Below are 461373 nucleotides of genomic sequence, written 5' to 3' on the forward strand. Positions count from 1 at the left end.
GTACTTAAACAAATCGGATTCACGAAAAATAAACTGCGTACCTGTTTTCAGCTTAAATATCCTCTGGATAGCTTTAAAGATGCCAGTCCCATCAAAACAATTGTAAGCAGGGTAATTTACGAAGCCTTTTATAATTATCAGGTGAACAAATCAACAACTCTTGAAATTATTCCCCAATCTTAAATTTCTAAAAACAATACTTTTCCCTAACTGTCTTTAAATATATCACCTATTAAAAATTTAAAGATTATGGGACAATTAAGTAACCGCACCATTGCTGTACTTTCAGAGAGCGGATTTGAAGAAGTAGAATTAACCGAACCAGTTAAAAGGTTAAAAGAAGAGGGCGCAACCGTTCACATCATCTCCTCAAAAAGCGGAAAAATAAAAGCCTGGGATCAGGACCATTGGTCGATAGAAGTTGACGTTGACAAAACCATTTCAGAAGCAAACGCTGATGACTACAACGGGCTACTTTTACCAGGTGGTGTAATTAATCCGGATCAGTTAAGGGTTAATGAAGATGCACTGGTTTTTGTAAAAGCTTTCTTCTCCAATGGGAAACCAGTTGCTGCCATTTGCCACGGTCCACAAACGTTGATCAACGCAGATGTAGTGCAAGGCAGAAAATTAACGTCGGTAAAAAATATTTCGAAGGATTTAATTAATGCCGGAGCGATCTGGTCTGATGAAGAAGTGGTAGTAGACCAGGGTTTGGTTACCAGCCGTACCCCTGAAGATTTACCCGCATTTAACGATAAAATTGTAGAGGAATTTGCCGAAGGAGTTCATGAAGGCCAACATGCCTAAAATTTTGGACGCTCTTTCTAGATTCACTCAAAAACGGTTGGCAATTTGTCAGCCGTTTTTCTTTTAAACTGCTTTTTAGGCCGTCAGCTGTTAACATCTGAGGAGCCTTACTATCTAGTCGTTCCTTAAAAAGTCATTGAACAAAGATTGTATCATATTTTGGTTGTTTCATGAATGTTTTTACGAGCTGAACAAAGCTTAAAAAAAGCGCCCAAAGATGATCTTTCCAGATATTCATCATCCTTTTGAAGTTCATCGCGGCGGCAGCTAACATTACATTGATGTTATCGCCTTTTATTCCTTTGTAAAAATTGCGGCTTAAGCGATGGTCTGTTTTCAGATGCCCGATCTTAGGTTCGATGGCCGCTCTTTTGGTAAAGCCTGCCTTTAGTTTGGTCTTTCGGTAGTTCGTTAGTTTACTGCTGAAAGTTTTTGGGGTATGGATAGTAGTTCCGAGCACCTCTTTTCTCCCTCGGTAACCCCGGTCTACAAAGACCTCTTTAAGCGTATGACCGGTTAACCTTTGCTGTTGTTCCAGAGCTGCATCCAGTGTATGTCCGTCGTAGTCATTCCCCTGGATATTGATTGCACCGATGATCACACCGCTGTTCTGGGTGACTGTGATGGATACTTTACTGCCAAACTCGTATTTTTTATGCTCTTTGCCTTTGCTGATGCATACTACATCCGGCTCATGCAGGCTATACACCTTGTTTTTGTCCTGCCGTTTTTGGAGGAGTACACGCTCAAACAGCTCCAGGTCGGTTTTGTAGTTTTCTGCCGGTAATTCCCTTTGTAGTTCCCGTACCAGTCTGCCCGCTATTGTTTTTACTTTTTTGTCTGCTTTCCGCGCTTTGGCTCCGTTCTTAGGATGGTTGCGGAAACGCTGTTCAACACTCAGCTTCTTTAAAGTGCGGGTATAACGCTGACGAAGCACGAGTCCTGCTTTGTCAGCTATCCCGATACATTTTTTGATGATCTTCCGGTGCAGTTTGCTATCGGTAGGATAAGTAATGTTCTTCTCCTGTACAGTAGTGTCTATGCTGGCCTTATCTTCCTTGCCACCTTTTCCATTGATACGGATACTTTCCCTGAAGATCAGTTCCACACCTTCGGCACCGATACGGTTACGAAAGTGAACAAGCTCTGATGCCTCACAAGGGGCTTTTGCCGCAAATACCCGCTCTCCGCTGAAATATTGGTAATAAGCATTCTCTGCCCACTGTTCTACAACACTTTCGTCGCTCAGGTTGCGGATGTGCTTGAGCATCAACAGCGCTACCATCAGGCGGATCGGCTTGGCCGGGCGGCCAAAATTCTCCTTGTAATGCTTCTTAAAACTGTCCTCGAACAATTGCCAGTTAACATACTCCGCTAAAATGTACAAGGGATGTTTGTTCGACAATTGTTCCTTTAAACCCGGCTGTAAAAAACTTAGTTGTGTTGTGTTTTTTGGTTGTTTAAGCATAAATATCTGCAAGCTTTTGATATAAATATAACCAAAACCCGCAATTTATAATACTGAAATTTATCAACAAATTATTGACAATCAAATATTTAAATTGTTTTTAAGGGGCGACTATCTAAAAATTGAATTACCTTACAGAACCGTGTGCGATGTCGGATGGCAACATCCAACATTACTTATAACTTTACCTGCCTGATGATATTTTTGATATTCAGTTCAATAATATCAGTCATGGTTTTACACCGCAGGTAATTGGTATCCTTAAAATAATCGCTCATTCCCTGTTTGAGTAAAGCAATATTTTCGGGTGTAGTGAGCTCTTCTTTATTTGATACATCCCGAAGATCGGTTAAACGGTGTCGTTCGCTTCGTACACGATGTACAATTGATGAGCGCTCCTCCTGCTGGTACTGCAATACCGTTTTCTCTGTCAGTTGCTCCATACTCATTTTTACGTAAGGCAGGTTTTCTTTAAAAAACTGCGGTAAGTAAACTTTTAAATTGCCTTCGTAAAACTGTTGATCAAAATCTATCGCCCGGATACGGAACTGGATATCATCAAAATCAGGTGTAATCTGAACCACAAAATTATAGGCGCGCATATCGCCCAAAAGCATAATTAAACAGCGTTCATTAAATTTTACAAATTCTTTAGCTATACGTGTAGGATTAAACTCTGGTGTATATAACTGTCCTTTTGTAAAAACATCACCTGGAATACCGGCAATATGTTCTTCTACCAAAGTATTGCCATCTACAAGGTAATTTACCTGATTCGGTGAAAGTATTTCTTCCATTTCCAGTCCGTAAATCCTGGAGGCGTCAGCCTTTTTTACGTAGAAGTAATCATATACATCATTCAAACGGTTTACAATACGGATACGGAAAGGGTGGGTATTGCCAAAGGTGCAATATTCTATTCTATCAATGTACTTATGCTCAACAATGCGCAGGTTTCCCGAAGCTTTAAGATTTGCATAAATTTCCTTTAAGCCATCATGCAATTTTTCAATTAAATCCTGAGCATATATAGGTCCCTCCCATAACGAGTCCTTACCAAACTTATCCATTAGCGGAAAAGCCTCATTAAATTGCATCAGGTCATTATAACCGATGGGCAATTTCGCTTCACGCTGGTAGGTACGCAAATATTTCTGCAAAGCAGGGCTAACCGGAAAAATCGGTTTCTTTTTTGAAATTTTTACGTCGTTATTTTCCATTTAATGACAAGGTACTATTTTAAAAATTTAACCGCAAAGGACGCGGAGCAAAACCTCATAGCGTGCTTGGCGCCTATTTCATTGCGTGCTTTGCGGTTAATCTTTCGGATAACTAAACGGCAATCCAGCCAGATATCTGCTGATTTTCCGGTAAGGGTAATTTCCTGCGCCGTGATCAGCAAACTGCACAATGATGGTATTCGTTTTCGGATCAATATATAACCTTTGGCCAAGCATCCCTTCAGCTGCATAATCGCCCTTATCCCCTTCTTGCGGAATCCACCAGAGATAATGGTGTGCCGATTTCTGCCATCCTTTAGCCGATGCAGGCTTTTCTGTTCCAATATAGGTGGATTGATTTACCCAGCTTTCCGGAACCACCTGTTTTCCATTGTACTTACCCTTGTTTAAATATAAGCGGCCGATTTTTGCAAAATCAATGGCCGTAACCTGAAAACGGCTTGCCGTATTGGTGAGGCCATTAACCTGATCTAAACCCCAGGTTGCATGATATGCGGTACCTATCTTTTGCCACACATGAGTTTCAAAATATTTTGCTACCGATTTTCCGGTGGCCTTTTTTAAAACCCAGCCTAACAAAATCGGGTCGATACTTTTATACACCCAAACCGTACCTGGTTGGTTAACCAGTTTAACCCTCATCAGTTGCACTTTCATATCGTCGGTATAATAATACTTGGCCTCATCAGAAAAAAATGCTTTTACTATACCGCCCAAAGCATCCTGAAACTCAAGGCCCGATTTCATATCCAAAAGATTTTTTAAAGTGATCTGTTCAAAAGCGGGGTTGGATTTTAATTCGGGAATATACTGTGTTACTTTATCATCCAGGCTTTTAATGCTGCGCTCGGCCAATGCCTGACCAATTGCAATAGAAATCATACTTTTAGCACCTGAGAATATACTGGTTAACGTACTATCGCTGTAACCTTTAGCATATCTCTCGTACAAGATACTATCGTTCCTGATCACAATAAAAGCATTGACCTGTCCATTTTTTAAATAGTCTTTTAATGGAATAGAGCGGCTATCGCCATCTCTAACATGAAGCGTATCCAGATCGTTCCGCTGTTTTGCCGATCTTATAAAATGAAAAACCGAATCGCTTCTATGCGAAACTTCCTGCGGAAAAACTTTATAGGTTTCAGCATTTGGCGTTCTGTATTTTAATACCTTCAACAAATAAGGTTTCCAAAGGAATAAGGCCAGCAACGATAAAAAAAAAGTATAAATCAGGATCAACAATATTTTTTTGAAGGTCTTCATAGATAGGCGTTGTAAGGCAAATATAAAGGATTTAGGAAATTATACCCGCTTTGGCAAATCTTCCTGAAAAAGAACTTAATATTGAGGTTTATACTTCCACCGCCTATGGCTCCATAGCCAGTATTCGGGCTGTGCATTGATTATTTTTTCCAGAAAACGGGTATGCAGTTCAGTAATTTCGAACGGAGCGGTTTCGGCAGGATTTAAACAAAGCGGCACGCAATCAACCTCATAAAAACCACGTTTCAGCACATTCACTTTAAAATAAAATATGGGCTGATTGGTACGCATGGCAATTTTTTCAATTCCCAACTGTATGGAACTGGGCTGATGCATAAAATCGGTCCAATAATGAGATTCATCTTTGGCAGGTGCCTGGTCATTACCAAAACTAAACATGCTCGGTTTGCCTTTGCTGGCTTGCAATGCCCGCATGGTCTGCCGCATGGCAATTAATTTATTACCAAATTTACTTCGTACTTTTTTAAACCAATGATCAAATACCGGATTGCTGAGAGGTTTATAAATAGGGTAATGATCTGCACGAAAATTGAGTCCGATACCTAATGTACCCCACTCCCAATTGCCATAATGTGCCGAACAGATTAATACACTCTGGCCGCGGTCTAAATATTCCTGGACCTGTTTTTTATTTTTAAATACAAAGCGTTTTTCGATCTCCTGTTTAGAGATACTTTGCATTTTAACAATTTCAAACACCAGTGAGGCCAGATAACGGTAAAATCGTTTTTCGATAATTAAAATCTCTTGTAATGTTCTATCCGGAAGTGCATTCAGCAAATTTTCCCTCACCACTTTCCTGCGGTAGCGAAATACAAAATACAGCAACAGATATGCTCCATCAGCGAAAATGTACAATACAGATAATGGAAGCAAGGCTAATGTGCTTAAAAGAAATATTCCCAAACGGGAAATCCACGTCTTAATCATCAGGGCAGTTGAAACGCTAATTTATAAAGCACCTGGAAAAATTTTGCCACGAAAATGTTAGATTTCATTTTTACAACAATGGATATAGCTAAGCCATTGCATCCACGATATCATAATCTTTTATATGAGTTGATGAAACCTTTGGTTCAGGCTTATATTTCCATCTCCGATGACTCCACAACCAATAAGCGGGTGCTTCTTTAATGATATCTTCCAGAAATAGCGTATGCATATCGGTAATTTCAAACTCGCCTGTTTCAGATGGATTTATACAGATAGGCACACAATCAGCTTCATAATAACCTCTCTTCAAATAATTGATTTTTAGATAAAAAACGGGGCGGTTGGTTTTCCTGGCGATTTTTTCTACCCCCAACTGTATAGAAGATTGTTGATTTAAAAAGGTTGTCCAATAATTTGATTCATCTTTTGAAGGTGCCTGATCGCTACCAAAAGTGAATATAGTTGACTTATGCTTATTGGCTTGGATCGCCCTTAAGGTTTGTCGCATGGATACCATGTTATTGCCAAATTTGCTTCTCATCTTCAGGAACCAGTTATCAAAAGCTTCATTGCTTAAAGGTTTATAAATCGGAAAATGTTCACCAGAAAAGTTCAGGCCAATAGCCATGCATACCCATTCATAATTGCCATAATGCGATGAGCAGAAAAGTACACTTTCATTATTTTTCAGATAGGCTTCTACCAGATCGGCATTCTTAAATTTTACCCTTTTGTTCAACTCCTTTTTAGAAATGCTTTTCATTTTGATCACTTCTATAAAAAGTGAAGCTAAAAATTTATAAAACCGTTTCTCTATTGCATAAATTTCAGTACCGTTTTTTTCCGGAAAAGCATTCATCAGGTTTTCTTTAACCACTTTTCTGCGGTAACCAAAAATATAAAACAGCAATACATAAAAAGCGTCTGCCAATCCATATAATAAAAATAGCGGCAATAGAGAGAGTACATTTAATAAAAATATACCCGCCTTGGATAATCCTTTATGAATCACGATATAATTAGTTTGTTTGAACCGCAAAATTAAAATTGCCGGTAAATCCGATTGCCACCAGATTGTTAACTTTACATTCCCATAAGTTTTATGAAAAAAGCCTGACAGAAAATGGCAATTGTGATTAAATCGAAAACCAGATCATCCTTCAGCTTACTACTAAATTATTAAGCCGTTTGGCATAAAAAAAGAGGCTGTCTCAAAAAGGCAGCCTCTTTTGTTTGGATAAAAAGTACACTTTTTGTCGGTTAATCTTGCTTTATTGAATTGAATTTCAGATATTTATATATAAATAATTGAGATTTATGGCTGTCCAAAAACCTGTTTTCAAGCCTTATTACCAGGGCCAGATCATGGCTATTCCGCCCACGCTTGATGAGCTCGTGGCGAAAGGCCATCCTGTCCGGATTGTAGACGACGTCATCAACCGGATCAATATCCAGGGGCTTTTAAATGCTTACAAGATTAAGGGTGCTTCAAGCTATCATCCACAAATGCTGTTGAAGGTTCTGGTATATGGCTATCTAAGCAATGTATACAGCAGCAGAAAGCTGGAGGTGGCCTGCAGGGAGAACATCAACTTTATGTGGCTGAGCGGGATGAGCTATCCCGACCACAATACCATCAACCGTTTCCGTGGCGCCCGCCTTAAGGAAAGCCTTCGCAGCGTATTCGAGGAGGTGGTAAAACTGTTGGCTGCCGAAGGCCTGTTGAGCATTGAAGAAGTTTATACCGACGGCACCAAGATAGAGGCCAATGCCAATAAATACACTTTTGTATGGAAAAAGGCCATCCAGACCAATAAGGAAAAGATGAAGAAAGCCCTGGGTGAAATCTGGCAATATGCCCAGAGCGTTGCCAAGATGGAAGACGGCTTGCCCGAACCACCGGATTTTACCGATATTGATACCCAAAAGGTACAGCAGACGGTGGATACGCTCAATGCGGTATTGTCAGAAAAACCCGGTCTGGACAAAAAGGTCAAAGCGAAGCTGAAATATGTAACCAGGGAATATCCGGAAAAGATGGCAGAATATGAACGTAAAGAAGAAATACTGGGGAACCGGAACAGCTTTAGCAAAACCGATGAGGATGCGACCTTCATGCGCATGAAGGAAGACCACATGCGCAACGGACAGCTCAAACCAGGTTACAACGTACAGATATCAACCTCCAACCAGTTCATCGTAAACTATACCATTCACCCCAATCCCACTGATACCACCACTTTAAAGGAACATCTTGAACAGCATGAGGCCAGTTTTGGCAGAACCCTGAAAACCCTTACCGCAGATGCAGGCTACGGAAGCGAGGAGAATTATGAGCTGTTGGAAGCGAACGGGATTGAAGCCTATGTAAAATATGGCATGTTCGATAAAGAGCAGAGTGAAGCCCACAACAAAAAAAAACCATTTGCCCGGGACAGGTTATTCTACAATCAGGAGCAGGACTGTTATATATGTCCGATGGGCCAAAAAATGCATTATATCGGAGACAGCACGAGAAAAACAAGTACCGGTTTTGAGCAGACCAGCAAAAGGTACCAGGCAAAGAACTGCGTTGCCTGCCCACTCAACGGTGCCTGCCACAAATCCCAGGGAGATAGGATCATAGAGGTCAACGAGAACCTAAAGCGGCATAAAGCAAAAGCATACCGGCTACTCAACAGTGACAAGGGAATCGGGAAACGAAAGCAGAGGTGTCATGATGTAGAACCAGTCTTCGGGAATATTAAGCAGAACCACGGGTTCCGCCGCTTCATGCTCCGGGGCAAGGAAAAAGTGGCAATAGAATGGGGATTACTGGCAATCGCACAGAATATCAGAAAAAAAGCAGCATAAAAGGCTCGCTTTTGATGTTTTTTAACAAATTGATAGCTCAATAAACATTTCTAGCCAGCAATGAACAAATAACACACAGAATTATTTAAACACAAAAAAAAGCTGTCTCGTGTATTTTGAGACAGCCTCTTTTGATCTATATTTTATTCCCGCTTGGGAATGTAGGATTAAGCGAATTGCTTTCCTTTAACTTTACGTTCTTGCTCAGTTAAGAAGATTTTACGTAAACGCATGCTTACCGGGGTAACTTCGATGTACTCGTCAGCCTGGATGTATTCCATAGCCTCTTCCAGCGAAAATTTAATTGCCGGTGCGATACGGGTGTTATCATCCGTACCAGATGCACGCATGTTGGTTAAAGCTTTACCTTTCACGATATTGATTACTAAATCATTATCACGGATATGCTCTCCCAAAATTTGTCCTTCGTAAATATCAACTCCCGGATCAACAAAGAAACGACCTCTATCCTGTAATTTATCGATAGAATAAGCAGTAGTGGTACCTTTATCCATCGAAATTAATACACCATTCAAACGGCCAGGAATCGTCCCTTTCCAAGGTTCGTAAGATTTGAAACGGTGTGCCATAATTGCCTCACCAGCTGTTGCAGTTAAAACGTTGTTACGTAAACCGATGATACCGCGAGATGGAATTTCGAATTCCAAGTGTTGTAGATCGCCTTTTGGTTCCATAATCAATAACTCACCTTTACGTTGAGTTACCAATTCAATTACTTTACCAGAAACTTCAGCAGGTACATCTACAATCAGGGTTTCGATTGGCTCATGTTTTTTACCATCGATTTCTTTAACAATAACCTGTGGCTGCCCTACCTGCAATTCATAACCTTCACGACGCATCGTTTCAATTAATACCGATAAGTGAAGGATACCACGGCCATATACCAACCACGAATCTGCACCTTGAGTTTCAACAACTTTTAATGCCAGGTTCTTCTCCATTTCTTTGATCAAACGGTCTTTAATCCTTTGAGAAGTTACCAGTTTACCTTCTTTACCGAAGAATGGTGAGTTATTAATGGTAAATAACATGTTCATTGTCGGCTCATCGATACTGATTACCGGTAATTGTTCTGGTGCTTCAAAATCAGCAATAGTATCACCAATTTCAAAACCGTCAATACCTACAACCGCACAGATATCGCCAGAGCTTACTTCTGTCGCCCTTACCTTACCTAAACCTTCGAATGTATAAAGTTCTTTTACTCTTGATTTAACGATTTTGCCATCGCGTTTGATTAAAGTAACCGGTTGGTTTTCTTTAATGGTACCGCGGTGAACACGGCCAATTGCAATACGACCTACGAAAGACGAATAATCCAACGAGGTGATCTGCATTTGTAATGTACCTTCGTTTATTGGTGCAGCAGGAATATTTTCTACCACAGCATCCAACAAGGCAAAAATATCAGTTGTTGGTTTCTGCCAGTCAGTACTCATCCACCCTTGTTTAGATGAACCGTAAATAACCGGGAAATCCAATTGCTCTTCAGTAGCTTCAAGGTTAAAAAACAATTCGAAAATCTGCTCGTAAACCTCTTCAGGGCGGCAGTTTTCTTTATCTACTTTGTTTACCACCACAATCGGCTTTAAACCTAATGCCAAAGCTTTTTGTGTTACGAAACGGGTTTGAGGCATTGCACCTTCAAAAGCATCGCAAAGTAAAAGTACACCATCGGCCATTTTCAAAACACGCTCTACTTCACCGCCAAAATCCGCGTGACCAGGTGTATCGATAATGTTAATTTTTACATCTTTATATTTAACAGAAACGTTTTTAGACACGATTGTGATACCACGCTCACGCTCTAAATCGTTGTTATCCAATATCAACTCTCCTGTTTGTTCGTTGTCACGAAAAATAGAACAAGAGTGTAAAATCTTATCAACCAACGTGGTTTTACCGTGGTCAACGTGTGCTATAATAGCTATGTTTCTAATCTTTTGCATAAAATGCGCCTCAAATTTGGCGCAAAGATAGTGTTTAGAAATGGATTTTTCACTATAACGCCTACTATTTAATGCATTGATAACGCTGCAATAGTCTCATTTTTAATTAGAAAAGCAATTTCGGCAGCTTTTCGGTTTAATCGATCCTGTTGTACAATTAGCCTTCATCAAAAATTCCGGGCAACCGTTTCCATCAGGTTTAAAAACCAAAGCTTGTTTAAAAAAATCGTTCAAATTCAAATGAATAAAACAAATGACTAATTTGAAGGTATTATGTAAATGGAAAAATCAATACAGGAATTATTTGATCAATATGAAGAAAAGTCGCTTGAAGTAGAAGCAGCAAAAAGGGCTATGGATGCGGCTGAAGTACCGGATTTATCAAAGGAAGAATACATTACCGGTCCACAGGCCGACGAACACCTTATTGCCTGTATAGAAAGGGAACGCAAAGAAAAGGAATTGGAAACCCTTAGCCAGGAGTGGTCTGAAATTCAGGATGAATTGGCAGAAAAACTTTGCAAAATCAACACCAAAGTTCTGGTAAAAGATAGACAGGATGAATGTACCGTGTTGATTCATTGCGAAGGCGGCGGCATTATAATTGAAGACAAAGAAATTAATTAATAACCTAAACTATTAATAATCCGTAACAATTAGACCTGTTAATTTGAACAATTAATGGGTTAAAATAACAGCCATCATTTCGATTTATAAGTTTAGCTTTAACCAATCCGGATAAGTTATTACACCCAGTTCTGGTCTGGCTTCTCCATCCAAAATGGCAATAAACTCCAGTACATGTCCATCAGGATCATTAAAATAAATAGCCACAGCAGGCATCCAGGCAAAAACCATAGGATCATGATTGGCACTCTTAAGAAAATTATAAGGCTGAAGGTTTTTAGATTCCAAAAACTGAACTGATTTATTCAATACATCATCCACCTCACAGCGAAATGCAAAGTGCCTTACATCAATTTCTTTTTTTGGCTTTTCCCAAATCCCCAGCATGGCTTCCTGCGGCTTGCCAATCCAGAAAAACGCAATTCTGCGGTCGGCTTCATAATGGCATTGCGTTAAACCTAAAACATTGCTGTAAAAATCAATTGATCTTTCCAGATCTTCAACATAGATATGCGTTTCAAACAATCCTTTTATCATGCTGTCAAGATAGCGATAACTTGTACGAGCAAAAAATCATGTTTTTCGATATTAACATCAATAAAATCGATTAACATAGTTATTCTTTAAATTCGTTACTTAAATGCAGTTGATGTTAATGGAAACAATAAAGCTGGGATGAACAAAAGAATTTTAAGGTATACAGGCAGATTTTTAATCGTTTTTAGTGCACTAATTGCGATTTACTTCACCACTGCATTTTGCTGCTCGCGTATTACAATAAATGCCAATCCTGTAAATGCGAAGGAAGTAGACATATACATGATGACAAATGGTGTGCATACCGATATTATTGTTCCAGCCGTTAGCTCAGAAATTAACTGGACGAAAGAAATCCCTTACCATAACACTTTAGAGGCCGACAGCAGTTATCATTATCTGGCCATGGGCTGGGGCGATAAAAAGTTTTACCTGGAAACTCCGGAATTTTCAGACCTAAAACTAAGTAACGCTCTACGGGCAATTTCTGGCTTAAGCACCTCGGCCATGCACACTACCTATTATAAAAATATAAGGGAAGATGAGAACTGTATAAAAATCATGATCAGCAAAACACAATACCAGCAGCTGGTCTGCTATATTTTAAATAGCTTTAAAAAAGATGATTCAGGGCATTTAATTGCTGTCCAATCAAACGTTCATTATGATATTGGCGATGCTTTTTATGAAGCCAAAGGAAGTTATAGTATTTTTAAAACCTGTAATACCTGGGCTAATGCTGCTTTAAAAAGCTGTGGACAACGAAGCTGTTTGTGGACGATATTTGATACAGGTATTTTTTTGAAGTATAAATAAATACTTTTTTTATAACAAGCGTCATCTCGACTGAAACGTAGTGGAATGGAGAGATCTATCTAAAGCTAGATCTAGCTTCGCTGAGCAATTACTTGGTTCTCGATTTCGTTGCACCTGATAGAGTCATCGGGTCCGCTAGAAAGGACGAAATCCTGGGATTTGACTAAGGCTTAACTAAACCTCAAATGCCCAGTTTAGAAAAGCAGGCATCACACTTTCCCAGGTAGGTATATTATGTTTGCCGCCAACTTTCTCGTAGTAAAAAATATGATCAGGCCTTTTGTAACCCTTATTTAATAGAATTTTAACCACATCAATGGTATCATCTATAGAATCAATAATTAAGTTTTTATTCCGATCAGCAACTTCGTCTTCCGTTCCGGTCATCAACCAGAATTTCATATCCGGCTTGCTGGAAGTGTTTTCCAACTGCTGATGCATAATGCGGTCAGCATCCGTATAGCCATCATTTAAATCCTTTTTTCTCCACCAAAATGCACCTGAAAAAACACCGGCAACATCAAACGAAGCAGGATTATTCCAGGCAATATCAAAAGCAGAGAGGCCTCCCAGAGAAAATCCGGCGAAACCCACCTTACCGGTAACCGGCATCGCAATTTTCTTTTTAACAAAAGGCAAAAGTTCTTTGACTACAAAATCGGCATAGAGGTTTGCTTTTGCGCCACGCCCTTTAAAATCGGGCACACCAGCAACCCCATATTCCATTAAACGATCGTCTGATGCCTTAATGGCTACCACAATTAGCCTATGGTTTCTTTTAGCATGATGCGCATCTTCCAAAATCTGACTAAAATTCATCTTGGCCACATCTTGTCCGTCGTTTAACAGAAGAAGTTCTATTTTTTCATTACCCAAAATACCTTCGGGCGTATAAATATCTATCTCTACCTCACGTTTTAAATAATTTGAAGATATTTTAAAGTTGGTGGTATTAACTTTTACCGATAAAATGGTGGTGTACTTCATAATCAAGATCCCTATCACATGGCTATCGCCTCAGCATTAGGCTGCAAAGGTACAAATCTCTATAAACTATTAATTATCATAGGATATTTTTTACAATCACCACTAGTTTCATTCATTTTTAACATTGACGCTATTCTTATTGTAGATTTTAATTTATACCTTAAACATTCAATTTGTATTATGGTTAAAGAAGAACATAAGAAATGGTACAGCCCGAATTTAAGTGGCGAAATCGACATGCTCATCTTTGGTCACGGTGGCATCCCTATCCTACTGTTCCCAACAAGTATGGGTCGATATTTTGAAAATAAGGATTTCAAATTGATCGATTCTATAGCGGGATTTATCAATGAAGGAAAAATTAAAATTTATTGTCCGGATAGCATCGACAAACTGAGCTGGTACAACAAAAGTATTCATCCTGCCGACAGGGTTAAAAACCACATTTGGTATGATAAATATTTATTGGAAGAAGTAGCCCCGCTGGCCAGGCACGAAACCGGCCATAGTAAAATAATTACCGCTGGCTGCAGCTTTGGTGGTTATCACGCTGCAAATTTCGCTTTCAGGCACCCTTGGCTGGTTAGCCATATGTTTAGCATGAGTGGCGCTTTCGATATAACGGGCCAGCTAGACGGTTTTTACAATGATGATGTTTATTTTAATAACCCGATTGATTTCATATTGAACAACAGTAATCCTGAGCTACATTACATGAAAATTGTTTTAGGTACAACCGACCGCGATATGTGCAGGGCAGATAATGAGCGTTTATCCAACATCCTAAATAAAAAGGGCATCAACCACTGGCTGGATATCAGACAAAACGCAGATCACGACTGGCCAATCTGGAGAGAAATGTTTCCGGATTATATTGCACAGCTATAGATTAGTCCTTAGTCTGGAGTCTTGAGTCTGTAGTCGATTTAGTTACAAGCATCAAACAATTAGCCGATTAACCAGTTACACAATAAACAATATTTACCAATGAAGAAAATAGGGATTTTATTTGGACAGGAACGCTCTTTTCCTGAAGCCGTAATCGAAAGAATTAATCAAAAAGCAGAGGAGGGCATTACTGCCGAAGCGGTTAAAATCGATAAGATATTTCAGAATGTACCACTGGGTTATTCAGTAATTATAGATCGCATTTCGCAGGATGTACCATTCTACCGCGCTTCATTAAAAAATGCTGCCATTACAGGAACTGCCGTAATCAACAATCCGTTTTGGTGGAGTGCCGACGAGAAGTTTTTTAATAATGCCCTGGCCGAACAAATTGGTGTTCCAGTACCTAAAACGGCCTTGATCCCTTCCAGAGAACATCCAACGGGAACAACGTCCGAATCATTTTCTAACCTGGAAATGCCCTTAAACTGGGATGCGATTTTTGAGTATGTGGGTTTTCCCGCTTATATGAAACCTTACGATGGCGGTGGCTGGAGAGATGTTTATAAACTTCATGATAAAGAAGATTTTTTTGACAAACACAGCGGCACCCAGCAATTAGTGATGCTTTTGCAGGAAGAGATCATTTTCGAAGAATATTTCAGGTGTTATTGTATAGGTGGCAAACATGTTCGCATTATGCAGTACGACCCACGTAACCCACATCATTTACGGTATGCAACCGAGGGTAAATCGCCAGATCCGAAATTGCTTAAAACGGTTGAAGAATATACTTTAAAACTATGTAGCTATTTAGGATACGATTTCAATACGGTAGAGTTCGCGGTGCGTAATGGAGTGCCTATTGCTATCGACTTCTGTAACCCGGCTCCAGATGCCGACATTAAAAGTGTTGGTCAGGAAAATTTTGATTGGGTAGTAGAAACCACAGCAAACTATGCGATAGAACGAGCCAAAGCACAAAAAGACGGACAAGATAATTTAACCTGGGGCGAATACATTAAATCGTCAGTTGGAGGCAAACCTCTAATCGCTAAAGCTGGATCAAAGATCACTAAAACAACCGCGGCAAAAAAAACTACGCCTACCGAAAAGGCTAAAGCGGCAGCAACAGAAAAAACAACTGCAAAACCTAAAAAAGCTGCAGTAAAAAAATAAAGGGGATTTAATTTATAATTAATAAAGGATGAACGAGTTTACGCTGGGCATAGAAGAAGAATACATGGTAATTGATCCCGTTACCAGAGAACTTACTTCTCACGAACAAAAAATTGTTGAAGCCGCACAAAAAATACACAAAGACCAGGTTAAGGCAGAAATGCACCAGGCTGTGGTAGAGGTGGGAACAGGTATTTGCCGTACCACTACCGAAGCGCGCAAGGAAATTGCTCAATTGCGTTATACCGTTTCTCAACTAGCCGGAGAGCAAGGCCTGCGGATTGGAGCCGCGGGAACACACCCTTTTTCTCACTGGGAAAAGCAGCTGATTACCGAACATCCACGTTACAGTGAAATTGTAAACGAACTACAGGAGGCTGCACGTTCTAATCTTATTTTTGGTCTGCACGTACACGTAGGTTTCCAATCGCGCGAACTGGCTATCCACATTGCCAACCAGGTGAGATATTTCTTACCGCACGTTTTTGCTTTGTCAACCAATTCTCCGTTTTGGGAATCGCGCAATACTGGCTATAAATCTTTCCGCACTAAAATTTTCGACAAATTTCCGCGTACCGGAATTCCTGATATTTTTAACAGCATTGAAGATTATGACAATTATGTAAAACTGCTCATCAAAACCAATTGCATGGATAACGCCAAAAAAATATGGTGGGATATCCGCGTGCATCCTTTCTTTGATACCGTTGAATTCCGTATTTGCGATTGCCCGATGTTAGTAGATGAAACGATGGCGCTTACAGCCTTATTTCAATCCTTATGTGCCAAACTGTACAAACTGCGTTTACAGAACATGGAGTTTATCAGTTATTCAAGAGCATTGATTAACGAAAACAAATGGCGGGCTGCCCGCTACGGGATTGATGGAAACCTGATCGATTTTGGAAAAGAAATGGAAGTAAACTGCCGTAACCTTGTTTTGGAATTATTGGATTTTGTGGATGATGTAGTAGATGATTTGGGCTGCCGCGATGATATTAATTACGTGCATAAAATATTGGAACACGGTACTGGTGCAGACCGGCAGTTGGCCGTTTACCAGCAAACCGGTAGCTTTGAGGCGGTGGTAGATTACATTACTAATCAAACACTTATAGGCGCAAAGTAATTTTAGGATGGATAAAAGAAGCTTAAGAGTAGCCGTTATTGACATGAATAACGGTGCACCCAACCAGGGTATTCGGGGAATTCAGGAAATCTTATCCCGTTTTAAAAAGGATAACGATATTGATTTAAGTTTCGATATTTTTGATTTAAGGCAAAAAGGAGAGATACCAGGCATAGATTATGATGCTTATATTTCAAGCGGTGGCCCGGGCAGTCCAACCGAAAGCAAGGGTGAAAAATGGGAAAATGTTTTTTTTAATCTGCTCGACCAGATTGAGGCATTTAACCAGGCCCATGAAGAAAAAAAGAAATTTGCTTTTTTGATCTGCCACTCCTTTCAATTAGCTTGTAGAAAATATAACCTGGGCAACGTAACCGAAAGGCGCTCGAATGCTTTTGGTATTTTCCCGGTAACCTTAACTGAAGATGGAGAAAGAGACGAAGTTTTTAACGGCATTACAAACCCCTTTTTTTCGGTAGACAGCAGAAACTGGCAGGTTATAGAGCCAAATCTTGCCGCTTTTGAAAAAAAAGGCGCAAAATTGCTGGCCATTGAAAAAGAACGTAAACATGTCGACTTGGAGCGCTGCATGATGTCGATCCGCTTTTCTGATGAAATCATTGGTACGCAATTTCACCCAGAGGCTGATCCGGTGGGCATGAAAATGTACCTGCTACAAGAAGAAAAGAAAAAAGCCATTGTTGATATGCACGGCGAACAAAAGTATCTGGATATGCTGAACAGTCTGGATGATCCGGCGAGGATTGTATTAACGCAAAGTATTATCTTACCTAATTTCTTAAAAAAAGCAATTGGGAATTTGCAAAAACAGCCTTCATTGCGAACTGAAGAGATGGATTGAGCGAATGCGTGAAGCAATCTTTCGCATGTATCCGTCATTTCGATTGAAATGGAGAAATCTATGAAATACGTGTAAATAAAAACCTATGATACCTGCTCAACGCCAAAAATACAATCAACAATTCACTAATAAGAAATACCAAAATTTCCTCACACAACTGCAAAGCAGTTATCCGGAAATTCCGTTTCGGGTGGCAGAAACGCCTATTTTTGTTCCAAAATCTTTAAAAGAAAAGTTAATTGCGGCTGGTGAAGAAATCATAAAACTGATTAAGCAACCTAACTTTAAAGCACTTACGCAAAAGGCAATCCCATCCGAATGGAACGTACCTAATGAAAATGAGCAGCCACATTTTTTAACTTTTGATTTCGGCATATGCAAAAATCAGGCTGGGGAACTTACGCCAATGTTGATCGAAATGCAAGGATTTCCTTCCCTGTATGGCTTTCAACATCACCTGGCAAAAACTTTTAAAAGTAGTTTTGACATTGATGATTCCGTGAACCATTTCTTAAACGGTTTTACTGAAGATAAATACATCGCCTTACTCAAAGAAGTTATTATTGGCCAGCACAAACCCGAAGAAGTGGCGCTAATGGATGTTGATGCCCCAAACCAGAAGACAGCCATTGATTTTTTTGTAACCCAAAAAATGCTTGGCATTAAAATTTTGGCATTGGAAGAAATTAAAAAAGAAGGCAAGGGGCTCTTTTACGAAGAAGATGGTAAAAAGATCCAGTTAAAAAGAATTTATAACCGCCTGATCTTTAATGAAGTAGCCAATAACGCCGAAATCTTTAAAAACAGCTTCGATCCGCGTGAGGAACTCGAAGTGGAATGGGTAACGCATTCCAATTGGTTTTATCGGATCAGTAAGTTCACCATGCCTTTCCTCAAAAGTGAGTTTGTACCCGAAACACGCTTTTTAAACAAAATAGAAAAACTACCCGCCGATTTAGAAAACTATGTGCTTAAACCCCTATTTTCTTTCGCCGGCATGGGCGTTATTATTGATGTAACTGAAACGGACATTGCCAATATCAAGGATCCTGAAAACTGGATTTTACAGCGGAAAGTAAATTATGAGCCTGCGGTACAATCGCCGGATGGTGGTGTAAAAGCCGAAATCAGGATGATGTATTTGTGGCCGGATGGTGGTGAACCCCAGCTTTGCATTAATCTTGTCCGTCTTAGCCGCGGTAAAATGATTGGTGTGCGCTATAACGCTGATTTCGATTGGGTTGGGGGGACTGTCGGTTTCATGGAATAATTCTGCGTTTTAACCGCAAAGAAAGGCACAAAGGTGTCAAAGAGAATATCTTAGCATTGCTACTATAAATCATGTAGACACACAAAACCGCTCTTTGCTCTCTGTGAAAGCTTCGTTTCCTCTGTGGTAAAAACACAATAGCGCCCTTTGCGAAAACCTCTGCGTACTTTGCGGTTAGTAGCGGCATGACAATAATTTACATTCATCTGAATGCCATACTACTCAAAGACGTTATATTTGTATTATGGATATTCAAACGATTTTAGTCTTTTTACTTTTTGCGGTAGCATTAGTATATGTTGGCCGTTTGGTTTTTAAATCTTTGCAGGTAAAAAAAGATGGATGTGGTGGTAATTGCAAATGTGGAGTGGATTTTTCCGATATTAAGCCCGTAAAAAAATAATACCTCACCTCTATGATTCGTCAGTTTCAAAAATACTTACAGGAAAAAATAGAAATAACTGATGAACAGTTCGAAAGCATATCGTCTGTTTTAAAAATTAAAAAATTCGAGAAAAACGAAATCGTTCAATATACAGGCGATAATTTTAAACATGGATATTTTGTAGGCAAAGGTTTATTACGTGCCTATTCAATTGATGCGAAAGGTAAAGAACACATCCTTCAGTTCGCACCCGAAAACTGGCTGGTATCAGACCGCAATAACATGAATAACGAGCCCTCTATATTTTTCATCGATGCCATAGAAGCAACTGAAGCCGTTTTAATGCCCAACAATTTCATGGAAGAAGCAGCCAGGCAAGTACCATGCTTGCAGCCCATGCAAATTAAACTACTGAATAATTCGATCCGCTTTATGCAGAAGCGCATTAATATGCTACTTAGCGCAACCGCTGAAGAAAGATACCTCGATTTCATTAAACTTTATCCCAACCTTACGCTCCGCGTACCACAGTGGATGATTGCATCTTATCTGGGCATTACCCCCGAATCCTTAAGTCGCGTAAGGAAGGAACTGGCGAACAAACATTTCAGACCGTAGACAATTTTGAACGAGTGGATGGTGAATGAGTGAATGCTTTAATTAAATTTAGGCCGCTAACCCTTCAACATTATCTCCAATCCACCTATCATTTAATCATTTCCAATTACTTACCATACATCAATATGCAGTAAAAACCTATGTTATACTTTTGTGTTGTTAATATTAAAAACCTCAAAAACAAAAGATATGGCAACTACAAAATGGACATTAGATCCAACCCACAGCGAATTACAATTTAAAGTAAAACACTTAATGATTACTACTGTAACCGGTAGTTTAAAATCTTTCTCAGCAGAATTATTGTCTGAAGGTGATGAGTTCGAAAATGCGGAGATTTCTTTCAAAGGTGATATCGGTTCGCTTGATACCGGAAACACTGATCGCGACAACCATTTAAAAGGTGCTGATTTTTTCGACGCTGAAAAATTTGCCCACGTTGAATTTAAATCCAGTTCCGTAGAAAAAGATGGCAGCGATTATATCGTTAAAGGCGATTTAACTATTAAGGGCGAAACCAAACCCGTAAAATTAACTGCAGAATTTGGTGGCATTGCTACCGACCCATGGGGCAATACCAAAGCAGGTTTTACCTTAAGTGGAAAAATTAACCGCTCTGATTTTGGTTTAACCTGGAATGCTGCATTGGAAACCGGTGGTGTAATGGTAAGTGAAGAAGTGCGCATTTTAGGTGAATTACAGTTTGTGAAAAGTGTATAAGCGATAGGCGCTTGGCGATTAGCGTAATTCCGCAAAACGCCAAACGCATAACTGAAAGGTTCCAATCATGGAAACAAAACAAATAGAAAAAGTACTCAAAGCTCCTGCGCCACACATGGTTGGTGATGGATTTAGGGTACACAATTTTTTTCCAAGCGGTTATCAGATCAATATGAGTCCTTTTTTCCTAATGGATTATGGCTCGAAGATCGAATTCTCGGCTAGGAAAGACCCACGGGGGGTTGGCGTTCATCCGCATCGTGGTTTCGAAACCGTAACAATTGCCTATCATGGTGCGGTTGCACATCATGATAGCTATGGAAACAGCGGGGTAATTTATCCTGGTGATGTACAATGGATGACTGCAGCAAGCGGTGTTTTACATAAAGAATACCACGAAACCAATTACAGCTTAGCTGGTGGCCCATTTCAAATGGTTCAGCTCTGGGTTAACCTGCCCGCCAAAGATAAAATGGGAAAACCTGGTTATCAAGCCATTAAACAGGCAGACATGGCTCATTTTGACGTACCCGGAGATGGAGGAAAAATTGAAATTATAGCGGGCAATTATGAAGGTATAAAAGGTAATGCAACTACTTTTAGCCCCATAGAACTCTATAATGCCCGCTTAAATAAAGGTGGCCAGGCAACTTTTAATTTTCCCGAGCATTACAACACCGGATTCATGGTAATTGAAGGTTCGATTAAAATAAATGGATCGGAAACAGCTGCGGCAGATCATTTTGTTCGCTTTGGCAACAAAGGCACAATGATTAAAATCGAAGCCCTGGAAAATAGTGTGATTTTAATATTGAGCGGAGCGCCCATAGACGAGCCTATTGCACAATATGGTCCATTTTTAATGAATACCGAGGCTGAGATTCATCAGGCCATCGAAGATTACAATCACGGTAAATTTGGTTATTTAGAGGATTAAGAAGTTTAAATAACTTATATTTTAAGCCGGCATTTTTTGATAAATATGCCGGCTTTTTGCTTTTATATTTTGACCTAATTCCTGCCGATCGAATTATCATCCCTGGTTAGCACTGCAATTTTATTAGGTTGCCAATCGGTGTTAAGTATTCATTTTTAGCTCATTAATAAAAATAGTATCTTAGGGAAAACTAACGATCTTATCTGAAAACGCTTCCCTTCAATCATTCATCCAATCTTCATATTCGTTAGTGACATTTGATTAATAAATCAGAAAAGAAAAATGTCCGGAAAACAAATATTTCAAACTGAGACTAAAACACGCTGGCACGCATTTACCTGGGTAAGCCGTACGTTTTTTGTAGTCTTCATTGTCGCAATCATTTGTGTTGTGTACACACTGTCTTCAGTACAGGCACCTAGTTTGCCATTTATCAATACGAATACACCTTTAACACAAAAACAGTTAGAGAGGTTAAAAAAATCACAACGGTATAAAGATTTTACCATCGAAAAATCAAAGTTGCAAAAAATCAAAAAAGACCGTGAACGCCGTATTTTAACCCATCATGGTAATAATAAGCGCATTAACATGGCTTTTTATGTCAGCTGGGCAGCAAGTAAAGAATCATCTATATCGGATTTAAAACGCAATATCAGCCACCTGGATATGGTTGCTACAGAATCGTTTTTTTTGAATGGCGATTCTATTGTAAACAAAGTTGATACTGCGGCTTTAAATGTGATACATGCCGGTAAAAAATCGGCTCTTGCAGTGGTTTCAAATTACAATAAAGACCATTGGGATGGTGCAGCGGTAAGAAGATTGTTAACTGATCAGCCGGCACAGCAAAAATTGATTTACGACCTCATCGCAATAACCAAAAAATACGGCTATAGTGGAATCAATATAGATTTTGAGGAACTCAACCTTCAAAATAGTGATAGTTTTAACGCCTTCATGAAGAATCTTTATACACAGTTTCACGCTGAAAAACTGATCGTATCTCAGGATATTTCACCAGAAAATGATGATTATAAGCCTGAAATTCTTCAAAAGTATAACGATTACCTTGTGTTAATGGCATATGATCAGCATACCGAACAAAGTAACGCCGGTGATATTTCGCACCAGGAATGGGTAGAGGAAAAACTTGATGACATCTGCAATAAAGTTGATGCTGACAAAGTAATCCTTGCACTGGCTTGCTACGGTTACGATTGGCCAAAAAATAGCATTGGAGAACCGGTTACCTATGAGCAGGCAATGACAAGAGCGGTTACTTATAAAAGCAAGATAAACTACGATCCCGCTTCTGCCAATTTAAACTATACTTACAATGATGGAAGCGGAATTGAACACGAGGTGTATTTTACCGATGCAGCTACCTATTTTAATTTAATCCGCAAAGCTGATGACTGGGATATTGCCGGTGTAGCTTTATGGCGTTTAGGTTCGGAAGATAAACGTTTGTGGTCGTTTATTTCTAACGACTTAAGTTTGGATACGTTAAAGCAAAAACCATTCGACTTACGCAAAATTGCTTCTTTAAATATGGGGGGAATCTCCTATTTGGGCGATGGTGAAATATTAGACCTCATTTCTACTCCTAAACCAGGCAGCGTAAAATTCACTTTAAATAAAGAAGATTTCTCCATTGCCGATCAAAAATATACCAGGCTTCCAGAGCAATACGTGATTAAAAGGTTTGGAGAGGCCGATAAAAAAATTGTTTTAACTTTTGATGATGGCCCCGATCCTGTTTATACACCGCAGGTACTGGATATTTTGAAACGGGAAAAAGTACCTGGCTGTTTCTTTGTAGTCGGCGTGATGGCCGAAAAGAATATGGAGCTGTTAAGGCAGGAGTATAATGATGGCTACGAAATTGGGAATCATACCTTTTTCCATCCTGATATGTCGGCCATCGGCCCTAAAAGGGTGAAATTTGAGCTGAATGCAACCCGCAGGCTAATTGAAGCCGTTACCGGACACAGCACCATTTTGTTCCGTGCACCATTTAATGCCGATGCCGAGCCACAGAACATTTCCGAAATTTTACCGGTTGCACAGAGCCGTAAAGAGAACTACATCAACATTGGAGAATATATCGATCCGGAAGATTGGGAGCCTGGCAAAACTGCCGATCAGATTTTTAACGAGGTGGTAAAACAGCAAAATAACGGCAATATCCTTTTACTGCACGATGCTGGCGGAAACCGCGAAGCTACCGTTGCAGCTTTACCGCGGATCATCAAATTTTTTAAGGCCAAAGGTTACACCTTTACTACCGTTGGCGATTTGATGGGCAAAAAAAGATCAGAGCTTATGCCCGCCGTAAAATCTACTGCAAACAGTGGTTTTTCAGGTTCAGGAGACTACTTTTTCATCAATTTTTTCTATTACGGCAACATCATTTTAAATATTATTTTTTCTGTTGCCATTGTACTAGCTATTTTAAGAGCCCTATTTATCGCCTATTTAGCAATCAGACAGCGAAAAAGAGCAAAACGCAATACCGGTAAACTAGTACAGCATCCTTCAGAAAAAGTAAGCATTATTATTCCGGCCTACAATGAAGAAGTAACTGCAGTTCAAACCATCAATAGTTTGTTAAAAACTACCTACCCTGATTTTGAATTGATTTTTGTTGATGATGGATCAAAAGATAAAACCTTTCAAATGGTGAAAGAACATTTTGGCAGCCATCCCCAGGTGAAGGTTTTCCGTAAAGAGAATGGTGGCAAAGCGTCTGCATTAAACTATGGCATTTCAAAAGCTACTGCTGAATTTGTAATTTGTATTGATGCTGATACCCAATTAAAAAATGATGCGGTAACTGAACTGATGCGCTATTTCTATAGCGATAAAATAGCAGCTGTAGCGGGAACAGTAAAAGTTGGAAATGCCAACAACATCATTACCAAATGGCAATCGATAGAGTACATCACGGCCCAAAACATGGACAGAAGGGCTTTCGATTTGCTAAATACGATTACTGTAGTGCCGGGGGCGATAGGAGCCTTTAGAAAAAAGGTGGTTTTAGAAATTGGTGGTTTTACTGTTGATACCCTTGCAGAGGATTGTGATTTAACCATGCGGATTTTAAAGGCCGGGTATAAAGTTAAAAACTGTGATGCAGCAATTGCCTATACAGAAGCTCCGGAAACGGTAAACATGCTGCTAAAACAACGTTTCCGTTGGAGTTTCGGAGTAATGCAAAGCTTCTGGAAAAACAGAAAAACATTGCTAAACAAAAAATACGGTTATTTTGGGATGGTAGGAATGCCAAATATCCTGATTTATCAAATCATTTTACCATTGTTTTCTCCACTTGCCGATCTCTTTATGCTTATTTCTTTAATTAGCGGTCTGTTTTCATTAAGCGCTATTAATAATTTAACACTAACCGGATTTTCAGGAATTTTAAGCCTTCATAACGGTTTTGGCCAGGTACTATTCTATTATATCATCTTCATCTTTGTGGATATGATTTTTGCAGCAATTGCTTTTAAGATGGAGAAAGAAAAGTACACCAATTTACTTTACATTTTCCCTCAGCGTTTTTTCTGGAGACAGTTGATGTATGTGGTATTATTCCGTTCGTTCAGAAAAGCGATTAAAGGTGAGTTGGAAACCTGGGGAACCATAAAAAGAACAGGGAATGTTAAGGAACAGGTAGCGTAACAAAATCCCGGTCTAAAAAGAAGTCAAGTTTTAATAGCTGGTGCGCTGTAAACTTGACTTCTTCAGTTATAACCAGAAAAGATTTTTTTACTTCTCAATTAAGCAAACGGCATAAGAAACAACGCCCTCTTCCCTACCAACAAAGCCCATCTGCTCATTGGTGGTTGCTTTTATCGAGATATCTTCCGTAGAAATTCCCGTTGCATCAGCAATGTTTTGTTGCATAGCGGGAATATGGGGGTTAATTTTTGGTGCTTCTAAACAAAGCATGGCATCGATATTTCCGATCCGCCAGCCTTTTTCAGCCAGTAGTTTTACGGTTTCTTTCAGCAGGATTAAACTGCTGATGCCTTTCCATCTATCATCTGTGTTCTTAAAATGAAAACCGATATCACGAAGGTTAGCAGCACCTAAAAGCGCATCGCAAATGGCATGAAGTAAAACATCTGCATCCGAATGTCCAAAAGCACCCTTATGGTGATCTAAGGTAACACCACCAACAACAAAGGGATGTTGATCTTTTAACTGATGTACATCAAATCCGAAACCTACTCTAATTTTCATGTTTATTTTGCTTTAATCTTATTTATCTTTTGCTTTATCTTTGCCAAAGTTAAACAATAGACCAAAACGTAGGGTATTTGCAAGCGGACTAGTCTGTGCATTTGCAATTAAATAAGAGAAATCGATATTAAAAACATTGTATTTTAACCCCAGCCCTAAGGTAAAATACCGGCTGTCACCTTTCATCGGGCTCTGATAGTTATAACCTGCCCTAACCGCAAACTGTTGATTATACCAGTATTCGAGACCTGTCGAAATCCCCACTTCCTTTAATTCTTCACTAAAACCACCTGGTGCATCGCTAAATGAACCAAAAATTCCGGCAGGTACCGAGCGGTTTGGATCTTTTCCGCTTACAATGTTGTTGTTTGAATCGTATATAGGTTGTGTGGGTACCAGTAATTTGTTAAAATCAAGCGCAAAGGTTAGCGTACTAAAATCATCTACCGTAAATGTAGATGCGCCGCCAATTTTAAAATTAGTAGGTAAAAAGAAATTTTCTCCACCATCTGAATAACTCATCTTTGTTCCGATATTGGATATATTGGCTCCGGCAGAAAGCACGGCCTGCCTCCCAAATAATATGGTGGCTGTTTTATATAAGCCAGAAACATCAACTGCTATAGCATTCCCACTGCGCACCTGTCCGGAAGAAGAAAACTGACCGGAAGCCAAATTCGAGTAAATATACCTTAACGAAGTTCCCAGCGAAAACTCCTTACCAAAATTACGCGCGAAAGAAACATCAAAAGCGAGTTCGTTGGGATTGGCGATCCCAAGATCCTGTTGGTTAATATCGGTAAGCTGAATAGACCCCAACGAAAAATATCTTAAAGATGCACCAATGGTATTGCGATCGTCAAGCTTGTAAAAGCCGCTTAAATAAGCAAGATTAATATCTGGCACCAAACTTTTTAACCATGGGCTGTAAGACACAGCAAATCCGTAGGGTTTATCCAGAAAAGCAAGTTTAGAAGCATTGATACTGGATGAATTTACATCACCTGCTACGGCTACGCCGGCATTACCCATTGCACCAGCACGGGCATCGGGAGTAATGAGCAGAAATGGAACTGCTGTTACAATGTTGTTTGCTTCACCACCGTTTGTTTGGGTATTACCTATGGTTACCTGAGCATTTGTTTTACCAAACACCAATGCCATTGAGAGTGCAGAAAAAGCAAGTTTACTAATGTACTTGAAATTCATCCTTTTAAAGGTACGTAATTTTAGATTTTGGTATTGAATAATCACTGGAGAATATATCAGTAACGTAAAACCAAAACTTATATTTCACCAAAATACGAATTCTATGGTTATTTACTAATTAAACATACGATTTTTACATATGGGTGGTAGTCATTAAACTGTAAGTATAAAACCAATAAGCACTTAGCAAAATGACAAGTTATCAGTCGTTTCAAAGAATATCCTCATCAAACCAGCTTTACAGTTGAAAAGTCAAAAACTAAATATGGCCTATTTCAGTATGTATTTAAACATTAATTTATTTGTGATGTTTATCATAAGTTGCTTCAATCGTATCTTGTATTCATGATCAATATATAATATGATAAACTTTATACAACTTATAAAGGCATGTAAAGTTACCAGCCAATAATTTTATCTTGCTTATTTATAATTATTTAACGATAATTTCGTTTAAAAGAAATACATAGCCATAAATTTAAAGTAACGCGTTATTCGATCAAAAAATATTAGCTATTTTTATTCCTACATTATTTATATATTCAGTTAAAATTTGTTTAATTTTATCGGTTAAAAGGCCATTAGGTTATATCCAGTCGCTTCTTATGAAAAAACTAATACTATATTCTTTTACCTGTTTGTCATTAGCCGTCGTCCTTTCGGGTTGTAGCTCAAAAAGCGCGAGTTCCAGCAAAACAGGCATTCCTTATGCAAATAGGAAAAGCAAAAACAACCAATCTGGTGCTTTTGCGGTAGCTACCCAATATAAAAGGGCACCAGGCCCTGGTTTAATTCCGATTGAGGGCGGGGTTTTAGTTGTTGGCGGTAGTGCCATTGAAGTACCAGGTGTTGAGCCCAATATCTATAATTATAAAAGACAGGTAACCGTACCATCTTTTTATATGGATGAAACTGAGGTATCAAATACGGACTGGTTAGAATACCTTCACTGGATCAGGTACAATTATCCTGAAGATCAAGAGTATTATTATAATGCGCTTCCTGACACCTTAGTTTGGCGCCAGGCATTATCTTATAATGAACCTTATGTAGATAACTATTTAAGACACCCTGCTTACCGTGATTATCCTGTAGTGGGTGTTTCCTGGGAACAGGCTTCACGTTATTGTGAATGGAGAACTTCAAGAGCGAACGAATTTATTTTACGTGAAAAAGGAATCTTAACTGATTATAAAACGCTTGCCGGCAACGGAAAAGCTAAAGCTGGCGACCCTGCAACACCCAGACCCGATAAACCTTTCAATACAGATGCCTATTTAAATGGCCAGTATGATGATAAAGGCAGAAATGCGTTTATTGATTATAATACTAAAGCTGGTGCTACCACAACCACAGCTGGTGGAACGGCAGGAGGTACAGGTAAAAATAACCAGCCAAGGAGAACTGCTACCTTAGAAGATGGGGTAATTATGCAGCCGTACCGCCTACCAACTGAGGCTGAGTGGGAATATGCTGCTTTGGGTTTGATCGGTAATACGGAATATGAGAATATCAATCAGAATAAAATTTACCCATGGAATGGCTTAGGTGTTAGTTCTGCCAAAAAGAAAACCAGAGGTATGATTCAGGCGAACTTTAAAAGAGCGCCTGGAGATTATATGGGGGTTGGCGGTTCATTGAACGATAAAGGAGATTTAACAGTTCCGGTTATTCAATACGCGCCAAACGACTTCGGCTTATATAATATGGCAGGAAACGTAAACGAGTGGGTAAATGATGTTTACAGAACCGGTACTTTTACTGATGCTGACGCATTTAACCCTTACCGTGGTAACTATTTTACCAACAAAAAGTTAGCAGACCCACAAAGTGGAAAAATTGCGTTGGATAAATATGGTAATCCGATTAAAGAAAATGCCTATTCCGGAAGAAAACAAACCTGGGCCGAAAAACAGGCACAAGCGAAACGTGCTGATTCGATTTCCAAATCGACTGATCCACAATCGCCGGTAGCTTCAACCAGTTATCAGGCCGATCAAAGAGGCTATCGCGACAGACAAAATACGTTGTTAAATGAGGAAGGTGTAACACTGGTAAACGATAAATCAAGAGTGTATAAAGGTGGTTCATGGAATGATATGGCTTACTGGTTAAACCCTGCAACGCGTCGTTTTATGCAACAAGATGAATCATCGGCTGAAGTAGGTTTCCGTTGTGCCATGACCATGCTGGGTGCACCAGAAATTAGTACTGCAGGCAAAAGAAGTTTCAAAAACCCTCCACAAAAGCCTTACAGGGTGAGTAGAGGTAGATAAAAAAGAAAAGTCCCGACACCAGATCGGGACTTTTTTATGGGGCATATTTTTTAGACAAGTCATTAACTGCCGTAATTGGCCTTTCGATTGAAACTCAGTGAAATGGAGAGATCTATCTACTCAAGAGAAACGGCCCTGAAATAAATTACCTTCGGTTAGCTCGCTAATGCTCGGTTCAGGGTGACGACACCAACAAATAGCTTAGCGTGAACGAGCCTAACTATTTAAACTGTACCAAAATCTGATTTTTCTCTACTTTATCCCCCTGCTTAACCAAGATCTTTTTAAGCACCCCATCGGTTGATGATTTTAAAATGTTCTCCATTTTCATCGCTTCCAACACCAGAAGGTTATCTCCTTTTTTAACCTCGGCATTTTCGTTAACCAAAACCTTTAATACTAAACCAGGCATAGGGGCTTTAATCTCAGAAACTTTATTAGTGGTCAAATTATCCAGACCAAGTTGCTTTAGTAAAACATCAAACTGATCTTCAATACTGATCTGATAAATATTTCCATTTACCTTTATTTTACAGGTTTTTTCACTTTTGTTGATGTCAACAAGTTCCGTACTGAAAGACCTGTTTTGGTATAACACGTGTGTATTGCCCTGGCCGATTGTACTTAGATCGAGCTGAATCTGCTCTCCATTCACTAAAAAAGATGAATCCTTGTTCTCAACCTCAAATAAAAACTGCTCGTTTACTTTTACTTTATACATGGATTATTGTGTTAAAGCATACTGTACTAAATTTGCACCCATTTTTAACGCTTTGGTTCGTGTTTCCTGCGTATCTTCAGGATAAGCACCAAAGTCTTCCCAGCCGTTCCCTAAATCGCATTCATAGGTATAATAACAAACTATCCTACCCTTGTAAATTAGAGCAAATCCTTGCGGGCGTTTATTATCGTGCTCATGAATTTTGGGTAAGCCTCCGGGAAATTTAAACTTTTGATTATAAATAGCATGGTTAGCTGGCAACTCTACAAAATTAAGTTCAGGAAATACCCTTTTCATTTGCGGCCTTATAAATTTATCCAGGCCATAATTATCGTCTATATGAAGAAAACCGCCACCTGTAAGGTATTGCCTCAAGTTTCTGATTTCCTGATCGCTGAAAACAACATTTCCATGTCCGGTCATGTAAATAAACGGATAATTGAAAATCTCTCTCGATCCTGCTTCTACTATACTTTCTTCAGGATAAAAGTTAGTTTTCAAATTGGCATTACAATAGGCAATTAAATTGGGTAAAGCTGTTCTGTCTGCATACCAATCGCCGCCGCCATCATACTTTAATTTAGCCATACGGTAAGTGGGCGGAATAAAAGCAGTAAGGCCTAAGCTTATGGCTAAAAGACTAAAGCTTAAAGTTAAAAACTTTACACCTTTTGAAAACTGAAAATTGAAAACTGAAAACTTCAAACTGACTATCGGTTAAGGTAATTGATTTCAAAACAAACAGATAAAGCGGCAGTTTCTGTGCGCAACCTGTTATCACCTAAAGTTAATGCTTTAAAGCCTTTGTTCAAAGCTAAATCAACTTCATTTGGTGTGAAATCCCCTTCAGGACCAATAAGAATTAAATACTTTTGATGCGGAGCAACCAGTTTGGATATATATTGTTTTTCTCCCTTATCGATACAATGCGCAATTAACCTATTGCCATCAAAAGGTTCCCTTAAAAAAGCTTCAAAAGAGATGGCATCATTTAATTTAGGATGATAAGCTTTAATAGATTGTTTTACGGCAGATGTAATGACTTTATTAAGCCGATCTTCCTTAACTACCCTTCGCTCCGACCGATCAGTGATAACAGGTGTAATTTCATCAATGCCCAACTCTGTAGCTTTTTCTAAAAACCATTCTATCCGATCGATATTTTTAGTTGGTGCAACAGCTATATGCAAATAATGGTTTCTTTTATGAAATTCCGTTTCTACCTTTAAAACAGACAAAGAAACCTTCTTTGGATTATCGGAGGCAATTTCAGCAGTATAAAAGCCACCTTTCCCGTCTACTAAATTAACAACATCTCCAATGGTTAGCCTAAGCACCCTAACACAGTGTTTGCTCTCTTCCTCGTTTAGCGTATAAGAATTTTGGGTGATATCCGGTGTATAAAAAATATGCATTGTTGAAATTAATGATTATCAACCATATCTTCTTTATTGATTACCAGTTCTAATTTAATGGTTTCGATATTTTGCTCTGTCTTTTTTAAGATGGTAAACAGGTAACCATATGATTCGTTGCTTTCACCCACCTCCGGAATACGTTCGAAAATATGGGAAACCAATCCGCCAATAGTATCGAAATCTTCATCCTCTGGTAAATCGTGAGGTAGATATTCGTTCACATCATACACGGTGGCAAATGCATTTACGATAAATTCATTATCAGAAACCTTTTCTACCAATGGTTTTTCTTCATCGTATTCATCTTGTATTTCTCCTACCAGCTCTTCTACAATATCCTCTAAGGTAACCATACCCGCTGTACCTCCAAACTCATCTAATACAATCGCAATCTGTATGCGATTACTTTGCAGCTCGCTCATCAGATCGTTAATTTTTTTGGTTTCGGTAACGAAATATGGTTTTCTGATGATATCTTTTAATGTCCAGTGCTGGTTACCTGCTGCAACTAAAGGTAAAATATCTTTCGCATGGATAATTCCAACAATCTTATCCATAATATCATCGTAAACAGGCAAACGCGAATATCCTTCCTTAATAATCGTATCTATCACTTCTTCTTTTGGGGAAGTTAGCTCAATACCAGAGATTTTCGTTCGTGGTACCATGATGTTCTTTACCACACGCTCATTAAAATCAAATACATTTTTAATCAGCTCATGTTCGTTATTATCCAATGCACCGCTTTCTTTGCCCTGATCAAGCAGATACTGTAACTCTTCGGTACTGTGGATTGACTCGTGACCAGCAGATGTGTCAATGCCAAATGGTTTAAGAATAATGGCAGCAAGACTGTTCAGTGTCCAAATGAAAGGTTTAAATACCACGTAAAATAGCTGCAGCGGTACAGAGACGAAAAGCGTTGTGGCTACAGGCCTTTGGATAGCGAAAGATTTCGGTGCCAATTCTCCAAAGACGATATGCATGATTGTGATGAGCGAAAAGGCTACAATTGTAGATGCAGTGTGAATAGAAGCATCGCTTAAACCCCATTCTAAACTATCGAAGAGATTCTTAAAAATGGTATGCATAACGCCTTCACCTACCCAACCTAAGCCAAGTGATGCAAGCGTTATACCTAGCTGTGTGGCGGCTAAATATCCGTCGAGATTATGGATAATCCCTTTGGCCATTTTGCCAACCCGACTGCCTGTTTTTGCTTTAATTTCAATCTGTGATGCCCTAACCTTTACAATTGCAAACTCTGCTGCAACAAAAAATCCGTTAAGCAACACCAAAAATAACGCTAGGAATAATCTCCAGCCAACAGCAGTGGTATCAGTTTCCTGTACCGCAGCCAAAACTCCGTTTGTAGGCAGGATTGCACTAAGCTCTAAATTTAAAAACAAACAGACCGTGGGTAAATCCATTATGCTAATTCTCTAAATGTTGTGTTATAAAGTTCTATGCTTTCTTTTATTACTTTATGCGCATAGCGAACACCAAGTAAATGTTCGATAGTTACATTTTTATCTTCTAATGCTTTATAATCCTGAAAGAAACGAACAATTTCTTTCATCTGGTGTGGAGGCAACTCATCTAAATCGTTAATATAATTTACCGACATATCGTGAGCAGCGACAGCTATGATTTTATCATCCTGCTCGCCATTATCTACCATATGCATTACACCAACTACTTTCGCCTCAATCAATGTCATTGGATAGACATCTACTGAACAAAGTACCAAAATATCTAATGGATCTTTATCATCGCAATAGGTTTGCGGAATAAAGCCATAGTTTGCGGGATACATAACAGATGAAAAAAGAACTCTGTCCAACTTAATCAAGCCAGATTCTTTATCTATTTCATATTTCGCTTTCGAGCCCTTAGGAATTTCAATAATTGCGTTTACAATTTCTGGAACATTGTGTCCAGGAGATACGCTATGCCACGCGTGATGATCGTCTTTTGCCATTTTTAATTTAAATCTGTTTTATCCTCTTCAGTGCCACTCACTACTTTACTTTTTACAAAGGTAATTAATAATGGAATAGTTGTAATAAGGATAAAGCCAATAATAATATATAATAAATAATCGTTGATTTCTTTTTCAAATCTTCTGCCTAAAAAATAACCGAGCAAAGTTAAGGAACAGATCCAAAGTACGGCACCCAATATATTATATAAAGCAAATTTTTTAAAATCCAGTTTCACAACTCCTGCAAAAATCGGTGCAAAAGTTCTAACAATAGGTACAAATCTTCCCATTATTAACGCAAAGGCGCCTTGTTTCTGATAATATTCCTTTGCGGCTTTTAAATATCTCTTTTTAAAAAAGAAACTGTCTTTTCTGGTATACAATACCGGACCAGTTTTACGTCCGAACCAATAACCTGTAAAATTTCCGGAAATGGCTGCTACGCATAACCCAGCCAGGAGTACTGCAATGTTTACATCCAGCTTGCCGGTCGCCACAAACATTCCTGCCAAAAACAATAAATAATCACCAGGAAGGAAAAAGCCGAAAAACAGCCCTGTTTCTGCATAGATAACGAATACGACTAAATAGAATCCGCCCTCCCTCAATAATTTCTCGGGATCAAGTAGCTGATGCAGGTTATTCCAAAAATCGTGCATATTCAATTATTCGTAAAACTACAAATAATTATTAAACTACAACATACCTATATGAGGTTTAAAATAATTGCAGGATAAATACCCAATACCAATGTTATTGCTACAGAAACCAACAAAACCACTTTATATTGAGAAGGTGTTGAAAGCTCTGTCTCGGCACCATCTTTAAACCACATGGCTACAATTACCCTAAAATAATAATAGAAACCAACCAGTGCATTTAAAATCGCAAATGCCACAAGCAGGGTTTTATACTCTGTCATTACATTCAGGAACATTAGGTACTTTCCAATAAAACCCGCTGTCAGAGGAATACCGGCCAATGAAAGCATGGCTATGGTTAAACACAATGCAACCAACGGATTCCGTTTTGCCAGGCCATTAAAGCTCTCGAAGCTATCGCTACCTGTTTTTTGTTTAACCAAAATTAATACGGCAAAGGCGATAATTGATGCAAAAGTATAAGCCGCTGCATAAACCAGCACATTATTTCCTGAGTTTTTGGTTAGTACAATTAACGAGAACAATAAATAACCTGCATGCGAAATACTTGAATATGCCAGCATACGCTTGAAGTTCTTCTGGAACAGCGCCGTTACATTGCCTATGAATAAAGTTAAACAAACGATTACCATCAATGGCGCAACCCAAAACTCGTGGAGTGGGGCAAAAGCATCAGCAAATAACCTTAAGAATGCCGCGAAACCTGCAGTTTTAACCACTGTACTCATAAAAGTGGTAATTAACGATGGCGCACCTTCATATACATCTGGGGTCCAGAAGTGGAACGGAGCAGCACCAACCTTAAAACTCAAGCCAATCATCATCAGAATTACCCCAGGATAAAATATGGGTGAAACTGCCTGATTATTGACCAGGTAAGCCTGTATTTTATCTAAATCAAAAGAGCCTGTTGCACCATAAATTAAGGTTATTCCAAATAACAGAAAACCGGTTGAGAAAGCCCCCATCAGGAAATATTTTAATGAAGCTTCGTTAGAGGCAAAATCCGTTTTACGGATACCCGCCAAAATGTATAAACTCACCGACATGATTTCCAAGCCTACAAACAGCATGGCCATATTTTTATACGATACCATCATGATCATACCCGCTAGTGCGAAAAGAATCAAGGTATAATACTCGGCTATGTTATCGCTTTTGGCGTGGAAATAGTTCTGTGTCAACAAGAAGATTAAGAGTGTACCGACAATACATATTCCTGAAAATGCCAGTGCAAAGTTATCTGTCTGCATCATTCCGAAATGAACAGCATTACCATTCCATGCAGAAAAAGTAAATCCCAATGCAGTAAGTAAGCCAACAACGGTAAGTGGTAGTAATGCTTTTTTTGCCTTAAACAAACCTGCATAAAGTACTACAAAAGCTGTTATACTAATGGTTATAATAATATTCATTGCTTAATTTACTGTGTTTAATTTTTGATTTACCTGTTCTAATAAATGTTGTACAGATGCCTCTGTTAAATGCAAAACCGGTTTTGGATAAACACCCAGAACAATAATTAATGCACATATGGTATAAAGAACCAATTTTTCGGTTCCTTTGATATCGGTAAAAGTGATGGTTAAGCTATTGGTTTGTCCCAACATGACATTCTGATACATGCGCAACATGTAAACCGCACCAAAGATAATGGTTAAACCGGCAATGGCAGCAGCCCAGATACCGTAGTTGTAAACACCCATCAACAATAAAAACTCACCAATAAATCCATTCGTTCCTGGTAAAGCCACTGTTCCCAACACGATAATTAAGAATGCAATTGCCAATTGAGGTGCTACTTTGGCAATTCCGCCCAACTCTTCAATTTTATTGGTTTTAACACGCGAGAAGATGATATCTAAAACAAAAAATAAACCAACAACATTAATACCATGGCTCAACATCTGCACCATTGCACCTTGCATACCTTGCTGGTTAAAAGCAAAGATACCTGCTGATATTAATCCAACGTGAGCGATAGATGAATAGGCAACTAAACGTTTAGCATCTTTTTGGGTAAAAGCAATCAGCGAAGCATAAACAATACCGATGATTGATAAAATAATAGCCAACTGTCCCCAATCATGAACACCTGCCGGAACAATTGGCAATAACCATCTGATTACACCATAAATACCCATTTTCAACATAATACCTGATAACAACATGGTTCCTTGTGCAGGTGCTGCAGTATAGGTATCAGGCTGCCAGGTATGGAAAGGGAAAACCGGCATCTTGATCGCAAAAGCGATAAAGAAGGCCCAGAAAATCCATCCCTGTTGTGCACTGTCTAAATTTAAAGCATAAAAGGCCTGAATGTTAAAATTGTGCGCAGGGTTTTGAAGATAGAGATAAATAATCCCCATCAACATAAACAATGAACCAGCAATGGTATACACAAAAAACTTCATGTTGATCCGGATGCGGTCTTTTCCGCCCCAAATGGCACAGATAAAGTAGATCGGAATTAATGCCGCTTCCCATCCGATATAAAACAAGAAAGCATCTAATGCGGTAAATACCAATAATAAACCCGTTTGCATGAATAAAATCAATGCATAAAATGCAGCCGGATTTTTATATTGATGGTTGTAGCTTGATAAAATGATGATCGGTACCAGTAAATTGGTAAGCAATACCACCAGCAGGCTAATGCCATCAATACCTGCATGGAAATTAATCCCCAGATCAGCAATCCATGGCAGGTTAACCTCAAACTGGGTACTTGCATCCGGAATGAAATTGCAGGCGATAACCAAAGCCAGCACTAAAGAAGCCACCGAAAATACGGTAGAAACGATCTTTGCCGACTTACCAGCAAGTGCCGTAATAATTGCACCTGCAAGCGGTAGAAATATAAGTAGTAAAAGTTGTTCCATTATTTATTTTGAACCCTTTTTATATGTAGAAAAATGTATACAATAGCAATGCGATGATACCAAATACCATCATAAATATATAGAAACCTACGTTTCCACTTTGCAATAAACGAATACCTTTACTGGCTTCATTGGTGCTCCATCCCAATCCATTTACAATTCCATCAATAAATTTATTGTCGATAATCCTGTAAAAGAATCTTGATAGGGCATCCAACGGTTTGGTAATGATGAAATCATAAATCTCATCTAAATAAAATTTGTTGTAGGATAGTTTTGCCAATGCTGAACGCGGCGCTTCATCAGCAACAGGAACCCGAGCTCCTTTAACATACCTGGTATAAGCATACAATAAAGCTACTACAGCTGCCGCAACCGAAACAGCCATTAATGAGTATTCAGTAGAGTGACTTAGCTCCAATTCATGCTGTGTAACACCTGCTCCTGATAACCAATGGGCCAACCATTCGTTACCACCAAAAACGTGAGGAAGATTAATTGCTCCACCAATTGCAGCAAGAACAGCTAAAATAATCAGAGGTAAAGTCATCGCTGCTGGCGATTCGTGTACGTGGCTTTCTTCATGATGTGTTCCGCGGTATTTTCCAGAGAAAGTCAGGAACATCATTCTGAACATATAGAACGCCGTTAGAAACGCGGTTAAAACCCCAACTCCCCAAAGTATCGGACTAGCCTGGAAAGCATGTGCCAAAATTTCATCTTTAGAGAAAAAACCCGAGAATGGCGGTAAACCTGCAATGGCAATGGTACCGATCATCATGGTTAAAAAAGTAACCGGAAGTTTCTTTCTCAATCCGCCCATATGGCGCATATCTTGTTCATGATGCATGGCATGAATTACAGAACCTGCACCCAAGAACAATAATGCTTTAAAGAATGCGTGGGTTAATACATGGAAGAATGAACCGGTATACGCACCAACGCCTAAACCTAAAAACATATATCCCAGTTGTGATACGGTTGAATAAGCCAATACTTTTTTGATATCCGTTTGTGTTAAGGCAATGATAGCGGCTACTAAAGCTGTTGCTGCTCCTATAATGGCAATAATGTGCTGGGTAAGCGGTGCCAGATCAAATAATACACTAGAACGTGCAATCATATAAATACCTGCCGTTACCATTGTTGCAGCATGGATTAACGCTGAAACTGGTGTGGGTCCGGCCATTGCATCTGGTAACCAGGTAAACAAGGGCAATTGAGCCGATTTACCGCAGGCACCGATAAACAATAAAATCGTAATTAAAATCAAAGTTTCATTGCCTGGCAACATATTAGCCGCCTGAGGGAAAACTTTAGCAAATTCTACACTGCCAAAAGTATTGAAGATTAAAAATACACCTAACAAAAAGCCCAAATCGCCGATGCGGTTCATTACAAAAGCTTTTTTAGCTGCTGATGCATAAGCACTATTGGTGTACCAGAAGCCGATTAGCAGGTAAGAGCATAAACCTACACCCTCCCAACCGATAAACATCACAATGTAGTTTGAACCCAATACCAATAAAAGCATGAAGAACACAAACAGGTTTAGGTAAGCGAAAAACTTACCGAAACCAGCATCATCATGCATATAACTGGTTGAATATAGATGGATCAGGAAACCAATTCCGGTGATGATCAAAAGCATGATAGCGCTTAAAGGATCTACCAGAAAAGATAATGGAATGTGCAATGCACCTGCACTGATCCAATCGAATAAAAATACTTCGTGAGATTTTTGTGTATCGCCTTGTAAACTAAAGAAAATAACTAAGCTGATTACAAAAGAGGCTAGGATTACCCCACTTCCGATGATGCCAACAAGTCCTTTAGATAAAGAGTTTCTGCCCAGCCCATTAATTACAAAACCTAAAAAAGGTAGTAACGGAACCAACCAAATCAATTGTTCTATTGTCATTCTTATTATATATTTACCACTTAAGGCGATTTAAAACATTAATATCTATCGATTTTGTATTTCTGTAAACCATAACGATGATGGCTAAACCAACTGCAACCTCTGCAGCTGCCAGGGCCATAATGAAAAATACGAAAACCTGTCCGGATGGATCGTTGCTATGCACAGAAAAAGCGGTTAACAGTAAGTTAACGGCATTAAGCATCAGCTCTACTGACATAAAGATTACGATGGCATTTCTACGGGTAAGTACACCGATTACGCCAATAGAAAAAATAATGGCGCTTAAATAGATGTAGTGATTTAGCGGAACGCCCTGAAGTTGTGATGTTAAGTTTTCCATTATGCTTCTACCTCATCTCTTTTAGATAATAAAACGGCTCCTACCATTGCTGCCAATAGTAATAGAGATGACAATTCGAATGGTAATAAGAACGGGCCAAAAAGCTCCTTACCAAGATTTTCTACCAATCCCAATCCCGGATTTTTTAAAATCAATGGACTGGAAATACTTGCTGATTTTAAAGAACCGATTAAGGTAACCACCAAACAACCGCCGGCAATCACCCCGACGATTTTAATCAACGGCGATTTACTCGGTTCGGTGTCCTTATTCAGGTTAAGCAACATCAGTACAAATAAGAAGAGTACCATAATTGCCCCCATGTAAACAATAAAGTTTACCACTGCTAAAAACTGTGCGTTTAGCAATACATAGTGAACAGTGAAGGTAAAAAAGGTAAGGATTAAGTACAATACACTGTGGATTGGATTTTTTGCAAAAATCACCAGCAGCGAAAAGATGATACTTAATGTGGCTACGAAATAGAATACTTGTGTACTCATTAATTGTTTATTTATTTAATATGTTTTCGTCACCCTGAATTTATTTCAGGGTCTTGTAGAGAAGATGCTGAAATAATTCAGCATGACCATTATCTTAGTTATAGTGTTCGTGTCCTCACGAACCATTATTTATTTTTTCATTTCCAGTGGTGCCTCTACCAACTTATCTTTTCCGTAAATAAAATCCTTACGTAAATAATCAGCAGGTACAATCGGGCCGTCTAGGTAAATAGCTTCTTTTGGACAAGCTTCTTCACATAAACCACAAAAAATACAGCGCAACATATTGATTTCGTAAGTGGCTGCATATTTTTCCTCGCGGTATAAATGTTTTTCTTCAGGCTTACGTTCTGCAGCAATCATGGTAATGGCTTCAGCGGGACAAGATAAAGCACATAGGCCACAGGCAGTACAACGTTCTTTACCATTCTCATCACGTTTTAGCGAGTGCATCCCTCTAAAGTTGGTCGAAAATTCGCGTTCTACTTCAGGGTATCTTACGGTAGCCTCTTTTTTAAATAAGTGACTGATGGTAATGCCCATGCCCTTGGCAATTGCCGGGAGGTACATCCGCTCCATAAAGCTCAAAGGCTTTTGTTCCAGTACTTTTTTCTTATTACTTAATGATTCCATAATTAAAACTTCTCAATAATCGCAATCACAATACCTGTTATTATAATATTGGCAATAGCCAAAGGTATTAAACCCTTCCAGCCTAAATTCATCAATTGGTCGTAACGGAAACGAGGGATTGTCCAACGTACCCACATAAAGAAAAAGATGAACATAACAATTTTACCAAAGAAAACAGCTGTACCAATAAGTGGCGCCCAGGTTGGACCTAAGTGCGCAGCAACGTAATCCATACCAGGATAGTTATAGCCACCCCAATATAAGGCTGCCATTACTGCCGATGATACGAACATGTTGATATATTCTGCAAAAAGGTAAAATCCTAATTTCATTGACGAATACTCGGTATGGTAACCTCCAATCAGCTCGGTTTCACATTCCGGTAAATCAAAAGGTGCACGGTTGGTTTCGGCAAAAGAACAAACCATAAAGATTAAAAATCCCAGTGGCTGGTACCAAACGTTCCAGTTTAATCCATGTTGCTGATCAACAATTTCTTTTAAGCTTAATGTATTAGTCATTAAAAGCAAAGCAATGATTGATAATCCCATTGCAATCTCATAACTGATATTCTGTGACGCCGCACGAATGGCACTTAATAAAGAATATTTATTGTTTGAGGCCCATCCGCCAATCATTACACCATAAACACCTAAGGATACTACACCAAAAATGTATAAAACACCTACGTTGATATCGGCAACCTGAAGCGGAACAATTTTACCACCAATTTCCATTGGACTACCCCATGGAATTACAGCGGTACCAATACAGGCACAAAGTAATGCTAAACCAGGACCAACGATAAATAACCACCTGTTAGATGAAGCTGGGATAATCTCCTCCTTCATGAACATTTTAACACCATCGGCCAGGGGTTGTAAAATACCAAAGGGGCCAGCTCTATCCGGACCTAAACGATCTTGCAAATATGCAGCAACCTTACGTTCAGCATAGGTAGAATACATGGCAATAACTAAACTGATGCCGAAAATTACAGCTACCAGGATAAATTTTTCTATAACAAAAGCGCTATCCATTAGTATTTAACTGTTTTATGTAATTCAATTTCATTTGCAGCCTGTAAAGCCTCATTTGGCTGAATTACATGCAAAGGTTTTAATGTTTCGTAGTGGTTAGATGCAATTACCGAAGTATCATCAACGTGTGTTGGACGTTCAATTACCCAATCAGCAGTTGCTTTTTTATCAAAACGGCAAGTATTGCAAATAAAGTCTTCTACTTCGCCAAACTGATCTTTACGGGCTGTAACACGCAAAACATCTGCACCTTTATACCAAAGTGTTACCTTACCGCTGCACTTTTCGTGATCGCAATCGCGGTGTGCATCAACTGGTTTGGTAAACCAAACGCGGTTTTTAAAACGAAACGTTTTATCAGTTAAAGCACCAACCGGGCAAACATCGATTACGTTTCCTGAAAAATCGTTATCAACCGCCTGCTGGATATAAGTAGAAATTTCTGAATGATCGCCACGGTTTAAGATACCGTGAACACGTTTATTGGTAATCTGATCTGCAGTAAAAACACAACGATAGCATAAAATGCAACGGTTCATGTGCAACTGAATCTTATCGCCTATATCTATCCGTTCGAAAGTACGGCGCTCAAACTCATAACGTGTTTTTTGTAAACCATGCTCGTAACCCAAATTCTGCAAATCACATTCACCTGCCTGGTCACAAACCGGACAATCTAAAGGGTGGTTAATCAATAAGATCTCCACCACACCTGCTCGTGCTTCCAAAACTTCCGGTGAAGTAATGTTAAGTACCTCCATCCCATCCATTACGGTTGTACGGCAGGAAGCCACCAACTTAGGCATTGGACGAGGATCTTTCTCCGAACCTTTAGTCACCTTTACAATACAGGTGCGGCATTTACCGCCACTGCCTTGCAGTTTAGAATAATAGCACATGGCTGGCGGAACAATATCGCCTCCAATCTGCCTTGCAGCATTTAGAATGGTTGTTCCGTTATCAACCTCTACTGTTATCCCATCTATCGTAACCTTAACTTTTTCACTCATGGTTAATGATATTCTTTTACTTTTTTTAACTTCTACCGTTATTGCGAGGCACGAAGCAATCTTTTTTTATTTATTATTTCCCTTTCGGGATTTTATAACCAATTTCTTTTCTTGGTTGTGCTTTCTGTTCCAATAGTTCATCAAAATACCTGAAGATAACTTCAATATTTTTATCCTGATTATCTACCTTCTTTTTAATCTTTTCTACTTCTAACCTTATTTCTGTGTTACTTAAAACCATTGTTCTAAGCTGTACAAAAACATCAATAATTTTAATACTTACTTCTACCGCCTGTTCGCTTTTTAAAACGTTTGATAGTTGCAAAATACCATGCTCGCTAAATGCAAACGGAAGATACTTTGAATATTTTCCTTGTTCTAAGGTCGCAATTTGCGACCTTAAGCCTTCACTTTCTTCTTTTGTCAATTCGAACATAAAATGTTTAGGGAACCTTTCTATGTTTCTTCGAACCTGTTCTTTTAATCACTTAGTTTCAACACCAAAGAGTTCTGCTAAATCAGAATCTAACATCACCTTAACTCCTCCAAAGAGATAAATTTTGTTTACAATTATCTCGTTAGGAATTATTGATGTCTCTTGCCTCGGCATTTACAAGTTTATTTTCTAAGATCACAAATTGTGATCTTAGGTTTTAAATTAATATCCAACTGATCGCAAATTGCGACCTTAAGATTTTATTTCTCTTCCGCTACCGGAGCTTTCTCAATCGGTGTTGCATAATTGGCAATACCGTAATTTTGGCTCTGGCTCTTCACCGGTTCCTTAATGTGCCATTCAAATTCATCCCTAAAGTGACGGATCGCACTGGCAACCGGCCAGGCAGCCGCATCACCCAACGGACAAATCGTATTTCCTTCAATTTTACGTTGGATATCCCACAATAGATCAACATCTTCCATGGTTCCATGTCCGTGTTCAATTTTGTGCAATACTTTTTCCATCCATCCTGTACCTTCACGGCAAGGGGAGCATTGTCCACAACTTTCGTGGTGATAAAAACGGGAAAAATTCCAGGTATTACGAACGATACACTGATCTTCGTCAAAAGCAATGAAACCACCCGAACCTAACATTGTTCCAGTCGCAAAGCCACCTTCTGATAGTGATTCATAGCTCATTAAACGAGGCTCTCCATTAGCTAATTTTAAAGTGAGGTTAGCCGGTAAAACAGGTACAGATGAACCACCTGCAACTGTTGCTTTAAGGCGTTTGCCATTGGCAATACCGCCACAATATTCATCTGAGTAGATAAATTCTTCTACCGGTAAACCCAATTCTATTTCATAAACACCTGGTTTTACTAAATTACCAGATGCTGATATCAATTTTGTACCCGTACTTCTGCCAATACCGATTTTGGCATATTCGTCACCACCATCGTTAATGATCGGCACTACAGCTGCAATAGATTCAACATTGTTAACCACAGTAGGGCAACCATACAAACCAGCAATAGCGGGGAATGGTGGCTTAATGCGTGGATTACCTCTTTTACCTTCCAATGATTCTAACAAGGCAGTTTCTTCGCCGCAAATGTAGGCACCACCACCCGGTTGAACGTATAATTCTAAATCGTATCCGGTTCCTAAAATGTTTTTACCCAACCATCCGGCAGCTTTAGCTTCGGCAATTGCCTTTTCTAAAATACGGATCTGAGGCATCATCTCACCACGGACATAGATGTAAGAAACCTTTGCACCTAAAGCGAAACTGGAAACAATCATTCCCTCAATTAACGCATGAGGGATGTAAGTCATCAGATAACGGTCTTTAAAAGTTCCTGGCTCAGATTCATCGGCATTGCATACCAAATAGCGTGCAACACCTTCTGGTTTAGCCAAAAAGCTCCACTTCATTCCCGTTGGGAAACCTGCACCTCCGCGACCGCGTAAACCTGATTTTTTAACCTCTTCTACAATCTCTTCCGGGGTTAAGGTCTTCAGGGCTTTTTCCACAGCACGGTACCCGCCTTTCTGGCGATAGACGTCAAGTGTATTGATGCCCGGTACGTTTATATGCTCAAGTAATAATTTACGGCTCATTATTTATAGATATGAGATGTGAGATATGAGAGGTCAGACAAATGCCTGGTCTCATACCTCAAATCTAGTTTCTCAAATCTTATTTTTTAAATCTTCAATCAATTTATCTACACTTTCGGTAGTTAAGTTTTCATAGAAAGTATACTCCGGGCTAATCTGTAACACAGGGCCATAGCCACAGGCAGCTAAACATTCAACCCCTCTAAAGCTGAATAAACCATCAGGAGTAACTTCTCCTTCCTTAACACCCAGTTTGTTTTCCAGGTGACTTAGTATTTTCTCGGCACCCACCAGGCAACATGGACCGGTACGACAAACCTCCAGGGCATACTTACCTTGTGGTTTTAAAAAATACATGGTATAAAATGTAGCTACTTCATAAACTTCGATCGGCTGAATGTTTAAATATTCAGCAACCTGATCCATAGCTGAAGTAGGCACCCAAAGAAACTCAGCCTGCACCAAATGTAATAATGGCAATAAAGCTGATTTTTGTTTTCCTTCTGGATAACGGCTTTTTACTTCATCAAATTTGGCCAGCAATTCTGATGAAAACACTACAGGTGTTTGTTCTTCTACTTTAAGCATCTAATTCTCCTGCAATAATATTCATACTACTCATGTTGATAATGGCGTCAGACAATAACATGCCTTCGCTCATCGGTGCAAACATCTGGTAGTTTATAAAACTTGGTCTGCGGAAGTGCAAACGGTATGGGGTACGGCCACCATCATTTATCAGATAGAACCCTAATTCACCATTTCCACCCTCTACAGCGTGATAAACTTCTGCTTTCGGTGCATCAATTTCGCCCATCACAATTTTGAAGTGATAGATTAACGCTTCCATATTGTTGTAAACTTCCTGCTTTGGAGGAAGGTAAAATTCAGGAACATCGGCGTGGAAAATACCTTTAGGTTCTGTTTTTAACTTCACAACGGCCTGTTCAATAATGCGGACACTTTGCCACATCTCTTCATTACGTACCAAATATCGGTCGTAAATATCACCGCTTGTACCAACAGGTATTTCAAAATCGAAATCCTGATATGAAGAATACGGATCGCTTACACGAACATCATAATCCACGCCTGTTGCGCGTAATAATGGGCCTGTCCAGCTATATTCTAAAGCAGTTTCTTTACTCACCTCTGCAACACCGGCTGTTCTGTCAATAAAAATACGGTTACGCGTTAACAGATTTTCGAATTCTTTTAATGCTTTAGGAAATTCTTTTAAAAACTTATCGATTTTGGCAAAGGCAATATCATTGAAATCTCTTTCAAAGCCACCAATACGCCCTATATTTGTGGTTAAACGTGCACCACATACTTCCTCAAAGATTTCGTAAATATGCTCACGGAACTGAAAAAGATATAGGAAAGTGGTGGTAGCTCCTGTATCCTGACCGATAATCGTATTACAAATAATATGATCTGCAATACGCGAAAGTTCCATGATAATTACCCGAAGATAATCTACACGTTTCGGTATCTGAATATTTAACAACTTCTCAACCGTCATGTGCCAGCCCATATTGTTAATAGGCGAAGAGCAATAATTTAAACGGTCGGTAAGTGGTGTAATCTGATAAAACGGGCGATGCTCAGCAATCTTTTCGAAAGCCCTGTGTATGTAGCCAATAGTAGAAACGCCGCTTACAATACGTTCGCCGTCCAACTGCAGAACATTTTGAAAAACGCCGTGGGTTGCAGGGTGGGTTGGGCCTAAGTTTAGGGTTACCAGCTCACTTTGCGGGTCGTTATCTGTAAATACCGGATGGTTATGATTCATAGTTTACCTTCCAAAAAATTCGTCTTTTTTATCTACCCTATTCGGATCTTCCAAGGGATATTGCTTCAACATCGGGTGAACGCCCAAGTCATCCATATTTAAAATACGGCGTAAATCAGGATGGCCTTCAAATTTAACCCCGAAAAGATCGTAAGTTTCACGTTCCATCCAGTTGGCACCTTTCCATAAAGTTGTTGCCGTAGGGATAGTTGGGTTCTGCTCTGAAATGAACACTTTAATTCTAACCCTTACTTTTTCAACCATGTTATGCAAATGGTAAACCACTGCAATACCATGATCCTTACCAGGATAATGAACCGCTGTAATATCAGTAAGGAAATTGAATTTTAATTCTTCTTTAAGATGTGAAAGCACATTTACGATAACATCTTTATAAGTTACAAAAGTTAATAAACCATAAGGCTCAGAAACAGCAGTAACCTTTTCGCCAAACTTTTCAGTCAGTTTAACGTGTATGTCGTTATTTAGCGTGGTTTCTTTCATTATTTAATGCCGTATTGACCTAAGAGTTCTTTGTAATAATCAGAATTTCTTCTTCTGCCCGACTCGTTCTTCACTAAATCCTGAATACGCTGGAAACCATCTAAAATGGCTTCTGGCCGTGGCGGGCATCCCGGAACATAAACATCCACGGGAATCACTTCATCGATGCCTTGTAATACCGAATAAGTATCAAAAATACCACCACTACTCGCACAGGCTCCAACTGCCATTACCCAACGTGGTTCTGCCATCTGGATATAAACCTGCTTTAATACCGGAGCCATTTTTTTCGCAATGGTACCCATAACCATTAACACATCTGCCTGACGGGGAGAGAAACTCAAACGCTCTGCACCAAAGCGACCTAAATCGTAGTGAGAACCCATGGTTGCCATAAACTCAATCCCACAACAAGAAGTTGCGAAAGGTAGAGGCCATAATGAATTTGACCGGGCCAAACCAATCACCTTATCTAAAGAGGTGGCAAAATAGCCAGGCCCTTCGGTTCCTGGAGGCGCATCAACTATATTAATTTCACTCATGTTTATAAACAAAAAATGCTCATCCCTTCAAAGAATGAGCAACAAATTTACAATATTTAAAAGGCAAAAAAGCGAGCTTTACCTGATTTAGAACCTTTCTAAATAAAAAAACCGCTATAGGTTAGTGTAAGTGATACACCTCCCGGTTTATAGCTGGCAATTTTCAGTTTACAGTTATTAAACTGGCGATAATTAACCGCTAATTGTGGACTGATAACTGCGAATTGAAACCTGGGAACTGATTAGTTCCAGTCTAAAACCTTTTTCTTGATTACGTAGATAAAACCAAGCAACAAGGTACCCATAAAGATGAACATTTCAATCATTCCATCCATTTTTAATGCACGGAAGTTAACTGCCCAGGGATACATAAAGATCACCTCTACATCAAATAATACAAAGAGGATGGCTACTACGAAATATTTGATTGAAAAAGGCTGGCGTGCATTACCTATTGATTTTACCCCCGCTTCAAAAGTCTCCAGTTTATCGCTGGTTTTGCGTTTCGGCCCTAAAAAGTGGGTAGCAACCAAGGTAGTTACTACAAAACCTAAAGCAACAATTACCTGAAATATAATTGGTAAAAAATCTATAGCTGAACTTTGCGCTTGCATAATTTTTATTTTAGTGATGCAAAAGTAAAAGAAAAAGGCAGAGTAACCAAACTCTGCCTTTTCTAAATTATTTAACTTTAAAATTATTTGCCTTTACCTTTGGCTTTTGAAGCCGCAGCAGGTGACTGCAATTCTTTAAGTTTCGCTGACGCAAAAGGACCTTGAGGGTCTAGCGCTATACTTTTATTTAAAAAGTCAATAGCTTTAGCTTTATCTTTATCAGCATAATACGCACCAAGATAATCGTAAGCTTCTACAAGGTTTGTTTTATTGGCTGCCTGTTCTTCTGGTTTAACCAAGCTAATATACTTTTCAAACAATGGAATTGAAGCATATTTTGGATTTGCCTTATCATCTAAAAGATTGGCAATCCTAGCCCTTGTAAAATAACCCAATGCAAATTCAGGAGAAACTTTATTTAAGTGACTTAACGCTGAATCAGCCTCAACTAATGCAGCTGTATTTAAAGGTTTTTTTTCTCTTTGTGCAAAATATCCTTCCAAGAACCTGGTTTGACCAATATAGTAGTAATTGGTTAACGAACCTTTACCATTTGGATTATATTTAGTTGCTAAAGTATAAATTTCAGCAGCTTTACCATATTTTTTAGCTTTATATAGCGCTAAACCTGCTTCAGCCAAGGCATCTGCATTAGTTGAATCGATTTTAGCTGCTTCAATAATATTATTTACACCTAAACTATCCTGTCCAGCCTTTAACTGAGCTTTACCTAAATAAAGGTAATCATTAGCTAAAATTTTAGATTTATCCTTTTCTTTCGCAAAAAATTCTGTCAAGCTTGTTAATGCCTGAGGATAGTTACCATTTTCATAAGCTGCCCAACCTTTCATCCTGGCAACAACATTACCTTTAGGGTCATTTGCAGGAACCTGTAACGATGAAGCTACTTGCTCTAATGTTTTATAATCTTTCGCATAAAATAAGAACTGAGCATACCGCAATTGAGACTCTAACGATTTATCCGTTAGATCCATGTATTTTTTATAATTCTCAATTGCTTTTGCTGCTTTTTCTTTATCAACACCAAAGCTACTCCATTGTAAATATAACTCACCTAACTCACGGTAAGCCGGACCATAATTTGGATCAGCTGCAATTACATCCTGTAGTTCTTTTTCTCCTTCAGGAAAAGCCCTGGATTCTTTATACATCTTACCGATTTGCGTTTTAGCTCTCCTGTTGTTCGGATCAACATCATTTACACGCATGTAGGGGCCTAATGCTTCAGAGTTTTTCTTTTGTAAAGCGTAAGCATCACCTTGAGCCAGGAAAACCTCAGCATCTTTATCTTTTGAATCCAATTCATCAGCTTTGGTAATATTGGCTAATGCATTGGTAAAGTCAGGTTTTGATACATCATCACTTGGTTTGTCCTGTGCTAAATAAGCTCTACCGATATACAAATAAGTTTTGTAATCTTTAGAAGCCAATGCTACAGCTTTATCAAAATTAGTTTTTGCAGATGTTGGATCATTAGATAATAAATCTGCTTCGCCCAAACCAATTAAGTTTAGGTTGTTTTTAGGATCAGCGGTAAGCCCTTTGTTAAATACGGCCCTAGCTGAATCAATATAACCGGTTTTTAAATAAACCAAACCAAGATTGTAATAATTATCACCATCTGAAGCTTTTGAACTCACCAACGATTTAAGCATTGATGATGCTTTTTGATATTGCTCCGCGTCGATGGCTTTTTTCGCGTCATTTAAACTTTGAGCAAAAACTGCAGAACCCATCAACACCAAACCTACATTTAAGGTTATTGCTTTCTTTAAAATTTTCATCGGATATCCTGTTTTTTATTTAATAAAAATGAAGTGCCTCTATAGATTTACTTCGTGGTTCAATTTATAATTTTTAATTTAATTTCCTTTAGTCAGGTTAATTTGTCTCGGCATTAATTTATGTGGGCCAAGTCCAGATTTAAGTACAATCAATTGCCCTCTCTGACTTCTTAACCATGTTGCAAATCCTGTGCCTAAACCGTCCCTTCCTTCGCAATCAATAATATTGATATTTCTCAAGAAAGGATAAACGCCATTAATCAAGTTATCTTGAGTTGGTTTATAGAACTGATCATCTCCCGCCTTACCTTTCAAATTCTTCACACCCAACACTTTTATCTTCGAAAGGTATTCGCTCAGCTCTGTATCTTTGCCCGTAATCCAATTTACGCCTAAAATACCAATAAAATTTTTATCTTCTGCAATAAGTTTAATTACTTCCTTGCTAGAATTTTTTGAATAAACACCTGTAGCTGGAAACTGGCTGATATGGGCCAACTCTTTAAAATACTGAAAGGTACTGGAATAAGCATTATCAAATACCAGTTTTTTATCTGATTTCTTCCCTTGCAAAATATCAATAACCTCTTTAACGTTAATTGTACTATCGATATTGCCTTCGTTGGTAATTAAAGCAATACCATCAATAGCAAAACGCGAAGTATTGATTTTAATCTGACGTTGGTTGTAATATTTTTCTTCTGCCTTTGTTAACAATCTTGGCAAAACGATTACCCTTACACTATCATTCAAAAAAGCAGGTAATAATTTTTCTTCAGGTTTAACTGTAGCCTGAAATCTGGCATCCGGATAATCTAAACTAAAAATATCGATCTGATTTTGAACAATCGGTCCAACACTTTCATCAACCAATATTTTTAATGTACCACTTGTTCTCGTTTCTTTAACAGCAGCCGCCTTATTTTTGCGCTTGCAGGAAACCAATAAAGCCAGTACACAAAATATTAAAAGAATTTTTTTCATTAAATGATTAATCGCGCCTACCAAGGCTTAAAAGTCTTACAAAAGCATAAATAATAAGGAAGATACCAATTGTAATCCGCCCCCATTCCGGAATGGCACTCAACCGAAGTGCAATAGGTTTATAAAATACAAATGCGATACCAAGTATTACATAAAAGATAAACATGATAAGGCCTAAAATGAGCAAAAACCGCTGTTTAGGCGATTTTTGCTTAAAGATATCGAAATTTAACATTTACGATTAGTTCAATGTAAAGTTAACGTTGATGTTATATTTTACCCTTACCGGCTTACCATTCTGGATACCTGGATTCCAACGTGGACTTGCTTTCAATACACGGATGGCTTCTTCATCAGTTCCGCTACCCAAACCACGGGTAACTGTGATATCAGTTAGTTTACCATCTTTTTCCACAACGAAAGATAAAAATACTTTACCCTGAACGTTGTTTTCTTGTGCCATTGGCGGGTATTTTATTGCTTTACCTAAGTAGGCATAAAACTTAGAGATACCTCCCGGGAATTCTGGTTGTTTCTCGATACTCACAAAGTCGTAAACTTTATTATCATCAACCGCAACAGCAGCTTCTCTTTTGGGTCCTTCTCCTACCGGTTCAGCGATATTAATCTCTGCGGTCGGATCACCTTTGATATCTCTCTGACCTGGATCAGCTTCCTTCAATTTTTCAACCGTAGGTGGTTCATCACGAACCTCAATATCAGGTTTTACAATTGGAGGTGGCATTTTCACCTGGTCAACCTTTGGTGGCGGTGGCTCTACCGGTGGCGGTGGAGGTGTTTCCGGATTTACCGGTGGTGGTGGAGCTAAAATCACTTCCTGTGCTTTTACCTGTTCCTCTTGCTGATCCATTGAGCCTTTGATAAGACTATAGATTTTTGGAGTAAAAAATAAAATCAGGAAGACAATAGATCCAATAATTAAGGCTCTTGTAGTATTAGCACCATTGGTTTTACGCAATTGATACGCACCATAGCTTTTGTTTTTATCTTCAAAAACCACTTCAAGCCATTCTTTTCTGAATATATCTAACTTCGACATAAAATTGGTTTTATTTGATTATAAAATTCCCTTTTCTCTCATGAACTGCTTCTCATTATCAAGGATATTATCATCATCAATCTGACGAACCTTTACTTTAAGAATCTCTAACTCGTCCATAATATCCACAAAGTTCTGAAAGGTAGAACCTGATGTTGGTTTTACAAGTACGACGAAGTCGCCCGCAACACCCGAAGCATCAGCTGCTTTTCTATTTTTTACGATAGCATCTTCAATCTGTGAACCTGATTCAATTGTTGGTGCGCTTTCGCCAGCTACTCCCATGTACCAAGCTACTTTATTGTTTTTACCCAATAAAATGGTCATCGTTTTACTTGCTTTCAGCTCTAATCTATTTTCAGGTAACTTCTCGTTTTTATCCGGCTTTGCAATATCCATCGCTTGTGGCGTAGAGATTACTGTTGTTAAGATAAAGAAAGTTACCAAAAGAAACATTAGATCCACCATTGGGGTCATATCAACCCTTGGCGTGGCTTTCTTCCCGCCCGTGTTTAATTCTGCCATTTCTTATTTCTTCTTTTTAGCTTCAGAATTAGTTACCAACAAAAATTTGTTTACACTTTGCTTCTGAAGTACATCAATAATCTTTTTCACAACTGGATACTCTTCTTTAGCATCACCTTTGATACTGATACGCATATCCTGATTGTTGATTTCTTTTGTAGCCTTACGTGCATTTAGCACCCAAGCATTTAATTGATTATCGGTTGAGTCAGCAGGAATACCTGGCTGAATGCCTGGTTTCATGCGGTCGCCCGCGTTCATCGCAATTAACTGCTTTAAGCTCTGAATAGGAACACCGAAACTTCCGATCCCTGAGAATCTAACCGTTTCTTCTGGCGTAAATTTTACACCATATTGTTCGCCCATCAGCTGCAATGTTTTTTCTCTCACTTTTGGTCCTGCTACTTCAAAGAAAACTTTTCCCTGGCCAATGGTCAATATCGCATTGTTTTCTACCGGCACCTTAAACTCATATGTAGATGAGGGTGTAGAAACAGCTAGGGGTTCTGGTTGTCTTGCCGTAGCAGTTAAAATGAAGAACGTAAGTAACAATGCCGCCACATCGCACATTGCGGTCATGTCTGTTACTGTACTTGTTCTTTTTACTTTAATTCTAGGCATAATTTTTTTTACTAGTTTTAATAATGATGATCTTTTTTCCGGTTTTCCATAAAGCCGGTAAAAATTTTTTCAAAATTCTTATTTATGCGAACTAGCGTATGTTTGAACGATGCTGAAACCAGCCTCATCGATTGCGTAAGTTAACTTATCAATTTTAGATGTTAAGATGTTATACATGATGATCGCTAAAGTTGATACCGAGATACCTGTCATGGTATTGATCAAGGCCTCAGAGATACCTACCGCTAATGCTGCCTGATCCGGAGCACCAGAGTTAGCTAAACCGGCGAATGCACGGATCATACCTGTTACTGTACCCAATAAACCGATCAAAGTACCGATTGATACCAAAGTAGCGATGATGGTTAAGTTTTGCTCTAACATTGGCATTTCTAAAGCTGTAGCTTCTTCAACTTCTTTTTGGATAGCAACGATAGATTGCTCAACATCCATATTAGTATCCGCTTCAACTTCACTGTATTTTTTCAAGCCAGATTTAATTACGTTAGCAACTGAACCTTGTTGTTTGTCGCATTCAGCTTTAGCTGCTTCGATATTACCTGAATTTAATAAACCTTTTACTTTAATAATGAAAGTATCTAAGCTTGATTTACCACTGGCTTTACCGATAACGATTAAACGCTCGATAGAGAAAACGATTGTTGTTAATAATAAACCAATCAAAACGGCAACAATAGGACCTCCTTTGTAAGCTGTACCTGGATAGTTGTTTGGTAATGGTAAGTTTTCGTTGTTGTTATCGATAAAGTTCGACGGATCTCCCAATACATATTTCCAAATCACGAATCCGATAACGATACAAATAGGAATAACTAATGTTGCGAAAACATTTGAAGCACTAGAAGAGCTCTCTTTTTTAACAGTTGCTGGTTTTGGTGCGTTTGCCATTTTTTTTTGAATTTTTAGTTTTAGTTCTTGTTTTTAATTTTTAGCTGTTTGTTCTTTTTGTATTACACTCAACGTTTCATATTCGATATTGTTGCGAAAAACAAATTTATAAATTGATTTTAAATTACAAATTAATAAATCAATAAGCAATTAAATCGTTACTTAGAATTTTGTTCCGCTAAATCACCACCGTGTATAACAAAAAAATTGCCCCAGCCGAGGCAATTCTTTCACAATAAAAACTAAAAAAAAATCGAATTGCAAATTTTTCGTTCAAAAAATGCATTTTAAAGCACATTTAACATAATTTTAACGCCACGTGACTGCTTTTTGGCACTTTTGTCAGGTCGAACTGCTTAAAATTCTCTGTAAAAGCATTTAGTAGTTCATAGGCTTTTAAAAAGTATTCTTCCTGATTATCCCATGTTTTGGCGGGATCTAAAATTTCATCCGGCACCCCGGGGCAACTTAATGGCATCATCAGTTTAAATACATGGTGTTGCCTATATCTGTTATGATCTAAGCTGCCATCTAAAGCTGCGGAAATCATTGCCCGGGTGTACCTTAATTTCATCCTTTCCCCTACGCCATAAGGACCTCCGCTCCAGCCGGTATTCACTAACCACACGTTTACCTGATGTTTTTCCATTTTATCGCCTAACAATGCGGCATATCTGGACGGATGCAGCGGTAAGAAAGCCTTACCAAAACAAGCCGAAAAAGTTAATTGAGGCGCTGTTATGCCGGTTTCCGTTCCAGCTACTTTTGCCGTATAACCGCTCATAAAGTGGAACATCGCCTGCTCTACATTTAACTTTGAAATGGGAGGTAATACCCCAAATGCATCTGCAGTTAAGAAAAAGATGTTTTTTGGAACAGCTCCTATTGAAGGTAAGATGGCATTATCAATATAATCTATTGGATAAGCCACTCGGGTATTTTCTGTTTTACTGATATCAGTATAATCAACCTGTTGCGTACCCGGAAAAAAACCAACATTCTCCAATAGCGATCCAGATTTTACTGCTTTAAAAATCTGTGGTTCTTTCTCTTCGCTTAAATCCACACATTTAGCATAACAACCGCCTTCAAAGTTAAATACCGAATCTTCGCACCAGCCATGTTCGTCATCGCCAATTAATCCTCTTTCCTGATCAGCTGAAAGAGTGGTTTTTCCTGTCCCGGACAAACCGAAGAATATAGCGGTATCGCCATTTTTACCGCTATTGGCTGAACAGTGCATGGATAAAGTATTATGATATACTGGCAGAATAAAATTTAAAACAGAAAAAATTCCTTTTTTTATTTCACCTGTATAACCGGTTCCGCCGATCAAAATCATCTTTTTGGTAAAATTGATGACCGAAAAATTCTGCTGTCTGGTTCCATCAGATACCGGATCGGCTAGAAAACCTGGCGCAGCAAGGATCGTCCACTCTGGACTTGACCCCAATTGATCTTCCGCGGGGCGAATAAACAAATGATGGGCAAAAAGATTCTGATAAGCTGTTTCCGTAATTACCCTGATGGACATCGCATATTCGGGATGGGCGCAGGCGGAAGAATCGCGGACATATATTTTCTTATCTTCCAGATAATTGGTTAGCTTATAAAATAGCTGATCGAATTTTTCAGGAGAGATTTTAATGTTTACATCTCCCCACCAAACCTGATCGTTGGTAATGTCGTCACACACAATAAACCGATCTTTAGGAGAACGCCCGGTAAATTTTCCCGTGTCAACGGCAAGTGCCCCTGAAGTGGCCAACATACCTTCTTTATTTAATAAGGCTTCATCAATTAATTCCGTTGGAGATAATTGGTACTTTACAGCAATGTGATCGCCTAGATTTAAATAGCTTAAATCTGGCGTTTGCAGTTTCTTTTTGCTCATAACAATAAGTTAGTTAGTGCCGCAAAGGTAAAGACTTATTCTGTACAAAAACGAGTTTTAAAACTTAATTTTTTACATATTGTAGCAAATACACTATGATTTAATTATCTGAATTTAAACAGATTAAAACCATTTTTTAAACATAAAAAAAATTAAAAATATACACTAAGTAAATTTAGATAAATGGTTTTAGTAATGTTTAATCCTTACGATCACACCTACTTATAAGGATTTAAGAAGTGACGCTTCTTTGATTAAAAGATCAATTCTAAGTCCCATCTATGGATATTACTCTTAAAAGCATCGGAGCAGGCTAACCAAGGGAGGGGATAATTAGGCGCTGGAAAGGCGAGCAACTTAGATAGTAGCAACAGTCCGCGTTGATTAAACCTGATAAAAGTGGAAGCTCCCGATCTCACAGACAGTAAAACAGCAATACCATCAGGACTTTAGCGGTTAGCAGGGCTGCAATGCCCAAAGCACTACTGAAGCACCTTTTTTAATAAAAAAGTGTCTCCCATACCTTATTGTAAAACCGTCAGTAGCTTTTTTTGCGCCTTTGAATATATTTCCCGAAGACCGAGATAATATCGCTATTGCATTTACTTAAACGTTTTAATAAAAATTTCGAAATAAAAATTAAATAACATTTGCATTTTAAAAAAATAATCTTCTACTTTACGGTGTATAAAGTACACCAAGACAAGATGAATTTTAATACTTCAATTATTACAACGATTATTATTACCACCGGTATAAACCAGCGGGGCTAATTTGTTGTAAATTGAAAAAACATAAAACACAGAGCGTCCCGATGAAAATCGGGACGCTTTTTTTTTAAACCATGCTGAATGAAACCTGCAAAAACGTGCATTTCAAACCAACGTTGAACGCAGCAACAAACAGTTAAACCTCATATCAATAATGAAAGTACTCAAATTCGGCGGCACATCCGTAGGTTCGGCCGAGAACATTAAAACGCTTTTACGCCTGGTTGGCGAAGAAAAAAAGAACAATAATCCGGTAGTTGTATTATCGGCAATGAGTGGTGTAACCAATTTACTTACCGATATGGCCGAAATGGCTGAACGTGGTGAAGATTACGACGCACACTTAAAAGAAATTGAGGCCAAACACTTTGCTGTCATCCGCGCCCTTTTGCCTGCGGCAGCACAAAACCCGGTGTTTACCCGTCTGAAGATCTTTTTTAATGAATTGGAAGATTTACTGCAGGCCGTAACCAATCTGCGTGAATTAAGTTTACAAACTAAAGATCAGATCTTGAGTTATGGTGAACGCTGCTCCACCTTTATGATCAGCCATATTGCGTCACAGAACATTGGCGGTTCGCTTTATGTAAATGGATCTGAACTGATTAAAACCGACAGCAACTTTGGACAGGCAAAGGTTGATACTGAATTGACTGAACTGCTGATCAACAATTTTTATCAGGAAAATAAAGACCAGGTACTTTTTGTAACTGGTTTTATCGCCAGCAATGCTGCTGGCAGGGTTACTACTTTGGGCCGCGGCGGTTCTGATTATACCGCAGCGGTTTGGGGTGCTGCATTGAATGCGGAAGAAATAGAAATATGGACGGATGTTAACGGTATGATGACTGCTGATCCCCGTATGGTTAAAAAGGCTTTTTCATTACCTGAACTAAGCTATACCGAGGCCATGGAACTGAGTTATTTTGGGGCTAAAGTAATCTACCCGCCAACTATGATCCCAGCTTTTATGAAAAGGATTCCGATTGTGATCAAAAACACTTTCGAGCCTGATTTCGCTGGAACCTACATCAAAAGCGATGTAAAAACATCAAATCTACCCATTAAAGGAATTTCTTCTATTGATCATATCAGCATCATCAACCTCACCGGAAGCGGTATGGTGGGTAAAGCTGGCTTTAGCGGACGGTTATTTTCCCTGCTTTCGCGCGAACAGATCAATGTGGTATTGATTACGCAATCTTCATCAGAACATAGCATTACTTTCGCTGTTAAACCAACAGATGCTTCGCAGGCCATTTCCTTAATCAAAAAAGAATTTGAGCTGGAACTGGATGCTAAAAAACTGGAATTGCCAGAAGTTGAAAATAACCTTGCCGTTTTGGCCATTGTTGGCGAAAACATGAAACGCACGCCGGGAATGAGCGGACGTTTGTTCAGCGCTTTAGGTCGTAATGGCATCAATGTAAGGGCAATCGCTCAAGGTTCTTCAGAATACAACATCTCGGTAATCATCAGTGCAGCTGATCTATCTAAAGCGGTAAATGCAGTACATGATGCCTTTTTTACCGAGCTGAAAAGAACACTGAACGTTTTCTGTTTAGGCACCGGAAACATCGGCAAAACCCTATTTAATCAGTTGAAAGAGCAAATGCCTTTTCTCGCTGCCAATAACGATCTCCAGGTGAAGGTAACAGGCATCAGCAATACACGCAAAATGATCTTCAATGCCAATGGGCTTTCTTTGGAAAACTGGGAAACAGAACTGAACACTGATGGTGAACAGGCAGATTTAGCCGGTTTTGTTGCTAAAATGAAAGCCCTAAATTTGCCCAACTGTGTTTTTGTTGATAACACGGCAGCAGAACAGCCTATCGAATTTTACCAGGGCATATTTGAAAGCAGTATTTCGGTAGTTACCTGTAATAAAAAAGGCAACTCGGCAGATTATGCACAGTACAAATCATTCAAAGATACTGCCCGTAAATTTGGCGTTGACTTTTACTACGAAACCAACGTTGGTGCAGGCTTACCGATTATCCGTACACTGCGCGAACTGATGATGAGTGGTGATAAAGTAGCACGGATTGAAGCTATTTTATCAGGAACGATTTCTTATATCTTCAATAACTTTAAAGGCGACGCCGGTTTTTACGAAACAGTAAAGGAAGCACAGGAACTGGGCTACACTGAGCCAGATCCCCGTGACGACCTAAATGGAAAAGATTTTATGCGTAAGATGCTGATCCTTGCCCGCGATGCTGGTTATCCATTAGAAGCCAGTGATGTAAAAATCGACAACATTTTGCCTGATGCCTGCTTAAATGCAGCATCTGTTGAAGACTTCTATTCAGAATTACAGGCCAATGCAGCTTACTTCGAGAATTTAAAAAACACCGCAGCTAGCGAGGGAAAGGTTTTACGCTATATCGGTAAACTGGAAGATGGCAATGTAGAAATCAGCCTGCAAATGGTAGATGACAGTCACCCTTTTTATATGCTATCGGGCAGCGATAATATTATCTCTTTTACTACAGATCGCTACAAAACCCGCCCATTGGTAGTAAAAGGCCCTGGTGCTGGCGCCGAAGTGACCGCCGCCGGAGTTTTTGCCGATATCATTAACGTAGGTACTTTAAATAAATAGCTTAGCCAATCCATAATGAAAAATAGTATAAAAGTTTTCGCTCCGGCAACTGTTGCAAACGTAGTTTGTGGCTTCGATGTACTGGGTTTTGCCGTAAACGAACCTGGTGACGAAGTTGAAATGCGATTTACCGATACACCAGGTGTGGTGATCAAACAAATAACCGGCGATGAAGGACGTTTACCCTTAGACGCAGAAAAAAATACCGTAAGCGCCAGTGTTCAGCATTATCTAAAACACATCAATCGTTTAGATGTAGGCGTAGAAATTGAATTGCATAAAAAAATGCCTATTGGCAGTGGCTTAGGTTCAAGCTCTGCCAGTACTGTTGCCGGTTTATTTGCCATCAACAAATTAATGGGCGATTTACTAACGGTTAAGGAACTGGTTCCTTTTGCCATGAAAGGCGAGGAACTGGCCTGCGGTTATGGTCATGCCGACAATGTTGCACCGGCTTTACTAGGTGGTTTTGTACTGGTAAGAAGTTATGAACCCTTAGATGTAATCTCATTACCCACTCCTGCAGGCATGTATGCTGCAATTGTTTACCCGGAGGTTGATGTACCCACTAAAGATGCCCGTCAGATGATTCGCAGTAAGGTAGCATTAAGCGATGCCGTTAAGCAATGGGGAAATGTTGCAGGTTTAGTGAGCGGGCTATTTATGAATGATTTTGACCTGATTGGAAGAAGTATGCAGGATGTTCTGGTAGAACCGGTACGTTCGATCCTGATTCCTGGTTTTGAGGAAATGAGAAAACTGGCAACAGAGAACGGCGCAATTGGATTTGGGATTTCAGGTTCCGGACCATCCGTTTTCGCCTTAACCAAAGATGAAGAAACGGCCAGAAAAATTACCAAATTGCAACAACAACATTTACATAAAATAAATATCAATAGCAAAGCTTTTGTTTCTCCGGTGAATGCCGAAGGACCTAGCGTAATTTAAAGAAGGTGTAAGGTAAAAGGCATAGGGCGTAGGGTTATACTCGGCGCCATTAACCCTAAACCTTACACCCCAAACCCTACACCTTAAAATGAAACTATACTCAACCAATAATAAAGATTTACGTGTCTCTTTCAAAGAAGCCGTTTTTAACAGCATGCCACAGGATAAGGGCTTATATATGCCTGTTGAAATTCCACAGCTCGATACCGAATTCGTTCAAAATATTGAGCAATATTCTTTACCTGAAATTGCTTATCAGGTAGTTTCTACGCTATTAAAAGAGGAGATTCCGGCTGAAGATTTAAAAGCACTAATTAACGATGCCATTAATTTTGATGCACCAGCAGTTCAATTAGATGATAAAACCTTTGTTTTAGAACTCTTCCATGGTCCATCGTTAGCGTTTAAAGATTTTGGCGCCCGTTTTATGAGCCGTGTAATGGCTTACTTTTTAAAAGATGGGGAGCAGTTGCTGGATGTTCTGGTTGCTACTTCGGGTGATACCGGTGGTGCAGTGGCACTAGGCTTTTTAGGTGTGCCTAATACCAGGGTAACGATCCTTTATCCGGAAGGGAAAGTGAGCCCGATACAGGAATTACAGTTAACTACCAACGGCGAAAATATCAGAGCTGTTGAGGTAAAAGGAACATTTGATGATTGCCAGGCTTTGGTAAAACAGGCTTTTGCTGATCGTGAACTGAATGCGAAATTCAGGTTGACTTCTGCAAATTCGATCAATATCTCGCGATTGATTCCACAAACATTTTATTATTTTAACACTTACGCCCAACTTAAAAAGCAAGGTTTTGAGGATGTGATATTTTCTGTTCCGAGTGGGAATTTTGGAAATATTGGCGCAGGCTTACTAGCTTATAAACTTGGATTACCAGTTAAACAGTTTATTGCCGCTACAAATGTTAATGACACAGTACCGCGCTTTTTAGAAAGTGGTGTTTATGAAACCAGGCCATCAACCCAAACCTATTCCAATGCCATGGATGTTGGTGCGCCTAGCAATTGGGTCCGCATTATGGATCTTTTTGATCAGGATGTGGAAGCGGTAAAAAAAATGGTTACTTCTTACCGTTTCACTGATGATGAAACACTGGAGGGTATTAAAGAAATAGATAAAAATTTAAATTACGTAGCCTGTCCACATACCGCAATTGCATATTTAGCTATTGAAAAATACAGAAATGAAAACCCTGCAGATAACAGTGCGGCTGTTTTCTTATCAACGGCGCATGCCTGTAAATTCCCCGATATTTTCCCAGCGGAGATCGCAGCTAAAATTGAAATCCCGGTGCAAGTAAAGGCGTTAGAAAGCAAACCTAAACATGCAGATCAGTTAGGGATAGATTTTGAAGGATTTAAAGAATATTTGCTTAAAGGATAATAGGGATTGGTCGAGATTGTAGACTTAGAAGGATAAATTGACCAGATTTCAATCTGGAGAACCATAGGTCCGGATTGCAAATCCGGACCATCTTGAAAATATTCATTTAATTAACAGAAGCGAAAGCTGTAGAAGTAATGCTAACGTTATTAAATGTCGCGCTTCCTGAACTGGTGGTAATCGCCTGTCCATTAAATCTAAAAGTGCGTGAGCCTGGGGCCGAAGTGTAAATAATAACCGTATAGGTACCGGCGGTCAATGGCCCATATGAACTTCCGCCCGGACCAAAATAAGCACTAACAGGCGTAGGACCGTAGAGGTAAATAGATCCGTTATCACTGGTTCCGTTACTTAAATTTAAGCCAATGCTAAAAAATTTTCTGACGTTAATTTCTGCCTTGGTATTTTGCAAAGGTAATACAGCCAGTACTGTACAAAACAGCAATAATTGAATAAGCTTTTTCATAAGAATTGTTTTAATGTAGATTTATATCGGTTAGTTATATAAAAATAGAAATTTAAACGTTAAGCCGGAAGATATTTGTAAAAATAAATAGTCATAGCATTACATTAGTTAATACAACCCCTAACTAAATTAAAAATTTCTTTAGAAATTAATCTAAGTAGATTACAAGTCTGAAGAACTATAGGTCCAGATTGCAAATCCGGACCAGCATCCAACGAAGTTAGTCGGGATTTGCAATCCCGACTTTTGGCCTAAGGATTTATAATCCTTATTATTAGTTAAAACTCATAAAATATGGCTTTCAAATACACCGTTACTGATCAAAGCGACATCTACTTCATTACAACAACAGTAGTGGGATGAATTGATGCGTTTACAAGAAAAGAACTCGCCGAAGTAATAATTGAAAGCCTTAGGTATTGCCAATCAGAAAAAGGATTGATTATTTATGCGTGGTGTTTAATGCCAAGCCATTTACATATGATTGTTAGCGCTAAAGAAACTTACAAACTTTCGGACATTATCAGGGACTTTAAAAAATTCACTTCTAAAAAGATTATAAAAACGATTCAAGAAATTAATGAAAGTAGAGAATGGCTCTTAGATAAGTTTTCATTTGCTGCGCGGATCAATATGAAAAACAAAGAATATAAATTTTGGCAGGATGGTTTCCATCCTATTGCTTTATATTCCAATGAATTTAAAGATCAAAAATTGGATTACATCCATAATAACCCCATTGAATCGGGAATTGTTTCAGAAGCAGAACATTACAACTATAGTTCGGCTATAAACTATGCTGGTGGTTTAGGCCTGCTGGAAGTTGTTTATTTATGATTAGATATTAATTAACCAGATTATAAATCTGGGATACAATCGGTCCGGATTACAAATCCGGACCAACTAAATTACTTAGCACCCTGCGATTTTAGCATTTTTAACTCATGCCTTAATGCCTCGATCTGTTGCTGTTGCTCCTTGATGCTGGCTACCAAAAGCGGAACTAAACTTTCATAATCTACCTTGGTGATGGTAGCACTTTTAAAAGCATTTTTTCCTGCACTGTAATCTTTGGACTGCACCGAAACAATATTTGGAACGGCTGCCTTTGCATCAGCTCCAACAAAACCATATTGAGGTCTGGCAGATAGTTTTAACTTCTCGGCCCAGGTTTTATCATAATTAAAACTTACTGGCTCCAGCTTGGTAACCTGGCTTAAGGCATTTTCTACAGGTTTAACATTATTCTGCACGACTTCTTGTGCACTGATTTTTAAAGAGGCAGCGATTAAAAGCACTGCAAATGAAATTGCTCGTTTCATATCTATTAATTATTTTGAAATTTTTGAAATAGAAAATTGTTTCTGTTTTTTCGAAACAGGAAATAAATCTAAAAAGATGTATTAAATGGATGGAGGCGGTGTTAAAACCTCTGGAAAGTATGCCAGTTGGAAAGCATGATCAGGTATGATCACCTTTTTCGAAGTCTGAAATGGGAAGTACAAGGTTCCGTTAAATGAAATTTCCTGTACCGCAAACTCACTTTCTGTTTTCTTTTCTTCCTTTTCTGGAGCGTCATCATTTATAGATAGAAGCTCAACCTGATGATCTGAATAGCTTAAATACGAAACCACATGACTCACTTTTAAGAAAAAGGCAAGCGCCATGCAGACAATCAATATATATCTAAGACTACCTGATTTCATTGTTACAAATATAGATGCTATTAAATTAAAACAATAATTTAAACTTAATGTTCTGTGTAATTTTCAAATGTAGCAATAGGCTAACAGCATTATGGCAGCCGCGAAGTCTTCTCGCGCCGAAACTTAGGTTAGTTAATTTGCTGTAAATTTCAGTTCAGCCAGTTTTGAGCTTGCCGACGTGTCGAAATGCCTACAACAATTTACAGTGTTTTTTTGATAAGCTACCATTGACAGAATTCACTAATTAGGTCGTCATTCCCGCGTAGGCGGGAATCTTAATGCAACGATTTTAGATTCCCAATCAAGTTGGGAATGACGATCACTCCTGGAGATAATGAAAACTTTAAATCTATCTGTCACTCCTACTGATTTTATACCATAAATATTCCTCAAGGATGAAAATTCTGTATTTAGCACACAGCTTGTTTTTTACTAAAAAATAGCCTTTGCAATTTGTTTGGTCTGTTCAGGGCGGCCCATGGTATAAAAGTGTAATACCGGAGCACCGAAATCAATCAGTTCTTTACATTGTTTGATCATGGCCTCAGTACCAATTTCTTTGGCTTCGTTGTTGTTTTTAGCATGTGATAGCGCATCGGTTAACTCATCAGGCAAATCAATATGGAATATTTTAGGCAATACATTTAACTGTGATAAGGTACTGATAGGCTTCAAACCCGGTATAATCGGAATATTGATATCGTTTTCCCTGCATTTCTTTACGAAATCAAAATACTTCTGGTTATCAAAGAACATCTGGGTAACAATAAACTCCGCTCCCGCTTCGACTTTCTTTTTCAGGTATTTAAAATCGGTATTCATATTGGGTGCTTCGAAGTGTTTTTCCGGATAACCTGCCACGCCGATACAAAAATCGCTCTTAAAGGTTTCTACATCTTCATGCAGGAATTTACCTTCGTTATGGTTCTTAATATGCTCAATTAAATCTGTAGCATAACAGTGTCCACCGGGAGTTGGCACAAAATTCCCGTCTGCCTTACGCGCATCGCCACGCAAAGCCAACACGTTATCAATTCCCAAAAACTGAAGATCAATCAGTGCATTTTCGGTTTCTTCTTTGGTAAATCCACCGCAAATGAGGTGTGGAACGGCATCAACCTTATATTTATGGATGATGGCCGCACAAATGGCAATGGTACCCGGGCGTTTACGGTAAGATACCTTTTGTAGCAAACCATTAGCCTGCTCTTTATAAATATAATCCTCACGCAGTGAAGTTACATCAATAAAAGGCGGATTAAACTCCAGCAAAGGCTCTATCGCATCATAGATCCATTGGATGCTTTGCCCTTTGATAGGCGGCAATAATTCAAAAGAGAACAGGGTTTTACCCTTTGCGTTTTTTATATGGTCTGTAATCTTCATACCTTGTTAATTGTCATGCTGAATGCTAATGAAGCATCTCATACATAATGGCAGTTTCTATTTTTTAACTGCAAGTTATCTTCATACTTCGCTTAAAGATCCTTCGTTGCGCTCAGGATGAAAAAAGTGAAGTGTTAATAAGCTAAATTCGGACTTAACCATCGCTCTACTTCTTCAACCGGCATATTTTTTCTGATGGCGTAATCTTCTATCTGGTCTTTGGTGATTTTTCCTAATCCAAAATATCTTGACTCTGGATGTGCAAAGTAAAACCCACTTACTGCAGCAGTTGGATACATGGCATAACTTTCAGTCAGACGTAGGCCAATTTTATTTTCAGCATCAAGCAATTCGAACAGGGTTCCTTTTTCGGTGTGTTCAGGACAGGCAGGATAACCTGGCGCCGGACGGATACCTGCGTATTCTTCTTTAATCAATTCCTGGTTACTTAAGTTTTCATCCTGCGCGTAACCCCAAAATTCTTTTCGTACCCGTTCATGCATGCGCTCGGCAAAGGCCTCTGCCAAACGGTCGGCCAGTGCTTTGGCCATAATGCTGTTGTAATCATCGTAATTAGACTCGAACTCATTCACCAGTTCATCAATCCCGATCCCCGCAGTTACGGCAAAACCACCAAAATAATCCTGAATTCCGCTTTCTTTTGGTGCAATAAAATCCGATAAAGCATAATATGGCTGCCCATCTACTTTTTCAGCCTGTTGGCGAAGGGTGTGGATTTTGACTAGTTTGGAGTTTAGAGTTTGGGGTTTGGATTCTCCCAACTCAGCACTCTCAACTCTCAACTCGATGTCGTCTCCTACCGCGTTTGCCGGCCAAAAACCAATCACAGCCCTTGCGGTTAATAATTTCTCGTCGAGGATGCGTTTTAACAGAACCTGTGCGTCATCAAACAGTTTCTTTGCTTCATCGCCGACATTTTTATCGTCGAAAATTTTAGGATAACTACCACGGAGCTCCCATGTATGGAAAAAAGGTGTCCAATCGATGTATGGAACCAATTCTTCCAGGGGATAATTATCGAAAACCCTGGTACCTGTAAATTCCGGAACCGGTAAATCGGGCTGAAAATCAATCTTAAATTTATTTGCTCGTGCTTCTTCTAAAGTTTTAAAGCGTTTATCTGAACGTTTATTTAAATGCGCTTCGCGTGCTTTATCATACTCCGCTTTGATGCCGGCGATATACTCATCTCTCGTTTCCGGATTCATCAAGGTACTGCAAACGGTAACACTTCTTGAAGCATCTAATACATGGATAGCTGGCCCTGAATAATTCGGCGCTACTTTTACTGCTGCGTGGATGCGTGAAGTGGTTGCGCCACCAATGATCAACGGGATGGTGAACCCCTCTCTTTCCATTTCTTTGGCAAAGTGAACCATTTCGTCCAGCGAAGGCGTAATCAAACCACTTAAACCAATAATATCAGCATTTATTTCTTTGGCTTTTTTGATGATATCCTGTGCCGGGACCATCACGCCCATATCAATAATTTCGAAGTTGTTACAGGCCAGTACCACGCCTACAATATTTTTACCGATATCGTGTACATCTCCTTTTACGGTGGCCATCAATACTTTTCCGGCCGAAGAATTCTGGTTCTGATCAGGATTGTTCAATTTTTCCTGCTCAATAAAAGGTAACAGGTAGGCCACTGCTTTTTTCATTACCCGGGCCGATTTTACCACCTGAGGCAAAAACATCTTTCCGGCACCAAATAAATCTCCCACAATATTCATCCCATCCATCAATGGCCCTTCAATAACCTGGATCGGACGGTCGTATTTCTGCCGGGCTTCTTCTACATCATCATCCAGGTATTCTACAATACCCTTAACCAGGGCATGTGATAATCTTTCTTCAACTGAACCTTTTCGCCAGCCTTCATCTTTAACTACTTCTTTACCTTTGGTTTTTACGGTATCGGCATATTCGACCAGGCGTTCGGTTGCATCTTCCCTGCGGTTTAACAGTACATCTTCTACCCTTTCTAACAATTCTGGTGGAATTTCCTGGTAAACCTCCAGCATACCGGCATTTACAATACCCATATCTAAACCTGCGCGGATGGCATGATAAAGGAAAGCCGAGTGCATGGCTTCTCTTACCACATTATTTCCCCTGAAAGAAAACGAAATATTAGAAACCCCTCCGCTTACCTTGGCGTAAGGCAGATTTTCTTTGATCCAACGGGTGGCATTGATAAAATCGACTGCATAATTATTATGTTCCTCCAGCCCGGTTGCCACAGTTAAAATATTAGGATCGAAGATGATATCTTCCGGCGAAAAACCAATTTCGTTTACCAGGATATCGTAACTGCGTTTACAGATTTCGATCCGGCGTTCATAATTATCGGCCTGCCCATGCTCATCAAATGCCATTACCACTACCGCTGCACCATATTGCATAATTTTACGGGCGCTTTCACGGAATTTATCTTCGCCTTCTTTTAAAGAAATGGAGTTAACAATCCCTTTCCCCTGCAGGCATTTTAAACCATTTTCAATCACCGACCATTTTGATGAATCGACCATAATCGGCAGTTTGGCGATATCTGGCTCTGAAGCAATGAGGTTCAGGAATTTGGTCATGGCGGCTTCCGAATCCAGCATTCCTTCGTCCATATTCACATCAATTATCTGTGCACCACCTTCAACCTGTTGCAAGGCAACGGCCAATGCAGCTTCATAATCGCCACCCAAAATCAGTTTAGAGAATTTTGGAGATCCGGTAATATTGGTACGCTCTCCAATGTTCACAAAAATGCTTTCTGGTGTAATGGTTACAGGCTCCAGCCCGCTTAAGCGCATGTATTGCGGAAGTTTCGGTAATTTTCTGGGTTTGGCTTTTCGTGCATTTTTAGCAATACAGCCAATATGCGCTGGTGTAGTACCGCAGCAGCCGCCAACAATATTTACAAAACCCGAGGCAATAAAATCATCAACCAGATGGGCCGTTTCGTGCGGTTGCTCATCGTAAGCACCAAATTCGTTGGGTAAACCTGCGTTTGGATAAGCTGAAACATAGCAGCCTGCCTTTGTAGCCAGCTCTTCAATATGCGGACGCATCTCTTTTGCACCCAAAGCGCAGTTAAAACCAATACTTAGCGGTTTTGCGTGCATTACAGAGTTTAAAAAAGCTTCGGCAGTTTGCCCGGAAAGTGTTCGTCCGGAAGCATCAGTAATGGTACCAGAAATCATGATTTCCAATTTACGCCCTATTACCTCTTCATATTTTTTAATGGCTACAATAGCCACTTTAGCATTTAAAGTATCAAAAATGGTTTCAATCAACAATACATCCGAACCACCATCTACCAAACCCCGCACCTGCTCATAATAAGCTTTTTCCAGCTCATCAAAATAAACCGCCCTAAAACCAGGATCGTTTACATTTGGCGACATGGAAAGGGTACGGTTTGTTGGGCCGATAGCACCGGCCACGAAACATTTACGATCAGGATTTGCTGCCATAAATTCATTTACAGCTTCTTTTGCCACCCTTGCACCTTCAAAACTCATTTCGTACGAAAGGTCTTCCATCTGATAATCAGCCATGGAAATGCGCTGTGTACTAAACGTATTGGTTTCGATAATATCGGCGCCGGACGCCAGGTACTCCAGGTGTATCGTTTTGATGATATCCGGACGCGTGATATTGAGCAAATCGTTATTGCCTTTCACGTCACAAGGATGGTTTTTAAATCGCTCTCCCCTGAAATCTTCTTCGCTTAAGTTATATCGCTGAATCATGGTACCCATTGCACCATCAATCACCAAAATACGTTTCTCTAATTCTTCTCTTATACCCATTTGTTGTTGTAAGATTTGAGATATGAGAGATTAGATATGAGAATGGATTAGACGTAATGTCTAAAATCTCAAATCTATTGTCTCAAGTCTCTAAAAGGCTTATTGAAAAAGTTGGTACGTGAATCGTAATCCTAAACTTATCTGTTTCCGCTATTTGCAGAATAGAATTTAGCACCTTGTAGGTTACAGGTTGCTAAGACTTCGTTGGGTCTAATCCCTCCGTCTTTCTTAATAAGCATACAAAAATGCAACAAAGCATGATCAATTCCAAAAATTATCGCTTTGCTGCCAAATAAAATTACAAAGGCCATGCAATTCTGCACGGCCTTAAGAATATTGTTTTGTTTTTGAGATTAGCTGTTTACTTTTCTTCCATATTTTTTATTATACCAAATTCCCATATAGCTCATCCAAATCCCACTGCCTGAACTTACTACAAAGACATTATCTGTTATAAAAATGGTAATCAGCATCTGAATACATACGCCAACTAACAGAAAGCCGGTAATCGCTAAAAACTTATCCATTATCTTCTGCTACCGAAAATGCGGAGTAAGAACAAGAAAATATTTAGAAAATCAAGATATAAGCGTAATGCTGCAACAATCGCCATTTTTTTTGATTCTACCTGAAGTACTTCTTCTCCACTTGCTTCAATACCTTGGCCAATCTGTTTAATTTTCTGAACATCGTATGCAGTTAATGCGGTAAAGATGGCAATACCGATAAATGCCATAAATAAACTAAACTGTTCGCTTTGAATAAACATATTCACCAAGCTTGCAATAACTAATCCGATTACCCCTACCATTAAAATAGGGCCGAATTTGCTCAAATCAATATTGGTGGTATAGCCCATAAAAGCCATAATACCGAAAATACCTGCGGCACCTGCGAAGCAGCTTACCACTGAGCCAGAGGTATAAGCCAGTAAAATAAAGCTTAAGCTTACTCCAGTTAGTACTGAATATAAAACAAAAACACCTACAAGCGCAGGATACGAAAGTTTACTTAAACCAAAACTCATTAATAAAACAAGTCCAAGTGGTGCGAACATGGCAATGTACCCGAAAATCGACATACCAACTTTACCGGTAGATGGATTAACGGTTAGCAGGTATTGCATAAACTGCTCATTTGTTCCAAATAAATAGGCCGCTACTGTTGATAAACTCAATGCCACAAACATCCATAAGAAAACATTGGCGAAGAATTTTTTAGAAACAGATCCTTCCTGAACGAAAACACTGTTGTTTTGATATTGATAATTTTGTTGTTCCATTTTAATTTTTGTATGTTAAATGATATAAAAATAAACATTTAGTTCAATCTTTTTGTCAGCAGTTCTTCAACTTTTTTAAAGAACTGTAAAGGTTTTAAGGTACGCCATGGCAGATTGTCAAACGCACCGCCAAAGTTAATGTAATAATCAATGCTGTTATCACGGAATTCGCTAATTACATGTTCCTGAAAATTCACCCCAACAATCCAGCCATCTTCTACTTCCTGAAACCATTCTTCATAATAACTATCGTCTGAAGCATGAAAATTCAGTACATTTTCACCTATCAGGATAAATTTATTTAGTCCTTCATCCATCATCATCTCCAAAATATCGCGTTTTAGCAACATAATGTCGTTATTAATGGCATCGTTCCACTCGCCTATAAACTCTATAATGGCATAACTGCGGTCATAGTCGGCATACAAAACCTTCATATATAAGGTATTAGAGCCAAACTCATCCCATTGCGGGTGTAGCAAAAAGTTATAGATCTGCTTATCAAAGTAAAGTTCTGAATACTCGGTGTTATAAAATGGCGAACGCTCATCTTCTGCCGAAATATAATCATCTCTCCACTGGTAATAAGGCTCAATTTCGTGCATACTTTTTTTAATTATTGAAAGGATTGAGTTTTGAATGAGTAAATGTTAAGATCATTTCTACATCACAGCACTTTTTCATTCAATCATTCCATCCTTCTCTCATTTTTTAGTGCCCTGCTTCTACAGCTTTACGTACACTTCCATAACGGCTTAACAGTTCAGCGGCTTCATCATAACCAATGTTCAGTTCATTGGCCACCATTTGTGTACCGCGGTCTACCAGTTTATGATTGGTTAACTGCATATCGACCATTTTATTGCCAACCACGCGGCCCAACTGAACCATCACCGTAGTGCTTAGCATATTTAATACCATTTTTTGCGCTGTACCGGATTTCATGCGCGTAGAGCCGGTAATAAATTCAGGGCCAACAACTACTTCAACCGGGAAATCCGAAGCTGCGGCAATAGGTCCGCCGGTATTACAAACAATGCAACCTGTTAAGACTCCATGTTCTCGAGCTATTTTTAATCCGCCCACTACATAGGGCGTGGTACCTGATGCTGCGAGGCCAACCAGACAATCTTTTTCATTAATATCAAATTCCTGAAGATCTTTCCAGGCTTGCTCCGCGTCATCTTCAGCAAATTCTACCGCTTTCCTAATCGCAGTATCTCCACCGGCAATAATTCCTACAACCCAATCAAATGGCACACCGTAAGTAGGCGGGCATTCTGAAGCATCTACTACACCTAAGCGACCGCTTGTTCCTGCACCTATATAAAAAAGACGCCCACCTTTTTTCATCCGCCCGGCCACTGCCGACGTTAACTTTTCAATCTGAGGCAAAGATTTCTCAACTGCAAATGCTACAGTTTTATCTTCATTATTAATGCCCTGCAAAACCTCTAATACCGACATCTGATCGATGTGTTTATAGTTAGACTCTTGCTCGGTAACTCTGTTCATAAATTTAATTTTGATAAAATTCGGTAAATTCTTTCTAAAAACTAGGTTAAAAATCTAAAAAATATCTGCCATAAATTTCAGCCAACCGCGGCAGGTATTATTTAATGCTAAATATTATAAACAAAAGACATGAAAATACAGTTAAAAAATATATCAACCCGCTAATTTTCATAAATTTGCAGTGACGCCAATGAAAAAAAATACCAGGAACAACATACTAATCGCTTTAAGCTATTCTATAATCTTAATAGCAGGCATGTTTTTGGGCATAAAATTCATTAAAGACCAAGGTTTTGGCGTTAAAAAAAGTCCGCAGCTAGCTGAAAACAGCGACGAAAAACTAAACGAAATCTTACACATCATCAATGGTAATTATGTTGATGACATCAATACGGATTCGCTTCAGAACTTACCTATCGATAGCGTTCTGCACCAGCTCGACCCACATAGTGTTTACCTGCCACCAACCGATGCACAGGATATGACCGATAACCTGGAAGGAAATTTTGAAGGGGTAGGCATAGAATATTATATGCTTAACGATACCATGATGGTTACAGGGGTGGTGAAGGACGGACCGGCATATCAGGCAGGAATTAAACTGGGCGATAAGATTTTGAGTATTGATACTGCTATAGTAAGCGGACGAAACCTGCCTAAAGATCAACTTACCGGTCGTTTTAAAGGTAAATCCGGAACTGGTGTAAGCGTAGTGCTCTTACACCCGGGCGCATCACAGAGCAACCGCATTATGGTTACCCGTGGTAAGGTAAACATCAGCAGTATTGATGCTGCTTACATGATTAACAACGAAACCGGTTATGTTCGGATCAGTAAATTTGGCGCAAATACGGATAATGATTTTGCTGCTGCAGCCAATAACCTGAAAGCAAAGGGGATGAAAAAACTCATTCTTGACCTGCGCGACAACGGAGGTGGCTATTTTACGGCAGCAACTGGCCTGGCCGATCAGTTTCTGGGAGAAAATAAGCTCATTGTATACACCCAGGGTAAGCATGAGCCTCGGACTGATTACTTTTCTACCGGCACCGGGTCTTTTCAAAATGGCAAACTGGCTGTTTTGATTAATGAAAATACGGCTTCAGCGAGCGAAATTGTTGCCGGAGCTATCCAAGACCTGGGCCGTGGGATTATTGTTGGCCGCCGCTCTTTTGGCAAAGGTTTGGTACAAGAACAATTTGCTTTTGGCGATGGCTCTGCATTGAACTTAACCATCGCAAGATATTACACCCCTTCTGGCAGAAGTATCCAAAAATCATACAAGAAAGGCTATGATGCTTATAAACATGAGTTGGACGAACGGATGATGGATGGAGAACTTACCGGAGACCGCACTTCTTTTCAGGATTCTATTGAGAAAACGGAAGGGGTAATTCAACACAATAGAAAAGTTAAACCTGTTGGCGGCATCCAACCAGACGTATTCGTAAAATTAGACACTACCGGCTATAATAAGTTTTACACTGGTTTAGTGAACAAAAAAGTGCTTTCTGATTATGTATTTAATGTACTGACTAATAGGTACAGTGCCAGCTTTGTAGAACAGAACATCAACATCTTTACCATAAACGATAATGACTTCAAAGATTTTATCGGATTTCTGCAACGCAAAAACATAACGATAGACCGGTTTCAATTGTACAATTCAAAGAATGTGATCTTAAATGATCTTAAAGCTTTACTTTGCCGCTATTATTTAGGCGATGTGGGCTATTATAAAGCTGTAAACCAGAATGACAATGCGGTAAGGCAGGCGCTCCTCAACCTTCAATAGCCATATTTTATATGCTTCCAAAGTGAAATTGACACAATAAATAAATTTTAAATTTCTTTAAATTGTTAAAAAACAACATAATATTCCGATTTTAAATCAAATATTAATACTAAATTCTGTTTTTATTAATTTTGCCGGTAAACATATCATTTATGGAAACGAGCAGATTAGAAGCAAAAGACCAGGAAGTATTAAAAGATCTTTTAGAGAAGGTAAAGGAACAAACCGAGTTATTTCTAGGCTATCCTGTAGCCAAGGATTTTGATTACCAGGCGCTTTCCGGCTTTTTAAAATTTCCGATGAATAATCTGGGCGATCCTTTTGTTACTTCCACCTATGGTGTCGGATCGCGCGAACTGGAAAAAGAAGTGGTTCAGTTTTTTGCCGAACTTTTTCGTGCACCCGCTGATAATTGGTGGGGTTATGTAACCAATGGCGGTTCAGAGGGGAATCTATATGGATTATACCTGGCCCGCGAGCTACATCCAAAAGCAATGGTTTATTACTCAGAAGCTACGCATTATAGTGTGCAGAAGAATCTGCATTTGCTGAATATGTCGAATATCGTAATCCGTACGCAGGCAAATGGAGAAATCGACTATGAAGATCTTGAGTACACCATTAGAATGAACCGCCACCTGCCTGTTATTATTATGGCCAATATTGGGACCACCATGACTGAAGCACGTGATGATGTGTCTAAAATCAAAGCCATTTTAAAAAAACTGGCTATCCAGCACTATTATATCCACGCTGATGCGGCGCTTTCTGGTACCTACAGCGCACTGATTGAGCCCAGGCCAGCATTCGATTTTGAAGATGGCGCAGACAGCATCGCCATTAGCGGCCATAAGTTTTTGGGTTCTCCGATGCCTTGTGGCGTGGTGGTGGCCAAAAAATCTAACCGCGATCGGATTGCCCGTTCGGTAGCTTATATCGGGAGCGTTGACACGACGATTACCGGATCCAGAAATGGCCATAGCCCCTTGTTTTTATGGTACACCATTAAACGTTTGGGCATAGCCGGTTTGAAAAGCAGGGCCATGCATAGTTTAGCAACTGCCGCTTATACCGAACAACAACTTCAAGCGTTGGGTATTGCTGCCTGGCGAAATGCCAATGCCATCACGGTAAACTTCCCTACCCCATCTGCAAAAATCTGCAAAAAATGGCAGCTTGCCGCCGAGCAGGGAAATTCGCACATTATCTGCATGCCAAATGTAACAGCATCACATATTGACCTTCTGGTTGCCGATCTCAAAACTGAATTGGTTTTACAGGATTGAGACTACAAACATTTCTATACACCTGCTGTTTAAGATGAGTATATACGTTAAACAGATAAATGAAAATAATCATTGTAGGCGCTACAGGTACGCTGGGTAAAAAAGTAACTGAAGCTTTTGCTCAAAAGCACGAGATCATCCGTGTGGGGAATACCAAAGGCGATGTTCAGGTAGACATTAACAATGAAACATCGATCAAGAATATGTTTGAGCTGATCGGTCCTTTCGACGCCCTGATCAGTACAAGCGGGAAAGGTCCCTTTGCTCCTGTAAATCAATTAACAGGCGAAGTATTTAAAAGCGGTTTGCTGGATAAACTATTGGGACAGATTAACCTGGTGCTTATTGGCCAGCATTACATTAATAAAGGTGGTTCATTTACATTAACTTCGGGTATACTGTCTGAACGTCCCGTTGCAGCCGGTTCTGTATTGAGTACCATAAACGGTGGCCTCAATGCATTTATTTTGGCAGCTGCCCGCGAAATCGGAAGCGGAATCCGCATAAATGCCGTCAGCCCCAATGTGGTTGAAGACTCGCCTGCTTTTTTCGATTCTTTCCCCGGAGAGATCCCGGTTACTATGGAAAAAGTAATTAAAGCTTACGAGAAAAGTGTATTGGGTATTATAACAGGCGAGGTGATTAAGGTTTATTAGTAATCTTAAGCATTTCGGAAAAGTCTGTGCTGTGATGACTTAATAAAAACTTAGCGTAAAAATCCACTTGGCTAAAACCCCAAAGTTTATATTAGCCTAACTAACAAAACAAGTATGATAGAAACAGAACGCCTCATTTTAAAACCTTTAACACACGATCAGCTCTTAAAATATATTAAAGATGATCATTCTTTAGAACAAGAATTTGGTCTTCTACCTACCAGGAAAAACATTTCTCCTTCGCTCCGTGAAGCTTTGGAACAGACGATTTTACCTAACCTTTTTGATAAAGACAAGGATTATCTATACCATACTTTATGGACAATTATATCCAAACCAGACAACAGAATGGTAGGCGATATCTGTTTTGTTGGTGAACCCGACCAAAACGGCGAAATCGAAATCGGTTATGGCACTGACGAAGAATTCAGAGGCAGAGGATTTATGACTGAAGCGATTGGAAGATTAATTGAATGGGCCAGGGAACAGCCTAAAGTAAAATCCATTTTTGCTGCCACAACAAAGGACAACGTGGCCTCTTATACCATTCTAGAAAAAAACAACTTTATCCATATTGGTGAAGTTGATGATATGTTAAGCTGGAAAATCGAATTAAAGTGAGCTTCGCGGCCAATGCCATTAGTCTTAGCTACTGCAAAAATGTTGTTTAGTTTTTTTGCAGCTTTATTAATTTACAACTGAGACACGGAAAATTACGAATAGTGCTCGCGTTTACCATTCTCATTTGCAAAGAGGAGGCCGTGAAAATGCCGATTTTATCTACTTTCCATTCCTATTCCCACATTACAAATGTGTATCTCCTTCATCTTCGTTACAAACCAGGACGATAGTAAAATATTGACACCTGGACGCATCAAACGATAAAGGAGTTATTGGTATAGCTATAATATTAAGATTACTTATTACAATACAATCTCAAATAAACTTAAACTGATTCCTTCATAATGTTTTGGTAATCCATCTGTTTTTCCCATGGTTACCACTCCAACATAATTAAACCCACAATCGGTATAATATTCCAGAAGCTTTTTATTATCCGCCCAGGTATCCATTCTAATAAATTTAATGTTATTCCCTACCGCATAATCTTTCGCCCATTTTATAATTTCCTTCACAAAAGCATAACCCCTAAAATCAGGATGGGTTACAATCCTATGGATATAAATTGCATCATGATCACGCGCTCCCCAAATTAAAGGATCGTTAAATGTAACGGCAAATACACAGGCTACTACCCCATCTATGAGGATTTTATATTGACGGTTTTCATTAATTTCGGTCTGCACCATATCCATGTTGAAGCCTTGCCAGTGTTTGTTAAATACTTTCTTTTGGTGGGCAATAGCCAAATCATAAAATTCGAAAATGACATCGACATCTGTTGCCCGGCTATTTTGTACTTGTAATTGCATGTGGTAAAGGTAAGGGTATTTTTTAACCACAGATAAGAGGGATAAACACAGACCTAGATATTATCCGTCATTCCCACGAAAGTGGGAATCTTAAAGCTAGCGCATTAGGCTTCCAAACAAGTTGGTAATGACAATCTCTATAAATATCGCTTCCGCCCCAATGTTCTGAAAAAAACAATCATTCAGAATGACAATGAAATAAAACACAGCTGCTTCGCTCTGGATGCAGCCGTGTTTTTAATCATATGGTTAGGCATCTCGCCTTTAAACCTTCAACCCTATTTCTGTCTGAAATAAATCTGGATCGGTGCGCCGGAAAAATCGAAGTTTTCCCTTAATTTATTCTCGATGAAACGTTTATATGGATCTTTAATATACTGTGGCAGATTACAGAAAAAGGCAAACATTGGCGAAGTTGCATTAATCTGCGTGATGTATTTAATTTTAATGTGTTTTCCTTTCAAGGCCGGTGGCGGGAATTTCTCAATCAGCGGCAACATTACATCATTTAATTTTGATGTAGGAATTTTCTTGCTGCGGTTTTTATAAACCTCTAAAGCTGCCTCTATTGCTTTAAAAATCCGCTGCTTGTTTAATACGGAAGTGAAAATGATCGGCACATCAGTAAACGGACGAATACGCTCATGGATCTGCTCTTCAAAAGCTTTCATTGTCTGCGTATTCTTCTCGATCAAATCCCATTTGTTTACCAGAATCACAATGCCTTTTTTGTTCTTTTCGGCCAGGTGGAAGATATTGATATCCTGACTTTCAATCCCTTCAACCGCATCAATCATTAACACCACTACGTCAGCTTCTTCCAAAGCTTTAATGGTACGCATTACCGAATAAAATTCCAGGTTTTCTTTCACCTTGGTCTTTTTACGTAATCCGGCTGTATCGATCAACATAAACTCATGACCGAATTGATTGTAGTGGATTTTGATGGAGTCGCGGGTTGTACCTGCGTTTGCAGTCACAATGTTCCTTTCTTTACCAATTAATGCATTAACGAGAGAAGATTTACCCACATTCGGACGACCGGCAATGGTTACTTTAGGCAATTGATTTTCTTCTTCAGGAATATCTTCGAAATTTTTAACAATTTCATCCAATAACTCTCCTGTTCCGGAGCCCGTCATAGATGATAAAGGATATACTTCGCCCAATCCGAAACCATAGAAAGTATGGATTTCGTTATATAGAGCCGTATTATCTACTTTATTTGCGCAAACAAAAACGGGTTTATTACTTCTGCGCAATACCTGAGCTATATCATCATCCAGATCGGTAATACCTGTGGTTACATCTACCATAAAGATCAACACAGTGGCCTCTTCAATGGCAATCATCACCTGCTCGCGAATGGCAGCTTCATAAACATCTTCAGAGTTGGCTACATAACCGCCCGTATCAATTACGGTAAATTGTTTATCAATCCATTCGCCCACGCCATAGTGCCTATCGCGGGTTACCCCACTCATATCGTCTACAATGGCTTTACGGCTTTCGGTTAATCTGTTAAAAAGGGTACTTTTGCCTACGTTTGGCCTGCCTACGATGGCTATAATGTTACTCATGGTCTTCTTTTGATAGTTAATGGCAGTAATTAACGGTCCTGGTGTTTTAAGCAAGCTGCTCAAAAATTTGGCTATCAGCCATTGACTATCAACTACTAACCGATTTATTTCGGGCTGCAAAGGTACGGTTATTTTTTCGTAACCGCTATTAATATTAATTTTTATACTTTTCCAAAAGTGCTTTGATTACATCTTCCGTTAATTCATTTCCTTGTAACAGCGGAAAACCTTCCCACCTTACCACCCCTTTTGGATCAATAAGGATAGCATGCGGAATACCTTTAACCTGAAGCAAATCTTTAACAGTGCCTTTAGTATCTATGGCTTCGAAATAGTTGATTTTTGGATTATTAAAAGCTTCTACTTTTTCCGCTGCTTCATCAGAAATACCAATAATTACAATTTTATCTTCATATTTCTTCTGGATATCGTTTAACGCAGGGATATATGCCCGGCATGGCCCACACCAGGTTGCCCAAAAATCAACCAGCACAAATTTCCCTTTGGTATCAGGCTGTTTTGAAATCCATTTTTCAACAATTAGTTCCGGTGCCTTTTCGTTAAGGATAGATTTGGCCCACAACTTTTTACCATTGTTTGATTCCTGGGCAAAAACCACTGTACCGATCAACAGCAGAACAAAAGTTAGATTTCTCTTCATATCCTAAAAATCGGAATTAATTATCGTAACCGAAGCTTTTTAAATAATTCTTTTTACTTCTCCAGTCGGGAATTACCTTTACAAACATTTCCAGGAACACCTTGCTATCTAGAAATTTCTCGATTTCTAAACGTGCCTCGGTTCCTACCTTTTTTAACATGCTTCCGCCAGTGCCGATCAAAATGTTTTTTTGCGAATCTCTTTCGACTACAATCTCTGCAGTAATCCTGATCATGGTGCCTTTGCCATTTTTCATTTCCTCCTCCTTAAAGCTCTTTACAATCACTTCGGTACTGTAAGGGATTTCCTTCTGGTAATTCATGAAGATTTTTTCGCGGACCATCTCCGAAACGAAAAAACGCTCAGAGCGGTCGGTTAAATCTTCTTTGTCGTAATATGGCGGATGTTCTGGCAACATCTCAAGTACGCGATCCAACAATCCATCTACATTATGTTTATGTAAAGCTGATATGGCATAAACCGCAACCGGATTTAACTTTTCCTGCCAGTAGGCAATTTTCTCTTCTACCTGTTCTTGCGTAGCCTGATCTATCTTATTGATCAACACAATCGTAGGAATATCTTTATTCAGGATTTTATCCAAAACATCGTCTTCATCATGCACCTCATTAATGTCGGTTACAAATAAAAGTACATCAGCATCGGTTAAAGATCCATTAACAAAGCTCATCATACTTTCCTGCAAACTGTATTTTGGCTTAATTATGCCGGGCGTATCGGAAAAAACGATCTGATAATCTTCTTCATTTACGATACCTAAAATACGGTGCCTTGTAGTTTGCGCCTTAGGAGTAATAATGCTAAGTCGCTCGCCCACAAGCACATTCATAAGGGTAGATTTACCCACATTTGGTTTACCTATTATACTAACAAAACCTGCTTTATGCGCCATTAAAATATTTTTTAAAAAAAATTTGCAGTACAAAGAAACGAATTATATCTTTGCATTCCAATTCGGAAACAGAGTTAAGGATTTAATTCACAAAAAAGCGAGTTGTATAAAGTGCGGGGTGGAGCAGTTGGTAGCTCGTCGGGCTCATAACCCGAAGGTCGCACGTTCGAGTCGTGTCCCCGCTACCAATTCAGTTGGTGGTTCTCAGTTTGCAGTTTACTGCGAATTGGAAACTGGAAATTTAAATACTGAAATGGCCCGTTCGTCTAGGGGTGAGGACGCCAGATTTTCATTCTGGAAACAGGGGTTCGATTCCCCTACGGGCTACGAAACCGCTACAAAGCTGAGCGGTTTTTTTTATCAGTTTCAACACTGCAAAATTGAAGGTTGGTATTTCCCTTAAAAATACATGAGAGTGCGGGGTGGAGCAGTTGGTAGCTCGTCGGGCTCATAACCCGAAGGTCGCACGTTCGAGTCGTGTCCCCGCTACCAATTCAGTTGGTAGTTCTCAGTTGGCAGTTTACTGCGAATTGAAAATTGGAAATTTAAATACTGAAAATGGCCCGTTCGTCTAGGGGTGAGGACGCCAGATTTTCATTCTGGAAACAGGGGTTCGATTCCCCTACGGGCTACGATCCCGCTTTACAATGAGTAGAGCGGGATTTTTATTTTCAGAGAATTTTAATCGGCCTAAATGCATTTAAACAAAAATTTTGGTTCGATTCCTGTTAAGTTGACTTGACGGGAAACTAAACGAACCAATACCCGAGAATATCGTTAGCCGTTGATCAAAAGTGCAGATCTTATACTTGGAAGCATTACAATATAGGTAAGAACCGTTTTTGATTAAGGGATGACAACGATACAAGATATTTTTATTCTTTCATCAGTATCATTTGATATCGCTTACCATCCATTTTACCATCAAGTTTTAATTGATGAGCTCCATTTGGCCGCAGGATTCCCTTGAACGTGCCGATGCCCGATGCCGGATATCTCCATTGCATATGAATATCGCCGTTTTTTCCAAGCTTGTATTGGCCGATACGGATCCTGCGGTAATCGTTCCAGCTAAAAACAACCTCGTCTGCAATATCAAGATAAACATGGCTCAGAATGCTGTCTGTGGAGAATCTAGCTTTGTAGGGAACGTTATCTATTTTCAAGTTTTCCACCCGGTATTTACCCGTAAGTTCAGGATGTCTGTTGGGATGTTGCAGGTGAAAAGCGCAAAGTATAGGTATTACAACAAATAACGCAGGCCAAAGCCATTTCACTGGGATGCTGGAGTTGTCGGAGCATTTAAACAATAGCGGGAACAGATGACCGCCTTCTGCCACGATGAAGTAAATCACCGCTGCTAACAAGACGATACCTTGTGCCAGTACACCAAGTGGCATGGCGTAAAAGATGTCTAACAATGTAATAAACACCAGCATAGGCAAAGCGATAAGGCTGCCCAATAACCTGGTCCGCTTGAAGAGGATCAAAGCGGCCGCAATTATTTGCAGTAAAGCGATGATTGATGTAAAACCGTACGAGAAATGAAAAAATGCCCAAACGAGGTTGTAACCCGAGAAAGAGGAGAAAGGCGAATCAAGCATACCCAAGGGGATGAGCATTTGCAATTTTTGCAGCTTTTGTAAGCCAAACATAGCGAGATCTAAAGCCAGAAAAAATGCAATGATTTGCATAATCCATATTTTAATAGCGTTAGCTAAGCCTCTCCGTTCGCGGGAGTACCAAATAAATACCACAACCGGTGCAATCAATAAAGGCAGGTAAGCTGCCAGGTAAATAAAATCAACTGGAATGATGTCCGCCGCATATTTGGATGCTAGTCGTCTAAAAACAAGCCCCACAACAAATGCGGAAAGCAGGCAGAGTAATAATTTTTGCAAGAATTTCATGTGATTCGTTTTATCGCAAAATAAGGTGTTAACGGTAAGAAGTTTGTTCGCTTGTATCCAAACGCACGATCCTGCTGTATAGCGACGTATATTTACCTGAGAAACGATATCGTCATTATGCATCCATCATTCGCATTGTTATTTTCCGCACTCAGTGCAGGTACTTTATTTTTAGCGTCTTTCTTATTGCTAACAGGCGCTGCGAAAGCCAATCCGGAAGCTAATAAATGGCTTGGTATATTCTTTTCCTGCTGAGTTTACTTTTTATGGAGGTTTTATTAGAGCAAACTGATAATTCTTACGTTTTATTAATTCAACTAACCGAGTGGCCCCGTTGGGCCATATTTCCTTCCTTATATATTTCGGTGTTTAAATTTGTCCATCACCCGCAGAAGCCTCAGCTATTGTTTATTCACTTTTTGCCAGCCATTATTTTTGTAGTGTTAATGATGCTGGGCGGGCATGTACAGCTGCCAACTTGGGGAGGGCTTGTTGTACGCTATTTCTTTTTTGCACAGGGTTTGGTATATGGATTATTAAACCTGCAAATATTGGCTAAACATCAAGATCGTATTCGCCAGTTATTAGCCGATAAGGCTTCAGATCTTAAATGGCTCCGTCATTTTGTCTATGCACCCTTAATCATAGCTGGATTATGGTTTGCCTTTAGACATCTGCCCGAATTTGAAGGATTGTTACAATTAATATGTTTAGGCGTCTGTCTGTATTTCGTTTCGGCAGCGTTACGTCAACGCGAAGTGTACCCTGAGAAGATATTGAAGGTTGTGGATGAATTGATTGATCGCCCTAAGAACTCTACAACGGCTCAAAGACTTACAAAACAGCAAATTGAGCTGTTAAAAGATCGCGTTGAGTTAATTATTGGCCAACAAAAGCCTTATTTAGATCCCACCCTTAATCTTCAAACCCTGGCAGACAGAGTAGGCATAAACACGCACGAGCTTTCCTTAGTTTTAAATCAGGGCTTTGGTATGAACTTTTATGCATACGTTAATAATTTGAGGGCTGAAGAAGCGGTTAAATTATTGGAGTCAAGGCGATATGGGCGGGGCGATATGGAAGCTATCGCAATCCGATCAGGGTTTAATTCCCGTACAACATTTTATGCGTCCATAAAAAAATTAAAGGGTAAAACTCCGGTTAGTTTGCTAAAATAAGAGGTTGAAATTTGGATGTAACTTCTACTATTAAATATTACGAAGGTATGGAATGGTATCCTGTGGTTTTCAATATAATTGATCTCGCAGTACTTTCGTAACCTCTCTTCCTGATCTCGTTGTGAGTAGCCTTTACCGGCCTGTTCTTCTGTGCTTACACGGATATGTAGAGCTGCTGTTCACATTATTTAGTCAACATTAACCAATTGATATACAGATAATTTAACTAAAAAACACAGCAATTCCAGGACTTTTCTCGCTTCTTTTTTATATACAATGATGCCGTTTTTAGCAAGCGGTTCCATAGCTATTTCTGGCTTTAACATAACTGCATACCGGAAGACTTATGAGCAAAGCACCGCTGATATACTTTAATCATTAACCAGTAATTTCTATTCTGTTGCAGAAAAATATTGTAAATCGTTTTTGCTTTAATTCCCTGCTTTTCGGTACCGATCTGCAATATTAATCATTGAATTAAGTGATTCTTTTGTTAAGACATTTAATCTCGTGGCAATTTATTAACACATTGAAAATTTCGTAATATTTCCATTGATTTGAACTTTTGGCTGCCAGAAATGGTAAAAAATTTGGATTTGAAAAGCAAACGAAACAATCAATAAGATCAGTTTATTTATTAAGGAATTTATCTCTATAAGCCTCTTCGAAATGCAACTGCAAAGAGCGTATTCGTTCGGTATCAATATGATTGATATAACGATGAAACATCTGTTCGGAACTATGCCCAGTGGCTTCCATTAATAATGATGTTGGAATTTTGCCGTAAAAATTAGAAGCAAAACTTCGCCGCCCGATGTGGCTGGTGACCGCCTTCCATTTTGGGATTGCCACTCTTAATACTCTGAATCCTATTCGCTTGCCAATATTAACCAATCCATTTATACCGGCCAGCCGGACAACCTCTTTGATCTGTTCATTGTATCTTTTAGATGGTATCTTATCAGGAAAATGCCTCTCATTCTGAGACTTGATGATCAGCACGGCTGGATGCAGGGGCAACAAGATATTACGTTGTGTTTTTTGCTGCACAAAGGATATACATTCCTGGCCCGCAACGTTCTCTATCATTGTATGATCAAACTTCATGAAATCCGAAACGCGCTGGCCGGTATAACAACTGATAATCAACCAGTCTCTTGCAGCCTGCAAATTAATTGGCAAGTCCATCCGTTTGATTTTTACCAGTTCGTCTTCGCTCAGGGTAATAAAAGTTGAATTTTTTCGCTCTCTCGGGAGTTCGAGTTCATATACAAAAGTCCTGATCCCTCGTTTTTCCAGATGATTGAGCACAGTTTTTACAAAATTTACTGTACGGTATGCTGTACTGTTATTATAAGCCTCCTCCTTGCAGTAACTCAAAAACTCCCTTACAAATTCGGCATTCACATCGGCAATCATCAAATGCCGCCTACGATACCCTTCAAAACGCTGTAAAAGATTAAAAAATACAATATATCTCTTATGGGTTGATGTACAAATTAGATGCGCTCGAGATGATATATAATTATTGATATTTCCTAAGAGACTTTTCGGGTCGTACGTCAGACTTCTGACCGTCACGTTTTTTCGAATTCGGCTGGCAAGCAGCTTTAGAGATACCTTTTCAAATTTCCATCCTATCGAATCCAGATAGGACGCAATCGCGATCCGCATCCTATCCAGCCTTATATTAAGTCTTTTACAGGATTTCAAATAAATATTTATAGGCCTTTGCCGCTGCTCATCCCACATTTCCTTTGTTATACGTAGTGGCGTACGTAACTCGTGAATTTGCCCTTGCTCACCATGGAGCTCCAATAGAATCGTCCTTGACTCTGAATCGCCAAATAATTTAAATGAGAATGTAACCATAAAATCTATCGCTTTAATAAACAGCGAATTTATGGAAGAAATTGGTCTTTCCCAGACTACGGTTAGGTTGACAAATATAAAAATTTGTTCGACCAATCAAAAGCTAAAACACTCTGTTTTAAACAAATCATTATTTTTTTTTCCAAGATTTATTTAAAACAACGGTCCCGGATGGTACTTTTTAAAATTGAACGATCTGGTAATCAATTGTAAAATTATCAAGACAAGTCTGGGAAAGACTACAGTTAGGTTGACAAATATCAAAAATGATACATAGACCAATTAACAATTCAGCACACACTAGTTTTGCTTTTGTAGATTATTGTGAGATGCCTCACTCATTCATCGATACTTTTGCGGAAAGAGCTGATGGGTTTCACCTGTTATTTTCAGCTTTCAACGGTGCAGATCTATTGGACGGGCCTGGCAAATTGGAGCGCCTGCTCCACATATGTATTCTTGATCTCTATACGCCCGTTATGGATGCATTGAGTCCGCCAGGCGGCTTCTGAAATGCTATCACGCTATCATTTTGTTCGGATATACCGCAAGTGAAGATCCGAGAGATATTGGGCGAATGCTCGAACATGGCGTGCGTAAAGTTCACGCTAAAGAACATCCCGTACAAATGTTCAAGGACATCCGAAATCAGATGGACATATTAGAGCAGAGGTAATTGGAAACAACAGTTTTGAAAATGGTCAGAATTATTTGTTCTTAATTTCCGGCATTAGGGCTACAATAGGTTCTTTAGAATTTATAATAATATAAAGACATGGATATAAAAAAAACAATCGTTTGGGGAGCTGTTTGGATAAGTGCACTTATTTGGCTCCGTATTCTAATCTATTTGATCACAAAATACATATTCTAAATAAGATGCATATCAAAAAAACTTAAAATGTCCCAGGTGTAAAAGAACTGGTGAATGCGAAAGGATACATAGACCTACTGCAGTAAAGCTGTTCCTTCCTTTTATCAAGGCACGTTACAAGTGTCTGCAATGTCTTAGAAAATTTAGTATCCTAAAGAATGCAAGATAATGTTTAGTGTATCGGTAGCCTGTGATTTTAGCATTACAAGCAGCAAATGTTATCATCTGACCAAATCATTATGATGATAGGATGGACATGTATTTAACTATTTAATTAATTATAAATTTTCCAATGGAAAAACGCTACGAAGATACAAATGTAGTCAGCCAACCTTATTCAGTTCTGCATGTAGACAGTGATATGCTCATGCGAAAGATATTTAAAAAAACCTTTTCCGCTGAATTTTTTCACCTTGATTCCGCCGCCGACGGTAAAGAAGCATTTCTGTTTTTAGAACAAAAGCAATATTCCTATGATGTTGTGATTACGGAGATGCATATGCATTTCGCCAATGGTTATGAGATCGTAAACCGGATACGTCAGGAGGCTCCAAGCTGTACAGTTATTATCACTTCCAGTATGAGCTTCCTCCATATACGGGAAGGACTCGACTTGATTCGGGAGAATTATTTTAAAAAGCCATTAGTGGTGGGAAAGCTTATGGATCGGATCAAGACGATACTTCAACCGGGAGAAAATACAGGTTGTGATAATTCCTATGAACTATCTTCTCCAGCAACACAACTATTGGCCTCAATATTTGAGAGTAATACTTTCTGTACTGATTCTGCCAAAATTCTGAAAAACAAAGGTGGTATCATAGTTGAACCTTTGATTGTTGAGCCTTATGGTACAGAAGTCGACTTAAAACAGGATCATTGGCCGCTGACCGGACCAGACCAAGAACTTGCTAGCGAAGTTACGCTTATAGAGCAGTCAGGTCCCAAAAAAATATCATTGGAAACAGCACCGCAACCGTCACAGAAACCACCTTCCTATATGCCTGATAAGCGATGGTGGTAAAAATCAGCTTACACATTAAAAAATTATTCTCATATGTATAATACGTTTTCTTTTTCCAGCCTTTTACAAATTACTAATGCCTCATTGACCAATACCGCAGGTTCGCTGCTAAATGGTTTAAAGATCCGCTTAGACCAATCTTGGTATATCTGCGGCAATCTGGCCCTAAATGAAGGCGCAAACCCCAGAAGGCCACTGAATATATCCCCTGAGGCGACCGAATACCGTGTACTTTTTCAGGCTGCCCTACTTATCGCAGCAGAACAGCAGTCAAAGCAAATGGTCACTACTATCGGCTTCCCTAACAGTATTTACCGTTTGTATAAAGATCAGGCCAGGGACCTGCTGACCAGCGGCTATCAGATTGTATGGGATCCTGGCGTTTATGGTGGTGAAACATCGCAGCCGCTTAATGTTATAGTCGACCAGGTAGAGGTATTGCCTGAGATTGTTAGCTGTATGATTGCGCTGCGTAAAGGTACGCCTGGCATAAATGGTGCTTTTTTGCATTGAGCCTAGGTTTCGGCACGCTGGAAACTGGTTTAAGTACGGATGAAGGCGTTGTTGAACATGCGATGACCAGCATTCAAGGTCTGCATTATGCCGTAAATATCCTACGGGAAGAGCTTCAGCAGGAGCATGATCTGGCCTTTCAGAGTGTTCAGCAACTGGATGATGCATTTCGTGATGGCTACCTATACATCAACCGCAGGAAGACCGACTTATCCGCTTATCGGAAAAGAGCCATTCAGGCTTATTACACAGAAATCGTTTCTCCTTCACTTCGCCTGATCATCAGTGATAAAAACCTGAAGAAAACCAACCAGATATTTCTGTGTGGCGGAGGTGTAAACTATCATGATCTTTTGGAATGTATCAACCAGGAGTTCGGAGAAATTGCAGATATCCATACCGTTGATGAACCGGAAACGCTGGCAGTACAGGGTTACCTGCTAAACTCACTTCGTTTTACAGCAGGCAGCACAAAAACCCCGGTCGGCATAGACATGGGAAACATTCAGACACGGGTGGCGATACTCCAAGAATCATAACGAATATCTTTCTATCACTATTGATATGCTATGAGCGCCGAAACTATTTTTATCACCATTATCCAATGTATTATTGCATTATCTCTGCTGGGTACGTTTGTGTCGTATACGGTCATCGCGACTAAACGTCATAAAGAGGCCAGAAACCGCAAAAGACAGGCTCAGCTCAACCAACTTATCGTTGACAAAATTCTGCCGCAATTTATCAAAGAAGATTTGTCAGAGGCTGTTTCCGAGCCGTTGATCGACCGGAAAATCCTGGACGAACTGGCACTGATGGACAAAACTGACCGGCAGTTAATGATCGACACACTAATCCACCTCCGCTGGCATGTAGCTGGAGCGAATGCGTTTATTCTACACCGGGTTTATGTACTATTGGAACTCAATCAGGATTCCCTTCAGAAGATCAAATCCAGACGCTGGCAGGTCAATGTGCAAGGGTTGCACGAGCTGACCCTAATGGACTATGCGATCTCAGACATTGATATTTTACGGTTCAACCTCAGCGATGTATCTGAACTGCGTTCAGCAGCGAGAAGCGCATTTATGCGTTTCAGTAAAAATGAGCCGTTCCGCTTTTTCGACGAGATCCGCGACCCGCTAAGTATTTGGGAACTTGTCGGCTTTTTCCGCATTCTCGACCAATCGAAAGATACCGTCAAATCCAACTTTGCCAACTGGATCCGCTATTCCCGGAATAAGACGGTAGTTATTTGTTGCATGAAGCTGGCCGCGCACGAACAAAGCACAGAGGCCATAGACAGTATCGAAGGCTTGCTGAATGTGAATGATCATGCCCTGCGCTCTCATGCAATCAATGCGCTGGGTCACTTGCGGGCATTGCATACACAGGATCATTTGATCAAAATGTATCCTAACCAACCTATTGACTGTCAATGCGAAATACTATTCGCCCTGGGCATCTTCCGTACGCCGGGGGCAATCCAGTTCCTAAAAGAACAATTTCTCGTCACTTACGACTTTGAGATCGAAAATAATGTGGCAGGCATACTAGCCCGTCTGATGCGCGGGGGGCAGCTAAATTGGACAGTACCACAGCTCCAAGAACGCAAGCAGCGCATATTGAACTATTATTTACAAGAACAATAACCAGTTAAGCAGATGCAAAAAATTATAGATATTTTCCAGTGGTTCATTTTTTTCTACAGCAGTCTGACGATGGTTATTTATGTCGCAATGGCTATCCTTTCCTATAAACATATCCGGCTTTACTTCTGGAAAAATATGGGACATTATACTCAAAACATGATATCCAGCCCCTTATCTCCCGGTATTTCCGTTATTGCACCAGCTTACAACGAAGGGCTGACAATTATCGATAATGTATATGCTCTGATGCACCTGAATTACCCGCTTTACGAGGTGATCATTATCAATGACGGTAGCACGGATGATACCCTGGATAAACTGATCGAACACTTTGCGCTAAAAGATGTTGATCTCCCTTATCATGAACGGATCAAGACCCTACCTGTTAAGCGGTTTTTCAGATCAAGTGACAAGGCCTATGAGAAACTACTCGTCATTGATAAAGAGAACGGCAAGGGCAAGGCAGATGCATCCAATGCCGGTATCAATGCCTCCAAATATGATTATTTCCTTTGTACAGATGTTGATTGTATCCTTCATGAGGATACACTATCGCGTCTGATGCGGCCAATCCTGGATGAGAAAAGTAGAAATCAGCTTGATGATATCCAGGTCATACCTGATACCGGTTATATACACGTGGAGGATAACCAGCGCCGGGTAATTGCCGTGGGGGCACCGCTTCGTATGATCAATTCTTCCGATGTAGACAATGGCGTCATTACCCGGTTTCGTCCGCCCAACAAAATACTGCCCCGTTTCCAGGAACTCGAATATATAAGGGCATACCTACTTTCAAAAATGGCTTGGAGCGCGCTTAATTGTGTCCCCAATGTGTCCGGTGGCCTTGGTCTTTTTGATAAGCATATCGCCGTTAAGGTCGGTGGATATGATCCACGTTCATTCGCGGAAGATATCGATATGGTAACGCGCATGAGTGTTTATATGATCCAGAACAATAAGCGATACGCTATCCGTTATATCCCCGTATCGCTATGCTGGACCGAAGGACCGCAGAACCTGAAAGTGTTCAGCAGGCAGCGTGTACGCTGGGCACGCGGGCTGGTACAAATCATGCGCCTGCATTGGCACGTATTGTTTAATACGAAGTTCAAGCGACTTGGAATGGTAGTATTTCCCTACAATTTCCTATTCGAATTTCTCGCGCCGATCTTAGAACTGACGGGATTTATCTTTTATATCTACCTGATCGTCATCGGTGCAATCAATTGGGTAAATACACTTACACTTCTTTGCTTCCTATACATGTTCTCGGTGATGATCAGCTCCATTGCCGTGTTATGGGATCAATTGACCGAACGGCATTACCGGAAGACCAGCGAGGTAATTGGGCTTTGCCTGACCGCATTTGCTGAACCTTTTATTTATCATCCTCTAATTGTTTTTTTCAGTCTGAAAGGCTATGTCCAATCTATGTTCCGGCAAAAACTGGTGTGGGGCAACATGCAGCGCAAAGGATTCTCATCTTCCAATACCAAAGGTACATCATCAAGCACATAGACATCATGAAGTATATCTTACCCTTTATCCTCATTTATATTTTTGTTCAGACCTGGAACGTGGCCAGTGCACAGACCTGGAGTTCCATTCGGGCCGAAAAGCGCTACAAGCAAGCCCTTACCGAAATAAAAGGTTCGCGAACAGCCCAAGCAATACCATTACTGGAAGAAGCTGTAAGGCTCAACCCTGACCATATCGACGCTCAGGTACAGCTTGCCCGGCTCTATATGGCAGATAAGCGCTATGAACAATCCATCAGGGTTGCTCTACTAGTGATTGATAAATCTCCGAAATATGAAGACATTTATTATTATATTATTGGCTCTTATCTTTCTATCAAACGTCCTGCTGAAGCCCTGCGCTATGTCGATCTGGCGCTTAATTATTTTCCAAGTCAAAAAGATTTCGTGATTAAAAAGATTAATATCCTTGATCGGTTGCAACGTTTTCAGGATGGCGATGCCTGGTCACAGAGAATGTTACAGCGGTTTCCGACAGACAGTAATATACGGCGGTCGATAGTTGGCCACTATGAGGCGAAGGCCGACTGGTATGTTCGCAACCACATGGACAACCTAGCTATGACTTATTATGAAAAAGCACTTGAACTGGCTCCTACCAATAAAGACCTGAGCGATAAAATAAATAAGTTAGTGGCGCAGGGTGGGGACATCAACGCCAAAATCGCCAAAGCGAACGGGGCTTTAAACAGTAATGGAAAATCCTATACTGCCCTGTACTATAAACTTGGCCTGCTCCAGGAAGCCAGCCGGTACGCTGAAGCGCTTGATGTGCTGCGCACGATCTTACGTTATTATCCCCATGATAAAAAAGCTCTTGCGCTAAACAATTCTCTGCGTAAGCAGGCGGCAGGTTACTACCAGAATACGGACGTCTATACATTGTATCAATCCATACTGGATCAAAATCCTAACGACGAAGAGGCCCTGCAAAAAGTAAGCGGTATGGCAACTGCTATGGGAGATTTGAACCAGGCATTCTACCGGATAGACCGTGCTTTACAGCGCAAACCTACAAACGTAAAATTACTCCGACAAAAAATGGGCCTGGCCTACCAGCTTCACCGTTACCAGATGGCTGCGGATATTGCAGTCAGGCTTTATAACGTTGCCGATAAAGTTTCCCGTCCAGAGATTCTGCAAATGGTCAACGCCTGCGGCAATTACTATTTACAGGAAAAGCTTGCCGACAGCGCAGTAATGTATTTCGACAGAGCGCTCTCACTAGAAGCAGGGAATCTGGCGGCTATAAAAGGCCGTGTGAACGGATTGATCATGGGTAACAGGTCTGACCACGCTATACGGGAACTTGACCGGGCAAGTGGGCTTTATCCCGATAACATAGATTTGCAAATGGAAAAAGCAGGTTATGTGGCGCAGGTAGGTCGGATCCATGAAGCTTCTAAACTCAGCGAGCAGCTTTTCAGGCGATATCCCCAAAACTCAAAAATAAAGAGTTTGTACCTTGAACAAAAGTTAGCCCTGGCTAATGCGTTCATCCAGTCGGAAAACTATACCGAGGCAGAGTCACAATTGCGCACACTGCTGAAAGTAGATCCAGGCAATAAAGATGTACTGAACTATCTCTCCAATATACTCGATCTGCAAAAGCATTATAGTAAAGCATTGGACATCGTCCAAATGGCTTTGGCCCAATACCCTAATGACCGGGAATTTCTGCAAAAAAAAGCATCCATCCTATATAATGACCATCAATACGCCGCCTCGGCACAACTGTCGGCAGCGCTTTTCTCACAATATCCCTTTAATCCTAAATACAAAAAAATGACAACAGACGCCTGGTATTCCGCAAGTCTGGATTATCAGAAAAAAAAGCAACCAGACAGCGCCCTGTCGAGCATCGACCACGTAATGGCTATCAAACCGGCAGACTCTACTGCCCTTTTACAAAAAACGAATCTCCTAATCGGACAGGGCAGCTTTGAACAGGCGCTGTACTGTACAAATTCGGCTCTCCGGAGTTTCGAGTATGCTGAACCTTTTTTGCTACGGAAAACAATCATCCTGGATAGTTTGAAACGATATACCGAGGCTGCAGCTTATGCAGATACACTGGCCAAGCGATATACGAATGATAAGAACAGGGACTATGCCGATCTTCTGCGGAGTAGAACGCTACATAACGCATTCGGTTTGACACTCCTAAACAGTTCATTTACCTCAATTGATGGCGCAAACACACCGCCAGCTTACAATATCGTTACGCTTTCTTATGACCGCAGTGGGTTAGATAAGATCAATTATGGTACACAGCTGGTCTTTATTGGCCGCCAGCAAGGTACGGGCGTGATGGCAGCTGGAGATATTTCGTACAAGGTAAACAAGACATTCCATTGGAACGCCGGAGTCGCACTATCCAATAACGTCCTGTTTCCTAAATATAGAATTGCTTATTCTCTTTTCAAGACTTTCAGTAATGGACTGGAAGGTGAATTAGGTGGGCGTTACTTTCACATCGGAGGGTTTAACGTGGGCTCACTTGTAGCTGGTGTAGGAAAATCGTTTGGCCCTTTTGCGGTTAATGCCAGGGCGTTCGGCATCAGGCAGCAAAACAGCCAATATTTTGCGTTCAATGCAGGTACCCGGTATGAGCTTAGCGGGCAGGATCTGTTGCAGGCAAATTTCGGCCTTGGAACCTCGCCGGACGATATGAGCCGCCTGGTCCTGTTTCCCGACTTACATGGCATCCTGAACCGGAGCATCGGAGCTTCTTACCGTCGTACATTCCGCTATCGGACTTCCATAGGCCTTGCAATGACTTATATCAACCAAAAAATCACCGATGCAGCATTCAATAACCAATACGACCTGCAAATGTTCATGCTGGTCAAGTTTTAGCAAAAAAGTGAAACCATGAAAAAAACGTTATTGATCTTAGGAGGCGACGGTTATCTGGGATGGCCTTTGGCCATGAAACTGGCGCTACAGCACCCGGACGAAAAGATTGTCATTGTTGATAACCAATGGCGCCGAGAGGCCGTAAGGGAACTGGGATTTGATTCACTTTCCCACATCCCAAGACCTGCTGAAAGGATCGCTGCTTTCCAGCGCCATTATGGCATCTACAATATTCACTATCAATTGTTCGATATATGTTCGACAATGCTGGAAGACTTGATTATCCGGGAACAACCGCATACCATATATCATTTGGCGCAACAGTGTTCGGCCTCCTATTCCATGATGGGTTTGGGTGAGGCCTTGCACACATTACGGAACAACGAGGAGGGCAATATGCGCCTGTTATGGGCAGTACGGCAACATGTTCCGAAGGCGCACATTATCAAACTGGGCTCTTTTGGCGAATATGCTAAAGGTGGCATTCCTATTGCGGAAGGATATTTCCGGCCATCCTATAAAGGAGCTTCTGCTTATACCGATCTGCCTTATCCGCGTGAGGCCAACGATATTTACCATATTTCCAAGATCAACGATTCGAATTATACAGCGATGGCCTGCCGGATCTGGAACCTTCGCATAACCGAAGTGATGCAGTCTACGGTATTTGGTTTATTAACAGAAGAGATGGCGTTTAACCCAGAGCTGTATACCCGGTTTGATTACGATACTGTTTTCGGTACGGTAGCTAACCGTTTTGTTATTCAGGCGGTAAGCGGTAATCCGCTGACGATTTATGGGAACGGCCATCAGCGTACCGGACTGATGGCCTTACGTGATGCGGTTGGCTCACTTGCAAGGTTTGCTGCCGAACCGCCAGCTGCCGGGGAACACCGGGTGATCAATCATGTAACCGAGACACATTATTCCATTAACGAACTGGCTGCCGATATCATCGGTGTTGCCCGTAAGGCTGGGTTGAAAACAAGTGTTGTACACCTGGATGACCTGCGCAAGGAAAACACCGATTTCAAAGCAGGTTATGAAGTCGAAAGTTCTCTTCACAATCACCCGCTTTTTCATAGTGATTTTCGTGAGGTGATCCTGGAAACCTTGCAGCTGGTATATCCCTATAAAGAACAGATTACTGATCGTCATTTCCTGCCTTTCGTTTTTTGGGAAGGGAGCTGTAAAAGCCCAGCAGAAAATTCAGCGGATAGGATGTGGGAGCGATTTTGGAACAAGATACGTAAAAAACACTTCGGACAGGCACAACTTAACTTAAACCCTGGCTGCCTGGGCACCGTGGATCTTACAGCAGACATAGGAACCGGACAAAATGGAAATCCATTGGCGCTTTACGCAAAGACACGCGAAGCCTTCCGATATATCAAACAGGAATGCAATCACCTATGGCCTTCTCCCGGCTACCGGTTCACAGTTACCTACAGTACCTCGCAAACCATGAACCTCCTTGCACTGGCGATGCTTCGCAAGCTGTTGACCACCAAAAAAGGACCATTCAGGGTAGTGACCAGCAAACACGAGCATCAGGGCGGGATTGGCCCGTTCGAGCAATTGTCAGAATTTATTGTTTATTATCTACCAGACGAAGTACTGGTTTCGCGTGGTATGTTAGAAGAAAAATTGTCCCTCCTACAACCGGATATCATCTTCCTGTCGCATACCTATTATGACACCGGTGATGTTGTACATAACAATAATACCCTGCGGCTCTTAAAAGAAGCCGCGCCAGACGCTTGGCTTATCCTGGATGTTGCACAGTCACTAGGTATCCACCAAATCCCGTTCGGAACTGCAGACCTGATTACCGGCAGTACACACAAATGGCTTTTTGGGCCTTATGGCGGGGGGCTTACCTGGATAAAGCATGCTTTTGCTGAATGGATTGGCGCACTGTTCTGGAATGGCCAGCAGCTTTTACCTGACGTAGAAACCCACGGCTTCAGCTTGCCAGGCGGACAGGATTTTAAACTTTATTGGCAACTGCATCAAAGCCTTGATCGCTATAGGCAAATCGGCATAGATACCGCTTTGGAGCGTAGCTGTGAACTGGCAGATTTCCTTCGGAAAGAGTTGTCTTTAAGGCTTAATACTGCCGGAATCGCCCATTATTATTTAAATGGATTCCCTACGCCATGTCTGGCGCTGGCCTTCACGGATTATGACCCATACCCTCTTTACATACATCTTCACGGGTTGGACATACATGTAAAGTGCATCAAAGAACGGCAAAAGGAAAATGGAGAGACCATTCATATACTGCGTATCGGCTTACCCTATTATGAAACGCGCGAGCGCCTCTTCCGCTTTATACAGGAAGTAGAAAAGTTTGTCAGTATTGAGACGGTATTAGCAGAAGCTATTTCTTTAACTAAAGATCAAGCGGTATGAGCCTTATTCGAATAGCATTTACCGGGCTACAAATGGTGATACTACTGCTGGTGCAATCTTGTCAGGGTAACGATATAAAACTTGTAACAGATCAAAAGCCAGTATCGGAAATCATCCTTCCTGAGCAAGCGTCACCTTTAGAAAAGAAGTCGGCTTCTATTTTGCAGGAATATGTCCGGCGGATTACAGGGGCAACCCTGCCTATTCAAACAGTGCCTTCCCAAAATATTGCGCACCTGATCTATGTTGGCTCTGCCGCTACCCGTGTAGGCCAATTTATTGAACCACTGAAAGCTGAAGGCTATGAGATCGATGTACGTGGTGGTAACATTTACCTATATGGAGGCTCGGGCAAAGGTCTTTTATATGGCGTATATGAACTGATTGAAAAACAGTTTGGCGCAAGAAAGTATGACCAAGGACCAGCTCTTATTCCCCACAGCCGGGATCTCGGCCTACCGGCTGGATTGCATATGCGTTATGAGCCTGTACTGCTTTACCGGGAATCTTATTATCCATCCTCAGCAGATCCAGAATACCTGGATTGGCACCATTTGCACCGCTTTGAGGATCTTTGGGGACTTTGGGGTCATTCTTTTTTTAAGATTATACCTCCAGAACGTAATTTCCGGGAGCATCCCGAATACTTCTCATGGGTTAACGGGCACCGCCAACCCAGCCAGCTTTGCCTGAGCAATCCAGATGTGCTTCGCCAGGCTATCGCTTATTTTGAAAGGGCAACAGCTGCCAACCCCGACGCAATCTACTGGTCCATTGCGCCGATGGACGGTGCGGGATACTGCACTTGTGAAAAATGTGCAAGGGTTGATGCAGAAGAAGGCGGGCCACAGGGGTCGCTCATCCGTTTCGTAAATGCTGTTGCCGCGTATTTTCCAGACCAGTTGTTTACAACACTGGCATACGGTTACTCTGCGGAAGCAACCAAACATACCCGACCAGGAAAGAATGTCTATGTGATGTTGAGTACGATCAACTCCACCCGTCACTTGCCTGTGGCTACCAATCCGGACGCTGTTTCATTTCGCAGGCAACTGTCCGAATGGTCAAAGCTCACGCCCAACCTGCTTTTATGGGATTACACAACGGATTTCTCCGCCTATCTAAGTCCATTCCCGATGTATGATCATTATGTGGCTAACATCCGGTATTTTCAAACTCATGGAATCAAAGGTATTTTCGAGCAGGGAAGTGGCGAAACACTAGGAGACATGTCTGCTTATGCAAGTTATATCCAAGCCAAAGCCTTATGGGATCCTTCCCTTAAATTGGATGAGGTACAAGATGATTTTTTTAAAGGATATTATGGCACTGCTGCCCATTCAATAAAAAATTATATCGGACAATTGATTTCGGCACGGAACGAGACGCAAGCACGGCTTGGTATTTATGATCAGCCTTTCGCACACCGTTCAGACTATCTTGCTCTTGACAAAATCAGCAGTTATCGGCAGGCTCTAAAAGAGGCCGCGGATGCCGTTGCTGGTTCTCCCGAACTGGAACATAAAATAAAGACTTTAAGCCTTGGCTTAGAGTATGTAGAATTAGAGCAGGCCAAGGCTTATGGCATTCAAGCCGGTGGTTACCTGGAAAAATTACGAGAAGGAACCTGGAGGGTAAAACCGGGCTGGAATGTTCGAGTAAAAAGTTTTGTCAGCGATGCGCAAAAAGCTGGTGCGATCACCTTATCGGAAACTGGCGGCCCTTTGCCAGACTACCTTGCAAGCTGGACAGCTATTTTGGACAATCCTTACCGGCCTTCATTAATACTAGGTGCGAAAGCTTCATTTTCTAATCCGTTCATTGAAGACTATCCGGCCAATGGCTCGGCTACACTCACAGATGGCATATCAGGTGGCACCGATTACAGCTATAACTGGCTACTGTTTGCTGGTGGCATGGTGAAGATTGACATTCCGATTGGACGTGATATCCTACCAGCCAGTATACAAACTGACTTTTTGTTTGATCCCTCACATTATCTCTTTCTTCCAGAGAAGATTTCCGTCGAAGGATCGATTGATGGCAACAATTATTTTCCAATAGGAAGCCATCGTTTAGATAACAATGTTCCTTCTGACATGAAAGCTAGGGTGCAAACTGTGGATTGCACGTTAAAGTCTAAGCAGTTGCTACGCTATCTGCGGGTGGCAATATGGTTTCCGGCAGAATTGCCAGAATGGTTTAACGGTTCGCGGCACAGGAAGCCACTGATGGCTATCGATGAACTAAGCCTTGAATAAAAATATTAGGCCGTCTGTCATTTCAAATAGCAGCATCAAAATCGAAAAGCCATAATCATCTAAAACCACTATATTTTTGGTCAGCAGAATAAAAATTTTGCATTTTCTTTTTCTTAACCAAACCTCAGCTCCTTTTAAGCATGCCTGTATCAGGTTAATGACGGAAATATTATTCCGCAAAATTTATTTAGACTTATTTTAATTAAATATATTTGCACCTTAATTTTCCATCCCTTAACTAATGATAAGTTATTTACGTACGCTGCTTGTAATTGCTATTCTATCCACCGGTTTAACAGCAACCGCTCAAAATACTGGCAGCATTACCGGTAAAATCCTTCTTGTGAACGGCACTCCCTATGCTTCAGCATCTGTTACCATAACCGAACTCGAAAAGGCTACGCTTACAGATGAAACCGGCACTTACCACTTTAATCATATTAACACGGGAAGTTATCATTTAAAAATCCAGATTTTGGGTGCACCAGAATACATAATGGAAGTTACCATTATAGCTGGGCAAACCGTAACGTGCAATTTTCAATTACCTAAAGAAAACGTACAGGCTTTGCAGGAAGTGACCATCGCTTCCAATATTAACAGATTTTCCAAACGTGAAAGCCGTTATGTGGCGCGCTTGCCACTCAAAAACCTTGAAAACCCGCAGGTTTACAATTCCGTATCAAAAGAACTGATGCAGGAGCAAGCTGTAATAGATTTGGGTAGCATCTCGAAAAACGTACCTGGAGCGGGCATCCCTTTAATTCTGAACCAGGGAAGGGTTACTTTCCGCTCACGTGGCTTTGAAACCGAACCTAACGCCCGCAACGGTGTGGCCGGACCAGCTTTTTCATTTATTGACCCGGTAAATCTGGAACGGATTGAAGCCATCAAAGGACCATCTACAACGTTATTTGGCACTAATATTTCTAGTAGCTACGGCGGTTTATATAACCGTGTAACTAAAAAACCTTATAACGATTTTGGTGGCGAGGTAGCCTATACCGCAGGAAGCTGGAACCTCAACCGATTAACACTTGACGTAAATACACCCGTTAATGCGGATAAAACTGCCTTATTTCGCCTGAACGTAGCTACTACACATCAAAAAAGCTTTCAGGAACTTGGTTTCACCAATAATATTGCCATAGCCCCCAGCTTCTCCTATCAGATTACCGATAAATTGTCGCTGTTGATGGATGTTGAATTTGGACAGGAAAAAGGCACATCTGTTGTGCGATTCAATCCCTTTATCATACCTAATACCAATCAATCGATAACCGATATTGGCTTCCCTTATAATAAGACATTCCTAAGTAACGATCTTACTTATTCCACACAGATGCTGAACGTCTTTGCTCAGGTAAATTATAAAATATCGGGTAGCTGGACATCTCAAACCATTATCTCCAGAAACCGCTCAACCATTGACGGCTACATCACCGCACTGAACGGAAGATCTGCCACTACAGTGCGCCCGCAGATTATAGTTGGAAATACAAATTTTATCGCAACCAACATACAGCAGAATTTTATAGGTGATTTTAAAATAGGAAAATTCCGTAACCGCATGGTTGCCGGTATAGATTTTTATAATAATTATAATGATTTTGACAGGGTTACCGTTAATTACAACCAGGATGTAAACTTTATAAACCCGCAGCCAGCGTATCGAATCAGCCGTTTCAAGGTAGACTCGCTGACCAGCAGGGGTACTTTACGTAAAGAATATAACCGCGACAACACCTATGGAGCCTATGTATCAGACGTATTTAACATTACCGACCAATTGCTGGCCATGGCGAGCATCAGGATAAACACTTTCGACTATAAGGGTGTCTATAATATCGTAACCGGCCAAATCACCGGAGGTTTAGGCTCAAGCGGCACATCTGCCGGTCCTTATAAACAAACAGCTGTTTCACAAAAGCTAGGGTTAGTTTATGAAATTAGCAAAGATCACCTGTCGTTATTTGGTAATTATATGGGTGGATTTTTTAATCGAAACGGCCAGTCACTTGATGGTACCGCATTCAAACCAGAACATGCCAATCAGCTGGAATTTGGTTTGAAAGGCGACTTATTTAGTAACCGTTTATCAGGAACGGTAAGTTATTACGATATAAAAGTAGAAAATGTTTTACGTCTGGACCCACGGGATATCAACTATTCTATTCAGGACGGCGCGCAACTCAGCCGCGGTATCGAGGTAGACATCATCGCAAACCCTTTCAGTGGCCTGAATATTATAGCAGGCTATGCTTACAATTACAGCTTATTTACCAACGCTGATGCAACGGTAAATAATTTACGTCCGGCATTATCCGGTCCGGATAAAATGGCTAATCTCTGGGTGAGTTATCGTTTGCCGGAAGGAAGCCTGCGCGGCCTGGGTATTGGCTTTGGCGGTAATTACGGAAGTAAATCCTACCAAACCAACACACAAAGTACCAAGATAACCATACCGGCTTACACCATGCTGGATGCCGCCCTATTTTATGACCATTCCAGATACCGCGTTAACTTTAAGGTAAACAATTTAACCAGCGAAAAAGCCTGGTCGGTAAGGTTAACGCCACAGGCTCCGGTACAATTTATTGGCAGCATTGCGCTGAAGTTTTAAAAGTATGGCTAATAATCGGTTTAAAGGCATTACAGGCTGGCTGCATTTGTGGCTGGGGTTAATCACAGGACTTGTTTTAATGGTAGTTGCATTGTCAGGCTGCCTGCTTACTTTTGAGGATGAACTGGAACTGGTATTTTTTAAGGAACGTCATTTTGTAAGTCCCAGCCGGCAACGTTTAAGTGCAGACAGTATATTCAATATTGCCAATAGCATTTACCCTGACAAAAAAGTATCTAAATTAATTTTGGAGGCGGAACCTGAACGAAGTGCGGAAGCACGTATTGGTAAAGGTCCTGAAATGAAAGTTGCCTATCTCAATCCCTATAACGGAGCGGTGCTGTACAAAGGCCTTTTTCAGAAACAGTTTTTTAGAGCAGTAAGGAACCTGCATCGCTATTTATTACTGAATCAAACAGGAAAGGCCATAACGGGTATCTCCTGCTGCATTTGTTTATTTCTTACTATTAGCGGAATCATGATCTGGTGGCCTGCCAATAAAAAGGCCATCAAACAACGCTTTAAAATTAAGTGGAATGCCAAAAACAAGAGGCTTAACTGGGACCTGCATGCGGTAACCGGCTTTTATCTCTCGTTTTTCCTGATCCTGATTACCCTTACAGGCCTCGTAATGAGTTACAATTGGGCAGAAAACCTGATCTATAAACTGGCAGACGGTAAAGTGATGAAGGAACTTTCGCCCAAAAACCTGGTAAAGTCTAAAAAAGCCAATCCAGGTATCCTGCAGACGATTGAGGGCAGTATGAATAAGTTGTACCCTAATCCAGGTAGGCTTAACTTCAATATTTCACCTAAAAGCGGTCTGGCGATAATGGCTCAAAAGGAAAGTGAAGAGTTACCTCCCGGATGCACCAATGCAGCTTATTTTGACGGCAAAACCGGACGGATCATCAGACAGCGGCCCTTTGCATCTGTAAGCTTGGGGACAAAGATCAAAAAGTATGTTTTGCCTGTACATGCTGGAAGTATCTATGGTTTGGGTACAAAAATCCTGGCTTTTGTGGTTGCCTTATTTACGGCGAGCCTGCCGATAACCGGTTTTATGATCTGGCTTAGCAAACGTAAAAAGAAAAAAAAGCCAGTGGCTGATAAACGTTCTTCAAAAACGTTGGCAACAGCATAGCTACGATTTACAACCAATATCAAACCCGGTGATCAATCACCACCGGTGTTTTACCGGTAATAGCATTGGTATACAGATTTAAATCATTACCAGCTAAAACTTCTAAATTTTTTACTTTGTAACCAAACACCTCATATAGCTGTTGAAGTTTTTGTTCTACATACACATCTTTGTCGGTATTGGCTAAACCGGTTATCAGCATAAACCTTATTGACGTATGTCCTTCATGAGGGATGATCTGTATCTGAAACCGTTCAACATCAGCAAAAACGGGATTAAAATCATCCAGATCATAGTTGCACTCATTAAACATAAAGGAATTTGAAGATCTACCCTTTAATTTAAGATAAAGTTTCCCATCAACTTTCACCCATTTGCCAATATCGCCGGTATCATACCTAAAGATTGGAAAACGCTTACGGAATAGATTGCTTACCAATAGTGAGCCATAGCCGTCTGCATCAGGATTGTCTGCTTCCACTATCAGGCCATCAATCACGTTGAACAATAATGGCGATCGGCTATAATCGCACCAGGCCCATATTCCCGTTTCTGCAGAACCATATAATGAATAGACCTGCCGGGTTCCGAAAGTATCTTCAAAAAGTTTGATATGTGATGGCGGTAAAAACTCGCCACCAAACAAAAGATTGGTAACGGATAAACGAAGCTGGTGTTTTTTAAGGTATTGCGCTAAACAAAATAATTTTGAAGGTGTACCCAATAATAAATCGGGCTTAAAATTTAATGCCATTTGGTAAGTGTCTTCAAAAGGTAGGTTTGCACCGGCTACTAAAGTTGTTGCACTGCACCTTTCCAGCAGATCGTCCATAATTGCGGCGGTACGGTACATATCCATATAACCAAACATATTAAGCGCAATAGTTTTTGGGGTAAACACTTCAGCTTGTTGTAATGTGGAAGCAAGGGCTGCACGCTGTTCGAGATTTTCTGTAATATCGACCGGAAAAACCAGCGGTTTTTGGGTAGATCCACCAGAGCGCACCAGATAAACCCCCTGTTCCTGGCTATGCAGATCAAAATGGTCGTTTAATAGCTTAATCAATTCCTTCTTACCTATTATCGGCGCATCTAAATAATCTTCATAATTAAGATAATAAGACCTGAAAAGATCTGATTGTTTAACAATATGGTAGTATTGATTGAGCGTTGGATTGATCATTATTCATCTTTTGATAAGCAGATAGCCAATGTATTTTGGCAAATAACTGCGATAATGCCATAAAAAACTTATTTTTTGGCAATTGGAGGGCAAATTTTGTAAAGCATGTTTATACCAGCGCTCACCGATCATGCCCATCAACAGCCTGTCATGTTTATCCTTGCTCCTGATGTACCTCCCAATCACCGGTGGCAATTCGATCTGCTTGAAATGACTGTATGTTTTCCGCGAAAGGCTTCCCGGCACCTCATTAACATAAAGATAAGCTCCGGTTTGCAAGGCTATCTTCCCTGGCACCTCGTTCAATATGCCTTTAAGTACCCGATACCAAAAATCAATACCTTCATTTAACTGCGCATCGGCCTCGTATCGGTTAGCGGCAATCCATTTACTTCGTGTAATTACATTACTGCCAACCCCCATAATAAAATGCGGATTACTAACTGCCCTTAAAGGATGGCTAATCAGATATAAATCCGTATCAAGCGGTTCAAGGTACTTTTTTAAAGGTTCCAGATCAGGATATATTTCCCTACCCGGCATGAAAACAATATTAAGCACCATAAAATCCAGCTGATGCTTTTCAAATGCATGAGCGGCAACTTCCAGTAAATTTGGATGGTATTCATCGTCGGCGTCCAAAAAACTGATTAATTTGCAACTGGCAGCAGCAAAACCGATATTGCGTGCATTGCCAGGTCCCTTATTTTCGGTAAGCTCAATAACCTGTATCCTGCAATTGCCAAAAGCCGAAATATGATCGTGCAAAAAACCGTAGACGACAGAAAGACTGTTATCTGTACTTAAATCGTCAACAATGATCAACTCATCCGGTTGTTTACTTTGCCGGATGAGCGAATTTAATGTTTGCGCGATGTAAGCTGCTTTATTGAACAGCGGGATGATAACAGCATGCGTCATACCTATGATGTTGATACCATTGCAGGAAAAATGACTCCCCTACCCTGATGGACATTAACCACACTTTCTGCTGAACCACGGAACAGGCCATGACCAAATGACCGGTCATTGTAACACAATAACATCCCTACCAGATTGATCAGGCTCTTTCCGGTATCGTTGCCATATTTAAACAAACGCTGGGGTACATACTGCTGTACCATGTATTCTGTCCATTGTGTATCAATGGTATCCAGCCAAAAACCAGCTTCGCAATCACTTTTTACATACATATCAATACCACGACCGCCACTATTCCGTTTTAATACCCAATTTAAGGACGTGTTGCTTACTTCATTCCTTTTATCTGCTGTATGTAGGGTATATGTGGGAATTAAAAACGACTGTAAGAAAAGATATTCTTCTTCAGAAAGATAATTGCTCATGATCTCTTCGTTATACAGCACAGCAAGGATGCGTTTATCATGAACCAATATCAATGTACGTACATCGTTGAAGTAGTTGCCTTTATTGATGATCAGTTTCAATACTTCAGGATCAAACTTACGCAGTTCTTCGCGGTCCATTTCCAATATAAACTGATCAACGGGTTTACCATCCAGCATAATAAAGCCGTTTTCGCATGTTAACTGGGCTGGATTTGCAGAAATATAATTTAAGCCCTGTTTGCTAAACTCATTCAACAGGTAAAATACTTCGGTTCCCTTTTCTTTCTCGTGCACCAGCACAATAGGCTCATGATTATTGAAGCGTTTAAAAACGGTACGGATAAAATCGCGCTGATGAGGAACAGCCTCCAATAATGGCAAACTGCTATCCTTAGCAATCACGTTCAGGTAATAACTCAGCATCCAACCATTAATCGGGTACCTGGCCCCTATTTCGCAGATTTTGGTGCTGCCATCCTCTGCCTGTAAAAAATCAGGACGGTACATGCCCACTTCGTAAGGTTGTACGCTTGCAATGCTCAAAATATTATTCAAACAAGCATCAAAATTGTAAATGGCACGTATCCTTTCATCGTCGAAATAAGCGTTTACAACATTGGTCAGTGCCTTATTTAGCACCTGGCATAGTTTCTCCATCCGTGAAATTTCGCTACGGCTTACAGCAACAGGCACTGGCGAAAATGAATCAGCACCATTGCAGGGTATTTCGCCCAGGTGTCTCACCAATAATTCGTTCAGCATTTCCCTGCTACAGATCATGTGGTTTTCTACAAGCTCAGCCGTCATCATTTATACAATTTCTTCTTCAGAAAGTACAGGATCCAAACTGGCGCTAATGGTTTCCATTACGGCTGCCTTTTTACTTAAATAATCAGCAACAATCTCGCGTAAATCATAATCAGCCAAATTTATACCCATCGCCTTAACGTAATAATTGATGGCATTAACAGCATAAAAGAAATGGTTTTTTTCTGTTGGCCCGCAGTGTACAGTTATCCAGGCCAATGTATGTTTCAATGTATCCTTATCAAAACCAAAATCATCTTCCAGCCAACTCGTAAACTTTGGTAAAATAAACTCCACCTCACCATGGGTATAAATTTCATGAACCAGCGTAGTTAACAAGCCGATCATTAAATCTTTGTTGCGTAACGAGTTTTGGTCTTTCCAATATTTAAAAGCACGTGCGCTAGGATCAAGATATTGCCTTAATAACCATCCATCGTCGCCACAGGTATTTGTCGCCATCGTATAAAACAGGTCAGAGTGCAACACTTTGCCAACAACTGCCAGGTCTTCATCAACAATTCTGTTTAGGCTGGCTACTGATCTGAAAAGCTGAGCTTCATCTGCCACAGGCATATTTTTATGGATCAGCATGGTCATGCGGTTACTCAATCCCGCAACAGTAACTGCGCTGTTATTGGTTTGGCTCCAGCTATGAAAAAAGGGTTTAAGATGGTCCCTGTCATGCAGCACTGCCGTTAGTTTCACAAAACTGTCTTCAATTGTTTTGAAATGTTCAGCCTGTTGCGGAAAATAGGTTAAAAGTTGGTGCTTCAATGGAGATTCTTCCATCCCTTCAAGCACAGGAATGATAATTGACAATAAATTTCTCATGATTATTTGGTTAAAGGTTTATTAAACAATAAAGAAATACGAATTAAAATATTTTCAATTTGTATTAAAATACAAGTCTAATCAGACATTTTAGCACCTTAGACGCGGGGAACGGCAGTTATTTTTATAACAAATTATTATCTGATATTTAGAGATATACCATTAGGATATCATAATCGAATAACTGATGGAAAAGTAATTTTCATTTTGACGAGCGGTTTGAGGGTGATAAGATGGATTTATTTATACATATATACATACTTTTTATTAAAATAAAGAATACATATTTTATATATTTTTAAAATACACAAATAAAATTATTTAATATTCACAATTGTATTATTAAATATACAAATATTTCATGATTTACATCATGTTATTGCTTACCACGCTTTAGGAAGTTATTTTCCGTTTACAATTAATCAAAGCAAAAAGGATTTTACACTTTGATAAGTATAGAGACTGATTATACGGCGACGGGTATATTATAGATTTTGTACCCAATCTTAACGATGAGGATATTGGCAATATGTCTTAATATTGCTTTGAAGGAACTTGGAGGCAGGTGCGGCGAAAAAAGCGATTCGTCATCCGATATTCGAAAACACTCCTGTGAAGAGCCCATATCGTTAAAATTTAGATTACATTATGGATGTCAAACCATAAACATACCTGAAAGGAAAATCTATTACGATATGGGCTTCAACGCTATTTCATCGCCAATTGTTGATCATCTGCTTCGGCCATTTCTTTATAGAAGGCCTTAAACTGATCGATTTTATCTAAAGGAACATAATCTTTTTTTAACACAAAACTTCGCTTTAATAACAGTTTATTTCCCTGTTGCTCGCTCTCAAGCTTAAAATCAATAAAGTCATTGCTCAACTTTACTGCTTTAAAAGGCTGAACCATTGCCTTTCCATTGGGAAGCTCTAAAGATAATTCCTGGTTAGACTCATCAATTCCGAATAATTGGGTAAGATCTATACCAAACTTTCTAGGTGAAACCACCTGTAGCGCGGTAGCATAAGATTTGTTCGACCATGGAATAGAGAATATGGACATGCCGGCCACACTTTTACTCACATTCACCAATTTATAAGAACAGGCTGTTCCTACGGTATCAGATGTTGATTTTGCGGCGTTGAGATTGGTAAAATTTAAGCTATAAACTTCATTTTCAGGATAAGTACCCGTTAAATCTTCCTTCATCTTTTTAATTTGATCGGTATTGCTCAAATCGTTAAAAACACTTCTCATGTAACTAGACATTGATCCGGTATTCCAATTCGTTTCCTTAACCATCATATCGGCATTTTCTAACTTCACCTCGGTTTTGTAACCCATAACATTTCTTCCTCTTATACCAGGATTAAATTGGGTCAGTGCTGTGCTCGTTTTGTTAATTTCAAGGATATTAGATCCGAGAAAAGTATTACTGAAGGTGTTAAAAGGCAAAGTTCCGGATGTAAGCTCTACCCAGTAATCTTTTCCACCTACAGCAGCTTTAGCAATGCAGTGATTAAATTCGATACTTGGTAATAATAGCGTATGCTGTCCCCGGTCTCTGGTATTTGCCAAAGCCAGTGTAGCCGAAATACCTGCCTCTTTACACATGCTTACAAACAGTGTAGATACATCTTTACAATCGCCAATTCTGGTATTGATAACTGTTGACGGATTTTGAGGAATAATACCACTTTGCCTAAACGATACGGAGCTGTATGCAATGTTGGTAATGATGTAATTATAAATCATTTTGATTTTGGTTAAATCATCTAAATTACTCTTGCCCGCAAACAACTCGTTCACTACAGTTTTAATTTCATAACTGCTCCTTGCTTTGGCTGAAGCAATATTATCGTACCAATCTGCAATAAATTTCCAATCCGGAATGGATGATAAATACAGCATATTGGTTACATCATCCATCGGAGGCATTTTATCCTCATACCTTAATGCTTCCTGTTTATTCTTCTCCCACACATACAGGTCAAATTCATCTTTTGCTGTTTTAACAGGAGCAATATCCTGTTGTGAAAACACATATTTAAATGCTTTGTCGCGATGGATTAACAGCGAATATTTAATTTTAAGATGATCCAGTCCGTCACTAAAATAGAAAGCGTCCCAGAAGTGACTGGACATGGCTCCTACATTGAAATTTTCGATCTTATAGCGGATATTGATTATATCGCCAACTTCGAGGTTTGTAAATACCAATTCATTGTTATCGGTTTCGGCCGGAACTTTGGTTCCATTGGCTTTTATGACCTCAGCAATTTCGATAGCATAATTCTGATCGTTATTGTAAGGAATTGCGTATTCTTTAAAGCTTTCAAGCCCTTTTTGGGTGAGTATTTTCGCCGTAAAAAAGTGTTTCTCTTCTGATCCTCCGTTTTCATAAACAACTTTCTGCACTTCATTATTTAAAACCACAACCTGCCCGTCAGGGTATTCGGTTTTAGACGGCGCCTGGCTAACCATTACCTTCACGTCGGGTTTTTCGAAATAATCGAAAACTGCTTTTTTATCCTGAAGTGTTCTTAACAACTGTATGACAGTGTAATTGTTCGGATCGATCTGCAAACTCTTCTCGTAAGCCTTAATACTTTTCTCTTTCTGTTTATTTGCATTATAAAGCAACCCCAACTGAGAATATACAAATGCATTATTGGGATCGATTTCGAGTACTTTCAAATATAATTTCTCTGCCTCATCATATTGTTGCAATTTATAATAAATACCGGCAAGGTCAGTGTAAACCGCAAAACCGATCGGATCATCTTTCAGTTCTTTTTTGTAAATATCAATTCCCGCATCAGTTTCACCTTTATCCAGATATAGTTTAGCTACATATTTAGCCGCTTTATAATCGTTATTTTCGTTAATATATTTTTGAAGAATATCAATAGCCTTTGGGTTCTTTCTAATCTGCACTTCAATCAGGTATTTTAAATTTACGATATCTGCAGAACTTAAATGCTGGGGATAAATTTTTTCAACCAGGGCGATAATTTCCGGTTGTTTTTTCTCTTGCCCAAGGATATTTAGTTTTTTAATTAAAACTGCCTCATCCTCGCCATAGATTTTTTCGAGTTTGGCAATAATTTCTTTTGCCCGCACATAATCATTTTGTTGAAAATGCTCCGTATACATCAGTTCAAGTGCAAGCGAACATTCGGGGTCGTGTGTTTTGATTTCTTCCTTCAGGGTTTCTATCCCAGTTCTATTGTCTGCTTTTTCAAACAGTTCTATCATCATCAGGTTAAGATAGGTACTTTCAGGAAAACGCTTTTTAAGCTTCTCCAAAATCAATCTCGCATCAAACACATTCCCTAAACGCAAATACAGTTTAGCCATCATTAACTGATTTAAATAATTTTGAGGTTTTGCTTTCAAACCATCTTCAAAATATTTAAATCCAACAGGCTTGAGCTGCGCTGCAGCAGGGCTTGTTTCTTTTAAATAGGTTTGTGGCGTATTCGTAGCAGAAAGGTTATTCAGTGGTGTTCCGTTAGCATCTGTTAACCGAAGCATAAAGTTCGATCTGCCTGCGTAACTTTCGCCTATTTGTACCAAAATACGGTTGTAGCCCTGATTTAATTTAACCGGTACGATATAGGCATCAAGGTCGTTGTTTCTTTCTTCGGATTCGCTGATGACCAACTGGTCGTTTACCCAAACCTTTACCGAACCAGACACGCCGATCCTTAACTGTGCTACCGTATTTGCAGGTGCATTAACGAAGGTTTGAGCAAACTGCAATGCATTTTCGTAAGTATTGTAATAGGTAAAATCGAACCATTTATCATGCCTTACATACGGCACCGTTCTCCAGCTAAATTTTCGGTTCTTCTTACCAAAAAAAACATAATCGAGTTCAGGATGGGCCAAAATATCATCATACTGTTTATCAAAGCCACTGGTAGAAATATTTTCATATTCACCTGTAATTAACCAATTTTCGATTTCACCGATCTTACTAAAATACTGATCTGCCTCGGCATATTGTTTTTTCTCTTCGTAATGAGCACCCAACGAAGAATAGGCTAATGCATTTAGGGTTCCGTCAACGTCTTTTCTTGCCGCAAGTTTTTTATAAAATTCCAGCTGATCAGCAGTCTTTATTTTTGAAGCCCTATTGGGCAAATCGCTCCAGAGCGCAACCAGGTATGGCTGTGGGTTTTTAGAGGTATTGGCTAATTTATTTAAATAGTTAAAACCTTCTTTATCTGAACGGTCCATTTCCGTCATCATAGAAAGTGCAACATTTGCTTCGTCTGAAGATGCAGGTTTTAATGCTGCTTTGGTAAAAAAATCACGGGCTGCTGTACGGTTGTTTTTGAAAAAATATTCCCAACCCGGATTTAAATTTGTTTGTGCCTGGATAGACGAAGAAACAAGAACAGAGAGTATTAATAGTTTGAATTTCATTTTGTAATTATAGAAAAAACAAATCTGAATCAAAAGCAATTATGGACTAAATAAGTATAACAACACATTATTCATATCAGCTACCAGGACTGATATTGAAACTTTCCTATAAAAAAGAGTTTACCTTAACCAGGCTGGTAACATGTGCTTTGCATTTTGCCTGTAAATTTTATCATTTCTGCCCAGGAGAGCCTAAGCAATATTCTCCAGGTACCTTAATACCTCTTCTTTTTTTCTACTGGAAACCTGGATTTTCTCCCCGTTCTCCATTTGAAGATAACCCTCTCTGAAATACTTTTTAACATGAGCAAAATTAACGAGGTAGGACTGGTGACATCTTAGAAAACCGAAGGGAGATAGTAGTCCCTCATAATCTTTTAATCCTTTTGATACCAGTATTTCGTTTGATCCTTTGATCACAAAAGTAGTATATCCTTTATCGCCCTTGCAGAACATAATATTTTCTATAGCAACTACCTCGATGTATTCGAGTGTTTTAAGCGCAATGCGCTTATTGGCCGATAAGCCCTGAGACAGATAGTACTCTTTAGCGATGCTCAGTTGTTGCTCGTCAAATAAATTCTGTTTATGGTGGTGAAAGCATTTATTGATGGCAGAAGTCAGCGATTCATCATCAACTGGCTTAAGCAGGTAACCAAAAGCGCCAAGATTAAGTGCCTGTATCGCATATTGATCATAAGCGGTTAAAAAAATGACCTGGAAATCGGCTGTTCCAATCTGCTCAAAAAGCTGAAAACTATCTCCATCCTTCAGCCTGATATCGGCAAGAATAATTTCGGGCCTTAAAGCCGGTATTTCTAGGGCTGCAATAGCGATTTCTGCAGCAGTGCCCACCACCTGTACATAATCAATCCGGGTTACAATCTGTAGAATATGCTGCAGTATACGCGGTTCGTCTTCCAGTATGTAAAGTTTCATGTTAGATGTAAATTAATCGTTAATAATCGGGATATTGATTTTGACCAGCACACCACGCTCGCCCGTATCTTTTTTGTCGGTAAGCGTAAAACTGGCATTTTGACTAAAACGGCAAAACAATGCCTCGAACCGCTCGTTCAGAATGGTTTGCGCCAAAGATTGTTTTTGCTGATTGCCAGTTGACTTATTATTTAAGCCACAGCCATTGTCATCTATCGTTATTTCAAGCTGATTGTTTTGCTGATAAAAAGAAATTTTAAGCAGCCCTTTATAAGGGATGTTCCTAAATCCATGTTCAATCGAATTCTCGACAAAAGGCTGGATAAGCATAGGAGGAATAAGTGTGGCCTGTGCATCAATCTCTTTCGAAACCGAGATCAGATACGTAAAAGTATCGGCATAACGCATCTGCTGTAATAAGAGATAATTATTTAGCGAAGATATTTCCTCCTCAATGGCAATAAAATCCTTCCTGTTTTGTTCAAGAATTGCCCTTAATAAACCTGAAAAAGATTTTAAATACCTTACAGATTCAGATGTATTTCCAGATGAAATCAGGCCTTGCAGATTGGAAATGGCATTAAATATAAAGTGTGGATTAAGCTGTACCTGCAGTAACTTCTGTTCCATAACCAAACGCTGGTTATCGGCTGCAAGAAGTTTGTTCTTATCCTTTAACCGAAGCTGGCGATAAACGATGATGAACAGCGACACAGCAGCCATTGAAATAACCAATACCATAAACATTAACCAGCGTTGTTGATTAATCAGTTTTTCGTTTAGTTGATTACGGCTGTTGAGCTCATTTATGCTCCGGTCTTTTTTTTCTACCTCATATTTTTCATGCAATTCGGCTATTCTTGCGGCCTCTATGGCTTTATTGTTCCTGATTTCAGTTTTATAAAGGGACTCGGCAGCTGCCAGTGCCGATTTATAATCGCCTTTTAACTTATAAGCATCGATCAGGCCCATGTAGGGAGAGGTTTTACGCTTGCCGGAAGGATCTTTTTTTTCCATTTCCATCCCGGCGCGGTAATAAAAAATAGCAGAATCTGGCTGGGCGTTTCGTATAAAGGAAGTAGCCAGATTATTGTATGCAATATCATTGAGGTTATTTGTCTTTTTCAAAAAATGAAAGTATATGCGACTTGACTCCAGCGCCTTAGCCGGCTTCATCTGTTTACTGTAAATCTGTGCCTCATTATCATAGGTGCGCGCCAGCGCAAGGCTATCTTTGATATCAACAGCCAGTATACGCGCCTGGTTGTTGTAGTACAACATTTTGTTCAGATCGCCCATTCTCGACGCCAGTAGAAAAGAGATATCAAAATACCGTTGTTTAATAACGGGATGATTTTTAAAAGGATGAGCCGCAAAATACCTGGCGGCGTATTCCAATGATTTTTGTTCGTTATCGTTCTGATAATAGGCCTGTGCAATTAAATCATAATAACGGTAGGTTAAACGGCTCTTCTGCATTTCAACGGTTTTTAAACCAGATAATATGCGGTTCATGAGCCGGGCTTCTACAATTGATCCGCTGGCTATGGTATTCAAAATAATTGCATTTTCCTTTAACAGTTCAATATCATCATTTTTGTGGTACCCCTTCATTTGCTGATAAGCTGCCAGCGCACTATCCTTTTTCTTTGCAAGCGAAAATTTTCTTGCCCTAAAATAATGGTAGAAAGGATTTTTTTCCTTTTCTGGTGTTAAAGACAGTATACTATCCTGTCGATTGATGGCCAGCTTTAGCTTGTTAGATCCCGCAAGGGTATCTAAAGAAATGACAAACGAAATCATATCAGCTGCAGATTGCGCTTGAACAGATACCGATTGACCAGTTCCAGTTGCCGCAGGCTTTTGCTTGCACGAAACCAGCCAGAGCATGAAAAGCATAAAAACAGGAATAAAGCGGAACTGAAAAAAAAGATTCATGTTGCTTAATTGATAATTAATTATTTCTCCTAGAATTAAAGCCTAAATATATCAATCGCACGCTTAGCGGAGAAACCTATATCGATATTCGGGAACTTTGAGGTTATATCCGTTGATAAACGCTACTTATTCGATAAGGGGTAAAAGCTGGAAGATCATACTATGATGATATGGAATGAAAATTTACCGCATATAGATTAGTCCTGTTTCTATTCAGGCTTTTCTGATTAAATTATTTTAGAAGAATGAAGTCCCCTCTCTTTCAGATATTTTTAACCATCCGGAATAACCAGAATTAACGCGCAAAATTTAATATATGGCCGAGATGCTGCAAATATGCTCTTACAAATTCTGCTAATAACAAGCTTATGAAACAGGAATATTGCTTTTAAAAGACTTGCAAAAATTAATTAGCCACAGAAATCACGGAGGAGATTAAAATTTCGGGTTTTTTGTGCTTCCGTGGCAAACATAACGCTTTGGCATGTGCAGAAAGAGCCAGAACGAACAGAGAAAAGTTAAAAGCGATTTCCCTGGCTTATGAACTAGAATTTTAGTAACAATTCGTGCTTTTACCTGGTTTTTAAATATGGTTATCAGGAAAGACTCAATAAATGCAAAACCGATCGAAAATCTAACTGTTTCTCATCAATTTTATAGGCTAAATAAGCACTATATTCAAAAAAATGTTGTTACAAACCAGTTTTTATATAAATTAGTATAACTAAACGAGAATGGTTAAGTGAAGTCTATACCCATTATTGACGAAAAGGCATTATTAATTGAATTAAAGCGTGGAGATAAGATCGCCTTTAAACAATTGTATGAGGTGTATTCGGGCAAACTTGCCAGTAAAATGATTTATCTGTTAAAATCTGAAGAGTTAGCCCAGGATATCTTACAGGATGTATTCCTAAAAATCTGGATCAACCGGGAAATGATCGATACGGAACTGAGTTTTGGTGCATTCCTGTATAAGATTGCTACAAACCTTTCTAAAAATATGATCCGGAAAAACGTTTACGATCAGCTCATGCGCGATGAGGTGGGCAAGGAAGGAGTTTATCATCCTATGGAAGAAGACGAAGATGCAGAGCAAGCCAAGGCTATTCTAGATCAGGCTATGGATCAGCTTACCGAAAGGCAGCGGGAAGTTTACACCTTACATAAACTGGAAGGGCTCAGTTATCAGGAAATCAGTGAAAAGTTAAATATCAGCCTTTCTGCTATTAATCATCATATCCAAAAAGCCAACAAACAGTTAAAAGCAGTACTGAAATCAAGGTCATTTGAGCTATTTATCCTCCTGCTACCCACCATATTAAAAAATAATTAACCAAGAGGTGCTATTTTTTCTTTTTCATGTGTATTCTATTAAAAAGGGATGCTTTTTTCCCTAGTTTACCATGAGCAAACCAAACAGAATTAAGTTTTTATTTGATCAGTACTTAAACAATATCATCACACAGGATGAATTGGCAGAGCTTAACGAACATCTTCAAAATAATGAAGATGAATTACAGTTTGATGCTGTAGTTAACGGATACTTTGATTCAGCATCTCACGCTGTTCATCCAAAATCTAAAGCTATTGGCGATTTAGCCTGGAATGCAATCGCTCAGGAAATAGAAAAGGTTCAGCCCAAGCAGCGAAAATTGTTCTCTTCTTTACAATATATAGCCGCAGCAGCAGCCATCTTGATTTTTTTATGCTCTACATTTTTTATTTACAAATCCATTTATCTTAAAGATACTCTTCGAAAAGATATTGCACATGACATACTTCCAGGTACGCACCGGGCAACCTTACAGGCTGCAAATGGGAAAATCTATCAGTTAGATGGCAGTAAGCAGGAGATTATCAATGATGAAAATACGATCCGCTACAAAGATGGAGCATTGCTTGAAAAAGAAGATCAGATTCAGAATTTTACTTTATCTACCCCAAAAGGAGGGCAATACAGAATTACTTTAGCAGATGGTACCAAAGTATGGCTGAACGCGGCTTCATCGATATCTTATCCCAGCGCATTTACAGGAAAAGAAAGAAGAGTGATGGTGATGGGTGAAGCTTACTTCGAGGTTGCCCATAATGCTCAAAAACCGTTCATCGTAAAAACCCAGTCGCAGGAAATAAAAGTTTTGGGAACAGCCTTTAACGTTAATGCCTATCAAAATGAAGGGGTAACGGTTACCACGCTTGTCCATGGCCGGGTACAACTCAACAGCCCTGATATTTCAGAACCAGCTTATTTGAATCCTGGAGAACAATCGGTATTGAACCAAAATGCTTTTCGGATTACTCCTGTTGATGCTAGTTTTTATACAGCCTGGAAAGATGGGGAATTTATATTTAAAGCTACTCCAATTACCGAGGTACTTCGCCAGATCGAACGCTGGTACAACCTGGATATAGATTACAGCGGTATACCTGAAGATATTCAAATTCATGCCTCCATTCAACGCGACAGACCATTATCAGCGGTACTGTCGGCGATTGAAAAAATTACCAATTTAAAATTCAGTATCGAAGGAAGGAGGATGAAATTGACTAAATAATTTACTAGTAAGGCAAAACATGGTAAGGACAAAACTAATCCATACCGTCGCCTCCTACCTATAAACCAATCAACAACCACTAACTAACCAACAAACTAATCACAATATGAATGATTTCCTTTTTTCTAAGGAGTATAGCGGGCGTATGCCCGGTCATCAAATTAATGGCGGAGCCACTAATACCGATTCGCAGTTCTCTTTTCGGTGGATCATCCTTTTACTTTTTGTATTGGCACTTTCATTTTCAAATAAATCGCATGCACAAACCGTAACCTTTGATCTTAAAAATGCATCGATTGTCAGAGCAACAACAGAAATAAGAAAGCAAACCAAGTATGATTTTACCTATAACGACCTTATCCTTAAAAAAGCAAAACCAGTTACATTAAAACTTGTTAAAGAGCCCCTAAACAGCGCATTAAAAAAGTTATTTGCGGGTCAGGATCTTGATTATGAAATCAAAGACCGGATCATCATTATTACGGAAAAGAAAGCAAACGTGGCTAATGGAGCTAATAATAATGGTTTGAACAGCCCGGTAAATGGAAATGTAACCAACGAAGACGGTAAGCCGATGGATGGTGTTACTGTGAGGGTTAAGGGAACAAAGTTCTCTACTCAAACAGATAAAAGCGGTCATTTTACCATTCCGGCCCAATATGCAACGGGCGTGCTTGAAATTAATCACCTGGGCTATTATCATTTGGAAATTCCTGCGCAAAGGGCACGTGTCGTTTCGCTTAAAATCTCCGCATCCGATCTGAAAGACATCCTGGTAAGGACAGGTTATGAGGAAATAGATAGCCGTCAGTTAACCAGTTCAGTCTATACTGTCAAAGCTGAAGATCTTCTTACACCTGGTGTGAATACCATTGATAAATTATTGGAGGGTAGAATACCGGGTTTAATTTCGATGCAAAACTCAGGACAGGTTGGTGCTGCACCTAAACTTAGAATCCGTGGAACATCTACCATTTTAGGTAACCGTGAACCCTTATGGGTGTTAGATGGGATTGTACTTCAGGATCCCGTGAATGTTAATCCGCAATCTATCAATGACCTTGACTTTGTAAACTTATTGGGTAATGCCATTGCAGGATTAAATCCTGAAGATATTGATCAGATCGATGTACTTAAAGATGCTTCTGCTACCGCTTTATATGGTGCAAAAGCAGGTAATGGTGTAATTGTAATTACTACAAAAAAAGGCAAACCTGGTAAACCAACTATTTCGTATTCAACCAATGTTACCTTTAACAGGCGCCCGCGCTATTCAGACAGAAACATGAACATGATGAATTCTGAGGAACGAATGGATGTATCGAAGGAAATGGTAGAGCGAAGAATGCAATACAACAATGTAACCCAGTTTTCAGGTTATGAGAATGCCCTTCAGCAATATTACAAAGGAACCATTGGTTACGATGAGTTTAAACGCCAAAGTGACTATTATGCCAATGTAAATACAGACTGGCTGGGCTTGATTACTCAGGATTCCTACTCTCAAAGTCATACTGTAACCTTATCCGGAGGTTCTAACCGTATTAAGTTTTATTCTTCTTTGGGTTATCTAAATGAAAATGGAACCATTAAAGGAGAATATAATAAGCGTTATTCATCAGTAGTAAACGTTACCGCTGATTATGATAATTTTCTGGCTCAAGTAAGCTTTACGGGCAACTATTCATCCAGGAATTATACACCTTCTGATTTAGGTATCATGAACTATGCCTATAATACCAGCAGAACGTTGCCTGCTTACAATCCTGATGGCAGCTATTTTTATTACCCGGTTACCACCCCAGCCACCCAGCTTTTCAATTATAATATCCTAAAGGATAGAGAATACAGTGCTGACCATACTGATTTGCTTGCAAGTAACTTAAAGGCATTATTAAGATTAAAAATTACACCAAAATTTAATGTTGAAGGTACTTTTGCATATGGGATCAGTAATAACGATCAGCAAATTTACTATACAAAAGACTCCTATTACATTGCCAAACTTAGGCAAGACTACAGCTTTAGGTCTGATTTAGCCCCGGTAGGAGGCGAATGGACAAAAAAAGAAGTTCGTAATAATAATTATACCGGCCGTTTACAGGCGAACTATGCCACTACATTTGGTGCAGAAAATAGACATTCCCTTACCATTTCAGGCGGTACAGAAATAAAATCGAATGAATACAATGGCTTTGACATTACCAGAAGAGGTTATTTCCCGGAGATGGGCGGTTATTTTGATGTCGTGCCAACCACTTATTCAGGCTACTACAACCAATGGATGTCTGATAAGCGCGCTTTAGGGGCATTCAACCGCCAGTTGACCAATGAATTTGCCTGGTATGGTACCACGGGTTATTCTTACCGTAATAAATATATTTTCAATTTTCACATTCGCGGTGAACAATCCAACCTGTTTGGAACGCGTTCAAATAATAATTTGCTACCTATCTACGCTTTTTCTGGCAGGTGGAATATGAAAGATGATGTTGCCAGAAATACTTCATGGATCAGTGACCTGGCTTTAAAGGCTTCATGGGGATGGCAAGGAAATATGCTTCCCGGGCAGTCGCCTTATATGATTATCAGACAAAATCTTTCTACTGATCCTTATTACAACTCTACATCCGCAAATATTGTAAACTTTCCAAATCCAGATTTAAGATGGGAGCGTACTTCATCATCCAATATCGCCATGGATTTTTCTTTGTTTGGCAATAAAGTAACCGGATCAGTCGGTTATTTTTATAAGAGAACTGAAGACGCATTCCTGAGTAAAATCGTGTCTGAAATTAATGGTGTTCAATCTTACATCATCAATAGCGGCACTATAGAGAATAAAGGTGTGGAAGTTGCTTTAAGTGTTACAGCCATTAATAATGTGGGTATGGATAAGTCTAAACGGGGTTTTGTTTGGCGCTTTGATCCACAATTGGGTCAGGTATTGAATAAACTGATTAACCAGGCCATCAATAACAGAAATAATGTACTTATCGACAATATCAACTACTCCAATTACTTAAGTGGTAATGTCCAGCTCGCTGGTAAACCGATCAATACCTTTTATTCTTACAAATTTAAAGGCTTAAGCCCGGTTGATGGCTCCCCAATTTTTTATGGTTTAGAGAATGAAAATTCGGCAGCCTACCAGAAACGCTATTTAAATATGGATAGGCAGGATGTTTATCTGGAGATTATGAGTGAATCGGGCCGTCGTGAACCATTTATTCAGGGTGGCTTATCCAATTACTTTGGGTACAGGAATTTTGGATTATCATTTAACCTTTCCTATTCTTTAGGTAATAAAATCAGATTAATGAAAATTGCTTCGGGTTACGCCAGCACAAGTGCATACCCACAGCAAAATCTGCGTAAAGAATTTGTAGATCGCTGGCGCAGACCAGGAGATGAAAACTATACTAATATCCCAGGTCTTCAGGTAGCTATTAATGGCATCAATCCTTGGTGGTCAAACTATCCGGTAAGCAGTCTTGAATTAGGTGGCAGTGCTTATGATATGTATGATAACTCCGATATCAGATTGGTGAGTGGAGATTATCTAAAATTACAATCGGCATCTTTCCGCTATAATCTCTCCGAATCTTTAACACGTAAATTGAAACTGAGTTCAGCATATGTTAGTCTCACCGGGACCAATTTATTTACCATTAGCAACAAAATGCTAAAGGGACAAGACCCTACTCAATCAGGTTCTACGCCAAACATCAATTTAACGGTCAGACCAACCTATTCACTAAGTCTAAATGTTTCATTTTAAATAAAATAAGCTATGAAATATCTTTTAACCCTTTTAGCTTGCCTTTTGCTTCTTAGCTCTTGCAGCAAGTTTTTGGAAGAATATTCTACAGATCAAAAATACCTGGAAACTACCAGTGACGTGAATAAGGTAATGATTGCTGAAGCTTTCATGAATAATGTGTACGGTATTTCGTTATACAATCCGGCAACCATGGGAAATATTGCGTCTGAGACCGACTTTTCTGCCCCATGGCTCCATGTGATGGATGATGACACTGAAGCATTCGTACTTGGCGCTGCTGACAGAGATCAGTCTACGCCGCTTAACATCCTTTCTGGATTTCACAACTGGACACAGTATCCGGCAGTCAACATCCTTGGCCTGGCCTGGAATGATGTGATGTGGAAGAAGGTTTACAAACGTATTGGTGCGATTAACGCATTAATTTATCAGGCTTCAGAAATTGCTACAAAAAATCCGGCCGATGCTGACCTCCGGCATTTACAAGGAGAAGCTTATTTTCTACGTGCTTATTATTACTTTTTACTTCAAAATATTTACGGATCTCCTTATCGTAAGGCAAGCGCTGCTACCGATGAAGGTGTGCCATTAAAAATTTCAGAGAAAGTAGAAGATAACTATTTCAAAAGGACAAATAATGAGACCGTGTATAACCAGATTATTGCAGATCTTGATCAGGCTGCAAATTTCCTTCAAGGCTACAATCCTACAACTAAAATCAGAGTAGGTATTGCTGCGGTTAAGTGTTTACAAAGCCGCGTATATCTATTTACGGAACAATACGATAAGGTAGTGCAGGTCACTAACGGTTATGAAAACATGGGTTACAGTATTGTTGATTTAAAGCGTTATGTAGCCAACACTAACTTTACTTACCGCAGTTCTACAGAAACCATATTTACTATGGGAACAAATTCAATCCCTGTGGTTTTTCCTAATGATTCTTTAGCATCTTATGCGCCTGTAAATCGTCTTGCATCTAGCTTTAAGGCCTCTGATAACTTAATACAGAGTTATAACAATAATGATCTCCGCTTAAATGCCTGTTTTACGCTATCGTCCAAAAGCAAAGCATTTCTTCCGGCTAAATGGCGTACCTGGCGAACCTACAATGACCCGGAGCAAGTATCGTGTATATTTTCTTTCCGTTTGCCTGAAATGTTGCTTAACCGGGCAGAAGCGCAAGCCATGCTTGGTGCTGACGGTGAAGCATGGAGTGAAATCCAAAAACTGCAGGCGATGCGCTTTAATAACGGAGGTAGCCAGCAACCCACATCTAACCAGGCATTGGTTAATTTTATCCGCGATGAACGTAGACGTGAATTTTGCTTCGAAGGTCATCGCTGGTTTGATCTGAGGCGATACCAGGTAAATTCGAAATATCCACTTGGTTCAGGTTTTACCATCAAGCATCCAACTTATACCTATGATGCACAAACCAATACTTATACCCGTGCAGGAAATTATGTTTTAAATTCCATAGCTCAGGATGCAGCAAGCTGGCAGGTACCCATCCCTAATTATGCTATAGAATTTAACAGGGGATCGCTAACCAACCCCATTCGCAGTGTTCGTAATGTTCAACCTTAAACTGATCAAAATGAGAAATATTTTATTTGTTGCAGCAGCGTGCTTCACGCTTACGCTGGTTTCCTGCAGAAAAGAACCTTTTACCGAATTTCCGGATTATGATAAAAACTGGTTGGCCATGGAAGATAACCCCAATGATCCGACCATACATGCCAATTATCAGTTTTATCAGGAAACGGGCATTCCCGTATTCGTTAACGATACTATTGGTTCGCAAAAGCGCGTGGATGTTTTCGGCAAAGCCTATACCTACTATGAGGTTTTATCTTTGAGTTATTCTCTTGGTGGCATACCGAGTGGTCCGCCTCCTGCAGTGCAATCCTTTACCTATTGCAATAAGGCAGATGTGCCAAATGCACTTACATTTCTAAGGACCGAGATTATGCCGGTAGTTAAGAATAAGATCCATATTCCAAGTATTCTTTTAGTGGAGAACATGAATACGAACGCTTTCGGAACCTATTCTTATAAAGGATTTAATACTGTGGTTATTGCACAGATTTCGAAAATCCCAGCCATGAGTGAAACAACCAAGGCTGATTACAAAGGCGCCATATTACGGTCGATGCTTACCAATACCGTTTTAGATGCGAAGTATGCCAGTATCCTGGATAAGTTTTATGCTGTTTCCAGAAAATTTGTAAGCGGACGCGATGCTTATGGATTAAATGCTTTCTACCTAAGTGCCAGTTATATTGTGGGTTTACCGGCTGGCATGCCTTACACCTATCAGGCAATCGGTTTTCTTGGGCCAGATACCAGAATTACTTCATCGGCACCGATATCAACCTGGTTGGATGTAAGCATGTACCTGGAAGCTGCCCTGGTAAATACAGATGCACAGTTTAAACAAAAATATGCTGCATACCCTAATATTCTTTTGAAATATGGCTACATCCGCCAAATTTTAAATGATATGGGAATAAATAATTAATACAATACACAAACACCGTTAGCAGGTATTTTCAGCCTGCTAACTTTTAAACAATAACAAACTATAATGAAAAAAACACTAATTTTTTCTGCGATGCTAGCCATATCTGCCTCGTCGTGGTCGCAAACTGCAGTTATTAAAGGAAAATTCCATAAGCTGTTACCAAATGGTAAGGAAGCACAGGAAGTACTCTTTTCCAAGCCTAAAGAAGGTGAAATTGAGGTTATTTTACCGATGGTAAAAAGCAGACAGGATCAGATCTTCCTTGGAGAGGTGAAGAAAGAAGATTTAAATACAATCCGTTACGTAGGTTTGTATGATGAACAATATGCGGTTTATTTAAAACCTGGTGAGGAACTTAATGTTGATGCTGGTGACGGACAAATTGTTTACTCAGGAAATGTAAATAAAGAAAACCAGGTATTCGCTGACTGGTATAAAATGATAAAGCCATTAAGAACTTATGGTTACACCAAAGAAGGTTATAAATTGCCTTCTGAGGGTTATAATAAAATAATTGATTCGTTGAAACTTCCGGTTGAGCAGTTTATTAAAAACATTAATACCGGAAACGCAGCCTTTGATAAACAGGCAAAGTATTTTTTAACCTGGAGTTATAAATATGATGTCATTATTCCTACTGCTTCTGGTTTGAACATGGGAAAGAAAGAAGAATATCCTGAAAGCCTTGTTAAGTTTTATAACGATGAAAAATGGGAAGATGCTAATATCTGGAACCTACCGATGGGTTATCACTATATGCTTTATTTCGCTTTCGTAAAACATATTATTTATGGTGCAAAACAGGGCATGGCTGCAGACTTCCTGATTCCAGAGATTTCCAATAAAGAGTTGAAAGCAAAATTCATCTTGGCACAAGCAGAAAGAGGCGCTACTCAAAACTATGTTCAATACCTGGAAAGAAACGAACAGTTTATGCAAACTAAAGAGCAGCGTGAAAAGATAGCTTTACTCTTAAAAAGAGGCCGTTTACAACAACCTGGTGGCCAATCGATGGATTTTGCTTATCCTGATGCGAGCGGTAAAATTCGTCGCTTAACCGACAATCTGGGTAAAGTGGTATTGCTTGATCTGTGGGCTACCTGGTGTGCGCCATGTTTGAAAGAACAACCGGCATTAGAAGAACTGGAAAAATCATTTGAAGGCAAAAACATTGTATTTATTAGCCTTTCCATTGATACAGACCAAGCCAAATGGCAAAAAATGGTAGAGGAGAAAAAATTATCCGGACTTCACTTGTTTACCAACAACAAAGGATCAATGATCGGCGATTATGAGGTAACAGAAATACCAAGATTTATACTGATTGATCAAAATGGAAAGATGGTGAATTTCCAGGCACCACGACCTTCAGATCCTAAATTGAAAACACTAATCGAATCAACTTTAAGCAACACCCAAACGCTAAAATCCAAATGAAAAAACTAATTATAGGCTTAACCATTTGCCTAAGCATTTTGAGCTGGAAGTCGGTCCATGCTCAGGGCATTAACTTCGAAAAACTGACCATGAATGACGCCATGAATAAGGCTGGAATTCCTGGCGACGAGAAATTAATACTGATTGATTGCTTCACCAGCTGGTGCATCCCCTGTGCGGAGATGGAAGCTACTGAGTTTCCTAAAAAAATAGCGGGAGATTATTTCAACCCGAAATTTGTATCGGTAAGATTTGATATGGAAAAAGGGGAAGGCAAAGAGATTGCCAAAAAATATAATGTAACCGCATATCCTACTTTCCTATTGTTGAATTTCCAGGGACAGGAAATTAACCGTGTAGTGGGCAAAGCTTCGGCAGAGGAATTTGTAAACAAGGTAAAGGCAGCACTGGATCCGAAAAATTCGATACCTGGACTGAAAGCCGCTTACGAAGAAAAGAAAAGTATGCGTACAGGATTTCCTTACGCTTTAGCACTTTATCAAAATTCAAAAGATCCTTCTCCGGTTCTCGAAGAACTATTTGACAATGCACAGGATTTTGAGCGGTTCAGTAAAGAGTATCTTGAACTGGCTTTTGGCATCACTAAATTCGGCAGCCCTTTTTTCAGAAAAATAATGTTAGAGAAATCTAATATAGATGCCTACTGGGGTACGGAAATAACGAACAGGATCATATTTGATAAAATCCGTAAAGATATGTACCAGATTGCCAATGAAACTGGTGCCAAATACAATATCTTCTATACCCCTAAGGAGGTGGAGGAAGTTGCCTACACCATAGCGTTGTTGAAGTTACCTCAGGATAAACCTGAATCACACATGGGCAGGATCGCTCTTTACGTAGTCAATAAAGACCTGGATGGCTTAATTGCTTATTATAAGCGCAATATTGCGCTCATTCCAAATACAGACGTATTTAAGGGAATTTTAGATGGCATTTTGATGAAGCAAGCTGCTAAAGCAAATGAGACGCAAAAAACCGCAATAAGAGAATATTTTAGTGGGGTAGCGAAAACTTACGAAAAGGAATTTAAGTATTATCAGGGAATGGCTGAACGCATGCAGAAAACAGTAGGCAAATAACCAGGCTACAAATTTTAAAAAAATGTTAGCAATAAACATACTTAAAAGGAGCATAAACATCACAGCAGGTATATTTTTACTTACTGCTGGTACCACGCATGCGCAAACCTTTACTGACGATGCCAAGATTTTAGCAACGTATCAAAAGTCATTAGATTCGTTATTTCTAAAGGTAAAAAGCGTTACCGCAGAGGATGCTAAAACGCAATTGGCAGAAAACACAAAGGCTATTCCGCTAAATTTGGTAAAAACTGATAAAAGGAAAAAAGACGGAAACGAACTCTATGAGCTTGCAAAACCTGCAACGGTAACAGTAGGTATTGCCTATCTTTGTCCGAGATGCAGCAATTCCCACATCAGTGAATCTTCAGGATACGTTATAGATCCGAGCGGCATTGTGGTAACCAATTATCATGTAGCCGCCATGTATGCCAACATCAGCGATGGGAATAAGCCACTAGGACTTACTGTTAGGATGGCTAACGGTAAGATTTATGCAGTAAAGAGTGTTCTCGCCTGTTCCAAGACAAATGATCTTGCAATAATTAAATTGGCAACTGATGGAGAAAAGATTCCTGCTTTACCACTGGCACAAGCTGGTAAAGTTGGTGATGACGTGTATGTTTTGGGCCATCCTAAGGGCATGCATTACTTTTTTAGCAAAGGTATCGTAACCAATAAATACATGGAGGAAGCCGGTGAAATTAACAAGAAATTTTTCAGGGAAATGATGGCTATTTCTGCAGATTATGCAACAGGATCCAGCGGCGGTCCGGTAATGGATAGCTATGGAAATGTGATTGGTACAGTATCCAATACCAAAATGTTTACCCATAGCGAAATGAACCCTAGTGTGCAGATGGTAGTGAAGAATACAGTACCCGTAGAGTCACTATGGAAACTGGTTCGTTCAGAATCAGCTCATTAAAATTTATTGCCACAGTTTTTAGTTTTAACAGTATTCAGATGCCCGTGATTAAAAACCACGGGCATTCTGTTTAATTTAAAAATAGAATCCATCTATATTTTAGTTGGCTCTATTTTCAAAGGGCTCAAAATGCCCTAAATCTGTCTGTAATTGATCCCTTATTTCTCCAACACATCTTTAAATTTGTATGGAAAATTTAAACCAAAACCAATGGAAACCTATCATCGTGCGGGACATGAAAAAGTAAACGGCATTAAGATGTACTATGAAATTTATGGCGAGGGCGAAATGCCACTGGTACTGATACATGGTGGCGGTTCAACCATTCAATCCTCCTTCGGCAGACTACTTCCGTTTTTAGCAAAATCTGGGCGGATTATAGCAATTGAACTTCAGGCACATGGACGTACCAGCGACCGCAACCAGGCAGAATCTTTTGAGCAGGACGCAAAAGACGTAGTGACTTTATTACATCAGCTAAGCATAACGAAGGCCAATTTTCTGGGTTTCAGCAATGGCGGAACAACAACTTTGCATATTGCAGCACACCATTCGGCTGTGGTGAATAAAATTATTGTTATTTCGGCAAACTACCAGCGCGAAGGTTTGATTGAAGGGTTTTACAATGGGCTTGAAAATGCCACCATAGATCATATGCCAGAGCCGCTTAAAGCGGCTTTTTTAGCCGTAAATCCTAATCAGGATGCATTGCAGGCCATGTTTGAGAAAGACAAACAGCGCATGCTTGATTTTGTCGACCTCAGCGACAATGATCTGAGGGGAATTGCCTCCGATACACTTTTAATGGCAGCAGATAAGGATGTGATCAAACCTGAACATGTGGTTAAAATGTCGAGATTGATTCCGAACGTGCAATTGCTTATTCTGCCAGGCGTGCATGGTGCTATGATCGGCGAAAACCTGAACCCTGGTATAAGCGACAAAACGATAGCGATGACGGCGCATCTGGTAGAGACTTTTTTAAACCAATAATGAAGTGACTAAGAGTGTATTGGGTTTAATGCACCTAAAATTACCCTCTCCTTATTTAGCTTTTGATATCTTTGCGGCATGGAACATGTATTGGATAATCCGATTTATTATGCCCTAACATCCGGGCATAGCCATATCTCAAAAGGCACTGATGAAGTAAAATATTATATCGAAGATATTACTGCGTTTGCCGGGTTAAAAGATAATTCTCAGGAGAATTTAAATACCCTCTATAAAATCAGCCCGCCAGAAAGTCTTTTCGTATTTTTTTCTACAACTCCGGTTGAAATACCTGGACAATGGAAATTGTTGAACCAGATTAACATGTTTCAATTTGTTTTTCGTAACAAAGAAATACCCAAAACAGGTGCAACCGGAATAACAGATCTCGACCTGCAACATGTTACAGAAATAATCAATCTGGTAGAGCTGACCAAACCGGGTCCGTTTTTGGCCAGAACCATTGAGCTGAGCAATTACACCGGCATATTTACGGAAGGAAAACTGGCTGCCATGGCCGGACACCGGTTTTTCCCAAGCCCTTATCGGGAAGTGAGTGCCGTTTGTACGCATCCTGATCACTTAGGAAAAGGTTATGCCTATAAAATTTTACAGGAACAGATCAAAAGAATATTACTCCGTGCTGAAACACCCTTTTTGCATGTTAGAAATGACAATGATGGCGCTATTAAACTTTACCAGAAACTGGGTTTTGAAATCAGAACAGATATGATGGCCTACGTGATCAGGAAGGAAGCATAAGCCAACAAGAGAATGTTTCTAAATAGAAAACTACTTAAAAACTAACATTTCTATGCTGTAGTTTTGTACCAAACTAGCACATACATGTCAAAAACAAAACTTACCATTAACAATAACGGCTCCGTTAAAATAGAGGGCGATTTCGAGATAGTAGATAAAAACGGGAATGCTTATGACCTGCAGGGCAGAGAAGTCGTTTCAATCTGTCGTTGTGGTTTATCTAAAAACAAGCCTTTTTGCGATGGCGCCCACAAAGGCCATTTTGAGCATGAAGCCATTGCATTTGATCTTCCACCTAAAAAAGTTTAATAAACAGCATTTAAAAGCATCAATCTTTCCGGGTTGGTGCTTTTTTGTTCCAGGCGCAACAAATCCAGTTTGTAGCTGGGTATAATTCCTCGATAAGGAGTAATTTTATTTTAAAAAATTTTAATTAAAATTCGCTATACATAATCTTAAAATCCTGCATTAGCTAACCATCTCCCTACTTTTACAGGAACATTTTTCTGCAATTTGGTGTTATGTTGAATAAATAATCTACATCATGGCAAAAGAAAAGAAAAAAAGCAAAAAGAAGAAGGATAAAAAGAAAGGTAAAAAAAAGAATAAGTTAGGCGTTAAAAACTCGTTGGTGAACAACATTAATGCCCGAAAGAAAAAAGGCAAGTCGAGATCAAAAAAGAAATCGAAAATCAGCAAAAAAGCCTACAAAAAAATGCAAAAAGGCTGGAAAAAATAACATTTGGTGATACTGTTCTCATGACAGCCACCTAAAACTATCCAAACGATACTTATTTCCAAAAAGATAGCGACATCCTTAATTAAAGCTTGTAAATTTGCATGATGGAACCAGGAAAACAACACCGCAACAAAGAAACCTGTACGGCAAGTTTAAATGCGGTAAAAGATGCCCTATATGTATTAAATGGGAAGTGGAAGTTTCCGTTAATTATCGCTTTGCAAGATGGCCCTAAGCGATTTAATGAAATACAGAAATCGCTTGGAGAAATTACGCCCAAAATATTATCGAAGGAACTCAAAGACCTCGAGTTAAATGAGTTTCTGGTTCGAAAAGTATTTTCCACCACCCCTGTTACCGTAACTTACGAGCTTACCCCCTATAGCGAATCGCTTGACCGGGTAATTAATGAGCTAAGAGAATGGGGTTTAAAACATCGCGAAAGGCTGGTTAAGAACAGGAAAAACGAACATACCACTGCTGAAACACTGGTTTCCCTTTAAATGTAAACATGAACAATGATCTCCACCTATCGGCCTGAACGAGTAAAAAAGATAATGATAAAATTCAACTATCTTTGTACAAAATAAAATCCATGGCGGTATTACATAAAAAAGAAGAAAAAATCCAGGCAGTGCTAGGTAGGTTGCCTAAAAAATATACAGACGAACAATTTGTAGAAATGTTTATTAAACTCTACTCTAAAGACTGGGGAAAAATTAAATCAGCTTATATTAAGCAATCTCAGGATAAAGAACCGGGAACCATCATCAATATGCCTAAACCAGAGGTGTATTTAAAACAGGTCCTGGCCAACTACCTGCAACAAAATAATACGCCTAAAGTAGTAGAGCTTAAAAAAGAACCTGCTATAGAAGTAACTGCTCCTGAAGTAAAGAAAGCTAAAACTCCGGCTAAGAAAAAAGCCGAAGCAACTGAAACGCCTACAGCAGAAGTTAAAAAGGCTAAAGCGCCTGCAAAGAAAAAAGCTGAGGTTACAAAAGAAATTCCAGTAGCAGAAAAGAAAACAAAAGCAGCAGCAAAAAAGCCTGCAACAAAAAAATAAAAATATTTTACCTCATATACAATAAATCACCTTTTTGGTTGTTTATATATCTGAGAGCGTTAATTTAGATGACGGGGATAGGTCGGTATGATTTATCCCCGTTTTTTTTGGCTTTTTTCCATATCTATTTTTCATTGTCATGCTGAGCCGTGCGAAGCATCTTTCATTTTAGTATAATACCTTACTTCGTTTTTACCTATCCAGAAGTTTTACATCCAATTGTAAATTTTATCCGTTTAATTGGCATATCGGAAAAAGTCGATATACATTTGCAACATGGATCAAGTAGAAATATTTAAAGCCCTTTCCAATAAAACACGTTTACAGATTTTAACCTGGTTAAAAGCGCCTGAGTTACATTTTCCGGAACAGCCAAATGCCGATTTTGAAAATGTTGGTGTTTGTGTTGGTCAGATCCAGATGAAAAGCGGCCTGTCGCAAAGCACCATTTCAGAATACCTGTCCATCTTACAGCGTGCTGATTTAATCAGTTCTACACGACTGGGTCAATGGACTTATTACAAACGCAATAAAGAAGGCTTAAAAAAATTAAGCGATATCATTAATACCGAAATATAATTTAAAAATATATGAATACAGATAGTTTATTCAGGCCATTCAGCCTTAAAACTTTGAATATCAAAAATAGAATTGTAATGGCACCTATGACGAGATCATTCTCTCCGGGCGGAGTGCCAACACCTGAGGTTGCTACTTATTATGCAAAAAGAGCGGCCGGAGAAGTAGGCTTAATTTTGTCTGAAGGAACGGTAATTAACCGTCCATCTTCTTCTGCAGATCCAAACATTCCACATTTTTATGGTACAGAAGCTTTAGCAGGATGGCAACAGGTGATTAATGAAGTTCACCAGGCCGGCGGGCAAATGGGTCCACAAATCTGGCACCAGGGAATTATGGAAAACCATGCATCAGGCTGGTTGCCCGATGCACCTTTTGAAGGCCCTTCAGGTTTTAACAAACCGGGTTTTGAAAATGGTGTACCGATGACGGATGCGGCTATTGCCGATACCATTGCTGCTTTTGGTCAGGCCGCAGCTGATGCCAAGAATTTAGGTTTTGACACAGTTGAAATACATGGTGCACACCAATATCTGATTGATCAGTTTTTTTGGGATGCTACCAATAACCGAACCGACATTTATGGAGGAAAAACCTTAGCAGAGCGTACCCGTTTTGCCGTAGAAGTAATTAAAGAAGTACGTAAAAGGGTTGGCGAAGATTTCGCTTTGATTATCCGTTTATCACAATTTAAACCCGCTGCTTACGATTTCAAATTGGCTAAAAACGAGCAGGAAATGGAAGAATGGTTAACCCCACTCGCAGAAGCCGGAATTGATATTTTCCATTGTTCGCAACGCCGTTTCTGGGAACCGGAGTTTGAAGGTTCTGACCTGAATTTTGCCGGATGGGCGAAAAAAGTAACAGGTAAGGCCACCATTTCAGTAGGTTCAGTTGGTTTAGATGGTGATTTTTTTGGTGCTTTTGCGGGACAAAGTTCGCAGCCTAGCTCGCTAGATGAATTGGTGCGCAGAATGGACCGTGGCGATTTTGATTTAGTAGCAGTTGGACGTCCGTTGTTAGCAGACCCTAACTGGGTTGAAAAAATTAAACATAACCGCTTGGATGAATTGAAAGGCTTCAGCAAAGAAGCTTTGATGCAACTGGTATAAGAACTATATTTTCTCTTTAAGTTTAAAAGCATCTCGAAAGGGATGCTTTTTTTGTTTCTGGTGTTGTCAGATGTTACCATCTGACACACCTCTCAAATATTAATTGTGGAGTTGTTCTCTTTCTAATTTCTTAATACCATTTTTAGCCAGTCAAATGGTAACATCTAAATGCACATAAAAATTTTTCTGCCACGGAAATACTAAGCACGGAATCTTTTTGGATAATTATGAAAGCAATACCTGTAATACTTCGGTTGCTCCAGCCCCGCCCTTTGCTTAATCCGACTGAAAATTCGGGATAACGCTGTTGTCCGGGTTTATTTCACTTCTGATAACAGCAATGCCGTAGCCATCTAAACCCGATCGAAGCGGGATGCCAATTCCTTCCAATTGGCAGAAGCGGGAGCGGGACTACAGTAGCCTAAAAGCTTCTGTTACTGCTTTCCAAATAAAATTAAACGACCAACTTTGTCACCTCAATCAATTCTGTGAGGTCAGATGTTTACATCTGACACGTACACAATCTTTATTTCAATTCTTTCGAGAATACACATCACTAAATGCCGTTTTTATAGATTTAGCTTCGCTGAGCCATCGGGTTCCCGATTCCGTTGCACTTCACTCGAAATGACGTGACAAATAGAATTTCAATTTAAATCCCAGTCTTTTTCCATAAATTCACGTCATCAAAAAATTGATTGTCCCATGTCGAACATTAAACTTATTATCGAAGAAAGACCTGCAAATATTGGCAATTTCATGGTGGGCAGACTCCTCCCTTTCCGTGAAAAACGTATGGTTGGGCCATTTTCATTTATTGATCATATGGGGCCTGCCGCAATGAGCGATCATGAAAACCTTGATGTTCCACCTCATCCGCATATCGGTTTATCTACCCTAACTTTCTTGTTCGAGGGCGAGATTACGCACAAAGACAGTTTAGGATCGGATATTGTGATTAAGCCTGGACAGGTAAACTGGATGACTTCCGGAAGTGGCATTGTACATTCAGAAAGAACCCCTGAATACCTTAGGCATACGGATAAAATGCTTCATGGCCTGCAGATCTGGGTGGCTTTGCCAAAAGCTTTAGAACAGATGGAACCCGAATTTTTCCATGTGGAAGAGGCAGATATTCCGGGCTGGACCCAAGATGGTGTCCATTTTAAATTGATTGCCGGGGAGGCGTTTGGTTATAAATCTCCAGTACCTGTATACAGCCCTTTATATTTTTTAGAGTTAAAGAGTGCTAAACGCCAGAAAGTGAATATTGGCGACTATCTTTTCGGCGAAAGTGCCCTTTATATTTTAGAAGGCGCAATAGAAAGTGACGGACATATTTTCGAACCCCGCCAGATTCTAATTGCCAACGATGCCAGACTCTGTGAATTTACCATGCACGCAAATACCACGGTTTACATTTTCGGAGGTGAACCTTTTCCTGAAGAACGTTTTATTTACTGGAACTTTGTAGCCTCTGATAAGGAATTAATTGAAAAAGCAAAAATAAAATGGCTGGAACAAACCTTTAAACCTGTACCTGGAGAAACCGATTTTGTGCCTTTACCAGATCCCATCCGCAATATTAAACACTAATTCCTCCTAAACAGATTCATATTTACAGAAATAGCCACGCCTGTTGACGATAACCTGCTATTGCCATAACCGATATCGGTTAACGGAATTTTCATAAAAGGTTTAGCGCTAATGCTTAAATTATGATTGATTTTGTGCTGAAACTCTATACCAACATTGGCTATACCTAAATAATGCTGGTTCGCATTTTTTACTTCGAAATTTTGCGGACCCTGATAAGTGCCGTTGTAGGAAAAGCTATACTTTTCTTTTAACATTAAATAACTCGATAAACCTGTACTTACAGAAATAGAATTACGGCGGTTATCAAAAACTTTGTAATTTAAATTGATCGGGATATCCAATACGTCACAATTGGCATGGATGTTTGATGGTTTTATGCTGAATACATAGTTTGTGTTGGGCTTGTATAAGCTAAAATCCGAATCGTAAATTTTCTTTGCATAAGATGCCCCTGTAGTAACACTCAGTTTTTTTGTTAGGATAACGGTCGCTTCTATGCCCAAGCCTCCACTTAAGCTACTTTGCCCTGATTTTTGTACGCTGGTTAAATCGGGCGCAGCCAGAATACTTAATATCAATCGCGGTTTCTTCTTAAAAACAGGATATTGAATTTTTGCCACCCTACCCTGAGCAGGCTCAAACACCAGGTTTTGTTTTTCAAATGCTATTGGTTCGCGCTCAATACTTATTTTCGGTTTATAAATTACATCAAATAATTGGTTACTGTTATCACCGCTGGTTTCCATGCCTTTTAGTGAAGCGGCCCGTGTTTCAGTGCCCTTTTGCACACTGGTGGCTTTTTCTGTATCATGATGACCAGCCAATAAACTTCCTTGTCCATTTCCGGCAGAACTATTTTCATCTGCTGGCTTTTTAACCAGCTCTTCTTTATCATTTAAAGGCTTACCGGCATTATTGTTTTTTTCTATCTTGGTTTTAACCTGTCTGTCTTTGGACTGATCAGCATCGGGTTTAACCAACAAATACACCACCAGCAACATGGCAGCTATCCCGGCTACGGCAGTTAGCCATATTATCGGCACTGTTCTCCTTTTTGGTGATGGATGCAACCTTTCCTCCAGATTATCCCAATCTAAATCATTAAAAGGATGGTCGGGATTTTCCAATCCATCCTTAAATAATTTATCTATATCTTTTCCCTCTTTCATTGCATATTTGTATTTAACCTTACCTGTAAAAGGTTCCTGTCTACCTCCGAACTTCTCACCTGGTAAGTGTTCGTCTCCGTAGCTTTTAACATTTCCTGTAGTTTTTGCCTTGCCTTAAACAGGTTAGATTTTGATGTACCTACCGATATTCCCAACATTTCGGCAATTTCTTCATGCGTATAGCCATCTATAGCAAAGAGGTTAAATACGGTACGATAGCCTGGACTTAGTTCTTGCACCAGCGCCAATAAATCCTGATAAGCCAGCTTATCATATATAGAACTTACCTCCGCTACATATTCATGATCGGTAACATCCACATGATCTGCAAATTTAAGATTGGCACGATAGTAATCGATAGCAGTATTGGTTATAATGCGCCCAAGCCAGGGCAAAAAAGCTTTGGTAGGTTCATATTTGGCAATGTTCTTAAACGCTTTAAAAAAACCATCGTTCAAAATTCCCGCAGCATCTAACCGATCATTTGCATAACGCAAACAGATACCCATAGCAAAGCTGTAGAAATGTTGATATAGCGCTTTCTGACTATCTCTTTCATTTCTAATGCAGCCTTGAATATACTTTTGTATAAGAATATCTTCTTTGTCGCGCTTAGCGGTCACAATTCTCCTTTCAAAACACATTACGATCAGGAACAACGAAAGGTTGCTTCAAAATCAATCTTTTTTTAAAATATCTGTTATTATTCATTTTGACTTAAAAACCTTCGTTATGGAAGCAACCATTTAAAACCTGTGGGCGTAATAGCAGCATATCAATTTTTATTAAAGTTAAAACTTAAAACAAAATCTTATGCTAATCTACTTAAAAAGAAATCTATTGGCTGTACTTTGTATAGCTGTAGTATTTACTGCCTGCAAAAAAAGCAATTCAGATGAGCCAACAACTCCGCCAAACAATAACAATAAAGGAATCCAATTGGCAAGCGACGCCAAATTCGGCACTGTATTAACAGATAAAGATGGTAAAACCTTATATTTTTTTGCTAATGATGCCGCAGGAGTACCTACTTGTACAAATGGTTGTGAAACCAACTGGCCACTTTATTACAGTGCCGATGCCAGTACAGATTTAAACCTGAATAAGGCAGAAGTAGGCGAGGTTACCCGTACAGATGGGCGTAAACAAAGTACTTACCGTGGTTACCCACTTTATTATTTTTCCGGCGATGCTGCTAAAGGAGACATTAAAGGCGACGGTGTTGGCGGGATCTGGTTTGTGGCAAAACCTGATTATTCGTTGATGTTGGCCAATGCACAACTGGTAGGGGCTGATACCAAAACCTATACCAGTACTTATGTAGAGGGAACTGGACTCACCAAATACCTTACTGATGCATTTGGCAGAACACTTTACGCCTTTGCTCCCGATAAAAACGGATTAAATACCTATACAAAAGGCACAACACAAGAAGGATTCTGGCCGGTTTACACTTCTGAAATACAGAATGTTCCATCTGTAATGGCAAAAACAGACCTGGGTGTAATCACAGTAGCCAGCGTGAATAAAAAACAACTTACCTACAAAGGATGGCCATTGTATTATTTTGCATCCGATACCAAAAGAGGCGATAATAAAGGAATTACTATCCCGGGATCGGCAGCTCCGGGATCAGTTTGGCCTTATGTTTCAACCACAACCTCGGTTGCTCCGGCACAATAAAATATTTGGGGTTGGGCAAATAGAATGGTCGGCTGTGTTTTTACAGCCGGCCTTTTATACCTCTAGTAAGGCTTGTTTAATTTTTTCGGCTGCTTCAGTCAATTCCTCATTGCTTGGCTTTAACTTTTCTTTGCTGAAATTCATATCGCTTACATTATTCATCGGGATTAAATGAATATGTGCGTGCGGCACTTCCAATCCGATGACCGAAACGCCTACTTTTTTGCATGGAAAAGCTATTTTTACACCTTTTGCTACAATTTTAGCAAACATCCACAGGCCAACATACAAGTCTTCCTCCATATCGAAGAGGTAGTCTACTTCAATTTTTGGGATAACCAGCACATGGCCAGCAGTTAATGGCGAAACATCTAAAAATGCTAAATATTCTACAGTTTCAGCAACAACATGAGCAGGAATTTCGCCTGCAACGATTTTAGAGAAGATAGTCATAACGTGGAAGGTTAAAAGGTGGAGGGAGCTGGGCGGTTAAGATAAGTGTTTGGCGGTAAGCGGCTAACGCTTATCGCCAAATGTTATCCGCTTATCTGGATATCTCTAAAACTTCAAATTGCATTTTGCCTGCAGGCACTTCGATTTCAGCAAGTTCTCCTACCGATTTTCCCAATAAGCCCTGTGCAATGGGCGATTTCACAGAAATCTTTCCGGTTTTTAAATCGGCTTCACTCTCTGCCACCAATTGATAGGTCATGGTTGCCCCATTTTTAACATTTTTTATTTTTACAATTGATAATGCCAGTACCTTCGATAAGTCCAAACGCGACTCATCGATCAAACGTGCATTTGCCAATGTATTCTGTAATTTAGCTATTTTAGCTTCGTGCAGCCCCTGCGCTTCTTTTGCGGCATCGTATTCTGCATTCTCCGATAAATCACCTTTATCCCTTGCTTCTGCAATTGCTTTAGATATTAGCTGACGACCGGTGGTAGTTAAATAATGAACTTCCTCTTTTAATTTATCTAACCCTTCTTGGGTGTAGTAGGTTACCTCTGTCATTGCTCTATTAATTTTGTTCAAACGCTATAAAAAACAAACAAGACTATATAGTTGGTTTGCTACATAGTCTTGCTTCAATTATAACGAAGATAAAATGTGGAAATTACAAAAGCAAATAAAAGATTAAGATTTAACGGAATTTTAGCTTTCACCATCTTTTTTTTACGCGAAACTGTTTTCATCGCGAGATTAATCGATCATTTATATAACATTCAATCGCACAGGTATTCAAAATTCAATCATTAATTTTAATTTAGCTTAAATTATTCTTAAAAATGAAAAAGTTATTTTCTATTGCCCTGCTCGTTTGCCTGGGTGGCTATACAGTTTCTGCACAGGAACTTTACATGCCCCGGAATATTAAAGCAGCCTATGCTAAAGGTACACGTGCCATGAACGGGAAACCCGGGCCAAATTATTGGCAAAATCATGGCAAATACAATATGGATATCCAGGTAGATGCCGAAACCAAAGTAGTTAGCGGTAAAGAAGAAATTTTATACAGCAACAACAGTTCAGACACCTTAAAAAACCTGGCCATACGCTTTGTAAATAACCTGCATAAACCCACCGCACCGAGAAGTGGTGCAGTTAGCGAAGATTTTTTGAGTACAGGTTTAAATATCAAGGCCTTTTGGGTAGATGGTCAGAAATATAAGGTGGACAGCAAAAACTGGGGAACGGTTGGGAATGTTACGCTAAAAAATCCTTTATTGCCAAAATCTAAAATCACCGTTAAAATTGAATGGGATTACCCCTTATCAAAAGAAAGCGGACGGGAAGGACAGATTGATCCAAATTCTTTTTTTGTGGCCTATAGCTACCCCCGTATATCGGTCTACGATGATTATAACGGATGGGACCGCATTCCACACACTGACAGGGCCGAATTCTATAATGACTTTAACGATTATGAATTCTCAATCAAAGCCCCTAAAAACTATGTGGTTTATGCAACCGGAGATTTCCTCAACCCTGATGAAGTTTTACAACCGGAGATTTCTGCACGTTTAAAAAAATCATATAATGGTGATGAAGTGATCCATATCGCCACCGAGCAGGAAATGAAAGATGGTAAGGTAACACAACAAAAAGACTGGAATACCTGGAAGTTTGCGGTAAACCACATTACCGATGTTACTTTTGCCTTGAGTAATCACTATGTTTGGGATGGTGCCAGCGTAATAGTGGATAAAAAGACCAATCGGCGTGCCAGTGCCCAGGCAGCTTACAACCCAGCTACAGGAACAGATTTTGTCAACTCGGTTAAATACAACCTCACTGCTCTGGATTGGTTTTCCAACAACTGGCCGGGAATCCCTTACCCTTATGTTAAAACCATTGCTTTTCAAGGTTTTGCAGACATGGAATATCCAATGATGGTGAACGATTCTCAATTTGGCGATCCGGTATTTGCACAATTGGTTCAGGACCATGAAGTTGCCCACACTTACTTTCCTTTTTACATGGGCATTAACGAAACCCGTTATGCCTATATGGATGAAGGATGGGCCACCACATTCGAATATTTAATCGGCATTGCCGAGCATGGCAAACAGGCGGCAGACGATTTTTACAGGAAATTTAGGGTGAATAACTATATTAATGATAAATCGGCAGAAGAAGACCAGCCCATTATTTCGATGTCTGATCAGGTTTCGGGCGCAGGTTATGGAAACAACTCTTACGGGAAAGCTTCATTATCTTATCTGGCACTTAAAGATATGCTGGGAGATGATTTATTTAAAAAAGCACTGCACACCTATATGAGCAACTGGAACGGCAAACATCCTATCCCATGGGATTATTTCAATTCCATGAATGCAGGTTCAGGGCAGAATTTAAACTGGTTTTTCCAGAACTGGTTCTTCACCAACAACTACCTCGATTTAGCCATAAGCAAAGTAACACCAGCAAAAGGAAAATCAACTGTAACCATTGAAAACGTGGGCGGATTTGCCATTCCGTTTGATATGGTGATAACCTATACCGATGGGCAAACCGAGACTATACACAAAAGCCCGTCAGTTTGGAAAGCCAATCAAAAAGAGCTGAACATCGCGCTGAATACGGCTAAAAAAGTAAAATCGGTTGCATTGGATAACGGAATCTTTATGGATGCCACACCGAAAGATAATGTTTGGTCAGGACAATAGTTGACGGTATGCGGTTTTCAGTTGGCAGTATGAACCGCCAACTGAAAACTATTAATGGGGACTGAAAACTTTATTGTCAGCGTTTGCAACGCGGATTACAGAACCCCGCATTTGTAATGCGGTTAACTAAAATTTTTAACGGTTGACTCGTCATTCTCTCCCAGTTTTTGTGATAACTGCAAATTGAAAACTGCAAACTAATAACTGATAACCGGCTGATGTTTAACCGGAAAATTTAAAGAATTGGCTATAAAACACATTTTATTGGCTTCTTGGTGTAGCGATTCTGCCAGTTCATAAGTCGCCTGATCAGCAATTAAGATTTGAGGATGCAGGATAACTTCTCTAAAACGGCCGCTTCCATCAGCCGATTCTTCCATTGTACCTACTGCTTCATCTTTATAATCAATAACCACTATTCCATTTTTGGAGCATAAGTGTAAATACCAGAGCATGTGGCAGCTGGAAATTGAAGCCAAAAGCAAATCCTCAGGGTTGTACTTAGATTTATCGCCTAAAAAAACAGAATCAGACGAGCCCGCAATATCGGCTTTACCTTTTACTGAAATTACATAATCTCTGTCGTACGAACGGTAATCCATTGTACCTGATCCTTTGTTGCCCGTCCAGGTAACGGTGGTCGAATATAGATGATCTTTCGGCATAATAAAACTGGTTAGATTGTATTGCCAATTTAAGAAAATAAAATGGAGATTTATCTATTTCTCGCCTCTACTTTCAGACCTATGAGGTTTTAAAAACCTCATAGGTCTCACCGAATATAATGCCCTTTTGAATTTAAAAACGATTTGAGCAATTCATAGTTTCTTTCATCAGCGTCGATATTAATATGCTTGTCAGTTTCCATATAACAACATTCAAAACAGATATTAAGCGCAGAAATTATTTCTCTTTTCTTATTGTAAAATATAATCGCATCCCTGTAAATAGGCGCACAAAGCCACGAAGGTAAATTCAAGATATCAGTTTCTAGAATACTGATCAGTATAAATGCATCTGCATCATTACGCTGAAATGAACTTATTTTTTGTGAAGAATTATTTAATTTCTTATCTAAATCGATTATACGCTGATCATGCCAGGATATTTCCCCAGTATTCCTATTCGTTTCCGAATAATAAGCCTCTTGCTAAAAAGAATAGGTTTCAACATATTCAAAATCGAAGCTTTTAATATATTCTTTTGATTGAATAGCTTGATTTGCCATAAAGCATTAAATATTCCGAAGTTTCTCAGCCAAAACTTCCGAAATCTTACGGTAAGAATCAAACGTCCAGCCACCCACATGTGGCGTTAAAATAACCTGATTATTATGCCTTAATTCATCATACCAGGGCTGTTCGCCTAAAGCCGGGAATTTTTCTGTTTGCAGCACATCCAGTCCGGCGCCCAAAATCTTTCCATTTTTTATCGCATTTAATACGGCAGTGGTATTAACAATCTCTCCTCTGGCAGTATTGATAAAGAAGATGGGCTTTTTAAAATGAAAGAAATATTCGTCATCAACCATTTGCCTGGTTTCTGTTGTTAAAGGAATGTGCAGGCTCAGCACATCGCTATATTTCACAATTTCTTCCATACTTACCTCACGGGCAAACGCATCAGAAAAACCGGTTTTGTACTTATCATAAGCCATCACATCAACCTCAAAGCCGGTCAGTTTTTTAGCGAAGCTTTGTCCCATAAAACCGTAGCCTATAATCCCGACTTTTTTGCCTTTCAACTCGTAACCCCGGTTTCCTTCCCGATCCCAAACACCATTCCTGATTTCGATATCAGCCTTACGAAAATTATTCATTAACGATAAGAGCAAACCTGTGGCATGCTCGCCGACAGCATCGCAATTGCCTTCAGGTGCATTAATCAATTCGATATTCCTTTCAAAGGCAATTTTATCATCAATATTATCCAAGCCAGCCCCTGCCCTGGCTACAAATTTTAAATTGGTGGCAGCAGCAAAAATCTCCTCATCAATCCTGAATTTTGTACGTACGGCAATCCCGGTATAATCCTTTATCTTATCCAGTGTTTGTTGTCGGGTAATCTGTGGTTCATCATCTACCTGATAACCCATCGCAACGGCCTGCTCTTTAAACGCAGGATGCAGATCATCAACAATTAATATTTTTTTCATTTTTTAGTCTATGCTCAATATGATGAACAAAAGTAACATTTTGAAGATCGTTCAATTGAAATATTCATTTATAGTTTTTATAAAAGCGGTAATTGCGTACGGTTAACTGCAAAACTTCATATTACCCACAAAAATATTACTATAAAATGGCTGTAATAAAATAGTTACGGCCCGTTTATTAAACTAAGTTGCCGTTACTTTGTCTCCCTTTATAAAAACACACGAAATTTTATTTTTAATGAGACTTTTACAATCCAGAACTATACAGATTACCCTTTTACTTTTAAGCTTATCATTTAATCTTTTCGCACAAACAAGCGGAAAGGCAAAAATTACCGGAGTACTTAAAGATGCAAAAACCCAGGAAACCATTCCGTTTGCTACAGCAGTTTTAATTGATAAAGCCACGGCCAAAAATGCAAAAATAGCTCAAACCGATGTAAACGGCGCTTTTGTAATGACTGATATTCCTACCGGAACCTTTACTTTTAAAATTAGCTTTGTGGGTTACCAAACCATGGTGAGGGATAATATCAAAATAACGGCAGGCACAGGTACCTTAAATTTTGGCGATATTAAAATGAATACTGCAAAAGGCAATGTATTAAGTGAAATTACCGTAACCGGCCAAAAACAAGGTATGCAAATGGGAATCGATAAAAAGATTTTCGCGGTAGATCAGAGCGTAATCAGCGAAGGCGGTTCTGCAGGCGATTTATTACAGAATGTACCATCTGTTTCTACCGATATGGATGGCAATGTGAGTTTGCGGGGTTCGTCAGGTGTTAAAGTATTAATTGATGGAAAACCATCTTTAATTGCTGGCGGCAACGTAGCGCAGATTTTGCAATCCATCCCCGCCAGTTCTATTGAAAGCGTTGAGGTTATTACCAATCCATCAGCAAAATACGATGCCGAAGGCCAATCTGGCATTATCAATATCGTACTTAAGAAAAACACCAAACTGGGCTTTAATGGTTCAGTTGCCTTAACTGCAGGTAACCGTGATAATTATAATGCCAATACCAACTTAAGTTTCCAGAACAGCAAAGTCAATATTTATGGAAACTATGGTTACCGCTATGGCAATCGCGTTGGCGGTGGTTTTCAGGATATTACCTATAAATCTGATTCATTAAATACCAGATTTGCCAGTCAAAACACCGTTTCCAAATCATTGGATAAAGGGCATAATGCCAAAGCAGGTATTGATTATTACATAGCACCTAAAAGTGTAATCAGCTTATCTGGCGGCTTTAACTCAAGAGACAATGAGCGTAACGAACAGCTCGACATCAGACAATTAGATAAAAACCAATTGCCGGTTTTGCTTAGCAACAGAACGAACAATACCGATGGTTTTGGATCAAGTTATGACGCAAATTTAGATTTCGTACAGAAGTTTAAAAAACCAAAGGAAGAACTGACATTTAATTTCGGCTATTCGCACGGCACCAACAATAACGATCAGTATTACAGTACCAATACTACCAACCGCAATGGCGTGCCTATTGATGAAACCCTGAGTTTACAGCGTGTATTCAATACCGGCAACAACACCAATTACAACATCCAGACTGATTACGCATTGCCTGTAGGTAAAGCGGGTAAAATTGAAGTGGGTTACCGCAGCCAGATCCGTTTAGGTGAAAATGATCAGTATGCCGATTCGATCCTAACCAATAGTAGCATTTACATTAGAAACAACAAATTGATCAATGGCTTTGACAGCAAAGATCAGGTGCATGCCCTGTATTTCAATTACCAGAACCAAATTAAAGATTTTGGCTACCAGATAGGTTTAAGAGGCGAAGATGCACGTTTAGATACGCATCTGGAAGGCTATACCAACAATACATTAACCACTGCCGAAGGAAATATCCATTATAAAAGAATATACCCGAGCATATTTTTAACACAGAAACTAAAGGGCGATAATCAGCTTCAGTTGAGTTACACCCGTCGGGTAAACCGTCCACGTCCATGGGATACCAATCCATTTTTAGATGTTTCCGATCCATTAAATTACAGAGGTGGTAACCCGAATTTATTACCGGAAGATGTACACTCATTTGAGTTGGGCTATAGCAAATACTGGAAAAAAATTACCTTGACTTCAAGCTTGTATTTCCGTCAAACCAATGATGTAATCCAGCGCGTAAGAAGTACACCGGTTAATGGAATTATTACCTCAACGCCTCAAAACTTATCAAACCAGATTAACAGCGGATTGGAATTAATCGGCCGTTTTGACCTGATCAAGGCTTTAAATTTTACCACGAACGTAAACTTGTACCAGGCAAAATTTGCGGGCGACGCCCGGTTTGATATCCCATCAAGCAGTGGCTTTAGCTGGAACGCTAACGTAACCGGAAATTTAACGGTTGTTAAAAATTTATCATTACAGGTACGCGGCGACTACAGGGCTGCAGAAGTGATGGCACAGGGAAAACGTAACGCCATGTATGGAATTGATGGGGGCGCCAAATATGATTTCCCTAATAAAAAAGCATCTTTAAGTTTCAATGTTAGGGATATATTTAATACCAGAAGATGGAGCATGACTACTGAAGATCGCGCAACAATTGTTGATTTTGAGCGACAGTTTCAGGGTACAATGGGAAATTTAACGTTCTCTTACCGCTTTGGAAAAACCACCTTTACCGGTACAAATAAAAAGAAAAAAGAGGAGCAGGATAACCGCCCTGATGAAGGGTCATTTTAATAACCAAAGAGCTTAGAAATCATTTCTAAGCTTTTTTTTGATATTGTAGAAACCCACAACGAAAAATAAGATGATTGCTTATCTTGCAGCCATGGAAGAAATCAACCCCTGGAAAACGCTAAAGAGCGAGGTAAAATACGACAACAACTGGATCCGCCTAACCGAACACCAGGTGATTAATCCATCTGGCGGGGAAGGGATTTACGGTACCGTTCATTTTAAGAACCTGGCCATAGGCATTCTGCCGTTAGATGAAAACTATAATACCTGGCTGGTTGGTCAATACCGGTATCCGTTAAACGCCTATAGTTGGGAGATTCCGGAAGGTGGCGGACCGTTCCATGAAGCGCCTTTGGAAAGTGCAAGAAGAGAATTACTGGAAGAAACGGGCATAAGTGCAAGAGCATGGAAAGAGATTCAAAGAATGCACCTTTCCAACTCGGTAAGCGATGAATTAAGCATTATCTATATTGCTACCGATCTTATTGAAGGTATTGCCATGCCTGAAGAAACAGAACAACTGGCTGTAAAAAAATTGCCCTTTAATGAAGCCTATCAAATGGTTTTGGATGGAAAAATCACTGATTCGATGAGCGTAGCCGCAATTTTGAAAGCAAAGCTCATGATGCTGAATGGGGAATTGTAACGATTATAACCACCAAATGTTCCTAACGGAACATAAAAAATATTACACATTCTTTCTAACGAGCACATGTCCCGATGGGACATTTTTGAGATAGAACACATTTCATAAGTTTTGATTTTAACATGCTGTTCCGTAGGAACAAGTCCCCGGTAGAAAATTAGTACAGTTAGAATTTTCGTTCCGTAGGAACGTTTCGTGCAAATAAAAATGCTTAGGATTTATGAGAATCGAAAAATAATTTATAATTTAATAAAAGATTACGAACAACAGTACATCCCCACACTCAAATATCTTGTTTAAATCGTGTGAGTGATCCCTAAAATTAAATCATCCTAAAATTTAAAATTCATATGAACAAATCCTAGCTAGAAAAAGTAGAGCTGGTAGTTTTAGTTCAAGAAGAAAACTGAATGTTGATTTAATTTAGAACACCATGCCAAATACATACACCCAATTGCATATTCAATTTGTGTTTGCAGTTAAATTCAGGGCTGCATTAATCAAAGCAGATTGGAAAGAAAGGCTCCTGAAGTATATTACCGGAATATTTCAGGCGAATAACCATAAAATGATCCAGATTAATTGTATGCCCGATCATATCCACATTTTTATAGGCATGCGTCCGCACCAATCCATTTCTAGCTTGATCCAAAATGTAAAAACAGAGAGCTCTAAATGGATAAACGATCAGGGATTTTGCTCACGAAAATTTGCCTGGCAAGAGGGCTATGGTGCATTTTCCTATTCGAAAAGCCATATTCAACAGGTTATTCAATATATCCAAAACCAAGAACAACATCATAAAAAGAATACCTTTTTAGAGGAATACAGTCATTTCTTGAGAACATCTGAGATTGAATATGAAGAAAAATACATCTTCAAAGAACCAGAATAATTTATTATTATCTTTGCCATCCATTAAATCAACCAGATGAGCAAGCTTTTCGGATATATTTTAAGCCCTATATTTTATATTTTATTTGGATTATGCCTTTGTGTCTTTCATCCTATACAATGGCTTTGTTATAAACTTTTTGGCTATAAAGCACATAAGGTTTCGGTTGATATTCTTAATTTTTTCCTTACCTATTGTCAGCTTTTCCTTTTCAATTCAATCAGTTTTAAAAACGAATATGATCTGCCAACCGATAGGCCCATTATTTTTGCAGCAAATCACCAAAGTATGTACGATATCCCCTCGCTAATTTGGTTCTTAAGAAAATACAGTGCAAAATTCATTTCTAAAATTGAGCTCACTAAAGGCATTCCGTCCATATCCATTAACCTGCGTTTGGGGGGCGGGGCAAACATCAACCGGAAAGATAACAAGCAGGCCATTTCTGAAATCATCAAACTTGGCCGTAGAATGAAAGAACATAACTGGAGCACTGTTATTTTCCCTGAGGGCACGCGGGCAAAAGACGGGAAATTGAAAACATTTCAATTTGGCGGTATCGCTACCCTGTTAAAAGTGGTACCCAATGCTTTGATCGTTCCGGTGGCCATAGAAAATTCATGGAAAATTGTACGATTCGGCATGTTTCCCTTAGCGACAGGAAATGCTTTAAAATGGACAGTGTTAAAACCGATAGAACCAGGAGTAAAACCAGCAAATGAGATTACGTTGGAAATAGAAAACGAAATCAGAAAAGTTTTAAATCAGCCAATGGTTAAGCCAGCGACTCTATAATTATATTAATCTCATTAAGGATCCTACGATTCCGACAGCATAGAGATATTTCCATAGAATGATCGTCATCTCTGTAGCGCATCGAAATGCCTGCCCGTACACGTGGGGAAAGACCTACCTAAACAGATTTCTCGACTGCGTTGCACTCCGCTCGAAATGACGGTTTTTTGTTAGGTACTCCGTATTTCTGTGAATCCGTTGCAACAAAATGTTTAAACCAGTTTAAGCGCTAAAAGACTAACACCAATAACGCTAAATATTCTTATTCCCAATCACCCTAAAAAATTCATCGCGGTAGGTATCGCCAACGGGAATCGTTTTTTGATTAATGGTAATGCGGCTACGCTCAATACTTTCAATCTTATCAACGGCTACAATATATGATTTATGTACCCGGATAAACTGACTTTGAGGCAAAGCTTCTTCCATTTTTTTCATGCTTTGCAGCGTAATTACACGTTCATCTTTGGTAAAAATTGAGATGTAATCCTTTAATCCTTCGATGTATAAAATATCGTGCAGGTAAATTTTCTGGATCTTATGTTCTGTTTTAACGAAAATATAATCCTGAACCGGGTTTGGTGAACCCGAAAAAGGTGCAGGTGTAACAATGGGTTGTGCTACACTAGCGGGTACTTCAACCGGTTTTACCTGATTATGCACCTTTTCTACTGCTTTATAAAATCGATCAAACGCAATCGGTTTCAACAGATAATCCGAAACATTGAGGTCGTAACTTTCTAAAGCATACTGTGGGTAGGCAGTGGTTAATATATAATGGCATTTATTGCCGGCGATTTTTAAAAACTGGATTCCGGTTAACTCAGGCATCTGAATATCCAAAAACACCAGATCAATTCCCCCGCCCTGAACAATCTGCAAAGCTTCGATAGGGTTTTCGCACCTTTTAACCATGGTTAAAAATGGCACTTTAGAAATATAATCCTGTAAAATATCAAGCGCTAAAGGCTCATCATCAACAACAATACAGTTTAGGTTCATTTTAGGTTATTATTTTAATTAATGACAATATCCGGCTTATGCTTGGTTATTTCCGGCTATATGTCAATCATCAGTTCACAGGTATAATGAGTAGCCGAATTTACAACATTTAATTTATATCTGTCAGGATAAACCAATTGTAAACGTCGTTCTACATTGGTTAACCCAACTCCACCCTGTGCATCTTTATTTTGCTGATTCTTTTTATTCACTACACTAAAATGCAAAATCTTCTGGTTGGCAATGATATTGATTTTAACGGGTTCTTCGGGATCGGTTACCACACCATGTTTAAATGCATTTTCAACAAAAGAAATTAGCATCAAAGGAACAATTTTTTGATTATCGATCTCACCGTTCAAAGTCAGTTCGATATAGGCACCATCCTTAAAACGTATCTTCTGCAATTCAATATAACTGGTTAGGTAATCTACTTCTTTACTTAAGGCTACAGTTGGCGTATTGCTTTCATAAATCATGTAGCGCATAATTTCAGAAAGCTTCATAATCGCATCGGCAGTTTTATCCGATTTTTGATAGGCCAATGAATAGATATTGTTAAGCGAATTGAAAAGAAAATGTGGATTTAACTGTGATTTTAAAAACTGAAGTTCCATCTCACGACGCTCACTTTCTAAGTTACGCTGAATCCGCTCGCTCGCAAACCAATCAATAGTAAATTTGATAATGCAACTCGATACTAGAAAAAAACCAATGATAAAAACCGTGTTGATAGCAAAATTATTAACAGACATATTATGGCTTTTACCATCGAATGTATAACGAAGCATCTCTTCAGGATTTAAAACAGCAATGACAGTTTTAACTAATGTTGCAACAGCGATTAAAAGAACAAATGAGAGGACATATAGCCAATACTTCTTTCTTTTTTTGATGAATGATGGGATCAGAAAAATATAATTGATATAGAATACAGAAACATTAACGATACCAAAAACAAAATACGACAGAAAGTAATCTTTCATCGTATGCTTTTCACTACCCATCATAGATATAACTATGATAAGAAGAAATATAAATCCCCAAAAAATAGCATGCAATATAAATGGTCCCCTACTTTGTTTCATCAGATATATATTAAATTGTAATGATTGCCGATAAGGCTTAGCCGATGCATATCATTTAACCACAAAATAAATAAAGTTTTATCGATTTACTTATACAATCTACCAACGGGCATTTTTTTTCTACCAACGGCTCAATAGGCAAATTTTATCGACAAACGCCAAAAATGTCTGTTGATCTAGAATCTTGAACACTTGGTATAATAGATTTTAGCAGGTTATTTTTCTTGAGTTTCTTTGAATCATCAAAACGAAAACAAAATGAAAACATCATCAGCAATCCAATTCAAAAATCAAACAGTAGTTACTGACGGTGTTTTCACAATCTCTCAAATAAAACCATCGATCATGAAAAAGTTAGCAAACACATCGCCATTTTTACTTTTATTATTACCAGTATTTATGATGATTATTTTAACGCTTACCGTTAACACCAATCAGAATGATGCAGAAATAGTTGTAAAGCCTACAAAAACGTCAGGTTCTATTGTGAAACAGGCGACTGCTATTTTCAAATAGTAGTAATGGGTAATTACGCTATCGAAACCGTAGGTTTAAACTTTAACTTTGGCAACCAGGCTATAGTAAAAGATTTATCTTTACAGGTCCCGAAAGGGAGCATTTATGGTTTTTTAGGACCTAACGGTGCTGGCAAGACCACTACCATCAAAATCCTGCTAAACCTATTGAAGTCACCATCCGACCAGGTTTTTATATTTGGCAAGGAAATAAACAGCAACCGCATATCGGTCCTTAAACGTATAGGCGCTTTGGTAGAACAACCGGCTATTTATGGCCATTTAACAGGAAAAGAAAACCTGGTTAACCGTTGTATCTTATTGAGCATTAAAAAAGCAAAGGCTGATGAAATGCTGTCACTGGTAGGCTTAGCAGAAGCGTCAAATAAAAAAGCCAACAAATATTCGCTGGGCATGAAACAACGCCTGGGCATTGCACAGGCACTAATCTCAGATCCTGAATTACTCCTGCTGGACGAGCCTACCAATGGATTGGATCCAAATGGCATTATTGAAGTCCGGAACCTCATGATCGATTTAGCCACAAAACATCAAAAAACAATACTGGTTTCCAGCCATTTATTGGCAGAAATAGAAAGAACGGCAACACATGTTGGCATTATAAACCAAGGTCAATTATTATTTCAGGGTACGATTAACGAACTTCATTTACTGAGCAAGCCCAGCCTCGAAATCGAAGTTAACAATATTGAAGATGCATGCACCTTGTTAATCAAGCAGGGATATGAAGTTATAGCCAAAACAGAGCGGATTATTACTTTACCATTTATTTCTTCCCAAAACAGCGGGGAGCTAAATACATTATTAATCCAGAATGGTTTTATTGTGAGCAGCCTGTACCAGCAACGAAAAGATCTCGAAAATTTATTCCTTGACATCACTAAAGCCAACTAACATGCATGCTCTTTATATTTCCTTACGATCAGAATTCTACAAATCAAGGAAAACCCTGGCCTTTTGGGCCGCCATTTTATTACCCCTCATCATTTGTGGTTTAATCAGTGCTGGTTTTTACTACGACGCTGAAAAAATCATTGCTGGCCACTACCCTCCCATGCTGTTGTGGGCACGCTATAGTGGCGCATCACTAAATGTAATGGGATTCCTGATCATGCCTTTTTATGTCATATTTATGGCCTTTTCGGTCAACAATATTGAACACAAAAACGATACCTGGAAAATGTTATTTGCCCAGCCTCTCCAAAAGTTTTCAATTTATGCGGCAAAATACCTGTATGCTATACTTTTGATATTTATCTGTTTATTCTTATTTGCCACACTTACTTTTGCATTTGGACATTTACTGCAGCTAATGGTCCCTAAGTTTAACTTTGATCAATACAATCCGTTAAAAATTCTAATTAATTCTTATACCAAATTATTTTTGGCCTCTTTGGGCATTTTATCCCTACAATTTATATTCAGCTTGTTATGGAGCGATTTTCTTAAGCCAATGGGGATTGGTTTTGTAGGCACCATCATGGGGATTATCACGGCCAACATAGGTTGGAAATATGCTTACCTGAACCCCTATTCTTTGCCAACGCTGGCTTTAAGAATAACTAAGGTAAAACAAGGTGATGATCCGTTAGCTTTCCCTGTTTTTACCCAGGAAATATGGACAAGTTTAATTTATGCCTCAGTTCTTTTTATCATTGGCTACTTTATTGTAACCAAAAAGAGCATAAAGTAATTGCACTCAGATCAAAGTTCATTTCCCCTTATAAACATACCCACAAATAAAAGCCTGCTGAATTGACTTTAGTATCAAATAGCAGGCTTTTTGTTTAGACTGAGAGGTTGTATATATCTTAACTCTTATAGAGACAGTATTCTTTCTTTGAACGCCCAAACAATCAATTGATAAGAATTTTTTAGATCTAATTTTCTTACCATATTTCTCCTGTGCGTATTAACGGTGTGTTCGCTGATAAAAAGCATTGCACCAATTTCTTTACTGTTGTAACCCATTGATAAAAGGTGTACGATTTCAATTTCTCTTTCACTAATCGAACCATGATTGTCCTGCAATAGGATGTTAGTTATCATTTTTTGAGAGAATTAAGTAGTTAAATCAAAATTTACCGAAACAGACTTATTTTGAAATAAGTTTAAAATATTTGTTTTTATAGCGTAGACGTGATTATTTAACTATAGCAAAAAATTATTTCTTACTATTGTATACCAAAAGTAGTGGCTAAATGAGGGATGATGTTAGCGTAAAATGCCCTAAATGGAAAGGTATTTTTACGGTATTTATTTACAAATACTTCTTGACAGATCATTAATTATTATCGACTTTTAAGCTTTTACAAACAAACTATCTAAATTTATGAGCAAAAAATTAAATAGCGAACCTATCGACCCGAAGGTTGCAGAAGCTATGGTTAATGCCTATGCCAAAGATGGCATGAACGCTTCAGAATGTTATACTAAGGCAGTGTGGTTTCCGGCTGAACAGATTCTGGACATTGCAAAATCAATGAGTGAAGGCAAATATGACGGTTTAAGAATTTATTTTGCACAATACCTGGAAGGAGCAATTGATGGTGTTCCTAAATCGTACGAAGGAAAAAATACTTTATTATTGGTACCAACTACCCCAAGAGTGGGAAATGGCGTTGGAGGAAACGACCATTATGATGACCTAAGAAATATTGAAAACCGCGGGCAAGGCTGTCCTGATCAATGCAGCGGGGTAGCCTTATAACAATGAGATATCTATCCCCCATATTTATAGCAGAGGTTGTTTGCTTTATAGCTGCACTCAATATGATATGGAAAGATAAAAATGCTTTCGGTAAGGTGATTACCTGCTATTTAGCTGTGGCGTTCATTACAGAAGAGGCTGCAGCTTATTTAGCCATAAGAGGAATACATAATTTATGGTTATTTAATATTTATCTTGTTTTTGAAATCAGCACCATATTATACGGCCTCTACCATTGCCTGAAAAAATATATAAATCCCAAGCCTATAATTTTAATAGGTTTGGGTATTATAAGCTTAACCTATATTTTCTTTTTAATTACGCAACCCTTTTCGAATTTAAATACAGTTACAATTACTGTAATGTCTGTGATTTTCACTCTTTTTTGCCTTTACTATTATTACTTGCTGTTAAAAGATGAAAACTTTATTGAGATCCACTCACATCCGGAATTCTGGTGGATTACAGGCGTTCTGTTTTACTACTTTGGCAGTACAATGTCTAACCTTTTTGATGGATTGTTTTCCGTTAAACTTATAGGCTTTGCTACCGTGAAATATTGTATTTATATCGTATTAAACCTTATTCTATATGGCTGTTGGCTATATTCCTTTATATGCAGAATGAAACAACGAGAATTGCATTTCTAGTCGCCATTGCAACGCTTATATTCCTCCTTGTGCCCGTATTTTTGATTTTATACATCAGGTCTTACAATCGGCATAAAAAGAATCATTTTCTGGAAAAGCAGAATATGCAGCAGAAATTTGAGTCAGAAATACTTCAAACCCGTATAGAAGTGCAAGATCAGACTATGCAAAGTATCGCTGCCGAATTGCATGATAATGTGGGCCAGTTGCTCAGCCTCACCACCCTCACCTTAAACTCCGTAAATTTAAATGACGGAGAGAAGGCCAAAAAGAAAATAGACAATTCCTTGGCACTTGTTAACAAATCCATTAAAGAGTTAAGGGAGCTGGCCAAGCTATTACATGGTGAACAACTGGTAGAAAATGGTATTGGCCATGCGATTGATCAGGAAATTAACTGGCTAAGCAAAGCAGGCAAATATGAACTGGAAGTGAATAACCAGTTAATTGATCTGCAAATCACATCGCCTGATAAGGATTTGATTATTCTACGCTTGTTGCAGGAAATCATCAACAACATTATAAAACATGCTCACGCCAGACATATACAGATCAATGCCTATCTGGACAAAAACGTTTTACATCTAAAGGTAGCTGAAGACGGGATAGGATTTGATCCGGTTGAGATGAAGGGTAAAAAAACAGGGATGGGCCTAAATTCTATTTACAAAAGAATGGAGATGATCAATGGAAAATTAGTATTAAATTCGGCGCCGGAAGAAGGCACTTCTCTCACAATTGAAATCCCTTACCCTTAATTATGCAGCAGCCAAGTATTTCCATCGCAATTGTTGACGACCACACCCTCTTCCGTTCCGGATTGGCCAGTTTACTGGAAGAATTTGATGAAATAGAAGTGATGTTCGAGGCCATGAATGGCATTGATCTTCAGGCTAAAATCAACCGCCATGCTGAAGTTCAGCTAATTTTAATGGACATCAACATGCCTGGAATGGATGGTTTTGCCACTACAAAATGGATTAAAGCCAATTACCCAAATGTTCATGTACTTGCACTCAGCATGCTTGAGGATGAAAAAGCAATAATCGGGATGCTCAAAGCAGGTGCCGGGGGATACATGCTCAAAGAATCTACACCTTATGATCTGTTGACCGCCATTAAGGTGCTTGTAGATAAGGGTTATTATGTAAATGAGCTGGTATCGGGAAGGCTTTTAGTGGCTTTAAAAGAGGGCGACATGAAACCGACATTCTCTGACAGAGAACTTACATTTTTACAATATTGCAGCACCGAGCTTACCTATAAAGAAATCGCCGACCTCATGAATGTAAGTCCACGAACAGTTGACAACTATAGAGAATCTCTTTTTGCCAAGTTAAACATCAGATCGCGTACCGGATTAGTGGTATACGGCATCAAAAACAACCTGATCAACATTTAACCTGAAAAACATACAAAAACCTGATTATCAAATATATAAATTCTATGTTTTCCATTACTTCCCCGTAGATAGAAGTTCTATAATGGTAATAAAAACGCTATGTGATTATTTGAAAATAATTACTGGTAAAAATTTGGGCACCTAACCAATTAGTTTTAACTTTAGTTAAAAGCAAATTAATTTGCTATCATCCTTATTATTATTAACTATTATGGAAATTAAAGATTTAACCAAAGCGGAAGAGCAGATCATGCAGGTTCTGTGGCAGCTGGAAAAAGCATTTGTTAAAGAGGTAATCGAAGAGCTCCCCCTTCCAAAACCTGCTTACAATACTGTATCTACCATCATCAGAATTTTGGAAACCAAAGGTTTTATTGGCCATGAAGCTTTCGGAAAGGCTCATCAGTATTACCCCTTAATCAGTAAAGAAGAATATAAAAGGCATGCTACAGAAAAACTCCTGGGTAATTACTTCGAGAATTCTGTAGAGAGTATGTTTTCTTTCTTTGTTAAAGAAGAAAAACTGGATTTAACTGACGTTGATGAAATTCTGAAAATGATTAATCAGATTAAACATAAGCCAAAATGAGTTTTGCCCATTACTTATTACAGGTAAATTTATACTTAATTGTTTTTTTTGGCTTTTACAAATTACTGTTAGATAAAGAAACCTACTTCACTTTAAACCGTATTTATTTAGTAGCTGCCGGAATTCTGTCTTTATGCACTCCATTTATACGTTTAGAATGGTTAACAGAACAAAAAGCGGCGCAGCAGGTTTACACATCAGTTAATTGGGAAGCCGTGTTGGCGCAGGCAACAATTGTAACCGAACGTAACGATGGCTTTAGTTGGGGAAATGCACTTGTATATATTTACTGTGCAGGAATCCTGTTCTTTTTTGGCAAATTCATATTTAACTTACTGGCCGTAAAAAAGCTCTTCACAATAAATAAAGCTGGCTCAGCATTTTCTTTTTTCGGCAGAAAAGTGATTGATCAGGGATTACCACAGATGGATGTGATTGATATGCATGAGGAAGCACACATTAAGCAGTGGCACACGCTGGATATTTTATTTTTCGAAATTATAGGAATTATTACCTGGCTAAATCCAGTGATTTATTTTTACAAGAAAACTATTAAAAATATCCACGAATATTTAGCCGACGAACTGGCTGCCGAGTTTCAAGGCGACAAGGCAGCATACGCCATGTTGTTACTCAGTAAATCATTCGGTATTTCACCAAATAGCTTAACAAACGGCTTTTTAGAAAAATCACTGATCAAAAAGAGAATTTTCATGCTTCATAAAGAGCGCTCTAAAAAGATTGCTATCTTAAAGTATGGAATTTTTATTCCGCTATTCGCGCTTTTCATTTTGTTTTCATCTGCCACAGTACGTAAAAATGAGAAGCTAATATCTATTACCGATCAAATCCCAATGGATAAGCCAATAGAAATAGTTGAAAACATGGTTACAACGCAAGAGAAAACTGTTAAAGCACGAACAACTGCTGTTGATGGTAACACGGATCCCAGCTGGAAGGGATTTTATAAATTTTTGGCGGTAAACATCAAATATCCGAAAGCAGCAAACAGCAATCAGATTCAAGGTAATTCACAGGTAAGATTTAATGTTGAAGGAGGTAAGGTCACCAATATCGCCTCAAATGTAAAATTAGGTACTGGCTGCGATGAAGAATTGATAAGGGTTATTTTATCTTATAAGGGGTTTAAAACTGTTGCTGATGGCAAATATGCGCTAACAGTAGGTTTTAGCATTCCTGAATCCTCAAAAGAATTTAAAAACAGCCTATTGCCTAAATCTGGCGGGTATATAAATCTGAACAAAATTAATATCCTATCCTATCTTCCTGAAAATACCGGAACCAGCGGTATTAGATCTGAGAATACAGATGACATCTATGATTTTGTTTCGATCGAGAAACAACCGGAATTTCCGGGCGGCATAGCCAAATTTTATAAATATGTGGGCAGCAATATAAAGTACCCAAAGATTGCACAGGATAACAATGTACAGGGTAAGGTTTTCCTTAGTTTTGTAGTTGAAAAAGATGGTTCCCTTTCTGACGTACAGATTACCCGCGGTTTAGGAAGTGGTACTGACGAAGAAGCGATAAGGGTTTTAAAAGAATCGCCAAAATGGAATCCGGGCATTAAAAATGGCTTTGCCGTAAGGGTAAAGTATAATATCAATGTTAATTTCACACTTGCCGATCCTCCAAAAGAAACCCCGAAAAGCAGCATTGTCAGTGACCGCGCCGGATTACAAGAACGCACACATGCTGATCCGCTAGTCATTTTAGATGGTGTTAAATTAGCAGACAATAGTTTGTTGAATAAGATCAATCCAAACAACATCGAATCAATTGATGTGTTAAAAGATCAAATTGCTATGGATTTATACGGACCAAAAGCCAAAGCTGGCGTAATTCTAGTAACCAGTAAAGGACCAAAAAATAACATTTTTAATCCATTTAACGCAAAAGAGTCTACGATAATAGATAAAAACACAAACTATTTAGAACTCCAAAGAACATTCTAATTAATTCAATATGAAAAAAGTAATGGTATTAAGCCTAATAATTAGCTTTAGTTTAGCCGGTTTTGCGCAAAAGACTGAGGGCACTAGTAATTCAAAAACTACAATTATAGGAAATTCAACATTAAGTTCAGACCTATTAATTGTAATTGATGGAAATAAACAATATTTAAGAGGGGCAGCCTCATTGTCTGAAATCAGCCCCGACAATATTAAAGCTGTTAACATTTTAAAAGACAGTACGGCAATTGCAAAATATGGAACAGATGGTGTTGCAGGTGTAATTGAAATTGAAACCAAAAATAATACCGTTGGCATCAACCTACCTAAATTTAAAGCCATAGACACCGCAAGCCTTAACCTGCAAGGAAAAGCATTAGGATTTAGGGCACGTCCCTTACCCGATAGTGAAACGCCAGTGATCAAAAGATACCTGCTAAACAGAGATTTTGATGATAAAGCAAAACCACTTTACATTGTAGATGGAAAAGAAGTTGCAGATCCCAAGTTGAAGGGAGATTCCATTGAATCAATAGATGTGCTAAAAGATGCCAACGCGCTAAAACAATATGGCGACAAAGGCAAAAATGGAGTGATAATTATTACCACTAAAAAAGCAGTATCACATCAAAATTAATTGAACAATATTAAAAATTTAATTTTCCAAAAAACACGAAACCCCTGCAAAATTGCCGGGGTTTCGTGTTTTCTCTCCTGTCTCGGAAGATTAAATTTATAAAAACTTTAATACATATACAAATAATGCAGAATAAAATTTCCAAAAATGCAAAATTTTAATATGCAGACATAAGATTATTGCAACTTTCGCAAACTTTTATTTTGGAAGCAATTTATTTTGCAACCTTTCGATTTCAAAACATAAAGTTTCATATGTTTTCACAATAGTCTAAAATTGTGTGAAACAAGTATTGCTTTAACCATCTGCCTGCTTAAAAAGCATTGAAAATTTCCTTATTAAATTTACAAAAATAATAATGCAAGCGCATTTCTATTATAATAAAACAACTTTAGCCAAACTAAAAAGCCCCCATTAGGTGGAGGCTCAGTATCTGGCTAGTAAACCAGAAATACAGTATAATGTTTAAACAGTTTCTTCTGAAATAAATTTGGCAGTTGCAAAATCGCGGTTCATACGTGCGATGTTTTCTAAAGAAATTCCTTTAGGACATTCCGCCTCACAAGCACCGGTATTGGTACAATTACCAAAACCTTCAGCATCCATTTGCGCAACCATGCTTTGTACCCTACGATAACGCTCCGGTTGGCCTTGTGGCAATAAAGCCAGTTGTGAAATTTTAGCCGATACAAATAACATTGCAGAAGCATTTTTACAAGTTGCTACGCAGGCACCACAACCGATACAAGCAGCCGCTTCGAAAGCCGCATCTGCCTGCATTTTAGGGATTGGTAAATTATTTGCATCTTGTGCATTACCGGTATTTACTGAAATAAAACCACCAGCAGCAATAACCCTGTCAAACGCCGAACGGTCTACAGTTAAATCTTTTACTACCGGAAAAGCAGCAGCTCTCCAAGGCTCCACAACTATGGTATCGCCATCTTTGAAAGAACGCATGTGCAACTGGCAGGTCGTAACTAAATCTTTTGGTCCGTGCGGACGGCCATTGATAAACATTGAACACATTCCACAAATACCCTCGCGGCAATCATGGTCAAATACAACCGGCTCTTCACCTTTGTTAATCAATTGTTCGTTTAATACATCGAACATCTCTAAGAAAGACATATCCGGTGAAATATCGGCCAATTTATAATCTACCAAAGCACCTTTGGTTTTGTTATCTTTTTGACGCCAAACTTTTAGCGTTAAGTTCATATTTCCTGTACTCATTGTATCTCAGATTTGAGATTTGAGACATTAGATATAAGAATTGAGAATTTTCATCTCACATCTCACATCCCACATCTCACATCTTATTTATAACTTCTTTGTGCAACTTTAATATTTTCAAACTTCAGTTCTTCTTTGTGAAGTTCGAAGTTTACACCTTCCTTAAATTCCCAGGCGGCTACGTAAGCGTAATTTACGTCATCACGTAATGCTTCACCTTCCTCTGTTTGGTACTCTTCGCGGAAGTGGCCACCACAACTTTCATTGCGGTTTAAGGCATCAATACACATCAACTCACCCAGTTCGATAAAATCAGCTACGCGGCCTGCTTTTTCAAGTTCAGGATTAAGCTCATTAACTGTACCAGGTACACGAACATCACTCCAGAATTCAGCACGTAATGCCCTGATTTCCTCAATGGCTTCTTTTAAGCCTTTCTCGTTACGTGCCATACCGCATTTCTCCCACATAATGTGGCCTAAACGCTTGTGGAAATGATCTACAGACTTTGTTCCCTTAATGTTGATCAGCTTATTTAAAATGCCTACAGCTCTTTCTTCTGCCTCTACAAACGCCGGGTGATCAGTCGGGATAGCTTTGGTAGAAATTTCTTTTGATAAATAAGCACCTATAGTGTAAGGTAAAACGAAATAACCATCGGCTAAACCTTGCATTAAAGCAGATGCACCTAAACGGTTAGCTCCATGATCAGAGAAATTAGCCTCTCCGGTACAATATAAGCCTGGTACCGATGTCATTAGGTTATAATCAACCCATAAACCACCCATGGTATAGTGAACTGCCGGATAAATACGCATCGGCGTTTCGTAAGGATTTTCACCAGTAATCTGCGCATACATATCAAACAGGTTACCATATTTTTCCTTAATCACCGCTGTACCTAAACGCATGCAGGTTTCTTTATCCGGATTGTGGTTACCCGCCTTAGCCGCTTCGATTCTTCCATAACGCTCTGTATTGGCTTTAAAGTCTAAATAAACAGCCAATTTAGAAGCACCAACACCATAACCTGCATCGCAACGCTCTTTCGCTGCACGAGAGGCCACATCACGGGGAACCAGGTTACCAAAAGCAGGATAACGGCGTTCTAAATAATAATCTCTTTCATCCTCAGGAATTTCTGAAGCTTTACGGTTGTCATCTTTCTTTTTAGGAACCCAGATACGTCCGTCGTTACGCAACGATTCAGACATCAGGGTTAATTTAGATTGATGATCGCCAGAAACGGGGATACAGGTTGGGTGAATCTGCGTGTAGCAAGGGTTTGCAAAATAAGCTCCTTGCTTATGTGCTTTCCAGGCTGCAGTCACATTACTTCCCATTGCATTGGTAGAAAGGTAGAATACGTTACCGTAACCACCTGTTCCTAATACAACGGCGTGACCGAAGTGACGTTCGATTTCTCCTGTAATTAAGTTACGGGCAATGATACCACGTGCTTTGCCATCAATTTTAACCACCTCAAGCATCTCGTGGCGGGTATACATCTCTACTTTACCCATACCAATCTGGCGTTCTAAGGCAGAATATGCACCCAATAATAACTGTTGACCGGTTTGGCCAGCAGCATAGAAAGTACGCTGAACCTGTGTACCGCCAAATGAACGGTTGTCTAACAAACCTCCATACTCGCGGGCTAAAGGCACACCTTGTGCCACACATTGATCTATAATATTGGCACTTACTTCCGCCAAACGATGCACATTGGCCTCGCGGGCGCGATAATCACCTCCTTTAATCGTATCGTAGAAAAGGCGATAAACACTATCACCATCGTTCTGATAGTTTTTTGCTGCGTTGATCCCCCCCTGAGCAGCAATAGAATGTGCTCTCCGTGGTGAATCCTGAAAACAAAAACATTTAACCTTGTAACCCATTTCAGCCAGAGTAGCCGCTGCTGAAGCACCTGCTAAACCTGAACCAACAATGATTACTTCAATAGTTCTTTTGTTCGATGGGTTAACCAAAGGCACAGAAGACTTATATTTTGTCCATTTACTGGCTAATTCGCCTTCCGGAATATTTGAATTAATATCTGACATATATCTTTTGTGCTAAAACTTAATCAATTAAATGTGTGTAAACTGCAATTGGCATTAATGCGAATACGATCGAAATAATTATGGCATACCATACACCAACACGTTTAATAATTCCATTATATTTTGAATGGTTCCATCCCATTGTTTGGAATGCGGATGCAAAACCATGTAATAAGTGGTAACAGAGAGAAATCATTAACAAAACGTAAGCAACAACCCTAACCGGATCCTGAAACTTCTCTTTCATTACTGCATATAAATCTTCATTTCCGTTGGCATCAACAGTCGGAATTCCTGTAAAACGGGAAACCACCCAAAAATCCTTCAGGTGAATAACAAGAAAAATTAACAGTAAAGTCCCCAACAAGCCCATTGAACGACTGTACCACTTGCTGTTAGCACTACCATTATAAACTGCGTAACCTTCAGGTCTTGCTTTCTTATTTTGGATAGTTAGGTTAACTGCCTGGTAAATGTGCACAAGTAAACCTAAAAACAATATGTACTCGCCTGCTCTAATGATCCAGTTGGTAGCCATAAAATGTGCTCCAATATTAAATTTCAAACCATTATCGTCAAGAAATATTAACGAATTAATACCAGCGTGTACAATTAAAAAAAGTATCAGGAATATCCCTGTAATACCCATTACGTATTTTCTTCCTATTGATGAAGAAAGTGCATTTCCGAAACCACTCATTTGATTAGGATTTATATCTAAATTTCCTGCAAAAATATCTAATTATGAGTTTAATTTATAAACGATTATGACAAAACAGCGATAAAACATTTATTTAGAAACATTCTAAAGCATATTCGTAATTAATCGAAAGAATATATGCTTATTTAGCGTTTCGATTTTAATATAAGTTAAATGTAGTGGCCTGTTCAAAGGTTTTCAGAACATTGAGAAATCACAATAACATCAGGTTGCCTGGCTGATACGTTACTGCTGTCGAAATAAATACCCGATTTATTACCTGTTTTTAGTGTTGCGTGATTAATAAAGCTTGAATGTTAAATCTGACAAAAAAACTCCTGATAATAAGCCAATATCTTAGATAAATGATCAAACATAATCGAACTTAAAATTTCGTCTTGAAACTAATTTTTTCGTTATATTACTTCACCAATTGATCAATATGAAAAAAAAGCGCTACTTACTTATTTTATTCGCCTGCTTCTATTATAGCTGTGATCCTGCTCCTGCTATTTTTAATTTCGAAACCAAAAATTTCGGTCCCAATGCGGTGATCTCCGTCAAAAGTTCAGAAAACGGCGAAACCTTAAAAGCCGAAAATATTACCAATGGCAATCAAACGTTCAGGATTAACATGCCCAAAACAGGTTACGCCATATTAAGTACATATGATGACGGCCATGATGAGGAATATTACTTTTATCTGGATAAGGGAAATTATAAGGGGGTTCTTGACGGAAAAAACGCCGCGACTTACCCGTTTAAAATCTTACCGACTAAAGAAGGTGAAGAAATGATCAGCTTTTACAAACAAAAAGAGGCAATGAACAGAAGCCTGCTGGATAGCTTGGCACTCGCAGAGCGTGAATTCAACCTCGCTACCCCTGATAATATTGCAGAAAAGGCAAAAAAGGCTGATATATGGAGAGCGAAAAAAATTAGTTCAGAACTGAATAATATTGAAATTTTTGCCAAAAATCATCCTAAATCCGACGTTACTATATTTTTACTAGACAGGTTTGGAAGAGCAGGTTCTGAAGCTAAAAAATACCTGTCGATTTTTAAAGGTCTGGATAAGGAAGTACAGGAAAGCAAAAGAGGCAAAAAACTGCTTTCAGAAATTATGCAGGCCAACCAAATGATGGCCGGAAATAAAATGCCCCACATCGAAGGCGAAACACCTGATGGGAAAAAGTTTAATTTGAGCGTATTGAAAAAAGTTAACCTAATTATCTGCTGGGTTTCCTATAGTGGAAAAAACAGAAAAAACAACCAGATATTGGCTCATCTCTACGAAAAATATAAGGATCAGAACGTGGAGTTCATTGGTGTATCGTTCGATAAGAATAAAGATAGCTGGAAAAAAGTAATTAAAGCCGATAACCTGACCTGGCCGCAATATTCGGACCTTTTGGGGGAGAAATCACCTAATGCAAAAAACTTAAGTAATTATAGCGCAACATATTTCTTTTTGGCAGATAGAAATGGCATAGTGCTCAGCAATAGTGACCTCTCACTTGATTTTGTGGACACTGAAATAGGCAAACATTTAGCCAATCAATAATAACGCAACCCTGGCTCATAAAAAAGTCCCGATTTACATCGGGACTTTTTACGATTTATGTATTCGAGTTTTCTTAAGCTACTTTAACATTTACCGCATTTAGGCCTTTTCTACCTTCTTCTACATCGTAGTTTACGGTATCATTCTCGCGAATGTTATCGATTAAGCCTGAAGCATGAACAAAAATTTCGGCATCGCCATTAGATGGAATGATAAATCCGAAACCTTTAGTTTCATTAAAAAATTTTACTGTTCCTTGTTGCATTATATTGTATTTTAATTTACACCAAAGATAGGCTTAAATACCCATAATAAATTTTTTATTTTTTATTAAGTTAAAATCTATAAATATATTGACTATTTGCCCTTTAGAGCCTACTCATTAAAGTATTTTGGCCGACGATTTACCGAGTTTTGTTTACGTTTTAGAAATAAAACACCATCAGAACGACGATCAACTTTGGTTTTTCTGCCTAAAACGCGTACAGATTGACCATAAAAATCGCGTCATAATCTGCTGTACCCTATCTATAAATAGGTGGAAAATCAGCTAAAAACAAGACTTTGGCTTTGATCATAATTCACCGTCACATTCTCGGAAATCTTTACAACCAATGTTTCGTATTCTTTGGCGCTATAGCTCATGATCAGCAAGTCACCAACAATCTCATGTAAAACAAGTTCCGGACTGGTATAGGTAATGGACACAACATGCGCTGCTTTATTTCGCAGATCTGAAGCATAAATATGTAGCTCAGCATAATCAAAAATGACTGGACGATTTTCAATGTCATTTAAAACAGGCATTTTACACTCCAGGGCTGCAATGCTGTTCATCACCGCGTACTGAAGCTTCTGATTTAGTGCAATGGCCTTTTTACTGGCTTGCTTCATCTCAGAAAAGGTATGCAAGTGTTCATCTAAACTATATATGGCTGATCTTTTTTGAAATTCTTTATAAGTATCATGAAATATCCGCCTTTCAAAATCCGTTCTGCACATGAAATTGAAATATTGTTTTACGCTGAGGTTAATATTAGCTAAAGCCATAATATTCAGTTTTTTGTTGATTCTAATGTGGAACTATAAAAAATTAATCAATCTCCCTAAGGGCTGGTAAACAATCGATGATAACGAAGCTATATCTTGATTATGAAAAACGGATGAATATTGATTTATGTATCAGGAACAAGGCTGAGTAGCTAAGATTTAAGATATTTTAACAGTTCACACTTAAATATTGCCAGATAATAGGTCACAAATGTACTGATATCGAAACCGATTCAACAATCTTCATTTGGAGATGGCCTGTGTTTCACTGGCAGCGCAAAGACAAATGTATAGGTAAGATTACTAAGGTTTCAGATAACGTGATCGTATATTGAACATAAAACAATATACCACGTGAATTTAAAGAAAACTGTTTGACAGGCTGGTAGGTTATTATTATAAAAACATGTGTAACTAAAACAATTACAATATGGAAACGAGAAACAACCATGCTTTAATCCAAACCTTACTGGATTGTGCGCTAGCTTGTGAACACTGTGCATCATCTTGCTTGAAAGAAGAAGATATCAACATGATGATCAATTGTATTAAACTGGATAGGGATTGTGCGGATATCTGTACCCAGGCGGCCAGATTATTGCAAAGAGATTCGATTATAGGACATCAATATTTACTGTTATGCGAAGAAATATGCAGACTTTGCGCAGCTGAATGTAGCAAGCACGATCATGAACACTGCAGGCAGTGTGCAGTGGCATGTGAAGAATGCGCAGATGCCTGCCATGCCAACCACGAAACAATCAATCAGGATTAAAATAAAAAAGGCTTCCCAAATCAAATTGGGAAGCCTTTTAACTATTTATTACAACTAATTACTGTGCAGGAAAACTGTAGTTATATGAGCCTTGCTCGCTCACACCAGAAATGCTCACCATATTATTTCTGCCTAAAGGCAATGCTTTTTGAACATCAGCCACAGAATTTACAGGTTGTCCGTTTACCTTGGTGATAATTAAACCTTTTTCTACTCCGATATTATCGAAAGCTTTACCGGTAGTAACCGATGTTACAACCACACCGCTGTTGATTCCATATTTCGCTTTTTGTGCCTGAGTAGCCGGAGCGAAAGTTGCACCTAGTTTAGAAACTTCCATGCCTTTGCCAGCCGTATTCTTAGCCGTAAGGCCAACGCTTGCTTCTCCTTTTAGCGTTACGGTGTAATCTTTAAGCGCGCCATCTCGCAATACGGTTAACTTAACTTTATCTCCAGGATTTAAACGGCCTACCCTTTCCTGAAGATCAGGTGAATCGTTAATCACTACTCCGTCAACTTTTTTAATTACGTCACCTGCTTTAATGCCCGCTGCAGCAGCACCGCCTCCGGCAACTACATCACTCACATATAAACCACTTATTTCATTGGTCTTGATACCTTCAGGCTTTTCTTCACCACTTAACGGCACAAAGTTAACGCCAATATAACCACGTTTAACAGAACCGTATTTCATAAAATCGTCTACAATTTTGCGGGCCAGGTTAACCGGAATAGCAAACCCATATCCCTGGTTATATCCGCTCTGTGATGCGATTGCCGAGTTAATGCCCACCAATTCGCCATTAGCATTTACAAGTGCACCACCGCTGTTCCCAGGGTTAATGGCAGCATCTGTTTGGATAAATGATTCAATACTGGTATTAGCCGGACGATCTGGTCTTTTGCCAGTACGTTGGTATTCGCGATATTCCTCTTCTGTAATTTCATTGCCCTGTTGCTCACGGCCGATTATACCGATGCTACGGTTTTTTGCACTTACAATACCAGCTGTTACCGTTGTATTTAAATCTAACGGGAAACCAACCGCTAATACCCACTCTCCAACTTGTACATTATCTGAATTACCCATCTTTACAACAGGCAAACCAGTTGCATTTACCTTGATTAATGCTAAATCTGTATTGGGGTCGCGGCCAATTATTTTTGCCTCTACCTTACGCCTGTCTGTTAAAACCACTTCAACCTTCTCTGCATTTTCTACCACATGGTTATTGGTTACGATATAACCATCCTGACTGATGATTACACCAGAACCTGATGCTGCTCTCGGCATACGCTGCATCTGACGGCCACCGCCACCAAAGAAATCTTCCATCATGTCAAAAGGAGAAGAACTTCTGCCACCACCACTTTGCGCAGCGTAAGTTGTTTTGATATGCACTACACCCGGTGCCACTGCCGCTGCCGCCTGGGTGAAATCTGCAGTACCTGCTGATGACACTTTTAGTGGGTTATTGGCAAAATACAAATTCTGTTTATCAGTAATTGTACTGCCTGTCTGGTTACGCTCAAATAGCTTATAACCTCCGATTGCTGCTGCCCCACCTATAAAAGCAGCTAACACGGTAATTCCTAATATTTTTTTCATGTTTCTGTATGTTTTTTAATGGTCATGATTTATTATAAACTAATTTGCTAGCTAATGGTTTAGCTCATAATATTCATTTATTAAAGTATGTTTGCAGGAGCGTTTTAATTTTGATTTAAGCAGAGTGCTCCAGCAGTTCTCATCTGCTTAAATTTTGTTGAGTAAGTTTGTTCAAATTTAATACCATATAAACGATATTTGTATCATCAAAGCACTTAGTTTTGTGTTAAAAAATGTTAAATCAAAAAACACAAATCATTAACTGGCTTTTCGCATCTCAAATATTGCACTAGAAAATGAAGCTTTCATGAAAATTAATTTCTTTAAATACCAGGGCGCAGGCAACGATTTTATTTTAATAGACCACACCAACGAACAATTAAAAGATATTGACAACCAATTAGTTGAACAGCTATGCCACAGGAGATTTGGCATTGGCGCCGATGGATTAATGTTTATTACAAAACACGAGGATTATGATTTTGAAATGCATTATTTCAATGCAGATGGTAAACCTGGAAGCATGTGCGGCAATGGTGGCAGATGCATTGTGGCCTTTGCCAAACAACTCGGCATCATTGATCGGGAAACAAACTTTTTGGCAGTTGATGGCCCACATTATGCCAGAATTTCAGAAAACGGAGAATGGATTGATCTACAAATGATTGATGTAGATACCATTACAAAAGATGGTGAAGCCTACGTACTAAACACTGGTTCGCCTCATTACGTTGCACTGAAAAGTAATTTAAAAGATTTTGATGTTTTTAGCGAGGGAAAAAATATACGCTATAATTCAACCTATGCAGAAAAAGGCATTAATGTAAACTTTGTTGAAGACAAAGGCGATCATTTATTTGTCCGCACTTATGAGCGTGGTGTTGAAGATGAAACCTATGCTTGTGGTACCGGCGTTACGGCGGTTGCCATGGCTATGGCCAAACATAAAAACCAAACCGGTCATATTAAAACTGATATTAAGGTTTTGGGGGGCGACATTAAAATAGAGTTCGATTACGATGGTAAAGTATTTACCAATGTATTTTTATGTGGACCAGCCAAATTGGTTTTCGAGGGAGAAGTGGGCTAGTGCGTTTGCTTAACGATCAATTTTCAGAAACTTAACGTATTTAGTAACGATCGAGCATTAGTGTAAAATATACACCAATGCCATTTTCTGTTTAGTAAAACAAACAGGACCAATCAAAAAAATAAGATTATTTTAAGCAATTTAACAGCTTTTAACAACTGTCTCAAGATATTTACAAGCGTCATTTCAGAATACAAAACACGATTAAAATACTGATAAACAATATTTTAATCACACATAAGACGTATCTAACCCCGAAAATAAATCAATCGATTGATTAAATGACAGAATTTGGACAGATATATTTTTGCTTAGGCGCTATTTTTGGAAAATAATTGCGGAAATCGAAGTCATAATTTTTGGCGACGCTCTTAATTCCCGGAAATTCAAATTTATACACACACAGAAATAGTCCATGAGAAAAGTTACAACTCTCTTTTTTAGCATGAGCATTGGTATGCTTTTAGCATCTTGCGGAAACAATGATGATGCGAAAAAAGCAGCTGCTGCTGCGGCAGCTGGTCCACAAGCCTATCCGGTTTTTACCGTAAATACACAAAATACCACTTTAGATTCTGATTATCCGGCAACCATTGAAGGTATCCAAAATATCGACATCCGCCCAAAAGTTGATGGCTTTATTGAAAAGATTTTTGTTGACGAAGGTGCCGTGGTCAAAAAAGGCCAGTTACTTTTCACCATTAATGCGCCTCAGTACGAACAACAGGTACGCACAGCAAGAGCAGCCATCAGTAGTGCCGAGGCTGATGTTAATGCTGCCCAGTTAACCGTAAACAAAACCAGGCCATTGGTAGAAAAAGATATCATTAGCAAATACGATCTTGATGCTGCCCAATTAACATTGCAAAGCAGAAAAGCAGCGTTGGCACAGGCAAAGGCTGAACTGGTAAATGCACAGGTTAACTTAGGCTATACCTCTGTTAAGAGCCCTGTTGATGGTGTAGTTGGCAGTATTCCTTTCAGAAATGGAAGTTTAGTAAGCAGTACCAGTACACAGCCTTTAACAACAGTTTCCAATATATCAAAGGTTTATGCTTACTTCTCTTTAAACGAGAAACAACTACTTGATTTTTCCAGAACATATAAAGGAAATACTTTGGCCCAGCAAATGAAAAACATTCCAGCAGTAAGTCTGGTACTTGCAGATGGAACAGTTTACGCCCAAAACGGTAAAATCGAATCCATTAACGGACAGATTAATACCAGCACGGGTTCTGCAAGTTTAAGGGCAACTTTCCCTAACCCTACGTCTTTATTAAAAAATGGCGCCAGCGCATCTGTAAGGGTTCCGCAGCACATTGAGAATGCCATTCTAATTCCTCAAAAATCAACAATCGATTTACAGGGTAAAAAGTTCGTTTATGTTTTAGGTGACTCTGCTAAAGTAATTAACACCGAAATTGAGATTATGGATTTGGCCAAAGGAAAGTTCTATGTAGTAACCAAAGGCCTTAAAAGCGGAGATAAAATTGTTTTGGAAGGCTTCCAATCGTTAAAAGACGGAACAAAAATCAAACCAGAAGAGAAAAGTGCCGATTCAGTTTATGCTGAGATCAAGAAATAACAATATCATGTTGCTTATCACACTTTCATAGTGTAATCAATATTAATTATGTTTAAGAAATTTATAGAAAGACCGGTTTTATCAACGGTTATATCCATCATCATCGTTATACTCGGTGTTTTAGGTTTAGCTACGTTGCCGGTTTCACAATACCCGGAAATTGCCCCACCAACGGTGCAGGTTTCTACATCATACCAGGGTGCCAATGCCGATGTGGTGATGAATAGTGTGGTTGTTCCTCTGGAAGAGCAGATAAACGGTGTGGAAGACATGACCTACATGACTTCAAGCGCCAGTAACGATGGTACCGCAACCATTACAGTAAACTTTAAATTAGGTACCAATCCCGATCTGGCAGCAGTTAACGTACAGAACAGGGTTGCACGCGCGACCAGTTTATTACCTGCAGAGGTAACCAAGTCGGGTGTGATTACCGCGAAAAGACAAGCGAGTAATGTATTGATATTTGGTTTGTATAGCGACGATCCTTCCTACGATCAGAAGTTTTTGCAGAATTATGCCAATATCAACATCATTCCACAGATTAAAAGGATCAATGGTGTTGGTGATGCGAGTGCGTTTGGAACGCTGGATTATACCATGCGGATCTGGCTAAAGCCCGATGTGATGGCCACTTACGGCCTGGTGCCAAACGACGTTAGCGTTGCCCTTGCCGACCAGAATGTGGAGGCTGCCCCGGGTCAGTTTGGAGAGCTTGGTAATCAGGCATTTCAGTACACCCTAAAATATACAGGCAGGTTAAAAGATGAAGCGCAGTTTGGCAATATCATTATCCGCACAACTGATAATGGCCAGATTCTTCGATTAAAAGACATTGCAAGGATTGAGTTAGGTGCGCAAAGTTATGCCAGTTCGGTTAAATTCAACGGAAAACAGGCATTGGGTATCGCCATCAACCAAACGGCGGGTTCCAACGCAAAAGAAGTAATCGAGAATTCTATTAAAACCCTTGATGAAGCGCAAAAATCCTTTCCAAAGGGGGTACACTACTCCACATTGGTTAACGTTAACGACTTTTTAGATGCATCGATTGAAAAAGTACTTCATACCCTAATTGAAGCATTTATTCTGGTATTCCTGGTGGTGTTTATCTTCTTACAGGATTTCCGTTCAACCTTAATTCCGGCAATTAGTGTACCAGTGGCTATTATCGGAACGTTCTTTTTCCTGAGTCTATTCGGATTTACCATCAACCTGCTCACCTTATTTGCCTTGGTATTGGCAATTGGTATTGTGGTAGATGATGCGATTGTGGTAGTAGAAGCCGTACACGCAAAACTGGATGAAGGTTATACAGACGCCAAAAAAGCAACCATTGATGCCATGGACGACATTAGCGGAGCAATTATATCGATCACGCTGGTAATGGCTGCCGTGTTTATCCCGGTGAGTTTTATCTCCGGATCATCAGGCGTATTTTATAAACAATTTGGTTTAACACTGGCGATTTCGATTATTTTGTCGGCCATTAACGCCTTAACATTAAGTCCGGCATTATGTGCTTTATTCTTAAAACCGCATAAAGAAGAACACAAAAAATCTAAAAACTTTTTACAGCGTTTCTACGATGCTTTCAATACCTCTTTCGATGCCGTAACCGGAAAATATAAAAAATCGGTAAGTTTTCTTTCCAGAAAAAAATGGATCGTTGGTTTGGCTATTGCCTTTTTCGTCGGACTACTGGTTTGGACAATGAATACTACACCCAAGGGTTTCGTGCCAAATGAGGATTTGGGAACCATTATGAGTGATATTTCCTTACCGGCAGGAACTTCGCAGGAAGAAACCAGTGTGATCATTACCAAGATTGATAGTATTGCGCACCAGATACCAGAAATTAAAAATACGTTAAGGATTGTTGGCCGAAGCATGATCAGTGGTTCAGGCAGTTCATACGGTATGGTAATTTCACGTTTAACACCATGGGATGAACGTAAGGGCCGAGACGTAAAAGCGATTATTGGCGAATTGTTTGCAAAAACAGCAGGCATTAAAGGGGCTAAAATTATTTTCTTTGCGCCGCCAACTATTCAGGGTTTCGGTACCAGTGGTGGTTTTGAGTTCCAGTTACAGGATAAAACTGGTGGAGATATCAAAAAATTCAACGAAATTGGAAATGGATTTTTAGCAGCGTTAAGTAAACGTCCCGAAATACAATATGCATCTACTTCTTTTAATCCAAATTTCCCGCAATATCAGATTGATGTAAATGTGGCAAAGGTTAAACAGGCCGGCCTGAATGTTAGTGATGTATTGGGTGTAATGCAAGGCTATTATGGTGGTGTTTATGCCTCGAATTTCAACAAATTTGGTAAACAGTTTAGGGTAATGTACCAGGCCGACGCGCAGTACCGTGCAAATGAGCAAACTTTAACCCGCATTTTCGTTAGAACCTCTTCGGGGCAAATGGCTCCGGTATCGGAGTTTATAACGTTAACCAAAGTATATGGACCACAAGCCATTTCGCGTTTCAACTTGTTTACTTCAATATCGGTAACGGGTAATCCAAATGCCGGCTACAGTTCAGGTGATGCATTAAAAGCTGTTCAGGAAGAGGCAGCCAAAAACCTTCCGGCAGGTTACGGTTACGAATTTTCGGGTTTATCACGTGAGGAGATGGCAGGCGGAAGCCAAACGGTGTTTATCTTTTTACTTTGTGTAATCTTTGTTTATTTCTTACTCGCAGCACAATACGAAAGTTATATTTTACCATTGGCGGTTTTATTCTCTTTACCGGTTGGTTTAGCAGGTGTATTCGTTTTCGATAAAATCTTCAGTGTAGATAATAACATTTATACGCAGATTACGCTGATTATGCTTGTGGGGCTTTTAGCCAAAAATGCGATTTTGATTGTAGAATATGCAGTAGATAGAAGAAGAAAAGGCATGAGCATTGCCAATGCCGCAATTGATGGTGCAACAGCACGTTTACGCCCTATTTTAATGACCTCTTTCGCTTTCATTCTTGGTTTACTACCGCTGATGTTATCATCAGGTGTTGGTGCAGCAGGTAACACCTCAATTGGTACCGGAGCGGTAGGCGGCATGTTAATCGGAACTATATTTGGTATTTTCGTTATCCCCGCCCTGTTTATCGTCTTTCAATCCTTACAAGAGCGAATCAGCAATAAATCGCCTTTTAACGAGGGCATTGACCATGAACAAACGCAAGAAGAATACGAATTGGCTACTGCGAACAGTAAACATTAATAGTAAAAAAATGAATTTTAGATATAAACATTCCCTTTTAATCGGTTTAGCCATCGTTGCCCTGAGTGCTTGCGTAACTAAAAAATACGAGCGCCCTCAGTTAAAAAGCGAGGGTTTGTACCGGGATAATAACACAACGGATACCACTACAATGGCCGACCTGCAATGGCGAACATTGTTTTCGGATACGACCTTACAGTCGCTGATCCAACAAGGCATAAATGAAAATTTAGACTTGAAACAGGCCATTGAGCGGATCAAAATTGCCGAGGCTACCCTGATACAAAGTCGTGGGGCATTACTACCAAGCTTACAGGCTGATGTAAATGTAACTGATAATAAACAATCGCAAGCCTCTTTGAACTTTCCTCCCGGGATAAATATTAACTTGGAAACCCAAACCTATAAGGCACAGCTGAGCACCAGTTGGGAAGCCGATATATGGGGGAAATTAACAAGTGCAAAACGTGGCGCATATGCAACCCTGTTACAAACCGATGCGGCAAAAAGAGCTGTCCAAACACAGTTAATTGCTACTATTGCCAATAACTATTATACTTTATTGGCACTTGATAAACAATTGGCCATTACTGAACAAACCATTAAGGTGAGAGCTCAGGATGTGGAGACCATGAAAGAACTGAAACAAGGCGCAGTGGTAAATGGTGCGGCAGTTGTGCAAAGTGAAGCCAATCTGTATGCTGCACAGGTAACTTTGCCTGATTTAAAAAGAAGCATTAAAGAGGCTGAAAATGCATTAAGTGTACTGGTAGGAAAAGCACCGGATGCAATTAACCGAACCACCTTAGATCAACAGACCCCTTATGCCAATTTACAGACAGGTGTTTCAGCACAGTTATTAAAAAACCGTCCGGATGTGATCGCTGCAGAATTTGGTTTTAGATCAGCGTTTGAAAACACCAACGTTGCCAAGGCCTACTTTTACCCTGCTTTAACCATTACTGCAGCCGGTGGATTATCCAGTTTACAATTACAGGATTTTTTCAGCAAATCTATCTTTTATAATTTAGTGGGCGGTTTAACACAGCCAATTTTTGCCAGGGGAGCAAACAAAGCCCGCCTAAAAACCGCTGAAGCCAATCAACAGATTGCTTTTTACAACTTTCAACAAACACTGTTAACGGGTGGACAGGAAGTTTCAAATGCCTTGTATGCTTACCAGACTGCTGCTGAGAAAGAAGAAACAAGAACAAAACAAATTGCCTCTTTAACAAAAGCAGTAGATTTTACCAAAGAGTTACTACGCTACAGCTCGGCAACAAATTATACTGATGTGTTAACTTCAGAACAAAGTTTATTAACAGCTCAATTAAATGGGATTAACGATCGATTACAAAAACTGCAGTCGGTAGTAAATCTGTACCGTGCATTGGGCGGTGGCTGGAAATAAAATAATCATTAAAAAGTACATTACAGGCATTCTGATTTACAGGATGCCTTTTTTTGTGGTTAAATAAAGAGGTAATTTTCATCCCGAGGGATTATTTATTGTATAAAAATCAATATGAATGAAAGGTAAATTTTAAGTAGATAAAATCCATCGAGAAATCGTCATTCCCAACTTGATTGGGAACCACGAAGTGCTCATGAATGCCGCTATATAAAAGCAAACACCGATGAATAATCATGAAACGCTCGCATTAAGATTCCCGCATGCGCGGGAATGACGACCTTACGAGTAAATTCTGGCAATGGTAGCGCAGCGAAGGATCTTAAAAATAAGATATCTCCTTTGCGGGATCAGAAAATTAAACGACCGCATTACAGTCCCTTTTCAATGCAGCTTAAAATTCAGTATATTTTTATCCCCAAAATGGTCCGGTTTTTTTGATGTAAACGCAAAATATTGTAAGTTTAAATTTTTTTAAGCGCTTAGCTTAGAAAAATTTTTAAACCAATCAATGTTACGTGTAGATAGCGCTAAAGCCTGTAAAGTGGTGTACTCATTGTGCAAACATGAGTATCTGGGCTATTTAATTGAACCACATGTAGTTCAGCTAAATCCACAGGGAGATTTTTCCTTTACTTATCAACGAATTTTCACACATACCGCGGAAGAATTTAATTCCTGTTTAAGTGACATTGATTATAAGCTGATCAGGATTTTGGATGATATTGAGCAGGATTCGCTGATAAAAAAATATTATAAAAAATTAATCAGGCCTACTGAGTTCTTTACCAAAATTTTCGACGATAAGTTTTATGAAAACGTCCGTCCTAAAATTGAAAAGAAACTTGCCGAGGTTTTAGAAATCTTAAAGGTAAAAAATGAACTTTATATAATGGACAAAGATGGCTGGCCTGTAGAGCGTAAAATCGAACTTGCCAACGAGCCTGCATCTATACTTTTTCATTTCCGGAGGAACGAAACGGAAACCCGTTATTTCCCGACCATCAAATATCAGAACCTGCGCATTGAATTCATGTTTAAAGAAGCGCAGATTATCAGCAATAAACCTGCCTGGTTATTGCTAAACGATGTGTTATACTTTTTCGACCAGGATATTGAGGGCAAAAAATTACAGCCCTTTTTAAACAAACGCTTTATTGCGATACCCAAAACAACCGAAGCTACATATTTCGAAAAATTTGTTGCACCCCTGATCGAAAAACACCACGTATATGCGGAAGGTTTCGAAATCAGGACCGAACAATTTGAAGCTATACCAGTGATTAAGGTATTATATGTTGATGGTGGTCTTTCTCAGATTCAGCTATACTTCAAATATGGAGAATATACTTTCCCAGTAGAAAATGCACATAAAGTTACCGTACGTTTAGAAAAAACGGCTGATAACTATATTTTCCACCGCATTAAACGTTCTGCAGACTGGGAGAAAAAGCAGTTTAACTTACTTCTCTCATTAGGACTAAAGAAAACAAGTTCTTTATTCAGTAATCTGGAAGTAGCTTCTGCTGAAGAAAACCCGAGTTATGCCGCAATAAACTGGGTAAATGAGCATATTGAAATCTTAGAGGCATCGGGTTTTGAAATTGAACAGGCTACCGGACAGAAAAAATTTGTACTTGGTGCCAGTAAAATCGACCTGGAGGTTAAAGAGGGGAATGACTGGTTCGATATCCATGCCGTGGTTTGGTTCGGTAAATACCAGATCCCTTTCCTATCGTTAAAACAGCATATCTTACACAAAAAACGTGAGTTTTTACTGCCTGATGGAGAGGTAGCCATTATTCCTGATAAATGGTTTACACAATACGGCAGTTTGTTCAGTCTTGCAGAAGCCGGACAAACGCTTAAATTAAAGAAACACCATATTGGTTTAATCAACGACCTGGCAGAAGATAGTTTGGCAAATGTGACCCTCGAACGCAAGCTCCAAAGGTTATCAGACTTTGAAGATATTGCCGACACACAGATGCCGGTAAATTTTAAAGGTAGTTTGCGCGATTACCAGAAAGCCGGCTATAACTGGTTCAGCTTTTTACGTGAATACAACTTTGGTGGATGTTTGGCCGATGACATGGGATTGGGTAAAACCATCCAAACACTGGCGATGCTGCAAAAAGTGAAAGAAGAGGATCAATTGCTTGAAACGCAGACTACCTCCCTCATTATCATGCCCACTTCCTTAATTTATAACTGGTTAACAGAGGCTAAAAAATTTACACCAAAGCTCAAAATACTGGCGCATACAGGCACCAATCGGAATAAAGATGTAGCCAATTTTGCAAATTACGACATTATCATCACTACCTATGGTGTAACCAGGGTAGATATAGACGAATTGAAAAATTTCTATTTCAATTATATTATTCTGGATGAGAGTCAGAATATCAAAAACCCGGCATCGAAATCGTTCAAGGCGGTTAGAAGCTTAAAATCGAAACACAAACTGATTCTGAGTGGTACTCCGGTAGAAAATTCGGTAAGTGATTTATGGTCTCAATTAACTTTTCTAAACCCTGGTTTATTGGGTACGCAGGCATTTTTTTACGAAGAATATGTGCAGGCAATAGAAAAGAAAAAAGACGAGGAAAAAGCGCGTAAGCTGCAATCTATTATCAAACCTTTTGTGCTGCGCAGAACAAAAGAACAGGTAGCGGCAGAATTACCACCTAAAACAGAACAGGTAATTTACTGCGACATGAGCGAAGACCAGGCCGCCTATTACGAAAAAACCAAATCGGCCTACCGTAACGATTTATTGCAAAGTATGGATGATGGAACCTTCGCGCAGAAACAGGTTCAGCTTTTACAGGGATTAACGGCTTTGCGCCAGTTGGCCAACCACCCCGTAATGATTGATGGTGAGTACATATCCGATTCGGGCAAATTTGAAAATGTAATCCATACTTTGGATAATGTACTTAAGGGGGGGCATAAGGTTTTGGTTTTTTCACAATTCGTAAAACACCTGGATATTTTCAAAAAACATTTTGAAGCTGAGCATATCCCTTTTGCTTATTTAGATGGCTCAACCCGTAACCGTGGGGAGATTGTTTCTGAATTTCAGCAAAATTCGGACCTGAAGGTTTTCTTAATCTCCATCAAAGCTGGTGGTGTTGGTCTAAACCTAACCCAGGCTGATTATGTTTTCATACTCGATCCCTGGTGGAATCCGGCGGTAGAACAGCAGGCTATTGACAGAACGCACCGTATTGGCCAGGATAAAAAGGTTTTCATTTATAAATTTATTGCAAAAGACACGGTTGAAGAGAAAATCCTGGCTTTACAGAACCGCAAAAAATCGTTAGCCAATTCATTGATTACTACAGAAGAAAGTTTCTTTAAATCGCTGAGTAAAGAGGATATCAGGGATATTTTAAACTAATATAAAGTATTTATAGTCATTAGTGCATTGGTTATTATAGCCTATACGAGCAGGTTGAATTCTGGAAGTAAATCAGCCGCGTGCGTCAATTGATCTGTAACGAAGCGGAAAGGTACGAAGTAACCGAGCCTTAAGCGGGCACACTGAAGGTCATTTATTTCAGTGTCTTAATAACCAATAAGATTTAAAATTCTTTTCAAACTCATTCCCTCCTTACTTGTTATACAGTAGAACATAAATTCTACCATTATGACAAATCAAGATTTTAATACCGCAGTAAACAATGTAAAAGAGGCATGGAAATATCCAGAATTATTTGAAAATGTTTCAAAATCAGAGCGTTGGTTATCAGGCGCTGCAGGCACATATCTGCTTTTCAAGGGTATTACCAGCATTTTCTCACATCCTGTAATTGGCCTAACTGGCGCAGCCATTGGTGCCGGACTACTTTACCGTGGTATTACAGGCTATTGCCCCATGCGCGATCTGGCAGAGCAACGCAAAGAAGATATCGCCCCTGATGAAGTAGTAATTACAGAAACCTATGTTGTTGACGATTTAGGGTAAAATTTTAAATACTAAATTTCTATTTCTTAATAAACTGGTTAACTTTAACAAGTTAAACCACAATCATGAACAAATACACACTATTATTTATCCCGGCACTTTTTGTAGGGCAAGTTATGGCACAAGATAAGAAACCAGATCCTGCCAATGATCCGAAAACAACGGAGGTTTGGGAACCTGTTCCGAAAATTGTTACGCCGGGTAAATTGCCTCAAGATGCACCGTCTGATGCTATTATTCTTTTTAATGGTAGAAATTTAGATGCATGGCACTCTGTTAAAGACCCATCTAAGCCAGCAGCATGGACAATTGATGATGGATTTTTTACCGTTAAAAAAGGAACGGGAAACATAGAGACAAATAAAAAATTTACAGATTACCAACTGCATCTGGAATGGAAAATCCCTGAGAACATTTCTGGAGAAGGTCAGGCACGTGGAAATAGCGGCGTATTTTTAGCTTCAACCGGTGGTGGCGATGATGGTTACGAAATCCAGATTCTGGATGTTTATAATAATAAAACTTATGTGAACGGACAAACAGGAAGTGTTTATAAACAGGCAATTCCTTTAGCTAATGCCAACAAAAAACCTGGCGAATGGCAATATTATGATATCATCTGGAATGCGCCACGTTTTAACGAAGACGGAACCGTATTAAAACCAGCAAGTGTGACCTTGTTCTTAAATGGTGTACTTTTACAGAACGGATTTGTATTAAAAGGGGCAACCAGGTATATCGGTACTCCTGAGTATAAAAAACATGGTCCGGCTTCGATAAAATTACAAGATCACGGTGATCCGAGCCCTGCCATTAGCTACAGAAATATTTGGGTAAGGGAATTATAATTTCAACAGACCGAAATATGGTCCTCGTTTATAACGAGGATCAGCGAGAATTGCGATTGTATCGCTTAAAAGAACTATAGTCACATTAAAATGTGAATCTCATACATCCCCGTTGCAAACGGGGCGATAATGAAGTAAGAGAACTATAATCAGATGTTCCTCGTTTATAACGAGGACCAACGAGAATTGCGATTGTATCGCTTAAAGGAACTATAGTCACATTAAAAATGTGAATCTCATACATCCCCGTTGCAAACGGTGACGATACAAAGTAAGAGAATTATAATTTCAACAAAACAACAATAAAAAACCTGCAGGCCAAAAGTTTGCAGGTTTTGTTTTATAGATAATTTGGCTGACAACTATACACTGATACCCTTAACGTTAGCTGTTATAACTTTAAGAACTCTGAAGTATTTCCATGTACAACTCCCTGCTGATCATTTCAGCTCCTAAACTCATTAAATGATCATTTGGCAACTGGCAATCGATCAAATCGATATTCATTTTACTTAAAAAGATTAATGCTGCTTTTGAAGCATTACTTACATGGCTAAACATACTTTCGCCACAAAAAACACGGTTAATCTTTAAACCATACAAGCCCCCCACCAATTTCTCATCCTGCCAAACCTCTACGCTATGTGCATATCCATGGTTGTGGAGCCTGATATAAGCATTTTGCATTTCATTGGTAATCCATGTGCCATCCTGCCCTTTTCTAGGCGATGTGGCGCAGTTTTGAATCACCTGGGCAAAAGCCTGGTTAAAAGTAATCTTAAAAATCCCCTGTTTTAAAATTTTTCTCATGCTTTTACTGATCTTGATTTTATCGGGGTAAATCACACAGCGTTCGTGCGGCGAGTACCAAAGAATCGGTTCACCTTCACTAAACCATGGAAATATACCATTTGAGTAGGCAATCAGTAACCGTTCCATACTTAAGTCGCCTCCAATGGCCAATAAACCATCCTCCTCTGCCAAAGCTGGATCAGGAAAACCCGGGTGATCATCTAGTAACTGAAAAAGCATGGTCAAAAATAAGAAAGAAAACAAAGATTAAACCCTTGGGTTTTAAACAAGTCATATTGTAAAACGGTCCATTATGAACACGAAAGATAATTTTTTAAAAGTAAAACATCTTTACAACCGGGCAGGCTTTGGCATTTCTTATGCTGACTTACAAAAATTAAGCAGAAAAAAACTAGATAAAGTAGTAGACAATTTGCTTAAGGATTCCCAAAAAGACGATCCGATTCAATTAGTAAATGATTTTGAATCAAGACGACAACTTTTGGTACAAGCCGGTTTATATGCGAAAAAAGATCTTTCAGAAGACGAAAAGAAAATGCGTCAGCAGATTATCCGTGAACAGAATGAAGTCAGCCGCGACCTGAATATTGCTTTCGTTACCAAAATGATCAATACTGATGCTCCATTGAGGGAAAAGATGACGCTGTTTTGGCATGGACATTTTGCCTGCCGCAGCAACAATCCGTTTTTTGCACAACAATTAAACAATATCCAACGGGCAAATGCCTTAGGCAGTTTTAAAACCTTATTAGTCGAGGTATCTAAGTCGCCTGCCATGCTGCAATACCTAAATAACCAACAAAATAAAAAGGGTAAGCCAAATGAGAATTTCGCCCGGGAGCTGATGGAGCTTTTTACCTTAGGAAGGGGAAATTATTCAGAACAGGACATTAAAGAATCTGCCCGTTCCTTTACCGGCTGGATGTACGACAAAGACGGCTCATTTATTTTCAGGAAGAACCAGCATGATAACGGCACAAAAACGTTTTTCGGCAAAATCGGGAATTTTGAGGGCGAAAACATTATCGATATTATTCTAGAGAAACCAGAAACCGCAAAATTTATTGCCTGGAAAGTATATAAATTCTTCGTTAATGATCATCCAGATGAGGCACACGTTAACGAACTCGCCACGCATTTTTACAACTCGAAATACGATATCGCGTCGATGATGAAAAAAATGTTTACTTCCGATTGGTTTTATAGTCCGGAAAATGTAGGCACAAAGATTAAATCGCCAGCCGAGTTTTTAGTGGGTTTAAGCCGTGAGTTTTATGTTACGTATAACAAACCTCAGGTTTTAATACAGCTACAAAGCAGTTTGGGCCAATATTTATTTAACCCACCCAATGTTGCGGGCTGGCCTGGCGGACAAAGCTGGATTGATAGTTCATCTTTAATGTTAAGGATGCGGATTCCTTCGCTTGTGCTAAATGATGGGGAAATTGATTTTAGTGGAAAAGCCGATCCTGAAGATGAAGCTGTAATTGCTTTGAGCCGCACGGCAACCACTAACGCAAATGCCAATGCAAAACCAAAATCATACGTCAATGCAAATGCAGATTGGCCTAAATTTTTAAGCACTTTACCAAAAGGATTAACGCCGTTGGAGCTTACCGAGTTTTTATTGCAACCCAAATTAAACTCCAAAATCAAGACCATGGTGAGTGATAATAAAGGGTTGCGAAGTACAGCAGTAGAAATTACCAGCATGCCGGAATATCAGTTGTGCTAGACTAAATGTTGGCTGATGGTTTGATGGCTGATAGCCGTTTCACTAAAAAGCCAGATCATCAAACAGAACAAGTGAACAAAAACACTAACAAGATGAACAGAAGAAATTTTTTAAGAAATACAGGGTTTGTTGCAGCAGGTTCGCTATTTGTTCCTGCTTTTATGAAACCGCTTGAGGCTATGGCACTTGATGAATTAAGCCTCTATAAAAATCTGGTTGTTGTACAGCTTTCTGGCGGAAATGATGGCCTTAATACAGTTATTCCTTTTGGAAATGATATTTACTATCAAAAGCGAAATAGTATTGCCATTAAACCCGAATCAATAATTAAACTGAATGATATGCAGGGGCTAAATCCCAACATGGCTGCCCTGCAAGAAATTTACGATCAGGGCTGGATGACGATTATCAATGATGTTGGCTATCCGAATCCCGACCGTTCGCACTTTAGATCGATGGATATCTGGCAAACCGGCAGTGATAGCAATCAATTTTTATCAACCGGATGGATTGGCCGCTATTTAGATAGCAATTGCCAAACCTGCAAATTCCCTTATACCGCGATAGAAGTTGACGACTCACTTTCTTTGGCCATGAAAGGTCAGACTAAAAAAGGGATTGCGTTAAAAGATCCTGCAGCTTTGTTCCGCAATACCAACGATCCGTTTTTTAAGGCCATGTTGCAGAATGACAAGGAACATTTGGATGAAGATAATTTAGGTTATTTATATAAAACCATGATCGAAACCTCTTCTTCAGCCAGTTATATACAAAATACTTCCAAAGTTTATCAGTCTAAATTTACCTACCCTAATTCGGGCTTTGCCAATCAATTGAAAACGGTTTCAAAATTTATCTCTTCAGGATTAAAAACAAGGGTGTATTATGTGTCTTTAAGCGGTTTTGATACACATGTGAACCAGATTGGTCAGCAAGGTAATCTGCTTAAACAATATAGCGAGGGTATAGCTGCTTTCTTAAAAGATCTAAAATCGAACAATAAACTTGAGGACACCCTGGTGATCACATTCTCTGAATTTGGCCGTAGGGTAGAGCAAAATGCCAGCAACGGTACCGATCATGGAACAGCAAATAATATGTTCGTTTTTGGCGGCAGATTGAAGAAACAGGGGATTTTCAATGCAGCACCCAACCTGAGTGATTTAGACACCGGAGACTTAAAACACCAGTTGGATTTCAGACAGGTTTACGGTACTATTTTAGATAAATGGCTGGATGTAAATAATGCTGACATCCTGAATAAGAAATTTAATACCCTGGATTTTATATAAAGTATACAAAGAAGTCAAGTTTAATAACCGACTTTGCTATGAAACTTGACTTCTTTATCATTTACTTCCTTTTTAATACATATACCGGCCTATTGCTATCCTTATCAATCTGCTCGGCATAAACACTAAATAATTCATAACCATAGGCTTTCATTTTGTTCACGCCATCTATAGCTGAATTAAATTCGAGTTTTTTACCATCATCATCCCTGATGTACAGTTCACTATAATCGCCTATCTTTTGTCCGTATTCGAGGGCAATCCATTGTTTATCGGCTAAGAGGCTTTTCACTGAGCGAATTTGGATGTAATCTACATGGATGTCGGTCAATTTCATACCGTTTACATTTTGTGCTTTGGCATTAAATAGGCCAAAGCCTGCGACTATTGCCGCTGCAAGTGTCAATTTTTTCATATTGTCTTTCCTTTGTGTGTAATTCTAAATTACAAAGAATCCAAATAGAATATATGAACGAGCTGTAACAAAATATCCGATATTAAATCTTAACGTAAAAAACACCATGAACTTTTTAGGCAATATTATCTGGATTATTTTTGGCGGTATCTTTATTTTCTTCGAATATGTTATCGGAGGGTTAATCCTTTGCCTTACCATTATTGGGATTCCTTTTGGCATTCAGTGCTTTAAATTTGCCATTGTAGGCCTGGCACCTTTTGGAGTTAAAATAACCGATACCTCCTCAAATACCGGCTGCTTATCTACCATTATGAATTTAATCTGGATTTTCTGTGGTGGCTTCTGGATTGCCCTAACGCATTTGTTTTTCGGCGTCCTGCTTTGCATTACCATAGTGGGCATTCCGTTCGGTCGTCAGCATTTTAAGCTAATGAATCTGGCCTTTACACCTTTCGGAAAATCGATTTCCTGATATTATCATCTATATAAATCCATCATTTCGACCGTAGCGGAGAAATCTGTAATATAAAGTTCTTCTATAGATTTCTCCATTCCGCTTCGCTCCAGTCGAAAGGACGACCGATCCTTACTAAAAAATCCGCGAGGCCGGGTAGCAGGGAGGAGATGGGATAATTGGAGCGATTTCTTTCTTCCAAAAATCGTCATCTCGACCGTAGTGGAGAGATCTTTGGACTTTAAGCATAGAAAGATTTCTCTCCCGAACGTTCGGGACTGCGCTCCAGTCGAAATGGACGGCAACTGTTCCTATGATATTTTCGGCATGGCAATAAGTTAAGCTATACAAATTTAAGAAGAGACCATATCATCTATACAATCAATCCTATTAATTTAGAATGCGCTATCGCTTCCGCACTATCATTAAATAAACAAGCTTCCACTCCTTTGTCTTTTACTTTTTTGAGCAATTCCATGGTTTCCACCTCTTTTTCAGGCCGGATATTTCGAATATAAACCGCTTCAATGTTTTGCGGGTATTTTTCTACTATCGAACTATAAATTTTCGGGTCCTGCTGCGAGTTATCGCCAAAGAACACAAACTTTTGATTAGGGAAGGTATCCAAAATCCTCATCACCCGTAATAATTTGCCTTCATGACCAGTTTTGCCTGTTCTAATTAAATCTTTCCATCTTTTAATTGTATTTAAAAGAAAAGCACCATCAGGCAGTTTATTAAACCTGAAAGTCTCCACCAAATAATCGTAAAGGTTCCATTCACTACTGCTGACATAAAAAAAAGGGTTGGGTTGATTTGGCTCCGTGTGTGAAAGGGCGAGTTGCTGATAGTGACTGGCTGTATCGGAAAAGGTTTTACGGGTATGCGGATTCTTGATAAACAACTCTCTCAACCTTCTGCCAACAGTTGCCGAGTGAGAAACCATCACGGTATCATCCACATCAGAAATAAAAGCGTATTGAGTAATGTGTGGTACATATACCCTGCCTTCTCCGGTATTCAAAACAGATCCATCCAGATCAACAGCCTCCACTTTAACGTCGTGCCAGCCTGCCGGAACATCATGTCGGGCATCCCATTCAAACTTAAAAAAACCATCTCTTTCGGTTTTATGGTAAACCGTCTGATCCAAAAATTGCAAGCGCACCTCAACGAAAGCATAAGGTTTCAGGATAAAGAGTTTTAAAAGATGGATAATATTCACAAACAAATTGTTACTGTAAACCTGCCGTGTTTTTGCCTTGCGTTTAAAAACATGACCATAAACAACCAGATTGTGTGCATGGCCATAACCGTGATATACTTTAACACTAACAGATTTATTCATCTATGTTAAAACAGAGTTTATTTAAAGTTGTTTGTTGATTAAACCATTAGGTAACACATGAAATTATTATTCGTCATCAATCCAGGCTCAGGCAGCCATGATACCAATTTAAAGAAAGTAATTTCTACCCATTTCGATTCAAAAAATACAGAAATTGATCTTTTTGAATTACCGGAAGACTGCTCTTTAGAAAAGATTAAAGAGAAGATCAAAAGTGCAAAAGCAGATCGCGTGGTAGCCGTTGGTGGCGATGGAACCTTAAAATTGGTTGCAGAATGTTTATTGCACACCGAAACACCGATCGGCATAGTTCCTGCGGGTTCGGCTAATGGGATGGCAAAAGAATTGGGTATACCTACTGATATTGAACAGGCTTTAGACATTCTGGATGAAGGCCATCTGCAAAAAATCCACGTGGTTAAACTTAACGACGAGATTTGCATCCACTTATCCGATTTGGGCTTTAATGCCTACCTGGTAAAGAAATTTGATACCCTGCCACAACGTGGTATGTTGGGCTATGCAAAAGCTACATGGCATGCCTTGTGGAACCATAAGCGAATGGATGTACAGTTGAAACTTAAAGATAAAACCATTACTTCTAAAGCAGCTATGGTTGCCATTGCCAATGCTACCATGTACGGAACCGGGTTAAAGATTAATCCTGACGGAAAATTAGATGATGATCTTTTTGAAGTGGTTTTAGTTAAAGATTACTCCTACCTGGAAATTATAAAGATATGGATCACTAAATTACCCTTCAACCCAAAAAAAATAGAGGTGTTTCAAACTGCTGAAGTAAAAATTTCCTCTAAACATAAAGCGCACTTCCAGGTAGATGGAGAGTACATTGGAAAGTTAAATACTGTCGAAGCAAAAATCCTTCCTGCCGCCATAACAGTGGTTTTACCTGAGGCATTAAAAAACTGATCGATGAATTTTGATCGTAAAATATAACCTGAAAAACTCGGCGATAAAACAGATCCGGAATAAAATATCAAACCACCTCTCGCCCAGACTTAACATTTCAGGCAAAAAAGTGATAAAACCGATTGAAAATACCCATACGATTAAACGGAAGGGAAATTGAATGTAATAGGCAATAAAACCAAATTTCTTAAATAAGATTAATCCGATTGCCGAAATAAATAATGATACAAATAAGGGCAATAGTAAAATTACTTTAGCCTGTGAAAGGATCTGATCAGGAATTTCATTTAAATGCGTTAAAATCTGCCAAAATTGTTTGGCCAGCAAAACGATACTAATGAGATCCAATAAGGCAAAAAACCGGGTTGCGTTTTTCATTGTTCGCTAAATTAGTCAATTTTGTTATCTTGGTTTAACCATTATTTAAATTCATTGCTCCATGTTCAGATTAATGTTAACGTTTTCGATGTTTCTCAGCACAGTTTTCGGTTATTTTAATGATCAGGAGGCATTTCCCCCTACCAATAACCAAACAGACTGCACACATAAGAAAGACCTTTTAACAGGAAAGGCAATTTACAGCAGCTATGATGAACCCGCTACAAATGAAGGAGGCTTAATTAAGCTTTATAGAGCCATGTCTGGTGTAAGAATGGATTCGATTCCAAATCATGCGTCAACCAAATTCATGGTATCGTTTTTAGTAGACATAGATGGCAGTATTTCCAGAGAACGGGTAGTAAAGGATGAGGTTGGTAAAGTTGGCGAACAGATGTTAAAGATTGCAAAATCTTTTAAATGGACTCCGGCAAGGTGTCAGGGTAAAAAAGTAGCTACAATAACAACGCTTTCTACTCAGATATGTTTACAGTAGACTGCCTTATGGTTACTTACAATACTTTGCTAAATAATCATCTGCTTTTTTGCTTCCCATGTATTTCACAAAAAGGAAATCTTCACAGGCGCCTTGTTTATCGCCCTGTTTTATCTTTTTTAAGCCCATTTGAATGCGGTCTTCGAGATATTCATCATCTATACCCAGCTGATTTTTGATTGCTATAATCTGAACTTCTTGTCCGGGTTTGGCCTGATCAATGTTCTTATAGAAATTAATCACTGAATTGGTGAGTGCCTCTTCAGCCTGATAATTGCGAACGGCTTCTTGAACCGCTTCATTTGATTTCCCTTCGCAATTGTAGCCTTGCAGTTTAAAATTAACCGGAGCCACGATCGAAACGGTTGTATCATAACCCGCCGGAACCTGCCACTTACCGCTGCTCATTCTAATTAAGCGCAGCGCTTCTTGGTCTAAGTCAGATAATATGCCTTTACTCACTTTCGAAAAATAAACTTTCCCCTGTGCATTAAGCTTAAAACTGATATTCACTGTGCCCTGGATACAATTATCTTTAGAGAACTGTGGATAGACGGTATTTTGCGTTAAGAAGTTTGTAAAACCATTTTTACCGGATTTAAACTGAACCTGGGCTATGGCCAGCGAGCAAGAGAAAAACAAGCAGATGGTGAACAGTTTTTTCATTGTACTAATTTACTAAAAAAAGCTGAAAGCATTTTACCACAGAGAGACACCGAGTTTTTCACAGAGAAAATGAGCGTTTTAATTTAAAGGTAAGGTCGTCATTCCCACACAGGCGGGTAATCTTAAAGCGCATTCAAGTAGCGATTGTTGTAAGATTGCTTAGCGGCCGAAAAGCCTTCTTATAATGACGTTCCCCGCAGCACGTCATCGCAACAATTCTCTCTATGTGGTTTCCGTGCCTTCCCCTCTATTTTCTCTGTGGTTAAAAACTAAGAAAAAGTTGTTCTCAAAATAAACTCCGGATCAGGGCAATTGGTTAGATATTTTTTGCGCTCACTAAACTTACATACACCCGGATAGTCGCCTTCTAATCCGTGCAGATCTTCGATAAGCTGAAAATGAAGGTGTGGCGGCCAGCAACCGTTTTCATCCTTATTACCGAATTCGGCAAATCTTGCACCTGCTTTTATTGGCATTCCTTCGCTTAGATTACTTAAAGAAGCTAAATTCAGGTGCCCGTAAAGTGCATTAAATTTGTACCCTGCAATATTATAAGTCAGAATGATGGTTGCACCGTAATCGCCAAAGTTGTTGTTATTGGCAAAGCTATGAACGGTTGCATCGTAAAAATTGTAAACTGGTGTTCCTGCCATCCCCCAGATATCTACCCCTAAATGCAACCTTCGAGGTTCTTCTTCCGTATCAAAATGTGCGCTTCGCGAATAAATGCTACGGTGCTCATTGTATCCACCAATTCCGTATCGCGCATCATTTTTAAACAGCTTTTCATTTACCCAATCAGAAAACATATTGGTATCGTTCAAAACCTCATCTGTTAATTCCGTATTGGATGCGGTAAAATCAAGAGGCAAAAGCCGATCGTTTTTTAAATCGAAATCAACAATTTTTTGGATCAATGCAGCATTTGATTGAATAACCTGACCGAAAGTTCGCATCTGTAATTATTTAAAGATATACACGAAATTATAAATGTAATGCGATAATGCACCACCAATTACAAATAGATGCCAAAGTTCGTGGCTGTGCATCCACCTGGATAATTGCTTATCTTTTGCATAATAATAAGTACCGCCTATATAAAAGATACCGCCCAAAAGCAGCCAAAAAATCGCCCCTAAGGGCAAAGTCCCCAACATTTTCTGAAGCAAAGGAACGATTAAGCAGCCCATTAAGATATAGATGGATAACGATATGGCTGTACTTTTTAAACGGTTAAAAATTTTGAGCAGACAGCCGGCAATGGCAATAATCCATACAACAGCAAACAAGCCCCAACTTAGCCAGCCATCAAAAACCATTAAGGCTGTAGGACTGTAAGAGCCGGCAATCATGAGGTAAATGCAGCAATGGTCAAACTTTTGCCAAAAACGTATCCCGTAATCGGTAGCCGGATAACCATGATACATGGCACTAACACCAAAAAGAATAAAAGTTCCGATGCTGTAAATCCACGCAGCGGTATATTCAATTGGTGTATTGCATTTTTGGAGCAAAAAGTATCCAGCCGGGATTGCTACCAAAGCCGGTATAAAGTGGGTGAAGAAATTAACGGGTTCCCTTAGTTTCCTCACAAAAATTATTCGCTGTCCTCGTCTTTTTGCCTCGGCTCTTTTGCAATCTTATCAAAAAGATGATCCATGCGTTCTACATACTCGTTGGTATCATCCACAAAGAAAGTAAGTTCTGGCACCACCCTTACCTGGTGGCGGATTCTGCTTCCCAGTTTATACCTGATTTCTCCGGCATGCGAATTCACCGTATTGATTGAAAGTGTTGTATTATTGGTATTTAAAAAGCTGAGGTAAACTTTAGCCACTGCCAAATCTGGCGAAACCCTTACCCGGGTAATGGTTACCAATGTATTAGGCAAAAATGCAGCACCTTCACGCTGAAAAACCTGTGCCAACTCCTCTTGTAATACTCCTGCAAATTTCTGCTGACGTTTACTTTCCATAATGTATCTATCTATCGTAATTGCAATCGAAACCTCGTAGGTTTTAAAAACCTGCGAGGTTTATTTTCCGTACCGCAATAACGGAATTAATCTAATAAAGCAAATTGCTATCATACGGATACCTTGCTACATGTGCAGCCCTGATTTTATCGTATAACAACGTTTTAAATTCTTCTATATTCTCTTTCTGAGTGGCTGAAATAAACAGGACTGGTACTTTGCCATGACTCATCCAGCTGTTTTTAAATTCTTCCAGTGTTAATTTACCGTCGTCATCGTCTCCTTCTACTTCCGGCGAAACGTAAGCATCAATTTTATTAAACACCAGGATCATATCCTTATCAATTGCACCAATATCTTTTAAGGTTTCATTAACGGTATTGATCTGATCTTCGAAATTTGGATGCGAAACGTCTACCACATGAATCAGCAAATCTGCTTCCCTAACTTCATCCAAAGTAGATTTAAAGCACTCTACCAAATGGTGAGGTAATTTGCGGATAAACCCAACGGTATCAGAAAGCAGGAATGGTAAATTCTCGATTACTACTTTGCGTACAGTGGTATCCAAAGTAGCAAACAGTTTATTTTCTGCGAATACTTCCGATTTCGACAACATATTCATGATGGTTGATTTACCCACGTTGGTATAGCCTACCAAAGCTACCCGAATCAGCTGACCACGGTTTTTACGCTGTGTTTCATTCTGCCTGTCGATATTTCTTAAACGCTCTTTTAACAAAGAGATTTTATTTAAAATGATCCGCCTATCACTTTCAATCTGGGTTTCCCCCGGACCGCGCATCCCGATACCACCTTTCTGGCGTTCTAAGTGCGTCCACATCCCTGTTAAGCGTGGTAAAACATACTGTAACTGGGCCAGTTCTACCTGAGTTTTGGCCTGAGCAGTTTGAGCCCTGTTCGCAAAAATATCAAGAATTAAATTACTCCGGTCTAATACCTTAACACCCAGTTCACGGTCTATATTCCGCAGTTGCGATGGCGATAATTCATCATCAAATACTACAGTATCAATTTCTTCTGATTTTACATACGCTTTTATCTCTTCCAGTTTTCCCGTTCCCACAAAGGTAGCACGATCAGGCTTAAGCATTTTTTGCGTAAAAACTTTCTCCACCTTCCCACCGGCTGTATCTACCAAAAAGGCCAGCTCGTCTAAATATTCTTTTGTTTGGGCTTCCTTCTCGCCAGGCGTAACCACACCGACTAAAATTGCCCTTTCCTGCACTACGGCAGTATCATAAAATTTTTGTTTTCCCATGTAATTGATACAAAGATACAAAATTTGCGAAAGTGTATCTTTTTTGTTCAAACCCCGTAGGTTTTTAAAACCTGCGGGATTTATAAAAGGCTAAATCTGCGCCACAAATTCTTTGATAGAAGCTCCGGGATTATCGGTTTTCATAAAATTTTCGCCAATTAAAAATCCGTTAAACCCTGCCGCTTTCAATTCTTTTATGGTCTGCGGATCACTAATGGCGCTTTCCGAAATCTTTAAAAATTTATCCGGAATTTTATTTACTAAATCGAACGAAGTCTGGATATCGACTGTAAAATCAGCCAGGTTCCGGTTGTTTACCCCAATAGCATCTAAATGAGGCGAAATACTTCTTTCCAGCTCTTCGAGGTTATGCACTTCTAAAAGCACATTTAAACCAAGATTATGCGCAAACTTTCCGAAATCATTGATCTGTTGCGGTGTTAATATCGAAGCAATTAACAGAATAATATCGGCACCCCAGGCTTTAGCTTCCAGGATCTGGTATTCATCGATCATGAAGTCCTTTCTTAAAATCGGAATATTGTTTGCAGCGCGTGCAGCCAGAATATCATCGGTTTTACCACCAAAAAAATCTACATCTGTTAATACCGATAGTGCAGATGCCCCGGCAGCATTATATGCCTGCGTTACTTCTCCAACATCGGCCACGCCATTGATTAAACCTTTTGAAGGAGATCGGCGCTTAAATTCGGCAATAATACCCGTCCGATCTTCAGCTAATAAAAAGTCTTTAAAAGAATAAGGTTTCCGCTTAAAATGGGGCGAATTTTCTAAATCCGTTATGGAAACCAAGGCTTTCGCATCGGCAATTTCTTCTGTTTTTCGTATTACGATTTTATCTAGTATGTTCATCTATCAATCTGTTAAGAGGGGCATCATCAAATATGTAATTTTCATCCTGGGCTTATTGAAGAAGCTTTATTAACTTCTTGCGCGGCATTTCGACAGGCTCATCGTGACAAAATTTTAAAAAAGGTTGATATACCTCATCTAAAATTTTATCATTTCAATCAATTGAGACCCTGATGCAAATTCAGCACGAAGACCAGGTGAAAGAAGTGCTAGAACGAAGCGGTTAACCAATTCTCCATCATTTGTTTGCCATGTTCTGTAAGCACACTTTCAGGGTGAAACTGTACACCACGCACATCCAGCGTTTCATGTCTTAACGCCATAATTTCATTCTTATGATCCCTGGCTGTAATTTTTAAACAGGAAGGAAAATTATCCTGACTCACTACCCAGCTATGGTAACGTCCAACGTTAATGGTTTGCGGACATTCCCAGAACAAAGGCTCATCACCATCTACAACCGTAACCGGCGTAGCAATACCGTGCATTGGCCTGCCTAAGTTGTACAATGTGCCACCAAATGCTTCTGCAATGGCCTGTTGCCCTAAACACACCCCAAAAATACTTTTTGTCGGCGCGTAGGTTCTGATTACATCCAGCAATAAACCCGCTTCTTCCGGAATGCCCGGACCTGGTGAAAGCAATATTTTATCATATTTCTCTACATCAGCCAAATCGAATTTATCATTTCTCCAAACTTCAGCTTCGTAGCCAACTTCATTAATTAAATGCACCAGGTTGTAGGTAAAACTGTCATAATTATCGATTACCAGAACCACCCCCTTGGCCCCCGAAAGGAGATTACTATTTATATTTTTTTCCATTGTATTCCTTACTATTGGATTTTACTCCAGACTGAAAACTCCAAACTAAATCTGCTCTGCCATTTGCACCGCTTTACGCAATGCGGCAATTTTATTATTTACTTCCTGCATTTCGGTTTCAGGTACCGAATCGGCTACAATACCTGCTCCCGCACGGTAATGCAGTTCGTTATTTTTGCTCATAAAAGTCCTGATCATGATGGCATGGTTAAAATCCTCATTAAAACCCATAAAGCCAATGGCTCCTGCATAAAAGTTCCTACCCAGTTTTTCATTTTCATCAATCAGCTGCATGGCTTTATACTTTGGTGCCCCGCTTAAAGTCCCTGCCGGATAAGTGTCGGCAACTACCTTAAAAGCGCTTACATTTTCCTGCAAATGACCGCTCACTTTACTCACCAGGTGAATCAGGTGCGAATAGTACTGCACTTCCTTAAAAGATTTTACTTCAACGCGGTTACAATGCCTGCTTAAGTCGTTCCTGGCCAGATCAACCAACATTACATGCTCGGCACTTTCTTTAGGGTCTTGTTCCAATTTTCTGGCCTGCTCTGCATCTTCAATGTCGTTTCCACTTCTTTTAAACGTTCCTGCGATTGGAAAAATATTCGCCGAATTGTTTTTAATCGTAATCTGTGCCTCTGGTGAAGAACCAAACAATTTAAAATTACCGTAATCGAAATAAAACAGATAAGGTGATGGATTGATCGAACGCAGACAACGGTATACATTAAATTCATCTCCGGTAAAAGCCTGTTTAAATGCCCTTGAAGGTACAATCTGAAAAACATCACCGCGATAAATATGCTTTTGCAGTTTTTCAACCAGATCCATAAAACCCTGATCAGTTAGATTTGAACTTTCCTCACCACGAAGCTGGAACTTGTATTCAGGATAATTTTTATTCTGGATCAGGTATTCCATTTTTTCCAATCCACCTTCTTCTTCTCCATCGAAAGTATTTTTGAAAAGCGTAATTTCGTTCTTAAAGTGATCAATGGCAATGATGTAACGATACAAGTGGTATTGCATTTCCGGAATTTCTTCTCCTTCGGGTGTTTCGGAAGTGAACTTGATATCTTCAAAATGCTGCACGGCATTCCAGGTAAAATAGCCAAACAGGCCGCTTGAGATGAATTTAATTTCGGGCAGTTCAGTTTCCTTAAATTTATCCTTAAAATCAGCAATTTCATCGATCAGGTTTTTGCTCTCGGTAATCTCAACCGTACCATCAGGAAAATAGGTTTCCAGTCTAGAACCTTTTAAAATGATCCCCGCAACCGGATCGGCGCAAACAAAACTCATGGAATTTTCACGACTGTGGTAATCTGAACTCTCCAGTAAAATGCTGTTTGGATACACATCGCGCAAGCGCAGGTAAATGCTTACCGGCGTGGTGGTATCGGCAAGTAGTTTTTTGTAGGTCGTATTTATTTTATACATGATTTTACTATGTTGCTATTGCTTCGTGCATCGCAATAACGTTTAAATTATTTTTAACAATAAAAAGCCCGGCGTGTGGTTCTACGCCGGGCTTTAATGGTTCTTTATAAGGTTTAGGTTGATAAACTATATTTCTTTCATACGCAGCCAGCGCAATCCGTTTTCGAATTACTTTGCCAAAGCCAGGTATGTATATTGTTGATCATGAGCCACAAAAATATAAAGAATTTTGAAAAAGCAAAATATTTATGAAAATAAGTTTAGCCAGAAGTTATGAGTCCCAATCCCCTTGTCACCATGAGGGATAATTTATGATATAAAAATCAATATGATTGACGTTTTTTCCTTCGCACAATTCTTGCCTCGGCTCACCGCCGCCGAAGGGCTCTTACTTTTTGGCATCAAAAAGTAACAAAAAATGCCGGCTGAAAATTTTTCTTTCAAAGCCAGTGTTATGGCTAGAACAGTGCAGTCCGAAAAATTTATTAGGCCGGTTTTAAGTAGAACGGTGATACGGTGCTATGGCCTAGCTATACGGAAATGCATGATGCCGCATTCTGCTCATTAATAGGTAATTACAAAATAACGTCAATGGTAGTGTAAAGAACGGTCTTTATATTAGATTTCTATTTAACCGAAACGAACGCGAAGGTAAACGCAAAGCGAGCAAAAGTTTATTGTTGAACAGATCAGGAATATAAGATCACAAGTTCGCTCTATGTAAATCAGCGCGGTCTGCGGGAAACTGCCTCATTGTCATCCTATCCAGTGACTTATAGTTCTTCGCTTTCTGATGCTTAATTGCATTCAGGTGACGGCTTAACAAAAAATCCCGCTCTGTTAAAGCGGGATTCTATGAATTTAATAATATTCAGATTAAGAAACTCCAAAAAAAGATCTTCCCGGAACTGCCTTAACCATTAATAAAATAGCTACTACAATTAGAACTAATGCCAATCCGAAGAAAATAGCAATGGTTCGGTGCTTAGCTACGGCATCGGTTACTTTTTTCGACCTTGCATTACCTATTGTAATTAAAATGATTGCTATAAGCATCATTGAGGTGTGCTCAGCTTTAAAATAGCGGCCAATGGTATCGCTCATTGGCAATTTGGTTAGCGGACTCAGAAAGAATAATACCAAACCTATCAAAAATTGGATATGTGCACTAATTAGCGCAAATACATTCAGTTTGCGGTTACCTTCTGTGTATGTTTTATTTCCAAACCAGCCCGATAATGCATTTACTACCGCGATAACCAATAAAATCAATACGATGTAGCGCCATCCGGAGTGCGCAGATTTTAAGATATTGTACATTTTTCTAAAATATGTTTAATCAAAAGTAGGAATTAATTGTAAAAAATAGGATATTCTGTTAAATGAACGCTTATTTATATTAGTTTTAAGCAATTAAAACCTAAACTTACTATGAAGAAAATTTTACTTGCCCTTGGGCTGGTATTTTCTGCTACCTACCTGTTTGCACAGCAAACCTCCTTCCCTGTTAATGGCTCTTATGATACCAGGCCCGGAATGTTTGCCTTCACCAATGCAACGATAGTAGTAAATGCCGACCAAACCTTAACAAATGCAACCCTTTTAATTAAAGGCTCAACCATTCAGGCTGTCGGGACCGCCCTGGCCGTGCCAAAAGGTTATGTGGTGATCGATTTAAAGGGAAAATTCATTTACCCATCAATGGTTGACGCCTTTAGCAACTATGGACTTACTGAAGTTTCTGCGCAACAACGCGGTTTTGGTGGCCAGCGTCAATCTATCTTTGTCTCAACGAAAAAAGGTGCTTATGGCTGGAATGAAGCGATCAGGCCTGAAACCTATGTAAAAAATATTTTTTCAACTGATAGTAAAAAAGCAGATGAATTGCGGAAAGCCGGTTTTGGGAGTGTAAATGCAATTAACCGCGATGGTATTGCACGTGGTATTTCTGCGGCGGTAACCTTAAACGAGGGTGCTGATAATAATGTATATTTAAAAGATCAGACCGCAGCAAACTATTCCTTCAACAAAGGAAGTTCATCAAATGATTACCCGACCTCCTTAATGGGATCTATTGCATTACTGCGCCAAACCTATTATGATGCACAATGGTACGGTAAACAAAAAGATGAATATAATATCTCGTTGGATGAATTTGCCAGGCAACAAAATATTCCACAGATTTTTGAAGTAGATGGATGGCAAAACATCCTGCGTGCGGATAAAATAGGTAAAGAATTTGGCAAGAAATACATTATTAAATCTTCCGGCGATGAATACCAGCGCATTAATGAAGTTAAAGCTACCGGCGCAAGTTTAATTATCCCTCTAACTTTCCCTAAAGCTTACGATGTGGAAGATCCTGCAGAAGCCAGAAATGTAACTTTATCACAAATGAAAGGCTGGGAACTGGCGCCAACCAATCCTGCAGCTCTGGAGAAAGCGGGAATTAGATTTGCCATCACATCATTTGGTTTAGAAAACAGCCGCGATTTCTGGGCAAATCTCCGAACCGCGATAGAAAACGGCCTTACTGAAAAACAAGCTTTACAATCAATCACAGAAATACCTGCCTCGCTTTTAGGCATAAGCGATAAAGTAGGTTCTTTAGAAAAAGGAAAAGTAGCCAACTTTTTGATTTCATCCGATAACTTGTTCAAAAACGGAAATATTATTTTCGAAAACTGGGTACAGGGCAAACGTTTCATCGTAAATAAGATGGATGTGAGCGATTTGCGCGGCACTTATAATTTAAATGTTGATGGTGTTGGTGCTTTAACCTTAAAAATTACTGGCGCAGGTGGTGGCTCTGCCGGAGCAATTGAAAGGGTTGGTGTAGATAGCATCAAAACGACCGCTACTTTCACCAGGAATGGCGATTGGGTAAACGTCAATTTCAACTTAAAGAAAAATCCTAAAGGTGATATCCGTTTAAGCGGTTACATCACTTCAGCCAACCCGGTTACCTTAAAAGGCGAATCGGCATTAGCTGATGGTACTATCGGAAAATTTACCGCTACTTATAAAGAAGCAGCTAAAGAAACAGTTAAGAAAGATGAGCCTAAAGCAGCTTTAGCCATAGGACCTGTAATTTATCCTTTCTCTGCTTTTGGAAATACGGAATTGCCTAAACAGGAAACCGTACTGATTAAAAATGGTACCGTCTGGACAAACGAAAGAGACGGCATCCTTCAAAATGCGGATGTACTCTTAGAAAATGGGAAGATTAAAGCTGTGGGCAAAAACCTTTCGGCAAGCGGTGCTAAAGTAATTGATGCTACCGGTAAACACGTTACCGCAGGTATTATTGACGAGCATTCACATATTGCAGGCTTCGGGGGGATAAATGAAGGTGCACAATCAGTTTCTGCAGAAGTACGTGTTGCAGACATCATTAACTCTGAAGATATAAACATTTACCGCCAATTGGCCGGAGGGGTAACAACTTCACAAATTCTGCACGGTTCAGCTAACCCCATTGGTGGACAATCACAGTTAATTAAATTACGTTGGGGTAAATCTCCGGAAGAACTAAAATTTGCAGGTGCGGATGGCTTTATCAAATTTGCATTAGGTGAAAACGTAAAACAAAGCAATTTTGGTACCGGTGCCCGTTTTCCAGTTACGCGTATGGGTGTTGAGCAAACCTTTGTTGATGAGTTTACCCGCGCAAAAGAATATGCCAAAGCCCTCACGGTGAAAGGTAACAACGTACGCCGCGATTTGGAACTGGATGCGGTTGTAGAAATTTTAAACAACAAACGTTTCATTACCTGTCACTCTTACGTACAGAGCGAAATCAACATGCTCATTCACGTTGCAGATAGTTTAGGCTTTAAAATCAACACTTTTACACACATTTTGGAAGGTTACAAAGTGGCCGACAAAATGAAAGCACATGGTATTGCAGGTTCGACCTTCTCTGACTGGTGGGCTTATAAAAACGAAGTAGCTGAGGCAATTCCGTACAATGGAAAAATTATGCACAATGTGGGCGTTACAACAGCTTTTAATTCGGATGATGCCGAAATGGCCCGCCACTTAAACCAGGAAGCGGGTAAATCAGTATTATATGGAAATGTACCTGAAGAAGAAGCTTTTAAATTTGTAACCTTAAACCCGGCAAAAATGCTGCACATTGATGATCAAGTGGGCAGTTTAAAAGCAGGTAAAGATGCCGATGTAGTCATTTGGACCGCCAATCCGCTTTCCATTTATGCCAAGGCAGAAAAAACCTTTGTAGATGGAATTGCTTATTGGGATATGGAGAAAGATGCTCAGGCTATTAAAGCCATGCAGCTTGAGAAAGCCCGTCTGATCCAGAAAATGTTAGAGAGTAAAAGTAAAGGTGGCCGTACACAGCGCCCAATGGGTGATGCACCACGCCTTTACAATTGCGAAACTTTAGAAAATTATTCAGCAGAATTAACTGAGAAAGAACATGCACACTAACATGAAAACATATTTAATGAGCCTGGCTTTATCCGCAACAAGCCTGATGGGTTTTGCACAAGCCAACATTTCGCCAGCTCAAAAACAAAGTAAAACCATTGCCATTACCGGTGCAACCGTACATGTGGGTAATGGAACAGTAATTGAAAATGGAACCGTCCTTTTTGGAAAAGGGAAAATTATTTCGGTAACTGCCAATGGACAAGTACCACAGGACAATGTAACGCGTATTATAGCCACAGGAAAACATATTTATCCGGGCTTTATCGCAGCTACCACCAATTTAGGATTAACAGAAATCGAAGCTGTAAAAGCAACGCTTGATTTTCATGAAATCGGCGATTTTAATTCGCACATCCGTTCTATAGTGGCTTATAATACCGATTCGAAAGTTCCGGCAACTTTACGCAGCAATGGAATTTTGATGGCGCAGCCAACACCACAGGGTGGAACAGTTTCGGGCAGTTCGTCTGTTGTTCAGCTTGATGCCTGGAACTGGGAAGATGCAGCGCTTAAAACTGACGACGCCATGCACATGACCTGGCCGGTTACACCGCGTTTTAGAGGTGGCTTTGGTCGTCCACAACAGTCGCCAGAAGTTTTAGCCGAGAGAACACAGGCTGCCATTGCGCAGTTAACTTCATTTTTTGCGGAAGCTAAAGCTTATTCTGAAATGGGCAAACCAGAGGTTATTAATACCCGTTTCGAAGCGATGAAAAAGGTATTTAAAGGAGATGAAAAGTTGTTTATCGCAGCCGAAAGCCAGAAAGATATTGTTGCAGCAGTTAATTTTGCCAAAAGGTTTGGTATTAGCCCGGTAATTACCGGAGCCGACGAGGCTTACCTGATTATTGATTTCTTAAAAGACAACAACATTACGCTGGTGGTTAAACAACCACATGCCTTACCAAACAACAATGATGATGATGTAAACATGCCTTACAAAAATGCTGCAATACTGGCCAACTCTGGCTTAAATGTGGTATTGAGTATTGATGGTTATTGGCAACAGCGCAACCTCCCTTTTATGGCAGGTACCGTTACGGCCTGGGGTTTAGACAAAGAAAAAGCTTTATCGACCATTACCTTGAATGCAGCAAAAGCCATGGGCATTGATAAAACCACTGGCAGTATCGAGGCTGGCAAAGACGCTACGTTCTTTATTTCTGCTGGTGATGCATTGGATATGCGTACCAACAAAGTTGAACAGGCATTTATTCAGGGCAGGGATATTAATCTTGATAATTTGCACAAACAATTGGATAAGAAGTTTAGTGAGAAATATAGTGCTGAAAAGCAATAGATTTCAGGTGGTTAACTGGTTAATTGTTTAAATCGTTGATCGACTGTTAAGCTTAAAATGAGAAGAGGCTGTATCCTAAGCGGTATTTAAATCGAATTTGTTTGTCACGCTAAGCTTGTTGAAACGCCTTAAAAGCAGTTAAACAAAGTTCGTTCGACAAGCTCAGGATTGAAAATTCCATATTTATGATACAGCTTTTTTTCTGGATTATTTTCACACCAATCTGTACTTAATAACCTCAATTCTCGTCCTTAAAAAACATAGCGTCATTAACATTAGCTTAACAATAAGCCAAAAAACTAAATAATCCTAAACCATTTCATAATCTAGAGTCCAAACCGGCTTAACACTGCAACAACACCTTTGCATCATAAATCAGAAAATTAATTATGATGAAAAATTTACTTATTGCAGTGATGCTGTTTTTATGTTATGCCAGTAACCCGGCCATGGCACAAACTACCCAAGCATCAATTTCCGGAGTTGTAACAGATAATCAAAAGAAGCCCATCCCCGGTGTTTCTGTTCAAATTAAAAACAACTCTACTGGTTTCACCACCAGAACATCTACCAATGCTCAGGGAGAATACACGTTTAAAGAGCTTCCTTTAGGCGGTCCTTATACTATTAAAGCCACTTACATTGGTTATGCTGAGCAAAACAGAACAGGTTATATGCTTAACCAGGGCGATGCTGTAATGGTAGCGGTTAATATGCAGGAAGATGCGCAAACGCTTGATGCTATCACTGTTAATGGATCAGCTTTAAGGAATAAAGTGCAGCAATTTGGTGCCTCAACAGAAATTTCATCAAAAACGATGAACTTGCTACCAGTAAACGGCCGTAACTTTTCCAGTTTAACAGATCTGTCGCCATTAGCAGGTCCAGGTGGTATTTCAGGTCAGTTGGGTTCATCTACCAATTTCACTATTGATGGCATGACAGCCAAAAACCCAACTTCGGCAGGGAGTACAACCAGCCGTAGTGGTGCACCATACTCTATCTCTATTGAAAGTGTACGTGAGTTTAAAGTAGTGACCAATCAGTACGATGTAAGTTTAGGCCGTTCGGGTGGTGGTACAATTAGTGCGGTAACCAAATCTGGTACAAATGAGATTACAGGGAGTGCTTTCGCTTATAACCGTGCTGATTTCCTGGCGAGTAAGTATGACATCAGAGGAAACAGAAGAACTAATGATTTTTCAACCTATCAATATGGTTTTAGCTTAGGCGGTCCGATCATCAAAGATAAATTACATTATTTTGCCGCCTGGGATCATCAAAGAGATTCTCGCCCATTAATCATTGCTGATATTAACTCGGATGCAGATATAGCCCGTTTCAACATTACAAACGCCACATTAAACAATTTCTTAGCTGTTGCAAGATCAAAATACGGCGTAGCTAATACGCCACAATTTGGTTCGTTCCCAAAAAAGAGAGGCACAGATGCAGGTTTTCTTCGTTTAGACTGGCAGATTGATGATAAAAATTTATTAACCGTTAGAGATAACTATACCAACGACAGAAACCCGCTGGGATTAGCAGATAATACGGCCATCAACTTTTACGAAAGTTATGGTAATGATAAAAACGTGGACAATAGCTTATTGGCTACCTTACGCTCAACAATTAGCAGTAAAGTTACCAATGAATTAAAGTTGCAGCATTTGTACACCTACCAGGCCAGTACCCAAAATGACGAATTAGGTTTCGCAATACCAAGGGCTGTTGTTTCTAATTTACAGTCTACCACCCCAACTGGCAGTTTATTAACAGCTGTTCAAATTGGCGGTCACCGTTTCGGGCAAGAAAATTTCACAAATAATGTGTTGCAATTGGTTGATAATTTTTACTATAACACAGATAAAATTAAATATACTTTTGGGGTAGATATCATGTACACCCATGCAAAATCATTGTACGGCAGTGAAGTAAATGGTCGCTTTACGTTTAACAGATCAGGTACAGCTGCAACCGATGCAACCGCCCTACAAAACTTCGATAATTTAACACCAATCAGTTACTATAGAGAGGTACCTTTAGTTGCTGATCCAACTGTTGTAGGCAAGTTGTGGAATACAGCAGTTTACGGCCAAATGCAAACTAAATTGGGTAAAGGTTTAGATTTTACTGGCGGTTTACGTTTGGATTATAGCAAGTATCCAACATCCCCATTAAATCAACAATTATTTGATGCCATAGGTGTTAGAACAGATCATAAATTAAAGCAGTTTTTAGTTCAGCCACGTATTCAGTTTAACTGGGATGTGAATGAACAACATACTGATTATGTACGTTTAGGCGCCGGAATTTTCGGATCAGATGTAAACAATTATGTAACCATTAATAACCTAACATTTGATGGTAAACATTTTGCAACGGTTGATGTTACAGGTACAGGTGTGCCTACTCCTAACTTTATTGGTTACAGAAACGGAACTGCTACAGCACCAACCCTACCCGCACAACAAATCCCTACTATTAATACTTATGCAGATGACGCCAAAATACCAGTAGTATATAAAGCAAACTTATCGTATAACAAATTAATAAATGACAGAATAAGGATAGGCATTACGGGTTATGCGACATTAGCACGTCACAACTATATGTATGTAGATAGAAATATGGTTGCCGATCCTTTCTTTACCTTATCAAACGAAGGAAACAGAGGAGTTTATGTTCCTGCAAGCAGTATCATTCCTGGTAATGGAACTACCGATTGGAAAAGAGGTCGTTTAACTAATCAGTTCGGCAGAGTATTAGAGATGAACAGCCAAGGTAAGGTAAATCAATTTGCGATAGTTGTAGATGGTACCTGGAGATACTTTAAAGACGGGGAAATTTCGGCTAGTTTTACCTGGAATGATACAAAAGATAATACCTCATACAATGGTAACGTAGCCAATTCAGCAACATTATCTTTGCCCGTGGTTGATGACCCACGCGATTTAAGCAAGATGACTTATTCAAATGGTCAATTTAGAAACAAAGTAGTTGTTTACGGAACATTACCATCATTCTATGGTATTAAGGCTGGTATTCGATATTCGGGCATCGGCGGTACAAGATATAGTTTACTATCTGGTGGAAATACCAATGGTGATTTCGTGGCAACAAATGATTTGGCCTACATCTTCAACAGATCAAATACCAATGTACCAGCTGCGCTTAGAACTGCTTTACAAACTTTATTGGATAATGGGGCTGCAAGCCAGAGCTTGAAAGATTATATCACCAAGTACGAAGGCACCTTTGCAGAGCGTAATGGTGGTATCAATGGCTTCTACGGTACAATTGATTTAAGATTAGCTTACCAGATTAAATTCGGCCGCGGTAGAAAGCAAAGCATTGAAATCTCTGGCGATTTGTTTAACGTAGCCAATTTATTTAAGAAAACCTTGGGTACTACAGAAACTTTAGGTACACAGGCATTATATGCTGTTACAGGCTTTGACGCTGCAACTTCTAATTACAATTACCGCGTAAACAATACTGGTATTGTAACTCCATCGGGTAACCCATGGCAGGCACAAATCGGTTTACGTTATGGATTTTAACCTTTAACTTAGCTAACTTTCTTAGCTTAAAGTCATAAAAAAGGGGAATGGATTTTTATCCGTTCCCTTTTTTTATGTTTGTAATAAAACAACAAAACTTAATGGGATTATTACTCAGTTACCTGAAAAGCCATAAATGGATTGTGGCTTTAGCGTTATTGCTTGCAGGTTTAAATATTGGCTTCTCTTTGATGGATCCGCTTATTACCGGAAAAATTTTAGATCGCTTCATCAATAAAAAAGACACTTTAACCTATGCTCAATATCTTTGGGGTTCAATAGGCTTAATCGGCCTTGCAATCGGGGCAGCCATGGTATCGCGGATTGCCAAAAACTTTCAGGATTATTTTACCAGCGTTATTGTGCAAAAAGTTGGCGCAAAAATGTATGCAGACGGTTTGCAGCACTCGCTAAAATTGCCTTATCAGGTTTTCGAAGATCAGCGCAGTGGCGAAACCCTAGGTATTTTACAGAAAGTACGTTTGGATTCTGAGAAATTTATTACCGCGTTCATCAGTATCTTATTTGTAAGTTTAATCGGGATGGTATTTGTGATCGTGTATTCGTTCACGGTAAGCTACAAAGTTACCCTGGTATATTTTTCGGCCATTCCCATTATTAGCTTCGTAAGCTGGTTCTTAAGCCGCAAAATTAAGACCATACAACGTTCAATTGTTGGCGAAACTACTGCCCTGGCAGGTTCCACTACCGAATCGCTTAGAAATATCGAACTGGTAAAGAGTTTAGGGCTGGCCGATCAGGAAATTGAAAGATTGAACAAAACCACCTATAAAATCCTGGGTTTGGAACTTAAAAAAGTGAAATATGTGCGGAGCATGAGCTTTGTACAGGGTACAACCGTAAACCTGGTACGCAGTACGATGGTGTTGGTTTTATTATTGCTGATTTTTGACAACACCATTTCTGCAGGTCAGTATTTAACATTTTTATTCTACTCATTTTTCCTGTTCGGACCATTACAGGAGTTAGGTAATGTAATTTTAGCCTGGAGAGAGGCTGAAGTTTCGCTCGGTAATTTTAAAAAGATTTTAAGTACACCGATAGATAAGAAACCGGAGAATCCGACCGAAATTCAAAAAATTAATGATTTAACCTTTAACGATGTTGGCTTTAAACATCAAACTGCTAACCGCAATGCTTTAGAAAACATTTCTTTTAGTACACATAATGGGCAAACCATTGCTTTTGTTGGTCCATCGGGCTCTGGAAAAACAACTCTTGTAAAACTATTGGTTGGTCTTTATCCGCCAAAACAGGGTGAAATTTTATACAATGGCATTTCCAGCAAGAAAATTGATTTAGATGCCCTGCGTGAAAAGATCGGTTTTGTGACCCAGGATACACAGCTGTTTTCGGGTACGATCAGAGAAAACCTACTGTTTGTAAATCCTGCGGCAACTGATGAGGAATGTTATAAAGTATTAAATCAGGCTGCTTGTCAAACTTTATTGGCCCGTGCAGACAAAGGGCTGGATTCAATCATTGGTGAAGGAGGTGTAAAGGTTTCAGGCGGGGAGAAACAGCGTTTATCTATAGCCCGTGCTTTATTGCGCCGGCCGGATATCCTTGTTTTTGATGAGGCTACATCTTCGCTCGATTCGATTACGGAAGAAGAAATTACCAAAACCATCCGCTCAGTATCAGACTTAACTGATCACATTACAATCTTAATTGCGCACCGTTTATCAACTATTAAACATGCCGATCAGATTTACGTACTGGAAAAAGGCCATATTATTGAGCAGGGCAAGCATGAAGAGCTAATTGCACAAAATGGCTTGTACCAGGCCATGTGGCGCCAACAAATTGGCGAGCGGATTGTTGAAGCTTAAGTAATTAAATTCAATCGGATGTTATTAGCAGAAATCAACAGCAACCAGGTTGCCCTTTTCGTGATTATACCGGCCGTTTTATGGCTGGCCTTAATCTTGATCGCCCTTTATCATATCTCCAGAAACAGTTCGATGGGTTTTAGCGTAAAGGTATTGTGGTTTATCATTATCCTGTTGGCACCTTTCCTTGGTTCTATTATTTACCTCATGTGGGGTAAAAATAAGAAGTTTTAACTTGTAAAGTTGTCAACTTTCTAGCACTACTAGCTATTCAAGTTGACAACTTTTTAAATAAATATTACCCAATGGTTTATTTGAACACCTGGCCTGTTAATCATTAATAGCAGCAAAAGCACAATTGCACTAAACCTGACTGTACGGAAATACTTTTTGTTGCACTGAATTAAGCCGATCAACACCTTTAACAAAAAGATTTGAGGAAAGGCAGGGCCTCCGAAAAATTTTGCATACTACTGCTTTCCTGTCTATAAAGCAAACTACCTGTATTAACCGGTCTTAGCCGTTTGCTCATTGATATCCTGTAAACTGAGTTTGGTTAACGATCGTGTTTTTAACCAGGTAATGCCAGCAATGGCAATTGTCATGCTTCCTCCAAACACAACCGCAGGAACCAGGTTCATCAGTTTAGCTGTTAAACCCGACTCAAACTCTCCAATCTCATTTGACGAACCAATAAACATACTGTTTACAGCCGAAACCCTGCCCCGCATCTCATCTGGAGTAAGTAACTGCATAATGGTTTGCCTGATGATAACACTCACACTATCAAACGATCCCTCCAGGAAAAGGAAGAATAAGGTGAGGTAGAAGTTTTTAGATAAACCATAGCAAATAATGCTAAGGCCGAAGCCAGTTACTGCAATTAACAAATTACGCCATGGTTTGCCCATTGGTGAAAAACGGGTCATGGCCAGCATCGTAATTACAGCCCCTGAAGATGCCGCACCGCGCATCATGCCCAATCCGAAAGATCCCAAATGAAAAACATCTTTGGCAAACATGGGCAGTAAGGCTACAGCACCACCAAAAAACACCGAGAACAGATCTAAGCTCATGGCCCAAACCATCATTTTCGTTTTAAAAACAAATTGGATTCCTTCTTTTAAACTATGAAATATATTCTGCGTAGGCACATAAGTGGCTGGATGCCTTTTGAAGGTAAATATGCAGATCAACGATACTGTAACAAGGGCCACAATGACACTATAGGCTGCTGTAATTCCCCATAACCAATTTACCAAACCACCAAGCAATGGACCAATAATGGTAGCCAGTTGCCAGCTGCTACTGTTCCACGTACTGGAGTTTGGATATAATTCTTTAGGTACGATCTTCGCCATTAATGAAAACGTCGCCGGACCAAAAAATCCCCTCGCCAGGCCAATACAGAAAACCAACCCATACATGATCAATACGATAAGGTCTTCCCGGAGATGAAGATATTTACTGGTGATAATCAGCATTAAAACCGATGCCAGCCAAACACCTGAAAATATTTTGATTAATAAACCACGTTTTTCACTTTTATCGGCAATATAACCACCGTATAATGCGATCCCAATGGCTGGAATAGCTTCGCATAACCCAACCAGACCGAGTTTCAGCGGATCATGTGTTAAATCGTAAATGTGGTAGCCAATAACAACGGCCTGCATTTGATAAGCAAGTGTAAAAAAGAACCGCATGCCTAAAAATGATCTAAATTCCTTATAACGCAAGGCTGCGAATGGGTCTGGTTTTACAATAACGGGGTTGGGGCCTGAATCTGCCATGGAAAAAAAATATTTGCAAAACTAAGCTTTGAAAAATCAATACACGAATAGAAAAAGCTCAACCTTAATTATTTAAATTAAAAATTAAGATGACTGATAACAACCCAAAGCTTTAAGCATAAAAAAACCCGATAGATAATTATCCATCGGGTTATATAGCATGGCCAGTTTAATAGCCAGGATTTTGTTCAAGTAAATTATTTTTATTCACTTCATCTCGGCTAAATGGCCTGAAGTAAAGCTTATTGTCCCAGCTTCTGTTTTCCTGCGCATTTTCCTCAACCGGAGTATAAGTATAATCGTATACGGTTGGATCATAATGATAAGGCGATGTCATACTTTTATCAGACTTAAACTTACCGGTTACTTTAATATAAGTAACTTTTCTACCTAAAGTTTCACTGGCAATTAACCACCTGCGTGCATCATGATAACGTTGTTCTTCATAAGCCATTTCTATACGGCGCTCATGGCGGTAAACGGCTCTAAGTCCAGCCTGATCGGTAGCGGTTACCGCAGGCATGCCTGCTCTGAAACGGATTTTATTTAACCAATTTGTTGCATTACTAAGTTCTCCTAACTCGATACTGGCTTCAATATAATTAAACACCGCTTCTGTATACCTAAAGAAAGGCCATGGCACATTCTGCGACATAGAAGCATCTACAATAGTTGGATCCGGATCGATAAACTTATGATAGTAATAACCTGTCCAGCTACCGTTCCAGTTCTCAATCGAACTTCCACGTGTATCCAATCCTTTAAAGTCGAACCTGCTGCCTTTATCATCTAACAAATCATAAATACCGGTTTGAATCTGGCTGGCCGGATCCACATTTCCGGAAGCCTTATCACGTGGTTTCCAACCTGCTCCATCATATAAAATGGTAGCATAAAAACGAGGATCTCTATTTTGGTAAGGATTAGCTTTTTGCGCGGCATTGGCCCAGCTAAACTTACTGCCATCGTTCATCTCATAATCATCAACCAATAAACCTATTGGCGTATTACCTGCCCAGTTATGATACCCATTCGGACCATTTTGCTGTGCATGTTTATTATTATTCTGGATAATAAAATAACGGGCAAAAATGAGTTCTGATGCGGCACTTGCATCTATACCAGGAGCTTTACTCCCTCCCCCCATGGCAATGCTTTTGTAATTTAACTGACCATCTGTAGCGGGCGCAGAAAGATTTAATTTATAACCTGTACCTAAATCCATTACCGCTTTGGCTGCAGTTTGCGCCAATCTGTAGCGATCAGCCTGGTTCCCGCTGGCATAGCTTAAAAAATCTAACTTTTGAGCAGCAATATTGGTAACTTTAGCAGTAAGCTTTGCCCTATCGTGTAAGTCACTGGCCGCATAAATTAATACTCTTGACTTTAATGCCAGTGCAGCAAGTGCTGTAGTACGTCCTTTATCAAGTGATTTTCCGGTTAACAACCTATTGGCTTCATCGCAATCTTTAACGATAAAATTTACACACTCTTCATATGTGTTACGCTTGATTTTAAAATCATCAGTTAATGCATATGTTTTGGTTATGATAGGCACAGCCCCATAGTAACGCAGTAATTGCTGATAGAAATATGCACGTAAAAAATATGCTTCACCTAATAATTGATCTTTTAACGATTGGCTGCTAAGGCCATTATCTCCGCCCACAATCCGCTCAATAGTGGTATTACAGGCTCTGATGCGGTTGTACATTTGTTTATAAGCCCAGGTATCGTCTACCCAACCTAATGTAGACGGATTGATAGTTGCATTATTGATTAAATCTATACCACGTGTAGGATGTGTAAACAAGGCTTCATCGGAAACCGAAGCAAGCATCTGCTCCGAAAAACCACCACTTCCTAAGCCATTGTAAATATCATTAACAAAAGCCTGTGCAAGTACTGGATCTTTCCACACAAGTTCAGAAGATATCTTATCAGGGGGATTAACATTCATGAAATCCTTCTTACAAGAAACTGCAAGGAAGGTAATCGAAACTAATATATAGAGCTTTATATTTTTATTTAATGCTTTCATATTCTTAATTATAATTGATAAATAGCTATACGTTAAAAGGCGGCTTTAATACCAAAATTGATTACCCTGGCCTGTGGATAATACTGACCGCTTGAATTGGTTGACTCCGGATCCCAAACTTTGATTTTATCAAGAGTAGCCAGATTCAATCCATTCGTATACACTCTTACGCTGTTTAAGCCTACTTTTTCAACCCAGCTATTCGGCAAGGTATAACCCAACTCCACGTTTTTAAGCCTAACATAATTATTGCTCCGCAACCAATAGGTATTGTTCAATGCGTTGTTACCATCGGTATAGTAAGTAGCTCCTCTGTTTGATAAACGCGGGTCTACCGAACTTGGATTCTCAATGCTCCAACGGTTTTTGTAAGACCATTCTAAGAAATTACCAATATCGCCAGATTCTGTAATCCCTACGATCTGCATCCCGCCGGTTGCACCTTGAATCAGCACAGACAAGTCAAATCCTTTGTATTGTAAGTTTAAATTAAAGCCCCCGGTAAAGGTTGGCGTACCATTCTTATCCAGACGTAATTTATCATCTGCGTTGATTTTTCCATCACCGTTGATATCTTTAAACTTCATATCTCCAGGACGTAAATTGCTCGTGAGTGCACTATAGTTAATTGTATTGGCATTAATTTCTGCCTGGTCCTTAAAAACTCCATCATAATCATACACCAACCACGAATTGGTTACCCTGCCAGTTGAACGTTGCCATTCCGGAGCGCCGGGGGTTTCATCCCAGAAAATGATCTTGTTTTTTGCATAACCGCCGTTTACGCTTACGCCAAAGTTTAAATCCCCGAAGGTATCGTTGTAACTCAATTTAAACTCGAAACCTTTATTATTTACTTTTCCCAGGTTAACAGGAGGTAAGCGATCTACGATACCCGAACTTTCAGGCACTGAACTGCTTCTGCTGATTAAAATGTTTGTTCTCTTGTTATAAAAGTAATCCAGCTCAAGTGATAGTCTGTTCTTTAGAAAAGATGCATCTAAACCAACGTTGGTATTATTGGCTACTTCCCATCCAAAATCTAAATTTGGCACATTTCCCTCTACAAGTGTTTTAGTAACCAGGTCATTAAGCGTATATGTTCCAAAATTCATTAAACTCAGGTATTGATATTCTTGCAAGGTATTTCCAAAATAAGCTTCAGCTCCCATCTGGCCATATGATGCCCTTAATTTTAAATTATCAACGAACCTGACATTTTCCTTGAAAAACGATTCTTCTGATAAACGCCAGCCTACTGATACACCTGGGAAGAAACCAAAACGTCTGGCTGTTGGAAAGATGTATGAACCATCTACCCGCCATAAAAATTCCGCTAGGTACTTTTCTTTATAGTTATAACCAGCCCTTCCGAAATAACTTAATCGCGCTCTGTTAAATAAATTATTTGGGTCACCAGGATTATTCCCTAAAGATTGTTCTTTCTCATCTCCCGCTAGCAACTGTTCAATAGCCGATGAAAGAAAATATCTCCTAAAAGCTGTAAATCCATCATTCGTTACCTTTTCGCGGGTTACACCGGCCATTAAGCCAATATTATGATCACCGATTTTCTTGTCGTAATTGATCATGCCGGTTAAGTTGATGGCCAATTGACCTCCAGCTGTCTCTCTTAGTCTTGGATCAGTATATTGCGATCTCACTGTACCAGTCAACACCGGTGTTACCCCATCAGCTTCAAAAGTTTTTTTGTCCCAATCATAAAGTGTCCATGGCAATTGCCAGTTTTTCTGCCTGCCAGAATATTTATCTATTGCAGCAGTTCCCGTTACTTTTAATCCTTCAACACCAGGAATTTTAATTTCGACTTTACCAGTAGTTTGAAAATAATCTCTGATATCCTTATTGTAACCCGTTAGATCTGTAGTAGATACCACCGGGTTATAACCATATTCGATATCTCTTCCTGGTTTACCATTTGGCCATATCGCAATCTCATTCGGGCGTCCTCTCATTAAAAACCTGAAAATATCACCTGCACCCACGGTTGGGAAATTACGGTCTTCTTCTCTGGCTGTTACCCCTAAAGTTGTGGTAATGTATTTACTCAACTTTGCTTCAAGATTAAAACGCATATCATATTGTTTGTATCCCGTTGCGGAGTTTTTATAATAGCCATCCTGATCAAGATAACCCAAAGAAACGAGGTACTTTACATTTTCACTACCGCCATTGATCTGAACATTATGCCTTTGCTGAGGCGACCAGTTTTGAAAAGTGGTTTTGAACCAATCGGTATTAGGATATCTTAAAGGATCTGATCCATCAGCAAATTTCCTGATCTCATCTGCTTTATAAGCAGCATTAATTGTTTTTCCTCCTGTAGAAGTATAGGAACCCGTAGATTTAAAACTGTTCCATGCGGCAGCCCATTCGTTAGGGTTAATGTCAGAACCGAAGATGTTAAGCTCATTCAGAATTTCGGCATATTGTACCGAATTGGTCATTTTTGGTATCCTGGTAGGCTGTTGCAAGCCATAACTGAAATCATAAGAAAACTGGGGCTTACCAGATTTACCCAGTTTGGTTGTAATTAAAATTACCCCGTTCGCCGCTTGCGAGCCATAAATGGCAGCAGATGCGTCTTTCAACACTGATACACTTTCAATATCATTTGGATTTAAGCGCTCGATACCGCCCGCGCGGTTGGGTATCCCATCAATTACGATCAATGCATTATTGTTCCCAAGTGAGTTTGTGCCACGAATCCTGATAGTCGATCCATCGTAACCTGGCTCACCACTGCCTTGCAATGCGGTAACGCCAGGCAATCGCCCGGCTAATGAGTTGGTTAAATTTACCGACGAAGATTTAGCAAGTTCGGTACCTTTAACCGAAGCAACAGCACCAGATACAACAGCCTTCTTTTGTGTACCATAACCTACTACAACTACTTCAGAAAGATTTTGGTTATTCTCTGATAACTTTACACTAATATTGGTTTGGCCCTTTACCTGAACTTCCTGATCTGCATAACCGATATAGGTAAATACCAAAGTTGCATTTTCAGGAACTTTGATACTGAAATTCCCGGCGCCATCGGTTACCGTGCTTGCTGTGCCGCCTTTCAACTTCACGCTTACACCTGGAACCGGCCCGTTTGCATCTGTAACTTTTCCCTTCACAACAATATCGTCGAAGGGGATTTTGTAAAAATCAAAAGGTTCCTTTTCATGCAATGATGCTTTGGCAGACATGCTGGCAAGTGGAGAAAAAACAAGACAACCACCGCAAACAAGAAACATGCTACCTCTGGCAAAAGTCCTCAATAGATTTTTTTTCATAGTTTTTCAATTAATTTTGGTTAGATATTGATTGTAATACAATTTAATATTCATGAGTAATCATGAAATGTTCACTTTTGCATTATTAAAGCTTCATTTATAGTATGAACCATCTACATTATCTCCAAATGGAAAAAATATTGGCTTAAGTAAAACTGATCAATAATCACATAAATCGTGTATAAATCCCCTTATCTGACACACGAACGAATTACTTTATAAAACTACTGGATAATACACTATGATCATTGAGAGTTGACGACTAAACAGTTCATAATTGGTTACACACGCAAGGTAAGTATATTAGAAATTAAAAAAAGGGGGTAAAATAATAATTATAAGGGGCTGACTCGTAAAAAAAATATTACAAAAATTCGTCAGGTAAAACAAATAATACAATATTAGATATTATTGCAAAGAAGTAAGAATACTAAGTCAATGGTTAAGCTAACTTATTTTATCAAAAGAAATCCCTCTTTCCAGTTTTTGCAGGTGTATCTTTAAAGTCGCATGTTGAGGCATCTCTAACTGTGGATCTTCCGAAAAAAGTTCGATTACTGTATTGCGTGCTTCAGATAAAATCACCTGGTCTTTTGCCAGATCGGCAAGTTTTAAATCCAGCACACCACTTTGCTGCGTTCCGGTAATATCACCGGGGCCACGAAGCTGCAGATCAATTTCAGATATTTCAAATCCATTATTGGTTCTAACCATCGTTTCTAAACGGATTTTGCCTTCCTTACTAAGTTTATTACCACTCATTAAGATACAGAAAGATTGTTCTGCACCACGGCCTACCCTACCGCGTAACTGGTGGAGTTGAGATAGACCAAACCGTTCGGCGTTTTCAATTACCATTACTGAAGCATTAGGTACATTAACACCTACTTCAATTACGGTAGTTGCTACCATAATCTGACTTTTACCATCAATAAACTGCTGCATCTCAAATTGTTTATCTGCATTTGGCATTTGTCCATGCACAATACTCATTTGGTAAGCAGGGCGGGGAAACTGGTAACTTAACTGCTCAATTCCAGCCTCGAGATTTAAAAGATCTAATTTTTCGCTTTCCTTAATCAAAGGGTAAACAATATAAACCTGTCTGCCTTTGGCTATTTCCTGCTTCATAAAACCAAACATCCTGAGCCGTTGGCTTTCAAAAAGGTGTTTTGTTTCAATAGGTTTTCTCCCGGCCGGTAATTCATCGATAATTGAAACGTCAAGATCACCGTATAAGGTCATTGCCAGCGTACGCGGAATCGGAGTAGCAGTCATAACCAGGATATGCGGAGGGACAATATTTTTGCGCCAAAGCTTGGCGCGTTGTTCTACACCAAAGCGGTGCTGTTCATCAATCACAACCAGGCCTAAATTTTTAAACTGTACCTTATCTTCAATCAATGCATGTGTTCCGATCAGGATATCGATCTCTCCATTCTCCAACCGCTCATGCAAAATGGTACGCTCTTTCTTTTTGGTATTCCCGGTAAGAATAGCAACACGTACCAAATTATCGGTTACAAGCTCAGTAATAGAAGCGTAATGCTGACGAGCTAAAATCTCTGTAGGCGCCATCATACAAGCTTGATAGCCATTATCATTAGCTAAAAGCATACTCATTAATGCAACAGCAGTTTTTCCACTTCCTACATCTCCCTGTACAAGCCGGTTCATCTGAATACCACGCTGTGTATCAATCCTGATTTCTTTAATTACACGTTTTTGAGCATTGGTTAACTCAAAGGGTAAAAATTCCTTATAAAAGCGGTTTACCTTATCACCAACTTTATCGAAAGTGGCGCCTTTAAATTTTAACTGGCGTAAATGTTTATTGTGTAAGAGCTGTAACTGGATAAAGAACAGTTCCTCAAACTTAAGACGTCTTTCCGCAGCATTTAAATCCTTTTGATTTTTGGGGAAATGAATATTTAGCAATGCCAATCTTTTATCGGGTAGCTGGTACTTATCTATAATATATTGCGGTAAATTTTCCGGAACCTGCGGGATAATCTGATCAAGCAGGCCCGCAATTAAACGCTGTAAACCTTTTGAATCAAGATTAAATTTTTTAAGCTTTTCTGTTGAATTATAAACTGGTTGTAGGGTCAGATTACCCCTTCCTACCTGTTTGCGTTGATATAACTCCATCTCAGGGTGTGAGATACTGAAAGTCCCATTAAAAAAGTTCGGTTTCCCAAATGCTACATATGCGGTACCAACTGTGATGTTTTCATCAACCCATTTTAAACTTTGAAACCAAACCAGTTCCATCATCCCGGTTTCATCTTTGAAAACCGCGACAATACGTTTTGCTCTTTTATCGCCAATCACCTTTTTGCTAATTACCCGGCCAATAATCTGGATATACTGCGAATCTGGATTGATCTGATTGATCTTGAAATATTTAGTACGGTCGATATACCTGAATGGATAATGTGCAAGCATATCCTGATAGGTGAATAGGCCAAGATCTTTTTTCAAAACATCAGCACGGCTTGGCCCAACGCCTTTCAAAAATTCAACAGGTGTATCTAATACCGAATTAAACAAAATATTCTACCGTTTCTTGTAACAACAATTTTTAGCAATTGTGCGTTAAAAATAACGATCGATAGCAGCAAAAGCAAATAAGCGGAAAATGGAGTATATCCATTTCCTTTTTAGACAGAAAAACGCGGCTGCAAAAACAACATTTAAATTGATGTAGATTAAAATAATGAGGCAACATTAATTTGAATTTATTACATGTGTTAACGATTTTAGAAATTCAGATGATTTCGAAATCTTTCTCTCCTGAATAAACTAATGGCCAAATTAATATGGAAGCGAATTCTATAATAGATTTTTTTTGTGGTAGGAAATCCTTTATGGCAAAGGTATAGACATTGTTCCCCAGATGATTTAAAGAACAATGCCTGATATCAAATATATACTTTTTTTACTGTCAACTAGCCTATAACGGTAATTACCGAGATTTCCACATTCACATTTTTAGGTAATACTGAAACCTGAACTGTTTCGCGGGCAGGAAAATCAGAAGTAAAGTATTGGCCATAAACCTCATTAACCTGAGCAAAAGTACCCATATCACTTAAAAAAATAGTAGACTTTACCACATGATCAAAAGTTAAGCCAGCCTCAAGCAAAACAGCTTTAAGATTGCGCATTACCTGATGTGTTTCTTCTTCAATATTGCCAATATTCAACTCGCCACTTTCAGGATTAATGGCAACCTGACCTGATACGAATAAAAAGTTCCCGGCCTGTACAGCTTGGCTATATGGTCCAATTGGAGCTGGAGCATTAGTTGTTTTAATAATTTGTTTCATAAATTTAGAGTTATTTGGCAAGCCACTGAATAAGCTTGTAGATGATACCTGCAAGAAAAATTAAGATGGCCAATGCATTGATAAAATGCATAATCCTCAAATTAATATTATTTGGCCGGTTTGGATCTTTTTTTCTAAAGAAGTACATGTACAAACTTAGCTAAAAAGCTTTATACACGAAACTAAAAGGCATAAAAAAAGTCCCGACTTAAATCGGGACTTTCTTAAATTTTATATTGAAATACTAGTTTCTAGCAGTTTCAACACGACGGTTTTGGATACGACCTTCTTCAGTATCGTTAGAAGCAATTGGGTTAGCTTCACCATAACCTTTAGTAGCAACTTGACTAGCGTTAACGCCAGAGTTTACTAAGTATGTTTTAACAGAATTAGCTCTGTCTTTAGATAATTTCATGTTATATGCGGCAGTACCTTCGCTTGAAGCGTAACCGTTTACAGTTACTTTACCACCGTTTTCACGTAACACTGAAGATAATTTATCTAAAGTAGGGTAAGATTCAGTTTTTAAAACTGAAGAGTTGAAATCGAAACCGATTCTTTCGAAACCAGTCACGTTAGAAGCTACTGTATCTGTAGTTGCTTTTGGAAGAGGACAACCTGAACCATCAACAGCAGTACCAGCAGGAGTTCCTGGGCATTTATCGAATTGATCAGCAACACCGTCACCATCAGTATCTTTTTTCAAATCTTCAACAGATTTCTCAACAGCAGAAACACGGTTTTTCAATGCTTCAACTTCTTGACGTAAAGTTGGATCTTTTAACTCATCGTACATAGTAGCTAATGGGTTAGTCCACTCTAAACTTGGTTTAGCAGAAGAACCTAAAGAGAATTCTAAACCAGCATAACCGTAAGAGAATTTATCTTTAGTAGTACCTTTAGCATAAACTCCGTCTAAGTTATCAGCATCAACAAAGTTCATGGTATAACCTAAGTTAAAGTTAACACGCTCAGAAACTTTGAATTTAACACCAGCACCAACTGGAATATAGAAACCTTTTACATAATCTTTAGCATCATGTCTGTCATCAGCAGGACCTACAGCATTACCTTTCCAGTCAATTACCTGACCAGTACCAGTAGTGATTTTTGGTGCATAGGCTAACATACCAGCACCAGCTGTTACGAAGAAACCTACAGCATTTTCACGACGTAAGAAATCAATTGAACCTACGTTTACAACACCGCGTAAATCTACAGCATATTGTAATTGAGTTTCGAAATCTCTAACAGCTGGATTAGTGATACCTTCGTTGTTACCTGAAAGTTTACCACGTGTTCCGTTTAATTCTAAACCGAAAGAGTGACCTAATTGCTTACGGATGTTTAAACCGTAACCTAAATTAGCATCCCATTTGTTAAAATCGTTTGATCCACCGATAGCAACAACTGGCATTAAAACACCACCGTGTACACCGATAGACCAAGTTCTGTACTGGCCTCTACCACCAAATACTTTGACAGCAGAAGAGGTTGCAGGAGCATCCTGAGCGACAGCAAGAGAAGCAACTCCTGTTAATGCCACTAAAGAAAGCGCAACACTTTTCTTTAAAGTAGAATAGTTCATAATCTTTTTTCTTTTTTAAGGGTTAAACAATTTAATTGATTAATTTTTCAGTAATGGCAAAATTAATCAAAATTTTAAATTTTCAAACTTTTATACAAACTCCGTTCCAAACTTCAACAGTCATCAATCATTTTATTACATTTGGCCTTTGCCCACATAAAATACTTTCTCATGAAATACCCTACTATTGATCAGTCATTATTTATCTTAAATCGAAAAAATTTCTGCAACACCTTAAAAAACAATTCAATAGCGATATTCAACTCAAGTGATGAGTTTCCTAGAAGTGGTGATCAGAATTTCGTTTTTAAGCAAAATCCTGATTTATTTTATTTATCAGGGATTGATCAGGAACAAACAATTTTACTGTTATATCCCGATTGTCCTAATCCTTTGTACAGGGAAGTCCTGTTTTTAAGACAGACAAACGACTACATCAAGGTTTGGGAAGGATATAAGTATACCAAAGAACAGGCAAAAGCTGCCTCAGGCATCCAGTCTTTATATTGGCTGGAAGATTTTGACAACATCTTACACAGCATTGTTAATTATGCGGACAATATTTATTTAAATACCAATGAGAACGACAGGTATGCCCACGAGGTTCCTTATCGGGATATCCGTTTTATCGAAAAGATGAGGTCAAAATACCCATTGCATCATTATGAACGCTCGGCACCGATGATGCGAAATTTACGCGCAGTTAAATCTGATGTTGAGATTGAGCTGATTAAAAAGGCGTCAGCGATAACCCGTGATGCATTTATCAGGGTATTAAAGTTTACGAAACCTGGTGTTAAAGAATATGAAATTGAAGCGGAGATCATACACGAATTTATCCGCCAGGGTGGAACAGGACACGCCTATACACCCATAATTGCTTCCGGTCATAATGCCAACATCCTGCATTACAATGACAATAATCAGGTTTGTAAAGACGGGGACGTAATACTTTTCGATTTTGGAGCAGAATATGCCAATTATAATGCAGATATGAGTAGGGCCATTCCTGTTAACGGCAGGTTTACAAAAAGACAAAAGGATGTATATAATGCGGTATTGCATGTAATGAAAGAGTCGATCAAATTAATTGGCGAAGGAACAATATGGAATTCTTACCACGAACAGGTTGGTGAAATCATGACAGAACAATTGGTTAACCTTGGCTTAATCTCGTTGGAAGATGTAAAAAACCAAAACGCCAGCTATCCTGCCTATAAAAAATATTTTATGCATGGTAATTCACATCACCTGGGTATTGATGTGCATGACTTTGCAGGAAGATACACCCCTTTTACCAATGGCAACATCCTTACGGTTGAGCCAGGCATTTATATACCAGAAGAGGATTTAGGCATCCGTTTAGAAAACAATATTCTCATCACTGCAAACGGAAATATAGATTTAATGGCTGATATACCATTGGAAGCAGAAGAGATTGAAGATATTATGAACAGTTAGTCAGTTGCGGTTGGCAGTTAACAATTGGCATATTACAATTAATCATTATTACCAAACTCATCAGCAAAACGATAAATATTAAAATCATCTTGTTTTAAGGCTACCTGAACCTTTTCACGTAGCCTTTTCTTATCAATATGCTGCATTTTTTGATGTTGTATAAGTTTCCATGCTTTTTCCGCAAACAAAAAAGATTTTCGGCTTTCATCGAAAACTTCAGCATTGATGATCCATCTACACAATTCGTCTATACCTATATCTTTATCTGCAATGGTTTTTAGGATTGGAATAGCCTTTATCCCCTGATGAATGATTTTTTTCAGGTTATTGGCAAAAGTATCCGCACCTTCCCGATCAGCTTTATTGATTACGAAACAACCGGCAATTTCCATCAAACCCGATTTGATATGCTGAACTTCATCTCCTGATTCGGGTACCAATACAACGATGGTTTTATCTGCCAATCCGGCAATTTCTACTTCCGATTGTCCTACCCCAACAGTTTCAATAATAATCAGATCAAAATCAGCCGCTTTTAAAACATCAACCATTTCTATGGTTTTTGCCGAAATACCGCCCAAAGCGCCACGCGTGGCCAACGAACGGATAAAAACATTTGGATTGTTAAACTGACCAGCCATCCGGATGCGATCGCCCAACAAAGAACCAAAATTAAAGGGTGACGTCGGATCTACCGCCAATATGGCAATGCGTTTCCCTTCAGCAACAAACTGGTTCGTTACTGCATTTACCAGCGTACTTTTTCCTGCGCCTGGCGGCCCTGTAATACCTAAAACAGGAACATCTGTTTTATTATCTAAACTTCTTAAAATCGAATCGGCCGGTTCAATATCGTTTTCAACAAGCGTGAGGGCTCTTGCCAAAACCTTATAGTTTCCCGCCTTTACTTCGCTTAAAATGGATAGATGCGTATTCATCAATAAAACTATCTTTGTACAAATAAACAAAAATTATTAGCTACGAGGCGCCCCAATAATGAAAGTTACCGGTTTTACATTTTTAAGAAATGCTATTGCTAATGATTATCCTGCAAAAGAAGCGATACTTTCTGTGCTGCCATTGTGTGATGATTTTATTGTAGCGCTAGGAAATTCTACAGACGAGACTTCTGAAATGGTGAGAAGCATTGACCCTAAAATCAGAACAATCGATACCGTTTGGGACGAAAGTATACGTGAAGGCGGGCGTGTCTTTGCCGATGAAACCAATAAGGCTTTAGCTGAAATCAGCGCAGATACCGATTGGATGATTTATATCCAGGGCGATGAAGCTATACATGAAGATTACCTTCCATTGATCAAAAAAGAAATGGAAGCTGAACTGACCAACAGCCATGTGGAGGCCTTACTTTTAAAATATAAACACTTCTATGCTTCTTATGATTATCTGGCCCAATCCAGACGTTGGTACAGAAGAGAAGTTAGGATCATTAAAAACCTGCCTGGAGTACACTCATACCGGGACGCCCAGGGTTTTAGAATCAATAACAGAAAACTTAAGGTTAAACTGATCGATGCATACATTTACCATTACGGCTGGGTGAAACCGCCAAAAGGACTTCAAGGCAAAGTCCGGAATTTTAATCAGTTTTACCAAACAGATAAGTGGATTGAAGAAAACTATCCGGTGCAGGAAACTTACGATATGCACAATGCCGATCGTTTGGTTCATTTCAAAGGCAGCCATCCAAAAGTAATGCAGGCCAGAATCGCAGCCGCAAACTGGAAATTCGACAAAGATCTAACAAAGGAAAAGCCTAAAATGAATTTCCGCAGAAGAATTTTACAGAAAATTGAGGATATGACCGGATTGCGCTTATTCGAATACCGCAACTACAAAATCGTGAAATAAGCATCAAATTAAATCTGCTTATATTTGCATCATCAAATTAATTATCAATGAAAAAGCCCAATGTTTTAGTAACCTTTGATTCGATGAAAGATGCCAATTGTGGTTATTTTTCATTTGGAAAGGGATTGGGCGATGCATTGATCAAAGAAAACAAGGGTAAATTTAAGCTTAAGTTTTATCTTTTTAAACACACTCAATATCTCTTTAATTGCCTGGTTGACATTGTTTATCTATCCAGGTTAGACCGGTTGTTCTTTAAGAAAAAAAATGACTTCGATGTTGTTCATCTCTCCGATCAAACCTGCAGATTAAGACCTCGCAAGGTTAATGCAAAAAAGATAATGACGGTGCATGATATGAACAAAGTTCATTTGAAGTTTAGCAAACCACACAGAATCAAGGTATATTTAAAAAAACTGGGTAAACTTATCTCACAGTGCGATAAAGTGGTATGTATTTCGCAGTTTGTTGCAAATGATGTTATTCAGTACTTTCCTGAAGCGAAAGAAAAAGTTAGTGTGATTTACAATGGTGCAGATAAATTGATTCCGGATGAAAAACATCGCCCGGATTTTACACCTCCGAAACCTTTTTTATTTACCATCGGATTATTATCGGTACAGAAGGGATTCCATTTGCTGCCGGCTTTATTAAAAGGGAACAACTTTCATCTTGTCATTTCAGGCAAAGAAACTCCACACAAACAAACGATTTTAGCAGAAGCAGAAAAATATGATTGTTTAGAGCGGGTGCATATTACGGGACCAATTTCAGATGAAGATAAAACGTGGTATTACCAAAATTGCGATGCTTTTTTATTTCCTTCTATTGCTGAAGGCTTCGGCTTACCTATAATTGAGGCTATGCATTTTGGGAAACCTGTATTTCTATCCAAATTTACTTCACTTCCTGAAGTTGGCGGCGATGTAGCCTATTATTTTGACAATTTCGAACCAGAACACATGCAGGAGGTATTCAGAAGTGGAATGATGGATTTCAATCAAAATAACCGGGCTCAGGAAGCTGTAGCCCAGGCTGAAAAATTTTCATGGGAAATAGCAGCCAATCAATATTTGCATTTGTATCAGGAATGCATGCTAAACAGCGATTCGAATTAATTTCCTTAAAGCCCCCCTGTTTCTATCCATTCTTACTCAAAGAACTGTAATTTTATTTGCCAATTATCATCATCATAATGATGTACACTAAAAACCGTACATTTGCTTGAATTTTATTATTTTTTTAGGGTTTGGTTTCTGGCCTAAATTCCGTTTTACACATTATTTAATGAAAACTTATTTTCGTTTATTATCATTTGCGAAGCCTATTGAAAAGTTTGCGATACCTTATGTTATTGCTACATTATTCGCTATAATTTTTAACACTTTTTTATTCACATTGCTCGGTCCACTGATGCAAGCCTTATTTCTTGGTAAGGCGGTTACGGCCATTAAATCTGATAAAGTTACAGGCTCATTAAATTTTCTCGGTAGGTTTAATGATTATATGGATGCCATAATTGCACACGATAAGATACATGCATTGCAAATTATCTGCATTGTTATTATAGCAACCGTATTCTTATCTAATTTATTCCGCTATTTCTCTCAGCGTTTTATGGAAGATTTGCGTGTGCATACCTTATTAAATCTAAGAAAAACAGTTTTTAATAATGTAATGAATTTACATGTAGGCTACTTTAATAATGAACGCAAAGGTGATATCATTTCAAAGGTTGCTTCCGATGTTCAAGTGGTTCAGTTTACAGTAACGAATACCCTGCAAGTTGTTTTTAAAGAACCATTACAGCTAATGTTTTTCATAGGGGTTTTAATTTCAATTTCATTAAAATTAACCTTATTTTCATTATTAGTTATTCCAGTATCTGGCTTTATAATTAGCAAAATAGTAAAAAGATTAAAGCAGCAGGCGACGCAATCGCATGAATCGTTTGCTAAGATGATTGGATTTTTAGATGAATCACTCAGTGGGATTAAGATTATCAAAGCTTTTAATTCTACAGGAAGAATGAAGCAAAAGTTTGATGATGAAAACAAGTTTTATTCTCACTTGAACAGAAAAATGGCAAGAAGGCAACAACTTGCTTCACCCGTTTCCCAAACATTGGGAGTTTTGGTGGTCGTATTTATTTTATTATACGGAGGTACCCTAATTTTAAGCGGTAAGGGAGATTTGGATGCCGCAGATTTTGTAGTGTATTTAGCTACATTCTCTCAGGTAATGCAGCCTATTAAAGCTTTAACTGACTCGTTTAGCGGAATACACTCCGGGATTTCGGCAGGAGAACGTGTTTTAGATCTAATTGACACCAAACCATTACTAGTTAATCGCTCCGATGCTAGAGTATTAGATAGCTTTAACGGTGCAATAAACCTTCAAAATGTATCATTTAGTTATGGCGAAAAACAAATTCTTAATTCCATAACATTCGACATTAAAAAAGGGCAAACAGTAGCTCTTGTAGGCCCATCCGGCGGAGGAAAAAGTACTTTGATGGATTTACTGCCACGTTTTCATGATCCAAAATCAGGGAGTATCAAAATTGATGGTTATGACTATAAGGACCTTACTGTTGAAAGCATCCGATCACAAATGGGCATCGTAAACCAGGAATCGTTTTTGTTTAACGATAGCATTTTTAATAATATCGCTTTTGCCAAACCCGATGCTACAGAAGAAGAAGTAATTGCAGCTGCAAAAATTGCCAATGCACACGATTTTATATTGAATACAGAAAATGGCTATCAAACCAGCGTTGGTGATAGAGGCAATAAACTATCGGGCGGACAAAAACAGCGGGTGTGCATTGCCAGGGCAGTTCTAGCTAACCCTCCAATTATGCTTTTGGATGAGGCTACTTCAGCATTGGATACAGAATCTGAAAAATTGGTGCAGGATGCTTTAAATAATTTAATGAAAAACCGTACCTCAATTGTAATAGCGCACCGCTTAAGTACCATACAACATGCTGATGAGATTGTGGTGATTGATAAAGGTGAGGTTGTAGAAAGTGGAAGCCACATGGAATTGATGAATAAAAATGGTTTATATAGGCGGTTAATCGATATGCAAGCCTTTAACGATTGAAGATCGGATGAAGAAAGTATTATTTTTTATGCCCGATAATCCGTTAAAAAAAAATGCGGGAAACAGAACCAGGGCTTTAAGCATGTTAAGCTATTTTAAATCAAGAAATTTTGAAATTGATTTTGTAAGCGAATATTACACCGGTCGCTGGGATGAAACGGATATTAAAGCCTTTGAGCAATCGGGCTTAGCCGACAATACTTATGTAATAAAAAAAAAGCCTTCTAAAAAAAATATCCTTTATTACCTGCTTTTTTACAAACTCCCAAATTTCTTCTATCAAAATAAGGCCTGGTTTTTTCCTCTCCAGTTTCCCGAGTTAGTTACCCTAAGATTTAAGCGGGCCTTTAATAAAGTCCTAAAAAAAAACAATTACGACTATATCTTCATCAACTATGCCAGTTGGGCTACATTGATGGCGCATAACCAGCACACTAAAAAAGCGACAAAAGTAATTGATACCCATGATTTTATAACAGCTCAGTTTCAAAGAAAGGTTAATATTGGTCAATCTTTTAAAGAAGAGATCAGAAGGATTTCGTTATTTGATATTGCACTGGCTATTTCTGTTGAAGAGCAGTACATTTTTAGCCAGTTCTGTAAAAACAAAGTTGCTTTAGCACCAATGATGCTGGATAGGCCATCAACCATCCATTCAGTTGATAAAAAAACATTTGATCTGATTTATGTGGCCAGCGATAACATACACAATCAAAAAGCTGCCAATTGGTTTTTTAAAGAGGTATATCCATTGTTGCCCACCGATGTGCAAATATGTGTTATTGGTCAGATTAACGAGCACCTTTCGATAAAGGCATCCAATATTACATCGGTACACTTTGTTGAAGAACTATCAGGCTACTACCTTAATGCTAAAGTAGCGCTATGCCCCATGTTAACAGGAACAGGAACTAAGATAAAGGTTGTAGAAGCGCTATCTTACGGCATGCCTGTAGTTTGCAATACAAGAGGAATTGATGGTTTGATTGACAAAACCAATAATGGCTGCCTAGTAAGTGACGATCCGGTTGAGTTTAGAAATTGCATTGTGCAACTGTTAACTGATGAATCGGCATACCAAAAACAATCAGAAAACGCATTAACCACCTTTAATCTTAATTATGAAAAGGAAAGTTGCTATAAAAAATTAGATAAAATATTCTTGAAATGACATTATTTTTTACAGTTGTCACCACAAATTATCTACCCTTTGCGGTATCATTATTAGATTCTGCTAAACTTTTTCATCCGGAATTTGAGTTTTGCATATGTCTTGCGGATTATTTAACCAACGAAGAGATTGCATCAAACGATCTCATGCAGAAATACCCAATCGTCCAACTTCATGAAATAGGCTTCGAGGAATTTGACTTCATTATCCAAAATTATAATCCAATGCAGTTAGCTAATTGCTCAAAAGTATTGTTTGCAAAACATTTCCTGGATCAAGAACATATCAATCAGGTTATATTTTGCGATTCAGATACTTATTTTTTTGGAAAATTACCATCAAGTACAATTAATAACGGAGATATTCTCATTACACCTCACTTTACACATCCCCCAGATATTGACATGAAGCGCCAAGAACTGGAAGTATTAAATGCGGGACTATACAATGGAGGCTTTTTTAAATTGAAAAAATCAGCAGAAACCGATTCATATATATCGTGGTTGAGAGAAAGATCAGTCAAAGAATGTATCTACGATTTCAAAAGAGGCTTTTACGGTGAACAATTATGGTTGAATCTTGTTCCACTATACTTTAAAAACGTATTTATAGAAAATAATCAGGGAATGAATATTGCTTATTGGAATTTACACGAACGAGAAATTTCAGAAGTAAATGGCACTTTCTTGATCAACAATGTTACTCCACTTAGCTTTTTCCACTATAGTGGTTGGGACTACTTCGCACCCGAAGAAATTTCTAAATGGGCTTTATTTACATCAGAAATGCGGCCAGACCTAAAACCCTTACTAATCAAGTACCATGCAGTGCTACAAGCCAACCAATACGAACACTATGTCAACAAGCCCAACTATTACACCAGTAAAAATAATTTAAATAAAAAATCGTTTTTTAATACTTTAAAGCTAAAGTTTTTTAATAGATAAATATAATTTTGAGAGTGAATATAGAAAAAACATTAAATAATTTTTTTAAAAGCTGTTCAAATTTTGGCAACTGCTCATTTTTATTAAACCTTATAGCTTCATCTCTTAACTTTTCTTTATTAATGAAACTATGCTCATGAATCCTATCCATTCCATCTAGCACTTCCGCAAGTGTATTATTATATGCAACAAAGCCCATTTCGTGCTTTACAAAGTCGGCAGCAACACCAACATTAAAAGCTACAATTGGAATTTGAAGATAGGCGGCCTCCAACATTACTAACGAAAAAGTTTCTTCTCTGGATAACAATAAAAAGCCATTAGCTATAGCCATATAATTATAATAATTTTCAGCTTCGGCACCGATGCAGATTAGTTTACCAGGATGCTTTTCATCCGCGATGTGTTTTACATAATAAGTCAGCCCATTTTCAATGACGCTACCTAGCCATAATATCTTAATATTTTGCTCGCTGAATCGATCTAATATAGGCAATACTAAATCAAATCCTTTCATATATTTTGTTCCACCCGAAACAACCCATACAAAATCGGTTGGTAAAATGCCGTGTAATTTTTTTAGACTATTAACTACTTTTAGGTCAACTTTTATTGTATCTGTATCTATAAAACTATATTGCTTTTCCACAAAATGATGTATTGGTAATAATGCATTACAAACAACATCAGAACAACCAATGCAAACATCTGAATAAGCAATAGCTTTTTCGAGTGTAGTACGTTTTATCTCGCTAAAAGCATATAATAGTTCATGAACATAGGTAAAGAACTTAATATTCTTAGGTTTATCAATTTCAAATATTTCAGGAAAAGCAACTGTATTTACAAACCATACGTTTGCTTTACTTTTTTGTTGAATAATATTTAGTTGATGTTGTATTGGATTTACACCAAAAAATTTGATGAGCTTTCTGTAAAAGCGAAGCCATTTGTTGGGATTGTATTTGTATAAAATATGCTTTTCGATGTGAGAAGGTAAAGAGTCAAGCATCTCACCTTTGCTTTTGCAAAAAAGTGTAATTGAATATTGATTAGGATCTAAATCTTTTAATAGATACCATAGTACCATCTCTGACCCAGTCCTACCTAAATTTTGAGTAATAAATAATATACTTTTTTTCATTAAAAATGGATAAAATTACCTTTATAATTACAAAACCAAAAAAAGAATTAATCTTCAAATATTAATAGGCAATTAGAAGCTTGTATACAGCATTGGGAAAGAAGAACATTAAAAATGCAGGCACTACTGGTTCAGTTTACTCGTGACCTTTATATTGAATTATTATATTTAAATATGAACGATGCAACAGAACTATTTATTAAATATTGATTTGAAAAATTTTCTTATTTTTAAAAAGTTTTTTATCCTTTTCATTTCTGAAGAGAGTTTTTCAAGTTCTACATAGTCATCTACCAAAAAATTGAATTCATTTCTTAATACCTCATACCTTTCTGCGTTAATTTTCTTAAAATTTTCTTCTCGGGAGCTTATTCCATCATAGCTATAAGCCGTAATTACCTTATTTACATGCATATAACTTGCGCTATATTTGGCTAATGCCAAAAGAAAAAATTTCCAGTCTGATACAATTTTTAATTTTTCGTCATATAGCCCAACTTTGTTAAATAATTCGCGCTTAATAAAAGTACTAGGATGGGGAATTGTATAATTATAAAAATCTCTAAAAGTTAATTTATCAGGTGAGTTCCAAATCCATTGTTTTTCTGAATCATAAAGATACAGGTTTCCATAAATTAAATCTTCCATCCTGTTTTCGCTCATTATTTCAGTCAAGATATTAGCATCAATAAGGCTGTCTCCACTATTAATAAAAAGAAGGTAATCGCCAGTCGATTTATTTATGCCCTTATTCATCGCATTATAAATACCTCCATCTTTCTCACTTACGAAATAATTTATCTTTTCAGAATATTGTTTAATAACTTCAACGCTTCCATCATCAGATCCACCATCAATAACCAAATATTCAATATCATTGTGGGTTTGATTAATAACAGATTCAATAGTTTTTTCTAAACCGTCTACATTGTTATAATTAATTGTTATAATAGATACCTTCAATTTTTAAAAGAATAAATGGAATAATAAGGGATATAAATTTTACTAATTAGAGAACTTAATTTCCAATTTCCTAGAGAATACTTTAAATCGAATAATTTGCTTAATATTAAGAGGAAACCAGTAAGAAAAAGAATAATCATAATTTAGATTGTCTGTACCAGACTGTCCTTTTAATCTAGGCTTATATTTAAAGGGTAGATATGAATATTTACCTTCCATGATAGAAAACAATACAGCTCTGTTTAGCGCATGTTCTAAATAATAGCCTTGGCTATCATTAATCAAATCCAAAGTTGAGAACAAGAAATCTGTAAAAAAGGCCTTATCAGCGATAAATATCCTGGAGTCAGAATATTTTAATTGACAAGGCAAGTCTACCATAACATTACACCTATACTTTTCATAAGTTCTTAATATCGGGTTAATGTTCAAAGCTTTATATCGGCCTGTTATCTTACAAACACTATTATTTCTTTCTATAAATTTTGAATGTTTAAAAGCGTGCTTTAGAATTAGCATTTCTCCATGCCCTTTTCCTAAACATTTATCGAAATTATTTCCAAAGAAACTAAAAATCTCCAATCTTGCTCTATGAGCTGAGTTTTGAAATGCTGCGGATATATCAATTCCTGAATTTTCTACAAATACAATAAGATTCTTCGTTTTCTCAAGATAAAAATTAATTGTTTCAATATATTGCAGTCTTCTCGTTTCAGGATTTTGCAATTTTGTAAAAGTCATTCCTTCGGGATTTATGCACCCTGTAAGTAAAATAACTGACTGTATAATTGTGGTGCTAATTTCGCCCATCGTTAGAGTAACTCTTATTTGAATTTTGCGCCCTTTATAACATCATATACAAATTTATGATTTTGTATCCGCAAATTATGGCAAATGTACCAACTTACTTAAAATATTATCTTACATTATTCATTCAAATGACTACTTTTTATTTCAGTATAGTAAAAAGCGGGTAAGTATTAAACTACAATATGGAAAAGAACTGTATCAGATTACTGTCCAACGGACCATTTTAATCTTGTTCTCAAAATTAAAGAAGTGAGGATAAAACTCAAAGAATAGGCAATTAAAAATCGAATCAAGAGGATTCCGGTATTTGTCCAGATCGAGAAATGTTCGTAATCCAATTTGAGAGGTTGAAATATTAATGGCAAAAATCTACTGATTAATAAATAATGGATTAAATAAATACCAAACGTTGTTTTCCTTGGTTGAAGTTTCTCCTGTAGAATTTTTATGTTCCCTATTTTGAGGAGAATTGCAAAAATAACGAAAGAGTAAAAAATATTTGTAACGCGCAATGTATTATATGCATCTTTCGAGCCAAGGTTCAATAGTTTAAATGACTCAGCAATAGCCAGCCCGAATGAAATAGCCCCTAAAAATAAAATTTTATACCACGGAATTTTATTTAAAAATACAATAACCTCATCATAATATTTATTTAAATAAACACCTAGCCATAAATAAAAAATAAATCCAAATAAGGCAGCAGAATGTAACGTTATAAACCAACCGTAATACAGATTAATACTATATACAACTGAAATACATCCTAGAATAACCCCAAACCAAATCTTATATAAGAATTTCTTAAATATTAATAGAATTGTAATACAAATTAGAAAATTTAATATAAACCAATAAGTCGTGTAAAATAGTGCATGATTCAACAGCTCCAAAAGATACTGAAAAAAATGAGTAACAATCATCCCGTCCCCACCCTTACGGTAAGCGACATAACGATCTATAATGGTAAGAACCATAAATATAAAAACCCAAAACATCCAAGGCTTTATTGTATTTTTAAACCTATTTTTTAGATATTGTAATGAATTATATTCCTGAAACTTATAATTTATTAAAAAGCCCCCTATTAAAAAAAAAGCAATCGTACTAAATTTGAAGAGTTGAATAAATGATGCTCCAATAAACGTGTCGAAGTTATTTGCATAAATATCATTTCCAATGATAGGACTATGTTCAAGTACTATTCCCATCATGGATATGCACCTTATAGTATCAACAAAATCAAAATTCTTTTTTAAAGGCGCAGTTTCCTTAGTTAGTTCAGTATTCATTAATTGGTTATATAAACGAACAAATATCCTTTAAAAAAAAGAGTTCCGAATAAATTCGGAACTCTTTTAACATTTATGTACGAAAAATATTACAGACTAACATTTTCTAATCAGCATTCCGAAATCCATAAAACTTAATACCATTCTGAATCTGTACCTCTAAAAGTTTGTTTCTTATTAGCTTCATTCACCATAGTCATAAGCGTTTGCACCATAATAAACGTTATATCCTCCTTTTGTATCTGTTGATGCGACAATTTTAGTAGGATAATCCTTATAAAATTTATCGATATCGATGATAGACACTTTCGAAGCAGTGGTTCTCTCAAATGATTCGCCTGTTACGTCAAAACCATGTCCTAATAGATCCCATTTCCATCTTCAGCAATGGCTAAATTTTTATGATTAACTGTAAGTCCTTTTTCTTCTGTAAGTTCATTTTTATTGCAACTACTAAGTGCCGCTGTAATCACGCACAGCATACAATAGCCCCTAATTTGTAATTGTTTTTCATCAGTATTTATCTGTTATTTTTAACAAAACTATTGACAAGAAAGATTAATTAGTCGTTCCTTAAAAAGTCATTGAACAAAGATTGTATCATATTTTGGTTGTTTCATGAATGTTTTTACGAGCTGAACAAAGCTTAAAAAAAGCGCCCAAAGATGATCTTTCCAGATATTCATCATCCTTTTGAAGTTCATCGCGGCGGCAGCTAACATTACATTGATGTTATCGCCTTTTATTCCTTTGTAAAAATTGCGGCTTAAGCGATGGTCTGTTTTCAGATGCCCGATCTTAGGTTCGATGGCCGCTCTTTTGGTAAAGCCTGCCTTTAGTTTGGTCTTTCGGTAGTTCGTTAGTTTACTGCTGAAAGTTTTTGGGGTATGGATAGTAGTTCCGAGCACCTCTTTTCTCCCTCGGTAACCCCGGTCTACAAAGACCTCTTTAAGCGTATGACCGGTTAACCTTTGCTGTTGTTCCAGAGCTGCATCCAGTGTATGTCCGTCGTAGTCATTCCCCTGGATATTGATTGCACCGATGATCACACCGCTGTTCTGGGTGACTGTGATGGATACTTTACTGCCAAACTCGTATTTTTTATGCTCTTTGCCTTTGCTGATGCATACTACATCCGGCTCATGCAGGCTATACACCTTGTTTTTGTCCTGCCGTTTTTGGAGGAGTACACGCTCAAACAGCTCCAGGTCGGTTTTGTAGTTTTCTGCCGGTAATTCCCTTTGTAGTTCCCGTACCAGTCTGCCCGCTATTGTTTTTACTTTTTTGTCTGCTTTCCGCGCTTTGGCTCCGTTCTTAGGATGGTTGCGGAAACGCTGTTCAACACTCAGCTTCTTTAAAGTGCGGGTATAACGCTGACGAAGCACGAGTCCTGCTTTGTCAGCTATCCCGATACATTTTTTGATGATCTTCCGGTGCAGTTTGCTATCGGTAGGATAAGTAATGTTCTTCTCCTGTACAGTAGTGTCTATGCTGGCCTTATCTTCCTTGCCACCTTTTCCATTGATACGGATACTTTCCCTGAAGATCAGTTCCACACCTTCGGCACCGATACGGTTACGAAAGTGAACAAGCTCTGATGCCTCACAAGGGGCTTTTGCCGCAAATACCCGCTCTCCGCTGAAATATTGGTAATAAGCATTCTCTGCCCACTGTTCTACAACACTTTCGTCGCTCAGGTTGCGGATGTGCTTGAGCATCAACAGCGCTACCATCAGGCGGATCGGCTTGGCCGGGCGGCCAAAATTCTCCTTGTAATACTTCTTAAAACTGTCCTCGAACAATTGCCAGTTAACATACTCCGCTAAAATGTACAAGGGATGTTTGTTCGACAATTGTTCCTTTAAACCCGGCTGTAAAAAACTTAGTTGTGTTGTGTTTTTTGGTTGTTTAAGCATAAATATCTGCAAGCTTTTGATATAAATATAACCAAAACCCGCAATTTATAATACTGAAATTTATCAACAAATTATTGACAATCAAATATTTAAATTGTTTTTAAGGGGCGACTAATTATGATAAGATTAGGTTATCGATATGATAATTAATAATAAATTTTAATAGAATTAAACAAATAAATTGACAAAATACGACACACAAAATATCTTGATTTAACACTAAAAAAATTTAAGTTAATTGCGGAAAATAAAAGCTTGTTAAACATCCGAATGGATCTTATGAAGAAACGATCTATTGTTGGTCGCATTTCGTTTAAGAAAGAATAAAAGTGATGATGAAAAAAGGGTCTCAAATAATTCTTGAGACCCTCTTTCATTAATGTAAATATTTCGTCGTTAAATTCTTTTTTAACACTAGTTAATTTGGAAATGCATAAAACGGTTGCCCATTGTAAGACCAGCCTGGGAATGATGCATTTCTATTAGTGGTATAAAGGTGTCCACCCGATGCGCTATAAAATTCATAAACGGGTACTGTACCTGTGGTTGGAGTCTTATATACATAGCAAAGTATGCCGTCATAATTATACCCGCCAAATCCTGGATATCTGTTTGTTGTCAATACACGATTATCAATACTCGGATTATAGAATTGATATAAAGGAACCGATCCAGCATATTGCGTGGCGTAAACCTTAAAAGGTTCTGCATTGTGATGATAATTACCCCAATACTGCTCCATATTTGGGCCTAGATGATAAGCATGTCTATTAGTTACTGAATTATAATACTCGTAAAAGGTGGTAGGCAATAATGAAGCTTGGTTAACTGTGAGATACTGTATGATGTAATTCTTTACTGCTAAAGCTTTTGCCTGATCTGGAATAAAATCGTAGATAGGCAATAAGCCATTGCTTGGAATATCTATCAATACCGAATTTTCCAATGTACAGCTATTTTGCCAAGCTGAAATGTTGATCGTTGGAGTGGGGTTCGGATTAGAGGCGTTCCCGATAACGATATCGCCTATTAAGCTTCTAGTTGGATCTCCACCACTAGTTACGTAATGTAATTTTTGGGCAGAATTTTCTAAGGTATAGTTAGTATCATAAGTATACCCTGTATTTAGATTGAAAATCTTTTTTACATGGATATCTACTCCGGCCGAACTTGCTGTAATTCTATCAGACTTTGAAGTCTCTGATTGATAGATAACATCCAATTTTCCTCCTAGTATAATATCAGCTAAGATATGGGTACCATACCTATTCACAATAGCTTCTGGCGTTTGGTTTTGAACAAAAGAAATGAACTCTGGCTCTAAGTAAGACAGAAGTACATCCCTTTGTGCATTCAATTTAACCCTCTTTTGCTGAATCAATAAATTATAGCTACTGTAAATGTTTTTAGATGAAAAACTATCTGTATAATTGTAACTTCCAGTTATAGTGGTTCTGAACAATGACATCCCCAAAAAGTCAGCACCAAAAGTGCTACTAAAATGTGTAGTTAATTTATTCAAATAGGAAACGGCATCGCTACCAGCTTCTAATTTTCCGTCTGTTCTAGTTGAAAGATCCCATATTACTCTTGTGGATTGGTCAGCCTGTAACTTATCAACGTTAATGACTGGAAGAGTAGCTGCACTGGCATTTGCAAATTCTCCCAGTACATTATACCCATAACCCAACAAATCATTTTTTCCATCTCTCCCAAAACCTGCAAGTGCATTGTGGTTATTTGTTAGTCCCTTCTCTTCTCCCAGTTTACTTTTCTTGCAACTGCTAAATGCCGCTGTTATTATGCACAGCATACAAATAGCCTTTAATTTGTAATTTTTTTTCATGTAAGTATTTGTTATTTTTTTCAAAACTACCGACAAGAAAAATCAATTATGATAAGGCTAGATTATCATATTGCCAATTAAATTTTCTAGATAAGATTAAATAGTATGGTGCATAAAAATGCGATTACATATCATCCGATTTAAAAATACATCAATATCTCAACTTCAGCCTATTTTCAATCATTCCAATAGAATCCATACTATTAACTAATATAGGGGCTGCATTTGATCTCTGCTTTAAAATACTACCGCTTTTTTCGGGTTGAATTTGAATCTTTCCATCAATCAAAGCGAGTGTAGCCTTTAAACATGGCTCTTCTGGATCACCTAATATCGGATTGCTAGGCATAATAATACTGAGATTAGGTTTCATTCCATTAAAGTAATCAGACCATGATCGGGCATTTTTAATGAGGAAGCTACTTAAGTAAACACTATATTGATCAATGTTAACCGCAAAGAAACCAACTGGTTTTCCATATGTCTTTTCGCCAATTAACTTCACGTTGAAATAAGGTTTAAGACAACTGATCAGTAATTCGCTGGCAGATGCCGTTCGTCCAGATACGACCACATAAATATCCTGAATACTTTCCAAGCTGCCTTTTTTATTAAATTTGTAGGTATTACCAACTTCGGTATAATCAACATCAGCCAACGTAGCCATCCGTCCATTGTACATCACAGTTTTCCCTTTTTCATCTAAATAAGGTTGATGTCTTAGAATCGTTGCTTTGCCATTTTGAAGAGTAGGATTAAATTCTTCTGAAAACATTGTTCTGCGGTTTAATAAACTTGGCGCAATTAAATTAGCAACATATTCTGCAGTTTCTACATAACCACCACCATTTGAGCGCAAATCTAAAATCAGATATTTCGGCTTATCTATAGCCGCTTCATCAAAAATCTGATCAAGTTTTGACTTAATGTTATTGAGTTGGGGAAAAGAACCCAAAGCTATATATGCAATAACCTTGTCTTCAGAACGGATTATACGATTAGCTAAAATAGCTGCATCATTTACGATTCCCGCACGAGCACTACTACCATTTCTACCTAGTTGAAGATACGAGTATTTAGGTACATTACTATAGTTTGAAATTTCAAATGGCTTGCCTGTTGCCTGGTTAACTTTAAATTGGGAAATATCAAAAAGTTCATTTCTAAATGCACTGATTTCAGATTGGGAATTGGCATATCTTTCTCTTGGCCTAAAAGTACTGTAATCGGGCAGCACATCATTCCATAAATAAATCTGTTTAGCATATAAAAAAACAGAATCGAGTGTGAACTGAGTCCTTGTTCCAGTAGTTGGCGATACAATCTCATCTTCATTATTATCACTTTGCCGCTCCTTTTTGCAAGAAGAATAAGCTGAAACCATTATTAAATAAATAACCAATTTCATTAATATCCCAGAAAGCGTATGTCTATTATTATAAGTTTTCAATTTTATAAGCAAAGATTTAAATAAATTAAAACCATTTACAAGAAACGTTATTTTTTTCCCATAAATTAAATCTACAGCAAATAAACATATTTAATTTATTAATTTTGACAATCACGTATTATCACGATGTATTTATTAACCCACAATAATTACATCAAACAAAATACAGGCTATCAGTGCTACTTAAGATGTTGGATATAGGGATTACTTTAAGAAAATATAGAAATAAATATAAGTTTACTCAACAATGTGCAGCTAATGTAATTGGAATAAGCAGGGTTGCTTACCGAAAATGGGAAAATAATGAAGTCGATTTTTCGCTTTCACAACTTGGTAAAATAGCCGAACTTTACGAAATTTCCATTCAGGATATTATTATAGAATCAGGATTTAGGAGGCTAAAGTAGTTTCCCAAAAGCAGAAAGCGCACCAATATTTTTGATATCGTATTTATTTTACTTTACGGTCAGCGAGCTACAACCGAATCGCTTCTATTGAATCATCTTTGGTAATCCGTTTACAAACACAAGCCAAATTGAAGTCAGAATATGCTTCTAAAAATTTCTTATACTTATTAGGCTTAAACTGTACATCGTTATATTTTACTTCATAGGCCAATCCTTTGTTGAGCTGTTCTTCTACCACAAAATCTACTTCATTACCATCATCCGTGCGCCAGAAATGCAGATGATCGGCATCATACAATTGCCTTAACCTGCAATAAACATAATTTTCCAGTAATTCACCTTTATCAGACTTATCGTTTCACGTAGAAAAGTTGTTCAGCAATGCATTACAAAGACCATTATTGTGATCTCTTGCTGCTGTTCTGCCGATTGCTTAACAAGTGTAGTCTTCCCTATCTGCCTTGACCTTATAATAATGGTATGCTAAGACTTCGTTAAATGATTTTTCAACGATTTTAAAGCCGCTGATCTCTCATATCGATAATTTTAAGATAACAACTAAAAATTATCCGATATTTTTAAGGTAAGAAATTTGTTAGCATAAAAAAAGTGGCCTTTTGAGGCCACTTTAAATCATATGTTTTAAACTACTTAAAGCTTTCTTGCTACTTCAACTTGTTCGTAAGCTTCTACAATATCACCAACTTCGATGTTATTAAAGTTTTGAATATTTAAACCACACTCATAACCTTTAGATACTTCTTTCACATCATCCTTATAGCGTTTTAAAGATGCCAACTCACCTGTATACACTACAACACCATCTCTAACGATACGGATTTTGCTGTTACGGGTAATCTTACCATCCAGTACCATACAACCTGCAATGGTACCCACCTTTGTAATTTTGAATGTTTCGCGAATCTCCACGTTAGCCACAATTTTCTCTTCAAATTCTGGATCCAACATACCTTCCATTGCCGATTTAATCTCATTGATCGCATCGTAAATGATAGAATATAAGCGGATATCGATCTGTTCAGCCTCAGCCAGTTTACGTGCACCTGTCGAAGGACGAACCTGGAAACCGATGATAATTGCATCTGAAGCGGAAGCTAACAATACATCAGATTCTGAAATCTGACCAACACCTTTACTGATGATATTGATCTGGATCTGCTCAGTAGATAATTTCAGTAATGAATCTGATAACGCTTCGATAGAACCATCCACATCACCTTTAACAATGATATTAAGTTCTTTAAAGTTACCGATTGCTAAACGACGACCAATCTCATCCAAAGTAATGTGTTTCTGCGTACGTAAGCCCTGCTCACGCTGTAACTGCATCCGTTTGTTTGCAATATCACGTGCTTCGGTTTCACTTTCTAAAGCATTGAAACGATCACCTGCTGTAGGCGCTCCCTGCATACCCAAAACCTGTACGGGTTGTGATGGACCTGCTGAATGAACCTTAGCACCACGTTCATTGGTTAACGCTTTTACACGTCCGCTGTAGCTACCCGCTAAGATTGGATCTCCAACTTTTAAGGTACCGCCCTGAACCAATACGGTAGTTACAATACCACGTCCTTTATCTAAGGCCGATTCGATTACCGTACCTGTAGCACGTTTATTAGGATTGGCTTTCAGCTCTAATAACTCAGCTTCTAATAAGACCTTATCTAAAAGCAAATCAACATTTAAACCGCTTTTGCTTGAGATTTCCTGCGATTGGTACTTACCACCCCAATCCTCAACCAGGATATTCATCACCGATAATTGCTCACGTACCTTATCTGCATTGGCGCCTGGTTTATCTACTTTAGTGAAAGCAAATACCAATGGTACGCCCGCTGCCTGTGCGTGGTTGATAGCCTCTTTTGTTTGAGGCATCACTGCATCATCCGCTGCAATAACAATAATGGCAATATCGGCTGCCTTGGCACCACGTGCACGCATCGCCGTAAAGGCTTCGTGACCCGGAGTATCCAGGAAAGTTACTTTTTTACCTGAAGGGGTAGTTACCATGTAAGCACCAATGTGCTGGGTAATACCACCGGCCTCACCAGCCACCACATTTGCTTTACGGATATAATCCAGCAATGAAGTTTTACCGTGATCGACGTGACCCATAATTGTTACAACCGGAGCTCTTTCAATTAAATCAGCCTCATTATCTTCTTCCTCAATTACATTGTCCTCCTCTTCATCTGGTTTTATGAATTGAATTTCATAACCAAACTCATCGGCCACGATGGTTAATGTTTCAGCATCTAAGCGTTGATTAATGGAAACAAACATACCCAGACTCATACAAGTACCAATAATTTTGGTAACTGGTACATCCATCATGTTCGCTAACTCATTAGCTGTAACAAACTCTGTTACTTTTAATATTTTCGACTGCGATTCAAGCTCATTTGCCGCTTCCTCTGCATTAAATGCTACGTCATCACGTTTCTGACGACGCAATTTAGCACGTTGTGCGAATTTACCAGATTTACCCGCACCACTTAAACGGGCAAGAGTTGCTTTGATCTGATCTTGAATTTCTTTCTCAGTAGGTTCTTCTTTAGGCCCGCTTGGTGTAGCGTTTCTATTTTGGAAACCTGGTCTGTTATTGTTATTTCTATTTCCCTGATAAGGCGTTCCACCCTGTCCGGCTGGTCTGTTTCCCTGGTACGGTGTACCGCCACCTTGCCTGTTGCCCTGGTAAGGCTGGCGAGGCTGACCTGGTGCACCACCCTGACCTGCGGGGTTATGCTGGCCTTGCTGGCCCTGACCACCTTGTTGACCTGGTTGTCCAGGTGCTCCCGGGGTTTTCTTACGTTTACGCTTACGTTTAGCAGCTTCACTATCACTAGATGATGCTACCGGACCATTTCTCCTATCCGGCGTTGTTGGTAAAACAATTTTACCAATAATGTTCGGACCTGTTAATTTAACAGTACGTGCTTTAATTACTTCAGGCTCGTTGCTTACCGGTTTTGCTTCAGCTGGTTTCTCCTCGGCCTTAGGCTGTTCAACTGGTTTCACAGGCTCAGCTGCTTTGGCTACTGGTGTTTCCGCAACTGGTGCTGATACAACAGGAGCTTCTTCTTTTTTAACCTCAACTGGTTTTTCTTCCACTTTTGGTTGTTCAACCGGCTTTACAGGTTCTGGCGCTTTAACTGCTGCTGGTTCTGCAACAGGCGGTGATGCAACAGGTGTTTCATCTTTTTTAGCCGGGCGTGTTTTTGGGTTAAGATCATTTAAATCGATCTTTCCTACAATTTTTACTCCAGGTAATCCGGTTTCTTCAGCTTTATTTTCTTTTACTGGTTCTACTGCTGCCGCAGGTACTGGTGTTGGCGCTTCAGCTTTAGGCGTTTCTACCGCCTTAGGCTTTTCTGCCGGAGGGGTAAATGATTGAGCATTTTTAATTAAAATCTCCTCATTTTTCTCAAAATCGGCATTTTTTTTCGGCGCTTCTACTGGCTTCTCAGTTTCAGGCTCGTCGCGACGTATTTTACCAATCACTATTTGTTTGGCTTCTTCTCTTACGATCTTATCTCCCTGATACTCTTTCAATAAGGCATTATACATCTCACCCGTAAGTTTAAACATAGGGCTCTTCTCGGCAGAGAAGCCTTTTTTGTTTAAAAACTCAACGGCTGTACCCATGCCTATATTAAGTTCTTTAATAGCTTTAATTAAAATGATTGGTTTGTCGTCTGACATTTAGCTCCTGTTATTTTTTATAATAAAACAAAAGTAGTGTTTATTTGGCAATTACACCACTTATTCAAATTCTGACTGTAAAATCTGAACCACTTCTTTAATGGTTTCTTCTTCTAAGTCGGTGCGTTTTACCAAATCTTCTACTGTAAGTGCTAAAACACTCTTAGCAGTATCGCACCCGATAGCCTTTAATTCATCAATGATCCAGCTATCAATCTCATCTGAGAATTCTTCTAAATCAACATCCTCGTCACTTTCTTCACCTGCTTCACGGTACACATCAATTTCATAACCGGTTAATTTACCAGCCAGTTTAATGTTATGTCCGCCACGTCCGATGGCCAATGAAACCTGATCTGGTTTTAAGTAAACCGATGCATGTTTGGTTTCATCATCCAATTTGATAGATGTGATTTTAGCCGGGCTTAAAGCACGGGTGATGTATAATGAAATATTATTAGTGAAGTTAATCACGTCAATATTTTCGTTTTTCAACTCCCGAACAATTCCGTGGATACGTGATCCTTTCATACCCACGCATGCTCCAACCGGATCAATACGGTCATCGTACGATTCAACCGCAACTTTAGCACGCTCTCCCGGTTCACGAACAATTTTCTTGATGGTAATCAAACCATCGAAAATTTCTGGAACTTCCTGCTCGAACAAGCGTTGTAAAAATTCTGGTGCCGTTCTCGAAATAATAATTTTCGGATTGGCATTGATCATTTCTACTTTAGAAATCACTGCTCTTACAGAATCACCTTTTTTGAAATAATCAGCAGGAATCTGCTCGGTTTTAGGCATTAAAAGTTCGTTACCTTCATCATCTAAAACCAAAGTTTCTTTTTTCCAAACCTGATAAACCTCGCCGGTTACAATTTCACCAACACGATCTTTATATTTTTTGAAAATTTCATCTTTCTCTAATTCCAAAACTTTAGAAACGAGTGTTTGGCGTGCAGCTAAAATCGCTCTGCGGCCGAAGCTTTCTAGCGTAATCTGCTCAATATAATCGTCACCAACTTCTAAAGTCGGGTCAAGTTTGTGTACATCAGCAAGTTCGATCTCTAAATCATCATCCTCAGAAAATCCGTCCTCCATTACTTTTCTCGTTCTCCAGATCTCCAAATCCCCGTTATCAGGATTCACAATTACGTCACAGTTCTCGTCTGTTCCGTATTTTTTACGCAACATGCTACGAAAAACCTCTTCCAGCACACTGATCACCGTTGGGCGATCTATATTTTTGAAATCTTTGAACTCTTGAAAAGAGTCGATCAAATTAATTGTTGTAGTACTCATTTTACTTAAATGAAATTAACACACTTGTTTCTAATATATCATTAAACGGAACATCTGTCTGAATTGCTACCGCCTTTTTCCCTTTTTCTTTAACCGATTCTTCAATCAGCAGATTATTTTCTGTAACCGCTAGCAGTTTCCCTTCTTTTTTTGCCCCTTCTTTAAACTTAATGCTTATTGTACGACCAACATTTTTATTGTACTGACGGATTAATTTTAAAGGCTCGCCAACGCCCGGGGAAGAAACTTCTAAATTATAAGCCTGCTCTATTGCATTCTCTTCTTCGAGATGAAAACCAACATGCCTGCTTATGGCTACACAATCCTGTATGCTAATACCTTCGTCGCCATCAACATGAATAATCAATTTATTGTTTGGCAACATTTTCACATCAACCAAAAACAGTTCTGGCCGATCTGCAATTTTTTCCTCTACGAGGGCTGCAACTCTCTTTTCTACCTGCATATTTCAACCTGATTTCATAGAAAAAGGGGACATTGTCCCCTTCTCTTTTCTTCGATTACGATGCAAATGTAGTAATTTTTTACAAAAAATCAAACACCTGCACGAATTATTATGCTGATTATTACCGTTTAAGTGTTTGCTGCTGTGCTTTTAAGTTCTGCTTACCCTTTCCCCTAATCAGATCGCCAACAGTCGCAAATTTTACCCCAATGTAACTTTCTACCAGATACTCCGTACCCTTTGAAAAAGGCCGGTCAGGACTAAACATAAGCGAATCGCCTAATATTTTGATCTTTCCAGATACTTCCCGTTCATCCTGAATACTATCCAGATCGCCTGGCCTGATCAAAACCGAGATCAAATTAACGGTATCAGCTTTGCTCCTATAAGCATTTCTAACCTGCAAAAGGCTCGCCTCATCAATGTTTTTAATAATAATCGAAGTGCTATCTCCAGAAAACTTAATCACCGGTTTATTGTTTCTATTCGAACATGAAAACATGGATATGAAAATCCAAACAATAACCGAATAGGTAAAATAGCATTTATACATTTACAAAAATAACAATTATGAGATTTATTATTGAAATCCTGCTAACAGGACTGGCGTTTTTTATAGGCGCAAAACTAGTGCCGGGGGTGAGTATCGATGGCTTCGGAAATGCCATTATCGCTTCAGTGCTGATTGCACTTGCAAATGCAACAATTGGGTTCATCTTAAGGCTATTAACTTTCCCGATCAATTTTTTAACCCTGGGATTGGTATCATTTATCATCACCGTTTTAATGATTTTACTGGTTGATAACATGATGACCTCTTTCAATACATCAGGCTTTATTGCTGCAGCATTTTTAGCGGTTGTGGTTGCTTTGATTAAGGCTGTATTTAGTGCCATTGCGGGAGAGAAGGAATAATTCAGTTTTCAGTTGGCAGTTTTAAATTCAAAATGCCAACTGAAAACCGCCAACTGGCAACTACCGAATGACCTCTCTTGATATCACCATTTTCTGGATCTCAGAGGTGCCTTCGTAAATCTGGGTAATTTTTGCGTCTCGCATCAACCGTTCTACGTGATATTCTTTAACAAAACCATAACCGCCGTGTACCTGTACAGCTTCTACAGTTACATCCATAGCCACTTTCGAAGCAAACAACTTCGCCATGGAACCCGCCTGTGTATAGGGCAAACCCTGATCTTTTAGCCAGGCTGCCTTATAAACCAACAACCTGGCGGCTTCAATCTGCGTCGCCATATCAGCCAGTTTAAAAGCGATAGCCTGATGCTCAGCAATGGGTTTCCCAAATGATTTACGCTCTTTTGCATACTGAGTTGCCAATTCGAAAGCGCCTTGTGCAATACCCAAAGCCTGGGCCGCAATACCAATCCTTCCTCCTTCTAATGTTTTCATGGCAAATTTGAACCCAAAACCGTCTTCACCAATTCTATTTTCTTTTGGCACTTTAACATCGTTAAACATCAACGAATGCGTATCAGAGCCACGAATGCCCAGCTTATTCTCCTTTGGCCCAACAGTAAACCCCTCCATTCCTTTTTCTACGATAAAAGCATTTATACCTTTATGTCTTAATTCGGGATGGGTTTGTGCAATAACCAGGTAAGTTGATGCGGTACTTCCGTTTGTGATCCAGTTTTTGGTACCATTAAGCAGATAATAATCTCCTTTATCTTCGGCTGTTGTACGTTGCGATGTGGCATCAGATCCGGCTTCGGGCTCTGACAAGCAAAAAGCGCCTATTTTTTCGCCGGCAGCCAGCGGTTTTAGATATTTTTCCTTTTGGGCTTCAGTACCGTAGGCTTCTAAACCGTAACAAACCAATGAATTATTTACCGAAACCACAACAGATGCAGACGCATCTATTTTTGAAAGCTCTTCCATGACCAGCACGTAAGAAATGGCATCAAGTCCGCTTCCGTTATATTTTTCATTCACCATCATCCCTAAGAAGCCGAGTTCTCCAAGTTTTTTTATCTGCTCGGCCGGAAATTTCTGATGCTCATCTCTTTCAATTACGCCAGGCTTTAATTCTTGCTGCGCAAAATCGCGGGCAGCTTGCTGAATCATTAATTGCTCTTCACTTAATTCAAAATGCATAACATTTATGTATAAAAGGTTAGTAAATCAAATATAGCATTTCTGATTGAAATTACTATGGCTGCATAGTAATTTATTTTTAAACTCATTGGCTATTGTAATGGTATATTAGTAAAGGCCTATCGCTTTAACTAAATGTTTCTTTTATTTTTTTGGAAAGCAAGAGCAGTAGTTACCGGGCCCCGATAGCCCTGCCCTTTGCTTTATCCGGTGAAACCTGTGAAACAGGCATGCACACAAAAAAACAAAAGAATAGTGCATAAACCGGGATAATGCTGTCGGTCAGGTTTACTAACAAAAAGGCAGTTGTACTATTAAGCCAACGAAAACCGTATAGCCGCAATAAAAGATTTATTTAGTGGTATGATCTGCGTTAAGAATGGAAACAGCATCCCTTTTGGTTAAAATGAAAAACAAACTTAAACTCCCTAAAACCAGGATTAGCAAAAACTGTGAGGAATGAATAATGGTTGAGTAAGCTAAGCCATCTTTAAAAGATATGCCATACAATACGAGTGACTTGGCAACCATCCAGTGAAAAACACCGATACCGCCCTGAACAGGCGCCGCCATAGCAAAACCTGAAAATACAATTGCTGTAAATGCAGCATTTAAATGTAAATCTGAAGTACTTGGAATGGAAGAAAAAGCAAAATACATAGAAAGCAAGTAGAAAACCCAAATACCAAGGGTGTAGGTTAGGAACAAACCTTTCTCTTTCAACTTGCTGTAAGAGCCAAAACCCTGACGAAGATTTACAAAAATGCGTAAGAATTTTTTACCAAATTTTTGACGGAGAAAATAGATTGAAATAACAATGAGCAACAATATAACAGCACTAAAACCAACTAACCACCAATAGTTAAGCTCATTTAATTTTTTAGCCAGGTTACGATATATGGTTTGATAAAGGAAGTCGGCTACGATATCATATTGAAAGATCAGCATCGCCAAACCAGTCAGAAAAAGCATCACTACATCAAACAGCCGCTCGGTAATTACAGTTCCAATAGAAGCAAACATAGGTACCTTTGCAGCTTTACGGATAACGGAACAGCGACCAATTTCGCCAAAACGCGGCAAAGCCAGATTGGCCAGGTAACCGATCATTACAGCGTGGTACGCATGCCAAAAGCCTACATCGTAATGAATAGACTGATATAACATCCTCCAACGCAAAGCCCGCAACACGTGGGCAATTAAAACCGCAATGGCAGAAATAATTACCCAAAAGTAATTTGCTGTTTTAATTTCCTGCCAAATCTTTTCTAAATCCTGACCACGAAAAGCTAAATACAACACCCCTATTCCTATTAAAAACAGGATGATAAATTTTAGCGCTGTTCTGAGGTCGAATGTCACAAGGTTATTTTAGCAAATGATTATTATCATCAGGAAAAACCAATATCGGATTATATTTTTTGGCCTCTTCTATTGGCAATGCACCATATGACATAATAATGAGCACATCACCTAGCTGAGCCAAACGGGCTGTTGCACCATTTAAACAAATGGTTCCCGTTCCGCGCTCACCTTTTATTACGTAAGTTTCGAAACGTGCACCATTATTATTATTTACAATCTGCACCTTTTCATTAGCAATAATGTTAGCCGCATCCATCAAATCCTCATCTATCGTAATACTGCCTACATAATTCAATTCGGCTTGTGTTACCCTAACACGGTGTATTTTCGATTTTAATATTGTGATAACCATTTGGCAAAGTTAGTAATCAGTTTGGAGTTTCACACTAAAGGAAGACGTAATATGGAAAATGGATGATTATATACGTCATGAAAAGAGTCATACATGATGTCTCTAAATAAATAGCTTAAGGGCCCCTGCCGTTAACCATAAGACCAATTATCTTACACCTCTATCATCTTACCGCTCCTATTTTCCATCACTTTATAATCATATTATCAATCAACCTCGTTGAACCCACCTTTGCAGCAACCAGGGCGACCAGATTATCTTCATCTTTTGATTTGGCCGGCTCCAGTGTATTGCCATCGGCAATGGTAAAATAATCGAGTTCAACCCCTTCTATGCCCTGATAGTATGCTTTTGCCTTATCTACCAGTTCTGCAAGTGGGTATTCATCAAAATGATCAACAACGAACTGCAGCGATTTACTCAAGACAAGTGAATGCAGGCGTTCTTCGGTTGATAAATGGATATTCCGGCTGCTCATCGCTAAACCATCATCTTCGCGGATAATAGGACAGGTAATAATGGTAATAGGCAATTTAAAATAAGACAGCATATTTTTAATCATAAATACCTGCTGGAAATCTTTTTGCCCGAACATCGCCACATCAGGCTCTACCGCATCAAACAGTTTTTTTACAATCTGCGTTACGCCCTGGTAATGGCCTTTCCTAAACTCGCCTTCCAATAAAAATTCGGCTTTACCTAAATCTATATGCCATGCCTCATCAGCACCATTCGGATACATCTCTTCAACATTTGGCATAAACACAGCGTTACAGCCGGCATCGGCCAGCATCGCCAGATCATGCTCGATCGGCCGTGGGTATTTTTCCAGATCTTTAGGATCGGTAAACTGTGTAGGATTTACGAAAATACTGCAGATAATAACATCTGCATTTTGCTGGGCCAGTTTGATCAGTGAGATATGGCCATTGTGCAGAGCGCCCATGGTGGGCACCAACGCTATTTTTTTAGCTGAAGCTTTTAATGGCTGCAAAAAAGCCTTAAGCGCTGCTTTGGTTTTAAATATTTCCAATTTTGGACAATCTAAATTAAAGCTGTAAAGGTGTAAATTAATCTAAATGAAACCAAACAAATGCTTGCTATATTGATAAATAGTATTATTATGCTTACCTTTGCAGCTCATTATCTTTTATTTAACTTAATATTTTCTTAAAATATGGAGATGGCAAAAACGAAGCTGCTGATTGTTACACACGAGATGTCGCCTTTCCTCGAGCTTACTAAAATTTCTGAAATTACGCGTCAATTGCCACAGGCTATGCAAGAAAAAGGATTCGAAATCCGCATCTTGATGCCAAAATTTGGTAATATCAACGAAAGAAGAAATCGTTTACATGAAGTAATCCGCTTATCGGGAATGAACATCATTATTGATGACAACGATAACCCTTTAATCATCAAAGTAGCCTCCATCCCAGCTGCACGCATGCAGGTTTATTTCTTAGATAACGAAGAATATTTCCAGCGCAAACAAGTATTCAGAGATGCCAGCGGAAAATTTTTCGATGACAATGATGAACGTACGATTTTCTTCTGCAAAGGCGCATTAGAGACGGTTAAAAAATTAGGTTGGGCACCAGATATTGTTCACTGCCATGGCTGGATGAGTGCTTTGGTTCCTGCTTACATTAAAACCACTTACAAAAACGATCCTACCTTTAAGAATTCAAAAGTAGTTTATTCTATTTATGAGGATGGTTTTACAGAAAAATTGAATGCAAATTTTGCTACCAAAGCAGTGATGGCCAATATGACGGAAGATGACACTAAAGCATTTTTGCCATCTGACTGTGACAGCATGCACATTGGTGCCATAACTCACTCAGATGCAGTGGTTTTAGGAGACGAAAACTTAAACCAGGATGTGTTAAAATTTGTTAAAGATTCCAATAAGCCAACATTAGCTTTTAACTTAACCGAGAATTTTGAAAACTTCTACAACTTCTATGAAGAGATTTCAAATGATGAATTGGTTTCAGTAGCTTAATCAGGTATTATTATTTTAAATATGAAATTTACAAAACAAGACTTATTAACCCTGTTGATAAGTCTTTTTCTTTTTGCATCATGTAAAAACCCCGATGGTGTTGGTTTAGATGTTGACCCTAATACGGCCATTACCGGAACTTTGGTAGTATCTCCTGTTACCACACAACTCGTACCAGAAGCGGCCGCTAATACTTCAGGGCTGAACCGCTATCCGTTAGGTTACATGACCGATCCTGTTTTTGGTAAAACAGAGGCAGGTATAGCAATGACTGTTTATCCGGCAAGCACCAGTTATGATTTTGGAACGGCACCTCAACTTGACTCAGCTGTTTTAGTATTAAAGTTTGACGAAACGAGCACGGCGACCAAATTTTATGGTGACACCACAAATTCTAAATATAGCATAGATGTATTTCAACTGGCCAATAAGGTAACCAATTATAAAAGTTCTGATGTTCAGGCTATCAATAATACTTTATTAGGCAATTTTACCGGCAAACTGGCTCCAAATACAAAACAAAAGGTATATGATATTGTTAGCGGCAAAGCCGATACTTTAAAAACCGTACCGGCGCAGATCAGAATACCGTTAAACAAGGCATTTATACAAAACGCCATACTTAATCAGGGTACCGCAGGAACAGCGACAGAAAGCAAGTTTATAGAATCTTTTAAAGGTTTGTATGCACAGGTTAATAAAACATCTTCTACAGGCGTTGGCGGGATTGCATTCTTTAACTTTTCAGGAACTGACTCTTACCTGCAACTGGTTTGGAAAAAAACGAATACTTCCAACGGCGTAGATACTGCAACTGTAAATTTCCCTATCGGAAAGCTAGTTTCAAACGGTAGTAGTGGTTCTTTTATTTCGGGTATAGCTGCCAGTATTAAACACGATTACACTGGCACAGAAATACAGAAACAAATTGCTGTTCCAGTTCCACCAGATCCAGCTCAACAGTATAGCGTAACCTATTTACAAGGTTTAGCCGGTGTGAAAACCAAATTAAAGTTCCCGGAATTGATAAACTTTACCAGTACTTACGGAAAAGCGATTATTAATAAAGCAGAATTAGTGGTAGAAATTGGCGAAAGTACGCCTGCATATCCTTTTAACGCCGCACAACGGCTTTCTTTATACCGTTGGGACATTGCACAGCAGCCTGCGAACATACCTGATTACACAACATTTTCAAGTAGCACTTCTGGCGGTGCTGCACTTTTTGGAGGTTATTTCGACTCGTTGAAAAAACGCTACATCTTTATTGTAACCAGTTACGTACAAAGCCTGATCGACAAAAACATGGAAGACTATGGCACATTTCTGGCGCCTACATCTTATACTGATTTTCAGAGTGTGCCAAGTGCCACATCTGCTGAAAGATCGGTTATAGGCGCTGGCAGTGCAACCCCAAATAAGATCAAGTTAAATATTTATTATACGAAGATTAATTGATAATCTTCATGAGATCATCAGAACTCCTGTCTGTAAACCGGCAGGAGTTTTTTGTTTTAAGATTAAAATTAAGCGCATAAAAAAAGCTACCTCTCATCAGGTAGCCTTTAAAAATTACTTTAAATTGCTGATTAAAACGGAAGATCACCGTTTTCATCTGAAGGGCCAATTGTAAATTCATCATCAATTTTAGTTTCAGTGTGTTGATGGGCAGGTGTTGTCGGATTTTGCTCAAAATCGCTTTTTCTACCCAACATGGTAAAGTTCTCTGCAACGATTTCAGTTACATATTTTTTTACCTTTTCTTTATCTTCAAAGGATCGTGTTCTTAGTTTGCCCTCTATATAAACCAGTTTGCCTTTTTGCAGGTATTTGGATGCGACCTCGGCCAATCCACGCCATAATACAATATTGTGCCATTCTGTTTGCTCTACTCTCTTACCGTCTTTGTTGTATGTTTCCGATGTAGCTAATGGAAAGCTGGCTACTGTTACGCCACCGTCTAAATGCCGTACTTCAGGGTCTTTGCCTAAATGGCCTACTAAAATAACTTTGTTAATCCCAGACATAAATATTTTTGGTTAGTTGTTTTCTTTTACAAATGCGCCATATAAGATGGTTATTATTCCATTTTGTCCTTATAAAAATATTCCTGAACAAAATCATGGATTACTTTTGGCTGCGGCAACTCATCTAATTTATTCAAAGAAACCCAATTAAGTTCCTTTTGTTTATTAAAGTTAAATATATAATTTTTTAATGCAAAAAATTGCACATGGATTATTTGGTGTGTTAAAACGTGTTTTTTAGCACTTATCAAACTAAATTCGGCATGATTTCCAAATACCGATTTTACCTGATCAATAAATAATGAATCTTTCCATTCATATTGTTGAGTCGTTTCTATACTAGGGAAATCATATAAATGCTGCCAAACATCACCCGCCTGCCTCTCTCTGATCAACACCCTATCGTCTTCAAAACAAATAAAATAATTGAGGTATCGATGTTTCTGTGCGGCTTTACGTATTTTAACCGGTAACGCATTTACCTGATCATAATTGAAAGCATAACAATCCTGACTGAGCGGACAAATGCCGCAATTGGGCGATTTTGGTTTACACTGTATTGCCCCAAACTCCATAATAGCCTGGTTATAAAGGGCAGGATCTTCCTTATATAACAAATCGTTCGCCAAAACATAAAACTCTTTTTTACCGACAGGGCTATTTATTGGAGTAGCTAAACCATAAAACCTGGACAGCACCCTAAACACATTTCCATCTACCACAGCCCGTGCTTCTCCTGAGGAAAATGAAGAGATTGCTGCAGCAGTATACTCACCAATTCCTTTCAATTTTATGAGCTCATCATGCAGATTCGGGAAGATTCCACCATAATCCTGCACCACAATACGGGCTGTTGCATGCATATTCCTTCCTCTGGAATAATAACCCAAACCCTGCCAAAGCTTTAGAACTTTGGCTTCTGTTGCATGGGCAAAGTCGGTAACTGTTGGGAAATTTTCCAAAAACCGATTGAAGTATGGAAGCCCCTGCTCTACTCTGGTTTGTTGTAATATAACCTCTGATAACCAGATGGTATAAGCATCATTGGTGTGCCTCCATGGCAGGTCCCTTTTATTGATCAGGTACCAATTGATGAGTTCATTTTGAAATGTCATTACCGCAAATTACGGTCTATTTATCCAATTAAAAAAAAACTTGCAATAGCCTGATAAGTCTGCCGATAAAAAAATCATCTTTTATTTCCCTATCTCATTAAAAAGCAATACTTTTGCAACCCCAAAACAGTAGTAATATTAAAACATAATATATAATAAATAATAAAATATGACTAAGGCAGATATTATTTCAGAAATATCAACAAAAACCGGAATTGAGAAGGTTGATGTACAGGAAACAGTTGAGGCATTTTTCAAGGTTATCAAAACCAGCATGATTGGCGGTGAAAATGTATACGTTAGAGGCTTCGGGAGCTTTGTTGTTAAAAAGAGAGCGCAAAAAACTGCGAGAAATATCTCAAAAAACACTGCAATAATCATCCCTGAACACTTCGTTCCTAGCTTTAAACCAGCAAAAGTATTTGTTGATAAAGTGAAAAGTAATTCAAAAAAAATTAAAGTAGAAGCCTAAGTCTTAATATATGGATAGCAACATCAGATCAAAACAAACCATTGTTATTGGAGCGATTGTATTGCTTGTTGCATTCTTATTTACCAGAGACATTAAGGGTTTGGTTAAACCAACGGAAGAAAATGGAAAAATGCCTTCAAGTGGCCAAATGGCCGGAGCGGCATCTCCATCACCAGCATCGGTACTAAACCTCGAAACTTCCTCTACAGCTGCAAAGAATGTAATCAATAAAAATTTGGCTACAGATATTACAGCTTTAGAAAACAGCTACAAAGGCGCAAATGGCACAGAAAAGATTCAATTTGCCAAACAATTGGCCCAGAAATGGGACGATGTTGAACAAATTACCCCATCTGCCCTGTATTTAGAAGTTGTAGCCGAAGGCGAACCATCCACAAAATCGTGGTTAGCTGCCGGAAATCAATTTATAAAAGCTTTTGAGAGCACACAAGACAGCTTAGCGCAGCCTGCTTTACTGCAAAAAGCCAATATGTCTTACAAAAAAGCATTAGAGAAGGACTCTACAAACATTGAAGCTAAAACAGGCTTAGGTGTAACCATAGTAAACGGCTTGGGTGCACCAATGCAAGGTATTGCAATGTTGTTGGAAGTTGTGGCTAAAGAACCTAAAAATGTAAAGGCCAATATGAATTTAGGGTTGTTCTCGATAAAATCAGGTCAGTTTGACAAAGCAATTCCCCGTTTTAATACGGTAATTGCTACAGCTCCGACCCCTGAAGCCTATTTTTATTTAGGAACAGCTTTAGAAAATTTAGGCAGAAATAAAGAAGCAGTTGATGCTTATCTATCAAGCAAAAAATTAGCGGCTAACCCAACCTTATCTTCTTTTATCGATAAGAAGGTGGCTGAACTAAAGAATAAAAATTAATTAACAGATTAATAAAAACATTTAAAACTTAAAACTATGCCAAGCGGTAAAAAAAGAAAAAGACATAAAATGGCTACCCACAAACGTAAAAAACGTTTAAGAAAAAACAGACATAAGAAAAAATAGTTTCTTATTTTGATTAAGCCAGTTAAACCTCATAGCAAACGCTATGAGGTTTAAACAATTTATATGATTTTTAAATTGTATATCTTTTTGGCTATATCACTGTTTTTATTTACTATCCATTTGTTAATGGGCGAAAGCCTTAAATCTGTAGCTGTTGGTAAAAGAATTAATTATCAATTCGACTCCTGCCGGAGTTACCATAGCGTTGATTGAAGACAAACAACTTGTTGAGCTTCACAAAGAACAAATCAATACTAATTACGCCGTAGGCGATATTTATTTAGGCCGCATTAAAAAAATTATGCCGGGCCTGAATGCTGCTTTCGTGGATGTTGGTTATGAAAAAGATGCTTTTTTGCATTACTTTGATTTGGGCCCTCAGGTGCAATCTTTAATTAAGCTAACGAAGATCAAGCGTAATGGCTCGGTTACAGGCACATTATTAGATAATTTAAAGCTAGAAGCCGATATTAATAAGGCAGGCAAAATTTCTGATGTGCTGAGTAAAAACATGCTCCTACCTGTACAAATTGCGAAAGAACCAATTTCTACAAAAGGTCCGCGTTTAAGTTCCGACATTTCGATTGCCGGCAGGTATGTGGTACTGGTGCCATTCTCCAATACCATATCCGTATCAAAAAAAATTAAAAGTAATACCGAACGTAATCGTTTAAAAAAGATTATAGAAAGTATTAAACCTCAAAATTTTGGGGTCATTATCAGGACCGTTTCTGAGGGCAGAGGGGTTGCCGAAATGCAAAAAGATCTTTTGGATTTAATTGCCAAGTGGGAAAACTTCGTTAAAAAGATGCCATCTACCGAACCTTCAAAAAGAGTTTGGGGAGAAATGGACAGATCATCAACGTTAATCCGTGATATTCTGAATCCTGATTTTACAAACGTTTACGTTAGTACTCCGGATCTGTACGATGATATCCGTTCTTATGTTCACGATATTTCCCCTGAAATGGAAAAAATCGTAAAACTTTACAAACAGAAAGAACCGATATTTGATCATTTTGGTATAGAAAAGCAGATTAAAAATGCTTTCGGAAAAACAGTAAACCTGCCGGGTGGTGCCTACCTGGTTGTTGAGCATACTGAAGCACTCCACGTAATAGACGTGAACAGTGGAAACCGTACTGCCAGTAAAGAAAATCAAGAAGAAAATGCTTTACAGGTAAATAAAGAGGCGGCTAAAGAAATTGCCCGTCAATTGCGCTTGCGCGATATGGGCGGTATTGTGGTAATCGATTTTATCGACATGCACAAACCAACAAACCGTAAAATACTATTCGATTATTTGCGTGAGCTGATGTTATTGGATAGAGCCAAACACACTATCTTGCCTCCAAGCAAATTTGGTTTGGTACAAATTACCAGACAGCGTGTTCGTCCGGAAATGAATATTGTTACGGTAGAAAAATGCCCGACCTGCGATGGGACCGGAGAAATTAAAGCGAGTATCGTTTTAATGGATGATATTGAAAACAACCTTAATTATATTTTAAGAGAACAGAATGAAAAAGGGGTAACGCTTTGTGTACACCCTTACATTGAAGCTTATATTACAAAAGGCATTTTCAACCTTCAACGCCGCTGGTTCTTTAAATACGGCCAGTGGATTAAAGTTAAAGCGCAATCATCGTATCATTTAACTGAGTTTCACTTTATCTCTGCTAAAGACGAAGAGATTAAATTGTAACTGAAAAAATTAACTGAAAGCCTGGGTCAAATCCAGGCTTTTTTGTTTTTACCGGTAGCGATTTGTATTCCCCATTTCAAAACAACGGATTCTTTTGTTGATTGTAAATCCCACCATTGATATGGTTGAGATAAATCTCGACCAGTGGTATTCAAACCTCAATGAGAAAAACTAAATTCGTAATCTAAATTTTAATCAATTGGCAAAATCAAAAACCGCATACTTCTGTCAGAGCTGTGGATACGAATCAGCAAAATGGCTAGGCAAATGTCCTTCCTGCAATCAATGGAATACTTTTGTAGAAGAAATTGTAGAAAAAAGTCCGCCATCAGTTCCAACCTGGAAAAGTGACACCGCAAGTCGCAAACTAAGCAAGCCGAGCAAAGTCAGCGAAATACAATCTTCAACGGAGCGTAGGATATTAACGGGTGATAAAGAATTGGATCGCGTATTGGGAGGTGGCCTGGTAGAAGGATCATTGGTATTAATTGGTGGCGAACCAGGCATCGGGAAATCGACCCTGATGCTGCAATTGGCCTTAAATTTAGAAGGTAAAAAACTACTTTATATATCCGGAGAAGAAAGCGAACAGCAGATAAAAATGCGGGCAGAAAGGATTCAGAAAAGCCCATCGTCTAACTGTTACATTTTAACAGAGACATCAACGCAAAATATCTTTAAACAAATAGAAATTTTAGAACCGGAGATCCTGGTGGTCGATTCTATCCAAACACTCCATTCAGCTCATATCGATTCCACTCCCGGCAGTGTATCACAGGTAAGGGAATGTACTGCTGAGCTATTGCGCTTTGCAAAAGAAACCGGTGTACCCGTTTTCCTTATTGGCCACATTACTAAAGACGGCGCCATTGCAGGGCCCAAAATACTCGAACATATGGTTGATACGGTTTTGCAGTTCGAAGGCGACAGGCATCACGTTTATCGTATTCTGAGATCCATCAAAAACCGCTTTGGGGCAGCTGCAGAACTGGGTATATATGAAATGCAGGGAAGTGGATTAAGAGAAGTTTCCAATCCTTCTGAAATTTTGTTATCACAGCGTGATGAAGAGCTGAGCGGAATAGCTATAGCAGCCACATTAGAAGGCGCCAGACCGATGCTGATTGAAACACAGGCTCTGGTAAGTTCGGCAGCATATGGAACTCCACAACGTTCCGCGACAGGTTTCGACACCAAAAGAATGAATATGCTCTTAGCTGTTTTAGAAAAACGCTGTGGCTTTAGGTTAAGTACACAGGATGTTTTCCTGAATATCGCGGGTGGAATAAGAGTTGAAGATCCGGCGATAGACCTGGCCGTGCTGATTGCCATCATATCATCTCAGCAGGATATTTCCGTTTCTTCAAAAATTTGTTTTGCTGCTGAAGTTGGCTTATCAGGCGAAATCAGGGCCGTTAATCGTATAGAACAACGCATTGCCGAAGCAGACAAACTGGGCTTTGAAACCATTTATATCTCTAAATACAATTTGAAAGGGATTTCAATAGAAAAATATAACATGGAGATTAAGGCTGTTTCTAAAATAGAAGAGGTGTTCAGTCTGGTTTTTGGATAAATTAGTAAAAATCAAAATTATGGCTCTTAAAATTATATACAGGATCTTTGCAATCGCATTTTTTTTATCAATCACACATCAGGCTTTTGCTCAATACACCATTGCCGGAAAAGTAATAAACCTGGTAGATAATAAACCTTTAGAAAATGCTACAGTATTTATAGATAAGACAAGTTACGTAACAAAAACAGATAGGTATGGTGACTTCAAGATTTATAATGTAAAAAGTAATCACTACCAACTGATTGTTTCAATGGTAGGCTTTAAAACTTATAAAACTCCAATATCAGTACAATTTGATACAAATGTACATACCGTGGAAATGGCAGAAAATATTACTTCTTTAAATGAAGTCAAAATTGTGAATGCCAAAAAACTAAGTAGTAGATATCTGGATATGTTCAAGCGTGAAATATTAGGTACTTCAAAATTTGGTGAACAATGTCGTATTATCAATCCCGACGTAATAAAACTTAATTTCGATAAAAGAGAAAATAAACTGACTGCTTACTCCACTGACTTCTTGATTATTGAGAATAAAGCTCTTGGGTATCGCTTAAAGTATTTGGTTGAGGATTTTGAACGAAATGAAAAGAATCAACTTATATCTTACGTGGGTTATGTTTTATTTGAAGCAATAAAAGGAAAGGATAAGCAGCAGCAAGAATGGGCTGAAAATCGAATTGAAGCATATACAGGTTCATTACAGCACTTTCTCCGGTCGTTGCTCGGAAATAATATCAACCAATATAAAGAGAGTGGTTTCTTAGTCATGACAGACACCCGGATGGAGAATAAATATCGCCTCCCAGATTCCATTATTAGAAAAAAAATCAGCTTTTTTAGGAATAAAAACAGCAAGATTGATCAAGATTCACTCGTTTTCTGGATAAGTATGTTACAGCAGCCTAAATATATTGAGGTATTAGACACTACAAAATTGCAAACAAAACAGGTTGTTCATTTAACCGATAGCAAAGGCATATACTCCCTCCGGATCATTACTGACACCAACTATGTGAATAGGTGGTCATCTGTCAAAGTCCGTGGCATAAATAGAACTGACGTCAAATGTGACACTTGCAAATTTAAAAACTCATTGTACGTTACTTATGTAAAATACATACCCGAAAAGTCAAAAAAAACTTATCAATCTTTTTACCGTTCCGCCTCATCTATTATTCCTAACCATGAGATGGATAAAATGGCTAGCTTAATTTCAATCCTTGATGGCAATGTTCTATTTGACTGGAATGGCGTTATCATTAACCCGATGAGTTTAAAGCTTGAGCGCTACTGGGCCAACCTGCGCCTTGGAGACCTGCTACCAATTGATTATTTACCCAATCAATATTAAAAACCGACTTTGATACTAAGACTACATGCACAACATTAATCATATCCGAAGGTTGATCGAAAATCGATTTGGTACAGGTTCAGAATTAGGTATTTATGCAATGAAAGGCAGTGGGTTAAAGGAAGTTTCCAATCTTCCTGAGATTGTTATCATAGCTTGATGAAGCCCTAAGCAGAATAGCTATTGCAGCAAAATGAATAGCAGTGTGGAAATAATTCAACAAAATACCCCATAAAGGAGATATTATTCCACATTCTATATTCATGCTAATAATTAACACGCACAAATAAAAATAAAATAATTATCTGATTATAAGAACATTAACCTCAACTAAACCAAAAACTAAAATTTTGGTTTTTAGTTTGCGTTAAAAAATAAGACAAGTAAATCATAGCGTTTGATTTACATAATATTAGGGATGATTTTCCCCGCTAACGGATGTTAGCGGGGTGTTTTTTGTTTTCAATATTTAGAAAAAATTTAGATAACTTTGATTAGGCTATAACCAAATCAATTATAAAACCATGAAAAAATTATCCTAAGCTTAAGTTTTTGCTTATTTACAGTATTGACATTTGCTCAAACAGCATATAACGGTCAAAAATTTGGAGAAGAAGTTAAACCAGGGAATGTAAAACCGGCCGCCAAGATGGAAGCAGCAATGGGCGACAAAAAAACGGTTGATATGAAAATCGAAGGCAAAGTGATAGATGTATGTAAGAAAAAGGGCTGCTGGATCACATTGGAAATGCCTAATGGCGATCCTATGCGGGTAACTTTTAAAGATTACGCTTTCTTTATGCCAATGGACATTGTAGGCAAAAAAGTAGTTTTAGATGGCCTGGCGAAGAAACAGACTATATCAGTAGAAACCTTGCGCCATTATGCGGAAGATGCTAAAAAATCTCCTGAAGAAGTAGCAAAAATTACTGATCCTAAAAAAGAACTGGCTTTTGAAGCTAAAGGGGTAGTGATTTTAGATAAATAAGAATATCCTTTTATATCTATTCGTCAACTTGAACCGAGCTTTACCGAGCTCACCGAAGTATTTCATTTCAGGATATTATAGCATGAAAGATGCTGACCACGTAGTAGCTACAAGATAATTGAAATACTATCTATGACTTATAAAATAAATTCAGGATGACGATAATAGAAAACAAGAAACCCCGATGCAGATGCTGCATCGGGGTTTTATCTTTAATGGGATTTCGGCTTACAAAACCCAGTTCCAGCCAAACTCATCAGGCGCTAAACCATAACGAATATCATTTAGTTTTTTAGCAATGCCATTTGAAATATGTCTAGTAGCAGGATCAGTTAATTTATAAATCTGTCCATTATAGCCCATTTCGCCCACGTGTGTTACGGTAGCCGCAGTTCCGGCAGCAAATGCTTCAGTTAAGCTTCCATTTTCTATTCCTTCAATCACTTCCTTAACAGAAACCCTACGTTCCTCAACCTCTACTCCGGCCTCTTTAGCCAGCTTAATAATTGTATCACGCGTTACACCATCTAAAACGGTACTGCGTACTGATGGCGTGACCAATTTACCATTAATTACAAAAAGCAAATTGGCGGTTCCAGCTTCTTCAATAAACTCATGCGTTACTGAATCTGTCCAGATCAATTGATCGTAACCTTCTTTTTTAGCTTGCTCAAAAGGATATAATGAACGGGCATAATTTCCGGCTGTTTTGGCAAAGCCAACGCCACCTTCGTCTGCGCGTGTAAATTCAGTTTCAACTTTAACTTTTAATGCATTGCTATAATATGGACCTGTTGGCGTGGTTAACAGAACGAATTTATAGGTATCTGAAGCCTTAACACCCAGATAAGGATCCATGGCGAACATTACCGGACGGATATATAAAGCGTAATCTTCCTGATTTGGCACCCACTTTTCATCAACATTGATCAACGCAGCCAAACCCTGCATAAAAATTTCTTCAGGAACAGCCGGCATCGACATTCTTGCTGCTGATTTGTTAAAGCGTTCGAAATTTTTATCGGCACGAAACACACTGATTTTCCCGTCTGGTTGACGATAAGCCTTTAATCCTTCAAAAATTGCCTGCCCATAATGAAGGGCAGAAATTGCAGGACTCATCGGGATGGGACCATAAGGAAGAATCTGCAAGTTCTTCCATTCGCCATCTTCGTAATCGGCAGTAAACATGTGATCGGTAAAAACCTTACCGAAAGGTAATTGTGAAAAATCAGTAACCGTTAATCTTGTTTGATCTGTTTTGGTGATTTTTATATCTAATGTCTCGGTCATATTATTGAATTTTGAATGAGTGATTTTTGAATGGGTTGAATGAATGTATCTTGCAATTCATCATTCTGTCATTCTCTAATTCAATCATTAATTATTTGCGCAAATTAAGAAAAAACAGCCTTTTTTAATAGCTTTTTGCAATATTAATCTTTGTTTTTGAGTGTTTTAAGTACACTAAGCACCCAGCTTTTACCCCACTCTTCCGTTTGCTCATCACTCCATAAAAACGGATAAAAGATTCGCTTCTGAAAACGCGGCGGCAGATACTTTTGCCAGTTGGTTCCACCAGTTGCCGCAATATCAACCGGGTCTTTCTCCAAATAACGTACAGCCGATTTATAATGCGATAAGGGCCATTCTACATTAACATACAGGTCGAGTTTACGCAATTCATCAGCAAGTGCAGAAACATCCGCTCCATTAGCCAGCAATTTATGGTATAGTGCTGAGAAATTAGTTGAAGTGCGGTTTTTGGCCAATTGCAAAAATTGAACCGCATACTTATTGATAAATTGCTTTAAAGTTAAAGTCTGCTTACCTGACGCCAGTTCCGTTGCACCGAATTTCCAATAAATATTTTCAAACTGTTCTTCTATTGTTGCAGTGCTTAGTTCTTCACGTTTGGATTTATCTACAAGCCGGATAAAATCCGTAGCGCAGATTTCGATCATCCGGTACTGGCCAGATTGGAATCCACTTGCTGGTAGTAATGACATCCGGAATTTCAAAAACTGTTCTTTTTCCATACCGTCAACCATCACCTCAAATGAATTGGTTAAGGCATTAAAATAAGCATTGATCCGTTTTACGCGCGCCGTAAAAAATTCGACGGTTAAATTCTCATGTTCCGCAATCTGCCGGCACTCGTGCAGGGCAAGTTTAAAATAGAGTTCGGTAATCTGGTGGTACATGATGAAAATCTCTTCATCAGGAATTGGTGTTTTGGGGTTCTGCAGGCTTAGCAGCGTATCTAAGTGGATGTAATCCCAATAGGTGAGGAAATCAGCATATAGAAGTCCGTCAAGATACGATGCCATATCCTGACCCATTGCCGTGTATTTTTCCTGTAGGCGGTGTAGTTTGTCTTTTATTTCGGGTGTAAAATCCATGGTTTAAAGTTAGTTGCACAAAGGTGATAAAGATTTTGCAACAAATAACTAAATTTTATACATTTGAAACATGGCGATGGGGTACCGCCAAAACCGCCCAAACAGGCTGATGACTCCTACGATTTTAGATAAAATTGAATACAAATGCCTGTTAAAAAACTAACAGAAGGATTTCTTCTTTCTACCAAAAGCTTTATTAAACTCGACTTCGGATTACTCTTAGCGAGTACCGTAAAATGGCTGTTCATTTCTTCCATACTGGGTGTAGTTATCGGCTCTGCCTCTGCCCTGTTTTTAGAAACTTTGAACTGGGCAACCAATTACCGTGAACAACACCTGTGGATGATTGCCCTTTTACCCGTCGCAGGTTTAGTTATTGGCATGGCGTACCATTACTGGGGCGCAAAGGTTGTTAAAGGAAACAATCTTTTGATTGAGGAGTTACAATCACCGAAAAATGTAATTCCGCTGATTATGGCGCCGCTTATTTTTGCGGGTACGATTATCACCCATTTATTTGGCGGATCAGCTGGCAGAGAGGGCACAGCTGTACAAATTGGCGGAGCCTTTGCAGACCAGTTTACGAAACTGTTTAAGCTTAAAACAAGAGACCGCAAAGTGATTCTCATCTGTGGGATCAGTGCTGGTTTTGCCTCTGTTTTTGGAACTCCGCTGGCAGGTGCAGTATTCGGATTAGAGGTTTTTGTAATTGGAAGTTTAAGTTACAGTTCAATCCTTCCTTCATTTGTCACGGCAATTATTGCTGATTATGCCTGTAAAGCCTGGGGTGTTGGGCATACCCATTACTCCATAGCTGCTGTACCCGAAATAGATTCGATAAACCTATTATTATCTTTAGGTGCAGGGATATTATTTGGCCTTGCAGCAAGAACTTTCTCTACCTTAAACCATGCGCTATCTCGTCTTTTCGCTAAAATTAACTATCCGCCCTTACGGCCTTTTATCGGGGGCATCATTTTGGTTGGAATTATATACCTCATTGGGAATACACGATATATTGGTTTGGGCATTCCGGTTATTTCAGAATCCTTTATAAAGCAAGAAGCCTATTATACCTTTGCAATCAAGTTATTTTTAACTGCATTTACGTTAAGTGCAGGGTTTAAGGGCGGCGAGGTTACGCCACTGTTCTTTATAGGTGCCACACTGGGTAGCTTTTCAAGTTTTTTTATCCCCTTACCGATTAGCCTGCTGGCAGGTATGGGTTTCGTGGCTGTTTTTGCGGGGGCAGCGAACACACCTTTGGCCTGTATTTTTATGGGAATAGAGTTATTTGGTGCATCATCGGGAATTTATATTGCCCTGGCCTGCGTTACGGCTTACCTATTTTCTGGCCATACCGGTATTTATAAATCGCAGACAATCGGAGCACCTAAGCATTTGTTGTTGAAAAGGCATCAGTTTTTGAGGTAGCGGAGAGCGTGGAGCGTAGGGCGCCATATCTAGTAATTCTGAACGCAGTGAAGAACGCGGATGCTCTGCGAAGCAAATCTTACTCACAAGATACTGACCGAGGAAACATTTCAATGTAAACAGAGGAAAGTTAAAGATTCTTCGTTGCACTACCATTGACAGAATCCACTAGTTCGGTCGTCATTCTCGCGCATGCGGGAATCTTAATGCAACGTTTCAAGATTCCCAATCAAGTTGGGAATGACGATTTCTTGAGGGATATTACCTAATTAATTTTATCTGTCAATCATCTTGATTTTTAAACAATTTAATTATCCCTCAGAATGACAGAATACTATATAAAATTCTTTTCGACTAAAGGGCAGCCCGAATGTTCAGGAGAGAAATCTACAAAAGCAGATTTCCAGACTTCGTTGCACTACGCTCGAAATGACGATTTTAAGGTATTCCATCATCCCTTTTAGATCTAATACAGCACCCTAAATTTTATCGTTTGTTCAATCTTTTTAAGCGATTTAAACAATTGTTTGTCGTATTCTATATTAATATCGGTAATGGCGTATCCGATATCAGGATTAGTCATTAAAAACTGGCTCACAATATTAATATCGTGTTTGGCAAAAACGGTATTAATTTTGGCCATGATGCCCGGAACGTTTTTGTGAATATGAATTAAACGGTGCGATTTATCGATTTTCGGCAATTGCAGATTTGGAAAATTAGCACTCAAATAGGTTGCGCCTGTGTTCATAAAATCGGCCACTCGTTTCGGGATAAAACTAATGTTACGAGGGTTGTTTTTTGGATCGTCAAAAACCACAATACCTTGTTTGGTACACAAACCTAGATCTAATTTGTTTTTTGCGCTTCCCAGATATCCGATAGTTTTTAGCTTAGCGGCGTTTTTTAATTGCTCTTTGCTGATTTTTTCGCCATCAGCTAAAACGATAATTCCAACGTCTTTTACATATTTATCTTCAAATGAAGCTTTATGCCTGATGGATAGACCATCATTTTTTAGAATGGAAATTGTTAAGGGATCAACTTCACCAATCACCAGGCATAGGATTCTATTTTTAGGATAGGAGATGGCGCGCGGCAGATCATTTACGTAAAGAAACTCGTCGAAACTTGGTGTAACATGGTCTGCTTTGGAAACAATACTTTCACGGGCAATATTTTCTGTAAAGGCAAAAAACTTATTAATGATCCCGCTTTCGCGTAACTGGAAATCAGAATAACCATCACCTATACCAAATAACTCTCCTTCCAGCTTTAAATGCTGAAGCAATTTTACTTTGCCACCTTCTTCGCTCAAAGGATTGGCATGATCATAATCTATAATTTTGCCATCACCCGTGGTTACAAAAGTATTGGCATAAATATTTTCCTTTTTAATATGGTACTGGCTTACCACCGGGGTAATAAATTCCTTAAAACCTCCGGAAACAATCAAAACGTCATCTGCATGCTTCTTAAAAAATTCGGCATTACGCGAAAAAGATGTAGATACTTTCTTTTTTAAATGTTTAATGAGCTGCTTTAAATGGTCCTCATTCGCTTCGAGCAGCTTAACACGTTGTGCTAAACTTTCGGAGAAGGAAAGTTTTCCTTCCATGGCAAAATTGGTATAATCTTCAATCTTTTGAAAAATCGCTTCTTTATCTGGGTGGTTCTTTAGCGAAATCCGGGCAAGTTCATCAAGGGCTTCTACCTGCGTAAAGGTACTATCAAAATCGATGATGTAATAAGCTTTTTGTTTGGGCATTATCTTAAATGTTGGGTAATTTCTTTTATACTCTCGGCAACTGGCTTAAAACTAATGCCTGTTACCGTCTTTACTTTATCATTATTATAATAACTTAAGGTTAAACTACTTTTGGCAGCATCCTTAGTGATTGACGGCTGTTTACCAGTAAATATAGATATCAATTTTAGTGCCCTCCAGGCTATTCCAAGCATCCATGGTTTTGCTTCCTTTGATGGTGCTTTAACACCGAAGCCTTTAGCAATATCGCTAAACAGTTCTTTATAATGGTAGTCATCTGCAGAAATGATATATCGTTCTCCTGATACTTCGGTATCCATTAACATTATCATTGCTTTGGCCACATCTTCAACATCTACAAAACCTGAAGCTCCGTTGGTATAAAACGGAAAACCATCTTTTACCAATTTAAAAATTGCTCCACTTCCTTCGAATCCGGCATTTTTACCAATAATTACAGAGGGGTTAACAATAACAGCATCCATCCCTTCATTAATTCCCCGCCAAACCTCCATTTCTCCTTCGTATTTGGACAAACCGTAAGCATGCGCTTTTGCATCATATTCCCAAAAATCTGTTTCGGTAATTTTATGCCCCTTTTTTGCATTGCCCAGTGCGGCCACCGAACTGACATGCAATAGCCTGCAATTATTTTCGGCGCAAAGGTTAACCATGTTCGATGTACCTTTAATATTTACATGAAAAAGCTGTTTTTTATCTTTAGGGTTAAAGGATACGAATGCAGCGCAATGATAAACTTTGGTAACACCTGTAAAAGCGTCCTCCAAAGTCGCGGGATCATTAATATCGGCTTCAAACCATTCAATTAAACGAATGTTTTCAAGCAATGCGGGTATTTTAGATTGCTCTCGTTTGAGCGCCCGAACAGATAAACCACTGTTGGTTAACTGCTTAATCAATTCAGATCCTAAAAATCCAGTTCCTCCGGTTACCAGTATCATTTTATTTTTTTCGGGCTATATGTGAAAATACGCATTCAAAAATAGATATTTGAGCCGAGAGTTTTAAATATATGTCATTAACGGATTTCTTTTCACCCATCAACCCCGAAAGTTTTACGCCCAAACAAGGTTTTTTTACAAGTCAGTTAGGGTTAAAAGCGCAGATCTATACCGAATCTTTTCCCGATTTTGAGGAACAGACCTACGACCTGGCCATTTTTGGGGTACTTGATGGAAGAGGCGCCGTTAATAATGAAGGCTGTGCCCTGGCTCCCGACTATTTCAGAGAGAAATTTTACCGATTGAATGAAGGTGCTTTTAAAAGTCGGATTGTTGATTTAGGTAACATTAAACATGGTGCAACCATTGCTGATACCTATATCGCCATCAAAATGGCGGTTTCTGAATTGATTAAAAAAGATATTATTCCAATTATTATTGGCGGCGGACAAGACTTAACCTATGGCCAATACCTGGGTTATGAAGATTTGGAGCAAAAAGTTGATCTGGTGATTATTGATAACCAATTCGATATTGGCGATGATGACCATGAGGGAATTGCCACCCGATCGGATTGTTACCTGAATAAAATTTTCTTACATCAACCCAATTACCTGTTCAATTTCAGCAATGTAGGCTATCAAACTTATTTTGTAAATCAAGAAAGTTTGAGTGTAATGGACAAATTATATTTTGATGTACACCGTTTGGGTGAATTTGCCCAGGATATTACCTTAACAGAGCCCATCATCCGCAATGCCAACATGATCAGCTTTGATATTGGCGCTATCCGGTCTGCTGATGCTGCAGCAAATGCCAATACCACTCCAAATGGTTTTGATGGTGAAGAGGCCTGTCGGATTGCCCGCTACGCCGGCATGAATGATAAGTTAACGTCAATAGGCTTTTACGAGTTTAACCCTGCTTACGATAACAACGGACAAACGGCCTTCTTACTTGCTCAAATGGTATGGTATTTTGTGGATGGATACTACGCCCGTAAAAAGGATTTCCCGCTTACACCAAAATCGCAGTATATCATCTATAGAACCAGTTTAAAAGATGGTTCGGGAGAAATGACGTTTGTAAAAAGTAAAAAATCAGACCGTTGGTGGATGCAGGTTCCTTACCCATCTGGCCAATCCAAAAATGAGCGTTACCATTTGGTACCCTGCAGATATGATGATTACCAGATTGCAGTTAATGGCGAGATGCCCGATTTGTGGTGGAGGACCTATCAAAAGCTGAATTAGAAGTTGTGTAATTTCAAAGTTGGAACTGTGTAATTTCAAAGTGGAAGTTGTGCAATTTCAAAGTGGAAGCTGTGTAATTTCAAAGTGGAAGTTGTATACACTTATCTTTTTTAGTACTTTTGACTAAAAACAAGCAACTATGCAACAATTAGTTAAAAGGCATATAAGTAAACATATAGAACACCAAAAAAATAAATTTCCTATTGTCGCCATTACTGGTCCAAGGCAATCGGGAAAAACTACATTGCTAAAGAATTTATTTAGTAACTACAGATATATTTCCCTTGAAAACCCAGATATTAGGGCATTTGCAACCGAAGATCCTAATGGCTTTTTAAGTGAATATGATGATAAAGTGATTTTTGATGAAGTACAAAGAGCTCCATTACTCTTTTCTTACTTACAGGGATTGGTTGACGAATCTAAAATAATGGGGCAGTTTATTTTATCAGGTTCACAGAATTTTCATTTAATGCATGGCATAACACAAAGCCTTGCGGGAAGGGTAGCACTATTTAAACTTTTACCTTTTGATTTATCGGAGCTTAAAGCCAACAACTTACTTCAGCCTTCGTTTGCAGAGGCCTGTATTAAAGGCTTCTATCCTGCCATTTACGATCGCGAAATAGAACCTAATATATATTTTACCAATTATATACAAACCTATGTAGAAAAAGATGTAACAGAACTTTTAAATATTAAAGATTTGCATGCATTCAGAACCTTTATCGGATTATGCGCCAACCAGGCCGGCCAGTTGCTTAATCTAAGTGCACTAGCTAATGCCTGCAATATATCACAACCGACCGCAAAAAACTGGCTTTCTCTTTTAGAAAGTAGTTATATCATATATCTGCTACAACCCTATCACGAAAATTTTAATAAACGTTTAGTAAAAACACCAAAACTTTACTTTTACGATTCAGGTTTATTGTGCCATTTACTTAAAATTAAAACCAGCGAAGCCCTATTAAAAAATAGGCTAAAAGGAAACATCTTTGAGAACATGGTAATTGCAGAATTTCAAAAACAAAATTACCATAACTATTTAAATAACGAATATTACTTTTGGCAAGACAGCCATGCTAATGAAATAGATCTACTTCAACCAACAGATGAGGGCTTTAGTGTATTTGAAATTAAGGCTACACAAACCGTTACTCCTGATCTTTTTAAAAATTTGAATAAGTTTGAAGTTACAGCAAGTTCTAAAAAAGTGGAAAAAACGTTAATTTACGGAGGATCAGAAAACCAAAAACGCAGCGAGTATAAAGTATTAAGTTGGCAACGGATAAAGTAGACGTTTAAGCCATTACAAACAGTATATCATAATTTTACACAGCTATTTACGTTTTAGCGATACAGATTTCTATATTTGAATAGGATTAAACCAACTTCATGAAAAAAATATTATTATCAGCAATGGCTTTATTGCCATTTGCAGCAATGGCGCAGAAGCCATTTACGGTTAATGGCGACATAAAAGGCCTAAAAACCGGAGATAAGGTTTACCTTATCTATCAAACAGATGGTAAAAGCATTACCGACTCGGCAATTGTAACAAACGGTGCTTTTACTTTTAAAGGAACGCTGGCAAGCCCAACCGGGGGAAGTCTTTTCTTAAACAAAAACCCTTATGTAAACCGCCCGGCACAGGGTGAGAAAATAGATGCCTTATCACTTTATGTGGAGCCTGGAAATATAAAACTGGCTGCGGCAGATTCTTTAAAGAAAGCAACAATTACGGGTTCTCCTGTTAATGATGATGCGAAAAAGTTAAGAGCATTAACTAAACCTGTAGCAGACAAACTTGCGGCAATTAATGCTGAATATGCCGGTTATACACCAGAACAAAAACAAGACAAGGCAGTAATGGAAGCTTTAAGTGCACGTTATGAAAAAGAAGCTGCAGCGATGCCTCCATTATTATTACAGTTTGCCAATAGCAATCCTAAATCATTTGTAAGCCTTAATTCAATAAACCAGCTGGCTTCAGATCCTGACCAGGCAACCGCAGCGCAGAAAGCTTTTGAAGCACTGTCACCTGAGCTTAAGGCGACTTACACAGGTAAAAAAATTGCTCAGATATTTGAAGCAGGAAGAAAGACTGCTGTAGGTGCAATGGCGATGGATTTTACACAGGCTGATACTGCCGGGAAACCAGTTAAATTATCTGATTTTAAAGGTAAATATGTTTTGGTTGATTTTTGGGCATCATGGTGTGGCCCATGCCGTCAGGAAAACCCAAATGTGGTAGCCGCCTACAACAAATTTAAAGATAAGGGTTTTACGGTTTTAGGTGTTTCTTTAGATCGTCCGGGTAAAAAAGATGCCTGGTTAAAAGCAATTGCTGATGATAAATTAACATGGACACATGTTTCTGATTTAAAATACTGGGATAACGAGGTTGCGCAGATGTATGGTATCCGCTCAATCCCAGCTAATTTCTTGATTGATCCAACAGGTAAAATTGTCGCTAAAGACCTAAGAGAAGAAAATTTACAAAATAAACTTCAGGAATTATTAGGAAGTAAATCGAAATAAGAAATATGCCTTAAAAGAGAAAGTCCCAACTAAAAATTGGGACTTTCTTTATTTTATTGGAAAAATTGACCTCAACTTATTCATTTTTTTCCCCAACTCATCTGCTATTAAATCAAATCGAACCCGATATCTTCCCTGAAATATTTCCCATCGAAATAAATCCGGCCAGCATCAGCAGTTGCCGATTGTAAAGCAGTAAACAAATCTTTTTGCAGACTGGTAATGGCAATTACCCTGCCTCCATTTGTTTTCACTACATCATTTTCTAACAAGGTACCGGCATGGAATGCATTGGAATGGCGAAGATTTTCGATTCCGGTAATGGCTTTACCTTTCAGGTAATCGCCTGGATAACCACCGGCAACAATCATTACAGTAGCAGCTGTTTGCTCTGAAATAACCAGATTAACCTCGTTTAATTGTTTGTTAGCAGTAGCCAAAAACAGTTCTACCAAATCATTTTCCACCCGAGGGATTACGCTTTCAGTTTCAGGATCGCCCATCCGTGCATTGTATTCAATTACAAATGGCTCTTCTCCTACTTTAATCAATCCGAAAAAGATAAAACCTGTATAATCGATACTATCTTTCTTTAAACCTTCAACCGTTGGTTTAATGATACGTCCTTCTACTTTGGCCAAAAATTCTGGTGTGGCAAAAGGAACCGGAGAAACGGAACCCATACCACCAGTATTTAAACCAGTATCGCCCTGCCCTATTCTTTTATAATCTTTAGCAGATGGTAGTGTAATGTAGTTTTCACCATCAGTTAAAATAAACACTGAAAGTTCTATTCCGCTTAAAAATTCTTCGATAACAACTGTTGCGCCAGCTGCACCAAATTTACCGCCAAGCATCAGTTTTAATTCTTCCTGAGCTTCGATGGTTTCGGTGCAAATCAATACTCCTTTACCAGCGGCTAAACCATCTGCTTTTAAAACAACTGGCAAAGCATGGTTTTGTAGGTAAGCCAATCCATCTTCCAAAGTTTCGGGCGTGAAAGACCTTGAAGCCGCAGTAGGAATACCATGGCGTTCCATAAACTGTTTAGAAAAATCTTTACTTCCTTCTAAAATAGCACCTTCCTTTTTAGGTCCGATAACCGGGATGTGCGCAATGGCTTGATCAGCGAGGAAAAAATCATGAATACCATTTACCAAAGGTTCTTCGGGGCCTACTACAACAAGTCCGATGTTTTCGGTAAGCACTACTTTTTTTATGGCATCAAAATCGTTTACACTGATGTTGATGTTGGTACCATAAGCCCCTGTTCCACCGTTACCTGGGGCAATAATTAGTTTATCGCAGTGCGAAGACTGGCTTAATTTCCAAGCGAATGTGCTTTCTCTGCCGCCGGAACCTAAAAGTAAGATATTCATACCGGCAAAGATAAATAAAAATGTAAGATGGAAAAGGTAAGATGGGATGATGTACTAAGCAGTCGCTCTATTCCAGGCTTACATTATATATCTAACACTATCCATTTCATGTCTTACCTCACTTCGCGTTTCTTGTCATTTGCTCCAGCATATCCCACATTTCATTCGGAATGGCTTCCAAACCATTCATCTGACCTGCACCCTGCAACCACTCACCACCATCAATAGTAATCACTTCACCATTAATATAGCCAGAAAAATCGCTTACCAGAAATGCCGCCAGGTTGGCCAGTTCCTGATGATCACCTACTCTTTTTAGGGGAACCCGGTTTTTAAAATCGAATTTTTTGGCCAAATCGCCAGGTAACAAACGCTCCCATGCACCTTTAGTTGGAAATGGCCCCGGAGCAATGGCATTGGTACGGATACCATATTTACCCCATTCTACAGCCAAAGATCTGGTTAATGCCAGAACACCACCCTTTGCACAGGCTGATGGCACAACATAGGCGGAGCCTGTAAAAGCATAAGTGGTAACTATATTTAAAACTGTCGCTGCCTGCTTTTCCTTAATCCAATGTTTACCAAAGGTAAGTGTACAGTTAACCGTTCCTTTTAAAACGATATCGATAATGGATGAAAAGGCATTGGCTGATAACCGTTCTGTGGGAGAAATAAAATTACCCGCGGCATTATTTAACAATATATCAACAGCACCAAAACGCGCTAATGTTTTCGCCAATACGTTTTCTACCTGTTCAATTTCCCGTACATCGCAAGCTACTGCCAGCACTTTGCCACCGGTTTTTTCTTCCATTTCATCAGCAGTTTTTTGCAATACCTCCTGCTTACGACTGGTAATGACTAAATTAGCGCCTAACTTCAAAAAATAAACGCCCATTGCTTTCCCAAGTCCTGTTCCGCCACCTGTAATCACAATGGTTTTCCCTTTTAAAGCATCTTCTCTGAGCATCGGTGAATTATAATTGAACATCATTAATTTGGTTAATTGGTTAACTGTTAAATCGGTTAATTGCTGAAAGGATTATTTTGTTGAAACTAGCAACTGTATACAGCAGATTGCAAACTGGAAACTGCCACTAGTAAACTGAAAACTATTTCCTTTGCAGGTTAGCTAAAATTGTTTGTAAAATATGACGTGTTGCAGGCGACCACCATTGTGCGAGCATTTTTTCTAAAGTGGCCGATTGGTCGGCAGATACCGCAGCAATCAGTTCTTCACGGATATTTACTTTACTTTGCGACCAGGTATTGCTTGCAAGCTCCATGTATTTTTTAATCTTACGTTCGGCTGCTGTTAATAAACTCTCGTTCTTAACCAATTCATCTACCAGGCCAACTTTTAAAGCTTCTTCAGGACTATACAACTTACCAGAAAGTAAACTGCGGGTGGCTTCGGCTTTACCGATCCAAAAAGCATATAACTGGAAAATACTATTAGGTACGATGATACCTACCGGCACTTCATTTAAGCCAATAATGTACTGCCCTTCTGCCATCACCCGATAATCGCATGCCAATGCCATTACGCAACCGCCGGCCGGACTATGTCCGCTGATGGCAGCTATCATTGGTTTTTTAAACGAAACCATATTAGCTGTAAAATCCAAAAACAACTGCCAGAAAGATTTGGCTTCTTCTTCATTATAATTATAAAGCTCTACTAAATCCAACCCAGCAGAAAAGAAAGGTGCTGTTCCGGTTAATATTACACCACCAATATTATCATCGGCAGCAATATTTCTAAGCATATCGTTTAGTTCAGTAATCAACTCCCGGTTTAGGGCATTTGATTTCCCCCTATCTAATGTGATGGTTGCCAGGCGATCTTTAACACTTACTTTTATTGTATTCATATTTAAATAGTATCAAGATTTAAGAATCCAGTATCAAGACGAATATCTCAGCATAAACTATGCATGCATACTAATTCAAATTTATCTATTTTTCTCTATTTAACATCATAAGTATAAACTTTTCTGGCCAAATGCCCCGCGGCATCTATTCCTTCTACTACTACGCGATAGGTTCCAGGCTCATCCGCATTATAAAAATCAAATTGTGCTTTTCCATCTTTATCTGTAACAACCTGTGGGTTCCAATAAATAGTTGTTCTTAAATCGGGCTTGTTTTCAGGGCTTGCAGTATCGTATTTTGGCGAGTAAAATTCTCTTGAAACCGTAAATCCCTTAGGATTAAGTGTTAGAATGCCTGGTGCATATTTATTTACACTTCTGCCTCCGTCACCACGTTTAGTGGTGATAATAATTAAACCTCCTCCCCCTCGTGAACCGTAGATAGCCGTATTGCCAATACTTTTCAGCAACTCAATAGATTCTACGTCCATCGGCACAACATTATCCAGGAAATCGGCCTCCATTTGCATTCCATCAACAATAATTCCCATAGGCGTATCCTGACTACGCATCAGGTATGGCACATTCCCTTTAAATATTACCCCTGGCAAACGTCCCTGCAAACATTGGGATAAGGTAACACATGTAGACAACTGGTCGGCCGTCATGATAAAATCTGCTCTGCCGGCTCCATTGAGGTTGGATGAATTTTTAGCCGGATTTTTCTTTTCCGTAATGGTTACCTCCTCAAGTTTAATGGTCCGCTCCAGCAGGCCCAAACGGGTCATCTCATTAAAATAGTTATCGCTTTCTTTAATATACTTCATTAAAGTATTGTTTACGTTGATGTCGACATCGGCTCCATTTTTATTTTTCGTCACAATCTGCCCGGGAACAATATCAAGATTAATGTCTACAAATTTCCGTTCTGTTTTCGTTCTTGCCTGAACCACAAACTTTGTACTATCGCCAAAACTTAAATTGTCAAAAACAAATCTTCCTTCGGCATTGGTTACCGTATCCAAAATGTACATCGTTCCTTTTGTGGCCATGAGCATTACCTTACCACCAGGCACAGGTTTATTGCCTTTCGTCACCGTTCCACTGATGGTGATAGACTGTTCAGGCTTATAGGTTATATTCGGACCAACATTATTGATGATATTTTTCCAAAGAAACCTTCTCCAGCCCTGCGTAAGCATTAGGTTATCGAGTTCTTTTTGTGTTTGAAGATCATCTTTTAAGAAATAATGGTTGGGCTGCTCTACATATCCTGTCAAATCAGAGGTAAGTAACAATGATGCAAGAATATTTGATTCATTGTTTTCATCTGGTGCAACCTTTGTGGCATTGGTGACCGCTACAGAAAAGCTGCCTAACACAGGTTTATGATCATTATCTGCATTGAAAGTAAAAGCTGCTTTTCCTCTTTTTGAGCCTGCTACACCGGATGAATTAAGCGATACATCAATTAACTCCGACTTGTTATTGATAAATACCAAACGTTCTGCTAAAGGCTGATTGCTGCCCGAAAACAAAGTAAATTGAACAATTCCTGTTGGCAGATTCTTTTTTGGGATACTCGCTATCAGAACTTGTTTATCCATTTTGGCTTTAGAGCCATAACATACATTGCCGCCTTGCTGGGCAACAACTTTTAATTCAGTCCCGTTAGTAAGATCGGCACTAGCCATAATCTTAACCACTACTTTACCCGTATCTAAAGCATTTACTGAAAGTGCATAACCGCTCTTAACCGCTACCGGAAGTTTGATTGTTTTCTCGGAACCGTCTTTAAACTTAACTTTTGCAGAATATGATCTGCCTGGCTGACTATTAAACACGAAATTTCCCATACCCAGAAAATCGGTGGAAAAAGTGGTCACTTCATTTCCCGTTTCATCTATAATACTACCTTGAACATCCTCACCACGGCCATTGGAACCAATCGCTTTAATGGCTACCTTTTGCGGCAACTCTTCAACAAGCGTACCTCCTTCGGGCATAAACTGTACATCTACATCGTTAGAGGTTGAAGTAATCGGGATAGATTTAATTACTTTTTGTTTATTATCGAGCGTTATGGTCGCGATAATTTTTCCGGATTTATTTTGAAAAGGCTGATTATTGGTGAAATTAATTACAGCATCACCCGTTAAATTGGTTTTAACTTTACCTTTGCTAACCGAGCGGTAATCTAACTGCACATCATAACTTACTTCGTTCTGGCTATAAGCAATACCATTTTTATCTTCAAAATGAATGGTTGCGGTAACCTTATCTGCGTTGTTCTCTTTCGTAAAACTGTAAGCTGTTTTTGTAAAAACTTTGTTAGCCCAGCTATTTCCAATCTTAATGGTCTTATCATAAAAGAATTCGGTGCCAAAATTACGCATGTAGTTAGTATAGGCCCTGATTCTGTAATTCCCTTCAGCAAGTGAATCTGTTAACTTAAAATCGCCCCATGTGATACCACCCATGATCGGTAATTTAACCTGCTTTTTTAACGAATCTTTTTCATTAATCAGCTCTACATACAGTATTTTACTGATATCTGAAGGTGCCGAAGTTTTGGTATTGACCACATAAGCCTTGAACCAGATATCATCTCCAATGGCATAATAAGGCTTATCTAAATGAAGGTGGACTTTTTCCTGAGGATATTTAGAAGTGTAATCATCCAGTTTCTTTAAAAGCTGACTAAACGGATCATCATCCATTTTAAATGCGCCAAAAACGATAAGCAGAGATAGAAAACTAATGGCGAGAGTAATTTTGAGTTTCATGTGGTTAGGCTACAATTAAATACGTGTCAAGGTACAAAACCTAAGGCATACTTTTATGAAGTAAGCATGAAATTTAGTTTTACTTCTAATTTTTTAGTTAACCATTTCAAAAATGCTTTATTCATTGAATAACAGCATTATGATTGTAATTACAAGCGCCGGCTTTAAGAAAGGTTTGTGCACCTTTGAAACCCTAAAAATAAAATATTGCTGCAGCCAATTATTCAATCCTTGATTTCTGAACTATTTCTTAGTCGTCATCCTGAGTGAAACGAAGGATCTTTAATTGTGTAAGTTACCAACTTATTAAAGATTCTTCACTACGTTCAGAATGACAGCAAGGAGATGCACCCGATTCTTCTATCGGGACCACTTTGAAACGAGCATATAGCAGTTCTTGGCAGCGCTAGTCCCGCTCAATCAGGTTTAGGAACAAAAGTTTGTGCACATGGAAACCCTAAAAATACAATACTGCTTTAGCCAAATAGCCCCGGTTGCAGCGCTACCCTGCAGCAACGAGGCACGAGGCAGCGAAGCGTAAAACAGGAGGAAACTCAGTGTTTTTGTACTAACCCTGCGCTCCAAAAAATGCTGCATCTTTTTTATCAGGAAACGAGCGGTTCCTGGTTACTGGGAGGCGCTAGTCCCGCTTTCGCTTATAGTCCTCGCTGCGCTCCGGGCTATTCCGCTCAATCGGTTTAGGAACAAAAGTTTGTGCACATGGAAACCCTAAAAATACAATACTGCTTTAGCCAAATAGCCCCGGTTGCAGCGGTACCCTGCAGCAACGAGGCACGAGGCAGCGAAGCGTACAAGCGGAAAACGGGAGGAAACTCCGTGTTTTGTACTAAACCTGCGCTCCAAAAAATGACGCTTTTTTTAATCACCAAGCAAGCGGTTCGTGGTTTGGGAAGCGGGCATGCAGTATCGCATGGCAGCCTCAATTCTTCTTGAGGACCAGTCTTTTCAAGCTTTCTGCTTTGACAATAGATATATCCCCGGAACAATATAGTTTAGAATTTATTTTTCCACATCATGCTTTCTACCGGCCTGGTGGTTTTATTATTATATTTCGCGTTACCCTTTGAGTTATACATGGTTTCAATGTTCCCTTCAACAACAAAATAAATCAATTGGCCAATAGGCATTCCGGCATAAACTTTTACCGGTTGTGCTACCGATATTTCCAATGTCCAGGTATTACAAAATCCAACATCTCCCTTCCCTGCTGTGGCATGGATATCAATCCCTAATCGCCCGGTACTGCTTTTCCCTTCTAAAAAAGGTACATGCACATGCGTTTCAGTATATTCTACCGTAACACCAAGGTATAAGGTACCCGGGTAAAGAATGTAACCATCTTTGGGAATTTCGAAATGTTCGATTTCGTTATGCGCCTTCGCATCAAGCACGCGACTTTTATAGGTAGCCAGATATTTCCCTAAATGCACATCATATGAGTTGGTTCCTAAACACTCGCGTTTAAAAGGCTCAATGATGATTGTTCCCTTCTCCATTTCTTCTAATATCCTGCTATCAGATAATATCATTTTTATACGTATTTTTGGCCTAAATTATCATTTATTTAAGATAATTTTGCATGTAATCTCCAATTTAATCAATGCCAATAATTTACCACAAAAATATTGATCAGCATTCTGTTTTAGCCATTTGGAAAATTGAGGAAACAGAAGAAGAGTTGTTGGCCGGACTGCAGCTTAAGCAGCATGAACATGACATTATTTCATCGCTAAACAGTGGCAAAAGGCTATTGCACTGGTTAAGCACGAGGTTGCTTTTGAGAACTATGTTGAATACAACAGAATATATCGACTGCCAGTTTGATGAACATGGTAAACCTTATCTGGTTAATTTTGACTACCATATTTCGTTAAGCCATTCGTATGATTATGCTGCCGTAATGATTAGCAAGGACCACCCTGTTGGTATTGATATTGAACTTATTAAACACAAAATAAAAAGCATTAAACACAAGTTTTTAAGCGATTTGGAGCTTGCCCAAAAACAGATTGGCGATAACACAGATGGCTTATATGTAGCCTGGTGTGCGAAAGAGGCTATTTATAAGTGGCATGGAAAAAAAGGACTGGAATTTAAGCAACATATCCATATTAAACCTTTTAAGCTAAAAAACGAAGGCTCATTAAATGCACTTGTGGAACTGCCTTCGGGTATGCGGGAGTTGACCATTAATTACTTTAAAACAAAAGACGGATACATGTTGGGCTATGTAGCCGGCAATTCTTAATATACATACAGATGAATGAGATAGCAGATAAAGCAATTGCCAAGGATTTAAAACCAACCATTTTTGCAGACTGGGGCTTAACAGACTACCAGCAAGCATGGGATAAACAGGAAGATCTGCTCAATAAAACGGTGGCCATTAAAACAGAAAACCGGATAAACAACACCAATAAGCCTACGCCAAACCATCTTATATTTTGCGAGCATCCGCATGTTTATACGTTAGGCAAAAGCGGACATCCCGAAAACTTGCTGTTGGATGAACAGGGATTAAAAGATAAACAAGCCACCTACTATAAAATAAACCGGGGTGGCGACATTACTTACCATGGGCCAGGGCAGATTGTAGGCTACCCGATCCTTGATCTTGATAACTTCTTTACCGACATCCATTTGTATCTGCGCACCCTGGAGGAAGCCGTTATCCTTACCTTAAAAGATTATGGAATAGAAGCAGGCCGTTATCCCGGCTTTACGGGGGTCTGGTTAGATGCCGACAATGAAAAGGCACGCAAGATATGTGCTATGGGCGTGCGTTGCAGCCGCTGGGTGACCATGCATGGGTTTGCCTTTAATGTAAATGTAGATTTAGATTATTTCAAAAATATTGTTCCCTGTGGCATTGATGATAAAGCGGTAACCTCTTTGGCCAAAGAATTAGGATATCAGCTGGATATGGAAGAAGTGAAAGGCAAACTGAAAAACCATATAGCTAAATTATTTAAGATGAAGCTGGTTTAGTAGCGATAAAACCAAGTTGGCGGTTACTTCGTAAATCGAGTGATGAAGATTTTATTAAGCGCTATTTTATTTTCTTTCTTAACTTCGGGCTGTACTAAAAAAGCCCCGATGATTAACGAGCCAGCAACCAATCCAGCTACAAATCCTTCAAAAGGAACAGGAAATTTTACTTATTTAGCCCTCGGCGATTCTTATACAATCGGCGAATCGGTGAAGCAAGCAGAATCATTTCCTTATCAGCTTCAGGGTTTATTACAGGCTCAAAACCTCACTGTAGCCAATCCTAAAATTATTGCGGTTACAGGCTGGACCACCAATGAGCTTCAGGCGGCCATTAAAAGCGAAAATTTAACTGGTACCTTTAGTTTTGTGACACTTTTAATTGGTGTAAACAATCAGTACCGGGGCTACCCGTTAAATACCTATAAAAAGGAATTTTCAGAATTGTTACAAACGGCAATTACTTATGCAGGAGGCAATAAATCAAGGGTTTTTGTGGTTTCCATACCCGATTGGGGTGCTACTCCTTTTGGCAAAAACTCCGGAAGAAGCACACAAACCATTGCAAGTGAAATTGATAGTTTTAACGCCGCCAATCAGGAAATAACACTTGCAGCCGGCGTGAGCTACACCAATATCACACCCGCATCCAGAAATGCATCAACTGATCCATCGCTGGTAGCAGGCGATGGATTGCACCCAAGTGGTAAAATGTATGCCGAATGGGCTAGCGCTTTATTCCCCAAAGTATTTGCTGTGTTGAAATAATTCAACGCTCATTTATACTGTTTTTAAATTAAAAAATTTATTTTAGTTCGACAATTTAAATTAATCACCTATTAAAAACAGAAATCTATGAACGAGTATGAATCAAGCGGAGTAGCCGCGGGCATTGGAGGCGGTATTGCAATCTTATATCTTGCAATAATCGTAGTAATGATTGTGGGCATGTGGAAAGTGTTCGAAAAAGCGGGCAAACCAGGCTGGGCAGCTATTATCCCTATCTACAATTTAATTATTTTATTAGAAATTGTTGGCAAACCCATGATTTGGATTTTATGGTTGATCATTCCTTGCGTTAATGTTGTATTTGCCATCTGGCTTTACAACTTAGTTAGCAAAAGCTTTGGAAAATCAGAAGGCTTTACGGTTGGTATGGTTATTTTCCCTTACATTTTCTGGCCAATCTTAGGTTTTGGAGATGCTAAATACTTGGGCCCGTCAGCGGCAGAAGCACAAAATGGAGGTTTTGGAAATAATCCTTTTAACAATCCAAATAACCCTTTTAACAGCACAAACAATCCTTTCAACAAACCAACTGATCATCATAATAACCCCAATGATACTCCACCGGTAGTATAATTTTAGGATGTTTATCATATTTATATTTTGCAGCTTAATCAACCTGGTTGATTGGCTGCAAAATCATTTAATCCCCTGTCCCTTTAAAGCTTTAACAGGAATCGATTGTCCGGGTTGTGGCTTTCAAAGATCTTTTATTGCGCTGATCCAAGGCGATTTATCAAAAAGCTGGGCACTTTATCCACCTACTATTCCTTTACTGTTTTTATTTATCTCAACTGCATTATTGTATAAATTTCAGTTTAGACAACGTTCCTTTATCTTTCAAACATTGGTTATCCTTGTCGGTAATTTTGTAATGATCTGCTATTTGAAAAAAATGTTTTTTTAGCTAAACACTCATATTAGCTGTAAGGTGGTTATAATCCTTTAATACCGTTTCTAAAAACTGCAATTCGTTCATTCCTGCCGGAATGTTTACCAGAATATGGGCTTTGGTTTTTGCCGCCATGGCATAAATTAAATCGGAATTCCCTGTTTGATAATAGCTGGTTAATACTTCATGAACAAGCTCTATATCCCGATCATTTAAATGCAGTACTTCCTTAAAATGCGGTTCATATTCTTCAGGCAGATTAAAGCTAAATGCTACATTGGTCAATTCGGTGCGTGGCTTGGTTTTAATTAATGTGGTTTTAGCCAGTAAATCTCCCAATCGCTGGTGATTTTTAGTTACTGCTACCGATACCAGCGCAACGACACCCCAGCCAAAAGGAAAGCCAAAATCAATCATCCGGAATAACCACCTAAAAATATACTGCCCCAAGGTTGGCTGTGTACCATCTATGCTGACCACCTTGATCTTCAGCGCTTTTTTTCCAAAAGTTTGTCCATCCATGGTGATTTCGCAAACCAGATCATAAAAAACAAAAATGGCCAGGAAAATAAAAAAAATAATTATCGCAGCAATTCCAGACATCGCCATCTGGGCAGCACCCATAACTACCAGGGTAATTACAGCAAGAATTGCAAATCCGGCCAAGTCTATACATCTTGCAGCTATCCGTTCTCCAAGGCCGGCAATCTCGTAATCAATATCAACATTCTGAGCCGTGCTAATTCTGATGGTATCCATATTCAAACATAATTTTTTTTAAGATAATAGCTGCAGGGAAATCTTTATTTTTTGAAACTAAAGATTTATTATATTTTCAACAGCGCTGGTTTAGCTATGTATATTTATTTGCCGGTAAAACATATGGAAATAAATCGGGTTTTATTTCCATAAAAATTTAGCTATTTTAACCCAAGATTTGGTAACGCCTTTAAATGAGAGAAGCATTATTTGTTAAACAAAATTCGAAAAAGTGGCAGCATTACGATTCGATGCAACAGGCAAGTCCTGATGAAGTGGCTAATCAGTTTATCGAGATTACCAATGATCTGGCCTACTCAAAAACGTTTTATCCCAATTCGAAAACTACGGCCTACCTCAATGGCCTGGCTTCCAAATTACACCAATCTGTTTATAAAAATAAGAAAGAAAAATCGAACCGCTTTATCCATTTCTGGAAAACCGAACTTCCCTTAATATTCTTCGAACATCGAAAACAGGTACTATATGCCTTGGTATTTTTCTTGGTTTCCTGCGCCATTGGCGCCTTATCGGCTAAATACGACGATACTTTTGTTCGTTTGATTATGGGCGATGCCTATGTAAATATGACGAACGAGAATATTGCAAAAGGTGATCCTTTTGGCGTATATAAGCAGAGTAATGAATTCATGATGTTTATACAAATTGGGTTTAACAATATTTTTGTTGCACTATACACTTTTGTTTTGGGCATCATATTTTCTTTCGGATCTGTTGTTTCCCTATTCAGAAATGGCATCATGCTCGGCTCGTTCCAATATTTCTTTTTTAGCAAAGGCCTGGGCTTTCAATCAGTTCTGGTGATCTGGATTCATGGGACATTGGAAATTTCGGCTATTGTTTTGGCAGGTGCGGCAGGTTTAGTTTTGGGCAACAGTCTTTTATTCCCCAAAACCTATACCCGAATGGCTTCTGTATTAAAAGGTGCAAAAGATGGGTTAAAAATCGTAATAGGCCTGATTCCCATTTTTATCGTGGCTGCGTTTTTTGAAAGCTTTGTTACCCGACATACCGGGATGCCTTTATGGCTAAGTGTACTGATTTTACTGTCTTCTGCAGCTTTTATCATCTGGTATATATTTATTTACCCCATTAAAATCCATCATAACAAGCAATATTAATATGCTAGGGAAAATTGAATTTAAGAAAAGAAGGGATTTCGGACAAGTGATCAATGATACCTTTACCTTTATACGCCAAAATTTTAAGCCGCTCATTAAAATATATTTTACCTTTTGTGGACTGTTTGTATTGGCCAGCATGTTAACCATGTTATTGCAACAATATAAAATGGTTAATATTATCAATACTATTGGCAATGGAAGAAACAGCAATGGCTTAGGCTTTTCTGGATTATACGGAATAGAATATTTTCTTTCTATTTTATTTTCTCTGGCCTCTTATACCAGTATGAGCGTTGCCATACTTTCTTATATTGCCATTTACGTAAAAAAAGGTAACCAAATACCTACTACTGACGAGGTATGGGGATACTTTAAATATTACTTCTTCAGGATTTTTGGCAGTTCTTTTTTGTTAATCATGATGTTGATCATCGCTTTTGTGTTTTGCCTCGTGCCCGGCTTTTGGTTATTCCCATATGTGGCCATGATGTTTCCCATAATGGTGATTGAGAATGGTTCACTGGGCTATTCCTTCGGTAGAAGTTTTAATATCATTAAAGACAATTTCTGGGTTACGTTTGGCACGCTGATCGTGGTATGGATTATTGTTTATGCCTGTATGAGCATGATTATTTTACCTACCAGCCTGTTTAATATGATTGGGATGTTTACGCATGAAAGCCCCCACATGTCGTTAACACTTACCATGATCACAACGGTTCTGCAGTCATTATGCCAGGTGTTTACCATTATCCCTATTATTACCATATCATTATCCTATTTCAGTTTGGTTGAACAAAAAGAAAGTACCGGCTTAATGGAACGGATTTCTAATTTCGGCAATACCGAAAAACCTATTGATACCAGACCTGAAGAATATTAAAATGCAACGCGCAATACTCCGATACCTTCTCGCTTCAGCTTTGTTTTTTATTCCGGTAATCAGCAAAGCGCAAACCGTTAAGCCTAAATCTGTTATTAAAGAGATCAGGGTGGATAGCACTCAACTTACTCCTTTAAAATTCGATAAAGATTCCATTGGTAGTTATAAAGAACAGAAAGAATTTCAATATGATGAAATCGGCGAACAGCAATTGTCGTGGTGGGATAAATTCTGGATGTGGTTCTGGCGTTTATTCGGTTCCTTAATTCAGGATGCAAGCTCTAATTTAATTTCTAGGTATATTTTTATCGGACTAGGTATAGCACTTATTTTATTTATCGTAATCAAAGTTATCGGGGCCGAGAACATATTCAGGAAAAAATCTAAAGCCACAATCCTTCCGTACGATGTAATTACCGAAAATATCCATGACATAGATTATGAACAGGAATTGCAAAGGCTGGTTGCAGAGAGAAAATTCCGCCTGGCCGTTAGGCTTCTATATTTAAGGGCATTAAAAAAACTGAGTGATGCCGAAATCATCCATTGGCAACCTGATAAAACCAATTACCATTATTTAATGGAAATCGATAAGCCCGAACTAAGAAATGATTTTAGTAAACTCACCATACAGTTTGATTACATCTGGTACGGCGATTTCCCTATTGATGAAGTAAAATTTGAGCCTATTAACCGATCGTTTAATCAGTTTAACAGCCAGATCAAATGAAAGGTTATAAAATATATCTGATTATTGGTTCCATACTGATCCTCTTGTACCTGGTTGCCCAATACAACAAACCCACCCCAACAAACTGGGCTCCAACCTATGCTGTAAAGGATAAAATTCCTTATGGAACCTACATTTTATACCACCGAATAAAAGATATTTTACCAAAGGCAACAATAAAGCGATCTAAAACTGCTATTTACAACACATTAAAGGGCAAAAATTTTAACAAAACCGCATATTTAATTATTGCACAACAAGCAGAAATCAACAAAACAGATTTCGATCAGCTGGTTAAATACATGCAGACCGGTAATGACGTTTTTATCGCCAGTTATGACCTGGGAAAAACAGGAAAAAACCTAAAGCTTCAAGCACTTAGCGCCATGTCAGCAGAGGGCCGCACACTGAACTTCACCAATCAAAACCTAAAAACGGAGGCAAACTACGGCTTTGCAAGAGGAATTGGCAGCCAATATTATGATAAAATCGATACCAATAAGGCTACTGTACTCGGTGTGAACGGAGATGGCAATCCCAACTTTGTCCGTTACAGCTATGGTAAAGGAAGTCTGTACCTGATTGCGGAGCCAGGTTTTTACACTAATTTTAATCTGCTGGATAAATACGGTGCAGAATACGCCGCTAAAACCTTAAGTTATTTACAAGGAACTCAGCAGCTCATCATTGATGAGTATTTTACTGCACAAAAAACCACCACTACCGATATGCTCAGGGTATTTTTCCAACATCCTGAGCTCAAATATGCCTACTACCTGGCCATATTCAGCCTGATCATCTTCGTGCTTTACGATATGAAGCGCCGTCAGAGAATAATTCCAATTGCCGATCCGCTTACCAATTCTTCATTGGCTTTTGTTTATGTAGTGGGCAGCGTTTATTACCACGAACGCAACAACCTTGATATCGCCTTAAAAAAGATCAACTATTTTCTGGAATATTTAAGAACCAGATATTATCTGAAAACCAACGAAATTGACGGCAAATTTGTGCAGGTACTGATGGAGAAAACAGGTATTAACGAAGCATTGGCCAAAACCATTACCAATCATATTACACAAACACCAACCATGGGCAACTTAAGTGATACCCAATTGATTTATTTAAACGAAAGCATAGAACAGTTTTATAAAAATACGCAAAGCAATGGAACAAGAACAGTTTAACCCACGTACCGATTTAAGCGCCTTAAATGAAGCGGTAATTCAGATCAGAAATGTACTTGGAAATATCATTATCGGACAAAAACAAGTTATTGATTTCTTAATTGTTGGTTTGCTTGCCGACGGGCACATCTTAATTGAAGGCGTACCCGGAGTAGCGAAAACACTTAGTGCAAAATTGCTTGCCAAATCCATAGAAGCACAATTTTCGAGGGTACAGTTTACCCCTGATTTAATGCCTTCTGACGTTTTAGGAACTCCGATATTTAATACCAAAACAGGAGATTTTGAATTTAGAAAAGGGCCGATTTTTGGTAATATTATTTTGGTTGATGAAATTAACCGTGCACCAGCCAAAACCCAGTCTGCACTTTTCGAAGTGATGGAAGAACGCCAGGTAACTATTGATGGAGAAACCTACCTTATGGATGAACCTTTTATGGTTTTGGCCACCCAAAATCCTATTGAGCAGGAAGGCACTTACCGTTTACCCGAAGCGCAATTAGATCGTTTTTTATTTAAAATTGAAGTCAAATACCCTTCACTGGAGGAAGAAACCGAAATTTTAATGGCACAACATAGCCTGGTTAATAAAACATTGCTGAATGAAGTAAAACCGGTATTATCGATTCAGCAGATACTGGAAGCCAGAAGCGTGATCCGCAGTTTGTTTGTAGAACCAAAGTTACTGGAATTTATTGCCAGAATTGTAAGCGAAACCCGTAACAACTCATCGCTTTACTTAGGTGCTTCGCCCAGGGCATCATTAGCCATCGTACATAGCGCAAAAGCTTTTGCCGCTATCCAGGGCCGCGATTTTATTACACCTGATGATATCATTGCGGTTGCGATCCCCGTATTGGTGCACAGGGTATTGTTATCGCCTGAAAAGGAAATGGAAGGATTAACGACAAGCGACATCATACATCAGATCATTAAAAAGATTGAGGTACCGAGATAAGTCAGTTGCCAGTTTGCAGTTACCAGTTAACCGATTTAAACAATTAACCGATTAAACAACATTGAAAAAATTCTTTCAGCAATATTATAGCAACCTATTCCTGACCGATCGTTTATTCGCGGCTTTAGGATGCTGCATTTTACTTTTTTTGCTGAAGTTCTTTTTTCAGTGGCTAGGTGATATTCCTGAAATTGCAACAGGTGCGGTTATCCTATTATTTTTTATTGATATTTTTATTCTATACCGTATTAACAATGGCATTGAAGCCAGAAGACTAACTTCTAAACGGTTAAGTAACGGCGATGAAAACCCGATACAGATCGAAATAAAAAATGATTATGGCTTTTTGGTAAATGCAAGGGTAATTGACGAGATACCTTTTCAGTTCCAGATCCGCGATAAAGATTTTAAACTCCATTTAAAACCTGCAGAAATAAAATCAATTCACTATAATTTACGTCCAACAAAACGTGGTGAATATGATTTCGGATTTATCAGGGCCTATATCAGTTCGCCGTTAGGTTTGATTAGCAGGCGTTATAATTTTGATGGCGCCAGAATTTTACCTGTTTTTCCGTCGTTTATCAACCTCGGCCAATACGAACTAATGGCAGCCTCGCGTTATTTAACTGAATTTGGGATTAAAAAGATCAGAAAGATCGGACAAAGCAGTGAATTTGATCAAATTAAAAATTACGTCGGGGGCGACGACATCCGCACGATCAACTGGAAAGCCACTGCAAGAAAAAGCAGTTTAATGGTGAACACCTATGTCGATGAAAAATCACAACATATTTATTGTATCATTGATAAATCGCGTGTGATGCGCATGCCTTTTGAAGGATTAAGCTTGCTTGATTATGCCATCAATGCTACCGTGGCGCTTTCGAAAGTAGCCATGCTCAAAGAAGATAAAGCTGGCCTGATTACCTTATCGGAAACGATCGGATCGATCGTACCAGCTGACCGTAAGGCCTCGCAGCTGGGCAGCATTATGAATGTACTTTATAAAGAAAAAACAAGGTATCTTGAAAGCAATCTCGAAGCCCTGTACACTACAGTCCGTTCCGTTGTAAAACAGCGTGGCCTTCTGGTTTTCTTTACCAATTTTGAGAGTTTATCAGCCCTGCAACGTCAGTTACCCTTTTTAAAAAGAATTGCTAAATACCACCTATTGCTGGTTGTATTTTTCGAAAATACCGAATTAAAAGGATTAAGTACAGAACCGGCTAAAGATGTAGAAGGCATTTATCACAAAACCATCGCAGAGAAATTTATCTACGAGAAAAAGCTGATGGTTAAAGAATTGAACAAACATGGCATTTTGGCTATTCTTACCCCACCACAGAAGCTTACCGTAAATGTAATTAATCAATATCTCGCACTAAAGGCACAACAGCGGATTTAGTCCTGAGTCCTAAGTCTTTAGTCCATAGTCGACTCAGGACTAAAGACTCAGGACTACCCCCTACTCTTCTTCCCTAAAATATACCTTATAGAAGTTCATCGATTTATCACCGTCGTAACCTTTCTCGATCATGTCTTTATTACCGTGAATGTAGATATGGAAATTCTTGTCCAGTTTTAACACGCTTTTATAGGCTCTTGCCTGCTTTTTTACGGCTGATTCTGCAATCTCAAAATGATCAGCTATCGGACTTTCGTACTCTTCTTCGTAGTTTTTCTTATAGTTTTTGAACGACTCGATTCCTTCGGCATTGCCAATCACCTCATTTCCAAACTCCTCCATATCAAAGGTTTCTTTTTCTTTGAAATACTTCATAGAGCGGTTTAAGAGATCAATCTTATCTGCTTTGCTGATTTCATATTCATCATCAAGCTTCTGCGTGACAAAATTTTTATAAACGCCTAAAACATTATTGGTCTGGTTATAACTATCATTCCTGATTTTCAGCTTCAAGAATTCATCTTTCCAATAAACGGCAGAATCGTTGCTACTCTTAGATTGATCCAATACTACAACCTTATAACCTTCTTCTCTTTCTACATTAAAAATCAAACAGCCTTTATCCAACTTATTAATGTTAATCGCTTCCTGTTCATAACTTACATTAAAGCCATCCTGCTCCGGATACACTTTTAAGTAAGTATCTTTTGTTTCAGATTTAAAAATCCCAACTACATCCAATTGTTCGCCCTCTATCTGCACTTTTTCAAAATAGGCAACATACAATTCTCCGGATTTAATTTTTGGATGATTGGCCACATCATATAAATGTTTGGCCAGTTGCTGCGAATCTTCGTGAAAAAGTTCGTTATTCTCAAAAATTTCATGGACGAAATGGAATACTTCATTCAATTCTAAATTATCGTTAGGATGATAAAACCTGTAAACTTCATTCACCTTTTCGAAAGGTTTTAAGAAATACTGCAGCAACAGGTTTCCCAACAATTCATCATCTATCTTTAACGGTGCATCTGATAGTTTATAATATTCTTCAACCAGTTTATTACCCGTATGATGGATGGAAATTTGCTTAAGAGAAGCCTCGAAAAATGAAATCATAGGCGCAAAAATAGCAAAATCATTGGTTACCCCATGTCCAAAATTCTCCATCCTTTCTTGTCTCCCTTTCAATTTTCTTTTACCTGGGATCAGCATTCGGTTGCTTCTGGCTTTGAGTTAGTTTGCGCTTTTTAACTGAGTTAAAAAATCAACAATCTTTTGATCGGCATAATTGGCCACACCTTCATGTTTGAAGGACAGCCGGCCCTGCTTATCGAAAATAACAGTTGTAGGTAACGCACCCGTAAATAGCTGCTCGGGAATGTTACTTTCTACTTTATAAACTGGCAGGGTATATTTACGGTCAGCCATAAACCGGGATGATTTAGTAAGCTCGCCATCAGCATCTGCAAAAATGAAAATGATATCCTTATCATTTTTAAATTGATCGTATAACTTATTGATCGAAGGCATTTCGGCTCTACATGGCGGACACCAGATTGCCCAAAAGTTGAGAAAAATAACTTTCCCTTTTAAATCGCCAAGATCAACCAGATTTCCGTTAACATCTTTAAACCTGATTCCCTTGAGGCCATCAACATTTTCTTTTGGTATCTCAACATTAGGTTTGTAAAAACCGATCTCCATTAAGCCTTTGATAAAAAATGCCTTTGTATCAGGCACAAGAACAATTAACAAAAGGATAATGATCAATAGTGCATTGAATATATTTTTTTGGATAAATTTCATTGATTTTATTTCAAATGCAACAATGATAATGAAAATAAATTTTATAAGTAACCATCTACCTTTACGATACATTTTGGCCAGCATTCTAAACCGCAATTTTGTATGAGGCAAACAGTTTCGGGAATAAATACTGCACCTTTAACTAAGCCATATATATTCTCTAATATCAGGCCCCTGCTATTCCTTTCAAAAATACTTTTTATACCCAATTAAGATCATAACCATAAAAAAGTAAAATTTAAACAAATAATAGTAATACTATCTCTATAGATTGTAAAACAATTGTTTACTTTATAATGACTATTACTCATAAATGTTTTACATATAATTGTATAGGAAAAGACTTTACACAAAATACCTATATGCAAATCCTATTGAAGTTTAAAATTAATGAAAGCCTGTTTCTTCGTGATCCAGAATCCAGCGAGATTGGAAAACTGATCGTAGAGAAAGGGATCGATCTGATCCGTGAAGTAGGATTTGAGCGGTTTACATTTAAAAAACTTGCTGAAAAGATAAATTCAACGGAAGCGACCATCTATAGGTACTTTGCTTCCAAGTATCGATTATTAATCTATATATTGAACTGGTATTGGTGTTACCTGGAGTTCGTGTCAAAGATGAGTTTACAAGAATTAGGCGATTCCACCCAGAAACTCAAGTTGATTTTGGAAATCATTACCCATAACTTCGACAGCGACTCTCAGATTGTAGATTATGATCTGGAAAAGCTCCATGGCATCGTAATTTCCGAAAGCAGTAAGGCCTATCTGGTCAAAGAGGTTGATGAGATCAACCAGGAGCTTGTATTTAGTCCGCTAAAAAGTTTCTGCCAGTTTGTGGGGCAGGTCATCTTACAGGTCAATCCAAAATTTGCCTATCCAAATGCATTGGCAAGTACGTTATTGGAAACAGCCCATGATCAGCATTTTTTTAGTGAGCACCTTCCTAAACTCGCAGATAACAAATCGAAAATTACGCACAAGAAATATGTATTAAATTATTTGAATTTTCTGGCATTTTCTGCAATTAACTCTTATCAATAATGGCACACGATCAGGATTATACCAAAAGTAGTCGAGCACTATTTAAATATATTACAAAAGAAAAAAAGGATGTAACGGCGATTTACATCTATGCTATACTAAGTGGCTTGGTACAGCTGAGCATTCCTTTAGGTATTCAGGCCATTGTAGGTTTTGTAATGGGTGCCACCATGGTGACATCTTTATACATACTTATTGGCTTTGTGGTGCTTGGTACTTTTCTTGCAGGCTTTTTCAGATTGAAAGTGATGCAGATTATTGAAAAAATCCAGCAGAAGATTTTTGTGGAATATTCGCTTGCATTTGCCGAAAAACTACCCAAGGTTGACCTATCAGCGAATAAGAAGTATTATTTGCCAGAACTGGTGAATAGGTTTTTCGACACCCAGAATCTCCAAAAGGGTATTTCAAAGATTCTGCTCGAAATTCCCACTGCGTTGATCCAGATCCTTTTTGGGATACTGCTGCTTTCTTTTTACCATCCATGGTTTCTGGTATTTGGATCAATCGTGGTCGTGATCGTGATCATCATCTTTCGGTTTACCATGGCTTCCGGCATTCAATCCAGCCTCGACGAAAGTACCCATAAATATAATGTAGCTTCCTGGCTTGAAGACATTGCAGGATCGATTAAAACCTTCAAGATCAACTCTAAAACCGAAATGCATCTTTCGGGTACAGACGAACGTGTAGTAGAATATCTGGATAGCAGGACCGAACATTTTAAAGTACTGGTTTTCCAGTACAAGGCGATTATAGGCTTTAAAGTTGTTATTACTTTAGTGATGCTTGCGATTGGGACTTATCTTTTAGTGAACCAGAAATTGAATATAGGCGCATTTATTGCTACCGAAATCGTGGTATTAAGCATCATGGCCGCCGTTGAAAAACTGATTAAAAGTCTTGAAAGCTATTACGATGTAGTCGCGGCGCTGGTAAAGCTCGAAAAAGTTACCGATCTGGCAGAAGAGCCTACCGAAAACCTGGCATTGGAACCCAAGCCGGACGGAATGGAAATCAGCTTTAAAGATGTGGTGTTTTCATTCGGGGACCAAAAGCCGATTCTGTCGAACATCAACTTTAATGTCCGGCCAAATACCATTACCCTCATTACAGGGAGCCTTGGTGCCGGCAAATCTTTGCTCATGAACATGATTGCAGGGTTTTATGAACCCACGGGTGGAACTGTATTTTTCGACAAAATTCCATTAAAGAATCTGGAAAAGACATCTTTAAGAGAGCACTTCGGAATGTACATGGATGATATGCAAATCATTAAAGGTACACTACAGGAGAATATCTTGTTAGGCAGAGAAAATATGGGCACCGAAGATATACTTGAACTTTCTGAAGCCATCGGCATAGATAATTTATCGGGAAATTTCACCAATGGCTTTAACACCCAATTGAGCGAAACGGATACCGAGATTTCATTTAGTTCTAGAAAAAAAATCCTGATGCTCAGGGCATTACTTGGAGATAACCGTTTATTATTGCTGGAAGATCCATTGGACGGGATGAATGCCGATTTCCGCACCAAAATGGCAAAACATTTACAGAAACTTAAGGCGCGCGTTACAATAGTAATTGTATCAGATGCGCCAGAGCTTACGCAAATTGCAGATCAGCAATTACATCTTGATAATGGTACCATTCAAAAAATCTAATTTCGTAAGTAATGAAGCTTAAATCAGTAGACCATATTTATCATATCCACAGAGACTCTCGTGTAAAACGTTGGTTTTTCATTTTCATAGGCCTTTGTTTCATCGTATTGTTGCTACCCTGGACTCAAAATATCAAAGCAAGGGGCACGGTAAGCACACTTTATCAAGGCCAACGCCCACAGCAACTTAATTCACCAATTCCGGGTAAAATTTTAAAGTGGTACGTCAAAAACGGCGACTATGTAAAAAAAGGAGATACGCTCCTTCAATTGGCTGAGGTGAAAGAAGATTACCTGGATCCGCTATTAGTTGAGCGTACCCAACAGCAAGTACAGGCAAAAATCGGAGTGCGTGATTATTATCAGGCCAAAGTGGGCACCACCAACAGTCAACTTAACGCATTAAATGCTTCCAGAGCGCTAAAGTTAACCCAGCTAAAGGTAAAAATTGGCCAGTTAAACAATAAGCTTGCTGCCGAAGAAGCAGAACTTGCAGCTGCAAACAATGAATTAAAGCTAAGCGAAGACCAGTATAACCGCCAGAAGAAGATGTACGACGATGGCTTGGTTTCGCTTACACAGTTTCAACAACGAAGCGTATCGTTTCAAAACGTATTGGCTAAAAAAACTGTCATAGAAAATAAGCTGGCTCAAACACGGCAAGAGATCAGAACGGTAAATATTGAGCAGGATGCGGCGATACAGGACTATGCGGAAAAAGTAAGTAAAACTGAAGGCGAACGCTTTCAAAACCTGGGGCAAATAGAGGGCAGCAACGGTGATATTGCCAAACTGCAAAACCAGATAGCGAATTACAAAGCACGGCAGGGACTATACTTTGTACTGGCGTCCCAGGATGGCCAAGTCGTGTCATTAAATAAAGCTGGTATTGGCGAAATTCTTAAAGATACAGAGAGCATAGGAACCATCGTGCCAAATAAAGTAAAATATGCCGTGGAAATATATATAAAACCTGTTGATCTCCCACTGATCAAAGAAGGCCAGAATGTTATGTGCATCTTCGACGGCTTTCCAGCAATCATATTTTCCGGGTGGCCAAATTCCAGCTATGGAACATTTAAAGGCAAAGTGGTTGCAGTCGAAAGCAATATTAGTTCAAACGGTCTTTTTAAAGCATTAGTAATCGAAGATTCGGCAGACAGGCCTTGGCCTCCACAGATCAAAATGGGTACTGGCGTTCAGGGCATAGCCATTTTAAACGATGTACCTGTTTGGTATGAATTATGGCGGAATATAAATGGTTTCCCTCCTGATTATTACACAGTTAAAACTTCAAAAAGTGATGAAAAGACTAAGTAGCCTTGTTTTATTGCTAATGCTGGCTGGTCTGGTACAGTTTGCCAGGGCGCAGGACACACTAAAACTCTCGCATCAGGAATTTATAGCAGTGGTAAAAAAATATCACCCCCTGGCTTTTCGCTACCGATTACAAAATCAAATTGCAAAAGCAGAGGTTCAAGGTGCAAGAGGTAATTTTGACCCCGTTTTGGCAGCGAAAAATGGCTTGAAAACCATAAATGGCACAGAATATTATAAAGAAAGCACTGTTGAACTGGACATACCAACCTGGTATGGAATATCATTTAACGGGAGCTATAATTACCTTGAAGGGCAGAAATTAAACAATAGCCAGACACCGGGTGGACTATATCAATTCGGTATTACTTTACCGCTGGCCAAAAACTTACTTTACGATAAACGCAGGGCCTTACTGGAACAAGCCAGGTTTGCCACTCAGTTAACAGAGGCAGAACAAATACTGCTTACGAATGACTTAATGCTGGAGGCCGAAAATACCTATTGGGAACTGGTTAAGGCTCATGAGGTATTAAATTTGCAAAACAAGGCAGTAAAAATCAACGAAGACAGGCTGTCGCTAATTAAAAAAACATATCAGTATGGCGAAAAAGCAGCGATTGATACAACTGAAGCACTCTCGCAGCTCCAGAGTTTCCAGGTCAAACAAAAAGATGCCTACCTGGAATTTGTAAAAGCCAATCAACAATTAGTTTTATTTCTTTGGCAGGAAAACCAACAGCCCTATGATATATCGCAACTGATTATTCCTAAAGAGTCTCTTACTGACAATGCAGCTTACCAAAACTATCTGTCGCTCATTAAGGAAATAGATGACTTATCTTTGTCTAACCATGCATCCATTTTGATGTATTCGAGCAAGCTAAACATATTGGAGAGTGAACGCAGGCTGAAATTTCAGAGCCTTTTGCCCAAGATAGACCTCACCTATAACTTCCTCAACAAAGAAAACTACGCTTCTAATTTTTTACCCTTGTTTCAAAACAATTATCAATATGGGTTAAAGCTGGAGATTCCCATTTTTTTGAGACAAGCAAGAGCAGATTACCGAATAGCTAAATTCAAGATCCGGCAAAACCAGCTTGATACTGATTATAAAAAGCAAGAAATAAACACAAAAATCAATAGCTATAAATACCTGGTAATTAACTATAACCAGCAAATCAGTCTTGCATTTCAAAACACCAGTAATTACCAGCGGCTACTCCAGGCGGAACAAACGAAATATAATAACGGAGAAAGTTCGCTTTTTCTGATCAACGCCCGGGAGACCAAGCTTATCGAAGTTCAAGAAAAACTGTTAGAGTTGAGACTGAAATTTTTGAGGGGATACAATCAGCTAAAATGGACAAAGGAAAACTTCAGGATGTAAACTGGGCTTTTTATTATAAATATACATGCCTTTAACCTACAAAATAATTTTTCAAAACATCAGCCGTAAATACAAAACATCGTGTTAAGCGCTGTCCAACTCAATCGACCGATGGCAAAATCACTAAAATATTACTTTTTGAAAAATCTCACCTTTACCTCATCAAACTTATTACCGCACTGGAAAATAGATAATTACATTAAACCAATGATCAAATATCCAGTCAAAAAACATATAAAAACAATCTTACCGTTCAAATACATTTAATTGCTTCGGAATTATTATTTTTGACCCGTTGAAAAAGCATAGACAAAACATTCACCAATATCTATCAGTATTCATGCTGATCGTATTTGCTATTGCTTTAACTCCGTGGAGCGTACTTCACCATCATAATCCACTTCCTGTTGTTGAAAAGGAAGTTAATTGCAAACATGTTAGTCATGTTCAGGCCCATGGCGATACCTGTTTGATCTGTAACGCAAGTTTTGAAAAAAACTATGTGCAAACGCATCACATTTACAGAATCTTTTTATCAGCCAAAATTTTCAACCGTACCGAACCCACATTCAAGAATGCCTTTACCGAAGTAAAGCGCACTTGTTTACGTGGCCCCCCTTTGGCTTAATTTTTTCTTATAGCGCATTCGCACTAGTCAAATTATTTATCCGATAAACTAAAACCGGCTTCATTTAAGCTATTGTTTTGGCGTTTCGTTCATTTTATTTACACACAACACATGAAAAAATTACAGCTTATTGGCTTAGTAATTCTATATACATTATTAAGCAATACCGCTTTTGCTGCACTACTTAAAGATATAAAAGGTAAGGTTATTGATGCCAGTACAAAACAGACATTACCAGGTGCTACTATTTTTATTCCTGATTTAAAGGTTTCGTCAGTAACCAATAACGATGGAGAATTCACATTAAATAACCTGCCCGCTAAAGGAAGCTACCTAATTGAGGTACATTATGTAGGCTATAAAACGGCTGTACAAGTTGTCAACCTTGCCAACGCAGCCGGGTTGGAATTTGCCTTACAACCCACCGCCATAGAAACTAAGGAAATCGTAATTACCGGAAGTTTAATCAGCAGCACAAGTAAGCGAAATAGTGCCTCATCAGCCATAGTAGGCAAGGATCAGTTATTGCAGCCTTCCACCAACTTAATCGATGCATTGGCTAAAGTACCTGGTGTATCTCAGATCACTACCGGCCCATCTATTTCAAAACCAGTAATTAGAGGCTTAGGTTATAACAGAATTGTAACTTTAGATGACGGTATTAAACAACAGGGCCAGCAATGGGGCGATGAGCACGGTATTGAAATTGACCAGTTTAAATCAGACCGAGTGGAGATCTTACGTGGCGCCGCATCGCTAATGTATGGTTCTGATGCACTTGGAGGCGTAATTAATCTTTTAGAGCCGACTACGGCACCTGAAGGACAGATAAAAGGAGAATTCATCACCAACTACGCTACCAACAACGGACTTACCGCCAACTCATTACTGTTGAACGGTAACGAAAACGGCTTTGTTTGGAGAGCCCGTGGAACCTATAAAAATGCTTATTCTTTTAAAACACCTACAGGTTATTTCCCTAATTCGGGTTTTAACGAAACAGATTTAAGCGGAATGATCGGTTTAAACAAAAGCTGGGGTTATACTCATTTAAATGTTTCCAATTTTCACAATAACATTGGTTTTTATGATCCTCATTTAGATGACAACGGGAATTTTGTAAGAGAAGATGGTAGTGCTTTCACTAACGATGACTATAAAAGCCGTAGCTTAGAATATCCACGCCAGGACATCAGACACTTCAAAATCGCCTTAAATAACAATTTCATTATCGGTAACGGTAACTTAAAGGCTGATTTTGGCTATCAACAAAACCAACGCCGCGAACTGGAAGACGGCCCGGATCCATCACTATTTTTCGATCTTAAAACTTATAATGCTGATTTAAAATACTACATCCATGAAACAAACGGATGGCAACCTGTATTTGGCGTAAGCGCTGATGCAGGTCACAGCGAAAACAAGGCAAATGATGAGTTTTTAATCCCGGATTATGATACTTATGGTGTTGGTGTTTTTGCTTATGCCAAGAAAAACTGGGATAATAGCACTTTTAGTATTGGTGCTCGTTATGATTACAGAAAGAATAACGGAAAACAATTATTTGTAGATAATGAAGAACAGTTTGCACCTTTTGAGAATAAATTTTCTAACGTGAGTGGTGCATTAGGTTTTACTCATCAATTTAATGAAGAATTAAACTTTAAAGCCAATGCAGGTTCTGCTTTCCGTGCGCCAAACCCTGCTGAATTAGCTTCAAATGGTGTACACGAAGGAACATTCCGTTATGAAATAGGCAATCCTAATTTAAGCCCGGAACGCAGTTACCAGGTAGATGCGGCCTTAGAATACGAAGGCAAAATTGTGAGTGCCAGCGCGAGTGTATACAATAATTATGTACACAACTTTATTTATGCATCAACAAATGGAGAAAGAATAGATGCTGAAGGTAGTAATTATCCGGTTTACCGTTATGGACAGGTAAATGCCAATCTTTATGGCGCTGAAGCCAGCTTAACCATCCACCCTGTTCCGTTTATCCATTTTGAAAATACTTTTGGCTATGTTCATGCACACAACAATAGCTTAGATAGGCCACTGGCTTTCATACCTGCCGGAACATTGAGAAATGAACTGCGTTTTGAACCCAAACTTAAAGGTACAAATGATGCATACCTTTCTGTAGGAATTAATTCAGCATTTAAACAAACCCGTGTAGATGAAGTTTTTGAAACGCCAACCAGCGGTTATACTTTATTAAACGCGGGCATAGGAGCAACTTTTAACCTGGGCAAACAACCAGTTAAACTTTCAGTCTCTGCAAATAACTTGTTAGATCATAAGTATTACGATGCACTGAGCAGATTAAAACCGGGCCGTTTAGATTCGGAAAACCTTAATTTAGGTGTTTACAACCCTGGTAGAAACATTACTTTCGGCTTGTATATTCCTTTTACAGTGGCTAAGTAGATAATCATCACTAAAGACAAAAAGCGGAGTTGATCGATGAGATCACTCCGCTTTTTATTTATCACTTTTAAGATGAATCGTCACTCCGCCCGAAATGATGGTAACTTGAGGGAGAGTATTGCCACCTCAAACTACTTCTTAAACTTTTCCCTTTTCGCCCTCACATACTGATTTGGCCATTCCACGTCATCTCCGAGAACCTGCGCAGCATGCGTTGGGAAATAAGGATCACGTAATGATTCACGCGCAATAAAAATCAAATCGGCTTTTCCCTGTTCCAAAATCTCTTCTGCCTGGCGGGCTTCAACAATCACTCCAACTGCACCGGTATAAATGCCGATCTCATTCCTGATTTTATCAGCAAAAGGAACCTGATAATTTGGTCCGGCTGGGATAAAGGCATCAGGTACATTTCCACCAGATGATGTATCAATTAAATCCACGCCACGATCTTTTAGTACCGCAGCCAACTGCAAAGAATCATTTTCATTCCAGCCGCCCTCTGTCCAATCCGTTGCCGAAATTCGGACGAATAACGGCAGCTTATCTGGCCATACCGATTGTACGGCTTCAACCACATCAATAACCAAACGGATGCGGTTTTCGAAACTTCCGCCGTAAACATCCGTACGTTTATTGCTCAGCGGACTGAAAAACTGGTGCAATAAATAACCATGTGCAGCATGTATTTCTACAACTTTATAGCCCGCATCAAGTGCACGTTTTGCAGCCGCCCTGAAAGCAAAAACAATATCCTGAATTTCTGAAACTCTTAATTCATGTGGCTCCACCTGGCCGGATTTAAAAGGAATTGGCGAAGGCCCAACCGGTTTCCAGCTATTTTCACCGGCAGCAATTTGCTCACCACCATCCCACGGTACCTCACAGCTGGCTTTTCTGCCGGCATGCGCCAATTGGATGCCTGCAACAGCACCATGATCATGAATGAAGGAGACGATCTGCTTCAGTTTTTCTACATGTTCATCTTTCCAGATGCCTAAATCGGCATAAGTAATTCTTCCATCGGCAGTAACCGCAGAAGCTTCCTGAATAATCAATCCGGCACCGCCAACGGCTCGGCTCCCTAAATGTACCAAATGCCAATCGTTGGCAAAGCCATCAACAGCAGAATATTGGCACATCGGCGAAATCACAATTCTATTTTTTAAGGTTACATCCTTTATGGTAAAAGGAGAAAATAATTTCGACATATCTTGTTTTGTTTAACCGCAAAGGACTCAAAGTTTTCTTGCGAAGAAATCAAAAGCATTAACCTCGGTGTCCTTTGCGTATTCATTCTTTTCTTTGCGGTTGAAGTTAAAAACCAGCTTTCTCTAATTCGGTATTGATGAACTGAATTTCTTCAGCGTTTAATTTTACGTTTACCGCTTTTGCGTTTTGTACAGCCTGTTTTTCATTTCTTGCACCAACTAACGCAATGGTAATACCCGGGCGTTCAATCGTCCAACGCAAAACCAATTGAGATAAGGTCGCATTTTTTTCATCGGCCAACGGCTTTATTTTGGCCAGAAATGCATTCGTTTTTTCGATACTTTCAGGTGAGAAAAATTTATTCCCCTGACGGTGATCGCCCTCTTCAAACTTGTAATCAGCGGTCATTTTCCCGGTTAATAAACCGCGCTCCATTGGGCTGTATGCCAAAACAGATTTATTATTTCCGATGCAATATGGAACCGTTTCCTCTTCAACACCACGGTTTACCATGCTAAATGGAATTTGGTTGGAAATAATTTCCAGGGTCTGATCTGCCTCTTTTAATTGCGCTACATCATAATTGCACACCCCTGCATAGCGAACCTTACCCTGCTCAATTAACCTGCTCACCGCTTCGAAAGTTTCGCTGATCGGGGTAGTAGAGTCTGGCCAGTGGATCTGGTAAAGATCTATATAATCGGTACCCAAACGCTTTAAAGATTGTTCGCACTCATAAATTACACTTTCTTTTCCGGCATATTTATAAATATCAATGGCTGCGCCATCATTGTTTTTACTCTTAAAACCAAAATCGCCTTTGGTTAAATCCCAACGCATCCCGAATTTAGTTACCACTTGCAGTTTATCGCGTGAAATGCCTTTTATGGCATCACCTACAATTTCTTCACTATCTCCCTGACCATAAATGGGAGCGGTATCAATTGAAGTAACCCCTAAATCATAACTGGCTTTAATGGCATTAATTGCATCGTTTCTGTCTGTGCTTCCCCACATCCAGCCCCCAGCGGCCCATGCGCCAAATGTGATTACTGATAGTTCTAAATCTGAATTTCCAATTTTTCTGTATTCCATATTATTTTTTAATGATGTGATCCACCGCATAACTATTATACGGTAAGTAAACGAGTAGTACGGATAAAAACGCCACATGAATAAGTTGCGAAGGCAGCGCTTCCCAGTTTTCAATGAGGGTGGTTCCGAAAATCAACATCAATGAAACTGCTCCTGCTAATAACAGCCCTTGCCTGGTAAATAAACCCATTAAAATCATCAGCCCTGCTACCAATTCTGCAAACGGCAAAATATAACTGAAGGGAACAACGAGTGCATCGGGCAAATATGATCTAGAAAATTGCCCTACCATCCAATGGCTAAAACCAGCAAGTTTTGGTAAACGAACCAAGCCATGTCCGAAAAAACTTAAACCGATTGCTAATCGACCAAGCAGATATGCCCATTTTTTATCCATACAACATTGATGTACTACAAACATACAATCTGAGCATGAAGGATGTTTTAATGCGGGAATGATTAGACTGATATTTTACCTTTCAATGGCGGAGCCCAAGGGAAAGGCGCCTAGCGTTTGGCGTTTAGCGTAGGACGCACCGTATGAAAACGCCATCTGCTCAGCACTAAACTTTTTCTTCAAAAATTTGGAGATAACAAAATTAGATTATACTTTAGTGTATTATTTAACTAATACAGTAGATATGATCAATATTAACAATCTTAATTTTGGCTATAATAAGCATAAGCCATTATTTAAAAATATGAGCATGCGGTTAAGCAATGGCCATATTTATGGTTTGCTGGGTAAAAATGGTGCCGGCAAATCAACTTTATTAAAAAATCTTGCAGGTTTGGTGTACGCACAGGGTGGCACCCTGGATGTGATGGGTTACGATCCGGCAAAAAGGCAGCCCGCACTATTGGAACAGATCTGTTTTATACCAGAAGAATTTTACCTGCCTTCGGTAAAAATTGGCACCTACCTAAAAGCCAATGCTCCTTTCTACAAAAACTTCGATTATGGTTATTTCAATGATCTGATCAAGGAATTTGATATCCCGGTTGAACAGAAACTCATCAATATGAGTTATGGCCAAAAGAAAAAAGTAATTATTGCTTTTGGATTGGCTACACAGGCCAAACTGGTCATTATGGATGAGCCTACCAATGGTTTGGATATTCCATCAAAGGCGCAGTTCAGGAAAATTATGGCATCAGCCATGACGGATGAGCGTTGCATCATCATATCTACCCACCAGGTAAGGGATTTAGATAACCTGATTGACACGGTAATTATGCTTGATGAGAATGACATTGCCCTTAAAGCTACCGTAGAAGAAATTACGGAAAAACTGACCTTTAAAAAAGTAAAGGAAATTGATGACAGCATCTTTTATGCTGAGCCATCCCTTTCTGGTTACAATGCCGTAATGCCGAATTACCACCAGGAAGAAAGCAAATTAGATATGGAGCTTCTTTTTAATGCCATACTTGCAGAAAAAATCAAATTTAAACCTTTATTCAGCTAAGCCATGAACAACACTTTTAATATGAATCGATTTGGCTTATTGCTTAAAAGACAATGGCTGGAATTTGGAAAAATTTACCTAATGAGTCTGGTGGTACTAACCGGAATTATAATTGCCTTTTATTTTTTTAACATCCCCGATTTAAACCGGTCGCTTTATAGATGGGACGATCATGGTCATGTTCAGCTGGGTTTTCGACTACCTACTTTTATGGCTATCGGTTTCCTGTTCTTAACCATTGTTGCCAGTGCCTATTTTAATGCTTTCGGTCAAAAACCAAAGGCCATTATGGAATTAATGACACCAGCCTCCGTTACCGAAAAATTTATTTGTGCAATTCTCTTCTCGACCATTCTTAGCCTCATCAGTTATCTGCTTATTTTTTACATAGTTGATGCAATTTTTTTAAATTATTTCAATGAGTTATGGCAGCATAATAAAGCTACAAACTACAATACGGGTAAGCTAACCGCAGTTTCTTTTAGCACATTGCTTGATGATTTAACTTCGGAAAGAGAATTTAAATTTTTCTTTGCGCTTCCCTTCTTCTTTTCAAGTATTTTCTTGTTAGGTTCAATATATTTTAACAGATTTCATTACATCAAAACCGCATTATCGGTAACAGCGCTATTTTCATTTATCATTTTCTTAACCATCAAGTTTGGAAATTTGATGACCGAAGGTAAAACGCGCGTATATGCTGTAGATTATTTAGAAAAGGATTTTGTTTTTAAAATCTTTTTTTGGTCATCCGTTGCGCTCAGCTTAATTATATGGTTAATCACTTATGTTCGCCTTAAAGAAAAAGAAGTTTAATTAAAAAGGTATAGATATGGAATTTAGAGATAATAAGGCGATATACCTTCAAATAGCAGAGTATGTTTGTGAGCATATTCTGTTAGGAAAATGGAAAGCCGACGAGAAAGTTCCCTCGGTAAGGGAACTGGCTGTAGAAATGGAAGTAAACCCCAATACGGTCATGCGCACCTATGAGTTGCTTCAAAACAAAAACATCATTAAAAATAAAAGAGGAATAGGCTTTTTTGTAGATGAAGCTGCAACTGAACAGGTAAAAAGCTACCGAAAGCAACAATTTATAGCAGATGAGTTACCTGTAGTGTTCAGGAATATTTACCTGCTTAACATCGGTTTTGATGAACTTGAAAACCAATATAAAACGTTTGTAAAAGAAAACTTTAACGCTTAAAATCATGAAAACAAGTAATAAATTACTCATCGCACTTGCAGCGCTGCTGATTATTATTCCGATAATTGTTGTGGCCGTAAATGTCAAAATGAATTACCGCACCAGAACAAGTGATAATTTTGTAGAAGAGCAAGAGATAAATGAAGAACCCTTTGAAAGGATGAGTAAAGAAAGGATTTCCATCCCTCTTAAAACACCTTTCTCAATAGTGGATATTCCTGATGCAAAAAGAATATACTTAGAATTACACTTTATAAAAAGCACACAATCAGGGGTTAAAATACCTATGGATCTAAAAAATGACATCGCTTTCGCTATTAACAAGGCTGGGATGCTACAAATTAACTTTAGCGATAAGCTTAACAGGTCAGGCAACCATCGCAATAGCCTTGTGATATTAGTTTACAGCCCACATATTAATAAACTAAACCTGAATAAAGCTGCCAGTACTGTTTTAACGGCAAAAACCGACAGTCTGGATATAAATGTCAAAAATTCAGGCCAACTAACGTTTGGCTCACCAGTCACATTTAGTACAGATGGAAAAATTACGAGGGTAATTAACCAAACTGAAATTAAGAAATTAACCATTAACTTGGATAGTACGGGATTCTATTCGGGAAACAACAATTACAAGAACTTAAATATTATCTGCAAAAATTCAACCGCTAACATTGAGGGCGCGGAGGAAGAGGAAAACAAAAGCGTCGAAAACTTGACTGTTAAAACATTTGAAAAGTCTGAAATCACGATAAACAAAGTTAATATCAACAAAATTTCAGGAAGTTTATCAGATGAAACCAAAGTCCAGATGCCTGTAAAATATTTGAAACAGATGCTTAAAGATTAATTCGAAACGCATAGAGCTTACACATCTATTCATCGGTCATGTAAAAAAGGCATGATTTTTAAGCTAACTAATTGGCAAAAGTTTAACTTGGGCCAATTAGTTTAGTTTTTAGATCAATACCAGACCTGTGAAGAAGTTTTTCATTTTATCTGCTATCTTTTTATTCGTTTTTGGCCAGCTCAAAGCACAAAAAACAGATACATTGTCCATCACATTGGATAATGTAAAATATCCCTATCCGGTTAAATATTTCCCGATCAATACGGAAGGACAGGATATTAAAATGGCATATATGGATGTTGCCCCCACTTCAAATGCAAATGGCAAAACAGCGATCCTTTTTCATGGAAAAAACTTTGGCGGCTACTATTGGACCAACGTCATCAAAGCCCTCACTAATATCGGCTATCGCGTAATTGTTCCTGATCAGATTGGCTTCGGCAAATCATCAAAAGCATTTATCCATTACAGTTTCCATCAAATGGCTACCTGGAACAAAAGACTTTTAGATACGCTGGGCGTCCAAAAAACAGTAGTTTTAGGACATAGTATGGGCGGTATGCTGGCTACCCGCTTCGCTCTAATGTATCCTGAAAAAACAGAAAAGCTTTTACTTGAAAATCCGATCGGATTAGAGGATTATAAAACTTTTATCCCCTACATTACCACAGCACAACAATATCAAACCGAGCTTAAAACTACAGCAGAAAGTGTTAGAAAATATTATCAGGGTTCTTATTTTACTTACTGGAAACCAGAATATGAATATTTGGTAAACATTGCCGGCGGAGTTACCAATAGCGCAGACTACCCACGCTGGGCTAAAGTTGCCGCATTGACTTACACGATGATTTATGAGCAACCTGTGGTATATGAATTTCAGAATTTAAAAGTGCCCACTGTTCTATTCATCGGTAAGGAAGACAAAACCATTGTGGGAAAAAGCTTACTTACACCAGATCAGCAAGCTTTACACGGGCAATATAAGTTCTTAGGGAAGCAAACCGCAGCCAAAATTATCGGCGCTAAAATTATTGAGTTTGATGCTTGTGGGCATATACCGCACATTGAGATTCCTACAGAGTTTTTGGTGGCTTTAACGGGTAGCCTTTAGTTCTAAAGACCTTATAGGTTTTTAAAACCTGTAAGGTCTGAATAAATTAATTAATCTCTTTCCCGGTAATTTTATTAATGCCCTGCATTTCAAAATCGATATCCTGCCCCATCGATTTCATTTTCCCATATAACTCTACACGTAGGTGACTGTTCAGCACAATACCGGTTTTTATATCAATAGATGTTTCTCCAGAATTGGTTCCCTGTAAATCTGTTTCCATTTTGTTCCCCATTGCTTCAAAATTTCCTTTTGAAACCAATGTGCCTTTTACGCTCAATATAGCAATGCCATCCTTTACTTCTTTTAAAGTATATTGCGTAATGGTTTCAATAGGCATACTCATTTGCATTTTGGTATCAACAGTCCAGCTGTCGCCTATTTTAACGGGCTTATCCGGATAAATTTTAAATGACGATTCCATTGTTTGCTTCACAATTTCATTGCTAAATTGTTTACTCAGTGCATTTTTAATCTGCTTAACCTGGCTGGTATCGTTAGTCATCCTTATTGCCATATTATCCAACATCTGATCGATGCCAGCAACAGTTTTAATCGTACCGCTTGGGCTGATCGTCATATAAAATGACGCCCCTTTCAAACCGCTAAAAGGATTCTTTTTTGTGCTATCCTGATCATCGGAGCTTAATGTCATGGCATTTCCCATCGCATTCGACTTCATATACAGCCTGTTGTAGGTTACCTTTAGATCTTTATCGCCATTATGTCCCTCAGTAATATCAAAAATGTAATCTGTGCCGATGGTTTGTGTGGAATTAATGCTTTTCCCGGTAATTTTTTGATTGATAATCTGATCTGAAACAAACGAAAAATCATACCTGTTACCTGTCGGATAATTCTGCTTAAGCACATAGGTTTTTTGCGCGCATACAACGAGCGAAGTTAAACTGAAGAGTAAAGTGAATATTATTTTCATCTTTTTTATTGATCAAACTATCCGGCAGGTTGCTGGGCAAAAATGCGACTTAACTGAAAATACAATTCAGGGTGTTTATCTTTTAGCTGCTCGGGTTTTTCGAAGAAATATTCCGATACCACCGCAAAAAATTCTGCCTGGTTGGTGATGGCGTAAGGATTAATATCCGACTTATTATCTTCAATTTTTTCCATTTCCTCGTGCATCATTTTAATCCACGGTAAAGTGTACTCATGTGCCAGTAAATTTTCAGGAACACCATCTGTTGCCCCATCAGATTTATCCAAAAGATGCACAAATTCGTGTATGGCAGTATTTTCTTTGCCTGCACTTTTAGAAAAACCATGGCGCAATGCCGAACGCGATAAAATCATCTGTCCGTTCATATAACCTGTGCCCACCATGCCCATGATATTTCTTTCGCCACTATCAAACTGAAAATCCTTGTTAAAAGTATCCGGATACAACAAAACGCTGGTTAGGTTTTTGTATTGCCAATCGTCAAAACCAAAAATAGGGATTACTGCACTAGAAGCAATCAGCAATTCATCTAATGTGGTCATTTCTAAACCAACCGGTTCGATTTTAACCGTACTGAAAAACGTAGCTACCTTTTCTTCAAACCTAAGTTTATCTGTCGAGTCAAGATTATGGTAATAACCCACATAATCATCCAGTATTTTCTTGTCTACATCGGTTAGAGGCGTTACCGCTATCTTCTTTTTCTTCAGGATTAAATACAGTGCAATCAGAAAAATTGGAATCAGGTATATAAAAGGGAGAGAATTCATGATTGGGATTATGCTGTTACCGGACTTTCTATAATTTCAATTTGCGTTAAAACGTCCGCTCTTGTTACCGGGTAGGGTTTATTATTGATTATCCCCTGATAAATGGCTTCGAAAAGTGGTAGATAACTCCCTACCTCCGATGGAATGTTCTCCTCGGTTTTCTTTCCATCAGTATCAATAGTCGTTAATAAACCATCTTTATTTGCAGGCTCAATACCATAACCCGAATCAGTTAATTTCATGCCTGCCAGCAACTGTTCTTCCTGAATATCGGTTCTTTGTTTAATGAAGCTGCCGTTTACGCCATGTAAAACAAATCCTGGCTGTGGGTTTACCACCAACATGCTCGAAGTAACAAAAACATGCAGGCTATCAGGGTAAGTCAGTTGAATTGAAAAGTAATCATCTACCAAAGTACCTTCCCTGTTTTTACCCAAAATTTTATGGTAATTTAAAGGTTTGCCAAACAGGCTGATTACCTGATCTAAAAGATGAGGCCCTAAATCATATAGGAGTCCGCTGGCCTCAACGGGGTTCTCTTTAAATTTCTTTGGTCCGATTACGTTGCGGTAACGATCGTAACGTAAATGCATTTCGACCAGCTTACCCAGTTTACCACTTTCTATCACATTACGTACGGATGTAAAATCGCTGTCCCAGCGACGGTTCTGGTAAAAGAAAATTTGTTTACCTACGCTATCGGCAAGCTCGAACAATTCTTTTGCCTTTACTATTGTTGCAGTAAAAGGCTTCTCTACCAAAATATGTTTGTGTTTAGTTAAAGCTGCTTTTGCATGTTCGTAATGAAGATTGTTTGGGGTATTAACTACCACCAGTTCTATTTCGTCATCATTTAATAGTTCCTCAACACTATTGTAGCTTGTAATAGCCGGATAATCATTTACTGCGTTTTTATGGTTGCGTTCTACTACAGCCCTTAAGTTAAAGCCACTGTGTGCCTGCAAAAAAGGGGCATGAAACACTTTACCCGACATGCCATAAGCTAATAAACCCGCATTAATTGTTTTGTTGCTATTTGTATCCATAGGTTATAAATGTAACCAAAAATACCGTTACCATTCAAGCCCCCGTATTAAAAAGCCTAAACGTTTTACTTAAGGCTTACACGTTTTTGCACTATCTTTGCGCTTATGAAGCCATCGGAGATTAATGCCAAGTGGAAAGTTTTACAGGAAAGGATTTCAACCGAATTTGAATCAGATTTTCCTGATTTAAAGGTGATGCTTTTTCTAATTGGCGTTCAGGAACTGGGCAAAGGCCCGAAAAAATACAGTAAGCGCCAGAAAGAAGAACTGATGCATATTGCCACCTGTCGTTTATTAAGCGAAATGGGATTTTATGAACTCGAGGGCTTAGACCAGGATGGCTGGCCACACTGGAAATTAATTAAAGCCATTCCGCCCTACACCATGTTAGAGCAGGAGATGTTGATGAAATCCTTGATCGTAAGTTATTTTGAGGATATTTATCCTGCAGATTAATTTATAGTGGTGTTGGATGTTCCCATCCGACACAAATCTATATTTATTTCTCCGTGGTGTCAGACATTTCTATCTGACACTATTTTACTCAACCAAAAGCTAACATCAGACTGCGCAGCATGCATCTTGGTGCTGGATTTTACCATCCGGAACAAGCTTATTTAAAACTTGGAAAGCAAGGCCATTTGCATTTTTTAATGTCAGTCGGGCTTTTCGCTATATCTCCGATGCTGATGAAAAATCAGATCGGAGGATGCCGCTTTAATCCCGTTTAAAAACATTTTGTTGGTACAACTATTTAGGATTGCAGGGGGGGGGTAGCATCGAAGCAAAAACCCAATATTAACAAACCTAAGGGACAGTAGCGGGCACCGACCGTAGGGAAGGTAAAGCGGATGGCGGGATTACCGCAACCTATAAACACAGGAACCTGCTTTCCAAAAACCAAAGAAAAGTATTATCCAGTGTCAGATGGTAACATCAGACACCACAAAAAACCCCAGTGTTGGTACACTGGGGTGAATATATATTGACCTCATAGGTAGAGGGAATTTGTGATATTAACCTTGTTTTTGTGCGGTAGATTTTAAGGCATCATTTGCAACAATTACAATTTCTACACGACGGTTTGCTGCACGGCCTGCATCAGTGCTGTTATCTGCAATTGGCTCAGAAAAACCTTTACCAATGGTAACTAATCGTGAAGATGGAACACCTTGAGAAACGGCATAAGCTTTAACTGCAGCCGCTCTTCTTTCTGAAAGCCCCATGTTATATTGTTCGGTACCACGGCTATCGGTATGGCCAATAATTTTGATATCTGTATCAGGGTATTGGTTTAACGAAGAAGCTAAACTCTGAATATTGGTTTTCGCTGCGTCTTTTAAAGCAGTTTTATCAAAATCGAATAAAATACCACTATCAAATTTTACGATGATACCTTCACCCTCACGGATCACTTCTGCATTAGGAATAGCTTTTTGAATTTCAGCAGCCTGTCTGTCCATCCTACGGCCAATAAAAGCTCCGGCTGTACCACCTATTGCCCCACCGATTAAAGCACCAACGGCTGTATTACCAGCTTTTTTACCGATTAATGCGCCAACCACACCGCCGGCCGCTGCGCCAATACCAGCACCTTTTTGTGTTTTAGTTAAACTATCACAACTTTGGAATGCCATCGATCCTACGGCTAATCCTATACTTAATGTGGCTATTCTTACTTTTGAAATACTCATGATATGCTAGATTTATAATTTCCACCAATATATTCAAACACAATGCCAAAATTATATAACGCTCGGTTTTCAATACATTTTTACCACTACCCCTGATAAACCGCAATTCTTTTCATAAAAAAAGAGTCCTGATAAATCAGGACCCTTGGCATAAATTGTATCAATCTTAGTACAAAACTAAGCGGAGAAATAACTTTCCAGTTCTTTTAACGTGTTTTCGTCTGTTTTAAAATCTTTAATTACCTGCCCTTTTTCTACCAATACAATGCGGTTACAAACATCCGTCACGTGATTTAAATCGTGGCTAGAGATAAAGGTGGTCATGTTGCCTGCCTGTGCCTTTAACAAGTTCTTCAAACGGATCTGGGTGGTTGGATCAAGGTTGGCAAAAGGTTCATCCAAAATCAATATTTCAGGCTTTTGCATCAAGGCAGCAGCAATACCTACTTTTACCTGGTTTCCTTTACTGAAATCGCGAATGTATTTCCCACTGTTCAGGATTTCACCGTTGAAAAACTCACCATATTGGTTAAGGTATGCAGAAACATCGGCAACACTTAAATTGTGTAAACTTCCGATAAAAACAAAATACTCTTCAGGTGTTAAATAATCGATCAGGAAACCTTCATCCAAAAAAGATGCGGTATAATTTTTCCAGTTATCGTTTTGCATTACATTTTCGCCTTTGGATAAAACCTCCCCTGAAGTTGGGCGGATGAGATCTAAAAGCATCCTAAAGAAAGTAGTTTTACCTGCACCGTTATTCCCTACTAAACCAACGGTTTCGCCGGCCGCAATCTGCAGATCTTCGATGTTTACAACGGTTTTATCGCCATAAACTTTTTGTAATTTCTTAACTTCTAAAATCATAATTATTCTCTAAAGCCTTCGGCTATTTTATATCGTTGTTTTTCAAGTCGTTTTGCAATGTAATTTACCCAAAAGCCTCTTAACAAAAGCATGGCTAAACCAAATACACCCACCACGGCTAATCCCCAGTAAGGTTTATTTAATATGCCAAATGGCACGTACATGATAATGGGTGTAAGTGCGTAAGGGAACATTAAAAGCCATTGCGTAGCACCGGTTCCCTGGTAGTTAAAACTTGCGGCTTTGGTAATATCTAATCTTTTATAATTTAAGGTAGCCAGATAAAGCACCACCACTGTTCCAAACCCGATGTTATAAAAATAGGCAGCCAAATGCAGCAGCAATAATTTTGGGCTCAAAAACCCATAAAAACTTGCCAACACCGTAATAATGGTACAACCAATAGTGAAAAGCAAAAATTTGGCCTTTATGTAATCTCTAAAATTGATTTTATTGGCCAATATCCCATCAAAGTGGGCACTTTGCCAGGCAAACATAAACTGGCCATAAATAATGATCGAAATACCCGTCATAAATATGGCGCCAAACATCATCTGGCCAAAAGCATCGCTATTGATTGCTTTTTCCTTATAAAAAATAAACCCATAAAAAAGAAAAAAGAAGCCCATAATCACTGCAGAGCGTGGACGTTTATGACGGAGAATTAATTTTAACTCTAAAGCTGCCAGCTCGCCAACTTTTCCAAAGCGGTTAAGGAAAGCATAATCGGTACTGCCCTTTTTCTCTTGTTTACTGCTTAACTCTTCCACGTAAAGGTTTTTACGCAGGAAACCGGAGTTGAAATAAAATATAGCTATCGCCGCAAAGGTAAATGCGAACGCATAATAAGGATGGGCAGCAATGGCACGGAACACAAAATCGGAGCCGGCCATAATTGAAATAACCTTATAATATTCCAAAGCGGCAAATGCTGCAATGATCACCAATCCGATAAAGGTATAAAGTGTATTGGTAATGGATTTTCGCTTAATGTATAACACCAGGTAATTGTTAAAAACCATCATTGAAAATATAGAAACCATATACATAATGGTGGTAACGGCACCTAGTGTGGGGGCTATTTTAATAAAACAGAAGGGCAGAAAAATAAAAAACGGCCAAAGGTTAAATGCCGAAAACAATGCTTTTACATTTAAAAACCTAATGATCTGGCTTTTGGAAATCCTTAAATGCAAATAAGGGATGATGCTTAAGGTCGGGAGCTCCTGAAACTGCAGACGCATGATAAAATCAAATGCGAAATAATAAAGAATGATGCCGTTGAAACTTTTAACTACATCCTGATTTGGAAAAAAGTAGGTCAATAAATGAGACATACCTAGTCCGGCTCCTAGTGCCAGCGTAAAAAAGTACAGCATAAAGAAACCCAAAACAATCTGGCCGGCAATACTGCTGCCCCGGTTCCGCGAACGCCAGAAAGATTTTCTTTGATGGCTTAAAAAAGTACTCAGCATATTTAGTTTAGGTGTTTGATTTTAGTCAGTTTATCTATTAGTATACATTAGGTACAAAATGTTACACTAATATTTGTATTTGTCTCTCCAGTTTTGCCTAAGCTTTTCGCGCAGTTTATCTTCTGCGGGGTTTTTACCCGGATCGTAGAGTTTTGTGCCGCTTAATTCTTCAGGAAAGTATTCCTGTGGCGAAAAATTACCTTCATATCCATGCGAATATTGGTAATCTTTGCCATAGCCGATATTTTTCATCAGTTTGGTAGGTGCATTGCGGATGTGTAACGGCACAGGCAGATTCCCCGTTTGCTTAACCAAAGCTTGTGCCTTGTTAATGGCTTCGTAAGCCGCATTACTTTTTGGCGAACTGGCCAGATAGGTTACACATTGCGATAAAATAATCCGTGCCTCCGGATAGCCGATTACATTGACAGCCGTGAAACAATTATTCGCCAATAACAGTGCATTTGGATTGGCATTGCCGATATCTTCTGAAGATAAAATCAACAACCTGCGGGCGATAAACAATGGATCTTCTCCACCTTCTATCATCCTGGCCAACCAATAAACTGCCGCATTCGGATCGCTGCCACGGATTGATTTAATGAATGCCGAAATGATATCGTAATGCTGTTCTCCGGCTTTATCATAAAGTGCCAGGTTCTGTTGAGCATGAGCCAGAACATTCTCATTGGTGAGCACAATTTTATCGCCGCCTATACCATTGATGGCAATTTCGAGTACGTTTAATAATTTCCTTGCATCACCACCTGATAAACGGATTAAAGCCTCATGTTCTTTAATCGAAATTTTCTTCTCAACAAGAACGGCATCTTTTTTAATCGCTGTTTGCAACAAACTAACCAATTCCTCTTCAGTAAGTGATTTTAAAATGTAAACCTGACAACGGGAAAGCAAAGCGGAAATAACTTCGAAAGATGGATTTTCTGTCGTGGCGCCGATCAAAGTAACCAAGCCCCGCTCTACAGCTCCCAACAAACTATCTTGCTGCGACTTACTGAAACGGTGAATCTCATCAATAAACAAAATAGGCAAACCCAAAAAGCTATCTTTTAACTGCGCGGCACGGTCAATCACCTCACGGATATCTTTTACGCCGCTGTTTATTGCACTCAAATTAAAAAAAGGCCGGTCTAAAGCTTGCGAAATAATATAGGCCAATGTGGTTTTACCAACTCCGGGCGGCCCCCAGAAAATCATGGATGGCAGCTGGCCACTTTCAATCGCTTTGCGCAATACGGCACCCTCTCCTACCAAATGCTGCTGGCCAACATATTCATTTAGGTTTTGAGGGCGCATACGTTCGGCTAAAGGAGGTAGGTTTTGCATAATGGTAAATATATAAAAATTGAATATGTTGTTTGCCGATAATTTACCAACCAAACAGGAGCGTCATAAGTTTGCTACAGAGTCATAGATTAACAAAGAGGTAACTTATCAGTAAAAGTGGTTCTTCCGCGTTTGTAACGCGGAAGATGGAGAGCGGCGATTGTATCGCCAAGTTTTATTTATCTGCATTATAAATGCAAAATCTCAATAATCCTCGTTACAATGAGGACCATTTGAGATAAATTCAGGGCGACGATCGCATATAAAAAGAGCTAAAATCTAATCCTCTATCTTGGAGTGATGCTTGGTATCTTTCATCGTAGCGTATAAAATCAGGGAGATTAAAATACATCCGGTTACATACCAGTAGAAATAACTTTCGTGACCAATATTTTTAAACCAAAGTGCAAAATATTCTGCCGTTCCACCGAAAACAGCAACGGTTAAAGCATAAGGTAAACCCACACCCAAAGCCCTGATTTCAGCGGGAAATAATTCAGCTTTCACTACCGCATTAATACTCGTATAACCGCTGACGATAGTTAATGCTCCAATCATCAATAAAAAGATGATGGTCGTGTTGGTCTCGCCGGCTAAGCCCGTTAAAATAGGATAGGTACATAAGGTACCCAATATCCCAAACCCGATTAAGAGCGGCTTTCTCCCGATTTTATCAGACAGCAAGCCGAATAAAGGCTGCATAATGGCAAAAACCAACAACGAAACGAAGGATAAAGTTGTAGAAGTTTCTTTACTCAGCTGAACCGTGTTAACGAGAAACTTTTGCATATAGGTGCTAAAGGTATAAAAAGCGATGGTTCCGCCCAATGTTAGGCCCACTACGGTAAAAACCTCTTTCGGATACTTTAACAGCATAGCCATTCCGCCTTTTTTGCCTTCGGTATTCTTACTTTTAAAAGCAGCCGTTTCATCAATATGCCTCCGCAGATACAGTGCAAAAAACGAGAGGACAGCACCTATAAAAAAGGGAATCCGCCAACCCCAGGCATGTAGTTCTTCAGGACTAAGCAGCCAGTTCTGCAGGATCAGCTGGATGCCTAAAGCCAGTAATTGTCCGCCGATAAGTGTTACATATTGAAAGCTTGAATAAAATCCACGGTGTTTTTTGGTGGCCATTTCGCTCAGATAGGTAGCGGACGTTCCATATTCGCCGCCGGTACTCAAACCCTGAATCAATCTGGCAAAAACAAGCAATAACGGAGCAGCGATGCCGATCCTTTTGTAGCCAGGAGTTAAACCGATAATTAAAGACCCTATAGCCATAATCAGCACAGAAAGTGTCATGGAACGTTTTCTGCCCAGTTTATCGGCAATACTTCCAAATAACCAGCCACCAATAGGGCGCATTAAAAACCCTACCGCGAAAATTCCAGCTGTGTTTAACAATTGTGCCGTGGGATTGCTGTTCGGGAAAAAGGCAGGAGAAAAATATAATGCAAAAGCCGAGTAGGTGTACCAGTCGTACCATTCAACCAGGTTCCCGACCGAACCACCAAATATAGATTTTAACCGGTATTCTACATCCTTAATTTCGTCTTTTTGTCCTGCTTTTTCCATGGTGTAGACTTATTGAATAAATGAGCAATAGATTGCTTTAGAGAATTTGAATGAGTAATTGCCTAATATGAAACTTAAATTAATAACACTTGTTTATCAAAAATATAATAATTTTATAAGAAAGCGCGAAATCATATCCGCCCTTACCCATTCACTCCTTCATCGTTCAACATTCAATCATTATAACAATGAAAGATAATTTTTCAACCCAATCTGCCGATTATGCCATTTACCGGCCCACTTATCCACAAGCGTTATATGATTATTTGTTTGCCCTGGTAAAAAATAAGGAAACAGCATGGGATTGTGCTACAGGAAATGGCCAGGTTGCACGGGTATTGGCACAGCACTTTAATGAGGTCTATGCCACAGACATTAGCGAAAATCAGTTAAAAAATGCTTTACAGCTGCCCAACATCACTTATAAAGTAGAACCAGCAGAACAAATCTCGGTGGAGAATAATAGTTTCGATTTAATTACGGTGGCGCAGGCCATCCATTGGTTTAATTTCGAAGCGTTTTATGGGGAAGTAAAAAGAACACTAAAGCCAGATGGTCTTTTCGCGGTAATAGGTTACGGTTTAATGGTTATTAATAAAAAAGTAGATGTAGCAGTCCATAAGCTATATGAAGATATTTTGGGAAAATACTGGGATAGTGAACGCCGTTATATTGAAGAAGGTTATAAAACCATTCCATTTCCTTTTGAAGAAATTATTGCACCGCATTTCCAGATCAAAACTACCTGGAATTTTAAACAGTTAATCGGCTATTTGAATACCTGGTCTGCATTACAACATTATAAAAAAGCTAACGAACGCAATCCATTAGAATACATGTTTACCGAACTAAAAGAAGCCTGGGGTGATGACGCAGAAAAGGATGTGCATTTTCCGGTTTTATTGCGGGTTGGCCGATAATCCAGCAATCGTCATTGGGAGGAGGAACGACGAAGCAATCTTTTATGCTAAGTGATTCTATCATAAAGATTGCTTCGTCGGCTGAAAAAGCCTTCTCGCAATGACGGATTTTCTCTTCAGTAGAAAATGAGTATTATTTCAACAACTCCAGTATCCCCAAAACAGTCAGTTTTTTCTGTTCGCCGCTTTGCATATCTTTTAGTGTCAATTCTGCGCTGGCCATTTCATCTCCACCAATTAGAATCACATAAGGAATGTTCTTGGCATCAGCATAAGCCATTTGTTTTTTCAGTTTCGCAGAACTCGGATATAATTCTGCCGAAATCCCTGCATTCCTTAGCTGCTGAACAATCGGCAGGGCATATTTTTCCGCTGCTTCATCGAAATTACTGATCAAAACTTTCGTTCCCACTTCTGCTGAGGCAGGAAAAAGGTTCAATTCTTCCAGTACATCATAAATGCGGTCTGCGCCAAAAGAAACACCTACGCCTGTTAAGCCTTTTAAGCCAAACATACCGGTTAAATCATCATATCTGCCACCGCCACCAATGCTGCCCATGGCCACTTCGTTGGTTTTAACCTCGAAAATACAACCCGTATAATAATTTAATCCACGGGCTAAAGTAATGTCTAATTCTAATTTCGCAGTTAAAGGTAAACCATAAGCAATAAGGCTTTCTACATAGTCAAAAACCTGTTCTATTTCTGCAATACCTTTTAAACCGGTTTCAGATTCAGCTAAAACTTCCTTCAGGCTGGCCAGTTTCTCCTCATTAAAACCTTCTAACAAAATTACCGGACGGAGTTTTTCTAAATCCTGTTCTGTAAAACCCCGTTCTAACAATTCTTTACTTACACCATCTAGGCCGATTTTATCCAGTTTATCAATGGCCACCGTCATATCAATAATCAAATCCGGCTTACCGATAATTTCGGCAATACCCGATAAAATTTTGCGGTTATTAATTTTGATGGTGAAATCCTTTAAGCCCAATTTGCTTAAGGCTTCGTTGTAGATCAGAATAAACTCGGCTTCGTTCAATAAACTTTCCGAACCCACTACATCCACATCACACTGGTAAAATTCACGGTACCTGCCTTTCTGCGGACGATCTGCACGCCATACCGGCTGTACCTGGAAACGCTTAAAAGGCAAAGTAATTTCGTGCTGGTGCATCACCACATAACGGGCAAAAGGTACAGTTAAATCGTAGCGTAATGCTTTTTCAGAGATTAAAGGCATCAGCTTGTTACTATTATCTTCTTCAGCAAAATCAAAGGATTTTTTCTTCGGATCTTTAAGATATTCTCCACTATTTAATATTTTAAAAATCAGCTTATCGCCTTCATCGCCGTACTTTCCGGTCAGGGTAGACAGGTTTTCGAAACTTGGTGTCTGGATTTCGGCATAACCATATTTCCTGAAAACCGTTTTAATGGTATCGTAAATAAAGTTGCGTTTAACCATTTCAACCGGGGTAAAATCACGGGTACCTTTTGCTAATGAGGGTTTAATAACTGACATAGCCGCAAAAGTACAAAAATGTAAGGTAATGTTTAAACCTCGCAGGCTTTTGAAATCTGTGAGGTTTGAAATGTCATTTCCCCAATACTTCTTTCACCATTTCCCTGTTCGGTTTAGAAACCGGGATTTTATCGCCATTGGTCATCAATAGCGTTCCACCATCTTCTTTTAACCAGCTTTTTACAAATTTGGGATTCACCAGATGACTTTGGTGCGCCCGCACAAAGCCTTGCGGTTTAAGCAGATCTGCATATTCTTTCAATGATTTTGAAATCAAAAGCTGCTCTCCTCCGCTAAAAAAGAAGTTGGTATAATTGTTATCCGCCTCGCACTTTATAATTTCATCAGGGTTAGTGTACCTGATTTCGTTCTGTTGGGGCAAAGCAATTCTGCCATTTAATTTAATATATTCTTTCTTATCAGTTTTTTCATCTACCAGCGGATTTTGATATGCTGGTGAAGGAGCAAAATTAATGGCCACCGTATTTGGTGCAACAGGTGAGCTTGTACGGCTCTTTCTGACCAAAAAATAAATCAACATAAAAATGCCGCCAAAAAAGCCAAAAAAAAGTAGACCTACCACCAACAGTAATATCAATTCGGGTACCCCCAATGTAGCACCAAAGGCAATATGAATACCATAAGTGAGTATAAAAACAAATCCAAAAAATATTTTATTTTTCATTTCTGGTAACTTTCGCCTTTTTAATCAAATGTATACATAATAAAACAAAGCCGACCATTACAGCAATAGCTAAAAGTCCAATGATTAGGATCAGAATAATTTCTGGTATCCCAATGGTTGCTGCATAAGCAACCTGTAAGCCAAACGAAATAACAAAAAAGAATAAAAATAATAACTGTTTCATGTTGATTGATTTAAATAGTTTAGCGAAAGTAACTGGACACTATACATTTAAAAACCAATCTTGAGCATCGGACAGGTTTTGATGAGAATTAATCAGGAGGCTTTTAGTATTGTTTATTAAACCTCACAGGTTTTAAAAACCTGTGAGGTTTGAAATGTCATTTCACCAATACTTCTTTCACCATTTCCCTGTTCGGTTTAGAAACCGGGATTTTATCGCCATTGGTCATCAATAGCGTTCCTCCGTCCTCTTTTAACCAGCTTTTTACAAATTTGGGATTCACCAGATGACTTTGGTGCGCCCGCACAAAGCCTTGCGGTTTAAGCAGATCTGCATATTCTTTCAACGGTTTCGAGATCAGGATTTTATCACCGTTGCTTAAAAAGAAAAACGTATACGTATTATCGGCTACGCAGCGCACAATATCATCAACAGAGACGTATCGGATTTCATGTTGTTGTGGCAGTGCTATTTTAGGAATAGTTGCCTCACTTTTTTTAATCTGGCTCAGCAAAAAATTGAGCTGGTCGCCATCGATTTTGTTTTTGATCCTGATTTTGGCTTTTTCTACCGCAGCTTTCAGCTCTTCGGGATCAACAGGCTTGAGCAGATAATTTTCAGTCTGAGCGGAGCCGAAGACTAATGCATAAGACTTTACCAGAATAGAAAGATCCTTCGTTGCACTACCATTGACGTTATTTTGTAATTACCTATTAATGAGCAGAATGCGGCATCATGCATTTCCGTATAGCTAGGCCATAGCACCGTATCACCGTTCTACTTAAAACCGGCCTAATAAATTTTTCGGACTGCACTGTTCTAGCCATAACACTGGCTTTGAAAGAAAAATTTTCAGCCGGCATTTTTTGTTACTTTTTGATGCCAAAAAGTAAGAGCCCTTCGGCGGCGGTGAGCCGAGGCAAGAATTGTGCGAAGGAAAAAACGTCAATCATATTGATTTTTATATCATAAATTATCCCTCAGGATGACAACTGTTATCCCCCGGCCTTTTTCACCTTATAACCATCCTTTTGCAGAATACCCATCACTTTATCGCGCACATCACCCTGGATCATGATTTCACCATCTTTAACAGAGCCACCTACACCACATTTGGTCTTCAACATTTTGCCCAACACTTCTAAATCTTCTGAACGCCCTCGAAAACCAGTAATTAACGTTACGGCCTTACCTCCACGGTTCTTTTTATCCAGCATCACCCTTAAATCCTGCTGATTGTTTGGCAAAGTAACGGTATCATCAACTTCTTCTTCGTATTCGAACTCCGGATTGGTAGAATACATAATTCCGCCTAGGTCGCTTAAACTATTTTTCTTCGATTTCATGGTTATAAATGTAATATGGGAGATGTAAAATGGATGATGATAGATGGTTAATTGTTTTAATCGGTTAATTAACCCGCAACTCCAACCGCCAAGCTCCAAACTTAACTACGGAACGATCACTTTTAAAGAGAGTGGATTCACCATCGCTTCAATCTCAGCGCCCATCTGTAAAGGCTCCCCGTCAACATGCACCGCACCGGACATTTCTCTTATGATTTTAATGTTTTTCCCTTTAATAATCTCGATCATATCAGATGTTTCGGCTTTCCCATTTAACATTACATAACCCAATAATGGTAATTTTATTATGGGGAAAGGTTTAATAATGCAAACATCCAATAATCCATCTTTTACCGATGCATTTGGTGCGATGTACACATCATTTCCATATTGAGATGAATTGGCAATACTAATAGCAAAGGCTTTCCGGCTATAAGTTTTACCATCAATATCCAGCTGATAAAGTTGCGGCTTATAATTGAAAACTTCCTTAAAGCCCAGTTTTACATAGCCAGATAACCCGCGTTTTTTATCCTTCGAAAAAACAGCACTCAGGTGAGCATCAAATCCCATTCCGGCCAGGTTGAAAAAACATTTTTTATTAAACTCGGCCGTATCAATTTTATCGATCTTAAAATCATTGATGATGGAAAGCGCGTACCTTAAGTTTTTGGAAATATTCAGAAAGCGGGCAAGGCCATTACCTGATCCCAGCGGCAAAATTCCTAAAATTTTCTGGTGCTTTAATACTTTTGTAGCCACTTCATTTATGGTACCATCGCCACCCGCAGCAACAATTACATCAAAGTTTTTGGTAGCCGCTTCATCTGCCAATTCGCTGGCATGCCCCACATATTCACTAAAAACGAAATTTGGACTAAACTTTTCCTTATTTAAATATTTATCTATAAAATCGGGGATACGCCGTTTCCCTCTCCCACCGGAGATAGGATTTATGATAAAGAGAATATTGATCTTTGTGTGCAAAGTGTAAGATTGAGTGCACAAAATAATCTATAATTTTTGAAATAAAGAAAATATGCTAATTTTGCCGCAGTAAAAAGTGGATTGATTTGCTATCCCGATACCGCGGGACCGGATTGCAACCACTTAAAAAAATTGCTAATGCCTCCTTTCAATCATTTCAATACCTGTTTCCAAGGGGTTTGGCAATCATAAATTTGTTTATTTATCATTAATTATTTAATAAATGTCATATTTATTTACATCAGAATCTGTTTCTGAAGGTCACCCAGATAAAATCGCCGATCAAATTTCGGATGCATTAATTGACAACTTTTTGGCTTTCGACCCAGAATCAAAAGTAGCTTGCGAAACTTTGGTTACTACGGGTCAGGTTATTTTGGCGGGTGAGGTGAAATCTAAAACATATTTAGATGTACAGCAGATTGCGCGCGATGTAATCAAGAAAATTGGTTACACCAAAAGCGAATACATGTTTGAGGCCAACTCTTGCGGTATTTTATCTGCCATACACGAGCAGTCGCAAGATATCAACCAGGGTGTAGATAGAAACAGTAAAGAAGAACAGGGCGCGGGCGACCAGGGTATGATGTTTGGTTATGCTACAAATGAAACTGAAGATTATATGCCTTTGGCATTAAACCTTTCGCATAAATTATTACAGGAACTTGCTGTTTTACGCCGCGAAAATAATGAAATCACTTATTTACGCCCGGACGCTAAAAGTCAGGTGACTTTAGAATACGATGATAACAACAAACCTGTTCGCATTGATGCGATTGTAATTTCTACACAACATGATGATTTTGATGAAGAAGCCGGCATGCTGGCCAAAATCAAAACTGACCTGGTTAATATTTTAATCCCTCGCATCATTAAAAACAATCCGCAGTATGCGCATTTATTTAATGATCAGATTGAGTACCATATTAACCCAACCGGTAAATTTGTAATCGGCGGTCCACATGGCGATACGGGTTTAACTGGTAGAAAAATTATTGTTGACACTTACGGAGGAAAAGGTGCGCACGGTGGTGGTGCTTTCTCTGGTAAAGATCCAAGTAAAGTAGATAGAAGTGCGGCTTATGCTACCCGTCACATCGCTAAAAATTTAGTGGCTGCCGGCATTGCTGATGAAATTTTGGTTCAGGTATCATACGCAATCGGTGTGGCTAAACCAATGGGTATTTACATCAATACTTATGGAACAGGTAAAGTAGGTAAAACGGATGGAGAGATTGCTAAAATTGTAGAATCGATTTTTGATATGCGCCCTTACTTTATTGAGCAACGTTTAAAATTAAGAAACCCAATTTATAGCGAAACTGCTGCTTACGGACACATGGGCCGTACACCAGAAACAGTGACCAAAACTTTCAGAACGCCAAACGGCGAAGAAAAAACCGTATCAGTTGAGTTGTTTACCTGGGAGAAATTAGATTACGTAGATCAGGTTAAAGCAGCTTTCGGAATTTAATTCTTCGAATTAAATTATACAAAGAGGCGTTTTGCAATATGGCAGAACGCCTTTTTTGTTTTCCTGTTTGGTGGTCCATCAAACAGCAGAAAAACCACTATGTTTTTTTGAAAAGCAGGGTTCCGCATCTATCGTTTCCGAAAGTCCTGCTAAGTTAAGCAGGTGTTTGTGTCGGATGCCAACATCCAATACCACAAATAATACTTGCAAAAACCTGACTTATCCAAACCTGATTGAAGCGGTAGCTCCCGATTTTTTTCTAATCGGGACTACAAACAAAAAGCAGGACGGACATTAAAAAGATTCACTGCAATTGCTTTCCAAAAACCAACAAACAATATTTAACTTTTTCTCTTTACTATAACGATCTTGTGTCGGATGCCAACATCCAACACCACAAATATCCAACACTACAATAAAAACATTAAAGTCCATTATTTTTCATAAACAATAACTCCTTATCATCGAAATGCTCATCATCTATGCTGTATGATTTAATATCTGCAATTTTCATCTCATCAACTGCATCAACAAAATTTTGGAATCTGGCAGTTTTGCCTGGCTTGATGATCACGATCATATGCTTCGATGGATTGTTCTGATGGGTAGCTGCAACCAATAACTTATTCGCCATAATTTCTTTTTGTAGATCTGCAACAGGCATTACTTTCATATTGGCCTTTTCAATAGTACCCATGTAAGAAATGGCCCTATTATTTTTACCCAATACAATAGTCATGGTGCGCGATTCGGGAAAATTTTCTTTGATATTAATATCCGTTTTATCTGGCTTAGCAATATCGGCAGCATTTAACTGGCTCAGCGTTGTGGTGAGCATAAAAAATGTGGTCAATAAAAACATGAGATCTACCATTGCAGTAAGATCTACCCTTGGTGTTACTTTTTTTGTTCTTCCTTTTGCAGCCTTGCCGCTTTGAGATTCGTTTAGCGTTGCCATATGATTTAGGTTTTTTAATAATGATGACAGGGCTCGCCAAATTGCATAAAAAAAGCGGCTAAAAATTTAACCGCTTGAGAAAGGTCAGTAATGACCGATTTTTTAACGCAAATTATTTCACCGCTTCGATAACCCCACAGCCCACCCGTGGTCCTGAGTTACCCGTTGGTTGCGTGGTATAATCATCCGTACCGCCATGCACGATAATTCCCCTTCCAATAATATTTTTAATATCGCCATCTTTAACACTCCATCTATCCGTAGTAACCGAAAGTGTGGCATGGCCTTTACCATCTAACTTGATGTTGCCAATATCGCCACTGTGGTACGCTGCCGATCCCCATTTGCCGTGGGCCTCTTTAGTTGGGTTCCAGTGGCCGTGGGTATTTTCGCCCATGTTGCCACAATCGCCATGTTCGTGAAAGTGTACCGCCACATTGCTGTCGGCGCGTGCCGCAAAATTCATTTCAATATCCATCTTAATTTTCCCGTCGCTCAATTCATAAAACTTTGCTGTTCCAATGGTTTTCGTATTGTCTGCCGTTTCAGTCAAAGTGGCCTGAGCAATTTCTTTATCGGTTTTGGTACAAGCACTTACAACCGCAATACCAGCAATTGCTAAGCTTAAAAAGTATTTTTTCATATGATTAGATTTTAGTTTAATGAAGAACAGACAGGCAATCATTTAGTTTGGTTTAAAAAGAATGATGGCAAAACCATTTTGCACGCCACTTGTTTAATCACTATAAAATAGTACAACTATGGAACAGCCAAATGAAATGAACACTTTAAGTCAAATTTTGGAAAAATTGAGGCTGAAAGGAAAAGATAACGAATTAAAAATGTCTGATCACGGTAAGATGCAAAGTAAATCACTCGGAAAAATTTATAAACCCGAAGATTTGACAATTGTTAAAACTTATCGTTTTGAAGGAGATTCTGACCCTGCTGACAATTCAGTATTATATCTGATAGAGGATAGAGAAAAAAATATTGGGTATGTACTGGATGCTTACGGAACATATTCGGATAATGAGGGGCCGGCATTTGACGATTTTTTAAAGAAAATCCCTACTGAAAACCGGGATGAACAGGAACTGTTCTGTTGATAAAACTCAGCTTATAATCGAAGGAGAAACAGCGTAATCTGATTCTCCTTTTTTGATTTTAGACCTCCGGCAGTTTATAATTCCCTAATTTTGCGCCTCATTTACACATCCCTGAATGAAAAGCAAAATCAATATTCCGCCGGTACCTGCTGTTTTACTGTCTATCATCAGTGTACAATGTGGGGCGGCAATTGCAAAAGGCCTTTTTCCGCAAATTGGAGCTGCTGCAACCGCATCTTTACGCATTGGTTTATCAGCGTTAATCTTACTGCTTGCCTTTAGGCCAAACCTCTATCAATTAAATGCGAAACAATGGAAATACGTGATCCTTTACGGCGTTTGTTTAGGAGTAATGAATATGGTTTTTTACTTGGCCATAGCACGAATCCCGATCGGTTTGGGAGTAACTCTAGAATTTGTTGGTCCGCTTGGGGTTGCCATTTTCGGTTCAAAAAAACCTATTGATTTTCTTTGGGTGGTACTTGCTGCCACTGGCATCATATTAATTACCCCATGGACGGGTACCGGACTCAATTTAACCGGCGTACTGCTAGCACTTTTGGCCGGTGTTTTCTGGGCTGGTTATATTATTTTAGGTGGTAGAATTTCCAAAATGATGAAAGGAGGCGATGCCGTCGCTATCGGGATGTTATTTGCTACCCTCGTCATTTTGCCTTTCGGCATTTATGGCGGTGGTTTAAGCACGCTGAATCCTAAATTAATGGGATTGGGAGCGGCACTTGCACTACTTTCAAGCGCCATACCCTTCACCTTAGAAATGAAAGCATTTAAGCAGCTTCCGCCTCGTACTTTTAGTATTTTAATGAGTCTTGAACCTGCTATGGCCTCTTTAGCAGCACTTGTATTTTTACAGGAATACCTCAGCTTAAAAGAGTGTTTTGCTGTTGCTTTTGTTGTAATTGCTTCCGTAGGCTCTTCCTTAACTACTAAATATAGTAAAGGATAATCAGGCTAACTTTTCTGTTTTATAGATCACAATCTCATCGGTTAACCGACTGGCTTGCGCGACAAAACCTAAGAGGTAAGGCTGCTTATTATGCAGATCCAAACCTGCCTGGTCTTTCCATTCCTCCTGAAAAATAAACGTATTAGTATCTCCTGCCTCATGCAGGTCGTACTGAATGCAAGCTTCCTCGGTACGCGAATTTACAACCATATTCAGCAGCATGGCTCTTAGTTCATCCACGGTTTCTTTTTTGCTTTTAACTATCGCTGTTAAATAAATGCTCATATATTACTGAATTTAAAAAATCTGATTTAAATGTTCCTGATACAATTTAAGTGCAGTCCTAATATCTGCATTCTTTTCTACATCATGAAAATGAATTCCTGGTATTTGTTCCATCCCGGTAAAGGCATTCATCCTGTGGAAACCGAACAAGACACCATCATCCACACTGGTTTCCTTAAAAAATTCTCCGGGCAAGGTAAATGCTTCTTTGGGCGCATTCCATGATGATGTAACCATGTACTTCCGACCATGCAACATGCCACCAGTACCGTAATTCCGGGTTGGATGATCAGCTTTCCGCCCGTCGCTAATATAAATCCCATTTTTGTGCCCTTCAGTAAATACCACATCAATGTACTTTTTAAATCCATGCGGCAACTGGAACCACCAGATCGGGGTGTGATAAATTATAATGTCTGCCCAGACATACTTCGCTACTTCTTCTTTCGGATTATACTCATTATTGATATTGGTTGTTTTGATTTCAAATCCCTCTTGTAAAGAGAAGAAATCTGCAGTAGCCTTGGCTACTGTTTCGTTAAATCTGCCACCGGAATGACCAAATTTTTGTCCGCCGTTGATGATGAATATTTTTGTCATTTTATATTTGCTATTTACTGACACAAAATTATCGCAATATAAAGTATCATTAAAATAAGTTAATTTATACCTTTGTATCATAATTATAATAGTTTAGTTTTGGTTAATTTAGAGTGGTACAGAAGTTTTAAGGCGGTTTATAAAACAGGAACCTTAACCGGTGCAGCAGAGAATCTGTTTATTTCTCAGCCTGGGGTAAGTTTACACTTAAGCTCTTTAGAAAGCTACGTGGGCTATAAACTGTTCGAGCGAACAGGTAGGAAAATGATTCCCACGGAAAAGGGAAAAGTACTATACAATTTTATTGTAGAACCTTTAAGCAAACTGGAAGATGCAGAAAAACATTTCCAGAAAAGCACGGAGAAACATACTCCAACCATCAGCGTGGGCATGTGTTTCGAAACTTTTCAGATTACGCTTGAGCAATATATTTCTACGCTTCCGTTTAATGTTATTATCCGTTTTGGAGAATATCCAGAAATGTTAGACCAGTTGGATAAAGGTATTTTAGACCTTATTATCACCCCACAAAAAGGCAATTCGCCAAATGTAGAACATGAAGCCTTTTCTTCAGAAACCATTGTTTTAGTAGGTGGAACAGAAACCGATGTACAGGCTTTTGATGCGTTGGTTAAAAAGAAAAATCTCTCAGGAATGGAGACCTGGTTAAAACAGCAAAAATGGTATGGTACTGCTGGAGACATGGAACACCTGTTACGTTTTTGGCAACTTAACTTTGGCAAGCACGCCGATTTCCGTCCAAACTACATTGTACCTAACCTTAATTCGATCGTCCGCTGCCTGTCAGCGGGGAAAGGCCTGGCCATTATCCCCGACTTTCTTTGCAAAAAAGAAGTTGAGGATGAAAAAATAAAGGTAATCTGGGAAGGTACATCCAAACTCACCAACACTTTGTACTTTGGTTGTAGAAAAAACACCCAATATGCATCAGAAATTCATTTAATCAAAAACCTTTTTAAAGAGGTTATGGTTAGTATATAATCTACATTGGAAAATCCTGCTTAGGTTTTGTTTATTTTGAAACTTAAGTAAATAATTATTTTAGATCACGCCGTAAAAATCCAGAATGAGCCAGTCCAGTCCTTTTTTAAGTAATGATCAATTAATAGAAGTTTTTAATTATACACATACCGCAACCGCAGTTCATATAGGAGAAACGGCCATTATACAGACTGCAAATGACGCGATGCTCAGAATTTGGGGCAAAGACAGAAATGTAATCGGAAAATCGCTTGAAGATGCCCTGCCTGAATTAAAAGGACAGCCTTTTATTGAGATGTTCAGGAAGGTTTGGCTGGAAGGCCTTGTCATTTCAGGAAAGGATACAGCAGCAGACCTGATTATTGACGGGGAGCTAAAGACCTTTTATTTTGATTTTGAATACCGGGCAATCAAAAATGATGAAGGCAAAACCATCTGTATTTTACATACGGCGGTTGATGTAAGCGAGCGCGTATTAAGGCGTGAGGCTATAGAAAGGGAGCAGCAGAAAGATGAGGCTTTACAGCGGGAACAGGTACTGAATGAGGAACTAGCGGCCACAGTAGAAGAACTTGCAGCTACCAATGAAGAACTGGTGGCCACAAACGAAGAATTACAGGAAACACAGGAAACATTACATGTGTTAAATAACGAACTGGAATTAAGGGTTGCAGAAAGGTTTAACCAGCTGTCTGAAAGTGAAAAACGCTTCAAAACCATGGCAGAGGGAACTGACATTTTCATTACTGTTGGCGACGAGTTTGGAAATGCGATTTATTTTAATAAACCGTGGACAAACTTAACGGGCAGATCAATGGATGCCCTGCTCGCTTTCGGCTGGGCTGACCTGATCCATCCCGAAGATCGGGACCGGTATCTGGATATTTACCTTTCAGCCCTTCGCGATAAAAAGCCGTTTACCGGAGAGTTTAGGGTCCTGACTCAAAAAGGCGATTACCGATGGCTGCTTACCAGTGGTCCACCACGTTTCCACGCCGATGGATCTTTTGCAGGTTATATCAGTTCGTGTATTGATATTACAGAAAGAAAATTAATTGAACTGGAGCGCTTAAATTTGAATAAACTCATCGAAGCCAGTTCAGAATTTATTGCTTTGATCGGCTTGGATATGTCTATCCAATACTTAAATCCTGCAGGATTAAGAAAGTTAGGTTGGGCAAACATTACCAACCGAAATATGCTGGAGGTTATTTTCCCTGCTGACAGACCCACAGCTGAAGAGCTTTTATCGGGAGTTTTACAAGGCATTGATTTTAAACAGGAAATCCGCTTCTGGAACGAAATAACAGGAAATCCTTTTTGGATTGAATGGAGTGGTTTTGCCATAAAAGATCAGGAAACAGGTCAAATAACGGCGATTGCTACGGTAAGTCCGGATATTACCGAACGAAAACTCCATCAGGAAGAGCTGCAGGATATCAACATCGAAATGGCAGCGGCAAATGAGGAATTGGCAGCAACCAATGAAGAGCTCGCACAAACACATGAAGACCTGATTCAATATACCCAAAAGTTAGCCGATAGCGAGGAACGGTTGCTTCAAGCCATTGATACCGGAAAAATGGGTACCTGGAGCATCGATCCTAAAACACTCGAAATTACGGTATCGGGATTTGTGAAAAGCCTGCTCGGCCTACCACTTGACGAGCCTGCTAAAACGAGCGACATTATGAGCGCAGTCCATGCCGACTATCATAATGAATTGAAAAAGTCTTTTGCAAATGCATTAAACACTCATTCTTCAAGCGACAATGAATATCCGATAACCAATTTAACTACAGGCGAAGAAAAATGGATTAGGACAACAGGAAGGGTATTTGTAGATCAGCATGGCCATATAACAGAATATTCTGGACTCTTTATCGATATCACGGAGCAAAAATTAGATGAACTCAGAAAGAATGATTTCATCGGAATGGTTAGTCATGAACTAAAAACTCCATTAACAGCCATTAACGGCTTTGTACAGGTTTTGCAACGCAAGGCTAAAAAAGATGAAGACAATTATGCGATAGTGGCTTTGGAAAAAACAAACAGCCAGATCAGAAAAATGACAACCATGATTAACGGCTTCTTGAATGTATCGCGTTTGGAATCCAGCAAACTACTGATCGAAAAAACAAACTTCAATTTAGATGACCTGTTGAAAGAAACCATTGAGGAAACTTATATTTCACAATCTTCTCATCAGATTATCTTACACCCTACCTGTGGGGTCGACATTTATGCAGATAGGGATAAAATCGGCAACGTAATTTCCAACCTGATCAGTAACGGGATAAAATATTCCGACAATGGAACATCGATCGAAATAAGCTGTAATTTAAGTGACACAGAGGTTGAAGTTCAGATTAAAGATGAAGGCATCGGGATAAGGCCTGAAGACATTGAAAAACTTTTTGAACGTTATTACCGGGTACAGGGCAATCACACCATTTCGGGTTTTGGTATTGGGCTTTATCTAAGTGCAGAAATTGTAGAGAGGCATGGTGGCAGAATATGGGCTGAAAGTGAAGAAGGTAAGGGTTCGGTTTTCCATTTTACTTTACCATTGAGTTAATTTTTACAACTTTTTTTACCAAAAAGTGCATTGAGTTTTTCACGGAGTGAGTTAAGTTTTTTCTAAAAAATGGTTTTAGTTTGTCATTCTGAGTGAAACGAAGAATCTTTCTTCAAGCATAAAGATTCTTCACTGCGTTCAGAATGACAAAAAGGTACATGCGATAAGAGCTAATTTATCTCCAAATCATTTAATAGTTCTTCATCAACCAGATTTGGCAGCGTAATCTTTAAATCTGCTGTACGTGCCATTTCGCGTTCTATGGCAAACCGGGCCTCTTTATTACGGGCCCAGCTCCTTCTGGCAATTCCATTGTTTACATCGTAAAAGAGCATGTTCTGCAATTTTTCGGCAGCCTGTTCAGTTCCATCCAATACCAACCCAAAACCACCGTTTATTACCTCGCCCCAGCCAACACCGCCGCCATTATGGATCGAAACCCAGGTGGCACCCCTAAAGCTGTCGCCAATCACGTTATGAATGGCCATATCGGCCGTAAACCTGCTTCCGTCGTAAATATTGCTGGTTTCGCGAAAAGGCGAATCCGTTCCGCTTACATCGTGATGATCTCTTCCCAAAATTACGGGCGCCGATAATTTACCTGTTTTAATGGCCTCATTAAATCTCAACGCAATTTTTGCCCTGCCTTCAGCATCGGCATATAAAATCCGGGCTTTTGAACCGACTACTAACCTGTTTGCTTTGGCGGCAGTAATCCAGTTAATATTATCCTGCAATTGTTGTTGTATTTCTTCCGGAGCGTTTCGCTTTAGCTCTTCCATTACTTCTTGAGCCATACGGTCAGTTAAATCCAGATCCTTTTCATTTCCTGAAGTACAAACCCATCTAAACGGGCCAAAACCATAATCGAAACAAAGGGGCCCTAAAATATCTTCCACATAGGATGGATACCTGAAATCTGTACCATTTGGAGCCATTACATCGGCACCTGCCCTGCTGCACTCCAACAAAAAGGCATTTCCATAGTCAAAAAAATAAGTTCCTTTAGCTGTATGGTTGTTGATGCTTTTTGCCTGTCTTTTTAACGATTCCTGTACATAAACTCTAAATTGATCCGGCGTTTCAGCCATCATTTCATTAGCCCTGGTAAAGTTTAATCCTACCGGATAATAACCCCCGGCATACGGATTATGCAGCGAAGTTTGGTCAGAACCGATTGCAACTTCAATATTTTCCTGATCAAAGCGTTCCCAAACATCCACTACGTTACCAATATAAGCCAATGAAACCGCTTGTTTTTCATTTTGGGCCAGTAGAACCCTTTTCACCAGTTCATCCAAATGTTCAAAAAGCTCATCTACCCAGCCTTGTTGATGCCTTTTAATTGCAGCCTTTGGGTTTACCTCGGCACAAACCGTGATACAACCAACAATATTCCCTGCTTTGGTCTGGGCTCCACTCATGCCGCCCAAACCGGCCGTTAAAAAGATTTTACCTGCTACCTCTTTTCCAAAAAATCCCTGTTTACGGAAAGCATTCATTAGGGTAATGGCCGTACCATGTACAATACCCTGAGGACCAATATACATATATGAACCCGCAGTCATTTGACCATATTGTGTAACCCCCAAGGCATTAAACTTTTCAAAATCTTCCGGCGAGGAATAATTAGGAATCATCATGCCATTCGTCACCACAACACGGGGCGCCGCGGCATTAGAGGGAAATAACCCCTGCGGATGCCCACTATAGATATTAAGCGTTTGCTGATCGGTCATGGTAGCGAGGTACTGCATGGTTAAAAGATATTGGCCCCAATTTTGGAACACGCTACCATTCCCCCCATAAGTAATCAACTCTTCAGGATGCTGCGCTATTGCCGGATCTAAGTTATTCTGGATCATAAGCATAATTGCGGCTGCATGTAGTGTACGGCAGGGATATTCGCTTATTGGTCTGGCGTAAATGGCATAATCTGGCATAAAACGATACATATAAATATGCCCGTAATTTTCCAGCTCGCCCAAAAACTCCTGTGCCAATTCCAGATGCCATGCCTCTGGAAAATAACGTAAAGCATTTTTAATGCTTAGCTTTTTCTCTTCAGTATTTAAGACAGCTCTCCTTACAGGAGCATGGTTCAGTACCGGATTCCGGTTCTTTTTTGCGGGCAATGTAGCCGGAATACCAGCTAATAGCTGTGCTTTAAAATCCATAATCTGAAAATTAAATTGTTAATTCAATGTAGATGCGGCTTGATTGGCAATGGCTACAATTTTACCCTTCTGCACCATTTCGATGGCATGTTCCATCCTATCATACATGATTTGGTCTTCTTCAAAATGATCAATTTCAGTACGCACGAAATCATGTACCGCAGCCAATATTTTACCAGGCTTTAATGGATGGTGGTAGTCAATGGCCTGTGCAGCACAAAATAATTCTATACCCAAAATTTTCTCTACGTTCTCGATCACCTGAAGCGCTTTACGTCCGCTGATCGAACCCATACTCACGTGATCCTCCTGACCTAAAGAAGTTGGGATGCTATCCGCACTGGCCGGGAAACAGAGACCTTTATTCTCGCTAGCCAAAGCTGCGGAAGTATATTGGACAATCATAAAACCCGAATTTAATCCGGTCTCTTTCATCAGCAATTTCGGCACACCGGGGGTATTTCCCTCAAGCGAGAGATTAATTCTCCGGTCGCTGATATTTCCGATTTCAGCAGCTGCTAAACAAGCATAATCAAGGGGCAAAGCCAGTGGCTGACCGTGAAAATTACCTCCGCTGATGGTTAAATCATCATCAAATATCACGGGGTTATCGGTTACCGAATTCAGTTCGATTTCTAAAGCTTCCTTTAAATGTAACCAGGCCGTTCTGGAAGCGCCGTGTACCTGTGGAATGCATCTTAAAGAATACGGATCCTGTACTTTAGCACAGTTGGCATGCGATTTCATAATTTCAGAACCCTCCAGGAGTTTGCGCACCTGTTCTGCCACCGAAATATTTGCAGGATATGGCCTCAGCTCATGGAGCTCTGCATGAAAAGGTTTTTGTGATCCCTGTAAACCCTCAATCATCATTGCCGCAATAATATCTGCTGATGCCAGCACATTCTCTAAACGTTGCACTACTTTAACGGCATGCGCAGCAATAAACTGTGTACCATTAATTAAAGCCAGGCCTTCTTTGGGTCCTAATTGTAAAGGCTGCATCTGGTGTTCTTTTAAAAGTTCAGCTGTAGCTATAGTTTCTCCTTTATAGTGAACCTTACCCAAACCAATTAAGGGCAGAAAGAGATGAGAAAGGGGGGCAAGATCGCCCGAAGCACCAACAGAGCCTTGCCTGGGAACCAGAGGTGTTGCACCGGTTTCCAGAAACCAGATCATTCGTTCAAGCGTTTCAATCTTAATGCCCGAATAACCTTGAGCCAGTGCTTGTAATTTTAACACCAGCATTAGCTTTGATATTTCATCATCTATCGGTTCACCAACACCCACAGCATGACTTTTCAGGATATTTTCCTGTAGCTTTCGCGTATCAACAGCTGAGATCATGGAAGTACAAAGCGGACCAAAACCTGTATTGATACCATAAACAGCCTGCCCGGAACCCGCAATCCGCTCAACCACTTCGCTGCTTTTAAGCACTTTCTCCTTTGTGCTTTCGCTTAATATGCCTTTCACTTCACCCTTACTGATGGCTAAAGCCAATTTAGCAGTTAAATGGTCGGTTCCGTAATTAAAAATCTCTTGTTGGGTCATAACGATGAAGGCTTTAAACAAAAATAAGCGCTATATTTGATACCTATAAATACCAATTACATCATCATGTAATAACCATGAGTTATCAAATAGAGCTTAGGCATTTGAAATATTTTCAGGTTTTGGCGGAGGAACTGAAGTTTAGGAAGGCTGCAGACCGCTTATTTATTTCGCAGCCTGGACTAAGCCGGCAGATTAAGCAAATGGAGGAGATTTTTAATGCACCGCTATTTGACCGGAACAAGAAAAAAGTCGCACTCACAGAAGCGGGCCTTTACCTTAAAGATGAAGTAGACTTTATCTTCAGCCATATCGAAAACATCAAAAAACAGGTCAGTAATATTAATGAGGGTAAACAGGGCGAACTCCGCATTGGATTTTTGGGTTCTGCAGCACAAAAAATTGTACCTGAAGTGATCTTTAAACTGAACAAAGATTTTCCGGAAATCAGCACCAATCTGGATGAAATGCCCAATAAGTTACAGATCGAATTACTGGAAAAAGATATGCTCGACATCGGTTTTGTAAGAATGCAGCAGTTTAATCCTGGCATTTCTAAACATATGATCCATCAGGATACCTTTTCGCTGGTATTGCCTAAAAGTCACCCGATGAAAAAGGCCAGTTACGAAGCGGTAAAAAAACTGGGCGACGAACCCTTTATCTTTTTCTCGAGTGATGACAGTCCTTTTTATTACGACTTAATGATGAGCATTTGCGAGGATCATGGTTTTAAACCCAAAACCTATCATAAATCCGTTAATGCATTAACGATTTTTAAACTAGTAGAGGAAGGCTTAGGCATTGCCATTGTACCCACCGGCTTACAATATGGTTACCAGGAAAATGTAAAGTTTGTAGAACTTACCCATATTCCGCAGCGAACGGAACTGTATATGATCTGGAAGGAATCTAACCGGAATCCTGCGTTAAAAAATGTGATTAAATTGCTGTTGAAAGATAATACTTAGCTATCTCTGCATCAATATTTTATGCTTCAACATTACTCTTTTTAAACCTAAGCCTTCCCTACTATAAACAAGTTTCGTTTGCTTAAAGTGACCACCCTCATCCTCAGTCATCCATATAAAACTATTGTCTAGATCCAGATCTCTGGTTTCAACGAGCGTAGGAAGGTACGGCTTTAATAAGCTGAACATTAGGGTAATGATTTCGTTTTCATAAACCCGGTAAATTCTAAACTTTTCTGTATTAAAAACTAAAAATATTTGAAATAACATTTGATAAAACCAGGATTTCCTGGTTAGTTCATATTGTACTGGCTTATTAAAGTAAGTAAATAGTTTATGCTTATTAAAACTTCGATTATAGAAAATAATGATGTCATCAATTGAATCAATAGCAATTTTTTCCTTTAAAAAGAATGTTTGAATAATCAGCTCGTTATTTTCTAAATAGATTTTATAAAACATATTTTACAATATAAATTATCTTATTAAAAGTGATTCCAAAGTCTTATTAGTTAAGTTCGATACCGGAAATAAAAAGTTAAGGACCTATTTGAAGAAAAAGATAAAAACAACTTTCTTTATTATCTGATAATTTCGAGTTTATTGGTACCTGCTGGTCTGTGAAGATAAAAGGTGTGAGATTTTGGCACCATATTTTTAGCAGTCCTAGAAATCAGCGGAGCATATCCGAATGTAAGTGTATCTGCACATACCAAAGTTACCACTCTCCCATCTCCAAAAAATTTTAATTCTGCTTTTGTACAGGGGTATATAAAATTTCTTTTTTCGGCAGCATAATCAATCATATTCTTGGTAAGCTGATTTTCAATCTCTTTATCCCAGGGTTTTGATGCTGCTTCTTCATCAATTGCAGTTCGTACTAATGAAAGAAATTTATTTCTATCCCCCTCTTCCAATACCTTTTTGTAATTGTTATAAAATTCATCAACTTCTTTACGAAGGTTTGGATCGTTATTTAACTTTTTACTTTTGCTCCAGCCCACAATTTCCCAGTTAACATCTTTCTCATCAACTACAAACGACGTTTTATACGCTGTATATGGCAAAGGCTTATCTAACCTGGGTGTTTGATAGGTTAATGTTTCCCATTTATATTCTTTTCCTTTGCCTCTAGCATTTAACTGATCAAGCATTGTCATGGGCTCTTTGTTTTTTGTGATTTCTATTTTAACAAAAGCGTTTTTAGATAGCTTTGGAGCAAAATGATTTTCCTCTTTCTTTACAGGGAACATTCTTATGGTTACCTCCTGTTTTCCCGGCTTCAAGATATACTGATTGAGATCTACCGTTAAACCAGATCTTTCGCCTAATCCAAAATAAGTAACTATCGGCATGTCATTCAACAATATTTCATACGAACAGTCTAAATGCTCATGCTTTAATTTAAACAAAACACCTTCCTTTTGATAATCTGTTTTTCCTGCGATTTTATTTTCGGCTGCTGTATCTTTTTTATCCTGTGCACAGGATGGTAAACTTAAACAAACTCCTAGTGCTATCAATTTTATCAACCTATCTGTCATTTCCTGTATTAAAATTTAGTTAAGCGGTCTTCTTATTTGGATTTACACATCTAATCCACAAACCATGCACCAAATATCTCTGATTGGTTTTTCTAAGTAATTATTTAGCAGTTTTTCTTTTAGACCTATAAATTATTTTAGTTAAAGGGCCGATAATACTTAGATAGAGAAAAGAAAGATTAAATGCTAAACAGATTACGATTAATGCATCGGCTTTTTTCTGTAGTAGAACTGAAATAAAATACAAAAAAGCTGAGATTGGGATGGTTAATATGAATGCGAACAAAGACCTGACAAACTGAGTCCTGGCATGATCAAAAGCGTTTATGAAATCGTAGTAAAAGCCCATTATATTTAAACCAATAAATATAACAGCCATCATCAGTAAACCAAAGCTTTCAATAATATACTGGTTGGCTATCGTAATGATCTCAAACACACCAGCGATTGAATCTTGTAATATTAATAAAGGTATCCCAAAAACGGCAAGTAGCATACCAACATAGACGATCCAGAAAAAAGATTTTTTAGAGGTCGTTTCAGTACCACTCTGCTTGTAGCTTTGAGCAATCGTTTTTTTAAAACGTGAAGGCCTGAAACTATATAAAACAATAAGGAAAAAATAAAATTCAAGCTGAAAAATGGTCAGCTGATAACCATCGTTGGTATTTCTTATCAGGGCTTTATTTGGGGCCTGGCTAATGAAGGAATAGAATAATGAGCAAACAGCATAAAGCCTAAAAAGCAGGAAATAGCAAAATAAGACAATTGAAATTCTTTTGACGATCATGCTTTTAATAAATACCGCTATCAAATTTACACCATTTACATGCTATAAGCATCGACTGATAGATCTTTTTCGAAGTCATTTGCTCTTTCTCATGACCTTTCGAAAAATTTACCATTTCAGGGAGGTAAAGCCTGTATATATCTTGATCTTAGTAAGTGATTGTTTCATAATTCTTAATTCACATATACATTTACCAATCAATTTCTTTTCTAGGTTTGTATTTGGAATGTCGCAATCCAAAAAGATAAAAATGAAGTTAATTTATGCGTTAATACAAATTATCTATCGGATAATTTCAAAAGAATTTTTGCCTTTAGGCAGATAAATATAGAAAGGAAACCCAAATTCTTCATTCGTTTCCTTTGACGGAACGGCATATTTAATTCTATCAGCCGCTTCAACTTCTTTAAATTTTAGTTTTCCGTCGGCGCCTTTTATTGCTTGCGATCAGGCCCAAGTACAGGCTTTTTAACTTTCTTTTTCAAGTGTTCATGTGTGCCCTGATCGTATTGGCGTCATTGTTACCTTTATCTTTATATCTGGCTGAACTACCATTCGCAACAACGAAATCACGTATATAGCTTTTGGAATTTCAACGAATTTATATTCATCAAATTTGTTTTGCCCCAATTTATTGTATGGGTTTGTTTCAGAATTAACCCCAAGCAAGAAAATCGGTTTCGTCCCCAAAATTCGGCTCCATCTGTAATATCTTTTACACTGTAACAAACATCTAGTACCGCATATCTAACCAATTTTGATTTTTCATCATTTTTATCTGGTAGCTCTTTCTTATTTGGTACGGAAGAGTAACCGGAAGCAAGTAGTGAACGTCATGTTTTTTTGGTGGAAACAGCCCTATTGCGACTAGTAAAGGCTACCACATGAGCACTTTTATATCAGCATTGTTCACCACTAAGATTTTAAACTGTTTTTGGAAAAGACTTATACTGAAACCGAAAATCTAAAAATGCCAGGCATAGAAAATAAAATCCAGAGAAATATATAGGCCAGCTATTTTGATTTACGGCATGGAAAGGCGGAAGCAAATCAGCTATAAAGAACAAGGCAAAACTAATTATGAATAAAAATATATTCTTAACAAAGATCTGTTTGAGATCTTGATTGAACAGCAGCATCCCTTTCAAAGGCTCAATAAAAGCAAATAGCAATGGAGAGGCTACTTTTCGGCCATCTGTTAGTGTTAGAAAAGTTAAAGGAAATATTAAAAATCCGATCAACATGATGATGAAAATGAACAAACTGATTTTTTCCGAGATTGAGTTTTTTATACTTTTTCTTGTTTTACGATTAAATAATAGAAGTAAAATGATAATCCCTAAAAGATTATAAAAAAGAGCAAAGGGTGTAAGCATCATCCCGTTCAGATCTAGATACCTTATTTCCTTCCCAGAAAAAAAAAGCTGTTTGAAGTACAGAAATGAAAGCAGCAGATTGAATAAGAATATTATCGCTATTTTTTTCTTCATCAAAAAGGGTTCGATAAATAGATCTAGATTAATCTTTTTAGCTTAGTTGCAGATTAATACTGAATTAATTCCTCACTGTTTTTTGGAAGATATAATAATACACTCAAATCGCTGGTGGTTTCATAGCCGTCACTCGTTTTACCTGTTAATGTTAATACTTCGTCCTTATTGTCAACCCTTTCTAAACGAACCAATTTACCATTTCCATAAAATACAACATTGTATTTTGGCATCGGATCTAACTTTTTATGGTCTTCTAAAATAAAAGAATAATCAAAAAGCTCATTGATGCTTTGGTCCGTATTATAATAAAATACTTTAGCCAGCTTTTCATCGCTTGCCCTTCTGAAGGCAGCAACACTTACGGTATCGCCTTTTTCAAGCCAGACTCTTATTTTACCGTATGCGGCCAATACTTTCTGTTCTATATTTTCAACTTTATCCAACTGCTGTGCATTGGCCAATTCACCAGAAAAATCAAAAGGTACAGTCGCATTAAATTCTATTTCATGTTCAAAAAAAGAAAGCTTGTTATCAATGGCTTCTTTAGGAATGTCAAAATCTTTTAAAATAGTTTTTTCGCTGTTTGCAATTTTATCATTAGCGAAAAACAAAACCGTTATTTTGGCCCTTGTGTATTCATCAAAAGTTTTTTTACCTCCCGAAGGATAAATTTTGATTTTCAATTTCTGTTTTCCGGATGAAATAATATTTGCGTTAAAAGGAATCAGCGAAGAGAAACCGCCATCTTCCAAAGCATTAATTAATGGAATGTCGTTGCCAATTAATTCCACCTTACATCCACCTTTGTCTAATTGGACGGAATAATTTGGATAAGATTTATAGTTATTAATCGTTGTTTTAATATCAGTTATCATCTCTTTTGATCTTAATTTTTTTTCGCTATCATTTTTTTGTGTACATGAAGCGATAGTTAAAATAAATATAATGCTTAAATAAAGTGTGTATCTCATTTTTTCACAATATAAGTCTTTCCATAAGTAATTTTGTCTTTCCGCTCAACAATGGTAAACGTTCGTTTTATGGTTGTTTTTGATTTTTTTATTTGTCCCTTGATAATTAAAATGATTTTTAAACCAGTAAAATCTATTTGTTGTTCAATAAACACTCCATTTACATCTTTTCCTATGGATGCCCTTGGTTCAAAATAACTTTCTGCACTTCCAGATGCCTCTAGTTTATAATCGGCTTCAAAAACAATGATGTAAATTTTACCAGATGCCTTTATACTTAAATCTAGTTTTAATCCAACCTTACCTTTAAAATCCAGCTGTGCTTTATTAAATTGGAAGTCGAAAAACTCTGCTGTAACACTAAGTTCCCCAGATGCTGCCAAAGTGAATATTGCCTCAACACCTGACACACTGGCTGCAATATCCAATACCTTTATTACCTGCCCTGCAACAGGAATTAATTCTGCATAAAAAAGCAGATCCAAAATGCCTTCTGCTTTAAATAAAGGCGTAAAACCCAATTTTAAACTTCCTTGTGTTAAAACTTTTGCCGGATTTGCGCGATCGTGTTCCAACCACCATGATGCAGCAACCGACATATTGGGATAATGAAATTTCAATGTTAATGGCATTCTTTTGGCACCGCTAATTACGCGCTGAGCAAGCGTTTTGTTTCCTTTGGCCTTGTTTAAATGCGATGCTTCATCAACCCACTCTTTAAGTTTTACGAATACACCCAAAAAGTTTCTGATTGTCTGAACGTATTTTTCTCCAAATTCGGCTTCATTATTCTTATTGTTCCAAACAGCTTTAAGCGTTAAACCAAAAAATACTTCAGATTGTCCTGTGCTTGATAGTTTGTACCGGTTGAACCCAGATTTTTGAGCAGATTTTTGGTGCGCTTTAGTTTGCGCACCGGGTTTCATATTGGTATAACGCTCTTCCATAGCCATATCCGACCCGAAATCAAATTTAAGTTCCCATTTAATATCAGGATAGGCTTTGACAACAATGGTCGGAATAGTTGGCTGAGGATAATACGCGCAGCTATTAATGTAATAGTAAAACTGGTTTGGTGTGGTTGCGATAGGCCAAATGTATTGGATTGGAGAAAGGTTAAATCTCGACAAATCTGAATATATCCCTTTTTTAATTGATCCAGATGTCATACTTAGCCTAACTGATTTATCATTCGCATCTTCTTTCTGCTCAACCGCTTTAAAAATTACATTTTTAGATTTATGTACCTTTGTTCGACATTTATCTGTTTCATATCCATCTACTTTGACAGTAACTTCTTTTTTGATGTTTTCCCCAGGACTAACTGTTTCGTACTCAATACCATCAACCTTAGGTTTTTTACCATCAAATACTAAAAAATTTGTAGGTTTTGCTGCATCTATTTCCTTAATACTTTCCGTAATTTCTATTTTGCTGAATCTACAGGGGTCGTATTTTTTTGCATTGCTTTCTGCCTGCCCCACCTTTGCCACCTTATTATTTAGCGTGGGTGCAACGGAAGTTGTTGCTATTTCATTTCTGATTTTTAAATAAACGGCATGTAAATCCTGATTTAATCCATCAGACAAATATTTACCACTGGTAGGATCTTTAACTTTAACATAGAAATCTTCGTCATTACTAATATTTTTAATTTTTGCCATCCAGGAAAAGGTGTTGCCAATCTGTAGATCTACCTCTCCATTAATCACTTTAACACCATTAATAATTACTATTTTTTTATCATCCTGACCAAAGCCTAGGCGATTATAAATTTCAATAGTGAGATTATAGTTATTTAACCCCTCTGTTTGTAAATTAAGATGTACTACGTCTCCGTATTTTATTAGCCCAGCCTGATTTTTGATGTTAGCCCCACCAGATTTTTTGCTCCATTTAGAGCTTATAATTTTTGGCTCACACCAACCTTTTACTTGTAAGCCAGTATTTGCTTTATCTCTCTTTCCCGAAAGGCTGGCTTCTATATAATAAGAAAAATTACCACACAGCTTTTTAGGAATCATTAAGCCGTATTTTTGATTTGATGGCACACGCATTTGCTTGATTATCGTTTTTCGATCGGCAGATTGTCTAATCCATGTAACGCTTTTAGCTTTTTCTGCTTTAGTAGTATCAGCATGCCATTCTGAAACAGCAAAATAAACGTATTGATCGGGCTTTACTACACATAAGGTGCCAGGACTGCTTTTTTTACTATAAACCAATCCCTCAACACATTTGATTTTTTTAACACCTCTACTCATTTTTAAATACTTATAGTTTCTGAAATACCATCTTCAGTTAATAGATGAGAAGAATTTCCAGCAGGATTTAATACAGCCTGAACTCTTGGATCTGCCTTTTTCATATTCTGCTTGCTTACATCAGCCTGTTGCCCGTGTTTCAATACTTTAATGCAATCCTTGCCGCCGATAGGACAAGTGCCTTTACTATCTTCCAGCAGAATTTTACCTCCATGGGTCAAAGTAACTTTATTATAAAAGGCAGTCCATTCTGTAATGACAGCCGTGCAAGGCTTGTTATTCTGTTTAGCACATGAGCCAAAACAGTTTTTCTCTAAAGTTGATCCAATATCCTTAGTGCTTGCGATTAGTTTTTTAGAGCCGTCTTTATCATTCGCATATTCTTTTTTTTGAGTAAGTACCACCAGTTTATCCGGCGTACTACCAAAATTGCACAAACATGTTGCACCATGAACAACCAGATGTTTTTCCATATGCTTATTGAATTATTTTGTGTTTACTGAAAATCGACTTGAAAAAGCGGCTTATTAAATTTTGCTCACTGTAATTAACCTTATCCAGAAAGGAAAGGTTATGTCCCATGTTTGCGCTGGTCTCTTCATCTGTTACAATAGCGGCATCCATATTGAAAGCGCTTAACGCAACTGTATTCTCTATCCCATCGCTCCAACTCCATTGTGCAATAATGGAATCAATAGCCTTAGTATCATTTTCGAGCACGATATCAGCGTTATACTTTGCATTTATACTGGGAATATATTGATCATCCTCACTAATATTTTCATCTTTTGATATGATTTCACAATCGCCATTATGGTGGATTTCTATAGCGCCATAATGATTCAGATATTGTTCTAAGGTTTCTTCTACTTCAAAAGTATGTGGTACGGCATCTTGCACTAAAGAAAAATTTTTGCTCTGTTTAATTTTTCGATCCGAACCATACGATTTGTAAATGGAGGAAAAAAAGGTATTGATAAACCAATCATTCTGAAAACAGATATCTAATGTAAATGCATCCTGAAGCATCTGTTCAGTACGCATTAAATATTTTTCACTTTCTTCTCCTACAAAATACTCTTGCACCTTACTTTTTACCTGAGGCCACCTCCTTTTAATTTCATCGTGATTGTAAATGCCTTCGAAGGATCCATCTAAACCAACTTTAATGACAAGAGGATAGAAAACCTGACCGGTTTCGTAAGCCAATTGATCAGCAATAGTATCTGGTTCGGTATCATTAATATAAACAGAACTTAATCTTTCAAGTTTAAAAATCCTCAGTTGTTCATCGACCAAGGTTTTAACATAAGTGACCTTAATTTCATATTTAACATTAACTGGTTCCGCATTTGATGCTGAAAATGAGATGAGGATTCCATAAGAACGGCTAAAATGTGTTGGTTTCAGCTTTAATAAAACCTGGCTCGGGCAGGCTACCAAAGGCGCATGCTTTTCTGTAAATGTGGCTTTATCATCCATGTTAAACTTATTTAATGATCGAATATCTGCTGGTTAAAATGAAAAGCTTTAACTATTTATAAAAGGACTGTACTTTGATGTTTTTAAAACTAATCAGGGTATTATTGATTTTTAAACTCACGCTAGCTTCCTTTTTTTGTGCGTCGATTGCGACAACAAGTGCTGCCTTTTCATCTGGATTTATTTTAGCAAAAATGCTCGTGGTTTCTTGTTCATCAAACTTTATTTCTGTACGGATTTCTCTTTTCTTATCATCCATCCAATGCACGCTCAGTTCTTCAACCGGAGCACAAAGTTTAAAATCCATTTGCTTTAGGTGGTCACCGAAAATAAAATTCCGCTCTTTATTCAGGTAGTCAATATCCAGTCTGGAAATGTTTTCAGGCGCGGTTACTGTAATTTTCCAATTGTATTTTTTGCGCAGGTTATTCCAGTATTTGTAAGGAATGTTTCCACTCAATATTTCGCTTCGGGTGGCTTCGGGTAAGTCTTTAATTACATTGTTAATATAAGTATCAAAAGAACCTTCCATATCCGGATAAACACTTGTCCAATCAAGTTTATCAATTAACTGAGCCTGGTAATGTCCTATCTCAACCTGTTTATTTCTGACACCTGTTAACCACAATACAAGATCGCCACCCGGAGCCATACCTACTTTAATGTAGTTGAAATTACCCTTTCCGTTATCTTCAGTGTCATCTGGATAACCTGCTTCCAAAAGCGAATCTATTTTTTTGGCATCAAGGATAAATTTGCCTCCATAGTTCTTTTTTTCAGTAAAGGAAAGCCAGGCAATTTCCAAAACAGTTGGTGCTTCCTTAAATTTTTCACCAACCAGATTTATGGAGCCATTTTCTCCCCATCCGTAATCTACTACGCGACCGCTGGGAATATTTACTTTTTTCCCCTCACCATACGTAAAACTTCCTTTAAATATTTGAACAGGATAATTTTTAGGAGCACATTCTGTAGGTATCCAATCGTATTTTTTCATCTTTTCTTGGCAGGCACTAATGGTAAGTGCTGATAGTGTAAATAATATAGTGAATAATTTTTTCATATTTTATCGTCGGTTAAAAACGACCCTTTCGCGTTCTCCCTGTTTGTTTATGGCAGGTTCTTTTCCAATACCATCCCAGCTTGAAGAGAAATGAAGATACCTGTTTCTTAAATCATAAAGTACTTTAGCATCCTCAACCGTTTGCTGATATTTATCCTGAGGATATAAACCCCTATCTACCATATCTTTAATTGATCTCAATTGTCTTGCATTGTTGAATAACATAGCGGGTTTGGTTTTTAGGATTGCATAGGCTTTAAGTCTGATGTAAACATCTGAAAGTATTACTTTATTTCCAGCAAGTGGTTTATCAGGAATTTTATACAAATTACTTTTAATTTGAGTATCTAAAAATTTGCATATTGGTTTACCCATTTCAAACATTAAGTGGAGTGGAATTAGGCTATATTTATTACTTAATAAGCGGTTACCAATCAGTTTATAGGGCTGCTTATTTGTCATTTGATTATCCCTATACCAACCTTGTTCAATCAATCTGGCCTTTTCGGCGGCTACCTTTTCGCGCCAGTTATTAATGGTAAAAAGCTCTTCTGCAAGAGAAACATTCTCAACTATATTATCTCTATAACTACCGCCAATATCAGAGTGTACACCTGGAAGTGAAAGTTCTATTCCTGTAGTAACAGAAGTAAGTTCAAATTTCTCACGGTGCTCATCCGCAGCAGTAAGGTGAACAATATTTGAGGCCTTGTTAATGGCATTTAATTTAAGTTGGCCAACATCATCTCTGTGCTTAATTCCGTAAGCCGAAACAGTATCATACAATCCTGCAAACCTGATCTTGACAAAGTTGATTTTTAGTTTTTTCTGCATTTTTAAGCCAAAATGTCCTCTGGCAGGTAAATCTTCCTGTGAAACCATATATCCATCGCTATCGGTCAATATCCCTTCTTCTCTTACAGTTGCCTTATAGGCTGGTTTAGTAATCTCGTGTACAAAATTACGTGCAGCGGCGGCACCACGACTAAATCCAAAAACATCTACTGTAAGCTGGTTAATGTTTTTATTGGTCGCACTTTTAATGGTTTTAAGTAATGCTTCACAACTCGCTCTTACTTTGGATCTTATACCAGTTGACCCCATTCCTGTACCCATATCTACAACGGTATCGAACTCATCATTAGTAGTTCCAATTCCCTCTATATAAATGGAATAGTATAATGTTTCTTTTTTATACATTTTCTCCAAATGGTCTACATTGGTCCTGTCGTTTTCGTAACTGGTATTATCCTGCCATTTCCATTTCCATCCACTTTTGCTTTTATAAATACTATTTGATGCTTCTCTGTTATCTATGTTTTTCCTGTTATTTCCAGTTCCGTCAAAAAAAAGGCCTACTACCAAATCTACCAAGTCTTCTTTCACTACTGATTTTTCCGGATCGCCAAAAACTACGCCATCCGTGCTGTGCTCACTAACCTTTTGTGCAGCATTTGATTGCATCGTTTTGGCAAATGATACGTGTTCCTGCCTTGCAATTTCCTGCATAGATCCATTTGATATTTTAGTAATGTTGCCACGTACCATAACTAGAAAAGATTACTTTTTTCGCCGCTGTTATTATGAATCGTTTTAGCTGCGTGCTTGGTAATACTACCTTCTAAACTACTAATATTTAAGGCAGAAGACGCTGTTTTAGTAATATTAGTCGCTTCACTTTGAAAGCCATCAACAGCAATTTCCGTAATATTGGACGCATTTAATGTGTAGTTTTCGACAATGCTAACCTGCTGATTTGCGCCAACTTGTGTGCTCATATTTTCACCTACTTGTATAGTCTTATTTGCACCCACACTCACATCCATATTCTCCTGCACATTAATCTGCATATTTTTACAGTTCAAAGTCATGTTCTCCAATGCAGTAATGGTGATGTTATTGCCTTTGGTATCGATATGGATAATGTTGTTATGAATATCGGTAATTTTTATCCCCTGTGTACCTGGATCATCATCGAATTCAACCAGGTGACCGCTCCGGGTAATAATACTTTTAAGGTGGTTTTTAATTAAAGGACTACTGTCTACGCTGGAACTATGATAAACACTCCCCATCACTACCGGCCGCGCAATATTGCCTTCTTCGAAAGCAATCATCACCTGATCATCTATTTCAGGGATGGCAAAGTAACCCCTGTTATTGCCCCTATCTCCGATACCTGCACTTGGAGTAACTACACGCAGCCATTCCGTAACATCATTGGTTAAACATTCCCATTTAAATTTCACTTTTATCCGGCCCTGGCCCTGCGGATCATTATTATCGATTACATCTGCCAACTGCATATCGGGCTGCGGTTTTTCAAAGTTTTTTACCAGGATACGCTCGGTAGTGGATATTCTTCCCTCAAAATTATTGTGGTATTTACCATTCTCGTCGATATGGTGTTTGATACCGGTAATCAAAAATTTGCCTAAACTTTCTGTAGTGAACGCCATCTCTTTTCTAAGGCTCATCGTAATTTCAGCGATACTTCCGATGCTCAATCCTGCATTATCACCCCGGGCGGTAACTTTTAAAAGTTCACTGGTATTGGCCTTTTCTTCATTTTCAACCAGGTTTTTGATATCGTTGTTATTGTCAACCCTGATTAAAGCAGGTTGATTAAAAGTTTTGCTAAAAGTTAAGTTGGAAGCTTTAACCGCGTGTGACAGATCAGGGGTTCCTTCTACCTTGCCCGTACTTTCACTTTGCAGCATTTCGTTCTGCCTGGGATTATAGGAGAACCGCTTATTTTTGATCGGCGCGATTTCCATGGCATACTGCATTTCCTGCACATCTCTACCATAAAACAAAGATATTTCTTTCTGTATATTGGGTTTACCGAAATTAAGCTGTTTACCATCGTAAAAAAACCACTCGTGGTATTCGGCTGAGAGGCGATTTAAAAAAGCAAAATCACTCTCCCTATATTGAATAATATAATCAATAGATGAAGTTCTGGCAGCATTCGCCACAACCTTTAAATCGTTAGCGGAGGTATCTTTCGTAGCCAGTTTTACAATCTCATTCAGATCTTTGTCCAGATAAGAACCCAGATCGGGCCCACGATCAATTAAAATGGTGGGGCTATAACCGCTTACGATTAAAACACCATGGTAACCATGGTTTTGTGATAGTTCGACTTTAGAGACCAGGCCTTTAAAATTCTGCATACCTTCTGGCGAATGACCAAAGGATGCGGTTAAGGTTTTGCCTACGAAATCGCGGCTATCATCTAAAATGATCAGCCCGGGCGCGCCCATCTGATCGTGGTTGAAACGCAGCTCAAAGTAATGGTGTTCGTTAAAAGCCTGTGTGAGACTAAAGGAAGCAAAATGGGTAATTTCCTTATCCTCTATATTGATTTCTGCAATGAGTTTCTTTTCCATATTGATTAATCTTGATCACAAAAATTACCTAAGCTAAATCCAGTTGCCGGTTTTAAAGCATAACTCTTTTGATAAAAATGATTCCACTTTTATAAAAGGACTCTTCGGATGATCTTTGTGTGCGTATGCCAAACCAAACACTTTACCAGACTGGTAATTGTTTTCTACTGCAATATATTTGCGTTGGCCAGACATCATTGAGCTTTAATGTAAAAGTAGTTGACGGGATAAACCCACTACCGTGCGACGATAATTTAGATTTACTATATAGTAACATAATTGAAGCGCGTTGAACTAAATACGCCCCGAAAAATCGGGGCGCATCAATTAATTGATATGCATAAAAGGACTAAGCCTTAGGCCAATCGTTTTCATGCTCGGCATTGCCTAGTTTCAGCTTACGCGCCGATACCACAAAGCTTAAAGTCATAGGTGTATTGTCGTTTACTGCAATACCTTCGTTATATTGGATAATGTAACCATCTTCAAAAGACAGTTCTTTCATTTTTGCATCTTCTTCGCCTTTTTTAAAGATGATGTTGCCTGAAAGCGGCTTGTATTGGTTGTTCACCATCGATTCTATTACTGAAGTATCTTCTGTAGATTCGATTTCGATGTGGATGGTACCACCATAAACACCTGACGATGGACGACCTTTTGCGTCAACATCTCTATTTAATGAAAAGCTGCACTGTAGTACATCAAATTCTTTTGATCCTAAGTTTAAACGGGTTTTGAATGCCATTGTAGTAAAATTTAAATGTTTTTAAATGAATGAATTGCGCTGAGCGGTTGCCATAGGGCATGGCGTTCGGCGTGTGGCGTTTTCAACCTTACACCCTCTACCTTCCTACCCTCAACCTTAGCCTAGGCCTTCGGCCAGTCGTTAAGGTGTTCTGCATTTCCTAATTTTAGCTTGCGGGCCGAAATCTGGAACTTAAGCGTCATCGGATGATCGCCCACAATGTTTATCCCTTCGGAATATTTAACAATGTAACCATCTTCGAAATGAACTTCTTTCATTTTGGCATCTTCCTCTGTTTTCTTGATCAGAAGGGTTCCTGTAATAGGTTTGTACTGGTTGTTCACCATCGCCTCGATAATTGAGGTGTCTTCAGTTGATTCGATCTCAATGTCGATGGTACCGCCGTAAACTCCGGAAGAGGGTCTTCCTTTTGCATCTACATCACGGTTTAACGCATAGGCACAGTGAAGCACATCGTACTCCTTGCCCGAAAAATTTAATCTAGCTTTGAAAGCCATAGTTTTAAAATTTAAAGGTTAAAAATTTGATTATCAGTAGCCTCCGCTACTTTTCAATGTTTACCAAATATCAGGCCAAACGTGCCATATATTGCCTATCATTTATAAGCAAGCAAAATTTTTAATATACCGGATGGGCGTTTATCGCCTAAAAACGCAGTTATGAATTGCATTTTGTGGAAAAACTGTGGAAAAACCCAAACTATATTTATTGTAACAAATACATTAGAGTAGTTAAACGCACAACAAAAATGTAGCGATTATACACAAAGTGTAGCATTTTAGGACAAGTTGTTGCCAAAATGAAAGGCTGAACTTATTAGAAATAGACTATAGTCTCTTAAATCAGTTGCGATCCAAATTTCTCCATTTTAGCCAACCATTTCTGGCTGTAGTGATTTTCAAGCGAATGTAGTTCGCCTATGGTATTGGTCAATACCGGGCTCATTTTGCATTTTTCAAAAACCACTTTTTTGATAGAAAGGTAAGTAGTTTTTTTATTTGCTTTCCACTCCTTAAAAGTGGCTTCATCTAAAATGGATACAATTCTCGCAGAGCGGCCGCTAAAGTTATTATTCACGTTTTGTTGCTGCGTAGCAAAAACCTGATCAGGCATAAACAAACGGTCAAAAAAGCCTTTAATCTTTGCCGGAATATGATCCACATACACCGGACAAAAAAGTACAATATGGTTGCTTTGCCTGATTGCCGTTAGGGCTTTCTGCAAATCAGGCTCTAACTCGGCAATCTGTCTATTGTTAAATAGCTTGTTCGAGTTAAATATCAGATCGATAATGGCCAATTCCCTAACGGTGGCACCAGCACTTTCTGCACCTTGCTTATAAGCGTTAATCAGGAAATTTGTAGACGCGTTTTTTTCGATATCCCCATTCAGGATAAGTACTTGCTTCATTTTTTTTGATTAATCTGATTGGGCTGATGCATTACAAAATTATAAAGAATTTGTTAAGTGTTATGCATACCCCATAAAAAAACCCAACGCCAGGGTTGGGTTTTTATTTTCAGCTATCAAAAACTATTGCTGATTATATTCTGAGCTCCAGGTGGTACTTTCGTCTTCACCTTTATGTCCGTCTAGTTTTACCACAAAACTTTTGGCCGGGAAATACGGTGTAATGTGGATATCCAGGTGAATTCTGTCTTTTTGCTGCTCATCCCTTTCGAAACGCATAATCTTGAAACGCTCAATCAAACGGTCGGCACCCTGGATACCATCCAAAAATTTAACAATCTGTCCACGAAGATCCTGTTCGGTTTTGGAAGTCCAGTTCTCGAAAGCCCTTCTGTTCAGGAAATCAAACAATACTTTGGTAATATAATCGAATACACGCACTACTGAATAGGTTTGTAAACCAATATTATCGCCATTAAATAATGTTTTAGCTGAGAAAGCCATTACTTTACCGTACTCATTAACCATTGGCACTAAACCTACCCGCTCTAAATGAGAGATTTCACTTTTCTTTAAATCGAATTTCACACCATCAACTTCATTGATAGCACCATGTTTTTTACCTGCCGTAACCTGCGACATCAGGGTATAGTACATTTTACCGGCTAAAGCTGCCGATCCTGGCACGGTAAGATCATCTTCCTCTCCTACCTCAGCTACTTTACCACGTCCTACCAGCCAGTTACAGGTCATGATTACGTTTGATCTAAAGGCATCTCCGCCGGTGAAGTTTGCGGCGGTAAATAAATCAAGTACATCATCCGGCTGATCCAAATCGGCAAAATCGGTTACCAGCATCGCTTTATTGTTGTGTGCGATCTTAGCCCATCTTTCGAGTACTTTATTAGATCCCATATAACCCGGAACAACCATCAATGAATAGTTATTACGAAGATCCAAACGATCGTAATTCTGCTTTAATTCATCATCTACATACTCTATGAAACGCGGATTATCAAGATCTTTGATCTGATCCATTGAAGCGTTTAACAGCACCACGTTTTTCAGTTTGTCTGACTCGGTATTTTTATAAAATAAATGTACCGAACGATAAGCCTGTTCCAGTTCCCTGGTACTTTCTAACGCAGTAGCAATGTTCTTATTTAAGTTTTCTTCTGCAGCATTCAGTTTTTCAGTACTTTTTTCAACCATATCGGCCACCGAACCGGAAGACTCCAGAACTTCTATCCAAAGCTGGATTTTCTTTTTCAGCTCTTCGCGTTCTTTCTTCTTTTCGTCGCCGGTTAAAAAAATCTGTTTCCGTGCTTTCCTTTCCGGATTTAAATTCTGAAGGCCATCAACTGTTGCTTCCAACAAATCGAAACCGCCAACCCTGGCCAGTTTTTCTAAGTTATCTTTAAGTGATGTTTTTTCTATGGTTTTACCTTCTGCCGGTTTAAAACCTGCTTCGGATATATTTTGGTCTGCTTTTAATTCTTGAGGATTTGACATGTTTTCTCCGCGTTAAGATTATTTATTTTGCTCCAATTCATCAACAAAGTTCTTCAAAGCACTGATGAAGGCCGATTTAGTTTCTTCATCATCCAATGTAGCTTTTAAGGTTTTGTTCGATTTTAACTGTTTAATCACATTAAGCGACATCTCTCGCTCAATGTTCACATCTGTAAGGTAGTTGCTTTGATTGATGATATTTTTGACGCTGAAATCGCCCAGATCATTAAAATTTAAGGTTTCGCCAACGGTAGATCCATCCTGCTTTTCAAAAGCTACTTTTACATTTGGTTTATAATGGGCAAATACTTCCTTAACGGTTTTTAGTCCTTCTACCTTTTCTGGTTTTATGGGTTCGTTATCGGTAAGTTTTTGTACGAAAAGCGTTTTATTATGGGCAATCTCCGCGAAGGCTTCTGAGGTATCAATTTTCCGCTCATTACCTCCAATTTCATAGTTAAACATAATATGTTGATTTAGATTTACGATTAATTTATACTAATAATATAATAGTTAACATTTTAACTCAATTTTTGTTCCAATATAATGGCTTATGGCTGAATAATATTCCACTCTATTTTATCTTCTTCAGCATGTTTGCTTACTTTAATCTTCGATCCTTTTTTAAGCTCGCCGGAAATGATGTATTTGGAAATCGGCCTGCGCAATAGATTTCTGATCACTGCCGATAATTGCCTTGCTCCATATTTGGGCGTAAAGCCATCTAAAGCAATCATTTTCTTAGCATCATCTGCTATTTCAAATTCGATACCCATTTTGTTCAGCGACTGTACCAAACTGTTTAACTGAATTTCAAAAATGCGTACCACATTACTTTCGCTAATTGGTGCAAACGGAACAATTTCAGAAATCCGGGCTAAAAATTCAGGACGGAAATGCCCGGCCATAACCTCCATTAATTGGTTTGAAGCCGGAACCACGCCTTTTCCTATCTGTTCTGCGATCCATTCGCTGCCAATATTTGAGGTAAAAAGGATAAGCGAATTGCTAAAATCTCCCTCTTTTCCTAAACGATCGTGCATATGGCCCTCATCCAGAATCTGCAAAAAGGTATCGAAAACCGAAGGGTGTGCTTTTTCAATCTCATCGAACAATAGTACCGAGTAAGGCTGCTGCCTGATTTTATTCACCAACAAACCACCTTCTTCATAGCCCACATAGCCCGGGGGCGCTCCATAAAGCAGGGCTGCACTGTGTTCTTCTTTAAATTCTGACATATCGAACCTGATCATTGCCTTTTCGTCATTAAATAAAAACTCGGCAATTGATTTGGCCAGTTCGGTTTTACCTGTACCCGTTGGGCCCAGCAAAAAGAAAGACCCAATTGGCTGTCCTTTTTTGTTTAAGCCACTACGGGATTCCAATATGGCATCAGAAACAGCTTTTAAAGCCTGATCCTGACCTACTACCCGCTTTTTAAGGTATTGTTCCATATTGAGCAGTTTTTCCTTCTCACCAGCCTGCAGTTTTCCCATTGGGATGCCTGTTTTATAGGCCACTATCGAAGCGATATCCTGTTTAGAAATGCGATCGCTTTTTTCTGCAGCATATTTTTTTAATTCCTGCAGGCTGCTGTTGATATAATCCTTGTATTCATCAGCGGTTTCAAAGGCGTCAGTCTGTGTTTCATCCGTTAAACGGCCTAATAAAACCGGACTTAATTTATTTTGAAGTAAGGAATAAAGCCATTTATAATCTGCAAAAAGATCAGCTTCTGATTCTTCTGTATTGGCATTTAATGTTGCTAATTCTACCTCCAAACTGTCAATGGCCTGGTCGGAGGTATCGTTCATCATTTTCATGGCCGCCATCGTCCTGTCTAAGAGATCAAAAGCTGAATCAGGCAGCCTTCTATCTTTCATATAACGTTTGGCCAAACGCACACATTCCCCTAAAGCATCCGGCTCAATGGTTAAAGCATGGTGTTCTTCATATTTAACAGCCAGTTTCTGCAACATTTTTATGGTACTTTCTTCATTTGGTTCATTTACCTGAAGTACTTCAAAACGCCTGCTAAAAGCCTGCTCAGGCTCAATAATCTTACGATACTCATCAATAGTGGTCGCTCCGATCACAGTGATTTCGCCACGGGCAAGTTCTGGTTTCAGTAAATTACCAATCCCAGCCCCCAAAGGACCTTTACTATCTAATAAGGTATGGATTTCATCAATAAAGAGTACCGCTTTTTCAAACTGTTTTATTTCTTTAATGATGTTTTTTAAACGGTCCTCAATTTCTCCTTTATAAGATGCACCTGCAATTAACGATCCTAAATCCAATTCGAAAAGCTGAACCGGTTTTAAACGATCGGGAACGTTCTGGTTTACAATATCAATCGCAAAGCCATCAACCAATGCTGTTTTGCCTACACCGGCATCGCCAGTTAAAATAACATTGGGTTTGGTTCTGCGGCAAAGGATTTCCATCATCTGTCGGGCTTCCTTGTCACGACCAATTATGGGGTCTGTTTTGCCATCTCTAACCATTTGCAAGCGGTCCAGGCAATATTTATACAGCGCATTGCCTGTACTTTTATTTTCCGCACCAGCACTTGTTTTATCCGGCGCAACTACTTTCGAAATTTCTTCATCCTTTACATAGAGATCCAAAATTTCGCGTTCTTTAATCGGAAATGATTTTAACTGATCGGGCTGAAAGCCGATACCCGGTTTTGCAAGTGCGGTTAATACACAAACCGGGGTAATTAAATCTAACCCGAGTTTAATACGCACATTATCGGCTTCTTCAAAAATCACCGCAATTTCCGGGGAACCGCTAACGGTATCACTAAGGCTTGCCGCTTTTGGTTGTTCATCTATCCGAACTTCAGCCCATTCGCTGATATACTCCTCATCTTTACCGATGGAAGTGATAAACGATCTTAAACCTACATCTTTATGCATTAATCCTTTTAACAAATGAGCTGCAGAAAACACTTCGTTTCTGTATTCCTTTGCCAGCGACTGCGCAATATGCAACGCTGTTTTCACCGATTCACTTAAATTTGTAACTGCCATAGCCTCTAGTTGGTTGAAGGCAATACTGCCGGGTTAAAATTATTTTCGGTAATATAGTAGTAGATTTTGCCGTTCGAAATGAACTGTTGTTCAATCTGCGTAGCTCTCTTAATCTGCTGAACCGACTGATCCAATAATTTAATATAGGCTTCAAACTGATCAAGCGGCATTTTAGAGGTGTTCTTTAAATCGCTTACGGTATATTTCGATAAAAACTCATTGTTTAGAGGTAAACCTGTAACCAACTTAATGTAGTTTGTTAGCGTCATGGCCTTGATATCACTCGATGACATCTTCATACCCAACAACTGCTTAGGCATCCTTACATAGTTTTTAACCAGCTTTCTCCTGAAAGAGGATTGATCTGCCTGAAGGTTTTGCCCTAACATAATCGAAAAAACATCTACAATCTGTTTGTACTCCATATTGTTCAGTACAATTGCATATTGTAAAGTGGTCGGATTATTTTTTACTACATCGGCAGATATACTGGCAGTAGTATAATATTTAAAAGCATTATGCGGCATACGATCGGCCACTTCCATACCGACAGGCTGAGGTAATAAAGCTTCCACATCGGCTGACAGGTTTTTACGTGAAATACCTGTTAAACGGAAAGCACTATCTAAAGAGCTGATCTGGCTGACGATATCCATATTGGTTTCTTTTATAAAACGACGTAGGGCAATCGTCATACTCTGGTTGGAGTTTACCGATCCTTTGGTCGGGAAAACCACACCGCCTTGTATCAAACTATTTTTAGGATAGTCCAGATAGTAAGAAATAGAGTCTTGCAGGCTCGTGTTGTAAGGCTGAAAGCTTTTCAATCCTTCCCCCTTAACCATTGTATTTTTTCTGTACTCGGCCGCACGGATGGCTGATTCTGAAACCAGTTTGCGAGATTGGATAACAAAATCATTAAACGACTGGTTAAAATCGCTATATACCTGCAAGGCTAAAATTCGGGCATCGGCAAGGGCCACCTGCTCACTCAACTCATTGATGAGGTAATTATTGGTGCCGCCTGTGTTTCCGGTACTGCCCACTAAAATAATTAAGTTAGTTTCGTTCTTTTTTCCTTTAAATAAAGTTATTCCAGCTTTTAAAGCACTAAAAACCGGACTTTCAGTAATCTCTCCATTACACCTCATGGTGTTTTTTGCCTGGTTTGATAAGAAATTCATAAACTTCCGGTAATCATCCTGGATCGGGCTTACAAAAATACCTTGCTGCCCGCAGCCGGTTTCGCCCCGGTACACTACACCGCCATAGTTTACCTTTGTACCCTTACCAAAATCGCCCATAAGGTTTTCGAATGAACCAATGGTATTGGTCATCCCGGAAAGATATTTGGTCATTGGACTTCCTCCATCCACTACAAAAACAACATTTACCTTTGTTCTATTTTTGCGCAGATTCAAATAATCCTGATAAGAAAGGGATGAACCGTTAATGGTTAATAGCTTATTATCTTTTTTATTGTAAACATCGGTGGCAATGCCAACTGTGCTTGCACCATCATCATTTGAAACAACAGGTACACTACGCAGAATCAGGTTTTCTCTTGGTAATAAGGGGTCTATTACAAAAGCAGTTCCGTTATCGATTCCGTTTTTAATGGCCATTGAGGTAGAATCATCCTTGTCGTAATCGCCAGGTTTAATGGAGGTGATGTATAAACGATCGCCCCAGTGGTGTACTGCCTCAGCAGAAACCCATCCATAAACACTTTTCAACGCACTATCTGCAACCAACTGGTCATCAGAGCCGATCAGGTATTTTTTACCATCTTCTGATTTTTTATAGATGTAAGCAATTTCGTGCAACCTCACTTTTGCCCTTCTGTCTTTAAGTTCAGGCGTATTGTAAACCAAGATGGAATCGGTGGTATCGAAATAAAATTTTGGTTCGGTTAAGGCATTTTTGCCATTTACAATACCAATGGCTTTCTCAGCATAACCTGTTTTTTGGTTAGAGAATGCACGTTGCCATAACAGCAATTTTGATTTTGCTATCCATCCGTAGCTGATGGCGCTCTTTTTATCATTGATTTTCCTTCCCCTGATCATGCCCGCTTTATATTTGATCAGTTTCAAATAGCCGTTCTCTTCTTTAGAAACATAAAAAGGTTCCATAAAGCTGATTTTTTTCATGATAAGGCTTCCACCAGGCGCCGTTGTGGTATAATTATCTTCACGGTCGGAAAAAACAATCCATGGTAGGCTGCTTCTGCCGGTATTATCGTTAATATCTATGGTTTCGGCCGGCCTCTCGTAAGATTTAGGCATGTATTTTACTTTTTTGCCAAAGGATGCCGGTGATTGTGCATAGGCAAACGATATTCCTAAAAATAGGATGGTTAAGGCATAATATTTTTTCATATTCTATGTAGATGAGCTTAAAATTAGGTGAAGATGTTAATCTATTTCGTTTTTGCCGGCTGAGCATCAGTGGTTGCTGTTGTTGCGGGCTGGGCCGTTGCCGAATGTTGTTTAATATTTAATAAACTGGCACAGGTAGAGTTTGGCTTAATCGTTAACTGCGCCTCATCCACCGCTATTTCGCCTCCAAATGTCAAGCCCATACAGTACGAATAAATATCAGTCTGTTTTTTCTTCCCATTCATTTCTACATTTACCGTTACTTTTTCGTTGTTGCACATGTATTTGTTAATGAGGTAGTAATAGTTGGAATTAAAATCTGCACCGTTGGCTATGGCTTGTAAGCGGGCCCTGATATCATCAATGGTTTTACGTTCTCCATCACCAGGCGCAACTAAATCTTCAACGATTTCGGCATTTGGATCGGTAATCAGAACGGTTAGAAAGGCAGGCTTACGGGCTTTATCTGACCGAAGACGGACTACATATTTTCCGGGGCTACGGTAGGTATACAAGGCTGTTTTCCCCTTAACGTCAACGCGGCCGGTTTCGCCAAAAGACCATTCAAAATCTTTTCCTGGGCCATCGCCTTCGAGCCTGATCTCTTCGTTAACCAAACCAGCCGTTGGCCCGCTAATGGTGAGTATACTATCCAAAACGGGTGTGTGCACGGTATCGCGCACGGTAACCGGAAATTCCTGACGGAGTTCACCGTCAACGGTTAAGCGCACAATATAGGTATCGGGCTTGGTATAATGGTAGGTCCCTGTTTTTGTTGTCGCTTTTTCACCATTACCAAACTCCCATAACCATTTGGAGGCCTTTGGGGTATTATCGGTGAAAACAAGATCTTCATTTAAATAAATTTCATCCTTCAGGATTCTCGCATCAATTGTCCTTTTTTCGAACAATGAACTCTTGAATAAGAAAATCAGGCCTGTTAAGAGCAGTACAGCCAACAGGATGTAGAGAATAACATAGCCCTGCGAATTTGAATTAACTTGCTTGGTGTTTGTTTCAGACATAGGTAGCGTTTTTATAGGTTGTTTTTGGTGATGTTTATCTTGCAGATATGGTTTGCTGTAATTGACGTCTATTGGTGATACAATCATCTAACTGTCTTTTATGCAGCTCGATATCTGAAATATTTCTGTTTTGTTCTTGTCTATCGTAAAATAATCTGTCGTATAACTGTGCTGTATGGACAAAGATTTTATAGCGGGAATCTGATGCCTTACGGTCAAATGCAGCTTTGATTGAGCCTAATGAAAGTTGGATATCGTTTTTTAGAAAAACGGCCTGCACATTCGGGTTATAACGGGTAATTTGTTTAAAAGTAGTATCAATAGTGGGCATGGTTTCCTTAACCATATTTTCGAAAGCCTCGTTCTCATTAATCTTTACTTCGAGTTCCTCTTTAGAAATTTCATACCGCGATTTATCGCTATAGAAAATCCCGAAGCTTAAAAGCCCTACCGTAAAAACGAACAACGCTGTAAAAAACAGGAATTGTTCGCGCCTTTCTTTTATGCTTAATTTTATCATATCGTATTAATTACCTGCCGTATCTACCACTTCTTATTTTTTGTGCCGCCGATTGATTTGCCCTTTGGCATTCATTTATCCGTTCTTTATACCGCTGTATATCGCTCCTCGACTGGAAAAGCGAATCCTGCAGATCGGCCATTGCACCAACATTTTTGTTTAATTTCTCATACAGATCAAAACTCGGACTGGATTCAGTTTTTTTGGAAATCAATTCTTTGATCCGGTTATTGGCGCTCTGGATATCACTAAGCAGGATACTTTGCTTGCTCATTTCGTTTGCATTATAATCGCGATATTGGGCAAGCTCCTTAAAACGAACCTGAATAAGATCAAAATTTGTATTGATATCTTTTCTTAAGTAAGAAAGTTTATCGGTTTCTTTTACCTTTTTATCGAGTAGACTGTACTCATAATCGGAAGCTGCAAAGAAAAGATAGACACACAAAATAGAGAATAATGCAAGTAGCACAAAGTCTAAGATAAACTTGGTATAAGCACTCCTAATTTCGACGGCGTTAATGGGTTTCATAGAAGGTTAATAGTTTCGCATAACAATAGTTTAATGATTAATCTGACATCAAATTCACTTAAAATCACACATTTCTTCTCAAATTATCACCGTACTATAACAATTTTCAATATTCGTTGTTTGGTAATAAAAACGATTTTATTTCTTTTATTTTTAACAAACTTTAAGCCAAATCGTCTATGTCTGAAAATTTTTATCACAAACCCTTCAGATTTAAGTCCGTTTTTTCGGGCAGTGGCCTTCAGCCAACCGACCTGGGTAAATCGATTTCTAACCACATAGAGCTAATTATTTTTACTCGGTTTGGAGAACATCGGTTCAACAACGATTTTGGGTGCGAGATATGGGACCTTGACTTTGAATTAATTGTAAGCGAAAGTATCTGGGAGGAAAAATTCCGCAAATCGTTACTAAAATCGATTACCGACTATGAGTTTAGAATATATAATACTTCCGTTGAAGTGCACATTACCGAGGTAGAAAATGTATATCCGTTACGTAAGATAACCGAGATCAAAAAGAAAGTAGATATTAGTGTGAGGGCACTAATAAAAACCACCGGAGAAAAATACTTTTTTAATACCGCTTTATTTCTTAGCCCATTATCAACCTAAAATTAAAACGCTCAAAATATTCTACACATGAAACCAGTTTTTTATTCATCAAAAGATGAAATCAGGAATAGAATTCTAAAAAATGCCGAAGATTTTTGGAATGTAAGAGACAGTAACGATTTTGATCCACTTGTAAAGCTGATTATTGATGCCCTGAGCAATGAGCTTTTTAATGTATCCAATGATGTAAAAAACCTGGAGAATAGAATCTTCGATAAAATTAGCCGCATTCTTGCGCCGGATCATTTAACCTCATCGTTACCTGCCCATGCCATCATCCATGCCCGTGCTATTGAAGAAGAGGACTATTTATCGCCATATACCCAGTTTGCTTTTAAGAAAAATATCCTGCAGGAAAACGATAAGGCTAAAAAAACAGATATTTTCTTTAGCCCTTTACACACTGTAAAAGTTAAAAATGCAGCTATAAAATACATTGCCACCGGAACTACACTCTTTAATGTAGAACAAATGAGCAAACAGCCAGTGCTCAATACATTGCCTGGTTTTTCATTAGAAAAAAATACCCTGTACATTGGTTTTACCGGGATAAAGAACTGGATGGATTTTAATAAACTGAACTTATTTTTCGATTGGAAGAATTATTCAGTACCAGAAAACACTTACGACCTGTTATCGCTGGGTAAATGGTTCTATAAAGACAACGAAATTACGGCTTATACAGAAAGGTTTATGGACGAGCCTTTAACAGGTAAAATAGAAGCACCATTTCATCACAAACAGTTGCTTAATCTGGTTAAGGCCGATGTCTTACAGTTTTACAACAATAGATTTATTACGCTTGGCGATCTTAATGATTTCAATATTGATGACAGCCAGGAATTACCAGTTGCTTTCTCACACGTTTTTCAACCAAATGCGCTAAACCAGATTGACCCTAAAGTGAAATGGCTAAAGGTGGTCTTCCCCGCCGGCATTAACCAGGAAATGCTGAACGAACTTCATATCTATATTAATGCTTTTCCGGTGGTGAATAAAAAGCTAAGCCAGATTAAACACCGGCTTAAAACCATGAATAATATCATTCCGATTAAAACCGAGGCGATGGACCAGATGCTTGCGGTAGAAAATCTGAAAGACAATAAAGGCAAAAGCTATAACGAAATCCCTTACACCAATGAGAATGAAAAGGGGGATGGTTCGTTCTCGATCAGATATGGCGGCACGGAGCGTTTCGATACCAGAAATGCAAAAGAACTGGTCGATTATCTGTTTGAACTGCTCCGGGATGAGAAAGCTTCATTCTCTGCCTATGGACCTGATTTTTTAAGTACAATTCTTAAAAATTTAGAACAAAATATAGCACTTATCGAACAAAAGAGCCGTTCGGCATTAAAAGACATCAAAGAGTTACCTAGCTATATTGTATTAAAACCAATTGACGATGCCGATATTTTATTTCTGGATATCTGGGTAACACAGGCAGAAGAGGCTAACCACATTAATGCCGGTAGCCGATTAGCGCTATACGATAATAATAAGGTAAATGCTGAAAGTATTTTTTTGTTGAGCCAGACCAAAGGAGGCCGATCGAAGTTAAATGCAACGAACAGCGTACAGGCCTATAAATATGGATTGACCACAGCAGACCGGATTATCACCAAAGCAGACGTCATTAATTTTTGCCGTTACGAACTGGGCAATAAGTTAAAAGGCGTTACGCTGGCTAAAGGCATTATTATGGATAACAAGCCAAATGCAGGCTTTATTAAAACGACAGATATTATCATTGAATCTGCGGACAACCTTCAACTTAGTACACAAGATTGGGACGAACTTTTAAGTCTTACCCTGGCGAAATTAAAATTAAGAAGCACGATGAATGTGCATTATCGGTTAATGTTGAAGCCGGCATTGTATAGGGCGGTGTAATAATAGGTGCCCCATTTCTATCCGATTGCTATCGGATTGAACGCCGTATAACGGAGAGGTTTGCATAGATAGATCTCGCTTCCACATTACATCCGCTGGAAATGAATGCATTGCGAAGGCAGCGATCGTTGTAGAACGGCTTCATACCTCATCAATGACGACCTCCGGCAGTTTTAATATATTTTTAAAGATAAACCGTGTAACCTAAATAAGCACGTTCACCATCTGCACTCAATACCGTTTCCTGTAAATCGGGTGCCGTAAGGAGTTCAACATCAACCTCAGCATCTACAGGCATTAAATAGCTTATGGCCATATCCAAAATGGCCCTGTTTTTTTGTCCTGGAATAAAACTGACCAACTCTTGTGGAGAAGTTGGACCGATATTAATATTGAAAGATTCATTTTCCGGCGTAAAACTATCTCCTATAATGGTATCGATACCCAATGCCCCCGAACCCAACTCAACCTGTAGGTGGTCTGCAATTTTTATCGGCTTAACATGAGCTGTGGCATTTACAACGGCGATTGGCAAATTAAATAATGCGGTAAGCACCTTCGAAACAAAATCGATATCGTTTCTCTTTTGTTGAATTTCAGGCAACAGGTGCATCCAAATGATGCTCTGCTCCTTGTTTAGCAGGTTAAATTCATCCCATCCGAATTCAAAGATCCGGCTTAAATCAGAATAGGTTGTTTTTTTGTCGAGCATGTTTTCATACAGCTCGGTCATGATTCTTACATGGTTAATTTCGGCATCAAATGGCGTAAAAAATAACCGTGCCTGTTTTTCTTCCTCCCTCCGTTCTCTGATATCCTTAATCATGGATTCTTCATCCATACCCGCACTACCCGTTGGCGGCCGGTGGAAAAGCCCTTCGGGCAGCATATCATATAAACCTTCCCTATTGGTGCTGATACGGATACGATCCTGCCTTCTTTTTTCGGAATAATAAACGCTGGTATTTTCAATGTCTTTTGCAAAAGCCCTTTTATCAGGCCCTAGGGGGATAATTTCAACACGATCGGCTGCTATAACATCACGTTCTATCAAATCGGCTGCATGAGCCACCGCCTTGTAATCCGTAAAGAGTTCGTTATTAATAAAAGTTTCGTTTTTCATGTAAACTTTAAGCTTGCAGTTTTGTTATAGGATTGATTTTTGTTATCGAAAAAAAATAAGAATCATATCAAATACGAAAGATACTATATTTGTAGTACATCACATCTATAAAAAATTAATGGACGTTAAATCATTTTTTATTCGCTTTCTTCTGTTTCCGCTGATCTTTATGGTCTCAACGGCGGTACTCTCTGTCATCAACAAAAAGAACCAGTTTCTAAATAACAAAAAACTCATTGTAAGTGTTCTGATCATCGGCATTATTTTAGCCATTCCGGGCTTTTTGGGCTTCCTCAATTTTAATTTTATGCCCTGGGGCTACATTATATGCTGCATTTTCTATATTTTAATGGGTGTAGTGTTTGTTTATTTACTGACAAAGTATTACCCGAAGGATTTGCTGGAACGTAAATTATTTATCTTTTTCGCCACCTTGGTTGCGGCCATTTTATCAGTCTATTTATATCAGCTCGCCTTTAATTGGTTAAGCTCAGTAAATTTTGGCTGGTTTGGTGCGGGCAGCATTGCCTGTTTCTTTGTTCCGCTTCTTTTCTGGTGGGCCTATGTGTCACTGCTGAGCATTCCGTCTGAAATCTACAAAATATGGAAGTATCCTGATACTCCGCTGGATATCAATATGGACCATGTAGATTTCAACAGGCTTTTGGTGCTGGAGTTAGAACTCTATAAAAGAAGCACCGATCCTGAACCATTAAAGGTGAAGGTTAAAGCTGTAGAAAACATGAACTTTGGCATCTGGTTTCATAAGTTTATTGACGACTACAACCTGAAGTTTGCCAAAAGCCCGGTGGAGTTCAGAAGCGAGGACCAGGAGAATTATAAATGGATTTTTTTCATTAAAACTTCCTTTTTTAAACGCAATATCTTCATAGATCCCGATCTGGATATCATTGAAAACGGCATTACAGAGAAAATGACCATTTACGCTAAACGCGTATCAGAAAACGTAAATAAGCCTAACGAAGTTGGCGAAAGTGCTATCTTTATCTAATCTATAAAAAACATCTACCATGATAAAGCCGCTTAAATATAAATCCATCAACTGGATTAATGGCATGAAGCTGTCCAGTGATCATTTTACAGTAAGTGATCTCTATTTGCAGGATTTTGTGAGAGATGCCGTATCGCTACAGCTCAATAACAGCAATTACGGATTTTTACCTCCATTTGCTGGTTATAAAAGTTCGCACGACATCGAAATTATCGAAAAAGCAACCAATCATATCGAAATCAGAGTGAGATATTGTAATGCGGTTACCCCCGAGGGCTGCCACATTGATATTACACAATCTGATAATATGGATACCTTGGTGCACAACCATTATTTTGGCCAGTCAGAACCACGCAACTATGTTATTCTGTTGGTTGTGAGTCCATTTAACCGGGTACCAACAGGCACGCCAAACCCTGAGGAAAGCCCGATCCGCTATCCGGAGTTGACTAAAAGTTATTCAATTACCGTTTTACCAGAAAGCGAAGTGCGTTCGCAAACCGCCGACAGCTATTTTTTGACGATCGGTCAGGTTTATTACGAGAATGGAAGATTGTCCATCAATAATAGTTATATCCCGCCGAGCTCAACCATAACCAGTCACCCGGCATTAATTCGATATTACGAATCGTTCAGTGTTTTATTAAACGATCTGCAGCTGGCGGCTTTCAAAATTATCGACAAGACAGGAGGGCGTGATAATATTACACCGCTGGGCAAAAACATCCGTCTGATTTCTGAAAAAATTGTGGATTACATTGCCGGCTTATTTTACGAATACAGAAACATTGCACACCGTGAATCGCCCGTTGTTTTAACCGGTTATTTCTCCAGTCTGGCACATATCTTTTTTACTGCCATCAAACTGATTGATCCGCGTGAACGGGAAGAACTGCTCAAATATTTTTACGAGTGGAAAGATGTTACCCCTGGAAATTTTGAAGAGCTTTTGGCCAAAACCATCGAGTTGGTTTATGATCACAAACAGATTAACAACAGCATGGTAATGGTCAGCGAGTTTATGAACGTATTGGTAGCACTTTGGAATAAATTAAGTGGATTAGAATACATTGGCCAGCGTAAGGAAAATATCGTGGTTGCCGAACAGCAGGTGGTACAACAGGTACAGGCCAGAAAAACCTGGACATTGCTGGATTAAAATATTTCTCGGAGTAAATTTTATACCGGAGCTGTACCCCTTAAAAGCGGGTACAGCTTTTTTATTGACTTAAACTCAGCAGGCCTAATCGAAAGCAACTTGATCTGCCCCTGAGATTTTACTAATATGACATGCACATTTACCGCCAGTTACTTTAACAACAACAGATTTTGTTTGCTGGGTATCTACAGAAGTACCTGTTATTTTTAAATCATCGCCCTGTTCAGATAAGTCAGGTTTATTTTGGTCATCAACAACAATAAATACACCTTTCGTAGTGCTCGTAGAGATACTCGAATTAGCCGTTATCCGCTTTCCTGTTCGCTGGTTAATTACGTTGAAATCCTTTACCTCAGCACCAGCACCTTTATTATCTACAAATTTAATCATTACCGAAACAAATTCCTCAGTACAGATTTTAGACCCACAATCAGATGTTGCTTTATTTTTTTTACAGTTTAGTAAGGCAATGCTTACCAACAATACGAGCATTATTTTTTTCATCATATATTTTTTAAGCAAAAACGACAAAACCTATCAAAACGCTACAGGGTAAGTTAGGATGAGCATATACAAAGAAACAGCAACACAAATAAAAAACTACAACAATACAAAACTAAGAATACAAAGAAGTATAAACATTTGTATAATAAATTTGCTGATTATTAGCTATCTATCGCATCGGGATACACTTATTTTGCTTTCCTAACCAATATATATTTCATTATGAAAAAACAAAATTCACTAACAGGTGTAACCAGGAAGGTTACTTTTGTTGCAGCTGCAACATTAGTGTTTGCAGGCATTGCAGGTTTAACAGGCTGTAAAAAAAATGAAAAGATGGAGCCAGAGGCTGTTACTGCTTTACCTCCTTCAAACAAAGCTGTCGCTACGGTAGAATCCTATCAATCAGGCACTAATAACGGCTTTTTCTGGTCTCTTTGGAAGAGTGACGGCGCAACCGGCACCGTTAACTATGCCAATGGTAGCGGTGGAAATTACAGTGTGAACTGGAATGGATTTAACGGTAATTTTACCTGCGGTAAAGGTTATTCAGTAGGATCGCCAACCTATAAGATAGGATATAACCTGGGCGCCTATTCAAACTCGGGTGGTGGCACTTTTGGCTGGTACGGATGGAGCAGAAGCCCTTATTATGAGTATTATGTGAATGAAACCTGGGGTGCAGTTTCACCACACGATGGTACTTATTTAGGCACATTTGAAACGGATGGTGCAGGTTATAATGTATGGACCAGATGGATGACAGGTAAAAATATCGACGGTGGCGACGGCTTCAGGCAGATTTACAGCTCAAGGGTTACAAAAACATCTACCGGGCAAAATCATACCATTACTTTTGCCAATCACTATAACAAATGGCAAAGTTTAGGATATACCCTTGGTCAGTTAAACATTCCAGCTATAATGGTTTCGGAAACATGGGGTTCAAATACAAATGGTAACATTAATTGTACCATTTGGGCACAATAAAATATTTGTTTAATCACTTTATGTAACATACTGCCCGACCGCAAATCGGGCAGTATATTGTACAGCTATTTTTGTCCACTTACGTGGATTGATGACGCTTAACTATTATTTAACAAAGATTATCATGAGAACCATACTTTGCTTTGCTGTCTGCATTTCCATCCTATCCGCCTGCAATTCGTCAAAACCTAAAAATGGGAATGGAAATAAAAATTCAATAATCGGAAAATGGCATCGGTTTTCGACCGCGAATGGCTATAGTGAATTTGATATCGATTCGCAATCTGTAGTTTTCTATAACCAGAAAGTTGGCCGCTTTAAACTTCCTTATAAAATAGAAAATGATTCTTTAAAATACCTTACCAAAGATTATGAAGCCAAGATTACAAATTATGGCGACTCGCTTCTTTTAGATGGCAATGATGGCACGCAAGCCGTTTTGCACCGATTTAAAGAACCGGATGTTCCTTTTAAAACCATCCCTGAAGAAAAGGATTCTTTATCATTTGCATCGTACATCGCCGATTTCGACAAAAGATTGATCGGCGAGTTTGAAAAAGCCGGCATCAAGATTTCTAATCCAATGGAAAAACAGAACAGCCAACCATACGAGGAACTTCTAAAAAAGAAAACGGGAAGCAGGTGAACGATGTTTGACGGCCTTACAGAGCGCACTTCTGCTCCCGGCAGATCAAGGGGGACGGTTGGGGGTGAAATAACTACATTACTTTAAAATGCACAGTATACGGTTGTAACGTATAACCTGTTTTGGACTTGAATGATCTATCGGTAATTACAAAATCATAAGTTTGCCCGGATTTTAAGGCTAATTTAAGCTTAAATGATTTACGGTTGTCTGTAAAACCTATTACACCCGAAAGAGGAAAATGCTCTTTACCGCCTTCGCCCAGGTTAATCGAATAACCTTCGCCCATGGGTTCAGAGAAATTGACGGTGAGTTCAGTTAAGGATGCAGAAACATCTTCCCTTCCATTAATGTCTGGCGTAAGGCTAACCACCAGCGGTTGCAGCTTTTTAAACTTCGTTAATAGCTCCTCCTTGTTAAGCGGCTCCTTGTAATATTCCGAATCCTTAAGAAAATCTAAAACCTGCTTTTCATTGCTGTAATCCAATTCTATGATTTTTTTAACCGCCAATTTTTTGTCGGTTTGATGCTGATAATAAGCCTTACAGATAACATAACCCATAAAGTAGCCCAGATCCGGATGAGGACTTTTAGAGCCATTATACAGCCAGTTATCTGTATTGGTGCCAAACATTTCAATTTGAAACTTTTCTTTGAGCTCCTGCTCATGCTCACGGCCGTATCTCATATAAGCATTGTTGTTTTTCTTGCCGGTTACCAGTTCCGCAATAAAATCAGCCGATCCTTCCATAATTGTTTGTGCAAGCAAAACCCCTTCACCAGCTTTTTGCTGCGTATGTACGTATTCGTGAACATTAAGGCTAACCAGGTTCGAGGTCTGCTGATCTTTAAATACATTTTTTAACCAGTCGCTCAATTCCGAGGCTTCGGTATTTTTGTCTGCTGCTGCAATTTCTGTTCCCACAAGAACCATATCATCTGTAGTGGTACCGCCTGAACGCAGACCGCCAACGGTGAAATACATTTTAGCCGGGCGCATTTCGGGATACAATTTCCTGAAATTATTTATACTGCTCGTAATGGCCGGCACCTGTTTTTTAATACTGAGCGTGTTGCTTCTGATGCTCTTCCAAAACTTAGGATATTTATGGATCAGTGTAACCCACAATTTTGCATCGTAGTCTCTGGCTTTCATAAAAGCTTTCAGCCCCGGAGTACCTTTGTCCACATATAGCCTTTGCATAATATCGACTTGCTTTGCAGTATCAATAGTAGTTACAACGCTGTCATATGCTTGCCAATAACGGTCAATATCATCGGTGTTGACGGTTTTTGAATGGTGTTTTTGCGCGTGAATTAGCGGAGGAAAACAAAAAGTAAAAGCGAGTAGGTAAATGTATTTCATGTCAGTTTGAAGGCGATTTTAATTTAAATGCGACATCAATATAAGATTATTTCATCATTACCCTTAAATAAATTGTTGTAAAAATCCTCGCCTTTGATATCGAAACCAGATTATTCAAATGTTGTAAGTAACCGGGTCAATTTAATATGCTATATCACTCCAGATTGAGCATTCTGCTTTTACCATCTCTTCTCGATCGTGTTGCAGAGTCCTTTAGCACATTTATTGATAAACGTTACGAATATTTATTGAAATCTAACAAATATCAAACATGCCTTGCATTACCAAACGCTTATGTTCAACTTTCAAATAAATTATAGTGGTAGTGCTGGCAAATTAAATTTATATCACAATAGTTAGCTATTTGTATAATGTTTTTCGTTGAGGTATAACTGATGTTTATAAATAGCGAATTAACCAAAACCTGAACGCTAGGGTAAGTTGGCGATTATCAATCAAATATTAAACTTTAAAGAAATGATCAAGTTAAAAGAGATGCAAAAAAGCCTGTCTTCATTGGAAAATAAGCAACTAGATTTCAAAAGTTCTAAATCTGTATTAGGTGGTTTAGCTGGTGGGCCTAAGTATATTGTGTCTAATCTTCGAGATGAAAACGGATGTCAATTGGTAGATTACTATTATGATGGCAAATGGTATGCTGGATTTAGCGATTGTAAAAACGAATATTAATGATAATCAATTTAATGAAATAATAATTAAGTCTGCAAGTTTTTCCTTTTACACAAGAAAAGCTTGCAGATTTTAAGCTTATAAGTATTTCGATCTAATATGAGCAATGGTATATGCTGTTTTGATCAGATGTCTGCAATAAGTCAAATAGGGCCAGGTAATATCCTCATTGAACTACGGTTTCTAAATCAAGTAGCTTGATAAGCAAATAAAAGCAGCGCTATACTGTCCTTAAAAGTTAAATAATCTTATTGGATTGTTGGGATTTGCATGCGGAGTCACGCAGACTCATGCCGCTTAAGTCCAGCCTGATCCTTTTACTGTTGTATAAGTCGTATCATGGCAATAAATTGCAGTAATAGAGCGTAGATTCGAGTACCGCCCAGTGGGCAAACAAAGTTGAATTATAGAAAATGCCAGATTGGTAATTAAGCATTTTTTTATGATCAAAATCTGCAAAATACCTGGCATTTAAGCCCTGATTTTTATATTTGCCCATCAATAAAACTACGCCATAAAACCCCGTGAAAAAAATTACTATTCTACTACTGTTATTAACAACAAGTCTATTACGTGCCAATGCGCAGGAAAAAGCAAGCTTTGACAAAGCTTTTCAAAAGGCAAACAACGGTAAATCCCGCATAGAGATACCGCCCCTTAAAGAACTGCTGCACATTATGCTGGCCATTACTAAAACCGGGCTTGGCAATGATGATATGGTGAATCAAAGTGGTACATACTATCAGGATGTACTCAAACATTTTAAGCCATATGCAAACGAGCCCATCATAAAAACCTTTGATTCATTGCTGAACGTTTCGCTCTATAATTATATTTTCATCTCCGGAAATGCGATGTCTTATGATTTTTCAGGAACTACACTAAAGCGCAACCCTAATTACATTTTTCCGGCGCGTGGTGTGGCTAATATGGTGATCAGCACCAATCCGTTAGATACCTATAAAAAAGATATAGAAGCGTTTGCTAAAAAATCGCGGTTTCAGGATTTTTATAGTCAGCAAAAGCCATATTATACTAAAATAATTGCAGAATATAAGTCCGGTACAGACCTGGATAAACAATGGAAATGGCTCGAAAAGAACTTTAAAACCAGCATCAACAGCTACCTCATCCTGTGTTCACCCCTCATTAACGGGCTCAATTATACCACTGTGTTTAAAGATAAAGGCTTTAGGCAGATCGTTATGGTGCTTCCCATGCTCGACCATGATCCTAAACTTTCGGCTATTCAAAACGAACTTTTCAATACAAGGGTGATGTTTTCGGAAATAGACCATAACTATGTTGGTGTCCCATCAGATGCCAATAAGACGGCTATAGATAGCATATTTAAGGATAGGGGAACCTGGGTAAATGAGAAAGCTGATGGCACCTATGCTTATCCAACGCCGATTCAGGTCTTCAACGAGTACATGACCTTTGGTACTTTTTTGCTGTATTGCCAGGACAATTACAATAAAGCGCTTTATGCTGAAACCCGAAATAATGTAATCAGTTTGATGACAGCGCGAGGCTTCCCGAAAATGGAGCTGTTTGTGTCGTGTTTAGAGCAGGCAAGATCGGCGGCTCCTCAGAAAAAGATTGATGATCTGTATCCACACCTGCTGAAATTGTTGAGTAAATAGCGTTATGCAGTTGACTTTGTTTATTAACTGTGATAAAGGGCTATTCTTATGAATAGAAAGATGATGAAAGAAGTATTGGTCACTAAACAAGCCGCAACGAAAGAAGTTAAAGTTTTTGTTTTGTAGCAGATACAATTAAATATATAGAATGAGGATCAGTGTGTTACGGGCTTAATGGTTAAAAAAATCGGATACTATGTTGATAAACTGAATATAGTGTCTATATTTGCAATCCTGAAAAGGGAAAGAGGTTCAAACTTTAAAGAGAACAAAAGGAGTGGTAGTTCAGCTGGTTAGAATGCCTGCCTGTCACGCAGGAGGTCGCGGGTTCGAGTCCCGTCCATTCCGCAAAAAAGTTTATTCAACTAAAGCCTGTAAATTAAATGTTTACAGGCTTTTTCATTTTCTGGAAAACCCAAATTGGCATGGCGAAAAAAGACGACGGATAAAAATTTAAGAATGATATTCAGTAGTGCGCTTAAAAGCTTTCCCCCAAGAATTCCGCTTGATCCGAATTCCGCTTGATCCCTTATCACCACAACCGTAAAACGAAAAAGCCTCAACTTTTTCAAGTTAAGGCTTTTTGCGGAATGGACGGGACTCGAACCCGCGACCTCCTGCGTGACAGGCAGGCATTCTAACCAGCTGAACTACCACTCCTTTTGTTCTTCTTTAAAGTTCGAACCTCTTGTCTCTTTCGAGGTTGCAAATATAGAGACTATATCTTAATTCGCAAATTTTTTTTTAAAAAACATTTAACTCCCTAACCAACAGCACCTTCCTGCATCTTCTCTGCATTTTCTGCAAACTGAAGCGCATCAATAATTTCCTGGATGTCGCCATCCATAATCGCTGGCAGGTTATACATGGTTAAGCCGATACGGTGTTCGGTAACGCGGCCCTGAGGGTAGTTATACGTTCTGATCTTCGCCGAACGGTCACCGGTTGACACCATTGTTTTACGCTTAGCAGCAATATCCCCGTTCTTTTTCTGCAATTCGATGTCGTAAAGCTTACTGCGCAGCATTTCCATTGCAATTATACGGTTACCCAGTTGCGAACGTTCGCGCTGGCAAACCACTACGATACCCGATGGTTTATGTGTTAACTGCACCTTGGTCTCCACTTTGTTTACATTCTGCCCACCGGCACCACCTGAGCGTGAGGTCTGCAGTTCAATATCGGCAGGGTTAATATAAAGATCAATTTCTTCTGCTTCCGGCAAAACAGCTACCGAGGCAGCTGAAGTATGCACACGGCCCTGGGTTTCGGTATCCGGTACACGCTGCACACGGTGTACACCACTTTCGTATTTCAGTTGACCATAAACATCTTCACCGCTCACTTTTAAGATAACCTCTTTGTAACCACCCGCTGTACCTTCAGTCACATCAACCACTTCAACATTCCAGCCTTTAGATTCGAAATATCGGGTATACATGCGGTACAAATCGCCGGCAAATAAAGCTGCTTCATCGCCGCCCGTACCACCGCGGATCTCAAAAACGGCATTTTTAGCATCTTCCGGATCTTTAGGAATCAACATCAAACGGATATTACTCTCCATTTCTTCCTGTTGCTTTAACAGCAGATCGAGTTCCTCTTTTGCCATTTCGCGCATTTCAGGATCCTTTTCAGTAGCTAAAATTTCTTTGTTGGCATCGATGTTGCTCATCACATTTTTGTAGATTTTGTACTCGTCTACAATCTTGCCCAAGTCTTTATATTCTTTATTTAAAGCCGCAAAACGTTTCATATCCTGAATTACATCCGGATTGCTCAACGATTCCTCTACATCTTCCCAACGCAGCTTTATAGCTTCTAATTTATCTAACATATTTATTGTTGTTGAAATTCCTGATGGTTGGCATAGGCCCAAAAATTCAGGAAATGCAAAAATAAGGAAAAAAGATGAATTAGTTAGTTGGGGAGAAGGGTTAATTGGTTAACTGTACGGGCATTCAGCAAAGGAAATGGAAAAAAGGAAAGTTATTTTATTATTAAAGGTTTTGGAAATGAGCGGTTCCTCCCTTATGGCGGCCAGCAGTCCCGCTATCCCTTCAAGTCCTCGCTGCGCTCCGGGCTTTCCGTTTTATCGGGTTTAGGAACAAAGTATGGTAGATTTTAGGCTTAATACGACCTCAAATAGTAGTACCGGCCTCCCTTAATAAACGGGATTGCAGTGGCAGCTTCCGATTTTCCTTCAAAATCGGGACTATAACGGAAAGCCCGACGAACATTAAATAATGCTACAGACACTGCTTTCCAAAAAAATAGAAGTTATGGTTTTGGCTTATAGTATTCAAGTTTTAAATCTACCCCATCAAACACCCCGTAAGAGTTATAATTAAGCCATTCGCCAATATTTACATACCGGCTACCATTGCCTAAATCAATATCGAGCGGCAGGTGTCTGTGCCCGAAAATAAAATAATCGAAATGTGCTTTCTGGAGTTGCTCTTTAGCATAAATGGCCAACCATTCTTTATCTTCTCCTAAAAACACCTCTTTTTCCGTTTGTGCGGCCCTGCTACCCTGGCTCCACGCGCTTGCGATACCGATCCCGAGGTTTGGATGCAAACGCGCGAATAACCATTGGCAAAACCTGCTCCTGAAAATCTTTCTCAAAAATTTATATTTATGATCTCCAGGCCCTAAGCCATCGCCATGGTGCAGGTAAAATTTCTTTCCACCACGCTCAATCACCAGTTCATCACTGATGATCTCCATGCCAATTTCCTGAGTGAAATAATTACGCACCCACATATCATGGTTACCCTTAAAAAAATAGATTTTTATCCCTGCATCAGTCATAGATGCCAGTTTACCCTGTAAACGAATAAAACCCTTGGGGATGACTTTAGCATACTCGAACCAGAAATCGAAAATGTCGCCCATCAAAAACAACTCACTGCAATCTGGTTCGATAAAATTCAACCAATCTACAATCCGCGCTTCACGAGCGCGGCTTTCAGCATAATTGGGTGTACCTAAATGAAAATCAGAAGCGAAGTAAATATTTTTTGTCATGGATTCCTCAAAGTTAAGGGAAAAAGATTAAAGCGGAAAGATGAAAGCCTAAAGTACAGTATCCTGTATAATCAACCCGGAAAAATGCCAATTTTATATGTTTAATTCCGTGTAAATCTGTGTTTCCGTGGCTAAAAAACCGTAAAATAAATTCACACTAGCACAATCTATTAATCTCAAAATCCGTGAAATGATTCCAAAGATAAAAAGCTTAAAGACTGAGACAGATTTTTAAATTTTATAGATGGATATTAATTTTAACTGGTGGATTGATTTTTTCTACTTACAATTTTTGGGAAACCGCTGATAAATTGCAGCCCTAACCATCCTGTTTTAATTTTAAACCTTAATGAATCGCCTTCTTCTACATTTTTAAACCTAAGGTACCAATAAAAAAAACCAAAAGTTTCCAGCATTTCCATTCCGGTTAACTGTACCATGTAACGAATATGCCGGTAAGTACGCTCAGTCTTTTGTTTCTTAAAGGTACATTCTATTTCGGTTACCGATTTTAACTTCAGCCGGTTTAGAAGCAACATGATTACATCCCCAACCCACATCTTACCAACAAGTATCAATATCAAAACAACAATGAATATACACCATACTTTAAACACTGTCGAACTATCTTTAAAAAGAGCAGGGGTATAGTAAATAAACCGGGCGATAAAAGGCAGACTAAAAACATATGGCAAATATTTTTTCCATCCTTTCCACCTCATATCCGCTGGCAGTACATGAATATCGAATACGAGCAAACACAAAACCGGGCAAAACAGCCCATAATAGGACCAATTAGCGGGATTGAATAGCAGGTACATACTAAATGGCAGTAATGCAATAGCGAGCTGCCAGGATTGAGACATCAGTATAAAAACCACCGCCCAAATCCCGGTTAAAAATAAGGCTAAACCGAAATATTCGTTCATCATCAATAACTTAATCAGTGCCATTCACTAAATTAGCATTTCTCTTCAATCAAAAATTATGAAAAAACAATTTGTATTAAGTTTATTTGCACTAAGCCTTTTTGCCTGTAACCAGGGTAAAAAACCAGCAGAAAAAATAACATTGATGAAATATCCTGAAACAAAAAAAGACAGCAGAAAAGATAATTATTTCGGTACAACCATTGCCGACCCCTACAGGTGGTTAGAGAACGACACCTCGGCAGAAACAAAAGCCTGGGTAATGGCCGAAAACAAAGTCACTCAAAATTACCTGGAGCAGATTCCCTATCGTGCCGATATAAAAAAGCGACTAACTGAATTATGGAACTACCCGAAAGAAAGCGCCCCGTTTAAAGTTGGTGAGTATTATTTTTTCACCAAAAACGATGGCCTTCAAAACCAGAATATCTGGTTTATTAAAAAAGGGTTAGAGGGCAAAGAAGAAGTTTTTCTCGATCCCAATACACTTACCAAAGATGGTACAGCGGCCATTTCAATGCTCGGTTTCTCGCACGATAAAAAATACCTGGCCTATTCGGTTGCGCAGGCCGGATCAGACTGGAGCAACATTTACGTAATGGATATTGCAACCAAAACCAAATTAGCCGATGAGTTAAAATGGACCAAATTCTCAGGCGCAGCCTGGAAAGGTAATGGCTTTTATTACAGTAAATTTGACGAGCCTGCCAAAGGAACCGATCTTTCTGCAGCCAACAAATCGCAAAAGGTATATTTCCACAAATTGGGAGATCAACAACAAAATGATCAGTTAGTTTTTGAAGACAAGACCAATCCTAATTTATATTTAGGTGCAACCGTTACAGAAGATGAACGTTTTTTAGTGATTTATGCCAGTGCGGGCACTTCGGGCAATGCATTGTATTATCAGGATTTAAAAATACCAGATAGCAAAATAGCGCCCCTGATTAAAGGTTATGACCATAATCACAGCGTTGTTGACAATATGGGCGACAAATTATTGGTGAACACCGATTTAGGAGCAGAAAACAAACAGGTTGTTTTAGTCGATCCAAAAAATGCAGATCCTAAAAACTGGCAGAAAATTATCCCTGAATCCAAATTAGCTTTGGAAGGTGTTGGAACTGGCGGAGGATTTCTTTGGGCTACCTATTTAAAAGATGCGAGTACCAACATTATTCAGTTTGATTTAACCGGAAAGAAAATCGGCGAAGTAAAACTACCGGCCATCGGAACCGTGGGAGGCTTTGGGGGTTACAAAGAAGATAAAGAATTTTTTTATACTTTTTCTAATTTTACCACTCCAGGCAACATTTACCGTTACGATGTAGCCAAGAACGAATCTGTTTTATATAAAAAGTCCGAGCTAAACTTCAATACAGATAATTATGAAACCAAACAGGTATTTTATCCCTCGAAAGATGGCACAAAAGTACCCATGTTTATCGTACACAAAAAAGGCATCAAACTGGATGGCGATAATCCGGTTTACCTTTATGCGTATGGTGGTTTCCAGGTAAGTTTAACACCAGGATTCAGTCTCTCCAGGATGTTGTTCCTGGAACGCGGAGGCATCTACGTTCAGCCTAGCTTACGTGGAGGAAGTGAATATGGCGAAGCCTGGCACAAAGGCGGCATGTTAGCTAAAAAACAAAACGTTTTCGATGACTTTATAGCCGCAGCGGAATACCTCGTAAAAGAAAAATATACCAATCCAGCCAAAATTGCGATTTCCGGCGGCTCAAATGGCGGTCTGCTGGTTGGGGCCTGCATGACTCAACGGCCTGATCTTTTCAAGGTAGCTTTACCTGCGGTTGGTGTGCTGGATATGCTTCGCTACCACAAATTTACCGTTGGCTGGGGTTGGGCAGTTGAATATGGCACCAGCGATAAAAAAGAGGACTTTGATTACCTGATCAAATATTCGCCGTTGCATAACATCAAAAGCGGTGTTAATTATCCGGCAACTTTAATAACCACTGCCGATCATGATGACCGTGTAGTACCGGCACATTCATTTAAATTTGCAGCAACGCTACAGGAGAAATATAAAGGTAAAAACCCGGTTTTAATCCGGATAGAAACCAATGCCGGACATGGGGCAGGTAAACCCACAACCAAATTGATTGAAGAAGCAACCGATGTATGGAGTTTTGTATTTCAGAATTTAGGGATGAGTTGGTAGCGTTCTTTTGTTATTCTGAACGCAGTGAAGAACCCGGAGGCTCTGCGAAGCAAATCTTTTTATGACTATTGGAACTTTAAAAGGCAAAAGATCCTTCGTTCCTCAGGATGACAAAATTATTTTCCCCACTAAACCTATAGACCAATTATAATTTGCTTTAAAACATTAAAAACCTTTAACTTTTGCTTTCGGTTAGCTCAAAGCATATAAAATACTGAATATAATAGGATTGCAAAATTATCTAGAATATTTCTAAATAGCTGATTTGGTAAGACTTTATTTCGTAACTTTGCGTCAAATTTTTCTTTAATGATCACTACTGATATAGCCGTAATAGGCGCTGGTCCGGTTGGTTTATTTGCCATTTTTGAAGCCGGTTTATTAAAAATGCGTTGTCATTTAATTGATTACCTTCCTCAGGTTGGTGGTCAGCTGTCTGAAATTTATCCTAAAAAACCGATTTACGATATCCCTGGTTATCCTTCTGTACTGGCACAGGAACTTATCGACAATTTAATGGAGCAGGCCAAACCTTTCCATCCTACGTTTACTTTAGGTGAGCGTATTGAAGGTTTGGAAAAGCGTGGTGAAGCTGATTTTGTTTTAACGACCAATATGGGTACCGTTATCGAAGCTAAAGTTGTAGTTATTGCGGGCGGTTTAGGTTGTTTTGAGCCGCGCAAGCCTGCTGTAGAAAATTTAGAAAACTTTGAAAATGGTAAAGGTGTAAACTACATGATCCTTGATCCGGAGAAATACCGAGACCAGAAAATGGTGATTGCCGGCGGTGGCGATTCTGCTTTAGACTGGACCATTTACCTGGCGGATGTTTGTTCTGAACTGACTTTAGTGCACAGAAGTGAAAGTTTCCGTGGGGCCCCTGATTCGGTTGCAAAAGTAATGGCGTTGGCAGAAAGCGGAAAAATCAATCTGATTTTAAACAGCAACCTACAGGCCGTACACGGAACAGATAAATTGGAAAAAGTTGAAATTGTACAGAACCGTACCATGGAAAAAACAGTTGTTGAGGCCGATCACTTAATTCCTTTGTTTGGTTTGAGCCCTAAGTTAGGTCCGATTGAAGATTGGAACTTAAACATCAGCAAAAGTGCAATTGAAGTAAATGTTGATGATTACTCGACCAATATCCCGGGTATTTACGCTATTGGTGATATCAATACCTATACCAACAAACTCAAATTGATTCTTTGCGGTTTCCACGAGGCGGCATTAATGAGCCACAGCGCTTATTCTTACATGAATCCTGGTGTGAAATATACGATGAAATATACCACTGTAAACGGAGTTTCAGAATTTTAAGCTTTCTGTTATATTTGCGATAAGAAAGAAAGCAAAATGGAAAACAACATTAATATATATATGCAGGAGCCGGATGGCTCGGTTACAGAACACGTTGCCCCAACCGATATGGGCCTGAGCCTAATGGAGTTTTTAAAGGCATCAGAGTACGATATTCTGGCTACTTGTGGCGGAATGGCTTTATGTGCAACCTGCTGTGTTGATGTATTGGAAGGCGAAGAAAAACTTAATGAAATGACAGATGATGAGTATGCCATGCTGGACACTCTACCTGACCTGTTACCAAACTCACGTTTAGCCTGCCAATTGCAATTAAACAATAATATGGATGGATTAAAAGTGAAATTACACGGCGTAAGTTAAGTGGTAAAAATCATAAAATAAATGGCGATATCAAAAGTATCGCCATTTTTGTTGGCTAAAATTCGACCTCCCAGGTTTAAAAAACCTGAGAGGTCTGGAGTATTTGGTGCAGCTGCCTGTGTTATTAAACCTGATACAGCGAAAACCCGGAGTGCAGCGAGGACTTGCAGCGATAGCAGGACTACCATCCGCCAAGACAACAGACCCCATCATTTCCAAAAAAACAAATCACGTGATTAACCTTTGAGGATTAAAAATCCTTAACTCTACAGCCGGGATTACAAATCACGACTAACGGTCCTCCCAGGTTTAAAAAACCTGAGAGGTCTGGAGCATTTGGTGCAGCTGCCTGTGTTATTAAACCTGATAAAGCGAAAAGCCCAGAGTGCAGCGAGGACTTGCAGCGATAGCAGGACTACCATCCGCCAAGACAACAGAACCCATCATTTCCAAAAAACAAATTACTCAACTTTGAGGATTAAAAATCCTCTACAGCCGGGATTAGAAATCCCGACTAACGGATATTTACTTTCTGCTTTTCTACATTCCAGCCATATACCTCTATCGCCAGATTACTTTGTTTACCTGTATATTCTACAGTTATCGTTTTGCTTTCTCCGGGTAAAATGCTTACATAGTTATCGTTATAAAATGCCGGGAGTATACGTTCGTCGGTATTGCCATTTATTAACGCAATCCGGTTAAAAAATGCTACTGGATTTCCCGCTGCATTACTTAAGGTTACCGATACTTTTCCATTTTTCTGATGGATAGCCGCAATTTTTAAAGGCGCTCTTTTGATATTTTTCAAGCCCGAATACTCGCCATCCTTTCCGGGGAGCCAATATAAATTCTCGCTTAAAATATTTTGTTGCTGATCTAAAATTCTTAATGAAACAAATACACCCTCTTTTTTATCCAGTTTGGTTAAAAACTCATTTATAGGAAAAAGTCTTCTTACTGAAGATGGACCAACGGAATTAAAGACCTGAGAATAAAAATAATCTTTGCCGTCCATATCGTAAGCTTTTGCCTGGACCATCAGGTTATTTTTTGTAGAAAACCCATTATTCACAATCGTAACCATGCTATCCAAAGGGTTCATCATCACGTGCAAAGGCTCACTTCCTTTCCTTAAGCCATATAAACACGCATTCGGGTCAAGGTAATAGTCATACATCTGCCCGCGCATGGCCGTCCATGGGTTTTGTGTTTTCCAAATGATAGAGCCCGTATACCAATCCCACATTTTGTTAGAGAAACCTTCCATCAAAGCCCGGTATTGATCGTAATTAGCCAGTTGCGCCTTCATTGCAAAATCTTCGGCACTTTTTGGCTTACCATATGGGTTCAGGTATTGCTCATATGAGATATATTTATGATAATCCCACACCGAATCGGGTTTAGATTTGTATTGTGGTGCAATCAGGTTTTCCTCTGGAATAAAACGGAGCAAGGAAGCATAATCACCTACCCCTACCGAACCTACTTCAGAGTTGTAAGGAAAAGTTCGCGTTCCCCAGAAAGTTTTAATATCCTGAATACCGTACGGACCATCGCCGTTTCCGCCAATGGAATTATACGACATTTCATCACTGTTAGAAAAATCGAAAAATTTCCTGGTACCATCCAGGCGTGGAAGTATATCGTTTTTCAATGGCTCTAAAATATCTTCGGGCGGGGTAATTTCATTCCCTCCGCACCAAAAAGCAAGGGAGGCATGATTTCGGATCATTTTGATCTGATCTTCCATAGCAGCTAAGGTTAGATGATGGTCATCGGGATAATTTCTGCGTGTCCACTGGTCTTCCTTTTTCATTGGGTCTACCCAGCGACCGTTACAATCGCCACTAAACCAAAAATCCTGAAAAACCAGCAAGCCATACTTATCACAGGCATTGTAAAACTCAGGTCTTTCAAGAATCGCCCCACCCCAGATTCTGATCAGGTTAAGGTTCATATCTTTATGGTAACGCACTTCTGCATCGTAACGGGCATCGCTAAAGCGCAACATGGCATCACTAATGATCCAGTTACCACCTTTAATAAAAATTTTTTGCCCGTTTACAAAAGCGCCCATACTTCCGGTATGCTCATTCCAGATGTTATCAATTTGGCGGACCCCAACTTTAAGCTGCTCCTGATCCAATACCTGATTGGACGCTATAAATTCAATTTTCACATCATACAGATTCTGCGGTCCATATCCGCTCGGCCACCATAACTTCGGATTTTCGAGCTGTAAATCAGGAAATTTAACCGCAGTAGTTTTATTTGCGGTAATAGTTGCACGCTGTTTAACCAATTTTCCATCGATCTGGTATTGTAGAATACCTGAAACAGATTGATTGGTTGGGTTTTCTACTTCAACCGAAACCTTAATCGTGGCAGGGCTTTGCTTGCCTTCCGGCAAACGTTTACCCGGCACCAAAGTGATTACCTGCGGATTTTGAATGTTGATGCTTTTGGTTTTCTCGATGGTTACCTTATCCCAGATGCCCGTGTTGCGGTCGCGGGTAGGCTGAATCCAGTCCCAGCCTGCAGTATATTGGGTGGTTAAACCCTTGGCAATCGTTCCATCGCCCCCCTGGCCACCATTTGGGTTGCCGGGAAAATCTGGCGGGTAAACAATTACAGCAAGCCTGTTTTTTCCATCGGGAGATAACAATCTGGTAATATTATACTGCGCCCTGAGGTGCATGCCCACCTGCGTTTTTGGATTGACCTTTTTTCCGTTTAAATAGATTTCGGCTTTATAATTTATCCCCCTAAACTGTAACCAAACCTGTTCATTGCCGGTTGCGCGCTCCTGAAAATCTTTTACAAACCAATAAGTATAATAGTCGTTGCCTGTGTGATATACATCAGGAATCTTTTCGTTATTCATTCCATAAAATGGATCAGGCACTTTTTTGTTATTCAGTAAAGTAGTTAAAACCGTTCCAGGCACCGTTGCGGGCATCCAGCTGTTAAGCGAAAAACTAGTTTTAGAAATTTCCAGACCGCTGGATTGGGTATTTTTGATGTTGGCACAAACCCAGCCCGAGTTTAACTCGTATCGTTGCTGTGCATTGACTAAAAAGGCTGAACAACATATGAAAAGTAGAAAAATATTCTTCATTTATTTAAAATAGGATCGATAAAGTTTTTTTGAATTGATGTATGCTTACGGTTTCCAATAACAGATTAACGCGCTAAAAATAAAACGTTTTACCTTTATTTTAACTTAAAAGGATCAAAAAACATTAGTTTTACTTAAAGTCTTGGATTTTAATCGGTTTTTGAAAGAAAAAGATTATTAACTGCAGGCGACTACTATTAATAAAACGATTGATTTAAAATTGAAATGCCATATTTTACGATATGAGAATATTTAAGCTGGCTGGACCGTTAAAAATATTGGTAAAAAGATCCTTCATTGTGTTCAATAATGACGAATGCCTTACTCAATCTCCAAGACAATCACCTGATCTGGTACATCTGTATTTGGTACCGTATCAATAGTGAGTTTCGATTTTTTGAAAACAAAGTTTACTACGCTTTTATCTTTTAGCAAATATGCTTTTTTTACTTTCTTTACCGGAATGTTTTCCAAATCAAGCCTGGTGGTTTTGCCATCCAGAATGTGGATATAAATTTTCTTAGTGGTTTGCGTAATGCTTCCCCAGTTCTGAGGTTTAATATACCCTGCTTTTGTCCCATAAATGCTCTCACCGTAAATTTTAAGCCAGGCACCTAAGCCGGCCAAACGGTCTTGAAATTCCGGCTGGATTTTGCCACTCGGCATCGGGCCGATGTTCAGTAAAAGATTGGAACCCAAACCGGTTGCTTTAACCAACATATGCACCAGCTCTCTATCGGATTTATAGTAGGTATCGCTCAAATTATAACCCCACGAATTTGAAATGGTTTCACAGGTTTCTAATGGCAGCTTATCTGATGCTTTTTGAAAACTTAGCCCGGATTTATTCTCGCCGGGAAGATCGCGTTCAAACATCTGGAAATCCTCACCTGGAAATGGCGTTAAGTGGTGGTTATTACCGATCATGCACTGTGGCTGGAGTTTGTGAATCAAACCATAGATCTCATTGTATTTCCAATCAATCCTGGAGGTTCTGCCTTTCGATCCTTCTGGTTCGGTCTGATCCCAGTGCCCATCGAGCCAGATTCCGCCTATTTCGCCGTAATTGGTCAAGAGCTCGGTCAACTGGTTTTTCATAAACTGCAAATAACTGGCGTAATCGCCTTTACCGGTCCGGCCGGAATGCTGCCCTGTACGTCCGGTTTCATGTGGATAATCTTCCCTGCGCCAATCTAAAAGCGAATAGTATAAATACAACTGTATACCTTGCTTATGGCATTCATCAGCCATCATTTTAACAATATCTTTTTTATAAGGGGTATTCATGATGTTGAAATCAGAATATTTCGTATCCCACATGCTAAAGCCATCGTGGTGACGGGTAATTAATGTAATGTACTTCATTCCGGCATTTTTTGCCATGCTTACCCATTCTGCCGCATTAAACTCGACAGGGTTAAAAAAATCTTTAAGGTTGGTATAATTATGAACGGTAAGCTTTCGATCATTCATTACCCATTCGCCACTTCCGGGTATACTGAAAGGCCCCCAGTGGATGAATAAGCCGAACCGGGCTTCATTAAACCACGCTCTTTGTTTTAAATTAGCAGCTGTAGGTGTATAATCCTGCGCATTTAACTGTAATGCAATAAATAGCACAAGGCCCAACAAGGTCAATTTCTTCATAAGAAATGGTATAGGTTTTTAGGTTTAATCTATTGATGCAGTGGCTTTGGTTGGTTTTCCGATCACCTTATAATTCCCATCGCCTTTTAAAATGGCCAGCATTTGCGATTGATTAGCAAAAAGATTCTTCGCCGCAGCCAATTCTTTATCGTATTGAAAGCTCTGCTCAATCCTTCCTTTCTCGTAAAAATAACGACTTACGATCTGTGTTTCTAAAACCCGCTTAATTTCTGCTTTATGGCTTACGAGGTCAGTTTTTTTAGACGAAGTAAGTTTATATTTAAGATTTTCGAGATCGGTTTTTACATCTTCAGATTTATTTTCTTTTTCAGCCTCTGCACGCAGATCGGATAATAACCGCTCGGTCCGGCTTTGGTAAGAAAGGTCTTTATCGGCAAGGCTACTGGAGAAGGCGGCATAATCTGCATCCGACAACCGGAAAGTTTTGGCCGAAGCTAATGTTGGTTTTTCTTTCCTGTATTGATTGGCATAATTAAAGAAAAGGCTCTTATTGATCATCGAAATGGTAATTGGACTTAACTTGGCAGCATCCACCACAATATCCGGGTAAACGCCATTGCCGCTATACACATTTCTCCCTGCTTTAGTTGGATACATTACCATGGTAGAATCGGCAAAACGCTCCGCTACACCCTCGGCATTTTTATGTGCATAATCCAACTTTTGGATGCACCTGCCGGAAGGTGTATAATATTTGGCAACCGTTACTTTAACCAGGCTGTTGTAAGGGAGATTAAAAGTTTGCTGAACCAGGCCTTTACCATAGCTCCGCTGCCCGATCACGATGGCACGGTCTAAATCCTGCAGAGAACCCGCCACAATTTCTGACGCTGAGGCAGAATTTCCGTTTACGAGCACCACCAATGGAACTGACGTTGAAATCGGGGTTGAAAGTGTTCTGTAGGAAATGGTTTTCTCAGCATTTTTGCCCTTTTGGGTTACAATAAGCTGATCTTTATCTACAAAAAGGTTCACAATTTTAACTGCTTCCTGCAAAATGCCACCGCCATTGTTTCTTAAATCTAAAACAACTCCTTTTGGATTTTCTTTTTGAATGGCCAACAATGCATCTTTAACCTCTTGTCCGGAATTTTCTAAAAATTTATCAAGTTTGATATAACCGATTCCATCACCTACCATTCCTGAATAAGAAACATTAGGCTGTTTGATTTCCTCTCTTACCAACTTCTTTGTTATTTCCTTCCCCTCTCTAACCATCAGCAAATCTACTGCTGTGCCTTTGGGGCCACGTAAAAGCTGACTTATTTCCTGACGATTTTTGCCCTTTACCGGGATTCCGTTAATGCTCACCAGCTGGTCGCCTGCTTTAAGCTCGCTTTTATTAGCCGGATAACCTTCACTGATATCGTTAATAAAAAGCTTCCCATCAATAAAAACAGTACTGGCACCAATACCACCATACTGCGTGCTTACATATTTCAGCTTATAATCTTCAATTTCAGATTCAGGCACATATTCGGTATAAGGATCTAAACTATCCAACATGGCATCAATACCGGTCTTCATCAATTGAGGAGCATTGGTATCATCAACGTAGTTGATATTAATTTCTTTGTAGAGCGAAGCAAAAATATCGAGGTTTTTAGATACCAGAAATAAATCTTCTTTAAACGAAAAAGATAAAACAGCCACCCCAAAACCTGCTGCTAAAAGACCGTATTTTAGTTTCTTCATTCCCCTTTTATTTAATTTAGCTGATGCGGACCAATAATCTACCGCCTTTTTGAAATATATTTAGCGTTATATACAATGTAAATGTACAAAAAGCGATAAATATAAAAAACGACCGCTGGAGGGCAAAGCGTAAATTGAGCGTTACGCAACAGGCCATTTAAATACCAGTTTCAAGGCTAAGGCAGTGTATTCTATTGATGCTGGGAGAACAACCAGGCCGGTATTTGAGGTGTAAGCAATAATGGAATTGTAATCAGGTTATGATCTAATTTATTATAAGTCGTAAACAATAGATTACGATTGCCTTTTAAAGCGCGATATAAATGCTCGCTCCCCTCATAAGGATTGTCATAATCCTGCCTGCCATGAATTAACCAGATCGGCTTCTGACTTATTGCATTTATATTAACAAAATCGGGAACTGCAGCAATTGAAACCATGGCGGCAAAGGTTTCAGGAGCCATGTTCATCAGGTTCTGTGCCGTAGATGCCCCCATAGAATAACCGACCAGATAAATACGGTTAGTATCTATCTGAGGATATTTATTTTTTACCTCACTGATCAAATCCAATAATAAATGTACATCGTCAGATGGCTTCGAGATTAAGCAATTTCTTACTGAATCTGGATAATAATTTGATGACCGTGTTTGAAACTGCGGAGCAATTACAAATGCCTGGTACCTCCGGCGTATGTCTGGCCGTAACCAGATCCTGGCTAATGGTTCTAATTGCTTTTCATTATCTGTACCTATCCGTGTTGAGTTGTGAAACGTAACAACCAAAGGATACTTCTTCTGACTTCTGTTCTTCGCCGGCAATAGCAATCTATAATTAATAGATTGGTTTCCTTTACTTAAAGTTTGCTTAAGGTAGTCATCGGCAGATAAATTATTTAATTCTTTTCTTGTCTGCGCTGAAGTTAAACTATCTGTGAAAGCATCGTTAAACATCTGTTTTTGTGCTGTTGCGGTAAACGCCACTAACCAAAGCAAGGATGCAAATATAAAAGAATTGCGTTGCATAGCAGGAGCAAAATACATGGAGCGATTTATGTATTTAAATTGCCTAAAGTAAGTTTAAACTAAAATTTTTGCTAAAAAAAATGAAAATCTTAAAGCCTGTTTCCTTTAGTATCGGCAAGTGCTTTTTGGATGGTAAATTCGATGTAGGTACGGTCGCGTTTTACCAAACGCATTAAATCTTCAACCAATTGATCTTCTTTGCCAGGTGTAAATTCCAAAGGCTCATTTGCCAGATCGCGGTATTTTCTTAAAAATTTAGTTTTTACCTTAAATGCGGTTTCGGGAGTAAGTTGAAAATTAGCCATGGCATATTTTGTTTAATGCAAAAGTAAAAAATATTTGTTCAGGTTGACACCTTTTTATGTAACGGAATAAAAAAAGTAGCTAGCCACAAAAAAAATTTGCACGATAATTGTGTTAAATGCGCGTTATAAAACCAAATGCCGAAACAGAAAACAGCAAAAGAGGTAAAAAGAAACCATAAGCGCAAAACACACATAAAATCACTTGAGCACTGTTTTGGAATTACAACTAAAAAAACAAATTAAACAACATGAAAAAAATCATTTTCTCCATTGTTTTCCTAACCCTGGGTTGGGTAACATCAAAGGCACAAACTTTTAACCTGGGGGTTAAAGCAGGTGTAAATCTGGCTAAGTTAAATGCAGATTTCGCAAGTGAAGAAAACCGCTTAGGTTATCAGATCGGTGCCTGGGCACGTATTGGTGGCGCCAGTTTTTATGTACAGCCTGAGGCTTATATTGGCAGCAAAGGCAATAAATTTATCAGCATTCAACAGGATAATGGCAACGAGGTATCTGCAGAAGGAAAAGTAAAATTCACGACTTTGGATATTCCTGTTTTATTGGGAACAAAATTTGGCGCCAAAAATTTAAACTTCCGCTTAATGGCCGGCCCGGTTATTTCATTTGTGTTGGATGAAAATTCTTCTTTTAGTTCTGCCTATCAGCAAGCAACAGATTTTAGCAATTACAAAAACCAGGCATTGGGCTTACAAGCCGGTGCAGGTGTAGATGTAGGCAGCATTTCGGTTGATTTACGCTATGAAGCTGGTTTATCAAACATCAGCAAAAGCGAGAAATATACACAAAAACCCAACTTATTTCAATTAAGTTTAGGGTTTAAGATTTTGTAAGCTTACAACAAAGCGATTAAAAAGGCGGCTATTGGTCACTCATGGTCGGAAGATTTTTTCTTCCGACTTTTTTCTGTTTTAAGGAGGTTAGTTTTATCGAAATAAACACCTGTAAATCAGGTATTTGGCTTTCTTTTCTTGATTATTATTTGTATCTTATAGACTGATAATCAATAAGATATGGCCATATTTAGGGATCACAACACTACGGTAAAACAGCTTCTTGGCTTCATTCCCGAGGCGCTTTTATCAAATTTGTCTCTTACTACTAGGATCGACCATTATGCAAAGGTTCTGCAGGGCAATAAGCTGTTCTATTTATTGCTCTATGGCATCCTGGACAATGACAGGTTGAGCCAGCGAACCCTGGAAGACACATTTAATGATTCTGTATTCAAGATGCTTTTCAATCTCGATGAAGATGAAACGGTACGCAGAAGTTCTATTTCTGAGCGGTTGTCCAAGGTTAATCCTGACTATTTTAAGCAGATATATGATTGTATCTACGAGCAATTTTCCAGGGCATATACATCCACAGAGCGGAAGAAGAACAACCTGATCAGGGTAGATAGTTCCATGGTCAGCGAAAGTGTCGGTAAGCTCATGGAAGGCATCGATAACAAAAGTGGTAAAAAGGCGGTCAAGTATAGTATTGCCTTTGACGGTGTTTTGCCATGTCATTCAACCGTATTCACCAACCCCAGCTACGGAAACGAGGATAATGCATTGCCGGAAGTTGTAAGGGGGCATATAGGAAAGAAAGCAGGCCACCAGAATATCTATGTGATGGACAGGGGGCTGCAATCAACCAGAACGATCGCTGCTTTCAGCAAGGAGAAGATAACTTTCCTCTGCAGATCGAAGGAAAACAGGAAACTGGTTGAACTAGGCTCGTTCATTACTGAGGGAATGGAGCTCGATCTGGGTGAATCCGTACTGGTCAGCGACCGTAAGGTCCAGTTCTACACCGGTATTCCCATCAATAAAAACGGCAAAAAATATTATAGCGAAGAATTGGTGGACACCCCTTTTCGGCTTGTAGTAGTTAAGGGCAAGGGAGAAGATCAGAAGGAATATTGGCTACTGACCAATGACTTCCAACGCTCCGCGGCGGAGATTTCACAGGCATACAGAAGGCGTTGGGACATAGAAGTCTTTTTCCGGTTCCTAAAACAGGAACTTAATGTCAGCCATCTTGTTTCGCTTAACAAAAATGGGATACAGGTAGTGCTGTACATGACACTGATCGTTGCAATGATGTTGTTGATGTACAAAAAAGCTAATAAAATCGGTTACAAGACTGCTAAAAGGCGTTTCGCTATGGAGGTTAGAGACCTAACAATTGCTATGATCGTTGTGCAATGTGGTGGAGATCCGGGCCTATTTTTTAAAACATAAAAAATGGCCGGAATTTCTTCCGACCATGAGTGGCTATTGGTCGCCTTTTTTATTGAAATCATTCTAACAATAAGCAATCATTTTTTAGCTTTCTGCAACACCTTTATTAACATGTAATATTGGCATTACAGCTCGGTTTAACCCAAAAAAATATCGATTTTTATTGAAATGATTAGCCTAAAAAAAATGAAACATTCCATTCTTTTACTGTTTACTTTTCTTCTTTCGCTCGCGGTAAAAGCCCAAAATTTCAAATACGCTTTTGTAACCGATACCCATGTTGGATCATCAACAGGCGAAGAAGATCTTAACAGAACTGTTGCAGATCTCAACAGGATCAACGATATCGACTTCGTAATCATTACGGGGGATATTACCGAAATGGGTACGAATTATGAACTTAAACTGGCAAAAGAAATCCTTTCCAAGCTAAACAAACCCTATTACATTATACCTGGTAACCATGATACAGGCTGGTCAGAATCTGGAGGTGTAAATTTCACAAAAGAATTCGGTAATGATAAGTTTGTGTTTGACCATAATGGTTATCGATTTATTGCCTGCGCCTCCGGACCTTATGTGCGGATGAGTGACGGACATATTCCAAGAGACGCAACCGTTTGGTTAGATAGCGTTCTTAAAGCCACCCCTAAAAATATGCCCATTGTTTTTGCCAACCATTACCCACTGGATAACAGTTTGGACAATTGGTACGAAGCAACAAGCCTTTTAAAGAAATATAACATCCAATATGCAATATGTGGCCATGGACACAACAACCACCCTTACAATTTTGAAGGCATTGAAGCCACTATGGGCCGTTCCAATTTAAGGGCAAAAGATAGTATTGGCGGATACAATATTGTAAGCATGACAAAAGATACGGTATTTTTTCAGGTCAGGAAACCGGCACATCAAATTCTTCCGGTTTGGCGCAAAATCGCTTTAAAAACCTTTGTACCTGATCAGAAAAAATACGATAGGCCCAATTTTGCGGTTAATAATCAATATCCGGCTACGAAAGAAATCTGGTCTTACCACTCTAATGCCAATGTGGTAAATACTCCGGCATTTACTTCCAACAATATCATTTTCGGAAACAGCGTAGGTTTGGTAGAAGCCTTAAATAAAAAAACAGGCAAAAAAGCATGGACCTTTAAAACTAAAGGTGCCATCTACTCTTCTCCGGTAGCGGTTAATGGAACAGTTATTCTAGGTTCGGGGGATGGAAACATTTATGCGCTGAATGCCAAAACAGGAAAGGAAATCTGGCATAAAGAAACAGCAAATTCGGTATTGGGATCGCCAGTGATTAACGGACAGCTGGTGTATATTGGTGGCAGCGATAATACTTTCAGAGCACTAGATGTTAAAACCGGAAAAGAAATATGGGCCTTTAATGAAATTGAGGGTACCATAGTTGGCAAACCACTGATTTATCAGGATAAAATTATATTTGGATCTTGGGGCAGACACCTTTATGCGCTCGATATAAATACTGGAAAGTTACTTTGGAAATGGAACAATGGCCAGGCAAACCGAATGTTTTCGCCAGCGATGGTAACGCCTGTGGCCTACCAGGGTATTGTGTACATTGCTGCTCCGGACCGATACTTAACCGCTATTAATGCGAAAAATGGCAGTACGCTTTGGCGCAACAAAGAAGCTACAGTTCGCGAATCAATTGGCCAATCGGCAGATAGCACTGTTATTTACGGAAAAACCATGCAGGATGAAATCGTGGGATATAAAGCGCAAGCAGAAGATCCAGGAATTTTATGGCGATATGATGCCGGTTTTGGATATGAGCATGTCCCTTCCATGTTAATTGAAAAAGATGGAAAAGTATTTTTCGGCACAAAAAATGGTGTGGTTTACGCCATAGATCCTAAACAGCAAAGCACAGTTTGGGCACATAAAATAGATAACTCGATGGTAAACACAGTGAATGTGATTGACGGTAAAAACATCCTCGTCAGCACTATGGATGGCAAAGTGGTTTGGTTACAAACAAAATAAGATCAGAAGATTATAAAAAAGCCTCTCCATAAATTAATCTGAAGAGGCTTTTAGCTAATTAAAAACAATCTAAAATATTACCAACCTGCTGTTTGCGTAAGTTTATAGCCTTTTTCCTGGTACTGGATAACCTGCGCCTGACCCACAGGTGCCAGGTAAGCTCTATCTGTAAATGCATTTCTATTTGATGCATTGGTAACCATCCAATAACCTACCATCGCTGCTGCGTTAGTGCCATCATAAGTAACCACAGTGCCATCAGCTTTTTTAACCTTAACATTGCGTGCGGTTGCATTAGCGGTGGTTAAATAACTAGGTGCCTCGGCCTGCACATTTACCCACGGCCCTAAATAATAATCAGAATTTCTACTGAAATCCATGTTATTCAGCTTTTTCCAGCGCTTCAAATCCAATAAACGGGTATGTTCAAATACAAATTCCATACGGCGTTCTCTACGGATTTCCCAGATCAGATCAGGAACATCAGCATCTTTGGCCGGATCAACCGGAAGCGAACCTAAAGTTAATGGTGCTGTTTTTAATACCCCTTTTGCCGCAGCAGCCGCATCCAACGGACGGCTCCTAATGGCATTTATTGATTTATTCAAATCAGATTGCGTAATAGCTGCCCCGGAATAATATTGTGCCAGTACAGCTTTTGCTTCTATCCAGTTTAGTACCACTTCAGCTAAACGCATTACTGGTGCATCGCTGGTATTGGTGTTACTGCCCCAGGCAGCAGGATAAGTTTTGCCAATATAGGTTAGTGCTTCTCTCGAAGCAAATTTAAAACCATAAAGCAAAGTTGCTGAAGGCACCAGCGCTTTATCGTAAAATGAAGCTTCAAAACGTGGATCTCTTGTTTTTACGAGATCGGCAATGGTAAAAGAATTCGCTCCTGCAACCGAAGAATTTTGCCATACTTTACCATCATTAAGGAGAAAAGATTTAACCAACACCAAATTGGCGTCAACACCGACGACTTCGGTTCCATTTTGGTAAGAGCCTATACTATGTGTAACGGCTAGTGCGGCATCATAAGTTCTGTAAAGCAGTACTTCCGGATGTCCGGCTAAATTATCGCTTGAAAACAATGATTTAAAATCACGGGTGAAACTATATTTATTACTATTGATCACATAATCGCCTGCTTCTACCGCAAATTCTAAGTATTTTTTTGCCCTTGTTACATCTAAGCCATGGTAATGCTCATAGGTACCTTCGAACAACATAAACCTTGAAATAAATGCCGCGGCGATATATTTGTTTAGGAATTGCGCCCCGTCATTATCACGCATATTAGCCATCACGTACTTAAAATCATCATATACCTTATCCATTACCACACCTCTGGCATCTCTGTCTTTATATAACGTTGGCAGATCGGTATCCAAAACCTCTTTATCAAAATAAGGAACATCACCAAAAACACTTACCAAACGGCTATATTCGAAACCCCTAAAAAACCGGGCAACAGCTGTCCAATGGTTATAGGCTTCAGTTGTGATTTTTGGTTTGGCCACGTCGTTTAAACGGGCTAACATGACATTCGATTTCCTGACCCAGGCGAAATCCCATGTTGGACCTGCATAAGTACCTAACCAATCAGCTGTTTCCAATGTAGAACCTCTCGAAGTTGGCACACTGCTTTCAAAGCTGGTTTGGGCATTTTTTCCGGTTAAATCATCAGAGAAATTGTACCCCCTTACCGGTGCATAATCCACTCCGAAGCCCGAATTATATCCGTTAAAATAGTTCGTGTAATAAGCATTGGCATACATGCGGATATCGTCTTCACCTCGCCAGAATTGCCCATCAACATAATCGGTTAAAGGTGGGCGGTCAAGGACATCTTTCTTACAAGACACAAACAGTAAGCTGGCCAGGATTGGCAATCCATATATGTATTTACAATATTTCATCTTCATAATTTTTAAAAATTCAACTGAACACCAAATGAGACACTTTTAAAGGCCGGGATTCCTGTCCCTGTACGGCCACCATTATAATTTGACTGATCCCAGATCGAATAACCACTAACACTTTCGGGATCTATCGGTAAATCGCCCAAATGATCCCAGGTAAAGAAATTCTCTAAGGCAGTATATACCCTTAATGAACTTATCCCCACTTTTTTAGTCAGCATTTGCGGAAAAGTATAACCAACGGTTAAGTTTTTCAACCTGATATAAGCCATATTTAACAAATACCTGTCCTGGATCTGCATGTTATTAGTGGTTCCACTTGCGGCATTATTATAAGCAGCAGGATAAAAAGCGTCAGGCGTTTGCGGTGTCCAGTAGTTGCTTGCAATAGCTTCTGGCATCGCACCATCAGCAGAGTTAAATCCAGGGATAGCTAAAAAACCGGCACCCCAGATTTTACGGCTTCCTACCCCTTGGAAAAATGCACTGATATCAACTCCTTTAAAATCGGCGCCTAGTCTAAACCCGTATTCATACCTTGGGTTGGCATTACCAATTACCTCTAAATCGCCATGATTTGCCAGCGTACCATCACCATTGCTAATTTCTCCATCACCATTAACGTCAATAAATTTAACATCTCCAGGACCAAAACGAAACGTTGCTGCATTCTGTAAAAAAGGCTGATAAACCGGTTTTTCGCCATTTGGACCAGGCTTTAGCTTATAGGTCTGTTTACCGGCATTTAATTTACTTTCGGCATTGGTTAGGGTTATTAAAATTGGTTTGCCTGAACCATCCAGTTCAAAATCACTAAGCTGATATAGCCTATCAGTACGGTATCCCCAAATCTCGCCAATATCTTTACCGTTGTAATTACCGGTAACTTGAGTTCCTGAACCATAAGCATTTAAAATAGTTTTGGCATCAGAAATATTTCCTCTGAAATTGATACCTAAACCATTTTTAAACCTGTGGTTAAAATCTAAGGTTAACTCCCAACCCCTGGTTGACAATGAGCCATAATTACCCTGTGGCGCACCGGCTCCAAAAGTTAGCGGAATGCCTTCCTGTGGTACGATCATGTTATTCGTATTTCTTTTGAAAACATCAAAAGAGACATTTACCTTATTGCTCAGCATTGTGGCATCAACACCAACGTTGGTGGTCACAATATCTTGCCACTGAATATTGGCAGCAACAGCAGCAGGTGTACCTACATAATTCACTTTTGCACCGTTTGCTCCGATCCAGCTCGACTGTCCACTAGGCATAGTTGAAATATATAAGCCATTCGGTACAGTCTGATCACCGATGGAGCCCCAGGATCCTCTAAATTTTAACTGATTTAAGAAAGGTTTGGTGAAAGCCATAAAACTTTCTTCGCTAGCTACCCAGCCTGCAGAGAATGATTGAAACCATCTCCATTGCAAATCGGTAGGAAACTTAGAAGAACCATCGTAACGCAGGTTACCTTCAATAAGGTATTTGTTTTTAAAGGCATAATTTACCCGACCGAAATAACCTAACTGTGCCTCCCATCTTTTATCAGCACCCGGGATATTAATTCCACCAGGTATAATACCCATTGCTGCTGTAGCAGGAAGAACCGTTTGTACTCCCGTACCAAATTTAAACTGTGGATTAATAATATCAGCCAAATTGGTAATCTGACCAAATTGCGATTCAGCAGTAGAAGTAACACGATTCAAACCTAAAATAAATTTAAAATCGTGATCTTGTTTAAGGTTTAGATTATAGGTGGTAAATGCATTAATGGTGTGGCTAAAAAAATTGGTTGCAGACCTTGCAAAATGATCGGGACTTGAACCAGGCGTAGTGTACATGTCCAATGAGAGATCATAAGCAGCCATAGCCCCCGGACTAGTGCTCGATACCACCTGACCCTGATCGTTAACATAAACAGCAGCGCCATTTGCATCTAAACGTGCTTTCGGTGCAACCCACGAGTTTCTGGCAGTAAATCGCGTACCTGGTCTCTTCCAATCTTCATTTTGATTGGTGAAAGTATAATCAAAATCAACTTTCCAGTTTTTCATGATATTCATCGTGGTTCCCAAATTTACATTAGCATAGTTTAATAATATGTTAGCTGTATTTGCCGAAGCCACTTCGCTTTGCGGACTACGGATCAGATCTCCGTTTTCGTCTTTCCCAAGCGGATATAATGAACTCCATCTGTACAGATAAAGCCACGGATCGGCTGTTGTAGAACTGGTGGTATAAGCATATTGCTTATTTCTTCGCGAGTATAATGCACCCCCACGGATGGTAAGGTATTTATTGATCTCACTTGAAATTTTAAAAGAGGCATTATAGCGTGTAAAACGGTCTTCTTTCGCTGGCTTTAACATACCACTCTGGTCGAGCAGGCCAAGTCCGATGTTGTAAGACGTTTTTCCGGTTGTACCTCCAACTGACAGGTTATGCTGCTGTGTAGGCGCCCATTCTTTAATCATGTAATCATATGGATCATAAGTCCTCACCCCCATTTTCTGGTTAGCCCCTTGTACATACCAATCTCTTCCGAACACAGTTGGGTCATCCGGACCGATTGTACTGCCATATTTTTCTTTCCAGGCTACTGCTTTCTCGTAGCTTGCTCTGTCTACATAATAAAATGCACCTACAGGAGTAGTTATTCCTACGCGTTCAGCAGCATCTACGGTATATTTCAAACCATTTACATCGGCCATCTTTAAATCTTTCCAAACGTTTTGAAATGAAAAGTTGTTGGAATAGTTGATTGATGGCTTATCCGTCCCTGACCCTTGTTTGGTTGTAATTAATACTACGCCAAAAGCGGCTTTTGCCCCATAAATTGAAGCCGCAGCAGCATCTTTCAGAATTGTAATGGATGCGATATCGTTTGGATTAACCAATTGGATACTTGGGATTTCTACGTTATCCAACAAAATCAAAGGAGAGCTACCGCCAGCGAAAGATGCAAGCTGCCCCCTGATTTTTATTACGGGATCAGAGCCAACTTCGCCACTTGGAACAGTAACACTTAAGCCAGATGCCGCTCCTTGAAGCGCCCTGCCCACATCAGCAATCGGCCTGCCTTCTAAAGTCTTTTTCACATCAATAGTAGAAATGGCGCCAGTAAGATTACCTTTGCGTTGGGTTCCATAACCTACTACTACTACCTCATCCAACCCTTGTGCGTCGGTTTTTAAACTTACATTAATGATTTTAGCCGTACCAACAGTTTTTTCGGCAGTTACATAGCCAATGTAAGAGAACACGAGTATACTGCCATTAGATGCGTTGATGGAGTAACTTCCGTCAACATTTGTTTGCGCAACCGTATTACTGCCCTTAACTCTTACAGAAACTCCCGGTATGGGACCATCATCTGATGTAACCTTACCTGTAATGGTAATTTGTTGCGCAAAGGCATGGGCCAGCAACAGAAATGTACCAAAAATGATTGATAGTAGTTTTTTTCTCATAAACACTTAGTTAATGCTATTCGTTGTTAGTTTAAACTCATAAACACGCAGATTACCGCACGGTACTGAATCGAAAGTAAATATGATAATTGTTTTTCACTTATTTATAAATATTTAGGGCATTAACTTTGTAATTAGTTTGATATTGTTGCAAAAAACCGCATAAAAGCGCAATGAAATGAATTTAATCTCATTTTAATTTTTTTTTAAATTTTACCAAAAAAGCCGCCTACTATACTAGCGGCGGCTTAAATTAAAACAAAGAGAAAACTATCTAATCAGAAAAAAGGATACGTATGGCCGCCGCGGCGCAGTCGTAATGCCACTGTAGCCACTGGCAAAAATGGTATATACCCGTTGATTTAAGAATGTGCTTGCACTGGTGTAATTAGCTAAAACTGTTGCAGTGGTTACAGCTGCCCCGGCCGGTCTGATTTTCCAGGTTTTTGACTGTGCTGACCTTAATTTAATTTCATTGCTGATACTTAAATAGTTTACATTGCCTGCAATAAGTGAGTCTTTTGTGTTATCTGAAGCACTCGTTCCATAATAAAGATCTACTGAAGGAACATTAGGCATCAGGTTAATAAAACGGTACTTACAATAGGCTGTATCCGGCCTCACAAAACTCTCCTCAGTTAACACATTTTTAGTAAAGGCCGCAGTATCTGTAATGTGGGCAACATAATTTTTACCTGCCTGGATCTGAAAAGTTGCACTATACAGTACCAGCGAATCTGTACCATCATCTTTCTTTTTAGGAAGAATGATAGACAGTTTTAAGTTTCCAGGAGTTACTGCCAGAAAATCGGCAGTTGAACTTCCTCCAGTATTGTAACCGCCACCAGGGAAGGGCGTACGTGCAGTAATCACACTACTTACCCTTTTGTCGTTAATTTTAATGGCTATTGCTCTATTGTTATAATAATAAGAGGCATAATTTACTTTTAACAATGCCTGATCGCTAGTCAACTTTTCGGTATCACCATAATCGAGTACATTTTTAGTACAACCCGTCAAAGCCATGGCAATGAACAGAGCGGTGAATAAGTTAGAAAATATCTTCATGTTGTTATACTTTAAAATTAAATGTTATGGCTGGCTAAACCAGGTTTCTTTAGTCATATAATCAGGTTCTAAACCACCCCACTTTCTGAGTTCTTCGGCATTCCAGACATATTCTGAGTTATAACGAGGTCTAAAACGGTAGGCATATTTACCGCCCAATAAAAGATCTGCAGTAGGAATTTGATAAAACTGTCGAAAAACATTAGCATCGTAATGGTATTTCCGGAGATCAGTCCACTGCTCTAAGCCGGCCCATCCCCATTGCGTGATATATTTTTGCCCCATAATATCGGCCAAGGTTAAGGTAGCTGCACTCTGCGCCACTTCGGCAGACGTTAAATAGGTATTGATCTCCGCATCTGTAATTATTGGATCGGGTGTTTTGGAAGAACGGCCATAAGTATTGCAAAAAATCATATGACCTGTAATACCTTCTCTATATGCAGTATAGGCATCGGCAATTTTGCCCTGCAGAAACAAAGCCTCTGCCTTTGCAAATCGCAATTGCGAATAAGTCATGATTGGATACCTGGCAGCATCGGCAAAAATATATTTTCCGTTATAAATAGTAGCGCCTGAAGGGATTGATCCGAAAACAATTGGCAGTGCAGATGTACTGCTGCCCTGGGTTGGCACTCCGGCAATGTACCTGCCCAAAGTAGCAGTAGCTGTACTTGCAGGTAACATCCTACTTAAACGCGGGTCAAGCGAACTTGTTGGGTTTACCGTAGGCGTCCCCTTCACTCCGCCGGCAAGATAATTTAAGATCGTAGTAGAAATCCTCCCGTAATAAGTAGCAGTTGCTCCGGAAGTGTTAATATAGCCTAATGTAGGGCCAAAAGGATTGGTATCATCCTGACTAGCGGCTGAAAAATATACTGTTGCAGATTCGGACTCGTTAGCGAAAGATAAGTTGACATACTTCACTACGCTGTCAGCATACATGGTTTTAAACTCCGGCTTATTAATCAAATGGCTATATTGCAATGCATAAATGGCATAAACGAATTTGCGCCATTTGGCCATATCTCCTTTATAAATCCCATCTCCGGTAACACTGGCCAATTGTGTAGCATAATTCAATGGACTTTTCATCATAGAATATTTTAGCGATTGTTCGCAATAGAAACGGACTTTTGCGTACACCTCCGGCTGGTCGTGATAAGGAAATTTTAACATTCCGGGCGTAAAAGCCTCATCTAAAATAATCGGCCCATGCAGATCGGTAGTTTGTTGATATGCCCAGGCTTTAATGGCATAACCAATTGCCGCGTATTCATATTTCTGGTTGGTTACGGCATCATTAATCAGGTTCTCGAGATTCAAGCCAAGATCTACATAAGTCATCCGCCAGATCACACCTCCATTATCACTATTGGCCACAAAAGAGTGTTTTTCGGGATAAAGCGATGCGATATCTGTTGAGGCACCGATCATGTTCTGTGTAAACTTCCACAGCAAACGATAATCCTGCGACGTTCCATTTGTCATTTGGAATAAAATTGGCGGAAGCAGCAATTCCGCTTTGCTGGTTTGTGGCACGGCAGGATTGGTATTGATATCGAGGTATTTTTTACATCCTCCAACCGTTAATAATACTGCCGCAGCAATATACAATCTATATAATCTTTTCATATTATTCACTATAATTTAACCCTAAATCCTACGTTAAAACCAATCGGCTTACCTACATTGCCATAATCGATACCGTAACCTCCGATACCTCCCACACCTGGTGAGTTGGAATTACTTTCTGGATCGCCACCAGAATAATTGGTGATCAGAATTGAATCGGTCAAGGTAAGAAAGGCACCAAAGCTTTGAATAAACCCGATACGCTTAACCAATGAAGGAGGAAAATCGTAAGCCAAAGTAACATCCCTTAAACGGATCGTATTAATATTCTTCTCTACAAACATCTCTGGCGCAACGTTTAAAGAATAATAGTTAGAGGCATAATATGGCGTCACCGCAATGTTATTAACCGTTGGGTTAGCGGTATTCTGCAAACCATCATTCAGTACACCTTTGATAATCCTTGGCACTTCCCTGTCCAATGTCTTAACACTGATTCCTTTTATGTAAGAAGCATATTCAGTACCATTAACCACATCGCCACCATATCTGAAATCCCATAGGAAAGATAGGTTAAAGCCTTTATAACTAAATCTGTTTACAAAACCTAAAGTGAATTTTGGATTTCTGTCGCCGATTGGATAAAACTGGGTGTCAGTAACTGATGGCAAACCAGAAGAAGGATTGATCAGGATATCGCCCCTATCATTACGGGCAAACCTGGTACCACTGATTGCACCTGTGCTGTAGCCCGGATGCACTGCGCTTCTAATATCACCCACTACCCAGGTATCAGACTCATAAAGCTCTGGAAGTTCATTCGCCAGCGATAATACCACACCACGGTTACGGGTAAAGTTTAAAGTAGTATTCCAGTTAAAATCCTTTCCCTTGATCGGAGTGCCGGTTAACTGCACTTCAATACCCCGGTTACGTACAGTCCCCCCGTTCATCATCTCTAAAACAAAACCTGTACCATAACTTAAACGCGGATTAATGATCTGATCTTTACTCAAAAGGTTGTAATAGTTAAAATCCAGTCCGATGCGGTTTTTAAGAAACTGCATTTCTGTACCGATTTCAAAATTTTCTGACACCTCTGGTTTTAAGTTTGGATTGCCGCCATAGTACGAATAGGCATAACCACCACCAGTAAATCTTTTGGCCTCATAGTTTGTACCTGTAGAATATTCTCTCCAGGGTTCTTTACCGGTTAAGGCATAAGAAGCCCTCAACTTACCATTATCTAACCAGGGCAAAGCAGTTTTTACACTGGCAAGATCACTAAAATTAAAAGCCAAACTTGCAGAAGGATAAGCAAAATATGGATTGTTTGGCATTAAGCGTGAAGCACCGTCAATCCTGCCTGACAAAGTTAAATACAACAAAGTTTTATACCCCATAATGGCCTGCGCAAAAGCGCCCACGGTACGGTAGCGGTTTACATATGTTAAAGTACGCTGCGTAGAAGGCAGGGTGTTGTTGATGCTGTAAAAATTAGGATCATACATGTTCGTTCCACGCTGAGAATCAGTAGCAGAATTATAATCATTAAATGTAGCACCGATTACATAGGTATTGTTAAAATCACCAAATTTATGTTTGGCTGAAACCGTTAAAGACCCATTAAATATTTTCGCCAGCTGGCCATAAGTCATTACCGTACCACCTGTTGGAGCGGCAGCAGAACCTGAACCACGGTAAGATTGGGCATGATATACTGACAATCCTTTCGTGTTTGCAATATCGGCGCCGATGATACCATTGATACGTAACCATTTTAAAGGAGTCAGCTCTACATTGGTATTGGCAATTAAACGGTTAACTTTATCGTTATTTATGTTTTTTGCTACGTCCCAAAGGGGATTATCAAATTCTGAGTAAATACTCGCCAGGTGTAAAATCCGGTTTCCGTTAGCATCCTGATAATCTTGAACATTATAAGCCGAACTAAAACGCATCAACTGCAGGAGTGAACCATTAGTACCTTTATTAGCCTTATCGTTATTGGAATTGATGTAATTGAAGGTGGTGGTTAGTTTTAAAATCGGAGAAATGGCCCCAACTGCGGTTACCCTTGAGGAAATCCGGCTGTAACTGGTTGTAGGGATTGTTCCTTTTGAATCGGTATATTCATTAGACCAGCGGTAAGAGAATTTATCAGTTCCGCCTTCAAACGACAAATTGTGTTTTTGCGTAAAACCTGTTTCAAAAAAATTGTGGATATTGTCGTAAAGTGGTGTATTAGGCAAAAATGCAGGACCGAAAAAGTTAGATGAACCGCCATCATAAACGCCGTTAGAAGCCCCGGTATTGTACTTGGTCTGTATTTCAGGGAATTTATTCAACTGTTCCACCCTGAAAGAATTGTTGTAGTTGATCGCTCCACGCCCTGCTTTACCTTTTTTTGTCGTAATTAAAATGGCGCCACTGGCACCAGCGCTTCCATATAATGCAGTTGCCTCCGGACCTTTCATGATCACGTAACTTTCAATATCATTGGGGTTGATATCCATCCCCCTGTTGGAATAATCCTGATCCCTGTTTGCTGCACCCGATACAAGTTCTCTGGTTTGATTTAATGTACTGTTATTAATCGGAACCCCATCTACAACGATAAGTGCGTTGTTATCGCCACTTATAGAAACGAAGCCCCGCAAAACAATCTGTGCAGAAGAACCAGGATTTCCGTTGGTGCTGTTGATCGACAAACCCGGGACCCGGCCCTGTAAACCGCCAAAAAAGTCATTCCGTTGGGTTTCTGCTACTTCTGCTCCTGAAACTTTTGGAGTAGAGTAACCTAATGATTTAGCATCACGATCAATCCCGTAGGCGGTAACCACCACCTCGTTCAAATTGCTGGCATCGGAAGCAAGCATAACGTTAATCGTTGTGTTTGCGCCTACAACCCGCTCTATAGTTTTATACCCAACGTAAGAAAACACCAATACATCTGTTTTAGATGCTTGTATAGAATAATTTCCTGTACCGTTGGTCTGTGAAACGGTATTGCTCCCCTTTACGCGGATGGAAACACCCGGAATAGGTCCATCAGAAGCGCTTACCTTACCTGTGATTATCTGCTGTGCGAAGATTTGTGCAGACAGCATAATGACACCGATAAAACTAAAAAGTAGTTTTTTCATCATAATTAGTTAATAAGAAAGTTTGGTTACTGAAGTTGTTGTTTGTTTTCGGCTTTCAAAAAACGCATATTCACGCATTTTTGAGTTAGTTAAGTAAATATGATGAATGTTTTTGATATAAAAAACAAATAGGGAAGATTTTTCTTATAAACGAACCATATTTTGTTGCAAAAACACGCAAAAACGCGCAGCATATAGAAAATCTAAAAATCTTTTATACTTTCGCTTAAGCCAAACATCACTATGCTAAAAAAAGAACGCCACGACTTCATCATGCGACAGATTAATTTGCACAACCGCGTGTTAACTTCCGATTTGGTGCAGCAGCTCAATGTTTCAGAAGATACCATCAGAAGGGATTTACAGGAACTTGTTGACGAAAACCTGCTCTATAAGGTTCATGGAGGAGCATTATCTAAGTCGTATCATAGTTCTTTTGATGACAGTACGGTATACGCCCGCGATAGTAAAATTGCTATCGGCAAAAAAGCTGTTCGCCTGATCAAGGATGGCATGGTGATTTTAACAGGCGGCGGAACAACAATTTTAGAATTTGTAAAGCTGCTGCCACAAGGCTTATCAGCCACTTTCTTTACCATTAGTCCGCTCGTTGCTGTAGAACTGGCGAAATACAACAATATTGAAGTGATTTTGATTGGCGGGCTGTTTTCAAAAAATTCGCAGATAACCTACGGTGGACAGGTAATTACTCAACTATCGGAAATTAAGGCCGATTTATGCCTGATGGGAACAAGTGCCATCCACCCTGAAGAAGGCTTAACCGACACCTACTGGGAAATTAACCAACTTAAAAAAGCCATGTTGGCCTGTGCAAAAAAAACAGTAGTACTTTGCATTTCAGAAAAACTCAACATTGCTTTACGCTTAAGAGTTTGTCCGATAGAAAGCATTAGTTATTTGATTACCGAGCTGGATATAGATCATGAATCGCTTTCGACCTACCGCGAAAAGGAGCTGAATATTTTATAACTTAATTTTCCATCTTTTCCTGATCTGGCCGACAGTTGAAATGATTGGAAGTCAAAACCACTGAAAGTACAAGGTGCCAATGTGAGTGTCAGCTCACCTTTCGAATGGATACTAAGATGCTGAAAAACATTCCGAAAAACTACTTTGGCAAACTGATTTTACCCATGCAAACCGATGGCACACTTTGCCGGTTACCGAAATCAATCGGCTTACCGCATAGCGTTTCATTGGCCAGAACAGCGAATAAAACAGCCTCTTTTGCATCAGGATTAATATTAAGATCTTCAGTGCTTAAGAAGCTGCAAAATGGCAGCTTGATTTGAAGAAGCTGAACAAGCAGCGGATTGTGCATCCCGCCCCCGCTCATAAATACCTGCACCGTGGCGTCCGCTCCAAAACAACGTTTTATCGCATTGGAAATGGCTTCTGCGGAAAAATGACACAGGGTAGCCATTACATCCTCCTGACCTAAATGCGTTGTTGCAGATTTTTCTTGCGCCTTTGCCAAATATTCCAGGTTAAATAATTCCGGCCCGGTAGTTTTAGGAAAATCCAACATGAGGAATTCACAATCAAGTAATGCCGCCAATAGGCCGGGATTTGAATGACCGCTCCGGGCAACAGCCGCGTGCTTATCATAAAATTGATTAAACTGTTGTTGCATATACTGATCCATCAACGTATTACCTGGCCCAACATCTGTCGAAAAAATTTCGCTGGCATCGGTGCTCCCGGGCAGGTACGTGAAATTTGCTATTCCTCCAATATTTAACATTACCCGATCTTCCCCCGCTTTTGAAAACATCAGATAATCACCATAAACAGCCAAAGGAGCACCTTCACCACCTGCAGCCAAATGTTTCTGCCTAAAATCAGATAGGGTAATAATCCCGGTTTTAATGGCTATGTGGTCGCCATCTCCAATCTGTAACGTACCATTAGGATAATCGGCCAGTTGGTGCAAAGATTTTGGTGCGTGGAAAATAGTTTGTCCATGGCTGGCAATAAAATCGATGTCATCGTTTTTATACCCCCATTCCTTTAAGGCTTCATTGATTAATTGGGCATGGGTATTTGCAATGTACTCGTTCATCAGGCAAACCAATTGTAAATCAACTTCCTTTTTAGAAAATATGGCTTTTATTTTCGCCCTGAAATCAGTGGTATAATCACCTGTTTTAAATTTTAAAACCCTGATATCGGTTTCGGCACCACTTTTCTTAACCGAACAAAGGGCAATATCCAGCCCATCCATAGAAGTTCCACTCATCAACCCGATAATCAGCCGTTCCGGCTTGCCTGCTTTAGAATATAACTTTTGGATCTGTGCGTTCATATTGATTTTATCGTAAAAAGATCAAACGTTTGTGTAACCCCCTTTAATGGATTTTATGCAAATACTTGCAATAAATGTAAATAACCTTTATTATAAATTGGGCATAACTCTTTATATTTACTGCTCCGTACATTAAAATCCATATAAAAAAAATGGCTAGATTAAATCTACTGGAGGAGACACGTTTCGAGAAATTACCCGTAAGCGTGTTCGAAAATCCAAAAATTGCTTCAATTAATGTGGCACATCGCATTGCCGAGCTCATTAAATCAAAACAAGCAAACAACGCACCTGCAGTACTGGGCTTAGCAACAGGTGTTACCCCAATTGCAGTTTATGCCGAACTGGTTAGACTGCACAAAGAAGAGGGCTTAAGTTTTAAAAACGTAATCACTTTTAACCTGGATGAATATTATCCAATGGCGCCAACTGCGGCACAGAGTTATGTGACGTTTATGAACGAAAACCTTTTCAATCATATCGATATTGACAAAAAAAATGTCCACATCCCTGATGGTACGCTTGCACTGGAAGATATTCCGGCTTTCTGCGTGGAATATGAAAAGAAAATAGGCGATCTTGGCGGCCTTGACATCCAGATTTTAGGAATCGGCCGTACTGGTCACATCGGGTTTAACGAGCCAGGTTCTGCACCAAATTCTGGCACCCGCCTAGTTACTTTAGATGACTTGACACGCCGGGATGCGGCACGCGATTTTGGCGGAAAAACTTTTGTACCAACAAAGGCCATTACCATGGGTATCGGCACAATTTTCAAAGCAAGAGAAATTATATTAATGGCCTGGAGCCGTAAAAAAGCTTCCATTATCAAAAAAGCTGTTGAAGGCGAAATTTCAGGTGAAGTTCCGGCAACATACCTTCAGCTTTCTGATCATGTAGAATTTATACTTGATGCTCCCGCAGCTTCAGAACTTACCCGTTTTGATACGCCATGGCTCGTTAAAGATTGTATATGGACAGATGCTTTGATCCGAAAGGCAGTAATCTGGTTGGCCAATACATTAAAAAAACCAATCTTAAAATTAACTGAAGACGATTATAACAATAATGGTATGGCGCAACTGGCTACTGAAAAAGGACCGGTTTATAATATCAACATCCATATCTTTAATAAGTTACAACACACCATAACCGGGTGGCCGGGTGGCAAACCAAATGCCGACGACTCCCAACGTCCGGAAAGAGCCATACCCGCTCAAAAAAATGTGATTATATTCTCTCCTCACCCGGATGATGATGTGATTTCGATGGGCGGTACTTTTTTACGCCTGGTTGATCAGGGGCATAATGTACATGTAGCATATCAAACTTCAGGCAATACTGCCGTATGGGATGACGATGCACTTCGTTTTGTGGAATTTAATGTAGATTTTACCGAGAAAATGGGCATGGACAATACGCAGTTAAAGGAGCTTTATAACAACATGAGAACCTTTATTGAGCAGAAAAAACCAAACCAGATCGACACTCCTGAGATCCAGACGGTTAAAGGGCTTATCAGAAAAGGTGAAGCAATTGCCGGGGCAAGATATTGCGGCCTGGAAGATGATCACATCCACTTTCAGGCACTTCCTTTTTATGAAAGCGGAAAGGTTCAGAAAAACCCGGTAACCGATGCCGATATCGAACTTACAATAGCCCTGTTGCAGCAGGTAAAACCTCACCAGGTTTATGCTGCCGGTGATTTTGAAGATCCTCACGGAACACATATTGTTTGTTTCAAAATTGTTTTAGAAGCCCTGAAACGCTTACGTAAAACCGAAGCCTGGGCGCAGGATTGCTGGCTATGGATGTATCGCGGTGCATGGCATGAATTTGAAACCCATGAAATCGAAATGGCGGTTCCAATCTCTCCGCAAGAGCTTGAGCGCAAAAAATATGCGATTTTTAAACACCAGAGCCAGAAAGACAGGGCGGTTTTCCCTGGCGATGACGCAAGAGAGTTCTGGCAACGGGCTGAAGACCGTAACCGGGATACTGCAAAAGCTTATGACGAGCTTGGACTAGCAGAATACGAAGCAATGGAAGCTTTTGTTCGCTGGAAATTTGAAGATTAATTAAAATATAATTCAATCCTGCTTTGTGAACTCAAAGCAGGATTTTTTATCCTCTGAAGTTTCAAATGCCATGGGCGTGGGAAGACTTCGAAAATTTTCCATAGACTTGCGAAGTTTGCTGCTCACTGCTGTCCGCCTAAACTTTGCAAGTAATTTCTCATTCTAAGAACAATAGTCTAAATTAGTTTGCTAAACCAAACCCAGCTAATCATGACTGAACCTAAACAACGCTTGCTATCTCTGGATTTTTTTAGAGGGTTAACCGTAGCCGCGATGATCTTAGTGAATAACCCTGGTAGTTGGGGCCACATTTATGCACCTTTGGAGCATGCAGAATGGAACGGCTGCACACCTACCGATTTGATTTTTCCGTTCTTTTTATGGATTGTTGGTGTTTCCATCGCTTTTGCCATGAGCAACAGTAAAGCAGATCGCTCTACACATCAAAAAACAATCATAAAAGCGGCTAAGCGTGGTATTATCCTATATTTATTGGGCTTCTTTCTAGCTATCTTCGGGAAAATCATCAGTGCATTAACAACCGATAGTACCATTGTCGAAGCTTTTAAAACGGTTAGGTTACTGGGTGTTTTACAAAGAATAGGAATTGTTTTCATCATCAGCAGTATCATTTTCATTAAATTTTCGAACAAAACAATATTTAAAACATTAATTGTGGTACTTGCCGTTTACTGGGCATTAATGACTTTTATCCCAGTACCGGGAGTTGGATACCCGAATTTGGAAAAAGAAACAAATTTAGCGGCCTGGATTGATCGTGGAATTTTAACAGAGGCACATACCTGGGCTTCATCTAAAACCTGGGACCCTGAAGGAATTCTAAGCACATTGCCGGCAACAGGCACCTGTTTATTTGGCATTCTGGTTGGCGTTTGGATGCGCAGAAAAGATGTAGATAATCCAACAAAAGTGGCCTGGTTGTTTACCACCGGAATTGCTGCAGTTATTTTAGGCTTACTCTGGGATCTCCAGTTTCCGATTAACAAATCGTTATGGACCAGTTCTTTTGTGTTATATACAGGTGGCCTGGCCTCTATTGGATTGGCGCTCTGCTACTGGATCATTGATGTGCAGGGTTACAAAAAATTCACTACCCCTTTTGTTGTGTATGGTGTAAATGCCATTACAGTTTTCTTTCTGGCCGGATTAATGCCAAGAGTATTAAACCTCATTCAGATTACCAAGACAGATGGCACCAAAAAAGGCATCCTGGTTTGGTTTTACGAGACTTGTTATACACCGTTTTTCAGCCCGATAAATGCTTCACTGGTTTGGGCCGTAACCTATGTACTTGGTTTTTATGTATTATTATATTTTATGTACAAAAAAAACATTATCATTAAGGTTTAGTAAAAAAATGCTATAATTGATTGTCCCTCTCTTATCCAATTGAAAAAGAAAACTACCATATACGACATTGCCAAGGCGCTTGACATTACAGTGTCAACTGTTTCCCGGGCGCTCAGTGGCTTTCCGGCGATAAGTGATACGACCAGAAAAGCCGTTGTTGAAATGGCTAAAAAATTAAATTATAGCCCGAATAAACTCGCATCGGCATTAAAATCCGGCAAAACCCATATTATTGGTGTAATTGTACCAAGTGTACAGGCACATTTTTTTGCATCTATTATCCACTGCATAGAGGATGGCCTGAAAGACAGCGGCTACCGGGTGATTATCTACCAGTCTAATGAATCAGTAGAAAATGAAATTAATGGCGTAAGAACTTTATTAGAAGCACAGGTAGATGGTATTATGGCTTCAATGTCTTTAGAAACAGAAGATACCGCCCACTTTAGCGAAATTATCAAGCAAAACAAGCCCCTGATTTTATTTGACCGTGTAAACACCGATTTAAAAGTACCAACCATTACACTCGATGATTTTAAGGCCGGTTATATTGCTACAAAACACTTAATAGATCAGGGTTATCAAAAAATTGCATTTGTAACCACTGTCCACCAGATTAAAATATTTAACGATCGGTTAGAAGGGTACAAAGCAGCTTTGGTAGACCATAACCTTCCGGTAATAAAAGACCATATTATTTTTGGCGGTTTATCTATTAAAGATGGTCGGTTTGGCGCAGGAAAATTAATGCGCAGCAGCGATAAACCCGATGCAATTATTGCAGGTGATGATTTTACGGCGTTAGGCGTAATTAAAAAGTTGAAAGAAATAAATGAAACGCCACCTAAAATAGGGGTAATCGGTTTCGCAAATGAAGCCTTTTCCGCTTACATTACACCCAACCTGTCCACTATTGATCAGCATGCCTCAAAAATCGGCCAGGAATGTGCTAAAATGTTTCTGAAAATGATTAATCAGGAAAGCCCATACGCCAACATGGAACATATTGTACTTGATCCGGGTGTTGTAGAAAGAGAATCGACCAATAAAAAAAACTAAAAGCTTTTATTCCTTTGCCAGCGGAATCTCTACACCAACAGGCCCACTCGGCTCGCTTTCATTCTTTAACCGATCCAATGCCGTTACGAGATAACTGTAGCGTTTTCCACTTTCTACACTCGTATCAATAAATGAAAGATAATCTTCAAAGCTTATTTTAACAATGTTCTTCGGGTCGAGTATCGAGATTTTCTCTCCTTCATCAAATCTGTAAATCACAAATCCCGAAGCTGTTTCTCCATCCTTTGCCTTCAATGGAAGCTGCCATTTTAAATGTACGCCATCTCTCAATGCATCGGCAGTTAAGGCCTGAGGTTCGTTTGGCGGAACTTCATCCAGCCATGGCATTTGCGGCGGCAAAGCAGGGTATTTATAAAAGTCGTTCTTTAACGAATCCCCAACAGCCTTAGCAACTGTACTTAAGGATTTTGAACTGAAAAATACGCTGCCCTGAATGCGGTTATTCTCTCTCAGATATCTAATCTGCCTCGGTATTTCGCTCAGGTTTCTCCATGCGGCTTCTGCCCTTGAGTTTACCAGGTAAGCGCCCTGCCCGATATAAACATGTCTGCCAAAAGTATTATTGCTCCACCAGTCAACCAAAACGCCATAAGGCGCCACTCTTCTGGTGAACGTAAAGTAAATCTGAGGATTAATGTAATCCACCCAACCTTCTCTCACCCATTTACGGCTATCGGCAAAAAGTTCAGCATAGTTAGATAGCCCGCTGGTGGCAGAGCCTTCGGGATCCTCATTTTTATTTTTCCAGATACCAAACGGACTGATCCCGAATTTTACCCATTTTTTATAGTTGTGGATACTATCATCAAGTTGTTTAATAAGCAGATCGACATTATTGCGCCTCCAATCTTTTATGTCTGAGAAATTATTAGGGTATTTGTTAAAAGTATTGCTATCATTAATGGTTTGCCCTTCTAATTTATATGGATAAAAGTAATCGTCGAAGTGAATACCATCAATGTCATAGCCTTTTACCACATCTAAAATTACCTGTACGATATATTCCCTCACTTCCGGAATACCCGGATCGAACTGCTTCTTACCACCATAGGTAAAAAACCAGTCGGGGTGTTTACGATAAGCATGGTTTTCGCTTAACACGGCCGAGCTACTCATACTGGCTCTGTAAGGGTTAAACCAGGCATGCAGCTCCATTCCCCTGAAATGGGCTTCTTTGATAGCAAAAGCCAGCGGATCGTAACCAGGTGCCGGCGCCAGGCCCTGCCTACCCATTAACCATTGGCTCCAGGGCTCTCTGGATTTAGCGTAAAATGCATCGGCTGCGGGTCTGACCTGCAATATAATGGCATTCATTCCCTGGCTTTTATGTCTTTCTAAAATACCAATCAACTCCTGCTTCTGCTGATCAATGGTCAACCCAGGCCTCGACGGCCAGTCTATATTGGTAACAGTAGCCACCCAAACACCTCTAAATTCCCTTTTTGGTGCAATTTTTGATGAAGGTTGTGCATTTAATATATATGGTACTATAGTTAAGGATAAAAGTGCGTATAGGAAGTTTTTAAGCATTATTTCTTATCTTATTTTTTCAGGTTGTGTGTTTGTGTAGATTTGTATACAAATCGAACATTAGCAAGTAAACGATTTTTTTTAAAAACTCTTATAACTTTATTAAAAATTTTAATTTGCGCCTTGATAAAATTAATTGTGTACCCCCATTTACCTATGGAGAACAAAAGTATATTAATTTATAGAAGATACAGTGTTATTAAATGGAACCACAAAAGATTAATAAGGGTGATAGAAACAAAATTTACTTCCTTGTCATCGTTATTGCCGCTCTAATTGGCACAAATGCTTACTTGTTTTTTAAAGACCGAAAGCAAAGTGAAAGATTTGTTACCGTTAGTGCAGAAAAAGATAAACTCCGGCTTGAAGTAGAAAAGATTGAGGTTGAACTTGATAAGGTTAATGCTTTGAATCTTGATTTGAACGAAAAACTCATTGAGGAGCAGAAGCTTGCGCGAACAAAAATAGAAGAGTTAAAGAAAGCTTTAGAAAAGAACCAGATTACGCAGGCCGAAATCGACAGGGCAAATGCAAAGATTAATGAACTGAAAACATTTGTAAAAAACTACAACGATCAGATTATTCAGCTACAGAAAGATAATATCTTCCTAAAAAACAGCCGAGATAGCTTACAAAATACGCTCAGAAACATCAGTATCAAGGCTGCGAACTTAGAGAGCGAAAACTCCAATTTAAATGCAAAAGTTAAAACGGCCGCAGCATTAAAGTTACAATGGGCCGAAATTATTGCTTTCAGAACAAAATCAAGCGGCAAAAAAGTTGAGGTTACCAAATCGTCTACTGCCCAAAAGTTAAGCGTACGTTTTAACATTGTACCTAATCAGTTGGCAGAAAAAGGACATCATAACATTTATCTTCGGGTATTTGATCCGGCAGGAAACCTGCTTGCCAACGAGGAAAACCATTTTGAGGCTGACGGACAGGATATGCAGTTCAGCCATTCTATCTTTATCAATTACAATAATGACGATAGCACCTACGTTATCGATTGGACAAATCCTAAGCCATTTATAAAGGGCATATATACCGTTATTTTATATGCTGATGGCAATACCATGGGCAAAGCGCAAGTGGAGCTGAAATAACATATCCACCATCAGATTAATCCATCTACCTTATTTTAACTTAAATCAAAGGAAAGTTCAGATAGAATGTTGTTCCTAAACCGTTTATTGAGGTAAACTTAACTGAACCGCCAGCATTTTCTACAGCCTGCTTAACAAAAGCCAAGCCTAAGCCTGTACCCGATGTCTTAGTAGTGAAATTCGGCACAAATATTTTATCTTGCAGTGAAGGTGGTATGCCTTTCCCATTGTCCTTTATTTCTATATATGCATTTTTCATATCGGCATATATAATGATGGTAATGCAGCATAACGATTCTTCGTCAATAGCTTCTATCGCATTTTTAAGCAGGTTGTTAAATGTTCTTAGCAGCTGATCATGGTCTGCCAGGATCATGATATCCTTTTCGCTCTTGTTCTGCACGTCGATAGTTACATTTTCAGTACTTTTAAATACTTCTCTTGCCTGTTCGATAATTGGAAGTAAAGAAAGTCGTTCCAGATTGGTATCGGGCATTTTGGCGAAATTAGAAAACTCAGAAGCAATTTTAGAGAGGCTGTCAATCTGTTCTATAAATGATTTGCTGAACTTATTAAACTTTTGTTCGAAATTTGGATCTTTCTCTCTCCATGATTTTTCCAACAACTGAACACCTAACTTTAACGGGGTTAGCGGATTCTTGATTTCATGAGCCACTTGTTTGGCCATCTCACGCCACGCACTCTCCCGTTCTGATCTGGCCAGTTTGATTGCACTTTCTTCCAAAGCAGCAATCATATGGTTATACTCCTTAATTAAAGAACCAATTTCATCATGCCTCCGCCATACTATGGGCTCGTTCTTCTGCCCTATTTTGGTCTTACTGATACTATCCTGAATGAAGGTTAAAGGATTGGTAATCTGATTAGCTAAAAATACAGCCAATACGCCAATAGCTACAAATACCAGCGCGTACAGATTAATCAGGTTACTTACGAAAAGTGCCAGTTTATCGCTATACTCCTCTTCGTTAGAATAGTTTGGCAAACCGATATAAGCAATCGTTTTGTTCTGGGCATTCCTGATGGGGGCATAGGCGGCAGCGTAAATTAAGCTTCCAATGTTCTCCTTAGGGTTAATATATTCTGAACGGTGCAGACCACTTAATGAAAAGAACGCTTTTGGCCCCATTTTTTTACCAATAATTTTATAATTATACAGCTTGGGATAAGTGGTCATGATCAGGTTTCCGCTCAGATCGTACAAGTTTAAATCAGCATTGTTGATATCGGCAAAATTATTAAAATCTGCTGCGGCATTCTCATCGTTTGCAATAATACCATTGCTGAACACCTGCTTTTCAAAATTCTGCTGAACTTTTCTTATCTTATCTTTTAATATCGTGTCTTGCTGTCCGCGATATTCATTGTTCATATAGTAGTAGGTTCCCCAACCCACAATAACCAGTGTGGCCACTACAGCAAATACAATAGATACCTGGATTCTGGTTTTATACAAAATCTTATTGGCATTAATCATTAAAGACCTGTTGATGCTAAACCAGCCTACTTTATCATCATCGAGATTTTTGATTAACCATATTAAACCATAGAGCACCAGGGAGAAAATGATAAATATCAAAAAGAAAAATGATAGGGCGGCCAAACGTTCTACATAATCTACTTTCTCTTTACTAATCACAACCATTTTGCTTTCAGTAGGCTTATAGATCAAATGGCTGTAATGCTGTTTATCATCATTATTAATGATGAAATCGTCCTTTTTGCCTTTAAATATGCTTCCATCTAAAGGATAAGTATAGTTGCCAGACTGGTTCAGCAATTTATTATTGCTGTATAAAGCAATAGAATAACCTTTAAAATCCTCGTCTTTCATCATTTTCTGATCTCCGAGAAGATCGGGCAGCCGGTTATTATAATTATATGGTTTGGACCTGAGTTCGATAACCAGTGTACCCAGTAAACTGCCATTGTTTACCACTGAGATGATTCCAAAATAATCCTGATAACCAAATGTATTGTTTACCTGATAAAAAAAGTTAGATCCATCTATTTTAACTGAACCAGCCTCCACTAGCTTTTTATACTTATCGATCGGAGGTGTATCAGCATTTTCGATTGCAGCACCCAGTTTATTATAGGGATAGATCTGATAGTCGTAGCGGCTTAAATAGCCATCTAAATAATCTTTAATGTGATTTTTGAGCACAGCATAATTACCTTCCCTATTTTGACTAAAGTAGCTCGTCAGAAAGCTATCTTTAACAATTTCATTGCCTAAAGTACCTAAAGCAACAATAGCATTCGGATCTTCAGAAGATTGCACTTTTCTGGCCAGAGGTTCACGTAAACTTCTTTCTTTAATGTCTTTATACTTGGTATACTTAATAGATGTATTGAAAGCGAGGCAGAAAAACACAATGGCAAACATGCCGATTGAAAAGTTCTTCTCTTTTAAATAAACAGCCCTCGCCACAATAAATAATACAAGAGCAAAAACGATAAAAAATGCATTGAAACCTACCACTAACTTGTAGATAAAAACGCCAGTAAAGCCGAACAGGAAGATAATTACGCGCATCCTATTGCTTACGTTTAACTGGCTGCTTACTGTTGCTGAGATAGCGGTGATCAGGTAAATCTGGAACCATGCCAAACATAAAATTACAATACCTACCCAGCTTGTTCCGCTAAGCTTAAGAATATTAACGATATCAAAATTAATTTTCGAGTTAAATATCAATCCAAAAAAGATATCATCTGTATCCCAAACAATCCGCCCTATCAACACCATTAACACAGCCTGGATAATAATTCCTATTGTTTTACTCCGCTTTATCCATTCCGGAAACTTGTATTGTTCCTTATGGTTATACATAAAAAGGAGTAGCCAGGTGAGCGCGATAACGTTTAAGAGAAAATCGCCTAGCGAAGGCATCAGAAAATTATCTGCATATATCCTCGGATCAAACAGATCTAAGGTAAACCGGTGGTTAAACCAGCCATAATACAGATCTGTTAACCGAAAAGCCAGAAAGAAAAACAACAGCAAAAACGTACCCCAAACAATATGTCCACGCCTGGCAATGAATGAACTTAAAGAATTGAAGAACATGCAGATGCACAACATGCCCGCAACAAACAACCACAATTGTGTACCTGAATAATGGGTTTCAGCATAACCAGGTTTTACTTTTAATCCGAATAAAAACTTATTTTCCAGATTTTTGATAACATAAACATCCTTATCTGTAAAAGAGGCAAAAGTTAGTATTTTTGTTTTGGACAAAATAGGGTCAATATCACTCTTAAAATACTTGGTTTCTTTAAAAGGATATTGTGATTGAATGGAAATCAGGAAAACAAGACTGAAATTGCCCTGCGTACTTTTAATGACCTCATACCAGCCATTATAAAAAAACAGTACCGAACTGCCTTCCTTTAAAGTCGACGGGTCTATTTCAGAAACTTTATAAGTACTCCAGAACTTGAGCTGGTTATTTTCAAAGGTCAATAAATTTATTCCATTACTCTCGCGATAGGTTGTAATGAAATCAATGGCATCTTTAGGGTTCAGATGAAACTGTTTGGCTTTAGCCACTTCCTGCTTATTGGCCAAAAATGTTTGTACGGCTTTTTCTTTAAGCAAAAGGTTTTGCTGGATTTCCGCTCCATCGTGTTCTAACAGTTCACTTTTGGTGGTAAACCTGCTTAGCGAAATAGAGGTTGCAATAAGGCAACAGCCCAAAACAAGCAATAGAAATCTTATTTTTATACCAAAGCTCATTTTCATCTACGGATAAAGATATTAAATATTGATAAAAAGCAACGCCATAAACTTCTCGTTTATGGCGTTGGCACTTTTCATTCTATTTGAATAAATTAAGCTAAAACAGCACTGCTTGTCTGTACTTCGCGGCTTACTTTTTTAACCAATCCCTGCAATACATTGCCCGGACCAACCTCTACAAATTCAGTTGCGCCATCTGCAAGCATGTTGCCTACTGTTTGTGTCCAACGCACAGCACCGGTTAATTGTTTAATTAAATTGGCTTTTATTTCAGCGGGGTCTGTATATGGCCTGGCATCAACATTCTGATAAACCGGGCAGATTGGAGATGCGATGTTAGTGGCTTCAATAGCAGCCTGTAATTCAATTTTTGCCGGTTCCATTAAAGGGGAGTGAAATGCACCACCAACATTCAATTTCAATGCTCTTTTTGCTCCTGCTTCCGTTAATTTGGCACAAGCCAGATCAATACCTTCAATACTTCCTGAAATAACCAATTGGCCAGGGCAGTTATAATTTGCTGGCACCACCACGGCATCAATTTCTGCGCAGATTTTTTCAACCACTTCATCAGCTAAACCCAAAATTGCTGCCATGGTTGATGGTTGTGCCTCACATGCTTTTTGCATGGCATTTGCGCGGGCAATAACCAATTTTAATCCATCTTCAAAGCTCAATGCATTTGCAGCAACCAAAGCCGAAAATTCGCCTAGCGAGTGCCCCGCAACCATATCTGGTTTAAAATCATCGCCTAAAACCTTGGCTAAAATAACCGAATGCAAAAAAATTGCCGGTTGGGTTACATTTGTTTGTTTAAGTTCTTCATCTGTTCCGCTAAACATAATGTCGCTAATGCGGAAACCAATAATTTCGTTGGCCTGTTCAAATAATGCTGCAGCTTTTGGGTTTTCATAAAGATCTTTACCCATACCTACAAACTGTGCTCCCTGTCCGGGAAAAATATATGCTTTCATTATAATTAGTTTGGTGTATCGCGTTTGGCGGCTAGCGTTATTATTTATACCTTACTTGATACTTATTCCTTTTTACCTGATACAATTAATCTAAACTCGCGGTAATTAACCTCAAAAACTCGGCTCTTGTTTTATCGTTACTTAAAAAGGTGCCCGTAAAGGCCGATGTTGTGGTGACCGAATTTTGCTTTTGCACTCCACGCATAGACATGCATAAGTGCCTGCACTCCATCACTACCGCCACACCCATCGGGCTAAGGGTATTCTGGATACAATCTCTGATTTCGTTTGTTAAGCGTTCCTGTACCTGTAAACGACGTGCAAAAGCATCAACCACACGAGGAATTTTACTTAAACCCACAATATGCCCGTTAGGGATATAAGCAATATGTGCTTTGCCAAAAAATGGCAGCATGTGGTGTTCGCACATCGAATAAACCTCAATATCCTTAACCACCACCATTTGGCTGTAATCCTCTTCAAACATGGCTGACCTTAGGATTTCATCTGGCTTTAAATCGTAGCCATGTGTTAAATACTGCAATGCTTTAGCCACACGCTCAGGTGTTTTTAGTAAACCTTCGCGCTCCGGGTTTTCGCCCAACTGGCTAAGAATATCTTTATAATGTGAGGCTACCGCTTCAATTTTATTTTCGTTATAGCGGTCTATTTTTACATAGCCGTCTCTCGATTCGCCTTTTAATATGTCTTTACTGCTCATTAATTTAGGTTTTTAACCAAAGTATTCAACAAAATTATTTTCGGTTTCATAGATTTTTACGCAATGCAGAATTGCGCCGCTAGCTTCGATCGGACCCCAAAGCTGTTTCCAGATTTCGATGGCCAGATTTTCGGTCGAAGCCAGTTTGCCTTTCATAAAATCCACATCAAGATTTAAATTTTTATGATCAACCTTGTCTACCACATAGTCATTCATTACGTCTTTCAGCCATTTTAAATCAACCAGAAAACCTGTTTCCGGATTTACTTCGCCCTTAACGGTAACATATAACCAGTAGTTATGGCCATGCCAGTTCGGGTTGGCGCATTTACCAAAAACTTCATTGTTTCTATCATCATCCCAATCGGTACGCGCCAATTTGTGCGCCGCATTAAATGATGCTTTTCTCGTTATGTAAATCATTACTATAAAATAAAATACAAATATACGGATAAAATGGATGATGTTTGGCGGATAATGGATGATGTAAATATGTCTTGCCCTAATTCATCCCAGATCTGTTCACATTCCATCGTACATGTTTACATTTTACATTTTTTATCACAGGTTATACCGGTCCTGTTTTCCTCATCCACCTTACATTCCACTTATTTCGTTAACTTTACTTAATGAAAACCTTAGTTGTTGCGGCTACAAAAGCTGAACTTACCTTCTTATACCAGCACTTTAATTTACCCGACACTGATTTTGTTGAAAGTAAAAATTTTGACCTGCTGATTACCGGAGTTGGAATGGTAGCAACAGCCTTTGCCCTGGGAAGATACCTTTCATCTAAATATAGCCTGGTGGTTAATTTAGGCATCGCCGGCAGTTTCGACCGTAATATCGCCTTAGGTACCGTACTAAATATTACTGAAGATACTTTTGCTGAATTGGGTGCGGAGAATGAAGATGAATTTCTGACCATCGTAGATTTAGGTTTTGGGGAGAACCACTACACTTCAACAACAATAGAAAACATTAACCTGCCCACTGTTAGTGGCATTACCGTAAACTGTGTAACGGGCAGTGAGAAAAGCATCAAAAATTTGATAGACCGGTTAAATCCAACTACTGAAAGCATGGAAGGCGCCGCTGTTTTTTATGCCTGTAAACAACTAAATATTAAAAGTTTGCAGATCAGAAGCATCTCTAATTATGTAGAACCGAGAAATAAAGACAATTGGAAAATTGGTTTGGCCATTAAGAACTTAAACGACTGGGCCATCTCGTTTATTGGAGAAATGAACTGATTATGACCAATTAGTTTACCGCAGTACTTAATTTTGGTTTATGAACCAAACACAATTGAAATAATTATTTTAATTGTAAAAGGCTCCATCTAACAACTGAAAACAAAAAAATAAATAGATGAAACTTACACTTGGATTTTCTCCCTGCCCTAACGATACATTTATTTTCGATGCGCTCATTCACCATAAAATTGATACGGAAGGATTAACATTTGAGGTTTACTATGATGATGTTGAAACCCTAAACCAAAAGGCACTTAGGGGCGAATTAGATATTACCAAGTTAAGTTTCCATGCATTTGCCTACGTAGCTAATCAGTACGCTTTATTAGATGCCGGCAGCGCCCTGGGCTTCGGTGTCGGCCCCTTATTGATCAGCAAAAAACAGTTTGAAGATCCAGATGACCCTCAACTCCAAACGCCAAACAATAAACTCAAAATCGGGATACCCGGAAAATATACTACCGCCAATTTCTTATTGGGAATTGCCTATCCACACTTGCAAAACAAACAAGAACTTGTGTTTTCAGAAATTGAATCAGCCTTGATTAATGAGCAGATTGATTTAGGCCTGATCATCCACGAAAACAGGTTTACCTATCAGGACAAGGGTTTGACCAGGATTGTTGATCTGGGTGATTATTGGGAAAAACTTACCGGTTGCGCTATTCCATTAGGGGGAATTGTGATTAACCGCAATTTAGACCGCGAGGTACAGCTAAAAGTTAACCGTCTGATCCGCCAATCCGTTGAGTTTGCTTTTGCCCATCCAAAATCAGGCATCGATTTTATCCGCCAGCATGCGCAGGCCATGGAAGAAAGCGTGATGTACAAACACATCGAACTGTATGTAAATAAATACAGCATCAACCTTGGCGAAGAAGGCCGTAAAGCAGTTGATACCTTGTTTAAACTGGCACAGGAACGCGGCATCATTCCGGTTATTCAGGAGAACCTGTATATTTAAGAGGAGTAAAAAGTTGTAAGGTTTAATGTTTGGAAAGTTGATTTTGGCGCCAGGAACATGTTAACTTTACAACATTCCGACACTTAACACTGATCTAACTCACCAGCAACTTATAACCTTTTCCGTGTACGTTAATAATTTCAACCGAAGGATCGGCCTTGAGATACTTACGCAGTTTACTTAAAAATACATCCATGCTTCTTCCGTTAAAGTAGTTGTCATCGTGCCAAATGCTTAACAGGGCTTCCTCACGGGTTAAAACGGTATTCTTTTTTAAACACAATAGCCGTAAAAGCTCAGCCTCTTTGGTAGATAGTTTTTGCTGATGATCATTATCGGTGATAATCTGAGTGGTATAATCGAAATGATACCGACCGATAGAAAACTGCGTTTCAGCAACCTCATCATTGTTATCTGTTTTATTTGCTATCCGCTTAAACATCGCGTTAATGCGCAATAAAAGCTCCTCAATCCGAAAAGGCTTGGTAATGTAATCATCTCCACCTAAATCATAAGCAGCAGATTTATCTTCTAACATGGTTTTTGCCGTTGCAAAAATAATAGGCACCTGTGTGTTTACCTTTCTAATATCTTTACCCAAGGTAAAGCCATCTTTTTTAGGCATCATCACGTCCAGAATGCATAAGTCAAAACTCTGCTTATTAAATGCTTTTAATCCATCTTCCCCATCAGTACAAAGCACCACATCAAACTTACCTTTCAGCTGCAGATAGTCTTGTAACAATAAACCTAAATTTGGGTCGTCTTCTACCAGAAGTATTTTTTTCATTTTCTTGTGTTTATTACATAAATGGCTTTAAAGCCAAATTAGTATTCGATTAAGGATATGTGATCGTTTTACCATCATGAACAGATCAATACGCCACTATATAGCCTCCTTCATTTTTGCTGTACCGATAAACTTGACTTTCGTATCAACATCTCTGTGTTATAAAGGTAAAGATATTTCGAACGTTGTTCCTTTATCCTTTTCACTACTAACCTTAACCGTCCCGTTCAGTTTTTTAATAATATCGTGAACATAATTTAAACCCAGGCCAAAGCCTTTAACATCATGTAAATTACCGGTTGGCACCCGATAAAACTGATCAAAAATCCTTTTTGACTGCTCTTTGGTCATGCCAATGCCTTTATCCGCTATTTCGATAACTAAATTCTTACCGGCATTACGGGTAGTAATGGTAATCTCAGGGGTATCACGACTGTATTTGTTCGCATTATCAATCAGGTTATAAATGACGTTAGATAAGTGAAGCTCATCACCATATACAACAGCATTTTCTGCGTCGGTATGCACATTAATTACGGCATTCCTTTTCTGTAGCTGCAACTCCATGCTATCCAATACAATCACAATCAAGTCGTTTACGTCTACTTCTGTATTCTCCATTTTAAGCTCTCCCTTCTCTAAGCGGGCAATGCTTAAAACACGCTCAATATGGCTTCCCAGGCGAACATTCTCGTCATAAATGATCCCGGCCAAACGTTTCAACCGTGCCTTATCTTCTGTCACTTCCGGATCTTTTAAGGCCTCACTGGCAATCATAATCGTTGCTACAGGCGTTTTAAACTCATGCGTCATGTTATTAATGAAATCCGTTTTCATTTCCGACAGTTTCTTCTGCTTCAAAATAGCATAAAGGGTATAAGAAAAGATGAAAACCAGCACCAACAACAAACCAATTGACGATGCAAGCGTAGCACTCAAATTAGCGATAATAGCTGAATTTTTGTTTGGAAAACTGACGACTAGCATGCCGGGATCGCGAAAAATATCATTTCCGAACAAAGGCGTTTTATACGTATTTTCCGGCAAAAACGCTCCTTTAACATGAGATGCCATCATAAAAATGGTCGAATCTTTCCGGGCAAGCGAAATCCGGTAAGAAGGCACTAACGTAATGTTATTGGCTAAGAGTTCCTGTTTTAATAGACGGCCCAAAGCGCTAAAATTAATGCGTTTATAAATAGGCACATTGGTTTCCTGCATTTCTTTGGATACATCCTCAACTACACTTGAACGGGTATACGAGAAAGTATCCTTACCTAGCGCTGCAATTTTAAGCGCCAATTTTTTACGTTCAATTTCATCCTCACGTTGAAATTTTTTCTGTAAATCGTTCGGAATTTTTGGAACGTTTGCAAAACCCGGGCTACCATCCCTCGGATCAAAAACCAGATATCTCAATGTATCAGGTAAACTCTGCAGACTTTTAAACTCAAATGTTTTGGGTGGTGCGGTAAAAGGTTTGGTACGCATACTATAACCTTTCAAGATCAGGCTCTTAATGTCAATGATGGCATCCATCTGCAAATCCAGTTTGTCGCCGTTTTCCGAACTTAATGAGGTATATTCCCGTTCAGAAATTACATTTGGCGCACGATAAGATACCCGGATAATACTGTCCTGTTGGTTCAGGTAGCTCTCAATCTGGTTTTCGCGCTCCGCCTGCCGCAGTTCTGCTTCCTGCGCATACTGTTGCCGTAAATCCTTAATATCCAGTGCACGCTGTCTGGAGTCCTGCAACTGCTTTAACTTATTTTCAGCGTCTTTGCGGTTTAAGTGGTCAGCAACATTTCTACGCTGTAGTTTATTTACAACCGACGTTAATGTTTGATTTACCTGTTCATCAAAAAGCTGTGATTTGAGTTTATACGATTCCCGTATGTAATACAATTGCATTACGAATACCCCAAGCAGCGCAACCGTCATTAAAACCGTAATTAGCCAAAAACTTCTTTTCTTCATAAACCAGATCGGTTTTTAAAAACAAAAAACCGGGCATAATCTTCTTAAATTTAAACAGATATCAAAAATACTGATTAGTGGAGCGAAGTGTTTGTTTTTAACATATTTTAACAGCGGGGAAGACTTCCGATGTCTATCCGGCATGGGGCATATAAACTTCGGAAGCCTGACGGGTCAAAAAAAATGCCGAAGCTAAGCCTCGGCATGGTTCAAAATTGTTTGCTTAAAAAAGAATCTTTATTTAGAAAGGCAAATCATCATCTTCTCCTGGCGCATTGCTTACATCAACCGGAGCTGCATAAGCTGGCGTAGCTGCCGGAGCGCCTGCAGCAACTGCATTGATACGCCAAATAACCAAGCTGTTAAAATATGATGTTTTACCCATTTTATCTGTCCAGGGACGACCACGTAAATTAAAGAAAACCTCAACCTCATCGCCTGCTTTAAATGTATCTAATAATGCAGTTTTATCTTGTAAAGCCTCAAAACGGATATATTCTGGGTATGTTGGATTTTCTGCGTATTCTACTATTAAATCACGTTTTTTAAACGTTTCACTTATCTGTTGCGTGGCACCTACTTCGTGTACTTTTCCTTTAATTTCCATAACTAATACTACTTAATGTACTATAAACATCAAATCTCTATAATTTTATTGATAACTTCGCATATATTATGATGCAAGTTTTCCACAATAAAAGCAAGGTAATTATTACCTGCAATAAGCGCCTTTCGCCCTACTTACAAGAAGAAGTTACGGCTTTAGGCTACACCATTGAGCGGTCTTTTGCTACCGGCGTTGAACTCAATATCACCCTTACAGAGTGTATTAAACTAAATCTGAACCTGCGCTGCGCCAGCCAGATTCTATATGCCATAAAAAATTTCAAAGCTGTTACTCCAGATGATCTCTATAATGAAATTGCAGCCATTGAATGGGAAGAACTGATTGATTTTTCGGGTTATTTCTCCGTAACCTCAAATGTTGATAACCCAAATATTACTACACCACTTTTTGCAAACCTAAAGGTTAAGGACGCAATTGTAGACCGCATGAAAGCGAAAAAGGGCATTCGTCCGAACTCAGGATCAGACGCCAATAAAACGGTTGTGCATTTATATTGGAAAGATGCTGATGCTGATGTTTTTATGGATACATCTGGCGAAACCCTTGCCAAACACGGTTATCGGAAAATACCAGGGAAAGCCCCGATGTTAGAGGCACTGGCTGCCGGAGTTATTTTAGCAACTAAATGGGATAAAAAATCAGCATTTATCAACCCCATGTGCGGATCAGGTACCTTAGCTATTGAAGCCGCTCTTTTAGCCACCAACCGCGCTCCTGGTTTATACCGCATGAATTATGGCTTTATGCACATATTGGGTTATGATGAGGAAGTTTTTTTTGCTGAACGCAGAATCCTAAAAGATCAGGTAATTAAAAGCGTTGATTTCAAAATTGTAGCTTCCGATTTGTCGGAAGATGCAGTAGAAGTAACGCGCAGAAATGCAAAAACAGCAGGTGTTGATACATTAATTGAATTTCAGGTTTGCGATTTTGAATTAACGCCTGTTCCTGAAGATGGTAAAGGTGTTGTGATTTTTAACCCCGAATATGGTGAACGTTTAGGTGTGCACAGTAAGTTGGAACTGACCTATAAACGGATGGGTGATTTTATGAAGACAAAATGTAAGGGCTACGCTGGTTATATTTTCACCGGAAATCCTGATCTTGCAAAAAAAATTGGGTTAAAAGCGGCTAAAAAAATTGAATTTTATAACGGTAAATTAGATTGCCGTTTATTAGAATATGAATTATATGAAGGATCTCGCAGGGCGCCATTAACCGATGCATAGCCTTTTTACTGGAAATTAATATATTACGCTTTGTTACGTATCAACGCAGAAATTTGACAAGTATGGAATTTGATGACATGGATCATATGCCCGAATGGGAACATTTTAGCCGATTTGGCCGGGACGATGAGGCGGATGAAAGCCTTTCAAGCGATGATGCTGAAAAGGTTAGGTTGAAAGTGACCAGGGCAAAAAGCCTGTACAATCAGGCCAGAGCCCTTTACAAATATGCTGCCCTTTTCTGCGAAACACTTGAGGGAGAAATGGCGGAAATGACTGCTAACCTGATTATGCAAAATGCCATGATGTTATGCCCCAAAATTGTTGGTGCAGAAGGTGCAGACATGTATATTTTGAGGATGGAAAATGCCTCTATCATCAGAACCAACTGCCGTGAACTGGAAACCCAGGTAAGAGCTGCAGACATGTTTGAAATATGTACCCCGGAATATAAAGACATCGTTTTAGACGAAATTGAAAAATTTCGTCTACTTTTTATAGAGTGGGTTAAATATTTTGAAAAAGATGAGTTTGAAGATGACTGGGGCCTATATTAGTCCTTCATGAAAACTTAATCTTTATTTTTCCTTAATTTGTTGACCGCTTCTCACCTCATATCTTTTATTATCATACTGCTTCCATCCGGCTTCTGCAATTTCAAGAAGACTAACTTTTACAAAATCTAACCCCTGGCTAAAGTAAACACCAAACATTTTACGCCTGACTTTGTTACCCATATAATTCATCCCCTTTACGTGTAATTCTTAAATGCGCTAAAAGTTATGCTCTTAAAATCTATAGGAGTAAAACTTTCGTACATAAGTAAAAATATTAAAAATTTATCCGATTTATGGAAGATGTATTAGCTTTAAAAACAAGGAATGTTGCGGGGAATATTAGAAAAATTAGAGAATACAGAGATTACACTCAAGATTATCTGGCAGCGAAACTAAAAATATCCCAAAATGCTTACAGCAAAATTGAGCTCGGTTATAGCAAATTAACTATCGATCGTTTATTTCAGATTGCAGCCATTTTGGAAGTTGATGTAGCACACTTATTGACCTTAAACCACGGTGACTTGATAAAAATCATTGCTGATGACGAGAAAAGAACAGCAAGCTAAACTGTTGCTGTTGATATCATTTCTTGTGCCCTGCATATAATTCCAATACCTTTGGAGCAAAATTTCAACTATGCAGGTCTCCATTCAAAAAACCATCGACTTTGTAAAAAAAACATTGGCCAATGCCGAAGCAGGTCACGATTGGTTTCATATTGAGCGTGTTTTTAAAACTGCGCAAACCATTAATCAACAGGAAAATGGCGATGAACTTGTAGTTTGTTTCGCCGCCTTACTGCATGATATTGCTGATCCTAAATTCAATAATGGTGATGAGGAACTTGGACCGAACATGGCTGCATCATTCCTGTCATCGATTGATATTGATGCTGATATAATTGCGCATGTTAAACTAATTATCCAGAACATGTCGTTCAAAAATAGTTTTGATGGTGCAGGTTTTACTTCAAGAGAATTGCAAATTGTACAGGATGCAGACCGTTTAGATGCCATAGGGGCTATCGGTATCGCCAGGGCTTTTACCTATGGAGGATTTAAAAACAGAGTGCTTTACGACCCTGCAATTTTACCGGAAAAACACCTCAATAAGGAAAGCTATAAAAATACAACCGCACCAACCATTAACCACTTTTATGAAAAACTGCTTTTATTAAAAGATCTGATGAACACCGGAGCAGGAAAAGCAATGGCAACAGAAAGACACGATTTTATGCTACTTTACCTGGAACACTTTTACAAAGAATGGGAAGGTAAATAACCTTAACTGCATGCGATTATTCCCTATTCGAATGGATTAACTAATTTATTTACTAATATTTTTAGTTATTTAGACTATCTTTGTTAGTAAAATATATCCCTATGTTTGATCGTATCCGTGAAAAATTAAATATTCTTGCCGACGCTGCTAAATATGATGTTTCCTGTTCATCAAGCGGCGGCACGAGAAAAAATGACAGCAAAGGACTCGGAGACAGCCACAGTTCGGGCATTTGCCATACCTACACAGAAGATGGCAGATGTGTTTCGCTATTAAAAATCCTGCTCACTAACCACTGCATTTACGATTGTTTATTTTGCGTTTCACGTAAAAGTAATGATATAAAGCGTGCGGCTTTTACCGTAGATGAAGTGGTGGAACTGACTATGAATTTTTATCGCCGCAACTATATAGAAGGCTTGTTTTTAAGTTCAGGGATTTTTAAAAATGCCGATTTTACCATGGAACGACTGCTTTTAGTGGTAAAAAAGTTACGTTTAGAGCAAAATTATAATGGTTACATCCATTTAAAAACCATTCCCGGCGCCAGCGATGAATTAATTAAAGAAGCGGGTTTGTATGCCGACCGGATGAGCATCAATCTGGAAATGCCTACCGAAGCCGGGCTAAAACTTCTGGCCCCTGAAAAAAACCATGCAGACGTAATTAAACCACTCGACTTTGTGCAAAAACAGATCTCCCAGTTTTCAGCAGATAAAAAACTGATCAAACATATCCCAAAATTTGTACCTGCAGGGCAAAGCACCCAAATGGTGATTGGCGCCACACCGGAAAGTGATAAAGACATTATGTACACCGCTAATGCCTTTTACAAAAACTTTTCTTTAAAACGGGTATACTATTCCGGTTATGTACCCATCAGCAACGATACCAGAATGCCTATATTGGGTACCCAACCACCGTTGTTACGGGAAAACCGTTTGTATCAAACCGATTGGCTAATGCGTTTTTACGGGTTTAAAGTACAGGAAATTTTAAACGATGCCAATCCTAACCTTGATATTGATATTGATCCAAAATTAAGCTGGGCAATCAGAAACATGCAACATTTTCCGGTGGATATCAACACCGCTGATTATAAAATGATACTGCGGGTCCCTGGAATCGGCGTAATGTCGGCAAAGAAAATTGTACAGGCGCGTAAATTTGGTAAACTCAGGATTGATCAGCTCAGGAAAATAGGTATAGCCTACAATAAAGCCAAACATTTTATTGTTTGCTCTGATAGTCCTTATCAGTTAAAAGATTATCAAGGTACGCAGATCAAGGCTTTTATTCTGGCCGAAAGCAAAAGTAAATATCTAAAAACCGATAGCAACCAGATGATTTTGTTTTAATTGCACTGTCCGCTCAGGGAGATGCACCAGGCCCAACTTGATCGGGAACACGGAGTGATCCTGAATGCCTTTGAAACAAGGGAATACTTATCAATAATCTTAAAGCTATTGCTGCACTAATATTCCCGCTTGCGCTGGAATGACGACTGATGTAAAACCTGTAAATAAAATATGACCTACATTTTTGATGGTTCGCTACAAGGACTTTTAACAGCCGTTTTTGAATGGTTTGAACGCAAACCAGGCAAAGTAATGCTCAAATCCACCGAAATGTTCCAGCCGGAAGCTTTTGCAGAAAGTTTTATGGTAATTACCGATGGAGCCAAGGCCGACCGTGTTTGGGCCGGACTTCAGAAAAAATTAAAGAAAGACTGGCTCCGCAAATTTTATTGCAGCTATCTATCCGAAATTCCCGAAGCTTACAATCATCTTTTTCAATTTTCAATTTACATTTTTAACCATGCTTCAGGTGCAGAAAGCAATTATGGAAACGAGCATATCATTGCCCTTTCTAAATATGCTAAAAGCGTAGAACGGGAAAAACACCGGATGGAGGCCTTTATCCGCTTTCAGAAAACCGGAGACGGGATATTTTATGCAGGTATCGACCCTGATTTTAATGTGCTACCTTTAATATCCAATCATTTTAAGAACCGGTATGCCGACCAGCAATGGGTCATTTATGATTTAAAACGGAAATATGGTTTGCATTATAATTTAACCTCGGTTGAAGAAATTACGATCAGCTTTACCAATGGAATAAACAAACAGAGTCCGGCATCAATTTTAATGGACGATAGCGAAGCTTTGTATGCAACGCTCTGGAAAGATTATTTCAAAAGCGCCAATATTGTAGCCCGTAAAAATACTAAACTTCATATTCAGCACGTGCCCAAAAGGTATTGGAAATATTTAACTGAAAAGGAACTATAGATAGGATTCCACTATGATTAATCCGATTTACGCAATGCGTGATCTCCGGCCTCATTGAACAAACAGATTAGCTGAAAGCCGTAACAAACTGCCATGCTGACACACCCACAAACCATTAGCATGAAAAGATTGACAGTTTGGTGAAAATTTGTCCCTGAAAATCACTTGGCATAAAAAGTGTTAATTGTATGCATAGTTAAAAATTCAAATCAAAATAAAAAATAATAAAAGTTATGGCGTTAAACCTTAAACCAATTGCTGGCAGTTCGAACAGAGTAATCGTTGAACCGGCCGCAGCTGAAGAAAAAACTGCATCAGGTTTGTATATCCCTGATACTGCAAAAGAAAAACCATCTAAAGGAACTGTAGTTTCTGTTTCTGAAGAAGATTCTGAAGGTAAAAAAGCGAGCGTAAAAGTTGGCGATGTTGTAATTTATGGTAAATATGGTGGTACAGAGTTCCCTTATGAAGGTAAAGATTACCTGATCATGCGCGAAACTGATATTTACGCTGTTGTTGGGTAGATCAACTGAAATGTTGTAACGTTAAATGTTACAATGTTGTATAAATCGGATGGATTGAAACATTTCAACCTTCCAACATTAAAACTTTAAAAACAAAATTTAAAATGTCTAAACAAGTAAAATATAACGTAGAAGCACGCGACGCCCTGAAGAGAGGTGTTGATATTCTTGCAAATGCAGTAAAAGTAACCTTAGGTCCAAAAGGACGTAACGTAATTATCGATAAAAAATTCGGATCACCAGCAATTACCAAAGATGGTGTTACGGTAGCGAAAGAAATCGAATTAAAAGATGCGGTTGAGAACATGGGGGCTCAAATGGTTAAAGAAGTAGCATCTAAAACAGCTGATATTGCGGGTGATGGTACTACTACAGCAACTGTATTGGCTCAGGCAATTATTACTACTGGTATTAAAAACGTAGCCGCCGGTGCAAACCCAATGGATTTAAAACGTGGTATCGATAAAGCCGTTGCTGCTGTTGTAGAAAACTTAAAAACACAGTCACAAACAGTTGGCGAAGACAATAACAAGATCAAACAGGTTGCGTCTATTTCTGCTAACAATGATGAAGTAATCGGTGCTTTAATTGCTGAAGCAATGGGTAAAGTTGGTAAAGACGGTGTAATCACCGTTGAAGAAGCAAAAGGTACTGAAACTGAAGTTAAAACAGTAGAAGGTATGCAGTTTGACAGAGGTTACTTATCTCCATACTTTGTTACCAATGCAGATAAAATGGAAGCTGAATTAGACAGTCCTTACATTTTAATCTACGATAAAAAAATCAGCAACATGAAAGAATTGTTGCCGGTTTTAGAAAAAACTGTTCAAACAGGTAAACCATTAGTAATCATTTCAGAAGATTTAGATGGAGAAGCTTTAGCTACATTGGTAGTAAACAAAATCCGTGGGTCATTAAAAGTTGTGGCTGTTAAAGCTCCAGGATTTGGCGACAGAAGAAAAGCAATGTTGGAAGACATCGCGATCTTAACCGGAGGTACTGTTATTTCTGAAGAAAGAGGTTACAAATTAGAAAATGCTGATTTAACTTACTTAGGTTCTGCAGAAAAAGTTGTTGTTGATAAAGACAATACGACTGTAATTAACGGTTCAGGCAACACAGACGATATTAAAGCACGTGTTAACCAGATTAAAGCGCAAATCGAAACCACTACATCTGACTACGATAAAGAAAAATTACAGGAGCGTTTAGCTAAATTAGCTGGCGGTGTTGCAGTACTTTATGTTGGTGCAGCCAGTGAGGTTGAAATGAAAGAGAAAAAAGATCGTGTTGATGATGCTTTACATGCAACCCGTGCGGCTGTAGAAGAAGGTATTGTTGCAGGTGGTGGTGTAGCTTTCATCCGCGCCGTAGCTTCTATTGCTGATTTAAAAGGTGTTAACGAAGACGAAAACACAGGTATTCAGATTATCCGCCGTGCTATTGAAGAACCATTACGTCAAATTTGCGAAAACGCAGGTATTGAAGGTTCAATCGTAGTACAAAAAGTTAAGGAAGGTACTGCTGATTTTGGTTATAATGCACGTACCGGTGCTTATGAAAACTTAATTGGCGCTGGTGTTATCGACCCAACCAAAGTAAGCCGTGTAGCTTTAGAAAATGCAGCATCAATTGCAGCCATGTTATTAACCACAGAAGTTGTTTTGGCAGATGAACCTGAAGAAGGTGGTGCGCCAATGCCTCCAATGGGCGGCGGCGGCATGGGTGGTATGATGTAATACCATTCTATCGCAGCAAAATAATTTCGTGTAAAAAAACCCTCAGGTAATTATACCTTGAGGGTTTTTTTTATGCCTTATTATATCATAAAGAAGCTTTATCACTCCTTCACCTACAGGTTTAGTATTTTTGGTGTAAAATTTTGGCGATGTAAGCCAAAAACTACGTACTTTAAAGCGAATATTTATTGATGTGTCTTAGGCCTAGTACTCATTTCTGATATTGATAAAATCAGGTAATTAATGAATCCCCCCGGAACGCAATAAAAATCAATCCTTATTATTAAATGTCTATGAAGATTCGTTGTAAAAGGAAGTGGTTTTCTTTTGTCCTATTTTTTTGGACATTTTTACTCACGTCGAACGTTTTAGCTCAGGTAAGCATTGGCCTGGTAGATCCGGGACCATATACCCCAGGCAGCACCATTGCTGTTCCATTTAAAGTACCAACAAGCTGCATATCACAAGGCAATCAGTTCCAGCTCTACCTATCAGATCAGAATGGAAATTTCGCTACAGAAACCCTTATAGGCAATTACGCAGGCTTTTACAGCACTTACATAAACGGATTACTTCCTAACAGCCTAACACCGGGTACAGGTTACCGGGTTCGGGTAAAAACAACCATCCCTGCTACGGTAAGTGTGCAATCTTCGCCTTTTGAAGTGAAGGCGGGGGCAGCTGTAGAAGCAAAATTAACCTCTACACTATTAAATGAGAATGTGAATAATGAGACATTCGGAAACTGTACCAGCAGAGCGAATAATACTTTTTCCCTCAACAATGAATCTACTGCAAACACTTCGGTAACCGCAACAGTTACCGACGAAATGACTGGCTCTACATCAGCTACTATTTCTTTTGCTACACCTTTACAATCTTTTACCGCTCAGCAATCACATTATACCATTTATACAAAAGCGGTAATGCCCGATGGAACGGTTGCTACAAAGGCTTATCTTTTGATCAATAACAAAGCGATTACGGCTTTTGCCAACTCAGGGAATAATGTATTATGCCTTCCATCAGCTACTTTTAAATTTAACGTTGATGTAACTTCTGCCTCGGGTATACAAAACAACTACCCGGGTGATATTTATACAATTGCATGGGGAGATCAAACTACTACAACGTATACGCTCTGCGAAATCATTAACAATAACGGCTTAGTTGAACACCTTTACAAACGCTCCTCATGCGGCAGTGTCTCCAGCTCCAGCTCGGGAACAATTTATAATGCTTTTGATGTATCCATTAAGGTGTCAAACGCATTTTGTCCAACGATGGGTACACCAGTTTCTTCTTCGGCCAAAGTAGTAACAAAACCAGTAAACTCCTTCACCTTCACTAGCCCGGGTTGTACCAATGCAAATATTGTATTTACCAATACATCTGTTTTGGGCGAAAATCCAAACACCAATACCGCAGCCTGCGCACCGAATAATGTTACCTATAACTGGTATGTAGATGGTGTACTTAAAGCGGCAGACAGACCAAAATCATTCAACTTTCAATATGTTTTTTCCAGTCATGGTGAGCATGTTATCCGATTGGAGTCAAAGAATATCACCGGTGAATGCGACGCCGATCCTGTAGAAATGAAAATCTGCATCCAAGATCCGCCAAAGCCCGATTTCAGTTTGCCATCAAATACAATTTGTGCCGGAACAACGTTAAAAGCAACCGATCTTTCTGTTTTCGATAATATCTGCGATGCCGCTAACACATATTCCTGGTCTGTAAGTCCAGCTGTAGATTTCGTAGGAGGCACAAGTGCAGCAAGCAAAGAACCTATATTCAGCTTTCCTACGGCAGGGACATATTCCATCACCTTAAGCACCGCTACTCCATCATGCGGACTAATTACCAGCCCGCCACAAACTGTTGTAGTAAACGAAAGTCCAAAGGCTACACTTTCGCCCGATATTACGCTCTGCAACCTGGCCACTTACGATTTTAACAATACCACCACGGGACCCACGCAAACTTTACTTACAGGTAGTACACAAGATCTACCCGATACTTATACCTGGACAGTTGTTCCCTCGGGAGCTGGAAATTATAGCTTTACAGGTGGTACAACTGCCAATTCAAAGTATCCATCGATAAAATTTGACAGCTATGATACCTATACCGTAAAAGTCGTTCATAAAAATAACTGCGGAACAGCCGAAGATACCCAGGTATTAACTTTCAGTACCGCTCCTATAGTTGATGCCGGCCCAGATCAAAACATCTGCTTTAATGATCCAGCCTTTACTTTAAGCGGCACCATAAACGGAACTACAACCACACAAACATGGATTGGGGGTGAAGGTCAATTTAATCCAGGTAGAAACGACCTGAATGCAACCTACACCCCTACTGCTGCCGAAAAAGCAGCTGGTATGGTTACCTTAACATTAAGAGTTACCACCGCATTGGCTGCTCCGTGCAATCAGATCGATGATGAGATCATCTTAAAAATCAAACCAGATATCAGCTTAACAAGTAGTGCAAGCAAAACCATTTGTACAGGGAATAGTGTGGCTTATACCCCAACCTCCGCAGTTCCAGGTGTTACCTATACCTGGACGGCCACAGGAACAGCATCTGCCACAGGCTACACGACTACAACCGGAACAGGTGATATTAATGATGTATTGACTAATAATGATATCAATGCAGATGCCAACGTTACCTATACCATCACACCTCATTTGGACGGATGCAATGGCACACCATTTTCACTGCTCGTTGTAATTAAACCAAATCCTATTGCAACCGCAACGGCAGCGAAATCAACAATTTGTAATGGCACTTCATCTGCCATCACTTTATCAGCAAATCTAGCAGACATTAATTATACCTATACCAGTACAGTGACAGGTGCAATAACGGGTAATAGCGATAGAGCGGCAGCATCGGCAGACAACCAGATTAATGATATTTTAACCAATTCGGGTACCACATCAGGTACAGTAACTTATACCATCAGCCCAATATCTACAAACGGCTGTCCCGGCACACCTACAACCATTACCATTACTGTTTTACCAAATGCAACACTAGCCAATGCAGGCCCGGATGAAGCGGTATGCAATGCCACATCTTACGCCTTAAAAGGAAACAGTCCTGTAGTGGGAACAGGTAAATGGACCGTGGTTTCTGCGCCAACAACTGTAACATTCGCTGATGACACGCAGCATAATACAACAATCTCGGGATTACAGGCTGGAAACAGCTATACTTTAAAATGGACCATAAGCGATACCAATTGCTCCACATCAAGCGATGATGTACAGATTACCGTAAATCCAATCAGTGTTGGTGGCACAACAACAGGCGATGTAAATGTGTGTGCGGGTGCAAACGGTGGAAATATCAATTTAAACGGGCATGTTGGCAACATTATCCGCTGGGAAAGCTCCATAGATAATGGGACAAACTGGTCTACCATTACTTCAAATGCAAATCCCTATGTATTTTCTAACCTTTCCACTACTACGCAGTATCGTGCGGTAGTACAAAGTGGAAGTTGTGCAGAAGCCGTATCAACGGTAACTACCATCACGGTTAATCCTGGCACAGTTGCAGCGAACGCTGGCTCAGACCAAAGCTTGTGCAGTGGCAATGGCATCACATTAAACGGCAACGATCCTTTACCTAACAGCGGAATGTGGACAATGGTTTCAGCACAAACTGGTGTCACCATCATTGAGCCTACACTTAGAAATACCGCTGTTACTGGCCTTGTACCTGGTCAGACCTATACTTTCAGATGGACCATTACTGGTTTTGGTGGTTGCCCTCCTTCTACCGATGATGTAGTCATCACTTATTATTCGCCGGTTACCAATAATATTTCCGCAACCGGCTCTCCGGTTTGTGCCGAACAAACCATCACCATTACTGGCGATAAACCAACCGGAGGTACAGGAACATTTGCCTACCAATGGCAAAGCAGTGCCGATGGCAATACATGGACCAACATCCCATCGGCTATTAATAAGGACTTAACCACAACGGCCACAGTTTCTACCTATTTCAGGAGATTGGTTAACAGCACCATTTGTACTTCGATCAGCAATTCGGTACAGGTTACCGTTTTGCCAGGGCTAACCAACAATACCATTTCTGCCGATCAAAATATTTGTGTAGGCACAGCTGCTGCAACTTTAACAGGCTCTACACCCAGCGGCGGTAGCGGAACTTACACCTATCAATGGCAATCAAGCCTAAATGGAACTGCCTGGAGCGATGTACTGGGCGCTAACAGTATAAACTTTACACCGCCAACACCGACAGTGAGCATTTATTATCGCCGATCGGTAGCCAGTGGGGTTTGCAGCAACATTTTAAGCAACCAAATTAAGATAACGGTAAACCCAAATGCAAAAGCCGAAATAACCTACAATACTAAAACAGGTTGTGCTCCTTTTAAACTCGACGCTAACAATATTGCTGCAACCTTATATCCTGATAGAAACAGTACCTATACCTGGTTTGCAAATAATGTACAAATCGGAGTAGGGTCAACATTTCCAGGTTATACCATTGCAAATGGCAACGAAAGTGTGACCATAAAACTTGTTGTTACCAGTAGCCTGGGTTGTACTTCAGATGAAAAAAGCGAGGTATTCAGCACTTTTCCTGTTGTTACCCCAGCGTTTACACAAAGCGTAACAGAAGATTGCGGACCTCTTAGCGTTACTTTTACCAACACCACCACTCCGCTTAATAGTGCCACCTATGCCTGGGATTTTGGTAATGGACAATCTTCTAACCTCGCGCAACCTGAAGCAATAACTTTTCTGGCTGACCCAACCGGGAAAGATAAAACCTATAAAATTACGCTAACCACAACCTTACCATGCGGTCCGGCTGTGGTTACATCCGCAACGGTTATTGTACATGCTAAACCTGTTGCCATATTCTCGCCTGATAAAACAAGAGGATGCGCTGATCTCCTTGTTACCTTTGTAAATAACAGCCCGGAAAGTGTAGGCACAACATATACCTACGATTTCGGTGATGGCACTTCGTCAGGCCCCCTAACAGATAGAAGAACAATAAGCCATACCTTCAAAACGCTTGTAGTAAAAGATTTTACGGTAACCATGACCGCTAAAAGCAGTTGCGGCGAGGCAAATGCAATCCCAGTAATCATCAGGGTTTCACCGAATGATATCACTCCAGGACTCGTAGTAAACGGTAACGAGAAGGTTGGTTGCGTACCATTTACCGTTAACTTCATCAATAATACACGGGGCGCAAGCAATTTTACCTATACATTTACGAATGACGATACGGGCGAAATCAGCACAGCGTATTCCAATACTACAGGTGTTTTTCCAAAAACTTTCGACAAGCCCGGGAAATACACCATTAGATTAGATGCAGAAAACGACTGCTCAAAAAGCTCAATAAGCGAAACCGTTACAATCCTACCACAACCAACTGCTGGTTTTATGGCCGATAAAACAATTAGCTGTTCTAATCTTACCGTTAAATTTAAAAATACCAGTGTTGGCGCAGTTGCCTATGTATGGGATTTTGGTGATGGTTCGCCAACTTCAACAGATTTTGAGCCTCAACACACTTACACGGGCTCAGGCGTAAACTATAAAGTTACCCTTACCGCAATAAACAGCCAGCGATGCCAAAACACATTAAGCTTGGCTGATTATATTCAGCTTGTAGCTCCTCCTGTTGCTACATTCGCAGTGGTTCCAGGCAATGAACTTTCCGCTCCAAACTATAGCTTTGGCTTTAAAGATACCAGTACAGGAGCGGTAAGCTGGGAATGGTCTTTTGGCGATGGAACTACATCTACCTTGCAAAACCCTAACCATACTTATGCGAACGAGGGTACTTATACTGTAACCTTAAAAGTATTAAATAAGGAAAACTGCTCGGCTAATACATTTCAATCAGTAAGGATTATTAGTGTACCTGGCAACTTAAGTATTCCCAACTCTTTTATGCCGGCGAGCGCTAAAAATGAAATTAAAACCTTTATGGCCAAAGGTCGCGGCATTAAAGAATGGAACATGTCTATTTTCAACAAATGGGGCAAGTTAATCTGGGAAACCAGCAAACTGGATGACGGCGCTCCTGTAGAAGGTTGGGATGGAACTTATAAAGGCCAGGATCAGCCGCAGGGTATTTATTACTGGAAAGTTGACGTAAAATTTATTAATGGAAGCGATTGGAGAGGCATAAGCCACGATTCATCTCCTCCGAAAAAAACAGGTGTAATATATTTAATCAGATAGATAATGAGGAGAAGGATAATCATAATTTTATTTTGGTTACTGCCAATTGTTTCGCGGGCACAAGACCATATTTACTCACAGTTTTACAATGCGCCAATTTACTTAAATCCGGCACTTACAGGCCAGTTTGAAGGCGACATCAGGTTTAATGCGCTTTACCGTAACCAGTGGACAGGCTTGGCCAGTGATTATTCATACATGTCTGCTTCCGGAGATCTTAACCTGAGTAGCCTAAACAGTGGTGTTGGAATTATTTTTAACCGCAGCAGCGAAGGAACCGCCTACCTGGTGAAGAACAACATTGCCTTAAGCTATTCCTATATCATCGGAGGAGACGATTTTGCCCTATCATTTGGACTACAGGCAGGCATTACCAACCAAAAGCTAAATTGGGATAAACTCGTGTTTGGCGATCAGATAGATGTCATTGGCTATATTCCGGGCAGTATTTCGGGTGCAGAAAGGCCAAGTGTAGATAGCCGATATTATTTCGATTCAAACGCGGGCGCCAATCTCGTGGTCGGAAAATTCATGATGGGATTAGCCATGCATCACCTTAATCGTCCGGATGAATCTTTATCTGGTTTTCAGGCTAAGTTACCCATGCGCATATCGGGTAATTTAAGTTACAAATTAACCTTGGTGCCGGATGAGTACGACCGGGATGGAAATTACCTTATCCCATCTATTATTGCTTATAAACAAGGTAACATTAAATCGTTTAGCGCGGGCATGCAATATAAGTATGCAAGTATAAATGCAGGCATCTGGTACCGCAATGATGGCAGTTCGAACGGAAATGATGCAATTGTATTTTCGGTAATCTTCGATATTTTTAACCGCAGAACCAATGGTGAAAAATTCAGGTTAGGCATCAGCCACGATGCTACAACTTCAAAAATTAATTATAGCAATACAGGGGGAACATCCGAAATTGGTGTAGGTTACGAAAAATATTTTCCAAATAGTTCAAACGGTGGCCGCGCAAACGGACTGAGATGTTATGATTTTTATTAATTTGCCGTTGATAACAAAAGGCGATGAATGAAATTATAGATCAAAACCATTTCATTACCCAAAGTGAAATCAATAAATTTTTATTGGCAACTCTACTTTGCGGTATAATTGGAGCAGAACGCGAATACAGAAGTAAGTCTGCCGGATTAAAAACCATGATGATGATTGGTTTAGGCGCAACCCTTTTTACTATTTTATCCATCAAAATAGGCCCTACCAGCCAAGATAGGATTGCTTCGAATATTGTTACAGGCATTGGCTTTCTTGGTGCTGGCGTAATTTTTAAGGAAGAAAACCGCGTTAAAGGCCTTACCACAGCCTGTATCATCTGGATTGTGGCCGCCATTGGCATGGCAGTAGGTTCTGGTTATTATGAACAAGCCATTGGTGTTACCGCCGTGGTGATGCTGGCTTTGATCATCTTCCCTTTTTTAGAAGAAATTGGCGACCGGCGCTTTACCAAAAGGATTTACCGTATTGTTAAAAAACAACATACACACGGCGATTTAGAAAGTTACGAAGAAGTTTTTAGGGAAAGCAAACTGAAACCCCAACGTGGCAAGCATCAGCTGGTAAACAATATTATTACCGGAAACTGGACGGCTACCGGCACACCGCAAAACCACCAGAAATTTGTAGAGCGAATGCTTAAAGATGAAGATATTATTGAGTTTGATTTTTAAGTGAATCAAACAGCTCTACCCTTTGGGTTTGCAGCCCTAGTTTTCTCATCAACCACCATCGTGTTCGACAGTCAATCGTGCCATGGATCACAGGGATTACCAACTGCACTGATTGCATTAAAGGGATAGTTGAAGTCCATTTTTGGCGCGTTGGGATTAGATTGCACTAATATAACATTTTCGTTTTTCAGCCTAAAATAAATTTAGCCGAAATCATAAACAATCATAGCTTTGTATAACTAACTTTCATCATGATCAAGGAACAAATCTCGGTTTTCGATATTTTTAAAATTGGTATCGGACCATCCAGTTCGCATACTTTAGGCCCGTGGCGGGCTGCCCAGCAATTTACAGCTTCCCTTACACAGCACAACCTGATTAACAATGTTGAAGGCATCAAAATATTGCTGTATGGTTCTTTGGCTAAAACAGGCAAAGGTCATGGAACCGATGTTGCCATTTTATTGGGTTTAACAGGCGCAGATCCGGTAACTTTTGATGTGGATGCCGTTACCCCTACCTTCGAAAGTATACAAAGAGATAAAAAATTAAATCTTGCTGATCAATTAATTATTGATTTTGATTACGATAACGATCTGCTTTTTCTCTTTGCCGAAAGTTTACCCTTTCACCCCAATGCGGTTACTTTTCAGGCGTTTTTAACAGATGGAAAAGCTTTTTCAGAAACCTATTACTCCATTGGGGGTGGTTTTGTGGTAAAAGAAGGCGAAGACAATAGCAAAAAAGTCCAGGTAGACCTTCCCTTTCCTGTAGATAAAGCAAAAGATCTTTTACATTGGTGTTTATCTACTGGTTTAAAGGTGAGCGAAATTGTGATGGAAAATGAACTGGCCTGGCGTACCGAAACGGAGACAAAAAAAGGCATTTTACAGCACTTTGCCGTAATGCGCGACTGTATTTATCGTGGATGCCATACCACAGGATTTTTACCGGGAGGCTTAAACGTAGCCAGACGGGCATTTCCACTAAATAAGCGATTAATTGGCAAAAATGAATATTCAGATTATACAGGCTGGGTAACAGCCATCAGAAAAGGCGGAAACGGCTTTAATTATATTTTAGATTGGGTAAGCTGTTTTGCATTAGCCGTTAATGAAGAAAATGCTTCGTTTGGCCGTGTAGTAACCGCTCCTACCAATGGTGCCGCGGGTGTAATCCCTGCGGTATTACAATATTTTATCACCTTTTGTGATGGTTATAGCGAAGAAAAAATCATCCAGTTTGTTGCCTGTGCTTCAGAAATTGGTAGTATTTTTAAAAAAGGGGCAACAATTTCAGCCGCCATGGGTGGATGTCAGGCCGAAATCGGCGTTTCTTCCGCCATGGCTGCGGCAGCCCTAACCGAGTGTTTAGGCGGTTCGCAACGTCAGGTCTTAATGGCTGCAGAAATTGCGATGGAACATCACCTGGGCTTAACCTGCGATCCGATTGGAGGTCTGGTACAGATTCCTTGCATCGAAAGAAATACCATGGGAGCCATTAAAGCAATTACCGCCAGCCAATTGGCACTACAAAGTAATCCTGACAAGGCAAAGGTAAGTTTAGATGCCGTAGTAAACACCATGTGGGAAACGGCCTTAGATATGAATGCGAAATACAAAGAAACCTCTGATGGCGGGCTGGCAACGAACATCCCAATCAGTTTACCTGAATGTTAATTCAACATTGTTGCAATAAAATGACCGATGTTATTGATTTATTACAAAAACTCTTGGTACTAAATCGACAACTATTTTTACATTCGCTCAATTATTAATTATTCATAAAAAATGATCAACTACACCAAAATCAGTGTGATTGGTTTGGCTTTGTCGTTATCTATATCGGCGACTTATGCGCAAGACAATCTCGTTAATTCGTTAAAAAACAACCAAAGTGAAAACAGTGCAGCTTCTTTTAAATTTACAGAAGTAATTAACCTGGCCAATACCCCGGTTCAAAATCAGGGGTCTTCAGGTACTTGCTGGAGCTATTCTACCAACTCTTTTTTAGAATCAGAAATGATCAAAGCAGGCAAGCAGCCTGTAACCCTATCTCCGCTTTTTTCGGCCCGTAATGCTTATGTAGAAAAAGGTAAAAATTACGTGCGCATGCATGGTGCGGTTTCATTAGGAGATGGTGGCGCTTTGCACGATGTAATCAACATGTACAGAAAATATGGTGCAGTTCCACAAGAGGTATACACCGGGTTAAACTATGGTACTAAAATCAATAAAACTGCAGAACTTGGCGATATTGAAAAAGGTGTTTTAGAAGCTGTCGTAAAAAATGCAAACGGCGAGTTGACACCAAACTGGTTAAAAGCTTATACAAGTGTAATTGATGCTTATTTAGGCGCTGTGCCAGAAAACTTTACTTATAACGGCAAAAAGTACACCCCAAAAACTTTCGCTCAGGAAGTGGTGGGCTTAAATCCAGATAACTATGTAGAACTTTCATCGTTCAATGACCATCCTTTTTATAGCAAATTTACCCTATTGGTTCCTGATAACTGGTCTTTCGATCAGGTTTATAATGTAAAAGTGAATGAGCTAACAGACATTATTGATAACGCTTTGAAAGGTGGTTATACAGTAGCCTGGGCTACAGATGTTAGCGAAAAAAACTTCAGCTGGAAAAATGGTGTAGCCTTTGTACCGCAAACGCCTTTCGCTGAAATGACTGCAAAACAAAAAGCAGACATGTTTAATGGTCCGCAACCGGAGATGGAAATTACGCAGGAAAACCGTCAGCTTGCTTTCGATAACTATCAAACAACTGATGATCATGGTATGCACATTGTTGGCTTAGCTAAAGATCAGACCGGAAAAGAATATTATATCGTTAAAAACTCCTGGGGGGCCAGCAACGATTACAAAGGATATTTATACGTAACTAAAAACTATGTGAAATATAAAACAACAGCAATTTTATTAAACAAAGCAGGTGTGCCATCTGCAATTGCCAAGAAATTAGCTTTGTAATTAAACTTAAACTATTAGAGAAGCCGCTGGAGAAATCTTGCGGCTTCTTTTGTTAACCACAGAGCTCACCGAGTTTTACACAGAGAGAAACACAAAGAAGCGAATAGAAAGCGATTAGTGAGCAAGGCAAGTTGCGCTAGAGCTTTAGTCATCTCAACTGTAGCGCAGCAAAATAAAGAGATCTATAAGTGAAAATACTCCGTGCTAATCTATGTTTCCGTGGCAAGCCTTCGACTCTGCTACCATTGACGTTATTTTTTAATTACCTATTAATGAGCAGAATGCGGCATCATGCATTTCCGTATAGCTAGGCCATAGCACCGTATCACCGTTCTACTTAAAACCGGCCTAATAAATTTTTCGGACTGCACTGTTCTAGCCATAACACTGGCTTTGAAAGAAAAATTTTCAGCCGGCATTTTTTGTTACTTTTTGATGCCAAAAAGTAAGAGCCCTTCGGCGGCGGTGAGCCGAGGCAAGAATTGTGCGAAGGAAAAAACGTCAATCATATTGATTTTTATATCATAAATTATCCCTCAGACTGACAAAAATGATAATCTGTGCGCTCTGTGTTTTTCTCTTTAGCCTCTGTGGTAAAAACCGGCATAAGTTAAACCACGCCCAAATAATTCAGCACCATCCACCATAAACCCGTGGTAATAAAGGAAAGCAATATGCCGATCCCTACTACTAAATTGGAAAGTTTTGGATTTAGGTTATACTGATCGGCTACCACCCCTGCGGTTAACAATGTTGGCATGGCCATCTCGAAAATGGTTATTCTGGTAATGGTGCCGCTCATTCCTAAAATTATCGCAACCAGCATCACCACCAAAGGGGCTAAAATGAGTTTATATAATAAAGCAAAACTAATATGTTTCCATTCACTAAACCAACCTCCAAACTTTAACTGTAAACCTATTGAAAATAAAGCCAGCGGGCCAACTGTAGCTGCTAGTTTTTCGAATAATGGATCTAATGACGTAATATCTATGAAACCCGGCAGCGTTAGCGCCAGCACACAGCCAATAAGCGGCGGAAAGGTTGATACCTTTTTCAATACCATTTTTGCACTTAATTCTTGATTTTGTGACGACCGGATGGCTACAATAATGCCGATGGTAGATAGCAGCGTAAAAGTAACCTGATCGCAGATAATGGCGATACCCAATTCCTTTTCACTAAAATAGGCTACAATTAAAGGGAAACCCACAAATGAAGTATTGCTTAAAGAACTGGTTAATTTTAAACCTCCGGAGCTTGCTTTGCTGATGTTCCGGATGTGGCTGTAAACGGTGATGAATAACCATCCGAATAGCCAGATACAAACCGGAGCCAAAGCTGGAAAAAGCAGGTCCTTAGTCCAGGCAATGTGTGGCAGGTATTTGAATGAAACTGCTGGCAGCGCAACGTAAATAATCCAGGCATTGATGCCTTTGTGTGCATCTTTGGGCAACGATTTACCTTTTCTGAAAAGAATGCCCGCCAAAATGCATAAACCGATAAGAATAAAATTTGCCATTTAATAGCGCAAAGATAATCTATAAAAGAAAAACGCCAATAAGAACAGTCTTATGGCGTTTTAGATACTTTAAACTGAGGGTTTCGGCTTTTTCTTTTTGTGCCAAACCTTTTTCTTTCCTTTATGCGGCGCCTTTTTTTCCTCTACATGTGTAATTTCCATAGCAGCTATACTTTCTGGCAGTGGCATACGCGGAACCGCTTTCTCAATTAACTTTTCGATATTATCAAACTTGCGCTTGTCCCTTCCGTTAACCAACGTAATGGCTGTACCTTTCGTTGCCGCTCTTGCGGTACGGCCTATGCGGTGTACGTAATCTGCAGGATCTCCAGGAACATCATAATTGATCACCAGATCGATTCCCTCTACATCAATACCGCGCGACAATACATCCGTTCCGATCAAAATAGGCAATCTACGGTTTTTAAAGGCCAGGAGAATATCTTCGCGTTCTTTTTGCCCCAAATCGGAGTGAAAAGCTTCAGCCTTAATGCCTAAACCCTTAAAAGCCTTATACAAGGCCTTTACCTTTTCTTTTGTGGAGGCGAAAATAATACTGCTCTTGTATTGGTCGCTTTTGAAAATTTCCGTTAATAAAGCCTGTTTTTGCTGATCATGAATGTTATAGGCTTGTTGGTCAATCCCTTCAGCAGGTTTAGCAATTGAAATGGTAATCTGTTTCGGTTCGTGCAATATCTTGCCTGCCATGGTCCTTATCTTCGGTGCCATGGTAGCGGAGAACAAAAGCGTTTGCCTTTTCTTGGGCAGATAGCTAATGATGCGGATAATATCATCGTAAAAGCCCATATCCAACATCCTATCTGCTTCATCCAAAATCAAATGCTGTAAATGTTCCAGTTTTAATACACCTGAAGATAGATGTGCCATTAACCTACCCGGAGTGGCAATAATAATATCTACACCTTCGCGCATCGAGCGTTTTTGCTGTTCATAAGCAATACCATCTCCTCCACCATAAACCGCCAATGAACTGATATTGGTAAAATAGGCCAAGGCTTCTACCTGTAAATCAATTTGTTGCGCAAGTTCCCTGGTTGGCGCCAAAATTAAGGTATTGTTGTGTCTAACAGCAGCTTTACTGATTTTATCCATTACGGGCAAGAGGTAGCTGGCCGTTTTTCCTGTACCCGTTTGCGCGCAGGCAATCAGATCATGATGATCTAAAATTACGGGAATGGCCTGTTCTTGTATTGGAGTAGCGCTTTTATACCCCATGGCCATTAAGCCTTCGTATAAATCGGGGTTGAAATTAAAGTCGTTAAAATTCAATCTATTGTGTTTATGTCTTTTAGCAAAAGTACCTTAAAATACCGCCAATAACAAACCTACATTTAATTTCTGCTTTCTTAATTACAACCAGGCATGATCTGGTAATTTCTTATCTCTGTTTCAGCAAACAAAATAGCCCCAACTGCGCTAAACAATCGGGGCCTGAAATTATAATAGACGAAACTTAGTCTACCAGAATATCTTTCTCTGGTGTATTCGTTTCGGGGTTTTTAGGTAGGGTAACCTTTAAAATTCCATCAGTGTAACCGGCCGAGATATTTTCGACCAAAACTTTTCCGTTTAAGCTGAAAGCCCTTTCGAAAGTGCCGTTGCTATATTCTCTACGACTATACTTTTTACTGGAATCAGCATCTTCTTTAGGTTGGTAAGAAATGGTCAATATGTCATCCTTGGTTACTACCTTTAAGTTTTCTTTTACCAAAGCAGGCGCAAAAAGCTCAATAATAAAGCTACTTTCGGTTTCTTCTATATTGGCAGGCACCTTTCTAAAGCCCTGATCAAACATGCTATGTTTGTGATGACCAAATGGACCACCAAAGTGTCCGCTAAACCTGCCAGCTCCCCGGCCAAAACGGCCATGCATCTTGCCTGAATGGCATCTATGTTCGTTGTACATTTTATTTATTTTATTGTTTATTATTCTGTTAATTCGTCGGCCTGAGCCAATCTTAATGGTAGGCTATCTGTTCGGTTTTCGGGATATCCAACAACTGTGTAATGATATTTGCATAGGGATAAGAGGGTGAGAAAACGGCATAATCAAATTTCAAACCCCTTAACTGAACCAAAATGTCGTCAATAAATTTCATCGGTTCCAGCAATGCACTGATCAATCCTGATTTGGGTTTTTCTTCATTAAAAGTCCGCCCTGCACGAAAAATATTCAGCTCCCGATTATAAGCCTTAAAGTCTGCGCCGATTTGTTCTATAGGTTCCTTAAATTCATCTGAACTGAAGAAAGTGACTTGCTCTCCCTTAGTAATCATTTCATTTGCCATACCCAAAATCGGACTAACATCGGCTTGAGATGGATCGCTTAAAAAAAGTATTTTTGACATCAGCTTATCTATCTAAATTGTTTGTACTATCTGTCGGGACGATGGTATCGGCCATTGGCATGCGATGATGGCTGAAGCTATGCTTGCTGTGTTGCCCGTGATTACAATCCCCATGGTAATGCCTGTTTTTAAAATCTAACCGATCTCCGTATCCATATTGAACAGCCAGAGCATTTAAGCTGTAAAAAGTTGCTGCGGCAACAGCCAATGCCAGTAATATTCTAAATGTTCTCATGGCGGTTAATCATTTATGTTAATGTGGTTAACGATTCCGTTACCTTGTACATTTGGCCTGTACCATTGGTTATCGATTGGCACAATCGGACTGTAATGATTCTCGAAACCGTTATATCGGCTGTGGAAATAATGACGTCCTCTACGGGTAAATGTCCTGAACATTAAACCGATCAGCATAATAGCCAATATAAATTTAAACACAAATGGCGTGAAGAAAGCAACTGCTCCAAGTACTATCCCGAATCCTATCGTTTTTAATATTTTTTTCATCTGTTGTATATGTTTTTATTTGTGATCAAGCTATCATGATTTTTCTGGTTATTTTGGCTTTTGAAAATCATGATGGTTTCGTTTCCTTATCTTTTATAAGCATCTTAAGCCACTCACTATAAGTTATTTAAACTAACGTCGATGTTATTTTTGTTATTTATATAAGAAGACGGACTTGGTTTATTTTTACTTTAAATTATTTTGATTTTTTTATCTTCCAGGGTTTTTGTCATTCTGAACGCAGTGAAGAATCTTTTAATAGATCAACTCCTCGGTCGGTGAGGCACTAACTGATAGAATAAATGCAAGCGCTTTAAGGTTCCCGCCTGCGCAGGAATGACGACTGTGCCAATGGATTCTGTCCGTGGTATCGGCGTCAAACGGTCTTTTAGCAGATGCTATTTCGGTTGTTGAGGCACCGACTGATAAAAAAAGCCGTCATTGCGAGGCACGAAGCAGTCTTAATGCACTGGCAAATACCGATGGTTTTAGGATTGCTTCGTCGTTCCTCCTCTCAATGACGACCATTCTTATAAGATCTGTTAATACCTTCCATAAAGATAATAAAACAAAAAGCCCCGAATTTATTTCGAGGCTTTCAAACTATTCTTTATTGCGGTGGTGGCCCCATCCGCCACATCTCCGCTTATACTCATCTTTAAATTTTGCCCGTTCCTCTTCGTTCATCGAATCCCATTTAGCACGCATCTTTTGCGCACGCTCACGGAAGCCGCCTCCCCGGTGTCCCCCTTTATTAAAATTTCCGAACAGTATTCTGCAAAGCACAAGCAAACCGAGGGCCTGCCAATAACTCAATCGTCCCGTGTGGGCAACTTCCGGCAAAATCGAGTTCCACAAATACATAACTACATAACCCAGAATAGCTGCAATAAGCACCGCTACAGGGAAAAAGAACATGAATTTCTTACCACGATTAAAATTTCTATTCATCATGTCTGTAAATTTAATAGTTAATAAACTCCTGATACAAATTTTGTAAACGGTTACGCAGGTGTTTTACCGCATAACCTTTTCTTGATATTAATGTTTTGATGTTTTCGCCGCTTTCATCGGCCAGTTCCTGAAAAGTACGTTCCTCCAATTCATTCTGAACAAATACATAGCGCTGATTTTCGGGTAATTCTTGCAGAGCCAAAAACAATTGGTCCCAGAACAGCTTCTTTAAACTTTCTTCCTCCGGCGAGTAAGCCTCCGCCAGTAAAATTTCTTTAAAATTAATTTCGCCGTCTTCGCCTTCAAAGCTGAAGTCTTCTAATGATTCTTCCTTTTGCTTGCGGTATTTATCGGTAATCTTATTTCTCGCTACCCGATACAGCCAACCGCTAATCTGCTCAATGGCTCCAGCTTCTGGCTGATTGCTGAGTTGAAACCAAACATCCTGTAAAATATCTTCTGCATCCTCATCCGTATTCACCCGGCCGCGGATAAAACTAAATAAGCGCTTACCATAATTGGCAACCGTTGAAATGATATTTTGAGGTTCGTTTGTTGGCACTAAATTTCGCTTGATAATCCAGTAAACGGATGAAACTCAATATTACTTTAAATTTTCTTTATTTTTTCAAGCGTGGTATCGGAGCTGCTTATACTTGAAAAGATTAAGATGTACATACGCACAAGGATTAGATTTATTGTTTTTTTGGAAATGAAAGGATGATGTTCTTGGCTGACTGCAGCCCCGCTTTTGGTACAAGTCCCGATGAAAAATCGGGAACTTTCCCCGCCAATCGGGTTTAGGCACAAAGTAGGTACGCGCTAGAACTATTAAAATCCAAAAAACCACCTGCCGTGGTCCGTATCCGTACGAAAAACCAAACTAATTTCTCGCCGTGGTCCGTGTCCCCACGGACCACAGTCCCCCTTGATTGGTCTCCACATTAGGTTAAGGCCTATAAATAAACTAATTCTTTTTCCTGTCTGCGTATCCAAATACCTTTTGCAGCAGTGTGGTGCTTCTTGAACTCAGGTTACCCCTGATTTTCAACTCTTCTTTCGCTATTTCTACAAATAAACCATCAATCGCTTTTTGCGTAACATATTCGGTTAAGTTAGTATTAACCGGCTTTACTAAGGGCAAGCGATTGTATTGCGTTGTTAAATCACTATAATATTTAGTGGCATTCGTTTTATTTAAGCTTGTAGCTACAATCGGGCTAAACTTCTGCATTAATTGAGTAGTCGTTACCCTTTTAAAATATTCGGTGGCTGCATCTTTGCTACCCAAAAGAATATTGGTTGCATCGGTTAAGGTCATCTGTTTAATGGCCGATATAAAAACAGGTTTTGCTTCGGTAGCGGCATCTTCAGCAGCACGGTTTAAACTTACAATTACATTATCACACAGTTTGTTCAAACCTATGCTACGCAATGTTCTTTCAACCTTTTGCGCTTCAGGAGGCATCAGTATTTTAACGGCAAGATTGCCTAAAAAGCCATCTTTAACCGAAAGCCTGTCTGCACCGGCAGAAACACCGATCTGTAGCGCTTCTTTAATTCCCTGTCCGATTTCGAAAGTGGATGGTGTTCCGGTAGCGGCTGTTGCGGTACCTTGCTTCCCGGTAACCTTTTTAAATATATCGCTCAGTTTAATCTGTGCGCCAGCATTTAGGCTTGTTAATAATATTAACACCAGGGCTGCAGATACAACATTAATTTTTTTCATTCATGATGAGTTTATCTTTTATGCTTAGCAAATCTTTGGCCATTAATTTCGCAGATTTTACTAAGCTTAAAAATTCTGAGCGATACCCCTCTTTGTCTTTACCTTTTGCTGTTTCTGCCAAAGCGATTACCTGCTCAAAACCAGCCTTTTGTTTGAATGCTGAACCTTTTAAAATCATACCAAATTCGGCAACTGCAGCAGCAAACCTGAAATTATCGCTTGTTGAATCAATGCCTGATGTATTGGTGGTTACTGCTTTCATCAATAACTTACTTCTACCACCAGAAGGTTCTTTATAACGAAGTTTAATGGTAAGCATTTCATTTGAGTTACGAGTGTTTGACGGCGTTATTTTTTGATATTTCAAATCGTCTACACTTGTTGTAAAGCTGTCTTTAACTCCTGTCGGAATAATTTCGTAGAGTGCAGTTACACTATGGCCTGAGCCTATTTCGCCGGCGTCCTTTTCATCGTTATTAAAATCTTCTTTAGCAAGGAGCCTGTTTTCATATCCAATTAAACGGTAAGCCTGAACCTCAGCCGGATTAAATTCAATTTGCAATTTAACATCTTTGGCTACTGTAAATAAGGTTCCGCCAAACTCATTTACCAATACTTTTCGTGCTTCAGTTAAATTATCGATGTAGGCGTAGTTACCGTTTCCTTTATCGGCAAGTATTTCCATTTTACTATCCTTATAGTTACCCATACCGTAACCCAAAACGGTTAAAAACACACCACTTTTTCTCTTGCTTTCAATCAGTTTTTCCATGTCCGAATCACTGCTTGCCCCAACATTAAAGTCACCATCGGTAGCTAAAATTACCCGGTTGTTTCCCCCTTTAATAAAGTTTTCTGATGCAATTTTATAGGCAAGCTCAATGCCCTGTCCACCGGCGGTAGAACCGCCAGCGCTTAATTTATCAAGAGCATCTTTAATCCTGATTTTTTCATTTCCATGTGTTGCAGGTAAAACCACGCCAGAATTTCCGGCATAAACCACAATTGCAACTTTATCTTTTTCTCTAAGCTGATCTGTTAGTAATTTGAATGAGGAAACCAATAAGGGCAGTTTATTAGCCGCATTCATCGAACCGGAAACATCAATCAGAAAAACTAAATTTGATGCCGGTAACTTTTCAGTCGCAACAGTTTTAGCCTGTAAACCAATTTGCACCAGTTTATGTGTGTTGTTCCAGGGCGCAGGGGCCATTTCGGTGATGATATGAACAGGATCTTTGCCTTTTGGTTGCTCATAGTCGTAATCAAAATAGTTGATCATTTCCTCAATCCTAACCGCATCCGTTTCGGGAAGGCTACCTCCGTTGATGAACCGCCTGACATTGCTATACGATGCCGCGTCAACATCAATTGAAAAGGTAGACAATGGGTCGTTTTTTGCTTTATGGAAGGTATTTTCAGCAATACCTTTATAACTTTCTTCGCTGCTGTACGCCATACCTTTTTGCCCATTCGAAACCATTACTCCCGCAACTCTTCCGGCTAAAGACTGATTGGAAAGCACAGCAACAGATGACGTCAGCATACTTTTTGGTTGCATTCCATACCCAACAACCACTATATCATTTAAAGTAGTAGTATCTGCAACCATTATGACGTTTATCGTTTTGCGTTTTCCAATTTTTGTGGTTTGGGGCTTATAACCAATATATAAAATCTTGAGCTCCGTATCTCTCTCAGTTACCTGGATGCTGTATCTGCCTTTCAAATCGGCGGTAACCACCCGTTTACTATAATTCGTAGTAATTGATGCCCCCGGTAAAACAGATGTTGCATCAGTAATTACACCGGTAATCGTTCGGCCATCAAACTGTTTGAAACTCATCAGCAAAAAAATCGCAATAAGAGAGAATAGAAGCTTTTTCATAGTCTTAATTTTTTAAGGATGATGTAGTTCTTCAGGGTTTTCCATATCGATACTCAGAAATATTTTTTATACTTGGAAGATAATTCGAAATAGCGACCATTTTTGAGGTTTATAAAAAACACAGCTGGAAATGCCCAGCACGACGATGCCAAATTAATTGCCGATTATAAAAATACGGGCAATTTGGACGCGTTGGGTACGCTTTACAATAAGTATATGCATTTAGTGTTCGGGGTTTGCCTAAACTACTTTAAAGATGAAGAGCAAAGCAAGGATGCGGTGATGCAGATTTTTGAAGAACTGGTAACAAAGTTAAAAGTACATGAAGTACAGAACTTTAAGAGCTGGCTTCATGTTTTAACGCGCAACCATTGTTTAATGGCTTTACGAAAATCGGCAAAGCAAAATAATGTTTCCATAGACGATACTTTTGTGGAAAATACTGATTTTGTGCATCTTGATATTGACAACACAAAAGAAACGCAGCTTACCATTATGGAAAAGTGTATGGAAACTTTGCCTGAAGAACAGCGAAAAAGCGTAGATTTATTTTATTTACAAGAAAAATGCTATAAAGAAGTAGCCGATATTACGGGTTACGATATGCTTAAAGTGAAGAGTTACATCCAAAATGGCAAGCGGAATTTAAAGATTTGTATAGAGAAAAACAGTAGTGAATAACGATTGGTTAGATATTGATGTACTGGAAGATTACCTGGATGGTAAACTTGATGCCAAGGCTATGCATTTTGTAGAAAAACAGGCACTGGACGATCCTTTTGTTGCCGAGGCGTTGCAAGGCCTAAAGCAATCGCCAAAACGCAAGCAAACGCTTTCTATTTTACAAAAACAACTCTATGATCGTGTATCAGAAAAACCTGTAAAGCGCAAGCTTTGGGGTATTACGACCCAAAGGTTAAGTATTGCCGCAACTGCAACTGTAGCTTTTATTGCGGTAAGTATCTTATTCTTTATGCGCGAAACCAACCGCAGGAATGCAGAGCTCGCTGCACATAAAAAGGAAGGGGTATTGGTTCACTTAGATAGTGCGACAAGTATTGCTGCTAACCAAACAAAAGCTAAAGAAGAAATCGTTACGCAAAACGCGAAAAAGTCAACCTTGATTGATACAGCGATAACAGCGGCAAAAACAGGAGATCTGGCAAAAAACACTAAAAGAAACACTATGATAGCACCTGCAGAACAGCAGGTTACCGAAATAAAAGCGGCCAAAATCGCATCTGATAATAGTCGCACAAAAGCAATGAGCCGTGTAAGCCTTAACGATTACAAATCGGGCGGAGTGATGTTAAATGAGGTTGCGTTGGCAGCAGAACCGGCAATAGGCTCGAACAAAATTGCATTTAGTGGTAATGTGGTAAACCAAAGTGACGGACAGCCTGTTCAGGGAGCAGTGGTAAAGTTAGCCGGTTCTAAAAATGTAACGGCTACTGATGCCAAAGGCTATTTTTATTTACCTGCTGACAGCAATGCTAAAGATAAAGACTTACTGATTAATGCTATCGGCTTTAAGGAATTACCTGTAGCTGGTCTGCAAGATCCTAATGCGATCCGAAATGCATTGAGTGGCGATAAATCATTGAATGAGATTGCGTTGATTACAGGTTCGAACGGACGTAAAAAAGAAAACATTGCCGCGCCAAAAATTACGTTGCGTGCAGAACAAAACCTGGATGGAAAATCGGCCGATGAGATTACGAAGCCCATTCCGGTTTCTACCGTTAACTATAACCAGTACTTAGTACACAACAATAAACTTTATAATCCTAAAGGACCGGAGCAATTTGTGATTTTGAGTTTCAAAGTTAAAAGCAACGGAAGGCCTACAAACATCACGGTCATAAAATCGCTGAATAAAAAAGCTGATGCAGAAGCTAAACGGTTGATCCAGGAAGGTCCGGATTGGGTATTGCCTAAAAAAGGTACGGATTCGGTAGAGATCAGCGTTAAGTTCTAAGTCCCTTCAACCATCGGGTACACAGAGGTAACGGAGATGGGAGTAATTACGATTAAAGCCCCTCAATTTCAGACGTTAAGCTCAATTGCCTCTTTGATAAAAATTACAACTTATGTACAAAACATCCTATTCAAAAGTAGGGAATCAAGACGAAATTCTTGAATTTATGCAACAAAATAACTTTATCACATTAATTGGTTTTGATGGCGAGTATCCGGTAGTTACGCAGGTACCGGTTCAAACCGTAAGTAATGGTGATTCGATCAAACTTACCGGCCACATCATGACCAAAACCGATCATTGTAGGGCCTTTGAGCAAAATCCAAATGTAATGGCTGTTTTTACCGGTATGCATGCTTATATCAGTGCTTCAGTTTACGAAAAACCTGCTTCAGTATCTACCTGGAATTATAAAACGGTTCAGGCCAAAGGCAAGATCAGACTCATGGATTCGGAAGAAACTTACCAGATGGTCAAAGGATTAACAGATCAGTATGAAAACCCTGAAACAAGTCCTGCTGCATTTAATAAAATGGATGAAGCATATATCCAGAAGCATTTAAAAGCAATTACAGGATTTGAAGTTTTAGTACAGCAGATCGACCATGTTTTTAAAATGAGCCAGAACCACTCAACAAAAAATCAGGAAAGTATCATAGCAAACCTGGAAAAAAGTGAAGATCTGATTGCGAAAGAAGTAGCGAAGGAAATGAAGCGGAATTTGTAATTTTTTTACCTTTTAGCGCCGGATAGCAAACCCAACTGTCATTCTGAACGCAGTGAAGAACCGTCGACACTGCGAAGCAAATCTTTTAATGAATGATAAAAGCATGGTTAAAAGATCCTTTGTTGCACTCAGTGTGACATTAGAAATTGTTCATTAATTCTATCGCAGCTAAAATAAGGAGAAACTCTGCTCTTATTCTCCTATTACCTTACGCCTTAAACTCTTTGCGAAAAACTTCGCGCACTTTGCGGTTAAACAAAAAAAGACCAAAGCTAATGCACTGGTCTCTTATGATATTGATAATTTTCTTTTTATTTTAAGTAATAAATCACGGCATAAATAATGGCTGCCAATGTAGCCGAAACCGGAATGGTTAAAATCCAGGCCCAGATTAAGTTGATGGTTACCCCCCAACGTACTGCAGAAACACTTTTTACCACACCCACTCCCACAATGGAGCCTGTAATGGTATGTGTAGTGGAAACCGGAATACCGAAATGCTCGGTGATCCCCAAAGTTACCGCACCGGCACCTTCGGCTGCGACACCTTCCAGTGCTGTTACCTTGGTAATTTTCGATCCCATCGTCTTCACGATCTTCCATCCACCGCTCATGGTACCTAATGATATTGCCGAATAACAGGCAATTGGCACCCATGCGGGCATTGCTTCGAAATCGGGAATTACTTTAGAAGCAATTAAAGCGGTCGCAATAATACCCATAACTTTTTGCGCATCGTTACCGCCATGGAAAAAACTTAGTGCTGCAGAAGATAACAATTGCAGGCGTTTAAACCATTTCTCGGCCGTTGCCGGCTTTGCATAACGACAGATGTTGATAATGATCAGTGTTAATATCACCGAAATTATCATACCGATGATTGGTGCCAAAACAATAAATGATACAATTTTAATCACATATTGCATATTTACCGCATCAAGCGGGCTTGCACCTGTAAGTAAAGCATGTGTCATTCCGGCGCCCGCAAAACCACCAATTAGGGTATGCGATGAGCTGGAAGGGATACCGTACCACCAGGTTAACAGGTTCCACATAATTGCAGCCAGTAAACCTGCAAAGATTACATGTAGTGTAATGTAGTTTTCAATAACCGTTTTAGCAACTGTATTGGCCACTTTGTGGTCGGTAAAATAAAAATAAGCAGCGAAATTGAATAACGCAGCCCATAAAACAGCCTGGAAAGGCGTAAGTACTTTTGTAGAAACAATGGTTGCAATCGAGTTGGCGGCATCGTGAAAACCGTTAATATAATCGAAAGCAATAGCCAGAATTACAACAACAACCAATAAGGTAGTTACCATGTTTGTTTTTTATTAAGCGTTTTTAACCAAGATCGTTTCAAGCACATTCGCTACATCCTCACACTTATCTGTCGCTTTTTCGATCGTTTGTAAAACCTCTTTTTGTTTAATTAATTCAATCGCATTGGTTTCGTATTCGAATAAACGTGCCACGGCTAATGTAAAAACATAATCGGCCTGGTTTTCGCCACTGTTAATGCGGATACAGGCATCAGCAATTACACGAATGTTTTTAAAACTGCGCAACTCTTTAATGGCTTTATCAATATCGGTACACATTTCTACCAAAAGCTCGGCAATTTTAACAATCGGCTCATTAATGGCAATCATGTTATACATCTGCATGCGGTTTGCAGTACCATAAATATAGTCGGCAACATCATCTACGGCAGTAGCCAATGCATGAATATCTTCTCTATCAAATGGTGTAATAAAGTTCCTGCTCAGTTCAAGAAAAATGGAATGGGTAATATCATCACCTACATGCTCTAAGCGTTCAATTTCTTTAAAAATTGTTTTTCTGCTTTCCGCATCACCCGTGCTAACCATTTCTAAAAGGGTTTCAGCAATCTTTAATGCATTGCTACCAGCTTGTTCGAAAAGCGGATGAAACTTTTTGTCCTGAGGTGTAAAGAACTTAAAAATATTGTTCATGTTAATTTTTAATATGTTGCAAAGCTACAAGCCCAATGTTAAGTTAATGTTAATTTATTAATTATATTAACGAATTACAACATTGTTCCTGCCGAGGCAGCTTGTTTGTGTAGCTTTTAACTCGCTGATCATGAATAATTAAACAACATTTAAGCCATCAGCAAGCTATTACATGCGCATTTTGCCCCTCTATCAGCAGTTTATCGAAATAAAAAGAATGTTAAAATCTACCCTCCCTTTTGTAAGGTAAAAGCAAAGGTGGTTCCAATACCTGGCGTACTTCTCACCGAAATAGTTTGCTGGTGCGCTTCCAAAATATGTTTTACGATAGCCAGACCTAAACCGGTACCGCCAACTTCTCTCGCCCGGTGGGTATCAATGCGGTAAAAACGTTCAAACAGGCGCGAGAGGTGTTTTTCTTCTATACCAATCCCATTATCGGTTACTTCGATCAAAACCTGGTCATGCAGCTCGAAAATTTTAATGGCGGTTTCACCTCCATCAATACCATATTTGATGCTATTGACCATTAAGTTAATCAATACCTGCCTGATCTTCTCGCGATCAGCAGAAACCGGTGTGATGGCAGTATACTTTTCTTTAAAAAACAGTTTAATTTTTTTTGCTTTGGCACGGTCTTCAAGGTTTTCCATTACCTCTTTCGCCAGTTGTACAAAATCGAATTTTTGGAAGTTAATTGGCGACTCTCCCGTTTCCAGCTTTGAAATAACATCCAGATCATTAATCAGATAACTCAATCTTTCTACATTGTTCTCTGCTTTCTTCAGAAATAAAACGGCCTGATCGGGATCATCTACAAGGCAATCCTGTAAAGTTTCGATATAACCTTGAATTGCAAAAAGCGGGGTTTTAAACTCATGCGAAACATTTGAAAGAAACTCTCTTCTAAACTGCTCTTGTTTTTTTAATAAATCGATTTCTTTTTTCTTTGCGCCTGCCCATTCCTTTACTTCCTGCTCTACATCATTAATCGGATCGGAACTCACATATTCCCCAAGCGCATCTTTTAAATCTTTGCCCAGTTTAAGGTTATGGATCAGTTTGTAGATGAGTTTAATTTTGGTGTAAATGTATTTCTCCAGCAGATAATAAAAAACCAAAAAACTACACAAAAACGATACGCCAAAAGAAATGGCCATATAATACAGGCTATGCTGAAAGTAAAAATTAACCATTCCTATAGAAAGGCCTACAGCAAGCGCAGTAAATAAAACCAGCACACTTAATTTCATGCGGCAATTTAAAGCTTTTTATGTTAAATGTGTGTTAAGAGACAGAGGCTATTCATTCATTTTACGGGATTCTAAAAACACAATAGGCTGTACCATAAGTTGTGATTCCTTTAGACTTGGTACTTTGAGCTTGTGGAAACGCTTTTGCAAGATATTTAAACAGTTTCTTCGACAGGCTATCATTGACAGACTCCCTAAAAAAATCGTTATTGCGGAGAGGTTTATTCCCATTAATGCTAATGTCATTAATATTTTTATACAATAACTTATTCCTCTGGATGACAATCTATATCTATGACACAGCATCATTAAAACGCAAAAAGCTTTCCCTTTTGAGGAAAGCTTTGTAAAATATGGATAAGTATTACCTATTTCTTAGTCGAGTCGGTTTTAGCCGGAGTTGAAGTTGCCGGTTGAGTGCTGTTTAAATTGCCACCGATTGGAGAAGGTGATGGTGTTTTATCTAAACGCTCCTGAATAGCTGAGTTTCCTACGGCAGCACTGCCACCGCTGGTTTTGGCTATTGTAGTAACGGCCAGGGTTAACACCACAATCAGGGTTAACAGTACCCACGATCCTTTTTCTAAAACATCGCCAGTACGTTGTACACCAAACATGTTACTGGTGCCGCCGCCTGTAGCTAAACCGCCACCTTTAGGATTTTGTACCAAAACAAATAAGCCTAAGGCTACACACGCAATAATTAATAAAATGATTAAAAAGGTTACCATGGTAATATTATATTTTAAAATTTCTTTTCTATAGATTGGATAAGGTCGGCAAAGTAACGGCTTTTTTCCGGATATTTCAAACTTAATTTTTTATAAGTATCTATGGCTTTGTGATAAAGCATTTGCTCGATATAAATTTTAGCTAAAGTCTCTGAAACAAGGTCATAATTGTCCTCTGCACTTTTCTTGGCCTTATTTTCATTATCAATCTGTTCGGGCTTAGGCGGCTTGATGGTTGGATCTTCTTTTAAGAATTTCTCGATAATTTTGGCGCCCTTTGCATCTTTAATTTCAGCAGCAGGATATTCAGCCAAATGATCGGCTACCTCAAAGGGGGTTTGAATATGAAAAATGTGCTCTACATACTGTTGCTGGAATTCAGCACCTCCCTGATTTGGCTTATTTTGCGGCTGCGGTTTGTTATTATTATGAGTAGCATTAGGGTGTGCATAAGGCTGAAAAATCTGCTCATGCTCTTTACGGGTTTTAGCCAACCACCATAAAAAAGTATATGGAAGCTTATCATCATTATACTGAGAAACAAAATTCCTTTCCGGCTCATCTGGTACTACCGTTTCAATTTCCGGCGCAGCGCCGACTACATCGGTACTTAATTTCTGCTCAAAGGCAAAAAAATCAATAGCCGACACACTTTCGATAAAAGAATCGTTATCTGATGGCAAATCCATCAAATGCCTGTGCGTACCTGGCAGGTTGTCCGGTGTTTCTATATTTACCTCCTGATTTGCAACTAATATGCTATCAGTAAATTCAGTTGCCTGCGTTAAAACTTCCTGCTCATCTTGCTTAGGTTCGGTAACCGGAACATCAATATCAGCTTTCTCTTCCAGTCCTGCCTCTTCAACCGGAACCATATTAAGTACATGAAACAATACATGTCCCTGACCATATAATGCGGCCTTTGGAATAAATGAGGCATTGGCCTTGGCTAAAAGTAAATGAATGGGTTGTGCATATGGAAATTGCCGAACCATCTCCTGTAACATGGATGCATGCTCTGGCCTAACCTTTCCAGGTTGCGCAATTAAATCTGCCAGTAGCCTTTTGTTATCCATTATCGGGGTTTGCCGCTAAGTTAAAAAAATGTAAACGGGTTTTGAAAAATTTGTCTTTTCAAGTGCTGCTTTATTTACCATTGTGCAAATGCACGGTTAAAAATATCTTCTGATAATTGTTTGTTGATATTTTCGATAGCTCCTGGCAATAAGGTTTGGATGGGTGCCCCGTTAACCGGAAAATCAAAATATTTGGTAAAGCTCTCTTCAAAACTCTCTTTTTCGTGCTCTTTTATATTATTCTTATATTTTACAGAAACGGTAATGGTTAATCTGTTTGCACCTGCAGTAGGCGTGGCACTATTTTGAAGTGCAACCGGTTTAATATCATAACCTGTTATCCTGCCTTCAAAGGATGCGTCTCCCTCACCTGTCGGAGAAATAATCAGTTTGGTCTGGTTACGGATCCGGCTTTTTAACGATTCCGTAATCTGGTTACTTAAAGTTGGCACCACTAAAGGCGCATTATTTTCAAACACCCGAACAACCACCGTTTTTAATCCTGTTGTAGATGCTCCGCTGAATTTATAAGAGCACGCGCTAAAAACCGACGTAAGCAGGATTAAAGCAAATATTTTAATTTTCATCATTACCGAAAAAGTTGTCTGTTTTTTTGAGAAACGTGCTTTAGAGGAAACTTACACAAGCGATTAATTACAGGTTTAATTCCTTGATCTTCCTATACAAGGTCCGTTCTGAAATACCCAATTCCTGTGCAGCAAACTTACGTTTACCCTTATGTTTTTTTAACGCTTTTTTAATCAGGTCTGATTCTTTATCCACCAGCGACAAAGACTCTTCTACCTCCTCGGCGTCGTGTGCAAAATAATCAGCGTTATTATTGTTGTTTACGTTGCTATTGCCTGGTGCAGGATGCTGAATGGTAAAGGCATGCTCTTGTCCGACAGGCAATTCTACATCACGGTACAGCTGATTGATATACTGCGGGTTATCTGCCAAAACCGATGCAGTGTTTCCTCCATGCTGAATAATTTCGGCAACCAGTTTTTTAAGCTCAACCATATCCTTTTTCATATCAAAAAGAACCTTATACAGAATATCTCTTTCTGTAAAATCTTCTTTGGATTGCGAATTGATTGCCATTGGCAAATTACTGCCGGCTTCGTTCGGGATATAGTTCAAAATGGCCTGGCCACTTACATTCCGATCTTTTTCTAACACACAGATCTGCTCAGCAATGTTCTTTAACTGACGGACATTACCAGGCCAGCTGTAATTAGTTAAGACCTGAATGGCATCCGGCTCCAGGTGTAATGCCGGGCTACGGTATTTATCGCTAAAATCAGCCGCAAATTTTCTGAATAATAAGTAAATATCTTCCTTACGTTCCTGCAAAGCCGGTATGCGCAATGGAACTGTATTTAACCTGTAATATAAATCCTCACGGAACTTTCCATTTTTAACGCGGTTGTATACATCCACATTAGTGGCAGCGATGATGCGAACATCTGTTTTCTGCACTTTAGAAGAACCTACCCGTAAGTATTCGCCGCTTTCTAAAATACGCAATAAACGGGCCTGTGTACCTAAAGGCAGCTCCGCAACCTCGTCTAAAAAGATGGTTCCGCCATTGGCCACCTCAAAATATCCTTTACGGGCTTCATGCGCACCGGTAAACGATCCTTTTTCATGACCAAAAAGTTCAGAATCTATTGTGCCCTCGGGAATGGCACCGCAGTTTACCGCGATAAAAGTACCATGCTTACGCGCACTCATTTGATGGATAATCTGCGAGAACACCTCTTTACCGCTACCACTTTCGCCGGTAATTAACACCGACATATCAGTTGGTGCTACCTGGCTTGCTATATCTATGGCACGGTTTAATAATGGCGAGTTACCAATAATACCGAAACGCTGCTTAATATTTTGTGTATCCATTCTTTAGATTTGAGTATTGAGATATAAGATATGAGACCTTACGCCCTTCTTCCTTCTACCCTCAACCTTTTTAAACTATTTTACCAATTAACGTAGCAGATGTACATTTTTCGATATATACATTTGCATACTCACCTGGTTTAACGCCTTCAATGGCAGGAAAAATGGCCATTGCTCCGCTATCGCCCCTTCCGCAATAATCCAGATCAGATTTTTTTGAAGTTCCTTCAATCAAAACCCGAATGGTTTTCCCTACCCATTCTTGCAAACGCATTAATGAATGTGCCTGTTGTTTGGCTAAAATTTCGGCCAGACGGCGTTTTTTCACTTCTTCCGGAATATCATCTTCCAGTTTACGGGCGGCTAAAGTCCCCGGTCTTTCAGAGTAGGTGAAATTATAAGCAAAATCATATTGTACATAATCCATCATGCTAAGGGTTTCCTGGTGCTCTTCTTCCGTCTCTGTACAAAAACCGGCAATGATATCAGTAGAAATTGCACAACCCGGAATAATGTTGCGGATGGCATCAATACGATTGATATACCATTCGCGGGTATAAGTTCTGTTCATGAGTTCCAAAATGCGGGTATTTCCCGATTGAACAGGCAAGTGGATATAGTTACAGATATTATCGTATTTGGCAATGGTATATAAAACCTCATCGGTAATATCTTTTGGATGTGAAGTAGAGAAACGCACCCTTAAATCCGGACTAACCAATGCGGTTTGCTCTAAAAGCTGTGCAAAATTAACCGTTTCAGTGCCATCTTCCGACGTCCAGGTATAAGAATCTACATTTTGGCCTAAAAGCGTAACCTCCCGGTAACCTGCCTCAAATAAGGCCTTTGCTTCTTCTACAATAGAATGCGCATCACGGCTACGTTCGCGGCCACGGGTAAAAGGCACTACGCAGAAAGAACACATATTATTACAACCACGGGTAATGGAAATAAAAGCGGTTATTCCGTTGCTGTTTAACCGAACCGGACTGATATCAGCATAAGTTTCTTCACGCGATAATAAAACGTTTACAGCTTTGTGCCCGCTTTCTACCTGCTCAATTAAGTTAGGCAGATCGCGGTAAGCATCTGGCCCAACCACTACATCAACCAAACGTTCTTCTTCCAGAAATTTAGATTTCAAACGCTCGGCCATGCAGCCCAAAACCCCAACAATTAATTTGGGGTTACGTCGTTTTTCAACACCGAATTGAGATAGCCGGTTTCTGACCCTGGTTTCTGCATTTTCGCGAATAGAGCATGTATTGATGAAAATTACATCAGCCTGGTGATAATCCCCTGTAGTTTCAAATCCAGTTTCCGATAAAATAGAGGCCACGATTTCGCTATCAGCAAAATTCATGGCACAACCGTAACTTTCGATATATAATTTACGGGCATCAGCTTTAACCGGTGTATCTAAAATTAAAGCTTCACCTTGTCTGGCTTCATCATGCGTTTTATCCTGTACTTGTAAATCAATCATTATTTAAAAACATTTTGGGGATTGCAAAAATACATAAATAAAATTAAAAGTGACAATTTGACATATTTAGTTTAAATTCTTACAGTATGATTATGAAGAACAGGCTGGTCGGGATTTGTAATCCGCTATTTTAAACCACTGCCCAAACGATCCTAGCCCTTGGCGAAGCGGTACCCTGCAGGCCGGGAGGCACGACGGCCAAAGCGTACAAGCGTAGCAAAGGAACAAACGATGTTGCTTACGCGGTCCATTCGCCCCTCAAATTGATAGATTCTAGTATATAACGAGTCATATTTGTTTGGAAATGGAGGCTTCGGTATCAATCGCAGCCTGTAGCCCCGCCCCCGCTTCTGCCCCAATTGAAAAAATTGTGGCATCCCGCTACGGTCGGGTTTAGCTAACAACTGCCCCTGCTACTATGACGGGTTTCCCTTCCACTGCCCTAACGATCTTAGCCCTTGGCGAAGCGGTACCCTGCAGGCCGGGAGGTACGACGGCCAAAGCGTACAAGCGAAGCAAAGGAACAAACGATGTTACTTACGCGATACTTGCGCTTCAAAAAAAGTAATAGTCTCTAATGAAACGAATAAAATATTTTTAGAAATGGAGGCTTCGGTATCAATCGCAGCCTGCAGCCCCGCCCCGCTTCTGCCCCAATTGAAAAAATTGCGGCATCCCGCTACGGTCGGGTTTAGCTAACAGCCGCCCCTGCTACTATGACGGATTCCCCCCACTGCCCCAGCAATCCTAGCCCTTGGCGAAGCGGTACCCTGCAGGCCGGGAGGTACGACGGCCAAAGCGTACAAGCGAAGCAAAGGAACAAACGATGTTACTTACGCGATACTTGCGCTTCAAAACCACTTAATAATGGAATATCCAACTATATCTTTTTCCTTTGGATCTTAACACGAAAAAAACCTTTAGCGCTCCCAGCTGTTACGTATCGATAAGCCACAATAAATGACAGCGCAGCATAAAAGTAAAATTTGGGCCTGGATAGGAAGCATATTCGGCATATTGATTTTGATAGTTGCATTTGGTGCCATGTTCCTAAGCGCCCGATGGAAGCCGATATTGACTGAAAAAATTAAAGCCGGTGTTTATAATGGTTCCCATCACCTATATCGGATAGATTTTAAAAGCATTAATTTAAACGTGATTACGGGCAGCATGGCACTGCGCGACGTTACACTAATACCAGATGAATCGGTTTTTGACAGCCTGAAGAAAAAACAACTGGCTCCTGCGCATGTTTTCGAACTCAGATTAAAGAAACTACAGATTAGCCGTGTTGGCATACTAACCGCTTACTTTAAAAAGCGCATCGAGGTAAATGAAATCCTTTTACAAAAACCATCTATCAATATGTCTTTTAATAAGGTAACCCAAAAAACCGACAGTATAAAAGACGAAAAATCACTTTATGAACAACTTTCTAAAAACTTCAGATCCGTACATGTAAAAAGCATTAAAATTGTAGATGCAGATTTCGATTACATCAACAAAACCGCTTCTACAAAAACCAAAAATTCGATCAAACACCTGGATATTAATATCAATGATTTTTTACTGGATTCTCTCTCAGGAAATGATACCACACGGTTTTACTATACAAAAGATGTATCATTCCAGATTGCAGGTTATAAATCGGTAACGAAAGATAAAATGTACACCATGAAAGTAGATACCGTTAAAGGCTCTACCTCATCGAAAAAGATAATGGTTAAAGGATTTAAACTTATACCATTATATAATGAACTAACTTTTGCAAGAAAATACAAGGTCCAGAAAGACCGATATAATTTAAGCTTTGATCAGGTAGAATTTAATGGTGTAGACTTTATTGGCCTGAATACCGACCAAAAATTATATGCCAAATCATTAAGAATTGGACCTGCCAACGTTGAAGTGTTTATGAGCCGCGAATCGCCGCCGCCACCAGGTTTTGATAAAGGCCGCAACTATCCACACATGGCGCTGAAGAGACTAAACATGCCTGTACTGATCGATACGGTAAGGCTGAAAAAAATTGATGTTAAATACGCCGAGTTTAATCCGGCAAGTAAAAAAACCGGAGCAGTAACCTTTAAAGCACTAAATGGAAATATTTTAAATGTGACCAATGATAGTTTGCAATTGAGCAAAAATAACCATGCGCTGGCTAATTTGAATACACTTTTAATGGGCACAGGCAGGCTGGACGTAAACATCGATTTCAACTTAACCGATAACAATGGCGCTTTTACTTATAGCGGCAGCTTGGGTAAATTTGACATGAAAAATTTAAATCCATTATCCAAAGCACTGGGTTTGGTAGAAATAGAAAGTGGTAACATACAGCATGTTGATTTTAAGGCCCAGGGAAATTTACGATCGGCAACAGGCACCATGAACATGCTGTACGCCAATCTGAAAGTAAAGCTCCTGTCAGATAATATTGATGGTGAGGGAACTAAGGAAAAAGGCTTTTTGTCTTTTCTGGCCAATACCATTTTGGTTAAAGATGAAAATCCACAAAAAGGCGAAGCACCGAGAACAGCCAGCATGACGAATACCAGGATCAACTCTGCCTCTTTTTTTAACCTGATGTGGAAAACCGTGTTTGTAGGCATAAAGGATATTGTAGGTGTCGGCATTGTGCCTGAAAAGAACCCTGTAAAACAGCAAAAAGTAATAGCTAAAAAAATAAGGGAGCAAAAAAGGGCCGACAGAAAAGCTGCAAGAAAAGCCCGCAGGGAAAAAAATTGATCTTACGTTTTTCAAATATATGTTTATACCGTATATTGCTGATAAAACACTATCTCTCTTTTTTTAATGCCTGATACCAAAAGATACCGTTACAAAGTTTTTAAATGGATTACGTGTACGCTGCTCGGTATTTTTATCGTACTTGCTGGTATAGCCTGGTTGCTAAATGTAAAGTCCCGTCCTATTTTAACAGACAGGATAAAAACATTGCTTTATAAATCAACTGATAGTTTATATACCATCACCTTTACCAAAGTATCTACAAACGTTTTTACGGGGAATGCTACTTTACAAAACGTAAGAATAACGCCTGACACCAATCGGTTCAGGCAACTTATCGCCTTAAAAAGAGCGCCGAATAATTTATATACGGTTTCTTTAAAAAAGCTGGTGGTAAAACGCTTCCACCCCTTAACCTTGTACCGCGAAAAAAAACTGCAGCTGGAAGAAATTATATTTGATAAGCCTGAAGTAGTCATGGTTAATCAGCAATTTGATTTTAACGAGGGGCGGGCACTAAGACCCATTAAATCGCCTTATGATATCATTTCCAAAAACCTGAAGGAATTTAGCATCAAAACCATTCGTTTTAAAGACATAAGCTTTAAATATGTAAATAAAAACATACCAAATTCAGTCCCTTTTAATATTGACGACCTTAACATTACGCTAACGGATTTACTGGTTGACTCTACCTCTGCTGACGACCCCAGCCGATTTTACCTGTTGAAAGATATTGTGATCAACTTAAATAACTATGTTTATCATACACCTGATAAAATGTACGACATTAAGCTTGATCAGCTTGATTTTAGGGCTACAACGGGTAAATTAAGGATAAATAGCTTTGCATTGGTTCCGCTTTATGATGAAATGAAATTCGGCAAAATTGCGGGTTATGCAAGGGAACGTTTTGACATTGCCATGCGTGATATTATGCTCAACGGCATAGACCTGCCGCTGTACATTAGTAAGCAGGAGCTTTGGGCAAAAGAAATGGCCATTGCTAATGGCTCTGTATCTGTTTTTAACCAAAATGGACTCCCATCTAAGCCGCAGGAAAATAAAATCGGTAAATTTCCACATCAGCTTTTGCAGCTTTTAAGGGCGCCTATACTGGTACAGAAAATCCAGTTGAAAGATGTAAATATCAATTATTCAGTTTTTAACAGTGAAAGTAACCAAAGAGGACGTATCAGTTTTGAAAATACCTCAGGAATTATTAAAAATGCCACCAACCTGGATAATATTAAGGCCATAAACCCAATTATGGAAGTTAACTTAAATACATATTTATTTGGCCAGGGAAAACTTGACGTAAATTTTATGTTCAACCTTACTGCCAAAGATGGTGCATTTTCCTACCGCGGGGTTTTACACAATTTTAATGCAAGGATTTTAAACCAGATTACCAAACCCCTCGGCCTGGTTCGCATTAACCGCGGCAGTGTAGATCAGTTGAAATTCAATTTTAAAGCAAACGATTCGGGTACAAAAGGAACGGTAGCATTCTCTTATTACGACCTTTCTGTTGCCCTGATGAAAAACGATCCCGAAAAGGATCACCTGGTGACGCGCGGTTTTCTTTCTTTTTTAGCCAATGCCTTAATTATCAAATCTGAAAACCCCGGTGCAGACGGCAAGCTGGTACCTGTAAACGTAAATTACAGCCGGCCATCCAATGCTTCTTTCTTCCACATGATCTGGAAGGGCCTTTTTACTGGTATAAAATACAGTATAGGAATTACCGAAGAAAAGCAAAATGAAGTACGTGAACATATTGCAAATTTCAAGGCCATGCGAGCCAATCATTTAAAAAGGAAACAAAAACGGTTAGAGCGAAGGATAAAACGGGAACGCGAGCAGAATGAAAAGCGATAACATGTTGTAACCTTTTTTTATCTTTATGCTCTAAACCTTAAACTAAAATTATGATTATTGCCCTCGTTATTATCGGATTTATCTTTCTTATTGGAATTTTTTCTTACAACTCACTTATCGGGAAGAAAAACCAGGTAACAAATGCTTTCTCGGCCATTGATGTCATGCTAAAAAAACGTTTCGACCTTATTCCAAACCTGGTTGAAGTGGTAAAACAGTACACAACTTATGAGCAGGGAACTTTAACCAAAATAGTCGAACTGAGAGCAAAGGCAGGAGCTGCGAATATCAGCAACGCCGAAAAAGCAGATTTAGATGCGCAACTAAGCAGCAATGTAAGAGGCTTAATGGTAAATGTTGAAAATTACCCTGATTTAAAGGCCAACACCAATTTTATTAACCTGCAAACCACCTGGACCGAGAGCGAAGAACAGATCGCCGCTGCCAGAAGAACCTATAATGCTTCAGTAACCGATTACAATAATTCGATTATGATGTTTCCGGGCAATTTGTTTGCCGGGATGTTAAACTTTCATCCGATTCCAGTTTTGGAAACCGCAG

389 protein-coding genes, 6 tRNA genes and 2 riboswitches (2 of these 397 only partly in view) are annotated in these 461373 nt (G+C 39.1%); of the genes, 181 read left to right on the forward strand and 214 right to left on the reverse strand.

Annotation, left to right across the window (positions count from 1 at the left end; translation table 11 throughout):
- Both DV942_RS10725 and DV942_RS10730 read left to right on the forward strand, forming a co-directional pair.
- Nucleotides 1-183: the final stretch of a hypothetical protein gene (locus DV942_RS10725; protein ID WP_145857427.1), read on the forward strand. 519 nt of this gene lie to the left of the window's left edge; 183 of the gene's 702 nt are visible here — the last part of the coding sequence; the start codon falls outside the window, past its left edge; it ends in the stop codon at nucleotides 181-183.
- Between the two features lie 66 nt (nucleotides 184-249).
- Nucleotides 250-810 carry a type 1 glutamine amidotransferase domain-containing protein gene (locus tag DV942_RS10730; RefSeq protein WP_145857429.1) on the forward strand — a complete coding sequence of 187 codons (561 nt, stop codon included), beginning with the start codon at nucleotides 250-252 and terminating at the stop codon, nucleotides 808-810.
- Between the two features lie 133 nt (nucleotides 811-943).
- Here DV942_RS10730 and DV942_RS10735 read toward each other — a convergent pair whose 3' ends face one another.
- The 5 genes from DV942_RS10735 to DV942_RS10755 form a co-directional block, all read right to left on the reverse strand.
- Nucleotides 944-2278 (reverse strand): IS5 family transposase, encoded by a 1335-nt coding sequence (locus DV942_RS10735; protein WP_222431112.1) that lies wholly within the window; start codon nucleotides 2276-2278, stop codon nucleotides 944-946.
- A gap of 176 nt (nucleotides 2279-2454) precedes the next feature.
- A complete protein-coding gene (locus DV942_RS10740) occupies nucleotides 2455-3498 on the reverse strand; it encodes a hypothetical protein (RefSeq protein WP_145857430.1) in 1044 nt (347 codons plus the stop codon).
- A 96-nt stretch (nucleotides 3499-3594) separates the two neighbouring features.
- Nucleotides 3595-4785, reverse strand: a complete 1191-nt coding sequence (locus DV942_RS10745) for a serine hydrolase domain-containing protein (protein ID WP_145857432.1) — start codon at nucleotides 4783-4785, stop codon at nucleotides 3595-3597.
- A 75-nt stretch (nucleotides 4786-4860) separates the two neighbouring features.
- Nucleotides 4861-5736, reverse strand: a complete 876-nt coding sequence (locus tag DV942_RS10750) for a lysophospholipid acyltransferase family protein (protein ID WP_145857434.1) — start codon at nucleotides 5734-5736, stop codon at nucleotides 4861-4863.
- An 88-nt stretch (nucleotides 5737-5824) separates the two neighbouring features.
- Nucleotides 5825-6751, reverse strand: coding sequence for a lysophospholipid acyltransferase family protein (locus DV942_RS10755; protein WP_145857436.1), 927 nt, complete (start codon nucleotides 6749-6751; stop codon nucleotides 5825-5827).
- Between the two features lie 305 nt (nucleotides 6752-7056).
- Between DV942_RS10755 and DV942_RS10760 the strand changes: the two genes are divergently transcribed.
- Nucleotides 7057-8592 (forward strand): IS1182 family transposase, encoded by a 1536-nt coding sequence (locus DV942_RS10760; RefSeq protein WP_145855352.1) that lies wholly within the window; start codon nucleotides 7057-7059, stop codon nucleotides 8590-8592.
- A gap of 167 nt (nucleotides 8593-8759) precedes the next feature.
- Here the strand turns inward: DV942_RS10760 and typA are convergent, their stop codons facing one another.
- Nucleotides 8760-10565: a translational GTPase TypA gene (gene typA / locus DV942_RS10765; RefSeq protein WP_134204246.1), complete on the reverse strand. Its 1806-nt coding sequence runs from the start codon at nucleotides 10563-10565 to the stop codon at nucleotides 8760-8762.
- Between the two features lie 279 nt (nucleotides 10566-10844).
- Here typA and DV942_RS10770 point away from each other — a divergent pair, with 279 nt between their 5' ends.
- Entirely contained in the window at nucleotides 10845-11192 is a 348-nt protein-coding gene (locus DV942_RS10770) for a hypothetical protein (protein WP_145857438.1), read from the forward strand.
- Nucleotides 11193-11276: 84 nt separating this feature from the next.
- Here the strand turns inward: DV942_RS10770 and DV942_RS10775 are convergent, their stop codons facing one another.
- Nucleotides 11277-11729, reverse strand: coding sequence for a VOC family protein (locus DV942_RS10775; RefSeq protein ID WP_145857439.1), 453 nt, complete (start codon nucleotides 11727-11729; stop codon nucleotides 11277-11279).
- 138 nt (nucleotides 11730-11867) lie between these two features.
- Here DV942_RS10775 and DV942_RS10780 point away from each other — a divergent pair, with 138 nt between their 5' ends.
- Nucleotides 11868-12545, forward strand: a complete 678-nt coding sequence (locus DV942_RS10780; RefSeq protein WP_145857442.1) for a TIGR02117 family protein — start codon at nucleotides 11868-11870, stop codon at nucleotides 12543-12545.
- A gap of 174 nt (nucleotides 12546-12719) precedes the next feature.
- Here the strand turns inward: DV942_RS10780 and DV942_RS10785 are convergent, their stop codons facing one another.
- Nucleotides 12720-13532 carry an alpha/beta hydrolase gene (locus DV942_RS10785; RefSeq protein WP_090984344.1) on the reverse strand — a complete coding sequence of 271 codons (813 nt, stop codon included), beginning with the start codon at nucleotides 13530-13532 and terminating at the stop codon, nucleotides 12720-12722.
- Nucleotides 13533-13712: 180 nt separating this feature from the next.
- Here DV942_RS10785 and DV942_RS10790 point away from each other — a divergent pair, with 180 nt between their 5' ends.
- The 10 genes from DV942_RS10790 to DV942_RS10835 all read left to right on the forward strand — a co-directional run bounded on the left by DV942_RS10790 (nucleotide 13713) and on the right by DV942_RS10835 (nucleotide 25207).
- Complete coding sequence (locus tag DV942_RS10790) at nucleotides 13713-14420, forward strand: esterase family protein (protein WP_145857444.1); 708 nt, start codon at nucleotides 13713-13715, stop codon at nucleotides 14418-14420.
- A 99-nt stretch (nucleotides 14421-14519) separates the two neighbouring features.
- On the forward strand, nucleotides 14520-15599 hold the full coding sequence (locus tag DV942_RS10795; protein WP_145857446.1) for an ATP-grasp domain-containing protein: 1080 nt from the start codon (nucleotides 14520-14522) through the stop codon (nucleotides 15597-15599).
- A gap of 28 nt (nucleotides 15600-15627) precedes the next feature.
- On the forward strand, nucleotides 15628-16728 hold the full coding sequence (locus DV942_RS10800; protein WP_145857449.1) for a carboxylate-amine ligase: 1101 nt from the start codon (nucleotides 15628-15630) through the stop codon (nucleotides 16726-16728).
- 7 nt (nucleotides 16729-16735) lie between these two features.
- Complete coding sequence (locus DV942_RS10805; protein WP_145857451.1) at nucleotides 16736-17590, forward strand: type 1 glutamine amidotransferase; 855 nt, start codon at nucleotides 16736-16738, stop codon at nucleotides 17588-17590.
- 85 nt (nucleotides 17591-17675) lie between these two features.
- Entirely contained in the window at nucleotides 17676-18860 is a 1185-nt protein-coding gene (locus tag DV942_RS10810; RefSeq protein ID WP_145857454.1) for an ATP-grasp domain-containing protein, read from the forward strand.
- Nucleotides 18861-19104: 244 nt separating this feature from the next.
- The gene (locus DV942_RS10815) at nucleotides 19105-19263 is read left to right on the forward strand and encodes a FeoB-associated Cys-rich membrane protein (protein ID WP_082458743.1); all 159 of its coding nucleotides are present in this window, start codon (nucleotides 19105-19107) and stop codon (nucleotides 19261-19263) included.
- Between the two features lie 12 nt (nucleotides 19264-19275).
- The gene (locus tag DV942_RS10820) at nucleotides 19276-19863 is read left to right on the forward strand and encodes a Crp/Fnr family transcriptional regulator (RefSeq protein ID WP_090984360.1); all 588 of its coding nucleotides are present in this window, start codon (nucleotides 19276-19278) and stop codon (nucleotides 19861-19863) included.
- A 189-nt stretch (nucleotides 19864-20052) separates the two neighbouring features.
- Nucleotides 20053-20583 (forward strand): YceI family protein, encoded by a 531-nt coding sequence (locus DV942_RS10825; protein WP_145857456.1) that lies wholly within the window; start codon nucleotides 20053-20055, stop codon nucleotides 20581-20583.
- A 67-nt stretch (nucleotides 20584-20650) separates the two neighbouring features.
- On the forward strand, nucleotides 20651-21520 hold the full coding sequence (locus tag DV942_RS10830; protein ID WP_145857457.1) for a pirin family protein: 870 nt from the start codon (nucleotides 20651-20653) through the stop codon (nucleotides 21518-21520).
- Nucleotides 21521-21802: 282 nt separating this feature from the next.
- On the forward strand, nucleotides 21803-25207 hold the full coding sequence (locus DV942_RS10835) for a glycosyltransferase (RefSeq protein WP_145857459.1): 3405 nt from the start codon (nucleotides 21803-21805) through the stop codon (nucleotides 25205-25207).
- 87 nt (nucleotides 25208-25294) lie between these two features.
- On the opposite strand, the gene ispF is transcribed toward DV942_RS10835, so the two are convergent.
- Nucleotides 25295-25771, reverse strand: a complete 477-nt coding sequence (ispF, locus tag DV942_RS10840; RefSeq protein ID WP_145857461.1) for a 2-C-methyl-D-erythritol 2,4-cyclodiphosphate synthase — start codon at nucleotides 25769-25771, stop codon at nucleotides 25295-25297.
- 18 nt (nucleotides 25772-25789) lie between these two features.
- The gene (gene porV, locus DV942_RS10845; protein ID WP_145857463.1) at nucleotides 25790-26980 is read right to left on the reverse strand and encodes a type IX secretion system outer membrane channel protein PorV; all 1191 of its coding nucleotides are present in this window, start codon (nucleotides 26978-26980) and stop codon (nucleotides 25790-25792) included.
- A gap of 605 nt (nucleotides 26981-27585) precedes the next feature.
- Between porV and DV942_RS10850 the strand changes: the two genes are divergently transcribed.
- Nucleotides 27586-29256, forward strand: coding sequence for an SUMF1/EgtB/PvdO family nonheme iron enzyme (locus DV942_RS10850; RefSeq protein ID WP_186462469.1), 1671 nt, complete (start codon nucleotides 27586-27588; stop codon nucleotides 29254-29256).
- Between the two features lie 220 nt (nucleotides 29257-29476).
- On the opposite strand, the gene DV942_RS10855 is transcribed toward DV942_RS10850, so the two are convergent.
- The 29 genes from DV942_RS10855 to pckA all read right to left on the reverse strand — a co-directional run bounded on the left by DV942_RS10855 (nucleotide 29477) and on the right by pckA (nucleotide 55690).
- Complete coding sequence (locus DV942_RS10855; protein WP_145857465.1) at nucleotides 29477-29977, reverse strand: acetyl-CoA carboxylase biotin carboxyl carrier protein subunit; 501 nt, start codon at nucleotides 29975-29977, stop codon at nucleotides 29477-29479.
- A gap of 3 nt (nucleotides 29978-29980) precedes the next feature.
- On the reverse strand, nucleotides 29981-30565 hold the full coding sequence (locus DV942_RS10860; protein ID WP_186462482.1) for a DUF4159 domain-containing protein: 585 nt from the start codon (nucleotides 30563-30565) through the stop codon (nucleotides 29981-29983).
- A gap of 122 nt (nucleotides 30566-30687) precedes the next feature.
- Nucleotides 30688-31392, reverse strand: a complete 705-nt coding sequence (locus tag DV942_RS10865) for a 16S rRNA (uracil(1498)-N(3))-methyltransferase (protein ID WP_145857470.1) — start codon at nucleotides 31390-31392, stop codon at nucleotides 30688-30690.
- A gap of 8 nt (nucleotides 31393-31400) precedes the next feature.
- Nucleotides 31401-32756 (reverse strand): hemolysin family protein, encoded by a 1356-nt coding sequence (locus DV942_RS10870; protein ID WP_450091373.1) that lies wholly within the window; start codon nucleotides 32754-32756, stop codon nucleotides 31401-31403.
- A 68-nt stretch (nucleotides 32757-32824) separates the two neighbouring features.
- Complete coding sequence (locus DV942_RS10875) at nucleotides 32825-33376, reverse strand: inorganic diphosphatase (RefSeq protein WP_025146339.1); 552 nt, start codon at nucleotides 33374-33376, stop codon at nucleotides 32825-32827.
- A 2-nt stretch (nucleotides 33377-33378) separates the two neighbouring features.
- The gene (locus DV942_RS10880; RefSeq protein WP_090984381.1) at nucleotides 33379-34038 is read right to left on the reverse strand and encodes a DedA family protein; all 660 of its coding nucleotides are present in this window, start codon (nucleotides 34036-34038) and stop codon (nucleotides 33379-33381) included.
- A 47-nt stretch (nucleotides 34039-34085) separates the two neighbouring features.
- Nucleotides 34086-35456 carry an NADH-quinone oxidoreductase subunit N gene (locus DV942_RS10885; RefSeq protein ID WP_134204252.1) on the reverse strand — a complete coding sequence of 457 codons (1371 nt, stop codon included), beginning with the start codon at nucleotides 35454-35456 and terminating at the stop codon, nucleotides 34086-34088.
- A gap of 3 nt (nucleotides 35457-35459) precedes the next feature.
- The gene (locus DV942_RS10890) at nucleotides 35460-36923 is read right to left on the reverse strand and encodes a complex I subunit 4 family protein (RefSeq protein ID WP_145857472.1); all 1464 of its coding nucleotides are present in this window, start codon (nucleotides 36921-36923) and stop codon (nucleotides 35460-35462) included.
- 19 nt (nucleotides 36924-36942) lie between these two features.
- The gene (nuoL, locus tag DV942_RS10895) at nucleotides 36943-38844 is read right to left on the reverse strand and encodes an NADH-quinone oxidoreductase subunit L (RefSeq protein WP_403001900.1); all 1902 of its coding nucleotides are present in this window, start codon (nucleotides 38842-38844) and stop codon (nucleotides 36943-36945) included.
- A gap of 13 nt (nucleotides 38845-38857) precedes the next feature.
- Entirely contained in the window at nucleotides 38858-39187 is a 330-nt protein-coding gene (gene nuoK / locus DV942_RS10900; RefSeq protein WP_055908793.1) for an NADH-quinone oxidoreductase subunit NuoK, read from the reverse strand.
- A complete protein-coding gene (locus DV942_RS10905; protein WP_090984387.1) occupies nucleotides 39187-39690 on the reverse strand; it encodes an NADH-quinone oxidoreductase subunit J family protein in 504 nt (167 codons plus the stop codon). Before DV942_RS10905 ends, nuoK begins: the two co-directional genes overlap by 1 nt.
- A 129-nt stretch (nucleotides 39691-39819) precedes the next feature.
- A complete protein-coding gene (locus tag DV942_RS10910) occupies nucleotides 39820-40323 on the reverse strand; it encodes a NuoI/complex I 23 kDa subunit family protein (RefSeq protein ID WP_090504254.1) in 504 nt (167 codons plus the stop codon).
- A 2-nt stretch (nucleotides 40324-40325) separates the two neighbouring features.
- Nucleotides 40326-41363: an NADH-quinone oxidoreductase subunit NuoH gene (nuoH, locus tag DV942_RS10915; RefSeq protein WP_134204253.1), complete on the reverse strand. Its 1038-nt coding sequence runs from the start codon at nucleotides 41361-41363 to the stop codon at nucleotides 40326-40328.
- Complete coding sequence (locus DV942_RS10920) at nucleotides 41363-42373, reverse strand: 2Fe-2S iron-sulfur cluster-binding protein (RefSeq protein ID WP_145857474.1); 1011 nt, start codon at nucleotides 42371-42373, stop codon at nucleotides 41363-41365. Before DV942_RS10920 ends, nuoH begins: the two co-directional genes overlap by 1 nt.
- A 73-nt stretch (nucleotides 42374-42446) precedes the next feature.
- Entirely contained in the window at nucleotides 42447-42800 is a 354-nt protein-coding gene (locus DV942_RS10925; RefSeq protein WP_244950879.1) for an ORF6N domain-containing protein, read from the reverse strand.
- Nucleotides 42801-43069: 269 nt separating this feature from the next.
- Entirely contained in the window at nucleotides 43070-44437 is a 1368-nt protein-coding gene (nuoF, locus tag DV942_RS10930) for an NADH-quinone oxidoreductase subunit NuoF (protein ID WP_090984392.1), read from the reverse strand.
- Between the two features lie 72 nt (nucleotides 44438-44509).
- Nucleotides 44510-45025, reverse strand: coding sequence for an NADH-quinone oxidoreductase subunit NuoE family protein (locus DV942_RS10935; protein ID WP_145857475.1), 516 nt, complete (start codon nucleotides 45023-45025; stop codon nucleotides 44510-44512).
- Nucleotides 45018-46232 carry an NADH-quinone oxidoreductase subunit D gene (locus DV942_RS10940; RefSeq protein ID WP_090984396.1) on the reverse strand — a complete coding sequence of 405 codons (1215 nt, stop codon included), beginning with the start codon at nucleotides 46230-46232 and terminating at the stop codon, nucleotides 45018-45020. Before DV942_RS10940 ends, DV942_RS10935 begins: the two co-directional genes overlap by 8 nt.
- A gap of 3 nt (nucleotides 46233-46235) precedes the next feature.
- A complete protein-coding gene (locus DV942_RS10945) occupies nucleotides 46236-46736 on the reverse strand; it encodes an NADH-quinone oxidoreductase subunit C (protein ID WP_145857477.1) in 501 nt (166 codons plus the stop codon).
- Nucleotides 46736-47278 carry an NADH-quinone oxidoreductase subunit B gene (locus DV942_RS10950; protein ID WP_039472971.1) on the reverse strand — a complete coding sequence of 181 codons (543 nt, stop codon included), beginning with the start codon at nucleotides 47276-47278 and terminating at the stop codon, nucleotides 46736-46738. Before DV942_RS10950 ends, DV942_RS10945 begins: the two co-directional genes overlap by 1 nt.
- A 242-nt stretch (nucleotides 47279-47520) precedes the next feature.
- Nucleotides 47521-47892 carry an NADH-quinone oxidoreductase subunit A gene (locus DV942_RS10955; RefSeq protein ID WP_090984401.1) on the reverse strand — a complete coding sequence of 124 codons (372 nt, stop codon included), beginning with the start codon at nucleotides 47890-47892 and terminating at the stop codon, nucleotides 47521-47523.
- An 83-nt stretch (nucleotides 47893-47975) separates the two neighbouring features.
- A complete protein-coding gene (locus DV942_RS10960; RefSeq protein ID WP_090984403.1) occupies nucleotides 47976-49697 on the reverse strand; it encodes a tetratricopeptide repeat protein in 1722 nt (573 codons plus the stop codon).
- A gap of 78 nt (nucleotides 49698-49775) precedes the next feature.
- A complete protein-coding gene (locus DV942_RS10965) occupies nucleotides 49776-50681 on the reverse strand; it encodes a PstS family phosphate ABC transporter substrate-binding protein (RefSeq protein ID WP_090984405.1) in 906 nt (301 codons plus the stop codon).
- A 7-nt stretch (nucleotides 50682-50688) separates the two neighbouring features.
- The gene (locus DV942_RS24215) at nucleotides 50689-50916 is read right to left on the reverse strand and encodes a hypothetical protein (RefSeq protein ID WP_090984407.1); all 228 of its coding nucleotides are present in this window, start codon (nucleotides 50914-50916) and stop codon (nucleotides 50689-50691) included.
- A 6-nt stretch (nucleotides 50917-50922) separates the two neighbouring features.
- On the reverse strand, nucleotides 50923-51741 hold the full coding sequence (locus DV942_RS10975) for an energy transducer TonB (protein ID WP_145857479.1): 819 nt from the start codon (nucleotides 51739-51741) through the stop codon (nucleotides 50923-50925).
- A gap of 18 nt (nucleotides 51742-51759) precedes the next feature.
- On the reverse strand, nucleotides 51760-52266 hold the full coding sequence (locus DV942_RS10980; protein ID WP_090984411.1) for an ExbD/TolR family protein: 507 nt from the start codon (nucleotides 52264-52266) through the stop codon (nucleotides 51760-51762).
- A gap of 3 nt (nucleotides 52267-52269) precedes the next feature.
- Nucleotides 52270-52887, reverse strand: a complete 618-nt coding sequence (locus DV942_RS10985) for a biopolymer transporter ExbD (RefSeq protein ID WP_090984413.1) — start codon at nucleotides 52885-52887, stop codon at nucleotides 52270-52272.
- A gap of 78 nt (nucleotides 52888-52965) precedes the next feature.
- Nucleotides 52966-53796 (reverse strand): MotA/TolQ/ExbB proton channel family protein, encoded by an 831-nt coding sequence (locus DV942_RS10990; protein ID WP_090984417.1) that lies wholly within the window; start codon nucleotides 53794-53796, stop codon nucleotides 52966-52968.
- 298 nt (nucleotides 53797-54094) lie between these two features.
- Nucleotides 54095-55690, reverse strand: a complete 1596-nt coding sequence (gene pckA / locus DV942_RS10995; RefSeq protein WP_145857481.1) for a phosphoenolpyruvate carboxykinase (ATP) — start codon at nucleotides 55688-55690, stop codon at nucleotides 54095-54097.
- Nucleotides 55691-56614: 924 nt separating this feature from the next.
- Between pckA and thrA the strand changes: the two genes are divergently transcribed.
- The 3 genes from thrA (at nucleotide 56615) to thrC (ending at nucleotide 61412) form a co-directional block, all read left to right on the forward strand.
- Nucleotides 56615-59068 (forward strand): bifunctional aspartate kinase/homoserine dehydrogenase I, encoded by a 2454-nt coding sequence (thrA, locus tag DV942_RS11000; RefSeq protein WP_090984420.1) that lies wholly within the window; start codon nucleotides 56615-56617, stop codon nucleotides 59066-59068.
- Nucleotides 59069-59083: 15 nt separating this feature from the next.
- Complete coding sequence (locus DV942_RS11005) at nucleotides 59084-60016, forward strand: homoserine kinase (protein ID WP_090984422.1); 933 nt, start codon at nucleotides 59084-59086, stop codon at nucleotides 60014-60016.
- Nucleotides 60017-60104: 88 nt separating this feature from the next.
- Nucleotides 60105-61412 (forward strand): threonine synthase, encoded by a 1308-nt coding sequence (thrC, locus tag DV942_RS11010; protein WP_145857483.1) that lies wholly within the window; start codon nucleotides 60105-60107, stop codon nucleotides 61410-61412.
- Between the two features lie 106 nt (nucleotides 61413-61518).
- Here the strand turns inward: thrC and DV942_RS11015 are convergent, their stop codons facing one another.
- The gene (locus DV942_RS11015; protein WP_090984427.1) at nucleotides 61519-61878 is read right to left on the reverse strand and encodes a hypothetical protein; all 360 of its coding nucleotides are present in this window, start codon (nucleotides 61876-61878) and stop codon (nucleotides 61519-61521) included.
- A 402-nt stretch (nucleotides 61879-62280) separates the two neighbouring features.
- Between DV942_RS11015 and DV942_RS11020 the strand changes: the two genes are divergently transcribed.
- Entirely contained in the window at nucleotides 62281-62715 is a 435-nt protein-coding gene (locus DV942_RS11020; RefSeq protein ID WP_244950889.1) for an REP-associated tyrosine transposase, read from the forward strand.
- A gap of 71 nt (nucleotides 62716-62786) precedes the next feature.
- On the opposite strand, the gene DV942_RS11025 is transcribed toward DV942_RS11020, so the two are convergent.
- The 7 genes from DV942_RS11025 to murQ all read right to left on the reverse strand — a co-directional run bounded on the left by DV942_RS11025 (nucleotide 62787) and on the right by murQ (nucleotide 71600).
- Nucleotides 62787-63200 carry a tail fiber domain-containing protein gene (locus DV942_RS11025; RefSeq protein WP_145857485.1) on the reverse strand — a complete coding sequence of 138 codons (414 nt, stop codon included), beginning with the start codon at nucleotides 63198-63200 and terminating at the stop codon, nucleotides 62787-62789.
- An 81-nt stretch (nucleotides 63201-63281) separates the two neighbouring features.
- A complete protein-coding gene (locus DV942_RS11030) occupies nucleotides 63282-63545 on the reverse strand; it encodes a hypothetical protein (protein ID WP_145857487.1) in 264 nt (87 codons plus the stop codon).
- A gap of 471 nt (nucleotides 63546-64016) precedes the next feature.
- Nucleotides 64017-64970: a methylenetetrahydrofolate reductase [NAD(P)H] gene (metF, locus tag DV942_RS11035; protein ID WP_145857489.1), complete on the reverse strand. Its 954-nt coding sequence runs from the start codon at nucleotides 64968-64970 to the stop codon at nucleotides 64017-64019.
- 134 nt (nucleotides 64971-65104) lie between these two features.
- On the reverse strand, nucleotides 65105-68803 hold the full coding sequence (metH, locus tag DV942_RS11040; RefSeq protein ID WP_145857491.1) for a methionine synthase: 3699 nt from the start codon (nucleotides 68801-68803) through the stop codon (nucleotides 65105-65107).
- A gap of 134 nt (nucleotides 68804-68937) precedes the next feature.
- Nucleotides 68938-69041, reverse strand: a riboswitch (SAM riboswitch).
- A gap of 288 nt (nucleotides 69042-69329) precedes the next feature.
- Nucleotides 69330-70085 (reverse strand): Bax inhibitor-1/YccA family protein, encoded by a 756-nt coding sequence (locus tag DV942_RS11045; RefSeq protein WP_145857493.1) that lies wholly within the window; start codon nucleotides 70083-70085, stop codon nucleotides 69330-69332.
- A 38-nt stretch (nucleotides 70086-70123) separates the two neighbouring features.
- Nucleotides 70124-70690: a hypothetical protein gene (locus DV942_RS11050; RefSeq protein WP_090984443.1), complete on the reverse strand. Its 567-nt coding sequence runs from the start codon at nucleotides 70688-70690 to the stop codon at nucleotides 70124-70126.
- A gap of 106 nt (nucleotides 70691-70796) precedes the next feature.
- Nucleotides 70797-71600 (reverse strand): N-acetylmuramic acid 6-phosphate etherase, encoded by an 804-nt coding sequence (gene murQ / locus DV942_RS11055; protein ID WP_145857495.1) that lies wholly within the window; start codon nucleotides 71598-71600, stop codon nucleotides 70797-70799.
- A 190-nt stretch (nucleotides 71601-71790) separates the two neighbouring features.
- On the opposite strand from murQ, the gene DV942_RS11060 reads away from it, so the two are divergent.
- From DV942_RS11060 to DV942_RS11075, 4 genes are all read left to right on the forward strand, one after another.
- Entirely contained in the window at nucleotides 71791-73395 is a 1605-nt protein-coding gene (locus DV942_RS11060; RefSeq protein WP_145857497.1) for a S41 family peptidase, read from the forward strand.
- Nucleotides 73396-73547: 152 nt separating this feature from the next.
- Complete coding sequence (locus tag DV942_RS11065; protein WP_145857499.1) at nucleotides 73548-74681, forward strand: histidine decarboxylase; 1134 nt, start codon at nucleotides 73548-73550, stop codon at nucleotides 74679-74681.
- Nucleotides 74682-74740: 59 nt separating this feature from the next.
- Nucleotides 74741-75337: a short chain dehydrogenase gene (locus DV942_RS11070; protein ID WP_145857501.1), complete on the forward strand. Its 597-nt coding sequence runs from the start codon at nucleotides 74741-74743 to the stop codon at nucleotides 75335-75337.
- Between the two features lie 114 nt (nucleotides 75338-75451).
- Nucleotides 75452-75958 (forward strand): GNAT family N-acetyltransferase, encoded by a 507-nt coding sequence (locus DV942_RS11075; protein WP_145857503.1) that lies wholly within the window; start codon nucleotides 75452-75454, stop codon nucleotides 75956-75958.
- A gap of 302 nt (nucleotides 75959-76260) precedes the next feature.
- Here the strand turns inward: DV942_RS11075 and DV942_RS11080 are convergent, their stop codons facing one another.
- From DV942_RS11080 to era, 4 genes are all read right to left on the reverse strand, one after another.
- Nucleotides 76261-76770: a GNAT family N-acetyltransferase gene (locus tag DV942_RS11080; protein ID WP_145857505.1), complete on the reverse strand. Its 510-nt coding sequence runs from the start codon at nucleotides 76768-76770 to the stop codon at nucleotides 76261-76263.
- Nucleotides 76771-77048: 278 nt separating this feature from the next.
- The gene (der, locus tag DV942_RS11085) at nucleotides 77049-78350 is read right to left on the reverse strand and encodes a ribosome biogenesis GTPase Der (RefSeq protein ID WP_090984664.1); all 1302 of its coding nucleotides are present in this window, start codon (nucleotides 78348-78350) and stop codon (nucleotides 77049-77051) included.
- 154 nt (nucleotides 78351-78504) lie between these two features.
- Complete coding sequence (locus DV942_RS11090; RefSeq protein WP_145857507.1) at nucleotides 78505-79011, reverse strand: TlpA family protein disulfide reductase; 507 nt, start codon at nucleotides 79009-79011, stop codon at nucleotides 78505-78507.
- 16 nt (nucleotides 79012-79027) lie between these two features.
- Nucleotides 79028-79924, reverse strand: coding sequence for a GTPase Era (era, locus tag DV942_RS11095; RefSeq protein ID WP_145857508.1), 897 nt, complete (start codon nucleotides 79922-79924; stop codon nucleotides 79028-79030).
- Between the two features lie 112 nt (nucleotides 79925-80036).
- Between era and DV942_RS11100 the strand changes: the two genes are divergently transcribed.
- The 4 genes from DV942_RS11100 (at nucleotide 80037) to DV942_RS11115 (ending at nucleotide 80556) form a co-directional block, all read left to right on the forward strand.
- Nucleotides 80037-80112 (forward strand) — tRNA-Met (locus DV942_RS11100).
- A gap of 67 nt (nucleotides 80113-80179) precedes the next feature.
- A tRNA-Glu gene (locus DV942_RS11105) sits at nucleotides 80180-80251 on the forward strand.
- An 89-nt stretch (nucleotides 80252-80340) separates the two neighbouring features.
- Nucleotides 80341-80416 (forward strand) — tRNA-Met (locus DV942_RS11110).
- Nucleotides 80417-80484: 68 nt separating this feature from the next.
- Nucleotides 80485-80556 (forward strand) — tRNA-Glu (locus tag DV942_RS11115).
- Nucleotides 80557-80799: 243 nt separating this feature from the next.
- On the opposite strand, the gene DV942_RS11120 is transcribed toward DV942_RS11115, so the two are convergent.
- Nucleotides 80800-81834 (reverse strand): hypothetical protein, encoded by a 1035-nt coding sequence (locus DV942_RS11120; RefSeq protein WP_145857510.1) that lies wholly within the window; start codon nucleotides 81832-81834, stop codon nucleotides 80800-80802.
- A 266-nt stretch (nucleotides 81835-82100) separates the two neighbouring features.
- Here DV942_RS11120 and DV942_RS11125 point away from each other — a divergent pair, with 266 nt between their 5' ends.
- The gene (locus tag DV942_RS11125; RefSeq protein WP_186462471.1) at nucleotides 82101-83012 is read left to right on the forward strand and encodes a helix-turn-helix domain-containing protein; all 912 of its coding nucleotides are present in this window, start codon (nucleotides 82101-82103) and stop codon (nucleotides 83010-83012) included.
- 630 nt (nucleotides 83013-83642) lie between these two features.
- On the opposite strand, the gene DV942_RS11135 is transcribed toward DV942_RS11125, so the two are convergent.
- The gene (locus tag DV942_RS11135; protein WP_145857514.1) at nucleotides 83643-84884 is read right to left on the reverse strand and encodes a phage integrase SAM-like domain-containing protein; all 1242 of its coding nucleotides are present in this window, start codon (nucleotides 84882-84884) and stop codon (nucleotides 83643-83645) included.
- A gap of 1166 nt (nucleotides 84885-86050) precedes the next feature.
- Here DV942_RS11135 and DV942_RS11140 point away from each other — a divergent pair.
- The 10 genes from DV942_RS11140 to DV942_RS11185 all read left to right on the forward strand — a co-directional run bounded on the left by DV942_RS11140 (nucleotide 86051) and on the right by DV942_RS11185 (nucleotide 101790).
- A complete protein-coding gene (locus tag DV942_RS11140) occupies nucleotides 86051-86782 on the forward strand; it encodes a response regulator (RefSeq protein WP_145857516.1) in 732 nt (243 codons plus the stop codon).
- A gap of 33 nt (nucleotides 86783-86815) precedes the next feature.
- Complete coding sequence (locus DV942_RS11145) at nucleotides 86816-87295, forward strand: ParM/StbA family protein (RefSeq protein ID WP_145857518.1); 480 nt, start codon at nucleotides 86816-86818, stop codon at nucleotides 87293-87295.
- Entirely contained in the window at nucleotides 87292-87834 is a 543-nt protein-coding gene (locus tag DV942_RS11150; RefSeq protein ID WP_145857520.1) for an acetate and sugar kinases/Hsc70/actin family protein, read from the forward strand. Before DV942_RS11145 ends, DV942_RS11150 begins: the two co-directional genes overlap by 4 nt.
- A gap of 30 nt (nucleotides 87835-87864) precedes the next feature.
- On the forward strand, nucleotides 87865-88947 hold the full coding sequence (locus DV942_RS11155; RefSeq protein ID WP_145857522.1) for a HEAT repeat domain-containing protein: 1083 nt from the start codon (nucleotides 87865-87867) through the stop codon (nucleotides 88945-88947).
- Between the two features lie 69 nt (nucleotides 88948-89016).
- Nucleotides 89017-90468 carry a glycosyltransferase family 2 protein gene (locus DV942_RS11160; RefSeq protein WP_222431186.1) on the forward strand — a complete coding sequence of 484 codons (1452 nt, stop codon included), beginning with the start codon at nucleotides 89017-89019 and terminating at the stop codon, nucleotides 90466-90468.
- 5 nt (nucleotides 90469-90473) lie between these two features.
- Complete coding sequence (locus tag DV942_RS11165) at nucleotides 90474-93347, forward strand: tetratricopeptide repeat protein (RefSeq protein ID WP_145857524.1); 2874 nt, start codon at nucleotides 90474-90476, stop codon at nucleotides 93345-93347.
- A gap of 15 nt (nucleotides 93348-93362) precedes the next feature.
- Entirely contained in the window at nucleotides 93363-95762 is a 2400-nt protein-coding gene (locus tag DV942_RS11170; RefSeq protein WP_145857526.1) for an NAD-dependent epimerase/dehydratase family protein, read from the forward strand.
- The gene (locus DV942_RS11175; protein WP_145857528.1) at nucleotides 95759-98023 is read left to right on the forward strand and encodes a DUF4838 domain-containing protein; all 2265 of its coding nucleotides are present in this window, start codon (nucleotides 95759-95761) and stop codon (nucleotides 98021-98023) included. Before DV942_RS11170 ends, DV942_RS11175 begins: the two co-directional genes overlap by 4 nt.
- Nucleotides 98024-98264: 241 nt before the next feature.
- A complete protein-coding gene (locus DV942_RS11180; protein ID WP_145857530.1) occupies nucleotides 98265-100646 on the forward strand; it encodes a TonB-dependent receptor domain-containing protein in 2382 nt (793 codons plus the stop codon).
- Nucleotides 100647-100650: 4 nt separating this feature from the next.
- Nucleotides 100651-101790 (forward strand): PepSY-associated TM helix domain-containing protein, encoded by a 1140-nt coding sequence (locus tag DV942_RS11185; RefSeq protein ID WP_145857532.1) that lies wholly within the window; start codon nucleotides 100651-100653, stop codon nucleotides 101788-101790.
- 19 nt (nucleotides 101791-101809) lie between these two features.
- Here the strand turns inward: DV942_RS11185 and DV942_RS11190 are convergent, their stop codons facing one another.
- From DV942_RS11190 to DV942_RS11220, 7 genes are all read right to left on the reverse strand, one after another.
- The gene (locus DV942_RS11190; protein WP_145857534.1) at nucleotides 101810-102973 is read right to left on the reverse strand and encodes an AMP-binding protein; all 1164 of its coding nucleotides are present in this window, start codon (nucleotides 102971-102973) and stop codon (nucleotides 101810-101812) included.
- A gap of 3 nt (nucleotides 102974-102976) precedes the next feature.
- The gene (locus DV942_RS11195; protein ID WP_145857536.1) at nucleotides 102977-103894 is read right to left on the reverse strand and encodes a glycosyltransferase family 2 protein; all 918 of its coding nucleotides are present in this window, start codon (nucleotides 103892-103894) and stop codon (nucleotides 102977-102979) included.
- A gap of 2 nt (nucleotides 103895-103896) precedes the next feature.
- The gene (locus DV942_RS11200; protein ID WP_145857538.1) at nucleotides 103897-105132 is read right to left on the reverse strand and encodes a hypothetical protein; all 1236 of its coding nucleotides are present in this window, start codon (nucleotides 105130-105132) and stop codon (nucleotides 103897-103899) included.
- Nucleotides 105133-105963 (reverse strand): CBS domain-containing protein, encoded by an 831-nt coding sequence (locus DV942_RS11205; RefSeq protein WP_090984503.1) that lies wholly within the window; start codon nucleotides 105961-105963, stop codon nucleotides 105133-105135.
- 708 nt (nucleotides 105964-106671) lie between these two features.
- Complete coding sequence (locus tag DV942_RS11210) at nucleotides 106672-110400, reverse strand: tetratricopeptide repeat protein (RefSeq protein WP_145857540.1); 3729 nt, start codon at nucleotides 110398-110400, stop codon at nucleotides 106672-106674.
- A gap of 192 nt (nucleotides 110401-110592) precedes the next feature.
- A complete protein-coding gene (locus tag DV942_RS11215) occupies nucleotides 110593-111339 on the reverse strand; it encodes a LytR/AlgR family response regulator transcription factor (protein WP_145857542.1) in 747 nt (248 codons plus the stop codon).
- A gap of 12 nt (nucleotides 111340-111351) precedes the next feature.
- Nucleotides 111352-113277 carry a tetratricopeptide repeat-containing sensor histidine kinase gene (locus tag DV942_RS11220; RefSeq protein ID WP_145857544.1) on the reverse strand — a complete coding sequence of 642 codons (1926 nt, stop codon included), beginning with the start codon at nucleotides 113275-113277 and terminating at the stop codon, nucleotides 111352-111354.
- A gap of 742 nt (nucleotides 113278-114019) precedes the next feature.
- Here DV942_RS11220 and DV942_RS11225 point away from each other — a divergent pair.
- The 17 genes from DV942_RS11225 to DV942_RS11305 all read left to right on the forward strand — a co-directional run bounded on the left by DV942_RS11225 (nucleotide 114020) and on the right by DV942_RS11305 (nucleotide 132461).
- Nucleotides 114020-114613 (forward strand): RNA polymerase sigma factor, encoded by a 594-nt coding sequence (locus DV942_RS11225; RefSeq protein ID WP_145857546.1) that lies wholly within the window; start codon nucleotides 114020-114022, stop codon nucleotides 114611-114613.
- A gap of 70 nt (nucleotides 114614-114683) precedes the next feature.
- Entirely contained in the window at nucleotides 114684-115835 is a 1152-nt protein-coding gene (locus DV942_RS11230; RefSeq protein ID WP_145857548.1) for a FecR family protein, read from the forward strand.
- Between the two features lie 106 nt (nucleotides 115836-115941).
- Nucleotides 115942-119616, forward strand: coding sequence for a SusC/RagA family TonB-linked outer membrane protein (locus tag DV942_RS11235; RefSeq protein WP_145857551.1), 3675 nt, complete (start codon nucleotides 115942-115944; stop codon nucleotides 119614-119616).
- Between the two features lie 12 nt (nucleotides 119617-119628).
- Complete coding sequence (locus tag DV942_RS11240; RefSeq protein WP_145857553.1) at nucleotides 119629-121209, forward strand: RagB/SusD family nutrient uptake outer membrane protein; 1581 nt, start codon at nucleotides 119629-119631, stop codon at nucleotides 121207-121209.
- Between the two features lie 10 nt (nucleotides 121210-121219).
- Nucleotides 121220-122143, forward strand: a complete 924-nt coding sequence (locus DV942_RS11245; RefSeq protein WP_145857555.1) for a hypothetical protein — start codon at nucleotides 121220-121222, stop codon at nucleotides 122141-122143.
- A 66-nt stretch (nucleotides 122144-122209) separates the two neighbouring features.
- The gene (locus tag DV942_RS11250) at nucleotides 122210-123583 is read left to right on the forward strand and encodes a TlpA family protein disulfide reductase (protein ID WP_145857557.1); all 1374 of its coding nucleotides are present in this window, start codon (nucleotides 122210-122212) and stop codon (nucleotides 123581-123583) included.
- Complete coding sequence (locus DV942_RS11255) at nucleotides 123580-124686, forward strand: thioredoxin family protein (RefSeq protein WP_145857559.1); 1107 nt, start codon at nucleotides 123580-123582, stop codon at nucleotides 124684-124686. The genes DV942_RS11250 and DV942_RS11255 overlap by 4 nt, the downstream gene beginning before the upstream one ends.
- Before the next feature lie 22 nt (nucleotides 124687-124708).
- Entirely contained in the window at nucleotides 124709-125614 is a 906-nt protein-coding gene (locus DV942_RS11260; RefSeq protein WP_145857561.1) for a S1 family peptidase, read from the forward strand.
- A gap of 210 nt (nucleotides 125615-125824) precedes the next feature.
- On the forward strand, nucleotides 125825-126607 hold the full coding sequence (locus DV942_RS11265) for an alpha/beta fold hydrolase (protein ID WP_145857563.1): 783 nt from the start codon (nucleotides 125825-125827) through the stop codon (nucleotides 126605-126607).
- A gap of 78 nt (nucleotides 126608-126685) precedes the next feature.
- A complete protein-coding gene (locus DV942_RS11270) occupies nucleotides 126686-127369 on the forward strand; it encodes a GNAT family N-acetyltransferase (RefSeq protein ID WP_145857565.1) in 684 nt (227 codons plus the stop codon).
- A gap of 84 nt (nucleotides 127370-127453) precedes the next feature.
- Complete coding sequence (locus tag DV942_RS11275) at nucleotides 127454-127678, forward strand: CDGSH iron-sulfur domain-containing protein (RefSeq protein ID WP_145857566.1); 225 nt, start codon at nucleotides 127454-127456, stop codon at nucleotides 127676-127678.
- A gap of 235 nt (nucleotides 127679-127913) precedes the next feature.
- Nucleotides 127914-128108, forward strand: coding sequence for a hypothetical protein (locus DV942_RS11280; protein WP_090984532.1), 195 nt, complete (start codon nucleotides 127914-127916; stop codon nucleotides 128106-128108).
- Nucleotides 128109-128209: 101 nt separating this feature from the next.
- Complete coding sequence (locus tag DV942_RS11285) at nucleotides 128210-128611, forward strand: winged helix-turn-helix transcriptional regulator (protein ID WP_342354910.1); 402 nt, start codon at nucleotides 128210-128212, stop codon at nucleotides 128609-128611.
- 92 nt (nucleotides 128612-128703) lie between these two features.
- Nucleotides 128704-129174 (forward strand): hypothetical protein, encoded by a 471-nt coding sequence (locus DV942_RS23475; protein WP_186462473.1) that lies wholly within the window; start codon nucleotides 128704-128706, stop codon nucleotides 129172-129174.
- A 276-nt stretch (nucleotides 129175-129450) separates the two neighbouring features.
- Nucleotides 129451-129753: an ArsR/SmtB family transcription factor gene (locus tag DV942_RS11295; protein WP_090984537.1), complete on the forward strand. Its 303-nt coding sequence runs from the start codon at nucleotides 129451-129453 to the stop codon at nucleotides 129751-129753.
- 11 nt (nucleotides 129754-129764) lie between these two features.
- Nucleotides 129765-130865: an NADH:flavin oxidoreductase gene (locus tag DV942_RS11300; protein WP_145857567.1), complete on the forward strand. Its 1101-nt coding sequence runs from the start codon at nucleotides 129765-129767 to the stop codon at nucleotides 130863-130865.
- 705 nt (nucleotides 130866-131570) lie between these two features.
- The gene (locus tag DV942_RS11305) at nucleotides 131571-132461 is read left to right on the forward strand and encodes a pirin family protein (RefSeq protein WP_145857568.1); all 891 of its coding nucleotides are present in this window, start codon (nucleotides 131571-131573) and stop codon (nucleotides 132459-132461) included.
- On the opposite strand, the gene DV942_RS11310 is transcribed toward DV942_RS11305, so the two are convergent.
- Both DV942_RS11310 and DV942_RS11315 read right to left on the reverse strand, forming a co-directional pair.
- Nucleotides 132458-133633: a hypothetical protein gene (locus tag DV942_RS11310; protein ID WP_145857569.1), complete on the reverse strand. Its 1176-nt coding sequence runs from the start codon at nucleotides 133631-133633 to the stop codon at nucleotides 132458-132460. The genes DV942_RS11305 and DV942_RS11310 overlap by 4 nt on opposite strands.
- Entirely contained in the window at nucleotides 133630-134256 is a 627-nt protein-coding gene (locus DV942_RS11315; RefSeq protein WP_244950880.1) for an RNA polymerase sigma factor, read from the reverse strand. Before DV942_RS11315 ends, DV942_RS11310 begins: the two co-directional genes overlap by 4 nt.
- Before the next feature lie 190 nt (nucleotides 134257-134446).
- Here DV942_RS11315 and DV942_RS11320 point away from each other — a divergent pair, with 190 nt between their 5' ends.
- Nucleotides 134447-135316: a hypothetical protein gene (locus DV942_RS11320; RefSeq protein ID WP_145857571.1), complete on the forward strand. Its 870-nt coding sequence runs from the start codon at nucleotides 134447-134449 to the stop codon at nucleotides 135314-135316.
- Between the two features lie 54 nt (nucleotides 135317-135370).
- Here the strand turns inward: DV942_RS11320 and DV942_RS11325 are convergent, their stop codons facing one another.
- Entirely contained in the window at nucleotides 135371-135769 is a 399-nt protein-coding gene (locus DV942_RS11325) for an HIT family protein (RefSeq protein WP_145857572.1), read from the reverse strand.
- 91 nt (nucleotides 135770-135860) lie between these two features.
- Entirely contained in the window at nucleotides 135861-136334 is a 474-nt protein-coding gene (gene greA / locus DV942_RS11330) for a transcription elongation factor GreA (protein WP_090984552.1), read from the reverse strand.
- A gap of 275 nt (nucleotides 136335-136609) precedes the next feature.
- Between greA and DV942_RS11335 the strand changes: the two genes are divergently transcribed.
- Nucleotides 136610-138490, forward strand: coding sequence for a M1 family metallopeptidase (locus DV942_RS11335; RefSeq protein WP_145857573.1), 1881 nt, complete (start codon nucleotides 136610-136612; stop codon nucleotides 138488-138490).
- 197 nt (nucleotides 138491-138687) lie between these two features.
- On the opposite strand, the gene DV942_RS11340 is transcribed toward DV942_RS11335, so the two are convergent.
- Both DV942_RS11340 and DV942_RS11345 read right to left on the reverse strand, forming a co-directional pair.
- A complete protein-coding gene (locus tag DV942_RS11340) occupies nucleotides 138688-139155 on the reverse strand; it encodes an OsmC family protein (protein WP_145857575.1) in 468 nt (155 codons plus the stop codon).
- A 569-nt stretch (nucleotides 139156-139724) separates the two neighbouring features.
- Nucleotides 139725-140645 (reverse strand): NAD(P)-dependent oxidoreductase, encoded by a 921-nt coding sequence (locus DV942_RS11345; protein WP_134204262.1) that lies wholly within the window; start codon nucleotides 140643-140645, stop codon nucleotides 139725-139727.
- A gap of 238 nt (nucleotides 140646-140883) precedes the next feature.
- Between DV942_RS11345 and DV942_RS11350 the strand changes: the two genes are divergently transcribed.
- From DV942_RS11350 to DV942_RS11365, 4 genes are all read left to right on the forward strand, one after another.
- On the forward strand, nucleotides 140884-143370 hold the full coding sequence (locus DV942_RS11350; protein WP_145857577.1) for an outer membrane beta-barrel family protein: 2487 nt from the start codon (nucleotides 140884-140886) through the stop codon (nucleotides 143368-143370).
- A gap of 91 nt (nucleotides 143371-143461) precedes the next feature.
- Nucleotides 143462-144016, forward strand: coding sequence for an NUDIX domain-containing protein (locus tag DV942_RS11355; RefSeq protein ID WP_145857579.1), 555 nt, complete (start codon nucleotides 143462-143464; stop codon nucleotides 144014-144016).
- Nucleotides 144017-144449: 433 nt separating this feature from the next.
- Nucleotides 144450-144911, forward strand: a complete 462-nt coding sequence (tnpA, locus tag DV942_RS11360; protein WP_145857581.1) for an IS200/IS605 family transposase — start codon at nucleotides 144450-144452, stop codon at nucleotides 144909-144911.
- A 36-nt stretch (nucleotides 144912-144947) separates the two neighbouring features.
- Nucleotides 144948-145706, forward strand: coding sequence for a lysophospholipid acyltransferase family protein (locus DV942_RS11365; protein WP_145857583.1), 759 nt, complete (start codon nucleotides 144948-144950; stop codon nucleotides 145704-145706).
- 252 nt (nucleotides 145707-145958) lie between these two features.
- Here the strand turns inward: DV942_RS11365 and DV942_RS11370 are convergent, their stop codons facing one another.
- Complete coding sequence (locus DV942_RS11370; RefSeq protein ID WP_090984566.1) at nucleotides 145959-146708, reverse strand: LytR/AlgR family response regulator transcription factor; 750 nt, start codon at nucleotides 146706-146708, stop codon at nucleotides 145959-145961.
- A 56-nt stretch (nucleotides 146709-146764) separates the two neighbouring features.
- Nucleotides 146765-147694 (reverse strand): sensor histidine kinase, encoded by a 930-nt coding sequence (locus tag DV942_RS11375; RefSeq protein WP_244950881.1) that lies wholly within the window; start codon nucleotides 147692-147694, stop codon nucleotides 146765-146767.
- A 360-nt stretch (nucleotides 147695-148054) separates the two neighbouring features.
- On the opposite strand from DV942_RS11375, the gene DV942_RS11380 reads away from it, so the two are divergent.
- Genes DV942_RS11380 through DV942_RS11390 form a run of 3 tightly spaced genes read left to right on the forward strand, consistent with a single transcriptional unit; the run spans nucleotide 148055 to nucleotide 150025 of the window.
- Nucleotides 148055-148312: a hypothetical protein gene (locus DV942_RS11380; RefSeq protein ID WP_145857587.1), complete on the forward strand. Its 258-nt coding sequence runs from the start codon at nucleotides 148055-148057 to the stop codon at nucleotides 148310-148312.
- A 5-nt stretch (nucleotides 148313-148317) separates the two neighbouring features.
- Complete coding sequence (locus tag DV942_RS11385; RefSeq protein WP_145857589.1) at nucleotides 148318-149226, forward strand: ABC transporter ATP-binding protein; 909 nt, start codon at nucleotides 148318-148320, stop codon at nucleotides 149224-149226.
- A 1-nt stretch (nucleotide 149227) separates the two neighbouring features.
- Complete coding sequence (locus DV942_RS11390) at nucleotides 149228-150025, forward strand: ABC transporter permease (RefSeq protein WP_134204266.1); 798 nt, start codon at nucleotides 149228-149230, stop codon at nucleotides 150023-150025.
- A gap of 125 nt (nucleotides 150026-150150) precedes the next feature.
- Here DV942_RS11390 and DV942_RS11395 read toward each other — a convergent pair whose 3' ends face one another.
- Complete coding sequence (locus tag DV942_RS11395) at nucleotides 150151-150381, reverse strand: response regulator transcription factor (RefSeq protein WP_090984574.1); 231 nt, start codon at nucleotides 150379-150381, stop codon at nucleotides 150151-150153.
- Nucleotides 150382-150664: 283 nt separating this feature from the next.
- Between DV942_RS11395 and DV942_RS11400 the strand changes: the two genes are divergently transcribed.
- The 6 genes from DV942_RS11400 (at nucleotide 150665) to DV942_RS11425 (ending at nucleotide 156296) form a co-directional block, all read left to right on the forward strand.
- A complete protein-coding gene (locus DV942_RS11400; protein WP_145857591.1) occupies nucleotides 150665-151042 on the forward strand; it encodes a hypothetical protein in 378 nt (125 codons plus the stop codon).
- Between the two features lie 616 nt (nucleotides 151043-151658).
- On the forward strand, nucleotides 151659-152450 hold the full coding sequence (locus DV942_RS11405) for an ATP-binding protein (protein WP_145857593.1): 792 nt from the start codon (nucleotides 151659-151661) through the stop codon (nucleotides 152448-152450).
- 2 nt (nucleotides 152451-152452) lie between these two features.
- The gene (locus DV942_RS11410; RefSeq protein WP_145857595.1) at nucleotides 152453-153094 is read left to right on the forward strand and encodes a response regulator transcription factor; all 642 of its coding nucleotides are present in this window, start codon (nucleotides 152453-152455) and stop codon (nucleotides 153092-153094) included.
- A gap of 211 nt (nucleotides 153095-153305) precedes the next feature.
- The gene (locus DV942_RS11415; protein ID WP_090984584.1) at nucleotides 153306-153683 is read left to right on the forward strand and encodes a BlaI/MecI/CopY family transcriptional regulator; all 378 of its coding nucleotides are present in this window, start codon (nucleotides 153306-153308) and stop codon (nucleotides 153681-153683) included.
- The gene (locus tag DV942_RS11420) at nucleotides 153680-155662 is read left to right on the forward strand and encodes a M56 family metallopeptidase (protein WP_145857597.1); all 1983 of its coding nucleotides are present in this window, start codon (nucleotides 153680-153682) and stop codon (nucleotides 155660-155662) included. The genes DV942_RS11415 and DV942_RS11420 overlap by 4 nt, the downstream gene beginning before the upstream one ends.
- Nucleotides 155663-155672: 10 nt before the next feature.
- Nucleotides 155673-156296: a TonB-dependent receptor gene (locus DV942_RS11425; RefSeq protein WP_145857598.1), complete on the forward strand. Its 624-nt coding sequence runs from the start codon at nucleotides 155673-155675 to the stop codon at nucleotides 156294-156296.
- A 465-nt stretch (nucleotides 156297-156761) separates the two neighbouring features.
- Here the strand turns inward: DV942_RS11425 and DV942_RS11430 are convergent, their stop codons facing one another.
- From DV942_RS11430 to DV942_RS11440, 3 genes are all read right to left on the reverse strand, one after another.
- On the reverse strand, nucleotides 156762-157532 hold the full coding sequence (locus tag DV942_RS11430) for a succinate dehydrogenase/fumarate reductase iron-sulfur subunit (RefSeq protein ID WP_090984590.1): 771 nt from the start codon (nucleotides 157530-157532) through the stop codon (nucleotides 156762-156764).
- A gap of 83 nt (nucleotides 157533-157615) precedes the next feature.
- Complete coding sequence (locus DV942_RS11435) at nucleotides 157616-159595, reverse strand: fumarate reductase/succinate dehydrogenase flavoprotein subunit (protein WP_145857600.1); 1980 nt, start codon at nucleotides 159593-159595, stop codon at nucleotides 157616-157618.
- Nucleotides 159596-159614: 19 nt separating this feature from the next.
- Nucleotides 159615-160295 carry a succinate dehydrogenase cytochrome b subunit gene (locus DV942_RS11440; protein ID WP_090984595.1) on the reverse strand — a complete coding sequence of 227 codons (681 nt, stop codon included), beginning with the start codon at nucleotides 160293-160295 and terminating at the stop codon, nucleotides 159615-159617.
- A 442-nt stretch (nucleotides 160296-160737) separates the two neighbouring features.
- Between DV942_RS11440 and DV942_RS11445 the strand changes: the two genes are divergently transcribed.
- A complete protein-coding gene (locus DV942_RS11445; protein WP_145857602.1) occupies nucleotides 160738-161859 on the forward strand; it encodes a TlpA family protein disulfide reductase in 1122 nt (373 codons plus the stop codon).
- A 73-nt stretch (nucleotides 161860-161932) separates the two neighbouring features.
- Here the strand turns inward: DV942_RS11445 and DV942_RS11450 are convergent, their stop codons facing one another.
- Nucleotides 161933-162124 carry a cold-shock protein gene (locus DV942_RS11450; RefSeq protein ID WP_090984599.1) on the reverse strand — a complete coding sequence of 64 codons (192 nt, stop codon included), beginning with the start codon at nucleotides 162122-162124 and terminating at the stop codon, nucleotides 161933-161935.
- Between the two features lie 281 nt (nucleotides 162125-162405).
- Nucleotides 162406-162909 carry a hypothetical protein gene (locus DV942_RS11455; protein ID WP_145857605.1) on the reverse strand — a complete coding sequence of 168 codons (504 nt, stop codon included), beginning with the start codon at nucleotides 162907-162909 and terminating at the stop codon, nucleotides 162406-162408.
- A gap of 430 nt (nucleotides 162910-163339) precedes the next feature.
- Here DV942_RS11455 and DV942_RS11460 point away from each other — a divergent pair, with 430 nt between their 5' ends.
- Nucleotides 163340-163684, forward strand: a complete 345-nt coding sequence (locus DV942_RS11460) for a four-helix bundle copper-binding protein (protein WP_145857607.1) — start codon at nucleotides 163340-163342, stop codon at nucleotides 163682-163684.
- Between the two features lie 58 nt (nucleotides 163685-163742).
- Here the strand turns inward: DV942_RS11460 and DV942_RS11465 are convergent, their stop codons facing one another.
- Entirely contained in the window at nucleotides 163743-165293 is a 1551-nt protein-coding gene (locus tag DV942_RS11465) for a trypsin-like peptidase domain-containing protein (RefSeq protein WP_145857609.1), read from the reverse strand.
- A 307-nt stretch (nucleotides 165294-165600) separates the two neighbouring features.
- On the opposite strand from DV942_RS11465, the gene dapF reads away from it, so the two are divergent.
- The 7 genes from dapF to DV942_RS11500 all read left to right on the forward strand — a co-directional run bounded on the left by dapF (nucleotide 165601) and on the right by DV942_RS11500 (nucleotide 177428).
- Nucleotides 165601-166383 carry a diaminopimelate epimerase gene (gene dapF / locus DV942_RS11470; protein WP_145857611.1) on the forward strand — a complete coding sequence of 261 codons (783 nt, stop codon included), beginning with the start codon at nucleotides 165601-165603 and terminating at the stop codon, nucleotides 166381-166383.
- A 415-nt stretch (nucleotides 166384-166798) separates the two neighbouring features.
- Entirely contained in the window at nucleotides 166799-167968 is a 1170-nt protein-coding gene (locus DV942_RS11475; protein ID WP_145857614.1) for an efflux RND transporter periplasmic adaptor subunit, read from the forward strand.
- A 48-nt stretch (nucleotides 167969-168016) separates the two neighbouring features.
- Nucleotides 168017-171199: an efflux RND transporter permease subunit gene (locus tag DV942_RS11480; protein WP_090984612.1), complete on the forward strand. Its 3183-nt coding sequence runs from the start codon at nucleotides 168017-168019 to the stop codon at nucleotides 171197-171199.
- Between the two features lie 10 nt (nucleotides 171200-171209).
- Entirely contained in the window at nucleotides 171210-172610 is a 1401-nt protein-coding gene (locus DV942_RS11485) for an efflux transporter outer membrane subunit (protein ID WP_090984614.1), read from the forward strand.
- Between the two features lie 511 nt (nucleotides 172611-173121).
- Nucleotides 173122-176013, forward strand: coding sequence for a DEAD/DEAH box helicase (locus DV942_RS11490; protein ID WP_145857616.1), 2892 nt, complete (start codon nucleotides 173122-173124; stop codon nucleotides 176011-176013).
- 249 nt (nucleotides 176014-176262) lie between these two features.
- Nucleotides 176263-176580 (forward strand): YgaP family membrane protein, encoded by a 318-nt coding sequence (locus DV942_RS11495; protein WP_090984618.1) that lies wholly within the window; start codon nucleotides 176263-176265, stop codon nucleotides 176578-176580.
- Nucleotides 176581-176645: 65 nt separating this feature from the next.
- Nucleotides 176646-177428: a 3-keto-disaccharide hydrolase gene (locus DV942_RS11500; protein WP_145857618.1), complete on the forward strand. Its 783-nt coding sequence runs from the start codon at nucleotides 176646-176648 to the stop codon at nucleotides 177426-177428.
- 399 nt (nucleotides 177429-177827) lie between these two features.
- Here the strand turns inward: DV942_RS11500 and aat are convergent, their stop codons facing one another.
- A complete protein-coding gene (gene aat / locus DV942_RS11505; RefSeq protein ID WP_145857620.1) occupies nucleotides 177828-178460 on the reverse strand; it encodes a leucyl/phenylalanyl-tRNA--protein transferase in 633 nt (210 codons plus the stop codon).
- Nucleotides 178461-178533: 73 nt separating this feature from the next.
- Here aat and DV942_RS11510 point away from each other — a divergent pair, with 73 nt between their 5' ends.
- Together DV942_RS11510 and DV942_RS11515 are read left to right on the forward strand one after the other, a co-directional pair.
- On the forward strand, nucleotides 178534-179976 hold the full coding sequence (locus tag DV942_RS11510) for a DUF1800 domain-containing protein (RefSeq protein ID WP_145857622.1): 1443 nt from the start codon (nucleotides 178534-178536) through the stop codon (nucleotides 179974-179976).
- Nucleotides 179977-180068: 92 nt separating this feature from the next.
- A complete protein-coding gene (locus tag DV942_RS11515; RefSeq protein ID WP_145857625.1) occupies nucleotides 180069-181268 on the forward strand; it encodes a DUF1501 domain-containing protein in 1200 nt (399 codons plus the stop codon).
- 61 nt (nucleotides 181269-181329) lie between these two features.
- Here DV942_RS11515 and DV942_RS11520 read toward each other — a convergent pair whose 3' ends face one another.
- Nucleotides 181330-181683: a hypothetical protein gene (locus tag DV942_RS11520; protein ID WP_145857628.1), complete on the reverse strand. Its 354-nt coding sequence runs from the start codon at nucleotides 181681-181683 to the stop codon at nucleotides 181330-181332.
- 106 nt (nucleotides 181684-181789) lie between these two features.
- On the opposite strand from DV942_RS11520, the gene DV942_RS11525 reads away from it, so the two are divergent.
- On the forward strand, nucleotides 181790-182158 hold the full coding sequence (locus DV942_RS11525; RefSeq protein ID WP_090984630.1) for a YccF domain-containing protein: 369 nt from the start codon (nucleotides 181790-181792) through the stop codon (nucleotides 182156-182158).
- Between the two features lie 355 nt (nucleotides 182159-182513).
- Here DV942_RS11525 and DV942_RS11530 read toward each other — a convergent pair whose 3' ends face one another.
- The gene (locus tag DV942_RS11530; RefSeq protein WP_145857629.1) at nucleotides 182514-183488 is read right to left on the reverse strand and encodes an App1 family protein; all 975 of its coding nucleotides are present in this window, start codon (nucleotides 183486-183488) and stop codon (nucleotides 182514-182516) included.
- Between the two features lie 57 nt (nucleotides 183489-183545).
- On the opposite strand from DV942_RS11530, the gene DV942_RS11535 reads away from it, so the two are divergent.
- A complete protein-coding gene (locus DV942_RS11535; protein WP_145857631.1) occupies nucleotides 183546-184418 on the forward strand; it encodes a diacylglycerol/lipid kinase family protein in 873 nt (290 codons plus the stop codon).
- On the opposite strand, the gene DV942_RS11540 is transcribed toward DV942_RS11535, so the two are convergent.
- Nucleotides 184407-184796 carry a hypothetical protein gene (locus DV942_RS11540; RefSeq protein WP_145857633.1) on the reverse strand — a complete coding sequence of 130 codons (390 nt, stop codon included), beginning with the start codon at nucleotides 184794-184796 and terminating at the stop codon, nucleotides 184407-184409. The two genes, DV942_RS11535 and DV942_RS11540, sit on opposite strands and share 12 nt — an antisense overlap.
- 61 nt (nucleotides 184797-184857) lie before the next feature.
- Here DV942_RS11540 and DV942_RS11545 point away from each other — a divergent pair, with 61 nt between their 5' ends.
- Nucleotides 184858-185292, forward strand: coding sequence for an energy transducer TonB (locus DV942_RS11545; protein ID WP_145857635.1), 435 nt, complete (start codon nucleotides 184858-184860; stop codon nucleotides 185290-185292).
- Between the two features lie 12 nt (nucleotides 185293-185304).
- On the opposite strand, the gene DV942_RS11550 is transcribed toward DV942_RS11545, so the two are convergent.
- The 9 genes from DV942_RS11550 to DV942_RS11590 form a co-directional block, all read right to left on the reverse strand.
- On the reverse strand, nucleotides 185305-185958 hold the full coding sequence (locus DV942_RS11550) for a TonB family protein (protein WP_145857637.1): 654 nt from the start codon (nucleotides 185956-185958) through the stop codon (nucleotides 185305-185307).
- A gap of 269 nt (nucleotides 185959-186227) precedes the next feature.
- Entirely contained in the window at nucleotides 186228-186914 is a 687-nt protein-coding gene (locus DV942_RS11555; RefSeq protein WP_145857639.1) for a peptidoglycan DD-metalloendopeptidase family protein, read from the reverse strand.
- 6 nt (nucleotides 186915-186920) lie between these two features.
- Nucleotides 186921-187550 (reverse strand): PAQR family membrane homeostasis protein TrhA, encoded by a 630-nt coding sequence (gene trhA, locus DV942_RS11560; RefSeq protein WP_159435248.1) that lies wholly within the window; start codon nucleotides 187548-187550, stop codon nucleotides 186921-186923.
- A 5-nt stretch (nucleotides 187551-187555) separates the two neighbouring features.
- A complete protein-coding gene (gene rbfA / locus DV942_RS11565; protein ID WP_090984644.1) occupies nucleotides 187556-187933 on the reverse strand; it encodes a 30S ribosome-binding factor RbfA in 378 nt (125 codons plus the stop codon).
- A 91-nt stretch (nucleotides 187934-188024) separates the two neighbouring features.
- Nucleotides 188025-189215 (reverse strand): GTPase HflX, encoded by a 1191-nt coding sequence (hflX, locus tag DV942_RS11570; RefSeq protein WP_090984648.1) that lies wholly within the window; start codon nucleotides 189213-189215, stop codon nucleotides 188025-188027.
- Between the two features lie 90 nt (nucleotides 189216-189305).
- Entirely contained in the window at nucleotides 189306-190088 is a 783-nt protein-coding gene (gene trpC / locus DV942_RS11575; protein ID WP_145857641.1) for an indole-3-glycerol phosphate synthase TrpC, read from the reverse strand.
- A 209-nt stretch (nucleotides 190089-190297) separates the two neighbouring features.
- Nucleotides 190298-190912 (reverse strand): anthranilate synthase component II, encoded by a 615-nt coding sequence (locus DV942_RS11580; RefSeq protein ID WP_145857643.1) that lies wholly within the window; start codon nucleotides 190910-190912, stop codon nucleotides 190298-190300.
- Between the two features lie 45 nt (nucleotides 190913-190957).
- Nucleotides 190958-192355: an anthranilate synthase component I family protein gene (locus DV942_RS11585; RefSeq protein WP_186462475.1), complete on the reverse strand. Its 1398-nt coding sequence runs from the start codon at nucleotides 192353-192355 to the stop codon at nucleotides 190958-190960.
- Between the two features lie 876 nt (nucleotides 192356-193231).
- On the reverse strand, nucleotides 193232-193675 hold the full coding sequence (locus DV942_RS11590; protein ID WP_145857647.1) for a cytochrome B: 444 nt from the start codon (nucleotides 193673-193675) through the stop codon (nucleotides 193232-193234).
- 111 nt (nucleotides 193676-193786) lie between these two features.
- On the opposite strand from DV942_RS11590, the gene DV942_RS11595 reads away from it, so the two are divergent.
- The 5 genes from DV942_RS11595 to DV942_RS11615 all read left to right on the forward strand — a co-directional run bounded on the left by DV942_RS11595 (nucleotide 193787) and on the right by DV942_RS11615 (nucleotide 203760).
- Nucleotides 193787-196807: an amidohydrolase family protein gene (locus DV942_RS11595; protein WP_145857649.1), complete on the forward strand. Its 3021-nt coding sequence runs from the start codon at nucleotides 193787-193789 to the stop codon at nucleotides 196805-196807.
- A 1-nt stretch (nucleotide 196808) separates the two neighbouring features.
- A complete protein-coding gene (locus DV942_RS11600; RefSeq protein ID WP_186462295.1) occupies nucleotides 196809-198110 on the forward strand; it encodes an amidohydrolase family protein in 1302 nt (433 codons plus the stop codon).
- Between the two features lie 389 nt (nucleotides 198111-198499).
- On the forward strand, nucleotides 198500-201673 hold the full coding sequence (locus tag DV942_RS11605) for a TonB-dependent receptor (RefSeq protein WP_145857651.1): 3174 nt from the start codon (nucleotides 198500-198502) through the stop codon (nucleotides 201671-201673).
- 101 nt (nucleotides 201674-201774) lie between these two features.
- Nucleotides 201775-203526 (forward strand): ABC transporter ATP-binding protein, encoded by a 1752-nt coding sequence (locus tag DV942_RS11610; protein WP_145857653.1) that lies wholly within the window; start codon nucleotides 201775-201777, stop codon nucleotides 203524-203526.
- An 18-nt stretch (nucleotides 203527-203544) separates the two neighbouring features.
- The gene (locus DV942_RS11615; RefSeq protein WP_134204276.1) at nucleotides 203545-203760 is read left to right on the forward strand and encodes a PLDc N-terminal domain-containing protein; all 216 of its coding nucleotides are present in this window, start codon (nucleotides 203545-203547) and stop codon (nucleotides 203758-203760) included.
- Between the two features lie 272 nt (nucleotides 203761-204032).
- On the opposite strand, the gene DV942_RS11620 is transcribed toward DV942_RS11615, so the two are convergent.
- The 7 genes from DV942_RS11620 to DV942_RS11645 all read right to left on the reverse strand — a co-directional run bounded on the left by DV942_RS11620 (nucleotide 204033) and on the right by DV942_RS11645 (nucleotide 215585).
- Nucleotides 204033-205319 (reverse strand): MFS transporter, encoded by a 1287-nt coding sequence (locus tag DV942_RS11620; RefSeq protein ID WP_145857655.1) that lies wholly within the window; start codon nucleotides 205317-205319, stop codon nucleotides 204033-204035.
- Between the two features lie 169 nt (nucleotides 205320-205488).
- Nucleotides 205489-207279, reverse strand: coding sequence for a RagB/SusD family nutrient uptake outer membrane protein (locus DV942_RS11625; protein ID WP_244950678.1), 1791 nt, complete (start codon nucleotides 207277-207279; stop codon nucleotides 205489-205491).
- Nucleotides 207280-207392: 113 nt separating this feature from the next.
- On the reverse strand, nucleotides 207393-210665 hold the full coding sequence (locus tag DV942_RS11630; RefSeq protein WP_222431106.1) for a SusC/RagA family TonB-linked outer membrane protein: 3273 nt from the start codon (nucleotides 210663-210665) through the stop codon (nucleotides 207393-207395).
- Nucleotides 210666-211112: 447 nt separating this feature from the next.
- Nucleotides 211113-213218, reverse strand: a complete 2106-nt coding sequence (gene recG / locus DV942_RS11635; RefSeq protein ID WP_145857659.1) for an ATP-dependent DNA helicase RecG — start codon at nucleotides 213216-213218, stop codon at nucleotides 211113-211115.
- A gap of 398 nt (nucleotides 213219-213616) precedes the next feature.
- Nucleotides 213617-213997, reverse strand: coding sequence for a RidA family protein (locus DV942_RS11640; RefSeq protein ID WP_145857661.1), 381 nt, complete (start codon nucleotides 213995-213997; stop codon nucleotides 213617-213619).
- A 10-nt stretch (nucleotides 213998-214007) separates the two neighbouring features.
- The gene (locus tag DV942_RS24075; RefSeq protein WP_317039670.1) at nucleotides 214008-214145 is read right to left on the reverse strand and encodes a DUF6728 family protein; all 138 of its coding nucleotides are present in this window, start codon (nucleotides 214143-214145) and stop codon (nucleotides 214008-214010) included.
- A gap of 96 nt (nucleotides 214146-214241) precedes the next feature.
- Complete coding sequence (locus DV942_RS11645; RefSeq protein ID WP_134204285.1) at nucleotides 214242-215585, reverse strand: OmpA family protein; 1344 nt, start codon at nucleotides 215583-215585, stop codon at nucleotides 214242-214244.
- A gap of 171 nt (nucleotides 215586-215756) precedes the next feature.
- Here DV942_RS11645 and DV942_RS11650 point away from each other — a divergent pair, with 171 nt between their 5' ends.
- Nucleotides 215757-217046: an aminopeptidase P family protein gene (locus DV942_RS11650; RefSeq protein WP_145857663.1), complete on the forward strand. Its 1290-nt coding sequence runs from the start codon at nucleotides 215757-215759 to the stop codon at nucleotides 217044-217046.
- 38 nt (nucleotides 217047-217084) lie between these two features.
- Here the strand turns inward: DV942_RS11650 and meaB are convergent, their stop codons facing one another.
- Complete coding sequence (gene meaB / locus DV942_RS11655; RefSeq protein ID WP_145857666.1) at nucleotides 217085-217984, reverse strand: methylmalonyl Co-A mutase-associated GTPase MeaB; 900 nt, start codon at nucleotides 217982-217984, stop codon at nucleotides 217085-217087.
- Nucleotides 217985-218042: 58 nt separating this feature from the next.
- On the opposite strand from meaB, the gene DV942_RS11660 reads away from it, so the two are divergent.
- From DV942_RS11660 to DV942_RS11680, 5 genes are all read left to right on the forward strand, one after another.
- Nucleotides 218043-218918: a glycosyltransferase family 2 protein gene (locus tag DV942_RS11660; protein WP_145857668.1), complete on the forward strand. Its 876-nt coding sequence runs from the start codon at nucleotides 218043-218045 to the stop codon at nucleotides 218916-218918.
- Nucleotides 218919-218965: 47 nt separating this feature from the next.
- Nucleotides 218966-220036, forward strand: a complete 1071-nt coding sequence (locus DV942_RS11665; RefSeq protein ID WP_145857670.1) for a glycosyltransferase family 4 protein — start codon at nucleotides 218966-218968, stop codon at nucleotides 220034-220036.
- 169 nt (nucleotides 220037-220205) lie between these two features.
- Nucleotides 220206-222026: an ABC transporter ATP-binding protein gene (locus DV942_RS11670; protein WP_145857672.1), complete on the forward strand. Its 1821-nt coding sequence runs from the start codon at nucleotides 220206-220208 to the stop codon at nucleotides 222024-222026.
- 7 nt (nucleotides 222027-222033) lie between these two features.
- Nucleotides 222034-223197 carry a glycosyltransferase gene (locus tag DV942_RS11675; RefSeq protein ID WP_145857674.1) on the forward strand — a complete coding sequence of 388 codons (1164 nt, stop codon included), beginning with the start codon at nucleotides 222034-222036 and terminating at the stop codon, nucleotides 223195-223197.
- Nucleotides 223194-224144, forward strand: coding sequence for a hypothetical protein (locus DV942_RS11680; RefSeq protein ID WP_145857676.1), 951 nt, complete (start codon nucleotides 223194-223196; stop codon nucleotides 224142-224144). The genes DV942_RS11675 and DV942_RS11680 overlap by 4 nt, the downstream gene beginning before the upstream one ends.
- On the opposite strand, the gene DV942_RS11685 is transcribed toward DV942_RS11680, so the two are convergent.
- From DV942_RS11685 to DV942_RS11715, 7 genes are all read right to left on the reverse strand, one after another.
- Complete coding sequence (locus tag DV942_RS11685) at nucleotides 224134-225288, reverse strand: glycosyltransferase (protein ID WP_145857678.1); 1155 nt, start codon at nucleotides 225286-225288, stop codon at nucleotides 224134-224136. The genes DV942_RS11680 and DV942_RS11685 overlap by 11 nt on opposite strands.
- 192 nt (nucleotides 225289-225480) lie before the next feature.
- On the reverse strand, nucleotides 225481-226251 hold the full coding sequence (locus DV942_RS11690; protein WP_145857680.1) for a glycosyltransferase family 2 protein: 771 nt from the start codon (nucleotides 226249-226251) through the stop codon (nucleotides 225481-225483).
- Nucleotides 226252-226293: 42 nt separating this feature from the next.
- Entirely contained in the window at nucleotides 226294-226992 is a 699-nt protein-coding gene (locus DV942_RS11695) for a hypothetical protein (protein ID WP_450091353.1), read from the reverse strand.
- Between the two features lie 272 nt (nucleotides 226993-227264).
- Complete coding sequence (locus DV942_RS11700; RefSeq protein ID WP_145857684.1) at nucleotides 227265-228353, reverse strand: acyltransferase family protein; 1089 nt, start codon at nucleotides 228351-228353, stop codon at nucleotides 227265-227267.
- Nucleotides 228354-228934: 581 nt separating this feature from the next.
- Entirely contained in the window at nucleotides 228935-230269 is a 1335-nt protein-coding gene (locus DV942_RS11705) for an IS5 family transposase (RefSeq protein WP_222431107.1), read from the reverse strand.
- Between the two features lie 418 nt (nucleotides 230270-230687).
- Complete coding sequence (locus tag DV942_RS11710) at nucleotides 230688-232115, reverse strand: MAC/perforin domain-containing protein (RefSeq protein ID WP_145857686.1); 1428 nt, start codon at nucleotides 232113-232115, stop codon at nucleotides 230688-230690.
- A 151-nt stretch (nucleotides 232116-232266) separates the two neighbouring features.
- Nucleotides 232267-233565: a S41 family peptidase gene (locus DV942_RS11715; RefSeq protein WP_145857688.1), complete on the reverse strand. Its 1299-nt coding sequence runs from the start codon at nucleotides 233563-233565 to the stop codon at nucleotides 232267-232269.
- A 176-nt stretch (nucleotides 233566-233741) separates the two neighbouring features.
- Between DV942_RS11715 and DV942_RS11720 the strand changes: the two genes are divergently transcribed.
- Entirely contained in the window at nucleotides 233742-233972 is a 231-nt protein-coding gene (locus DV942_RS11720; protein WP_186462296.1) for a helix-turn-helix transcriptional regulator, read from the forward strand.
- Nucleotides 233973-234039: 67 nt separating this feature from the next.
- Here the strand turns inward: DV942_RS11720 and DV942_RS11725 are convergent, their stop codons facing one another.
- From DV942_RS11725 to DV942_RS11745, 5 genes are all read right to left on the reverse strand, one after another.
- The gene (locus tag DV942_RS11725; RefSeq protein WP_244950679.1) at nucleotides 234040-234270 is read right to left on the reverse strand and encodes a DUF4143 domain-containing protein; all 231 of its coding nucleotides are present in this window, start codon (nucleotides 234268-234270) and stop codon (nucleotides 234040-234042) included.
- Nucleotides 234271-234623: 353 nt separating this feature from the next.
- Nucleotides 234624-237695, reverse strand: coding sequence for a translation initiation factor IF-2 (gene infB, locus DV942_RS11730; RefSeq protein WP_145857694.1), 3072 nt, complete (start codon nucleotides 237693-237695; stop codon nucleotides 234624-234626).
- Between the two features lie 60 nt (nucleotides 237696-237755).
- Nucleotides 237756-239000, reverse strand: a complete 1245-nt coding sequence (nusA, locus tag DV942_RS11735) for a transcription termination factor NusA (protein WP_090503332.1) — start codon at nucleotides 238998-239000, stop codon at nucleotides 237756-237758.
- Between the two features lies 1 nt (nucleotide 239001).
- Complete coding sequence (gene rimP / locus DV942_RS11740; protein ID WP_145857696.1) at nucleotides 239002-239466, reverse strand: ribosome assembly cofactor RimP; 465 nt, start codon at nucleotides 239464-239466, stop codon at nucleotides 239002-239004.
- 121 nt (nucleotides 239467-239587) lie between these two features.
- Nucleotides 239588-239935, reverse strand: coding sequence for a hypothetical protein (locus DV942_RS11745; protein WP_145857698.1), 348 nt, complete (start codon nucleotides 239933-239935; stop codon nucleotides 239588-239590).
- 101 nt (nucleotides 239936-240036) lie between these two features.
- On the opposite strand from DV942_RS11745, the gene DV942_RS11750 reads away from it, so the two are divergent.
- Nucleotides 240037-240381 (forward strand): phage holin family protein, encoded by a 345-nt coding sequence (locus DV942_RS11750; RefSeq protein ID WP_134204319.1) that lies wholly within the window; start codon nucleotides 240037-240039, stop codon nucleotides 240379-240381.
- Nucleotides 240382-240441: 60 nt separating this feature from the next.
- Here the strand turns inward: DV942_RS11750 and DV942_RS11755 are convergent, their stop codons facing one another.
- The 4 genes from DV942_RS11755 to panC form a co-directional block, all read right to left on the reverse strand.
- Nucleotides 240442-241581 (reverse strand): acyl-CoA dehydrogenase, encoded by a 1140-nt coding sequence (locus DV942_RS11755; protein WP_145857700.1) that lies wholly within the window; start codon nucleotides 241579-241581, stop codon nucleotides 240442-240444.
- Between the two features lie 351 nt (nucleotides 241582-241932).
- Nucleotides 241933-242943, reverse strand: a complete 1011-nt coding sequence (locus DV942_RS11760; protein ID WP_145857703.1) for a lysylphosphatidylglycerol synthase transmembrane domain-containing protein — start codon at nucleotides 242941-242943, stop codon at nucleotides 241933-241935.
- Between the two features lie 4 nt (nucleotides 242944-242947).
- Nucleotides 242948-243298 carry an aspartate 1-decarboxylase gene (gene panD, locus DV942_RS11765; protein WP_134204325.1) on the reverse strand — a complete coding sequence of 117 codons (351 nt, stop codon included), beginning with the start codon at nucleotides 243296-243298 and terminating at the stop codon, nucleotides 242948-242950.
- A 187-nt stretch (nucleotides 243299-243485) separates the two neighbouring features.
- A complete protein-coding gene (gene panC / locus DV942_RS11770) occupies nucleotides 243486-244331 on the reverse strand; it encodes a pantoate--beta-alanine ligase (RefSeq protein ID WP_145857705.1) in 846 nt (281 codons plus the stop codon).
- 150 nt (nucleotides 244332-244481) lie between these two features.
- Between panC and DV942_RS11775 the strand changes: the two genes are divergently transcribed.
- Nucleotides 244482-245306 carry a glycogen/starch synthase gene (locus DV942_RS11775; protein WP_244950680.1) on the forward strand — a complete coding sequence of 275 codons (825 nt, stop codon included), beginning with the start codon at nucleotides 244482-244484 and terminating at the stop codon, nucleotides 245304-245306.
- A 21-nt stretch (nucleotides 245307-245327) separates the two neighbouring features.
- Entirely contained in the window at nucleotides 245328-246764 is a 1437-nt protein-coding gene (locus tag DV942_RS11780) for a DUF4270 domain-containing protein (RefSeq protein WP_145857710.1), read from the forward strand.
- A gap of 131 nt (nucleotides 246765-246895) precedes the next feature.
- Here DV942_RS11780 and DV942_RS11785 read toward each other — a convergent pair whose 3' ends face one another.
- Together DV942_RS11785 and mutY are read right to left on the reverse strand one after the other, a co-directional pair.
- Nucleotides 246896-247333, reverse strand: coding sequence for a single-stranded DNA-binding protein (locus DV942_RS11785; RefSeq protein WP_134204333.1), 438 nt, complete (start codon nucleotides 247331-247333; stop codon nucleotides 246896-246898).
- A 53-nt stretch (nucleotides 247334-247386) separates the two neighbouring features.
- A complete protein-coding gene (gene mutY / locus DV942_RS11790; RefSeq protein WP_145857711.1) occupies nucleotides 247387-248448 on the reverse strand; it encodes an A/G-specific adenine glycosylase in 1062 nt (353 codons plus the stop codon).
- Nucleotides 248449-248617: 169 nt separating this feature from the next.
- On the opposite strand from mutY, the gene DV942_RS11795 reads away from it, so the two are divergent.
- The 6 genes from DV942_RS11795 to DV942_RS11820 all read left to right on the forward strand — a co-directional run bounded on the left by DV942_RS11795 (nucleotide 248618) and on the right by DV942_RS11820 (nucleotide 255561).
- Complete coding sequence (locus tag DV942_RS11795) at nucleotides 248618-248920, forward strand: HU family DNA-binding protein (RefSeq protein ID WP_055909222.1); 303 nt, start codon at nucleotides 248618-248620, stop codon at nucleotides 248918-248920.
- Nucleotides 248921-248930: 10 nt separating this feature from the next.
- Nucleotides 248931-249809, forward strand: a complete 879-nt coding sequence (locus DV942_RS11800) for a tetratricopeptide repeat protein (protein ID WP_145857713.1) — start codon at nucleotides 248931-248933, stop codon at nucleotides 249807-249809.
- 280 nt (nucleotides 249810-250089) lie between these two features.
- Nucleotides 250090-251640 (forward strand): Rne/Rng family ribonuclease, encoded by a 1551-nt coding sequence (locus DV942_RS11805; RefSeq protein WP_134204339.1) that lies wholly within the window; start codon nucleotides 250090-250092, stop codon nucleotides 251638-251640.
- Between the two features lie 199 nt (nucleotides 251641-251839).
- Complete coding sequence (gene radA, locus DV942_RS11810) at nucleotides 251840-253216, forward strand: DNA repair protein RadA (RefSeq protein WP_145857715.1); 1377 nt, start codon at nucleotides 251840-251842, stop codon at nucleotides 253214-253216.
- Nucleotides 253217-253235: 19 nt separating this feature from the next.
- Nucleotides 253236-254573 (forward strand): carboxypeptidase-like regulatory domain-containing protein, encoded by a 1338-nt coding sequence (locus tag DV942_RS11815; RefSeq protein ID WP_145857717.1) that lies wholly within the window; start codon nucleotides 253236-253238, stop codon nucleotides 254571-254573.
- Nucleotides 254574-255141: 568 nt separating this feature from the next.
- The gene (locus DV942_RS11820) at nucleotides 255142-255561 is read left to right on the forward strand and encodes a DUF4920 domain-containing protein (protein WP_222431108.1); all 420 of its coding nucleotides are present in this window, start codon (nucleotides 255142-255144) and stop codon (nucleotides 255559-255561) included.
- A 228-nt stretch (nucleotides 255562-255789) separates the two neighbouring features.
- On the opposite strand, the gene DV942_RS11825 is transcribed toward DV942_RS11820, so the two are convergent.
- Both DV942_RS11825 and DV942_RS11830 read right to left on the reverse strand, forming a co-directional pair.
- The gene (locus tag DV942_RS11825; RefSeq protein ID WP_134204347.1) at nucleotides 255790-256854 is read right to left on the reverse strand and encodes a branched-chain amino acid aminotransferase; all 1065 of its coding nucleotides are present in this window, start codon (nucleotides 256852-256854) and stop codon (nucleotides 255790-255792) included.
- 143 nt (nucleotides 256855-256997) lie between these two features.
- Nucleotides 256998-257963 (reverse strand): tryptophan 2,3-dioxygenase family protein, encoded by a 966-nt coding sequence (locus tag DV942_RS11830; RefSeq protein ID WP_145857719.1) that lies wholly within the window; start codon nucleotides 257961-257963, stop codon nucleotides 256998-257000.
- A gap of 63 nt (nucleotides 257964-258026) precedes the next feature.
- Nucleotides 258027-258089: riboswitch (Fluoride riboswitch) on the forward strand.
- An 18-nt stretch (nucleotides 258090-258107) separates the two neighbouring features.
- On the opposite strand from DV942_RS11830, the gene DV942_RS11835 reads away from it, so the two are divergent.
- Nucleotides 258108-259397 carry a voltage-gated chloride channel family protein gene (locus tag DV942_RS11835; protein WP_145857721.1) on the forward strand — a complete coding sequence of 430 codons (1290 nt, stop codon included), beginning with the start codon at nucleotides 258108-258110 and terminating at the stop codon, nucleotides 259395-259397.
- Nucleotides 259398-259863: 466 nt separating this feature from the next.
- Here the strand turns inward: DV942_RS11835 and DV942_RS11840 are convergent, their stop codons facing one another.
- Both DV942_RS11840 and DV942_RS11845 read right to left on the reverse strand, forming a co-directional pair.
- On the reverse strand, nucleotides 259864-261165 hold the full coding sequence (locus DV942_RS11840; RefSeq protein WP_145857723.1) for an HAD-IB family phosphatase: 1302 nt from the start codon (nucleotides 261163-261165) through the stop codon (nucleotides 259864-259866).
- Entirely contained in the window at nucleotides 261165-262127 is a 963-nt protein-coding gene (locus DV942_RS11845) for an SDR family NAD(P)-dependent oxidoreductase (protein WP_145857725.1), read from the reverse strand. The genes DV942_RS11840 and DV942_RS11845 overlap by 1 nt, the downstream gene beginning before the upstream one ends.
- Before the next feature lie 71 nt (nucleotides 262128-262198).
- Between DV942_RS11845 and DV942_RS11850 the strand changes: the two genes are divergently transcribed.
- The 3 genes from DV942_RS11850 (at nucleotide 262199) to DV942_RS11860 (ending at nucleotide 265924) form a co-directional block, all read left to right on the forward strand.
- Nucleotides 262199-263380, forward strand: coding sequence for a formimidoylglutamase (locus DV942_RS11850; RefSeq protein WP_145857727.1), 1182 nt, complete (start codon nucleotides 262199-262201; stop codon nucleotides 263378-263380).
- A gap of 139 nt (nucleotides 263381-263519) precedes the next feature.
- Nucleotides 263520-264680, forward strand: a complete 1161-nt coding sequence (locus DV942_RS11855; RefSeq protein ID WP_145857729.1) for an ATP-binding protein — start codon at nucleotides 263520-263522, stop codon at nucleotides 264678-264680.
- Between the two features lie 98 nt (nucleotides 264681-264778).
- On the forward strand, nucleotides 264779-265924 hold the full coding sequence (locus tag DV942_RS11860) for a TlpA disulfide reductase family protein (RefSeq protein ID WP_145857730.1): 1146 nt from the start codon (nucleotides 264779-264781) through the stop codon (nucleotides 265922-265924).
- A 107-nt stretch (nucleotides 265925-266031) separates the two neighbouring features.
- On the opposite strand, the gene purD is transcribed toward DV942_RS11860, so the two are convergent.
- The 5 genes from purD to dcd all read right to left on the reverse strand — a co-directional run bounded on the left by purD (nucleotide 266032) and on the right by dcd (nucleotide 273516).
- A complete protein-coding gene (gene purD / locus DV942_RS11865) occupies nucleotides 266032-267303 on the reverse strand; it encodes a phosphoribosylamine--glycine ligase (protein WP_145857732.1) in 1272 nt (423 codons plus the stop codon).
- A gap of 118 nt (nucleotides 267304-267421) precedes the next feature.
- Nucleotides 267422-268297, reverse strand: coding sequence for an SDR family oxidoreductase (locus tag DV942_RS11870; RefSeq protein ID WP_145861723.1), 876 nt, complete (start codon nucleotides 268295-268297; stop codon nucleotides 267422-267424).
- A 121-nt stretch (nucleotides 268298-268418) separates the two neighbouring features.
- Nucleotides 268419-269180 carry an enoyl-CoA hydratase/isomerase family protein gene (locus tag DV942_RS11875; protein WP_145857734.1) on the reverse strand — a complete coding sequence of 254 codons (762 nt, stop codon included), beginning with the start codon at nucleotides 269178-269180 and terminating at the stop codon, nucleotides 268419-268421.
- Between the two features lie 95 nt (nucleotides 269181-269275).
- Nucleotides 269276-271966, reverse strand: coding sequence for a carboxypeptidase-like regulatory domain-containing protein (locus DV942_RS11880; RefSeq protein WP_244950681.1), 2691 nt, complete (start codon nucleotides 271964-271966; stop codon nucleotides 269276-269278).
- Between the two features lie 1013 nt (nucleotides 271967-272979).
- Nucleotides 272980-273516: a dCTP deaminase gene (gene dcd / locus DV942_RS11885; RefSeq protein WP_090983786.1), complete on the reverse strand. Its 537-nt coding sequence runs from the start codon at nucleotides 273514-273516 to the stop codon at nucleotides 272980-272982.
- 71 nt (nucleotides 273517-273587) lie between these two features.
- Between dcd and DV942_RS11890 the strand changes: the two genes are divergently transcribed.
- The 5 genes from DV942_RS11890 (at nucleotide 273588) to DV942_RS11910 (ending at nucleotide 276668) form a co-directional block, all read left to right on the forward strand.
- Nucleotides 273588-274235 carry a 4'-phosphopantetheinyl transferase family protein gene (locus DV942_RS11890; RefSeq protein ID WP_090983784.1) on the forward strand — a complete coding sequence of 216 codons (648 nt, stop codon included), beginning with the start codon at nucleotides 273588-273590 and terminating at the stop codon, nucleotides 274233-274235.
- 11 nt (nucleotides 274236-274246) lie between these two features.
- Nucleotides 274247-274975, forward strand: a complete 729-nt coding sequence (lipB, locus tag DV942_RS11895; protein ID WP_145857736.1) for a lipoyl(octanoyl) transferase LipB — start codon at nucleotides 274247-274249, stop codon at nucleotides 274973-274975.
- A 42-nt stretch (nucleotides 274976-275017) separates the two neighbouring features.
- Nucleotides 275018-275743 (forward strand): SGNH/GDSL hydrolase family protein, encoded by a 726-nt coding sequence (locus DV942_RS11900; protein WP_145857738.1) that lies wholly within the window; start codon nucleotides 275018-275020, stop codon nucleotides 275741-275743.
- Nucleotides 275744-275830: 87 nt separating this feature from the next.
- Nucleotides 275831-276337 carry a DUF5684 domain-containing protein gene (locus tag DV942_RS11905; protein ID WP_145857740.1) on the forward strand — a complete coding sequence of 169 codons (507 nt, stop codon included), beginning with the start codon at nucleotides 275831-275833 and terminating at the stop codon, nucleotides 276335-276337.
- Between the two features lie 7 nt (nucleotides 276338-276344).
- Entirely contained in the window at nucleotides 276345-276668 is a 324-nt protein-coding gene (locus DV942_RS11910; protein WP_145857742.1) for a DUF2752 domain-containing protein, read from the forward strand.
- Here the strand turns inward: DV942_RS11910 and DV942_RS11915 are convergent, their stop codons facing one another.
- Nucleotides 276669-277412 carry an RDD family protein gene (locus DV942_RS11915; protein ID WP_145857744.1) on the reverse strand — a complete coding sequence of 248 codons (744 nt, stop codon included), beginning with the start codon at nucleotides 277410-277412 and terminating at the stop codon, nucleotides 276669-276671.
- Nucleotides 277413-277606: 194 nt separating this feature from the next.
- Between DV942_RS11915 and DV942_RS11920 the strand changes: the two genes are divergently transcribed.
- From DV942_RS11920 to DV942_RS11945, 6 genes are all read left to right on the forward strand, one after another.
- Nucleotides 277607-278554: a stage II sporulation protein M gene (locus DV942_RS11920; protein WP_145857746.1), complete on the forward strand. Its 948-nt coding sequence runs from the start codon at nucleotides 277607-277609 to the stop codon at nucleotides 278552-278554.
- A 1-nt stretch (nucleotide 278555) separates the two neighbouring features.
- Nucleotides 278556-279440 (forward strand): hypothetical protein, encoded by an 885-nt coding sequence (locus DV942_RS11925; protein ID WP_145857749.1) that lies wholly within the window; start codon nucleotides 278556-278558, stop codon nucleotides 279438-279440.
- Nucleotide 279441: 1 nt separating this feature from the next.
- Nucleotides 279442-280170, forward strand: a complete 729-nt coding sequence (locus tag DV942_RS11930; protein WP_145857751.1) for a DUF4129 domain-containing protein — start codon at nucleotides 279442-279444, stop codon at nucleotides 280168-280170.
- Nucleotides 280167-281357 (forward strand): DUF4350 domain-containing protein, encoded by a 1191-nt coding sequence (locus DV942_RS11935; protein ID WP_145857753.1) that lies wholly within the window; start codon nucleotides 280167-280169, stop codon nucleotides 281355-281357. The genes DV942_RS11930 and DV942_RS11935 overlap by 4 nt, the downstream gene beginning before the upstream one ends.
- Nucleotides 281338-282315 (forward strand): AAA family ATPase, encoded by a 978-nt coding sequence (locus DV942_RS11940; RefSeq protein WP_145857755.1) that lies wholly within the window; start codon nucleotides 281338-281340, stop codon nucleotides 282313-282315. Before DV942_RS11935 ends, DV942_RS11940 begins: the two co-directional genes overlap by 20 nt.
- Before the next feature lie 61 nt (nucleotides 282316-282376).
- Complete coding sequence (locus DV942_RS11945) at nucleotides 282377-283723, forward strand: DUF58 domain-containing protein (RefSeq protein WP_145857757.1); 1347 nt, start codon at nucleotides 282377-282379, stop codon at nucleotides 283721-283723.
- A 60-nt stretch (nucleotides 283724-283783) separates the two neighbouring features.
- On the opposite strand, the gene DV942_RS11950 is transcribed toward DV942_RS11945, so the two are convergent.
- Together DV942_RS11950 and DV942_RS11955 are read right to left on the reverse strand one after the other, a co-directional pair.
- Nucleotides 283784-284842, reverse strand: coding sequence for a nucleoid-associated protein (locus tag DV942_RS11950; protein ID WP_145861727.1), 1059 nt, complete (start codon nucleotides 284840-284842; stop codon nucleotides 283784-283786).
- 117 nt (nucleotides 284843-284959) lie between these two features.
- Entirely contained in the window at nucleotides 284960-285532 is a 573-nt protein-coding gene (locus DV942_RS11955) for a TlpA family protein disulfide reductase (RefSeq protein WP_145857759.1), read from the reverse strand.
- A gap of 362 nt (nucleotides 285533-285894) precedes the next feature.
- Here DV942_RS11955 and DV942_RS11960 point away from each other — a divergent pair, with 362 nt between their 5' ends.
- From DV942_RS11960 to DV942_RS11985, 6 genes are all read left to right on the forward strand, one after another.
- Nucleotides 285895-286578, forward strand: coding sequence for a TetR/AcrR family transcriptional regulator (locus tag DV942_RS11960; RefSeq protein WP_186462297.1), 684 nt, complete (start codon nucleotides 285895-285897; stop codon nucleotides 286576-286578).
- Nucleotides 286578-288245 carry a peptidase domain-containing ABC transporter gene (locus DV942_RS11965; RefSeq protein WP_145857763.1) on the forward strand — a complete coding sequence of 556 codons (1668 nt, stop codon included), beginning with the start codon at nucleotides 286578-286580 and terminating at the stop codon, nucleotides 288243-288245. The genes DV942_RS11960 and DV942_RS11965 overlap by 1 nt, the downstream gene beginning before the upstream one ends.
- An 11-nt stretch (nucleotides 288246-288256) precedes the next feature.
- Nucleotides 288257-289564 (forward strand): HlyD family secretion protein, encoded by a 1308-nt coding sequence (locus DV942_RS11970; RefSeq protein WP_145857764.1) that lies wholly within the window; start codon nucleotides 288257-288259, stop codon nucleotides 289562-289564.
- A complete protein-coding gene (locus DV942_RS11975) occupies nucleotides 289548-290954 on the forward strand; it encodes a TolC family protein (RefSeq protein WP_186462298.1) in 1407 nt (468 codons plus the stop codon). The genes DV942_RS11970 and DV942_RS11975 overlap by 17 nt, the downstream gene beginning before the upstream one ends.
- 340 nt (nucleotides 290955-291294) lie before the next feature.
- Complete coding sequence (locus tag DV942_RS11980) at nucleotides 291295-291582, forward strand: hypothetical protein (protein WP_145857769.1); 288 nt, start codon at nucleotides 291295-291297, stop codon at nucleotides 291580-291582.
- A 111-nt stretch (nucleotides 291583-291693) separates the two neighbouring features.
- Nucleotides 291694-294012, forward strand: coding sequence for a TonB-dependent receptor (locus tag DV942_RS11985; protein ID WP_145857770.1), 2319 nt, complete (start codon nucleotides 291694-291696; stop codon nucleotides 294010-294012).
- 131 nt (nucleotides 294013-294143) lie between these two features.
- On the opposite strand, the gene namA is transcribed toward DV942_RS11985, so the two are convergent.
- The 3 genes from namA to DV942_RS12000 all read right to left on the reverse strand — a co-directional run bounded on the left by namA (nucleotide 294144) and on the right by DV942_RS12000 (nucleotide 296716).
- Nucleotides 294144-295223, reverse strand: coding sequence for an NADPH dehydrogenase NamA (gene namA, locus DV942_RS11990; protein WP_145857772.1), 1080 nt, complete (start codon nucleotides 295221-295223; stop codon nucleotides 294144-294146).
- Between the two features lie 106 nt (nucleotides 295224-295329).
- Nucleotides 295330-296319 (reverse strand): aldo/keto reductase, encoded by a 990-nt coding sequence (locus DV942_RS11995; protein WP_145857775.1) that lies wholly within the window; start codon nucleotides 296317-296319, stop codon nucleotides 295330-295332.
- Between the two features lies 1 nt (nucleotide 296320).
- The gene (locus DV942_RS12000; RefSeq protein ID WP_145857777.1) at nucleotides 296321-296716 is read right to left on the reverse strand and encodes a DoxX family protein; all 396 of its coding nucleotides are present in this window, start codon (nucleotides 296714-296716) and stop codon (nucleotides 296321-296323) included.
- Between the two features lie 244 nt (nucleotides 296717-296960).
- Between DV942_RS12000 and DV942_RS12005 the strand changes: the two genes are divergently transcribed.
- The 5 genes from DV942_RS12005 (at nucleotide 296961) to DV942_RS12025 (ending at nucleotide 300959) form a co-directional block, all read left to right on the forward strand.
- A complete protein-coding gene (locus DV942_RS12005; protein ID WP_090983742.1) occupies nucleotides 296961-297788 on the forward strand; it encodes an ABC transporter ATP-binding protein in 828 nt (275 codons plus the stop codon).
- 3 nt (nucleotides 297789-297791) lie between these two features.
- On the forward strand, nucleotides 297792-298604 hold the full coding sequence (locus tag DV942_RS12010) for a hypothetical protein (protein ID WP_145857779.1): 813 nt from the start codon (nucleotides 297792-297794) through the stop codon (nucleotides 298602-298604).
- A 16-nt stretch (nucleotides 298605-298620) separates the two neighbouring features.
- Entirely contained in the window at nucleotides 298621-298995 is a 375-nt protein-coding gene (locus DV942_RS12015) for a GntR family transcriptional regulator (RefSeq protein WP_090983737.1), read from the forward strand.
- 4 nt (nucleotides 298996-298999) lie between these two features.
- Nucleotides 299000-299845 (forward strand): GIN domain-containing protein, encoded by an 846-nt coding sequence (locus tag DV942_RS12020; protein WP_145857781.1) that lies wholly within the window; start codon nucleotides 299000-299002, stop codon nucleotides 299843-299845.
- A gap of 127 nt (nucleotides 299846-299972) precedes the next feature.
- The gene (locus tag DV942_RS12025; protein WP_145857784.1) at nucleotides 299973-300959 is read left to right on the forward strand and encodes an alpha/beta fold hydrolase; all 987 of its coding nucleotides are present in this window, start codon (nucleotides 299973-299975) and stop codon (nucleotides 300957-300959) included.
- A gap of 46 nt (nucleotides 300960-301005) precedes the next feature.
- Here DV942_RS12025 and DV942_RS12030 read toward each other — a convergent pair whose 3' ends face one another.
- The 3 genes from DV942_RS12030 to DV942_RS12040 are packed head-to-tail and all read right to left on the reverse strand — an operon-like array spanning nucleotide 301006 to nucleotide 303733.
- On the reverse strand, nucleotides 301006-301896 hold the full coding sequence (locus tag DV942_RS12030) for a DUF6263 family protein (RefSeq protein ID WP_145857786.1): 891 nt from the start codon (nucleotides 301894-301896) through the stop codon (nucleotides 301006-301008).
- A 17-nt stretch (nucleotides 301897-301913) separates the two neighbouring features.
- The gene (locus DV942_RS12035; RefSeq protein ID WP_090983729.1) at nucleotides 301914-302687 is read right to left on the reverse strand and encodes a M90 family metallopeptidase; all 774 of its coding nucleotides are present in this window, start codon (nucleotides 302685-302687) and stop codon (nucleotides 301914-301916) included.
- Between the two features lie 8 nt (nucleotides 302688-302695).
- Nucleotides 302696-303733 carry a Gfo/Idh/MocA family oxidoreductase gene (locus DV942_RS12040; protein ID WP_145857788.1) on the reverse strand — a complete coding sequence of 346 codons (1038 nt, stop codon included), beginning with the start codon at nucleotides 303731-303733 and terminating at the stop codon, nucleotides 302696-302698.
- A 105-nt stretch (nucleotides 303734-303838) separates the two neighbouring features.
- On the opposite strand from DV942_RS12040, the gene DV942_RS12045 reads away from it, so the two are divergent.
- A complete protein-coding gene (locus DV942_RS12045; protein ID WP_145857791.1) occupies nucleotides 303839-304189 on the forward strand; it encodes a hypothetical protein in 351 nt (116 codons plus the stop codon).
- 560 nt (nucleotides 304190-304749) lie between these two features.
- On the opposite strand, the gene DV942_RS12050 is transcribed toward DV942_RS12045, so the two are convergent.
- From DV942_RS12050 to DV942_RS12070, 5 genes are all read right to left on the reverse strand, one after another.
- Complete coding sequence (locus DV942_RS12050; protein ID WP_090983723.1) at nucleotides 304750-305427, reverse strand: OmpA family protein; 678 nt, start codon at nucleotides 305425-305427, stop codon at nucleotides 304750-304752.
- A gap of 177 nt (nucleotides 305428-305604) precedes the next feature.
- Nucleotides 305605-306297: an ABC transporter ATP-binding protein gene (locus DV942_RS12055; protein WP_145857793.1), complete on the reverse strand. Its 693-nt coding sequence runs from the start codon at nucleotides 306295-306297 to the stop codon at nucleotides 305605-305607.
- Nucleotides 306298-306299: 2 nt separating this feature from the next.
- On the reverse strand, nucleotides 306300-307772 hold the full coding sequence (locus DV942_RS12060; RefSeq protein WP_145857795.1) for a DUF5687 family protein: 1473 nt from the start codon (nucleotides 307770-307772) through the stop codon (nucleotides 306300-306302).
- Nucleotides 307773-307838: 66 nt separating this feature from the next.
- A complete protein-coding gene (locus tag DV942_RS12065) occupies nucleotides 307839-309119 on the reverse strand; it encodes a replication-associated recombination protein A (protein WP_145857797.1) in 1281 nt (426 codons plus the stop codon).
- A gap of 279 nt (nucleotides 309120-309398) precedes the next feature.
- Nucleotides 309399-310697, reverse strand: coding sequence for an MFS transporter (locus tag DV942_RS12070; RefSeq protein ID WP_145857799.1), 1299 nt, complete (start codon nucleotides 310695-310697; stop codon nucleotides 309399-309401).
- 188 nt (nucleotides 310698-310885) lie between these two features.
- Between DV942_RS12070 and DV942_RS12075 the strand changes: the two genes are divergently transcribed.
- Nucleotides 310886-311617, forward strand: a complete 732-nt coding sequence (locus DV942_RS12075) for a class I SAM-dependent methyltransferase (RefSeq protein ID WP_145857801.1) — start codon at nucleotides 310886-310888, stop codon at nucleotides 311615-311617.
- A 133-nt stretch (nucleotides 311618-311750) separates the two neighbouring features.
- Here the strand turns inward: DV942_RS12075 and hisS are convergent, their stop codons facing one another.
- From hisS to DV942_RS12105, 6 genes are all read right to left on the reverse strand, one after another.
- The gene (hisS, locus tag DV942_RS12080) at nucleotides 311751-313142 is read right to left on the reverse strand and encodes a histidine--tRNA ligase (RefSeq protein WP_145857803.1); all 1392 of its coding nucleotides are present in this window, start codon (nucleotides 313140-313142) and stop codon (nucleotides 311751-311753) included.
- 73 nt (nucleotides 313143-313215) lie between these two features.
- Entirely contained in the window at nucleotides 313216-313827 is a 612-nt protein-coding gene (locus DV942_RS12085) for a LytR/AlgR family response regulator transcription factor (RefSeq protein WP_145857805.1), read from the reverse strand.
- A complete protein-coding gene (locus tag DV942_RS12090; RefSeq protein ID WP_145857807.1) occupies nucleotides 313817-314011 on the reverse strand; it encodes a hypothetical protein in 195 nt (64 codons plus the stop codon). Before DV942_RS12090 ends, DV942_RS12085 begins: the two co-directional genes overlap by 11 nt.
- A gap of 157 nt (nucleotides 314012-314168) precedes the next feature.
- Entirely contained in the window at nucleotides 314169-314525 is a 357-nt protein-coding gene (locus tag DV942_RS12095) for a LytR/AlgR family response regulator transcription factor (RefSeq protein ID WP_244950682.1), read from the reverse strand.
- Between the two features lie 481 nt (nucleotides 314526-315006).
- Nucleotides 315007-315357: a translation initiation factor gene (locus DV942_RS12100; protein ID WP_145857810.1), complete on the reverse strand. Its 351-nt coding sequence runs from the start codon at nucleotides 315355-315357 to the stop codon at nucleotides 315007-315009.
- A 105-nt stretch (nucleotides 315358-315462) separates the two neighbouring features.
- Nucleotides 315463-316344, reverse strand: a complete 882-nt coding sequence (locus DV942_RS12105; protein WP_244950683.1) for a diacylglycerol/lipid kinase family protein — start codon at nucleotides 316342-316344, stop codon at nucleotides 315463-315465.
- Between the two features lie 223 nt (nucleotides 316345-316567).
- Between DV942_RS12105 and metK the strand changes: the two genes are divergently transcribed.
- Entirely contained in the window at nucleotides 316568-317818 is a 1251-nt protein-coding gene (gene metK / locus DV942_RS12110) for a methionine adenosyltransferase (protein WP_145857814.1), read from the forward strand.
- Between the two features lie 424 nt (nucleotides 317819-318242).
- Here the strand turns inward: metK and DV942_RS12115 are convergent, their stop codons facing one another.
- Both DV942_RS12115 and DV942_RS12120 read right to left on the reverse strand, forming a co-directional pair.
- On the reverse strand, nucleotides 318243-318776 hold the full coding sequence (locus DV942_RS12115; RefSeq protein WP_145857817.1) for a biopolymer transporter ExbD: 534 nt from the start codon (nucleotides 318774-318776) through the stop codon (nucleotides 318243-318245).
- 112 nt (nucleotides 318777-318888) lie between these two features.
- The gene (locus DV942_RS12120) at nucleotides 318889-319419 is read right to left on the reverse strand and encodes a superoxide dismutase family protein (protein ID WP_145857819.1); all 531 of its coding nucleotides are present in this window, start codon (nucleotides 319417-319419) and stop codon (nucleotides 318889-318891) included.
- Between the two features lie 118 nt (nucleotides 319420-319537).
- Here DV942_RS12120 and DV942_RS12125 point away from each other — a divergent pair, with 118 nt between their 5' ends.
- Both DV942_RS12125 and DV942_RS12130 read left to right on the forward strand, forming a co-directional pair.
- On the forward strand, nucleotides 319538-319885 hold the full coding sequence (locus tag DV942_RS12125) for a hypothetical protein (protein ID WP_090983697.1): 348 nt from the start codon (nucleotides 319538-319540) through the stop codon (nucleotides 319883-319885).
- Between the two features lie 115 nt (nucleotides 319886-320000).
- Nucleotides 320001-320852 (forward strand): EamA family transporter, encoded by an 852-nt coding sequence (locus DV942_RS12130; RefSeq protein ID WP_145857821.1) that lies wholly within the window; start codon nucleotides 320001-320003, stop codon nucleotides 320850-320852.
- Here the strand turns inward: DV942_RS12130 and DV942_RS12135 are convergent, their stop codons facing one another.
- Nucleotides 320853-321137, reverse strand: a complete 285-nt coding sequence (locus DV942_RS12135) for a putative quinol monooxygenase (RefSeq protein ID WP_145857823.1) — start codon at nucleotides 321135-321137, stop codon at nucleotides 320853-320855.
- Nucleotides 321138-321149: 12 nt separating this feature from the next.
- Nucleotides 321150-321737: an NAD(P)H-dependent oxidoreductase gene (locus DV942_RS12140; RefSeq protein WP_145857825.1), complete on the reverse strand. Its 588-nt coding sequence runs from the start codon at nucleotides 321735-321737 to the stop codon at nucleotides 321150-321152.
- Nucleotides 321738-321836: 99 nt separating this feature from the next.
- Between DV942_RS12140 and DV942_RS12145 the strand changes: the two genes are divergently transcribed.
- Nucleotides 321837-322739, forward strand: a complete 903-nt coding sequence (locus DV942_RS12145; protein WP_145857827.1) for a LysR family transcriptional regulator — start codon at nucleotides 321837-321839, stop codon at nucleotides 322737-322739.
- Nucleotides 322740-322824: 85 nt separating this feature from the next.
- Nucleotides 322825-325320 carry a PAS domain S-box protein gene (locus DV942_RS12150; RefSeq protein WP_145857829.1) on the forward strand — a complete coding sequence of 832 codons (2496 nt, stop codon included), beginning with the start codon at nucleotides 322825-322827 and terminating at the stop codon, nucleotides 325318-325320.
- Between the two features lie 170 nt (nucleotides 325321-325490).
- On the opposite strand, the gene DV942_RS12155 is transcribed toward DV942_RS12150, so the two are convergent.
- Nucleotides 325491-327497 carry a urocanate hydratase gene (locus tag DV942_RS12155; RefSeq protein ID WP_145857830.1) on the reverse strand — a complete coding sequence of 669 codons (2007 nt, stop codon included), beginning with the start codon at nucleotides 327495-327497 and terminating at the stop codon, nucleotides 325491-325493.
- Nucleotides 327498-327515: 18 nt separating this feature from the next.
- The gene (gene hutH / locus DV942_RS12160) at nucleotides 327516-329051 is read right to left on the reverse strand and encodes a histidine ammonia-lyase (protein WP_145857832.1); all 1536 of its coding nucleotides are present in this window, start codon (nucleotides 329049-329051) and stop codon (nucleotides 327516-327518) included.
- Nucleotides 329052-329128: 77 nt separating this feature from the next.
- Here hutH and DV942_RS12165 point away from each other — a divergent pair, with 77 nt between their 5' ends.
- Nucleotides 329129-330022 (forward strand): LysR family transcriptional regulator, encoded by an 894-nt coding sequence (locus DV942_RS12165; protein WP_145857834.1) that lies wholly within the window; start codon nucleotides 329129-329131, stop codon nucleotides 330020-330022.
- On the opposite strand, the gene DV942_RS12170 is transcribed toward DV942_RS12165, so the two are convergent.
- From DV942_RS12170 to tssO, 20 genes are all read right to left on the reverse strand, one after another.
- Nucleotides 330023-330484 carry a hypothetical protein gene (locus DV942_RS12170; protein WP_145857836.1) on the reverse strand — a complete coding sequence of 154 codons (462 nt, stop codon included), beginning with the start codon at nucleotides 330482-330484 and terminating at the stop codon, nucleotides 330023-330025.
- Between the two features lie 119 nt (nucleotides 330485-330603).
- Entirely contained in the window at nucleotides 330604-331545 is a 942-nt protein-coding gene (locus tag DV942_RS12175) for a hypothetical protein (RefSeq protein ID WP_145857838.1), read from the reverse strand.
- Nucleotides 331546-333279: 1734 nt separating this feature from the next.
- Entirely contained in the window at nucleotides 333280-333846 is a 567-nt protein-coding gene (locus DV942_RS24220; protein ID WP_145857840.1) for a hypothetical protein, read from the reverse strand.
- A gap of 53 nt (nucleotides 333847-333899) precedes the next feature.
- Nucleotides 333900-334724 (reverse strand): hypothetical protein, encoded by an 825-nt coding sequence (locus DV942_RS12185; RefSeq protein ID WP_145857842.1) that lies wholly within the window; start codon nucleotides 334722-334724, stop codon nucleotides 333900-333902.
- Between the two features lie 92 nt (nucleotides 334725-334816).
- Nucleotides 334817-337084: a hypothetical protein gene (locus tag DV942_RS12190; RefSeq protein ID WP_145857844.1), complete on the reverse strand. Its 2268-nt coding sequence runs from the start codon at nucleotides 337082-337084 to the stop codon at nucleotides 334817-334819.
- Between the two features lie 2 nt (nucleotides 337085-337086).
- Nucleotides 337087-337557, reverse strand: coding sequence for a DUF4280 domain-containing protein (locus DV942_RS12195; protein ID WP_145857845.1), 471 nt, complete (start codon nucleotides 337555-337557; stop codon nucleotides 337087-337089).
- Nucleotides 337558-337561: 4 nt separating this feature from the next.
- Nucleotides 337562-338566: a hypothetical protein gene (locus tag DV942_RS12200; RefSeq protein ID WP_145857847.1), complete on the reverse strand. Its 1005-nt coding sequence runs from the start codon at nucleotides 338564-338566 to the stop codon at nucleotides 337562-337564.
- Nucleotides 338567-338618: 52 nt separating this feature from the next.
- Nucleotides 338619-339629: a DUF2931 family protein gene (locus DV942_RS12205; protein ID WP_145857849.1), complete on the reverse strand. Its 1011-nt coding sequence runs from the start codon at nucleotides 339627-339629 to the stop codon at nucleotides 338619-338621.
- Nucleotides 339630-339632: 3 nt separating this feature from the next.
- On the reverse strand, nucleotides 339633-341138 hold the full coding sequence (locus tag DV942_RS12210; protein ID WP_186462299.1) for a T6SS phospholipase effector Tle1-like catalytic domain-containing protein: 1506 nt from the start codon (nucleotides 341136-341138) through the stop codon (nucleotides 339633-339635).
- Nucleotides 341139-341179: 41 nt separating this feature from the next.
- Entirely contained in the window at nucleotides 341180-343021 is a 1842-nt protein-coding gene (locus DV942_RS12215; protein WP_145857852.1) for a type VI secretion system Vgr family protein, read from the reverse strand.
- 349 nt (nucleotides 343022-343370) lie between these two features.
- Nucleotides 343371-343766: a type VI secretion system tube protein TssD gene (gene tssD, locus DV942_RS12220; protein ID WP_090983662.1), complete on the reverse strand. Its 396-nt coding sequence runs from the start codon at nucleotides 343764-343766 to the stop codon at nucleotides 343371-343373.
- Nucleotides 343767-343888: 122 nt separating this feature from the next.
- Complete coding sequence (tssD, locus tag DV942_RS12225; protein WP_090496868.1) at nucleotides 343889-344284, reverse strand: type VI secretion system tube protein TssD; 396 nt, start codon at nucleotides 344282-344284, stop codon at nucleotides 343889-343891.
- A gap of 340 nt (nucleotides 344285-344624) precedes the next feature.
- The gene (locus tag DV942_RS12230) at nucleotides 344625-345197 is read right to left on the reverse strand and encodes an NAD(P)H-dependent oxidoreductase (RefSeq protein ID WP_090983660.1); all 573 of its coding nucleotides are present in this window, start codon (nucleotides 345195-345197) and stop codon (nucleotides 344625-344627) included.
- 123 nt (nucleotides 345198-345320) lie between these two features.
- A complete protein-coding gene (locus DV942_RS12235; RefSeq protein ID WP_145857854.1) occupies nucleotides 345321-346709 on the reverse strand; it encodes a DUF5458 family protein in 1389 nt (462 codons plus the stop codon).
- Between the two features lie 18 nt (nucleotides 346710-346727).
- A complete protein-coding gene (locus DV942_RS12240) occupies nucleotides 346728-347174 on the reverse strand; it encodes a hypothetical protein (protein ID WP_145857856.1) in 447 nt (148 codons plus the stop codon).
- A gap of 86 nt (nucleotides 347175-347260) precedes the next feature.
- Nucleotides 347261-349747, reverse strand: a complete 2487-nt coding sequence (locus DV942_RS12245) for an ATP-dependent Clp protease ATP-binding subunit (protein WP_145857858.1) — start codon at nucleotides 349745-349747, stop codon at nucleotides 347261-347263.
- A gap of 5 nt (nucleotides 349748-349752) precedes the next feature.
- Nucleotides 349753-352128, reverse strand: coding sequence for a type VI secretion system protein TssR domain-containing protein (gene tssR / locus DV942_RS12250; RefSeq protein ID WP_145857861.1), 2376 nt, complete (start codon nucleotides 352126-352128; stop codon nucleotides 349753-349755).
- A 41-nt stretch (nucleotides 352129-352169) separates the two neighbouring features.
- Entirely contained in the window at nucleotides 352170-353153 is a 984-nt protein-coding gene (locus DV942_RS12255; RefSeq protein ID WP_090983650.1) for a PKD domain-containing protein, read from the reverse strand.
- A 34-nt stretch (nucleotides 353154-353187) separates the two neighbouring features.
- Nucleotides 353188-353673, reverse strand: coding sequence for a type VI secretion system transmembrane protein TssO (locus DV942_RS12260; RefSeq protein ID WP_159435233.1), 486 nt, complete (start codon nucleotides 353671-353673; stop codon nucleotides 353188-353190).
- 10 nt (nucleotides 353674-353683) lie between these two features.
- Nucleotides 353684-354205 (reverse strand): type VI secretion system TssO, encoded by a 522-nt coding sequence (tssO, locus tag DV942_RS12265; protein WP_090983648.1) that lies wholly within the window; start codon nucleotides 354203-354205, stop codon nucleotides 353684-353686.
- A gap of 179 nt (nucleotides 354206-354384) precedes the next feature.
- Here tssO and DV942_RS12270 point away from each other — a divergent pair, with 179 nt between their 5' ends.
- Together DV942_RS12270 and DV942_RS12275 are read left to right on the forward strand one after the other, a co-directional pair.
- Nucleotides 354385-354819 carry a GPW/gp25 family protein gene (locus DV942_RS12270; RefSeq protein ID WP_145857863.1) on the forward strand — a complete coding sequence of 145 codons (435 nt, stop codon included), beginning with the start codon at nucleotides 354385-354387 and terminating at the stop codon, nucleotides 354817-354819.
- A gap of 27 nt (nucleotides 354820-354846) precedes the next feature.
- Entirely contained in the window at nucleotides 354847-356712 is a 1866-nt protein-coding gene (locus tag DV942_RS12275; RefSeq protein ID WP_145857865.1) for a type VI secretion system baseplate subunit TssF, read from the forward strand.
- 184 nt (nucleotides 356713-356896) lie between these two features.
- Here the strand turns inward: DV942_RS12275 and DV942_RS12280 are convergent, their stop codons facing one another.
- Nucleotides 356897-357835, reverse strand: coding sequence for a type VI secretion system baseplate subunit TssG (locus DV942_RS12280; protein WP_145857867.1), 939 nt, complete (start codon nucleotides 357833-357835; stop codon nucleotides 356897-356899).
- Nucleotides 357836-357953: 118 nt separating this feature from the next.
- On the opposite strand from DV942_RS12280, the gene DV942_RS12285 reads away from it, so the two are divergent.
- Nucleotides 357954-358847: a TssN family type VI secretion system protein gene (locus DV942_RS12285; RefSeq protein WP_145857868.1), complete on the forward strand. Its 894-nt coding sequence runs from the start codon at nucleotides 357954-357956 to the stop codon at nucleotides 358845-358847.
- 19 nt (nucleotides 358848-358866) lie between these two features.
- Nucleotides 358867-360006: a hypothetical protein gene (locus DV942_RS12290; protein WP_145857870.1), complete on the forward strand. Its 1140-nt coding sequence runs from the start codon at nucleotides 358867-358869 to the stop codon at nucleotides 360004-360006.
- A gap of 84 nt (nucleotides 360007-360090) precedes the next feature.
- Here DV942_RS12290 and DV942_RS12295 read toward each other — a convergent pair whose 3' ends face one another.
- Nucleotides 360091-360513 carry a hypothetical protein gene (locus DV942_RS12295; protein WP_145857872.1) on the reverse strand — a complete coding sequence of 141 codons (423 nt, stop codon included), beginning with the start codon at nucleotides 360511-360513 and terminating at the stop codon, nucleotides 360091-360093.
- A gap of 219 nt (nucleotides 360514-360732) precedes the next feature.
- Here DV942_RS12295 and DV942_RS12300 point away from each other — a divergent pair, with 219 nt between their 5' ends.
- Together DV942_RS12300 and DV942_RS12305 are read left to right on the forward strand one after the other, a co-directional pair.
- The gene (locus tag DV942_RS12300; RefSeq protein ID WP_145857874.1) at nucleotides 360733-361500 is read left to right on the forward strand and encodes a glycoside hydrolase family 11 protein; all 768 of its coding nucleotides are present in this window, start codon (nucleotides 360733-360735) and stop codon (nucleotides 361498-361500) included.
- 124 nt (nucleotides 361501-361624) lie between these two features.
- The gene (locus tag DV942_RS12305) at nucleotides 361625-362146 is read left to right on the forward strand and encodes a hypothetical protein (RefSeq protein WP_145857876.1); all 522 of its coding nucleotides are present in this window, start codon (nucleotides 361625-361627) and stop codon (nucleotides 362144-362146) included.
- A gap of 73 nt (nucleotides 362147-362219) precedes the next feature.
- Here the strand turns inward: DV942_RS12305 and DV942_RS12310 are convergent, their stop codons facing one another.
- Entirely contained in the window at nucleotides 362220-363512 is a 1293-nt protein-coding gene (locus DV942_RS12310; protein WP_145857879.1) for a gliding motility protein GldB-related protein, read from the reverse strand.
- A 477-nt stretch (nucleotides 363513-363989) separates the two neighbouring features.
- On the opposite strand from DV942_RS12310, the gene DV942_RS12315 reads away from it, so the two are divergent.
- The 3 genes from DV942_RS12315 to DV942_RS12325 all read left to right on the forward strand — a co-directional run bounded on the left by DV942_RS12315 (nucleotide 363990) and on the right by DV942_RS12325 (nucleotide 366196).
- Nucleotides 363990-364202, forward strand: a complete 213-nt coding sequence (locus tag DV942_RS12315; RefSeq protein ID WP_145857881.1) for a TIGR04139 family peptide modification target — start codon at nucleotides 363990-363992, stop codon at nucleotides 364200-364202.
- A 524-nt stretch (nucleotides 364203-364726) separates the two neighbouring features.
- On the forward strand, nucleotides 364727-365848 hold the full coding sequence (locus DV942_RS12320) for a DUF4932 domain-containing protein (protein WP_145857883.1): 1122 nt from the start codon (nucleotides 364727-364729) through the stop codon (nucleotides 365846-365848).
- Between the two features lie 274 nt (nucleotides 365849-366122).
- Nucleotides 366123-366196 (forward strand) — tRNA-Asp (locus DV942_RS12325).
- A gap of 238 nt (nucleotides 366197-366434) precedes the next feature.
- Here the strand turns inward: DV942_RS12325 and DV942_RS12330 are convergent.
- The 4 genes from DV942_RS12330 to DV942_RS12345 form a co-directional block, all read right to left on the reverse strand.
- Nucleotides 366435-366508: transfer RNA gene (locus tag DV942_RS12330), tRNA-Asp, on the reverse strand.
- A gap of 103 nt (nucleotides 366509-366611) precedes the next feature.
- Nucleotides 366612-367685, reverse strand: a complete 1074-nt coding sequence (gene prfA, locus DV942_RS12335) for a peptide chain release factor 1 (RefSeq protein ID WP_090983623.1) — start codon at nucleotides 367683-367685, stop codon at nucleotides 366612-366614.
- A gap of 443 nt (nucleotides 367686-368128) precedes the next feature.
- Nucleotides 368129-368878, reverse strand: coding sequence for a UDP-2,3-diacylglucosamine diphosphatase (locus DV942_RS12340; protein WP_145857885.1), 750 nt, complete (start codon nucleotides 368876-368878; stop codon nucleotides 368129-368131).
- Nucleotides 368879-369135: 257 nt separating this feature from the next.
- The gene (locus DV942_RS12345; RefSeq protein ID WP_145857887.1) at nucleotides 369136-369831 is read right to left on the reverse strand and encodes a hypothetical protein; all 696 of its coding nucleotides are present in this window, start codon (nucleotides 369829-369831) and stop codon (nucleotides 369136-369138) included.
- A gap of 34 nt (nucleotides 369832-369865) precedes the next feature.
- On the opposite strand from DV942_RS12345, the gene DV942_RS12350 reads away from it, so the two are divergent.
- The 3 genes from DV942_RS12350 to DV942_RS12360 all read left to right on the forward strand — a co-directional run bounded on the left by DV942_RS12350 (nucleotide 369866) and on the right by DV942_RS12360 (nucleotide 373675).
- Nucleotides 369866-371992: a prolyl oligopeptidase family serine peptidase gene (locus tag DV942_RS12350; protein WP_145857889.1), complete on the forward strand. Its 2127-nt coding sequence runs from the start codon at nucleotides 369866-369868 to the stop codon at nucleotides 371990-371992.
- A gap of 309 nt (nucleotides 371993-372301) precedes the next feature.
- Nucleotides 372302-373312, forward strand: a complete 1011-nt coding sequence (locus tag DV942_RS12355; protein ID WP_145857891.1) for an NAD(P)/FAD-dependent oxidoreductase — start codon at nucleotides 372302-372304, stop codon at nucleotides 373310-373312.
- A gap of 36 nt (nucleotides 373313-373348) precedes the next feature.
- Nucleotides 373349-373675 (forward strand): 2Fe-2S iron-sulfur cluster-binding protein, encoded by a 327-nt coding sequence (locus DV942_RS12360; protein ID WP_025141835.1) that lies wholly within the window; start codon nucleotides 373349-373351, stop codon nucleotides 373673-373675.
- A 514-nt stretch (nucleotides 373676-374189) separates the two neighbouring features.
- Here the strand turns inward: DV942_RS12360 and DV942_RS12365 are convergent.
- The 5 genes from DV942_RS12365 to DV942_RS12385 form a co-directional block, all read right to left on the reverse strand.
- Nucleotides 374190-376796, reverse strand: coding sequence for a glycosyl hydrolase 2 galactose-binding domain-containing protein (locus tag DV942_RS12365; protein WP_145857893.1), 2607 nt, complete (start codon nucleotides 376794-376796; stop codon nucleotides 374190-374192).
- 321 nt (nucleotides 376797-377117) lie between these two features.
- Complete coding sequence (locus DV942_RS12370; protein ID WP_145857895.1) at nucleotides 377118-378443, reverse strand: alpha-L-fucosidase; 1326 nt, start codon at nucleotides 378441-378443, stop codon at nucleotides 377118-377120.
- Between the two features lie 24 nt (nucleotides 378444-378467).
- On the reverse strand, nucleotides 378468-380159 hold the full coding sequence (locus DV942_RS12375; RefSeq protein ID WP_145857896.1) for a S41 family peptidase: 1692 nt from the start codon (nucleotides 380157-380159) through the stop codon (nucleotides 378468-378470).
- Nucleotides 380160-380350: 191 nt separating this feature from the next.
- Nucleotides 380351-381202, reverse strand: coding sequence for a carboxylesterase family protein (locus DV942_RS12380; protein WP_145857898.1), 852 nt, complete (start codon nucleotides 381200-381202; stop codon nucleotides 380351-380353).
- Nucleotides 381203-381273: 71 nt separating this feature from the next.
- Nucleotides 381274-381489 carry a hypothetical protein gene (locus tag DV942_RS12385; protein ID WP_145857900.1) on the reverse strand — a complete coding sequence of 72 codons (216 nt, stop codon included), beginning with the start codon at nucleotides 381487-381489 and terminating at the stop codon, nucleotides 381274-381276.
- 248 nt (nucleotides 381490-381737) lie between these two features.
- Between DV942_RS12385 and DV942_RS12390 the strand changes: the two genes are divergently transcribed.
- The 3 genes from DV942_RS12390 (at nucleotide 381738) to DV942_RS12400 (ending at nucleotide 385757) form a co-directional block, all read left to right on the forward strand.
- Nucleotides 381738-382340, forward strand: coding sequence for a porin family protein (locus tag DV942_RS12390; protein ID WP_145857902.1), 603 nt, complete (start codon nucleotides 381738-381740; stop codon nucleotides 382338-382340).
- A gap of 180 nt (nucleotides 382341-382520) precedes the next feature.
- Nucleotides 382521-383738 (forward strand): IS4 family transposase, encoded by a 1218-nt coding sequence (locus DV942_RS12395; protein ID WP_145857905.1) that lies wholly within the window; start codon nucleotides 382521-382523, stop codon nucleotides 383736-383738.
- Between the two features lie 186 nt (nucleotides 383739-383924).
- A complete protein-coding gene (locus tag DV942_RS12400) occupies nucleotides 383925-385757 on the forward strand; it encodes an outer membrane protein assembly factor BamB family protein (protein ID WP_145857907.1) in 1833 nt (610 codons plus the stop codon).
- A 77-nt stretch (nucleotides 385758-385834) separates the two neighbouring features.
- Here the strand turns inward: DV942_RS12400 and DV942_RS12405 are convergent, their stop codons facing one another.
- The 5 genes from DV942_RS12405 to DV942_RS12425 form a co-directional block, all read right to left on the reverse strand.
- Nucleotides 385835-387679, reverse strand: a complete 1845-nt coding sequence (locus tag DV942_RS12405; protein ID WP_145857909.1) for a RagB/SusD family nutrient uptake outer membrane protein — start codon at nucleotides 387677-387679, stop codon at nucleotides 385835-385837.
- Nucleotides 387680-387690: 11 nt separating this feature from the next.
- Nucleotides 387691-391158 carry a SusC/RagA family TonB-linked outer membrane protein gene (locus tag DV942_RS12410; protein ID WP_145857911.1) on the reverse strand — a complete coding sequence of 1156 codons (3468 nt, stop codon included), beginning with the start codon at nucleotides 391156-391158 and terminating at the stop codon, nucleotides 387691-387693.
- A gap of 270 nt (nucleotides 391159-391428) precedes the next feature.
- Nucleotides 391429-392226: a DUF4397 domain-containing protein gene (locus DV942_RS12415; protein ID WP_145857913.1), complete on the reverse strand. Its 798-nt coding sequence runs from the start codon at nucleotides 392224-392226 to the stop codon at nucleotides 391429-391431.
- A gap of 24 nt (nucleotides 392227-392250) precedes the next feature.
- The gene (locus DV942_RS12420) at nucleotides 392251-393861 is read right to left on the reverse strand and encodes a SusD/RagB family nutrient-binding outer membrane lipoprotein (protein ID WP_145857915.1); all 1611 of its coding nucleotides are present in this window, start codon (nucleotides 393859-393861) and stop codon (nucleotides 392251-392253) included.
- 8 nt (nucleotides 393862-393869) lie between these two features.
- Nucleotides 393870-396950 carry a SusC/RagA family TonB-linked outer membrane protein gene (locus DV942_RS12425; protein WP_145857917.1) on the reverse strand — a complete coding sequence of 1027 codons (3081 nt, stop codon included), beginning with the start codon at nucleotides 396948-396950 and terminating at the stop codon, nucleotides 393870-393872.
- Nucleotides 396951-397190: 240 nt separating this feature from the next.
- On the opposite strand from DV942_RS12425, the gene DV942_RS12430 reads away from it, so the two are divergent.
- On the forward strand, nucleotides 397191-397937 hold the full coding sequence (locus DV942_RS12430) for a DeoR/GlpR family DNA-binding transcription regulator (protein WP_145857919.1): 747 nt from the start codon (nucleotides 397191-397193) through the stop codon (nucleotides 397935-397937).
- A 139-nt stretch (nucleotides 397938-398076) separates the two neighbouring features.
- Here DV942_RS12430 and DV942_RS12435 read toward each other — a convergent pair whose 3' ends face one another.
- Complete coding sequence (locus DV942_RS12435; protein ID WP_145857921.1) at nucleotides 398077-399273, reverse strand: anhydro-N-acetylmuramic acid kinase; 1197 nt, start codon at nucleotides 399271-399273, stop codon at nucleotides 398077-398079.
- Between the two features lie 152 nt (nucleotides 399274-399425).
- Here DV942_RS12435 and nagB point away from each other — a divergent pair, with 152 nt between their 5' ends.
- The 3 genes from nagB to DV942_RS12450 all read left to right on the forward strand — a co-directional run bounded on the left by nagB (nucleotide 399426) and on the right by DV942_RS12450 (nucleotide 403781).
- Nucleotides 399426-401351 carry a glucosamine-6-phosphate deaminase gene (gene nagB / locus DV942_RS12440; protein ID WP_090983594.1) on the forward strand — a complete coding sequence of 642 codons (1926 nt, stop codon included), beginning with the start codon at nucleotides 399426-399428 and terminating at the stop codon, nucleotides 401349-401351.
- Between the two features lie 210 nt (nucleotides 401352-401561).
- Complete coding sequence (locus DV942_RS12445) at nucleotides 401562-402722, forward strand: acyltransferase family protein (RefSeq protein ID WP_145857923.1); 1161 nt, start codon at nucleotides 401562-401564, stop codon at nucleotides 402720-402722.
- Between the two features lie 39 nt (nucleotides 402723-402761).
- The gene (locus tag DV942_RS12450; protein ID WP_145857925.1) at nucleotides 402762-403781 is read left to right on the forward strand and encodes a LacI family DNA-binding transcriptional regulator; all 1020 of its coding nucleotides are present in this window, start codon (nucleotides 402762-402764) and stop codon (nucleotides 403779-403781) included.
- A gap of 6 nt (nucleotides 403782-403787) precedes the next feature.
- Here the strand turns inward: DV942_RS12450 and DV942_RS12455 are convergent, their stop codons facing one another.
- Nucleotides 403788-405332 carry a glycoside hydrolase family 10 protein gene (locus DV942_RS12455; RefSeq protein ID WP_145857927.1) on the reverse strand — a complete coding sequence of 515 codons (1545 nt, stop codon included), beginning with the start codon at nucleotides 405330-405332 and terminating at the stop codon, nucleotides 403788-403790.
- 203 nt (nucleotides 405333-405535) lie between these two features.
- Between DV942_RS12455 and DV942_RS12460 the strand changes: the two genes are divergently transcribed.
- Complete coding sequence (locus DV942_RS12460; protein ID WP_145857929.1) at nucleotides 405536-406438, forward strand: hypothetical protein; 903 nt, start codon at nucleotides 405536-405538, stop codon at nucleotides 406436-406438.
- Nucleotides 406439-406478: 40 nt separating this feature from the next.
- Here DV942_RS12460 and DV942_RS12465 read toward each other — a convergent pair whose 3' ends face one another.
- From DV942_RS12465 to DV942_RS12480, 4 genes are all read right to left on the reverse strand, one after another.
- The gene (locus DV942_RS12465; RefSeq protein ID WP_145857931.1) at nucleotides 406479-410210 is read right to left on the reverse strand and encodes a sensor histidine kinase; all 3732 of its coding nucleotides are present in this window, start codon (nucleotides 410208-410210) and stop codon (nucleotides 406479-406481) included.
- An 89-nt stretch (nucleotides 410211-410299) separates the two neighbouring features.
- On the reverse strand, nucleotides 410300-411181 hold the full coding sequence (gene fabD / locus DV942_RS12470; RefSeq protein WP_186462300.1) for an ACP S-malonyltransferase: 882 nt from the start codon (nucleotides 411179-411181) through the stop codon (nucleotides 410300-410302).
- An 85-nt stretch (nucleotides 411182-411266) separates the two neighbouring features.
- The gene (folE, locus tag DV942_RS12475) at nucleotides 411267-411902 is read right to left on the reverse strand and encodes a GTP cyclohydrolase I FolE (protein WP_090983580.1); all 636 of its coding nucleotides are present in this window, start codon (nucleotides 411900-411902) and stop codon (nucleotides 411267-411269) included.
- Between the two features lie 12 nt (nucleotides 411903-411914).
- Nucleotides 411915-412325, reverse strand: a complete 411-nt coding sequence (locus DV942_RS12480) for a 6-pyruvoyl trahydropterin synthase family protein (protein WP_090983578.1) — start codon at nucleotides 412323-412325, stop codon at nucleotides 411915-411917.
- 206 nt (nucleotides 412326-412531) lie between these two features.
- On the opposite strand from DV942_RS12480, the gene mqnB reads away from it, so the two are divergent.
- Both mqnB and DV942_RS12490 read left to right on the forward strand, forming a co-directional pair.
- Nucleotides 412532-413155 carry a futalosine hydrolase gene (mqnB, locus tag DV942_RS12485; protein ID WP_145857934.1) on the forward strand — a complete coding sequence of 208 codons (624 nt, stop codon included), beginning with the start codon at nucleotides 412532-412534 and terminating at the stop codon, nucleotides 413153-413155.
- A 118-nt stretch (nucleotides 413156-413273) separates the two neighbouring features.
- Complete coding sequence (locus DV942_RS12490; RefSeq protein WP_145857936.1) at nucleotides 413274-414122, forward strand: menaquinone biosynthesis family protein; 849 nt, start codon at nucleotides 413274-413276, stop codon at nucleotides 414120-414122.
- Nucleotides 414123-414216: 94 nt separating this feature from the next.
- Here the strand turns inward: DV942_RS12490 and DV942_RS12495 are convergent, their stop codons facing one another.
- From DV942_RS12495 to DV942_RS12505, 3 genes are all read right to left on the reverse strand, one after another.
- Nucleotides 414217-414912 carry a response regulator transcription factor gene (locus DV942_RS12495; protein ID WP_090983571.1) on the reverse strand — a complete coding sequence of 232 codons (696 nt, stop codon included), beginning with the start codon at nucleotides 414910-414912 and terminating at the stop codon, nucleotides 414217-414219.
- Between the two features lie 159 nt (nucleotides 414913-415071).
- A complete protein-coding gene (locus DV942_RS12500) occupies nucleotides 415072-416892 on the reverse strand; it encodes a sensor histidine kinase (protein ID WP_145857938.1) in 1821 nt (606 codons plus the stop codon).
- A gap of 241 nt (nucleotides 416893-417133) precedes the next feature.
- Nucleotides 417134-417499 (reverse strand): DUF3127 domain-containing protein, encoded by a 366-nt coding sequence (locus DV942_RS12505; RefSeq protein WP_145857940.1) that lies wholly within the window; start codon nucleotides 417497-417499, stop codon nucleotides 417134-417136.
- A gap of 71 nt (nucleotides 417500-417570) precedes the next feature.
- On the opposite strand from DV942_RS12505, the gene DV942_RS12510 reads away from it, so the two are divergent.
- Both DV942_RS12510 and DV942_RS12515 read left to right on the forward strand, forming a co-directional pair.
- Nucleotides 417571-418749, forward strand: a complete 1179-nt coding sequence (locus DV942_RS12510; RefSeq protein WP_145861729.1) for a THUMP domain-containing class I SAM-dependent RNA methyltransferase — start codon at nucleotides 417571-417573, stop codon at nucleotides 418747-418749.
- A gap of 62 nt (nucleotides 418750-418811) precedes the next feature.
- Entirely contained in the window at nucleotides 418812-419306 is a 495-nt protein-coding gene (locus DV942_RS12515) for a hypothetical protein (RefSeq protein ID WP_090983565.1), read from the forward strand.
- Nucleotides 419307-419327: 21 nt separating this feature from the next.
- Here DV942_RS12515 and DV942_RS23485 read toward each other — a convergent pair whose 3' ends face one another.
- A complete protein-coding gene (locus DV942_RS23485) occupies nucleotides 419328-419486 on the reverse strand; it encodes a hypothetical protein (RefSeq protein WP_186462301.1) in 159 nt (52 codons plus the stop codon).
- 113 nt (nucleotides 419487-419599) lie between these two features.
- On the opposite strand from DV942_RS23485, the gene DV942_RS12520 reads away from it, so the two are divergent.
- The 11 genes from DV942_RS12520 to DV942_RS12570 all read left to right on the forward strand — a co-directional run bounded on the left by DV942_RS12520 (nucleotide 419600) and on the right by DV942_RS12570 (nucleotide 436085).
- The gene (locus tag DV942_RS12520; protein ID WP_090983563.1) at nucleotides 419600-419875 is read left to right on the forward strand and encodes a helix-turn-helix domain-containing protein; all 276 of its coding nucleotides are present in this window, start codon (nucleotides 419600-419602) and stop codon (nucleotides 419873-419875) included.
- Between the two features lie 70 nt (nucleotides 419876-419945).
- Nucleotides 419946-420590 carry an HD domain-containing protein gene (locus tag DV942_RS12525; protein WP_090983561.1) on the forward strand — a complete coding sequence of 215 codons (645 nt, stop codon included), beginning with the start codon at nucleotides 419946-419948 and terminating at the stop codon, nucleotides 420588-420590.
- Between the two features lie 101 nt (nucleotides 420591-420691).
- Nucleotides 420692-421948, forward strand: coding sequence for a putative DNA modification/repair radical SAM protein (locus DV942_RS12530; RefSeq protein WP_145857942.1), 1257 nt, complete (start codon nucleotides 420692-420694; stop codon nucleotides 421946-421948).
- A gap of 171 nt (nucleotides 421949-422119) precedes the next feature.
- Nucleotides 422120-422881 carry a TIGR03915 family putative DNA repair protein gene (locus tag DV942_RS12535; RefSeq protein ID WP_145857945.1) on the forward strand — a complete coding sequence of 254 codons (762 nt, stop codon included), beginning with the start codon at nucleotides 422120-422122 and terminating at the stop codon, nucleotides 422879-422881.
- Nucleotides 422882-423114: 233 nt separating this feature from the next.
- Nucleotides 423115-423405: a co-chaperone GroES gene (locus tag DV942_RS12540; RefSeq protein ID WP_025141798.1), complete on the forward strand. Its 291-nt coding sequence runs from the start codon at nucleotides 423115-423117 to the stop codon at nucleotides 423403-423405.
- A 104-nt stretch (nucleotides 423406-423509) separates the two neighbouring features.
- Nucleotides 423510-425144, forward strand: a complete 1635-nt coding sequence (gene groL, locus DV942_RS12545) for a chaperonin GroEL (RefSeq protein ID WP_090983555.1) — start codon at nucleotides 423510-423512, stop codon at nucleotides 425142-425144.
- 293 nt (nucleotides 425145-425437) lie between these two features.
- Nucleotides 425438-431401 carry a PKD domain-containing protein gene (locus tag DV942_RS12550; RefSeq protein ID WP_186462302.1) on the forward strand — a complete coding sequence of 1988 codons (5964 nt, stop codon included), beginning with the start codon at nucleotides 425438-425440 and terminating at the stop codon, nucleotides 431399-431401.
- A 3-nt stretch (nucleotides 431402-431404) separates the two neighbouring features.
- Nucleotides 431405-432418 (forward strand): PorP/SprF family type IX secretion system membrane protein, encoded by a 1014-nt coding sequence (locus tag DV942_RS12555; RefSeq protein WP_186462303.1) that lies wholly within the window; start codon nucleotides 431405-431407, stop codon nucleotides 432416-432418.
- 23 nt (nucleotides 432419-432441) lie between these two features.
- A complete protein-coding gene (locus DV942_RS12560; RefSeq protein WP_090983549.1) occupies nucleotides 432442-433101 on the forward strand; it encodes an MgtC/SapB family protein in 660 nt (219 codons plus the stop codon).
- A gap of 251 nt (nucleotides 433102-433352) precedes the next feature.
- The gene (locus DV942_RS12565) at nucleotides 433353-434780 is read left to right on the forward strand and encodes an L-serine ammonia-lyase (protein WP_145857951.1); all 1428 of its coding nucleotides are present in this window, start codon (nucleotides 433353-433355) and stop codon (nucleotides 434778-434780) included.
- Nucleotides 434781-434891: 111 nt separating this feature from the next.
- Nucleotides 434892-436085, forward strand: coding sequence for a C1 family peptidase (locus DV942_RS12570; protein ID WP_145857953.1), 1194 nt, complete (start codon nucleotides 434892-434894; stop codon nucleotides 436083-436085).
- Between the two features lie 610 nt (nucleotides 436086-436695).
- Here DV942_RS12570 and DV942_RS12575 read toward each other — a convergent pair.
- The 10 genes from DV942_RS12575 to DV942_RS12620 form a co-directional block, all read right to left on the reverse strand.
- A complete protein-coding gene (locus DV942_RS12575; protein WP_145857955.1) occupies nucleotides 436696-437607 on the reverse strand; it encodes an AEC family transporter in 912 nt (303 codons plus the stop codon).
- 69 nt (nucleotides 437608-437676) lie between these two features.
- A complete protein-coding gene (locus DV942_RS12580; RefSeq protein ID WP_145857957.1) occupies nucleotides 437677-438897 on the reverse strand; it encodes a DEAD/DEAH box helicase in 1221 nt (406 codons plus the stop codon).
- 184 nt (nucleotides 438898-439081) lie between these two features.
- On the reverse strand, nucleotides 439082-439534 hold the full coding sequence (locus DV942_RS12585) for an Hsp20/alpha crystallin family protein (protein ID WP_134204407.1): 453 nt from the start codon (nucleotides 439532-439534) through the stop codon (nucleotides 439082-439084).
- A gap of 52 nt (nucleotides 439535-439586) precedes the next feature.
- A complete protein-coding gene (locus DV942_RS12590; protein ID WP_134204409.1) occupies nucleotides 439587-439976 on the reverse strand; it encodes a glycosyltransferase in 390 nt (129 codons plus the stop codon).
- A gap of 4 nt (nucleotides 439977-439980) precedes the next feature.
- The gene (locus DV942_RS12595) at nucleotides 439981-440211 is read right to left on the reverse strand and encodes a hypothetical protein (RefSeq protein WP_145857960.1); all 231 of its coding nucleotides are present in this window, start codon (nucleotides 440209-440211) and stop codon (nucleotides 439981-439983) included.
- Between the two features lie 5 nt (nucleotides 440212-440216).
- The gene (locus DV942_RS12600) at nucleotides 440217-440483 is read right to left on the reverse strand and encodes a hypothetical protein (RefSeq protein ID WP_145857962.1); all 267 of its coding nucleotides are present in this window, start codon (nucleotides 440481-440483) and stop codon (nucleotides 440217-440219) included.
- A gap of 603 nt (nucleotides 440484-441086) precedes the next feature.
- The gene (locus DV942_RS12605; RefSeq protein ID WP_208864378.1) at nucleotides 441087-441437 is read right to left on the reverse strand and encodes an HMG-box domain-containing protein; all 351 of its coding nucleotides are present in this window, start codon (nucleotides 441435-441437) and stop codon (nucleotides 441087-441089) included.
- A gap of 10 nt (nucleotides 441438-441447) precedes the next feature.
- On the reverse strand, nucleotides 441448-441999 hold the full coding sequence (locus DV942_RS12610; protein ID WP_090983535.1) for an RNA polymerase sigma factor: 552 nt from the start codon (nucleotides 441997-441999) through the stop codon (nucleotides 441448-441450).
- 405 nt (nucleotides 442000-442404) lie between these two features.
- The gene (locus DV942_RS12615; RefSeq protein ID WP_145857965.1) at nucleotides 442405-443166 is read right to left on the reverse strand and encodes a DUF4197 domain-containing protein; all 762 of its coding nucleotides are present in this window, start codon (nucleotides 443164-443166) and stop codon (nucleotides 442405-442407) included.
- Nucleotides 443153-445054 carry a vWA domain-containing protein gene (locus DV942_RS12620; protein ID WP_145857967.1) on the reverse strand — a complete coding sequence of 634 codons (1902 nt, stop codon included), beginning with the start codon at nucleotides 445052-445054 and terminating at the stop codon, nucleotides 443153-443155. The genes DV942_RS12615 and DV942_RS12620 overlap by 14 nt, the downstream gene beginning before the upstream one ends.
- Nucleotides 445055-445156: 102 nt before the next feature.
- Here DV942_RS12620 and DV942_RS12625 point away from each other — a divergent pair, with 102 nt between their 5' ends.
- The 3 genes from DV942_RS12625 to DV942_RS12635 all read left to right on the forward strand — a co-directional run bounded on the left by DV942_RS12625 (nucleotide 445157) and on the right by DV942_RS12635 (nucleotide 447759).
- Complete coding sequence (locus tag DV942_RS12625; protein WP_145857969.1) at nucleotides 445157-445735, forward strand: RNA polymerase sigma factor; 579 nt, start codon at nucleotides 445157-445159, stop codon at nucleotides 445733-445735.
- Nucleotides 445728-447032 (forward strand): carboxypeptidase-like regulatory domain-containing protein, encoded by a 1305-nt coding sequence (locus DV942_RS12630; RefSeq protein WP_145857971.1) that lies wholly within the window; start codon nucleotides 445728-445730, stop codon nucleotides 447030-447032. The genes DV942_RS12625 and DV942_RS12630 overlap by 8 nt, the downstream gene beginning before the upstream one ends.
- A gap of 112 nt (nucleotides 447033-447144) precedes the next feature.
- The gene (locus tag DV942_RS12635) at nucleotides 447145-447759 is read left to right on the forward strand and encodes an FMN-binding negative transcriptional regulator (protein ID WP_145857973.1); all 615 of its coding nucleotides are present in this window, start codon (nucleotides 447145-447147) and stop codon (nucleotides 447757-447759) included.
- A 311-nt stretch (nucleotides 447760-448070) separates the two neighbouring features.
- Here DV942_RS12635 and DV942_RS12640 read toward each other — a convergent pair whose 3' ends face one another.
- From DV942_RS12640 to miaB, 8 genes are all read right to left on the reverse strand, one after another.
- Nucleotides 448071-449081: an inorganic phosphate transporter gene (locus tag DV942_RS12640; RefSeq protein WP_090983523.1), complete on the reverse strand. Its 1011-nt coding sequence runs from the start codon at nucleotides 449079-449081 to the stop codon at nucleotides 448071-448073.
- A gap of 12 nt (nucleotides 449082-449093) precedes the next feature.
- Nucleotides 449094-449735: a DUF47 domain-containing protein gene (locus DV942_RS12645; protein ID WP_186462304.1), complete on the reverse strand. Its 642-nt coding sequence runs from the start codon at nucleotides 449733-449735 to the stop codon at nucleotides 449094-449096.
- Between the two features lie 227 nt (nucleotides 449736-449962).
- Nucleotides 449963-450988 (reverse strand): sensor histidine kinase, encoded by a 1026-nt coding sequence (locus DV942_RS12650; protein WP_090983518.1) that lies wholly within the window; start codon nucleotides 450986-450988, stop codon nucleotides 449963-449965.
- Nucleotides 450989-451356: 368 nt separating this feature from the next.
- Complete coding sequence (gene secG / locus DV942_RS12655) at nucleotides 451357-451719, reverse strand: preprotein translocase subunit SecG (protein WP_090983516.1); 363 nt, start codon at nucleotides 451717-451719, stop codon at nucleotides 451357-451359.
- 14 nt (nucleotides 451720-451733) lie between these two features.
- Nucleotides 451734-452795, reverse strand: a complete 1062-nt coding sequence (locus tag DV942_RS12660) for a hypothetical protein (protein WP_145857975.1) — start codon at nucleotides 452793-452795, stop codon at nucleotides 451734-451736.
- Between the two features lie 74 nt (nucleotides 452796-452869).
- Nucleotides 452870-453385 (reverse strand): LptE family protein, encoded by a 516-nt coding sequence (locus tag DV942_RS12665; protein WP_317614800.1) that lies wholly within the window; start codon nucleotides 453383-453385, stop codon nucleotides 452870-452872.
- A gap of 64 nt (nucleotides 453386-453449) precedes the next feature.
- On the reverse strand, nucleotides 453450-454697 hold the full coding sequence (locus tag DV942_RS12670) for a sigma 54-interacting transcriptional regulator (RefSeq protein ID WP_090983511.1): 1248 nt from the start codon (nucleotides 454695-454697) through the stop codon (nucleotides 453450-453452).
- Nucleotides 454698-454767: 70 nt separating this feature from the next.
- Nucleotides 454768-456183, reverse strand: a complete 1416-nt coding sequence (gene miaB, locus DV942_RS12675) for a tRNA (N6-isopentenyl adenosine(37)-C2)-methylthiotransferase MiaB (protein ID WP_145857977.1) — start codon at nucleotides 456181-456183, stop codon at nucleotides 454768-454770.
- 960 nt (nucleotides 456184-457143) lie between these two features.
- Between miaB and DV942_RS12680 the strand changes: the two genes are divergently transcribed.
- The 3 genes from DV942_RS12680 to DV942_RS12690 form a co-directional block, all read left to right on the forward strand.
- Entirely contained in the window at nucleotides 457144-458931 is a 1788-nt protein-coding gene (locus tag DV942_RS12680; protein WP_145857979.1) for an AsmA family protein, read from the forward strand.
- A gap of 66 nt (nucleotides 458932-458997) precedes the next feature.
- Entirely contained in the window at nucleotides 458998-460812 is a 1815-nt protein-coding gene (locus DV942_RS12685) for a hypothetical protein (protein ID WP_145857981.1), read from the forward strand.
- Between the two features lie 50 nt (nucleotides 460813-460862).
- Nucleotides 460863-461373 carry the 5' portion of a LemA family protein gene (locus DV942_RS12690; protein WP_145857983.1) on the forward strand. 47 nt of this gene lie beyond the right edge of the window, so only the first 511 of its 558 coding nucleotides appear in the window; it begins with the start codon at nucleotides 460863-460865; its stop codon lies beyond the right edge, outside the window.

Origin of the sequence: Pedobacter suwonensis, assembly GCF_007833675.1 — a bacterium.
Classification (GTDB): Bacteria; Bacteroidota; Bacteroidia; order Sphingobacteriales; family Sphingobacteriaceae; genus Pedobacter; species Pedobacter suwonensis.

Coding starts and splice junctions, on each gene's coding strand:
- DV942_RS10730 (WP_145857429.1), top strand. CDS start 250: ATGGGACAATTAAGTAACCGCACCATTGCTGTACTTTCAGAGAGCGGA.
- DV942_RS10735 (WP_222431112.1), bottom strand. CDS start 2,278: ATGCTTAAACAACCAAAAAACACAACACAACTAAGTTTTTTACAGCCG.
- DV942_RS10740 (WP_145857430.1), bottom strand. CDS start 3,498: ATGGAAAATAACGACGTAAAAATTTCAAAAAAGAAACCGATTTTTCCG.
- DV942_RS10745 (WP_145857432.1), bottom strand. CDS start 4,785: ATGAAGACCTTCAAAAAAATATTGTTGATCCTGATTTATACTTTTTTT.
- DV942_RS10750 (WP_145857434.1), bottom strand. CDS start 5,736: ATGATTAAGACGTGGATTTCCCGTTTGGGAATATTTCTTTTAAGCACA.
- DV942_RS10760 (WP_145855352.1), top strand. CDS start 7,057: ATGGCTGTCCAAAAACCTGTTTTCAAGCCTTATTACCAGGGCCAGATC.
- typA (WP_134204246.1), bottom strand. CDS start 10,565: ATGCAAAAGATTAGAAACATAGCTATTATAGCACACGTTGACCACGGT.
- DV942_RS10770 (WP_145857438.1), top strand. CDS start 10,845: ATGGAAAAATCAATACAGGAATTATTTGATCAATATGAAGAAAAGTCG.
- DV942_RS10775 (WP_145857439.1), bottom strand. CDS start 11,729: ATGATAAAAGGATTGTTTGAAACGCATATCTATGTTGAAGATCTGGAA.
- DV942_RS10780 (WP_145857442.1), top strand. CDS start 11,868: ATGAACAAAAGAATTTTAAGGTATACAGGCAGATTTTTAATCGTTTTT.
- DV942_RS10785 (WP_090984344.1), bottom strand. CDS start 13,532: ATGAAGTACACCACCATTTTATCGGTAAAAGTTAATACCACCAACTTT.
- DV942_RS10790 (WP_145857444.1), top strand. CDS start 13,713: ATGGTTAAAGAAGAACATAAGAAATGGTACAGCCCGAATTTAAGTGGC.
- DV942_RS10795 (WP_145857446.1), top strand. CDS start 14,520: ATGAAGAAAATAGGGATTTTATTTGGACAGGAACGCTCTTTTCCTGAA.
- DV942_RS10800 (WP_145857449.1), top strand. CDS start 15,628: ATGAACGAGTTTACGCTGGGCATAGAAGAAGAATACATGGTAATTGAT.
- DV942_RS10805 (WP_145857451.1), top strand. CDS start 16,736: ATGGATAAAAGAAGCTTAAGAGTAGCCGTTATTGACATGAATAACGGT.
- DV942_RS10810 (WP_145857454.1), top strand. CDS start 17,676: ATGATACCTGCTCAACGCCAAAAATACAATCAACAATTCACTAATAAG.
- DV942_RS10815 (WP_082458743.1), top strand. CDS start 19,105: ATGGATATTCAAACGATTTTAGTCTTTTTACTTTTTGCGGTAGCATTA.
- DV942_RS10820 (WP_090984360.1), top strand. CDS start 19,276: ATGATTCGTCAGTTTCAAAAATACTTACAGGAAAAAATAGAAATAACT.
- DV942_RS10825 (WP_145857456.1), top strand. CDS start 20,053: ATGGCAACTACAAAATGGACATTAGATCCAACCCACAGCGAATTACAA.
- DV942_RS10830 (WP_145857457.1), top strand. CDS start 20,651: ATGGAAACAAAACAAATAGAAAAAGTACTCAAAGCTCCTGCGCCACAC.
- DV942_RS10835 (WP_145857459.1), top strand. CDS start 21,803: ATGTCCGGAAAACAAATATTTCAAACTGAGACTAAAACACGCTGGCAC.
- ispF (WP_145857461.1), bottom strand. CDS start 25,771: ATGAAAATTAGAGTAGGTTTCGGATTTGATGTACATCAGTTAAAAGAT.
- porV (WP_145857463.1), bottom strand. CDS start 26,980: ATGAATTTCAAGTACATTAGTAAACTTGCTTTTTCTGCACTCTCAATG.
- DV942_RS10850 (WP_186462469.1), top strand. CDS start 27,586: ATGAAAAAACTAATACTATATTCTTTTACCTGTTTGTCATTAGCCGTC.
- DV942_RS10855 (WP_145857465.1), bottom strand. CDS start 29,977: ATGTATAAAGTAAAAGTAAACGAGCAGTTTTTATTTGAGGTTGAGAAC.
- DV942_RS10860 (WP_186462482.1), bottom strand. CDS start 30,565: ATGGCTAAATTAAAGTATGATGGCGGCGGCGATTGGTATGCAGACAGA.
- DV942_RS10865 (WP_145857470.1), bottom strand. CDS start 31,392: ATGCATATTTTTTATACACCGGATATCACCCAAAATTCTTATACGCTA.
- DV942_RS10875 (WP_025146339.1), bottom strand. CDS start 33,376: ATGGCAAAAGACGATCATCACGCGTGGCATAGCGTATCTCCTGGACAC.
- DV942_RS10880 (WP_090984381.1), bottom strand. CDS start 34,038: ATGCACGATTTTTGGAATAACCTGCATCAGCTACTTGATCCCGAGAAA.
- DV942_RS10885 (WP_134204252.1), bottom strand. CDS start 35,456: ATGAATATTATTATAACCATTAGTATAACAGCTTTTGTAGTACTTTAT.
- DV942_RS10890 (WP_145857472.1), bottom strand. CDS start 36,923: ATGGAACAACTTTTACTACTTATATTTCTACCGCTTGCAGGTGCAATT.
- nuoL (WP_403001900.1), bottom strand. CDS start 38,844: ATGACAATAGAACAATTGATTTGGTTGGTTCCGTTACTACCTTTTTTA.
- nuoK (WP_055908793.1), bottom strand. CDS start 39,187: ATGGAAAACTTAACATCACAACTTCAGGGCGTTCCGCTAAATCACTAC.
- DV942_RS10905 (WP_090984387.1), bottom strand. CDS start 39,690: ATGAGTACACAAGTATTCTATTTCGTAGCCACATTAAGTATCATCTTT.
- DV942_RS10910 (WP_090504254.1), bottom strand. CDS start 40,323: ATGGAATCATTAAGTAATAAGAAAAAAGTACTGGAACAAAAGCCTTTG.
- nuoH (WP_134204253.1), bottom strand. CDS start 41,363: ATGGATAGCGCTTTTGTTATAGAAAAATTTATCCTGGTAGCTGTAATT.
- DV942_RS10920 (WP_145857474.1), bottom strand. CDS start 42,373: ATGAGTGAAAAAGTTAAGGTTACGATAGATGGGATAACAGTAGAGGTT.
- nuoF (WP_090984392.1), bottom strand. CDS start 44,437: ATGAGCCGTAAATTATTACTTGAGCATATAAACGTACCGGGCATCAAT.
- DV942_RS10935 (WP_145857475.1), bottom strand. CDS start 45,025: ATGCTTAAAGTAGAAGAACAAACACCTGTAGTGTTTTCATCAGAATTG.
- DV942_RS10940 (WP_090984396.1), bottom strand. CDS start 46,232: ATGAATCATAACCATCCGGTATTTACAGATAACGACCCGCAAAGTGAG.
- DV942_RS10945 (WP_145857477.1), bottom strand. CDS start 46,736: ATGAAAGAAACCACGCTAAATAACGACATACACGTTAAACTGACTGAA.
- DV942_RS10950 (WP_039472971.1), bottom strand. CDS start 47,278: ATGAGTGAAATTAATATAGTTGATGCGCCTCCAGGAACCGAAGGGCCT.
- DV942_RS10955 (WP_090984401.1), bottom strand. CDS start 47,892: ATGCAAGCGCAAAGTTCAGCTATAGATTTTTTACCAATTATATTTCAG.
- DV942_RS10960 (WP_090984403.1), bottom strand. CDS start 49,697: ATGAAAATTTTAAAGAAAGCAATAACCTTAAATGTAGGTTTGGTGTTG.
- DV942_RS10965 (WP_090984405.1), bottom strand. CDS start 50,681: ATGAAAAAAATTCTTTTAATATTTTGTGTACTGGCTTTATTGGTTTCC.
- DV942_RS24215 (WP_090984407.1), bottom strand. CDS start 50,916: ATGTTAAATTTCGATATCTTTAAGCAAAAATCGCCTAAACAGCGGTTT.
- DV942_RS10975 (WP_145857479.1), bottom strand. CDS start 51,741: ATGTCGAAGTTAGATATATTCAGAAAAGAATGGCTTGAAGTGGTTTTT.
- DV942_RS10980 (WP_090984411.1), bottom strand. CDS start 52,266: ATGGCAGAATTAAACACGGGCGGGAAGAAAGCCACGCCAAGGGTTGAT.
- DV942_RS10985 (WP_090984413.1), bottom strand. CDS start 52,887: ATGCCTAGAATTAAAGTAAAAAGAACAAGTACAGTAACAGACATGACC.
- DV942_RS10990 (WP_090984417.1), bottom strand. CDS start 53,796: ATGGCAAACGCACCAAAACCAGCAACTGTTAAAAAAGAGAGCTCTTCT.
- pckA (WP_145857481.1), bottom strand. CDS start 55,690: ATGAGCAAAAAGAAACTGCAAACGCCAGATTTAAGCTATTTAAATCTA.
- thrA (WP_090984420.1), top strand. CDS start 56,615: ATGAAAGTACTCAAATTCGGCGGCACATCCGTAGGTTCGGCCGAGAAC.
- DV942_RS11005 (WP_090984422.1), top strand. CDS start 59,084: ATGAAAAATAGTATAAAAGTTTTCGCTCCGGCAACTGTTGCAAACGTA.
- thrC (WP_145857483.1), top strand. CDS start 60,105: ATGAAACTATACTCAACCAATAATAAAGATTTACGTGTCTCTTTCAAA.
- DV942_RS11015 (WP_090984427.1), bottom strand. CDS start 61,878: ATGAAAAAGCTTATTCAATTATTGCTGTTTTGTACAGTACTGGCTGTA.
- DV942_RS11025 (WP_145857485.1), bottom strand. CDS start 63,200: ATGAAACGAGCAATTTCATTTGCAGTGCTTTTAATCGCTGCCTCTTTA.
- DV942_RS11030 (WP_145857487.1), bottom strand. CDS start 63,545: ATGGCGCTTGCCTTTTTCTTAAAAGTGAGTCATGTGGTTTCGTATTTA.
- metF (WP_145857489.1), bottom strand. CDS start 64,970: ATGAAGATTACAGACCATATAAAAAACGCAAAGGGTAAAACCCTGTTC.
- metH (WP_145857491.1), bottom strand. CDS start 68,803: ATGGGTATAAGAGAAGAATTAGAGAAACGTATTTTGGTGATTGATGGT.
- DV942_RS11045 (WP_145857493.1), bottom strand. CDS start 70,085: ATGGAACAACAAAATTATCAATATCAAAACAACAGTGTTTTCGTTCAG.
- DV942_RS11050 (WP_090984443.1), bottom strand. CDS start 70,690: ATGCACGAAATTGAGCCTTATTACCAGTGGAGAGATGATTATATTTCG.
- murQ (WP_145857495.1), bottom strand. CDS start 71,600: ATGAACAGAGTTACCGAGCAAGAGTCTAACTATAAACACATCGATCAG.
- DV942_RS11060 (WP_145857497.1), top strand. CDS start 71,791: ATGAAAAAAAATACCAGGAACAACATACTAATCGCTTTAAGCTATTCT.
- DV942_RS11065 (WP_145857499.1), top strand. CDS start 73,548: ATGGAAACGAGCAGATTAGAAGCAAAAGACCAGGAAGTATTAAAAGAT.
- DV942_RS11070 (WP_145857501.1), top strand. CDS start 74,741: ATGAAAATAATCATTGTAGGCGCTACAGGTACGCTGGGTAAAAAAGTA.
- DV942_RS11075 (WP_145857503.1), top strand. CDS start 75,452: ATGATAGAAACAGAACGCCTCATTTTAAAACCTTTAACACACGATCAG.
- DV942_RS11080 (WP_145857505.1), bottom strand. CDS start 76,770: ATGCAATTACAAGTACAAAATAGCCGGGCAACAGATGTCGATGTCATT.
- der (WP_090984664.1), bottom strand. CDS start 78,350: ATGAGTAACATTATAGCCATCGTAGGCAGGCCAAACGTAGGCAAAAGT.
- DV942_RS11090 (WP_145857507.1), bottom strand. CDS start 79,011: ATGAAGAGAAATCTAACTTTTGTTCTGCTGTTGATCGGTACAGTGGTT.
- era (WP_145857508.1), bottom strand. CDS start 79,924: ATGGCGCATAAAGCAGGTTTTGTTAGTATAATAGGTAAACCAAATGTG.
- DV942_RS11120 (WP_145857510.1), bottom strand. CDS start 81,834: ATGAAATTCTTGCAAAAATTATTACTCTGCCTGCTTTCCGCATTTGTT.
- DV942_RS11125 (WP_186462471.1), top strand. CDS start 82,101: ATGGAGGTTTTATTAGAGCAAACTGATAATTCTTACGTTTTATTAATT.
- DV942_RS11135 (WP_145857514.1), bottom strand. CDS start 84,884: ATGGTTACATTCTCATTTAAATTATTTGGCGATTCAGAGTCAAGGACG.
- DV942_RS11140 (WP_145857516.1), top strand. CDS start 86,051: ATGGAAAAACGCTACGAAGATACAAATGTAGTCAGCCAACCTTATTCA.
- DV942_RS11145 (WP_145857518.1), top strand. CDS start 86,816: ATGTATAATACGTTTTCTTTTTCCAGCCTTTTACAAATTACTAATGCC.
- DV942_RS11155 (WP_145857522.1), top strand. CDS start 87,865: ATGAGCGCCGAAACTATTTTTATCACCATTATCCAATGTATTATTGCA.
- DV942_RS11160 (WP_222431186.1), top strand. CDS start 89,017: ATGGTTATTTATGTCGCAATGGCTATCCTTTCCTATAAACATATCCGG.
- DV942_RS11165 (WP_145857524.1), top strand. CDS start 90,474: ATGAAGTATATCTTACCCTTTATCCTCATTTATATTTTTGTTCAGACC.
- DV942_RS11170 (WP_145857526.1), top strand. CDS start 93,363: ATGAAAAAAACGTTATTGATCTTAGGAGGCGACGGTTATCTGGGATGG.
- DV942_RS11175 (WP_145857528.1), top strand. CDS start 95,759: ATGAGCCTTATTCGAATAGCATTTACCGGGCTACAAATGGTGATACTA.
- DV942_RS11180 (WP_145857530.1), top strand. CDS start 98,265: ATGATAAGTTATTTACGTACGCTGCTTGTAATTGCTATTCTATCCACC.
- DV942_RS11185 (WP_145857532.1), top strand. CDS start 100,651: ATGGCTAATAATCGGTTTAAAGGCATTACAGGCTGGCTGCATTTGTGG.
- DV942_RS11190 (WP_145857534.1), bottom strand. CDS start 102,973: ATGATCAATCCAACGCTCAATCAATACTACCATATTGTTAAACAATCA.
- DV942_RS11195 (WP_145857536.1), bottom strand. CDS start 103,894: ATGACGCATGCTGTTATCATCCCGCTGTTCAATAAAGCAGCTTACATC.
- DV942_RS11200 (WP_145857538.1), bottom strand. CDS start 105,132: ATGATGACGGCTGAGCTTGTAGAAAACCACATGATCTGTAGCAGGGAA.
- DV942_RS11205 (WP_090984503.1), bottom strand. CDS start 105,963: ATGAGAAATTTATTGTCAATTATCATTCCTGTGCTTGAAGGGATGGAA.
- DV942_RS11210 (WP_145857540.1), bottom strand. CDS start 110,400: ATGAAATTCAAACTATTAATACTCTCTGTTCTTGTTTCTTCGTCTATC.
- DV942_RS11215 (WP_145857542.1), bottom strand. CDS start 111,339: ATGAAACTTTACATACTGGAAGACGAACCGCGTATACTGCAGCATATT.
- DV942_RS11220 (WP_145857544.1), bottom strand. CDS start 113,277: ATGAATCTTTTTTTTCAGTTCCGCTTTATTCCTGTTTTTATGCTTTTC.
- DV942_RS11230 (WP_145857548.1), top strand. CDS start 114,684: ATGAGCAAACCAAACAGAATTAAGTTTTTATTTGATCAGTACTTAAAC.
- DV942_RS11235 (WP_145857551.1), top strand. CDS start 115,942: ATGAATGATTTCCTTTTTTCTAAGGAGTATAGCGGGCGTATGCCCGGT.
- DV942_RS11240 (WP_145857553.1), top strand. CDS start 119,629: ATGAAATATCTTTTAACCCTTTTAGCTTGCCTTTTGCTTCTTAGCTCT.
- DV942_RS11245 (WP_145857555.1), top strand. CDS start 121,220: ATGAGAAATATTTTATTTGTTGCAGCAGCGTGCTTCACGCTTACGCTG.
- DV942_RS11250 (WP_145857557.1), top strand. CDS start 122,210: ATGAAAAAAACACTAATTTTTTCTGCGATGCTAGCCATATCTGCCTCG.
- DV942_RS11255 (WP_145857559.1), top strand. CDS start 123,580: ATGAAAAAACTAATTATAGGCTTAACCATTTGCCTAAGCATTTTGAGC.
- DV942_RS11260 (WP_145857561.1), top strand. CDS start 124,709: ATGTTAGCAATAAACATACTTAAAAGGAGCATAAACATCACAGCAGGT.
- DV942_RS11265 (WP_145857563.1), top strand. CDS start 125,825: ATGGAAACCTATCATCGTGCGGGACATGAAAAAGTAAACGGCATTAAG.
- DV942_RS11270 (WP_145857565.1), top strand. CDS start 126,686: ATGGAACATGTATTGGATAATCCGATTTATTATGCCCTAACATCCGGG.
- DV942_RS11275 (WP_145857566.1), top strand. CDS start 127,454: ATGTCAAAAACAAAACTTACCATTAACAATAACGGCTCCGTTAAAATA.
- DV942_RS11280 (WP_090984532.1), top strand. CDS start 127,914: ATGGCAAAAGAAAAGAAAAAAAGCAAAAAGAAGAAGGATAAAAAGAAA.
- DV942_RS11285 (WP_342354910.1), top strand. CDS start 128,210: ATGATGGAACCAGGAAAACAACACCGCAACAAAGAAACCTGTACGGCA.
- DV942_RS23475 (WP_186462473.1), top strand. CDS start 128,704: ATGGCGGTATTACATAAAAAAGAAGAAAAAATCCAGGCAGTGCTAGGT.
- DV942_RS11295 (WP_090984537.1), top strand. CDS start 129,451: ATGGATCAAGTAGAAATATTTAAAGCCCTTTCCAATAAAACACGTTTA.
- DV942_RS11300 (WP_145857567.1), top strand. CDS start 129,765: ATGAATACAGATAGTTTATTCAGGCCATTCAGCCTTAAAACTTTGAAT.
- DV942_RS11305 (WP_145857568.1), top strand. CDS start 131,571: ATGTCGAACATTAAACTTATTATCGAAGAAAGACCTGCAAATATTGGC.
- DV942_RS11310 (WP_145857569.1), bottom strand. CDS start 133,633: ATGAAAGAGGGAAAAGATATAGATAAATTATTTAAGGATGGATTGGAA.
- DV942_RS11320 (WP_145857571.1), top strand. CDS start 134,447: ATGCTAATCTACTTAAAAAGAAATCTATTGGCTGTACTTTGTATAGCT.
- DV942_RS11325 (WP_145857572.1), bottom strand. CDS start 135,769: ATGACTATCTTCTCTAAAATCGTTGCAGGCGAAATTCCTGCTCATGTT.
- greA (WP_090984552.1), bottom strand. CDS start 136,334: ATGACAGAGGTAACCTACTACACCCAAGAAGGGTTAGATAAATTAAAA.
- DV942_RS11335 (WP_145857573.1), top strand. CDS start 136,610: ATGAAAAAGTTATTTTCTATTGCCCTGCTCGTTTGCCTGGGTGGCTAT.
- DV942_RS11340 (WP_145857575.1), bottom strand. CDS start 139,155: ATGCCGAAAGATCATCTATATTCGACCACCGTTACCTGGACGGGCAAC.
- DV942_RS11345 (WP_134204262.1), bottom strand. CDS start 140,645: ATGAAAAAAATATTAATTGTTGATGATCTGCATCCTGCGTTTAAAGAG.
- DV942_RS11350 (WP_145857577.1), top strand. CDS start 140,884: ATGAGACTTTTACAATCCAGAACTATACAGATTACCCTTTTACTTTTA.
- DV942_RS11355 (WP_145857579.1), top strand. CDS start 143,462: ATGGAAGAAATCAACCCCTGGAAAACGCTAAAGAGCGAGGTAAAATAC.
- tnpA (WP_145857581.1), top strand. CDS start 144,450: ATGCCAAATACATACACCCAATTGCATATTCAATTTGTGTTTGCAGTT.
- DV942_RS11365 (WP_145857583.1), top strand. CDS start 144,948: ATGAGCAAGCTTTTCGGATATATTTTAAGCCCTATATTTTATATTTTA.
- DV942_RS11370 (WP_090984566.1), bottom strand. CDS start 146,708: ATGAACCTAAACTGTATTGTTGTTGATGATGAGCCTTTAGCGCTTGAT.
- DV942_RS11375 (WP_244950881.1), bottom strand. CDS start 147,694: ATGAAAGATTACTTTCTGTCGTATTTTGTTTTTGGTATCGTTAATGTT.
- DV942_RS11380 (WP_145857587.1), top strand. CDS start 148,055: ATGAAAACATCATCAGCAATCCAATTCAAAAATCAAACAGTAGTTACT.
- DV942_RS11385 (WP_145857589.1), top strand. CDS start 148,318: ATGGGTAATTACGCTATCGAAACCGTAGGTTTAAACTTTAACTTTGGC.
- DV942_RS11390 (WP_134204266.1), top strand. CDS start 149,228: ATGCATGCTCTTTATATTTCCTTACGATCAGAATTCTACAAATCAAGG.
- DV942_RS11395 (WP_090984574.1), bottom strand. CDS start 150,381: ATGATAACTAACATCCTATTGCAGGACAATCATGGTTCGATTAGTGAA.
- DV942_RS11400 (WP_145857591.1), top strand. CDS start 150,665: ATGAGCAAAAAATTAAATAGCGAACCTATCGACCCGAAGGTTGCAGAA.
- DV942_RS11405 (WP_145857593.1), top strand. CDS start 151,659: ATGCAGAATGAAACAACGAGAATTGCATTTCTAGTCGCCATTGCAACG.
- DV942_RS11410 (WP_145857595.1), top strand. CDS start 152,453: ATGCAGCAGCCAAGTATTTCCATCGCAATTGTTGACGACCACACCCTC.
- DV942_RS11415 (WP_090984584.1), top strand. CDS start 153,306: ATGGAAATTAAAGATTTAACCAAAGCGGAAGAGCAGATCATGCAGGTT.
- DV942_RS11420 (WP_145857597.1), top strand. CDS start 153,680: ATGAGTTTTGCCCATTACTTATTACAGGTAAATTTATACTTAATTGTT.
- DV942_RS11425 (WP_145857598.1), top strand. CDS start 155,673: ATGAAAAAAGTAATGGTATTAAGCCTAATAATTAGCTTTAGTTTAGCC.
- DV942_RS11430 (WP_090984590.1), bottom strand. CDS start 157,532: ATGAGTACAGGAAATATGAACTTAACGCTAAAAGTTTGGCGTCAAAAA.
- DV942_RS11435 (WP_145857600.1), bottom strand. CDS start 159,595: ATGTCAGATATTAATTCAAATATTCCGGAAGGCGAATTAGCCAGTAAA.
- DV942_RS11440 (WP_090984595.1), bottom strand. CDS start 160,295: ATGAGTGGTTTCGGAAATGCACTTTCTTCATCAATAGGAAGAAAATAC.
- DV942_RS11445 (WP_145857602.1), top strand. CDS start 160,738: ATGAAAAAAAAGCGCTACTTACTTATTTTATTCGCCTGCTTCTATTAT.
- DV942_RS11450 (WP_090984599.1), bottom strand. CDS start 162,124: ATGCAACAAGGAACAGTAAAATTTTTTAATGAAACTAAAGGTTTCGGA.
- DV942_RS11455 (WP_145857605.1), bottom strand. CDS start 162,909: ATGGCTTTAGCTAATATTAACCTCAGCGTAAAACAATATTTCAATTTC.
- DV942_RS11460 (WP_145857607.1), top strand. CDS start 163,340: ATGGAAACGAGAAACAACCATGCTTTAATCCAAACCTTACTGGATTGT.
- DV942_RS11465 (WP_145857609.1), bottom strand. CDS start 165,293: ATGAAAAAAATATTAGGAATTACCGTGTTAGCTGCTTTTATAGGTGGG.
- dapF (WP_145857611.1), top strand. CDS start 165,601: ATGAAAATTAATTTCTTTAAATACCAGGGCGCAGGCAACGATTTTATT.
- DV942_RS11475 (WP_145857614.1), top strand. CDS start 166,799: ATGAGAAAAGTTACAACTCTCTTTTTTAGCATGAGCATTGGTATGCTT.
- DV942_RS11480 (WP_090984612.1), top strand. CDS start 168,017: ATGTTTAAGAAATTTATAGAAAGACCGGTTTTATCAACGGTTATATCC.
- DV942_RS11485 (WP_090984614.1), top strand. CDS start 171,210: ATGAATTTTAGATATAAACATTCCCTTTTAATCGGTTTAGCCATCGTT.
- DV942_RS11490 (WP_145857616.1), top strand. CDS start 173,122: ATGTTACGTGTAGATAGCGCTAAAGCCTGTAAAGTGGTGTACTCATTG.
- DV942_RS11495 (WP_090984618.1), top strand. CDS start 176,263: ATGACAAATCAAGATTTTAATACCGCAGTAAACAATGTAAAAGAGGCA.
- DV942_RS11500 (WP_145857618.1), top strand. CDS start 176,646: ATGAACAAATACACACTATTATTTATCCCGGCACTTTTTGTAGGGCAA.
- aat (WP_145857620.1), bottom strand. CDS start 178,460: ATGCTTTTTCAGTTACTAGATGATCACCCGGGTTTTCCTGATCCAGCT.
- DV942_RS11510 (WP_145857622.1), top strand. CDS start 178,534: ATGAACACGAAAGATAATTTTTTAAAAGTAAAACATCTTTACAACCGG.
- DV942_RS11515 (WP_145857625.1), top strand. CDS start 180,069: ATGAACAGAAGAAATTTTTTAAGAAATACAGGGTTTGTTGCAGCAGGT.
- DV942_RS11520 (WP_145857628.1), bottom strand. CDS start 181,683: ATGAAAAAATTGACACTTGCAGCGGCAATAGTCGCAGGCTTTGGCCTA.
- DV942_RS11525 (WP_090984630.1), top strand. CDS start 181,790: ATGAACTTTTTAGGCAATATTATCTGGATTATTTTTGGCGGTATCTTT.
- DV942_RS11530 (WP_145857629.1), bottom strand. CDS start 183,488: ATGAATAAATCTGTTAGTGTTAAAGTATATCACGGTTATGGCCATGCA.
- DV942_RS11535 (WP_145857631.1), top strand. CDS start 183,546: ATGAAATTATTATTCGTCATCAATCCAGGCTCAGGCAGCCATGATACC.
- DV942_RS11540 (WP_145857633.1), bottom strand. CDS start 184,796: ATGAAAAACGCAACCCGGTTTTTTGCCTTATTGGATCTCATTAGTATC.
- DV942_RS11545 (WP_145857635.1), top strand. CDS start 184,858: ATGTTCAGATTAATGTTAACGTTTTCGATGTTTCTCAGCACAGTTTTC.
- DV942_RS11550 (WP_145857637.1), bottom strand. CDS start 185,958: ATGAAAAAACTGTTCACCATCTGCTTGTTTTTCTCTTGCTCGCTGGCC.
- DV942_RS11555 (WP_145857639.1), bottom strand. CDS start 186,914: ATGCGAACTTTCGGTCAGGTTATTCAATCAAATGCTGCATTGATCCAA.
- rbfA (WP_090984644.1), bottom strand. CDS start 187,933: ATGGAAAGTAAACGTCAGCAGAAATTTGCAGGAGTATTACAAGAGGAG.
- hflX (WP_090984648.1), bottom strand. CDS start 189,215: ATGGGAAAACAAAAATTTTATGATACTGCCGTAGTGCAGGAAAGGGCA.
- trpC (WP_145857641.1), bottom strand. CDS start 190,088: ATGAACATACTAGATAAAATCGTAATACGAAAAACAGAAGAAATTGCC.
- DV942_RS11580 (WP_145857643.1), bottom strand. CDS start 190,912: ATGGAAAAAAATATAAATAGTAATCTCCTTTCGGGGGCCAAGGGGGTG.
- DV942_RS11585 (WP_186462475.1), bottom strand. CDS start 192,355: ATGTATAAAATAAATACGACCTACAAAAAACTACTTGCCGATACCACC.
- DV942_RS11590 (WP_145857647.1), bottom strand. CDS start 193,675: ATGTACAATATCTTAAAATCTGCGCACTCCGGATGGCGCTACATCGTA.
- DV942_RS11595 (WP_145857649.1), top strand. CDS start 193,787: ATGAAGAAAATTTTACTTGCCCTTGGGCTGGTATTTTCTGCTACCTAC.
- DV942_RS11600 (WP_186462295.1), top strand. CDS start 196,809: ATGAAAACATATTTAATGAGCCTGGCTTTATCCGCAACAAGCCTGATG.
- DV942_RS11605 (WP_145857651.1), top strand. CDS start 198,500: ATGATGAAAAATTTACTTATTGCAGTGATGCTGTTTTTATGTTATGCC.
- DV942_RS11610 (WP_145857653.1), top strand. CDS start 201,775: ATGGGATTATTACTCAGTTACCTGAAAAGCCATAAATGGATTGTGGCT.
- DV942_RS11615 (WP_134204276.1), top strand. CDS start 203,545: ATGTTATTAGCAGAAATCAACAGCAACCAGGTTGCCCTTTTCGTGATT.
- DV942_RS11620 (WP_145857655.1), bottom strand. CDS start 205,319: ATGGCAGATTCAGGCCCCAACCCCGTTATTGTAAAACCAGACCCATTC.
- DV942_RS11625 (WP_244950678.1), bottom strand. CDS start 207,279: ATGAATGTTAATCCCCCTGATAAGATATCTTCTGAACTTGTGTGGAAA.
- DV942_RS11630 (WP_222431106.1), bottom strand. CDS start 210,665: ATGAAAAAAAATCTATTGAGGACTTTTGCCAGAGGTAGCATGTTTCTT.
- DV942_RS11640 (WP_145857661.1), bottom strand. CDS start 213,997: ATGAAACAAATTATTAAAACAACTAATGCTCCAGCTCCAATTGGACCA.
- DV942_RS24075 (WP_317039670.1), bottom strand. CDS start 214,145: ATGTACTTCTTTAGAAAAAAAGATCCAAACCGGCCAAATAATATTAAT.
- DV942_RS11645 (WP_134204285.1), bottom strand. CDS start 215,585: ATGAACTATTCTACTTTAAAGAAAAGTGTTGCGCTTTCTTTAGTGGCA.
- DV942_RS11650 (WP_145857663.1), top strand. CDS start 215,757: ATGAAATACCCTACTATTGATCAGTCATTATTTATCTTAAATCGAAAA.
- meaB (WP_145857666.1), bottom strand. CDS start 217,984: ATGAATACGCATCTATCCATTTTAAGCGAAGTAAAGGCGGGAAACTAT.
- DV942_RS11660 (WP_145857668.1), top strand. CDS start 218,043: ATGAAAGTTACCGGTTTTACATTTTTAAGAAATGCTATTGCTAATGAT.
- DV942_RS11665 (WP_145857670.1), top strand. CDS start 218,966: ATGAAAAAGCCCAATGTTTTAGTAACCTTTGATTCGATGAAAGATGCC.
- DV942_RS11670 (WP_145857672.1), top strand. CDS start 220,206: ATGAAAACTTATTTTCGTTTATTATCATTTGCGAAGCCTATTGAAAAG.
- DV942_RS11675 (WP_145857674.1), top strand. CDS start 222,034: ATGAAGAAAGTATTATTTTTTATGCCCGATAATCCGTTAAAAAAAAAT.
- DV942_RS11680 (WP_145857676.1), top strand. CDS start 223,194: ATGACATTATTTTTTACAGTTGTCACCACAAATTATCTACCCTTTGCG.
- DV942_RS11685 (WP_145857678.1), bottom strand. CDS start 225,288: ATGAAAAAAAGTATATTATTTATTACTCAAAATTTAGGTAGGACTGGG.
- DV942_RS11695 (WP_450091353.1), bottom strand. CDS start 226,992: ATGACTTTTACAAAATTGCAAAATCCTGAAACGAGAAGACTGCAATAT.
- DV942_RS11700 (WP_145857684.1), bottom strand. CDS start 228,353: ATGAATACTGAACTAACTAAGGAAACTGCGCCTTTAAAAAAGAATTTT.
- DV942_RS11705 (WP_222431107.1), bottom strand. CDS start 230,269: ATGCTTAAACAACCAAAAAACACAACACAACTAAGTTTTTTACAGCCG.
- DV942_RS11710 (WP_145857686.1), bottom strand. CDS start 232,115: ATGAAAAAAAATTACAAATTAAAGGCTATTTGTATGCTGTGCATAATA.
- infB (WP_145857694.1), bottom strand. CDS start 237,695: ATGTCAGACGACAAACCAATCATTTTAATTAAAGCTATTAAAGAACTT.
- nusA (WP_090503332.1), bottom strand. CDS start 239,000: ATGAGTACTACAACAATTAATTTGATCGACTCTTTTCAAGAGTTCAAA.
- rimP (WP_145857696.1), bottom strand. CDS start 239,466: ATGCAGGTAGAAAAGAGAGTTGCAGCCCTCGTAGAGGAAAAAATTGCA.
- DV942_RS11750 (WP_134204319.1), top strand. CDS start 240,037: ATGAGATTTATTATTGAAATCCTGCTAACAGGACTGGCGTTTTTTATA.
- DV942_RS11755 (WP_145857700.1), bottom strand. CDS start 241,581: ATGCATTTTGAATTAAGTGAAGAGCAATTAATGATTCAGCAAGCTGCC.
- panD (WP_134204325.1), bottom strand. CDS start 243,298: ATGGTTATCACAATATTAAAATCGAAAATACACCGTGTTAGGGTAACA.
- DV942_RS11775 (WP_244950680.1), top strand. CDS start 244,482: ATGGCAAAAACGAAGCTGCTGATTGTTACACACGAGATGTCGCCTTTC.
- DV942_RS11780 (WP_145857710.1), top strand. CDS start 245,328: ATGAAATTTACAAAACAAGACTTATTAACCCTGTTGATAAGTCTTTTT.
- DV942_RS11785 (WP_134204333.1), bottom strand. CDS start 247,333: ATGTCTGGGATTAACAAAGTTATTTTAGTAGGCCATTTAGGCAAAGAC.
- mutY (WP_145857711.1), bottom strand. CDS start 248,448: ATGACATTTCAAAATGAACTCATCAATTGGTACCTGATCAATAAAAGG.
- DV942_RS11795 (WP_055909222.1), top strand. CDS start 248,618: ATGACTAAGGCAGATATTATTTCAGAAATATCAACAAAAACCGGAATT.
- DV942_RS11800 (WP_145857713.1), top strand. CDS start 248,931: ATGGATAGCAACATCAGATCAAAACAAACCATTGTTATTGGAGCGATT.
- DV942_RS11815 (WP_145857717.1), top strand. CDS start 253,236: ATGGCTCTTAAAATTATATACAGGATCTTTGCAATCGCATTTTTTTTA.
- DV942_RS11825 (WP_134204347.1), bottom strand. CDS start 256,854: ATGACCGAGACATTAGATATAAAAATCACCAAAACAGATCAAACAAGA.
- DV942_RS11830 (WP_145857719.1), bottom strand. CDS start 257,963: ATGGATTTTACACCCGAAATAAAAGACAAACTACACCGCCTACAGGAA.
- DV942_RS11835 (WP_145857721.1), top strand. CDS start 258,108: ATGCCTGTTAAAAAACTAACAGAAGGATTTCTTCTTTCTACCAAAAGC.
- DV942_RS11840 (WP_145857723.1), bottom strand. CDS start 261,165: ATGCCCAAACAAAAAGCTTATTACATCATCGATTTTGATAGTACCTTT.
- DV942_RS11845 (WP_145857725.1), bottom strand. CDS start 262,127: ATGATACTGGTAACCGGAGGAACTGGATTTTTAGGATCTGAATTGATT.
- DV942_RS11850 (WP_145857727.1), top strand. CDS start 262,199: ATGTCATTAACGGATTTCTTTTCACCCATCAACCCCGAAAGTTTTACG.
- DV942_RS11855 (WP_145857729.1), top strand. CDS start 263,520: ATGCAACAATTAGTTAAAAGGCATATAAGTAAACATATAGAACACCAA.
- DV942_RS11860 (WP_145857730.1), top strand. CDS start 264,779: ATGAAAAAAATATTATTATCAGCAATGGCTTTATTGCCATTTGCAGCA.
- purD (WP_145857732.1), bottom strand. CDS start 267,303: ATGAATATCTTACTTTTAGGTTCCGGCGGCAGAGAAAGCACATTCGCT.
- DV942_RS11870 (WP_145861723.1), bottom strand. CDS start 268,297: ATGTTCAATTATAATTCACCGATGCTCAGAGAAGATGCTTTAAAAGGG.
- DV942_RS11875 (WP_145857734.1), bottom strand. CDS start 269,180: ATGAATACAATAAAAGTAAGTGTTAAAGATCGCCTGGCAACCATCACA.
- DV942_RS11880 (WP_244950681.1), bottom strand. CDS start 271,966: ATGAAACTCAAAATTACTCTCGCCATTAGTTTTCTATCTCTGCTTATC.
- dcd (WP_090983786.1), bottom strand. CDS start 273,516: ATGATATTATCTGATAGCAGGATATTAGAAGAAATGGAGAAGGGAACA.
- DV942_RS11890 (WP_090983784.1), top strand. CDS start 273,588: ATGCCAATAATTTACCACAAAAATATTGATCAGCATTCTGTTTTAGCC.
- lipB (WP_145857736.1), top strand. CDS start 274,247: ATGAATGAGATAGCAGATAAAGCAATTGCCAAGGATTTAAAACCAACC.
- DV942_RS11900 (WP_145857738.1), top strand. CDS start 275,018: ATGAAGATTTTATTAAGCGCTATTTTATTTTCTTTCTTAACTTCGGGC.
- DV942_RS11905 (WP_145857740.1), top strand. CDS start 275,831: ATGAACGAGTATGAATCAAGCGGAGTAGCCGCGGGCATTGGAGGCGGT.
- DV942_RS11910 (WP_145857742.1), top strand. CDS start 276,345: ATGTTTATCATATTTATATTTTGCAGCTTAATCAACCTGGTTGATTGG.
- DV942_RS11915 (WP_145857744.1), bottom strand. CDS start 277,412: ATGGATACCATCAGAATTAGCACGGCTCAGAATGTTGATATTGATTAC.
- DV942_RS11920 (WP_145857746.1), top strand. CDS start 277,607: ATGAGAGAAGCATTATTTGTTAAACAAAATTCGAAAAAGTGGCAGCAT.
- DV942_RS11925 (WP_145857749.1), top strand. CDS start 278,556: ATGCTAGGGAAAATTGAATTTAAGAAAAGAAGGGATTTCGGACAAGTG.
- DV942_RS11930 (WP_145857751.1), top strand. CDS start 279,442: ATGCAACGCGCAATACTCCGATACCTTCTCGCTTCAGCTTTGTTTTTT.
- DV942_RS11935 (WP_145857753.1), top strand. CDS start 280,167: ATGAAAGGTTATAAAATATATCTGATTATTGGTTCCATACTGATCCTC.
- DV942_RS11940 (WP_145857755.1), top strand. CDS start 281,338: ATGGAACAAGAACAGTTTAACCCACGTACCGATTTAAGCGCCTTAAAT.
- DV942_RS11950 (WP_145861727.1), bottom strand. CDS start 284,842: ATGATTTCATTTTTCGAGGCTTCTCTTAAGCAAATTTCCATCCATCAT.
- DV942_RS11955 (WP_145857759.1), bottom strand. CDS start 285,532: ATGAAATTTATCCAAAAAAATATATTCAATGCACTATTGATCATTATC.
- DV942_RS11960 (WP_186462297.1), top strand. CDS start 285,895: ATGCAAATCCTATTGAAGTTTAAAATTAATGAAAGCCTGTTTCTTCGT.
- DV942_RS11965 (WP_145857763.1), top strand. CDS start 286,578: ATGGCACACGATCAGGATTATACCAAAAGTAGTCGAGCACTATTTAAA.
- DV942_RS11970 (WP_145857764.1), top strand. CDS start 288,257: ATGAAGCTTAAATCAGTAGACCATATTTATCATATCCACAGAGACTCT.
- DV942_RS11975 (WP_186462298.1), top strand. CDS start 289,548: ATGAAAAGACTAAGTAGCCTTGTTTTATTGCTAATGCTGGCTGGTCTG.
- DV942_RS11980 (WP_145857769.1), top strand. CDS start 291,295: ATGCTGATCGTATTTGCTATTGCTTTAACTCCGTGGAGCGTACTTCAC.
- DV942_RS11985 (WP_145857770.1), top strand. CDS start 291,694: ATGAAAAAATTACAGCTTATTGGCTTAGTAATTCTATATACATTATTA.
- namA (WP_145857772.1), bottom strand. CDS start 295,223: ATGTCGAAATTATTTTCTCCTTTTACCATAAAGGATGTAACCTTAAAA.
- DV942_RS11995 (WP_145857775.1), bottom strand. CDS start 296,319: ATGGAATACAGAAAAATTGGAAATTCAGATTTAGAACTATCAGTAATC.
- DV942_RS12000 (WP_145857777.1), bottom strand. CDS start 296,716: ATGGATAAAAAATGGGCATATCTGCTTGGTCGATTAGCAATCGGTTTA.
- DV942_RS12005 (WP_090983742.1), top strand. CDS start 296,961: ATGATCAATATTAACAATCTTAATTTTGGCTATAATAAGCATAAGCCA.
- DV942_RS12010 (WP_145857779.1), top strand. CDS start 297,792: ATGAACAACACTTTTAATATGAATCGATTTGGCTTATTGCTTAAAAGA.
- DV942_RS12015 (WP_090983737.1), top strand. CDS start 298,621: ATGGAATTTAGAGATAATAAGGCGATATACCTTCAAATAGCAGAGTAT.
- DV942_RS12020 (WP_145857781.1), top strand. CDS start 299,000: ATGAAAACAAGTAATAAATTACTCATCGCACTTGCAGCGCTGCTGATT.
- DV942_RS12030 (WP_145857786.1), bottom strand. CDS start 301,896: ATGAAAATAATATTCACTTTACTCTTCAGTTTAACTTCGCTCGTTGTA.
- DV942_RS12035 (WP_090983729.1), bottom strand. CDS start 302,687: ATGAATTCTCTCCCTTTTATATACCTGATTCCAATTTTTCTGATTGCA.
- DV942_RS12040 (WP_145857788.1), bottom strand. CDS start 303,733: ATGGATACAAATAGCAACAAAACAATTAATGCGGGTTTATTAGCTTAT.
- DV942_RS12045 (WP_145857791.1), top strand. CDS start 303,839: ATGAAGCCATCGGAGATTAATGCCAAGTGGAAAGTTTTACAGGAAAGG.
- DV942_RS12050 (WP_090983723.1), bottom strand. CDS start 305,427: ATGAGTATTTCAAAAGTAAGAATAGCCACATTAAGTATAGGATTAGCC.
- DV942_RS12055 (WP_145857793.1), bottom strand. CDS start 306,297: ATGATTTTAGAAGTTAAGAAATTACAAAAAGTTTATGGCGATAAAACC.
- DV942_RS12060 (WP_145857795.1), bottom strand. CDS start 307,772: ATGCTGAGTACTTTTTTAAGCCATCAAAGAAAATCTTTCTGGCGTTCG.
- DV942_RS12065 (WP_145857797.1), bottom strand. CDS start 309,119: ATGCAAAACCTACCTCCTTTAGCCGAACGTATGCGCCCTCAAAACCTA.
- DV942_RS12070 (WP_145857799.1), bottom strand. CDS start 310,697: ATGGAAAAAGCAGGACAAAAAGACGAAATTAAGGATGTAGAATACCGG.
- DV942_RS12075 (WP_145857801.1), top strand. CDS start 310,886: ATGAAAGATAATTTTTCAACCCAATCTGCCGATTATGCCATTTACCGG.
- hisS (WP_145857803.1), bottom strand. CDS start 313,142: ATGTCAGTTATTAAACCCTCATTAGCAAAAGGTACCCGTGATTTTACC.
- DV942_RS12085 (WP_145857805.1), bottom strand. CDS start 313,827: ATGAAAAATAAAATATTTTTTGGATTTGTTTTTATACTCACTTATGGT.
- DV942_RS12090 (WP_145857807.1), bottom strand. CDS start 314,011: ATGAAACAGTTATTATTTTTATTCTTTTTTGTTATTTCGTTTGGCTTA.
- DV942_RS12100 (WP_145857810.1), bottom strand. CDS start 315,357: ATGAAATCGAAGAAAAATAGTTTAAGCGACCTAGGCGGAATTATGTAT.
- metK (WP_145857814.1), top strand. CDS start 316,568: ATGTCATATTTATTTACATCAGAATCTGTTTCTGAAGGTCACCCAGAT.
- DV942_RS12115 (WP_145857817.1), bottom strand. CDS start 318,776: ATGGCAACGCTAAACGAATCTCAAAGCGGCAAGGCTGCAAAAGGAAGA.
- DV942_RS12120 (WP_145857819.1), bottom strand. CDS start 319,419: ATGAAAAAATACTTTTTAAGCTTAGCAATTGCTGGTATTGCGGTTGTA.
- DV942_RS12125 (WP_090983697.1), top strand. CDS start 319,538: ATGGAACAGCCAAATGAAATGAACACTTTAAGTCAAATTTTGGAAAAA.
- DV942_RS12130 (WP_145857821.1), top strand. CDS start 320,001: ATGAAAAGCAAAATCAATATTCCGCCGGTACCTGCTGTTTTACTGTCT.
- DV942_RS12135 (WP_145857823.1), bottom strand. CDS start 321,137: ATGAGCATTTATTTAACAGCGATAGTTAAAAGCAAAAAAGAAACCGTG.
- DV942_RS12140 (WP_145857825.1), bottom strand. CDS start 321,737: ATGACAAAAATATTCATCATCAACGGCGGACAAAAATTTGGTCATTCC.
- DV942_RS12150 (WP_145857829.1), top strand. CDS start 322,825: ATGAGCCAGTCCAGTCCTTTTTTAAGTAATGATCAATTAATAGAAGTT.
- DV942_RS12155 (WP_145857830.1), bottom strand. CDS start 327,497: ATGGATTTTAAAGCACAGCTATTAGCTGGTATTCCGGCTACATTGCCC.
- hutH (WP_145857832.1), bottom strand. CDS start 329,051: ATGACCCAACAAGAGATTTTTAATTACGGAACCGACCATTTAACTGCT.
- DV942_RS12165 (WP_145857834.1), top strand. CDS start 329,129: ATGAGTTATCAAATAGAGCTTAGGCATTTGAAATATTTTCAGGTTTTG.
- DV942_RS12170 (WP_145857836.1), bottom strand. CDS start 330,484: ATGTTTTATAAAATCTATTTAGAAAATAACGAGCTGATTATTCAAACA.
- DV942_RS24220 (WP_145857840.1), bottom strand. CDS start 333,846: ATGAAGAAAAAAATAGCGATAATATTCTTATTCAATCTGCTGCTTTCA.
- DV942_RS12185 (WP_145857842.1), bottom strand. CDS start 334,724: ATGATAACTGATATTAAAACAACGATTAATAACTATAAATCTTATCCA.
- DV942_RS12190 (WP_145857844.1), bottom strand. CDS start 337,084: ATGAGTAGAGGTGTTAAAAAAATCAAATGTGTTGAGGGATTGGTTTAT.
- DV942_RS12195 (WP_145857845.1), bottom strand. CDS start 337,557: ATGGAAAAACATCTGGTTGTTCATGGTGCAACATGTTTGTGCAATTTT.
- DV942_RS12200 (WP_145857847.1), bottom strand. CDS start 338,566: ATGGATGATAAAGCCACATTTACAGAAAAGCATGCGCCTTTGGTAGCC.
- DV942_RS12205 (WP_145857849.1), bottom strand. CDS start 339,629: ATGAAAAAATTATTCACTATATTATTTACACTATCAGCACTTACCATT.
- DV942_RS12210 (WP_186462299.1), bottom strand. CDS start 341,138: ATGCAGGAAATTGCAAGGCAGGAACACGTATCATTTGCCAAAACGATG.
- DV942_RS12215 (WP_145857852.1), bottom strand. CDS start 343,021: ATGGAAAAGAAACTCATTGCAGAAATCAATATAGAGGATAAGGAAATT.
- tssD (WP_090983662.1), bottom strand. CDS start 343,766: ATGGCATTCAAAACCCGTTTAAACTTAGGATCAAAAGAATTTGATGTA.
- tssD (WP_090496868.1), bottom strand. CDS start 344,284: ATGGCTTTCAAAGCTAGATTAAATTTTTCGGGCAAGGAGTACGATGTG.
- DV942_RS12230 (WP_090983660.1), bottom strand. CDS start 345,197: ATGAAGCAAGTACTTATCCTGAATGGGGATATCGAAAAAAACGCGTCT.
- DV942_RS12235 (WP_145857854.1), bottom strand. CDS start 346,709: ATGTCAAATCCTCAAGAATTAAAAGCAGACCAAAATATATCCGAAGCA.
- DV942_RS12240 (WP_145857856.1), bottom strand. CDS start 347,174: ATGTTTAACTATGAAATTGGAGGTAATGAGCGGAAAATTGATACCTCA.
- DV942_RS12245 (WP_145857858.1), bottom strand. CDS start 349,747: ATGGCAGTTACAAATTTAAGTGAATCGGTGAAAACAGCGTTGCATATT.
- tssR (WP_145857861.1), bottom strand. CDS start 352,128: ATGAAAAAATATTATGCCTTAACCATCCTATTTTTAGGAATATCGTTT.
- DV942_RS12255 (WP_090983650.1), bottom strand. CDS start 353,153: ATGTCTGAAACAAACACCAAGCAAGTTAATTCAAATTCGCAGGGCTAT.
- DV942_RS12260 (WP_159435233.1), bottom strand. CDS start 353,673: ATGATAAAATTAAGCATAAAAGAAAGGCGCGAACAATTCCTGTTTTTT.
- tssO (WP_090983648.1), bottom strand. CDS start 354,205: ATGAAACCCATTAACGCCGTCGAAATTAGGAGTGCTTATACCAAGTTT.
- DV942_RS12270 (WP_145857863.1), top strand. CDS start 354,385: ATGTCTGAAAATTTTTATCACAAACCCTTCAGATTTAAGTCCGTTTTT.
- DV942_RS12275 (WP_145857865.1), top strand. CDS start 354,847: ATGAAACCAGTTTTTTATTCATCAAAAGATGAAATCAGGAATAGAATT.
- DV942_RS12280 (WP_145857867.1), bottom strand. CDS start 357,835: ATGAAAAACGAAACTTTTATTAATAACGAACTCTTTACGGATTACAAG.
- DV942_RS12285 (WP_145857868.1), top strand. CDS start 357,954: ATGGACGTTAAATCATTTTTTATTCGCTTTCTTCTGTTTCCGCTGATC.
- DV942_RS12290 (WP_145857870.1), top strand. CDS start 358,867: ATGATAAAGCCGCTTAAATATAAATCCATCAACTGGATTAATGGCATG.
- DV942_RS12295 (WP_145857872.1), bottom strand. CDS start 360,513: ATGATGAAAAAAATAATGCTCGTATTGTTGGTAAGCATTGCCTTACTA.
- DV942_RS12300 (WP_145857874.1), top strand. CDS start 360,733: ATGAAAAAACAAAATTCACTAACAGGTGTAACCAGGAAGGTTACTTTT.
- DV942_RS12305 (WP_145857876.1), top strand. CDS start 361,625: ATGAGAACCATACTTTGCTTTGCTGTCTGCATTTCCATCCTATCCGCC.
- DV942_RS12310 (WP_145857879.1), bottom strand. CDS start 363,512: ATGAAATACATTTACCTACTCGCTTTTACTTTTTGTTTTCCTCCGCTA.
- DV942_RS12315 (WP_145857881.1), top strand. CDS start 363,990: ATGATCAAGTTAAAAGAGATGCAAAAAAGCCTGTCTTCATTGGAAAAT.
- prfA (WP_090983623.1), bottom strand. CDS start 367,685: ATGTTAGATAAATTAGAAGCTATAAAGCTGCGTTGGGAAGATGTAGAG.
- DV942_RS12340 (WP_145857885.1), bottom strand. CDS start 368,878: ATGACAAAAAATATTTACTTCGCTTCTGATTTTCATTTAGGTACACCC.
- DV942_RS12345 (WP_145857887.1), bottom strand. CDS start 369,831: ATGGCACTGATTAAGTTATTGATGATGAACGAATATTTCGGTTTAGCC.
- DV942_RS12350 (WP_145857889.1), top strand. CDS start 369,866: ATGAAAAAACAATTTGTATTAAGTTTATTTGCACTAAGCCTTTTTGCC.
- DV942_RS12355 (WP_145857891.1), top strand. CDS start 372,302: ATGATCACTACTGATATAGCCGTAATAGGCGCTGGTCCGGTTGGTTTA.
- DV942_RS12360 (WP_025141835.1), top strand. CDS start 373,349: ATGGAAAACAACATTAATATATATATGCAGGAGCCGGATGGCTCGGTT.
- DV942_RS12365 (WP_145857893.1), bottom strand. CDS start 376,796: ATGAAGAATATTTTTCTACTTTTCATATGTTGTTCAGCCTTTTTAGTC.
- DV942_RS12370 (WP_145857895.1), bottom strand. CDS start 378,443: ATGAAGAAATTGACCTTGTTGGGCCTTGTGCTATTTATTGCATTACAG.
- DV942_RS12375 (WP_145857896.1), bottom strand. CDS start 380,159: ATGAAGAAACTAAAATACGGTCTTTTAGCAGCAGGTTTTGGGGTGGCT.
- DV942_RS12380 (WP_145857898.1), bottom strand. CDS start 381,202: ATGTATTTTGCTCCTGCTATGCAACGCAATTCTTTTATATTTGCATCC.
- DV942_RS12385 (WP_145857900.1), bottom strand. CDS start 381,489: ATGGCTAATTTTCAACTTACTCCCGAAACCGCATTTAAGGTAAAAACT.
- DV942_RS12390 (WP_145857902.1), top strand. CDS start 381,738: ATGAAAAAAATCATTTTCTCCATTGTTTTCCTAACCCTGGGTTGGGTA.
- DV942_RS12395 (WP_145857905.1), top strand. CDS start 382,521: ATGGCCATATTTAGGGATCACAACACTACGGTAAAACAGCTTCTTGGC.
- DV942_RS12400 (WP_145857907.1), top strand. CDS start 383,925: ATGAAACATTCCATTCTTTTACTGTTTACTTTTCTTCTTTCGCTCGCG.
- DV942_RS12405 (WP_145857909.1), bottom strand. CDS start 387,679: ATGAAATATTGTAAATACATATATGGATTGCCAATCCTGGCCAGCTTA.
- DV942_RS12410 (WP_145857911.1), bottom strand. CDS start 391,158: ATGAGAAAAAAACTACTATCAATCATTTTTGGTACATTTCTGTTGCTG.
- DV942_RS12415 (WP_145857913.1), bottom strand. CDS start 392,226: ATGAAGATATTTTCTAACTTATTCACCGCTCTGTTCATTGCCATGGCT.
- DV942_RS12420 (WP_145857915.1), bottom strand. CDS start 393,861: ATGAAAAGATTATATAGATTGTATATTGCTGCGGCAGTATTATTAACG.
- DV942_RS12425 (WP_145857917.1), bottom strand. CDS start 396,950: ATGATGAAAAAACTACTTTTTAGTTTTATCGGTGTCATTATGCTGTCT.
- DV942_RS12430 (WP_145857919.1), top strand. CDS start 397,191: ATGCTAAAAAAAGAACGCCACGACTTCATCATGCGACAGATTAATTTG.
- DV942_RS12435 (WP_145857921.1), bottom strand. CDS start 399,273: ATGAACGCACAGATCCAAAAGTTATATTCTAAAGCAGGCAAGCCGGAA.
- nagB (WP_090983594.1), top strand. CDS start 399,426: ATGGCTAGATTAAATCTACTGGAGGAGACACGTTTCGAGAAATTACCC.
- DV942_RS12445 (WP_145857923.1), top strand. CDS start 401,562: ATGACTGAACCTAAACAACGCTTGCTATCTCTGGATTTTTTTAGAGGG.
- DV942_RS12455 (WP_145857927.1), bottom strand. CDS start 405,332: ATGCTTAAAAACTTCCTATACGCACTTTTATCCTTAACTATAGTACCA.
- DV942_RS12460 (WP_145857929.1), top strand. CDS start 405,536: ATGGAACCACAAAAGATTAATAAGGGTGATAGAAACAAAATTTACTTC.
- DV942_RS12465 (WP_145857931.1), bottom strand. CDS start 410,210: ATGAAAATGAGCTTTGGTATAAAAATAAGATTTCTATTGCTTGTTTTG.
- fabD (WP_186462300.1), bottom strand. CDS start 411,181: ATGAAAGCATATATTTTTCCCGGACAGGGAGCACAGTTTGTAGGTATG.
- folE (WP_090983580.1), bottom strand. CDS start 411,902: ATGAGCAGTAAAGACATATTAAAAGGCGAATCGAGAGACGGCTATGTA.
- DV942_RS12480 (WP_090983578.1), bottom strand. CDS start 412,325: ATGATTTACATAACGAGAAAAGCATCATTTAATGCGGCGCACAAATTG.
- mqnB (WP_145857934.1), top strand. CDS start 412,532: ATGAAAACCTTAGTTGTTGCGGCTACAAAAGCTGAACTTACCTTCTTA.
- DV942_RS12490 (WP_145857936.1), top strand. CDS start 413,274: ATGAAACTTACACTTGGATTTTCTCCCTGCCCTAACGATACATTTATT.
- DV942_RS12495 (WP_090983571.1), bottom strand. CDS start 414,912: ATGAAAAAAATACTTCTGGTAGAAGACGACCCAAATTTAGGTTTATTG.
- DV942_RS12500 (WP_145857938.1), bottom strand. CDS start 416,892: ATGAAGAAAAGAAGTTTTTGGCTAATTACGGTTTTAATGACGGTTGCG.
- DV942_RS12505 (WP_145857940.1), bottom strand. CDS start 417,499: ATGGAAATTAAAGGAAAAGTACACGAAGTAGGTGCCACGCAACAGATA.
- DV942_RS12510 (WP_145861729.1), top strand. CDS start 417,571: ATGCAAGTTTTCCACAATAAAAGCAAGGTAATTATTACCTGCAATAAG.
- DV942_RS12515 (WP_090983565.1), top strand. CDS start 418,812: ATGGAATTTGATGACATGGATCATATGCCCGAATGGGAACATTTTAGC.
- DV942_RS23485 (WP_186462301.1), bottom strand. CDS start 419,486: ATGGGTAACAAAGTCAGGCGTAAAATGTTTGGTGTTTACTTTAGCCAG.
- DV942_RS12520 (WP_090983563.1), top strand. CDS start 419,600: ATGGAAGATGTATTAGCTTTAAAAACAAGGAATGTTGCGGGGAATATT.
- DV942_RS12525 (WP_090983561.1), top strand. CDS start 419,946: ATGCAGGTCTCCATTCAAAAAACCATCGACTTTGTAAAAAAAACATTG.
- DV942_RS12530 (WP_145857942.1), top strand. CDS start 420,692: ATGTTTGATCGTATCCGTGAAAAATTAAATATTCTTGCCGACGCTGCT.
- DV942_RS12535 (WP_145857945.1), top strand. CDS start 422,120: ATGACCTACATTTTTGATGGTTCGCTACAAGGACTTTTAACAGCCGTT.
- DV942_RS12540 (WP_025141798.1), top strand. CDS start 423,115: ATGGCGTTAAACCTTAAACCAATTGCTGGCAGTTCGAACAGAGTAATC.
- groL (WP_090983555.1), top strand. CDS start 423,510: ATGTCTAAACAAGTAAAATATAACGTAGAAGCACGCGACGCCCTGAAG.
- DV942_RS12550 (WP_186462302.1), top strand. CDS start 425,438: ATGAAGATTCGTTGTAAAAGGAAGTGGTTTTCTTTTGTCCTATTTTTT.
- DV942_RS12555 (WP_186462303.1), top strand. CDS start 431,405: ATGAGGAGAAGGATAATCATAATTTTATTTTGGTTACTGCCAATTGTT.
- DV942_RS12560 (WP_090983549.1), top strand. CDS start 432,442: ATGAATGAAATTATAGATCAAAACCATTTCATTACCCAAAGTGAAATC.
- DV942_RS12565 (WP_145857951.1), top strand. CDS start 433,353: ATGATCAAGGAACAAATCTCGGTTTTCGATATTTTTAAAATTGGTATC.
- DV942_RS12570 (WP_145857953.1), top strand. CDS start 434,892: ATGATCAACTACACCAAAATCAGTGTGATTGGTTTGGCTTTGTCGTTA.
- DV942_RS12575 (WP_145857955.1), bottom strand. CDS start 437,607: ATGGCAAATTTTATTCTTATCGGTTTATGCATTTTGGCGGGCATTCTT.
- DV942_RS12585 (WP_134204407.1), bottom strand. CDS start 439,534: ATGTACAACGAACATAGATGCCATTCAGGCAAGATGCATGGCCGTTTT.
- DV942_RS12590 (WP_134204409.1), bottom strand. CDS start 439,976: ATGTCAAAAATACTTTTTTTAAGCGATCCATCTCAAGCCGATGTTAGT.
- DV942_RS12595 (WP_145857960.1), bottom strand. CDS start 440,211: ATGAGAACATTTAGAATATTACTGGCATTGGCTGTTGCCGCAGCAACT.
- DV942_RS12600 (WP_145857962.1), bottom strand. CDS start 440,483: ATGAAAAAAATATTAAAAACGATAGGATTCGGGATAGTACTTGGAGCA.
- DV942_RS12605 (WP_208864378.1), bottom strand. CDS start 441,437: ATGATGAATAGAAATTTTAATCGTGGTAAGAAATTCATGTTCTTTTTC.
- DV942_RS12615 (WP_145857965.1), bottom strand. CDS start 443,166: ATGAAAAAAATTAATGTTGTATCTGCAGCCCTGGTGTTAATATTATTA.
- DV942_RS12620 (WP_145857967.1), bottom strand. CDS start 445,054: ATGAAAAAGCTTCTATTCTCTCTTATTGCGATTTTTTTGCTGATGAGT.
- DV942_RS12635 (WP_145857973.1), top strand. CDS start 447,145: ATGTACAAAACATCCTATTCAAAAGTAGGGAATCAAGACGAAATTCTT.
- DV942_RS12640 (WP_090983523.1), bottom strand. CDS start 449,081: ATGGTAACTACCTTATTGGTTGTTGTTGTAATTCTGGCTATTGCTTTC.
- DV942_RS12645 (WP_186462304.1), bottom strand. CDS start 449,735: ATGAACAATATTTTTAAGTTCTTTACACCTCAGGACAAAAAGTTTCAT.
- DV942_RS12650 (WP_090983518.1), bottom strand. CDS start 450,988: ATGAAATTAAGTGTGCTGGTTTTATTTACTGCGCTTGCTGTAGGCCTT.
- secG (WP_090983516.1), bottom strand. CDS start 451,719: ATGGTAACCTTTTTAATCATTTTATTAATTATTGCGTGTGTAGCCTTA.
- DV942_RS12660 (WP_145857975.1), bottom strand. CDS start 452,795: ATGGATAACAAAAGGCTACTGGCAGATTTAATTGCGCAACCTGGAAAG.
- DV942_RS12665 (WP_317614800.1), bottom strand. CDS start 453,385: ATGATGAAAATTAAAATATTTGCTTTAATCCTGCTTACGTCGGTTTTT.
- DV942_RS12670 (WP_090983511.1), bottom strand. CDS start 454,697: ATGGATACACAAAATATTAAGCAGCGTTTCGGTATTATTGGTAACTCG.
- miaB (WP_145857977.1), bottom strand. CDS start 456,183: ATGATTGATTTACAAGTACAGGATAAAACGCATGATGAAGCCAGACAA.
- DV942_RS12680 (WP_145857979.1), top strand. CDS start 457,144: ATGACAGCGCAGCATAAAAGTAAAATTTGGGCCTGGATAGGAAGCATA.
- DV942_RS12685 (WP_145857981.1), top strand. CDS start 458,998: ATGCCTGATACCAAAAGATACCGTTACAAAGTTTTTAAATGGATTACG.